At 44.4% G+C, this 445,715-nt stretch carries 411 protein-coding genes, 2 tRNA genes, 2 rRNA genes, 1 pseudogene and 6 riboswitches; of the genes and pseudogenes, 304 read left to right on the top strand and 112 right to left on the bottom strand.

Annotated features, from left to right (window positions below; genetic code table 11):
* Positions 1–11: 11 nt before the first annotated feature.
* The 6 genes from rrf to tsaD all read left to right on the top strand — a co-directional run bounded on the left by rrf (position 12) and on the right by tsaD (position 2,978).
* A 5S ribosomal RNA gene (gene rrf / locus AC4EHK_RS13755) occupies positions 12–127 on the top strand.
* Positions 128–143: 16 nt separating this feature from the next.
* Positions 144–216 (top strand) — tRNA-Asp (locus tag AC4EHK_RS13750).
* Between the two features lie 153 nt (positions 217–369).
* Complete coding sequence (tsaE, locus tag AC4EHK_RS13745; RefSeq protein ID WP_490979352.1) at positions 370–822, top strand: tRNA (adenosine(37)-N6)-threonylcarbamoyltransferase complex ATPase subunit type 1 TsaE; 453 nt, start codon at positions 370–372, stop codon at positions 820–822.
* Complete coding sequence (gene tsaB, locus AC4EHK_RS13740) at positions 819–1,514, top strand: tRNA (adenosine(37)-N6)-threonylcarbamoyltransferase complex dimerization subunit type 1 TsaB (protein ID WP_490979351.1); 696 nt, start codon at positions 819–821, stop codon at positions 1,512–1,514. Before tsaE ends, tsaB begins: the two co-directional genes overlap by 4 nt.
* Positions 1,511–1,966 (top strand): ribosomal protein S18-alanine N-acetyltransferase, encoded by a 456-nt coding sequence (gene rimI / locus AC4EHK_RS13735; protein ID WP_490979350.1) that lies wholly within the window; start codon positions 1,511–1,513, stop codon positions 1,964–1,966. The genes tsaB and rimI overlap by 4 nt, the downstream gene beginning before the upstream one ends.
* Positions 1,959–2,978 (top strand): tRNA (adenosine(37)-N6)-threonylcarbamoyltransferase complex transferase subunit TsaD, encoded by a 1,020-nt coding sequence (gene tsaD, locus AC4EHK_RS13730; RefSeq protein WP_490979349.1) that lies wholly within the window; start codon positions 1,959–1,961, stop codon positions 2,976–2,978. The genes rimI and tsaD overlap by 8 nt, the downstream gene beginning before the upstream one ends.
* Before the next feature lie 378 nt (positions 2,979–3,356).
* Here tsaD and AC4EHK_RS13725 read toward each other — a convergent pair whose 3' ends face one another.
* Positions 3,357–5,291: an ABC-F family ATP-binding cassette domain-containing protein gene (locus AC4EHK_RS13725; RefSeq protein WP_490979348.1), complete on the bottom strand. Its 1,935-nt coding sequence runs from the start codon at positions 5,289–5,291 to the stop codon at positions 3,357–3,359.
* 132 nt (positions 5,292–5,423) lie between these two features.
* Here AC4EHK_RS13725 and AC4EHK_RS13720 point away from each other — a divergent pair, with 132 nt between their 5' ends.
* From AC4EHK_RS13720 to tatC, 3 genes are all read left to right on the top strand, one after another.
* Positions 5,424–6,056, top strand: coding sequence for a redox-sensing transcriptional repressor Rex (locus AC4EHK_RS13720; protein ID WP_490979347.1), 633 nt, complete (start codon positions 5,424–5,426; stop codon positions 6,054–6,056).
* 89 nt (positions 6,057–6,145) lie between these two features.
* Positions 6,146–6,346 (top strand): twin-arginine translocase TatA/TatE family subunit, encoded by a 201-nt coding sequence (locus AC4EHK_RS13715; RefSeq protein WP_480330119.1) that lies wholly within the window; start codon positions 6,146–6,148, stop codon positions 6,344–6,346.
* A 12-nt stretch (positions 6,347–6,358) separates the two neighbouring features.
* On the top strand, positions 6,359–7,120 hold the full coding sequence (gene tatC / locus AC4EHK_RS13710; RefSeq protein WP_490979346.1) for a twin-arginine translocase subunit TatC: 762 nt from the start codon (positions 6,359–6,361) through the stop codon (positions 7,118–7,120).
* Between the two features lie 56 nt (positions 7,121–7,176).
* Here the strand turns inward: tatC and AC4EHK_RS13705 are convergent, their stop codons facing one another.
* Positions 7,177–8,073: a CPBP family intramembrane glutamic endopeptidase gene (locus AC4EHK_RS13705; RefSeq protein WP_490979345.1), complete on the bottom strand. Its 897-nt coding sequence runs from the start codon at positions 8,071–8,073 to the stop codon at positions 7,177–7,179.
* Between the two features lie 115 nt (positions 8,074–8,188).
* On the opposite strand from AC4EHK_RS13705, the gene groES reads away from it, so the two are divergent.
* Both groES and groL read left to right on the top strand, forming a co-directional pair.
* Positions 8,189–8,473 (top strand): co-chaperone GroES, encoded by a 285-nt coding sequence (gene groES, locus AC4EHK_RS13700; protein WP_006831533.1) that lies wholly within the window; start codon positions 8,189–8,191, stop codon positions 8,471–8,473.
* 31 nt (positions 8,474–8,504) lie between these two features.
* Complete coding sequence (gene groL, locus AC4EHK_RS13695; protein ID WP_490979344.1) at positions 8,505–10,136, top strand: chaperonin GroEL; 1,632 nt, start codon at positions 8,505–8,507, stop codon at positions 10,134–10,136.
* A 93-nt stretch (positions 10,137–10,229) separates the two neighbouring features.
* Here groL and AC4EHK_RS13690 read toward each other — a convergent pair whose 3' ends face one another.
* A complete protein-coding gene (locus AC4EHK_RS13690; protein ID WP_490979343.1) occupies positions 10,230–11,399 on the bottom strand; it encodes a site-specific integrase in 1,170 nt (389 codons plus the stop codon).
* A 16-nt stretch (positions 11,400–11,415) separates the two neighbouring features.
* Positions 11,416–12,123 (bottom strand): helix-turn-helix domain-containing protein, encoded by a 708-nt coding sequence (locus AC4EHK_RS13685; protein WP_490979342.1) that lies wholly within the window; start codon positions 12,121–12,123, stop codon positions 11,416–11,418.
* A 175-nt stretch (positions 12,124–12,298) separates the two neighbouring features.
* Here AC4EHK_RS13685 and AC4EHK_RS13680 point away from each other — a divergent pair, with 175 nt between their 5' ends.
* The 17 genes from AC4EHK_RS13680 (at position 12,299) to AC4EHK_RS13600 (ending at position 23,564) form a co-directional block, all read left to right on the top strand.
* Entirely contained in the window at positions 12,299–12,598 is a 300-nt protein-coding gene (locus tag AC4EHK_RS13680) for a MerR family transcriptional regulator (protein WP_490979341.1), read from the top strand.
* A gap of 12 nt (positions 12,599–12,610) precedes the next feature.
* Positions 12,611–12,739, top strand: coding sequence for a hypothetical protein (locus AC4EHK_RS13675; protein ID WP_490979340.1), 129 nt, complete (start codon positions 12,611–12,613; stop codon positions 12,737–12,739).
* 3 nt (positions 12,740–12,742) lie between these two features.
* Entirely contained in the window at positions 12,743–13,204 is a 462-nt protein-coding gene (locus AC4EHK_RS13670) for a hypothetical protein (protein WP_490979339.1), read from the top strand.
* Positions 13,205–13,206: 2 nt separating this feature from the next.
* Complete coding sequence (locus AC4EHK_RS13665) at positions 13,207–13,524, top strand: hypothetical protein (RefSeq protein ID WP_490979338.1); 318 nt, start codon at positions 13,207–13,209, stop codon at positions 13,522–13,524.
* Positions 13,525–13,529: 5 nt separating this feature from the next.
* Complete coding sequence (locus AC4EHK_RS13660; protein ID WP_490979337.1) at positions 13,530–13,745, top strand: hypothetical protein; 216 nt, start codon at positions 13,530–13,532, stop codon at positions 13,743–13,745.
* A gap of 159 nt (positions 13,746–13,904) precedes the next feature.
* Positions 13,905–16,250, top strand: a complete 2,346-nt coding sequence (locus AC4EHK_RS13655; RefSeq protein WP_490979336.1) for a DNA primase family protein — start codon at positions 13,905–13,907, stop codon at positions 16,248–16,250.
* Positions 16,251–16,558: 308 nt separating this feature from the next.
* On the top strand, positions 16,559–16,885 hold the full coding sequence (locus AC4EHK_RS13650) for a hypothetical protein (RefSeq protein ID WP_490979335.1): 327 nt from the start codon (positions 16,559–16,561) through the stop codon (positions 16,883–16,885).
* Between the two features lie 20 nt (positions 16,886–16,905).
* Positions 16,906–17,541 carry a hypothetical protein gene (locus AC4EHK_RS13645; protein ID WP_490979334.1) on the top strand — a complete coding sequence of 212 codons (636 nt, stop codon included), beginning with the start codon at positions 16,906–16,908 and terminating at the stop codon, positions 17,539–17,541.
* 44 nt (positions 17,542–17,585) lie between these two features.
* Complete coding sequence (locus AC4EHK_RS13640) at positions 17,586–17,777, top strand: hypothetical protein (protein WP_490979333.1); 192 nt, start codon at positions 17,586–17,588, stop codon at positions 17,775–17,777.
* Between the two features lie 17 nt (positions 17,778–17,794).
* Positions 17,795–18,340 (top strand): hypothetical protein, encoded by a 546-nt coding sequence (locus AC4EHK_RS13635; RefSeq protein ID WP_490979332.1) that lies wholly within the window; start codon positions 17,795–17,797, stop codon positions 18,338–18,340.
* Positions 18,341–18,343: 3 nt separating this feature from the next.
* Positions 18,344–18,865: a hypothetical protein gene (locus AC4EHK_RS13630; RefSeq protein ID WP_490979331.1), complete on the top strand. Its 522-nt coding sequence runs from the start codon at positions 18,344–18,346 to the stop codon at positions 18,863–18,865.
* Positions 18,866–18,964: 99 nt separating this feature from the next.
* The gene (locus tag AC4EHK_RS13625; RefSeq protein ID WP_490979330.1) at positions 18,965–19,321 is read left to right on the top strand and encodes a P27 family phage terminase small subunit; all 357 of its coding nucleotides are present in this window, start codon (positions 18,965–18,967) and stop codon (positions 19,319–19,321) included.
* A 33-nt stretch (positions 19,322–19,354) separates the two neighbouring features.
* A complete protein-coding gene (locus AC4EHK_RS13620; protein WP_490979329.1) occupies positions 19,355–19,546 on the top strand; it encodes a hypothetical protein in 192 nt (63 codons plus the stop codon).
* Positions 19,547–19,560: 14 nt separating this feature from the next.
* Positions 19,561–19,878, top strand: coding sequence for a hypothetical protein (locus AC4EHK_RS13615; protein ID WP_490979328.1), 318 nt, complete (start codon positions 19,561–19,563; stop codon positions 19,876–19,878).
* Positions 19,879–19,890: 12 nt separating this feature from the next.
* Positions 19,891–20,037, top strand: a complete 147-nt coding sequence (locus AC4EHK_RS13610; protein ID WP_490979327.1) for a Com family DNA-binding transcriptional regulator — start codon at positions 19,891–19,893, stop codon at positions 20,035–20,037.
* Between the two features lie 129 nt (positions 20,038–20,166).
* The gene (locus AC4EHK_RS13605; protein ID WP_490979326.1) at positions 20,167–22,941 is read left to right on the top strand and encodes a phage tail protein; all 2,775 of its coding nucleotides are present in this window, start codon (positions 20,167–20,169) and stop codon (positions 22,939–22,941) included.
* A gap of 281 nt (positions 22,942–23,222) precedes the next feature.
* Entirely contained in the window at positions 23,223–23,564 is a 342-nt protein-coding gene (locus AC4EHK_RS13600; protein WP_490979325.1) for a helix-turn-helix transcriptional regulator, read from the top strand.
* A 342-nt stretch (positions 23,565–23,906) separates the two neighbouring features.
* On the opposite strand, the gene AC4EHK_RS13595 is transcribed toward AC4EHK_RS13600, so the two are convergent.
* Entirely contained in the window at positions 23,907–24,851 is a 945-nt protein-coding gene (locus AC4EHK_RS13595) for an Abi family protein (protein WP_490979324.1), read from the bottom strand.
* 550 nt (positions 24,852–25,401) lie between these two features.
* On the opposite strand from AC4EHK_RS13595, the gene AC4EHK_RS13590 reads away from it, so the two are divergent.
* The 9 genes from AC4EHK_RS13590 (at position 25,402) to AC4EHK_RS13550 (ending at position 34,809) form a co-directional block, all read left to right on the top strand.
* Positions 25,402–26,247 carry a DegV family protein gene (locus AC4EHK_RS13590; protein ID WP_490979323.1) on the top strand — a complete coding sequence of 282 codons (846 nt, stop codon included), beginning with the start codon at positions 25,402–25,404 and terminating at the stop codon, positions 26,245–26,247.
* A 303-nt stretch (positions 26,248–26,550) separates the two neighbouring features.
* Positions 26,551–27,492 (top strand): GAF domain-containing protein, encoded by a 942-nt coding sequence (locus AC4EHK_RS13585; RefSeq protein WP_490979322.1) that lies wholly within the window; start codon positions 26,551–26,553, stop codon positions 27,490–27,492.
* 309 nt (positions 27,493–27,801) lie between these two features.
* Positions 27,802–28,743: a GAF domain-containing protein gene (locus AC4EHK_RS13580; RefSeq protein WP_490979321.1), complete on the top strand. Its 942-nt coding sequence runs from the start codon at positions 27,802–27,804 to the stop codon at positions 28,741–28,743.
* A 104-nt stretch (positions 28,744–28,847) separates the two neighbouring features.
* Positions 28,848–29,954: a threonine aldolase family protein gene (locus AC4EHK_RS13575; RefSeq protein ID WP_490979320.1), complete on the top strand. Its 1,107-nt coding sequence runs from the start codon at positions 28,848–28,850 to the stop codon at positions 29,952–29,954.
* A 313-nt stretch (positions 29,955–30,267) separates the two neighbouring features.
* Positions 30,268–31,266, top strand: a complete 999-nt coding sequence (locus AC4EHK_RS13570; RefSeq protein WP_490979319.1) for a tRNA dihydrouridine synthase — start codon at positions 30,268–30,270, stop codon at positions 31,264–31,266.
* Between the two features lie 400 nt (positions 31,267–31,666).
* A complete protein-coding gene (locus AC4EHK_RS13565) occupies positions 31,667–32,410 on the top strand; it encodes an aquaporin (protein WP_490979318.1) in 744 nt (247 codons plus the stop codon).
* 231 nt (positions 32,411–32,641) lie between these two features.
* Positions 32,642–33,091, top strand: a complete 450-nt coding sequence (locus AC4EHK_RS13560; protein WP_490979317.1) for a PTS sugar transporter subunit IIA — start codon at positions 32,642–32,644, stop codon at positions 33,089–33,091.
* A gap of 69 nt (positions 33,092–33,160) precedes the next feature.
* Positions 33,161–34,525: a PTS galactitol transporter subunit IIC gene (locus AC4EHK_RS13555; RefSeq protein WP_490979316.1), complete on the top strand. Its 1,365-nt coding sequence runs from the start codon at positions 33,161–33,163 to the stop codon at positions 34,523–34,525.
* Complete coding sequence (locus tag AC4EHK_RS13550) at positions 34,522–34,809, top strand: PTS sugar transporter subunit IIB (RefSeq protein ID WP_490979315.1); 288 nt, start codon at positions 34,522–34,524, stop codon at positions 34,807–34,809. The genes AC4EHK_RS13555 and AC4EHK_RS13550 overlap by 4 nt, the downstream gene beginning before the upstream one ends.
* A gap of 91 nt (positions 34,810–34,900) precedes the next feature.
* On the opposite strand, the gene AC4EHK_RS13545 is transcribed toward AC4EHK_RS13550, so the two are convergent.
* The gene (locus AC4EHK_RS13545; protein WP_490979314.1) at positions 34,901–37,192 is read right to left on the bottom strand and encodes a CotH kinase family protein; all 2,292 of its coding nucleotides are present in this window, start codon (positions 37,190–37,192) and stop codon (positions 34,901–34,903) included.
* A 143-nt stretch (positions 37,193–37,335) separates the two neighbouring features.
* On the opposite strand from AC4EHK_RS13545, the gene AC4EHK_RS13540 reads away from it, so the two are divergent.
* Together AC4EHK_RS13540 and AC4EHK_RS13535 are read left to right on the top strand one after the other, a co-directional pair.
* Positions 37,336–38,097, top strand: a complete 762-nt coding sequence (locus AC4EHK_RS13540; RefSeq protein WP_490979313.1) for a polyphosphate polymerase domain-containing protein — start codon at positions 37,336–37,338, stop codon at positions 38,095–38,097.
* Positions 38,094–38,810 (top strand): DUF4956 domain-containing protein, encoded by a 717-nt coding sequence (locus AC4EHK_RS13535; RefSeq protein ID WP_490979312.1) that lies wholly within the window; start codon positions 38,094–38,096, stop codon positions 38,808–38,810. The genes AC4EHK_RS13540 and AC4EHK_RS13535 overlap by 4 nt, the downstream gene beginning before the upstream one ends.
* A gap of 73 nt (positions 38,811–38,883) precedes the next feature.
* Here the strand turns inward: AC4EHK_RS13535 and AC4EHK_RS13530 are convergent, their stop codons facing one another.
* Positions 38,884–40,293: a GH1 family beta-glucosidase gene (locus AC4EHK_RS13530; protein ID WP_490979366.1), complete on the bottom strand. Its 1,410-nt coding sequence runs from the start codon at positions 40,291–40,293 to the stop codon at positions 38,884–38,886.
* 260 nt (positions 40,294–40,553) lie between these two features.
* Here AC4EHK_RS13530 and AC4EHK_RS13525 point away from each other — a divergent pair, with 260 nt between their 5' ends.
* The 9 genes from AC4EHK_RS13525 to xylF all read left to right on the top strand — a co-directional run bounded on the left by AC4EHK_RS13525 (position 40,554) and on the right by xylF (position 50,642).
* On the top strand, positions 40,554–40,766 hold the full coding sequence (locus tag AC4EHK_RS13525) for a hypothetical protein (protein ID WP_490979311.1): 213 nt from the start codon (positions 40,554–40,556) through the stop codon (positions 40,764–40,766).
* A gap of 117 nt (positions 40,767–40,883) precedes the next feature.
* The gene (locus tag AC4EHK_RS13520) at positions 40,884–41,402 is read left to right on the top strand and encodes a YehS family protein (protein ID WP_490979310.1); all 519 of its coding nucleotides are present in this window, start codon (positions 40,884–40,886) and stop codon (positions 41,400–41,402) included.
* Positions 41,403–41,572: 170 nt separating this feature from the next.
* Positions 41,573–42,697 carry a sugar ABC transporter substrate-binding protein gene (locus AC4EHK_RS13515; protein ID WP_490979309.1) on the top strand — a complete coding sequence of 375 codons (1,125 nt, stop codon included), beginning with the start codon at positions 41,573–41,575 and terminating at the stop codon, positions 42,695–42,697.
* Between the two features lie 85 nt (positions 42,698–42,782).
* Positions 42,783–44,303: an ATP-binding cassette domain-containing protein gene (locus AC4EHK_RS13510; RefSeq protein ID WP_490979308.1), complete on the top strand. Its 1,521-nt coding sequence runs from the start codon at positions 42,783–42,785 to the stop codon at positions 44,301–44,303.
* A gap of 12 nt (positions 44,304–44,315) precedes the next feature.
* Complete coding sequence (locus AC4EHK_RS13505) at positions 44,316–45,491, top strand: sugar ABC transporter permease (protein ID WP_490979307.1); 1,176 nt, start codon at positions 44,316–44,318, stop codon at positions 45,489–45,491.
* A 128-nt stretch (positions 45,492–45,619) separates the two neighbouring features.
* Positions 45,620–46,600 carry a sugar ABC transporter substrate-binding protein gene (locus AC4EHK_RS13500; RefSeq protein ID WP_490979306.1) on the top strand — a complete coding sequence of 327 codons (981 nt, stop codon included), beginning with the start codon at positions 45,620–45,622 and terminating at the stop codon, positions 46,598–46,600.
* On the top strand, positions 46,597–48,063 hold the full coding sequence (locus tag AC4EHK_RS13495; RefSeq protein WP_490979305.1) for a sensor histidine kinase: 1,467 nt from the start codon (positions 46,597–46,599) through the stop codon (positions 48,061–48,063). Before AC4EHK_RS13500 ends, AC4EHK_RS13495 begins: the two co-directional genes overlap by 4 nt.
* Positions 48,038–49,588 (top strand): response regulator, encoded by a 1,551-nt coding sequence (locus AC4EHK_RS13490; RefSeq protein WP_490979304.1) that lies wholly within the window; start codon positions 48,038–48,040, stop codon positions 49,586–49,588. The genes AC4EHK_RS13495 and AC4EHK_RS13490 overlap by 26 nt, the downstream gene beginning before the upstream one ends.
* 1 nt (position 49,589) lies before the next feature.
* Positions 49,590–50,642 carry a D-xylose ABC transporter substrate-binding protein gene (gene xylF, locus AC4EHK_RS13485; RefSeq protein ID WP_490979365.1) on the top strand — a complete coding sequence of 351 codons (1,053 nt, stop codon included), beginning with the start codon at positions 49,590–49,592 and terminating at the stop codon, positions 50,640–50,642.
* Between the two features lie 28 nt (positions 50,643–50,670).
* Here xylF and AC4EHK_RS13480 read toward each other — a convergent pair whose 3' ends face one another.
* A complete protein-coding gene (locus AC4EHK_RS13480) occupies positions 50,671–51,303 on the bottom strand; it encodes an NAD(P)-binding protein (RefSeq protein WP_490979303.1) in 633 nt (210 codons plus the stop codon).
* A gap of 277 nt (positions 51,304–51,580) precedes the next feature.
* Positions 51,581–51,687: riboswitch (SAM riboswitch) on the top strand.
* A gap of 111 nt (positions 51,688–51,798) precedes the next feature.
* Here AC4EHK_RS13480 and sat point away from each other — a divergent pair.
* The 12 genes from sat (at position 51,799) to AC4EHK_RS13420 (ending at position 66,072) form a co-directional block, all read left to right on the top strand.
* Complete coding sequence (gene sat, locus AC4EHK_RS13475; RefSeq protein ID WP_490979302.1) at positions 51,799–52,962, top strand: sulfate adenylyltransferase; 1,164 nt, start codon at positions 51,799–51,801, stop codon at positions 52,960–52,962.
* Between the two features lie 17 nt (positions 52,963–52,979).
* Positions 52,980–54,758 carry an SLC13 family permease gene (locus AC4EHK_RS13470; RefSeq protein ID WP_490979301.1) on the top strand — a complete coding sequence of 593 codons (1,779 nt, stop codon included), beginning with the start codon at positions 52,980–52,982 and terminating at the stop codon, positions 54,756–54,758.
* Positions 54,759–54,769: 11 nt separating this feature from the next.
* A complete protein-coding gene (gene cysC / locus AC4EHK_RS13465; RefSeq protein WP_490979300.1) occupies positions 54,770–55,375 on the top strand; it encodes an adenylyl-sulfate kinase in 606 nt (201 codons plus the stop codon).
* Between the two features lie 138 nt (positions 55,376–55,513).
* Positions 55,514–55,630: riboswitch (SAM riboswitch) on the top strand.
* 158 nt (positions 55,631–55,788) lie between these two features.
* On the top strand, positions 55,789–56,502 hold the full coding sequence (locus AC4EHK_RS13460; protein ID WP_490979299.1) for a phosphoadenylyl-sulfate reductase: 714 nt from the start codon (positions 55,789–55,791) through the stop codon (positions 56,500–56,502).
* Positions 56,503–56,586: 84 nt separating this feature from the next.
* Positions 56,587–57,363 carry a uroporphyrinogen-III C-methyltransferase gene (gene cobA / locus AC4EHK_RS13455; protein WP_490979298.1) on the top strand — a complete coding sequence of 259 codons (777 nt, stop codon included), beginning with the start codon at positions 56,587–56,589 and terminating at the stop codon, positions 57,361–57,363.
* Between the two features lie 12 nt (positions 57,364–57,375).
* Positions 57,376–58,128: a sirohydrochlorin chelatase gene (locus AC4EHK_RS13450; RefSeq protein WP_490979297.1), complete on the top strand. Its 753-nt coding sequence runs from the start codon at positions 57,376–57,378 to the stop codon at positions 58,126–58,128.
* Positions 58,129–58,150: 22 nt separating this feature from the next.
* The gene (locus AC4EHK_RS13445; RefSeq protein WP_490979296.1) at positions 58,151–58,960 is read left to right on the top strand and encodes a uroporphyrinogen-III synthase; all 810 of its coding nucleotides are present in this window, start codon (positions 58,151–58,153) and stop codon (positions 58,958–58,960) included.
* A 63-nt stretch (positions 58,961–59,023) separates the two neighbouring features.
* Positions 59,024–60,853, top strand: coding sequence for an assimilatory sulfite reductase (NADPH) flavoprotein subunit (locus AC4EHK_RS13440; protein ID WP_490979295.1), 1,830 nt, complete (start codon positions 59,024–59,026; stop codon positions 60,851–60,853).
* Positions 60,854–61,039: 186 nt separating this feature from the next.
* The gene (gene cysI, locus AC4EHK_RS13435) at positions 61,040–62,755 is read left to right on the top strand and encodes an assimilatory sulfite reductase (NADPH) hemoprotein subunit (RefSeq protein ID WP_490979294.1); all 1,716 of its coding nucleotides are present in this window, start codon (positions 61,040–61,042) and stop codon (positions 62,753–62,755) included.
* A gap of 82 nt (positions 62,756–62,837) precedes the next feature.
* On the top strand, positions 62,838–64,049 hold the full coding sequence (locus AC4EHK_RS13430) for a threonine synthase (RefSeq protein WP_490979293.1): 1,212 nt from the start codon (positions 62,838–62,840) through the stop codon (positions 64,047–64,049).
* A 147-nt stretch (positions 64,050–64,196) separates the two neighbouring features.
* Entirely contained in the window at positions 64,197–65,396 is a 1,200-nt protein-coding gene (locus AC4EHK_RS13425) for an MFS transporter (protein ID WP_490979292.1), read from the top strand.
* 91 nt (positions 65,397–65,487) lie between these two features.
* The gene (locus AC4EHK_RS13420) at positions 65,488–66,072 is read left to right on the top strand and encodes a hypothetical protein (RefSeq protein ID WP_490979291.1); all 585 of its coding nucleotides are present in this window, start codon (positions 65,488–65,490) and stop codon (positions 66,070–66,072) included.
* Between the two features lie 69 nt (positions 66,073–66,141).
* Here AC4EHK_RS13420 and AC4EHK_RS13415 read toward each other — a convergent pair whose 3' ends face one another.
* The gene (locus AC4EHK_RS13415) at positions 66,142–66,618 is read right to left on the bottom strand and encodes a DUF4188 domain-containing protein (RefSeq protein ID WP_490979290.1); all 477 of its coding nucleotides are present in this window, start codon (positions 66,616–66,618) and stop codon (positions 66,142–66,144) included.
* Positions 66,619–66,630: 12 nt separating this feature from the next.
* The gene (locus AC4EHK_RS13410) at positions 66,631–67,176 is read right to left on the bottom strand and encodes a PadR family transcriptional regulator (protein WP_490979289.1); all 546 of its coding nucleotides are present in this window, start codon (positions 67,174–67,176) and stop codon (positions 66,631–66,633) included.
* Positions 67,177–67,381: 205 nt separating this feature from the next.
* Here AC4EHK_RS13410 and AC4EHK_RS13405 point away from each other — a divergent pair.
* The 3 genes and pseudogenes from AC4EHK_RS13405 to metH all read left to right on the top strand — a co-directional run bounded on the left by AC4EHK_RS13405 (position 67,382) and on the right by metH (position 73,663).
* A pseudogene (locus AC4EHK_RS13405) lies at positions 67,382–68,083 on the top strand (DUF6920 family protein).
* 125 nt (positions 68,084–68,208) lie between these two features.
* Positions 68,209–68,313, top strand: a riboswitch (SAM riboswitch).
* 72 nt (positions 68,314–68,385) lie between these two features.
* A complete protein-coding gene (locus tag AC4EHK_RS13400; RefSeq protein ID WP_490979288.1) occupies positions 68,386–70,245 on the top strand; it encodes a bifunctional homocysteine S-methyltransferase/methylenetetrahydrofolate reductase in 1,860 nt (619 codons plus the stop codon).
* On the top strand, positions 70,226–73,663 hold the full coding sequence (gene metH, locus AC4EHK_RS13395; RefSeq protein WP_490979287.1) for a methionine synthase: 3,438 nt from the start codon (positions 70,226–70,228) through the stop codon (positions 73,661–73,663). Before AC4EHK_RS13400 ends, metH begins: the two co-directional genes overlap by 20 nt.
* A gap of 415 nt (positions 73,664–74,078) precedes the next feature.
* Here the strand turns inward: metH and msrB are convergent, their stop codons facing one another.
* Positions 74,079–75,218 carry a peptide-methionine (R)-S-oxide reductase MsrB gene (msrB, locus tag AC4EHK_RS13390; protein ID WP_490979286.1) on the bottom strand — a complete coding sequence of 380 codons (1,140 nt, stop codon included), beginning with the start codon at positions 75,216–75,218 and terminating at the stop codon, positions 74,079–74,081.
* A 277-nt stretch (positions 75,219–75,495) separates the two neighbouring features.
* Between msrB and AC4EHK_RS13385 the strand changes: the two genes are divergently transcribed.
* Both AC4EHK_RS13385 and AC4EHK_RS13380 read left to right on the top strand, forming a co-directional pair.
* Positions 75,496–76,503, top strand: coding sequence for an LLM class flavin-dependent oxidoreductase (locus tag AC4EHK_RS13385; RefSeq protein ID WP_490979285.1), 1,008 nt, complete (start codon positions 75,496–75,498; stop codon positions 76,501–76,503).
* A 58-nt stretch (positions 76,504–76,561) separates the two neighbouring features.
* Entirely contained in the window at positions 76,562–76,693 is a 132-nt protein-coding gene (locus AC4EHK_RS13380) for a hypothetical protein (RefSeq protein ID WP_490979284.1), read from the top strand.
* Between the two features lie 159 nt (positions 76,694–76,852).
* On the opposite strand, the gene AC4EHK_RS13375 is transcribed toward AC4EHK_RS13380, so the two are convergent.
* Complete coding sequence (locus AC4EHK_RS13375; RefSeq protein WP_490979283.1) at positions 76,853–77,881, bottom strand: NADP-dependent oxidoreductase; 1,029 nt, start codon at positions 77,879–77,881, stop codon at positions 76,853–76,855.
* A 184-nt stretch (positions 77,882–78,065) separates the two neighbouring features.
* On the opposite strand from AC4EHK_RS13375, the gene AC4EHK_RS13370 reads away from it, so the two are divergent.
* From AC4EHK_RS13370 to AC4EHK_RS13315, 12 genes are all read left to right on the top strand, one after another.
* Positions 78,066–79,190 (top strand): NADH-dependent flavin oxidoreductase, encoded by a 1,125-nt coding sequence (locus AC4EHK_RS13370; RefSeq protein WP_490979282.1) that lies wholly within the window; start codon positions 78,066–78,068, stop codon positions 79,188–79,190.
* A gap of 87 nt (positions 79,191–79,277) precedes the next feature.
* The gene (locus AC4EHK_RS13365) at positions 79,278–80,411 is read left to right on the top strand and encodes a M20 family metallopeptidase (RefSeq protein WP_490979281.1); all 1,134 of its coding nucleotides are present in this window, start codon (positions 79,278–79,280) and stop codon (positions 80,409–80,411) included.
* 235 nt (positions 80,412–80,646) lie between these two features.
* The gene (locus tag AC4EHK_RS13360) at positions 80,647–81,495 is read left to right on the top strand and encodes a MurR/RpiR family transcriptional regulator (RefSeq protein WP_142829166.1); all 849 of its coding nucleotides are present in this window, start codon (positions 80,647–80,649) and stop codon (positions 81,493–81,495) included.
* Between the two features lie 131 nt (positions 81,496–81,626).
* A complete protein-coding gene (murQ, locus tag AC4EHK_RS13355) occupies positions 81,627–82,511 on the top strand; it encodes an N-acetylmuramic acid 6-phosphate etherase (protein ID WP_490979280.1) in 885 nt (294 codons plus the stop codon).
* A 24-nt stretch (positions 82,512–82,535) separates the two neighbouring features.
* On the top strand, positions 82,536–83,915 hold the full coding sequence (locus AC4EHK_RS13350; protein ID WP_490979279.1) for a PTS transporter subunit EIIC: 1,380 nt from the start codon (positions 82,536–82,538) through the stop codon (positions 83,913–83,915).
* A gap of 74 nt (positions 83,916–83,989) precedes the next feature.
* A complete protein-coding gene (locus AC4EHK_RS13345; protein ID WP_490979278.1) occupies positions 83,990–85,042 on the top strand; it encodes a DUF871 domain-containing protein in 1,053 nt (350 codons plus the stop codon).
* A 199-nt stretch (positions 85,043–85,241) separates the two neighbouring features.
* The gene (gene nagE, locus AC4EHK_RS13340; RefSeq protein ID WP_490979277.1) at positions 85,242–87,158 is read left to right on the top strand and encodes an N-acetylglucosamine-specific PTS transporter subunit IIBC; all 1,917 of its coding nucleotides are present in this window, start codon (positions 85,242–85,244) and stop codon (positions 87,156–87,158) included.
* Between the two features lie 64 nt (positions 87,159–87,222).
* Positions 87,223–88,383 carry an N-acetylglucosamine-6-phosphate deacetylase gene (gene nagA, locus AC4EHK_RS13335; protein WP_490979276.1) on the top strand — a complete coding sequence of 387 codons (1,161 nt, stop codon included), beginning with the start codon at positions 87,223–87,225 and terminating at the stop codon, positions 88,381–88,383.
* 5 nt (positions 88,384–88,388) lie between these two features.
* Positions 88,389–89,129 (top strand): glucosamine-6-phosphate deaminase, encoded by a 741-nt coding sequence (nagB, locus tag AC4EHK_RS13330; protein ID WP_490979275.1) that lies wholly within the window; start codon positions 88,389–88,391, stop codon positions 89,127–89,129.
* Positions 89,130–89,134: 5 nt separating this feature from the next.
* Positions 89,135–89,857: a GntR family transcriptional regulator gene (locus tag AC4EHK_RS13325; protein ID WP_490979274.1), complete on the top strand. Its 723-nt coding sequence runs from the start codon at positions 89,135–89,137 to the stop codon at positions 89,855–89,857.
* A gap of 19 nt (positions 89,858–89,876) precedes the next feature.
* Positions 89,877–90,146 carry a phosphocarrier protein HPr gene (locus AC4EHK_RS13320; protein ID WP_490979273.1) on the top strand — a complete coding sequence of 90 codons (270 nt, stop codon included), beginning with the start codon at positions 89,877–89,879 and terminating at the stop codon, positions 90,144–90,146.
* A gap of 22 nt (positions 90,147–90,168) precedes the next feature.
* Positions 90,169–90,903: an SIS domain-containing protein gene (locus AC4EHK_RS13315; protein WP_490979272.1), complete on the top strand. Its 735-nt coding sequence runs from the start codon at positions 90,169–90,171 to the stop codon at positions 90,901–90,903.
* Positions 90,904–91,168: 265 nt separating this feature from the next.
* Here the strand turns inward: AC4EHK_RS13315 and AC4EHK_RS13310 are convergent, their stop codons facing one another.
* From AC4EHK_RS13310 to AC4EHK_RS13295, 4 genes are all read right to left on the bottom strand, one after another.
* Complete coding sequence (locus AC4EHK_RS13310) at positions 91,169–92,491, bottom strand: CitMHS family transporter (protein WP_490979271.1); 1,323 nt, start codon at positions 92,489–92,491, stop codon at positions 91,169–91,171.
* 176 nt (positions 92,492–92,667) lie between these two features.
* Positions 92,668–93,375, bottom strand: coding sequence for a response regulator (locus AC4EHK_RS13305; protein WP_490979270.1), 708 nt, complete (start codon positions 93,373–93,375; stop codon positions 92,668–92,670).
* Complete coding sequence (locus AC4EHK_RS13300; RefSeq protein WP_490979269.1) at positions 93,372–95,021, bottom strand: ATP-binding protein; 1,650 nt, start codon at positions 95,019–95,021, stop codon at positions 93,372–93,374. The genes AC4EHK_RS13305 and AC4EHK_RS13300 overlap by 4 nt, the downstream gene beginning before the upstream one ends.
* A 286-nt stretch (positions 95,022–95,307) precedes the next feature.
* Complete coding sequence (locus AC4EHK_RS13295; protein WP_490979268.1) at positions 95,308–95,913, bottom strand: YdhK family protein; 606 nt, start codon at positions 95,911–95,913, stop codon at positions 95,308–95,310.
* 132 nt (positions 95,914–96,045) lie between these two features.
* Here AC4EHK_RS13295 and AC4EHK_RS13290 point away from each other — a divergent pair, with 132 nt between their 5' ends.
* Genes AC4EHK_RS13290 through AC4EHK_RS13280 form a run of 3 tightly spaced genes read left to right on the top strand, consistent with a single transcriptional unit; the run spans position 96,046 to position 99,078 of the window.
* Positions 96,046–97,014: a F510_1955 family glycosylhydrolase gene (locus AC4EHK_RS13290; RefSeq protein WP_490979267.1), complete on the top strand. Its 969-nt coding sequence runs from the start codon at positions 96,046–96,048 to the stop codon at positions 97,012–97,014.
* Positions 97,015–97,028: 14 nt separating this feature from the next.
* Entirely contained in the window at positions 97,029–98,417 is a 1,389-nt protein-coding gene (locus AC4EHK_RS13285; protein WP_490979266.1) for a sensor histidine kinase, read from the top strand.
* Between the two features lie 4 nt (positions 98,418–98,421).
* Positions 98,422–99,078, top strand: a complete 657-nt coding sequence (locus AC4EHK_RS13280; protein ID WP_490979364.1) for a response regulator transcription factor — start codon at positions 98,422–98,424, stop codon at positions 99,076–99,078.
* 132 nt (positions 99,079–99,210) lie between these two features.
* Here the strand turns inward: AC4EHK_RS13280 and AC4EHK_RS13275 are convergent, their stop codons facing one another.
* From AC4EHK_RS13275 to AC4EHK_RS13260, 4 genes are all read right to left on the bottom strand, one after another.
* Entirely contained in the window at positions 99,211–100,689 is a 1,479-nt protein-coding gene (locus tag AC4EHK_RS13275; RefSeq protein WP_490979265.1) for a phytoene desaturase family protein, read from the bottom strand.
* 108 nt (positions 100,690–100,797) lie between these two features.
* Positions 100,798–101,124: a four-helix bundle copper-binding protein gene (locus AC4EHK_RS13270; protein ID WP_490979264.1), complete on the bottom strand. Its 327-nt coding sequence runs from the start codon at positions 101,122–101,124 to the stop codon at positions 100,798–100,800.
* A gap of 100 nt (positions 101,125–101,224) precedes the next feature.
* Positions 101,225–101,479, bottom strand: a complete 255-nt coding sequence (locus AC4EHK_RS13265) for an SHOCT domain-containing protein (protein WP_490979263.1) — start codon at positions 101,477–101,479, stop codon at positions 101,225–101,227.
* A gap of 22 nt (positions 101,480–101,501) precedes the next feature.
* Positions 101,502–101,747 carry an SHOCT domain-containing protein gene (locus AC4EHK_RS13260; RefSeq protein ID WP_490979262.1) on the bottom strand — a complete coding sequence of 82 codons (246 nt, stop codon included), beginning with the start codon at positions 101,745–101,747 and terminating at the stop codon, positions 101,502–101,504.
* Positions 101,748–101,914: 167 nt separating this feature from the next.
* Between AC4EHK_RS13260 and AC4EHK_RS13255 the strand changes: the two genes are divergently transcribed.
* From AC4EHK_RS13255 to AC4EHK_RS13235, 5 genes are all read left to right on the top strand, one after another.
* Positions 101,915–102,463 carry a GNAT family N-acetyltransferase gene (locus AC4EHK_RS13255; RefSeq protein WP_490979261.1) on the top strand — a complete coding sequence of 183 codons (549 nt, stop codon included), beginning with the start codon at positions 101,915–101,917 and terminating at the stop codon, positions 102,461–102,463.
* A gap of 479 nt (positions 102,464–102,942) precedes the next feature.
* On the top strand, positions 102,943–103,668 hold the full coding sequence (locus AC4EHK_RS13250) for an ABC transporter ATP-binding protein (RefSeq protein ID WP_490979260.1): 726 nt from the start codon (positions 102,943–102,945) through the stop codon (positions 103,666–103,668).
* The gene (locus tag AC4EHK_RS13245; protein WP_490979259.1) at positions 103,665–104,687 is read left to right on the top strand and encodes an ABC transporter permease; all 1,023 of its coding nucleotides are present in this window, start codon (positions 103,665–103,667) and stop codon (positions 104,685–104,687) included. The genes AC4EHK_RS13250 and AC4EHK_RS13245 overlap by 4 nt, the downstream gene beginning before the upstream one ends.
* A 106-nt stretch (positions 104,688–104,793) precedes the next feature.
* Positions 104,794–105,078 carry a DUF5316 domain-containing protein gene (locus AC4EHK_RS13240; protein WP_490979258.1) on the top strand — a complete coding sequence of 95 codons (285 nt, stop codon included), beginning with the start codon at positions 104,794–104,796 and terminating at the stop codon, positions 105,076–105,078.
* A gap of 18 nt (positions 105,079–105,096) precedes the next feature.
* Entirely contained in the window at positions 105,097–105,849 is a 753-nt protein-coding gene (locus AC4EHK_RS13235) for a class I SAM-dependent methyltransferase (protein WP_490979257.1), read from the top strand.
* 71 nt (positions 105,850–105,920) lie between these two features.
* On the opposite strand, the gene AC4EHK_RS13230 is transcribed toward AC4EHK_RS13235, so the two are convergent.
* A complete protein-coding gene (locus AC4EHK_RS13230) occupies positions 105,921–106,277 on the bottom strand; it encodes a DUF1801 domain-containing protein (RefSeq protein ID WP_490979256.1) in 357 nt (118 codons plus the stop codon).
* A gap of 249 nt (positions 106,278–106,526) precedes the next feature.
* On the opposite strand from AC4EHK_RS13230, the gene AC4EHK_RS13225 reads away from it, so the two are divergent.
* Both AC4EHK_RS13225 and AC4EHK_RS13220 read left to right on the top strand, forming a co-directional pair.
* Positions 106,527–107,510: an ornithine cyclodeaminase family protein gene (locus AC4EHK_RS13225; protein WP_490979255.1), complete on the top strand. Its 984-nt coding sequence runs from the start codon at positions 106,527–106,529 to the stop codon at positions 107,508–107,510.
* A gap of 188 nt (positions 107,511–107,698) precedes the next feature.
* Entirely contained in the window at positions 107,699–108,340 is a 642-nt protein-coding gene (locus AC4EHK_RS13220; RefSeq protein WP_490979254.1) for an alpha/beta hydrolase, read from the top strand.
* A 207-nt stretch (positions 108,341–108,547) separates the two neighbouring features.
* On the opposite strand, the gene AC4EHK_RS13215 is transcribed toward AC4EHK_RS13220, so the two are convergent.
* Complete coding sequence (locus tag AC4EHK_RS13215; RefSeq protein WP_490979253.1) at positions 108,548–109,108, bottom strand: maltose acetyltransferase domain-containing protein; 561 nt, start codon at positions 109,106–109,108, stop codon at positions 108,548–108,550.
* A gap of 114 nt (positions 109,109–109,222) precedes the next feature.
* Here AC4EHK_RS13215 and AC4EHK_RS13210 point away from each other — a divergent pair, with 114 nt between their 5' ends.
* Positions 109,223–109,864, top strand: a complete 642-nt coding sequence (locus AC4EHK_RS13210; RefSeq protein ID WP_490979252.1) for an alpha/beta family hydrolase — start codon at positions 109,223–109,225, stop codon at positions 109,862–109,864.
* 120 nt (positions 109,865–109,984) lie between these two features.
* Here AC4EHK_RS13210 and AC4EHK_RS13205 read toward each other — a convergent pair whose 3' ends face one another.
* Both AC4EHK_RS13205 and AC4EHK_RS13200 read right to left on the bottom strand, forming a co-directional pair.
* Positions 109,985–111,082 carry an ABC transporter ATP-binding protein gene (locus tag AC4EHK_RS13205; protein WP_490979251.1) on the bottom strand — a complete coding sequence of 366 codons (1,098 nt, stop codon included), beginning with the start codon at positions 111,080–111,082 and terminating at the stop codon, positions 109,985–109,987.
* A gap of 106 nt (positions 111,083–111,188) precedes the next feature.
* On the bottom strand, positions 111,189–112,079 hold the full coding sequence (locus tag AC4EHK_RS13200; protein WP_490979250.1) for a PucR family transcriptional regulator: 891 nt from the start codon (positions 112,077–112,079) through the stop codon (positions 111,189–111,191).
* A 194-nt stretch (positions 112,080–112,273) separates the two neighbouring features.
* Here AC4EHK_RS13200 and AC4EHK_RS13195 point away from each other — a divergent pair, with 194 nt between their 5' ends.
* The 16 genes from AC4EHK_RS13195 to AC4EHK_RS13120 all read left to right on the top strand — a co-directional run bounded on the left by AC4EHK_RS13195 (position 112,274) and on the right by AC4EHK_RS13120 (position 130,234).
* Complete coding sequence (locus AC4EHK_RS13195) at positions 112,274–112,840, top strand: MEDS domain-containing protein (RefSeq protein ID WP_490979249.1); 567 nt, start codon at positions 112,274–112,276, stop codon at positions 112,838–112,840.
* A gap of 202 nt (positions 112,841–113,042) precedes the next feature.
* Positions 113,043–114,635 carry a glycoside hydrolase family 13 protein gene (locus tag AC4EHK_RS13190; protein ID WP_490979248.1) on the top strand — a complete coding sequence of 531 codons (1,593 nt, stop codon included), beginning with the start codon at positions 113,043–113,045 and terminating at the stop codon, positions 114,633–114,635.
* Positions 114,636–114,662: 27 nt separating this feature from the next.
* The gene (locus tag AC4EHK_RS13185; RefSeq protein WP_490979247.1) at positions 114,663–115,535 is read left to right on the top strand and encodes an ROK family protein; all 873 of its coding nucleotides are present in this window, start codon (positions 114,663–114,665) and stop codon (positions 115,533–115,535) included.
* Between the two features lie 228 nt (positions 115,536–115,763).
* A complete protein-coding gene (locus tag AC4EHK_RS13180; protein ID WP_490979246.1) occupies positions 115,764–117,068 on the top strand; it encodes an ABC transporter substrate-binding protein in 1,305 nt (434 codons plus the stop codon).
* Between the two features lie 111 nt (positions 117,069–117,179).
* Entirely contained in the window at positions 117,180–118,040 is an 861-nt protein-coding gene (locus AC4EHK_RS13175; protein ID WP_490979245.1) for a carbohydrate ABC transporter permease, read from the top strand.
* Entirely contained in the window at positions 118,040–118,855 is an 816-nt protein-coding gene (locus tag AC4EHK_RS13170) for a carbohydrate ABC transporter permease (RefSeq protein ID WP_490979244.1), read from the top strand. The genes AC4EHK_RS13175 and AC4EHK_RS13170 overlap by 1 nt, the downstream gene beginning before the upstream one ends.
* 13 nt (positions 118,856–118,868) lie before the next feature.
* Entirely contained in the window at positions 118,869–119,888 is a 1,020-nt protein-coding gene (locus AC4EHK_RS13165; protein ID WP_490979243.1) for a LacI family DNA-binding transcriptional regulator, read from the top strand.
* 12 nt (positions 119,889–119,900) lie between these two features.
* Positions 119,901–121,538: a glycoside hydrolase family 13 protein gene (locus tag AC4EHK_RS13160; protein WP_490979242.1), complete on the top strand. Its 1,638-nt coding sequence runs from the start codon at positions 119,901–119,903 to the stop codon at positions 121,536–121,538.
* A gap of 144 nt (positions 121,539–121,682) precedes the next feature.
* Entirely contained in the window at positions 121,683–122,129 is a 447-nt protein-coding gene (locus tag AC4EHK_RS13155) for a DUF4385 domain-containing protein (RefSeq protein ID WP_490979241.1), read from the top strand.
* A 67-nt stretch (positions 122,130–122,196) separates the two neighbouring features.
* Entirely contained in the window at positions 122,197–123,084 is an 888-nt protein-coding gene (locus AC4EHK_RS13150) for a TIGR01777 family oxidoreductase (protein WP_490979240.1), read from the top strand.
* Between the two features lie 144 nt (positions 123,085–123,228).
* Positions 123,229–123,498: an RNA polymerase sigma factor gene (locus AC4EHK_RS13145; protein ID WP_490979239.1), complete on the top strand. Its 270-nt coding sequence runs from the start codon at positions 123,229–123,231 to the stop codon at positions 123,496–123,498.
* Between the two features lie 158 nt (positions 123,499–123,656).
* The gene (locus AC4EHK_RS13140; protein WP_490979238.1) at positions 123,657–124,130 is read left to right on the top strand and encodes a MarR family winged helix-turn-helix transcriptional regulator; all 474 of its coding nucleotides are present in this window, start codon (positions 123,657–123,659) and stop codon (positions 124,128–124,130) included.
* A complete protein-coding gene (locus AC4EHK_RS13135) occupies positions 124,127–125,851 on the top strand; it encodes an ABC transporter ATP-binding protein (protein WP_490979237.1) in 1,725 nt (574 codons plus the stop codon). The genes AC4EHK_RS13140 and AC4EHK_RS13135 overlap by 4 nt, the downstream gene beginning before the upstream one ends.
* Complete coding sequence (locus AC4EHK_RS13130; RefSeq protein WP_490979236.1) at positions 125,848–127,674, top strand: ABC transporter ATP-binding protein; 1,827 nt, start codon at positions 125,848–125,850, stop codon at positions 127,672–127,674. The genes AC4EHK_RS13135 and AC4EHK_RS13130 overlap by 4 nt, the downstream gene beginning before the upstream one ends.
* 217 nt (positions 127,675–127,891) lie before the next feature.
* Positions 127,892–128,074, top strand: coding sequence for a hypothetical protein (locus AC4EHK_RS13125; protein ID WP_490979235.1), 183 nt, complete (start codon positions 127,892–127,894; stop codon positions 128,072–128,074).
* Positions 128,075–128,233: 159 nt separating this feature from the next.
* A complete protein-coding gene (locus tag AC4EHK_RS13120) occupies positions 128,234–130,234 on the top strand; it encodes a penicillin-binding transpeptidase domain-containing protein (protein ID WP_490979234.1) in 2,001 nt (666 codons plus the stop codon).
* 155 nt (positions 130,235–130,389) lie between these two features.
* On the opposite strand, the gene AC4EHK_RS13115 is transcribed toward AC4EHK_RS13120, so the two are convergent.
* Positions 130,390–130,734, bottom strand: coding sequence for a hypothetical protein (locus AC4EHK_RS13115; protein ID WP_490979233.1), 345 nt, complete (start codon positions 130,732–130,734; stop codon positions 130,390–130,392).
* A gap of 359 nt (positions 130,735–131,093) precedes the next feature.
* On the opposite strand from AC4EHK_RS13115, the gene AC4EHK_RS13110 reads away from it, so the two are divergent.
* The 5 genes from AC4EHK_RS13110 to AC4EHK_RS13090 all read left to right on the top strand — a co-directional run bounded on the left by AC4EHK_RS13110 (position 131,094) and on the right by AC4EHK_RS13090 (position 135,071).
* Positions 131,094–131,480 carry a MerR family transcriptional regulator gene (locus AC4EHK_RS13110; RefSeq protein ID WP_490979232.1) on the top strand — a complete coding sequence of 129 codons (387 nt, stop codon included), beginning with the start codon at positions 131,094–131,096 and terminating at the stop codon, positions 131,478–131,480.
* 39 nt (positions 131,481–131,519) lie between these two features.
* Complete coding sequence (locus AC4EHK_RS13105; protein WP_490979231.1) at positions 131,520–132,827, top strand: hemolysin family protein; 1,308 nt, start codon at positions 131,520–131,522, stop codon at positions 132,825–132,827.
* A gap of 108 nt (positions 132,828–132,935) precedes the next feature.
* The gene (locus AC4EHK_RS13100) at positions 132,936–133,991 is read left to right on the top strand and encodes a hemolysin family protein (protein WP_490979230.1); all 1,056 of its coding nucleotides are present in this window, start codon (positions 132,936–132,938) and stop codon (positions 133,989–133,991) included.
* Between the two features lie 99 nt (positions 133,992–134,090).
* A complete protein-coding gene (locus AC4EHK_RS13095) occupies positions 134,091–134,570 on the top strand; it encodes a DUF4306 domain-containing protein (protein WP_490979229.1) in 480 nt (159 codons plus the stop codon).
* A 144-nt stretch (positions 134,571–134,714) separates the two neighbouring features.
* Positions 134,715–135,071 carry an iron chaperone gene (locus AC4EHK_RS13090; protein ID WP_490979228.1) on the top strand — a complete coding sequence of 119 codons (357 nt, stop codon included), beginning with the start codon at positions 134,715–134,717 and terminating at the stop codon, positions 135,069–135,071.
* A 281-nt stretch (positions 135,072–135,352) separates the two neighbouring features.
* On the opposite strand, the gene AC4EHK_RS13085 is transcribed toward AC4EHK_RS13090, so the two are convergent.
* From AC4EHK_RS13085 to AC4EHK_RS13075, 3 genes are read right to left on the bottom strand one after another with little or no spacing between them, the layout of a single operon-like run.
* Positions 135,353–135,523, bottom strand: a complete 171-nt coding sequence (locus tag AC4EHK_RS13085; protein ID WP_490979227.1) for a hypothetical protein — start codon at positions 135,521–135,523, stop codon at positions 135,353–135,355.
* A 21-nt stretch (positions 135,524–135,544) separates the two neighbouring features.
* Entirely contained in the window at positions 135,545–135,799 is a 255-nt protein-coding gene (locus tag AC4EHK_RS13080; RefSeq protein WP_490979226.1) for a hypothetical protein, read from the bottom strand.
* 21 nt (positions 135,800–135,820) lie between these two features.
* Positions 135,821–135,988 (bottom strand): hypothetical protein, encoded by a 168-nt coding sequence (locus AC4EHK_RS13075; RefSeq protein WP_490979225.1) that lies wholly within the window; start codon positions 135,986–135,988, stop codon positions 135,821–135,823.
* A gap of 112 nt (positions 135,989–136,100) precedes the next feature.
* Between AC4EHK_RS13075 and AC4EHK_RS13070 the strand changes: the two genes are divergently transcribed.
* The 11 genes from AC4EHK_RS13070 (at position 136,101) to AC4EHK_RS13020 (ending at position 152,316) form a co-directional block, all read left to right on the top strand.
* The gene (locus tag AC4EHK_RS13070; RefSeq protein ID WP_490979224.1) at positions 136,101–136,502 is read left to right on the top strand and encodes a hypothetical protein; all 402 of its coding nucleotides are present in this window, start codon (positions 136,101–136,103) and stop codon (positions 136,500–136,502) included.
* Positions 136,503–136,655: 153 nt separating this feature from the next.
* Positions 136,656–138,155 (top strand): flotillin family protein, encoded by a 1,500-nt coding sequence (locus tag AC4EHK_RS13065; protein ID WP_490979223.1) that lies wholly within the window; start codon positions 136,656–136,658, stop codon positions 138,153–138,155.
* A gap of 232 nt (positions 138,156–138,387) precedes the next feature.
* Positions 138,388–139,947: a response regulator gene (locus tag AC4EHK_RS13060; protein WP_490979222.1), complete on the top strand. Its 1,560-nt coding sequence runs from the start codon at positions 138,388–138,390 to the stop codon at positions 139,945–139,947.
* Positions 139,913–141,721 (top strand): sensor histidine kinase, encoded by a 1,809-nt coding sequence (locus AC4EHK_RS13055; RefSeq protein WP_490979221.1) that lies wholly within the window; start codon positions 139,913–139,915, stop codon positions 141,719–141,721. The genes AC4EHK_RS13060 and AC4EHK_RS13055 overlap by 35 nt, the downstream gene beginning before the upstream one ends.
* A gap of 142 nt (positions 141,722–141,863) precedes the next feature.
* A complete protein-coding gene (locus AC4EHK_RS13050; protein WP_490979220.1) occupies positions 141,864–143,162 on the top strand; it encodes an ABC transporter substrate-binding protein in 1,299 nt (432 codons plus the stop codon).
* Positions 143,163–143,275: 113 nt separating this feature from the next.
* Positions 143,276–144,223, top strand: coding sequence for a carbohydrate ABC transporter permease (locus tag AC4EHK_RS13045; protein WP_490979219.1), 948 nt, complete (start codon positions 143,276–143,278; stop codon positions 144,221–144,223).
* Entirely contained in the window at positions 144,220–145,047 is an 828-nt protein-coding gene (locus AC4EHK_RS13040; RefSeq protein WP_490979218.1) for a carbohydrate ABC transporter permease, read from the top strand. Before AC4EHK_RS13045 ends, AC4EHK_RS13040 begins: the two co-directional genes overlap by 4 nt.
* Before the next feature lie 354 nt (positions 145,048–145,401).
* Positions 145,402–147,612: an alpha-galactosidase gene (locus tag AC4EHK_RS13035; RefSeq protein ID WP_490979217.1), complete on the top strand. Its 2,211-nt coding sequence runs from the start codon at positions 145,402–145,404 to the stop codon at positions 147,610–147,612.
* Between the two features lie 190 nt (positions 147,613–147,802).
* Positions 147,803–149,527 (top strand): glycoside hydrolase family 35 protein, encoded by a 1,725-nt coding sequence (locus tag AC4EHK_RS13030; RefSeq protein ID WP_490979216.1) that lies wholly within the window; start codon positions 147,803–147,805, stop codon positions 149,525–149,527.
* A 30-nt stretch (positions 149,528–149,557) separates the two neighbouring features.
* Complete coding sequence (locus AC4EHK_RS13025) at positions 149,558–151,591, top strand: beta-galactosidase (RefSeq protein ID WP_490979215.1); 2,034 nt, start codon at positions 149,558–149,560, stop codon at positions 151,589–151,591.
* 194 nt (positions 151,592–151,785) lie between these two features.
* Positions 151,786–152,316, top strand: coding sequence for a YdeJ family lipoprotein (locus AC4EHK_RS13020; RefSeq protein ID WP_490979214.1), 531 nt, complete (start codon positions 151,786–151,788; stop codon positions 152,314–152,316).
* Positions 152,317–152,400: 84 nt separating this feature from the next.
* Here AC4EHK_RS13020 and AC4EHK_RS13015 read toward each other — a convergent pair whose 3' ends face one another.
* The 3 genes from AC4EHK_RS13015 to AC4EHK_RS13005 form a co-directional block, all read right to left on the bottom strand.
* Positions 152,401–153,039: a hypothetical protein gene (locus AC4EHK_RS13015; RefSeq protein WP_490979213.1), complete on the bottom strand. Its 639-nt coding sequence runs from the start codon at positions 153,037–153,039 to the stop codon at positions 152,401–152,403.
* A gap of 3 nt (positions 153,040–153,042) precedes the next feature.
* A complete protein-coding gene (locus AC4EHK_RS13010) occupies positions 153,043–153,504 on the bottom strand; it encodes a DUF4236 domain-containing protein (RefSeq protein ID WP_490979212.1) in 462 nt (153 codons plus the stop codon).
* 105 nt (positions 153,505–153,609) lie between these two features.
* The gene (locus tag AC4EHK_RS13005) at positions 153,610–153,975 is read right to left on the bottom strand and encodes a PH domain-containing protein (protein WP_490979211.1); all 366 of its coding nucleotides are present in this window, start codon (positions 153,973–153,975) and stop codon (positions 153,610–153,612) included.
* A 290-nt stretch (positions 153,976–154,265) separates the two neighbouring features.
* On the opposite strand from AC4EHK_RS13005, the gene AC4EHK_RS13000 reads away from it, so the two are divergent.
* From AC4EHK_RS13000 to AC4EHK_RS12975, 6 genes are all read left to right on the top strand, one after another.
* The gene (locus AC4EHK_RS13000) at positions 154,266–157,064 is read left to right on the top strand and encodes an EAL domain-containing protein (protein ID WP_490979210.1); all 2,799 of its coding nucleotides are present in this window, start codon (positions 154,266–154,268) and stop codon (positions 157,062–157,064) included.
* Positions 157,065–157,234: 170 nt separating this feature from the next.
* Complete coding sequence (locus AC4EHK_RS12995) at positions 157,235–157,447, top strand: hypothetical protein (RefSeq protein WP_490979209.1); 213 nt, start codon at positions 157,235–157,237, stop codon at positions 157,445–157,447.
* A 260-nt stretch (positions 157,448–157,707) separates the two neighbouring features.
* Entirely contained in the window at positions 157,708–157,935 is a 228-nt protein-coding gene (locus tag AC4EHK_RS12990; RefSeq protein WP_490979208.1) for a hypothetical protein, read from the top strand.
* Between the two features lie 184 nt (positions 157,936–158,119).
* Positions 158,120–159,439 (top strand): short-chain fatty acid transporter, encoded by a 1,320-nt coding sequence (locus AC4EHK_RS12985; RefSeq protein ID WP_490979207.1) that lies wholly within the window; start codon positions 158,120–158,122, stop codon positions 159,437–159,439.
* 282 nt (positions 159,440–159,721) lie between these two features.
* Complete coding sequence (locus AC4EHK_RS12980) at positions 159,722–160,540, top strand: Ltp family lipoprotein (protein WP_490979206.1); 819 nt, start codon at positions 159,722–159,724, stop codon at positions 160,538–160,540.
* 162 nt (positions 160,541–160,702) lie between these two features.
* Positions 160,703–161,419: a hypothetical protein gene (locus AC4EHK_RS12975; protein ID WP_490979205.1), complete on the top strand. Its 717-nt coding sequence runs from the start codon at positions 160,703–160,705 to the stop codon at positions 161,417–161,419.
* Between the two features lie 263 nt (positions 161,420–161,682).
* Here AC4EHK_RS12975 and nadS read toward each other — a convergent pair whose 3' ends face one another.
* Positions 161,683–162,006, bottom strand: coding sequence for a NadS family protein (nadS, locus tag AC4EHK_RS12970; protein WP_308786694.1), 324 nt, complete (start codon positions 162,004–162,006; stop codon positions 161,683–161,685).
* A gap of 267 nt (positions 162,007–162,273) precedes the next feature.
* Between nadS and AC4EHK_RS12965 the strand changes: the two genes are divergently transcribed.
* From AC4EHK_RS12965 to AC4EHK_RS12930, 8 genes are all read left to right on the top strand, one after another.
* Entirely contained in the window at positions 162,274–162,504 is a 231-nt protein-coding gene (locus tag AC4EHK_RS12965; protein WP_490979204.1) for a hypothetical protein, read from the top strand.
* 747 nt (positions 162,505–163,251) lie between these two features.
* Positions 163,252–164,304, top strand: coding sequence for a nucleoid-associated protein (locus AC4EHK_RS12960; RefSeq protein ID WP_308786696.1), 1,053 nt, complete (start codon positions 163,252–163,254; stop codon positions 164,302–164,304).
* A gap of 23 nt (positions 164,305–164,327) precedes the next feature.
* Positions 164,328–165,725, top strand: coding sequence for a hypothetical protein (locus tag AC4EHK_RS12955; RefSeq protein ID WP_308786697.1), 1,398 nt, complete (start codon positions 164,328–164,330; stop codon positions 165,723–165,725).
* A gap of 245 nt (positions 165,726–165,970) precedes the next feature.
* Positions 165,971–168,730 (top strand): type I restriction endonuclease subunit R, encoded by a 2,760-nt coding sequence (locus tag AC4EHK_RS12950; protein WP_490979203.1) that lies wholly within the window; start codon positions 165,971–165,973, stop codon positions 168,728–168,730.
* An 18-nt stretch (positions 168,731–168,748) separates the two neighbouring features.
* On the top strand, positions 168,749–170,332 hold the full coding sequence (locus AC4EHK_RS12945; protein WP_490979202.1) for a type I restriction-modification system subunit M: 1,584 nt from the start codon (positions 168,749–168,751) through the stop codon (positions 170,330–170,332).
* Positions 170,307–171,530 carry a restriction endonuclease subunit S gene (locus tag AC4EHK_RS12940; protein ID WP_490979201.1) on the top strand — a complete coding sequence of 408 codons (1,224 nt, stop codon included), beginning with the start codon at positions 170,307–170,309 and terminating at the stop codon, positions 171,528–171,530. The genes AC4EHK_RS12945 and AC4EHK_RS12940 overlap by 26 nt, the downstream gene beginning before the upstream one ends.
* Positions 171,531–171,543: 13 nt before the next feature.
* Positions 171,544–172,230 (top strand): hypothetical protein, encoded by a 687-nt coding sequence (locus tag AC4EHK_RS12935; protein WP_490979200.1) that lies wholly within the window; start codon positions 171,544–171,546, stop codon positions 172,228–172,230.
* Between the two features lie 282 nt (positions 172,231–172,512).
* Complete coding sequence (locus tag AC4EHK_RS12930) at positions 172,513–173,802, top strand: nucleotide-binding domain-containing protein (RefSeq protein WP_490979199.1); 1,290 nt, start codon at positions 172,513–172,515, stop codon at positions 173,800–173,802.
* 36 nt (positions 173,803–173,838) lie between these two features.
* On the opposite strand, the gene AC4EHK_RS12925 is transcribed toward AC4EHK_RS12930, so the two are convergent.
* Positions 173,839–174,333, bottom strand: a complete 495-nt coding sequence (locus tag AC4EHK_RS12925) for a Pycsar system effector family protein (protein WP_490979198.1) — start codon at positions 174,331–174,333, stop codon at positions 173,839–173,841.
* 544 nt (positions 174,334–174,877) lie between these two features.
* Between AC4EHK_RS12925 and AC4EHK_RS12920 the strand changes: the two genes are divergently transcribed.
* From AC4EHK_RS12920 to nikE, 14 genes are all read left to right on the top strand, one after another.
* Positions 174,878–175,597 (top strand): hypothetical protein, encoded by a 720-nt coding sequence (locus AC4EHK_RS12920; RefSeq protein ID WP_490979197.1) that lies wholly within the window; start codon positions 174,878–174,880, stop codon positions 175,595–175,597.
* Between the two features lie 343 nt (positions 175,598–175,940).
* Positions 175,941–177,170 carry a DUF1572 domain-containing protein gene (locus AC4EHK_RS12915; protein WP_490979196.1) on the top strand — a complete coding sequence of 410 codons (1,230 nt, stop codon included), beginning with the start codon at positions 175,941–175,943 and terminating at the stop codon, positions 177,168–177,170.
* A 155-nt stretch (positions 177,171–177,325) separates the two neighbouring features.
* A complete protein-coding gene (locus AC4EHK_RS12910; protein WP_490979195.1) occupies positions 177,326–177,556 on the top strand; it encodes a macro domain-containing protein in 231 nt (76 codons plus the stop codon).
* 424 nt (positions 177,557–177,980) lie between these two features.
* Entirely contained in the window at positions 177,981–178,772 is a 792-nt protein-coding gene (locus tag AC4EHK_RS12905) for a hypothetical protein (protein WP_490979194.1), read from the top strand.
* 137 nt (positions 178,773–178,909) lie between these two features.
* Positions 178,910–179,107 (top strand): ABC transporter permease subunit, encoded by a 198-nt coding sequence (locus AC4EHK_RS12900; protein WP_490979193.1) that lies wholly within the window; start codon positions 178,910–178,912, stop codon positions 179,105–179,107.
* Between the two features lie 436 nt (positions 179,108–179,543).
* A complete protein-coding gene (locus AC4EHK_RS12895) occupies positions 179,544–180,893 on the top strand; it encodes a PQQ-dependent sugar dehydrogenase (protein WP_490979192.1) in 1,350 nt (449 codons plus the stop codon).
* A 285-nt stretch (positions 180,894–181,178) separates the two neighbouring features.
* Complete coding sequence (locus AC4EHK_RS12890) at positions 181,179–181,505, top strand: hypothetical protein (protein ID WP_490979191.1); 327 nt, start codon at positions 181,179–181,181, stop codon at positions 181,503–181,505.
* A gap of 296 nt (positions 181,506–181,801) precedes the next feature.
* On the top strand, positions 181,802–182,749 hold the full coding sequence (locus tag AC4EHK_RS12885) for an alpha/beta hydrolase (RefSeq protein ID WP_490979190.1): 948 nt from the start codon (positions 181,802–181,804) through the stop codon (positions 182,747–182,749).
* Positions 182,750–182,816: 67 nt separating this feature from the next.
* Complete coding sequence (locus tag AC4EHK_RS12880) at positions 182,817–183,515, top strand: DUF4085 family protein (RefSeq protein ID WP_490979189.1); 699 nt, start codon at positions 182,817–182,819, stop codon at positions 183,513–183,515.
* Positions 183,516–183,869: 354 nt separating this feature from the next.
* Positions 183,870–185,489 (top strand): nickel ABC transporter substrate-binding protein, encoded by a 1,620-nt coding sequence (gene nikA / locus AC4EHK_RS12875; protein WP_490979188.1) that lies wholly within the window; start codon positions 183,870–183,872, stop codon positions 185,487–185,489.
* A gap of 18 nt (positions 185,490–185,507) precedes the next feature.
* Positions 185,508–186,452 (top strand): nickel ABC transporter permease subunit NikB, encoded by a 945-nt coding sequence (nikB, locus tag AC4EHK_RS12870; protein WP_490979187.1) that lies wholly within the window; start codon positions 185,508–185,510, stop codon positions 186,450–186,452.
* Entirely contained in the window at positions 186,449–187,282 is an 834-nt protein-coding gene (nikC, locus tag AC4EHK_RS12865; protein ID WP_490979186.1) for a nickel ABC transporter permease subunit NikC, read from the top strand. The genes nikB and nikC (AC4EHK_RS12865) overlap by 4 nt, the downstream gene beginning before the upstream one ends.
* Positions 187,283–187,295: 13 nt before the next feature.
* A complete protein-coding gene (locus AC4EHK_RS12860) occupies positions 187,296–188,123 on the top strand; it encodes an ABC transporter ATP-binding protein (protein ID WP_490979185.1) in 828 nt (275 codons plus the stop codon).
* Between the two features lie 26 nt (positions 188,124–188,149).
* A complete protein-coding gene (gene nikE, locus AC4EHK_RS12855; protein WP_490979184.1) occupies positions 188,150–188,968 on the top strand; it encodes a nickel import ATP-binding protein NikE in 819 nt (272 codons plus the stop codon).
* Between the two features lie 165 nt (positions 188,969–189,133).
* Here nikE and AC4EHK_RS12850 read toward each other — a convergent pair whose 3' ends face one another.
* The gene (locus tag AC4EHK_RS12850) at positions 189,134–190,663 is read right to left on the bottom strand and encodes an FAD-dependent monooxygenase (RefSeq protein ID WP_490979183.1); all 1,530 of its coding nucleotides are present in this window, start codon (positions 190,661–190,663) and stop codon (positions 189,134–189,136) included.
* Positions 190,664–191,003: 340 nt separating this feature from the next.
* On the opposite strand from AC4EHK_RS12850, the gene AC4EHK_RS12845 reads away from it, so the two are divergent.
* From AC4EHK_RS12845 to AC4EHK_RS12830, 4 genes are all read left to right on the top strand, one after another.
* On the top strand, positions 191,004–191,459 hold the full coding sequence (locus AC4EHK_RS12845; RefSeq protein ID WP_490979182.1) for a hypothetical protein: 456 nt from the start codon (positions 191,004–191,006) through the stop codon (positions 191,457–191,459).
* A 364-nt stretch (positions 191,460–191,823) separates the two neighbouring features.
* Positions 191,824–193,848, top strand: coding sequence for a glycosyltransferase family 4 protein (locus AC4EHK_RS12840; RefSeq protein WP_490979181.1), 2,025 nt, complete (start codon positions 191,824–191,826; stop codon positions 193,846–193,848).
* The gene (locus AC4EHK_RS12835) at positions 193,838–195,139 is read left to right on the top strand and encodes a glycosyltransferase (protein ID WP_490979180.1); all 1,302 of its coding nucleotides are present in this window, start codon (positions 193,838–193,840) and stop codon (positions 195,137–195,139) included. Before AC4EHK_RS12840 ends, AC4EHK_RS12835 begins: the two co-directional genes overlap by 11 nt.
* Before the next feature lie 30 nt (positions 195,140–195,169).
* Positions 195,170–196,507 carry a uracil-xanthine permease family protein gene (locus AC4EHK_RS12830; protein ID WP_490979179.1) on the top strand — a complete coding sequence of 446 codons (1,338 nt, stop codon included), beginning with the start codon at positions 195,170–195,172 and terminating at the stop codon, positions 196,505–196,507.
* Between the two features lie 115 nt (positions 196,508–196,622).
* Here AC4EHK_RS12830 and AC4EHK_RS12825 read toward each other — a convergent pair whose 3' ends face one another.
* The 5 genes from AC4EHK_RS12825 to AC4EHK_RS12805 form a co-directional block, all read right to left on the bottom strand.
* The gene (locus AC4EHK_RS12825) at positions 196,623–197,615 is read right to left on the bottom strand and encodes an MsnO8 family LLM class oxidoreductase (protein WP_490979178.1); all 993 of its coding nucleotides are present in this window, start codon (positions 197,613–197,615) and stop codon (positions 196,623–196,625) included.
* Positions 197,616–198,010: 395 nt separating this feature from the next.
* Positions 198,011–199,039, bottom strand: a complete 1,029-nt coding sequence (locus AC4EHK_RS12820) for an FUSC family protein (RefSeq protein ID WP_490979177.1) — start codon at positions 199,037–199,039, stop codon at positions 198,011–198,013.
* Positions 199,040–199,281: 242 nt separating this feature from the next.
* The gene (locus AC4EHK_RS12815) at positions 199,282–200,238 is read right to left on the bottom strand and encodes a calcium/sodium antiporter (protein WP_490979176.1); all 957 of its coding nucleotides are present in this window, start codon (positions 200,236–200,238) and stop codon (positions 199,282–199,284) included.
* 179 nt (positions 200,239–200,417) lie between these two features.
* Complete coding sequence (locus AC4EHK_RS12810) at positions 200,418–201,458, bottom strand: aromatic acid exporter family protein (RefSeq protein ID WP_490979363.1); 1,041 nt, start codon at positions 201,456–201,458, stop codon at positions 200,418–200,420.
* A gap of 217 nt (positions 201,459–201,675) precedes the next feature.
* Positions 201,676–203,151: an amidase family protein gene (locus AC4EHK_RS12805; RefSeq protein WP_490979175.1), complete on the bottom strand. Its 1,476-nt coding sequence runs from the start codon at positions 203,149–203,151 to the stop codon at positions 201,676–201,678.
* Positions 203,152–203,426: 275 nt separating this feature from the next.
* Between AC4EHK_RS12805 and AC4EHK_RS12800 the strand changes: the two genes are divergently transcribed.
* From AC4EHK_RS12800 to sstT, 15 genes are all read left to right on the top strand, one after another.
* The gene (locus AC4EHK_RS12800) at positions 203,427–203,936 is read left to right on the top strand and encodes a YfiT family bacillithiol transferase (RefSeq protein WP_490979174.1); all 510 of its coding nucleotides are present in this window, start codon (positions 203,427–203,429) and stop codon (positions 203,934–203,936) included.
* A gap of 166 nt (positions 203,937–204,102) precedes the next feature.
* Positions 204,103–204,945 (top strand): aldo/keto reductase, encoded by an 843-nt coding sequence (locus tag AC4EHK_RS12795; protein ID WP_490979173.1) that lies wholly within the window; start codon positions 204,103–204,105, stop codon positions 204,943–204,945.
* Between the two features lie 267 nt (positions 204,946–205,212).
* The gene (locus AC4EHK_RS12790) at positions 205,213–205,569 is read left to right on the top strand and encodes a hypothetical protein (RefSeq protein WP_490979172.1); all 357 of its coding nucleotides are present in this window, start codon (positions 205,213–205,215) and stop codon (positions 205,567–205,569) included.
* Positions 205,570–205,621: 52 nt separating this feature from the next.
* Positions 205,622–206,182, top strand: a complete 561-nt coding sequence (locus AC4EHK_RS12785; protein WP_490979171.1) for a restriction endonuclease — start codon at positions 205,622–205,624, stop codon at positions 206,180–206,182.
* A 151-nt stretch (positions 206,183–206,333) separates the two neighbouring features.
* Positions 206,334–206,657, top strand: a complete 324-nt coding sequence (locus tag AC4EHK_RS12780; protein WP_490979170.1) for an ArsR/SmtB family transcription factor — start codon at positions 206,334–206,336, stop codon at positions 206,655–206,657.
* Positions 206,658–206,660: 3 nt separating this feature from the next.
* Positions 206,661–207,071, top strand: coding sequence for an SRPBCC family protein (locus tag AC4EHK_RS12775; RefSeq protein ID WP_490979169.1), 411 nt, complete (start codon positions 206,661–206,663; stop codon positions 207,069–207,071).
* Between the two features lie 181 nt (positions 207,072–207,252).
* A complete protein-coding gene (locus AC4EHK_RS12770) occupies positions 207,253–207,906 on the top strand; it encodes an FAD-dependent oxidoreductase (RefSeq protein ID WP_490979168.1) in 654 nt (217 codons plus the stop codon).
* Positions 207,907–208,125: 219 nt separating this feature from the next.
* Positions 208,126–209,097, top strand: coding sequence for an NAD(P)-dependent alcohol dehydrogenase (locus AC4EHK_RS12765; RefSeq protein ID WP_490979167.1), 972 nt, complete (start codon positions 208,126–208,128; stop codon positions 209,095–209,097).
* A gap of 149 nt (positions 209,098–209,246) precedes the next feature.
* Entirely contained in the window at positions 209,247–209,978 is a 732-nt protein-coding gene (locus AC4EHK_RS12760; RefSeq protein ID WP_490979166.1) for a glucose 1-dehydrogenase, read from the top strand.
* Between the two features lie 259 nt (positions 209,979–210,237).
* Positions 210,238–212,508 carry an excinuclease ABC subunit UvrA gene (locus AC4EHK_RS12755; protein WP_490979165.1) on the top strand — a complete coding sequence of 757 codons (2,271 nt, stop codon included), beginning with the start codon at positions 210,238–210,240 and terminating at the stop codon, positions 212,506–212,508.
* Between the two features lie 308 nt (positions 212,509–212,816).
* Entirely contained in the window at positions 212,817–213,866 is a 1,050-nt protein-coding gene (locus tag AC4EHK_RS12750; protein ID WP_490979164.1) for a 2,3-butanediol dehydrogenase, read from the top strand.
* A gap of 171 nt (positions 213,867–214,037) precedes the next feature.
* Positions 214,038–214,535 carry a TspO/MBR family protein gene (locus tag AC4EHK_RS12745; RefSeq protein ID WP_490979163.1) on the top strand — a complete coding sequence of 166 codons (498 nt, stop codon included), beginning with the start codon at positions 214,038–214,040 and terminating at the stop codon, positions 214,533–214,535.
* A 213-nt stretch (positions 214,536–214,748) separates the two neighbouring features.
* Positions 214,749–215,426 (top strand): type 1 glutamine amidotransferase domain-containing protein, encoded by a 678-nt coding sequence (locus AC4EHK_RS12740; RefSeq protein WP_490979162.1) that lies wholly within the window; start codon positions 214,749–214,751, stop codon positions 215,424–215,426.
* Positions 215,427–215,714, top strand: coding sequence for a putative quinol monooxygenase (locus tag AC4EHK_RS12735; RefSeq protein ID WP_490979161.1), 288 nt, complete (start codon positions 215,427–215,429; stop codon positions 215,712–215,714).
* Positions 215,715–216,032: 318 nt separating this feature from the next.
* A complete protein-coding gene (gene sstT / locus AC4EHK_RS12730; protein ID WP_490979160.1) occupies positions 216,033–217,304 on the top strand; it encodes a serine/threonine transporter SstT in 1,272 nt (423 codons plus the stop codon).
* A gap of 245 nt (positions 217,305–217,549) precedes the next feature.
* Here the strand turns inward: sstT and AC4EHK_RS12725 are convergent, their stop codons facing one another.
* Complete coding sequence (locus AC4EHK_RS12725; RefSeq protein WP_490979159.1) at positions 217,550–218,818, bottom strand: glycosyltransferase; 1,269 nt, start codon at positions 218,816–218,818, stop codon at positions 217,550–217,552.
* Positions 218,819–219,194: 376 nt separating this feature from the next.
* Between AC4EHK_RS12725 and AC4EHK_RS12720 the strand changes: the two genes are divergently transcribed.
* Positions 219,195–219,275 carry an SHOCT domain-containing protein gene (locus tag AC4EHK_RS12720; RefSeq protein ID WP_490979362.1) on the top strand — a complete coding sequence of 27 codons (81 nt, stop codon included), beginning with the start codon at positions 219,195–219,197 and terminating at the stop codon, positions 219,273–219,275.
* A 198-nt stretch (positions 219,276–219,473) separates the two neighbouring features.
* Here the strand turns inward: AC4EHK_RS12720 and AC4EHK_RS12715 are convergent, their stop codons facing one another.
* The 4 genes from AC4EHK_RS12715 to AC4EHK_RS12700 form a co-directional block, all read right to left on the bottom strand.
* Positions 219,474–219,929 (bottom strand): biotin/lipoyl-containing protein, encoded by a 456-nt coding sequence (locus tag AC4EHK_RS12715; RefSeq protein ID WP_490979158.1) that lies wholly within the window; start codon positions 219,927–219,929, stop codon positions 219,474–219,476.
* 19 nt (positions 219,930–219,948) lie between these two features.
* Positions 219,949–220,950, bottom strand: a complete 1,002-nt coding sequence (locus AC4EHK_RS12710) for an alpha-ketoacid dehydrogenase subunit beta (protein ID WP_490979361.1) — start codon at positions 220,948–220,950, stop codon at positions 219,949–219,951.
* Positions 220,951–220,994: 44 nt separating this feature from the next.
* Positions 220,995–221,954 carry a thiamine pyrophosphate-dependent dehydrogenase E1 component subunit alpha gene (locus tag AC4EHK_RS12705; protein WP_490979360.1) on the bottom strand — a complete coding sequence of 320 codons (960 nt, stop codon included), beginning with the start codon at positions 221,952–221,954 and terminating at the stop codon, positions 220,995–220,997.
* 214 nt (positions 221,955–222,168) lie between these two features.
* The gene (locus AC4EHK_RS12700) at positions 222,169–222,984 is read right to left on the bottom strand and encodes a CPBP family intramembrane glutamic endopeptidase (protein ID WP_490979157.1); all 816 of its coding nucleotides are present in this window, start codon (positions 222,982–222,984) and stop codon (positions 222,169–222,171) included.
* Positions 222,985–223,298: 314 nt separating this feature from the next.
* Here AC4EHK_RS12700 and AC4EHK_RS12695 point away from each other — a divergent pair, with 314 nt between their 5' ends.
* Entirely contained in the window at positions 223,299–224,108 is an 810-nt protein-coding gene (locus AC4EHK_RS12695) for a TspO-related membrane protein (RefSeq protein ID WP_490979156.1), read from the top strand.
* Positions 224,109–224,238: 130 nt separating this feature from the next.
* Here the strand turns inward: AC4EHK_RS12695 and AC4EHK_RS12690 are convergent, their stop codons facing one another.
* Positions 224,239–225,114, bottom strand: coding sequence for a YitT family protein (locus AC4EHK_RS12690; protein ID WP_490979155.1), 876 nt, complete (start codon positions 225,112–225,114; stop codon positions 224,239–224,241).
* Positions 225,115–225,315: 201 nt separating this feature from the next.
* On the opposite strand from AC4EHK_RS12690, the gene nadX reads away from it, so the two are divergent.
* Positions 225,316–226,098, top strand: a complete 783-nt coding sequence (gene nadX, locus AC4EHK_RS12685) for an aspartate dehydrogenase (protein ID WP_490979154.1) — start codon at positions 225,316–225,318, stop codon at positions 226,096–226,098.
* A 108-nt stretch (positions 226,099–226,206) separates the two neighbouring features.
* Here nadX and AC4EHK_RS12680 read toward each other — a convergent pair whose 3' ends face one another.
* From AC4EHK_RS12680 to AC4EHK_RS12660, 5 genes are all read right to left on the bottom strand, one after another.
* Positions 226,207–227,334 carry a 5-methyltetrahydropteroyltriglutamate--homocysteine S-methyltransferase gene (locus AC4EHK_RS12680; protein ID WP_490979153.1) on the bottom strand — a complete coding sequence of 376 codons (1,128 nt, stop codon included), beginning with the start codon at positions 227,332–227,334 and terminating at the stop codon, positions 226,207–226,209.
* Between the two features lie 109 nt (positions 227,335–227,443).
* Positions 227,444–227,551, bottom strand: a riboswitch (SAM riboswitch).
* 101 nt (positions 227,552–227,652) lie between these two features.
* Entirely contained in the window at positions 227,653–228,069 is a 417-nt protein-coding gene (gene arr, locus AC4EHK_RS12675) for an NAD(+)--rifampin ADP-ribosyltransferase (RefSeq protein ID WP_490979152.1), read from the bottom strand.
* A 21-nt stretch (positions 228,070–228,090) separates the two neighbouring features.
* Entirely contained in the window at positions 228,091–228,330 is a 240-nt protein-coding gene (locus tag AC4EHK_RS12670) for a hypothetical protein (protein ID WP_490979151.1), read from the bottom strand.
* 15 nt (positions 228,331–228,345) lie between these two features.
* Positions 228,346–228,855, bottom strand: a complete 510-nt coding sequence (locus tag AC4EHK_RS12665; protein ID WP_490979150.1) for a glycine/sarcosine/betaine reductase selenoprotein B family protein — start codon at positions 228,853–228,855, stop codon at positions 228,346–228,348.
* Between the two features lie 105 nt (positions 228,856–228,960).
* A complete protein-coding gene (locus AC4EHK_RS12660; RefSeq protein ID WP_490979149.1) occupies positions 228,961–230,037 on the bottom strand; it encodes a CdaR family transcriptional regulator in 1,077 nt (358 codons plus the stop codon).
* A gap of 133 nt (positions 230,038–230,170) precedes the next feature.
* Here AC4EHK_RS12660 and AC4EHK_RS12655 point away from each other — a divergent pair, with 133 nt between their 5' ends.
* From AC4EHK_RS12655 to AC4EHK_RS12605, 11 genes are all read left to right on the top strand, one after another.
* Positions 230,171–231,313, top strand: coding sequence for a glycerate kinase (locus tag AC4EHK_RS12655; RefSeq protein ID WP_490979148.1), 1,143 nt, complete (start codon positions 230,171–230,173; stop codon positions 231,311–231,313).
* A 1-nt stretch (position 231,314) separates the two neighbouring features.
* The gene (locus AC4EHK_RS12650) at positions 231,315–232,664 is read left to right on the top strand and encodes a GntP family permease (protein ID WP_490979147.1); all 1,350 of its coding nucleotides are present in this window, start codon (positions 231,315–231,317) and stop codon (positions 232,662–232,664) included.
* A 282-nt stretch (positions 232,665–232,946) separates the two neighbouring features.
* Entirely contained in the window at positions 232,947–234,452 is a 1,506-nt protein-coding gene (locus AC4EHK_RS12645; RefSeq protein ID WP_490979146.1) for a phytoene desaturase family protein, read from the top strand.
* A 244-nt stretch (positions 234,453–234,696) separates the two neighbouring features.
* Positions 234,697–236,106 carry a D-xylose transporter XylE gene (gene xylE / locus AC4EHK_RS12640; RefSeq protein ID WP_490979145.1) on the top strand — a complete coding sequence of 470 codons (1,410 nt, stop codon included), beginning with the start codon at positions 234,697–234,699 and terminating at the stop codon, positions 236,104–236,106.
* A gap of 523 nt (positions 236,107–236,629) precedes the next feature.
* Complete coding sequence (locus AC4EHK_RS12635; RefSeq protein WP_490979144.1) at positions 236,630–237,184, top strand: restriction endonuclease; 555 nt, start codon at positions 236,630–236,632, stop codon at positions 237,182–237,184.
* Positions 237,185–237,256: 72 nt separating this feature from the next.
* On the top strand, positions 237,257–237,715 hold the full coding sequence (locus tag AC4EHK_RS12630; protein ID WP_490979143.1) for a hypothetical protein: 459 nt from the start codon (positions 237,257–237,259) through the stop codon (positions 237,713–237,715).
* Between the two features lie 196 nt (positions 237,716–237,911).
* Entirely contained in the window at positions 237,912–238,868 is a 957-nt protein-coding gene (locus AC4EHK_RS12625; protein ID WP_490979142.1) for a sugar kinase, read from the top strand.
* A 15-nt stretch (positions 238,869–238,883) separates the two neighbouring features.
* Complete coding sequence (locus AC4EHK_RS12620; RefSeq protein ID WP_490979141.1) at positions 238,884–239,504, top strand: bifunctional 2-keto-4-hydroxyglutarate aldolase/2-keto-3-deoxy-6-phosphogluconate aldolase; 621 nt, start codon at positions 238,884–238,886, stop codon at positions 239,502–239,504.
* A 13-nt stretch (positions 239,505–239,517) separates the two neighbouring features.
* Positions 239,518–240,600 (top strand): mannonate dehydratase, encoded by a 1,083-nt coding sequence (gene uxuA / locus AC4EHK_RS12615; protein ID WP_490979140.1) that lies wholly within the window; start codon positions 239,518–239,520, stop codon positions 240,598–240,600.
* A gap of 27 nt (positions 240,601–240,627) precedes the next feature.
* Positions 240,628–241,632: a LacI family DNA-binding transcriptional regulator gene (locus tag AC4EHK_RS12610; protein WP_490979139.1), complete on the top strand. Its 1,005-nt coding sequence runs from the start codon at positions 240,628–240,630 to the stop codon at positions 241,630–241,632.
* Positions 241,633–241,741: 109 nt separating this feature from the next.
* On the top strand, positions 241,742–242,500 hold the full coding sequence (locus AC4EHK_RS12605) for an SDR family NAD(P)-dependent oxidoreductase (RefSeq protein WP_490979138.1): 759 nt from the start codon (positions 241,742–241,744) through the stop codon (positions 242,498–242,500).
* Between the two features lie 63 nt (positions 242,501–242,563).
* Here AC4EHK_RS12605 and AC4EHK_RS12600 read toward each other — a convergent pair whose 3' ends face one another.
* The gene (locus AC4EHK_RS12600; RefSeq protein ID WP_490979137.1) at positions 242,564–243,559 is read right to left on the bottom strand and encodes a LacI family DNA-binding transcriptional regulator; all 996 of its coding nucleotides are present in this window, start codon (positions 243,557–243,559) and stop codon (positions 242,564–242,566) included.
* Between the two features lie 432 nt (positions 243,560–243,991).
* On the opposite strand from AC4EHK_RS12600, the gene AC4EHK_RS12595 reads away from it, so the two are divergent.
* The 22 genes from AC4EHK_RS12595 (at position 243,992) to AC4EHK_RS12490 (ending at position 269,343) form a co-directional block, all read left to right on the top strand.
* Positions 243,992–245,023, top strand: coding sequence for a TRAP transporter substrate-binding protein (locus AC4EHK_RS12595; protein ID WP_490979136.1), 1,032 nt, complete (start codon positions 243,992–243,994; stop codon positions 245,021–245,023).
* Positions 245,024–245,109: 86 nt separating this feature from the next.
* A complete protein-coding gene (locus tag AC4EHK_RS12590) occupies positions 245,110–245,619 on the top strand; it encodes a TRAP transporter small permease (protein WP_490979135.1) in 510 nt (169 codons plus the stop codon).
* 13 nt (positions 245,620–245,632) lie between these two features.
* Positions 245,633–246,928 (top strand): TRAP transporter large permease, encoded by a 1,296-nt coding sequence (locus AC4EHK_RS12585; RefSeq protein WP_490979134.1) that lies wholly within the window; start codon positions 245,633–245,635, stop codon positions 246,926–246,928.
* Positions 246,929–246,991: 63 nt separating this feature from the next.
* Positions 246,992–249,391: a glycoside hydrolase family 31 protein gene (locus AC4EHK_RS12580; protein WP_490979133.1), complete on the top strand. Its 2,400-nt coding sequence runs from the start codon at positions 246,992–246,994 to the stop codon at positions 249,389–249,391.
* Between the two features lie 51 nt (positions 249,392–249,442).
* Positions 249,443–250,849 (top strand): glucuronate isomerase, encoded by a 1,407-nt coding sequence (gene uxaC, locus AC4EHK_RS12575; protein ID WP_490979132.1) that lies wholly within the window; start codon positions 249,443–249,445, stop codon positions 250,847–250,849.
* Positions 250,850–250,890: 41 nt separating this feature from the next.
* On the top strand, positions 250,891–251,727 hold the full coding sequence (locus AC4EHK_RS12570) for an SDR family oxidoreductase (RefSeq protein ID WP_490979131.1): 837 nt from the start codon (positions 250,891–250,893) through the stop codon (positions 251,725–251,727).
* 215 nt (positions 251,728–251,942) lie between these two features.
* Positions 251,943–252,386, top strand: a complete 444-nt coding sequence (locus tag AC4EHK_RS12565; protein ID WP_490979130.1) for a hypothetical protein — start codon at positions 251,943–251,945, stop codon at positions 252,384–252,386.
* Positions 252,387–252,402: 16 nt separating this feature from the next.
* Complete coding sequence (locus AC4EHK_RS12560; protein ID WP_490979129.1) at positions 252,403–253,686, top strand: SMI1/KNR4 family protein; 1,284 nt, start codon at positions 252,403–252,405, stop codon at positions 253,684–253,686.
* Between the two features lie 208 nt (positions 253,687–253,894).
* Positions 253,895–254,707 carry an SDR family NAD(P)-dependent oxidoreductase gene (locus AC4EHK_RS12555; protein WP_490979128.1) on the top strand — a complete coding sequence of 271 codons (813 nt, stop codon included), beginning with the start codon at positions 253,895–253,897 and terminating at the stop codon, positions 254,705–254,707.
* 11 nt (positions 254,708–254,718) lie between these two features.
* Positions 254,719–255,771 carry a ketopantoate reductase family protein gene (locus AC4EHK_RS12550; protein WP_490979127.1) on the top strand — a complete coding sequence of 351 codons (1,053 nt, stop codon included), beginning with the start codon at positions 254,719–254,721 and terminating at the stop codon, positions 255,769–255,771.
* Between the two features lie 11 nt (positions 255,772–255,782).
* Positions 255,783–256,442 (top strand): GntR family transcriptional regulator, encoded by a 660-nt coding sequence (locus tag AC4EHK_RS12545; RefSeq protein ID WP_490979126.1) that lies wholly within the window; start codon positions 255,783–255,785, stop codon positions 256,440–256,442.
* Between the two features lie 14 nt (positions 256,443–256,456).
* Entirely contained in the window at positions 256,457–257,473 is a 1,017-nt protein-coding gene (locus tag AC4EHK_RS12540) for an ABC transporter ATP-binding protein (RefSeq protein WP_490979125.1), read from the top strand.
* The gene (locus AC4EHK_RS12535; protein ID WP_490979124.1) at positions 257,421–258,383 is read left to right on the top strand and encodes an ABC transporter ATP-binding protein; all 963 of its coding nucleotides are present in this window, start codon (positions 257,421–257,423) and stop codon (positions 258,381–258,383) included. The genes AC4EHK_RS12540 and AC4EHK_RS12535 overlap by 53 nt, the downstream gene beginning before the upstream one ends.
* A gap of 42 nt (positions 258,384–258,425) precedes the next feature.
* Entirely contained in the window at positions 258,426–259,439 is a 1,014-nt protein-coding gene (locus AC4EHK_RS12530; RefSeq protein WP_490979123.1) for an ABC transporter permease, read from the top strand.
* An 18-nt stretch (positions 259,440–259,457) separates the two neighbouring features.
* Positions 259,458–260,273, top strand: coding sequence for a nickel transporter permease (nikC, locus tag AC4EHK_RS12525; RefSeq protein WP_490979359.1), 816 nt, complete (start codon positions 259,458–259,460; stop codon positions 260,271–260,273).
* Between the two features lie 87 nt (positions 260,274–260,360).
* Positions 260,361–261,986 carry an ABC transporter substrate-binding protein gene (locus AC4EHK_RS12520; RefSeq protein ID WP_490979122.1) on the top strand — a complete coding sequence of 542 codons (1,626 nt, stop codon included), beginning with the start codon at positions 260,361–260,363 and terminating at the stop codon, positions 261,984–261,986.
* A 101-nt stretch (positions 261,987–262,087) separates the two neighbouring features.
* Positions 262,088–263,038 carry a M14 family metallopeptidase gene (locus tag AC4EHK_RS12515; protein WP_490979121.1) on the top strand — a complete coding sequence of 317 codons (951 nt, stop codon included), beginning with the start codon at positions 262,088–262,090 and terminating at the stop codon, positions 263,036–263,038.
* A gap of 2 nt (positions 263,039–263,040) precedes the next feature.
* On the top strand, positions 263,041–264,426 hold the full coding sequence (locus AC4EHK_RS12510) for an amidase (protein WP_490979120.1): 1,386 nt from the start codon (positions 263,041–263,043) through the stop codon (positions 264,424–264,426).
* A 3-nt stretch (positions 264,427–264,429) separates the two neighbouring features.
* On the top strand, positions 264,430–265,560 hold the full coding sequence (locus AC4EHK_RS12505; protein ID WP_490979119.1) for a M20 family metallopeptidase: 1,131 nt from the start codon (positions 264,430–264,432) through the stop codon (positions 265,558–265,560).
* Between the two features lie 18 nt (positions 265,561–265,578).
* Positions 265,579–266,307: a creatininase family protein gene (locus tag AC4EHK_RS12500; RefSeq protein ID WP_490979118.1), complete on the top strand. Its 729-nt coding sequence runs from the start codon at positions 265,579–265,581 to the stop codon at positions 266,305–266,307.
* Positions 266,308–266,311: 4 nt separating this feature from the next.
* Positions 266,312–267,580, top strand: coding sequence for a DUF885 domain-containing protein (locus tag AC4EHK_RS12495; protein WP_490979117.1), 1,269 nt, complete (start codon positions 266,312–266,314; stop codon positions 267,578–267,580).
* Between the two features lie 35 nt (positions 267,581–267,615).
* A complete protein-coding gene (locus AC4EHK_RS12490) occupies positions 267,616–269,343 on the top strand; it encodes a M28 family peptidase (protein ID WP_490979116.1) in 1,728 nt (575 codons plus the stop codon).
* 118 nt (positions 269,344–269,461) lie between these two features.
* On the opposite strand, the gene AC4EHK_RS12485 is transcribed toward AC4EHK_RS12490, so the two are convergent.
* Entirely contained in the window at positions 269,462–269,935 is a 474-nt protein-coding gene (locus AC4EHK_RS12485; RefSeq protein WP_490979115.1) for a GerW family sporulation protein, read from the bottom strand.
* A 182-nt stretch (positions 269,936–270,117) separates the two neighbouring features.
* Positions 270,118–270,552 carry an OsmC family protein gene (locus AC4EHK_RS12480; RefSeq protein ID WP_490979114.1) on the bottom strand — a complete coding sequence of 145 codons (435 nt, stop codon included), beginning with the start codon at positions 270,550–270,552 and terminating at the stop codon, positions 270,118–270,120.
* Positions 270,553–270,849: 297 nt separating this feature from the next.
* Here AC4EHK_RS12480 and AC4EHK_RS12475 point away from each other — a divergent pair, with 297 nt between their 5' ends.
* The 6 genes from AC4EHK_RS12475 (at position 270,850) to AC4EHK_RS12450 (ending at position 279,891) form a co-directional block, all read left to right on the top strand.
* On the top strand, positions 270,850–274,623 hold the full coding sequence (locus AC4EHK_RS12475; protein WP_490979113.1) for a DEAD/DEAH box helicase: 3,774 nt from the start codon (positions 270,850–270,852) through the stop codon (positions 274,621–274,623).
* A 4-nt stretch (positions 274,624–274,627) separates the two neighbouring features.
* Complete coding sequence (locus AC4EHK_RS12470; RefSeq protein ID WP_490979112.1) at positions 274,628–275,377, top strand: hypothetical protein; 750 nt, start codon at positions 274,628–274,630, stop codon at positions 275,375–275,377.
* A gap of 172 nt (positions 275,378–275,549) precedes the next feature.
* Positions 275,550–276,065, top strand: coding sequence for a hypothetical protein (locus AC4EHK_RS12465; protein ID WP_490979111.1), 516 nt, complete (start codon positions 275,550–275,552; stop codon positions 276,063–276,065).
* A 275-nt stretch (positions 276,066–276,340) separates the two neighbouring features.
* Positions 276,341–276,706, top strand: a complete 366-nt coding sequence (locus AC4EHK_RS12460; protein ID WP_490979110.1) for a hypothetical protein — start codon at positions 276,341–276,343, stop codon at positions 276,704–276,706.
* A 271-nt stretch (positions 276,707–276,977) separates the two neighbouring features.
* Positions 276,978–278,927, top strand: a complete 1,950-nt coding sequence (gene ltaS, locus AC4EHK_RS12455) for a lipoteichoic acid synthase (protein ID WP_490979109.1) — start codon at positions 276,978–276,980, stop codon at positions 278,925–278,927.
* A gap of 157 nt (positions 278,928–279,084) precedes the next feature.
* Entirely contained in the window at positions 279,085–279,891 is an 807-nt protein-coding gene (locus tag AC4EHK_RS12450) for an alpha/beta hydrolase (RefSeq protein ID WP_490979108.1), read from the top strand.
* A gap of 84 nt (positions 279,892–279,975) precedes the next feature.
* Here AC4EHK_RS12450 and AC4EHK_RS12445 read toward each other — a convergent pair whose 3' ends face one another.
* The 4 genes from AC4EHK_RS12445 to AC4EHK_RS12430 form a co-directional block, all read right to left on the bottom strand.
* Positions 279,976–280,539 (bottom strand): DUF4256 domain-containing protein, encoded by a 564-nt coding sequence (locus AC4EHK_RS12445; protein ID WP_490979107.1) that lies wholly within the window; start codon positions 280,537–280,539, stop codon positions 279,976–279,978.
* A gap of 132 nt (positions 280,540–280,671) precedes the next feature.
* Positions 280,672–282,150 carry a UDP-glucose--hexose-1-phosphate uridylyltransferase gene (gene galT / locus AC4EHK_RS12440; protein ID WP_490979106.1) on the bottom strand — a complete coding sequence of 493 codons (1,479 nt, stop codon included), beginning with the start codon at positions 282,148–282,150 and terminating at the stop codon, positions 280,672–280,674.
* A gap of 2 nt (positions 282,151–282,152) precedes the next feature.
* Entirely contained in the window at positions 282,153–283,148 is a 996-nt protein-coding gene (gene galE, locus AC4EHK_RS12435) for a UDP-glucose 4-epimerase GalE (RefSeq protein ID WP_490979105.1), read from the bottom strand.
* Positions 283,149–283,150: 2 nt separating this feature from the next.
* Positions 283,151–284,329 (bottom strand): galactokinase, encoded by a 1,179-nt coding sequence (locus tag AC4EHK_RS12430; protein ID WP_490979104.1) that lies wholly within the window; start codon positions 284,327–284,329, stop codon positions 283,151–283,153.
* 246 nt (positions 284,330–284,575) lie between these two features.
* On the opposite strand from AC4EHK_RS12430, the gene AC4EHK_RS12425 reads away from it, so the two are divergent.
* From AC4EHK_RS12425 to AC4EHK_RS12390, 8 genes are all read left to right on the top strand, one after another.
* A complete protein-coding gene (locus AC4EHK_RS12425; RefSeq protein ID WP_490979103.1) occupies positions 284,576–285,496 on the top strand; it encodes an ArsR/SmtB family transcription factor in 921 nt (306 codons plus the stop codon).
* 166 nt (positions 285,497–285,662) lie between these two features.
* Positions 285,663–286,715 (top strand): family 43 glycosylhydrolase, encoded by a 1,053-nt coding sequence (locus AC4EHK_RS12420; RefSeq protein WP_490979102.1) that lies wholly within the window; start codon positions 285,663–285,665, stop codon positions 286,713–286,715.
* A gap of 46 nt (positions 286,716–286,761) precedes the next feature.
* Positions 286,762–288,036: an ABC transporter substrate-binding protein gene (locus AC4EHK_RS12415; RefSeq protein ID WP_490979101.1), complete on the top strand. Its 1,275-nt coding sequence runs from the start codon at positions 286,762–286,764 to the stop codon at positions 288,034–288,036.
* Between the two features lie 89 nt (positions 288,037–288,125).
* On the top strand, positions 288,126–289,055 hold the full coding sequence (locus tag AC4EHK_RS12410; protein WP_490979100.1) for a carbohydrate ABC transporter permease: 930 nt from the start codon (positions 288,126–288,128) through the stop codon (positions 289,053–289,055).
* Entirely contained in the window at positions 289,055–289,888 is an 834-nt protein-coding gene (locus tag AC4EHK_RS12405) for a carbohydrate ABC transporter permease (protein ID WP_490979099.1), read from the top strand. Before AC4EHK_RS12410 ends, AC4EHK_RS12405 begins: the two co-directional genes overlap by 1 nt.
* A 22-nt stretch (positions 289,889–289,910) precedes the next feature.
* Entirely contained in the window at positions 289,911–291,677 is a 1,767-nt protein-coding gene (locus AC4EHK_RS12400; protein ID WP_490979098.1) for a glycoside hydrolase family 2 protein, read from the top strand.
* A 253-nt stretch (positions 291,678–291,930) separates the two neighbouring features.
* Positions 291,931–293,067 carry an ROK family protein gene (locus AC4EHK_RS12395; RefSeq protein WP_490979097.1) on the top strand — a complete coding sequence of 379 codons (1,137 nt, stop codon included), beginning with the start codon at positions 291,931–291,933 and terminating at the stop codon, positions 293,065–293,067.
* 51 nt (positions 293,068–293,118) lie between these two features.
* Entirely contained in the window at positions 293,119–294,180 is a 1,062-nt protein-coding gene (locus tag AC4EHK_RS12390; RefSeq protein ID WP_490979096.1) for an aldose epimerase family protein, read from the top strand.
* Positions 294,181–294,444: 264 nt separating this feature from the next.
* Here the strand turns inward: AC4EHK_RS12390 and AC4EHK_RS12385 are convergent, their stop codons facing one another.
* Positions 294,445–295,227 carry an SDR family oxidoreductase gene (locus AC4EHK_RS12385; protein WP_490979095.1) on the bottom strand — a complete coding sequence of 261 codons (783 nt, stop codon included), beginning with the start codon at positions 295,225–295,227 and terminating at the stop codon, positions 294,445–294,447.
* Between the two features lie 156 nt (positions 295,228–295,383).
* Between AC4EHK_RS12385 and AC4EHK_RS12380 the strand changes: the two genes are divergently transcribed.
* Complete coding sequence (locus tag AC4EHK_RS12380) at positions 295,384–295,980, top strand: TetR/AcrR family transcriptional regulator (protein WP_490979094.1); 597 nt, start codon at positions 295,384–295,386, stop codon at positions 295,978–295,980.
* A 67-nt stretch (positions 295,981–296,047) separates the two neighbouring features.
* On the opposite strand, the gene AC4EHK_RS12375 is transcribed toward AC4EHK_RS12380, so the two are convergent.
* The 4 genes from AC4EHK_RS12375 to AC4EHK_RS12360 form a co-directional block, all read right to left on the bottom strand.
* Entirely contained in the window at positions 296,048–296,437 is a 390-nt protein-coding gene (locus AC4EHK_RS12375) for a hypothetical protein (RefSeq protein WP_490979093.1), read from the bottom strand.
* A gap of 176 nt (positions 296,438–296,613) precedes the next feature.
* Positions 296,614–297,333 carry a hypothetical protein gene (locus tag AC4EHK_RS12370; RefSeq protein WP_490979092.1) on the bottom strand — a complete coding sequence of 240 codons (720 nt, stop codon included), beginning with the start codon at positions 297,331–297,333 and terminating at the stop codon, positions 296,614–296,616.
* 1 nt (position 297,334) lies between these two features.
* Positions 297,335–298,207: an ABC transporter ATP-binding protein gene (locus tag AC4EHK_RS12365; RefSeq protein ID WP_490979091.1), complete on the bottom strand. Its 873-nt coding sequence runs from the start codon at positions 298,205–298,207 to the stop codon at positions 297,335–297,337.
* Positions 298,207–298,581, bottom strand: coding sequence for a GntR family transcriptional regulator (locus tag AC4EHK_RS12360; protein ID WP_490979090.1), 375 nt, complete (start codon positions 298,579–298,581; stop codon positions 298,207–298,209). Before AC4EHK_RS12360 ends, AC4EHK_RS12365 begins: the two co-directional genes overlap by 1 nt.
* Positions 298,582–298,839: 258 nt before the next feature.
* On the opposite strand from AC4EHK_RS12360, the gene AC4EHK_RS12355 reads away from it, so the two are divergent.
* The 8 genes from AC4EHK_RS12355 to AC4EHK_RS12320 all read left to right on the top strand — a co-directional run bounded on the left by AC4EHK_RS12355 (position 298,840) and on the right by AC4EHK_RS12320 (position 306,328).
* Positions 298,840–299,706: an EAL domain-containing protein gene (locus AC4EHK_RS12355; RefSeq protein ID WP_490979089.1), complete on the top strand. Its 867-nt coding sequence runs from the start codon at positions 298,840–298,842 to the stop codon at positions 299,704–299,706.
* A 96-nt stretch (positions 299,707–299,802) separates the two neighbouring features.
* Positions 299,803–300,759: a diguanylate cyclase domain-containing protein gene (locus AC4EHK_RS12350; protein ID WP_490979088.1), complete on the top strand. Its 957-nt coding sequence runs from the start codon at positions 299,803–299,805 to the stop codon at positions 300,757–300,759.
* A 99-nt stretch (positions 300,760–300,858) separates the two neighbouring features.
* Positions 300,859–301,047, top strand: coding sequence for a hypothetical protein (locus AC4EHK_RS12345; protein ID WP_490979087.1), 189 nt, complete (start codon positions 300,859–300,861; stop codon positions 301,045–301,047).
* A 288-nt stretch (positions 301,048–301,335) separates the two neighbouring features.
* Complete coding sequence (locus AC4EHK_RS12340; protein WP_490979086.1) at positions 301,336–302,535, top strand: acyl-CoA dehydrogenase family protein; 1,200 nt, start codon at positions 301,336–301,338, stop codon at positions 302,533–302,535.
* Positions 302,536–302,727: 192 nt separating this feature from the next.
* The gene (locus AC4EHK_RS12335; RefSeq protein ID WP_490979358.1) at positions 302,728–303,444 is read left to right on the top strand and encodes a PspA/IM30 family protein; all 717 of its coding nucleotides are present in this window, start codon (positions 302,728–302,730) and stop codon (positions 303,442–303,444) included.
* A gap of 48 nt (positions 303,445–303,492) precedes the next feature.
* On the top strand, positions 303,493–304,521 hold the full coding sequence (locus tag AC4EHK_RS12330) for a TFIIB-type zinc ribbon-containing protein (protein ID WP_490979085.1): 1,029 nt from the start codon (positions 303,493–303,495) through the stop codon (positions 304,519–304,521).
* Positions 304,518–305,297: a TPM domain-containing protein gene (locus tag AC4EHK_RS12325; RefSeq protein ID WP_490979084.1), complete on the top strand. Its 780-nt coding sequence runs from the start codon at positions 304,518–304,520 to the stop codon at positions 305,295–305,297. Before AC4EHK_RS12330 ends, AC4EHK_RS12325 begins: the two co-directional genes overlap by 4 nt.
* Before the next feature lie 32 nt (positions 305,298–305,329).
* On the top strand, positions 305,330–306,328 hold the full coding sequence (locus tag AC4EHK_RS12320; RefSeq protein ID WP_490979083.1) for an SPFH domain-containing protein: 999 nt from the start codon (positions 305,330–305,332) through the stop codon (positions 306,326–306,328).
* A 290-nt stretch (positions 306,329–306,618) separates the two neighbouring features.
* Here the strand turns inward: AC4EHK_RS12320 and AC4EHK_RS12315 are convergent, their stop codons facing one another.
* The 6 genes from AC4EHK_RS12315 to AC4EHK_RS12290 all read right to left on the bottom strand — a co-directional run bounded on the left by AC4EHK_RS12315 (position 306,619) and on the right by AC4EHK_RS12290 (position 311,014).
* Complete coding sequence (locus AC4EHK_RS12315) at positions 306,619–307,800, bottom strand: DUF2812 domain-containing protein (RefSeq protein WP_490979082.1); 1,182 nt, start codon at positions 307,798–307,800, stop codon at positions 306,619–306,621.
* The gene (locus tag AC4EHK_RS12310) at positions 307,797–308,126 is read right to left on the bottom strand and encodes a PadR family transcriptional regulator (RefSeq protein WP_490979081.1); all 330 of its coding nucleotides are present in this window, start codon (positions 308,124–308,126) and stop codon (positions 307,797–307,799) included. Before AC4EHK_RS12310 ends, AC4EHK_RS12315 begins: the two co-directional genes overlap by 4 nt.
* Before the next feature lie 269 nt (positions 308,127–308,395).
* Entirely contained in the window at positions 308,396–308,881 is a 486-nt protein-coding gene (locus AC4EHK_RS12305; RefSeq protein ID WP_490979080.1) for a DUF2975 domain-containing protein, read from the bottom strand.
* 50 nt (positions 308,882–308,931) lie between these two features.
* Positions 308,932–309,156 (bottom strand): helix-turn-helix domain-containing protein, encoded by a 225-nt coding sequence (locus AC4EHK_RS12300; RefSeq protein ID WP_490979079.1) that lies wholly within the window; start codon positions 309,154–309,156, stop codon positions 308,932–308,934.
* A 10-nt stretch (positions 309,157–309,166) separates the two neighbouring features.
* Entirely contained in the window at positions 309,167–309,646 is a 480-nt protein-coding gene (locus AC4EHK_RS12295; RefSeq protein ID WP_490979078.1) for a DUF2975 domain-containing protein, read from the bottom strand.
* A 468-nt stretch (positions 309,647–310,114) separates the two neighbouring features.
* Positions 310,115–311,014 (bottom strand): excalibur calcium-binding domain-containing protein, encoded by a 900-nt coding sequence (locus tag AC4EHK_RS12290; RefSeq protein ID WP_490979077.1) that lies wholly within the window; start codon positions 311,012–311,014, stop codon positions 310,115–310,117.
* Between the two features lie 364 nt (positions 311,015–311,378).
* Between AC4EHK_RS12290 and AC4EHK_RS12285 the strand changes: the two genes are divergently transcribed.
* The gene (locus AC4EHK_RS12285; protein WP_490979076.1) at positions 311,379–311,708 is read left to right on the top strand and encodes a DNA-binding protein; all 330 of its coding nucleotides are present in this window, start codon (positions 311,379–311,381) and stop codon (positions 311,706–311,708) included.
* A gap of 150 nt (positions 311,709–311,858) precedes the next feature.
* Here the strand turns inward: AC4EHK_RS12285 and AC4EHK_RS12280 are convergent, their stop codons facing one another.
* Positions 311,859–313,223: a YjiH family protein gene (locus AC4EHK_RS12280; RefSeq protein WP_490979075.1), complete on the bottom strand. Its 1,365-nt coding sequence runs from the start codon at positions 313,221–313,223 to the stop codon at positions 311,859–311,861.
* Position 313,224: 1 nt separating this feature from the next.
* Positions 313,225–314,550 carry a sigma 54-interacting transcriptional regulator gene (locus AC4EHK_RS12275; protein ID WP_490979074.1) on the bottom strand — a complete coding sequence of 442 codons (1,326 nt, stop codon included), beginning with the start codon at positions 314,548–314,550 and terminating at the stop codon, positions 313,225–313,227.
* A gap of 321 nt (positions 314,551–314,871) precedes the next feature.
* Here AC4EHK_RS12275 and AC4EHK_RS12270 point away from each other — a divergent pair, with 321 nt between their 5' ends.
* The 3 genes from AC4EHK_RS12270 (at position 314,872) to AC4EHK_RS12260 (ending at position 317,079) form a co-directional block, all read left to right on the top strand.
* Positions 314,872–315,372 carry a pyridoxamine 5'-phosphate oxidase family protein gene (locus AC4EHK_RS12270; protein WP_490979073.1) on the top strand — a complete coding sequence of 167 codons (501 nt, stop codon included), beginning with the start codon at positions 314,872–314,874 and terminating at the stop codon, positions 315,370–315,372.
* A gap of 172 nt (positions 315,373–315,544) precedes the next feature.
* Positions 315,545–316,522: an Abi family protein gene (locus tag AC4EHK_RS12265; RefSeq protein WP_490979072.1), complete on the top strand. Its 978-nt coding sequence runs from the start codon at positions 315,545–315,547 to the stop codon at positions 316,520–316,522.
* Between the two features lie 17 nt (positions 316,523–316,539).
* Positions 316,540–317,079, top strand: a complete 540-nt coding sequence (locus tag AC4EHK_RS12260; RefSeq protein ID WP_490979071.1) for a DUF1697 domain-containing protein — start codon at positions 316,540–316,542, stop codon at positions 317,077–317,079.
* 41 nt (positions 317,080–317,120) lie between these two features.
* Here AC4EHK_RS12260 and mug read toward each other — a convergent pair whose 3' ends face one another.
* The gene (gene mug / locus AC4EHK_RS12255; protein WP_490979070.1) at positions 317,121–317,630 is read right to left on the bottom strand and encodes a G/U mismatch-specific DNA glycosylase; all 510 of its coding nucleotides are present in this window, start codon (positions 317,628–317,630) and stop codon (positions 317,121–317,123) included.
* 38 nt (positions 317,631–317,668) lie between these two features.
* Positions 317,669–317,881 (bottom strand): TM2 domain-containing protein, encoded by a 213-nt coding sequence (locus AC4EHK_RS12250; RefSeq protein ID WP_490979069.1) that lies wholly within the window; start codon positions 317,879–317,881, stop codon positions 317,669–317,671.
* A 502-nt stretch (positions 317,882–318,383) separates the two neighbouring features.
* On the opposite strand from AC4EHK_RS12250, the gene AC4EHK_RS12245 reads away from it, so the two are divergent.
* The 3 genes from AC4EHK_RS12245 (at position 318,384) to AC4EHK_RS12235 (ending at position 322,151) form a co-directional block, all read left to right on the top strand.
* On the top strand, positions 318,384–319,997 hold the full coding sequence (locus tag AC4EHK_RS12245) for a glycoside hydrolase family 13 protein (protein WP_490979068.1): 1,614 nt from the start codon (positions 318,384–318,386) through the stop codon (positions 319,995–319,997).
* Between the two features lie 587 nt (positions 319,998–320,584).
* A complete protein-coding gene (locus AC4EHK_RS12240; RefSeq protein WP_490979067.1) occupies positions 320,585–321,457 on the top strand; it encodes an AraC family transcriptional regulator in 873 nt (290 codons plus the stop codon).
* Positions 321,458–321,704: 247 nt separating this feature from the next.
* A complete protein-coding gene (locus tag AC4EHK_RS12235) occupies positions 321,705–322,151 on the top strand; it encodes an SRPBCC family protein (protein WP_490979066.1) in 447 nt (148 codons plus the stop codon).
* A 57-nt stretch (positions 322,152–322,208) separates the two neighbouring features.
* Here AC4EHK_RS12235 and AC4EHK_RS12230 read toward each other — a convergent pair whose 3' ends face one another.
* Positions 322,209–322,700: a BsuPI-related putative proteinase inhibitor gene (locus AC4EHK_RS12230; protein ID WP_490979065.1), complete on the bottom strand. Its 492-nt coding sequence runs from the start codon at positions 322,698–322,700 to the stop codon at positions 322,209–322,211.
* 192 nt (positions 322,701–322,892) lie between these two features.
* Here AC4EHK_RS12230 and AC4EHK_RS12225 point away from each other — a divergent pair, with 192 nt between their 5' ends.
* Both AC4EHK_RS12225 and AC4EHK_RS12220 read left to right on the top strand, forming a co-directional pair.
* A complete protein-coding gene (locus tag AC4EHK_RS12225) occupies positions 322,893–324,104 on the top strand; it encodes an aminotransferase-like domain-containing protein (protein ID WP_490979064.1) in 1,212 nt (403 codons plus the stop codon).
* Between the two features lie 339 nt (positions 324,105–324,443).
* Positions 324,444–326,000, top strand: a complete 1,557-nt coding sequence (locus tag AC4EHK_RS12220) for a class I adenylate-forming enzyme family protein (RefSeq protein WP_490979063.1) — start codon at positions 324,444–324,446, stop codon at positions 325,998–326,000.
* 58 nt (positions 326,001–326,058) lie between these two features.
* On the opposite strand, the gene AC4EHK_RS12215 is transcribed toward AC4EHK_RS12220, so the two are convergent.
* Both AC4EHK_RS12215 and AC4EHK_RS12210 read right to left on the bottom strand, forming a co-directional pair.
* Complete coding sequence (locus tag AC4EHK_RS12215) at positions 326,059–326,946, bottom strand: fructose bisphosphate aldolase (protein ID WP_490979062.1); 888 nt, start codon at positions 326,944–326,946, stop codon at positions 326,059–326,061.
* A gap of 243 nt (positions 326,947–327,189) precedes the next feature.
* A complete protein-coding gene (locus AC4EHK_RS12210) occupies positions 327,190–328,662 on the bottom strand; it encodes a protein adenylyltransferase SelO (RefSeq protein WP_490979061.1) in 1,473 nt (490 codons plus the stop codon).
* Positions 328,663–328,803: 141 nt separating this feature from the next.
* Between AC4EHK_RS12210 and AC4EHK_RS12205 the strand changes: the two genes are divergently transcribed.
* The 6 genes from AC4EHK_RS12205 (at position 328,804) to AC4EHK_RS12180 (ending at position 335,464) form a co-directional block, all read left to right on the top strand.
* A complete protein-coding gene (locus tag AC4EHK_RS12205) occupies positions 328,804–329,415 on the top strand; it encodes a type 1 glutamine amidotransferase family protein (protein ID WP_490979060.1) in 612 nt (203 codons plus the stop codon).
* A 171-nt stretch (positions 329,416–329,586) separates the two neighbouring features.
* Complete coding sequence (locus AC4EHK_RS12200) at positions 329,587–330,276, top strand: response regulator transcription factor (RefSeq protein ID WP_490979059.1); 690 nt, start codon at positions 329,587–329,589, stop codon at positions 330,274–330,276.
* Positions 330,269–331,285, top strand: coding sequence for a sensor histidine kinase (locus AC4EHK_RS12195; protein WP_490979058.1), 1,017 nt, complete (start codon positions 330,269–330,271; stop codon positions 331,283–331,285). The genes AC4EHK_RS12200 and AC4EHK_RS12195 overlap by 8 nt, the downstream gene beginning before the upstream one ends.
* A 121-nt stretch (positions 331,286–331,406) precedes the next feature.
* Entirely contained in the window at positions 331,407–332,174 is a 768-nt protein-coding gene (locus tag AC4EHK_RS12190) for an ABC transporter ATP-binding protein (RefSeq protein ID WP_490979057.1), read from the top strand.
* Positions 332,167–334,149: an FtsX-like permease family protein gene (locus AC4EHK_RS12185; RefSeq protein WP_490979056.1), complete on the top strand. Its 1,983-nt coding sequence runs from the start codon at positions 332,167–332,169 to the stop codon at positions 334,147–334,149. The genes AC4EHK_RS12190 and AC4EHK_RS12185 overlap by 8 nt, the downstream gene beginning before the upstream one ends.
* A 193-nt stretch (positions 334,150–334,342) precedes the next feature.
* Positions 334,343–335,464: an NADH-dependent flavin oxidoreductase gene (locus AC4EHK_RS12180; RefSeq protein WP_490979055.1), complete on the top strand. Its 1,122-nt coding sequence runs from the start codon at positions 334,343–334,345 to the stop codon at positions 335,462–335,464.
* A gap of 57 nt (positions 335,465–335,521) precedes the next feature.
* Here the strand turns inward: AC4EHK_RS12180 and AC4EHK_RS12175 are convergent, their stop codons facing one another.
* The 3 genes from AC4EHK_RS12175 to AC4EHK_RS12165 all read right to left on the bottom strand — a co-directional run bounded on the left by AC4EHK_RS12175 (position 335,522) and on the right by AC4EHK_RS12165 (position 338,721).
* Positions 335,522–336,433: a DMT family transporter gene (locus AC4EHK_RS12175; RefSeq protein WP_490979054.1), complete on the bottom strand. Its 912-nt coding sequence runs from the start codon at positions 336,431–336,433 to the stop codon at positions 335,522–335,524.
* 139 nt (positions 336,434–336,572) lie between these two features.
* On the bottom strand, positions 336,573–337,586 hold the full coding sequence (locus AC4EHK_RS12170) for an STAS domain-containing protein (protein WP_490979053.1): 1,014 nt from the start codon (positions 337,584–337,586) through the stop codon (positions 336,573–336,575).
* 241 nt (positions 337,587–337,827) lie between these two features.
* Positions 337,828–338,721 carry an oxidoreductase gene (locus AC4EHK_RS12165; RefSeq protein ID WP_490979052.1) on the bottom strand — a complete coding sequence of 298 codons (894 nt, stop codon included), beginning with the start codon at positions 338,719–338,721 and terminating at the stop codon, positions 337,828–337,830.
* Positions 338,722–338,910: 189 nt separating this feature from the next.
* Between AC4EHK_RS12165 and AC4EHK_RS12160 the strand changes: the two genes are divergently transcribed.
* Genes AC4EHK_RS12160 through AC4EHK_RS12150 form a run of 3 tightly spaced genes read left to right on the top strand, consistent with a single transcriptional unit; the run spans position 338,911 to position 340,877 of the window.
* Positions 338,911–339,639 (top strand): ABC transporter ATP-binding protein, encoded by a 729-nt coding sequence (locus AC4EHK_RS12160; RefSeq protein WP_490979051.1) that lies wholly within the window; start codon positions 338,911–338,913, stop codon positions 339,637–339,639.
* Entirely contained in the window at positions 339,636–340,361 is a 726-nt protein-coding gene (locus tag AC4EHK_RS12155) for an ABC transporter permease (RefSeq protein ID WP_490979050.1), read from the top strand. The genes AC4EHK_RS12160 and AC4EHK_RS12155 overlap by 4 nt, the downstream gene beginning before the upstream one ends.
* Before the next feature lie 42 nt (positions 340,362–340,403).
* Positions 340,404–340,877, top strand: a complete 474-nt coding sequence (locus tag AC4EHK_RS12150; protein WP_490979049.1) for an NUDIX hydrolase — start codon at positions 340,404–340,406, stop codon at positions 340,875–340,877.
* A gap of 54 nt (positions 340,878–340,931) precedes the next feature.
* Here the strand turns inward: AC4EHK_RS12150 and AC4EHK_RS12145 are convergent, their stop codons facing one another.
* Positions 340,932–341,837: an oxidoreductase gene (locus AC4EHK_RS12145; protein ID WP_490979048.1), complete on the bottom strand. Its 906-nt coding sequence runs from the start codon at positions 341,835–341,837 to the stop codon at positions 340,932–340,934.
* Between the two features lie 155 nt (positions 341,838–341,992).
* Between AC4EHK_RS12145 and AC4EHK_RS12140 the strand changes: the two genes are divergently transcribed.
* The 3 genes from AC4EHK_RS12140 to cax all read left to right on the top strand — a co-directional run bounded on the left by AC4EHK_RS12140 (position 341,993) and on the right by cax (position 344,899).
* The gene (locus tag AC4EHK_RS12140) at positions 341,993–342,742 is read left to right on the top strand and encodes a phosphatase PAP2 family protein (RefSeq protein ID WP_490979047.1); all 750 of its coding nucleotides are present in this window, start codon (positions 341,993–341,995) and stop codon (positions 342,740–342,742) included.
* A 100-nt stretch (positions 342,743–342,842) separates the two neighbouring features.
* Positions 342,843–343,742, top strand: a complete 900-nt coding sequence (locus AC4EHK_RS12135) for a 3-hydroxyacyl-CoA dehydrogenase (RefSeq protein WP_490979046.1) — start codon at positions 342,843–342,845, stop codon at positions 343,740–343,742.
* A 101-nt stretch (positions 343,743–343,843) separates the two neighbouring features.
* Positions 343,844–344,899 (top strand): calcium/proton exchanger, encoded by a 1,056-nt coding sequence (gene cax / locus AC4EHK_RS12130; RefSeq protein ID WP_490979045.1) that lies wholly within the window; start codon positions 343,844–343,846, stop codon positions 344,897–344,899.
* A 221-nt stretch (positions 344,900–345,120) separates the two neighbouring features.
* Here the strand turns inward: cax and AC4EHK_RS12125 are convergent, their stop codons facing one another.
* The 3 genes from AC4EHK_RS12125 to AC4EHK_RS12115 all read right to left on the bottom strand — a co-directional run bounded on the left by AC4EHK_RS12125 (position 345,121) and on the right by AC4EHK_RS12115 (position 348,287).
* The gene (locus AC4EHK_RS12125; protein WP_490979044.1) at positions 345,121–345,666 is read right to left on the bottom strand and encodes a hypothetical protein; all 546 of its coding nucleotides are present in this window, start codon (positions 345,664–345,666) and stop codon (positions 345,121–345,123) included.
* 124 nt (positions 345,667–345,790) lie between these two features.
* Positions 345,791–346,321 (bottom strand): TlpA family protein disulfide reductase, encoded by a 531-nt coding sequence (locus AC4EHK_RS12120; RefSeq protein WP_490979043.1) that lies wholly within the window; start codon positions 346,319–346,321, stop codon positions 345,791–345,793.
* A gap of 139 nt (positions 346,322–346,460) precedes the next feature.
* Positions 346,461–348,287, bottom strand: coding sequence for an LTA synthase family protein (locus tag AC4EHK_RS12115; protein ID WP_490979042.1), 1,827 nt, complete (start codon positions 348,285–348,287; stop codon positions 346,461–346,463).
* 347 nt (positions 348,288–348,634) lie between these two features.
* Between AC4EHK_RS12115 and AC4EHK_RS12110 the strand changes: the two genes are divergently transcribed.
* A complete protein-coding gene (locus AC4EHK_RS12110; protein WP_490979357.1) occupies positions 348,635–348,898 on the top strand; it encodes a hypothetical protein in 264 nt (87 codons plus the stop codon).
* 386 nt (positions 348,899–349,284) lie between these two features.
* Positions 349,285–350,742 carry a Na+/H+ antiporter NhaC gene (nhaC, locus tag AC4EHK_RS12105; protein WP_490979041.1) on the top strand — a complete coding sequence of 486 codons (1,458 nt, stop codon included), beginning with the start codon at positions 349,285–349,287 and terminating at the stop codon, positions 350,740–350,742.
* Positions 350,743–350,840: 98 nt separating this feature from the next.
* Here nhaC and AC4EHK_RS12100 read toward each other — a convergent pair whose 3' ends face one another.
* On the bottom strand, positions 350,841–351,698 hold the full coding sequence (locus AC4EHK_RS12100) for a GNAT family N-acetyltransferase (protein ID WP_490979040.1): 858 nt from the start codon (positions 351,696–351,698) through the stop codon (positions 350,841–350,843).
* 134 nt (positions 351,699–351,832) lie between these two features.
* Between AC4EHK_RS12100 and AC4EHK_RS12095 the strand changes: the two genes are divergently transcribed.
* From AC4EHK_RS12095 to AC4EHK_RS12055, 9 genes are all read left to right on the top strand, one after another.
* Positions 351,833–352,633: an SDR family NAD(P)-dependent oxidoreductase gene (locus AC4EHK_RS12095; protein WP_490979039.1), complete on the top strand. Its 801-nt coding sequence runs from the start codon at positions 351,833–351,835 to the stop codon at positions 352,631–352,633.
* A gap of 124 nt (positions 352,634–352,757) precedes the next feature.
* Entirely contained in the window at positions 352,758–353,324 is a 567-nt protein-coding gene (locus AC4EHK_RS12090) for an MEDS domain-containing protein (RefSeq protein WP_490979038.1), read from the top strand.
* Between the two features lie 376 nt (positions 353,325–353,700).
* Positions 353,701–354,267 (top strand): MEDS domain-containing protein, encoded by a 567-nt coding sequence (locus AC4EHK_RS12085; protein ID WP_490979037.1) that lies wholly within the window; start codon positions 353,701–353,703, stop codon positions 354,265–354,267.
* A gap of 247 nt (positions 354,268–354,514) precedes the next feature.
* Entirely contained in the window at positions 354,515–355,978 is a 1,464-nt protein-coding gene (locus AC4EHK_RS12080; RefSeq protein WP_490979036.1) for an aldehyde dehydrogenase family protein, read from the top strand.
* Between the two features lie 19 nt (positions 355,979–355,997).
* Positions 355,998–357,122 carry a zinc-dependent alcohol dehydrogenase family protein gene (locus tag AC4EHK_RS12075; protein ID WP_490979035.1) on the top strand — a complete coding sequence of 375 codons (1,125 nt, stop codon included), beginning with the start codon at positions 355,998–356,000 and terminating at the stop codon, positions 357,120–357,122.
* Positions 357,123–357,193: 71 nt separating this feature from the next.
* Entirely contained in the window at positions 357,194–357,694 is a 501-nt protein-coding gene (locus AC4EHK_RS12070) for an SRPBCC domain-containing protein (protein WP_490979034.1), read from the top strand.
* Positions 357,695–357,716: 22 nt separating this feature from the next.
* Entirely contained in the window at positions 357,717–358,157 is a 441-nt protein-coding gene (locus AC4EHK_RS12065) for a VOC family protein (RefSeq protein WP_490979033.1), read from the top strand.
* A 128-nt stretch (positions 358,158–358,285) separates the two neighbouring features.
* Positions 358,286–359,149 (top strand): PPK2 family polyphosphate kinase, encoded by an 864-nt coding sequence (locus AC4EHK_RS12060; protein ID WP_490979032.1) that lies wholly within the window; start codon positions 358,286–358,288, stop codon positions 359,147–359,149.
* Between the two features lie 288 nt (positions 359,150–359,437).
* Entirely contained in the window at positions 359,438–360,283 is an 846-nt protein-coding gene (locus AC4EHK_RS12055) for a YitT family protein (protein ID WP_490979031.1), read from the top strand.
* 51 nt (positions 360,284–360,334) lie between these two features.
* Here AC4EHK_RS12055 and AC4EHK_RS12050 read toward each other — a convergent pair whose 3' ends face one another.
* The 3 genes from AC4EHK_RS12050 to AC4EHK_RS12040 all read right to left on the bottom strand — a co-directional run bounded on the left by AC4EHK_RS12050 (position 360,335) and on the right by AC4EHK_RS12040 (position 362,348).
* Entirely contained in the window at positions 360,335–361,552 is a 1,218-nt protein-coding gene (locus tag AC4EHK_RS12050; RefSeq protein WP_490979030.1) for an EAL domain-containing protein, read from the bottom strand.
* A 45-nt stretch (positions 361,553–361,597) separates the two neighbouring features.
* Positions 361,598–361,975: a YidH family protein gene (locus AC4EHK_RS12045; RefSeq protein WP_490979029.1), complete on the bottom strand. Its 378-nt coding sequence runs from the start codon at positions 361,973–361,975 to the stop codon at positions 361,598–361,600.
* 160 nt (positions 361,976–362,135) lie between these two features.
* Positions 362,136–362,348: a helix-hairpin-helix domain-containing protein gene (locus AC4EHK_RS12040; RefSeq protein ID WP_490979028.1), complete on the bottom strand. Its 213-nt coding sequence runs from the start codon at positions 362,346–362,348 to the stop codon at positions 362,136–362,138.
* A 263-nt stretch (positions 362,349–362,611) separates the two neighbouring features.
* Here AC4EHK_RS12040 and AC4EHK_RS12035 point away from each other — a divergent pair, with 263 nt between their 5' ends.
* Positions 362,612–363,160 carry an alpha/beta fold hydrolase gene (locus AC4EHK_RS12035; protein ID WP_490979027.1) on the top strand — a complete coding sequence of 183 codons (549 nt, stop codon included), beginning with the start codon at positions 362,612–362,614 and terminating at the stop codon, positions 363,158–363,160.
* Between the two features lie 391 nt (positions 363,161–363,551).
* Here the strand turns inward: AC4EHK_RS12035 and AC4EHK_RS12030 are convergent, their stop codons facing one another.
* The 4 genes from AC4EHK_RS12030 to AC4EHK_RS12015 form a co-directional block, all read right to left on the bottom strand.
* Positions 363,552–364,007, bottom strand: a complete 456-nt coding sequence (locus AC4EHK_RS12030) for a GtrA family protein (protein WP_490979026.1) — start codon at positions 364,005–364,007, stop codon at positions 363,552–363,554.
* Between the two features lie 25 nt (positions 364,008–364,032).
* Positions 364,033–365,172, bottom strand: a complete 1,140-nt coding sequence (locus tag AC4EHK_RS12025; protein ID WP_490979025.1) for a glycosyltransferase family 4 protein — start codon at positions 365,170–365,172, stop codon at positions 364,033–364,035.
* A 43-nt stretch (positions 365,173–365,215) separates the two neighbouring features.
* Positions 365,216–366,364 (bottom strand): NAD-dependent epimerase/dehydratase family protein, encoded by a 1,149-nt coding sequence (locus tag AC4EHK_RS12020; RefSeq protein WP_490979024.1) that lies wholly within the window; start codon positions 366,362–366,364, stop codon positions 365,216–365,218.
* Positions 366,365–366,552: 188 nt separating this feature from the next.
* Positions 366,553–367,290 (bottom strand): hypothetical protein, encoded by a 738-nt coding sequence (locus AC4EHK_RS12015; RefSeq protein ID WP_490979023.1) that lies wholly within the window; start codon positions 367,288–367,290, stop codon positions 366,553–366,555.
* A gap of 157 nt (positions 367,291–367,447) precedes the next feature.
* Between AC4EHK_RS12015 and AC4EHK_RS12010 the strand changes: the two genes are divergently transcribed.
* Together AC4EHK_RS12010 and AC4EHK_RS12005 are read left to right on the top strand one after the other, a co-directional pair.
* The gene (locus AC4EHK_RS12010) at positions 367,448–369,481 is read left to right on the top strand and encodes a Na+/H+ antiporter (RefSeq protein ID WP_490979022.1); all 2,034 of its coding nucleotides are present in this window, start codon (positions 367,448–367,450) and stop codon (positions 369,479–369,481) included.
* A gap of 57 nt (positions 369,482–369,538) precedes the next feature.
* The gene (locus tag AC4EHK_RS12005) at positions 369,539–370,018 is read left to right on the top strand and encodes a DinB family protein (protein WP_490979021.1); all 480 of its coding nucleotides are present in this window, start codon (positions 369,539–369,541) and stop codon (positions 370,016–370,018) included.
* 48 nt (positions 370,019–370,066) lie between these two features.
* On the opposite strand, the gene AC4EHK_RS12000 is transcribed toward AC4EHK_RS12005, so the two are convergent.
* The 7 genes from AC4EHK_RS12000 to AC4EHK_RS11970 form a co-directional block, all read right to left on the bottom strand.
* Entirely contained in the window at positions 370,067–370,639 is a 573-nt protein-coding gene (locus AC4EHK_RS12000; protein WP_490979020.1) for a polysaccharide deacetylase family protein, read from the bottom strand.
* A gap of 94 nt (positions 370,640–370,733) precedes the next feature.
* Complete coding sequence (phnC, locus tag AC4EHK_RS11995; RefSeq protein WP_490979019.1) at positions 370,734–371,504, bottom strand: phosphonate ABC transporter ATP-binding protein; 771 nt, start codon at positions 371,502–371,504, stop codon at positions 370,734–370,736.
* Between the two features lie 12 nt (positions 371,505–371,516).
* Positions 371,517–372,272, bottom strand: coding sequence for a phosphonate ABC transporter, permease protein PhnE (gene phnE / locus AC4EHK_RS11990; protein ID WP_490979018.1), 756 nt, complete (start codon positions 372,270–372,272; stop codon positions 371,517–371,519).
* An 11-nt stretch (positions 372,273–372,283) separates the two neighbouring features.
* Positions 372,284–373,186, bottom strand: a complete 903-nt coding sequence (gene phnD / locus AC4EHK_RS11985; RefSeq protein ID WP_490979017.1) for a phosphate/phosphite/phosphonate ABC transporter substrate-binding protein — start codon at positions 373,184–373,186, stop codon at positions 372,284–372,286.
* A 121-nt stretch (positions 373,187–373,307) separates the two neighbouring features.
* Positions 373,308–374,357 carry a selenide, water dikinase SelD gene (gene selD / locus AC4EHK_RS11980; RefSeq protein WP_490979016.1) on the bottom strand — a complete coding sequence of 350 codons (1,050 nt, stop codon included), beginning with the start codon at positions 374,355–374,357 and terminating at the stop codon, positions 373,308–373,310.
* 52 nt (positions 374,358–374,409) lie between these two features.
* The gene (locus tag AC4EHK_RS11975) at positions 374,410–375,405 is read right to left on the bottom strand and encodes a glycosyltransferase (RefSeq protein WP_490979015.1); all 996 of its coding nucleotides are present in this window, start codon (positions 375,403–375,405) and stop codon (positions 374,410–374,412) included.
* A gap of 572 nt (positions 375,406–375,977) precedes the next feature.
* Positions 375,978–376,074 (bottom strand) — tRNA-Sec (locus AC4EHK_RS11970).
* A gap of 161 nt (positions 376,075–376,235) precedes the next feature.
* Here AC4EHK_RS11970 and selB point away from each other — a divergent pair.
* The 3 genes from selB (at position 376,236) to AC4EHK_RS11955 (ending at position 380,822) form a co-directional block, all read left to right on the top strand.
* The gene (gene selB / locus AC4EHK_RS11965) at positions 376,236–378,140 is read left to right on the top strand and encodes a selenocysteine-specific translation elongation factor (RefSeq protein ID WP_490979356.1); all 1,905 of its coding nucleotides are present in this window, start codon (positions 376,236–376,238) and stop codon (positions 378,138–378,140) included.
* The gene (selA, locus tag AC4EHK_RS11960) at positions 378,137–379,540 is read left to right on the top strand and encodes an L-seryl-tRNA(Sec) selenium transferase (protein WP_490979014.1); all 1,404 of its coding nucleotides are present in this window, start codon (positions 378,137–378,139) and stop codon (positions 379,538–379,540) included. Before selB ends, selA begins: the two co-directional genes overlap by 4 nt.
* Positions 379,541–379,679: 139 nt before the next feature.
* The gene (locus tag AC4EHK_RS11955) at positions 379,680–380,822 is read left to right on the top strand and encodes a glycerate kinase (RefSeq protein ID WP_490979013.1); all 1,143 of its coding nucleotides are present in this window, start codon (positions 379,680–379,682) and stop codon (positions 380,820–380,822) included.
* Positions 380,823–380,880: 58 nt separating this feature from the next.
* On the opposite strand, the gene AC4EHK_RS11950 is transcribed toward AC4EHK_RS11955, so the two are convergent.
* Entirely contained in the window at positions 380,881–381,384 is a 504-nt protein-coding gene (locus AC4EHK_RS11950) for a hypothetical protein (RefSeq protein ID WP_490979012.1), read from the bottom strand.
* Positions 381,385–381,585: 201 nt separating this feature from the next.
* Between AC4EHK_RS11950 and AC4EHK_RS11945 the strand changes: the two genes are divergently transcribed.
* Complete coding sequence (locus tag AC4EHK_RS11945) at positions 381,586–382,872, top strand: MFS transporter (protein ID WP_490979011.1); 1,287 nt, start codon at positions 381,586–381,588, stop codon at positions 382,870–382,872.
* Positions 382,873–382,934: 62 nt separating this feature from the next.
* On the opposite strand, the gene AC4EHK_RS11940 is transcribed toward AC4EHK_RS11945, so the two are convergent.
* Positions 382,935–383,651, bottom strand: coding sequence for a 3-ketoacyl-ACP reductase (locus AC4EHK_RS11940; protein ID WP_490979010.1), 717 nt, complete (start codon positions 383,649–383,651; stop codon positions 382,935–382,937).
* A 310-nt stretch (positions 383,652–383,961) separates the two neighbouring features.
* A complete protein-coding gene (gene cysK / locus AC4EHK_RS11935; protein WP_490979009.1) occupies positions 383,962–384,882 on the bottom strand; it encodes a cysteine synthase A in 921 nt (306 codons plus the stop codon).
* Positions 384,883–385,068: 186 nt separating this feature from the next.
* Here cysK and AC4EHK_RS11930 point away from each other — a divergent pair, with 186 nt between their 5' ends.
* Entirely contained in the window at positions 385,069–385,962 is an 894-nt protein-coding gene (locus AC4EHK_RS11930; RefSeq protein ID WP_490979008.1) for a sulfurtransferase, read from the top strand.
* Between the two features lie 46 nt (positions 385,963–386,008).
* Here the strand turns inward: AC4EHK_RS11930 and ade are convergent, their stop codons facing one another.
* Positions 386,009–387,736: an adenine deaminase gene (gene ade / locus AC4EHK_RS11925; RefSeq protein WP_490979007.1), complete on the bottom strand. Its 1,728-nt coding sequence runs from the start codon at positions 387,734–387,736 to the stop codon at positions 386,009–386,011.
* A 269-nt stretch (positions 387,737–388,005) separates the two neighbouring features.
* Here ade and AC4EHK_RS11920 point away from each other — a divergent pair, with 269 nt between their 5' ends.
* Entirely contained in the window at positions 388,006–389,049 is a 1,044-nt protein-coding gene (locus AC4EHK_RS11920; protein ID WP_490979006.1) for an AbrB family transcriptional regulator, read from the top strand.
* Between the two features lie 49 nt (positions 389,050–389,098).
* Here AC4EHK_RS11920 and AC4EHK_RS11915 read toward each other — a convergent pair whose 3' ends face one another.
* Both AC4EHK_RS11915 and AC4EHK_RS11910 read right to left on the bottom strand, forming a co-directional pair.
* Positions 389,099–390,712, bottom strand: coding sequence for a glycoside hydrolase family 43 protein (locus tag AC4EHK_RS11915; protein WP_490979005.1), 1,614 nt, complete (start codon positions 390,710–390,712; stop codon positions 389,099–389,101).
* Between the two features lie 183 nt (positions 390,713–390,895).
* Positions 390,896–392,098 carry an ROK family protein gene (locus tag AC4EHK_RS11910; RefSeq protein WP_490979355.1) on the bottom strand — a complete coding sequence of 401 codons (1,203 nt, stop codon included), beginning with the start codon at positions 392,096–392,098 and terminating at the stop codon, positions 390,896–390,898.
* A 363-nt stretch (positions 392,099–392,461) separates the two neighbouring features.
* Between AC4EHK_RS11910 and AC4EHK_RS11905 the strand changes: the two genes are divergently transcribed.
* The 3 genes from AC4EHK_RS11905 to AC4EHK_RS11895 all read left to right on the top strand — a co-directional run bounded on the left by AC4EHK_RS11905 (position 392,462) and on the right by AC4EHK_RS11895 (position 395,574).
* On the top strand, positions 392,462–393,763 hold the full coding sequence (locus tag AC4EHK_RS11905; protein WP_490979004.1) for an extracellular solute-binding protein: 1,302 nt from the start codon (positions 392,462–392,464) through the stop codon (positions 393,761–393,763).
* A gap of 97 nt (positions 393,764–393,860) precedes the next feature.
* Entirely contained in the window at positions 393,861–394,739 is an 879-nt protein-coding gene (locus AC4EHK_RS11900) for a carbohydrate ABC transporter permease (RefSeq protein ID WP_490979003.1), read from the top strand.
* Between the two features lie 13 nt (positions 394,740–394,752).
* Positions 394,753–395,574: a carbohydrate ABC transporter permease gene (locus AC4EHK_RS11895; RefSeq protein ID WP_490979002.1), complete on the top strand. Its 822-nt coding sequence runs from the start codon at positions 394,753–394,755 to the stop codon at positions 395,572–395,574.
* Positions 395,575–395,589: 15 nt separating this feature from the next.
* Here the strand turns inward: AC4EHK_RS11895 and AC4EHK_RS11890 are convergent, their stop codons facing one another.
* On the bottom strand, positions 395,590–396,225 hold the full coding sequence (locus tag AC4EHK_RS11890) for a YesL family protein (protein WP_490979001.1): 636 nt from the start codon (positions 396,223–396,225) through the stop codon (positions 395,590–395,592).
* A 209-nt stretch (positions 396,226–396,434) separates the two neighbouring features.
* On the opposite strand from AC4EHK_RS11890, the gene xylA reads away from it, so the two are divergent.
* The 4 genes from xylA to AC4EHK_RS11870 all read left to right on the top strand — a co-directional run bounded on the left by xylA (position 396,435) and on the right by AC4EHK_RS11870 (position 401,433).
* On the top strand, positions 396,435–397,757 hold the full coding sequence (xylA, locus tag AC4EHK_RS11885; protein ID WP_490979000.1) for a xylose isomerase: 1,323 nt from the start codon (positions 396,435–396,437) through the stop codon (positions 397,755–397,757).
* A 30-nt stretch (positions 397,758–397,787) separates the two neighbouring features.
* On the top strand, positions 397,788–399,287 hold the full coding sequence (xylB, locus tag AC4EHK_RS11880; RefSeq protein WP_490978999.1) for a xylulokinase: 1,500 nt from the start codon (positions 397,788–397,790) through the stop codon (positions 399,285–399,287).
* 80 nt (positions 399,288–399,367) lie between these two features.
* Positions 399,368–400,351 (top strand): aldo/keto reductase, encoded by a 984-nt coding sequence (locus AC4EHK_RS11875; RefSeq protein WP_490978998.1) that lies wholly within the window; start codon positions 399,368–399,370, stop codon positions 400,349–400,351.
* Positions 400,352–400,431: 80 nt separating this feature from the next.
* Positions 400,432–401,433, top strand: coding sequence for a Gfo/Idh/MocA family protein (locus tag AC4EHK_RS11870; RefSeq protein ID WP_490978997.1), 1,002 nt, complete (start codon positions 400,432–400,434; stop codon positions 401,431–401,433).
* Positions 401,434–401,533: 100 nt separating this feature from the next.
* On the opposite strand, the gene AC4EHK_RS11865 is transcribed toward AC4EHK_RS11870, so the two are convergent.
* Positions 401,534–402,454: a PhzF family phenazine biosynthesis protein gene (locus AC4EHK_RS11865; protein WP_490978996.1), complete on the bottom strand. Its 921-nt coding sequence runs from the start codon at positions 402,452–402,454 to the stop codon at positions 401,534–401,536.
* A 146-nt stretch (positions 402,455–402,600) separates the two neighbouring features.
* Here AC4EHK_RS11865 and AC4EHK_RS11860 point away from each other — a divergent pair, with 146 nt between their 5' ends.
* The 4 genes from AC4EHK_RS11860 to AC4EHK_RS11845 all read left to right on the top strand — a co-directional run bounded on the left by AC4EHK_RS11860 (position 402,601) and on the right by AC4EHK_RS11845 (position 405,694).
* A complete protein-coding gene (locus tag AC4EHK_RS11860; protein ID WP_490978995.1) occupies positions 402,601–403,257 on the top strand; it encodes a potassium channel family protein in 657 nt (218 codons plus the stop codon).
* Positions 403,258–403,389: 132 nt separating this feature from the next.
* Positions 403,390–404,049 (top strand): reverse transcriptase-like protein, encoded by a 660-nt coding sequence (locus AC4EHK_RS11855; protein ID WP_490978994.1) that lies wholly within the window; start codon positions 403,390–403,392, stop codon positions 404,047–404,049.
* Between the two features lie 234 nt (positions 404,050–404,283).
* Complete coding sequence (locus AC4EHK_RS11850; protein ID WP_490978993.1) at positions 404,284–405,081, top strand: DUF4397 domain-containing protein; 798 nt, start codon at positions 404,284–404,286, stop codon at positions 405,079–405,081.
* A complete protein-coding gene (locus AC4EHK_RS11845; protein ID WP_490978992.1) occupies positions 405,056–405,694 on the top strand; it encodes a class F sortase in 639 nt (212 codons plus the stop codon). Before AC4EHK_RS11850 ends, AC4EHK_RS11845 begins: the two co-directional genes overlap by 26 nt.
* A gap of 53 nt (positions 405,695–405,747) precedes the next feature.
* Here the strand turns inward: AC4EHK_RS11845 and AC4EHK_RS11840 are convergent, their stop codons facing one another.
* Positions 405,748–406,395: a TetR/AcrR family transcriptional regulator gene (locus AC4EHK_RS11840; RefSeq protein WP_490978991.1), complete on the bottom strand. Its 648-nt coding sequence runs from the start codon at positions 406,393–406,395 to the stop codon at positions 405,748–405,750.
* A 146-nt stretch (positions 406,396–406,541) separates the two neighbouring features.
* On the opposite strand from AC4EHK_RS11840, the gene AC4EHK_RS11835 reads away from it, so the two are divergent.
* The 4 genes from AC4EHK_RS11835 (at position 406,542) to AC4EHK_RS11820 (ending at position 410,625) form a co-directional block, all read left to right on the top strand.
* Positions 406,542–407,300 carry an SDR family oxidoreductase gene (locus AC4EHK_RS11835; RefSeq protein WP_490978990.1) on the top strand — a complete coding sequence of 253 codons (759 nt, stop codon included), beginning with the start codon at positions 406,542–406,544 and terminating at the stop codon, positions 407,298–407,300.
* A 230-nt stretch (positions 407,301–407,530) separates the two neighbouring features.
* Positions 407,531–408,958 carry an anion permease gene (locus tag AC4EHK_RS11830; protein WP_490978989.1) on the top strand — a complete coding sequence of 476 codons (1,428 nt, stop codon included), beginning with the start codon at positions 407,531–407,533 and terminating at the stop codon, positions 408,956–408,958.
* 42 nt (positions 408,959–409,000) lie between these two features.
* Positions 409,001–409,654 (top strand): SDR family oxidoreductase, encoded by a 654-nt coding sequence (locus AC4EHK_RS11825; protein ID WP_490978988.1) that lies wholly within the window; start codon positions 409,001–409,003, stop codon positions 409,652–409,654.
* A 143-nt stretch (positions 409,655–409,797) separates the two neighbouring features.
* Positions 409,798–410,625 (top strand): undecaprenyl-diphosphate phosphatase, encoded by an 828-nt coding sequence (locus AC4EHK_RS11820; RefSeq protein ID WP_490978987.1) that lies wholly within the window; start codon positions 409,798–409,800, stop codon positions 410,623–410,625.
* A 42-nt stretch (positions 410,626–410,667) separates the two neighbouring features.
* On the opposite strand, the gene AC4EHK_RS11815 is transcribed toward AC4EHK_RS11820, so the two are convergent.
* Positions 410,668–411,549 carry a LysR family transcriptional regulator gene (locus tag AC4EHK_RS11815; RefSeq protein ID WP_490978986.1) on the bottom strand — a complete coding sequence of 294 codons (882 nt, stop codon included), beginning with the start codon at positions 411,547–411,549 and terminating at the stop codon, positions 410,668–410,670.
* Between the two features lie 160 nt (positions 411,550–411,709).
* On the opposite strand from AC4EHK_RS11815, the gene AC4EHK_RS11810 reads away from it, so the two are divergent.
* Both AC4EHK_RS11810 and AC4EHK_RS11805 read left to right on the top strand, forming a co-directional pair.
* A complete protein-coding gene (locus AC4EHK_RS11810) occupies positions 411,710–413,029 on the top strand; it encodes a GntP family permease (RefSeq protein ID WP_490978985.1) in 1,320 nt (439 codons plus the stop codon).
* A gap of 25 nt (positions 413,030–413,054) precedes the next feature.
* Positions 413,055–413,831 (top strand): 3-hydroxybutyrate dehydrogenase, encoded by a 777-nt coding sequence (locus AC4EHK_RS11805; RefSeq protein WP_490978984.1) that lies wholly within the window; start codon positions 413,055–413,057, stop codon positions 413,829–413,831.
* A 99-nt stretch (positions 413,832–413,930) separates the two neighbouring features.
* Here AC4EHK_RS11805 and AC4EHK_RS11800 read toward each other — a convergent pair whose 3' ends face one another.
* Together AC4EHK_RS11800 and AC4EHK_RS11795 are read right to left on the bottom strand one after the other, a co-directional pair.
* Positions 413,931–414,704, bottom strand: coding sequence for an alpha/beta fold hydrolase (locus tag AC4EHK_RS11800; protein WP_490978983.1), 774 nt, complete (start codon positions 414,702–414,704; stop codon positions 413,931–413,933).
* 197 nt (positions 414,705–414,901) lie between these two features.
* Positions 414,902–415,453, bottom strand: a complete 552-nt coding sequence (locus AC4EHK_RS11795) for a TVP38/TMEM64 family protein (RefSeq protein ID WP_490978982.1) — start codon at positions 415,451–415,453, stop codon at positions 414,902–414,904.
* 208 nt (positions 415,454–415,661) lie between these two features.
* Here AC4EHK_RS11795 and AC4EHK_RS11790 point away from each other — a divergent pair, with 208 nt between their 5' ends.
* The 5 genes from AC4EHK_RS11790 (at position 415,662) to AC4EHK_RS11770 (ending at position 420,839) form a co-directional block, all read left to right on the top strand.
* Positions 415,662–416,720, top strand: coding sequence for a YkvI family membrane protein (locus tag AC4EHK_RS11790; RefSeq protein WP_490978981.1), 1,059 nt, complete (start codon positions 415,662–415,664; stop codon positions 416,718–416,720).
* Between the two features lie 98 nt (positions 416,721–416,818).
* A complete protein-coding gene (locus AC4EHK_RS11785; protein WP_490978980.1) occupies positions 416,819–417,757 on the top strand; it encodes a ketopantoate reductase family protein in 939 nt (312 codons plus the stop codon).
* Positions 417,758–417,826: 69 nt separating this feature from the next.
* Positions 417,827–418,789, top strand: coding sequence for a TRM11 family SAM-dependent methyltransferase (locus tag AC4EHK_RS11780; protein WP_490978979.1), 963 nt, complete (start codon positions 417,827–417,829; stop codon positions 418,787–418,789).
* Positions 418,790–419,024: 235 nt separating this feature from the next.
* Entirely contained in the window at positions 419,025–420,269 is a 1,245-nt protein-coding gene (locus AC4EHK_RS11775; protein WP_490978978.1) for a cysteine desulfurase-like protein, read from the top strand.
* A 123-nt stretch (positions 420,270–420,392) separates the two neighbouring features.
* Positions 420,393–420,839, top strand: a complete 447-nt coding sequence (locus tag AC4EHK_RS11770; protein WP_490978977.1) for a HEAT repeat domain-containing protein — start codon at positions 420,393–420,395, stop codon at positions 420,837–420,839.
* Positions 420,840–420,880: 41 nt separating this feature from the next.
* Here the strand turns inward: AC4EHK_RS11770 and AC4EHK_RS11765 are convergent, their stop codons facing one another.
* Entirely contained in the window at positions 420,881–421,462 is a 582-nt protein-coding gene (locus AC4EHK_RS11765) for a biotin transporter BioY (protein WP_490978976.1), read from the bottom strand.
* Between the two features lie 152 nt (positions 421,463–421,614).
* Complete coding sequence (locus AC4EHK_RS11760) at positions 421,615–422,892, bottom strand: glucose-6-phosphate isomerase (protein WP_490978975.1); 1,278 nt, start codon at positions 422,890–422,892, stop codon at positions 421,615–421,617.
* A gap of 202 nt (positions 422,893–423,094) precedes the next feature.
* On the opposite strand from AC4EHK_RS11760, the gene AC4EHK_RS11755 reads away from it, so the two are divergent.
* The 6 genes from AC4EHK_RS11755 to AC4EHK_RS11730 all read left to right on the top strand — a co-directional run bounded on the left by AC4EHK_RS11755 (position 423,095) and on the right by AC4EHK_RS11730 (position 431,662).
* A complete protein-coding gene (locus AC4EHK_RS11755) occupies positions 423,095–425,116 on the top strand; it encodes a penicillin-binding transpeptidase domain-containing protein (RefSeq protein ID WP_490978974.1) in 2,022 nt (673 codons plus the stop codon).
* Positions 425,117–425,279: 163 nt separating this feature from the next.
* Positions 425,280–426,239, top strand: a complete 960-nt coding sequence (locus AC4EHK_RS11750; protein ID WP_490978973.1) for an aldo/keto reductase — start codon at positions 425,280–425,282, stop codon at positions 426,237–426,239.
* A gap of 75 nt (positions 426,240–426,314) precedes the next feature.
* Positions 426,315–427,943 carry a glycoside hydrolase family 13 protein gene (locus tag AC4EHK_RS11745; RefSeq protein WP_490978972.1) on the top strand — a complete coding sequence of 543 codons (1,629 nt, stop codon included), beginning with the start codon at positions 426,315–426,317 and terminating at the stop codon, positions 427,941–427,943.
* Positions 427,944–428,220: 277 nt separating this feature from the next.
* Positions 428,221–429,480: a S8 family peptidase gene (locus tag AC4EHK_RS11740; protein WP_490979354.1), complete on the top strand. Its 1,260-nt coding sequence runs from the start codon at positions 428,221–428,223 to the stop codon at positions 429,478–429,480.
* Between the two features lie 97 nt (positions 429,481–429,577).
* Positions 429,578–430,816, top strand: coding sequence for a helix-turn-helix domain-containing protein (locus AC4EHK_RS11735; protein ID WP_490978971.1), 1,239 nt, complete (start codon positions 429,578–429,580; stop codon positions 430,814–430,816).
* A 174-nt stretch (positions 430,817–430,990) separates the two neighbouring features.
* Positions 430,991–431,662 carry a GNAT family N-acetyltransferase gene (locus AC4EHK_RS11730; protein WP_490978970.1) on the top strand — a complete coding sequence of 224 codons (672 nt, stop codon included), beginning with the start codon at positions 430,991–430,993 and terminating at the stop codon, positions 431,660–431,662.
* A gap of 84 nt (positions 431,663–431,746) precedes the next feature.
* Here AC4EHK_RS11730 and AC4EHK_RS11725 read toward each other — a convergent pair whose 3' ends face one another.
* Positions 431,747–432,247, bottom strand: coding sequence for a GNAT family N-acetyltransferase (locus AC4EHK_RS11725; RefSeq protein WP_490978969.1), 501 nt, complete (start codon positions 432,245–432,247; stop codon positions 431,747–431,749).
* Positions 432,248–432,514: 267 nt separating this feature from the next.
* On the opposite strand from AC4EHK_RS11725, the gene ilvD reads away from it, so the two are divergent.
* From ilvD to AC4EHK_RS11680, 9 genes are all read left to right on the top strand, one after another.
* The gene (ilvD, locus tag AC4EHK_RS11720) at positions 432,515–434,200 is read left to right on the top strand and encodes a dihydroxy-acid dehydratase (RefSeq protein ID WP_490978968.1); all 1,686 of its coding nucleotides are present in this window, start codon (positions 432,515–432,517) and stop codon (positions 434,198–434,200) included.
* Between the two features lie 591 nt (positions 434,201–434,791).
* On the top strand, positions 434,792–436,261 hold the full coding sequence (locus AC4EHK_RS11715; protein ID WP_490978967.1) for a nicotinate phosphoribosyltransferase: 1,470 nt from the start codon (positions 434,792–434,794) through the stop codon (positions 436,259–436,261).
* An 11-nt stretch (positions 436,262–436,272) separates the two neighbouring features.
* Complete coding sequence (gene nadE / locus AC4EHK_RS11710; protein WP_490978966.1) at positions 436,273–437,100, top strand: NAD(+) synthase; 828 nt, start codon at positions 436,273–436,275, stop codon at positions 437,098–437,100.
* Positions 437,101–437,263: 163 nt separating this feature from the next.
* Positions 437,264–438,214 carry an AAA family ATPase gene (locus AC4EHK_RS11705; protein ID WP_490978965.1) on the top strand — a complete coding sequence of 317 codons (951 nt, stop codon included), beginning with the start codon at positions 437,264–437,266 and terminating at the stop codon, positions 438,212–438,214.
* Positions 438,211–439,425 (top strand): DUF58 domain-containing protein, encoded by a 1,215-nt coding sequence (locus AC4EHK_RS11700; RefSeq protein WP_490978964.1) that lies wholly within the window; start codon positions 438,211–438,213, stop codon positions 439,423–439,425. The genes AC4EHK_RS11705 and AC4EHK_RS11700 overlap by 4 nt, the downstream gene beginning before the upstream one ends.
* The gene (locus tag AC4EHK_RS11695) at positions 439,422–441,605 is read left to right on the top strand and encodes a DUF4129 domain-containing transglutaminase family protein (RefSeq protein ID WP_490978963.1); all 2,184 of its coding nucleotides are present in this window, start codon (positions 439,422–439,424) and stop codon (positions 441,603–441,605) included. Before AC4EHK_RS11700 ends, AC4EHK_RS11695 begins: the two co-directional genes overlap by 4 nt.
* Before the next feature lie 32 nt (positions 441,606–441,637).
* Positions 441,638–441,739: riboswitch (purine riboswitch) on the top strand.
* Positions 441,740–441,864: 125 nt separating this feature from the next.
* Positions 441,865–443,403, top strand: a complete 1,539-nt coding sequence (gene guaA, locus AC4EHK_RS11690; protein ID WP_490979353.1) for a glutamine-hydrolyzing GMP synthase — start codon at positions 441,865–441,867, stop codon at positions 443,401–443,403.
* Positions 443,404–443,525: 122 nt separating this feature from the next.
* Positions 443,526–443,627, top strand: a riboswitch (purine riboswitch).
* A gap of 115 nt (positions 443,628–443,742) precedes the next feature.
* Complete coding sequence (locus tag AC4EHK_RS11685; RefSeq protein ID WP_490978962.1) at positions 443,743–445,080, top strand: NCS2 family permease; 1,338 nt, start codon at positions 443,743–443,745, stop codon at positions 445,078–445,080.
* Positions 445,081–445,634: 554 nt separating this feature from the next.
* Positions 445,635–445,715 (top strand): 16S ribosomal RNA (locus AC4EHK_RS11680); the annotation flags it as partial.

The raw sequence follows: 445,715 nt of genomic DNA, 5'->3' as shown, positions 1-445,715 counted from the left end.
CAACCAAATAGTCCAGTGATGATGGCAAAGAGGCCACACCCGTTCCCATCCCGAACACGGCAGTTAAGCTCTTTTGCGCTGATGGTAGTTGGGGGTCTCCCCCTGTGAGAGTAAGACGTCGCTGGTCTGTTTTTTTTTTTTTTGGTCCCGTGGTGTAGCGGTTAACATGCCTGCCTGTCACGCAGGAGATCGCCGGTTCGATCCCGGTCGGGACCGTAATTTTGATGATAAACACAGCCAACTCGCTGTGTTTATTTTTTTTGTTCTTCACCACAACCCAAACCAGCGACCGCACAAAAATGATATATTTTGATTTACCGCAGTAATTTCGCTAAACTATGTAAAGACTCAATCGAGGTGACGTGAAAAATGACTTATACACTTATGCTGAATTCGCCGGAAGAAACCGAATCATTCGCGTCTGCTCTGGCACAATTACTGGAACCGCAGGATCTGCTGACGCTGGCAGGTGATTTAGGTGCCGGCAAAACCACTTTCACCAAAGGCTTGGCAAAAGGACTGGGAATTCAACGGATGGTCAACAGTCCAACTTTCACCATCTTGAAGCAATATTCGGGTCGTCTGGAATTAAATCATTTCGATGTCTATCGCCTGGAGAACAGCGATGAAGACATTGGATTTGACGAATTTTTCAGCAGCGACGCCGTATCTGTGATTGAATGGGCAACATTTATAGAAGAGTACCTGCCAAAAGAACGTTTAGAAATCACATTAAACCGGCAGTCTGAACAAGTGCGTACAATCACGCTGCATCCGATTGGCAGACGCTATGAAAAACTTTGCAGGGAGCTAAACTTATGATCTATCTTGGAATCGATACCTCGAATTCCCCATTGACGATTGCGTTAATGGAGGATGGTGTGGTCTTAATAGAAGAAACATCTAATTTAAAAATCAATCACTCGTTGACCGCAATGCCAGCAATCGAAGAAATGATGAAAAAAGCCAAAGTGCTGCCTGCTGATTTGACGCATATCGCAGTAGCAGAAGGCCCTGGTTCTTATACGGGCGTCCGCATTGGCCTGACAATCGCGAAAACATTGGCATGGTCGCTAAAAATTCCGCTGCATCCTGTATCCAGCTTAAAGGTGCTGGCTGCAAATGGGCAGGGATTTGATGGGCTCATTTGTCCAATAATGGATGCTCGTCGTGGTACGGCTTTTATTGGCTTGTACGAAGGGGCTAGTTTGTCCCCGGTGATTGCTGACCAGCATAGCGATGTGAAGGAATTCCTGTTGAAAGCCAAAGAATTCGGGTTGCCTCTACTATTTACGGGAGTTGATGTGGCTTTGCACGAAGCCTTGATTGTTGAGGTGCTGGGTGAAGCTGCTCATTTCAGCGGGCCCCAAAATCGGTTGCCGCGTGCAACGAATCTGATTTTGCTGGCACAAGATTCTGAGGACAGCGACGTTCATCATGCTGTTCCTCAATACCGCCGCATTACGGAAGCAGAAGCCAATTACAACAAAGCGCAAGAAGGTCAGATCTTATGAACGACACAGTCAAATACAGAAAAATGACGATTGCAGACATTGAAGTGGTCTACGAAATCGAAAATTTGTCGTTCAGCTTGCCTTGGACCAAAGATGCTTTTTACTATGAAATGATTAGCAACGAACATGCCTATTACGTGATTGCTGAAACAGATGATGGCATCGTGGGATATTGTGGCATGTGGCTGGTAATAGACGAAGCGCATGTTACAAACATTGCGATCCATCCCGATCAGCGTGGCAAAAAATTAGGTGAAGGCTTGATGCAGGCAGCCATTGATGCGGCCAAAGCACACGGCGCTGTGCTGATGACATTGGAAGCGCGCGTCAGCAATATTGTTGCGCAAAATCTCTACCGGAAATTAGGTTTCAAAAATGGTGGCATCCGTAAGCGATATTATACGGACAATTACGAAGATGCCATAGTGATGTGGGTGAACTTTAATGAATAAAGACATGTATATATTGGGAATTGAAACCAGCTGTGACGAAACGGCCGCTTCCATTGTGAAAAACGGCACAGAAATCATCTCCAATGTGGTGGCTTCACAAATCGAAAGCCATAAACGCTTTGGTGGTGTGGTACCGGAAATTGCCTCAAGACATCATGTGGAACAAATCACATTGGTCATCGAGGAAGCGCTGCAACTAGCTGGAATGGAACCACATCAATTAGATGCGGTAGCGGTAACTGAAGGCCCGGGATTGGTTGGAGCTTTGTTGATAGGTGTCAATGCAGCAAAAGCTTTTGCCTTTGCACATCAGCTTCCTTTAGTTGGCGTTCATCACATTGCGGGGCATATTTACGCGAATCGCCTAGAACAGGAAATGGAGTTTCCGCTTCTGGCCTTGGTGATTTCTGGTGGCCATACGGAACTGATTTACATGAAAGAACATGGCGATTTCACCGTCATTGGTGAAACGCGTGATGATGCTGCCGGGGAAGCTTATGACAAAGTTGCCCGTACGCTGAATTTGCCTTATCCCGGCGGTCCCCATATTGACCGGTTGGCGCATGCCAGCGACGATGCCGTAATGTTTCCACGGATTTGGCTGGAAGAAGGATCTTATGATTTCAGCTTTAGTGGATTGAAATCCTCGGTACTAAACTACATGCACAATGCCGCACAGCGCGGGGAACAAGTCGCTCCTGAACATGTCGCAGCCGGATTCCAGAACAGTGTTGTGGAAGTGGTCACTGGAAAAACGATACGTGCAGCTGAAGAATACGGAGTTCGCCAAGTGATTGCTGCGGGCGGTGTCGCAGCAAATAAAGGATTGCGACGTTCATTGGAAACGGCATTTAAGAAAAAAGGCATTCCATTTTATATTCCTTCTTTGCCTTTGTGTACAGACAACGCAGCCATGATTGCTGCAGCCGGAACTGTCATGTACCAAAAAGGACTCTACGGCAATATGGCCATGAATGGGCGACCAGGGATGCCTTTAACATCATGGATTTAATAGAAGCAAGTAATTTCACCATTTCAGAAGTTCTGGAATGTGTAAAATTACTTGCTTTTTTTGGCATAAAATTCAGACTTTAATAGGATAAGGCATAATTGTTCTGTCAATAGAGAACATTTGTACTTATGCACAATTTGTGAATAAACTGTTTACAACTAGGTGCTAAACGGGGGGTATCCTATATATTGTGTGCTTGAAAGTGGAAAACTATGTGGACAACATTTAGTTTATCTGTGGATAATGTGTATAAGTCTGTTGGCAGTTGATTAGACAAGCGAAGGATTGTGGAAAAATCTGTGGAAATAAATATTTCATAAATTCCTATTGACCTATATATAGAAACAAAAAAACCGGCTGCAAATCAGCCGGTTCTAATTAAATATTTTCAATTTTTTCCTGAAGTTCAAGCCATTGGGTCATCGTTTCTTCATGATCGGATTTCAAACGTTCCAGTTGATTTTGAAGCGGCAATACACGCTCGTGGTCCTGGAAGATTTCCGGCTCGCATAATTGTTCTTCAATATCAGCAATCTGCAAGTCCAGTTCTTCCATCGCCTGTTCGACTTCTTCTGATTGGCGGACCAGCTGGCGTTCCAGCTTTTTGGCTTCTTTATCAATCTGAGAAGTGGAAACAGCAGCTGCTGCTTTTACTTCAGCAACCGAACTGGCTTCATCAAGAGCTTTTAGCTCAGCGACTTCCAACTTTTTCTCTACGTAATAATCATAGTCACCCAAATATTCGGTCGTACCGTCTTGGGTGAGTTCAATAACTTTCGTCGCGATGCGGTTCATGAAATAGCGATCGTGCGAGACAAAGAGCAAGGTACCTGGATAATCCAATAAAGCATTTTCCAGCACTTCTTTGCTGTCGAGATCCAAATGGTTGGTCGGCTCATCGAGCAGCAAGACATTGGCTTTTTGCATCATGAGCTTCGCCAAGGCAACACGCGCCTTTTCGCCGCCTGATAGTGTAGAAACCGGCTTTAGCACATCATCTCCCGTAAATAAGAAGCGTCCCAGAATGCCGCGGATGTCTTTTTCGTTAATAAGTGGGTAATCGTCCCATAGTTCGTTCAGCACCAGCTTATTGCCTTTTAAATTGGCTTGTTCCTGATCGTAATAGCCAAACTGGATGCCGGTGCCGTAGTGGATGTCACCGGCAAGGGGTTCCAGCTCTTTCATGATGGTTTTCAGCAAAGTTGATTTCCCGACACCGTTCGGGCCGACCAGTGCCAGACTTTCCTGACGGTACAGCTTAAGGGCGATATTTTCAGAGACCGGTTTGTCAGTGTAGCCGATTTTTAGCGACTGGACGTTCAACACATCATTGCCGCTTTGCTTGCCAATCGTAAAACCAAAGGCAGCTGATTTTTCATTGCCGTCTGGAGCTTCCATCCACTCGGTTTTCTGGAGGGTCTTCCTGCGGCTTTGCGCCATTTTAGTTGTGGAAGCCCGTGCCAGGTTGCGCTGGACATAATCTTCTAATTTGGCTTTCTCGCCTTGCTGTTTCTCGAAGTGCTTCTGGTCCAATTCGTATTGTTTGGCTTTCTCGTCCAAGTAGCGGCTGTAGTTGCCGGTGTACTTTTTGACGCGGTGGCGGGAAACTTCGTAGACCATTGTCACAACTTGGTCGAGGAAGTAGCGGTCATGGGAAACAATCAGCAATGCGCCTGGATAATTTTTCAAATAATTTTCCAGCCAACTTAAGGTCTCAATGTCCAAGTGGTTGGTCGGCTCATCGAGAATCAGCAGCTGAGGTTTGCTGAGCAAATGCTTCGCCAGCATCAAGCGCGTTTTCTGGCCGCCGGATAACGATACGACTTTCTTGTCGAAGTCTTCTGGATAAAATTTCATGCCATGCAGGATAGCTCGCGTATCTGCTTCAAACTGATAGCCCCCGGCGTCTTTGAAATCATGCTGCAACAGGTCGTATTCTTTCATGACCTTGTCATTTTCTGCAGGGTTATTGTATATGTCAGGTTCGGCCATCTGTGCTTCCAGGCGGCGAAGAGTCGCTTCCTGTTCACGGAAATGGTGGAAAATCGTCATCATTTCATCCCAGACGGTCGCATCCGATTCAAGATTGGTTTGCTGTTCCAAATAGCCGATGGTCAAATCTTTCGGCGTGCTGATATCGCCGCTGTCGTGGGACATTTCACCGGCGATGATTTTCAGTAATGTGGATTTTCCTGCGCCGTTGCGGCCTACCAACGCCACACGGTCGCGGTGCTGGACTTCCAGCTTAACTCCGGACAAAATTTCTTCCGCGCCAAATGATTTATGGACTTGGTTTACTTGCAATACTATCATGTAGGTCACCTCTATTCTCTTTAAGTGTAGCTGATGGGGCGGTTGTTCGCAATTGCGCAAGCCTTTACATATCAAGGCTCCTAATGTAAGATGAAAGCGATTTGACAACACCTCAGGAGGATGCGAAAGCGTATGTTACACGAGACATCTAAAATCCCGCAAGCCACGACCAAAAGGCTGCCGCTGTATTACCGTTTTCTGCAAAACTTCGCAAATGCCGGACAAAAACGGATTTCCTCACAGGAATTAAGCGAAGCGATGAAAATTGATTCTGCCACCATCCGCCGTGATTTTTCACATTTGGGCGCACTCGGCAAAAAGGGCTATGGCTATGACGTTCAGGAGCTGCTGCTGTTTTTCAGGAAGACTTTGGATCAAGAAGAAGAGACCAACGTAGCCTTGATCGGTGTTGGGGGACTCGGCAGCGCATTTTTAAAGTATAATTTCCACCGTAACCACAATACGAAGATTATTGTGGCGTTTGACTCGAACAGTCCGCTGGAAGGTGAAAAAATCAGCGATATCGATACGTACCACCCAGACAGAATTGAAGAAAAGATCAAAGAATACGGTGTGGAGCTGGTTATTTTGACCGTGCCGTCACGATCGGCCCAGGAAGTGACAGACCGTCTGGCACAGACCGATATTAAAGGGATTTTAAATTTTACACCGGTGCGCATATCGGTGCCTGACCATATCCGCGTCCAGACCATCGATCTGTCAGTTGAACTGCAGACATTGATTTATCAGATTAAGCAGCATTGACTTAAAACCTTCACATTTCCATGCCGTTTCGAAATAGCCAAACTGAGTTGAATGATGTAAAATAGAGCCATAATACAGGAGGTGCACGTATGCCAGGTCCAATGAGTATCATTATTATCGGTGTTGTTGCCTTACTCGTTTTCGGTCCCAAAAAGTTGCCGGAACTTGGGAAAGCATTCGGTTCGTCTTTGCGTGAGTTCAAGAACGCAACAAAAGGTCTTGTAGATGACGAAGACGATGATAAAAAAGTAGAGCTTAAAAAGAAAGACGAGCAAAAGGAAATACGTTAGGATGTTTGTCCGATGACAGAAAAAGACATGACTTTAGTTGAACATATAGTTGAGTTGAGAAAACGGCTGACCATTGTAGTCGTTTTCTTTATATTGGCGCTTATTGTCAGCTTTTTTCTTGCCCAGCCGTTAATCCAGTACTTGCAGTATACGGAAGAAGCGAGAGACCTTACCTTAAACGCATTTAAAATTACCGATCCCTTGAAAATCTTTATGCAGGTGACGATGATTCTGGCGTTGATTTTTACATCTCCACTCATCATGTATCAGTTCTGGGCATTTATCAGCCCGGGCCTTCTCGACAAAGAGCGGAGAGCCACACTCAGCTATATTCCATTTTCTCTTCTGCTGTTTTTAGGAGGCATTGCATTTGCCTATTTGATCTTGTTTCCATACGTCATTGGATTTATGCTCAGCATTTCCGATAACATGGACATTCAGGAAACCATCGGCATCAATGAATACTTTCAGTTTTTGTTCCAAATCACGTTGCCGTTTGGCCTGATTTTTCAGCTGCCGGTACTGATGCTGTTTTTGACAAGGCTTGGCATTATTACGCCGATGCTCATGACGAAGTACCGCAAGTATTCCTATCTTGGCTTGGTCATCATCGCGGCGTTTATTACACCGCCTGACATTGTCTCGCATATGATTGTGACGCTGCCGCTGATTATTCTGTACGAATTCAGTGTCATCATCGCGAAGATCGGCTACCGCAAGTTCCTGAAAGCCGAGCAGCAGCAAATCATTGAAGAGCAACAACCGCTAGAATAGTAAAAGCCTTTCACCGAATCCAATCGGTGAAAGGCTTTTTTTGTGATCTGCAAGGTTTACTGCAGGTTTTCCATCTGTTTTTGAAATTCGATAATCGTATCCATATTGAGCTGGATAAGCATGACGTAGCCGTTCAGACAAATATGGGCGATGATGGGGGTGATGATGCGTTTGGTTTTCTGGTACAAAAATGCCAAGATCAATCCGGTAGTAAAATACAACAGCAAATGCGTAAATTCGAAATGGATCAAAGCAAATACTAAAGAACTGATGGCTGTCGCAAAAAAGAAATTAGTCGTTTGGTTAAGTGATCCAAACAGCACACGCCGGAAAACCAATTCTTCCAGAATCGGACCGAACAAAACAATCGCAACGATCGCAAGCGGCACAGCTTCCGTAATGGTTACAAGAGACGCTGTGTTTTCGGAACCGGGATCAATGCCGAGAAACCTCATTTCAATTAAAGCGGCCAGCGACTGTCCAATCAATAGCAGCAAGAAGCCGAGAAAGCCCCAGACAATGGACATGGGTACAGAAGATTTTGCACCTTTCCAAATGTCAAAAAAGCGCTTGTCCCGAAATATAACGATCAGCGTAATGATAAAGCCAATGCCCATTGTCAGGAAAATCAGCCATCCTGAAGTGGCGTTGCCAGCTGCTTCACGGTCCATGCCCTGGCCTTGAAAGTAACTCATGAAGGGCGCGATAAACAAGATCGGGGAGAGCTGTACGGCAATAAAAATCAATAATACATACAGCGGCGTTTTTTTGCCTTTGGATTTTGGGTGATAGCCGCTGTCTTTTTTGGCTTTTGGTTTAGATGAGCTGTCATTTTCAAAAAAAGTGTCTATAAAGGATTTTCGTTTAGTCGGCATGATGTAATTCCTTTCGCTAATGAATACTCCTTCTATTGTAGAGCTTTCAAAGAACAACCGCAAAGAATTCAAAATCATGATGGTTCCTGCTTGCAAAAGACAGAAGATTTTATTAAACTTGTTATTGGGTTAGCACTCAGAGGTTGAGAGTGCTAAGCGAGAACATTTAGATAATTTGAGGAGGGTGTTTCAATTGTTAAGACCACTAGGAGATCGTGTAATTATTGAGCTCATCGAAGCGGAAGAAAAAACGTCAAGCGGCATCGTCTTGCCGGGATCAGCACAGGAAAAACCGCAGGAGGGCCATGTGATCGCTGTAGGAAATGGACTTATCCGTGAAAACGGGCAGCGCACAGAATTGGACGTGCAAGCTGGCGATCGCGTCATCTTCTCGAAATACGCAGGATCTGAATTAAAATACGAAGGCAAAGAATATTTGATTTTACGTGAAAACGATATATTAGCAGTTTTAGGCTAAAATAAACCAACGACACAGGAGGAAGCTAAACATGGCAAAAGATATTCGATTCAGTGAAGATGCACGCAGTTTAATGCTGAAAGGCGTAGATAAATTAGCAGATGCAGTAAAAGTAACACTTGGGCCAAAAGGGCGCAACGTCGTGCTTGAGAAAAAATTCGGTTCGCCGTTAATCACCAATGATGGTGTGACAATCGCGAAAGAAATCGAACTGGAAAATGCTTTTGAAAACATGGGAGCGAAACTTGTTGCGGAAGTGGCTTCTAAAACAAACGACATCGCTGGTGATGGTACAACAACCGCTACGGTTCTTGCGCAAGCAATGATTCGTGAAGGCTTGAAGAACGTTACAGCTGGCGCGAATCCAGTCGGCATCCGCCGCGGAATCGAATTGGCCGTTGAAAATGCGCTTGAAGAATTGAAAGCTATCTCTAAGCCGATTGAAGGCAAAGAATCGATTGCACAAGTTGCAGCGATTTCATCTGGCGACGAAGAAGTCGGCAAATTGATTGCTGAAGCAATGGAGCGCGTTGGCAACGACGGCGTCATCACTTTAGAAGAATCACGCGGCTTCACAACAGAACTTGACGTTGTAGAAGGTATGCAGTTTGACCGTGGATACCAGTCTCCGTACATGGTGACGGATTCAGATAAAATGGAAGCCGTTCTGGAGAACCCGTTCATCTTGGTTACTGATAAGAAAATCGGCAACATTCAGGAAATCCTGCCAATCCTTGAGCAAGTGGTTCAGCAAAGCAAGCCATTGTTGATCGTCGCTGAAGACGTTGAAGGCGAAGCGTTGGCAACATTGGTTGTCAACAAATTGCGTGGAACGTTCAATGCTGTTGCTGTTAAGGCTCCAGGATTCGGTGACCGCCGCAAAGCAATGCTTGAAGATATCGCTGCACTGACGGGCGCAGAAGTGATTACAGAAGACCTTGGTCTTGAATTGAAAACTACAAACATCGCTCAGCTTGGGCGCGCATCAAAAGTGGTTGTTTCGAAAGAAAACACAACTATCGTGGAAGGCGCTGGCAACCAGGAAAACATCGTTGCACGCGTGACACAGATTCGCACACAGCTTGAAGAAACAACTTCTGAGTTCGACAAAGAGAAATTGCAGGAGCGCTTAGCGAAATTGGCTGGCGGCGTTGCAGTTATCAAAGTAGGGGCAGCTACTGAAACTGAGTTGAAAGAACGCAAACTTCGCATTGAAGATGCATTAAACTCAACGCGTGCAGCTGTAGAAGAAGGAATTGTTGCCGGCGGTGGTACAGCGCTAGTCAACGTCTACAACAAAGTAGCTGAACTTCTTGAAACACAAGAAGGCGACGTAGCAACAGGCGTCAACATCGTGCTTCGTGCACTGGAAGAGCCAGTTCGCCAAATCGCAACAAACGCAGGCCTTGAAGGCTCGATCATCGTTCACCGCCTAAAATCCGAAGAAGTTGGCATTGGCTACAACGCTGCTAACGGCCAGTGGGTTAACATGGTGGAAGAAGGAATCGTTGATCCAACCAAAGTTACGCGTTCAGCATTACAAAACGCGGCATCTGTTGCAGCCATGTTCTTGACGACTGAAGCAGTTGTCGCAGACATCCCAGAACCAGCAGCACCAATGGGCGGAATGCCTGACATGGGCGGCATGGGCGGCATGATGTAAAAAGAACCCCGAAACCTTGTTAAATCAAGGTTTTCGGGGTTTTCTTTTTGGTTTGGGCAACAATCGGGCAACAATCGATTTCAAAAAAATATTCTATTGCAGTTTTGCGGTTAAAGCAGAGAGGTGATTGCTGAATAATTGTGATGCCGTGCTCTTTGTATTTTTGGTCATATGAGAGTAAATGTTCATTGTGGTTGTTATATCTGTATGGCCAACTCTGCGCTGGATTTCACCAATTGGTATATTTGCTTCAATCAATAGTGAAATATTGGTGTGCCTGAAGCTATGAGGTGTGATGTGCTTGGATGTGTCCATTAGTTTCATTAAACGCTGCAAGCGGATGGAAACCTTTTTGACAGTAGGTGGGTAACCTAACCCATCTGCAAAAATGAAGTTTTGGTCTTTGTAGATTTTTCGATTCTTCATTTTAGTTTCTTTTTGCTGCTTTACATGTTCTCTAATCAAACCCACAACGAATGGATCTAATTCGAACTTTCGAATGGATCCTTTTGTTTTTGGCGTAAGTAGTTTGAAATCCTTCATATTGTTTGTTGGATTGTAATAGGTCTTAGTAACATTAATCTCATTCGTCTTATAATCAATATCCGAGTCCTTCAAAGATACTAACTCTCCAATACGTAACCCCGAATATGCCAACGTAGTAAACAAAACTAGGTCACCTGGTAATCCATATTTTTTAGTCAGCAAAAGAAACTCCATCAATTCCTCACGTTCAAGAAAGTTATCCATTTGTTCCACTTCATCGTTAACCTCATCTTTAGCCATTCTTGGCTTTTCGTAATGCTCAGTAGGATTGAACTTAATTAACTTCAACTTTAAAGCATGTTTGAAAATCATTCTTCCAGTGGTGTGTATGCTGTCCAAGTAGTTCTCACTAACCTGCAGGCTAAGATCATCTAAACGCTTCTGATACATCTGCATGGTAATGCTGCTTAGTGGATGATGTTCCCACACTTCTAATAGCTTCTTTCCGGCGATCGATCGCGCTCTTACACTGCTTATTTTTGCGCGTTTCTCATAGTGGGCAACCCATTGAGTGAAGAAGTCACTGAACGTCATGCTGGATTCTTTTACATAAGTACCTTGTTTCAATTCCTCTTCAATTCTTCGAGCTTCATTCTTCGCAGCTGTTTTGGTTCTGAAACCAGATTTTCTTATTTTGGTGTACTTCTTAGTTACTGGATCTTTACCTGCACTGATGATGTATTCCCAGGAGCCGTTTTTTTCTCGGAAATGGGCCATTAGTAAATCACTCCTCTTATTGTGAAGGACTAAATACGATGTTAGCAATTTGAAGTAATTGTTTGCGTTGATGTATAGACAACTTTTTACCGTTGAAATAAATTGGGTGGTCCATTGTTAAGATATTTTCTATTTCTAAAAAACGGCTATATGCTTCTTCAACCGGAATTGAACGAGTGACTTCTGTTTCATTATTTTTCAATATTTCCATTGCAGGAACTTCAAAAGCAAGAGACCATTTTTTAGCTTTCGCCATTTTATCAAAAGGATCAATAAAATTCCCGTCTTCGTCCCAGAAGCCGGCCTTCTTCATCATTTCTGCATAATCAATTTCTAATACTTGAGATATATTTTTGAGTGTTTGGGATGAAGGAATCAACTCGCCATTTTCAACTTCAATCAGTTTACTTAAAGGAAAGTTTATTTCTTTCGCTAATTGTTCTTTCGTCATATTGTTTTTTTCTCTGCTATTTCTAATCAGTTGTCCTAAGTTTAAATCAGGATCCATGTAACCGGCAGCTCGTATCAAGGCGAAGTAATCATAATTCAAAGCGTTGGCAATCTTTTTTATTATTTCTGTAGAAGGTGCGGACCTAGTTCCATTTTCAACTTGCGATAGATAAGAATGAGAAACTCCGGCTTTTTCGCTTAATAAACGAATAGACATTTTGAGCTGTCTTCTAACTTCTCTCTGCAGCTTCCCATACTCTGTTATTTTTTTCATTTAAAACCCTCATTTCTTTTGTTTTTTCCATCTTAACATTTTTTAATCACAATTGTAATGAGTCATCACAAAATAATGCTTGCAAAGTTTCGTCCTATGATTTAGACTTATAATTAATCACAGAATAACACGTAGTGTATTTTATAGTGATTAATAAATTTTGAGGAGGACAGAGATGATTACTTTAGAAATTGACCAAAAAGAATTAAAGGACCTCTATCTACAAAAAGTTGAAGAACGTCTAAAAGAGCTAGAGGAAACGGTTTTCTTTATGAATTCAAAGCAGTTGACGGCCTATCTAAATATGAGCTGGGCTTCAGTGGAAAAACATATGTTGCATGATGAAGAGTTTGGTGCTATTCGACTAGGTAGTAAATGGCTCTTCCATAAGAAAACAGTTGATGAATACATGAATAAATTTTATAAAACTGTACGTGATAACGGTGGAAACATTCAAAAACTTGCTCGAGAGTAAGGAGGCGACTTCATGAAACAAGTTACAGAATATTTTTTCGGAACTGAATCAATCAGCTTCGAGGATGGTGCATATTTTTACGGTACTTTCATCGCTACTGGAGCCATTGCGCTCTTCACATTAATTTCATTAGGAGGTTAGTACATGGATTTCGGGATGATGGATAGAAATGAAAGAGCAATACATTTTCTTGATAATTGGTACGAGCTAACACGAAAAGAATTAAATCAGTTGCTACCCGAAATTTGGACTTTGGCAGAATGGCCGGGACATCTATCTTCTTATGAAGAATGGCTACAAATTTTCATAGAAGCCGGATTTTGTAGTGACGATGGCTCCATACCGCCTACAGAAATAATCACTGTTTATAGAGCCGCAACGCCAGATTATGTTTATGGAATCGGATGGACGAGCAGCTTAGAAACAGCTAAATGGTTTAATGATCGCAACCATCTTTTTGGCTGGACGGATAGCAGAATTTATAAAACCGTCGTTCATCCTGGCAATGTTTTAGCAGTTTTCAACAATCGTAAGGAACATGAAATCATGGTTGATTTTGAATCAATTGAAAATGTTGAAAAAATAAAAATGGATGGGGAGTTATAAAAATGAAAACTAACAAATTCGAGGTATCACCAGTGGTAGTAGAAGCAGTCCGAGAGGTTAACAGTGTGACTGGCAACATTAGTGTCCGCACAGATTTACTGGATGATATTTCAACGAAGCTTTATCACCTTATGGACGATATGGAAAAGGCTGTCTATAACGGTCATGAAAAGCTTTACTACAAAGAACATCAGCAAGAGGTTAGGATTTTGGCTTCATTCATGAATTATGTAATGAAAGATGTCAGAAAAGACACAGAAGATATTACTTCATTGGGAGAAAGCCTGCATGAAGAAATTATAAAAAAGGACGTGGAGTAATGGCTATGGAAAGATATTCTTTCACTTACAGTGTTGATTTAGAGGGACCAGAAACACAGGTAACTGGCAGTTTTACCGCAATGGATGAATTGGAGAAGAAAGTTGTTCAGTCTACACCGATAGAAGCTAAAGACCGTGAATCCCTTATTGAAAAGGCGCAAGTTTTAAAGACGATATTCTTAGCGTCAAAAATCGAAGAAGAAAGCAGAATGCGCTTATGACTCCGATTTATACCAATATTCGTTTGGAAACAAAAAAAGACCTCTCACCGGGCAGTGAGAAGTCAGCTAACTAATAAAACATCTTATCAAATATTATAACCCAAATCACGAAATTATAAAAGAAAAACATAATCTATAAAGACAGGAGGCGATCGCAATTTGCCGAATGAAGCCGCAATTATTGAAAAGCCAATTGAACTAAAGCATGACCTTCTAATTGATATATCTAACTTCGCTTCTGCGACTGACACTGAAGTTAAAGGGAACGAAAAAATCATGTACAGCGAATTTGTTAACAATCTTAGAACACCAAAAACCTCATACAAGAAAGGAAGTGCAGGAGGTTTTGTCGGTGGATTCGTTCAAGGTGAGCGTAAAAACGCCAATGTTCTTACCAGATCCATTATCTGCCTGGATATTGATGATATAGATGGCATAAACGTTTTTGAGAATGTACAAAATTACTCAAAAATAGCTGCATTCATGTATTCAACACACAACAGCACTCCAGAAGCGCCTAGGTATAGATTGATTGTTCCATTGTCGCGTCCTGTGTTGCCTGAAGAGTATGGGGGAGCATCTCAATTTGTAGCTGATATGTTGAAAGTGAAGGTAGACAACGTAAGTAAGACATTATCGCAAATCATGTATTACCCGACTTGTTCGAAGCCAGAATACTATGAAACACAGCTGCAGGATCTTCCTTTCTTTAATCCAGATAGCGTTCCTGAACATTACGGCAAGTCTATCGGAGAGATTGCTAAGTTTGCCAGTGATGACTTTAAGAAGCGTGATCCCAGAGAAAAGCAAAACTGGATAGGAGCCTTTTGTAATATCTACACAATTACAGACGTATTGGAAACCTTCTTATCAGGGGTTTACGAAGCTTTCAATGACAGAGACCGTTTTACCTATCTGGACGGGTCAACAAAAGGTGGAGCAATTGTCTACGATGAGAACACACACTTTCACTCGAATCATGGTACCGATCCAGTTAGTGGCCAAAACGTTAACGCGTTTGATCTTGTACGTATCCATAAATTTGGAAACCTTGATCAAGGACAGGAAGAAATGAGAGAAAAGCCGAGTTACAAAGCCATGATTGAATTTTGTCAGAGTGACGAAAAAGTAAAGGCCTTCTATGATGAAAACTTTAATTTTGAGTTATACATCGAGGGTGATAAGCGAGAAATTAAAAAGGGTCAATGGTGGAAATTGAATGAAAACGGCACACATTCTCTACTCCATGACAGATTCGCTAATTACGTTCTTCAAGAGAACAGTATAGTCCGATTCCCGGATAGACATGGTGACTTATATATTTACAACGCATCTAAGGGCATATATGAGATTGATAAAACGTGCAGACACTTGCGTTCAATCATACGTGGCTTGGAAGTTTTGAAAAACTCCAATATCAAGGAAATCCAGGACTATATCATCGACATGTCACCAGTGGAAAAAGAAGAGTCAACGGAATATGTCGCAGTGAATAATGGTTTATTGAATTTGAAAACTATGGACTTTCAAGATTTTACACCTGAAGTTTTTGTCACCAAGAAGATTCCAACCAATTACAATCCAGAAGCACATGACGACTTTGTAGAAAGTACATTGCTGAAAGTCACAAAAAGACATGCTGCTTCGATTAAAAACATTCATGAAATGTTCGGTGCCGTGCTTTATCCGACTTTATTAGTTCCTAAAATGTTCTACCTTTATGGGCGATCAGCAAGTAACGGTAAAAGTACGGTGCTGTACATGATCCAAAAAACGTTCAACTCAGGTAGTTCAATATCGGCCGTTAGTCCACACAGATTAGCAACAAATGACTTTGCTGGGAGTAGCATCTACGGAAAACTAGCTAATATTGTCGATGATCAGCCAGATAAACCAATTGAAGATTCTGGGAGCTTGAAGACGATTATCACAGGCGGGTACCTCGAAATCGAGGCAAAGAATAAGGATAGTCGGACTGTTCAAATGAACACTATTTGCATCACAGCCAGTAATCATTTTCCGGCTTTCAAGGAGTACGGCAATCAAATCAATAAGAGGCTCTATATTTTACCGTTTGATTTTGATTTCACAAAAGATCCAGAAGCAATTTCTGAGCCTGAAAGTATGAAGAAGCTGGAATCAGACAGCGCGAGAGAATATGTACTTCGACTAGCTGTAGAGGCTATTAAAGAAATGACTCAACGGTCAGGTTCAGTGCTAACACCGAATGAAAAAGTCGCGGAAGTTGCAAAAGAGTTCTCTGATTTAAATGATCCGTTAATTGATTTCTTTGATGAATTTGATAGGGAGTATTTCATTGACAATCTAGGGACGCGAACTTTTGAAGACTATCTTGAATGGTGCGACAAAAACAATATTCGCCATACTTTTGGCATGAAGCGGTTCAAAGAAGCAGTCGGAGCTAAGTACAATCTAATTTGGAAAGATAAAATGCTGAAAATCAACGGTAATTGGAAAACGGTTAAAGGTTTCAAAGAGAGATAACAGCAATAACGGCAATACTCGGCAATAAGACAGCAATAAGAGCGAGCCTATGCTACGCAAGATGTCTCACCACTTTTATTGCTATATTGCCGTATTGCTGAAGAATCTCTTCTTTCCATTAGATAGGTGTTCTACTGATGGAGTTCTTGTTACTACACACCTATATATTTTTTAGACTAAATTCCAGCAATAAGCAATAAAAGTCCTCTGAGTTCAAGCGAGGCAAGGGTTTAACGATATTGCTGTTTTATTGCTTTATTGCTGAAAAATAGCAATAAATGATCTGTTCAAAAAAAGGAGGAAACCAAATGCTATCAGCACTAGAAAAACCAAATACAATCGATCACCCATCTGAATACGACAAACTGTCTGCCCATCAGAAAAAGATATTGCAGGCGTGGATCCAAAGGAACATTGTTCCCTACAAAATAAAGTCGTTCGGTGGTCCGTCTTCTTATCGAATCAAGCACTACTTCGAATACAGCCACAGAGGTTTTTATATCAGTAACGGTTGTTTAAAGGGAGCTTTCGCGGAAGCCGGTTTTGTTCCAGAAAATCCTCACTGCAAAAACTGGAACTATCAACTGTCCAGGAAGTTGCAGCATGTGGATTTTGCAAAGTTACCTGGCTGGTGACTAAAGAAAGGGAGATGAGGATGGATGCCGAAACGTTCAATATCGACGCCTGGCAGGTTAAGCACTTAGCGCAAGCCTTAACGCGTGCCAAACGTTTGGAAGCGCTGAGAACTAGTTTTCACAAGGAACTGTATGAATGTATCTCGTACTCAACAACGAACTTTGATCCGCTAAATCCGAAGGGTATCAAGACTGCTACAGATTCCCAAGCTATCGCGATCATCGAGGCTAAGGAACGCTATGACCGTTTGATTATGAATGAGCATGAGCGCCATGTCCGTTGGCAGACGATGCTCGACTGGCTGACGGATCACGACAAGGCCATCATGGTTCGTTACTTCCAGAAAAAGAAGTATGTGCGACCTGAACTCGTTAGCTCGTTGCTCCATCGCATTCATAAGAAGATCGAGGCTGAAGAACGGCATCTTGAAAAGGTTCGGACGGAGCTGGCTAAGGAAGAGCATGAAGAGTTCGTGAAGGTTAAAGCTGAAAAGCGTTTGCCTAAACGTATGCTTTCTCTTTATGAAGATGGTAAGTGGCAGCTGGTAGATCCGGATGAACATGCGGAGAAACAGTGGCGAAAAAGGTTTGAAGAGAAAGGAGAAGCTTTACGGAAATACTTTCGAGAAACATTTCAACATCCTGATGCATTGTAGGGTGTCCATAATTTAACAGGCTAAAAGAAAGGGGGAATTGATTTTTGGGAAAACACCAGTACCCTATGCGTTTTAACAAAACCTTTCAAAGTAAAGATATGAAGGAATCTTTCAAAATAGGCTTCAGAAATGCAGTAGTAACCAAGAAAGATCTTCTCAACGATATGAAAGAAAGAGAAAAACAAAGAACCTTGAAACGTCAATCTGAGACGGAATCACAAAGACAAACTACTTAATACAAAGGAGATTATTTATGAAATCATTCAAAGAAATCATGCAAGGCGAAAAGATTACAGTTCCAAACTTCGATGAACCGAAGGGGGAAGAGTTTGAAAAAGCAATGTGGGAAATCAATTCGAAAGTTGCAAGACAGACGCAAAAAAAGAACGGATCTCTCAAACAGATCAACGCAATCAAAGACGCATTAAAAAAAGCGAATGCCGGAATGCTAATGGCAGAAGATGAGTTTGAAGAAATGGCATTTAAGAAAAGAAAACAGGAGCTTCAAAACGAACTGGATAACGTTGATGATTATTCGGATCTGGATATCCATGCATACACAAGAAAACTAATCAGCAACCCGACTATCCAAAAACTAGAAGCAGAAGCCAAAGCCGAATACGAAATGATTTATGCTGCTGCTACAGCGTATGAGAAAGAAATGGTCAAGGCAATAAAAGAAATTCATCGATTTACCGCCTTGGAAAATTCCTCGTCACTTTATAAAGGCGGTTCAAAAATCATGAATTCACATCGAATCCTTTCACAAAAAAATAAACCACACAAAGGGAGAGAATAACCAATGACATTCATACAAACTGAAAAAATCCAAGCACCTACACTTTACAAAACAAATACAACGGCGGTTACTGCGTTTAATTCCGCAATGGAGACAATCAAGGCGGAGCAAACACAATTGATGGCACAAGAAAAACAAGCGCTGCAGAGAAAAGCCGAAATCCCTAACGAGATCCATAAACTGAAGCAGACGTTGTCGGAAACATATGGAATGGAAGAACGCAATTCCATCCGGACCAGCATTGAAACACTTGAAACTGAACATGAACAAGTATTGGATTCGCTTAGCGTAGATGTTCGTGAAACCATCGGGGATAGAATGGCAGAGCTTGGAGTAGAGGAATTGAAAAACCAGGCAGCCGCAGAACATGCACAGGCAGAAAAAGAAATCACTGTGTATCTAAGTAAGTTAACGGAAGCTTTTCATGAGAGCCGGATGTTGGGCAGGAACTTACTGGACACTAACAGTTTCAAGAAAAACAAAACGAAATTTGAAAGTACGGAAAAATATTTAAGCGGAAAGTAATCCCCCCCCAGAAAAATATTTTTTAAAAAACTTCTCAGGGGATGGAAGGGGGGGACCTTTTCCGCCTCCACTGATCTCAGAGAAAAAGGGGTGTGAGAATTGGCTAGATCAAAGCAAGTCATTAAAAGAGAAGCAATAAAAAATATGAAGGAACTGGGGACGTATAAACCTCAATTCAATACGATGATTAATAATTTCGCCGGAATGCAGCACCAGTACGAGGTTTTTGAAGAAACGTTTATCGAGTCGGACTACCAAATTACAGAGGCCTATACGAATAAAGCGGGCGCAACCAACGATAGAAAGGTTCCAATCTATACGGCAATGGAAGGTTTACGGAAAGATATTGCGACATATTCCGACAGATTAGGACTAAATCCGAAGGCATTAGAGAGCATTAAGGTTGAAAAAGCCGGAGAATCTAATCTCGAATCGTTTCTAAAGAGTCTTTCTTGAGCATCTGTAATGAACCAAGAGGAGGTGAAGTATATGGCAAAAACAACCGCGAGAAAATCAGAAATGTTGCTAAGATCCGGGACCAATGAACACGTTGAATACCGTAAACGGCAAGCAGAAGAAATTAAAAGAACGCCCGAGTATCAGGCTTCTCTTAAAAAACGTAAGGCTAAACTATTAGAACGCAAGAAAAAAATGTTGGAAAGTCTGAATCCCAAAAGATAAAAGAGGGTGAAATCATGTTCGCTTCAAATCGAAATATTAATAAAGCTTTTAGTATAGAAATCGACGGAAAAAAAGTGAAACTGCGAATCAATAAGGCCGCGATAATGTTATATAAAAGCCGGTATAAGCTAGACCCTTTCAAAGTCATGGCAGATCATTTGAAGTTGGACAAAGTGAATTTGAAAAACAGCGACCAAATGGCGCAAATTGTCTGGGCGTTTGCTAAGACGGCTGATAATAAAATCCCGGAATATGAAGAATGGTTAGAAGGGTTCGAAGTCTTTCCGTTAACAGAAATCTTTACGGAGATCGCTCAAAAAATAAGAGAATAGAGGCGGTGCTGTTTGAAAGATACTTTGCTTAAAAAAGAACCATCTTATCTCAAACGGGTCCGCTGCATTAAATGCAGTAGGCTACTCGGGAAATTAATCGGTACTGCTGAAATCAAATGCCACAAATGTGGCCAACTGAATATTTTCAAAAATAAATAATAAAGGAATTCATTTTCCAGACACTATAGAGACTCCAGAAGTCCAGCCGCTTTACTGTGGCCGGGCTTCTTTTTCTTTTTTTTGGAAGCCAGTGAGTAAAGCGAGCAACCATAAAAGAGGTGGAGAACAATGGTAAAGATACAAGGTATCACAATTGAACTTGGAGCTGATGCTTCAGGCATTGAATCAGCATTAACGGATGTCAATAAGGCATCTGGAAAAACCAGTAAGGAACTCAAACAAATTAACAACGCATTGAAGTTCGATCCAAGTAACGTCAATCTTCTGCAGCAACGTTTAGATGTCTTGCAGGACGCAGTAAATAATACTACAAGCAAACTAGATGCTCTGCGCCAAGCACAGGCAGAAGTAAACCGACAATTCGAAGCCGGGGAAATCGATGATTCTACTTTCCGCGCATTCAATCGTGAGGTTGAGTCTGCAGAAATTTTGCTTCGAAACTTGCAGAATCAGGCACAACAAACAGACCTGCAAATACGGGGCGATGTCGATACTGGGGATATTGAAGATGCAGAACGAGACATTGAAAACCTAGGTGACACGGCACAGGAAACAGGCAGAAAGATTGGCGATGGCATTTCTAAGGGCGCAGCTGTGGGTGTTGCCGCTATAGGTGGTCTTGTCACCGGTATGCAAGAAACAAACATGCAGCTAGCAATGTTAGAAACACAGGCAGCCAATGCCGGTAGTGGACTTCGTACCTTCAGTACAAACACGAAACAAATGAGCGAAGAAGAACTGGCAATCTATGAAGAAAAACTTGATAAAGAAGAAGCTAAGTTGGATGAAAGTCTCAGCAATAAAGCAGATGCCTTGTCTGCAGCTTATGACGATCAGAAGGACGCGCTGAGCAAGACACTGGACGATGAATATGAAGCCGTTTCTAAGTCTTATGACCAACAGTCCCGTGCGCTTGAAAAGTCCCTGAGCGATGAAATGGAAGCCTTGCAGAAAGCATCGGATCAGAAGCTCGCGTTAATCGATAAAGAGTATCTCGAAAAAATGAAACTCATCGATGAAGAGCGCTATAACCAAATCAAAGCAATTGATGATGAAATTAACGGGCTGAGAGGGTTAACGGAAGCTGAGGAAAGAGCTGCTAAGAAACGTGAAGACGCAGAGCGACGCGGTGAATTAAACGGTGAGATTAGTAATGCTAAATCTGCTGAAGAGCGACAAAAGGCTATTGAAAATTTACAGGAGTTTGAAGCAAGACTTCGTGCTGAACAAATTAAAGAAGAACGCAACAATCAGATTGAAGCGTTAGGGCAACAAAAAGAAAACATTAATGAAGCGTTCGATCAAAGAAAAGAAGCCATTCAAGCTGAGTTTGATTTGCGTAAAGAACAGGTTAGTGAAGAGCTAAAAATTAACACAGAAAACTTACAAGAAAGACAAGCAATCGAATTGGAATCATTCAACGCCATCAATCAGTCCAAACTTGAAAGCTTAAAGGAACAGCAAGAAGGAAGTAAAAAGTTACTGGATGAACGATTGGCTGCAGAACTTGCGGCAACCGAAAAGGCTCATCAAGACGAGTTAGATTCCTTCGTGAAGATGAATGCAGAAAAAGTAGAAGTGGCAAAAACGGCTCCTATTGAGCAGTCTACAAGGTTGGTTGTGGATACCGACGTTCAAGGATTGTCTTTAGAAGACATCAATAAGGCTCGAGAGAATTTAGCAGCCGTTGGACAAGATAACGGGCAGATCACCGAGGCGATGGGTAACTTATTCCAGGCAGGTTATACCACGGAAGAAGAAATAAACAAAGTGACAGAGGGTATCGCTGGTGCGATTGCAAAGTATAGCGAGACATTTTCGTCAGAAGGCTTAGCTGAATCTTTTACAACTACTGTACAAACAGGGGAAGTAACCGGACAACTAACCGACCTGATGGAAAAGAGTGGCGTCAGTGTGGAAGAGTTTAACACGAAGCTACAAGGTCTCTCGTCCACACAGGAGCGTGCAAATGCCATTTCCCAACTGCTAGCCGACCAAGGGTTAAATGCCATGTATGAGCAGTATGTGAGGGAGAATGAAGCCGTTGTTGCAAATGCACTGGCGACGCAAGATTTGGAAGATGCGATGGCCAAATTAGCCATTGCCTTAACACCAGTAGTGATAGCAGTTACAGCAGCAATTACAGCATTCGCAAACTTTGCGGCTGAAAATGAAACCTTGACCGTTATTGCAGCATTTGTCACGACTGCCATTGCGGCGATCAGTGGGGCATTCCTTCTGTTGGCACCAGTGATTTCAGGCATTATTAGTTTGTGGCCAATCCTGGCAGGAGCCTTTGCAGCAATTTCTGCACCAATAGCCATAGCGATCGGTGCCGCGGCCGCCCTGATTGCGGCATTTGTTTTAGTCGTAAAGAATTGGGATTGGATAAAGGAAAAGGCATCAGCTTTCGGTGAATTTTTGGGTAATGTTTTTGTCTCAATGGGTGACGCCATAACGGGTGTATTTACTGGATTAGGAGACAATATAACGTCGATTTGGTCCGGCATTACAGATGGCATCCGAAATTCCATAAATCTAATTATAGAGTTGATCAATGGATTTATTAATGGCATGAACACGCTACAGATTCCAGACTGGGTTCCGGCCATCGGTGGGGCTGGCGTTAATATTCCAGACATTCCAATGTTGGCAAAAGGAACGGATTATTTCCAGGGTGGTATGGCCATTGTGGGAGAACAAGGTCCTGAACTTGTGGAAATGCCGAGGGGTTCGAAGGTCAGACCGAATGACGAAACGATGGGCATGCTGGGCGGAACGACGATTACCGGCAATAACTTTGTTATTCGTGAAGAAGCCGATGTTAAACGTGTTGCACGTCAACTGTATGATTTACAGCAGGTGGATAGAAGAGGACGTTAAACTCAATAAGACAAGCAGCCATTAATTTGGCTGTTTTTTTATTGCTGCTATTACTCGAAAAAGAGTAACAGCTTGAAGGTATCTATTTTACAAGCGTACCAAAAAGTACATGCTCAAAAGAAGAGGAAAATGACTTTCTTCCATTTTTGAAAAGCAAAACAGAGAATAAGCCTTTCGTCGCGCGACGAAAACCGAATCCCTCACAACTCAATTCTATTTTTGTTGAAAAAAGTGTTTTGGTAGAATTAAGCGAAATTGATATCAAAGTGGAGGTATAGGCCATGACCAATAAACTTTACATTCTACGGAGAGAAAACAGGTTAACGCAAAAGGATATGGCTAAAATTTTACGAATCAGTAAGTCTTCTTATCAAAACAAAGAAATCGGAAGAACAGCTTTCGCGCTACCAGAAGCAATTTTAATCGCTAATTACTTCGGTGTCAGCTTAGATGAATTGTTTGGAAATGTAGGGAATCATATAGAGAATGAAGACATTGCATCCCGAATAGTTGGTTCTTTAATTCGAGCAGAATTAAGCGCGAAAGAGGCAATTGAATTATTAGAAGAAGCGAAAAGTACATATCTGGAAGGAAGTTATCATATCAATTCGGAGAAAAGCTGAAGACATCATATTCCAGTCTGTGGATTTGATAGAAAAAATTTACGAAATAGCTGAATCCAATAAAGGTAAAAGAAACGATTTAACCTCGGGTCCTGAAATTCCTAAGGTTGGGAATTGGGTTCAAATGGTTCTACGTGCAACAACTTTCTTCTCAATTTCTCTACAAATAACACAAGCCTTTTACAACTGTATATTTTTTAACGTTTGTAAAAAATAAGGAATTCTAGACAAAATAAAAGAAGCGCCACCATTTGGTGACGCTTCTAATCTGCTAAACTAAGGGTGAAGGAAGGCCTTCACCTGTACAAACCGAGCGAATCGATTTTTTCCTTAAGAACCATGTTACACTTCTTTCGTTAAGTGGTCAACCATTTTGTTAAAGTAATTATAAACTGAAACCAATCCATTATGGTTTTTGTATTCATTTTTTAACCTTTTACATCTCTGTAATAATTCTTGAACACTCTCATATCGGATTTTCTTCATTTGAGGACTAAGAACAAAGGTATCATAAACATAGAATAATGCTGTTAAATCATGTACCTTTCTATTAGTGAGTTTTTTACGTCGTAAATCGGGTTTTATTGATTTAATGGGAATTACAAAAGACGAAACGGGCTTTGTTACTGGATCTGTTAATTGTCCTACTGCTACAATATCCATAATAATTGGATTATTATGAGCCGCTGAATTTCTGATGTTTTTAACATACTTAAGAACTTCATAGAGCTCTAAATATTTTTTTCTTTTTCTGGTTAAATAATAAAACTCGACGAATTTAACAAAAGCACCAAAAGGAATGATTTCAAAAAAAACCCAAACTGGAGGATTCTCATGATGTTTCTTATAGAGTCCGTTATTGTAGTGAGAGTCCTTTGACATTCCTTTCATATAATACTTCAACGTAGTGTTATCGTAAGTACAAAAATCCTTTACTATTTTGTAACCATCTTCTCGGGAATCATTTGTTATATCCGTAAGTAATTTGGTTTTTATTGAATGCTCAATATCTAAGCACATTTGTAATACCACATATCTTAGTCTCATATCAATTGCTGCTAAATCAGCCAAATATGCAAAATCAAGATTGGTATACTCGCCATTTTTTTTCTGAATGAAGTTCTTTCTATAAGCAGAAATTTTATAGTAATAGTTAGATTTAATTAAAATTTGTTTAGCGTCAGCTTTTGAAATTTTATTAAAACTTATATTCTTTTTTTCCAAGTGATCAATCATTTCATCGAAAGAGAACTTCTTTTTCGTTTTTTTAGACTGTGGATCCGTCATGCTCACCATCCTTTCTAAAATTTTCTATTTAATTCTTATTATAACATCATAAAATATTTTATTGTGCTCTAAAAATAGCAGTTTTTTTAACTTAAGTAATTTACTTGTTAGGCAACAATCCGGCAACAATGAAATGATTTCCTGTAGATTTCTATACAAAGGAAAAATGAAAACCTTCTATATAATAGAGTTTTCAGTACCCCATAGAAAGCTATATCTGTCACTCTTCAATGGGCGGCATGATGTAACAAATTCTCCAAGTCCTCGATTTTTCAAGGACTAAAGAATGCTTCACCAAATCATAATCAAGCCAAATCCCAAAACCTCTCACCAATTCATTGAATTGGTGAGAGGTTTTTTCTTAGAAAACCGCTTTCTCCTCCTCTTACAAATAAAAGGAAAAAAGCGATATATGTTCAAATCATGTCGACTGCATTGAAACTTTTTCCGTATGTGACGACTGTCACTAGCGCTCTATTCGGCTGTCCTGTAAGTTAGCTGTAGAACGCATACTTTGATAGTAAATTTGCATTTAGAGGAGAAGTTTTGAATGAAAAAAATCGCTTGGATCACAGATACAGCTGCGCAACTAGATGAGGCTTTCATCCAAAAACACAATGTCCACATCCTGCCCCTTAGTGTTGTTTTTTCTGATGGGTCATTTCGGGAATCAATCGATCTTACACAAGAAGAGTTTTACGATAAATTGCGCTTAGCCAAAGTTTCACCGAAAACCTCGCAGCCTGCAATTGGTGAGATGGTTTCGTTATACGAAGAGCTTCAATCAGCCGGATATGATTTTGCGATTGCGCTGCACTTGTCAAGCGGCCTTTCGGGAACGTTTGAAAGCGCACAGGCAGCTGCAAAAATGTCCGACTTCAAGGTCTACCCGATCGATTCCAAGATTGGTTCTTTCCCAATGGTGAAAATGATTGAAACGGGTGATGAGCTGTTGGCAAACGGCAAAGGCATCGATGAGGTAGTTGCAGCCATTACTGAAATGACCGCAACGTCGAGGTTGTCGTTTATTCCTTCAAGTTTAAAGCAATTGCATAAAAGTGGGCGAGTTTCGGGAACCCAGGCATTTGTCAGCAATCTATTGAATATTAAAGTGGTTATTAGTTTCGAGGATGGCAAACCGGTGATGAAAGAAAAAGTCCGGTTAAACAAACGTGCAAAAGAAAAGGTAGCGCTATCACTTCGCGCAGATATGGAATGGGGCACTGTACCGGAAGTGGCTGTCATTCACTGCAATAACGCTCCAGACGCAGAACTATGGAAGAACGAACTAGTGCAGGAATTTCCTGATTTAAAAGTACAAGTGGTTTCACTGAGTGTGTGCGTAGCTGTACACGCAGGGGAAGGGACGACTGGGCTTAGTTGGGTTACGTATTGAGGTATCTATAAAGTTAATTCGTGTATGCAGTGAGGAAGAATCCATAATGGGTTCTTCTTTTTTGAATGGCTCAACATATAGCAGGTGGGCTTTGGTATTCGGACAGTCTTACAGTCTTCCAAGGTCACCAATGAGCAGCAAAGTTGTTGAACGTATTTCCCTCTTATATGTTAAGCTTTAAGAAATACAGTAAAATATGGGACTTTTAAAAAAACTAAAAAGTAGATATGAATTTGTTGTGTTTTATCTGACATCGAATCGATGTACAAAAGAAAATATGACAATAAGCGGGGTGTTTGCTTTATGGGAACAACGTTTCAAGAATTGCAGATGTATAAAAATTTTGATGAGTTAAGTAGAGATGTACTGGATCTGGCAAAAGAAATAATGCCTGACCAATTGCTTTATTTAACATCCTTTAGCGACACGCAGCAGATGATTCTGAAGCTCTCGAATGATGATACAAATATTCTCATTACCGAAGGATTGGTTGTAAATCTGAACGAAACGATTTGCAATCGGATTGATTTTGAGAACAAACAACCATTGATTTATGAAGATACGAGGAAAGAGAGCAGTTTGGACAATTTAAGAGGGGCTCTTGAAGAGGCCAATATCAGATCTTATTTGGGTATTCCCATCTCTCTAATGAATGGGGAAAGGTTCGGGACTCTGTGTGCGGTAAATGATGAAGAGAGCCGTTTCGACAAGAAGAGTGTGGAATTGCTGCAAAGAATCGTCAGGATGTTTTCGTATTATTTGTATTTGGAACGTTTTGCCTACAGAGATTCACTGACGGAACTATACAACAGACACTACCTGACGAATTTTTTTAAAGATGATTCTAAACCAGCTGGAGTGCTATTTTTCCTTGATTTGGATGGATTTAAAAAGGTAAATGATATATATGGGCACGATACAGGGGATCTTGTGTTGCAAAAAGTTGCTTCAAGGCTTCAAAAGTTTGCGGCTGAACATCAGAATGCCTTTGTGGTTCGATTAGGAGGCGATGAATTCATCGTTCATCTTTCTGATGTTTCCAGCGAAGAAGAAATGAGCAAGCAAGCCAAGCACGTACTTCACAACTTAAGCATGTGGGATGGAGAATACGACCTCTCTGCCAGTATGGGGATTGTCACGTATCCGGTTAATTACACAGGTGATATAAAAATGCTTCTTAAACACGCCGATCAGGCGCTGTATCATGCAAAAACTTCAGGGAAGAACAGATATAATTTTTATTGATACCTTGTTGAAATTAAGCAAGTTTATAAATTCGGTAAAAACTCTTAGCGCTTACATTTGAGGTTAGGAGTTTTTATATGGATTTTTATTTCCGGTTCTTCGCAGTTCGTTTTTGTTTCAAATTAATAAGGATCTCTCCCACCAGCACTAGTCGCATTGTTAAACATCTCTCATAATTTATGCTAAACTTAAATAAATATAGTTAAATTTTGTATCGAATAAAAGGCAATAGGGCAGAATCATTTCTGTTATTTTTTACTTACCCTTTTGAATTGCTGAGAAAGTAAATAATAATAATTGAGGTGCTGTATGGAGATAACATTTCAGGAACTAGGGATGTATAATAATTTTGAAGAGCTGGCGAGTGACGTACTTGGCCTAGCCAAAGAAATTTTGCCGGATCATTTGTTTTATTTAAGTTCCATTAGTGGCAATCAGCAACTAATCTTAAAGCTTTCTGACCATGAGACAAGTATTCCGATGGCTGAGAACACGATATTTAATATTAGCGACTCATTGTGCCATCAGGTCGATTTCGAGAAAAAACAACCTGCGATTTTTAGAGACACGAGAGAAGAAAGCGATTTAGATCATTTAAGAGAAGGAATCGAGGGAGCCAATGTCCGTTCTTATTTAGGCATTCCGATTTCGCTCGTAAACGGAGAAAAGTTTGGGACATTGTGCGCGGTAAATGACAAAACCAGTCTTTTTGATGAAAGAAGCATCGATTTATTGCAGCGGATTGTTCGAATGTTTTCCTACTACTTAAATCTGGAGCGATTTGCATATCGCGACTCGTTGACGGATCTCTATAATAGACGGTACTTATCTAAATTTTATGAGCAATATGCCAAAGATGGAGGCACAATGTTTTTCATGGATTTGGATGGATTCAAAAAAGTGAACGATGTACATGGCCACGAGGCTGGAGATTTGGTGTTAAAAGAAGTGGCTTCGAGGCTTCAAAAATTTGTGAAGCAGCACTCTGATTCCTTTGTGGCCAGAATAGGCGGTGATGAGTTTGTCATTCACTTTTCTACTTTATCAAATAAAGCAGAAATGACTCGACAGGCAGAACAATTGCTCAAAAACTTAAGCACATGGGATGCCCAATACCAACTTTCTGCAAGTATTGGAATTGTCACGTATCCGATCAATGGTACGGACGATTTGCAGACACTTCTAAAAAATGCGGACCAGGCATTGTATCGTGCAAAAACGTCTGGAAAGAATACGTACAATTTCTATTAAGCAGCTCAGCTAATGAGAGTATGGATGGATTCGAAAATTTATCATCTAATGAAACGATCAAACGTGCCTGATTCGGGTGGTGGAATTTGAAGGGAGTTGACCAGATGGCGGAACTAAGTCAATTGCAAAGGATTTATAATCAATCCACATACAAGTTGACCGGCCACGGCGCACGAAATGTTCATGTGCTGAAAGAAGCTTTTCAGGCAGTTGATGGCGAGTTGCTCAGTGATTTGTATGGACAAGGCCAAGTAATTGAAGATTTCCAAAAGAAAATGGCTGCTTTGCTTGGAAAAGAGAGCGCTGTCTTTTTTCCAAGCGGTACCATGGCCCAACAAATTGCGTTGCGCATCTGGTGTGATGAAAAAGGCATAAGAAAAGTAGCCTACCATCCGCTTAGCCACTTGGAAATTCATGAAGAAGACGGGTTAAAAGAATTGCATAACATTGACTCGGTTTTTCTGACAGACCGCGATCAAGTGGTTGATCTGGCAGACGTACTGGAACTGAGAGAAGAGGTTGCCACTGTGTTGCTGGAGCTGCCGCAACGCGAAATCGGCGGGCAGTTGCCGAGCTTTGAAACGCTTGAACAAATTTCGCAGCATTGCCGCGACAAGGAAATCAGGCTGCATCTTGATGGGGCCCGGCTGCTTGAAGTTTTGCCGTATTACAAAAAAACTGCGGCCGAGGTTTGTGCGTTATTTGATAGTGTTTACTTATCTTTGTACAAAGGCATCGGCGGAATTGCAGGTGCGATATTAGCAGGAGACGGCGATTTTGTGGACCAATCAAAAGTTTGGAAAAGACGGCACGGCGGCGATTTAATCAGTTTGTACCCTTACATCATCGCAGCCGATTTTTATTTTGACATGCGGGTACACAAAATGGAGCAGTATTTTAAAGAGGCCCAGGAAGTTGCGGATGAGTTTAATTCTTGTTATGGTATTTCCACTCTTCCTGCTGTTCCTGTTTCAAATATGTTCCATGTCCACTTTCCATATGCTAAAGAGCGAGTGGAACTCGTTTTATTAGAATTGGAACAACAAATAGGCGTAGGAATAACCAATCATTTAAAGGCGAATGGGAAGCATTCTTGTTCGTTTGAAGTGACTATGGGAGATCAGTATTCACTGGTACCTAAAGAACGCGTTAAAGAGTTATTTGAGCAGCTTGATAAAAGCATGACAAATCATTTTTTGACTAGAAATTAATGCTGAGCAGCTGTTAATGATGTGAACCCTCTCTACAATTTTCCAAATTGTGGAGAGGTTTTTTTGTGTGCGTGGCACTTTTATTTTCGGGATGTTTCCAAGAAACAAAGAAATTCTGTTTATCCATCTAAACTTCGATCTAGAGCCCGCGACTTTCCACAAATGCATGATTCGTGTAAACTGTATAAGGTTAAGAAAAAATGAGATAGTGTTGCACACATAGACAATGATTGATTTTCACTATAAAACCAAGAAGAATTTTCGGATAGAGGCTTCGCCTAACATCCCGTAATGAAAGGATTGAAACTTGAACATGAAAGAGAATTTTTGGCTTGATTTGCCAAAGCCGTTTTTTGTATTAGCGCCAATGGAAGATGTTACAAATGTTGTGTTTCGCCATGTAGTGGCTGAAGCGGCAAGACCTGATGTATTTTTTACCGAGTTTACGAACACGGAGAGCTATTGTCACCCGGAAGCTGTTTTCAGCGTGCGGGGGCGTTTGACGTTTACCGAGGATGAGCAGCCGATGGTGGCGCACATATGGGGAAACAAACCCGAACATTTCCGGGAAATGAGCATCGGTATGGCGAAGCAGGGCTTTAAAGGAATCGACATTAATATGGGATGCCCTGTGCCTAATGTTGCCGCAAAAGGAAAAGGCAGCGGTCTGATCAATTACCCGGGCAACGCAGCTGAAATTATCCAAGCATCAAAAGCAGGCGGATTGCCTGTCAGTGTCAAAACACGTCTCGGCTATACCAACGTGGACGAGTGGAAAGGCTGGCTGACTCATGTGTTGGCGCAGGATATCGCCAATCTGTCGATCCATTTGCGTACCAAAAAAGAAATGAGCGCGGTGCCTGCACATTGGGAACTCATTCCGGAAATCAAGAAACTCCGGGATGAAATCGCGCCGAATACACTCTTGACGATCAATGGAGACATCCCGGATCGCCAGGCGGGCCAGGAACTTGCCGACAAATACGGCATTGATGGCGTCATGATTGGGCGCGGCATTTTCCACAATCCGTTTGCTTTTGAAACAGAACCAAAAGAGCACAGCAGCAAAGAATTATTTGACCTGCTGCGGATGCATCTGGATCTTCACGACAAATACTCAACAGACATCGAACCGATTTCATTCAAACCGCTTCGCCGTTTCTTTAAAATCTATGTTCGCGGCGTCCGTGGCGTTGGGGAATTGAGAAACCAATTGATGTACACAGAAACGACGGATGAAGTGCGGGTATTGCTTAACGATTTTGAAGCTGCAATGGAAGCTGAAAATTTACAAGCTGCAGAAAACAGCTGAGTTTGGAATAAGTTCATAAATAAAGTTTTTGCAAAAGGCCTCCCGCCAATTCACTGAATTGGCAGGAGGCCTTTTTTACAGCTTCGGAAATTTCTTGCGTTTTTTTGGGTATAAAATTACAATGAAAGCAAAAATATATTAGTAAGAGAAAAAGCGAAAAGAGCTGAACTTAGAAGGTGGGCAAGAACCAATAAAGAACAAACAGAAAGGAGCACAGTTTCCAAAAAATTGAGCATGTTGGATTCCAGTTACACTTTCAAACATCGTATTGTCTCAACTGATGCTGCAGTCCGGATGGAAATGATCGAACTACTTTCTGAATGCCAGACACTCATGCTTCGTTGCCGCTAGCAGAAGCAAGATTATTGGAAATGCATTCAGGCCAAAGGAGTCGGATAAGATGAAGAAATATTTGGCTGAGTTTATCGGTACGTTTATTTTGGTGTTTTTGGGGACAGGTGCAGCAGTTGTTTTGGGCGGGTACACAGGAGGCACGGACACAGGATTTTTGGGCGTTCTGGCGATTGCATTTGCTTTTGGGCTTTCTATTGTCGCCGGTGCGTATGCCATTGGCCACGTTTCAGGATGCCACGTCAACCCGGCCGTTTCTTTGGCTGTATTGATGTCTGGCAATCTGACGCTTAAAGAATTTGGGGGATATGTGGGTGCGCAGATTTTAGGGGCATTGGCAGGCAGTTCGGTTCTCGCTTTTGTCAACGCCAGTTCGGCAAATTTGGAAGGGTTCGGTGCAAACGGGTATGGAGAGTTGAGTGCAGTTGGATTAAATTTGACGGGTGCCCTTGTCGTCGAAGTGATTCTTACCTTTATCTTTGTCCTGGCCATTCTTGGTGTGACTTCAAGCAAGTCCACTTCGCACATGGGAGGAATTGTGATCGGGTTGACACTGACGCTGGTCCACATTATCGGCATCCCGCTGACTGGTACTTCTGTCAATCCGGCCAGAAGTTTAGCTCCGGCTATTTTTGCGGGCAGCGATGCGTTGGCTCAAGTTTGGGTATTCATTGCTGCTCCTCTGGTTGGAGCAGCTCTGGCAGCTCTTGTGTTTAAATCTTTCTTTGTTGTCAAAGAAGAAACCGGTATTGAGGTGGCGGGAGAGCCTGATATCGATAGAGCAGACAAGTAACAAAAAACTGCTTCCTGCTAAAAAAAGGAAGCGGTTTTTTGTTTGTCTACAGATGGCGCTTATATGAAAGGCTTTAGCATAAGACCTAAATAATATCTAAATTAACGAACTATTCTGTATTTTATATTGATTTCCAGTGTAAGCGCTTTTATAATAAGGATAATACCAAATGTGCTGAATTGGAACATATGTAAAACAGCTTTCATTGAAGCGGGGAAGGGAGCGTGGGTAATGAAAATTGAGGAAGAGCTGGCGATTATTGAACTGGAAGCAGATTCAAAAGAACAAGTGTTGCAGCAGTTAGGCAGCCGGTTAATCAGGCAAGGCTACGTCAAAGAAGGATTTATCGAAAGCATACTCCAAAGAGAAGTGGCTTATCCGACGGGATTGCCGACTGAACCATATGGTGTAGCGATTCCGCACACGGATGGAGACATGGTGAATCGCTCAACAGTAGCCTTTGCCAGCTTGAAAAAACCTGTTCCATTTTTGATGATGGGCACTGATGACAAACTGGTAGATGTGAAGCTGATTTTTATGCTCGCTTTAAAGAGTCCGGATGACCAATTGGAAATGCTGCAGAAACTAATGGGGCTGATCCAAGACACGGACATGGTTTCGAAACTGGTCCGGATCAAAAGTGTTGAAGCACTGAATGAACTCGTGGAAGGCAAAGTATAAAATCATTAAAGTTTCCTGAAATAGCCCTTTTCTTTCGATAAATAAAACACAAATCGAGGAGTGAAGTTGATGGGATTCCTGCAATGGTTCGTAGATCTTGGTGCTTCTGTTTTGCTTCCAATTTTAATCTTTATCTTTGCGCTGGTACTGGGCACTAAACCAGGAAAAGCAATACGTGCCGGCATCATTGTCGGGATTGGGTTTGTCGGGATCAACCTGGTTATCGGGTTGCTTGTTTCCAGCTTGGGGCCCGCCGCTCAATCAATGGTCGACAATTTCGGCTTTGAGTTAAACACTATTGATGTGGGCTGGCCTGCGGCTTCGGCAATTTCTTACGGCACGTCTTTAGGCAGTTTGGCGATACCGCTTGGTGTTGGCGTCAATTTGCTGTTGCTGACTTTTGGGTTAACCAAAACGCTGAACGTCGACATTTGGAATTTTTGGCATGTGGCGTTTACGGGCTCTTTGGTCTACGCGCTGACTTCGGATTTTTGGCTTGGGGTCTTGACCATCATTGTTCACTTAATGCTGCTTTATTTAATGGCAGACGTTCTCGCCAAGCATATTGGCAAATTTTATGGCTTCCAAAACATTACTTTTCCACATGGAACTTCGGCACCTTCTGCTTTTGTGGCGATGCCAATGAACTGGGTCTTTGACCGTATTCCAGGATTCAACAAATTGGAAGCCGACCCAGAGTCGATTCAAAAAAGACTCGGTATTCTCGGCGACTCGACCATTATCGGTGTATTGATTGGGATATTGATTGGGATATTGGCGGGTTACGACGTCCCAGGCATCCTGCAGCTGTCGATTCAAACGGGTGCGGTCATGGTGCTGCTTCCGCGCATGGTAGCCCTATTGATGGAAGGGTTGATTCCGGTTTCGGAAGCAGCCGGGGAGTTTGTCAAAAAACGCTTTCCCGGAAGAGACCTCTACATCGGGATGGACAGTGCTTTGGCAATTGGCCATCCAGCAGTCTTGTCCTCCGCGCTGCTGATTGTGCCGATCACGATCTTTATGGCTGTTCTGCTGCCGGGAAATTCCGTTCTGCCATTTGCGGATCTGGCCTCCATTCCTTTCCTGATTTGCTTGATGGTGCCGATATTTAGAGGGAATATCATCCGGACAGTCATTGGCGGATCGATTTATATCGGTGTTGGTTTTTATATCGCGACATGGATTGCGCCGCTGTTTACGGAAGCTGCCATCGCATCAAATTTCGAGATGGGCGAGAACACCAGCATTTCGTCCTTGATCGATGGAGCGGTTTGGACAACGTTCATCTTCGTATGGATTCCTAAAATCCTCAGCTGGTATGGCATGATTGGGTTGGGATTATTGATCTTGTTCGGGCTAGTTTATCAGAATAAAATTAAGCCAAAGCGCGAAAAACAGATAGAAGCACCAAGAGAGGAAGAGAAAATTCAATGAAAAAACTATTGATAATGTGTGGAACAGGAATCGCTACATCGACTGTGGTCAAAGGGAAAGTCGAGCAATGGCTGAAGGACAATAACTTGAGCCAGGAAGTGAAAATTTATCAATCCAAAGTCAGTGATGAAATCGGCCGGATTGACGAATACGATGTCGTATTGTCGACTACCTTGGTGCCCAATAACATTAAAGATAAGGTAATCGACGGAGTGCCGCTCTTAACTGGCATCGGGGTTGATAGCATGTATGAAAGAGTACTGGCAGAAATTAAACGCGAATAAAGAAAAACGGTCACACAAGAAATCAATTGATTTCTTGTGTGACCGTTTTGTTATAGAGTCCAAGGTTTTTCTGCTAATCGACTATCGTGGATTAAGGCAAAGAATTAATAACCTCATTAAGCTGTTCCTTCACGATATCCGGACGCTGTTCCGCAAATGCTCTGAGGCGGTTTACTTCTGATTCCCAGACTTCGGTGGAGGATAAAGATTTCCAACGCTCCAGATGAGTTGGCATTTCTGGTGCAATTTGAGCTTCCAAATCATTAATCTTTTCCAGAACATTCGGAGTGTTGAAAGGCCCTTCAATCATTTCATTCATTATGGTCTGGAATTTCGATTGAACTGTCTCATTTTGCATTAAAGATCTAAACAAGACTGTGGACTCGTCATCTCTTAATGCCCAGCGTAAGGTATTATGATTCTGCATATTTTGTTCTTCGTATCTTGCAAATCCAAAGTCGGTATCAAAAAGCATCCAACGCCATCGGCCATCGCTGCCATAAGGACCACCTTCGGTAAATTCTACATTTTTGCGCCATAGTGCAGTGTTGTTAGTGCCTGAGTCTGTGTTCCCAATAAAGATTTGGATTGCCATGTAATTCAAGTAATTTTCGAGATCCAGCTGCTGTTCCATGTGAGCGAGGTGTTGTGATTGCCTCAGGTCATTTGCATTGGCATAAGCTAGCATTTCATTGTAATGGACGTCATCACCAAGTGAACCTTCCTCAATTGAAAATCCTGAGTCCTCCTCACTATCTGACTCTAATAACACAATTTCGGCTGCATCTAAGTTGTATTTTATTTCAATGTACTCAGCGTTAAAGGATTCTCTTAAATTGTGAAGACCCCAATACTCGCCATTGATTAAAACTACTGCAGGTTTGTATGCCTGGGTATCAATTGGCCGATCTGCTACCAATTCCTGAATTAGGGCATCTCGAAACATCGTGCTATTCCAATCATTACCAGAATTCCGGAGGGTTAATTGGTTAAACTCTTCGACAGAATGGTTTTCGAAAAATGGATAGTAAAAACGACTTTGACCATATTCGCTTTTTGAGTACATTCTTAAGCTTTTTTGTGGATAATTACGCGTTACGCCTCCATGAATGCGCAAGCCGATATTTTGTGACAATGTCCGTTCATTATCAGGTTCGAAGTATTCAACATGGGCTAGCCTTTCCCATTCGCTTCCTCTTTTATTGTAATTGCTTTCTTCTGCCAATTGCATTCGATTAAAATACATGCCTGGGACATAAATGCCTTCTTCTTCACTAAATAATGAATCAGGATCAACAGAGAGGGCAATTACCGGCAAAGTTGGACTTACTTCGTTTAATAAATAGGTTTGAGTAATGGTTTCACTCATTTCTCCAGCTTCGTAAGTTGAAGCCCTAATAACAATTCCTTTTTTTACAGTGGCAGCATCAAACTGATAGGCTGCAGTATTTGGTGAGGTGTTAATATTTGCCAAGACAGCCCCTTGATTTTTCAGCTCTTCATTTAAAACAATGGAAGATTGATAACGAGTGGATTGAACGGTAGGCAAAGAACCATCAACCGTATAATAAATTTCTGCATTTGAATTACTCGATTCTAAAGTCAAACTAGAACCTGGAGCAATGATTCCTCCTTCTATTGAGAAAAGGGGAGGCGCAGCTTTTACATCAAAATCCTTATCTAAGATGTTCGGGGCCAAATCGGCAAGAGGAGTATAATCTACGATCCCATTCCCGGTCAAGTAAAGCCGTTCTGTAAGTTGAACCAGACTGCGAAGTGGTACTGTATCTTTAATTTGATTATTCCGCAAGTTAACATCTTTTAGTGTTTCAATGCCGCTCAGTACATCAATAGACATAATTCGATTGCCTCGCGCATTTAGGTTAACAAGGCTATCGCTATTGTTCAATGCGGTTAATTCTTCAATGTTATTGTCACGTATGTTTAGCGTATGCAGCTGAGTCAAGCCTTCTGCAAAATCAATTTCAGTCAAACGATTATTTTCGATATTAATGTCTTCAATCATTGGGCTAGACAACTTTAGTTCCGTTAATTCGTTGAAGCTTACATCCAAACTAACTAAATTAGTCAATTGTTCAATTCCATCTACGGACGTTAATAAATTGTCTGATAAAATTAAGGTTTCTAAAGAAGTAAAATGCTCGATGCCATCGATGTTCGTCAAGGCATATCCGGATAAATCCAATTCTGTAATTTCTTTTGCAGTTTGTTGGTTAAAATTTGTTGAAGGAATTTCTGCCTCTACTTCCAAAGCTTGTGCAAATGAAGTATCTAAGACGGTAGCTTCATTTGCTGTATAATACATGCCTGACCAAAATGCAATCAAAAAAATCATGATTGCAAAAGCTAATAAAAATTTCATAGGTCCTCCTTCTGCATTTGGGACTGTTCAAACGGTTTAAACACGGTTTGAAAAAATAAACAACTACTAGTATACTATCAAGAGTTCTAGAATTTAACAATGATATCTGCATAGTGACAGGATTTTACGAAAGTGGTGGCTTAATGGCTCAAGAAATTTTTAAACGATATGAAGTAAAATATCTTATTTCTTTCTCACAGTATGTAGACTTGAGAGAAAAAATACTTGAGCATATGAGGTACGATACATATGGAAATCAAGAAGGGAAATACAATATCGTTAGTTTATATTTCGATTCAGACGATGCTAGAATCTACCATGAGACGCGAAATAAAATGCCGTTTCGGCAAAAACTGAGATTGCGAATTTACGATCGTGCCAATCTAAACAGTACTGCTTTTATCGAAATCAAACAAAAATTCAAAAATGTTGTCAACAAAAGACGAACTGTTATACCTCTTGGCAAAGCATACGAAGCGCTCGAAACTACAGACAGTGGGGACGTTTCTCAATTTCTAGCTTCCAATAATCAAATTTTGAAAGAGGCATTGCATTTTAAAGAATTGTATCAGTTGAAGCCGGAGGTCATTGTTAGTTATGACCGTCAAGCGTTTGTGGGCATTGATCAACCAGATTTACGTGTCACGTTCGATTATAACTTGATGTGTCGGAAAGATGATCTGGCGATTGAAAATGGTCCACAAGGTGAATCTTTCATTGATTCGGATATGGTTGTACTTGAAGTCAAAGTATCTGACACTGTACCTTTTTGGCTTGCCCGATTGCTTAGCAACAGCAACTGCAGCAAAGAAAGCGTTTCAAAATTTTGTTCCAGTATAGATTTATTAGCAGACCTTGCAACAGAAGAAAAAATTGCTAAGAACGGAGAGCCCATGACGACATGATTACAGATTTTAATAGCATCACTCAAACTTTTTTAACCGATATCAAACAATTGGCAGATATTACATCACGCTTGACTGTTTTAGAAGCCATAGCCGCCATTTTCTTGAGTTTTATTTTAACTACTATTATTGCGTTTCTTTACAAAAAAACACATACGGGTGCACGTTATTCTCAGTCTTTTGTCCAAACGATTATCATAATGGGGGTCACAGTGGCAGTAGTTATGATAGTCATTGGCAATAATGTAGCTGTGGCTTTCGGTTTGGTCGGCGCTTTTTCCATTATTCGCTTCCGTAGCGCAATGAGCGATCCAAAAGATATTGCATTTATCTTCTTTGGCATGGCTACAGGTATTTCCTGCGGTCTAGGCTTTTACATTTTAGCCATCATCTTTACCGTTTCGTTGTCAGCTATTATTTTGATGTTGTATTTTATGGATTTCGGCAAAAGCGCAACTTCCAAAAAACGTTTGACGATAACGGTTCCCGAAAACTTACACGACGAAAATACCTTCGATAAAATATTATCAAAGCATTTAAAGTTTTTTGCACTCAGTTCAATCGAGACAACCAATTTAGGAACGATGATACAGTTGGTATACGTGGTCCAAAACAAAGAAGGTATAAAAGATAAACAATTAATGGATGAATTGCGGCAAGTAAATGGCAATTTAAAAGTATCAATAAATTATATTGGCACGGAAGTTTTTTAACCCAATGAAACAACTAAAAACAGGCATCTTCAAATCGATTATGGTCGATGAAGATACCTGTTTTTAGTTTGACCTATAAATTCTTTCCTCTGGTCTCAATCACATTTTTATACCAATGGAACGACAGTTTTTTCTTGCGGTTCAGCCCATCTTTGTGATCGACATAAATAAAACCGTATTGCTTTTTATAGCCGTTCAGCCAGCTCAATAAGTCAATAGCTGACCAAGCGTAATAACCTTTCAGGTTAATGCCTTGGCGTATGGCAAGTTTAATGACCTTCAAATGCTCTTCAATGTATTTAATGCGTGGAACATCAACGATTTCGCCATCAATGATCGGATCTTCGTCGCCGAGCCCATTTTCAGTGACGTACATTTTGACGTCGCCATAGCGCGCTTTTAGCATATGCAATCCATCCAAAAATCCTTGTGGCGAAATTTCCCATCCCCATTTGGTATAAGTTTTGTCACCCATTTTGACGGTTCGGTAAAAGCCATCAAATGAAGGGCTGCCAGGAACTAGCGTGGAGCTTTCTCTTGAATGTTCTATGGAAGAAACTGCTTCCAGATTTTTTTCCACACGGATCGGCTGGTAATAGTTGAGGCCGATAAAGTCATTGTTCTCAGCGTTTCTTCTCAAAGTGTCGAGCTCTTCTTCTGTCCAGTCGGGTGTCCACCCTTTTTCCTCTAGCTGCTGGACGACATAGGGCGGGTATTCGCCTTTTAAAATCGGGTCATAATACCAGAAGGTCTCGTATTCGTTGGCATGCTGAGCTGCTTGTAGGTTGTCTTTATTGTCATCTACGCTATAAGCAGGAAGGAAGACATGTGTAATGCCAATTTCGCCATATTGCTTCAGGTTCTTGTAAGCTTCTACTGCTTTGGCGTGTGCATAGAAAACATGGTGTGTCGCTTGGAAGTATTTCTTTTCGTCATTTTGGATACCTGGCGGATGCGCACCCTTCAAATAGCCGAGTCCACAGAACATGACCGTTTCGTTGAACGTGATCCAATGCTTAACGCGGTCGCCGAACGCTTGGAAACAAATTTCCGCATACTTGACGAACGCGTCAACTGTCCGCTTATTGGTCCACCCGCCATCTTCTTCCAGTGCCAGTGGCAAATCCCAATGATATAATGTCACAAATGGAACAATGCCGTATTTTAAGCATTCGTCGATCAGGTTGTTGTAAAATTCAAGACCTTTTTCATTCACTTCACCATCACCATCAGGCAAAATACGTGCCCATGAAACGGAAAAGCGATACGATTCAAGACCCATCTCAGCCATTAATCGGACATCTTCTTTGTAGCGGTGATAATGATCGATGGCGATGTCGCCATTTGTTCCTTCAAAAGTTTTTCCGGGAATTTTTGAAAAGACGTCCCAGTTGGTTGTTCCTTTACCATCTTCATTGGCTGCGCCTTCTACTTGATAGGAAGCAGAAGCTGCACCGAATAAAAAGTCATGTGGAAATTTCAATTCGCTCTCGCCTTTTTTCATTTTGTACGACCTCCATCTGCATTTGCTACTGTACAGTATAGCAGGCGGGTGCTGGAAGACCAATGGCTTAGAAGAAGCAAAACGTATTGGGGGAAATAAGATTCAGAAGAAAAGAGTTATTTAACCTGTAGCTCCTTCTTTAGACACAGAAAAGACAAAAGTAGTAGGTTAAAATAATCGCAAAAGGGAATACTATGTAAAATGAAGCTTTGGTCATTTAAAGTGGAGGTAATAGAAAAATGAAGAATGTAGAAGACGCAAAACGTCTGCTCATTGCCGAAAAGCTCAAGCATTACAATGAACGCTTGGCGGATATGGAGCGCGATTTGCAGTTTTTTTATGAAGAGTCAAAGGATGATAAAGAGTCTCTGGAAATTATTGTGGACCTGCAGCATAAAGTAAGACAATTAAAAAAAGTGAAAAATAGTGAAAATCATCAGACAGTCATCTAAAACTGTCTTTTTTTGTTGTCTATTGCCTGCCTGATGGACTCGGAAATATGTGCTATTATTAGAGATGGATTTAATGTGGATAGACATCAATACGGGAATTCAACAGGAGGCAATAAAATGGATAATAATGATTTGTTGATTAGGCTTCGCTATGCACTGGACATAAAAAATAAAGATGTGATTGAGATTTTCAAATTAGGCGGCGTGGAGCTAAGCAAGGAAGAAGTGCTGAAAGTGCTGACGAAAACTCCGGAAAGTGACGAAGAAGATGATGACAGCATCTGGGCTGAGCCCGAAAACGAGGATTACATCAAAGCAGATGATCATTTATTCGAATCATTTTTGAATGGCTTGATCATCTTCAAAAGAGGCCGTCAAGAGCCTAAACCTGGACAACCCGAGGTTCCAGCAATGACAAATGAACGTTCGAACAACCTGTTGCTGAAAAAAGTGAAAATCGCTTTGCAGCTGACCAGCGAAGATGTATTGGAAATTTGGGATTTGGCTGGAGTGACCGTAACAAGAGGTGAGTTGGGCGCATTGCTTCGAAAAGTAGGCCACAAAAACTACAAAGAATGCGGCGATCGCTACGCACGCAACTTTCTTAAAGGACTGGCAATTAAATACAGAAAATAAAAGAGCATTTCCACCTGTCGATCAAATTGGCAAGTGGAAGTGCTTTTTTTTGTGAAAGTTAAAAAATTACAGGTGATATTAAAAGAATACAGGTGATAGCGCTTTCATTCTTAATTTCTGAATTTATACTAAAGTTGTACTTAACTTAGTTAAAGGGAGAGGGATGAACAATGAGAAAGAATTTGAAAGGTGTTCTGTTTTTGATGATGCTGTTGGTATTTGCACTGGTAGCTGCTGGATGCAACAGTGATGAAGAGAGCGGAGGCGGATCTTCATCGGCTGTGGATGTGGGAATTGTACTGCCAACTAAAGATGAGCCAAGATGGGTTCAAGATGAGCAGCGCTTTCAAGACGCATTAGCAGATTCTGAATACTCAACTGAAATTTTGTTCAGCCAAGGTTCTTCAGCAAAAGAAAAAGAGAATGTTGAAGCTCTTTTGAACAAAGGCATCAAAGTATTGATCATTACTCCTCATGACGGGCCGGCAGCTGCAGCAGCAGTAGAAGCGGCAAAAGCAGAAGATGTAACAGTCATTGCTTATGACCGTTTGATTACAGATACGGATGCAGTGGATTATTACGTAACGTTTGACAGCTTAGCGGTAGGAGCAGCACAGGCTCAATACCTGGTTGACAATGCAGAAGGCACAGACATTCCGCTTTACCTTTATGCAGGAGCTTCTTCAGATAATAACGCCTTCTTGTTTTTCCAAGGCGCATGGGAAGTACTTCAGCCTAAAATCGCAGATGGTACATTCAAAGTAGCCAACTCAAGTGAAGCCGAAGCATTAAAAGATACGAAAGAATTGTCACGTGAGCAATTGAGCCAAATTATTGGCCAAGTGACAACCAACTGGGATCCGAACGAATCGAAAAACAAAGCACAAACGCATTTGACTTCTGTAAGCGATGACATGAAAGGCGATGTAGCAATTCTAGCGCCGAATGATGGAACAGCCCGTTCAATCGCAGATGTATTTGCTTCTGACAGTGCAGTAACCAATTATTTGATCACTGGACAGGATGCAGAAAAAGCTTCAATCCAGTACATCATCGACGAAAAGCAATCCATGACAGTCTTTAAAGATGTTCGTTCATTGGTAACAGACGCAATGGGCATGGCTGTTGAAGTATTGGATGGTAATACACCTGAAACGACTGGAACTTATGACAACGGCTCGGTAGAAGTAAAAGCAAAACAAACACCGGTCATCGTGGTAGACCAGGAAAACGTCCAAGCCGAATTGATCGATTCCGAGTATTACGAAGCAAGTGAGTTTACAGGGCTAGAGTAAAAATACAGAGAAGCGGAAAAATAGTGATAGAACCTCTATCGCTATTCTTCCGTTTCACTCGTATTTAGAGCAGGGAGGCGATTGCATGAGCGATTATATTTTAGAAATGAATAATATCACCAAGGAATTCCCAGGCGTGAAGGCCCTGTCTGATGTCAGTTTTAAAGTAGAAAAGGGAGAAATTCACTGTTTGATTGGCGAAAACGGAGCTGGGAAATCCACCTTGATGAAAGTGCTGAGCGGTGTTTATCCTTATGGAACTTACAAAGGCGATATCGTTTTTGAAGGAGAGGTCCAACAGTTTAACGAGATTAATGACAGTGTCCGGGCCGGAATCGGCATCATCTATCAAGAGCTTGCCCTGTTTCCGGATCTGACGGTCTATGAAAACATTTTTGCCGGCAACGAAATCAAAAAAGGGCCATTTGTCGATTGGAATGAAACCGTTGTTCAAGCGACTCGCATGCTGAAAAAAGTAAAGCTGAATGTCACACCGGAAACCTTGATCAAGGATCTCGGGGTTGGAAAACAGCAACTGGTTGAAATCGCCAAAGCACTCAGCAAAGACGTCAAGCTGCTCATCCTCGACGAGCCAACCGCTGCGTTAAATGAAAACGATAGTGAAAACTTATTGGATTTGTTGAAGGAACTGAAAAGCCAAGGCATCAGCTGCATCATGATTTCCCATAAATTAAAGGAAGTCATCTCAATTGCAGACAAAGCAACGGTGCTGCGGGACGGCAAGACGATTTGCACGCTGGATTCTCGCAAAGGGGAAATTACTGAAAGCATTATCATCAAAAACATGGTCGGGCGCGAAATCGAAGACATTTATCCAAAACGGCCGGACAAGAAAATCGGCGAAACCGTATTAAAGCTGACAGACTGGTCTGCCTACGATACGCAGCTCGGGCGCAAAGTGGCAAAAAACATTAACCTGGAAGTGAAAAAAGGGGAGATTATCGGAATTGCGGGTTTGATGGGATCAGGCCGCACCGAACTGGCCCTCAGCATCTTCGGCAACCCTAAAAACTACAAGCTTGATGGGGAGCTGGAAGTGCACGGAAAAAAAGAGAACTTTAAGCACACCAGCGACGCCATTAAAGCGGGTATCGCTTATGTGACGGAAGACCGCAAAGGCGACGGGCTGTTTCTGATACAGGACATCAAAATCAATGTCTCCGCTGCCCATATGAAGGGCATTTCAAAGAACGGCATCCTGAACTTGAACGAAGAAGTAAAAGTCGGGACCGAATATAAAAAATCGCTCAATATCAAAGCCAGCTCTCTCGAACAAGTGGTCGGCAAATTGAGCGGCGGCAATCAGCAGAAAGTTTCGCTTGGCAAATGGCTGTTCACAGGACCGAGAATTCTCATTCTCGACGAGCCCACCCGCGGAATTGATGTTGGGGCGAAATTCGAAATCTACACCATCATGAACGAACTGATTAAAGAAGGGCTCAGCATCATTATGATTTCCTCAGAACTGGGTGAGATCATGGGAATGAGCGACCGCATCTACGTAATGGCTGAAGGTGCGGTGAAAGGCGAATTAGCAATTGAAGAAACGACTCAAGAGACCATTATGGAGCTCGCGACGCAATAGGAGGCAGTCACAATGAATCTATTTACGGAAGCTAAATCCATCGTAAAACTAAATATCCGCGATTACGGCATGTACATCGCGTTGATCGTTATCATGCTGACTTTTACGATCATGACGGATGGCCTGTTCATCTCTTCTCGAAACATCAGCAATCTGCTGGACTCAGCAGGTTACATTGCTGTTCTTGCTGTGGGCATGACCTTGGTCATCGTTATCCGCCACATTGATTTATCCGTAGGTTTTGTTGCCGGCTTTTTAGGTGCAGTCGCGGCCATCTTTATGACACAGCTTGGTTTTTCCATCTGGATTACCATTCCCGCCATATTGTTGTTTGGGATTTTGATCGGTTGCTTTAATGGATTCTTGATTGCGCAGCTTGGCATTCCGGCTTTTGTGGCAACGCTGGCAGGAATGCTTATCTTCCGTGGAGCTTTACTGAACGTTACGGAAGATACAGGAACCATCATCATCAACAACGATCAATTTAATGCCATTGGCAATGGCTTTATTCCTTCGCTGATGCTGGTCAACGGTCTTCATTTGTTGTCCTTGCTGGTCGGAGTTGCAGCCATTCTTTTATACATTTACAGTGAAATTTCTACTCGAAAAAATAAAATGACTTACGGTTTTGACGTCATGTCAAGCGGTATTTTTCTCATAAAACTCCTGCTGGTTTCTTTGGTAATTGCCTACATTACATGGATTTTGGCCGGCTATAACGGATTTTCATGGACGATGGTCATCATGCTTCTGGTGGTAGTCATCTACCATTTCCTGACGACCAAAACGGTGCTGGGCCGCAATATTTACGCAGTCGGGAGCAATCCGGAAGCTGCGCATTTGAGCGGTATTAACGTTAAGAAAATCACCTATATTGTTTTTGGCTCCATGGGTATGCTGGCTGCCTTGTCCGGCTTGCTGTTCACTGCACGCCTCCAGTCAGCTACAACCACTGCAGGTACATTGTTCGAACTGGATGCCATTGCAGCGGCTTATGTAGGTGGTGTTTCGTCGGCTGGTGGTGTGGGGCGTGTTACGGGAGCCATCATCGGCGCCGTGGTTATGGCTTGTTTGTCCAGCGGGATGAACTTGCTTGGAACCGGTATTTCTTATCAGTACATGATTCGTGGAGGAGTGCTGGCGGCAGCTGTTATTTTTGATGTCATGACGCGCCGGCAGCGTGCTTAGGAAGTTTAAAAGATAAAAGCGGCATCTCCTTTTGGGGGATGCCTTTTGCTCATTAGGAACTGTATTGTGAATTTTCAGCCAAGTGGTAAAATGGGAACAGTTCACTACTGGAAAAGGAGCCGAATCCCATGAGGAAAAAAGTCATAATCATCCTTTGTTTTGTATGCGCCATTCTTGGTTTTTTTACTTTATGGTCGGCTGAGAGCGCTTTCCAGTCTGACTGGCAATTGCCTGCTGCTGTTCCTGCTGCTGAAGAAAGCTATCGCCTTGTACTGATCACGCAGGAGTTGGAAACGCCTTTCTGGGATAAAGTAGGGGAAGGTGCAACAGCACAAGCCAACCAGGAACAAGCAATGTTAGATGTATGGGGAAGCTACGGCAATAACCGAGAAGATTTTTTAAAGCAGATTGAAATTGCGCTGCATTCTAAAGTGGACGGCGTAATTGTACAAGGATTGGATACAGAAGAGTTCAAGGAATTGACGAAAGAGAAAGCAGCATTTTATGGCATTCCAATCATCACGGTTGCCAACGACGTACCGGTAGAAGAAAGCTTGCGCAAAACTTACGTAGGGTCCGATCATTATGCAGCCGGAAAAATGTTGGCAGAACAATTGGTCAAGGAGATGGGTGGTACTGGGCAAGTCGCCGTACTTGGGGATATAGAGCAGCAGTATAGCCAACGGCAGCGTCTGAAGGGCGTAACAGAAGGCTTGGCACAGCATGCTGGAATTTCCACAGTTTATGCAGAAAGCGGCAAGTCAGACGAAGAAATAGTGGCTGTTACGCAAAACACTTTGAACCATAACCCAAATCTTGAGGCATTTATTGCACTCAACGCTAACCACGTAGGGCCGATGATGAAAGAAATCAGCAGAAGAGCGCAACTAGAACCTTATTATTTTTATTCGTTTGATGATGGATCTGAAACGGCATCGTTGCTGGGCGAGGGCAAACTGGATGCGATGGTCCAGCAGTCTCCCGAACAGATGGGTGAACAAAGTGTTGAGTTGATGATGCAATGGTTGAGAGATGAGGTTGTTCCACTGGATGCCAGTGGATATACCACAGATATTCGTATCGTGAAAGGAGCGGAAGCTCAGCCATGAATACGATTCAGAAAAAGATCTGGATGCTCGCACTCGTGGTGTTGGTGATGATGATTGCCATATGGCTGACGCTAACCTTTTACAATCAAAAAGTACAGACCCAGTACAATGATATTTTGCAGCGTTATTTGCAGATGAACGAAATCACCACGGAAAGCCAGCAAATGGTGACTGATTTGAATAATTACTTGTTACTGCCCTCAGATGAAACTGAATCTTACTTGGAGGCCAGTAAAGAAAATCTTCTGGGCATTCAATCAACGATCTATGAACTGCGGAATGTAGAAAATGAATTTGCGTTAACCAATTACAGCCACTTGATCAGCAGTTTTATCGAAACAGTAGATCGATCTGTAAGTTTTCAAGAAGAGGGCGATACCGAAGCTTCCTTAGCTGAATTTACAGAAGCAACGCGAATTTCCATGTACATTTCTGAAATGACCTTAACCATCATTGATACCGAACTGAAAACCTATGAAGAATTTTACCGGGGAATCATTGAGCAATCGGCGGAACTAGAGCAACTCAGCATCTGGCTCTTGCTGTTGATTACAACCGCATTGCTGCTGTTTACGTATCTGTTTTCACTCAGTATCACAAAACCGATCCACCAATTGACAAAAGCGGCAAATGAGTTGGCCAAAGGGCGCTTTGACAGGGAAGTTCAAGTGGATTCCAATGACGAAATTGCGTTTCTTGCTAAAACTTTCAACCATATGCGAAGAAACATCAACGCCATGATCGTGGAGATCCAACAAAAAGCACAATTGGAAAGCGAGTTGCAAGACAGCAAACTGCTGCTTCAGCAAAGCCAACTGCGCAATTTGCAGAGCCAAATCAATCCTCACTTTCTATTCAATACTTTGAATACCTTATCGAAAAAAGCGTATTTGGATGGGGCTGAAGAAACCAGTGACTTGTTGGTCAGTGTCGCCAGTTTGCTGCGCTATAACTTGAAGCGCATGGACCGTGCTGTGACGCTGGCCGAAGAGGAATTTGTCCTGCGGCAATACATGGAAATCCAGAAAGCACGGTTCAGCGACCGATTGCATTTTTTTATAGAGCTGGACTCGACGTGTTTAAATTTGCAGATTCCTGGCCTCACGCTGCAGCCGCTTATTGAAAATGCGGTGATTCATGCGATTGAGCCGGAGGAAGACGGTGGCCATATTTGGTTCCGCATCAAAGACCAAGGAGAAGAAGTGTGGATCGAAATCGAAGATAATGGCCAGGGAATGAGTCTGGACAAACAGCAGCAATTGCTCGAAGGGTCGATCGTACCGGCGGAGGGGCATTCAACTGGCATCGGCTTTGTTAATGTCGTCAAAAGGCTGCAGTTGTTTTACGGAAAGGACGATTTGGTGGCAATCGAAAGCAAAATCGGCCAAGGCACAAAAATTATTTTGAAATTACCGAAAGTCAGGGGGGCGACGCACCATGATCAAACTGTTGATAGTGGATGATGAGCCAATTGAACGGGATGGGATGCAAGCTATTTTGCAGCGTGCCTATAACGAGTTTGACATTAAACAGGCCCGAAACGGCAAAATAGCGATTGATTTGGCAGAATCTTGGGAGCCTGACTGGATTTTTATGGATATTATGATGCCAGGTATGACAGGGTTGGAGGCCATCGAAAAGATCCAGCAGCGAGATCGGGATATTCAGTTCGTCATGATCACGGCTTTTGATACGTTCGATTATGCCCGACAGGCAATCAAGTTAGGGGTCAAAGACTATTTGCTCAAGCCAAGTAAAGCCAGTGAAATTGTAGCAACTGTCGGAAAATTGCTTGAGCAGCAAGCTCAAAAAGAACAGGCTTCGGCGGTCCAGCACCAGCAGCAGGAAGACTTCCAGAAAGCCTTGGCGATTGTGGAAACCGATGTTGTCACCCAATTGCTGTTTGATCATGTCCACGATGTCCATATCGAAATGCTGGTGGACTTGCTCGAAATCCCAGCGACTGCTGAGAAATTTGTTATGACGGTTATGGTACCGGAAGGCTTGGAAAAATTGTATCCGCAACTAAAAGAGAAAATCCGTCAAACTGAAAATGCGTGGATTGGCGCTTTGTATGGCCGCCAATTGCCTATTATTGTTTTTCGAAATCAAGAAAAATCGTTTCGGTCTCAGGCAATTTCATTGGTCAGAGCGATCTTGTCCATTTCGGACAGCCGACAGGAAGGATGGTTTGTCGGCGTGGGACCCGTTTGTGAATCACTGGAAGATATCCGGAATTCCTATCAAAAATCGCTGATCGCCACAATGGACTTGTCACTGCCATCCAGATACCGTTTTTCTTCTGACGTCCCTTCTCTTGAAAAAGTGGGCGATGCTATTTTTGTTAAGCAACAGGAGAAAAAGCTATTTGATTTTATTCGGTTGGGAGAATGGGAGTCAATTAAACGACTGGCGGCAGACCTGATCCGGCGCTTCGAACAAGAAGGAGCGACAATTCTTTGGACACAGCAGCGGACACTTGAGTTTTTATGGGTTACTGCGCGGGTCATGGGCGAAATGGGCATCGACGCTACAATTCCCTATTACACCATCCAAGCCAAGGATCATCGGCAGCTGCTTAATGAAACGCTGCAAGTGATTGAACGATTGAAACAGGTTTACTTGAAGCATTACGATCGCCTGGAAGTGGATAAAGTCCATCAGATCAAGCAGTATATTATGGATCATTCCCACGAAGATATTTCATTGGATGCACTGGCGCGGAAAGTAGAGTTAAGTCCCATTTATTTGAGCAAAATGTTCAAAGAAAAACTGGGCATCAACTATATCGATTTCTTAACCTCCTGCCGTATGGACAAAGCGAAAAAGTTGTTGGGAGATCCACAAAAAAGCTTAAAGGAAATTTCTTTCGAGATCGGTTACCATGAGCCAAATTATTTCAGCAAAGTGTTTAAGAAGATGAACAATGTGTCTCCGAAGGAATACCGACGGACATTAGTGGAAAGGAAAGATCAGTCTAATGAATAAAATGACTCAACTGGCCACGGTTTTATTCATTAGCCTGTTTTTGGGTGCATGTGCACCCGAGCAGTCAATCGGCAAAGCGGTACCCGAAAAAGCAACGGTCACGGACCGTGATGAGCCTATTAAAATTGGGTTTTCCATGGATACGCTGAAAGAAGAGCGCTGGTTGAAAGACCAGGCGCTGTTCAAGAAAGCGATAGAGGACTTGGGCGCGGAAGTGGAGATTGTGGCAGCCAATGGCGACGATGCATTGCAGCTTGCTCAGGCTGAAACGCTGATTCAACAAGGCATCGACTTATTGGTCATTGTGCCGCATAACGCGGAAGCGACCGCAGCCATTGTCCATACGGCTCATCGCGCTGGAATTCAAGTGATTGCTTATGACCGGCTGGTGAAAAATGCAGACATCGATTTATACGTATCGTTTGATAACGAGCAAGTAGGCGAAATGCAGGCAGAGGCAATTTTAGAGCTGGTGCCAAAAGGGAATTACGTCTATATCGGAGGGGCAACGACCGATAACAATGTTCACTTGATCAAGAAGGGCGTATTCAACGTATTGCAGCCTGCCATCAACCGGGGAGATATTAAAATTGTTTACGATCAATGGACCGAAGACTGGTCACCGGAAAAAGCATTTCTCAATATGACCGAAGCCCTTGAAGCAAATAACAATCAAATTGATGCAGTCATAGCCGCTAATGATGCAACGGCTGGCGGTGTTATTCAGGCATTGGAAGCGCAGGGCTTAGCGGGCAAAATTCCGGTAGCGGGCCAGGACGCAGAACTGGCTGCTGCGCAGCGAATCGTCGGCGGTACCCAAACAATGACGGTTTACAAACCCATTCAAACCTTAACTGAACAAGCTGCTGCTCTGGCAGTCAGAATGGCAGAAGGGGAAAGCGTCACTACCGTAAAATCTGTCAATAATGGCAAGATCGATGTGCCATCCATTTTACTGGCGCCCATTCCAGTGACTGCTGAAAACATGAGGGATACCGTTATTGCAGATGGTTTCCATACCGGGACAGATGTTTACGGAGCGGGAAATGAATAAATGCTAATTTGCCCCCCAGCTTCAACCTCTATTCGGTAGCATTGTCTTTGGCTGCGAGCAGCTGCAATTCATGGAGCGTGTGTTGTTGAACTTCATTTGATAAAAAAGATTTGTCCAAGAAATTGCGCAAGTAGTTTTCCTTGGTGTTTCTGGACAGCTTAGTTTGTTTGAGAAGCTGTCTGGCATGATAAAGAAAGTCTAAGTATTGTTCATAGCTCTCGTCAAATTGTTCTTGCAGTTCGTGTTTGATTTTTTTGGCGAGCATCGGGCTTGCGCCATTTGTAGAAACAATGATGCTCAATTTGCCTCTGTTGAAATGTGCAGGAAACTGAACATTGCCAGACTCTGCTTCGGTAGAAGCATTGACCAGGCAATTTGGCGGGGCGGCTTTTTGTGCGGCGGCGTTAACGACCGGGTCGTTTGTCGCAATCACCAGCATGAAAGCCTCTTCGGCATCTTTTGGCTCGAACTTTTTTTGTTTCCATCCAATTTGTCCTTCTTCCACCCACCGCTGGATTGTCGGCGTTACGGATGGGCTAATCACGGTCAAGCTGGCTTTGCTGTCGAGCAACCCGTCCAGTTTTCGTTCAGCAATTTTCCCTCCGCCGACAACGACCACGTTTTTGTTTCCCAAATCGATCATGATGGGGATTACTGTCATCTTCTCCGCCTCCTCCATTCCTTTAATAGTATCAAATAAGTGCTTCACTGCACTGAATAGAAATGGTTCAACTCCCACCTCTTGTGGAGGATCTGTCCAAGGCAAATGAAGTGGTATATAGCCGTTATCTTTTCAAAAAAAATTATTCCTTTGGCCCTATGGCAATACAGCTTTTTCAAAAAAAAGTTAAAACATAGTTTGACACTCTGAATAGTATATTATATACTTTGTGAAATCAAATTTTTCAATTAATTTTCCAATGCCAATTGAATATGCATTCTTATCAAGAGAGACGGAGGGATTGGCCCTTTGATGTCTCAGCAACCCTCCTTTATGGAAACGGTGCTAACTCCAATAGGCTTTCATCAGCCTAGAAGATAAGAAGAGAGTTTTGTTTTTACGGACCTTCTTCTTGCCGAAGAGGGTCCTTTTCTTTTTGTCTGAACAGTTTTTAAGAAAGCAACAGAACACAAAACTAACCTTGGAGGTAATAACATGACGAACAAAGCACATGGTGGAGACTTGGTAAACAGACAGCTGACAGGCACCGAAAGAGAAAAGGCATTAAAGAATGCGGAAACACTTTCCACTTTATTCATTTCAGATTGGGCCATCTCGGATTTGGAACTGATCGGCATCGGTGGGTTTAGCCCGTTGACTGGTTTTCTTGGACAAAAGGATTATGAAAGTGTGCTGCATACATCGCGCCTCAGCAATGGCAACGTGTGGAGTGTACCCATTACATTATCGGTCACGACAGAAGAAGCAGACAGCTACGAGCTGGGCGATGAAATTGCGCTGAAAGGCAAAGACGGTGTCATCTACGGAACACTCGAGCTGAAGGAAAAGTACACGTATGACAAAAGGTTGGAAGCAGAAAAAATTTACGGCACGACAGAAGTAGCACATGCTGGCGTGGAAAAACTATACGAACGCGGAGATGTTTACTTGGCAGGTCCTATCACCTTATTAAATCGTCCGGACCATAGCGAGTTCAAAGAATTTCATCTGGACCCGGTTGAAACGCGCCAGTTATTCCAAGATCTTGGCTGGAAAACGATTGTCGGCTTCCAGACGCGCAACCCGGTGCATCGCGCACATGAATACATTCAAAAAGCCGCATTGGAAGTGGTGGATGGCCTCTTGCTGAACCCGCTCGTGGGTGAAACAAAATCCGATGACATTTCAGCTGCAGTGCGGATGGAAAGCTACCAAGTCATCTTAAAGCATTACTATCCTGCAGACCGGGCGCGCCTCGCCATCTATCCAGCTGCAATGCGCTACGCCGGACCGAAAGAAGCGGTTCTTCACGCCATTGTCCGCAAAAACTACGGTTGTACACATTTCATCGTTGGACGGGATCATGCCGGTGTCGGCGATTACTACGGCACATACGAGGCACAGGAATTCATCAGCCAGTTTGAAGAAGAATTGGGCATTCAAATTTTCAAATTCGAGCATTCATTTTACTGCAATGCATGCGAAAACATGGCCACGGCTAAGACATGTCCGCACAGCGCAGAAAACCATGTTCATTTAAGTGGCACGAAAGTTCGTGAATTGCTTCGCAACGGAGAAAAACCACCGAAGCAGTTTTCCCGTCCGGAAGTAGCCGATGTGCTCATCAAAGGCTTGCGGGAGACCGTTATTAGTAACTAATTAGGGGATGGTTGCCCGTGTCAGTCCAAATGATTTTTGTGCTTATCGTCATCGTCGCCATGGTCAGCGCCTTGCTTTTTGAAATTGCCCGTCCGGATATGATTGTATTTTCAGCATTGGTGGTGTTGCTACTGTCCGGAATTTTAACAACAGAAGAAGCATTGCGCGGATTTTCGAATCCAGGAATGTTGACAATCGCTTTACTGTTCATCGTTGTCGGTACTGTACAAAAGCACGGCCTGATCGACCAGATGATGATTGGCTGGCTGAATAAAGGCAAAAGCTTGAAAGGATCTTTGTTTCGTATTTTTCTTCCGCTCCCGTTGTTTTCGGCTTTTTTGAACAACACACCCATTGTTGTCACGTTAACTCCACTTTTGAAAAAATGGTGTGAAGAACGCAATATCGCACCTTCCAAAGTGCTGATTCCTTTATCGTATGTAACGATTTTGGGGGGGACTATCACCCTAATGGGAACATCGACCAATCTTGTGGTGCACGGGATGCTGCTCGATTACGGCCTGCCTGGCTTTTCGTTGTTTCAATTAGCAATTGTCGGCATCCCCATCACCATTGTCGGTTTGATTTACTTGTTTACGGTAGGCAACATGCTGTTGCCTGAGAACAACAGTTTCAGCAAGCAGGTCGTTGAAGATTCCAGAAACTACATTGCTGAAATGGTGGTGGAAGAAAATTTTCCTTACGCCAATCAAACGGTGGAATTAGCAAAACTGCGCGACTTGAAAGGTTTGTACTTGATTGAAATTATCCGAGATCAGACCCGGATTTCATCGGTCAGTTCCAAAACCATCATTCAGTCAGGAGACCGCCTAATTTTTACCGGACTCATTTCAACGATCGCAGAGCTGCAAAAAAGAAAAGGGCTGACTTTAAAGACCGGGACCAATTTGCAGTTGGAGGATTTGAAAAACGGCAACACGCAGCTGGCGGAAGCGGTCGTTTCCCATGAATCTTCGTTGCTCTCGAAAACAATCAAGCAATCTCAATTTCGTTCTCGTTACGATGCAGGCGTCATGGCGGTTCACCGCAACAACGAACGCATTAAAAGCAAAGTCGGTGACATCATCCTGCGGCCGGGGGACACCTTGCTGTTGCTTGCGGGAACCGGATTTGTGGAAAAATATCAGCAGTCCAACGATTTTTACGTCGTGTCTTCCATGACACCGCCAAAAACCTTGCAAGAAAGCCGTTTTGTCGGCTGGTTCTCGCTGCTGGTTTTACTGGGAGCCATTGCACTTGTCATTGCTGGCTGGCTGAGCATGTTCAAAGCAATGGCTTTGGCAGTGCTGATTTTATTGGTAACCAAATCGGTTTCCATGGAAGATGCAAAAAACGATGTGCAATTCAATGTACTGCTGCTCATTGCCAGTGCATTTGGTGTGGGTGCCGCTATGACCAAAACCGGTCTGGCGCAATGGGCGGCGGACGGATTGTTGGCAGTCGGCCAGCCGTTTGGATTGCTGGCGATTCTCATTTTGATTTACTTGCTGACCAGCATTTTTACAGAACTCATCACCAACAGTGCTGCCGCTGTATTAATGATCCCCATCGGCATCGAAATGGCAAGCAACCTACAGCTCGATCCAATGGGTTTTGCCGTTATCATCACCATTGCGGCTTCTGCCAGTTTTATTACGCCCATTGGCTACCAAACCAACCTAATTGTCTATGGGCCGGGCGGCTATAAATTCATAGATTACGTCAAAGTAGGTACGCCACTCAGCATCCTGGTGATGTCAGTTACCATCGGAATTGTTTACTACTACTGGTTCTAGGAGGAGAAGGAATGACCAAATCAACCAATATCACCTGGCATGAGTCGGGCATCACGAAACAAGATAGACAGAAATTGAACGACCACAAAAGCGGTGTACTCTGGTTTACCGGCTTGTCGGGATCCGGAAAATCAACAGTTTCGGTTGCACTGGAAAAAGAAATACATGCACTTGGCATTCGGACGTATTTATTGGACGGCGACAATGTCCGCCACGGCTTGAATAAAAACTTGGGGTTCAGTCCAGAAGACCGGACGGAAAATATCCGCCGGATCGGTGAAGTCGGAAAGCTCATGAGCGACGCAGGTGTACTGACTTTGTCAGCATTTATCTCGCCGTATCAGGCAGACCGCGATCAAGTTCGGGCTTTGCTTGATGAAGGTGAATTTATTGAAGTTTATGTAAAATGCAGCGTGGATACTTGTGAGGCCCGTGATCCGAAAGGGCTTTATAAAAAAGCGAGAGCCGGTGAAATCAAAGGCTTTACGGGAATTGACGCACCATACGAAGAACCGGTAAATCCGGAAATTGTGATCGAAACGGACAAGCAAAATTTGGACGAATCGGTACAAGTGATTGTTGAGTATTTGAAGAAATCCGGTTACTTGAGCAAATGAATAATCGGCTGAATAAAAAATAGAGAATCCCTAAAATTTATCTCGCAAGAAAATGGTGTTTTCAGAATATTATTGACAGTTAACTTTGATTAGTATAGTATTTACAAAATATTAAAACCTAGTATTCATATAAGGTATTTCTTATCGTGAGAGGTGGAGGGACTGGCCCTTTGAAGCCTCGGCAACAGCTTTGGTCATTGACCGGGGATCATGTGCCAATTCCAGCAGGTCCCAATCGGATCTGGAAGATAAGAAGACAGGCAGCCGCAAACGCGCATTCGATCCCTCTCTTCTTGTTCTATTAGAAGAGGGGGTTTTTATTTAGACTTCACCTGAAGCGATTCTTTAAGGTTTTTATAATGTAGAAGAAAAGTTTCGGAACACATTAGATTTGTTTAAGGGAGGAAGATAGGATGAGCCAAATTGTTTCGTACGAGCAATTTACTGGAGATCCATTCAAGGACCTGGCACCGACCGATCTTTTGAAAGGTGCCGCGGATATTTTAGAGTGGGCTTACGATTCCTACGGAGAAGATGTAGTGTATGCCTGCAGTTTTGGAGCCGAGGGCATGGTATTGATTGACCTGATTTCCAAAGTGAAAAGCGATGCGGAAGTGGTGTTCCTGGATACGGACGTCCACTTCGACCAAACCTATGAACTGATTGAGCGGGTTAAAAAACGCTATCCAAAACTGAATATCCGGATGAAAAAACCGGAACTGACTTTGCAGGAACAAGCCAGCCAGTTTGGAGATGAATTATGGAACAGCCAGCCGGATAAATGCTGCGATATCCGCAAAGTCAAACCGCTGGAACAAACACTTTCCGGAGCACAGGCGTGGATTTCCGGTTTAAGAAGAGAGCAGTCGGCCAGCCGCAGCAAGACGGACTTTATTAACAAAGACAATCGGTTCAAATCGGTCAAGATTTGCCCGTTGATCCATTGGACGTGGGGCGATGTCTGGCAATACATCCAACTGAATAATCTTGAATACAATATTCTGCATGACGAAGGCTATCCAAGCATCGGCTGTAAGCATTGTTCGTTTGCAGTGACGACGGATGGCGACAGCCGCGACGGAAGATGGAAAGGCTTTGCCAAAACGGAATGTGGCCTGCATACATAACCGGGCCGGCAAAAGTGTAAATTAACGATCAGAAAATGACGCAACCTTCGTTTCTCTGGTTAAAAAAAGGAGTCTAGGAAGCTTATGAAAAAAGTTTATTTAGTTGGTGCAGGTCCAGGCGACCTTGATTTGATTACCGTGAAAGGGCTGAAGGCTATCCAGAAGGCCGATGTCATCCTTTATGATCGCTTAATAAACCAGGATTTGCTGGACGAAGCGAAAGAAAATGCTCAATTGATTTATTGCGGCAAAAGACCGGATAATCATTCCTTAAAACAAGAAGAAATCAATGAGCTGTTGTGCCGGTTCGCACTGCAGGGGAAAATCGTAACGCGCTTAAAAGGCGGCGACCCGTTTATTTTTGGAAGAGGTGGAGAAGAGGCAGAGGCATTGGTCGACCACAACATCCCATTTGAAATTGTACCGGGCATTACGGCGGGCATTGCAGCGCCTGCTTATGCGGGAATCCCTGTGACACATCGCGATTACAGTGCATCTGTTGCTTTTATTTCGGGCGTCAGCAAAGTTGGCGTTGATCAGGATGAATATTGGGAGCATGTGGTCAAGAGCATGGATACGCTATGCATTTATATGGGCGTCAGCAAACTGCCGGAAATTTGCGGACGATTGCTGCGCCACGGGCTGAAACCGACAACGCCGATTGCCTTGATTGAATGGGGCACAACGGAACGTCAGCGGACAGTGACTGGCACGCTCGAAACGATTCTTCGAAACTCCAAAGGTTTCGAGAATCCGTCGATGATTGTGGTAGGAGAAGTGGTACGCCTCAGAGACAAATTGCAATGGTACGAGCAGCTGCAGGACGAACAGCAGTTTCAGCTTGCCGCCCATGTAGGATAAGGAGATGGTAAAATGCAAGCCGTTTTATATGTAAGCCATGGCAGCCGGGTAAAAGAAACGCGCGAAGAAGCGATGGCATTTATGGAGCAAGTGCGCCAGAAAGTGGATGTTGCTCTTCAGGAAACGTGCTTTTTAGAGTTGGCCAGTCCGGATATTGGCGAGGGCATCGACAGCCTTGCCAAACAGGGCGCTACGGCAATCGCCATCGTACCGGTTTTGCTTCTGAGTGCCGGACATTATTACGAAGACATTCCGGATGAAGTTAAAAAGTCTGCACTGCGTTATCCGGAGATCCACTTTACTTATGGAAAACCACTCGGTGTCCAGGATCGCCTTGTAGAAATTTTAGCCGAGCGCCTGCGAGAAACAAGCGTGGAACGCTTGCCTGATTCAGAAATTCTGTTGGTTGGCCGGGGTGGGAAAAGTTCAGAAATTATCCGCTCGGTCGAAGAAATTGCCGCAAAACTAGCAGTCAAAACGGGTGTGACACATATTGATGTTTGTTATTTAGCAGCCAGCGCTCCGTCATTTGATGAAGGATTGCAAGCCTCGATCGATAGCGGCAGCAAGCAGATTTTCGTTGTTCCTTATTTATGGTTCACGGGACTTTTGGTGAAATCCATGCAGAAGAAAATCAATGGTTTGTCTTCGGACGACCAAGAAATTATATTATGCGGATATTTAGGCAATCATCCATCGATGGTGGATGCTCTTGCTGAACGTGTCCATGAAGCGCTGCAAAGTGAACAGCAGCCAGCATGGTGATTAGCAGAAGGAGAGATTGATTATGAAAGGATTGGCCGGCAAGAAAATAGGGGTGGCAGCTGTCCGTGCCGCAAAGGAAATCAGCGTGCTGATTGAAAAACAATCCGGTACTCCTGTCATTCTCCCGATTCAAGGAAGGCAGCGGCTGAATGAAGACATCAGCGCTCAGAACATCACAGATTTTTTAGCTGAAGATTTCGACTGGGCTATCTTTACGACCGGTATTGGCGCGAGAACCTTAACCGATTCTGCGGAAGGCATCGGACTTCAATCGCGTTACATCAATAAGCTGAAAGAAACACAGGTAGCTGTCCGCGGAAGCAAAACGATGAAATGGATCAAAGAGCATGGCCTGGAACCGGTTCATGTGTCAGAAGATGGTACAATGGCCAATTTGCTTGCAGCTTTATCGGAAGAATACAGAGGCAAAAGCCCGCAGCGAATCTTTTTGCAGGCATACGATTTGGACGATCATAAATTGAAAAGCATTTTGGAAGAACACGGCCACTCGGTTTATTTATCCCGACCGTATTCCTACGAAAAACCGGATGCTTTTGTAGTGGACCAATTGAAACAGGCCATTATCGAACAGTCTTTGGACGCGATTGTCTTTACCAGCAAAACACAGGTCAAGAATATTTTTGCGGACCCAAATCAAGGCAAACAATTGGCAGCAGCTTTTAATGACCAGGTGCTGGCAGTGGCCGTCGGCAAAGTCACCGCCAAAGAGCTGGAAAGCAATGGCATCGAACAAGTGCTGCAGCCAGAACATCAAAAGATGGGGGCCATGATCGTGGCCATCGATCATTATTACCGTCGGCAGCATGTATAGGTGCTGCTTAAATGAAGAAAATTTGATACCGCTAAAAATAAACTAATTTCGAGGTGAACCCATTTGCAATTGCAGACTATAAACAGCCCGTTTGATCAGGAACAGGTAGAGCTTATCAATCGCTTATTGCCTTTGCTGACAGACAACCAGAAAGTTTGGCTGAACGGTTATTTAGCTGGAGCGCAGTCAGCCGGTGCAGTTGCTGTGCAACAACGGCCAGAGCCGAATGAGGTGCAGCAAGACAGCGAACCTGTTGCTGCACGTGAAATCACTATTCTCGTCGGCTCGCATACGGGCAACTGTGATTCGGTTGCCAAAACGGTATTGAAAAAGTTACAAGACAAAGACTTTCAAGTAAAGCTGACGCCAATGGACCTGTTTAAGCCAAAAGACTTGAAAAAAATCGAAGATGTATTGGTCATCACCAGTACACATGGCGACGGTCATCCACCGGATAACGCCATTGCCCTTTATGATTTCCTGCACAGCAAACGAGCGCCGCAGCTTGACGGTGTCCGATTCTCGGTGTTGTCTCTAGGTGACAGCTCTTATGAATTTTTCTGCCAGACGGGCAAAGACTTCGATCGGCGTTTGGAAGAGCTGGGTGCTAAACGTATCCATCCGCGCGTAGACGCTGATTTGGATTTTGAAGAACCAGCAGAAGAATGGTTTGAGGGTGTCTTTCATGTATTGAATAAAGACAAGGAAGCAACTTATTCAGGCACTTTGGCTACGCCAGCTTCTCAAGAAAGTGCTGCAACCAGCCAAACGCCTTATTCCCGCAGCAATCCCTTTAACGCGGAAGTTTTGGAAAACATCAATTTGAATGGCCGCGGTTCGAATAAGGAAACGCGCCACCTGGAACTCGATTTGGAAGGTTCCGGCTTTCAGTATGAACCGGGCGACAGTCTGGGGATCGTCCCGGAAAACGAAGACAAGCTGGCTGATCAATTGATTGCTGCCGCAGGTTGGAATCCGGACGAACCCGTCTCTATTAACAAGCAAGGGGACACAAGTTCATTGCGGGATGCGTTGATTTCAACATTTGAAATCACTACACTGTCAAAACCGCTTCTCGAAAAAGCGGCAGCTTTTGCGAATGGTGACGCATTGTCTCGTTTACTTGCGACAAAAGATGAGCTGCAAGCTTACATATATGGAAGAGACTTGATCGACTTAACGGAAGATTTTGGTCCGTGGCAAGTGCCGGCAGCCGAGTTCGTTCACATCCTTCGCAAAATACCGGTTCGCCTGTATTCGATTGCCAGCAGTTCAAAAGCAAATCCGGATGAAGTCCATCTGACCGTGGGAGCTGTTCGGTATGAAGCAAACGGGCGCAAACGAACGGGCGTCTGCTCGACGCAATGCGCTGAGCGCTCGGATATTGGCGCAACGTTGCCGGTGTTCATCCAAAGCAACAATAACTTCCGATTGCCCGACAATCCTGAAACACCGATTATCATGATCGGTGCCGGAACAGGCGTTGCGCCTTACCGTGCGTTTATGGAAGAGCGGGAAGAAAGAGATATTCAGGGAGATTCGTGGCTGTTTTTCGGTGACCAGCATTTTGTCACCGATTTTCTTTACCAGACCGAGTGGCAGCGCTGGTTGAAAGATGGGGTTCTTACAAAAATGGACGTTGCTTTTTCCCGCGATACGGCAGAAAAGGTATATGTGCAGCATCGTTTGCTTGAAAAGAGCCAGGAATTGTATCAATGGCTGGAAGCAGGCGCAAATGTCTACGTCTGCGGCGACGAAAAATACATGGCCAAGGATGTCCATGCCACGCTTGCCCTCATTCTGGAGCAAGAAGGCAATATGAGTCCAGAACAAGCGGAAGAGTATTTAACATCCATGCGCAGTGACAAACGCTATTTGCGGGATGTGTATTAAGAAGACATGAGTGACTATATATAGGTTGAACTAAAGAAACTAACTTTTACCCATCGCTTTGGATGTGCCGGCGCTAAGAAATAGAGTAGATTCAAAGCAAGCCTAAGTTTTCCGCTGTATTCATAATCCTGTGGGCCCGAAAGCGTCTGCCTAGAGCGACTTCTTCAAAAATGAAAGGAGCTTACCATGAAAATCAAAGACTTAACTGATATCGATGGACCCCCAAGTGAAATGGAGGTCATCAAAGATCGAACCAATTATTTGCGGGGCAATCTGGTAGAAAGCTTCGCCGAACGTTTGACAGCTTCCATTCCGGACGATGACGGCAAGCTGCTGAAATTCCACGGCAGCTATATGCAAGATGACCGCGACATTCGCAACGAACGGGCTCAGCAAAAACTGGAACCTGCGTATCAATTCATGATTCGTGTCCGCCTGCCTGCAGGAGTTGCGACGCCGCACCAATGGCTGACGATGGACAACTTAGCCAATACCCACGGCAACGGCACTTTAAAGTTGACGACGCGTCAAACATTCCAAATGCATGGGATTTTGAAATGGAATATGAAAAGCACCATTCAGGAAATGAACCATGCTTTGATGGATACCATTGCAGCCTGCGGCGACGTGAACCGCAATGTGATGTCGACGTCCAATCCGTACCAATCGGACGTGCACGGAGAAGTATACGAAATCTCCCGTGCGTTGAGTGAACACTTGCTGCCAAAAACACGAGCTTATCATGAGATTTGGCTGGATGAAGAAAAAGTCGTCGACAGCAACGAAGACGAAGTCGTAGAGCCAATGTACGGGCACCTGTACTTGCCGCGGAAATTTAAAATCGGCTTTGCAATTCCACCTGCCAATGATGTCGATATCTATTCACAAGATCTCGGGTTTATTGCCATTTTAGAAGACGGCAAGCTGCAAGGCTTTAACGTGACTGTCGGCGGCGGCATGGGCATGACCCATGGCGATACGGCTACTTATCCGCAATTGGCGCGTGTCATCGGATTTTGCCCGCCAGACAAAGTCAACGAAGTTGGGGAGAAAATCCTTACGATTCAGCGCGATTACGGCAACCGTTCAGACCGGAAAAATGCTCGATTCAAATACACCGTCGACAGATTGGGGCTTGATTGGATCAGAACCGAGCTGAATACGCGCCTCGGCTGGGAAGTGGAGCAAGAACGCCCTTTCCAATTCGACCGCAACGGTGACCGCTATGGCTGGATCGAAAGCGATGGCAAATGGCACCTGACTTTATTTGTTGAAAATGGGCGTGTCAAAGATTTCGACGGTTATCCATTGATGACAGGCCTTCGCGAAATTGCCCATGTCCATACAGGGGAATTCCGCTTGACGGCCAACCAGAACCTCATCATCAGCAATGTGACGGAAACCAATAAAGCGAAGATTGATGCCTTGGTTGAGCAATACGGATTGACCGACGGCAAAGAAAACTCCGCTTTGCGCCAGAACTCGATGGCTTGTGTGGCACTGCCGACTTGCGGCTTGGCGATGGCTGAGGCCGAGCGTTATTTGCCGGTGCTTGTTGGCAAAATCGAGGAGACATTGGACGAAGCAGGACTGCGTGATGAAGAAATTATCATCCGCATGTCGGGCTGTCCAAACAGCTGTTCACGTCCTGCACTTGGGGAAATCGGTTTTATCGGCAAAGCACCCGGCAAATACAATATGTACTTGGGTGCGGGCTTTGCGGGCGATCGTTTGAATAAAATATACCGCGAGAACATTGGAGAAGAAGAAATTTTGGCGACGCTCAAGCCAATCTTTTTCCAATTCGCCAAAGAGCGTCAGGAAAACGAGCATTTCGGTGATTTCGTCATCCGTGCCGGTTATGTGGCGCCCGTCACATCTGGACTAAATTTCCATAGCTAAATCCAATAAGATCCATTCAGCAGCCCGGAAGCGATTCCGGGCTGCTGCTGGTAGGCACATCAATAAAAGAGGAGTGTTCAATTTGAAATACAGTTATGTTTCCCATCTTTATTGCCCAAAATGCGATGCAGTCTACGATACCAAACAGCAGCACCAATTGTGTACGTGTGGCTCTCCACTGCTGGTGGACTATGATTGGGAGCAATTAAAAGCGGACTGGAAGCCGGAAGATTTGGTGAAGAGAGAACCAAGCTTATGGAGATACCACGAACTGCTTCCAGTGGAAGACGAAGCGAACGTTGTTTCTCAAGGAGAAGGCATGACCCCACTCATAAAAATGCCAACATTGGGCCAGGATATGGATGTCGCCAATCTGTACATGAAAGACGAAGGGCTTGTTCCGACGGGTACCTTTAAAGCAAGAGGCGCAGCAGTTGGAATTTCAAAAGCCAAGGAAGTGGGCGTTAAGGAATTTGCCATGCCGACCAATGGCAATGCTGGTGCCGCTTGGGCGCTGTATGGTGCAAAAGCCGGCATCCGGTCGACTATCGTTATGCCGCAAGATGCACCTAAAATCACCCGCAATGAAGTGGCATTGTCCGGTGCCAATCTGTATTTGGTAAACGGGTTGATCAGTGATGCGGGGAAAATTGTTGGACAGGCCGTTAAGGATTTTGGTTTGTATGATGTATCGACCTTAAAAGAGCCATACCGCATCGAAGGCAAAAAAACGATGGGGCTGGAAATTGCTGAGCAAATGAATTGGGAAATGCCGGATGTGATTCTCTACCCGACAGGCGGCGGTGTTGGGTTGATCGGCATCTACAAAGCCTTGAATGAACTGAAAAAACTCGGCTGGGTAGAAGGCGATCTTCCGAGGCTCGTTGCGGTTCAAGCAACCGGTTGTGCGCCGATTGTGAAAGCCTGGGAAGAGAAAAAGAACGAATCCGAATTCTGGGCAAATTCCAGTACGCAAGCTTTTGGCATCAATGTCCCGAAAGCGCTGGGCGATTTTCTCGTGTTGGATGCAATCTACAAAACACAGGGCTGCGCCATCGCGATTGATGATCAAGCTATGCTGAACGAGCAGGAAAAAGTTGCACGCCTGGAAGGATCTTTTGTTTGTCCAGAAGGGGCAGCCGTCTTTGTGGCCATCCGCGAGTTGCGAAGACAGAATTGGATTAAAGATGGTGAAACTGTTGTTGCACTTAATACAGGAGCAGGCATTAAATACCCGGATACCGTGAATGTTGATGTGCCCGTACTGGAAATCGGCGATTTGATTAGCAAATAGTGAACAGCTATAAACAAAAAGTGCATTTTCAGCGTCTTTCATCAGGAGATTCACCTGACGAGAGGCGCTTTCTTATTTGCTTTTACTGTTCTATGATGGGAATAAGAGAAAAATCAGGACGGTTTGTTTTGTGGAAGGGGAATTGGGATGGCTGGGGGAAAATGGACAGCTTTGTTTTGGATCGCCATGGCAGAGCTGTTTGCGTTGAGTTTATGGTTTAGTGCGAGCGTCACAGGACCGGAATTGAGGGAGCTTTGGCACCTCACCGAGCGGACACAGGCCTGGCTGTCAGCGTCTGTACCAGTCGGATTTATCATCGGCACATTACTAAGTGTTTCTTTCGGTATTGCAGATCGCTTTAATGCACGGAAAGTTTTTGCCCTTTCCGCATTGGCGGGTGCACTCATCAATGGGTTGCTGACGGTCGCTGACAGTGCGGCCATCGGCATTTCTTTGCGTATATTAACGGGAGTCGCGCTTGCAGGCGTCTATCCGACAGCGGTCAAGTTGTTGTCGCAATGGTTTCCAGCAAAAAAGGGATTGGCGCTCGGGGTTTTGATTGCCGCATTGACTTTAGGCTCGTCTTTGCCTTACTTCATCAGCATCTTTTTTTCTTCAGTGGATTGGAAATTGGTTATCATTGTCAGCTCGCTGCTGGCATTGGTTGCGGCTGCAATGATGAATTGGGTCGTAAGGGACGCGCCAGTTGCTCAGCAACCAACGATTTTTTCTTTTAAACTGATCAAACAAGTGCTGCTCAATAAACCTGTCATGTTAGCGAATTACGGCTATTTCGGCCATATGTGGGAATTGTATGCCATGTGGACATGGCTCCCCACTTTCCTCGCTGCCAGTTTTGCCAGCTCTTCCTCTGCTATCGACCCGGCCATGATTGCAATAGCTTCTTTTGTATCAATTGGCGTTGCGGGAGCGATTGGCAGCGTTTTGGGCGGTTTAGTGGCAGATAAATTGGGCAGATCGCGGTTAACAATTCTATCATTGGTCATCAGTGCTGGCTGTTCGGTCATCATCGGTTTTACATTTGGCCAGGCTTTATGGTTGACGGTAACGGTAGCAATTGTTTGGGGGATGTTTGTTATATCCGATTCGGCGCAATTCTCAGCGGCGGTGACAGAATTTGCAGAACCCCCGTATCTAGGAACTGCTTTAACATTTCAAATGTGCGTCGGCTTTTTAGTCACGATCTTTTCCATCAATATGATTCCCGTCGTGCAAAGCATCGTTGGCTGGAAATGGGTATTTGCGTTATTAAGCATCGGTCCGGTATTCGGTGTAATTTCAATGGTGAAGTTTCGTGCTTATGAAATAAAAGAAGTAGAAAAATAGTCTTTTGAGCATGGATAAAAAGAACTATCATTTTGTTGTAAATATGATTATGATATAAATAAACGGATGATGTTGCAAAGGGGATAGCGGGATGAATTGGTTGCCAAAGAGAAAAGACAAGGTGGCGGCTTTCTGGGAATGGTTTGCAGAAAACAAAGCAGCGTACTTTGAATTGGATGAGTCTGGCCGAGATAAGCTTTTTAGCCAGTTGGAAAAGAAATTGCACAAGGTCAATCGGCATTTGGCTTTTGAGTTTGGCGAAAGCCTGGCTGCGGGAAAACGTGAATTCATCATTAGTGCAGACGGGGTGGTCGAAGCTTTTGATGACGTCATTGAGTTGGTCGACAACGCACCCACTCTTGGCAGCTTTGCCATCATTGGTTTTCGCCAACCGCATGAGGAAGAGTTTTCTATCGCATACGGAGATATCGAACTGGGGTGGGATGATATTTTCTGTACGTTTGAAAAAGACAGCGACGAAGTGAATTTAGTTCTCTACATCAAAGGCTTTACCGAAGATAACGAAGACGAGTTTATTTCAGCTTCTTTTATTTTGTTGGATACCGTCATCGGAGAATACAATGCGGGCATGCGCATTGGGGAAATCGAGTTCATCAGCTATGAAGGCCAGCCGGATGTTCGGCCGATAAAAGAATTACAAAGCCTTTTTACATAAAACCTTATTAACTAGTTTGAAACCCTGTCCGGATTTTTTTGGACAGGGTTTTATTATTGCGTGAAGGAGTTAATGTTGCTTTTGGAGTCGTTGACGAGCGGATGAAGTAGCTGGCGTAATCGCTGTTTTTCCGAGCGCTCGGGCTAAGCCAAACTCAGGCATATTAACGTAAATCGACTCTGATTGGCCAGGAGAAATGAGGTAGGTTTCGTGATAAATGCCGACAGCGTCATTGTTTTTTGCTTTGTTGTTGAACGTTTTCCAAGCAGACAGATGATTTTGCCCTTTCGAATAAGCATGCAATTGTTCTTCCGATTGCCAATACTGAACCATGAACGTAAGGGGCGGTTTGAAAAAACTTTCAGAAGACAGACAACCCAGTTCTTTGTGCACTGCGAGTTCTTTGATCATGGGCCCCATTGCCATCATGACCGGCAGCCATTTATGCACAGCTCTCCATTTGTTGATTCGCATGCCGATAACAAAAACGACGATTCCCTCGTGGCTTTCAGCAGTGTATCTTCCGGGAAAGACGTTTGCGCTCATTGTTTTTCCTCCTCATAGACTTAAGGTCTTGTTTGCTTCATCACACCATTCGATTGCAGCCAAAGTGGTCCGTATTCCGTAATCCAGCGTCAAAAGCCAAAAAGGGGCATCCGCTTGATCTCGCAATTGCGTATTGATCATTTCTTGAATTGCTCTATACGTGTTCAGGCGGCCGGTCAGTTTTTCACGAAAATCTGCTAAATGACTGAGTGTATCCTGAACATCCTGGTTTCCGCTGAAAAATAACTTGAGCAGGAGTTCATTTTTTTCACCGGGCAGCTGCTGAATCGGCTGCTGGATCCATTCTTTTAGAGCACGCTCGCCTTCGTTAGTAATCGTGTATTCTTTTTTGTCCGGCCTGCCTTCCTGAACTTGAGATTCCACGGTGGCATACCCTTGATCTACCAACAGTTTCAATGTCGGATAAATTTGTCCGTAACTGATTTTCCAAAAATGGTTCAAGCTTGTATCGATCATTTGCTTGATCGAATAGCCAGTGCGGCATTCTGTTGTCAGCAGCCCGAGTATGGCATATTGAGTATGGTTTTCTTTTGCCATGGATTCACATCCTTATATCTTTTTGATATATATCTATTTGCTATAAAAATACTCTCTTTTTGACTTTTTGTCCAGTGATTATTTAAAAATGATTTAATGCCTGTATAAACAGGTAAAGAAACAAAAAGGAGTGTTTGCGGTGGAGAAAAAAGATGAGCATGTAATCCATTCTGACCTTGCGGCTCCTGACAAACTAACGGAACAAATGGCAGAGTCTCTTCCATTGCCTGTGAAAAATTGGCTTTATGCAATTGGCGCTGTCGGTCACGAACAAATTGCGAGCGTCAGCTTCAAGCAACTTGGTTGGATGAAACAAAAGCCGGAGCAAAAAAAGTGGATGGCCTCGGAAGCCGAACAAACGAGCTTTACCGACCCGCCTGCATTCTACTGGTCTGCAAAGATGAAAATGGGAAAGGGATTATTCATTACGGGGAAAGACAGCTTTACTGCTGGCAAAGCCAGTATGCGGATCAAACTTGTGGGCATCTTTCCAATGTCACAAACTCCTGACAATGAGAAGACCAATGAGTCTGCGCTGCAGCGCTACTTAATGGAGTTGGCTTGGTATCCAGCAGCGGTGTTCAGTCCATTTATCAAATGGGAGCTCGTGGATGTGCACACTGCGAAAGCAACGATTACGTATGAGGGCTTGACCGGATCAGCAACCTATTTCTTCAATGAGCAAAGTAAGTTGTTGAGGGTCGAGGCTTTGCGCTATAAAGGCAGTGGCAAAGACGCATAACGACAGCTCTGCATCGGAACTATCAAAGAGCATCAGCAGGTAGAAAGATTGAAGATGCCCGTAAAAATGGAGGTCAGCTGGGTGATAGAGGGTAATACATTTACTTGGTATAAGTTTGATGTGTCAGAGATTCGATTTAATCCCAAAAATGCATCTACATTCTAAAAAATTCTGAAAGCAAAAAGTTTTTGCGGAATAACACAGAAATTTCATTGTTTTTCGACAGATTGCCTTGACCTGTTCCATAGATACAGGTACCATATTTAGAATACTTAAAACAGAATAGTGAATTCTTATCAAGAGAAGTCGAGGGACTGGCCCGATGAAGCTTCAGCAACCAGCCGAAAGGTCAGGTGCTAAATCCAGCAGGCAAGCAATTGCCTGGCAGATGAAAAGGAACGAGTTTGATATCGTAAAGCCTTCTTTTTCATGAAGGCTTTTTTTGTATATATGGGGGGTTGAGCAGGATGGGTTTATTAGACGAATTAAAGACCAGGATTTTGACGGCGGACGGGGCCATGGGTACATTGCTGTATTCGTACGGCATTGAGTATTGCAACGAGGAACTGAATTTGCAACGACCGGAAATTATTGAAAAAATCCACCAGGACTACATCAAAGCCGGAGCGGATATCATCCAAACCAACACATATGGAGCAAATGCAGCGAAACTGGCCCGTTACGGACTGGAAGAGCAAGTCGCGGACATCAACAGAGCCGCCATTGGAATCGCGAAACGTGCGGCAGCGCCAGGAGGACAATTTGTTTTCGGCACCATTGGGGGAATACGGGGAATCCGTAAAAGCGACGCTACGCTGCAGGAAATCATTGCGATGGTCGACCAGCAAGCCAATCATTTGCTGTCTGGAGATCCGGACGGCTTGTTGCTGGAAACGTATTACGATTTTGAAGAGTTGGCAGCAACGGTCAAGTATTTAAAAGGCATCACCGATACCCCGCTGATTGCCCAAGTGTCCATGCATGAGCCGGGCATCCTGCAAAACGGTATGTCGCTGAACGATGCCCTGCATCAGTTGGAGACGCTTGGAGCCGATATCGTCGGTGTCAACTGCCGTCTCGGCCCTCACCATACCATCCAGGCTTTTGAAGAAGTCACTTTGCCTGACAAAGCATTTCTTTCTGCTTATCCCAACGCCAGTTTGCTTGATGTAGAAGACGGACGAATCGTCTATGAATCGGAAGCGGATTATTTTGGCCGTGCCGCTTTGTTATTAAGAGAAGAAGGTGTGCGTTTGATCGGCGGCTGCTGCGGCACAACGCCGAAGCATATTGAAGCCGTGAAAAAACATCTCGGTAATTTGCCTCCGATTTTCCATAAAGAGGTAACAGCAAGAAAACCAATCATCATTCGTGAAGCAGAAGCATTAGAAGTGAAGCCGCTTCACGAAAAAGCCAAAACAGAACGAACCATTATTGTGGAATTGGATACGCCGCGCCATTTGGATACGGCTAAATTTTTAGAAGGATCCGTCGCTTTAAATAAAGCCGGTGTTGATGCCGTAACAATGGCGGACAATTCGCTGGCATCGCCGCGCATCAGCAATATGGCGATGGGCTCCATCCTCAAACACAAGGAAAACATTCGGGCACTCGCTCACATCACATGCCGCGACCGCAACTTAATCGGCCTGCAGTCGCATTTGATGGGGCTCGATGCGCTCGGGATCCATGATATACTCGCCGTAACAGGTGATCCAACCAAAGTCGGCGACTTCCCGGGAGCTACCAGTGTTTATGATGTGTCCAGCATGGAATTGATTCAATTGATTAAAAAGCTGAATGAAGGCATTTCATTTTCCGGCAAGCCGTTGCGGAAAAAAGCCAACTTCTCTGTTGCGGCAGCATTTAACCCGAACGTCCGTGTTTTGGACCGAGCAGTGGCAAGGCTTGATAAGAAAATCGAAAGCGGTGCGGATTATTTCATCTCGCAGCCGGTTTATACAAAAGAGAAAATCATCGAAATCCACGAAGCGACAAAACATTTGGAAACGCCGATCTTCATTGGTGTGATGCCGCTGACCAGCATCCGCAGTGCTGAATTCCTGCACAATGAAGTGCCAGGCATCAAACTGTCGGAAGATGCACTGGAACGCATGCGCGCATGCGGCGACGACAAAGACCGCGCCACTGCAGAAGGCATCCAAATCGCAAAAGAATTGATTGATACAGCAGCGGAGCTGTTCCATGGCATTTACCTCATAACTCCGTTTGTCCGTTACGATATGACCGTGGAATTGATTCATTACATTCGACAACTAGATCAACAGAAAGAGAGCGATCGCAGCCATGTCCAAACATCTTATTGAACAACAACTTGAAAAAAGAATCTTGATCATCGACGGAGCCATGGGCACGATGATTCAAAACGTCGATCTTTCTCCCGAAGATTTTGGAGGCGAAGAGTTTGACGGCTGCAACGAGTATTTGAATATTGTCCGTCCGGATGTTATCGAAGGGGTCCACACGGCTTACCTCGAAGCGGGAGCCGATATTCTCTGTACCAATAGCTTTGGCGGCACACCGATTGTTTTGGATGAGTATGGGATCGGCAGCCAGGCGGCGGAAATCAACCGGCGTGGAGTGGAAATTGCGAAAAAAGCAGCCGCTGCTTTTTCAACGCCGGAATGGCCGCGTTTTGTGGCGGGTGCTATCGGGCCGACCACAAAAACGCTGTCTGTTACAGGCGGTGCCACATTCGATGAAATGCTGGGAAATTTCTATGTACAGGCGAAAGCCTTAATCGAAGGCGGCGCAGATTTGATTCTCTTGGAAACAAGCCAGGACATGCTGAATGTCAAAGCGGCAACGATTGGAATCAAGCAAGCTTTTGAAGAAACCGGAATCGAGTTGCCGATCATGGTGTCAGGAACGATTGAACCGATGGGCACTACGCTTGCGGGCCAAAGCATCGAAGCCTTTTACATTTCAATCGAGCACGTGAAACCGTTATCGGTTGGCTTAAACTGTGCAACCGGCCCGGAATTCATGACAGACCACATCCGATCGCTGTCTGAGCTGTCGGACGGCTATGTCAGCTGTTACCCGAACGCCGGCTTGCCGGATGAAGAAGGGCATTATCACGAAACACCGGAATCGCTGGCGAAAAAATTGCGGGGCTTTGCCGATAAAGGCTGGCTGAACGTAGTGGGCGGCTGTTGCGGTACGACGCCAGCCCATATTCAAGCGGTGCGTGAAGCAATGGAAGGTCTGCCTCCGAGAAAACCGGATCCTGTCGATCACGGCCATGTGGTTTCCGGCATTGAACCGTTGCAGTACGATGAAACCATGCGTCCATTATTCATTGGTGAACGTACCAACGTCATTGGTTCCCGCAAGTTCAAGCGGTTGATTGTAGATGGCCAGTTTGAAGAAGCTTCTGAAATTGCCCGCGCGCAAGTGAAAAACGGCGCTCATGTTATTGACATCTGTCTGGCGAACCCGGATCGGGATGAAGTCGAGGACATGACCAATTTCATGAAAGAAGTCGTCAAAAAAGTGAAAGTGCCGCTGGTCATTGATTCCACGGATGAAGAAGTGATTGAAGTGGCGCTGAAATTCTCACAAGGAAAAGCCATCATTAACTCAATCAACCTGGAAGACGGGGAAGAGCGGTTTGATGCGGTCATGCCGCTGGTGAAGAAATACGGAGCGGCAGTCGTTGTCGGAACGATCGATGAGGAAGGCATGGCGGTTACGCGTGAGCGCAAGCTGGAAATTGCGTTACGGTCGTATGACTTGCTGGTCAACAAATGGGGACTGGCGCCGGAAGATATCATTTTTGACCCACTGGTCTTTCCAGTCGGTACCGGCGATCAGCAATACATCGGCTCTGCAGTGGAAACCATTGAAGGCATCCGCCTGATCAAAGAAAAACTGCCGCGCGCATTGACCATTCTGGGCGTCAGCAACGTGTCATTTGGTTTGCCGCCGGTTGGCCGTGAGGTATTGAATGCCGTTTATCTCTACCACTGCACGCAGGCAGGTTTGGACTACGCCATCGTCAACACGGAAAAGCTGGAGCGCTATGCATCGATTCCAAAACAGGAAATCGACATGGCCAATGAATTGCTGTTTACAACTACAGACGCCACTCTGGCTGATTTTACGGCTTTCTACCGTGATAAGAAGAAAGAAAAAACCGAGGACGACATCCCGAAAACGGTGCCCGACCGCTTGGCTTACTATATTATAGAAGGAACAAAAGAAGGCTTGATCCCGGATTTGGAAAAAGCATTGGAAATGTACGATGAACCGCTCGATGTCATCAACGGACCATTGATGACAGGGATGGCCGAAGTAGGCCGGCTGTTTAATGACAATCAACTGATTGTTGCCGAAGTGCTGCAAAGCGCAGGCGTCATGAAAGCGGCGGTTTCATTCCTAGAGCAGTTCATGGAGAAAAAAGAAGACGATTCCGGAAAAGGGAAAATCGTACTGGCCACAGTCAAAGGCGATGTCCATGACATCGGCAAAAACCTGGTCGAGATCATCTTGAGCAACAACGGCTTTAAAGTGATCGACGTCGGCATTAAAGTAACGCCGGCTACGTTGATCGAAGTGATCCGGAAAGAAAAACCGGACATGATCGGCTTATCCGGCTTGCTGGTCAAATCAGCCAAACAGATGGTCATCACCGCGCAGGATTTCAAGGAAGCAGGCATCGATGTGCCGATTCTGGTCGGCGGCGCCGCACTGTCGAGACGCTTTACGGAAACCAAGATTTCAGCGGAATATGACGGACCGGTTATTTACGCGAAAGATGCCATGCAAGGGCTGGACCTTGCGAACCGGCTGCAAAGCGGTGCAGGAAAAGCTGAGCTGTTATTGGAATTGGATGCCCAGCAGGAAAAACGCCAAGCTTCAGAAGCGGTGCGCGCAGCCAAACCGGCTGTTGCAGTTGCTGAGAAACCGGTCAAAATGGTTCGCGAAGATGTACCTGTCTACGTACCGAACGATTTGCGCCGCCATGTACTGAAAGATTATTCAGTGGCGCATTTGTATCCATATGTGAATATGCGCACTTTAATCGGCCATCATCTTGGGTTGAAAGGCTATAGTGAGAAAACCTTGTCGCAAGGCGATCCGCGTGCTGTAGAATTGCACGAACTGGCGACTAATTTCCTGGGCTCCGGCCTGTTGAAGCCATCTGGACTTTATCAGTTTTTCCCAGCTCAAAGTGATGGCGATGATGTGGTCGTTTATGACCCGAAAGACGCCAAAACGGAAATCGAGCGCTTCACCTTCCCACGCCAATCGGCTCCGCCATTCCTGTGCCTGTCCGATTACTTGAAATCTGTGGACAGCGGCGAAATGGATTACGTGGCCTTTATGCAAGTGACGGCAGGATTTGGTGTACGGGATGAAGCGACACGCTTGAAAGAACAGGGCAAGTTTTTGGAAAGCCATGCACTTCAAGCAACCGCGCTGGAACTGGCGGAAGGCTTTGCCGAGCGCATCCACCAGGAAATCCGCGACCAATGGGGCTTTTCAGATGCCACGGACTTCTCGATGCGCGAGCGCTTTGCTGCGAAATACCAGGGACAGCGCTTCTCCTTCGGCTACCCGGCTTGTCCGAGCCTGGAGGATCAAGCAAAGCTGTTCAATCTCATCAAACCCGAAGACATCGGTGTTCATCTGACAGAAGAATACATGATGGATCCGGAAGCTTCGGTATCCGCCATCGTTTTCGCTCATCCAGATGCCAGGTATTTCATTGTGGATTGAAGAGAAAAGCGAAAGCGCCCATGTAGATTCGACGGGCATAAGACAGACCAGCAGAGTGGCGTTCTTTGCCACGGCGCTGGGTTGGCTTATGACCCGAGAATCTGGGCGCTGGAGTCTGGACAAAAGAAAAGCGAAAGCGCCCATGTAGATTCGACGGGCATAAGACAGACCAGCAGAGTGGCGTTCTTTGCCACGGCGCTGGGTTGGCTTATGACCCGAGAATCTGGGCGCTGGAGTCTGGACAAGAGAAAAGCGAAAGCGCCCATGTAGATTCGACGGGCATAAGCCGCGGTAATCTGAACAACTAGAAAAAATTAGTAAAAGCAGGAACAGGAAATCGTGGATTTCCTGTTCCTGCTTTTAACATAAAGAAAAAAGGCGGCCAGCATTCAGCTGACCGCCTTTTTCGATAGCATCAATTCACTTTATCCAACAAGAAGCCATAGCCTTCTGCTTCCATTTCTGCTTCAGGAATAAACAGCAGGGCAGCGCTGTTCATGCAATAGCGCAGTCCGCCTTTATCTTCGGGGCCATCAGTGAACACATGGCCTAAATGGCTGTCGCCTGCTCGGCTTCGGATTTCAGTCCGTTTCATAAACAACAAACCGTCGTCGTGTTCGGTAACGACATTCGGGTCAATTGGCTTGGTAAAGCTCGGCCATCCCGTTTCGGAATCGTATTTATCCGCAGAAGAGAACAGCGGCTCGCCAGTGGTGATGTCGACATAGATGCCAGGCTCGTAAAAGCCATCGTATTCATTGGAAAAAGCGGGCTCTGTCGCGTCTTCCTGCGTTACTTCGTATTGAATGTCTGTCAATTGTTCTCTTAATTCTTCGTCACTTGGCTTCGGATAAAGCGCTGGATCGATCAATGATTGGGCATCTTCGCCTAACTCTTGTCCTTCCAGGCTATCAAACTCTACATGGCAATAGCCGTCTGGATTTTTTTCGAGATAATCCTGATGGTATTCTTCTGCCAAGTAATAATGCTCGAGCACTTCGACTTCAGTAACAATCGGGTCATCGTAACGTTCTTTCTCAGCTGCGACTACTTGATCGATAACAGCCCGGTCGGCTTCATTTTCATAATAAACACCCGTCCGGTATTGCTCGCCTCGGTCATTGCCTTGCTGATTCAAAAGTGTTGGATCGATAATCATAAAGTAATGGCCGAGCAGCTTCTCGAGATCCACACGTTCCGGATCGTAGCGGACATGGACGGTTTCAGCGTGCCCGGTATTTTCCCGGATCACTTCTTCGTAAGTTGGATTTTCGGTATTGCCATTGGCATAGCCGGAGGTGACGTCATAAACGCCGTAAACCCGTGCCATGTAGGCTTCGACTCCCCAGAAACAACCGCCGGCAAGCCAGATGTCCTCTAAGTTGTCGGTGTTAAAATCAAGGTCCACATTTGGGTTATCGGGATATTTGGAAGTACTTGTAGATGCTGTCTGTCCTGATGCGGTATTGCTGGAATTGCCTGCGCTTTCGGCTGAACAGCCCGCAAGGACGATAAGGAATACTAATAAAAATCCTATAAATAAACTCTTTTTCATATCAAATCTCCAGCCTTTCTTGTTGAGGTGTTCATGAGCCAACCATCGTCCATTTCCGAAAATGAGTCCAATGTGACGAAAAAAAGGAGATTGTAAGCGGTATCCTATCGTTTCTACCTTCAGTTTAATCGAATGCTTGTAAAAGAGGAACTGAAGCGGTTCGGAAAAAACTGATAATTTGTCCGGTTTGTCACAAATTCGATTTATGGGTTCACTGTAGTGGAGGAGCTTTTGATTCCCGTGCTAAGATGCAAGAACGAGTAAAGGGGGCAGACAGATGATTTCATTGAATATATTGGACTATTCGCCGATTGATGAAGGCGAGGCGGCAACGACATCTTTGAAGCAATCAACGCAGCTTGCTCAGCTGGCAGAACGGCTTGGGTTTAAGCGCTTTTGGGTAGCTGAGCATCATCAGGTGGCATCGGTAGCAGGAAGTACGCCAGAAATGCTGATGATGCATTTGGCAACGTCTACCGAGACGATCCGCATCGGTTCGGGAGGCGTCATGCTGCCGCATTACAGCGCCTACAAAGTTGCGGAAAACTTTCGAATGCTCGAAGCATTGCATCCCGGCCGCATTGATCTGGGCATCGGCCGTTCCCGCAGCTACCGGATGGTCAACGAAGCGTTGAATGAAAGCAAAACCAAGCGGCTGTCTTATGACCAGCAATTGGTGGATCTTCAAAAGTATTTTGCAGATGACACCGTCAGCGAACACCGTTTCCAATCACTTCAGGCCATGCCGATTGTCGATACGGCGCCAGAGTTGTGGCTGCTTGGAACCGGACAAGGCAGTGCCCGGCTTGCAGCTGAAAAAGGAATGGGCTATGCATTTGCTCATTTTGCGAAGCCATCCCGGCAAGGAGTGGAAGTGGTGGATGCGTACCGCGCGGAATTCCAGCCATCGCAGTTTTTAGCAGAACCGGAAGTAATCATCGCGGTTTTTGCAGTCGTCGCCGAAACAGAGGAAAAGGCCGAAGAGCTGGCCGCCGCGTTCGATTTGTGGCTGCTGTTTGTCGAATCCGATTCACCGCCTCCTTATTATCCATCTATCGAAACAGCAAAAAAGCGCGGCTTTAGTGCAAGCGAGAAGGAAAAAGTTAAGCGCAACCGGCAACGCATGCTGATCGGCACCGCCGAACAAGTAAAAGCACAGATCGAAGCGATTGCCGAGCAATACGCTACAGACGAAATCACCATCATTCCCAACATTTCTGGAGCCGATAACCGAATGACCGAACTGCGTTTATTAGCCGAAGCATTTAATCTTCCTGGAAAATGAAACCATTTGTGCCTTTGCTGCGTATAAAGTAAAAATGCAGAAGGGACGGAGATGGCGGATGGAAATCGAAACGAAAGCGAAGGAAAAGAAAGAGAAGAAAGATCGTTGGTGGATTGTCGATGTGATGGATTTCTTTGAGTTATTTTTCTTTCTTCCACGTTTGGTCTTGCGCTTTTTCAGGGATTGGTAAGGGGATTTTTGGGGTTTAGAAAGTATTGAGCAGCTTGTGGAAAGTATTTGGGGCCAAATAGAACGTATTTCAGCTGAAATGGAAAGTATTTGGCTGCCAATAGAATTTATATCCAATTAAATGGAAAAAAGCCGCCCGGGTAGGCGGCTTTTCATCATCTTATAGCTTCGCGAAATCAGGATCAGCGACTTTCACCAATTGCTTGCCAAGGTTGGTGCCTTTAAATAGACCAAGGAAAGCTTCCGGCGTGTTTTCAAAGCCTTCAACGATTGTTTCGTCGTATTTCAATTTGCCTTCCTGGAGCCATTGCGTTAATGCGGCAGCGCCAGTCGGGAAGTCTTTTGCATAATCGCCGAGCGTGAAGCCTTTCATCATTGAGCTGGTCTTGATGAATTTCCATTGCATGCGTGGACCGACGTCTTCGCCAGGTGAATTATAAGACGAAATCGAACCGCACAAGGAAATGCGGGCATTGTTGTTCAGTTCATTGATGACGGCGTCTGAAATGTCTCCGCCGACGTTATCGAAATAAACGTCAACACCATCAGGAAGCGCCTTGATCAAATCTTCTTTAAAGCTGTCTTTTTTATAGTTGACCGCGGCGTCAAAGCCGAGCTCGTTGATCAAGTAATCGACTTTGTCATCCGAACCGGCGATGCCGACAGCGCGTGCACCTTTAAGTTTGGCAATCTGGCCAACGATGGAACCTACTGCACCAGCTGCGCCTGAAACGACGACGGTTTCGCCTGGCTGCGGGTTGCAAATATCCAACAAGCCGAAATAAGCAGTGAGTCCTGTCAAACCAAGGACACTCAGGCGTGCCGTAATCGGTGCGGCAGATGGGTCAACTTTTTGCAATTTTTCAGGATCCGCGACTGTGTATTCAGCCCAGTTAAGGTTGCCGTTGACGATATCGCCTTGTTTGAATAAATCCGAATGGGATTCAACCACTTCGGCAAGAACGCCGCCCACCAGCACTTGATTTAATTCGAATGGCGGGATGTACGATTTTACATCTCTCATCCGTCCGCGCATGTAGGGATCTACGGAAAGGTAAAGAGTCTTCAGAAGCACTTCGTTTTTGCCGGGTACAGGAACTTCTTTTTCAACAAATTTAAAATCATCGTTGGTTGGCATGCCTTCAGGACGATTGGCCAAATGGATTTCTTTATGTGTTTGAGTTGTCATGGAAAATTCCTCCTAATGTATGCGAATTCGATGAAAAGCGTACCACTGGAATGGAGGACGGTCAAAAATAATGTACCGGAAAAAGGGAGCGAGCGTGTATTCTTGATTCCTTAAAATTCATATGCTATTTTGAAATACCGAAGCCTTTCGGAAGACTATTAGATTGCAGAAAAGAGGAAGTCCATTGAATCCACTATACAAAGAGTTATTTGAAGAAATCACGTTGCCAAATGGTATCGTATTGAATGACCGTATGGGCGTAGCGCCGATGACAACTTATTCAGGAAATGAAGACGGCACTGTTTCAGATGAAGAATTGACGTACTACAACCGACGCGCTGGCCTTGGCAGCTTGTTTATCTCGGCATGCATCGCGGTTTCAGAAAACGGCATTGCCTTTCCGAACCAATTTATCGGCTTTGATGACAGCGCGATTCCGCGCCTGACGCAAATGGCCAATAATATGAAATCAAAAGGCAGTAAAGCAATCCTCCAGATTCAGCACGGCGGACGCCAAGGGCAGCCAGCATTGATCAAAGCAAATGAAACCGTAGCGCCAAGTGCCGTACCCGGCGAAGCAGGCAAGCCAACTCCTCGCGAGTTAACACAAGCCGAAATTGAAGCCATCATCGAAGATTTTGGCGAAACGACGAGACGCGCAATCGAAGCCGGCTTTGACGGCGTAGAAATTCATGGTGCCAATACGTACTTGCTGCAGCAGTTTGTTTCCACAGCAACAAACCAGCGTCAGGACCAATGGGGAGGCAGCCTGGAAAATCGCTTGAAGTTTCCACTGGCTGTTCAGAAAAAAGTACAGGAAACCGTTGCGAAATATGCGGATGAGCAGTTTATTGTCGGCTACCGCTTGTCGCCGGAAGAAAACAACGAAACGACAGTTGGCTATACAATAGAAGATACCAAAGTCTTGGTAGAAGAATTGATTCAGCACGGCATTCATTATATCCATGTATCGCTAATGGAAATCATGAAAGCACCAAAAGGCGCGGAACAAGGCAACAGCATTGTCCGCCTCTTGGCAGACCACATTAACGGGCGTGCGGCTTTTGTTGCAGTCGGCAGCGTGAAAACACCGGAAGATGCATTAACGGCGTTATCAGAAGGCGCGGACATCGTAGTAATCGGCCGCCAAGCGCTGATCGATCCTGAATGGACAGACAAAGTGAAACAAGGGAAAGAACAGGAAATCCATCCGGTCATCACACCGAAAATGGTTGGAAAACTGGACATCCCTCAAAACATGTGGCATTTGATCACTTCATACGGCATGGTTACCGTTTCAGATCAGTAATATCTTAAGCCCTTGGCACCCCAATTTGTTTGAGGTGCCAAGGGCTTTTTTTGATAGAATAAAGAAAAGCCATGGGGGACAGCGAATATGAGAGAGTTTATTCAAGCAAATCAGCAGCCGATGTTGGAATTGATAGAGAACCTGGTCAATATCGACAGCGGTTCTTATTTCAAAAATGGCATCGACAGAGTAGGAAATGTTTTGGCTGAGGAATACAAGTTGATTGGATTTAAAACCGAAGTACACGAACAACAAGTATTTGGAAACAACCTGGTTATTCGACACCCAGAAGCAAAAATGCCGGAAATCGTTCTTCTAGCACATCTTGATACCGTATTTCCAGAAGGAACAGCAGAAGTACGGCCTTTCCATATTTCGGAGGATTTAGCCCATGGACCGGGTGTCATCGATATGAAAGCCAGCCACGCCACAGCTTTGTTCGCCATCAAGGCGTTGGTAGCAAGCGGCAGCGAGGCTTATAAAAACGTGGTCCTGATCTTGAATACAGACGAAGAAATCGGCTCCATCGCTTCGCGCAGCCTTATTGAAAAAGTTGCAGCCGATAAAAAATATGCGCTTGTACTGGAGCCAGCACAGAACGGGCAGCTCGTTAGTGAACGCAAAGGCGGGGGCAAGTATTTCCTGAAAGTTTATGGGAAGTCCGCGCATGCCGGCATCGAACCGGAAAATGGTGCAAGCGCCATTGAAGAACTGGCTCGGAAAATCCTTAAGCTGCATGCCTTGAGCGAACCTGACAAAGGGATCACCGTAAACGTTGGTTTGATCAAAGGCGGAACGTCCGTCAATACGATTGCGCCTTTTGCGGAAGCCGGGATTGATTTGCGGATTGAAACACCGGAAGATGGCGAACGTTTGGACCGTGCCATTAAGGAAATTTGCAGCTATACCGAAACGCCGGGGACGACCGTGGAATTGACTGGCCATATTACCCGGCCGGCGTGGGTATTGACAGAAGCTGCACAGAAATTAATCGACGTGATCGCCGAAGAAGGTATAAAACTTGGCATCACGCTGTCTCATGAACGGAGCGGGGGCGGATCAGATGCTAATTTAACATCACATATCGGCATTCCATCGATTGATGGATTGGGTCCAGTCGGCGGCAACGCCCATGAGGAAACCGAGTATTTGGTGGTTTCTTCGCTGGTCGAGCGCACCTTGCTGCTGGCGAATGTTATTGAGCGATTGAGTCTGAAATAGAAAATGTTAATGCTTGAATTCAACTGAAATCACTCATTTTATACTGGACTTTCGTGTATGCTAGAGAAGTTGCACTTATGTTCTTTAGCTCCGAACTAAGCTATGGCCAAAGTGGTGAATAAAAGGTTCAGCTTACACAAATAAGTTGAAAGAAACAGTAAGTATTACGCACCACTTTCAGCTTGGAGACATGTAATCAGTTAACATCAGAAACAGAATCACAGGGGGTTCAAAGATGACTTCTTTGATGCAAAAAATAAAAGAAGTGCTGCCGCAGTTATCAGAGGCAGAGAGGCGGATCGGCGAGTACGTTTTTGAAAATCCGGAAGCCATCCCACACATGACCACGAAAGAACTGTCGAAAAAATCAGGAGTCAGCGAAGCGACCATTATCCGCTTTTGCAAATCGATTGGCATCGGCAGCTTTAAATCTTTCAAACTTGCACTTATGAAAGACTTAACCTTAACGGATACCAACCTCACTGATTTTTCGGTATTGAACAAAAAAGACTCTCCATACGATCTTTTTCATAAAGTGATCCATGTCAACAAATCCGCGATTGAATCGTGTGCGGACTCGATGGACCGAAAAGAATTAGCGAAGGCGGTTGAAGCGATTCAGCATGCCGGAAAAATCGTTTTCTTCGGTGTTGGCGGTTCATCCACTGCGGCTGTCGATGCTCAGTATAAATTTACGAAACTCGGCTATCATTCGATCACTTCTCTCGATTTTCATTACATGCTGTCAGTGATTCCACATCTGACGGAAAACGATGTGTTTGTGGCAATCAGCACGTCCGGAAAAACAAAGGATGTCTTAGAACTTACGCGGTTTGCGCAGAAAAAAGGGGCGACTGCCATCGCCATTACGACGCTCAGCAAATCACCCTTGTACAAAGAAGCGGACATTCGCTTGTGTACACCGAATGTGGAACAGGATTTTCGTATTGGCAGCATTCCTTCGCGGATGACGCAACTGACCGTAATCGATACCTTATATATGAGCATTTTCCATCATGTTGGCGAAAAGGTTTTGCAGCAATACTATGATGCCCGCAGTGAAATGGAAAGCTTAAGAAGATAAAGAGCTGATGGTTCGGCTCTTTTTTTACTAGATTTAATGAAATTTAAATTCATTATTATATCAATTTATATTGACTTTAAATTTCTTAAGGATAAAATGAAATCAAGAAATAAATGTAAAGAGGTGATCCGATGCTAGAAAATTTATCCACAGAAAAGCGCAACACCAACACCATGAAGATGGATGAAATGTCAGTGCTGGAAATATTGGAAACCATGAACCGAGAAGATCGAATCGTTCCAAAAGCGATTGAAAACGAACTGGGAAACATCGAGCAAGCGGTGCAAAAAACCATTGCTTCCTTTGAGGCTGGCGGCAGATTGATTTATATCGGCGCCGGAACCAGCGGACGCTTAGGAATTCTCGATGCAGTTGAATGTGTTCCAACTTTCGGCGTCTTGCCTGAACAAGTAGTCGGGATTATTGCTGGGGGTGCAGAAGCGATCAAAACTGCGATTGAAGGCGTCGAAGACAAAGCGCAATTTGGCATGGATGATTTAAAAGCGGTTTCTTTAACGGCGAATGATACCGTCGTCGGCATTGCAGCTAGCGGCCGTACACCATACGTCATTGGGGCACTTCAATACGCCAAGCAGATCGGCGCAGCGACCGTTGCACTTTCGTGTAACAAAACAGCCGAAATCAGCAACTATGCCGATACAGCGATTGAGATTGAAACGGGAGCTGAAGTATTGACCGGTTCAACTCGTCTGAAGGCGGGAACCGCCCAAAAGCTTGTACTGAATATGATTTCGACAGCTGCGATGATCGGCGTTGGCAAAGTCTACGGCAATTTGATGGTAGATGTCCAGGCGACTAATGAAAAACTGGTAGAACGCTCCAAGCGAATCATTATGGATGCTGCTCAAGTTGATTACGAAACTGCTCAGCGTTATTACGAAGGAGCAGATGGCCACGTAAAAACGGCAATTGTCATGAGTTTGCTGGATTGCACGAAAGAACAAGCTATCGCCAAACTGGAAACAGCTGGCGGCTTTGTACGAAAAGCTTTATAACACTCGGGGGAGCGGAGGGGTAATATGAAAAAAGAACAGCAGATGGCGCATGACATTCTCGCAAAAATCGGGGGAAAAGAGAATGTTAATCAAGTAGCACATTGTATGACGCGATTGCGTTTGTCGATCAAAGATGACAGCAAAGTGGATTTAAATGAGCTGAAGCGTGTGGATGGCGTAATGGGTGTCATCGAGGACGATACACTCCAGATTGTCGTAGGTCCGGGTACAGTCAATAAAGTTGCTGCTGAAATGAGCAGTGAAACCGGATTGGCAATCGGTGAAATGGCAGACGTCGATGAAGACGATATGGATTTCACGGAAAAAGCCGCTTTGAAAAAAGCCAAACTGAAAGAAAAGAACAAAACACCATTCAAACTTTTCCTGCGCCGTGTTGGTAACATCTTCATTCCACTGATTCCAGGTCTGGTAGCTTCAGGGATCATCAATGGAGCAGCCAACTTTGCGAAAAATGCCGGAGTGGACGCGACTGAAACATGGATGCAAATTTTATTGCTGCTTGGAAGCACCGTATTTGCCTATTTGGCTATTCTGGTCGGATGGAACACAGCGAAGGAATTTGGCGGAACACCAGTACTTGGTGCGATTGCAGGAGGAATCCTGTTCAACCCGATGTTGGCGGACATCGTCATTTACGGAGAGCCGCTGGTTGTCGGCAGAGGCGGATTATTCGGGGTTATATTCGCAGCTTGGCTAATGACTTTTGTTGAAAAAAATGTTCGCAAAGTGATGCACAGCTCAGTCGATATTTTGTTTACACCCCTCATCACACTATTGGTTGTTGGATTCTTCTCACTTTATGCGGTAGTACCGGTCGCAGGCCTCTTATCTGATGCTATTATGACTGTTCTAACCTCTGTACTTGATGTTGGCGGCGTATTGGCAGGCGGCGTCCTGGCTGGTTTCTTCTTACCACTTGTAATGCTGGGCCTGCATCATGGATTGACGCCAATCCACTTGGAGCTAATGAACACTGTTGGCGCTACAGCCTTGCTGCCAATTTTGGCGATGGCTGGAGCGGGACAAGTTGGTGCTACAATTGCCGTATACGTTAAAACAAGAAATCAGCGTCTAAGAAATATTATCAAAGGAGCACTGCCAGTTGGTTTTCTTGGCATCGGTGAGCCGCTGCTTTACGGCGTGACTTTGCCGCTTGGCCGGCCATTCATTACGGCTTGCATGGGTGCTGCCTTTGGCGGCGCATTCCAGGCAGTGATGCATACGGCAGCACTTGGAATCGGGGTATCAGGAATTTCATTGATTCCATTGATTGCTGAAAGCCAATACCTCTGGTACTTTGTTGGCTTAATCGTAGCCTATATTTTTGGATTCATTTTCACTTATTTATTTGGATTCAAAGAAGAGATGGCAGAAGGAATTTGAGGAAGAGGGAGAGAAATCTCCCTTTTTTCTTTTAAATGAAAAGGACGAGATACACTGGAAAGGGAGCTGACAGAATGCGTGGAATTTCAGTTTATTTGGGAGACGATTCGTTTCAAGGGCTATCGCCTTATATAGAAAGGGTTAGTAAGCTCGGGTTTACTTCCATTTTCACTTCGCTGCATATTCCTGAAGACGATCCACTTCTCTATAAGGAACGGCTGCAGCAATTGGGGCGGTGGGCACTGCAATTTGATATGGAACTGATGGCGGACATCGCGCCGCAGTCGTTGGCTCATATAGGCTTTGGCTGGGACAATGCAGAAGGCTTGCTGGAATGGGGAGTGACGGGATTACGGATTGATTACGGAGTGGACGATAATGTAATTGCCGCACTGTCTCAAAAGATGAAAATCGCTTTGAATGCCAGTACATTGACGAAAGCTGGACTGGCTGCTTTGACTCGCGCAGGTTTGCAACGGGATGCTGTCGAAATGTGGCATAACTTCTATCCACGGCCGGAAACCGGTTTGGAATCCAGCGAGTTTGTGAAAACCAATCTGTGGTTGAAAAGCGAAGGACTAATGGTCATGGCTTTTATTCCAGGAGATGGTCTTCTTCGCGGACCTCTTCACTGCGGCCTGCCAACGCTCGAAGAACATCGGGATGTGAGTCCATTTAAAGCGTATCTGCACTTGAAGGCAGATGGAGCAGTAGATAAAATTCTGATTGGCGATATTACACTTAGCGATGAGAGCCTATACCAATTTTCCGAGTTTCACAAAGGAACAATTCCATTGCGGGCAGAACCACTGGTGGAGGTGGCGCCTTTGGACATCCAAACCAATCGATGGGACGCTGCCCGTGACTGCATCCGTTCCATCGAGTCGCGCCAATACGGCTTGATTGGTACCCATTTATTGGAGCCGAACAATACCATTTCCCGGTACACAGGCAGTATCACGATTGATAACAAGCGCTATGGCCGCTATCAGGGTGAGTTACAGATTACTAAAAAAGATCTGGCTGCAGACGAAAAAGTGAATGTCATTGGTAAAGTTATCAATGAAGACTTGGAATTGCTGCCATATATCAAAGGTGGAGTGAAATTCCAGATAAATTGGATTTGAGCAGAAAGAGCATTTTATGAAAACTGGGAGCCTAAAAGCTTTCAGTTTTTTGCTTTTCGAGCGACTTTATTCCTCGAAACTCTTAAGAAAAAAGAAGTAACCGCTTACTTTATTTTTATTATTTGCTAAATTGGTATAGACAACTATACCGATAGCAGATATAGTGAAAATTAAGAATACATAAAGGGGTGGAAGTTTTATGTTTGGTTTTCTGCAAAAAATAGGGAAATCGTTGATGTTCCCAATTGCTACGTTGCCAGCTGCGGCTTTGTTGCTGCGTTTTGGACAGGATGATTTGCTTGGCATTCCGTTCATGTCGGCAGCAGGTGCAGGTATCATCGACAACTTGGCAATTATCTTTGCCATCGGGATTGCGATGGGACTTGCTCATGATGGCAGCGGGGGAGCGGCGTTAGCTGGTGCCATTGCTTATCTCGTATTGACTTCGGCGATTGTTACAATCAATGAATCGATCAACATGGGCGTATTTGCCGGTATTGTATCCGGTATTGTCGCAGGTCTTTTATACAATAAATTTTATAATGTTAAATTTCCGCAATGGCTAGCCTTTTTCGGCGGCAGGCGATTTGTACCGATTATTACCGCGGCCGTCATGACGATTTTGGCTGGGGTGTTGGGTTATGCATGGCCGCCAATCCAAGAAGGCATTGACAGTGCCGGTGACTGGATTTTGAATGCGGGGATGTTTGGCGTTGGTGCCTACGGTTTCCTGAACCGTTTATTGTTGCCGACTGGTCTTCACCATGTTATTAATACTGTTGTATGGTTTGATTTTGGTACTTTCACTGATGCGAGTGGAGAGGTGGTACGTGGAGAAATTAACCGCTTCTTGAGAGGCGATCCAACGGCAGGACCCTTCCTGTCCGGTTTCTTCCCGATCATGATGTTCGGTTTGCCAGCAGCATGTCTTGCCATGTATGCCGCAGCTAAAAAAGAGCGCAAAGCCCTTGTTGGCGGAATGCTCTTCAGTATCGGATTCACCTCATTTTTGACAGGAATTACAGAACCGATTGAGTTTACATTCATGTTCTTGTCGCCTGTTTTGTATGTGGTACACGCATTATTGACCGGTGCTTCGATGATGGTCGCTTATGCTTTAGATGTGCATCATGGTTTCGGCTTTTCTGCTGGTGCCATTGACTACGTCCTGAACTATGGACTGGCTACCAACCCGCTGATCTTGTTGGTGATGGGACTGGTTGTTGGAGTTATCTACTTTGTAATCTTCTACTTCCTGATCGTTAGGCTGGACTTGAAAACACCTGGACGTGAAGACGAAGATGAAGAAGGTGCAGAAAATGTGGGCTCAGGCAGCAACGCTGTTGATTTTAGAGCATATAATACGATTGAAGCATTGGGCGGCCCAGGAAATATTGTGGCTGTCGAATATTGCACGACGCGTTTGCGCATGACAGTCAAAGATTCAGAGCTTGTAGATGAAAAAGCCCTCAAGCGCCACGGGGCAATGGGTGTTATGAAAATAAATAAAACCAATGTGCAAGTGGTTATCGGAACAGCTGTTGAGTTTCTGGGAGATGCCATGAAGCCGCGTGTAGCAAACGGCAATCCGGCACCTGCAACTGGAATGGAAACTGCCGCTGTTGAAGAAACTGCCAGCGAAGAACCGGCCATGAAAGAAATTATTGCTAAGGATTTTGAAATGCCGATTCAAGGGAAAATGATTCCGTTATCAGAAGTGCCGGATGAAGTATTTGCAAAAGGCATGATGGGACCTGGTTTTGCCATCATTCCATCTGGGAATATCCTTCATTCACCGGTTGATGGCCGTATTGTCAGCGTATTCCCAACCAAGCACGCTATCGGCATCGAGACAGATACAGGAATTGAAATTCTGATTCATGTCGGGTTGGATACCGTCAAACTGAAAGGTGAAGGTTTTGAGACATTAGTGGAGCAGGGACAATTGGTGCAACGTGGAGACGCCTTGCTGAAACTTGATTTGGATTTCCTAAACGCTAATGCTCCTTCTATTGCCACACCGGTTATTTTCACCAACTTAACCGAACAAAAAGTGACGATCATGAAAGACGGTTTCCAGGAACAAGGAAATGCATCTATCCTGAAAGTCGAATAATTAAAGCCGAAGAGCCAGGGACATCCATTGTGATCTTCCTGGTTTTTCGCAAGGAGTGGTTAAAATGACGAAAAGCATACTAATTTCCGGCGTCACAATAGCAGATGCGGTAGAAAAAGTTTTTATCGGGGACATCTTGATGGAGGATGGAAAAATAATTCAAACTGCTAAAAAGATTGAGATGCAGGCGGACATTCACATAGAAGCAGCCGGCAAAAAATGGACGGCGTTTCCTGGGTTTATTGATCTCCATATTCACGGTGCTGCCGGACACGATGCCATGGATGCAACACCGGAAGCACTGGCCGGCTTAGCCGGTGCTTTGCCGAAAGAAGGCACGACCAGCTTTTTGGCGACCACCATGACGCAATCCGACAACGCCATTTCAACAGCCCTGCAGAATATCCAAAAATTTCAGGCGCAAGATGGGCAGGCTGAAATGCTTGGTGTTCACCTGGAAGGTCCATTTCTTTCAGCTAAACGTGCAGGGGCGCAGCCAATTGAATACATTACAGAAGCCTCTTACCCATTATTCCGTAAATGGCAAAAGCTCAGCGGCAACCAGATCCGCTTAGTCACTCTTGCACCAGAAACAAAAAACGGAATGGTGTTTATTAAAAGGCTGACAGATGATGGTGTGATTGCATCGATTGGCCATTCAGATGCCACGCTAGAAGAAGTACAGACGGCCGTTCGTTCAGGCGCCAGCCATGTGACTCACCTTTATAATCAAATGAGTCCGTTCCATCATCGGGATCCTGGCGTGGTAGGTGCGGCTTTAATGGAAGAGGGGCTAATGGTAGAAATCATTGCTGATTTTATTCACAGCCATCCGGTTGCAGTCGAACTGGCTTTTCAGCAAAAAGGCGCAGAACGGCTGATGCTCATTACGGATGCGATGCGCGCAAAAGGACTGCCGCCCGGAGTTTATGATTTAGGCGGCCAGGATGTACAAGTTACCAAAAAAGACGCTCGCCTCGCCGACGGAACTTTAGCGGGCAGCGTTCTGACAATGGATGCAGCCCTTCGGAATATCCAATCGATCACGGACTGCAGTTTGAACGAGCTGGTAGCTATGACTTCTGCCAATGCGGCAACCGAGCTAGGTCTTGCCAATAAAGGCAAGCTACAGGCTGGTGCAGACGCCGATGTGGTAATTCTTGATGAAAATTATAATGTTCAACTGACCCTGTGCAGAGGAACAATTGCCTATACGAAGGAGTGACTGTAATGAAACTGATACGAGTCGAAAACTACGAAGAGATGAGCAGCAGCGCGGCGCAATTGGTGGAACAGCAGATCCTGAACAACAGCCATTCGGTTCTGGGGCTCGCAACCGGATCGACACCGCTTGGCCTTTACCAACAACTGATTCAAGGAGTCAGCGAACGAAAGATCTCCTACCAGCATGTCCAAACTCTCAACCTGGATGAATACCGCGGACTGTCGGGCGATCACCCGAACAGCTACCGCCATTTTATGAATGAAAAACTGTTTCTGCATATTGATATTCCTTTGGCGAACACCCATATTCCGAACGGCAAAGCCGTGCCAGTGGAAGTGGAATGCCAGCGTTACGAAGCATTGATTGATGAAATTGGGCCGCCGCATCTGCAGATTCTCGGCATGGGAACGAATGGCCATATTGGCTTTAACGAGCCTGGAACGCCAGAAACGAGTTTGACCCATTGCGTGCAGCTTGAAGCGTCGACGCGGAACAGCAATGCACGGTTTTTCAGTGACCGCGATGGCGTACCGACACACGCCGTCACGATGGGGATTCAATCGATTTTGAAAAGTGAAAGGATCCTTGTATTGGCTTCCGGCAAAAAGAAAGCACAAGCTGTAAAGCGATTTCTGGACGGACGCGTCAGCGAAGATTTTCCAGCTTCATTTTTATGGAAACACAATCATGTTACACTGATTGTAGATCAGGATGCCTATAGCCTGGCAGCGGCAGAAGAGGAGTGAATGCTGTGCTGGACAAACAATCGCCGATTCCCATTTACATTCAAATAGAAGAACAGCTGAAACAGCAGATTCAGCAAGGCGACTTTCCAATCGGTGCAGCGATTCCCTCAGAACGCGAATTGACCGAGCGCTTTGGCGTCAGCCGGATGACGGTGCGCCAGTCCATCACCAATTTGGTCAATGACGGCCTGTTATACCGGGAAAAAGGACGCGGCACATTTGTGGCTTCTCCCAAAGTCGAACAGCCGCTCAATGGCTTGACGAGCTTTACGGAAGACATGATGTCGCGCGGCATGGTGCCGAGCAGCCAGCTGATCGGTTTTGACATCATGGAGCCGGAATCCGACGTTGCAGAAGACTTGAAGCTGCTCCATGGCGACCAAGTTTATTTTGTCGAACGCATTCGGTTTGCGGATGAAAAGCCGATGGCGATTGAGCGGACCTATCTGCCGGTCAAACGATTTCCAAATCTGACCGAAGATTCGTTTCAAGGATCACTGTATGCGATAATAGAAAATAACCAGCAGCTGAAAATCAGCCGTGCCACCCAGCGGATGGAAGCAGGGCTGGTGAAAAAAGAGGATGCCGACTTGCTGCACATCAAACAACCGGCAGCGATCCTGATGATCGAACGCATCAGCTACCTGGAGGGTGAGCTGCCATTCGAAGTGGTTCGCAGCACGTACCGGGCCGACCGTTATAAATTCACGACCGATATTCAGAGATAACCCCAAAGGAGAAATGGACATGATTGAAAAAAACTACACCATCACCAGCGAAGAAGGGCTTCACGCACGTCCCGCATCAAAACTAGTCGCGGCAGTGTCACCGTTTTCTGCCGATGTTAAAATGCTGTACAAAGAAAGAGAAGTCAACTTGAAATCCATTATGGGCGTCATGTCACTTGGCGTTTCAAAAGGCAATACCATCAAGATCACAGCTGACGGCAGCGACGAAGAATCCCTTATGGCCAAAGTCGAAGAATTGATTGTGGCTGAAGGACTTGGAAAAGCGTAAGAAATTTGGAGTTGAGCCATCAATGTTAAGCAACTATTTTAAACAAGCACAGGAACGACTGCAGCTTGTCGAGAAACAAGAAAAGCAGGCGATGCTTGCGGCCGCTGAAAAAGTGGCGGATGCAATACAGGCGGGTGGCATCATCCAATTATTCGGATGCGGCCATTCGCATATTTTGACGGAAGAAGTGTTTTACCGTGCCGGCGGATTGGTGCCAATCAAGCCCATTTTTGTAGAGCCGTTAATGCTCCATGAAGGCGCCGTCCAGTCTTCTCAGCTGGAGCGAAAAAATGACTACGCGGCAAACTTTTTGCAGGAACAGGATTTCAGTGCTGACGACGTGGTCTTTGTCATTTCTACTTCCGGCCGCAACCCGGTGCCGGTGGACGTTGCACTGGCAGCCCGTGAACAAGGGGCATTTGTTATTGGCATCACGTCGCTTGAGTATTCGGGGAGCCAGTCTTCACGCCATAAAACAGGCAAGCACCTGTTTGATTCGGTAGACTTGGTCATCGACAACCATTCAGTGTCAGGCGATGCCATCTTGTCGTATGAAAGCGTCGAAGTTCCATTCGGTCCGACGTCCACTGTTGTCGGGGCAACAATTTTAAATGCCGTTTTCGCGGAAGCTATCAAGAGGATGGCCGACGCAGGCTTCGCGCCGCCCATTTTCTTGAGCGGCAATATCGATGGTGCGGATGCACATAATGCGAAGTTGATCGATAAATACAGTGAGCGAATTTCATTATTGTCTTAACGTTTTTAACGCACGGCAGCGATTTTCTGCCGTGCTTTTTTTGTGCATTTTGGGCTGAACGTGCATAAATTGGTTTGAGCGTGCGTAATTTTTAGTGAGCGTGCATAAACTTTTTTGAACGTGCATATTTTTCAACAAGCGTGCATAAATCAAGAAAAGCGTGCATATTGTATAAAATACTTCACCTAGGACGTTCGAAAATTCAATAAATCTTCGCAAAAAAGCCAGCCGCGGCGTAAACCGTGGCTGGCTCGATAGCTCTTTCCTACACAACGCCAATCAAAATTGAAATTGCCAGCAACACAATGCTGAATGCCCACATAATAGGAAGCGAATAGCGGATGTGGCGGCCCATTTCGAGACCAGCTAAGCCAAGCGCCAACCAAAGGGCGGGGGAAAACGGGCTGACAAACGTCCCGATAATATTGCCGATGATCATGGCGTATGCAACAGAGATGGAGGATACGCCAGCTTCCGCAACTACCTGTTCAACAATTGGCAGGAGCGCGAAATAGTAAGCATCTGTACTAAGCAGCAAATCAAACGGTACTCCGAAAAAGCCGATGATGATATGCAGATAAGGAAGAACAAACGCTGGCAGAATTTTGACCAAGTCGTTGGCAATCGAGTCGAGCATCAACGTGCCGTTCAAAATGCCAAGAAAAGACCCGGCGGCCAAAATAATGGCGGCCATCAATAAAGCACTTGGTGCATGGTCTTTGATGCGGTCCATCTGGTCTTTCATGTTCGGGTAATTCAACGGCAATGCAATGCTGACACCAATCATAAAGGCAAAGCCAGCCGGAATGACGCCCCATACGAGAACGCCGATAACTGCCAGTGCCAGAATCGTATTGGCCCAAAGCAATTTAGGGCGGCGCAATGATGCCGCTTTCAATGAAGCTTCGTCTTGAGCACCCTGAACAAGCGGCTGCGCATCTTCATAAATCTCTTCATTAAAATTACCGCGTTTGGCGATCAATCGTTTTTCGCGAATGGCCAATAAGATGGCCAGCCCAACCAGTAGGACGATGCCGATAACCTGGACTTTGATTAATGGGCGCCACAATTCGGTGACGTCCATTCCGAGAACTGCTGCGGTACGGCCAAGCGGGCCACCCCATGGCAGCATATTCATAATGCTGGCGGATGTTCCGACCAATAATAACAATAGGTAAGGATTCATTTTCAAGCGTTTATACAAAGGCAATAACGCCGGAATCGTAATGAGGAAAGTAGAAGCTCCTGAACCGTCAAGCTGCGCAACGGCTGCAATCAATACCGTTCCGACTGCTACGGCGATAACGTTTCCGCGCGACACCGCAATCATTTTACTGATTAATGGATCGAACAATCCAACGTCCTGCATAATGCCAAAAAACAAGATGGCGAAGATAAACATAATCACGACGCTCATCACGGAGTCAATTCCGCTGTTGAAAAAGTCGCCAATTTCGGCAAAGCTGAACCCTGCCGCGAAAGCTGCAACAATCGGCACCAAAACGAGCGCGACAATCGGGGTGATTTTATTGCTGATGAGCAATGCGACAATGATGACAATGGTTAATAGTCCAATAATGCTTAACATAAGAGTTCCTCCCCAGAGTAGAAAGTTGATTGAAGGAAGAATTGTAAACGCATACATAAAATGCATCCATCGAAAATCCCTCTGCTTCTAAGTTATAGCTCTAAACTTAGCACAGAGGGATTTGAAAAATAAGATTATTCAATTAAGTGAACTAAAGAGCTTTAAGGTAGTTTTGTTCATTTTGTCCACGGAATGTAGCGTCTTTCAGGGCGGCCGATTTCACCATAGTTTAATTGTGCTTTTGCTTCGCCAATCGACACCAGGTGCTCCAAATAGCGGCGTGCAGTAGAACGGCTGACGCCAACTGCTTTGCCGGCTTCCATGGCATTGATGCCTTCTCGGGCTGAGCCTTGCAGTGTTTCGATAATGCCAATCAAGGTCAGCTGGTCAATGCCTTTAGGCAATTCGCCGTCCGGTGTTTCGCCAGAGGAAAGGGGAGGCTCAATGCCAATCAACCCGTCAATATCCGATTGTTCCAACTCCTGCCGTACAGAAAAGAAGAACTTTTGCTCACGGAACCGCAGCAATGCCTGTTCAAAACGGGCAAAATCCACCGGTTTGACAAGATAATCAAAAACGCCGTGGCGCAGTGCTTCTTCAATGGTTGCTGCTTCTTTGGCTGCGGACAGCATGACAATATCGACATGTGGAAAACTGCTACGGATTTCGCGCAGCAATTCAAGCCCTTTGCGGTCAGGAATAAAAACATCCAGCAAAATCAAATCCGGCACTCGATGGCTATTGGTAAGCAAAGCCATCGCTTCATCGCCTGTTTTTGCGACACCCTCTACATGAAAACCGTCTATTTGTTCCACCAGCTGGCGGTTGATCTCGGCGACCCGAAAATCATCTTCAATAATCAATACATGAAGCTCTTGTTTCATAAGGTATTCTCCTTTTTGGGTAATGAAACGACAAAACAAGCGCCGCCCAGTTCACTTTCCTCTAGATGCAGTTCGCCGCCAACTTGGACGATAAGCTGTCTTGTTGTGCTTAAGCCATAGCCGCGGTCTGAACCTGTTTTGGACGTAAAGCCTCTTTCAAATAAATGCTGTTCATGTTCGGCTGGAATTCCCGGTCCTGAATCGTCAATTTCAAACAATACATCGTCGCCGACATCGGTAAAGTAAAGTGTGATTTGCCGCTGATGTGCCGGATAACTTTTGACAGCATCAAGCGCGTTGTCAATCAAGTTTCCGATGGCCGCCAGCAAAGCACGGCTTTGCAAGTCCGACAATGGCGTTTCCAATCGGCTGTCCGGATCGATCATCAGCTGGACCTGCTGTTCGCTCGCCTGGTTGAGTTTGCCAATCAAAATGCCGCTGATCAATGGATCGGTCACTTTATCAATAACCTGCTGAATCCATTCCTGTTGAATATCATGTTCCATGCGAATAAAATCAAGCACTTCCTGTTTTTTATTCAAGTAAACCAGCCCCGAAATGGTGTACAGCTTATTCGAGAATTCATGCGTCTGTGCACGCAGCGCGTTGGCATATTGCTTTACATGCGACAGCTCTTTTGTCAGCGTGTCGATTTCGGTTTTATTGCGGAACGTTGAAACGGCGCCAACCAATGTAGTTTCGTAAAAAATGGGTCCGGAGTTGACATAGACGGCATGGCTGCCGTAAAGCTCTTCCTGATCAAAGCGGCTCTGGCGGCTTTCCAGAATGTCCGGCAAATCGGAGCTTGGAAGCACTTGCCGAATCGGCTGGCCGATCAATTGGCCAGTATCCTGTTCAGCACCAAACAGCAATTGCTGGGCCATATGGTTGAGCAGGGTAATCTTTCCGGCGTCGTCGACCGCGATAATGCCTTCGTGGGTCGACTGCAAGATTGTTTCTTTTTGAAACAGCAAACGCGAGATTTCTTCGGGTTCAAGGCCATGCAATTTCCGTTTAATATACGTGGCAATGGCGATAGCAACCAGGATTGCGACAACCGTGATAATCACCAGCATCAGCCACAGCTCATGATTATAATCTCCGATAAGCGTCTGGATATCAGTAGCGAGAAACCCGACCGACACGACGCCAATAACATCAGTTCCTGAATAAATCGGTACTTTCGCACGCAGCGAATTGCCGAGCGAGCCAGTAGCTTCAGAGACGTAAGAATCGCCAAACAGAAGTGCACGTTCATTGTCCTCACCGACCATCTTTTTGCCGATTTGTTCGGGATTTGGATGCGAATAGCGGATTTCCTCGGCATTGCCGACAACGATAAACTCGGCACTTGTAGACTGTTGAATCGGAGAAACGAGAGGCTGAATAATCGCCGCTGGATCCGCTGTTTCAAAGGCCTGCGCAATGTCCGGATTGAGCGCCACACTTTCCGCCACGCTCAGTGCTTGTTCACCAAGCTGTGCCTCCAGCGTCTCGGTAATGAAATAATCAAGAAAAATACCGATCACCAAAACAATTGCCAGGATCAGCAGTCCAATCAACGCGATCATCTTCATCTTTAAATTCATGACGTTCTTCGTTGGAATCGATCGTTTTTGGATATCAGCTTTGCGGAATTGAATCATGGGAGAGCTCCTTACTATCAATCTGCTTTTTGTAATAATACCATAAGCTGGGTGGTGGTTTCTGGGCTCGATCCATTTGCTTTTTGGGTTTTGAACTTGATCGTTTGGAAAATATGTACATAGGAATAAAGTCATCGGGAGATTTTAGCGCGCGGCAACGGTCGTCTGTCGTGCTTGTTTTGTGCAATCAGGATGGAGCGTCCGTAAACACAAAAAAGCTGAAGTGGTTGCTCCTCTTCGCAAACAAAAAGCCTCCCCAGTGCAAGAAGCATAGGGGAGGCGATCTTTATTCGGCGGATAACTCGCTTTCGGTTACCCATTTATGGTTGGTGACTTCTTCATCCGTATCAGTTGTTGTAAAGTCGACCATGTAGACAGTCGTTTCTTCAGCGGAATCGATGGTTGCCGTGGCACCTTCCATGCCTTCCATATGATCGGTAGCGATCACGGCTTCGTCACCAGCTGAAAGCGGCATGTCGCCGGCATCTTCCAGCTCTTCGTGAATGACCCATTTGTGGTTTTCAACCGGTTCACCGCCCGTAGTTGGCGTAAAGCTCAATGCATAAACAGTCGTGTCGTAGGCGCCAACAATGGTCGCTTCCGCGCCGTCCATACCCGGCATGTGATCTGCGCTCATGATGGCTTGGCTGCCAACTTCAAATGCTGGATTTTCAGCTTCGGCCAATCCTTCCGGCACTTCGCCAGAGCTCGAGTGATCCATGCCGCCATGGTTCATATCCTCATCCATATTTTCGTCCATCTCTTCACTCATCTCAACCTGATTGTCAGGATCAGCCGGATTCATTCCATCTTCTTCTGTATCGCTGCAGGCTGCTAATGTGATGGCGCTCAGCGCAGACATTGCCAACAGCAGAATTTTGTTTTTCGTCATGAGAATCCCTCTTTCGTTGCTATAGTTTCTATACTGTACCCAAAGAGTGTGCAATTGCTGTGCAGAATCTGCACAAAAAATCAAAACTTTTCTTGTACAATAAAACCTAATGGAACGACAGGAGGAAAAAACATGAACAGCAAATGGATAGTGGCTCCGTTGATGGCGGGCTTATTGATGGCAGGGTGCGGAGAAACGGCAGAACCGGAACCGCAAAACACAGAACCCGCAGCTGGCACAGAAACGGACGAAACGAATGAAACCAATGAAGAATTTGAAATAGCGTTCGATGGGCGCATGGACCATGTCCACGGAATGGGCTTTATCGAAAGTGAGGAAGGGCTTTATTTTGCCTCACATCACGGCCTGAAGATTAACCGCGACGGAGAATGGCTGGAAACAAGCGATCATTTGCATGACTACATGGGATTTAATGCAGTCGATGACGGATTCTACACATCTGGCCACCCGGGACCCGGCTCGATGATGCAAAATCCAATCGGCATCCAGCGCAGCATGGACGGCGGACGTTCGCTCGACCATCTGGGCTTTGAAGGCGAAACTGATTTTCACGGCATGGCGGCCGGCTACCGAAGCCACCACCTGTTTGTGATGAACCCGCAGGAAAATTCGCAAATGGGCCTCGGCTATTTCCGCAGTGAAGATGAAGGGGAGCAGTGGCAGCAAGTGGATGGCAGTGGACTGGAAGGCGAAGTTTCTTCTTTTGCCATGCATCCAAGCGATTCGCAATTGATTGCAGCAGCGACAACCGCAGGAATTTTCTTGTCGGAAGATGGGGGTGACAGCTTTACGCTGCTGACAGAGAATGAGATTTACGGAACAGCTGTGTTCTTCAGTGAAGATGCGCTGTACTATGCAACTTACGGCACGGAGGCAGAGCTTATCGAGTATACTTGGGAAAACGGTGAACAGCAGGCGCATGAATTGCCTGATCTGCCGGAAGACGGCATTCTGTACATCGCACAAAATCCGTCCAACACAGAACAATTGGCTATGTATACAGCGGCGGGCCATGCTTTCTTTTCAGAAGATGGCGGGGGCACGTGGAATCGAATCTTGTATGCAGGCCAAGTAGAGTAAAAGCGGAGGTCCCTATGTTCAATAAATTATCCTTGAAAATCGGCTTGTTGTTTTTTGTTTTTATCTTAATTATTGAAGCGTTCCTGTTTTCAACGCTTTATTTCACCTTGGTTAATGAACGCGTCGATGAAGTGATGGAAAATTTATTGGCGCGGGGCGAAACGCACAGCGATGTGCTGGAAGACAGTTTCGAAGAGATGACCTTGGAACATGTCGGCATGATGGAATCAGCTTCTGATTTTATTGTCGTGATTACGGACGAGGCGGGTGAGATTCTGGTCAATTCCGATGCGTTGGAACCGGAAATGCTGGAAGTACTGGGCCACACTGATTTTGCAGCCGTGCCTATAGACGGAGAAATAATTGAAGAAAATTGGCAGGACCAGCGCTATATTGCGACCGACAGCCCGATTACGATTGACGGAGTGCATGAAGGCCACGTCTTTATGTTTGCGCCGACTGACAATATTGAAAGGATCGTTGACCACTTGAAAAATCAATTTCTTCTGGTCGGCATCATCACCGTTCTTTTGACCATTGTCACGATCCTGCTGCTGTCGCGGATTATCACCTTGCCGCTGATTCGCATGAAAGAAGCGACTGAACAATTGAGCCATGGCAACAACCAGGTCGATTTGACGAATGAACGAAATGACGAGCTGGGAGAATTGGCCAATGCCATCACCAAGCTGTCGACCGATCTTGACCGCCTGAAAAATGAGCGCAATGAGTTCCTGTCGAGCATTTCGCACGAATTGCGGACGCCGTTGACTTACATTAAAGGCTATGCCGATATTTTGGAGCGGCCGGAGACAACAGAGCGGGACCGTGAGGAATATATGGGCATTATTCGTGAAGAAGCGGCTCATTTAACGCTGTTGGTTGGGAATTTGTTTGACTTGGCGAAGCTGGACCGCAACCAATTCACGATCGAACGACGGGAAGTTTTCATCGCTGATTTGTTGGAGTCTGTCGCGGTTCTCGTTAGGCCGGCTTTTGAAGAAGAACAAATTGTACTGTCAATCAGCTGCAGCAAAGATGTGAAAATTTCCATCGATCCGGAGCGTATTCAGCAAGTGCTGCTGAACATTCTCGACAATGCCCGCAAGCATTCGTCAGCCGGCAATCGTGTAATGGTGGAATGCCAGGAGGAGTTGGAGGGCATTGCGATTCAAATTCGTGATGAAGGACAGGGGATTCCGGAAGAGGAACTGCCTTTCGTCTTTGACCGTTTATACCGCGTGGAGAAATCAAGGTCGCGCGAACGGGGCGGTTCTGGACTCGGATTGGCCATTGCCAAGGAAATCGTTGAGTCGCATGGTGGCAGGATCCACATTGACAGCCAATTTGGAAAAGGGACGACCGTCACCGTACGATTGAAAAGGGGTGGAAACCATTCATAAGGTTTTGTTGGTGGATGATGAAAAACGAATGCTGGACCTGGTGGCGCTGTATTTGCAGCCGCATGATTATGCCTGCACAAAAGCAGGCAGCGGCAGGCAAGCGTTGGATTTATTGAACAATGAAGAGTTTGATCTGGTACTGCTGGATATTATGATGCCCGATATGGACGGCTGGCAAGTATGCCGCGAAATCCGCAAATCTTCCAATGTGCCCATCATCATGCTGACGGCGCGTGATCAGCAAGAAGACATTGTCAAAGGTTTGCGCCTGGGTGCGGATGATTACATGACCAAGCCGTTCGGTGAAGAAGAATTGCTGGCCCGAATGGAAGCCTTGCTGCGCCGCAGCCTTCCAGCAAAACGCATCGAAGTGCAGGGGCTGGTATGGGAAGAAGACCGTTTTGAGTTGAGCTATCACCACCAACCCATCCGTTTGACGCCAAAAGAATTTTCGATGCTCGGCCTCTTGATGAAGAATCCGAATAAAGTATTCGAGCGCGACCGGCTGTTGGAATTAGTGTGGGGGTTTGACTCGGAGACAGAAGGCCGTACTGTCGACTCACATGTCCGCAATATTCGCGAGAAGATCCGCCAAGCCGGCTTTCCCATCGACAAACATTTCCAGACCGTATGGGGCATCGGCTATAAATGGGTCCATTAGAAAACCGCTGCAGAAAAATCTGCAGCGGTTTTTTCGCCGTGTTTCTTTGCGCATTCTATTCTGAGTGGTGGCGAAAAATTCGGAGCGACCGCAAATTTCCCTGAGCGACTGCATTGCTCGGAAGCCCAACCTCTAAATCAATCGTTCGCCCGACACGGACCGTGCCGCGTGGATGCCGCTCGTTGCGGCTCCAATTGTCCCACCGCCGGGGAAAACGTGATCGCCGCAGACGTAAAGGTTTGGCAAGCCGGAACGATGCGAAATGGAATTGAACAGGGCGGCGTCCAAAGTTTGAGGAAAGCCGCCAACCAGGCCATTGGTCCGCCCTGCATAATGATCCCAGGCTCTTGGCGCGCCGCTTTCCATGTGGACAATGGCGTCGCGGAACTCAGGGAAGACCTTTTGGATGGCCTGGAGCATGCGCTCTGTTAAAACCTCCCGTGTGTTTTCGTACTTTTCCTGGTTGTCCCATTCCTGGAGGCGTGAATGTGTGGAGATCGTTACGGTTTGGAAGCCATCCGGTGCGCGCAAGTCGTCGCCTGCAACAGAAGAGGACATGAAAAAATGGCCGCCTTCTGAAAGGCCATCACCTGTTGAGATTTGACGGAATGGCGGCAGCGGTTCATGGAGTTTGCTCGAATCTACTGCTAAATACAGCGTCAGCGTCGTCCAAGTTTCCCCAGCAATCCCATCACGCAAAGAAACTTTCAGCTTTGTCACCAGCTCCGGCGCCAAAATTTTCGGTAATTGCTGGATCGGAACGTTCAGGATGACATCTGTCGCTTCATAGGTATTGCCGCGATGATCGGTGGCAATCCATAATTCGCCTTGCCGCTCCAGCTTTTCGAGGGTACGCCGCTTTTTCAGTACCCCGCCATTATCTTTCAAGCTGTCGCCCATCAATTCAGCAAAACGGTATAAACCGCCCGGCACGTAGTAGGCTCCTTCGTGGTAAATATCAAGTGCCACCGCAGCCAATAAATACGCCACGTCTTCACTGCCCGTTTGCATGCTGTCAATCAGCAGGCCGTCCAGCATATGGCGAAACTCTTTTAACTCGTGCAAGTCGTGTTTCTTCAACCGCTGTCCCAAGGTTTGGTTAAAGAATGGCAGGAGTTTGACGTGCTTGGGGCGTATGGATTTTGTCAGAAACGCCCACTCGGTTGCCGTGGCAGGAGGCAGGGAAGGAAGCGGGTCCATCAAGGTCCGTACGATGGAAGCGGTGCGGTGGATTTCTTTGTAGAAAGCACGGATCTTGTCGCTGTGGTCGGGGAAATGCGAGGCGATGCCGTCAACGTGGCGTGCGCGGTCTTTATGGAACACAAACGTTGTTTCCGGATGGACCATTTCCATTACCTGTTCGAGCGGTTCGATGGTCATTGGTGCGCCAAGAAAGCGAAAAACGCGGTTGTGAATGCCTCCAGGTTCAAGGCCCATGCCGAGTGTTGCGCCAGCCGGAAATAAATACTTATTGCGCTTGAATTTGCCAGCGCAGCCGCCGAGTTCCGAGGAAGCTTCCAGCAGCGTTACTGGCCATCCTGCTTTTGCGAGCAGTGAGCCCGCTGTCAATCCGCCAATGCCTGCGCCTATTACCAATACTGTTCGTGCCATCCGAATCCACTCCTTTGTTTCCATTATGGCGATAATGCGGAAACCCTGCCAATACAAAAGCCCGGCTGCTTGGAAATTTCCAAGCAGCCGGGCTTTTAATAGACAAATTTAAGCAACGTTGCGGCAAGCTTCTGCACATTTTGCGCAGGCTTCTGCACATTTTTGGCAGTGTTCATGATCGTGTTTTGAACATTCTGCGGCGCACGCCTCACAAATAGTCGCGCATGCTTGCGCCAGCTCGGCGACAAATGGCGAGTTGCGGGTAATTGCATGCTCGAGATACGCACAGATATCTGCGCACTCACGGTCAAGTCGAATGCAAGGCACCATCATTTTCACATCATCTTCCTGTAAACACGCATCAAAACAGTGGTTGCACGCTGCTGCGCAATCGTGCAAAGTTTTAATCAGTTCTGCATGTTGTTCATGTGCCATCAATAAAACCTCCAGTTTCAGATTTTGTGGTTCTTCTACTCCGTTTCCCCTCAGATTGTGAAATAAACGGGAATAAAGAAACTCGACAAAAACTGCACAGTTAGTTTTCCGGCGGGGCTTTCAATTGGCGCAGCTGCGCATCATATTCTTCTTTGCTGATCTCACCGCTAACGTAGCGCTGGCGCAATGCTTCCGAAGCTTTGTTAGGTGCGCCCGGTTCGGTGCGTGCTGCGTTGTTGCGAGCTTTGATCAATGTGAACCACAGGATGGTTCCGATTCCGGCCAGCAGAACGATAAAACCAACAGCTATGGTAATGCCAAGTGCCGGGTTGCCGGGTGTAAAAAATTCGCCCATTGGTTTCGACTTCCTCTCTTTGCTAAAATTTTTGTCGTTTTTTCAAACTCTTCATGCGGTTACGAAACTCTTCTTCGCTGATTTCACCTTTGGCATACTGTTCTTTCAGCAATTGCAATTGTTTATTCTTCGGAGGCAACATGTAGCGGGGGAGCCTCTGCTGACTGGCGTAAATCACTAAACCAATAAACGCAATGACTAGAAATACCAAAAACAGCAGCATCCACACGTACAATGGAATTACGGGATTCATCACGGCAGCTTCCACACACGCCACACTCCTTTTTGGAAGGGGTCCACGCATTTGTTATAGTTCTATTTTACACGTTTTGGCCACTGAATATTCGTCCAATGTACAATTAAAGCAAAAATTTATGAATGGAAAATTCTGATAGTTATGCTACGATATGTCTACAAACCAAAGGAGGTATTTTCATGTTCATACATAAGATTGACGAAGATTTATCACTCAAAATTCAGGAAATGCGCGACGCTGAACGAATTTTTGAACTGACCGATTCATCCAGAGAGTATTTAAAAGAGTGGTTGCCATGGCTGGATTTTACTACCGAATTAAAAGACACTCAAGACTTTATTAAATCCGGCAGCAGCAATTTTGTTGAAGGCAAAAGCCTTGGTGCAGTTATTCTCTACAAAGGAGAAATTGTTGGGATTGGCGGTTTCAATAATATCAACCATGCCAACAAAACAGCTTATATCGGCTACTGGCTTGGCCAGGAGTATCAGGGCAACGGCATCATGACCCGCGTTGCAAAAGCCTTGACCGACTATGCCTTGACCGATCTTCAGCTCAATAAAGTCGAAATCCGTGCAGCGGTCGAAAACAAAAAAAGCCGCAGCATCCCGGAACGCCTCGGCTACATCGAAGAAGGCACCATCCGACAAGCCGAATGGCTGCACGACCATTACGTCGATCACGTCGTATATGGGATGTTGGCTTCTGAGTGGGAAAGAAAAGCGTAAGCGCCCGTTTAGGTCCGACGGGCATAAGACGATCTGGCGAAGCGGCATGTTTTCAGCCGCACAGCTAGAGTGGCTTATGACCCGAGGACCTGGGCGCAGGAGCCTGGACAAAGAAAAGCGTAAGCGCCCGTGTAGGTCCGACGGGCATAAGACGATCTGGCGAAGCGGCATGTTTTCAGCCGCACAGCCAGAGTGGCTTATGACCCAAGGACCTGGGCGCAGGAGCCTGGACAAAGAAAAGCGTAAGCGTCCGTTTAGCTCTGACAGGCATAAGACAGACCAGCAGAGCGGCGTACTTTGCCGCTCAGCTGGGTTGGCTTATGACCCGAAGAGCTGGACGCTGAAGCCTGGACACCAAAGAAAAGCAGAAGCGCCCATAAAAAACTAAGCAAAGCAGCCCACATGCTGCTTTGCTTTTTTTGAAATGAGCGTAGAATACAAAGTAACAGCAGGCTTTTATTCGACTGGAGGGAATGCAAATGGACAACAGCATCTCCATCAACAAGCTCAGCAAAGTCTACAGCAAAACGCCAGTGCTCCAGGAAGTGGATCTGCAAGTTGCGAAAGGTGAAATTTTTGGGCTGATTGGGCCATCGGGTTCGGGGAAAACAACTTTGGTAAAGATGATCGTCGGCATCGACTCGCCGAGCGGCGGCACAGTCGAGGTGCTTGGCAAACGGGTGCCAAATCTCTCGCTGCTCCAAGACATTGGATATATGGCGCAATCAGACGCGCTGTATCCGGAATTGACCGGCAAGGAAAACTTGAGCTTTTTTGCTTCACTCTACAAAATGAAAAAAACAGTATTGAAAGAACGAATCGCCTATGCAGCAGATTTGGTCCAACTGACCGATGAACTGGGCAAGAAAGTCTCGGCTTATTCCGGTGGGATGAAACGGCGCTTGTCGCTGGCGATCGCACTCGTCCATAATCCGCAAATCCTGATTCTTGATGAACCGACCGTCGGCATTGATCCAGAACTTCGTTTGTCCATTTGGAGCGAGTTGATGCTCTTAAAAAGAGAACAGGGCAAGACCATCATCGTCACGACCCATGTTATGGATGAAGCGGAAAAATGTGACCGCATCGCCATGGTGCGTGAAGGTGGAATCCTGGCAGCCGGAACTCCCGACCAACTAAAGCTGGCTTACGGTGCGGCTGATTTAGAAGGCGTCTTTTTGCAGGCGGGGAGGGATGCGCGATGAGAGTGTTGGCATTGATCAAACGCATTATGCTGCAGCTGCTTCGGGACAAACGGACAATGGCATTGCTGTTTTTCGCACCTCTCCTTGTTTTAACCTTGATGTATTTCTTTTTTAACGGTGACAATGACAACCCGCAGCTCGGCGTTGTCGGAGGCAATGAGCCGCTCATCCTTGCTTTGGAAAACGCATCGATTGATGTGGTTTCTTACGACGAGGCTGACAAGCAAACCGTCATCGATGAGGAGTTGGACGGTTTGTTGGAAATAAATGAAGACGGTATCCAGATGACCTTGGAAAACAATGATCCGAGTACATCCCGAGCGTTATTGATGCAAATTACGCAGGCAGCAGCCATGCAAGGGGGAGCCGGTGCGCCCGCCAGCATCGATGCAGAATACATTTATGGGAATGCGGAAACCGAGTTTTTTGATGTTCTTGGTCCCATCCTGGTCGGTTTTTTTGTCTTCTTTTTCGTCTTTTTGATTTCTGGAATCGGGTTATTGAAAGAGCGGGTATCGGGAACGCTGGAGCGGTTGTTGGCAACGCCAATCCGGCGCTGGGAAATCGTGTTGGCTTATTTGACCGGCTTTGGGATTTTTGCCATCATCCAGACAACCATTGTTGTGTTCTACTCGATTCACGTATTGGACATGGTGATGGTCGGGCAAGTTTGGCACGTCATTATCGTCAACTTGATGCTGGCTTTGGTGGCATTGTCGCTCGGGATTTTGCTGTCGACGTTCGCGTCTTCTGAATTCCAGATGGTGCAGTTTATTCCCATCATCGTCGTTCCGCAAATCTTTTTTGCCGGCATCATTCCGCTTGAAGGCATGGCTGACTGGCTGCAAAATGTCAGCCGCATCATGCCATTGTATTATGCGGCCGATGCCTTGAAAGCCATCATGTACAGGGGCGAGGGACTGGCGGATGTGTCGGGCAACCTGCTGGCGCTAGCTGCGTTTGCGGCGGTTTTCATCTTCTTGAATATCATTGCCTTGAAACGCAACCGAAAATTATAAAATCAAAAATCACTCTTACTACCTACCTCTAAGGCGCGACATTTGATAATATTAACGTGCAAGGAAATTTTAGCTATTCACAGCACCTAAAGGAGAGAATAATAGAATGAAATACTTTTTAATTGGAGTCCTCATCGCCTTAGCAGGTGTGTTGGTTGCTTATTTGACGAACGACTGGTCACTGGTTTTCGTGATTAGCGGCCTTGCTGCCGGCATCGCGTTGATTTGGGGCGTATTGGCACTGGGGACGGGCAAGAACAAGTCGACGAGAACGACAAGTTCAGAAAAACGCCGTGAAAAACAACAGCGCGTTGCAAAAATGAAAAATGCAGTATTGGTCGCGGTGCCAAACATTATCGCAGTAATTGTAAACTTGACGATGATTTCATAAAGCGGATGGGGTGAAGAATTGTTAGGGTATTACAGCAGTTTGTCATCAGAAGTGTACGATCTCGATAAACCGATCGGCAGTTCATTTGGGGACATTGAATACTACCTGGAGCGCTTGGCTTCGTGCAAAGGACGCATTTTGGAGCCAGCGACGGGAACGGGGCGTTTGCTCGTGCCGTTGCTGGAAAAAGGGTTTGAAGTCGACGGCTTTGACATGTCTGATGAAATGCTCAAAGTTTGTCGAGCCAACTGCAAAGAGCGGGGACTGGCACCCAAATTGTTTAACGCCAAAATGGAATCGTTCTCGATCGAGAAAAAATACGAAGCGATCGTTATCCCGACAGGAACTTTTCTTTTGCTCCATGAACGCGAAAAATCCCTTCAGGCTTTGCAAAATTTCCATCGTCACCTGGAGACGGGCGGCCGATTGATTGTTGATTTGCATGTGCCAGCTAACATTGAGCTCGAAAAAACGTCGACGCGGACGTGGCAAGCCATCAATGGCGACACATTGACCGTCGAAAGCAAAAAAGTTGAAGTGGACTGGATCCGGCAATATTTTGTTTCACAGGGCCGCTATGAGCGCTGGCGCGAAGGGCGGCTGCTTGAGACCGAACTCGAGCGCTACCCAATGCGCTGGTATGGCGTCGAGGAATTCAAGACTATCCTTGAAAAGATTGGTTTCAGCAAAATTAGCATTTCAACAGGCTATCAATTTGGCGAGTACCCCAAAAATGCAGACGCTGTCATTACTTTTGAAGCAGTGAAATAGAAAAACGAGGCCAATTGCGCCTCGTTTTTTTATGCTTAAGACAGCTCTCTTTTTAACTATGCAGTCTTTCCTTATTTTCTATTCAATTCCACGGCGTCCCAAATCAGCAGCTTCAGTTCGTCGGTCCGGATTTCATCGGTCCGGTTCAGCCGCACATGACGCATTTTTTTGCCGTCGCCTTCCAGCAAGTTGGACTCATCGCGAAGCTCTGTGCCGCGGTAAAAGCCGAAATTCACGTGGCCTTTGGCAGTTTGCATATAGCATACGAGCCCTTCCTTAGCATAGCTTGGATTGGCCCATTTAAAGCCCTCGTCCATTTCCGGGTATGCCTCAAACACCAGCGTACGCAGCTCTTTGACAATATCTTGTGTCGGATTTTCCAAACCTTCGATGAATTTATCTACTTGCGGATCTTTGACCGGATGCATAAATAGACTCCCCTTAATTTGTTTTTGTGATACTAATAAAACGTGCATCTTACTCGGTTAAGTTGAATTAATAATGTTTTTTTGACTAGGAAACTGGATAAAAGATTCCTCTGTTCTGCCCCATCATAACGCAGTTGAAGCGAAAAACAAAACGTTCTATGATATATTGACGGAATATTGCAAACTGGCTAAGCTGATTAGTAAGGAAAATTGAAAAACATTGCAGCAGCTTTTTTTAGGAGGAACGCTATGCTTATCATCAACGAACAGCAGATTCAGCAAACATACCATATAGACGACGCCATCCGTGACGTCACTGAAATGCTGCGGGCCAAGCAACAAGGACACATTAACAATCCACATCGCACCGTTCTAGATTTTCCGGAACGAAAGGCCTCGGCACTTTACATGCCAAGTGCCGACATGGCAAATGAAATCTCAGGCGTCAAAGTTGTCACCATCTTTCCGGAAAATCTGGCAAAGGGCAAGCCGACTACGCAAGGCGTCATCTTATTATCCGATGGCGACAATGGAGAGCATGTCGCGATGATGGCGGCTTCCTATTTAACCCGCTTGCGCACCGGTGCGCTCAGCGCCATCGCTACCGATCTGCTGGCGCGCAAGAAAAGCCGCGTACTGACTGTCATCGGCACCGGCGCAATGGCATTTGAGCAAGTGCTAGGGGTACTGGCAGTGCGGCCGATTGAACGGATTATCCTGGTCAACCGGACACCGGAAAAAGCAGAGCGCTTTGGCAAAAGCCTCATGGCATTCGGCATCGAAACTCCCTATACTGTTGAAACTATCGTCTCATCAGCGGTACAGCAGGCTGATATCATTTGCTGTGCGACGCGATCGAATGAGCCAGTCTTTAATGGAGAAGATTTAAATCCAGGGACGCATATTAACGGTGTCGGCTCCTATTTGCCAAGCATGTGTGAAATGGATGAAACGACCATACTGCGCGCCGACAAAATTGTAGCAGATGACATTGTGGGCGTTAAAGGCGAAGCGGGCGAACTGATTCATAGCGCAGAAAGCGGAGACTGGTCGTTCGATCAGCTGCATGCCGAACTTGGACAACTTGTTGCCGGAGACAAAGCCGGCCGTGAAGCAGAATCCGAAATTACGTTCTTTAAATGCGTGGGCGCTGCCTATTTTGACTTAGCCGTTGCCAAAGGTGTCTATAGGAAAGTAGCGGCTAGCGGGGAAGGGATGCAAGTGGAATTGTAAATATAGCTGAAAGCCTCCACTTGTGGGAGGCTGTTGATTTGGCTGAGCGATGAGGTTTTACCAATCCGTTATTCAAGGGTATTTGTAAAATGAATTTACAAATACCCTTGAATAAATATACAAACTTAATATAAAAAATCACGTTGTACTTGGGTGTTTTTGTATAATAATAGAGGGGAGTGAAAGAAATGAAGCTAATTAGAGGGAATGTCAAAGGCTACAAGGAGTTAACCATTCCATACACCTTTATTCAAAATGATGAAAAACCAAAAATACTAGCAATATTTCTTCCTGGCGCTGGCTACAATGCAACAGCTCCATTGTTTCATTTCGCAGAAGAAGTTTATTTAACTAGAGGATACGATGTATTGCGGGTGGACTATCGCTATATAGACGAAGAATATGATGAATTTACAGGTGCAGAATTGAACAAAGCGGTAAAAGTAGATGTAACGGCTGTTTTGGATCAGTTTTTTTCAAATCACGCGTATGATGAATACTACATAGTTGGGAAATCACTTGGAACCATTGCAATGAGCTTGGAAGTAGAGAAACCAAGATTTAAAAACGCTAAAGTAATTTGGCTGACACCATTGATTGATCAACTAAAAGTTTTGGAAACCATGGTGAGCACCCCTCATCCAGCTTTATGTTTTGTCGGCGATCGGGATCGTTACTACTCCGAAGAGAACTACAGTAAACTAGCAGCTAATCCGAATCTGACAGCAAACTTGTATCCCGGATTGAATCACAGTTTGGAGTATGGAGACAATCCTGTGGAATCGATTGGAAAGTTGCAAAACATTATTGCAGACATTGCAAAGTTTTAACTTTGTAAGTTAAAAAAGTAGCTTAAAAATTCGTTGTGCTGCGTGAGTATTAGCATGGCAGTTTGCTTATTGGTACAGAGATCCTTTAAACATAAAAATTGGACAGCTCATATTGAGAGTTTTAGTGCCGCCATATCCTAAGCGATAGAAGAGTATTTGTATTGTAATCCATACATAAAAAAACAACACGCCAAAGCGCATTGCTGATTATTCTTTGATATGCCCAATCGCTTTTGCGGGATTGCCGCCGACGATGGTGTTGGCGGGTACGTCTTTGGTGACAACGGCGCCGGAAGCAACGATGGCATTGTCGCCAATTGTGACGCCGGGGTTGATAACCGCACGGCCGCCAATCCAGACGTTGTGGCCGATTGTGACCGGCTTGCCAAACTCTTTGCCGGAATTCCGCGCAGCTGGTTCAAGTGGATGAGTAGCGGTATAAATATGGACGCCTGGTGCAATCATGCAATTGTCGCCGATGCGGATTTCGCATACATCCAGAAATACGCAGTCGAAATTGGCGTAGAAGTTTTCGCCAACGTGCATATTGAACCCATAATCGCAGCGAATCGTCGGTTCGGCATGGAGGATTTCACCAGTCGAACCGAATAATTTCTTCAACAGATCGGTGCGATCCTGGCCATCCATTTCCGTCGTTTCATTAAAAAGGCGGCTAAGGCGGCGTGCATTCATACGGTTTTGGCGAAGCTCAGAATCCTGCGGATCGTACATTTCACCAGCGATCATCTTCTCTTTTTCGGTTTTCATTTGTCAGCCTCCCTGCAAAATACTAGTAAATTGATTGTATCACAGCCGATTTGAAAAATACTTAGTAAGTTTATGGAATATTCTTTATAATAGAGAGAGACGGGAGTGAATGTGATGAAAACAATAAACAGCAAAGTCACCGGCTACAAAGGAATCGAAGTTCCTTACACAGTTGTGCTGACAGAAGATTACACAAAAAAACTGGCTATCTTTCTGCCAGGGGCAGGGTACACAACCAAAAGTCCACTTTTTCATTTCGCTGAAGAAATTTTCTTGAACCAAAACTATGAGGTGCTAAGGATTAATTATCAATACACGGACAAAGCCTATGATGGATTCACCATGGGGGAACTGGATGAAGCGATTCTCCATGACGTGCGTTTAGTTATCAGCGACGTGCTGAAAGGAAGCAGCTATCAGGAGTTTTACCTGGTCGGCAAATCACTGGGGACGATTGCGATGGGCGCCGAAATGAAGCGTCCGGAGTTCAGCGAAGCAAAAGCCGTATGGGTAACGCCCCTATTAAACCGGGAAGAAGTCCTCAACACCATGGTCAACAGTAAGAATCGAGCATTATGTTATATGGGCGATAAAGACCGCTACTACTCGTCAGGAGCATTTGAATTGCTGAAAACAAATCCGAATTTGGAGGCAATCTTATTGCCGGATATTAATCACCGTCTGGATTGCGAAACCGATGCACTCAAATCCATCGATGCCTTAAAGCAAATCATCGCAGGAATCAAAAACTTTTAAACAAAAACTGCCAGCGCAAAATTGCGAGGCAGTTTTTTGTTGAATTCAGCTGCTTAAATTAAAAAGCTGCCGGAAGGGGACCGGCAGCTTGAAAACCCATATGAAAAGAATACAGCTGACTTAGCGAATGCGCAGCTCAGACTCGCTGTCGAAGAAATGTGCTTTGTTCATATCGAACGCCATGTCGATGGTTGTGCCTGCTTCAACATTAAAACGTGAATCGACGCGCGCAACGAAATCCTGTTCGTTGACTTGAGAGTAAAGGACGATTTCAGAACCCATCAATTCCGCAACTTCGATGTATGCTTTAATTTTGGTATGTGGCGAATGCTCAAGGAATAGCGGCTCATCGTGAATATCCTCAGGACGGATGCCAAGGACAAGATCTCTTGTTTCATAACCTTGTTCTTTAAGCATCTTCAACTTGCCTTCAGGAATGCGAATATTGTTGTCGCCCATAACAAAATGTTCCCCTACTAATTTTCCACGTAGGAAGTTCATGGATGGCGATCCAATAAATCCGCCTACAAACATGTTTTCCGGTAAATCATATACTTCTTTTGGTGTACCCACTTGTTGGATGAACCCATCCTTCATAACAACTAAGCGTGTTGCCATGGTCATCGCTTCTGTCTGGTCATGTGTAACGTAGACCGTCGTTGTCTGCAAGCGGCGGTGCAATTTCTGGATTTCTGCACGCATTTGCACACGCAATTTAGCATCCAAGTTTGATAAAGGCTCATCCATTAAGAAAACTTTTGCATCGCGGACGATGGCACGGCCTAGAGCAACACGCTGCCGCTGACCACCTGATAGCGCTTTCGGTTTCCGGTTTAAATAATCGTCCAAGCCAAGGATTTTTGACGCATTATCCACGCGGGCTTTAATTTCGTCTTTTTTCATTTTGCGCAGTTTTAAACTGAACGCCATGTTTTCATAAACCGTCATGTGCGGGTACAGTGCATAGTTTTGGAACACCATTGCGATGTCGCGGTCTTTTGGTGAAACGTCGTTGACTCTTCTGTCCCCTATATATAAATCGCCATCTGTAATATCTTCCAGTCCAGCGATCATGCGAAGCGTAGTTGATTTCCCGCAGCCTGAAGGGCCAACGAGCACTAAAAATTCTTTGTCGCGAATTTCAAGGTTGAAGTCTTGTACAGACACCACACCTTTTTCATATTCTTTTTTAATATTTACTAATGATAAGCCAGTCATTTGCTTTCCCCCAATAATATAATGTCATTGGAACCATCATAACTGACTGATGAACTTAAGAGAATGTCAAAACTGCCTAAAAATGAAAGCGCTTTTTTGTGCACATTTACTTTTCGATTAAAATCGCCAAGTAAACAGCCATCGCATGATCAAACTTCCTGACATCGATGCCGGTATTTTCATGAAACCGGTCAAGGCGGTATTGCAGGCTGTTGCGGTGCATATGCAAAGCCTTCGACGTTTCAGAAATATTTAAATTATTGCGGACAAAAACCTGGAGCATCTTAACCGTTTCGTCGTCGTCCTGATAAGCCTGCAGGATAGACTGTTTGATGTCACTTAGCAAAGGCTTTTCAACCTGATCGATTAGCAAATAAGGAACAGCGTCTGTATAGCTGGCCACTGTTTTATTAGAATAAAAGACCATTGTTTTTGCAGCCTCAATCACAGACAGGTAATGTGCAGCGGCATCAGTCAGGCTGCTTCGGAAAGGGCCGACAAAAAATCGGATTTTGACATACAAGTCGCTCATCAAAATATCAATGATTTCCTCGTAAGAGATAGCTCCATCTTCTTTTGCCAAATGCTCAATCAAGATGCCTTCGTGGTCATTTTCCCATAGGATGGAAACTTGTTGGGCCGAAAAATCATTTACGGCATGTTTAAAAGCAACTGGGCTAATTTGTTTTTCCTGGATTGAAAAATGGACAAAGCGGTATAAAGCGTCCAATGGAAATTCGAGCGACTCTTCTGGTGCTGTTGAATTTATGATCGCCATCCATTTTTTTTCTTCAACGGTGTGAACCGGAAACTTAGGGTTGTAGGGTGTGAGAAAAGCCGCCAATAGCGACAGGTCTTTTTGGGCCAGTTCTGTTTCATGAATGCCGATAATGACGCCATCAGCTGTAGAAAACCATTTATAATCCGGATCGGCGGCAGAGGCACCTTGCGTATACACTTGGAGCGAAGGATAAATTTTACTCAATTGGCTAATCATCGAATACCTCTTTTCAACTAAATTTTCATAAGAACAGCCTGCTATAAAGTAGGAAGTGCAGGTCTAATTGTTGGTGTAGTTTATTTATTATACAGCAAAGTATTGTACAGACAGGGACAAATGTTCCCATTCCGTGTATACTTAATCTAGAAAAACCGTGAACGGAATTACTAATTTGTTAAAGGGATGATGAATTGAACAAAAAAATGCTTAAACTTTTTGATGAACAGCGCGATGCCCATGTGCTGTATTCGTACGAAGAAACCCAAAAATACATCAATAATGTTGTTGCTTATGCCAAACATGGTGTGGAATCAGGAGATTACGTGATTCTCATTGAAAATCCACGTCTGTCTCCAAAAATCAAAGCAGAGCTGGAGGTTCAGCTGACAGAAATGCAAATGGAATTTATCCATTTTGTGAAAAGCTTTGATTTTTACTATTCAAGCGGCAGTTACCATCCTCCTGCAATTCAAGCCTATTTTGAAAAAACGGTTGAGCCATATTTAGAAAAACAAGCGACTTTCCGATCTTGGGCGCATGTGGAATGGGCAACAACGACAGATCCAACTCATCTGATAGAAGATTTTGAAAAGATTATTGATGTGGCAGTGAAGGAACTGCAATTTCCATTGATCTGTGCCTATGCCAATAGAGCATTGCCGGCTCCTATTAAAAAGATGTTGTTGGAAACCCATCCTTATGTTTTGGTTGAAGACGATGTTGTTGTCTCAACCCAATATATTGCCGTAAAATCTTAAGTTAATAGCTATTTACGCATCGAGAAATCGCTGCGTGTTCAATTACTGCCGGGAAATCACGGTGGTTTTTTTTATGAAATTTTTTAAACAACCACCGAAATTGAAATTATTAAAAAATATATTTGGGGTAATTAGTTGGCAACTCAGTAAATTCATGTATGATGTTAGAATAATATTCACTAAAAGGAAAAGAGGGGGATTTATGGACGAATGGTGGAAAAAGTCGACCGTATACCAAATTTATCCACGAAGTTTTATGGATTCAGACGGTGATGGCATCGGTGACATTCGCGGCATTATTCAAAAGCTTAATTACGTGCACAATCTAGGTGTGGACATCCTCTGGCTGTCACCGGTCTACGATTCGCCAAATGATGATAACGGCTACGACATCCGTGATTACTATCAAATCATGAAAGAATTTGGCACAATGGCTGATTTTGACGAGCTGTTGTCAGAAGTCCATGCTCGCGGCATGAAACTCGTTATGGACCTTGTAGTCAACCATACATCTGATGAGCATGAGTGGTTCCGGAACCATCCGGAATTTTACATATGGCGCGATGAACCGACGAACTGGCGTTCATTTTTCAGCGGATCTGTTTGGGAATACCAAAAAGAACGCGGCCAATATTACTTGCATTTGTTTTCTAAAAAACAACCAGATTTAAATTGGGACAATCCAGACTTGCGAAAGACAGTTTATGAAATGATGCGCTGGTGGCTTGATAAAGGGGTAGATGGTTTCCGGATGGATGTCATCAATATGATTTCAAAAGTCCAGAATATGCACGATGCACCTGGCGGCGATGGCAGCCATCAGTTTCTAAACGGACCTAATGTTCATGCATACTTGAAAGAAATGAATCAACAAGTGCTGTCGAAATACAATATTGTTACAGTCGGAGAGGCGCCGGGCACAACGCCTAAAGAAGCGCGTGACTATACCGCTGCAAAAAATCAGGAATTGAATATGATTTTCACGTTTGAGCATATGGGGCTTGATCAGGCATCAGGTGAAAAATGGGATTTGAAAGCGTTATCTCTGATTGACCTGAAAGAAAATATGGAAAAATGGCAGCACGGCCTCCACGCCGAAGGCTGGAACAGCTTGTATTGGAATAACCACGACCAGCCGCGCATCGTATCTCGTTTTGGCGAAGACACTAAATGGCGTGTTGAATCAGCGAAGATGCTTGCTACGTGTTTGCATTTTATGCAAGGAACGCCTTACATCTACCAGGGTGAAGAACTTGGAATGACCAATGTGCAGTTTGAATCGATCGACGATTACAAAGACATCGAAACCTTGAATATGTATAAAGAAAAACGCGAAGCCGGTGTTTCACACCAGAACATCATGCAGAAAATTCATGTGAAAAGCCGGGACAATGCACGAACGCCGATGCATTGGTCTGCAGAATCCAATGGTGGCTTTACAACTGGAACACCATGGCTGAAAGTCAATCCGAATTACACAGAAATCAATGCTTTGCAGCATACGGATCCGGATTCGGTTTACCAGTATTACAAAAAACTTATCGGTTTGCGCAAAGAAATGGACATCATTACACACGGAAATTTTAAACTGCTGTACCGTGAAGACATTGACATCTTCGCCTACACTCGTACATGGAATGATGAAAAACTGACCATTTACTGCAACTTTTCGTCAAATGTAAGATCGGCTGCTCGGCCCGCAGGTGAAGTTTTGATTGGCAATTACGCGGAAGAGAACATAGACAGTGAAGTTTTGCTGCGGCCATACGAAGCAATTGTTTTTTACCAGCAATAAAAAATACGAATACCACTAGGAGGAGCTATGGCAAAAGTATTAGGAGTCGACATTGGGGGCACCAAGGTCCGAATGGGCGTGATTAACGAACATGGCCAAATTTTATACGAAGAACAAATTCCAACCCAAATTCCGCTGTATCCTTATCTGGAAGAGAATATCCTGCGCGTTCTGGCTGCGCAGCCGGAAGTCAGCGCAATTGGCGTTGGCACGCACGGTTTTGTTGATCCAAAGCAAGGAAAAGTTATTTATGCGGCGGAAACTTTGCCAGGCTGGACCAATACACCTGTGAAGGAATGGTTAGAGAAAGCGACCGGGAAACGCGTTGAAGTAGAAAACGACGCAAACGCTGTGGCGCTGGCAGAAGCAAAGTTCGGCGCTGCAAAAGGGCTTGATCGCGTCGTTGTATTAACGCTCGGTACCGGCCTTGGTGGGGGAGTGCTGTGGGACGGCAAATTGTTAAGTGGCGGCCCTCATGGAGGAGCTGCAGAACTGGGGCATATGATCCTTTACCCAAACGGCGTCAAATGCGCATGTGGAAGGTTGGGCTGCAGTGAAATGTATGTGTCCGGAACAGCGCTGCGCCGGCGTATTCGTGAAGCAGGTCTTGCCATCACACCGCCTGAACTTTTTGAAAATGCCCGGACAGATCCAAAAGCGAAGCAAGTGGTGGAAGAGTTTACGGAAGATCTGGCTCTTGTCATCAGCAGTCTTCAAGCAGCATTCGATATGGATATGGTCATCATCGGCGGCGGGGTTTCAGAAGCAGCCGACCGGTGGATGGGGTCGCTCCAACAGCATCTTGAACCGATGTTGTTAAATCCCTTAGCAGTGGAAGTGGCACGTTTTGAAAATGATGCCGGTATTTTAGGTGCAGCTTTGCTGGTGCTGGAACATTAAAATTCAAGGCAGGAGCGGCAAGGCAGCTGCTCCTGTTTTTCTAGTTTGATAGAAATTTTAAGGAAGATAAAAAAACTAAATTAATTTTTAAATTCCATCTTGTGCAAACGTTTTCACGGTGGTATGATACTAATAATTAATTGTTGGAAGCGTTATCAATTTCGTTTCCGCTTTTTATTTCTAGGTTTGTGCAAACGATTTCACAAAAATCTAAAGGGGGATTTTGGGATGAAGGAATTGAAGGTTAGCAAAGGGCTTGTGGCGTCATTGATGTTGTCAGCGGCAGTTTTAGCAGGATGCAATAGCGATGGAGAAGAAAATGCTTCAGGATCTGACGGGGAACAGACAACGGTTGATATTTTCCAATTTAAAGTGGAGTTTAAAGACCAGTTTGAAGATGTTGTTGCACTTTATGAAGAAGAAAATCCAGACGTCAACATTGAAATCACGACTGTTGGCGGCGGGGAAGATTATGGCGCTGCCCTTCGTTCACGCTTTGCTTCCGGCAATGAGCCGGCAATTTTTAACATCGGTGGACCGCAGGATGTTGCAGACTGGAAAGATAACTTATCAGACCTTGCAGATACAGAAGCGGCTGGTTCTGCACTTGAAGGGACACTTGATGGCGTGACCGTCGAATCCGAAGTGCTTGGTCTTCCATATAACCAAGAAGGGTACGGATTTATCTATAATACCCGTTTGTTCGAAGAAGCTGGAATTGATCCTGCATCCATCACTGACTTTGCAGCACTTGAAGAAGCTGTGAAGACGCTGGATTCACAAAAAGAAGAGCTTGGCCTTGAATCGGTCTTTGCTTTCCCAGGAAAAGAAACATGGGTGACCGGCCTTCATTTGTCAAACACATTCTTAGCACCTGAATTTGATAACAATGTATTAACAGCATTTGATGCGAAGGCAGTTGATTTCAAATACGCTGACGGCTTTAAGAAAATTGTTGACTTGCAAAACGAATATTCGAAACAGCCGACAGTAAGCCTAGACTACTCTCAACAAGTAGAAGAGTTATTCTCCCTGGAACGCGTTGCAATTATCCAGCAAGGAAACTGGGCTTACGGTTCTATTGCCGGCATTGACCCAGAACTGGCAGACAGTGGCGTCGGCATGATGCCAATCCCGGTTGAAGGATTGGATAACGCTGGTCTACCGGTTGGCGTACCAATGTATTGGGGCGTGAACAAAAAAGCTGACGAAAAAGTCATTGAAGAATCAAAAGCATTCTTGGACTGGCTCTACACTTCTGATGCAGGAAAAACAGCTGTAGTAGAAGACTTTAAATTTATCCCGGCATATGAGGGCTATGACACTTCTAAAATTACAGATCCAATGTCGAAAGCAATCTATGACGCATCCGAGTCAGGCAACACAATTGGCTGGGTCTTCATGGGCTATCCGACTGGCTGGGGAGAAGACGAACTTGGGGCCAATATTCAGAAATACTTAAGCGACGAAGCCAGCTGGGACGAAGTTATCGATTCAGCTAAAAAAGCTTGGGAATCAGAGCGAGCTGAATAAAAAAATCCAATCAATCTTCATCATTTGAGTGTTAAACAAAGTAGCCTCTGTGCTACTTTGTTTTATTACCAGGGCGAACGCGCTGTGGTTTAAGGAAGGAAAGGTGCCTCTATGCGTACAAAAGATTTATCCTACTGGTTGTTTCTGGCCCCGGTTTTGCTGGCGCTTACGCTGGTTGTCATTGTTCCAATGCTTCTTGGAGTTTATTATTCATTTACGACTTGGAACGGAATTAATACGGGCGAATTTGTCGGTTTCCAAAATTACATTAACTTGTTCCAGGACGAACGGTTCTTGGATTCGCTTTGGTTCACTACGAAATTCTCGATTGTGTCGGTGATCCTCATCAACATCATCGGATTGTCGCTGGCGTTGCTTGTTACAGGGCGCGTACGTTCAAGCAAATTGCTGCGCACGACGTTCTTTATGCCAAACTTGATTGGCGGATTGATCCTCGGGTTTATCTGGCAGTTTATTTTTATCAAAGTTTTTGCGAGCATTGGCGAAATTATCGGAATGGAAAGTTTGCAAGGGTGGCTGTCCACGACAGACACGGGATTTTGGGGATTGGTCATTTTGATGAGTTGGCAGATGGCAGGCTACATAATGGTCATCTATATCGCTTATTTGGAAGGAATGCCAAAAGAGCTGTTGGAGGCTTCCGAAATCGATGGCGCATCCACATTCCAGCGCTTTCGCTACATTGTATTTCCGCTTGTGGCTCCGGCATTTACAGTCAGCATGTTCCTGACCTTGTCGAACTCGTTTAAGTTGTATGACCAAAACTTGTCGCTGACAGGCGGAGGGCCATTCAATTCAACTGAAATGGTGGCAATGGAAATTTTTAAGACAGCATTCACGCAAAATGACTTTGCCTATGCGCAAGCGAAGGCCGTTATTTTCTTTGTCATTGTTGCCATCATTGCCCTTGTGCAAGTGTATTTTAACAAACGCAAGGAGGTTGAAATGTAATGAAAAAAAAGTGGGATATTAAATTGGAAGTTCTCGGAGTGCTGCTGGCGTTATTGTGGCTGGTTCCGTTTTACTTGATGTTCGTTAATTCCTTCAAGTCCAAAAAAGAAATTTTTATGGACACGATTAGCCTTCCAGAAGCATGGAGTTTTGATAACTACATCACCGCTTTTGAGGAACTTGATTTCATGCGCACGCTTTTCAACTCGCTTTTGATTACCATTGTCAGTGTGGTTTTGATCATTTTCTTTTCGGCCATGGCAGCGTATGCGTTATCACGAGCTAAAAGCAAGCTCAGTACGGTGCTGTTTTTCACGTTTGTCGCAGCGATGCTGATTCCGTTCCAGTCGGTTATGATTCCGCTGGTAACCGTATTCGGTCAGTTTGAAATGCTGAATCGAGGCGGATTAATTTTTATGTATCTCGGATTTGGCGCAAGCCTGTCGATTTTCCTGTATCATGGTGCTTTGAATAACATCCCGCGTTCGCTTGATGAAGCAGCGACAATTGATGGGGCAAACCGCTGGCAAGTATTTTGGCATATCATCTTTCCAGTGTTGAAGCCGATTACGGTGACAGTGGCAATCCTAAACATCATCTGGATATGGAATGATTACTTATTGCCATCTCTCGTCATCAATACACCAGGCAGCGAAACCATTCCGTTGAAGATGTTCTTCTTCTTTGGCGAATACACAAAACAATGGCATTTGGCGCTTGCAGGATTGACGCTTGCCATTGTTCCAGTCATCGTTTTCTATTTCTTCGCACAGCGTGAAATTATTAAAGGGGTATCAGATGGAGCAGTAAAATAAGGAGGCGGTAAAGATGGCAGTCACGATCAAAGACGTTGCGAAACAGGCTGGCGTGTCTCCAGCTACTGTGTCCAGGGTCATAGCCGACAATCCGCGGATCAGCAGCAAGACAAAAGTGAAAGTGCGGGAAGTAATGGAAGGGCTGGGCTATTTTCCGAACTTCCAAGCCCGCAACCTGGTCGCGAAAAAGAGCCAGACACTCGGTGTCATTATGGAAAATTCAGCGACTTTGGCATTTCAAAATCCCTTTTTCCCGGAAGTGCTGAGAGGGATTTCCACTCGGGCGCATGGCAGCCAGTATGGCTTGTATTTGTCCACAGGTGCTACGCAAGAAGAAATTTATCGGGAAGTTGTTGAAATGGTGCAAGGCAGGCGGGTGGATGGCATTGTTCTATTGTATTCAAAAATAGGCGACCCAGTCATGAAATATTTGGCTGAAAGCGGCTTGCCCTATTCAGTAGTTGGCCGTCCCTTCACAGATCCATGTTCGGTATCGTATGTCGACAACGACAATATCAATAACGCCAAAGGGACGGTGGAATACTTGGTCGGGCTCGGCCACAGGAACATCGCATTTGTCGGCGGAGCAGCAGATTTCGTCGTTTCGCTTGACCGGCTGGAAGGCTATAAGCAAGCCCTTGTTCAACACGGCATTCCATTTGACGAGGCCTACACAGTAAACCAGGAATTGATGGGCGGCGGCGAACGCGAGGCAATTCGCCAGCTGATGGCACTGGAAACACCGCCTACAGCCATTGTTACACACGATGACATGGTGGCGTATGAAGTGATCGGTTATCTCGAGGATCTGGAAATAAGTGTCCCGGAGGACGTCTCCATCGTTGGTTTTAATAACCATGCAATTTCACGGCATTTAAAGCCGCCGCTAAGCACTGTGGATATTTCGATTTATGATCTGGGTCTGCACGCAGCAGAATTGGTACTAGAGAAAATAACAGACGAGTCGACGCCTCCGAAACAAGTCGTAGTCGCTTCACGATTGATTGAACGAGGATCTTGCCGCCGTCTTTGAGAGGGATTAGTTATGGATAAAAAATGGTGGAAAGAAGCAGTAGTCTATCAGGTTTATCCGCGCAGTTTCATGGATTCTGACGGAAATGGCCTTGGCGACATCAACGGGATTACAAGCAAATTGGATTATCTGAAAGATTTAGGCATCGATGTGATTTGGGTTTGCCCCATGTACAAATCGCCAAACGACGACAATGGCTACGATATTAGCGACTATCAGGCCATATTAGAAGATTTTGGCACAATGGAGGATTTCGAACGTTTGATGGCAGAAGTACATGCACGCGGGATGAAGATGATCATTGACTTGGTGATTAACCATACGAGCGATGAGCATCCCTGGTTCTTGGAATCACGTTCATCACGCGATAATCCGAAGCGTGACTGGTACGTCTGGCGCGATGAACCATTGAATTGGGAAAGCATCTTCGGTGGACCGGCCTGGGACTATGATGAAAAGACCGGGCAGTATTACCTGCACATTTTCTCGAAAAAACAGCCAGATTTAAACTGGGAAAACTCGGAAGTCCGCAGTGAACTCTATAAAATGGTTAATTGGTGGGTAGCCAAAGGCATCGATGGATTCCGCGTCGACGCCATCAGCCATATTAAAAAAGATTACTCGAACGCAGAAAATACTGAAGGCCATTTGTTTGTGCCTTCCTGGGAAAAAATGATGAATGTTGAAGGCATTCAGCCGCTTCTTCAGGAGTTGTATGATGAAACCTTTGGCAAGCACGACATTATGACAGTCGGGGAAGCTAACGGTGTTTCAGCAGACGAAATCCACGATTGGGTCAGCACCGAGAACGGCAAGTTCAATATGATCTTCCAGTTTGAAGACATTGACTTGTGGAACGTCGAAGTGCAAAACGGCGTGAATGCACCGGAACTGAAAAAAGTGCTCAGCAAGTGGCAGGAAAAAGTGAATGGCGTCGGCTGGAATGCCCTGTTCATTGAAAATCATGACAAGCCGCGTGTCGTTTCAACTTGGGGAGATGACCAGGAATACTGGCGTGAAAGTGCCACAGCTCTCGCTTGCATGTATTTCTTTATGCAAGGCACGCCGTTCATTTACCAAGGACAGGAAATTGGCATGTCAAACGCACCGTTTGAAGAACTCGACCATTTTGATGATGTCCACACACACAACTTATACTTCCATAAAAAAGAAACGGGCATGGAACACGACGCCATTATGACCTTGCTTCGTGCAACAAGCCGCGACCATTCACGGACGCCAATGCAATGGAACAACAGCCTTCACGCCGGCTTCTCAACAGCTCTGCCGTGGATTAACGTCAATCCGAATTACCAGTGGCTAAATGTCGAAGCACAGGAAAACGATCCGCATTCGGTGTTGTCTTTCTATAAACAGATGATTTGGCTCCGGAAGAATATGGACGTCTTCGTTTACGGGGAATATAAGTTGCTGGAGCTTGGGCACGATGCAGTGTTCGCCTATACGCGCGAATACGGCGATGACAAAGTTCTTATTGTCACGAATCTTGGCCAGCACGCTTGTCTTTGCGGCATCGACCCCGAAGACTCCACATTGCTTTTGGCAAACTACACAAATATTGATCCTGCGCAATTGCTTCCATACGAAGCGCGGGTCTACAAAATTCCTAAAGCATCGTTTGCTGAATAATAACAATCGCCTGCAAAAAGACCAGAGAAACGTTCGACTTTCTCTGGTCTTTTTGTCGTCAAACAATCATTGCTATGTGGATTTACAACTCCCAATGGAGGGTATAAATAAAACAGAGCATAAAGCAAAAAGGAGTCGATTGGCATGGCATTTGATTACGAGCTGGATTATGAAAACTTAGATTTGCGCAAGCAGCCTGAACTTTACCGAGTTGGAAAAGGAGAGCAAGGTGTCTTGATGGTAGAACCGTATAAAGGTGAGATTTTGCCGCATTGGCGTTTTAAGACGCCGGAAATTGCGCAGGAATCATGTGACAAAATTTCGGAGATGTTCGAAGAATACCGCAAGCAAGATGATTTTGTTGGAATGGACATGGCACGCAAATTTATTCAGATGGGTTATACACGGGCACGCCGCTACACCAATTACAAAGGCGGACGCAAATACAACGAAGACCGCACCATCAAAGAGCGGGAAATCGATCCGGTGAAAGCTGAGTCGGCAGCAATCTTCAAAAAACGCTGGGATGAAATCCGGGAAGACGAAGATTACTTGAAGCGCAAAAAAGAGCACCAGAAAAAATATGGATGAGCTGCATCTTTTTATCGGAGAAAGCGTCAAATAGCAGAAGAACAACTTACAGAAAATAGGTGATGGGATGAAGAAGATCGTATTAGCTGGAGGCACGGGCTTTGTCGGACAGTATTTGGAACGTAAATTTACAGACCAAGGGTACCGGGTGATTATCATTTCACGGCAGCCGGATCATTTAAATTGGACCAATCATACCGGAATCGTCAAAGCATTGGAAGGTGCCGAAATGCTGGTCAACCTGGCAGGGAAATCGGTTAATTGCCGGTATACTGAAGCCAACAAGCGGGAGATTTTTGATTCGCGGGTCGAAACGACCGAAGCACTCGGCACAGCCATCCTTGCTTGTGACAACCCGCCGCCACTGTGGATCAATTCCAGCACATCGACCATTTACCGTCATGCTGAAGACCGGCCGATGACCGAAGCAAACGGAGAATTCGGCAATGGATTTTCGGTAGAAGTCGGTAAAGCATGGGAGCAAGCTTTCTTCACATTTAAGTTGCCGCAAACACGCCAAGCGGCATTGCGTTTGTCAATCGTCCTCGGCAAAGACGGCGGCGTCATGAACCCTTATGAAAACATGGTGCGCTTCGGACTCGGCGGCAAGCAAGGCAACGGCAAGCAAATGTTCAGCTGGATTCATTTGGAAGATGTTTACCGCATTATCCAGTTTATCCGAGACCATGACAATATGAGCGGCGTCATCAATACGACAGCCCCTGAACCTGTCACCAACCGGGAACTGATGAAGCAACTGCGGATTGCCATGGACCGGAAAATCGGTTTGCCGGCAACCAAGTGGATGCTAAGCATGGGAGCGGTGGTTATCGGAACGGAAACGGAACTGATTCTGAAAAGCCGGTGGATTTTACCGGAGCGCCTTCAACAAGCAGGATTCCAATTTACTTACCCAACACTCGATAAGGCGCTTGAAAACATCCTTCAGCACTAAAACCAAAACAATAGCACTAGGAAACTTTACTGGAGTAAAGTTTTTCTAGTGTTTTTTTATTTTTTTTAAATAATTGCCTTTATTTCGAGATAATTGGGTTTAGGATGATCGTCTAAAGGCTATTGTAGAGGAGGGGGTGACAAATTGACCATAGACGAAAAATTAATGATTGGAATTCTGAACCGGGAAGAGCAGGCGCTGTCGGATTTGTACGACCGCTACCACCGGATCATATGGAATGTTGCACGCCAAGCCGATTCAGATCCAACCGTCTGTGAGCAACTTGTTGCCCAGGTGTTCCGCACTGTCTGGAAAGAACCGAAGAACTTTATGCACAACCGCAAACTCCTGATGCAGTTAATCGATTGCTGCAAATCGCATTGCGAGGAAACTCTAATCCAAAAAATTTCATAAATGATCTGCACCCTTGCCTCTGTTTTGGCAAAGGGTGTTTTTTGTCTTTGAGAATCAGTACACCAAAGTTGACGAATCGCAATAAGGGGAGTAACTTGAAGGCATCAAACAAAATGGTTCCATTTGGAACAGTTCGAAAATGAAAGATGGTGAAGCAAATGAAGGATAAGAAAGAGTTGGAAGCGTACATGCAATTGATGTTGTCATTTGCTAATGTGCAGAAAAATATGGTGCGTTTTATTCAAAAAGCAGCAGTCGAAAAAGGATTGTCAATTCCGCAATACTCCATTTTGATGACCATCATCAGCAGGAGTGAAATGACGCAGAAAAAAATGGCGGAAAAGACGTTTTTGCCAAAAAGCACGTTAAGCCAAGCAGTGGATGGACTAGTTAAAGAAGGCTATCTCGACCGTCGGCAAGTAGAGGACAACCGTCGTGAAACCTTGCTGGCACTGAGCGAAAAAGGAAAAGCTTTGGTAGCAGAGCTGCATCTGCAAGAAGATGGGCTGCATCAAGTGTTTAAAGCGGCCAGTGAGCAGTTTACGCCTGAGCAGGTTGCTGATCTGCTCGATGCGCATCAAAAAATTTCAACGTACTTACAAGAAGTGGAACTCGAGGTGGCTTCAAAATGATCAAAATTTTGAAAAACTTGAATCCCTATAAATGGGTTGTTCTGGCTGTTGTTGCCTTGGTTTTCGGCCAATCGATGGCTGAGCTATTTTTGCCGACACTGATGGCCGACATTATCGACAATGGCGTCGTCAAAGGCAACATCCCATATATTTGGCGAATCGGCGGCTGGATGCTGCTGGTATCGGCAATTGGCGCCATTGCGGCTGTCTTTGCCAGTTATTATTCAGCCAAGGCGGCGATGGGGCTGGGGCGTGACTTGCGTCAAAAAGTCTTTAAGCACGTTGGCCAATTTTCATTGCAGGAATTTGATGAAGTCGGAACGGCGTCGTTAATTACGCGTACCACAAACGACATTACCCAAGTACAGCAAGTAGTCATCATGATGCTGCGCATGGTCATCAGCGCACCGATCATGCTGGTCGGTGGGATTATTATGGCGGTCTCCAAAGACGCCCAATTGTCCCTGGTCATTATTGGTGCCATGCCGGTATTGGCCGTATCGATTCTCTTGATTTTAAAATACGGCATGCCCTTGTTCCAGGAAGTCCAGGAACGGCTGGATGGACTGAACTTGGTCGTGCGGGAAAACTTGACAGGCATACGGGTTATTCGTGCCTTTAACCGCGAATCACAGGAAAAAGCACGTATGCAAAAAGCCAATCGTGACCTGGCGGATGTGTCGATCAAAGTCAATAAAGTCATGGCTTTCTTGATGCCTGTTATGATGCTGGTCATGAACATGACCGTTGTCGCGGTCATTTGGTTCGGGGGCATTCGCATCAGCAATGGCGCGATGCAAATCGGGGATTTGATGGCCTTTATCCAATACGTCATGATGATCATGTTTGCCTTGGTTATGGCATCCTTCATGTTTGTCATGGTTCCGCGTGCAGCGGTATCGGCCAGACGCATCAATGAAGTGCTGGAAATGAAACCGGCATTCACAGACAACGGCACCGCAAAAGCGGATCGCGCACGCGGCACGCTGGAGTTCGATGACGTTTCCTTCTATTATCCAGGAGCGGAAGAACCGGCACTGTCGAACATTAGCTTTACCGCCAAACCGGGTGAAATTACCGCGTTGATCGGCGGAACAGGTTCCGGCAAGTCAACGCTCGTTAACTTGGTGCCGCGCTTCTATGATGTGAAGAGCGGAACCATCCGCGTTAACGGCGTCGATATCCGCGAGGCCTCCCAGCAAGAAGTTCGGTCGAAAATCGGCTTTGTGCCCCAGAAATCGATCTTGTTCACTGGGACCATTGCAGACAATATCCGCTTTGGCAAACAAGACGCCAATCAGCAGGAAATGGACCATGCGGCAAACATTGCGCAGGCCACAGAATTTATCGATCAAATCGAAGGCGGCTACGCGGCTGAAATTGAGCAGGGCGGCTCGAATCTTTCAGGCGGGCAAAAGCAGCGCCTGTCGATTGCCCGTGCATTGATTCGCAAGCCGGATTTGTATATTTTCGACGACAGCTTTTCGGCGCTCGATTTTAAAACCGACGCCAAGCTGCGCAGAGCATTGAAAGACGAAACAAAAAATGCCACAGTGCTGCTGGTGGCACAGCGAGTCAGCACGGTGGTCGACGCAGACCGCATTATCGTGTTGGAAAAAGGCAAAGTGGTTGGAATGGGCACGCACAAAGAGCTGCTCGAATCCAATGAAGTATACCGCGAAATTGCCCTATCTCAGCTGTCAGAGGAGGAAATCGCATGAGCAGAATGGGACCTCCACACGGCGGAGCAAATATGCCGGCGGAAAAAGCCAAGGACTTCAAAGGGACATTTCGCCGCCTTGTTTCTTATTTAAAACCACGGCGCAAAAAACTGGCAGCCGTTTTCCTGGTCGCAATTCTCAGTACGGTGTTTACGATTGTGGGACCCAAAATCATGGGGATGGCGATCACGGAATTGTTCGAAGGCGCATATGGCCAGTTGCAAGGCGTCCCAGGCGGCGGCATCGACTTTGGTGTCATCGGCCAAATCCTCGCAATTCTTGCCGGACTGTACCTGTTCAGCAGTTTGTTCAGCTATATCCAGCAGTACATGATGTCGACAGTGGCACAGGATACGGTTTATGACCTGCGCCAAGACGTCAACAAAAAATTGGAGAAATTGCCGCTGGAGTATTTTGATGGCCGGCCAAACGGTGAAACCTTAAGCCGCATGACCAACGACATCGATACGATCGGCAGTACGCTGCAGCAAAGTTTAACGCAATTTATCACCTCGATAGTGACCATCGTTGGCATTCTGGTGATGATGTTGACAATCAGCCCGTTGTTGACTTTAATCGCGGTGGTCTCTTTGCCACTATCTTTATTCGTCATCGGACCGATTTTAAAAAGATCTCAGAAATACTTCAGCAGCCAGCAAAAAAATCTGGGCCGCTTGAACGGGCACGTGGAGGAAATGTACACGGGCCACCAGGTCGTCAAAGCGTTCGGACACGAAGCAAAATCCAACGAACAATTTGATGAAGTCAATGAAGAACTTTACAATGCCGGGCGCAAAGCGCAGTTTATCTCCGGGATTATCATGCCAATGATGACCTTGATCGGCAACTTAAGCTATGTGGTGATCAGCGTTGTCGGCGGAATCCTGGTAACGCAGCGCGCCATCTCTATTGGTGACATTCAGGCATTCATCACGTACTCCAAACAGTTTACGCAGCCGATTACTCAGACGGCGAACATCGCCAATATCATTCAATCAACAGTTGCAGCTGCTGAACGGGTGTTTGAACTGCTGGACGAGAAGGAAGAAGTAGAGGAAGTAACGACTTCTGTTCTGGCTCGTGCAAAAGGCGCCGTGGCATTTGAAGACGTCGACTTTGGCTACGGCACCAACTTATTAATCGAAAAAATGAACATCGACGTCCGACCTGGACAGACAGTCGCAATCGTTGGGCCAACCGGTGCCGGCAAAACAACGCTGATTAATCTATTAATGCGTTTTTACGAATTGAACGGCGGGCGCATCACAGTCGACGGCCTCGATTCACGGGAAATGTCGAGACATGAACTGCGCCAAAACTTCGGCATGGTGCTGCAGGATACGTGGCTGTTCAACGGCACAATTCGTGACAACATTGCTTACGGAAAAACCGGAGCGACAGAAGAAGAAATTCTGGCTGCAGCAGAAGCGGCGCACGCCGACCACTTTATCCGGACCTTGCCGGACGGCTACGATACCATTCTGAACCAGGAAGTATCGAATATTTCACAAGGGCAAAAGCAGTTATTGACCATTGCCCGTGCCATTCTCGCCGATCCGCCGATTATGATCCTGGATGAAGCCACTTCGAGTGTCGACACGAGAACCGAAATCTTTATCCAGCGGGCGATGAATCAACTCATGGAAGGCCGCACAAGCTTTGTGATTGCACACCGCTTGTCGACCATTAAAGACGCGGATTTGATCCTCGTCATGGACCAAGGAAAAGTCATCGAACAAGGCACACACCAAGAGCTTCTTGACAAAAATGGCTTTTACGCCGATCTGTACCATAGTCAGTTTTCAGTGGAAGTGGCTGTGTAAAACGAAAAGGCCCACCGCGCAGTTTTTGCACGGTGGACCTTTTTTGTTATTTGTAAGTGGATTTTGTGCGGGTATCCAGACCGCGCGCCAGCCAGAGTAAGCGCTATTTCACCTAAACCCGAAAAGTCATCCGTTTGATCTATCTTTAGACATGCAAGCGGAAACACGTTATGCTTAAAGCAGTTACCCTGACCGTTATGGCGGGGAGAACGAAAGGATGATTCAGATGGCATTTCTAGACAAACTGAACCAATTGAAAGACAAGTCGATCGAAAAAGGCAAGGCGCATTGGGAAGAAAACAAAGACGACTACAAAGAAAAAGCAAACACTTACAAAGACAAAGCGATGGTCATGAAAGACGACGTTGCCAATAAAATCAAAGAAAAACAAAAAAAATAATTGATCAGTTAGCCGGGTGAAAGTTGCCTGGCTTTTTTTTATGGAAATTTTCAAGGCAAGACTTTAGAATAGTTTTATATTGAGTACAGAAAATTCAGTCTTTATATTCCTGTTCGTTCCGGCGATAATAAAAGTAATGAAAAGAGTGGAGGTCATTTGATGAAGAAGCTAGTAGTGCCAATTCTCTTCTTTCTATTGATTTTCGTTGTAACGGCGTGCCAAGACGAAGAAACAGAACCAACTCCAGAACAGCCGCCGGAAGAAACAGCTGAAGCAGTCGCATCGCCGGAAACGCGGGTTGCGGAATTTATTGAGCTGTGGAAAAGTGGGGATTTTTCAACGATGCACCTCCAATACTTAAATCAAGGGACGCAATCGGTTTACGGAGAGGCAAGTTTTGTCACTTGGCAGCAAGAGCTTCACGAACGCTTGGGAATCGACAACTTGGAAGTCTCCTATACACCGGCAGAGGAAAATGAGTGGACTCCAGAACAGCCAGCGGATTTTCCGATTCAAATCAAGTTCGACACCATCGTTGGACCGGTGGAATTTGAAAAGACATTGACGCTGCTTTATGAAGTGCACGGAGAAGTGGAAGACTGGTTTGTTGAATGGGATCCGTCTTTTATTTTGCCCAATCTGGAAGCCGGGGACCAAGTAGTCACTGAAATAACCCAAGGGCCGCGCGGAGAGATTGTGGACCGCAACGGCAACGCGATCGCTTCCAATAACACGGGCTACGAGGTCAGCGTCATCCCGGAAAACTTTGATAGATCCAAAAAGCAGCAGCTGGCAGAACTGTTAGGCATGAGCGAACAAGCCATTGATGACAAGCTCAACCAGTCATGGGTGCAGCCGCATTATCTCGTGCCAATTGCACAGATCAAAGCAGACCAATCGACATTGGACGAGCTGTTTACGATTACCGGCACAACGCGTACAGAAGTGGACATCCGCAATTATCCGTACGGCCGAGCATTGTCGCACATCACCGGCTATATGGGGCCAATTACCGCCGAGCAGCTGGAAGCGTGGAGCGGTCAGGGCTACACGGCCGAAACGATGGTCGGGCGGCAAGGCTTGGAAGAAATTCTGCAGGAGCGGCTGCGCGGGGAGGCAGGCGGCCGCATTATTTTGCAAAAGCAGCAGGAAAATGCCGTCATCACATCCGTGGAAAATGAACCTGTTTCCGGTGAAACAGTCGCTTTGACCATCGATGCCGAACTGCAGCAATCGCTATACGGCGTGATGGGAGAAGAAGGGGGAACCAGTGCCGCCATTGATCCCAATACCGGTGAAACACTAGCGCTTGTCAGTTCGCCAGGATTTGATCCGAATGAATTTGTACCGAATATTACCAACAGCCGATTCCAAGAACTTACTAACGATCCGCTGCAGCCATTCTTCAATCGCTTTGCGGCCGTCTATACTCCAGGTCCTGTCATCCAGCCAATTACTGCGGCAATCGGATTGGAAAGCGGCACGCTCGATCCGGCTGAAAGCTTGGATATTACCGGTGATTCGTGGCAACGCTTTGCCTCTTGGGGCGACTACCGGGTGACGCGTTCACGGGATGACGTGCCAAATCCCGTCGATCTCAACAAAGCGCTCGTCTATTCCGACGAAATTTATTTTGCGCAGCAGGCGCTCAATATGCAAAACGATGACTTCCAGCTCGGCTTGGAAAACTTCGGCTTTGGCGATGCGATTGATTTTCCAATTAGCTTGACGGCGTCACGCATTTCCCAGGACGATGCATTCGGCTCGGAAGGCCAGCTCGCCGGAACAGCTTCCGGACAAGGACAAATGCAGGTGAATATTGTCCACCTGGCTAGCTTGTACAGCCCCCTTTTGACAAACGGCACGCTCTATAAGCCAACTTTGCTTCTGGACGACGAAGATCAGCAAATATGGAATGAAAACGTGCTTAGCGCTGAAAACGCAGAGCTTCTTCGGATTAGCTTAAGTGACGCTGGCCAAGAACTTGGCACAGAACTTGCCGGCAAAAGCGGAACTGTGGATGAAAGAGGCGAGCCCAATGCCTGGTTTGTCGGGTACAGCTTAGTAAATCCGGATTTGATTGTGGCGATGATGGTTGAAGGGGGCGAAAGGCTGGAGGAGAAGGTTGAGCAGGTTGTTGAAGCGCGGGAGAGTGAGTGAGTGGTGGTTGTGTTTATGGTTTAACCCGGGTGTTCGGTGTTTCAACCCGGGTGTTTTCTCGGTATACCCGGGTGTTCGCCCAGCCAACCCGGGTGTTCACGATCCATACCGGGTTTCAACCATCCAACACAAAAAAGCAAGCTCTGAAAGAGAACTCACTCTTCAAACTGTTCATTTTCAGGCGGCCCCAGTTTATCGGTCAATACCTCCAAAATGTCATCAAAATACTTGCCGTCGTACCACATTTCCTTGTAGGAAGCGGAGCGGATGATCGCATGCTGGTCGACTTTTGTTACATCGATTTGCGCAGTGTGGCTGGAACCTGTTTCGTCGATCTCTTTCTTTTTTTCGAGGATAAAGCGTTCCATGTCGTCCGCTTCATAGTGCTGGAACGTTTCGACGACGTCATCAAACAAGGGCATCGTGTCCTCTGGGCTTTCAAACAGCCAAGCGTACCCTTCTTTTTCATTGGCCAGGCGTAAGGTTAGTTGATATTCCAAAATATCATCTCCTTTTCAAATTTGAACCATCCAGCAAAAACTACTGTACTAAGCATATACCCGATTGCCCGGCAGTCAGTCTCAATAACTGCAAAACTCGTATGGCAAAGACTTATTTTATGAAGAAATCCTATTTTTTATACAGAATTGACGAAATAATGTCGCTTTTTTAACCAAGAAAATATTTCCATCAAAAGCAGCACGTTGAACTGTATACTTTTCGCTGGAATGTGCTATTATTTCTTATTACAAAGAGAAATTGCTTATCGGCAATGGATCGAATCGGATTTCAGCCGCCACAATCGTTTGGGCAGTTGAAAAGAATCAAAAAAGGAGGCGTCTGCATTGGGAAGGACTTAATGAAGATTGGTGAAATTGCAAAAATGAGCGGAGTATCAACGAGAACCATCGATTATTACACGCTCTCCGGATTGCTGCACAGTGAACGTTCTGATTCCAATTACCGGTTGTATCCGGCTTCTGCTTTGCAGACGCTCGAGCGCATCCAGCTATTAAAAAAACAGCGCTTGTCGATTATGGAAATTAAAGAAATTCTCGACACACCTGAAAATCCAAAAACGGAGCAGCTGGTAGAGGAAGTTCACGAAGAATTCGAATGCCTGCAACGAAAAATCACGTGTTTGGAAGAGCAATTAAAAGATGCACCAAGTACGGTGAAGACGCACGTCAGTAAAGCACTTGAGCATCAATTGGCAGCAATTACCGCCTTGATCGCTTTGCTGTAATCAACTTTGGAGGTGAATCCCTTTTATTAGGGAAGACACGTGGATATAGTTACCTTATTAAATTTAGTGTTATTAGTAGTATTGATTGCCTTGACGGCATTTTTCGTTGGCTCGGAGTTTGCGGTCGTTAAGATCCGTATGTCGCGGCTCGACCAATTAATTGCAGAAGGCAATAAAAAAGCAGTCGTTGCAAAGAAAGTAGCAGTCGATCTGGATTATTACTTGTCTGCCTGCCAGCTTGGTATTACAGTAACCGCACTCGGACTTGGTGCACTCGGAAAACCGACAGTCGAGCGCTTGATGTACCCGATTTTTGATTATTTTTCAGTTTCAGATGCTATTGCATCAACTGCCTCATACGCCATCGCGTTCTTGCTTGTGACTTACCTTCACGTAGTCATCGGTGAAATGGCGCCAAAGACTTTGGCAATCCAATTTGCTGAAAAAATGTCGTTGCTGTTGGCACCGCCACTTTATTGGTTCGGTAAAATCATGAAGCCATTTATTTGGTCATTGAACGGAGCGGCCCGCCTTTTGCTGAAACTTTTCGGAGTTCAGCCGGCAGGACACGAGCAGGCGTATTCAGAAGAAGAACTAAAACTCGTTATGGCCCAGAGCTTTGAAGGCGGCGCCATCAATGAAACCGAACTTTCCTATATGGAAAATGTTTTTTCATTCGATGAGCGCGTAGCTAAAGACATCATGGTGCCGCGTACGGAGCTCGTAACACTCGACAAAGATATGCCACTGGCAGAAATCATCGAGATTTTGGACGAAAATAACTACACGCGTTATCCCGTAACAGAAGACGGCGACAAAGACCGCGTTCTCGGCTTTGTCAGCGCCAAAAAAATGCTTCCCCATATTGTTGCCGGACGTGATTGGCAGCTTGAAGGTTTTGTAATTGAGATGCCGACGGTTTTTGAACAAACTGGTTTGCAGGATGCTTTATTGCGCATGCAAAATGCCCGTGTCCACATTGCTCTTGTAGCGGATGAATACGGCGGTACTGCCGGTATGATTACTATGGAGGATATTTTAGAAGAAATCGTTGGCGAAATCCGCGACGAATTTGATGCAGATGAAGTAGCGGATATCACCTGGGTCAACGACGATCAATACTTGGTAAACGGGCGCGTCTTGCTGAAAGATCTTGAAGAGCGCTTTGGCTTTTCGTTTGATGAAAGTGAAGACATCGATACTATTGGAGGCTGGATTCATTTCAAGAGCCCTGGAGAAGTCGAAACCAATGCCACTTTCACAGAGTCCAATATTTCATGGACAGTGGTCGAAATGGACAACCAACAAATTAAACAAGTGATGTTCCAAAAACTTTCGAAAAACTAAAAAGAGTCAACAGAATAAGCTGAACTGATGACAAGAACGGAGACGTTTTGCTGCAGTTCTTCTTATTAAATTTAATGGAGGTGAATCCCTCGTTTTGAGGGAGACCAATTGGATGGACAAATAATAATTAACTTAATACTCGTGGCGTTGCTGATTATCGGTACCGCATTTTTCGTAGGCGGCGAATTCGCCATCTTGAAAGTAAGGATGTCGCGGATCGACCAACTGATTTCAGAAGGCAACAAAAAAGCGGTACGTGCCAAAGAAGTAGCCAATGATTTGGATTATTACCTGTCCGCCTGTCAGCTGGGAATTACCGTAACCGCCCTGGCGCTAGGTGCACTGGGAGAACCGACAGTTGAACGTATGCTGCACCCGTTGTTTGATACGTTTGAGGTTTCGCCTGCACTGTCGACGTTCTTGTCGTATGCAATCGCCCTTAGTATTGTGACATTCCTGCACGTAGTCATCGGAGAATTGGCGCCTAAAACATTGGCAATCCAATATGCCGAAAAAATGACCTTGCTGCTTGCACCGCCGCTTTACTGGTTCGGTAAAATTATGAGCCCGTTCATTTGGGTATTAAACGGTTCAGCCCGTCAACTTTTGCGTTTATTCAAAGTAGAGCCAGCCGGCCACGAACAAGCCCATTCGGAAGAAGAATTAAAACTGATCATGGCAGAAAGCTTCCAGAGTGGTGAAATCAACCAGACAGAGTTAACTTATTTGAAAAACATCTTCGCTTTTGATGACCGGATTGTGCGGAATATTATGATTCCCCAAGCCGAAATCGTCTCAGTCGACAGCCGCCTGACACGTTCAGAGCTGTTTGAAGTGTTGGACAAGCACGAATACACCCGTTTCCCGGTAGCCCAACATGGCGACAAATCCCGGTTGATCGGATTTATTAACACCAAAGAACTGCTGACCAGTATGGCAGCAGGAAGAAGCCAGGATCCGGAGTCTTTCATTCACGAGATGCCGCGCTTCCCGGAAACAACTCCTATCCAGACTGTATTGACCAAAATGCAGCAAAGCCGTACGCACATGGCGATCATCACCACCAAAGACGGCGTCACATCAGGACTTGTGACGATGGAAGACATTTTAGAAGAAATTGTCGGCGAAATCAGCGACGACTCGTTCGAAGCAGAGCCGATTTAATTGGAATAAAAATGGAGAGAAACCTTTAGAGGTTTCTCTTTTTTTATGGAAAAATTTTGATATAGTAGAAGCAACAGAATCTTTGGAAGGAGCAATTCCATGCAAAATGAAACGATAAGAAAACCGATCCTTTTGTTGGGGGCTTTTGTTTTTTTCGCTGTTGCCGCATTTTTCAGCTTGTATGAAGGCAGCCAGCTCGACGACGTATCTTGGGAATGGCCACATTCCGCAATTTTCACCAACTGGTTGAACGGATCTGTCTCCTCAGCTGATGAAATCCTGACAATTGACTATTTGGTCTACGCCGCAAAATTTGAGCCACTGTTTCCAGTCATTATGTTCCTTTCTGGCATGATTGTATTCCTGCAGCTCGCGTTTTGGCTGTTTCGAGGAAAGAAAATGGCGTTCAGCATTTTCCTGCTGTTTCCCGCAACAATGCTATTCGTCTGTAGTGGCGCCTTGATGGCTTCGCCGACCGAAGGACTCCAGCTGTTTTCCAATATTTTTCTCGGAAGCGGCATCTTGATACTGATAGGGTGCCTCATTTCAGTGATAAAAGCGGCAAGGCATCCAGGTTGAGTGAGTTGTTTGCAGAATAAGCGGGTTTGTTTGCGCTATCCCGGTCTTTATTTGTGGAATAAGCAGGTTTGTTTGCAGAAAAGCAGCGGACAGGAAAATCTGAGTAAGCAAAATCCAAAATATAGCGTGAAGGAGGGAGAACGGATGGGGTTTGAGACGATTGACGATTATATCAGGGAAGCTCCAGAAGAAGTTCGGAAAATTTTGCAGAACTTGCGGCTTATTGTTCAGGAAGAGGCACCGGAAGCTGAAGAGGCCATCCGCTACCAAATGCCGACCTTTATTTTGCATGGCAATTTGGTGCATTTTGCCGCATTCAAAAACCATATCGGCTTTTATCCCGTGCCAAGCGGAATCAGCGCTTTTCAACAAGAACTCGTTCCTTACAAACAAGGAAAAGGGTCGGTCCAGTTTCCGCTGGATAAGCCGATGCCATATGAGTTGATTCGCCAGATTGTAAGGTTTCGGGTGGTAGAGAACAAGAAGAAAGCAAAGAAATAAGGATTAAATGAAAACAAGCAGGCGGGCCAATGGGGCCTGCCTGTTTTTGCGTTTTTTTGAGGAAAAAGTATAAGATTAGTCACGAAATTTGCTTTTCACTTGCCAGAACACGTCTTTATTTGCAGTTAGAGGCCGTTTGTTTGCAGTATGCGTAGCGTTGTTTGCACAATCTCATCTTTTATTTGCAGAATACCCTTTGTTGTTTGCGCTATCGTGAACTTTCTTTGCGCAATGAAAAAAACGCTTCAGGCACAAAGGGGCCGGAAGCGTTTTTGAAAAATCTATGTATTGCTGTTGTGAAGTTCCAATTGCTTTTTCTCCAACGCCAGTTTGTCGCGCTCTAATTGAATCTCAGCCAGTTTGATCTGCGATTTCCGGTAGATGTCGAAGCCGGCGAGCAAAAGAAAGCCGCTGCCAAGAATGGCCAGCAGCAAGTAAAAGCCAATTTCCATAGCGAGTCCTCCTTTTCAAAATCAGCTGCGAAGCGCCTGTTGCGCACGATGCTGATCTTCTGTTGCCACATAAAAGTCATACTGCGCGGCGTTGCGCATTTGAGGAGTACCGGTATAAGCTTCCGTGCCGTGTACATTGGCGGTCACTTTCAATACGGCATCATAAGCGATGCCGTGTGCGCTGAATCTGCCACCCGCTTTGTAGTACATATCATCACCAAACGCGGTATACACCAAATGCTTTCGTTTGAAAAAAAGCCAACGGATCAATCCCATACGGCACACTCCTCCCGCTATTTACGGCCTCCGCTGTAATTCCTCAGCAATCGTCTTTAAATAAGCATTGCGTTCTTTCGTCAATTTCAAAGCAATTATCACAATGTAAACGATGACGCCGAATATTACTACATTAAACAAGATCGCTAAAATCGGAAAGATAAAGAAAAAATCACCCATCATGTTCATGTACTCACCTCCTGTTACTGTATACGGAAAAATCATACAATTGTTTCAAAAAGTTTAGAAGAAGAAATAAACTTAAGTTATGATTGAAAAGAACAACTAAAGGAGGACGCCAATGGATATCTATTCGTGGCTGCTCATCATTGTCGGAATCATACTCCTCATCGTTATGGCAACTTCTTATTTTACCTGGTGGGCTAAAAGCCTTTCCGTTATCTATTATGGAGTCTTAACATTCCTGTTCATCATCAACACCAATCAGATCAAAGAAAAATATAGCGGAATCATCCCGGTTCCCGAAGCGTATTGGGATGAAAACTCCGAGTGGGCATCCACGGCATCGCATTTATTTCTATTGCCATTCACAGGAATTTTGTTTTACCTTTACTATCGATGGTTTACCAATGCACAGTCTCTAACCGCGATAATCCTCCTCACAATAAGCCTGCTGCCAGTCGCAGCATTGGTCTTTTTCTTCTATTTCATCATCGATTTTGGCTACGGCTACCGGCCATAAAGTGCGACAGATTTTGTTTTTCTGTAAAAACATTCCCTTTTTTTGAAACATTTAGATAAGACTTCCGTATACTTACTATAAGCCTCTACCGCATACATAGGAATGAACTGGGTGGCAGGAGGCAATTACCAAAACAGAAGGAGTGGAAGCAGTATGGAATCATTAGGCATCATTACAGTGGTTATCGCGTTGCTGATCGTCGCCGCAATCGCGGGTATTGGTTATTTTTTCTGGATGAAAATCCGCTACCGCACCGCCAAATCCAATGAAGCATTAATTATCACGGGACCGAAACTGGGGGATCCGGAAAAAGACACCAACATCTTTACCGACGACGAAGGCCGTTCGATGAAAATCATCCGAGGCGGCGGGTACTTGCTGAGACGTTTCCAAACGTCAACGCCTGTCAGCTTGACCTCGTTCCAGCTGAAATTGGCAACACCGCGTGTTTATACAAACGCTGGGGTGCCGATTGTCGCAGACGCCGTGGCAATGGTCAAAGTGGCGGATACGCTGAACGGCATCGCTAATTACGCCGAGCAGTTTCTAGGCAAAGAACAAGAAGAAATTGAAACAGAAATCATCGAAGTGCTGGGCAGTAATTTGCGTGCCATCCTGTCGAAAATGACGGTGGAAGACATCAACAGCGATCGCGAAAAATTCAACACGGATGTGCAGGAAGTGGCGCAGAAGCAGCTTGATTTGATGGGCTTTAAAATCACGTCACTCGGCTTGACCGATTTGCGCGATGCCGATGAAAACAATGGCTACCTGGAAAACTTGGGTCGTCCTCGTATTGCGGAAGTTCGCAAACTGGCTGAAATCGCGGAAGCGAACACGGAACGCGAAACACGTATTCACCGTGCGCAGACCGATCAGGAAGCGAAAGAAGAAGAATACTTGCGCCAAATCTCGACAGCAGAATCGAAAAAGGATAAAGACATCAAAGACGCCGCCTTCAAAGAAGAAACCGAGCGTGCGCGCGCCAAGTCCGAGCAGTCATACGAACTGGAAAAAGCCAAGCTGGCGATGCAAATCCAGGAAGAAGAATTAAGCATGCAATTTGCAGCGCGGGAACGCGCCGTTAAACTCGAAGAAGAAGAAAGCAAAGTGCGGAAGACAAAAGCCGATGCGACCTATTACGAAACGACGCGTTCTGCAGAAGCCGATGCTCGCCGTGCCGTCATCGACGGGGAAGCAAAAGCGAAGATCAAACGCGACGAAGGTTCTGCAGAAGCAGAAGTTATCCGCGAACGAGGGAAGGCAGAAGCCGAATCCCGTAAACTGTTGGCAGAAGCCATGGAAGAACACGGCGATGTTATCATCACCGAAAAACTGATCGACATGCTGCCGGTCTTCGCCGAGAAAGTCGCGTTGCCATTGAGCAATATCGACTCGGTGAAAATTATTGATTCCGGCAACGGCCAGGGCATTCCGTCCTTCGGCAAAAGCGTTACCAAAACGATGGTCGACATGCAGGAGCCACTCAAAGAAATGACCGGCATTGATGTGGGCGAACTGCTGAAATCCTACGTCAACCGCAACAAACCTTCTGCGCCGCAGCAGGGACCGGCTGCCACTTTGCCGGTCGTCCAAACAGAACAATCACCTGTTGAAGAAGACAACAACGACAACATGCAAGAAGACCGCTAAAGCGGAATAAAATCCGCCCTTCTTTTGCTTTCATCAGCAGAAGAATGGCGGTTTTTTCTGTTGCTGGCATATCCGTCAAATCCGAATAATCGACATAATTCGTTGAAAAGATGCTATTATAATCTGTAGATTGGCACAAAAGAGACGTAGACAATGGCCGAATAAAGACAAACAGCCACGCCAAAGGGGAGCAAGATTTTCTTATGAATTGCAATTGAAGGGGGAAAATTTCATGGGGGAAGCATGCAAAGTGCTGATTGTGGATGACGAGATGTTGATCCGGCAAGGGATTATTAATTACATTAATTGGGAGCAAGAAGGGTTTCAAATCGTTGGGGAAGCTTCAAATGGCAAAGAAGCCATGCAGCTGATTGAGGAATTTTCACCGCATATTGTGGTTACCGACATTGTCATGCCCATTATGGATGGCATCGACCTGGTCAGAGAAGGAAAAAAGGCATTTCCAACGATTGAATTTATTGTTTTGAGCAGCTTTGAAAACTTTGATTACGTGCGGTCGACTTTCCAAAACGGGGTGGCCGATTATATATTAAAGCCCAAGTTAAACGGTCCGGAACTGCTGAAAATTTTAAACCGGGTCGTCAGCCGGATTCCTGATTTGCACCACGCGGCATCGGCAGTGAAGCCGGAACGCTCGCCGGAAGAGTTGCTGGAAAGCATAATTTTGGGCCAGGACTTTTCGAAGGATTTGTCGGCCTTAACAGACGTGTTGCCCAATAGCCATTTTGCATTGGCCAGCATCCACGGAAACAACCTGGAGCCGGAGCAATTGAAAGCGGTTTTAAAACGCTCTGTTCTCGAAGAACTGCCTGTTTTCTCTATAGGCGCGAGTGCAGGAGAAGCCATGTTTTTGCTGAACTTCAACCCGCATCAACTGGAAGCAATCAAACGGACGATCGAACATCAGGCAGCTAGTATGCTGGACGTGAAATGGCTAATGTACGAGCCGTTTGATGCGCTCGATGAGTTGAAAAAGGTCCACGATGAAGGCCAGTTGAAGATGAAAAAATACTTGTTTTACTTGCCAGACATGAGCTTGTTTATTTACGATAAGCTGCCGGAAGAAAATGAAAAACAAGCCAATTTTGATTTGAACCAGTTTATCGAAATGTTCAAAGACCGCCTGTTTAATGCGGCTCTGACGTATTTGGAAAACCACGTCGATTATTTGGCAGGGCGCTATAACAACGACAGTTTTGAGTTCAAGTCGTTTTTAGGCAACATCGTTTTTAACGTGATCGTGCTGCTGGATGCCATGAAATACGATACCCAAATTCTCGAAGAAAAAAAGTATGGATATTTCTCGGCAATCAACGAAGCCCCTCATGCGAAAGAAGCATTTTGCCAGTTTAACGGATTTTTGGAAGAGGTGCGGACGGTTATGCTGGTGGGCGACAAAGCGAGCGAGTCGAATAACTTGGATAAAATTTTGGCGTATATCGAGCAGCATTACACAGAACCGCTGCGGCTGTCTGAAATCGCCAACCATTTCCACTTTAACGCGTCCTACTTGTCATCGTATTTCAGCACGCACCACAAAGAAGGATTCAGTGAATACTTGAACCGTGTACGAATCAAGAAATCGATGGAACTGCTGGAAAACAGCACAGTGTCCATTTCGAACATCAGTGGAATGGTGGGCTATTCGGAGCATAGCTATTTCTGCAAAGTCTTTAAACGCATAACCGGGACATCTCCAGGAAGTTACCGAAAGGAGCTCCAGGTGCGCCATGAAAATGAAGAAAAGGATTTTTCTGATCTTAAGAAATAACAGCCTGTTTATTAAAATGTTCCTGATTATGTTCGTCAGCATCGTAGCTGTGTCTTTGTTGATTACGTTCAGTTCCATTCGAATGTCTTCCAATTTGTTTATGGAGACATTCAGCCTTTCCAATACAAAAGCGCTGGAACAGATTGAAACGCAATTTGAAGACTACAGCTTTGCGATTGTCAGTGCAGCAAACCAGGTCCAAAACAACGGCACCATCAAAAGGGTGTTGACCCAAACCGATGCCACCACGATTGAAACGTTCAGGTCCTATCACGACATCAGCCTTCAAATTGAACGCATTTACCCGACAGTCGAGCCGTACGAAGCCAACATGATTGTGCTTGGGAACAACGAGCGGCTGTACAATGTCAATTATGCAAATTGGCCGGTTTCTTGGGAAGTGCTGCGAAACCATCCGATTACCCAAGACACCATCAATCGGCCAGATGCCTTGCTTTATCAATATTTACCATCCACTTCGTTTACGGACGAACCCATGATTGTCGCAACAAAAGCGCTCATGGAAAGGTCCACCGGTGAAATCTACGGCGTGTTGTACTTTCCAATCCGCGAAGCACAGCTGAAACAATTTTACGAAGGCTACACAAGCATGGAAAACGAAGTGCTATTGGTGGATTCAACCGGAAAAATTGTTTCGAGCAATAAAGAAGACATGATTGGCAATGAAGCAATTGACGTCATGGCACTGGCAAAACAAGTAGACGACGAAGAGTTGGAATTCAAAGACGTCCATGTGTTTGGCAAGGACTATATGCTGATGTCCCAATACCTTCCGACTTATAATATGTATTTGGTGAATTTGGTGGACAAAAATGCGGTGCTGGATAGTTTGGTCAACACGAAAGAAATTCTCTTGATCAGCCTTGGCATTGTGCTGCTGGCCGTCATTGTTGTGTTTCTCATTTCCCGCCGGATGACCAATTCCATCAGCCGATTGGTCAAGCAAATTTCAGTCATGGCCAAACACGATTTCAACAAGCCGGTAGCTGAAACGGGAGGCTATGAAGCAAAAAAAATCGCCAATGCGTTCAACTCGATGCTCAGCGAACTGCAGGCGTACGTCGACTTGGTCGTTCAAGCCCAGCAAAAGCAGCGCAGTGCCGAACTGATGGCGCTGCAGCATCAAATCAACCCGCATTTTATTTACAATACACTGGCGTCCATCAAGTTTATGATCCAGCAGGGCAAAAAAGAAAAGGCAACCGACATGATCCATGCCTTGATTTCGCTTCTGCAAAATGCGCTCAGCAATGTCGATCAAACCGTTACCGTAGAACAGGAAATCGCTGATTTGAAAAACTACGTTCTCATCAACCAATCGCGCTATGGCGATGGCATCAAAGTGAATTTCTTTGTTTCGCCGGACTGCCTCGACTGCCAGCTGCCCAAGCTGATTCTTCAGCCGTTTATCGAAAATGCTTTCTTCCATGCATTTAACGAGAAAAAAGAAGGCTTTGTCCAAATCTTGGTGTCTCAAAAAGGGGATAATTTGTTATGCGAAATCGCTGATAATGGCGATGGCATGGAAATGAAAGGCGACCACACAAAAGAAGATTTTAAAGAGAAACGCCATCTGTTTAGCGGAATTGGCATCCGCAATGTCCATGAACGCATTCAGCTGCTTTATGGAGAAGAATACGGCGTAGAAATCACAAGCCAAAGAGGCGAAGGCACAAAAATAAAAGTGGATTTGCCTATTCAAAAAGTAGATCCATTGAACAAACCTAATAAAATTACAAGTATCCAAGAATAATGCAACTAAATAGTCGGAAATTTTAAACATCTAAAAATTTTCGAATAAAACACCTAAAGATTGTGCTAACAATCTTTTTTTTTGTGTAGCTATACTGTATGTAAGGCGTAAAGTTAAGCGCTTACAAAAAGGGGGATTTTTGATGAAGAAGTTTTATCTTATGCTATTGCTGGTAGTCGGCATGGTTGTTTTAGCAGCTTGTTCTTCGGGGGATGAAGAAGCAAGTGAAGGCGGCGGTTCAGAAGGTTCATCAAGTGTAGATACCATTACAGCTTGGGCTTGGGATCCAGCATTCAACATTGCAGCTCTTGAAAATGCAAAAGAAGCTTATAACGGAGACGGTGAGTATGAAGTCGAAGTTATTGAAAACGCACAAGACGATATCATTCAAAAATTAAACACAGGGCTAAGCTCTGGTACAACAAACGGAATGCCAAACATTGTCCTGATTGAAGATTACCGTGCACAAAGCTTCTTGCAAGCTTACCCGGATGCATTCCATCCGTTGACGGATGTCATCAACTCAGACGACTTTGCGGATTATAAAATTGCGACAACAAGCTTTGAAGGCGAGCAATACGGATTGCCTTTCGATTCTGGCGTAGCGGCATTGTACGTGCGCACAGATTACTTGGAAGAAGCAGGATACACAGTGGAAGACGTAACAAATATCACGTGGGATGAATACATTGAAATTGGTAAAGACGTAAAAGAAGCAACTGGCAAGAACATGCTGACATTGGATCCAAACGATTTGGCTCAAGTGCGCATGATGATTCAGACAAACGGTTCATGGTATGTGGATGAAGATGGTTCAACACCAAACCTTGCTGGCAACGAATCACTTGAAAAAGCATTTGAAACATACAAAGAAATGATGGATGCGGACATCGCGAAAATCGTTTCTGACTGGAGCCAATTCGTTGGTGCGTTCAACAGCGGCGATGTCGCCAGTGTTCCAACAGGAAACTGGATTACGCCAAGCGTCAAGCAAGCAGCTGATCAATCCGGCAACTGGGCAGTCGTGCCAATGCCGCGTTTGGATATGGAAGGCGCAGTCAACTCGTCTAACTTGGGCGGCAGCTCGTGGTACGTCTTGAACGTAGATGGCAAAGAACAAGCGGCAGATTTCATGCTGAACACATTTGGTTCAAATCCTGAATTGTACCAAACACTTGTAGAAGAAATCGGTGCTCTTGGAACGTATTCACCGGCAGCTGAAGGAGATGCGTATGCAGTTGAAGATGAATTCTTTGGCGGGCAGCAGCTTCTGACGGATCTGTCTACATGGACAGACGAAATTCCAGCTGTGAACTATGGCCTTCACACGTATGCAATTGAAGACATTTTGGTTACGGGAATGCAAGATTATTTGAACGGTGCAGATCTTACAACAGTACTTGAAGGTGTTCAAGGACAAGCTGAAGCACAACTCAATTAATGGATGGTAAATAAATGAAGCCTTGAGTTGCCGCCGAATAACTGGTAGAAGTGCTTTATCACTTACCAGTCCGGCACAACTCAAGGTTTTTTTTAATAGGAGGAATGACAAGCATGAGTCAGCAATCAACGAAAAAAGGCGAAATGGATCTTCCTGTGCGCTTGCGCCACAAAGAAACCAAACGCGAAAAAACTGGTGTGTATTTCAAGAAAAAAGTTGGTTGGCTGTTTATCATTATCTCAGTCATCGCCATTACAATCTTTAACTTTTATCCGATGGTTCAAGCTTTCCTGTTGTCGTTCCAAACCGGAATGGGCGGAAATCTGGAATTTACGGGCTTATCCAACTGGCAGCGATTGTTCGGCGATCCGACGTTTATCGCAGCGCTAACCAATACATCAATTTACTTGCTCATTCAAGTGCCATTGATGATTGTATTGGCGTTATTCTTTTCCGTCCTGTTGAATGATCCAAAGTTGAAATTCAGAGGTTTTTTCAGAATCGCAATTTTCTTGCCGTGTGTAACGTCACTCGTTGCCTACTCGGTTATCTTTAAATACTTGTTCGGCATCGATGGCATCATCAACCTGTTTTTGCTCAACTTTGGTTTTATTCCTGAATCGATCAACTTTTTGGCCGATCCGGTGTGGGCGAAAGTGGTTATCATCCTTGCGATTACATGGAGATGGACAGGCTACAACATGATTTTCTATCTAGCGGCTTTGCAAAACGTCGACAAGTCGATTTACGAAGCAGCACGAATTGACGGAGCCAACTCGATCCAGCAATTTTTCCAAATTACCGTACCGATGCTGAAGCCGATTATTTTGTTCACATCGATTACGTCGACAATCGGGACCTTGCAGATCTTTGATGAGATCGTCAACATCACCAACGGCGGACCCGGAAATGCGACGATTTCGATTTCGCAATACATTTACAATCTTTCATTCGAATACACGCCTGACTTCGGTTACGCGTCAACTGTATCTTATGTCATCGTAATTTTAGTGGTAATTCTATCAATTATTCAATTCAGAGTGGCGGGTGAGAAAAAATGAAAAACGTAAAAAGAATCTTCATTTATGTATTCTTAAGTCTCGCGGCCATCGTCTCCATTTTTCCGTTCCTGTGGATGCTCGTCAGCATCACCAATAAATCAGTGGATGTGACCCAGGGCCGCTTATTGCCAGGGACTCACTTGATCGAAAACATGAGAACTTTGTTCGCAACGATCGATATCGTCCCAGCTTTGATCAACTCGACCATTATAGCGGTCATCACCACTGTATTGACACTCCTGCTGGCCTCGCTCGCAGGTTACGGCTTTGAAATTCACCGCAGTAAAGGGAAAGACATCATCTTTAACATCTTGCTGTTGTCGATGATGATTCCGTTTGCGGCAATCATGGTTCCGTTGTACCGCATGTTCGGCAGCATCAGCGACACAGCTCCGTTAATCGGAATTGACTCGCTTGGGGCGGTTATTTTGCCAACAGCGACAACGGCGTTCTTTATCTTTTTCTTCCGCCAGAACACGAAGATGTTTCCGAAAGATTTGGTGGAAGCGGGCAGAATTGACGGCTTGAGTGAACTTGGCGTCTTTTTCCGCATCTATATGCCAACGATGAAAACGACGTATGCCGCAGCAGCGATTATTTCGTTTATGAACAGCTGGAACAACTACTTGTGGCCGTTGGTCATTTTGCAGTCACCGGAAAAACGGACGATCCCGTTGTTGATTTCAAATCTGGGATCAAGCTACTCGCCAGACTATGGCGTGATCATGTCAGCCATCGTTATCGCCACCTTGCCAACGGCTCTTGTCTTCTTCCTGATGCAGAAACACTTTGTTGCTGGAATGATGGGATCGGTTAAGGGGTAAATGGCAGTCAGCTTTTAGGTAAGTGTTAGTTGATAGCGGGTGTTGTTCTTATAAGCCACTTGCTCTGGGCATGGCTCCCGCAAGAAGCTAGGAAAACCGCCTGTCTTCTTGCTTCGCCTAGCCCGTGGACGCGCCGGCGCTATGTAACTGGTTAACTGAAAGCAACTATATTTTTTAGTCTTCTAAATTTGGATATGAAGCAAAACAGCGGAGACTCCCACGGCTAAGCGAAGTGTCGAAATCCACTTGGGCCCAGCCCAAGTTAGTTCGGCGAGAGCCCTCAGGAAAGCGCAGCTGTTTTGCGGAATATCGGCAATGCAAGATTATGAGTCCAACTTATATAGGAGGTAAATTGTGCCGATTTTATATAACGAATCCACACGTGAGTTTCATCTGCAAACCGAAAAAGTAAGTTATATTCTCAACATTTTGGAAAATGGGCAGTTGGGCCATCTTTATTACGGCAAGAAGCTGCGCCACCGGGAGTCGTTTGAGCGCTTGTTCCATGTGGAAGAGGCGCCAAACACAGCGTGTGTCAATGAAGGGGATCTTGTGTTTTCACTGGATTTGATCAAGCAGGAGTACCCGGCGTATGGCGCAACGGATTTCCGTGAACCGGCTTATCAAGTGCTGCAGGAAAATGGCAGCCGCATTACACATTTTGTCTACCAAAGCCATGAGATTTTTCAAGGCAAAAAGAAGCTGGAAGGTTTGCCTGCGACGTATGTGGAAAATGATGACGAGGCAACAACATTGGAGATTTCTTTATACGACCAGGAAATCGACGTGGAAGTCCAACTTTCGTATACGGTGTTTGAAGACTTAAATGCAATTGCCCGGTCAGCTCAGTTTATGAACCGGGGACAGGCCGATGTCAATTTGACGAGAGTGATGAGTGCAAGCATCGATTTGCCGGATTCGGATTTTGAGATGGTTCAGCTGTCGGGTTCGTGGGCAAGAGAGCGGCATATGAAAAATCGCAAACTGGTGCCAGGCACTCAAAGTATTGCCAGCACAAGAGGAACGAGCAGTGCGCAGCACAATCCATTTCTGGCACTGAAACGTCCTGCTACAACGGAAGACCAAGGCGAAGTGTACGGCGTAAGCTTGGTCTACAGCGGCAATTTCCTGGCGCAAGTGGAAGTGGATCATTACGATGTAACGCGCTTGATGATCGGCATCAACCCATTTGATTTTAATTGGCTCCTACAAAGCGGCGAGAGTTTCCAGACGCCGGAAGTGGTGATGGTGTATTCGGCGGAAGGCTTGAATGGGATGAGCCAGACTTTCCACAAGCTTTACCGGACGCGGCTAGCGCGCGGACAATGGCGCGACCGTGAACGGCCGGTATTGATCAACAATTGGGAAGCGACGTATTTTGATTTTGATGAAACGAAAATTTTTGACCTTGCGAAGTCCTCCAAAGAATTGGGTGTCGAGCTTTTTGTTTTGGACGATGGCTGGTTTGGCAAGCGGGATGCAGATACGTCTTCGTTAGGCGATTGGTTTGAAGACAAGCGCAAATTGCCAAACGGCCTGGCTCAATTGGCCAAAAACATTACCGGCCTGGGCATGGAATTTGGCTTGTGGTTTGAGCCGGAAATGGTATCAAAAGCAAGCGACTTGTATAAAACCCATCCGGATTGGGTGATTCACGTGCCAAACCGCAACATGTCGCATGGCCGAAACCAGTATGTTCTGGATTTCTCCCGGCAGGAAGTGGTGGATTTTATTCACGGCTTAGTGGCGAAAGTGTTGCAGGACGCACCAATTTCGTATGTGAAATGGGACATGAATCGCTATATGACGGAGATTGGCTCTTTGGAGCTGCCGGCTAACCGCCAGCGCGAAGTGGTCCACCGGTACATATTGGGTGTATATTCCTTGTACGAACGGTTGACGAGCGAGTTTCCACATATCTTGTTTGAATCCTGTGCTGGAGGCGGCAGCCGCTTTGATCCCGGCATGCTGCATTATGCGCCGCAAGGGTGGACGAGCGACGATACCGATGCGGTTGAACGCTTGAAAATCCAGTACGGCACCTCGCTGGTTTACCCAATCAGCTCGATGGGCGCACACGTATCTGCCGTGCCGAATCACCAAGTCGGACGCATCACGAGCCTCGACACACGGGCAAATGTTGCTTACTTTGGCGCATTTGGCTACGAGCTGGATGTAACGAAGATGGCAGATGAAGAAAAAGAAACAGTGAAACAACAAATCGCTTTTTACAAAGAAAACCGTTCGCTGATCCAGCAAGGGCAGTTTTACCGAATCAAGAGCCCATTTGCGGAAGACGGCAACGTTACCAGCTGGACTGTGGTTTCCAACGATCAAACCGAAGCAATCCTTGGCTATTACCAAGTATTGGCCCAGCCCAATCCGGGACTCACGCGTGTGTTCTTCCAAGGGCTGAACCCGGAATTTGAATACGCCATCGATGGAATTGGCGACACGTTTTACGGAGACGAACTGATGGGCGCAGGCTTGCAGCTAAACCGTTACCGCAGGAATGAACATCCAGCTGATTTTTCTTCGGTTGTCTTTAAATTAACGAAAGTGTAAATGATGTTGAGCTCTACGATCGCACCGGACACTTTGGGCACAGCTCCCGCAAGAAGCCAGGAAAAGCACCTGCCTTCTTGCTTCGCTTAGCCCGTAGACGCGCCGGTGCTGGATAACGGCTATAAAAAAGTGACTTTACTTATATCGACAAATCAAAACCATCACTCCAACATACATAGGAGGCGTCGACGTGCTGACTGCTAAAAACGAATCGTTTTATTTTGAAGGCGAGCCTTTCCAGATCTTGTCGGGTGGGATGCATTACTTCCGCACAGTGCCGGAACAATGGGAAGACCGCTTGCTGAAGTTGAAGGCTTTGGGGCTCAATACGGTCGAAACCTATATTCCGTGGAACTTCCACGAACCGAAAAAAGGCGAGTTTAATTTTTCGGGAATGGCGGACATCGAACGCTTTATCGAGCTCGCCCACACTGTGGGATTGTACGTGATTTTGCGTCCGGCGCCGTATATTTGCGCAGAATGGGAAATGGGTGGCTTGCCGTCTTGGCTGTTGAAACACAAAAGCTTGGTCATGCGAAGTAGCCATCCGTGTTTCCTGAAAAATGTGGAAGCTTATTTTGCGGAATTGCTGCCAAAGTTTAAAAAACACTTGTATCAAAACGGCGGACCGGTCATTGCGATGCAAATCGAAAATGAATACGGTGCGTACGGCAATGATTTGGCGTACCTCGATTTTTATAAAGAGCAATACAAAAAACACGACCTCGATACCTTCCTGTTCACCTCAGATGGACCGGACTTTATTACGCAAGGCTCTCTGCCAGACGTTACGACGACTTTGAACTTTGGTTCACGGGTCAACGAGTCGTTTGAAGCGCTCGATGCATTCAAACCGGGCTCGCCGAAAATGGTGGCCGAGTTCTGGATCGGCTGGTTTGATTATTGGACTGGGGAACATACCGTTCGGAGCGGAGACGATGTCGCTGCGGTCTTTAAGGAAATTATGGAGAAAAACATTTCCGTCAATTTCTACATGTTCCACGGCGGCACGAACTTCGGCTTTATGAACGGGGCCAATCATTACGATATCTACTACCCGACGATCACCAGCTATGATTACGACAGCTTGCTGACAGAGGGCGGAACGATTACAGAGAAATACAAGGCCGTCAAAAAAGTTTTAAGTGAGTACAGAAGCGTACCGGCGGATTTCACAGAAGTTCCATCGGCGAAAACATATGGAAGTGTTACCCTCAGCGAATCGGTCAGTTTGTTCGATGTCCTCGAAGACATCAGCGGCAAAGTCGAGCACATTGTGCCGCTGGCGATGGAAGACATCGATCAGGCTTACGGCTACACGCTGTACCGCACGACGGTCAATCGCCAAGGCGAACTGAAGTTCAATTCTAGCAATATTCGTGACCGCGGGTTGATTTACGTCAACGGCCAGTTTATCACCACTGTCTATATCAACGATCTGGAAAAAATGGTGACATTGAATTTTCCAGATGCCGTCAACACACTGGAAATTCTGGTTGAAAACATGGGGCGCGCCAATTACGGCGAGCATTTGACCGATCCGAAAGGCTTGATCAAAAACCTGTGGCTCGGCGAACAGTATTTCTTCCATTGGGACATGTTCAAAGTCGAACTGGACCGTTTACCGGAAGCGTACGAATTGAGCCAGGAACAGCGCTTTCCAAAATTCTTCCGCGGCTCGTTCGATGCAGAAGAAGGCTTGGATACGTATGTAGACACGCACGGGTTCACGAAAGGCAATGTCTTCGTTAACGGCTTTAACTTGGGACGCTACTGGAACTCTGCAGGCCCGCAGCAGCGGCTGTATTTGCCAGGCCCGCTATTGAAAAAAGAAAACAATAAAATCGTTGTGTTGGAGTTGGAGCACACCACTACCGATCAAATCCAATTGCTGGATCAGCCAAAGCTGAGCTGACCAAAGTTTAAAAGAGAGAGGATGGAAAAAATGATTAACGATAAATTACCGAAGATTTGGCACGGCGGGGACTATAACCCGGAACAATGGGATTCGAAAGAAATTTGGGACGAAGATGTCCGCATGTTCAAACTGGCTGGCATTGATGTGGCCACATTAAATGTCTTTTCGTGGGCACTCAACCAGCCGAACGAAGACATGTACAATTTTGACTGGCTTGATGAAAAAATTAACCGCTTGTACGAAAACGGCATTTACACATGCCTGGCAACAAGTACAGCGGCACATCCAGCATGGATGGCGAAAAAATACCCGGACGTATTGCGCGTTGATTTTTACGGCCGCAAACGCAAATTCGGCAGCCGTCACAACTCATGCCCGAACAGCCCAACTTACCGCAAGTATTCCGAGAAAATTGCTGAGAAACTAGCAGAGCGCTACAAAGACCATCCGGCTGTTTTGATTTGGCACGTATCCAACGAATATGGTGGCTATTGCTATTGCGACAACTGCCAGGATGCTTTCCGCGGCTGGTTGAGCGACAAATACGGAACGCTTGAAAAACTTAACAAAGCATGGAACACCGGGTTCTGGGGACACACATTCTACGAATGGGACGAAATCGTGGCACCGAATATGCTGAGCGAAGAACGCGAAGACAATGTCTCAGACTTCCAAGGGATTTCACTCGATTACCGCCGTTTCCAGTCGGATAGTTTGCTGGATTGCTACAAGTTGGAATACAACGCCATCCGCAAGCACGTGCCAAGCAATATCCCAATCACCACTAACTTGATGGGTACATACCCGATGCTGGACTACTTCAAATGGGCAAAAGAAATGGACGTGGTATCTTGGGACAACTACCCGGCGATTGATACGCCATTCAGCTACACCGCGATGACGCACGATTTAATGCGCGGATTAAAAGGCGGGCAGCCGTTCATGCTGATGGAGCAAACGCCGAGCCAGCAAAACTGGCAGCCGTATAACTCCTTGAAGCGTCCCGGCGTTATGCGCTTATGGAGCTACCAGGCAATCGGCCGCGGGGCAGATACGATTTTGTATTTCCAGATGCGCCGTTCAGTCGGGGCTTGCGAGAAATACCACGGAGCGGTCATTGAACACGTCGGACATGAACACACGCGCGTCTTTAACGAAGTTGCCCAATTAGGAAAAGAACTGAATGGATTATCGGATACTTTGCTCGATGCACGGGTCAACGCCAAAGTGGCCATCGTCTTTGACTGGGAAAACCGCTGGGCGACGGAACTGTCAAGCGGACCTTCCGTGTCGCTCGACTATGTCAGCGAAGTCCATAAATACTACGACGCGCTGTACAAATTGAATGTCCAAGTCGACATGATCGGCGTCGAAGAAGACTTGAGCAAATACGACGTCGTCATTGCACCGGTCTTGTACATGGTCAAAGAAGGCTACGCAGCGAAAGTCGAGAAGTTCGTCGAAAACGGCGGTACCTTCCTGACTACATTCTTCAGTGGCATCGTCAATGAAACCGACATCGTCACACTCGGCGGCTATCCGGGTGAACTGCGCAATGTCCTTGGCATTTGGGCAGAAGAAATTGATGCGCTGCATCCGGACGAAACCAACCAAATCGTCATCAAAGGATCCCGCGGAAGTTTGAGCGGCAAGTATTCATGCAATTTGTTGTTTGACTTGATCCATACAGAAGGTGCAGAAGCCGTTGCAGAATACGGTTCTGACTTTTACAAAGGCATGCCGGTCCTGACCGTCAACAAATTCGGAAAGGGAAAAGCGTGGTACGTGGCTTCAAGCCCGGACGCGGACTTCCTTGTCGACTTCCTGGAAACCGTCTGTGAAGAAGCAGGGGTCGAGCCATTGCTTGACGTACCGGCAGGCGTCGAAACAACCGAGCGCGTAAAAGACGGCCAAACCTTCTTGTTCGTGTTGAACCACAACAACGATGAAGTCACGATCGAGCTGCAGGACAGCCAGTATAAAGAAGTGCTGACAGACGCACACGTGAGCGGAAATCTGGTATTGAAAGAAAAAGGCGTGTTGATTTTGGCAAAAGTGTAAAATCAATTCAATAAATATTGGCCCATGTGGACTGCACAGAAGTTGTCAGCGATTGATCTGACAATGGAGATGCCGTTCAGGTGGGCTTTTTCTGTTGTTTAGTTGGAATGATTGAGGGCAGGAAAACGAGCTATCTCTGTAGAATGTACACGTAACTTAGTTATTCGGATTAAAGGAGAGGAGAGTTGAAACAGATGAGGAACTTCGGAAAGGCCTTTTATATGAGTGGGGCTTTGTTGTTGGCTGGCTGCGGTGAAGAGGATGCGCCAATTATGGACGCTTCAAAAGCCAGAGGAGAACCGGAAGAAATCGCACCAGCAGAAAGAACCGATTCGGCAGATGCCTTGTCTCAGTATTCTAGCGAGCAAATCGAGTACGCCAGAGTATGGCTGCAGCTTGGGCCGAATCAAGAAATAGACAGCTTATATGTCCAATCTATCCCTGCAGGCACACCGCTCAATCCGGACGATGACACAAGCGCCGCGTATCTTGAACCGGTCATTCAATTGGCAGGATCACGCTTAGTGGACGGGTCTGTAACCTACAGCAGCAATGGAGATGGTAACATCAATATTTACAATGTACCATTGCGTTGGGATGGCCAATATCCAGCTGGCCAGGAGTTTTATAATGACATCATAGAAAATACAGAGCTTGTAGAGATCGATCCAGGAGAAGAAGAAAAAGTCATCGATTTGATTGAAGTTTTGGAAATTCAAGAATAGGTCGAGGGGATTTAGTAGAAGCAAAAAAAAGATTGGACACAGCTACCTGTCCAATCTTTTTTTATTAATGAAGCGAGTCTCTTTTTAGGTTTGAGGCAGCTGAACTTTCTCGACGGGAGAAAACCCCTGTGTCTTCCTGAATTTCATATTGTGTGGAAAATTGACCATAGAGTCTGAACAATCGATAGTTTCGAAGTGCAGAGAGTTCAATGTGGCTTTATCAAAACGAACAGAATGAATTGGCAGTACTTCGGTTCTACCGGTTGACGTGTCCAAAATTTCGTCCATCGCGTGGACAACGACCGTATCAAAAGGCAGGATGGCGAACATATCCCGGGCAATGCGGATTGCGCAACTGCAGACGTAGTCCTGGGTGATGTCGTAGTACTTCGTTTTCGGCATTTCTTTTACTGTGAGCTTGCCGGTTTTCGTGAGAGATTTTTGTTCTGAAGGGACCACGTTTTTGGAATGGACATTAAACTCAACTTCAAGAGTTTTAGGATCTTCAATAATAAAATCAAATCCGCTTCCGAATTCCAGCAAATCATCCAGCGGCGAAAGGTCTTCAATCACCTGCAGATAAGCATCCGTGTCCTGCTGCAGAATGCGGTTGGCCAAGCGTGTTGTCCGAATGAGTTCTTTCGCTTCTTCCGCGTCTTTTTCTCTCGCCACTGAGACTTCCTGACGCAATTTCTCTTCTTCTTTATCTGCTGTTTTCAGCATTTTCTACACCATAGATGGCTTGAAAGAAGTTAATTTTTCTTGGGCTTCCAACTCATGATACCCAATGTCTTTTGTATGATGAGAATGCTTGGAACGGCTGATGTCAAACCAGTCAAAATAATCGTCACATTCTTTATGGATCGAATGAATCAACTCAATTTTGTTTTCATAAACCTGTACATCGTATTTGGCTCTTTCAATTTCTTCTTGCTTGGCAATTTCTTTCTGCTGCCTGGCAAGAGCCTGTCTGTTTTGTTGAGCGGCACTTTTGTAGGTTCTGCTTGAACTAGATCTTGTTGTCGATATCCCTGTGCCAGGAATGCTCGCAGTTGTTCGGCGTTGCCCACGCGAATTTACCGAATACCGGAGCCCCTTCACACCAACGCTTGCACCAATCCCTCTGCTGGAAACGTTAATGCGCATACCCGGAGCCACTTTGAAACTTTTTCTAAACTTAATCGCCATGCAATTCACCCCTTTACTTAAATTGTAAATGCTATAACCAAATAAAGGAAGAGGAGATAAAGTAAAAAAGTCCTTCGATAGTGATCGAAGGACTGGTAATCGAGCTTATAGAATTGCCTCCGCAATAACCTTATCAAGTTTGCGGATATCCACTTTTTTAGCCAAATTTAATTTAAACTTGCCGGCTGTTGTCCAAAGCTCCAGCTCTGTGTTCAAATCGAAGGTTCCGGCATTTTCCGAAGAGTACATGGTGATCGATTTGAATGGAATTGTGTAAACCTCTACTTTCTTTCCGGTCAATCCTTGTTTGTCAGAAATAATGATGCGCTTGTTCGTCACAACAGCTGTGTCTCGTACCGTTTTGTAAGCTATTTGTGCCACTTCCCCAGCAATCAACAAATCGTTGACCGATGCAGGTACATCGATTTCCTGGGTGAACGTCCATGCCATCATTGCGTTTAAATCTGCCATAAAAAAATTCCTCCTTATTGTTTCTTCCAATAGTTTCTCATATGTTGGAATTAATAGTAAGCATTAGCTGCTGCATGTCATTTTGACAGGCTGTCTCATCGGCGTTCTTAATATTTATATATTTTCTGTTAGACACAAACGACTATTTAATTATACAATTTATGAGGTACAATAGAATTATTAAAAGTAATTATTTTACAATCTAAAATACCTAATTGACCTGAAGTAGTTTAATGTCTTTTGGTGATAATCTGCTGTATCGACAGGAAATAGAATGGAGGGCTCTGTTTATGGAGAATCAACAAACCAAGTATTCCCGGTTGGCACATATAACTAAACTGATCAATACCAAGTTTGAATTGCGTCCTTTGCTGGAACATGTAATAACGGCCATATCCGAAGAAGTGGTACGATGCGATTCTGTCGGCATTTACTTGCCGCAGGAAGACGGAACGTTCCGCGGATATGTAGGAAAACCGGAAGTGATCAATGGCATGACCCTCGACATGCATGTGGTGGATACAGAGTTTGATTTATTGGCGAAGGAAGTTATTGAGACTCAACAAACCATTTATATACCGGATACGTCAAACGACGATCGTCCAGATCCAAGAGCCGTTGCAGGGTTCGGGATCAAATCTTTATTGGCAATGCCCATTTCATATGAAGGGGAACTGTTTGGGCTTGTTTTTTTGTTTGACTACGGAATTCCGATGGATCTGACAGACGATGAAATACAAGCTGTCGAAGCTTACGTCAGCATGGCGGCAGTAGCAATTCGCAACGCCAACAATTTTAAGGACCAAGAAAGCATACTTGCCGAAAAACAATTGCTTTTGGATTTAACGTGGGATTTGTCAATGAGCTCTTCGGTAGCGACTGTTATGGACAAATGTTTCCACTATATTGGGAAAGTCCTGAAAAATGATAATATCGGCGTCCATTTATTGGACCCTGTAGCGGGCGCAAAAATCAAACCGACCAGTTTAAGTGCGAAGAGTGAGTGGGAAAAAGAAGCATGGTTGGAAAAGCATACTGAATTGCAGTTTGATCTTTCCAATGATCCCGTATTTGCTGCAGTGGTCCGTACGAAAAAACCCGTGCACATTGCAGACGTCACAAAAGACTCACGGGTCAATCAGGAAGTTTGCCAATCATTTGGGATTGAATCGATGCTGATGCTTCCTTTTGTAACGATGCGTGAAGTCTTGGGTGCCTTGGTTCTGGTAAGTTTCAATAAAAATAAAGACGTCTTTTACGAATCAGACATCGAACTGGCTCAATCCATAGCAGACGCTACTGCTTCAACTCTCTCCAATCTGTTGTATATGGAGAAACAGGAAGCCTTGATCGAAGAACGAACCTCCGAAATTCTCTTAAAGAACAATGAACTAAAAAATGCAGTTACAGAGCTCGAGAATATGGGACGAGAAAAGGTGCTGATTTTGAACTCGGTGGAAGAAGGTATTTTCGGTCTGGATTTAGCTGGAAAGATCACGTTTTGCAACCGGGCTGCACATTGCACCTTAGGCTACAGCAAAACTGAACTGATCGGGCAGTCCTATGGGATCCTTTTGAACAAATCCGAAGATTTTCCAAGTACTTCTTTTCCTTTGGAAGAAGAACTAAAGTTTTATAAGAAAGATGGCCAGCCATTTTCTGTTGAACATGTAGTTTCTTCTATTAAAGAAAACGGCCAGGTTATTGGCCACGTAGTTACATTCAGAGACATCACGATGAGAAAGCAGCTGGAAAACAGAATCAGTCACTTAGCCTATTATGACAACCTCACTGATTTGCCAAACCGGGTCTTGCTGAATGATTTTTTGAAAAAAGAAATCGGGAATGCGACCGTTTTAGGACAAAAAGTGGCGGTGTTATATCTGGATTTAGATCGCTTCAAACTGATCAATGACAGTTTGGGCCATAGCTATGGAGACATTCTATTGAAAGATGTCGCTGATCGGCTGCGCGCCAATGTACCGGACAATGCATTTGTGTCACGGCAAGGAGGCGATGAATTCACCATCATCTTGCCAGGATTCATGGAGAACAACGAAGTCTTGAGCCTGGTAAATAAACTGGTGGAATCATTCACGCACCCGTTTTCGCTAAAAGGAAATGAAGTTCACATTAAAACCAGCATCGGCATCAGTGTGTTTCCAAAAGATGGAGACACAGCTGAAGAGTTGATCAAAAATGCAGATGCCGCCATGTACAAATCAAAAGAAAAGTCCGGCACACATTATCACTTCTTCCAAAGTGAAATGAGCGAACGGAATCTGGAGAACATTTTCTTGGAAAATCAATTGTACAAAGCTCTAGAAAACGAAGAACTGTTGATTCACTACCAGCCGCAAATCGATAGTAGAACCAACGCAATTACTGGAGCAGAAGCCTTGCTTCGGTGGAATCACCCAACGAGAGGCATGGTCTCTCCAATTGACTTTATTCCGGCGGCGGAAGAAACCGGGTTGATTGTACCGATTGGAAGATGGGTGCTGTTGAATGCCTGTAAACAACTTCAACTCTGGCATGCTAAGGGAAATTCCCACATGACGGTGTCCGTGAACTTCTCCGGCAGGCAATTTGAAGAAGAGGACTTGGTCTCGATGATTGACAGCATCCTCACCGAAACGGGGGTTGCTCCGGAGTTTTTGCACATCGAACTGACAGAAAATCAAATTTTCAAAAATACACAAGTAACGTTAAGAAAAATGAAAGAAATCAAAACGCTCGGCGTTAAAATCGCATTGGACGACTTCGGTACAGGCTATTCATCGCTGGGCTATTTGAAAAACTTCCCGATAGATACCTTGAAAATCGATCGCTCTTTTGTGTTTGATATTTTAACAGACCCCCACAACGCAGCCATTACGAACACGATCATCACCCTGGCACAAAATTTGGGCTTGAAGATCATTGCGGAAGGCGTCGAGACAAAAGAGCAGCTGGATTATTTGATGGCCAAAGGCTGCTTTAACATCCAAGGGTATTACTACAGCAAGCCACTAGAAGCCAAAGCTTTGGAAGAGTACATCAACCAAATTGCGGTAAAGACAACAGTTGATCCTAAGATACCTCAATAAATGATGAAAGGTCGGACGGATTTTCTGTCTGATCTTTTTTTTATTGATTAGAGCATGCTTTCAATCAGGCAAACTACAAAGAATCAATTTTTAACAATTAGTTTCCAGTTGAAGGAGAAGGGTATGAGTGGAAAGAGAGGTTTTAAACAGATAATCGAAAGTGGGATTGGATGAGCACACGCGTGAAAAACACAATTTTAGGAACCTTGCTCTTTGGGGTTATCGGGTTTGTGGTGACGTCTATACTGGATGGCGCACCGGTATGGAACCTGGTGTTTGGCCAAGCCATTGCCGGATTTTTGCTGTATGCATTTATTTTTCCGGCCCTGGACAAAAGAAAAAAGCTGAAGAAAGGGACACTCTATGGAAAACAAAAAGAATAGACTGGCGACTTGGTTGAAAGGACCGATACTAACGAAGAAAGCAGATCCGTTTTTGAGTGTTTTCCTCGCTTTTTGGCGGCACTGTTGGGAAACGCATTTTACCAAAACAGCAATATGGGGTATGGAGAATACATTCTCTGGCTCGTTTTAATCGCCACTCTCACCGTTCTAGCGATTAAGTTGATTGTAACTGGATGGAGAAGCAGCAGGCAGCAAGATAAACATACATAACAACGACTAAAAAAAGGAGGAGAGATAGGATGAAACAACCCATGAAACTGGCAGTAACCGGACTTTTGCTGGTCGTTCTACCTTTGGTGTTTATTGCATTCGGCGGTGTTCCGGGCTTTACGGTGCTGATTGGGCAAGAAGAAGGATTTGCCTACTTTTTAGCCTTTCTTATGATCTTGCTGGTCTTTGTCGGAGCTCTTTTGCTGGTCATCGCCTTGGTGTTGAGCCTTCTAAGAAAAAACAAAAATACTACGTGAATGGACCAAAGTCTTCGAATCATTTTTCGAAGGCTTTTTCTGTTCCGTATCCTTGGATGCGTTGCAGCAACAAACAATAAAAATCCCAGAAACAATCAAAAATTTTCAATTAACACGCATCCAAGCTGCAAAATAAGGTAGCATTAGAAAGGTAATGAAAACGCTAACAAAGGGGTGTAAGAGGATGAAAGGAATTATTCGTTTTTCCAATAATTTGATGGAACGCTATTTGCCGGATCCGTTTTTATTCGTCATTATTTTGACGTTGGTAGTGTTCGGTATGGGCTTGGGATTAACCGGTTCGACGCCTGTCGAAATGGTCGCCTTCTGGGGTGAGGGCTTCTGGGCGTTACTGGCGTTCTCCATGCAGATGGTGCTTGTGCTGGTAACTGGATTTGTATTGGCGAGCAGCCCGATTTTCAAAAAGGGACTCGGCAAACTGGCAAGCTTTGCGAAGACGCCGGGCAGCGCGATCATTTGGGTAACCTTGGTGTCACTCGCTGCAAGCTGGATCAACTGGGGATTTGGGTTGGTCATCGGTGCGTTATTTGCGAAAGAGTTGGCAAAACGCGTGGACCATGTCGATTACCGGCTGTTAATTGCAAGCGCTTACTCTGGATTTATTATTTGGCATGCCGGGTTCTCGGGTTCGATTCCGCTGTCGATTGCGACAGATGGCCATCCATTCATGGACCAAATCGGCATTATTCCAACCGGAGAAACGATTTTTGCCAGCTATAACTTGATCATCATTGCAGCATTAGTTATCATTCTTCCTTTATTAAACCGGTTGATGATGCCGAAAAAAGAAGAAACCGTGGTCGTCGATCCTAAAGTGTTGGTGGAACCTGTAGCCGAAGAGCAACCGGCGAAATCCGACATGACACCGGCAGAGCGGCTGGAAAACAGCTGGATCTTGTCGGCCATCATCGGTATTCTGGGTGTTGCATTTGTCGCTTATTATTTCATTCAAAATGGCTTTGCGTTAACGCTCGACTTGGTAAACTTTATGTTCCTGTTCCTTGGGATCCTGTTCCACGGAACGCCAAGGAGATACTTGGTGGCGGTTCAAGAAGCCGTCAAAGGAGCGGGCGGCATCATCATCCAGTTCCCATTTTATGCAGGCATCATGGGGATGATGACAGCTTCCGGTTTGGCAGCGGTCATTTCGGATGCATTCGTCAGCGTTTCCACCGCTGATACCTTCCCGCTGTTTGCCTTTTTAAGCGCAGGACTCGTCAACTTCTTCGTCCCTTCAGGCGGCGGGCAGTGGGCAGTTCAAGGGCCAATCATGCTGGAAGCGGCCGAAATGCTCGGCAGCGACACCGCAAAAGTCGCGATGGCTGTCGCATGGGGAGACGCCTGGACGAACATGATCCAGCCATTCTGGGCATTGCCGGCACTGGCAATCGCGGGACTGAAAGCTAAGGACATTATGGGCTTTTGTTTGATTGTGTTATTTGTTAGTGGTGTGGTGATTGGGCTTGGGTTGTTGTTTTTGTAGATGAAAATGTTGATTACGGTCTTGCCTGTTTTAGGGCAGGGCCGTTTTTGTGTTTAAGAGTAAATAAACGTTAGAAGAATACAGATTTTCAAAACTAGTAAAAAATAGCGAATGAAATTTAGTTACACTAATGCTATATAAACCTCTTAAATGCTGTGGTATATTAACATTATATAGTACAAATGAAATGGAAATGTAGGAGATAAAGTCCTATTAATATCTGTAAATAGTTTATTGAAAGATCAATATCAAATCTTCACCATTTGAAAGGGGAGTGTACTTATGAGCAAAAGTAAAAAGATGCTATCGGCTGCCGGATTAATTGTTCTTTTAAGCGGCTGTGGGCAAGAGGCTATCGAGACAGACGAACCTGTGATTGAAGTGGCAGAAGAAGTCGAAGCTGCAGAGACAGAAAAAGCCGAAACAGAAGAAAAAGCAGAGGCTGAGGCAGCAGAAAAAGAAGCAGCTGAGGCTGAAGAAAAAGCAAAGGCCGAAGAAGAGGCGAAAGCAATAGCAGAGGCTGAAGCAGAAGAACAAGCGAAAGCCGAAGCAGAAGCCGCAGAACAAGCTGAAGCAGAAGCGAAGGCACTAGCAGAAGTCGAGGCAAAAGCCGAAGAACAAGCAAAAGCCGAGGCTGAAGAAGCCGAACGCCAAGCAGCAGAAAATGCTGGCTCAGCTTCACAGCAACAAGCGGTAGGAATGGCCGAAGAATACATCGAGTATACTGCGTTTTCGCAAAGCGGCCTTGTCGAGCAGTTGGAGTTCGAAGGTTTTGATAACGCGGATGCAACATACGCCGTAGAACAAATCGATGTAAATTGGAGCGAACAAGCAGTGAAATCGGCTGAAGACTATATCTCCTATACGCCATTTTCACAGAGTGGCTTAGTCGAGCAATTGGAATTTGAAGGCTTTAGCAACGCCGACGCAACTAACGCAGTTGGAGTACTAACGGTGGATTGGAGTGAACAAGCCGTTTTGGCAGCCCAAGACTATATCGAGTACACTTCTTTTTCAAGATTTGGATTGATCGAACAATTGGAGTATGAAGGATACAGTAATGCAGATGCTACTTATGCCGTGGATGCGATAGGGCTTTAGTAAAATGATCAATAATTAAGTAGTTTAGATCAGACGCCTAAAATCAAATAAAAAATTTAAAACCGCTAAATAACATTGTTATTAGCGGTTTTAAAATGTCATTACTAATTTTTTATTAGCTGCAAAATACGCGCCAGTAGAGCGATTATTCAGGAGGAATCAATGAATTCAAACACGTCTTTTTTAGTGTCAATGTGGGCAATTATATTTAAATGGATTGAAAAAATTTCTATTTTTCATTTTATTCGTTGGATTTTTCCAAGCTTGAGAAGGAGTTATTGGTTTGTAGACGCTTGGGTATTATTTAATTTAGTGTTTAGCGTAGTATCGGTCTTTATACTAGCTTATGGTGATATAAGTAAAATCTATAGCTATGTGCTTGTTTTTTATGGGTTGTTTCGTGTCCTGGAAATATTCGTTTATCAAGTAAACGTACTATTATTTCATCCGCTTCAAAATCAAGCCAGCTATTCGATACATAGTCATAGGCGAATGATAATTGCATTGGTACATAATTTCTTTGAAATTATATTTTGGTTTGCCGTGTCCTATTTAGCATTCAACATTAATTTTGGAAATGAATTTGTCAATCTAAATCCATTTTCAGTTATTTATTTCAGTATGTTGACGATGGTCAGTTATACCAGCACAATCGCGGCTGAAGGCTGGTCGCTAACCGCTATTTTGATTTTGCATTTTCAGGCGATTGTCGGAGTATTTATGACTTTAATATCTCTCTCCAGGTTTATTTCATTGTTTCCGAAGCCAAAAGAAATGGATGCTTTTCAGGAAGAAGAAATTTTGTTGAAAAAAGTAGAGCTATTGGAGAAGCAAGTAAACAAGTTGATTCGTTTAACGCAAAGTCAAAGAAGAAGATAGAGTTGCATCATAAGAAACCTTAAAGTGAAGAGACATGAATTTACAGTGCTAGAATAGGTTTTTTACAATGGTGAATGATAGCTAACTGCATTAACAAAGGAAAAACCAAAGAACACCGATTTCCAGCACTCTACTGGATAATCGGTGTTCTTTGTCAATTCGGATTAAACATAATAATGATCAGTATCATAGACATATTAATAGAAAGACAGCAATAATCGAGATGACAAAATACCTCATACACCCATATAAGGCAGCAATGCTCATAGAGAAATAATTTTCTGCTCTTCCGCCAAATGCGGTTCGTTTTTCAGAATTTCCAACAGGCGGCGTGCAGAACCACTTGGCTGGTTTGTTCCACGCTCCCAGGATTCGATGGCTTTGATTGATACACCCATAAGCGCAGCAAAAGATTTTTGAGTCAAGTTCATTTGAAGACGAAGGGACTTGATTTCTTCAGCAGTAAAGAGAGCCAGTTCTTTTATTTCGACTTTTTTGGTTCTGGCTTTTGAAGGTTTACCTTTAGCATGGTCAATAGCCTGATCCAGACTTGTTTGCAGATCATTAAAGAATTGATCTTCAGTCATTTTTTATTCATCCTTTCTTGTGTCAGAAGGAAGCAGTAGGATTGGGAACAGACGTATAAATAGAAGGCAACTAAAGATCCGCATATCTATGGTTTATTAATTATACCCTATTCAATAGGGTATATGAAATTGAGCAGCACACAGTGACGCAACACGATTGTTTTATATTTGTATTGATGCAATAAATACTGGTATATATGTAGTGATCAAGCTCATGTTCTTTACGAGGACTGGGCTATTTTAAGGTTTTTAAGAGGAGTGATTCCAATGGGCGAAACATTTTTTATTGCTCGCCATATGGGTGGAAGAGAAACAGCTATTCTAAAAACAAGTCATCGAGAAGCGGTACGAGCTATTCGCGAAAACAAGGGAACAGCTTTTCAATTGGCGGTACTCGGTGGAAAAAACATAAACACAGTAAAAAGAGTATATGGCGAATATGCACCTTATCGCACGGTTGATTCTCTCGATGGCTTACTTTCTTATGTGAAAAGGTAATTCATCAAGTGGAATATAAGACTACAAAAACAAGCTGGAAATTTTAAATAACTGTACCTTAGTATTCTGGTATTCCTAACAAAAATAGAATAGAAAATTGAGAAACCTCCAAGCAGTATTCATGCTTGGAGGTTTCTTTGTTTTGAAGATGAAAACCCACGATTCGCCATCAGCAAATCGTCCTCTAGCCCATTTCAATCTCACCGCTCTGTCCGTCCACATAATCAATGCCCCATTCGCAATTCCCTGACGATGAAAAGAAGTATGATTAATGTGCCAATACATATTCTCTTAATGCAAATCACCTCTAGTTAGGTGGATGGATATGAGGGGATGAAAGTTATGTGTAAGCTCGGAACCAGCAAAACAAAATAGAGAAGATAATACTGATAAAATTGTATAAATATTTGAGGAATTTAAATAAAAATAGTGAAATAATGTTAATGTAATTATAGTGAAGCAAAGAAAAGCAATAGACTATCTAAAAAGAGATAGGGCACAACAAGAAATACCTATAACAAAAATGTCTTCGGAATTTATAAACATTGTACTTGAGCAGCAAAACGCTAGTCTTCTTTTTCAGCATGTATAAGAAAAAGAAAAGTTGTTTTTAGACGATTTCCTTATCTCAGATGACAAAAACCTATTTTTAATAAAATGTAGTCTATTTTAACTTACGAATTCACTTAATATGAATATAGTCTATATAACTAGAATTTAAATGATTAAAAAATGGAGGAATACATTTTGCCAATTATTGAAAAGATGATTGTTCATAATTTAAATTTAAAAGGAAATCGTCCTATTTATAGCGAAGGTTTAATCAACTTAGAAAGTTTGGATCATAGAGATGACGCACTGGAATTTTTCAAAGAGCATATTAGAAATAATAGGCTTCAGGGGCATACTAAAATATGCAAATTTAGTGATAGTCAAGCAAACCATGTGAAAACCTCAATTAATGAGATGAGCAATCTTTACTCCAATCCTCGTGAAGATTATTCTTTTGACGAGTTATTTAAAAGAAAATCTATTGTTATTACAGACCATTTAGCCAATTCAATGCGAGGGAAATCTAGTAGCGATGGCTCTATTTTCATATTTCTCTATACTTACGAAGAATCAAGATTTTTAGGCCTATTAAAAATGGATCCCAACTTAGGGATACAGGTGAATGATGATTTAACTTTAACTGTTCGCCCTTCAATGTTACCAAGTACAAAAGAAAAACTTCACAAATCAGCTTTTATCAAATTTCAAAGCCAATTTATTACTGACGAAGCACATCTATTTGTTCTAGATAGACAACAAACTCAAGATGAGCCTGCAAAATATTTTCTACGTGATTTTTTGCAAGCAATAGAAAAAGCGAATAGCAGTAACCTAACAACTGCTATTGAAAGAGAGATTAAGGTTGAAATTTGCGGTAGGATTGAAGACCCTCGTATTGTTAGTGAGTTTAGTTCGAGATTAAAAACAACATTAATTCATGCTGATAGATTTAATCTTGATGAAGACCTTCCTTTATTAATAAGAGGTCTGTTACCAGATGGATTTGCTATAGAAGAAAGTATAAGGGTTATTAAAAATAAAGTAGTGGCGAAATTTCCAGATGCCATTTTCGAATTTGTTCCTGATCCATTAAAAGTTAAAGATTTGATTTACAAAAGTGAAGACCAGAATGTTACAATAAAAATTCATAGTGCTATCGACGAGAGGTTATTCACTTATACTAAAGACGAAGAAGGTAACACTATTTTTAAGTTTTCTCCAGCTTTAAATGTTATTCCAAAAAGCTAATGTGATAAGGGGCTGTAATGTCTATGGCAATTGTCGAAAAATTCACCCAATACTTACAGCTTTTTAAAGAAAATATAGTTCACGATAATGCTGAGGAGTTTATATTAGAGTATGGAGATTTAGAAGAAATAGACAAAAAGCTACCAAATTTATTAATAGATAAAGAGTTTTTTAAATATACAATAACTTATTATTCTACTCCCTTTCAATCTTTATTTGAGTTTGAAAGTGAAATAGAAAATGTTTATAAGGGAAATTTGGATACTAATGAGGGAAAGGTTAGAATAGTAATAACTAAAGAAAAATTAGTTAGCTATTTTAATGGAAATATCTCTAATGCTTTTATATTTTTTAGTTGTGAAAATTATATAGCAAATGGTTTACTCACTAGTATTAGAAATAATGAGTATAAAAATGTACTCTTCTTAATTGGAAATATCGATGCGAATTTATATGAAAATCCTTATTTAATCGTCACTGGATTAAATAATATAGTGAATCAAGAATCGAAATTAATAGAAACAACTGACAAAGAGCTCTTTAAAATATTAAATATTGTGTATGACACTAAAGATATTAATAATTACTATCAAATACCGCATTATTGGCATTTTACAGAAGTAAATTCATTTTTAATTCCATTCTATAAAAAATGTGTTGAATCATTTTTCAATTTAATTTCGAATAAAATTAAATTTCCTGAGAATATATACTTGATTAAAGGACACCATAATCTGGAAATTAGATTAATCTTTGAAGATATAAAATTAAATACGACTACATTTATTAATATTATCAATTTCACATTAGATGAGAAAAGACATTATGATAAGTTACTTATCATTAGAAATGTATTAACTACATATTTAAATAATTTCTCTACCATTTCACAACTTAATCAACAAATTGATGAAGTATTTTCAACTGCACAGCATCACTTTGAATTATATGTACAAAATGAGATTAAAATTTTTATTGAACAAAAGAATCAAGTTTTAAATGAGACACTCTCTGTTACAAAACAAGTCTCTCAATTAACTGCTGATATCGGAAATAATTTAAGAAATTTATTATTAACGTTGTTCGCAGCGATTGTTATAAGTGTTATTCCCCAGATAGTAGATAATAATAGCAACAGAATCGTGATTATTTTCTTGATCTCATCTTATTTATCTTATTTAGGTTTTAGCTTCTATATTTCTTATAAAATTAAAAATCAATTGGACAATTATTTAGAGATCTTCAAAAATTATACTATTTATGTTTCTAGCCAATCTTTGCGTGGTTTGGATTATCAAAGTCTCAAAAACAAGTTCATTTTGAAAGAAGAAAAAAACTTTCTAAATTTGTTGACGGTTTATAGAGTAACAATCTTCGTTTTAATCGTTTTTTCATTAACTATGCTTTTATTTCTTATATAAAATCGTTTTTTTCATAAAGATATGGATATGTCTATTATCATACAATCTATTCTTTCAACGGATTATTTTTCTAGGTAAAGAAGAACTCAATTCACAATTAGACGATAAAAATATGACAGAAGCGGATCCAAATGGGTCTGCTTTTTTTGTTATAAAACCCATTAAATTAATGTTAAATAATCAAATTACATCAATTTGTGGTAAAATTATGTAAATTACTGCGGAAATTTGAAAGGGGCAGGCACATGGTTTATCAATCCCAAACACAGTCCGAAGCACAGCTGGAAAAAGAGATAATTGAGCAGCTTGCTCAAATGGGATATGAGAAAGTTTCGATTCCTTCCATCAAAAAACTACAAGAAAACTTCCGTTTACAAATGAACCGGTTGAATAAAGAAAACCTTAAAGGCACCAATTTGTCTGATAAGGAATTCGAGCGCGTGCTCCTAACAATCGAAGGAAAGAGCGTCTATGAATCCGCTAAGCTGTTACGTGATAAACAGACGATTGCACGTGATGATGACAGCACACTTTACCTTCAATTGATGGACACCCAAAACTACAGCAACAACCATCTCCAAGTGACGCACCAGACGACAGTCGTCGGGCGCTACACCAACCGCTACGATGTGACTTTGCTTGTCAACGGCTTGCCGCTTGTGCAGGTCGAATTGAAAAAACGTGGCCTCCATTTCGAAGAGAGCTTTAACCAAATCATGCGCTACCGTAAAGATTCCTACGGTGGTCTATTTAACTTTCTGCAGGTTTTCGTGGTATCCAACGGTGTTGATTCCAAGTACTTTGCCAACTCCGATCGGGAACCAATGAAGAGCCTAATGTTCTTTTGGTCGGATGACGCCAATAAGCGCATCACCAAACTGGATGCTTTTACGGCATCATTCTTGGAACGGAAGATGATCCAAAACGTCATCACCAAATACATGGTCATCAACGATACTGACAAACACCTGATGGTCATGCGCCCTTACCAGATTTTCGCCGTGGAGCGGATCTTAGAGCAAGTGATCCACAGCAACCACAACGGCTACGTCTGGCACACGACCGGGAGCGGCAAGACGCTGACTTCCTTCAAGGCCAGTGAACTGCTGACGCAGGAACAAGACATCAAGAAAGTCATTTTCCTCGTCGACCGGGTGGACCTAGATGACCAGACGATGAAAGAGTTCAATAAATTCCAGGAAGGCTCAGTCGACCGAACGACCAAAACCAGTGTCTTAGTCGAGCAGTTGAAAAATACCCAACAAAAGTTGATCATCACCACCATCCAAAAGATGGCTTACGCCGTGAAGAACGAGCGCTACAAAGATATCATGGCGCTTTATGAAAATGAAAAAGTCGTCTTCGTCATCGATGAATGCCATCGTTCCCAATTCGGCGATATGAACCTCCTTATCAAAAAGCATTTTAAGAAAGCTCAATACATCGGCTTTACCGGAACACCGTTATTCGTCGCGAACAAGAGCCAGGATGGACGCACGACTTCCGACTTGTTCCAGGACTGCCTGCATTCCTATTTGATCAAGGACGCCATCCATGACGGTAACGTCCTTGGCTTCTCCGTTGAATACATCAGCACCATCAAAGAAAAAGAACTGGGCGATGACGTCACGAAAGTACCGGGCATCGACAGGCAGGAACTTTGGATGGCGGATGAACGAATTGATTTGATTGCTGGACATATCTCAAGCATCCATCACAATAAAACCCATAATAAGAAATACACCGGCATGCTGGCTGTAGAAAGCATCCCGGCAGCCATCAAGTATTATGACGCTTTCAAGAAGCTCGATACCGATCTGAAGATCACCACCATCTACAGCTATGGCACGAATGAAGACAGCGACGATAACCAGGAACATTCCCGCCATGCACTCGAACGCGTCATGGACGATTTCAATAAAAAATTTGGTACCAACCACAAAACCGATAACACGTCTTCTTATTTTGCGGATGTGTCGAAAAAAGTGAAGGCTGCACAAATCGATCTGCTCATCATCGTCAATATGTTCCTGACCGGTTTTGACGCCAAAACCTTGAGTACGCTATACGTCGATCGCCCCTTGCAATATCACGGCTTGATCCAGGCCTATTCCCGGACCAATCGTGTCGAAGGGCCGAAAAAGATGTACGGCAATATCGTCTGTTACCGCAATTTGAAAGACAAAACAGATGAAGCAGTCCGGCTGTTTTCTCAGACGGGAGACACTGGCACCGTGCTGATGAAAGAGTATAATGAGTACTTGGCAGACTTTAAAGATCAGCTTGATGAAATGCTCGATATTGCCACTACACCAGACGCTGTTGATGAACTTGTCGGAGAAACAGCAGAAAAAGAGTTTACTCTCGCTTTCCGTGAATTAACACGAATTTTGATGAAACTTAAAACCTTTGTTGAGTTTGATTTCAATCCGGCAGATATGGGCATCAGTGAGCAGACTTATAAAGACTTCCGCAGCAAGTATTTACGTCTTTATGAAAACAGCAAAAGCGAAAAATTACAGGTTTCTGTTCTTAACGACGTCGACTTTGAAATCGAATTGATCCAGACCGATCGGATCAACGTCGATTATATATTGGAACTGCTGCGCAACATCAATTACGAAAACAAGCAAGAACGCGACACAGCTGTACGCCGTGCCATCAAGGAAGTCAATGAAGCTTCAAGCGATGACATGCGCCTGAAACGGGAGCTGTTGCTTGAGTTCCTGAAAGGCGTCGCACCGATATTGACTAATAACGACTCGGTTGACCAGAAATACCACGACTTTGAAAACGAGAGGCGCAAAAAGGAAATCCAGGCGATGTCAGTTAAAGTGCAAGTGGCAGAAGAAAAGCTGGAGTACTTCATGAAGGAATACGAATTCAGCGGCGTGTCACCCGATCAGGAAATTAACGATGCTATCAAAGCACCTTTCAAGGAAAAGCGCAAACGTGTCCAGGCATTGAAGGGTTTCATCTATGACAATGTAAGAAAATATTCATAACAAGAGGAGCAAGATAAAATGACAACTTCAGAAAAACAACGTCAGCAACAGGCTGAATTGCATAAGAAACTATGGACGATGGCCAATGACCTGCGTGGCCAGATGGAAGCCTATGATTTCAAGAACTACATCCTGGGCTTGATCTTTTACCGTTACCTGTCAGAGAAGACAGAAGCACGTATTGCGAAGCTATTGGAAGAAGACAATATTTCATATGAAAATGCGTGGAAAGACGAAGAGTACCGTGAAGGCCTGATTGAAGCGTTGCTTGAAGAAATTGGATTTGTCATCGAACCGGAATACTTGTTTTCGTCGATGGTGACTGAAATTCCAAAAGGTGATAAAGGGACATTTGATGTAGAGCTTCTGCATAAATCAATCAAAGCGATTGAAGAATCGACACTGGGCACGAACAGCCAGCAGGACTTCGAACATCTTTTTGATGATATGGACCTGACGTCAACGAAACTTGGGCGTGATGTGAAATCTCGTTCAAAACTGATCGCGAAAATCATCCTCAGCATTAACGATATTCCGTTCCTGCACGATGATGTGGATATCGATGTCTTGGGCGATGCCTATGAATACTTGATTTCACAATTTGCGGCAAATGCCGGCAAAAAAGCGGGCGAGTTCTATACGCCACAGCAAGTATCAAAAATTTTGGCAAAAATCGTTACGCATGATAAACCGAACTTGAAGAACGTCTATGACCCGACTTGTGGGTCAGGGTCATTGATGCTGCGCGTTGCCAAAGAGTCGAATGTCCGTTTGTTCTATGGACAGGAACTGACAACGACGACTTTCAACTTGGCGCGCATGAACATGCTGCTGCATGACTTGCGCTATACCGATTTTGACATCAAGAATGACAATACATTGGAAAACCCGAAACATGTCGATATGCGTTTTGAAGCGGTCGTAGCCAATCCTCCATACTCTGCCAACTGGAGCGCAGACGCCAAATATCTGGACGACGAACGCTTCAGCGATTATGGCCGACTCGCGCCGAAATCAAAAGCCGATTTCGCCTTTGTCCAGCATATGATCCATCAATTGGACGACAACGGCACGATGGCAGTTGTCTTGCCACATGGTGTCCTGTTCCGTGGAGGGGCAGAGGGTATCATCCGCCAGTTTCTAATTGAAGAAAAGAACTATTTGGACGCAGTCATCGGCTTGCCGGCTAATGTCTTTTTCGGTACATCTATTCCGACTTGTGTCCTGGTCTTCAAAAAGACCCGCAAAGCAGATGATGACGTCATCTTCATCGATGCTTCAAACGAGTTCGAAAAAGGCAAGAATCAGAATAACCTGACTGATGAAAACGTCGATAAGATTGTCGATACGTATAAATCACGTGAAACGATTGAACGGTATTCCTATGCAGCTAAGTTGGAAGAGATTAAAGAGAATGATTATAACCTGAATATCCCACGCTATGTTGATACTTTCATTGAGGAAGAAGCGGTAGATCTTGAGGCTGTGCAGGTTAGACTGAACGAGATTGATGAAGAGATTGAAGAGATTGATCGGGAGCTGGAGCAGTATTTTAAGGAATTGGGGGTTGGTTTAAGTGAACGTACCTCAGTTGAGATTTAGTGGGTTTGAAGATACTTGGAGTAAGAAGAAAATAAAAGAAATTGCATTGGTCACATCTGGACTTACACCACTAAGATCTAGAAATGAATTTTTTAGAAATGGCAGTATTCCATGGGTTAAAACTATGGATTTAAACAATTCAATAATTAAAGATACACAAGAATATGTAACTGAAGTTGCAATGAAAGAAACGTCACTAAGACTGTTGCCTGCTAATACACTATTAATAGCAATGTATGGCGGCTTTAATCAGATAGGCAGAACAGGAATAATTAGTTTTACTGGGACTACTAATCAAGCCATTTCTGCATTAACTCCAAAAGAGAATTCATTTAGTCCGTTTTTTCTTCAGAGCTATTTGAATTTTAATGTAGAGAAGTGGAAGAGACTGGCTGCTAGTAGCAGAAAAGATCCTAATATAACTAAATCTGATATTGAGAATTTTTTTGTCAGGTTACCCTCAATTGCAGAACAGGAAAAACTGGCTTCTTTCTTTAAATTAATTGAACAGAGAATAGAAAAGCAACAAGAGAAAATTGAGAAACTTGTGCAGTTTAAAAAGGGTATGATGCAGAAGATTTTTTCGCAGGAAGTGCGGTTTAAGGGTGAGGATGGTGGGGAGTATCCGGAGTGGGAAACAAAGCAGTTAAAAGAATTTGCAACGAAAACAGTAAAAAAGAATAAAGATATGAAAGTTACGAATGTAATCTCTAACTCAGCTAAGCAGGGTTTGATTTCCCAGAGAAGTTACTTTAAAAAAGATATTGCTAATGAGCTTAACATCGATGGTTATTATGTCATTTCTAAAGGTGACTTTGTTTATAATCCACGGATATCTAGTGAATCTCCATATGGCCCGGTTCATGTTTATGAATTAGAAGATGATGGAATTGTTTCACCACTGTACCTTTGTTTTAAAACTAAAGATATTGATTCTAAATTTCTAAAGTATTTCTTTATAAGCTCTCGGTGGTATAAGCATATATATACTCATGGTGATAGTGGAGCAAGACATGATCGTGTCAGCATTAAAGACTCTTCTTTTTTTGAAATGAATATTGCTATGCCTAGTTTAGCTGAACAAGAAAAAATAAGTGATTACTTAACCTCGCTTAATCTTAAGGTTGAAAAAGAAAAAGAGAAGTTACTGGTTTTGGAGGAGCAGAAGAAAGGGTTTATGCGGGGGATGTTTGTATGAAGGGGTTGTAATAATGGAATTTTCTTTATTAGAGAATGGACTAGATTCACTAAAAAAATCGAAAAACGCATTAGAAAATTTCGATAAATTACATGAAGAAACTGCATATCATTACTTAAAAGATTCAATAATTTTCTTTCATCATTCTATGGAAATATTGTTTAAATACGTTTTATCTTCAAAGAGTGAAGTTTTAATATTTAAAGACATAAAATCATATTTAGAAGCCAAAAAACAGCTATACAATGAGAGAAAGAAGTTTGTTGGGTTGAAACCTGGTGAAGGATTTGGAAAAAACAGAAATACTTTATATAGTGTATTTGATGTGGAAAAAGGCGATAAATTAAATACTATCAATCTTTTGGAAGCACTCGAAAGGTTAGAATTCTTATGTGATATACCTTTAGAGGAAGATCTTAAGGGTACGATAGAATATGTTAACGGTTATCGAAATAAACTAATGCACCACTCTTTGCTCTTGGAACGAGACGATATAAACATACTACTCCAGAGAATGAAATTTGCTTTTCAAAAAGCACTATTATTTTTTGAAGAATTCATACCTGGCATAATGCATCAAATTGACCAAGAATTTTTCGAATTAACTAGAGAAGAGTATGAAGAACATCAACGAGACATGGAAGCTTATTATCATGAGAGAGCAATGAGTGATATTACATTGAATGATCTTGAAGGATGAATGTGCATATAGTTTCCTTAGGAAAGAACCAATAAGTAAGTGTTCACAAGAAACTTTTTATAGGTTTTCAGCTAACCTATATCAAAAAAATTATAGAACAGCTAGGAATGAATTGCTATTTACAGCCTGGCTAAGTTGAATATAGCAATTGATGTAAAATATCTATCCACCTAGACTGTTTTCCTTACGATTATTAGTTTGGGGATAATTTATGGAATGAAAGTAATTAAGAAGACATTGTTTGAATTTTTTCAGTAAACAAATTTAAAGTAGGGGGAAATTATGGAGAATTTGAATGATATTTTCGATAATCTTTTCTATAGTCATTTAAGTGAGGGATTACAAAAGGAAGCAAGATCAACATATTTTAGTAAAAGCTTAATATCAGAAAGTTACCTCCCTTCCCATATGTCTAGCAGCAACTTAGCGGAATTATTCGGTAAAAATAAATTGCCATTCTCTAATAAAATTGGTACTCATCCTGATTTTATAGATTTAAAAGAAGATGAAACTAGAAATCAATATATGGTTTCTATGTTCTTAGATATTTCAGGTTCAACAAAGTTAGGATTAAAATTTCCACTAGAAAAGGTATTACTGTATAAAAAAGCAATATTAGAATCAGCAATAGAAATATTTCAAGTATTTGACGCACATATTCATCGTTTGCAAGGCGATGCAATTTTTTCGTACTTTGGTCACAAAGAAATGAAGAAATCTGATGCAATAATAAATGCTTTAAATGCTGCTTCAATGATGCAAGCTTATAACAAGTCAACACTCACCAAATTTTTTGAAAAGAATAATCTAGAGCCCTTGAAACTAAGGGTTGGGATTGATATTGGCGACGAACATCAGGTTCTGTGGTCAACATATGGAATTAAAGAAATATCGGAAGTTACGTCGACAAGTATTCATACTGATTTAGCGGCAAAACTACAATCTAAAGCTTCTCGCAATTCTATTATGATTGGGGAAAATGTACTGACATATTTAGATTTACCTGATGAATTTATTGAATTTAAAATAAGACAAAGTAATGGCATTCGTTCAGAAGAGAAGTACGTTATTCAAGACAGTACTTTAAACAAACGTTATCAAATGCGAGTCTTCTCTTGGGAAAAGTATCTAAATAGTTTTACCTTCTTGCCGAAAACGGAAGAGAAAAGTTTTAAATACGCTTCACAAAAAGATTTTGAAATTAAGTGCTTTGTGAAGACAGGTGATCTTTTAGAAGAATATAGAGCTAATTCAAGTGCTTTAAATAAGAAATGTGATATAGAATTTCACCTAATAAATAAAAACATAAAAGAAGATTATAAGATTAAATGGTTTGTAAAAAACAGTGGAGAAGAAGCTGCTTTAGCAGAACAGATAGAAAAATTTGAAATGGAGAGTTATAACAATAATAATAAATGCTTACAAAGCACTAAATATAACGGACATCACTATATGATTTGTCAAATTTTAAATGCAAATGGCGAAATAATTGCTCGGGATAAGTTTGGCGTTTACATTAATGATGATTCTAATAAAATGGTGGATTTATATGAAGAAGTAAAATCTTCCTAAAAGAGCCACTGCATATTGACATGCAGTGGCTCTTATTTATCCTAATATCCAACAAGTACCGCAAATTATTATTCCAATAATGGTGAAGATGAATCCTGTTTTTAAATTTTTATATTTTTTTATACAAACTTGAGCAAGACTATGATTTTGATTTGCCATTTCATTTATAAATTCTTCGTAGTTAAGAGAATTAATTTTTCTCACATATGAACTACCATGTTGAAAATTACCAATCCCTCCCCAGGACATATAATATTGAGAGGAAGTAGGATATCTTGGCCAAATAATATTAAATCCTAATATATAGACTGCCACTAATAAGGAAAAAAACCCAATAAATAAAATATACTGAGTGAAATCCAACCCTTTAAAACCATTCTGTTTTATTACGTTTGCAAAAAATCCAATTAATAATAAATTTAGGCTCAACACAACTCCTGCTTTAGTATCCGCAAATTTTATATAATCCCCAATGTATACCAAATTATGCTTATGGTAGTCGTAAAGTCTTTTTTGATCAGAAATATTCAATTTCACACCACCTAGATAAAAGTAATTTATTATTTTTTAAAAAAATTTATATATTAATTCATGCCATAAACTATGACTTAACTTTCTTACTTGTTGATCTTTTAAGTCATCTTATAAAGAAAAATATTCTAATTCTAAGTTATCCCAACAAGCTTTAGTAATCTTACTAGAAATCTTGAAGCATTTATAATCAATTCCGATAAAACATTTTTGAGTATTAACATCTTTTTCTAACTTAGATGCAACATTAAGCTGTGTACTTTTGTAATTTATACAAGGTACGTCTCATTTCTTATAAAGCTCATTACAGTATTTTCTCATATTAATTCCAAAAAAGCTCGACCACGTAAAAATAGGAAATGTAGAACCGCTCTCTTTTATTTAAATCCAATCAAAATTATGAAGAGCATAAATAAAGACTTTGCGAAAACCGCTTAAATATATCCAAAATTCTTAATAAAAATTAATGAAGCCAATGATGACATATTTTATTATTTTCAGTAATATTCTTTTTATAGCGAAATTCATTCTTAGGAGGAAATCTATGAATCAAAGATTAAGCAATAATTCAAGAGAAGATGAATCAATTCTAAAATATATGGTAGAAAGTGATCTTAAATTAAGTAGAGAATTTTTACCAAAAGATGCTATAGATGAAATGCCAGGGGTTATTTGTGTATTTGATTTAGCTGGTTCAACTTTAAGTTTGAGAAAAAGAGATTCTATAAAATATGTAAAAAAATTGAAAAATATTTTTAATGATTTAACCAATATTATATACGAAAAGGGAGGGGTTGTGGAAAAATTTCCAGGAGACGGAATAAGCTTTCACTTCTTTACTAGTATGTTTGAAGGCGAATCAGATTATAAAGAGAATGCTTGTTCCTCAGCTATTAGGGCAGCTTTTAATGCAATTTTAAGTATGGATCAAATTTTAAGAAATAAATACGATTTAAAAAGAACGGAGTACAGATTTACTGCAGTTTACGGAAAAAATACAGTAATTACTTACATAGGTAACGAAAAGCATTATGAATTAATATCGATTGGTCATGGAGTAAATGTTGCTCACAAGTTAGAAAAAGAATTAGAGCCTAAAGAATGCTTTATAGGAGTGGATTATACTTTTTACCAAGTTTTAAATACAATTGTAAATGTAGGAGATAAGGTGAAATTCGAAGAATATGAATTGCCAAATGCATTAAGGTTTTATCAGAAAGCCAAAATACAGTATCATTCATGGTACGGTATAAAGTCTATTTAAAATGAAATATTTAACAAGCCTGAAGAAATCGCCTCCCCGTGTCAAACCCAATTCAATTTATTAAAACCGCCTCCCTGTGTTGAACACAATTCAAGACATACAATAATCCTGCATAAGAAAACGGGTAAATCAGGAGTAGAAAGAATTCCCATTGGATTTATATTACAAAGGGAAGTATTCATAATTGAGCGGCGCACAGGGACCAAATGGGAACTGCTGGAATTAAATAGATAAAAAATAGAGCTTTTCAGGAAACTGGAAAGCTCTTTTAAACTCTTTGTGAATAACATCAATGATAAAATAAATCGTATTCAAAAAGCTCAAAAGAGATGAGGGATAAAGTGTGGAAAATTTCTTTCCGATAGCAGCAATTTTGGTGATTTTGTTAATTGTTCTTTTTATCTATCTTAGTAGAAAAAAAGTGACCACATCAGATGCTAAAAAAACACCAAGTCAAGAAAGTAGAGCAGAAATCATTAACGATGAATTAGCTATAGAAGAAGATGCTTATGAAAAATTCATGCCACAAGTTACAGAAGTTCAAAACGAAGAAACGGTAAAAAGCAAATACAAAAAAATTGAAATACCTGCAATTTTGAAGACAGACATCCAGCAGACCCTTGCAGCTGGGTTAATGATTATCGAAGATTATAAAACGTATAAGGTGGAATTTAGCCCTGAGATTGTAAAAGGTTTGAAAGATAAGAGCATGACTCTGATTGAAAGAGTAGACGGCAAAGGATACCTCCCTGCCGTAAAAAAAGAAGGCGTAAAAGGTATTTATAAGCAAGGAATATTATTGAAAAAAGTTAATCCAGGAATGATTGCACACGCGAGTTTTGGCCTCTTAACAGCCGTTGTCGGACAACAACAATTGGCTGAAATCCAAAGTTCATTAAAAAGTATTGAAAGAAAATTAGATGTCATCATTCAAAATAGAAATAATGACTTTGCTGGGAAAATCGAATCGAGATTTAGTTATTTTAAAGAAGTAATAGAACGTTTCCGGAGAAATGGCATCACGCTTGGGGGAGTGGAGGACCATAAAATAGAAGATTTTTATGCAGACACTCTTCAAGATTTGAAAGTTCTAATGAAAGATCTTAAAGCAATTGGAGCAAGTATTGAAGAGTTGAAGGAATATGAAAATATTCGTAAATGGGGTGAAGCTCCAGTGAAAAGGGAGTATGAAAAACTCATTGAGCAGTTCAACAATAAACAAGAACTTGTCCTTTTAAACGTGAAATTTATTGAAGAATGTTACGAGCCTTATTTAAGCACGATAAGAAATCATCAGGAAGTAAATGTTAAATCTCAAGCCTTAGAGGATTTGATTGTTGAAAACAATTCAATTATCAACAATATTGAAAAAAAAGTCAGAAGCATTGAAGAAAATTATAAAGTGAAGGTCAACTTCGGCATAAAAGCCATGAAATACCGGAACTTGGAGAGCTTAAAAGAACTTGCTCCATTAAAGATCAGCCAGCAACATGCTGCAGTTCAAGAAATTCCGTCTGAGATACTAGTAGAGATGTCTGATGAAGGCAAGGTATATGCGTATGTGCCGGAGTAAAGGTTTACGGTTCAAAATAAGTTAGTTTGTGAAAGTTCTAAAACATCTGAAAGGAGGCATACATGCCACTGGAAATCATGCAAAATGACATCACGAAAATGAAAACGATGCAATTATCAACGCTACGAACTCTGGCCTGAAAATGGGCCAAGTATATGCGGTCCATATTCAGTGCAACGGAACCTCAAGCATTACAAGAGGAATGCGACCGTATTGGCCATTGTGCTGTGGGAGAAGCGATATATACGGACTCTTTTCCGCTGACTGCTGACATTATCATCCATACGGTGGGACCAGTTTGGGAAGGTGGTGCTAATAATGAAGAAGCTATGTTATGGAATTGTTACCGCAACTCCCTAGAAACTTGCCCATCAACTCTGTTATGAATCGATCTCATCTCCCTTCATCTCGACCAGAATCTTAGGTTATCCGAAAGCACTGGCTTTACGGATTGCCATTTTAGAAATAGAAGCATTTCTGATAGACCACGAAATGCATACATATCTTATTGTATTCGACAAGTAGTCTTTTTGAATCGTTTAAGACCTCTACCAGTCGATTACCGCTTTTATTAATGAAAGTGAAGTGACGGCACTGGAGAAGAGGGATAACCGATATCGGAGGTAGGTGAGCCAGAAAATGGCTGGTATATTCATGTTAAGGAAACAACAGAGTGGGATCTCAACTGGAACTCAGTTTGGATGATGTCGTTAAGGGCATCGAAGAATTGTTGTATTTTTATAGCAACTTATAAGTGGTTATAGTTAATCAGTAAAAATAGAAGAAATGTGATGATATATAAAAGGAAGAGTGATTGAAATTTCTCTACATTTTAAACGAATTTCAAATGGATTTATAAAAGGCAACAGGTTGTCGTGGATTAGAAAATTTGGCAGTGCGGAAATGAGTTTTATACTTTTAACTACCCTATATCCATTAGTTTTTATATTTGGATTAGAAATATTCTATATTATTAACACTGCTATATTAATTTCTATTATTTTGTCTGTGCGTGATAATAAAACTCTTTATCATAATGATTGGAGTTTGCTGTGCAAGTGTGTACTTATCTGTTCTATTATAATTCAAGTTAGTGGATTATTTTTTATATTTATTTTCGTTAATATAGGTGATAGCAATGTACTTTTGTCAGTTATAACGTTAATCGGGTTGTTGGCTTATATAAGTCTAGTTATTGCATTTATTTTAGGCTTAGTAAACTTCCTTTTTTATGTTTCTCTTAAAATTATGTTTCCACATGAAAGCGAGACGACTATAGAAAATCAGAGCTTCACTTTCATAGAGATATCCCCATTTATGAATTTACAGCACCAAGTAGCATATTTTATTTTATCTATGGTTCACTTTTCAATATATTTAATTTTTGTTGCATTTGTTCTTGGTTCCATTACTAAGATTATTAATAAAGAAAGCGATAATGAAATTATCAAGAAACTAGAGATTTGGATTGTTAATTCTGATTTGATTTCGATAGGCAATGCTCTGGGCTTAATTTCTGTAATTATAACTTTACTAACTATTACAGTTCCTTTTCAAATGAAAATTATGAACAAAGCATATGAGAAATACAATGATGAATAAGCCGTATCCAGAAACCTCAATGGTTAACGGATACGGCTTTCGTATTTTTATCTCAAAAGGTAAATATTCATGATTTTTTACACAGGGGCAATTTGGGGACTGCTGGAAATAATGATATTTGGAAGTTCAGTGTAATTGTGGCTTTATTCCTGTGGTTGGGTACGGCAAGGCTGATCCGTTCGTTGGCACTGCAGGAGAAAGAGTTTGATTATATCAATGTTTCAAGAACCTTTGGGAGTAATCCGGTCAAAATCATATTTTCACAGAGGATTCCGAACTTGGTGGATATCATCATTGTAAACGGAACATTATCACTCGCTGAAAATATGACATAGAGTCAGGGCTGTCTTTCCTCAGCTTCGGTTTCCCTGAAGACTACCTGTCACTTGAAACATTGCTTTCTTATGCGCCCCAGACTCAGGCACTGCAATACAGATGGTAGGTATGGCTACCGGCAGCATTGAGGATCTATGTGACATCGTCGAAGCATTACGCCCTTTAGAGAATGCGAGACAAAGACAGGCTAAATACATAACAAAAACCAGCTACTCCGGTTGGTGTCTTTTATCAAGTAATTGTTACAAGAATTTAGTAAATGTCACAGAAAAGTAATATTTTTGTTTTATTTGGAGTAAATCCGGGTATATTACTTCAAAGGCGTTTCATAATTTCAGTTTATTTATGAAAGTCTTACCTAATTTTGTAACTGGGCTTTAGGGTACTGAATTTTAACATCTCCAGTTTAATAGTTTAGAAAAGGGAGGAAAAATAATGACGAAAGTTTCGTGGTCAAGATTTATGTTATTTACAATGCTGATCTTTGTATTGGCTTTGGCAGCATGCGGCAATGATGATGCTTCAAACGAAGAATCACCTGCTGATTCGGATGCTACAACAGAAGAAGAAAGTGCTGAAACAGAAGAAGGTGTTGACGAGGGCACTGAAGACGCTGAAGAGGGCACTGAAGAAGCCTCTGATGGAAGTGCAGAATCTCAACCAAAAGTTACTGAGTTTGAACCGGCATTTCCAGAACAAACAAGAGCACCTGCAGTAGTGACTGAAACAGAACTTAATGAAGAAGTTATTGCTGAGGGTCTTGGCGTGTCTTGGGGGATGGCAGAGTTTGAACCAAACCGCTTGTTTGTAACGCAAAGAGATGAAGCAGAACTTCTAATTGTCAACCTTGAAGATGGCGCTGTTTCAGATCCAATCGAAGGTACACCAGAAGTAAATAACGAAGGTCAAGGCGGGTTGCTGGATGTAGCCGTTGCCCCTGATTTTGACGAATCAAGAATGGTATTTATGACGTATTCTGAAGATGCTGAAGATGGTACTGTAACGGCTGTCGGTAAAGGTGTTTTATCAGAAGATGAAGCGTCACTGGAAAATTTTGAAACGATCTTCCAAGCGACACCAGCATATGATGGCGACTTGCACTATGGTGGACGTATTATCTTTGATGAGGATGGCAACCTATTCTTAACAACGGGTGAGCGTTCAGATGATCCAATTCGCGAACGTGCACAAGACTTGGATGCATACTTGGGTAAAGTCATTCACATTACACAAGATGGAGAAGCAGTAGAGTCGAATCCATTTATTGAAGATGAAGACGCACTGGATGGCATTTACAGCTATGGTCACCGTAATATTCAAGGTGTGGATTTCCACCCTGAAACAGGAGACTTATGGATTGTTGAATTCGGTCCACAAGCTGGGGATGAACTGAATATTGTTGAACCAGGCAATAATTATGGATGGCCAATTGTTTCTTATGGTATCGAGTATACTGGCGAATTAATCAATGGTGGTGTTTCAGAACACGAAGCGCAAGGCTTTGTTGAACCAAGATATTATTGGGATCCGACAAGTGCGCCAAGTGGTAGTTCATTCTATGATAACGACGCAATTCCTGAATGGGAGAACAACTTGTTCATCGGCGGTTTAGTATCGAGCTATATTGCACGTGTCGTTATTGAAGATGACACCATCGTTGGAGAAGAACGTCTATTAACTGATGAAGGCGAACGTTTCCGTGATATTCTTGTCACTGAGGATGGCGCGCTTATTGCAGCCACTGATGGCGGTAAGATTTATCAGATTTCTGCAGCAGGTGAATAAAAACGCACCCCTTTGTCAAAAGGAATTTAGTTTATTAAATACGATTGCATGAAGAAGAAGCTGTATCCAGAAACCTCAATGGTTGATGGATACGGCTTTTGTGTTTTTATCTAAGAAGTCATTGACTGTGATGAAGAACTTAATGCTAGTATGTGAGCTATCCAAAATCACCACCTTAGTTGCTGAATGAACTAAATATTCTAACTTTTTTAATCTTTTCACTAGGAATCGAACGTAAGTTCTGTTATATTAAATGCATACCACTATGGAATGAGGTGTATTTCGATGGTGCTTGCAATCAAAGAAGTGAACGGATTTGAAAAAGGAAAGAAATATACTAAGGAACTTGAGTTTGTTTCTTGCTTTGAAACCGAAGAATATCGAGTAATTGCTTTAATAGATAGAGATGACCATGTTTTTTATTGGACAACTACAGAAGATTCGCTTGAATATCGAAACTTCCGCAAAAAAGCTACTTACGCATTTAAAGTTAGCTATATTTCTACCATAGTCGGTCCTTCCAGACCTAAGGTCATTATTGCAGAATTGGATGATGTAACAGCTGAAAACGGCATGTATGGCAAGGCAGAGCAATATAAATTAAATGCTTAATATATATTTGTAAAAAGAACCTTGGCATGCTCAAGGTTCTTTTTGTTTAGATATATAAATGGTAGTCTTTCCATCAGGGATTTGAGATTACTTTTTTCTGTAGTGTCGAGTCTTATACATGTAGGTTTTCTTGGAACATTTGACAAAATAAACTAAGATTCATACCCTATATCTCCCTGCACTCTTTGCATTAACATTTAGAGTGTGGTATTTTTGTATGTTTACCCGCATAAATTGGAAAATGCGGTGCTTCCAGGGAAGCGAAATGAGTGATTTTAAAAGAGGGAGATTAATAGATGAGTAAGTTTTCGATTGTGGCAATTAGTTTATTGGCATTTATCATCATCGTTCTTGCCTTTGCCGGGGATTTTTTTTATGGCGAAGCGGTGCAGCGAGGGACTGAAGTTGAACTTTATGAAGAAGAAGAGGTCCCAGTGACAATTGCCCTTGAAGATGAACAGATTATCGAGGAGGCGGCTGAATGGTACGAAGAGCAGGAATTTGAAACGGTCTCTATCCTTTCATATGACGATCTTAGGTTGGAAGGTGACTTTTTGGAGAACGAAGATTCCAGTGGGAAAGCCGTGATCCTTTCACATGGCTTCCGCGGAAACAGGGAAGATATGAAAAATTTTGTTCAGTTTTATTATGACCAGGGATTTGATGTTTTACTTCCCGATGCTCGTGGCCATGGGGAAAGCGAAGGGGATTATATTGGTTTCGGCTGGCACGACAGGCTGGATACAAAGCACTGGACCCAGCTGCTCATTGATGAGGAAAACAGCAGCGATATTTTTCTTCATGGCGTTTCAATGGGAGCAGCATCCGTATTGATGACGAGTGGCGAAGATCTTCCTCCAGCAGTAAAAGGGATTATTGCTGATAGTGCTTATACGTCAGCGGCGGATATTTTATCTTATCAGCTCGAGTCGATTTACAATCTGCCGGCGTTTCCGCTCATTCCAATCACTAGCGGTATTACAGAACTCAGAGCGGGTTTCACTTTTAATGAAGCTTCCGCGCTCGAGCAAGCCGCAAAAAACACGCTTCCTTTGTTTATCATTCATGGAGATGCGGACGAACTCGTTCCGACGTCGATGGCAGAAGAACTGTACGAAGCAGCAGGCGGCAACAACCTGTTTTGGTCAGTTCCGGACGCCGGACATGTTAAAGCCTATACGATAGCCACTCAGGAATACCAGGAGCGGCTGAAGAAATTTATTGAGGATAATATGGAGGAGTAATTTGTATGAAATGGGAGTCTGCTTGGGAACGGAAAGGCGCATATTCATATGTCAGGAGGCTCAATAGATGAAGTATTTCACGAAAGATTGGTATGACGAAATGCAGGTTTCGGGTTTTCTCGTATTGCCCGAGTCAGAAGAGGATTGGGAAGAGGAATTGGAATATTACCAAAGGCAAGGAGAGGATTTGCGGGAACTGAACTTACGCAATCTGGACGATATGCGGGAAAGTTTGCTGCGCTACTTGCCGGAAACTTTTCATCCGTATATCCACGACGGCACGCTGGTGACCGAATACCCGACGCCGGAGCTACGCATGCTCGTCAATCGATGGGAACGGGATTACGAGCGGCGGATGGAAGAGCTTAGTGACCGGTATATGCAGCATTTCGAATCGATCAAAGCGGAGCTCCCGCTAACTGCAGTCGAACTGATGGAGAATGGCTTGCACGATGCGGTCGTCCTTTCTGTTGAAAGACCATCTGAAGATCAGCTGGTCCTGACGCTCGACTGCAGCGGAGGTTTTCATTACTTCACGGATGTCCGTTTCACTTTTGAAGGGGTCACCTATTCAAACGTTCCGGCTGATTTCAAAGGTGCATGGTGGTTGTATGATGAAATTTACAAAGTGGACGGTGGCTTTGAGCTTCATACCTTGTTCGATTCCCCAATGAGCGAGACTGTAATTTGCGCGCGCGATGTGAAAATCGAGCCGTTGAAACTGCCGCTATTGCGCCGGTTACAGAAATGGTATAGAAGAAGGTAAGAAACGAGTCTTTATGTAAAACGTGTTTTAATTTATAAACTGCCATACCATGTGAATAAGCCGTATCCAGTAACCTCAATGGTTAATGGATACGGCTTTTGTATGTTTAGGTGGAAAAGAAAGTATTCAGCATTAAGGGTCGCATGCCGATTTCTGGTATTCGGTTTTTTTCGACTCAAGCCTTTTACTTGGAGGGAACTTTCCATTATGGGAGGTGGAAGCTGTTAAGGGATGCGGAACAAATCATTTCCACTGGAAATTCGTGTTGACAAATCGGCAATAGTTCCTTATATTTAGTTAAGTGAAAATGAGAATCATTATCAACGATTGAAATAAGAGAGGGATCTGCTAACCATGAGAATACATAATAGCAAAAAGAAATTATTTTTAGCTCTGGCGGCTTCTGCAGCGATAATGCTAACCGCTTGCTCAAACGAAAATGCAACGGGTTCGGGCGAAGCAGAAAACGATAACGCGAATTCCATTACGATGTCTTGGCCGCGTGATATCGGTTCGATGAATCCGCATGTCTATAATCCATCGCAATTGATTACCCAATCGATGATTTACGAGCCGCTTGTCAGCTACGAAGAAGGCGGAGAAATCGAGCCGCATCTTGCTGAGTCGTGGACAGTGTCAGAAGACGGTCTGGAATATACGTTCAAGCTGCGCGAAGGCGTCCAATTTACGGATGGATCTTCATTGACTTCAGAAGTTGTCAAAAAGAATTTTGATGCCGTACTTGCCAATAAAAGTTCTCACAGCTGGCTTGGCGTCATCAATGTGCTCGACAAGATTGAAGTGGTGGATGAGCTGACATTCAAAATGGTGCTGACGCAAGCTTATTACCCGGCTTTGCAGGATTTGGCAGTTGTTCGTCCGGTGCGAATGCTCGGTGAATCAGGATTTCCGGAAGACGGCGATACATCCAAAGGAATTAAAGAACCGGTGGGAACTGGCCCTTGGGTATTGGACGAATATAAAACAGATGAATATGCAGTTTTCACACGCAATCCTGATTACTGGGGAGAGAGTCCGGAACTGGAGGAAGTGACCATCAAAATCATTCCGGATGCGGAAACGCGCGTCCTCGCTTTTGAAAAAGGCGAGCTTGACCTGATTTACGGTGAAGGGGTGGTCAGCATGGATTCATTCAATTATTTGAAAGAAAGCGGTGAATACACGACCGATTTATCAGACCCTGTGGCGACGAGAACAATGCTGGTGAATTCGACGAGTGAAAAGCTGTCCGATTTAAATGTCCGCTTGGCGCTGCATCATGGTTTCAATAAACAAGCGATGGTGGAAGGCATCACACTGGGGCTTGAAGAAAAAGCGGATTCGATTCTCTCATCCAATTTCCCTTATGCAGTTGAAGAGATCAAAGCGATTGAATACGATGTGGAAAAAGCGGCTTCTTATTTGGATGAGGCCGGCTGGAAACTTGAATCCGGCAGTTCTGTACGTGAAAAAGATGGACAGCCACTTGAACTGGAATTAATATACGATAAGACCGATCCGATCCAAAAAGCAATGGCTGAAACGCTTCAAGCCGAATGGACTGCGCTCGGCGTTAAGCTGAACATTGCCGGACTGGAATTGACCGAGCAAATCGAGCGCCGCAAAGCAGGCAACTTCGACTTGGATTTCTGGTCTAACTACGGGGCGCCTTATGATCCGCATTCCATGATCAATGTCGTCGCTGAAAATGGCTGGGGTGTTTCAGAAGCGCATTCCAATCTGCCGATGAAAACGGAATTGGACGAGCAGGTACATGAAGCACTGGCCACGACAGATGAAACGGAACGCCAGGAATTATATGGTTCCATTTTAAACACCTTGCAGGAGCAGTCGGTATTCATTCCGATTTCTTATATGAAAAAGACGGTGATCTACCAAAATGATATCGAGTCATTTGAGTTCCCGGCGAATCGCGATGAGCACCCGTTTAACGATATTTCACTAAACAATTGATAACAGGAGGGCAATCCAATGGGCACATATTTGATAAAACGGCTTTTTGCGATTGTTCCAATTATACTCTTTGCGATTTTTTTGATGTTTGTGTTGGTGCGCCTGTCTCCGGTAGATCCGGCAGAAGCCTATCTTGCGGCTTCCCACATCCATCCGACAGAAGAATTGCTGGCTGAAAAACGCCAGGAATTTGGCTTGGACCGGCCGCTTATTGTTCAATATGTCCAGACGGTGGCCGACATTGTCCGGTTTGATTTCGGCAATTCTTATGTAACGAATACGCCCGTGTGGCAGGAAATCACGACCCGTCTGCCGGCAACGCTTCAGCTGGCATTAAGCAGCATTTTGGTGGCTATTGTTGTTAGTGTGCCGCTCGGATTTTTATCAGCGGTTTATAAGAACAGCTGGCTGGATCATTTCAGCCGGCTGCTTTCCTATTTAGGCGCATCGATTCCGCAGTTTTGGCTTGGCTATGTATTGATTTTCTTCTTTGCCGTCAAACTGGACTTATTTCCGGTTGAGGGCAGGGGGACTTGGCAGCATTTCGTATTGCCGAGCATCACGCTGTCGCTTGCGTTAATCGCAATTTACACAAGGCTGTTGCGGGCGAGTGTGCTGGAGGAATTGGAAGAGGCATACGTTTTGTATGGAAGAACGCGCGGCTTAAAAGAAAAAGCCATTATGGGCAAGCATGTATTGAGAATTTCCATCTCTCCGATGCTGACAGGCCTTGGGATGAACTTGGGGAAATTGCTCACGGGGACGATTATTGTCGAGCAGGTCTTTTCATGGCCAGGCTTCGGACGGTTCTTCATCGAAGCAATTTTTAACCGGGACATTCCCGTGATCCAAAGCTACGTCGTTCTCGCTGCGTGCTTGTTTATCGTCTGCAATTTGATCGTGGATGTTATCCAGCTGTATTTGGATCCACGCATTTCACGGGAAAGAAGGGCGCAAATTTGATGGCACGTATACGAACTGCATTAAAAGGCAAATGGCCATTGATGATTTGTTCAGGGATTTTGGCAGTGTTCTTCCTTGTTAGCATTTTGGCTCCATGGATCGCCCCGAATGACCCGATTCAAGTAAACCTGGCACTTAAACTGATGCCGCCGTCTCTCGAATATCCGCTCGGGACGGATCAGCTGGGACGCTGCAATCTGTCGCGCTTACTTTACGGAGCGCGTGTTTCGCTCGGTTTCGCGACTTTGATTTTTGTGGCATCGCTCGGCATCGGACTTGTCATCGGAACATTGTCAGGCTATCGCGGCGGCTGGATTGACACGGTATTGATGCGTTTTTGCGACGGCGTCATGGCTTTTCCGAACCTCGTACTGGTCCTTGGGATTGTTGGTCTTCTCGGGCCGGGGCTATGGCAAGTTGTGGTCGCATTGATGATGGTCCAGTGGGTGTATTACGCCCGCATGATTCGCGGAATGGTTGTCTCGATGAAAGAACAGAACTTTATCACAGCAGCGCGTATCAGCGGGTCGTCTAATTGGAAAATCATCAGGCGCCATCTCGTACCGAATGTGCTGCCGCCAATCATGGTCATGGGCACCCTTGAAATGGGATGGGCTATTATGGACATTTCGGCCTTGTCGTTTCTCGGGCTCGGCATCCAGCCGCCTAATCCAGAATGGGGTGCAATGATTCACGAAGGCACCAGCTTTATGAGAAGCAATCCGGAATTGATGCTTTACCCGGGATTGATGATTTTGTTCGTGGTGATTTCGTTTAACATTATTGGTGAATCGTTATCAGAGCAGTTTGGCGTCAAGCGGCGCTACTGAAAGGAGCAGGCACATGCATACACAAGCTAATGTACTGAAAGTCGACAACTTGAATATCGCTGCCAAATCCGGCCGAGGGGTTCTTCCTTTGGTGCAAAACGTGAATTTGGAATTAAAACCGGGCAAAGTACTGGGGCTTATCGGGGAAAGCGGAAGCGGCAAAACAGTCACTTCCATGGCCTTGATGCAATTATTGGACCAGCGTGCTATGCACGTCCAGGGAAGCATCCAGCTTCATGGCCAGGAGTTGAATGGCTTGGCGCCAAAAGCCATGCGTCCGATTCGCGGCAAGGAAATCGGCTTTATTATGCAAAACCCTATGAACGCCTTTACGCCTGTCTACACAATCGGCAATCAATTTGTCGAAACGATCCGGACTCATACAGGCATGGGAAAAAAGCAAGCGGTCGAATTAGCCATAGCTTCACTTGAAAGCATGAATTTAGAAGAACCTATTAAATTGATGAAAAAATATCCATTTCAGTTAAGCGGGGGCATGCTTCAACGGGTCATGATCGCGATTTCCATGTCGCTGCGGCCATCTGTTGTCATTGCCGATGAACCGACAACAGCGCTGGATGTTACCAATCAATTGCAAGTATTGAAAGAGCTGGACCGCTTGCGGACAGAATGCGGGACAGCGATTCTGCTGATTTCACATGATTTAGGCGTGATTTCACAACTTGCCGATGAAGTGGCGGTCATGCGCCATGGGAAAATCGTCGAAAAAGCGGAAGTATGCGATTTGTTTGATCGTCCGCAGCATGAATACACAAAGAAATTGCTGCAGGCAAGACTGATGGTGCCATACAACGACACTTTAAACCGGCTCGTTATGTAAAACAAGCGGGCAAGGAGGAGCAAGCCATGAGTTTATTGGAAGTGAAAGATGTTACCCATTCATATGGTGCCTCCCGTTCGTTCTGGCGCAAAAAAGATGTGAAGCCGGTTCTTTCCGGGGTTTCATTGTCGATAGAAGAAGGAACGTGCCTGGGATTGCTTGGATCAAGCGGGGCCGGCAAAAGTACGCTTGGAAAAGTCATCCTTGGACTCGAAAAGCCCCAAAAAGGGCAGGTGATTTTTCAAGGGCAGGACGTATACGCCATGGACGCCAAAAGCCGTCAGCAAATGCGCAGGAATTTGCAGGTGGTGTTCCAGGACAGCTATTCTTCCGTAAATCCGCGTCTAACGGCTGAAAAGATCATTGCAGAACCGTTGGAGAATTACGAAAAGCTATCCTCCGCTGAGCAGAAACGGACGATTGCAAGTTTATTAGAGCAAGTAGGACTGAGCAAGGACGACATGAAAAAATACCCGCGCGAGTTCAGTGGCGGGCAGTTGCAGCGCATCAATATTGCCAGAGTTTTGGCTTTAAAACCGAAGATGATCGTGTTGGACGAATCCGTCAGCAGTTTGGACATGGTGACTCAGACGACCATTTTGAATTTGTTGCAGGACTTGAAAACGATGCATGGCCTTTCTTATCTATTCATCACACATGATATCCGCGCGGCCTACTCCATTTCAGATGCTGTGGCCATTATGCACAAGGGACAAATAGCAGAAGTGTTTCATGACAAGGATGAAGTGTTTACTTCACAGCAGCCTGCAGTAAAGAGCCTAGTCGATTCGATGCTTCCTGAGCATCCGCGCTACCGTTCTATACAGTCCATACCTACTGTATAAACGTTTTAGGTGGAGTATTTTCTTTTTATTCATCTTTATAAATTATGTGGGGATCATATTTTTCCCTGGAAAGCCTAAGTAATTTTTTTGCTTTTAAGTATAAGGAGGCTAGAAGAATGATCCCATCACGGATCTATTCCTCTAGCCTCCTTTTCTATTTCTATCTCACTCCGCTCCAAATGCCACAATCCCATAAGTCTCCAAATACAATTTCAACACACGCAGCCATTGCTTGTCAGTTGCAAGCGCCACGTGGCCATCCGGCCGGATCAAGTACAGCGCATCTTGCTTGAATCCTGCGTCTTTCATTTTTGCTTCCCATGGAAACTCATGGATCTCGAGCAACTGCTCGTGGGAAAAGTCGATGAGCTCGGGCTGCGCTTTGCCGTATATATGAATTTGCCAATCGACGGAGCGCAGCGGCGCAAAATTATCGCCGTTTGCGGTTTCAATCCACGGCAAGCGCATGCCGCCGTAGACTTTGCCGGCTTTGCCTTTGCTCAAGATGCTGCTGCGGTAATTGATGTGGATTTGAGACAAGATTTTAAACGCATTTTTTGAGGCGAAGGAAAATTTGAATACCGACGGCAAGGCGTAAGGTACGGCATATTCCCGCAGCAAGGTGCCGGGCAGTTTTTGGTTGACGATCGTTTGGAACGCTTTGTCGGTCGTCGCGATCAATCGGCGCGCAAAGGCAATGCGCTCTTGTTCGTAGGTGCTCAATATTTTAGGAGCGGCTTTTCCTTGAACCACCGCTGCGAGCTTCCAACCCAGATTGATGGCGTCCCCAATGCCGGTGTTCATGCCTTGTCCGCCGGTCGGACTGTGCAAGTGGCCGGCGTCGCCCAAGATGAAGATGCGTCCTTTGGCAAATCGCTCGCTGACGCGGTTATGGACGCGGTAAGTTGAAAACCAATTGACTTTGGCCGCGCTGACGCGGATTTTGTTTTCAATGTAATTGGTGATGTCTTGGTACTCAACATCGGTGCGATCGTTGAATTCCTCGGGCACAATGCCGAGGATTCGTTTGGTGTTGGCGTTCCGGACGTTCATATAGAGCATAAAGCCATCATTGTCCATGTACATATCCATCTTTTCCATGTCGTCTACCGGCTGCTCGGTTTCAATGTCAGCGACAAAGAACAATTGCTTGTAGGTGCCGCCGGGAAAATCGAGTTCGAGTTCTTTTCGAACCATGCTGCCGGCGCCGTCGCATCCGCATAAATAGGCGAATTCCGCTGCTTCTTCTGGCTGTCCTTGTTGCTGCATCACGGCGTTTACGCCAGCTCCTGTGTCTCTAAACGACAGCAGCGAGGTGTTCCATTCGACTTCGACGCCGATTTTACTTAATTCGTCAACGAGAATTTCTTCATGCTCGTCTTGGGGCAAACTCAAGATAAACGGAAACGGGCTCAGCCCTTTGCCCAACTCATGGAATTTCACTGTGGCTCTCACTCGTTTGCCGTCGCTGACATCCAGCGACAAAATCGGATGCCCGCGCTTGACGTTGCGTTCGGCGAGGCCCAGTTGCTCATACTGCTCCAATATGCGCGCATGCACAGCGAGCGCACGAGACGCGGTGCCGGTTCCTGCGTTTTTATCAATGATCCGAAACGGCACGCCCTGACGCGCCAGGCTGTAAGCTAGAGCCAAGCCAGTGGGGCCGGCTCCGACGATTAAGATTTGTGGGTTCATCCTAGAGACCTCCTAATGAGTAGCACGCCTGCTGATCTGTTAAGTTTCAAGTATCATGTAAAGTTATAAAATCGAGTATAGGAAAAGTGCTGATAAGAAAAAGCGGATGATACCGAACGGAAAAGATCTTGTACACCTACTATATCCTTAATCGACCCGTTTCAAGCAAGCAACGCTCAAAATAATTGTCGCGTCCTTGGATAAGAAACAAGCCTGAACGTTTTGACCAAACAATGCAAGATTAAATCCGGAGCAAAGGGCGGAACGTGATAGAATAACAGGTAGCAGAACGTGCAGCATTCACAATTGATAGATGAGTTGAAAGGAATGAGTTAGCAAAATGAACAAAATGGTCGAACAAAAAATGAACGAGATGACAGAAGTATTTAACAGTTTGCCGAATTGCCGGATTGAAACCGATGAGGCCGGCCGGACGTTGATCGTGAGCGACACCCCGGTTCCGTGGAGTGAGACGCTTGAGGAGAAGGACGCACACACGACGTATAAAATTGGGTCCATTACGCCTCATAAAGCGGCGCTCGGACTGTATATTGATTTCCCGCATAAGTATATCGAGATTGATCGGCTGGATGACATCATCGATCCCGAATTCACATTGACGTATTACGAGCCAGGCACCAAGACATCGACAGCGAAAAGCTGGTGGCGGTTCCGGTCGGACGAGAAATTCGACAGTCTTCATATGGTTCTGAGAAAAACAGAGCTGGAATTGTATGACTTTAAGAGAGAAGAATGGGTTCAGTTGATGGAAGAGATCACTGCTGTTCATAAGTGATGGATAGCTTAGCTGAATGGCGGAACTTCAATCACGCTCTTATGCCGCACAAATTTTAGGTGATTAACTATATTTCCACACTTGCCAAATCAAACTAGCAAGTGTGTTTTTTATTGTCCACACTCAGTAAGTGGCCTGAATATATTGTATCCTTCATACCTAATTGGTTAGCAACTATGCAGGACATAGAAATGATGTATAAGGAAAGGAGTATATTTGCACCTAATTGCTTCAATATTTTTGGCATTAATTGGCATCTTTCGTTTTATTAAAAAGAATGAAGAAGCATCTGCGTATATAGTAGCACCACCTGTGGTATAAAATAGGAAGATACTATTCTACTGAAAGCATCGGGGGATGAAAAATGAACGAGTTTGTTGAGTTTAGAAATCGTGTTTATGATCACGAAAGTAATGATAGTTATCCGCTCCAATTTTTAGATGAGTACATAAATACCAGCCAGGCTGTAAATTCCGATGAAAAAAGAGTAATCGAGCAAATTCGGACGATCAAGCAATTAGAGCGGAAAAAGAAGCTGAGCGAAAAAGAAATAGATGAATTGATCTCGTTTTTGGGTGAGCATTCGTCTACAGACCGATTCATAGTGGATACGGTTTTAAAATTTTCCAATGAAGAAATCAAGCAACTAGTAGAGAGAAAAACAAAAGATTTACTATTGAAGCAGCAGTATGGTAGTCAAAAGCTGTATCATGTGTTGGATATTTGCATTGAATGTGGTCTGGATAGTTTAAGTGATAGCGATATCTTATTATTGCTTGAGAAATACAAAATGGATTTAGAGATCATGTCTATCTTACTGGATTATCTGGATCGTTTTAAACGGCAAGGATTTAAAGAGCATCTATACAAATTAGTAACCTTGGATTACCCCGATAGCATAAAACTCCAGGGAATCAATTTATTGCGGAATTTGTACTCAGTAGAAACTATCGATCAATCATTTGTCGAGAAGAATGTAAGAAATGACAAAAACGGAGTGTTTTTTGACAGCTATATGGACTTTCTCCAGACGGATTTTAAATTTGAAAAGCCAGGCATATCAATTTTGCAGTCCATGTTTTATGGCGATTTTGAAGATAGCGGAAAAGGAAATAATGGAGGCTTAGCCGTATTATTAAAAGGTTTGGGTGAGGAAATCTCGAAAGACAGCCGCATATCTTACGTATTTACGATTACGATCACGCAAGAATTAAATAAGCCCTTTATAAGCTTTCATGGGGACAAACACATATTTATTCGATTGCCAATCTATTTAGATCAGTCTGTATCCGACAAGTTTATAAAAAGAGAGTTATTTATCAAAAGGTATATAGCCAATTTTTTAAAACAGTCCAAAATAAATCTTGATGTCTTTCATATCAGATTTCTGGACAACGCGTCTAAATCGGTTGCTCATCTAAGCAAAGAATGGAATCGAAAACTTGTCTTTACCCTAACGCCAGACCCGCACCGAAACATGTTTGATGGACAGAGCCATATAAAAGAACTTGGTTTTAGCGAGCTTATTGAAAAACTGAACAAGATAAAAATAGGGGACGAATTAATCCACACAAGCGACGGAATCGTTGGCATAGGGAATGCAGACGTGAAAACCGAACTTGAGGTCTATTTTCCGCAATTTAAAGATGAAGATATAAATCGAAAAATAAAAATGATCGGTGAAGGCATACAAATAGGTCAATCCATTGATGCAGAGGACATCACTTCAAATCGCTTGATCGAAACCAATAAAGATTTTTTTGAAAAACCTGTAATCTTAAACGTGGGGAGATTATCTGTCTTAAAAGGGCAGATGGAACTTTTACAAGCATGGTCAAACTCCAAGCTTTCGGAAACGCATAATCTTCTGCTAATCGGAGGAGACCTGGAGAGACCTAATAAAGAAGAAGAAATGGTCATTGATTATTTTAAGGATTACTTGCAAAGGCATCCACAATTCAAAGGCAGGTTTATCCATAAAGGCGCCATGTCAAATTTGGATATCCGATTGCTGGAAAGGGCGATCATTAAGAGAGACTTTGCCTATCCTCATATCTATCTGTGCTCAAGTGTAAAAGAAGAGTTTGGCATCGCGATTTTAGAAGCGATGTCGATCGGATTTCTAACCATGGGCCCGATAAAAGGCGGGGTTAAAAGTTATATGAAAAATGGGGAAAATGGCTTTTTAATCGACACAAGTAATTGGGAAACGATTGCAAAAGAAGCGGAAAACCATCTTTATGATTCCAACGTCGGCAAAGATGAAATGAAAAAAATTCAAGCTGCCGGACAAAAAACGGTAGATGAGAATTTTTCAATTGAAAAGATTTCAAATGAGTTTGTATCATTTTATTTGTCTATAGAAGGAGAAGAAGTTAATGAAATATAAAAAGATCTTTTTTATCAGCCCCCCTTTTTATTCGCATTTTAACCCGTTGTTGGTGTTAGCCAAAAGTTTTCAGGAACATGGTGCAGAAGTGACCTTTGGCTGCAGTATCGAGTTTAAAGAAAAAATCTTGAAAGAAAAGTTGAATTTTTATGAAATAGATATAAGTGCAAATAAAAATACGGGCAAAGCTGAAAACACGATACAACCAGACACAGAGAGAATAAGATTGGAAGAATTTTTTGAGTCGACAAAAAAGGGTGCAGTAGAAACACTGATCACCCAGTCCCGCCACAGAAAGGCGGATATGCTTTACAATCCACAAGAGCTTATCGATAAGGTAAAGCTCATTGATGATTCACTGGATGTGGATCTGTATGTGGTAGATATATTGTCGTACTCTGTTACGCTGAGCTTGTACTTTTTAGGGCTGCCTTTTGTCACATTTTGCCCCCCTCATCCCAATACGATTCCAAAAGAAGGAAAGTATTTTAATGTACCGAAAAGCTGGCCTGAGGCGATCACGATCAAGGAAGAAGATTTGAGGATGCTCAAGCAGGTTTCAACCCAAACGCAAAGTGAATTCACGGAAGTTTTTAATGAAATTATCACTGAAAACAAGTCGATTGAAAAAATTGATAATGCGTTTAGTTTGGTCTCTGAAATAGCTGTCATCTACAACTATTTCGATTTTAACAACATTGAAAAAAATGAAGAAAACCCAAAGGAACTATTTATCGGGAATTCATTTGACGTGGTTGCGTTGGACGCGGAGTGGATGGAAAAAATAGATACCAAAGAAAAGATCATCATGATCAGTTTAGGCACCTTTTTATCAAATCGAAAAGATGTACTTGAAAAACTGATCCTATCATCCAGAGAAAGTTACCCGGATGCGCTATTGATCGTTTCTGCAGGCAGCAATGCGGAAGAATTAAAAAAATACAGCTCGCCCAATACAATCATAGAAGATTTCATCCCCCAAATTGCACTGATGCATTATGTGGATACGGTTGTCTTTCATGGGGGATGCAACACCTTAACAGAAGCGATGTACCATGGAAAAGAGATGGTCATCTTACCATTTTCCAGCGATCAGTTTAATATCGCATATGATGTTGAAAAGAATAATTTAGGAAGAGTACTGGATCCAAATAATTTCAGCCAAGAAGAATTAGCAAAGGCATTTATTGAAATAGAAGAGATTTCCAAAGATAATTTACTGCATTGGCAAAACATCTCAAGAGAAAGAGGAGCCGATTATGCAGCCAAAAAAATATTGGAGATCGAATAAAATATATATAAAATTAGAAAGAGGTGTTTTATGAAAGAGGCAGTTGGATATGAAGAGAAAGTTAAAAATACAAGTAAATATGATATAGATGGTGTACCCCCATTAAGAGAAGCAATACCTTTAGGGTTGCAGCATATTTTTGCAATGTTTTTGGGGAATGTCGCTGTCCCGATCATCATCGCAGGTGTGGTTGGCATCACCGGAACGGATTTAACGATACTGGTTCAAAGCGCCATGATCATGGCAGGAATTGCAACGATTATTCAATGTTACCCAATATGGATGATTGGCGCACGGCTCCCAGTAGTTATGGGTACCAGTTTTGGATTTCTACCTACCAATATCGTGATTGCAAGCTCCTATGGCATCTCAGGATTACTGGGGGCAAGTCTGATAGGAGGTTTGTTTGGCGGAACTTTAGGATTTTTCATAAAGAAATTAAGACGGTTTTTTCCAAAGATTGTAACAGGCACCGTCGTTCTGACGATCGGTTTGTCGCTTTTGCCTACAGGTATTGTATCGATGGCTGGAGGAAGTGGATCTGCAGATTTTGGATCAGCCCAAAACTGGCTGGTGGCTTTACTGGTATTGGCCATTGTGCTTTTTCTCAATCGATATGCAACGGGAATGGCGAAAACCTCCTCCATTTTAATAGGGATTGTCATAGGATACATGGTGGCTTTGCCGCTGGGGATGGTAGATTTTACAGCAATAAGAGAAGCTACCTGGTTCTCAGTTCCACAACCGTTTTATTTTCCTATGGAATTTTACTGGGGAGCTATACTCCCGATGCTAATTATGTTTATCGTGACATCTGTTGAGACAGTTGGAGATGTTACAGCCATGACTACGGGGGGAGCAGGCAGAGAACCCACGAAAAATGAACTTTCCGGCTCAGTCATAGCCAATGGGTTTACCTCTTCTTTGGGCGCAATTTTTAATTCGTTGCCTAATACATCTTTTAGTCAAAATGTGGGAATGATCGCATTTACGAAAGTAATGAGCAGATATGTCGTAGCTGTTGGCGCTGTGTTTTTAATACTGGCTGGTCTTATTCCTAAGATTGGAGCCCTTGTATCTACTATGCCACCAGCAGTTATTGGCGGCGCCACAGTCATTATTTTTTCTCAGATTACGTTAACGGGCATAGACATATTGACGTCAGAGCCTTTGAATGAAAGAGCAAAAATTATCATTGGGTTGTCTTTAGTGTTCGGTCTCGGATTAAGTCAAGTACCCGATGCGATGAATGCCTTTCCCGAAGTTATTAAGTTGTTGTTTGGCGGATCTGGCATCACCATCGCGTGTTTTGTTGCGATTGCATTGAACCTCATCATTCCAGAGGATTCAAAGAAAAGAGCCGCATAGGCGAAATCACGCCCTTGTGTGTCAAACTCAATTCAGTTTATTGATAACACTAGCATGAAAAAAGCCGTATTCACTAACCTCGAGGGTTAATGGATACGGCTTTGGTTTTGTTCAGTCAAAGTAACTGCTGTGCCAGTAAACGGTAAACATCCAAACGCTTTTCCTGGGAATGCGGAATGCTGCAGATCATGGCTTCTTCAAAACCATATTCAAGTTGCTCCCGCTGCAATTGGTCTGCTACATCTTTGGCGGAACCGACGAGATGGAGTTTGCGGCTTGCCTGGATTTGCATGCGGTCCATTTCTGTTAAGGCCGAATTTTGTGCTTCTTTGGGTGTCATGAGGGGCATAAGATGGCCTTTCATCAACATCAGGCGTGAAATGTCCTGTGGCAAGGCTTCGTATTCTGCTTCTTCGGCGGTTTCAGCCTTTGTGACCAAATACGAGACCGAAATTTTGGGCTTTTCCATAAAAGCGGAAGGGACAAAATTGGACCGATAGGAATCCAAAATATTTTTCGTCATGCCGCCGTTGAAAAACTGGGCAAACGAATAGCCGACACCCATTCGGCCAGCTTCCAGTGCGCTGTTGCCGCTTGAGCCAAGCAGCCAGGCTTCAGGCAATTGGATATGTGTTGGGGCAGCAATGGTTTTATTGTACATATTGTCTTCCGGCGTTTCGTCGTTAATCAGTTTCAGTGCGGTGTCGAATTTCCCATACATATCGTCTGTCATCGGGCGGCGTCCTTGGGACAAGGCGTAAATGGAACTGTGGTCGCCGCCGGGTGCGCGACCCGCGCCGAAATCGATGCGCCCTGGCGCAAGTGCGCTCAATGTTTTAAAGACTTCTGCAAGTTTCAACGGTGAATAATGCATCATCATCACGCCGCCAGTGCCGATTCGGATCTTCTCCGTTTTGGCGCTCAAGTAGGCGGCCGTGACTTCGGGGGCGGAGCTGGAAAATGCGCCGGAGCCATGATGTTCCGCCATCCACATCCGGCTGTACCCTAACTTGTCGGCGAGAACCGCGAGCTCTACTGCTTTTTTCATCGCATCTTCTGCGGTGTTGCCTGTCGTGACGGGCGCTTGGTCCAATACGCTTAATTTCATCTATATGACTTCCTTTCGTTAACTGCAGGTTTGCACATAGAGGAGTATAGCAGTCCGGCAAACTGAAATCATGCTATCTGCCTTTAAGAGTGCTTCCCCCCAAAAAAACTTCCAATTCAACCTCTAAGCCGCGCAAGTTATAACCGATCTAAAGGGACTTCTCATGAACTTAAACAAAAGGAAGCAACAGCGGGACTTATTAAAGAACTGAATTTATGTATCCGAAAAGAAAAGCGCTGCTGGACGAGTTGGGGAATATAAATTAGAGATAATCAGAGATGTTTTAAGCAAAAAAGCAACCACCTACAATCCTCGTAAGGAGAAGGTGGTTGCTTTTTGTTGTTGGGCATTATTGTATTCCTTTTACTCCATCACACCTATATAATATATTGCTGTTATTTTTGTGCTTGGTTCAGCAATTGATCTAGACGGTGCAGGTAAAAGGTATAATCCAAAAGAGCAGATGCTACGATCATTAATCGGATGTTTTTCTCCGGATCTTCTTTAGAGAGAGAAAGCACGGATCTATAAAATTCGTCTCTTCGGTTTAGCATATCTGCATCTGAATGCTGAAACTCTTTAATCTTGCCCTGATATTTCAAAAACAGGTACTCGTGATATTTGATTAATTCTTCCAGGTACTCATCAAACAGCAGATTGACACTTTCTTCAGACGTGCTCTGAAAGTAATGGTCCTCAATTTTTCTGAGAAGCTGATCTCCCTCCTCTAATGTTTTCAACATCTGCCTGAAGACAATCATTTCTCTGTCATTCAATTGTTTGGTTCGTGATTTTCCGAGCTTGATTCTTTCCTCATCAAACAACTTGAATTGCTCCACTAATTTTTCAAGTTCTTTCTTAAAGTTGCGGGAAAGTACTTGATAAGAACTCTCTGTCAGTTCATTTGAAATGGCAGTTCTTAATAACAATGACATTTCCTGAAAAGCTGAGTAGATGTTATCCGAAAAACTCTTTTTATATTTCGGCGGGAAAACGACCAGGTTAACGACTATAGCAGAAATTGTTCCGACTAAAATAACCAAAAATCTTTCCAGGGCAAAGTACATATCCTCACCTGCACCGGAAGTCATGATTGCAGCTACCGTTACAAGAGTTAGTGGGATTGTGCTATCCATTTTTAATTTTAAGCTGAATGAAATCATAATCATAATCACCAAACCGATGGTGATCGGATTTTCGCCTAAAAAATAGATGAAAAACAACGAGATGGATGCGCCTAAGGTATTTGTAATCAATTGATCAGGCAATTGCTTCCAAGTCCGGTACAGCGATGGCTGTACAGCTAAAATAGCTGCAACCGCCGCAAACGCAATGTTGTCCAATTCGAAAAATCCACATACATATATGGCAATGATTACGGCTACGCCAGTTTTAAAAATACGAGGACCAAAAGTAATATCCATTTCTCCTTTCAGATAATAACGAACCGGAGGAATGCTTTTCACTCCCCAGTATCTCGTCAGGCAACTATTATCTTATATAATGTTGTCATTAAACTTTAAATTGCGATCGACAGTATGTCAAAAGTGAATCGTGCACTTCAGTATTTTATCATTGAATGTAAAAAGGAACTGTTCCCAAAAAGTCATTTTCACGCCCTTTTGGGACAGCCCCATTTTATACTATATTCGTTCGGCTCTACATGTTAATTCCTTAGAATAATGTAAACCACGTAAATGATGTAGATAACGGCTAACGCCGAACCTTCAATCCGTGAAATCTTATACTGGGTTCTTGCAAGAATCATTAAAAGAATGGACACAGCGATCATGACCCATACATCTAGAAAGATCTTTGAATCCACCGTTAAAGGATGGATCGTTGCGGAAGTTCCCAGTATGAAGAAAATGTTGAAGATATTGCTTCCGATAATATTACCCAACGCAATCTCTACCTGTTTCTTTAACGCTGCGGTTATAGAGGTGACCAATTCAGGAAGTGAAGTCCCTACAGCCACAATCGTCAAACCGACTAAGGTTTCACTCATTCCAAGCGACAGCGCGATTTGAATGCTGTTTTCTACCACGAGGTTCCCACCGAACACGATGGCCGCAAGTCCGCCAATTGTTAAAATCGTGTTTTTCACTTTGGACACGTTCGCGGTATCAACAGGATTTTCTTCGATGTTCAGTCGATCTTTTCTTGCCACTTCAAAAATATAGTAAAGAAAAATCACAAAGAAGAGGAGCAGCATAATGCCTTCAGTTCTTGTAATGAGGTTGCTGTCTGAAGATCCGATTTGAATGTCGCTAATTAAAAGCAGCAAGGCAACGGAACCCAACAAAGCAAAAGGAATTTCTTTCCGTATCGTCTCGCTCTGAACCATCAAAGGGAAAACCAGAGCTGTAACTCCGAGAATGAACGTGATATTAAAGATATTGCTGCCGACTACATTCCCGATCGCGACGTCACTGTTTCCTTCGAAGGCAGCAATAAAACTGACCGACGCTTCCGGTGCGCTTGTACCAAAAGCCACAATCGTTAAGCCGATCAATAGGGGGGAAACCCTCAAGCTTTGCGCTATTTTTGAAGCTCCTTCTACAAAATAATCAGCTCCTTTGATCAAAAGAGCGAATCCTACTAATAATAATAGATAAGTCATGTGTTGATTACTTCCTCCCTTTTTTTCTGTTTTTTAAAGAAAAATAAAGTTCCTCTTTCTATGCTCATACCCTTACAACTTATGTAAAAACCATAAGAAGTTGTCGCTCTGCATAAGAAATATGATGAATACAAAACGGTCGTGCCAGAAACGGCTCTGTTTCTGACACGTCTGTTTGTTCACTTTTCCGCTTCCCGCGCAGCCTTTACACTGCCTGGATCAAAAAAGTTATCCACCAAATCATAAATGGTGATGAGTTCGTAAAGAATCTTGAACTCCGGCGGGAATAGGGTAGGGTGCAAGGCATCACTTGTCGTGACGCCTTTGCTGTCTTCCCAAAAGAAATCAGTGATGATTTTTAATTGCTGCTGATGCGTTTTGTGGTCGTATTCATTGGAATTCTGCAAGTCGTCGGCAAGCTCTGCCACAGCCTGCATGATGATATTCCGCTCGGCTGGCGACCACTTGATGCTATGGAACGGGATGCGGAGCAGGGCATCCAAGTGAAACTCCAGGTTATGTAAAAAATGCAATTGCCGTTCCGCCATGCGAAGTTCGGCTTCCCGGTTGCGGACCCATGGGTACAGACTTGCTTCATCCCGTTGGTAATGAATTAATTTCTCCGTCTTTTTGATTTTCGTCGTCAGTTGCTTCACAAGCTGCTGCTCTTTCTGACGGTTTGCATCTCCGTCAAACAGAATGGTGTGGAAAGTCTGTTCCAGCATCGTTCCAGCGCGTTCGCTGATGCTTTGGATGTTTTTTAAAATATCCCACCGGTAGTTTGGCGGAAACACCAGCATGTTGACCGCAGTGGATACGAGCAGGCCAATCGTCGTGGTACCCAATCGAATGAAGAACGACACTAAGAAATGATCATGGATCACTTCCACCATCGCGACAGATGTCAACGTGGCAACGAGCAGACCGGCATGCAAATTGAGTCGGTAACAAACTAAAATAGTGGCAACGGCAGCGAGTGTATAGGTAATCGGGGAATTCCCGAATAGGGTAATAAAGAACACCGCGAATGCTGAGCCGATCGCAGATGCCGGGAACCGGACCAGTCCCTTTTTAATCGAATCGCTGACGGTGGGTTCAACTGTCACAATTGCAGTGATGACCGCAAAGACAGGCGGCCAGCCAAACCACAAACAAATTGTTGCTGTTATAAATATCGCTATCCCTGTTTTTAAAATTCGGCTGCCCTGGAAGGATCGCATCATTTGTTAAGCACCATCTCTTTTGCGTAGTATTTTTCAACGTAGTTTAGTATATCACCAAATTCTCTCTGGATTCCAAGACAATTTTTGTCAGGTTCGAGTATATGATAAGCAAGAGATGGACCGTTTTTTAGTTGTTCGGTAGACAGGAATTAAACATGAAAACCCCTTCCCAGAAATTGAAATCTGGAAAGGGGTTCTTGTGAAGAAACTTCTATTAGAATGTGTTGGTTATTGTATGCTTACTGAAATCCGGTGCTTGTCGCTTTTGGGTCGCCTGTTCGTAAGCGTAAGCCAGTTCGATCAAGCGTGCTTCGCTGAATGCCTGGGCGCTGAACGTGACACCGACTGGAACTCCGCTGCTTGTGTAGCCGGCAGGGACGGTGATGGACGGATAGCCCGCTTTTGCCGGAAGAGCAGCGCCGCGGTTGTTTTGGAATAACAGCGCATCCAGTTGGTGTTCGCGCATAACGAGGTCCAGTCCTTCCAGAGTGGAATGGCGCAAATCGGTTTGGCGGTGCTCCACATACGTCGGGTCAGCCGGATCGTCGCTCAAGGATTGGGATTTTTCCAGTTCCGCTTGGCCAAATTTCATGCAGCGGTCCGGGTCTTGTTTATTGAACTCGATGACATCCGCCAGTGATTTAACCGGCACCTCGTCAGGGACAGTGCTGAGGTACTCATTGACGCCTCGCTTGAATTCATACCATAAGACGTCTGATTCAAATGACTGCTGGGGAATTGTCATTTCTATCACAGTCGCACCGAGCAGTTTCAACTGTTCGATTGCCTCATCCATAATGGCACGTTCTTCTGGTTCTTCATTGTTTAAGAAGGTAAGATCGACACCGATGCGGGCGTCTTTTAAACCGTCCGTTTTCAAGTGCGGCGTGTAATCAGTTAATGCTTTACCGGCACTTGCGTGTGTTGCCGGGTCCTGTTCATCGACGCCGGTCATAGCGCCGAGCAAGATCGCGGCGTCTGCAACGGTGCGTGCCATCGGTCCTGCGGTATCCTGGCTTTCGGAAATCGGGATGATGCGCGAGCGGCTGATCAGTCCGACTGTCGGCTTGATGCCAACGATCGAGTTGGCGCTGGCGGGGCTCAAAATAGATCCCGAAGTTTCGGTACCGACACCGACAACGGCGAAATTCGATGCGATCGCAGCGCCTGTTCCTGAACTTGAGCCGCCGACATCTCCAGCTTTAAAGGTTTCGACTCCGTAAGGGTTCAGCACTTGCCCACCGAGTGAGCTGTAGCCGCTGACGCCTTCTTTTGACATGAAATACGCCCATTCGCTCAAGTTCACTTTGCCGAGAATGATGGCACCGGCATTTCTCAGCTGCGACGTGACAAACGAATCCTGCTGGGCAAAGTTGTTTTCGAGTGCGATAGTGCCGGCTGTTGTCGGCATCGGGTCCGTCGTTTCGATATTGTCTTTGAGCAGCACGGGAATGCCGTATAGCGGACCTTGCCCATCTTGCCCGCGCATGTCATCCAGCTCGGCAGCGATTTTCAGCGCGTCTGGATTGATGGTCAATACTGAGTTGATCTTCGGGCCATTGCGGTCATATGTCTCGATTTGATCGAGGTAGGCTTGCACCAATTCAACAGAAGTGAGTCGGTTTTCCTGAAAAGCCTGTTGAATATCTTCGATTGTTGCTTCATTTAATGTGAATGAGGTTTTCTCCATGGGTAAGCTCCTGACTATAAGTAATTTACATATCTTTAATTGTACACCAATTCTTAATTTTACATAAAGTATTGCTTTCAACTGGTGAGCGAGACTTGTAAAGAAGTGAGGACAATTCTGTTTATTTGCCGAAAAGCTTACTGGTTCTAGTTGGATTTCTTCCTCTGAGAGAGCGAAATCCAACTTAGCCAGTTAGTTTACAAAACCTAAACACATTGGTATATTGAGCGTGAATATGGCATTTCACAACTAAGCATGGAAAAAAGGTTAGTCAAATGGATGTGAAATTTCCCATTGGACAGTTGCACGTTCCAGATAGAGTGACGGCAGAAGATGTTCGGCAGTGGCTCAAGGAAATCGAGAGTTACACGACGCGGCTGCGGGAAGCCGTTGATTCGTTGAGTGATGAGAAGTTAGGCAAGACTTACAGGGAAGGCAGCTGGACTGTCCGTCAGCTGGTGCACCATATTGCGGACTCGCAAGTGGCCATGTACCAGCGCTTGAAACTAGCTGTAACGGAAGACAATCCGACCGTGCCCGGGTTCGATGAGGAAAAATGGGCTCAGCTTCCGGACAACCGACTGCCGGTAGAAAGTTCTATCCGTATGCTAGAAGGGCTGAATGAACGGATCGTTGCACTCGGAAAACAGATGACGGCCGAACAATTGGACCGGGTCTTCACCCACGAAACGGACGGTGAAATCCGCAGCGCCCAAAATCTCGCAAAGCTGTCTTGGCACGAAGAGCATCATTTGGCGCATATTAAGATTGCCGTGGGGAACTAAGCCTTCAACCGTAATTTTAGTAGTGAGCACACAAAAGGAATCCTTCCCATTTAGCAATGGAGAGGATTTTATTTAGTTTTATCGGGAAAGCTTGAAGGATCGAATCGGTTGAGTTTGCGAGGATGTAAGAGTAATCTGAAAATATAATTGAAAGGAGTGAAAGCAGATGAAAAACGCAATACCAGAAGTGACGTTGAACGATGGAACAAAATTACCGGTTACTGGACTGGGTACATATGGACTGTGGGGCAATGCCGGGGCGAACGCAGTCAGCAGTGGGATCAATGCCGGATATCGGCTGATTGACACGGCCTATAATTACGAAAACGAAGGAGCGGTGGGGGAAGGCATCAAGCGCAGCGGCATTTCCCGCGAGGAACTGTGGATCACTTCCAAGCTGCCAGGACGATATCACAGTTACGAAAAAGCATTGGTGGCAATTCAGGAATCGCTGTACCGTTCGAATTTGGATTATTTCGACCTCTATGTGATTCACTGGCCGCTTCCGAATCAAGATCTTTACGTGGAAGCGTGGCAGGCCTTGATTGATGCCCAGAAATGGGGGCTCGTCCGTTCGATTGGCGTCAGCAACTTCCTGCCTGAGCACCTAGAGCATATTATTCAGGAGACCGGCGTAACGCCAAGTCTCAACCAAGTGGAATTGCATCCGTTCTTTAACCAGGAAGAACAGCGGAAAGTGCACGCAGAACACAATATCCAAACCGAGTCGTGGAGCCCAATCGCCAGAGCGGCAGATATTGTGTCGAATAGAACCATTATAAAAATTGCCGAAGCCCACAACAAGACCGTTCCGCAAGTGGTGCTCCGCTGGCAGTACCAAATCGGCTCGGTATCGATTCCGCGTTCCACATCTCCACAGCGGCAACGGGAAAACCTGGCTATTTTTGACTTTGAACTAAGCGAATCCGAAATGGCTGCGATTGCGGGCATGTCGCATCCGGATGGCAGACTGTTTGGGATGGATCCAGCTACGCATGAGGAGTTTTAAAGTAGACACCAGCCAAATAACTGGAAGAGCTTTTTCAAGTTAAATGTAACGAGTGTATTTGCAAACCCACCGATGGAATCGATTCCATCGGTGGGTTTTGTTGTGGAAATTTTTTTATAGAAATCAATTGAAATGGAAAATTTATGTATTTCAAATTGGGTTTTTATGATACGATTTACTCATGTCTAAAGTAACGGTTATTTTTAATGATAGTAAGTAAATGTTTAGCTGAAGAATTTGCAAGTTTACGAAAAGGGGAAAGATAAAATGAAAATTACAATGAAAATGAGTGTAGAAGCCTATCCAATAGCAAAGCGGGTTTATTCCGGACAATTAACGAGAACTGACGGGAAAAGTGAAATTAATCGCGTTTCTGGTATGAACGAAGGATCGGCCAGTGCATACATCACGATTTTTTTAGCGATGATGAACGGGGAAGAGTACAAGCGAGCATTTAATAACGAAACCAATCGATTTTTATTTGAAAGCATCCGAAGAGATTTCGGAGAGCAATACTACAAAAAAGCATTAACTGCCGCACAAAAGCACATCAATTACTATGGAACCTTAGGAAGAGGAAATCTAAACGGACTTCAACGGATTGTAGATGAGCTAAAGCGTTAATTCTTTCAGAAGCGGAAAATCCAACTTACCTATAGAAAGTGAGATAAGTAATATGAAATTTACCGAAGGTTTTGGAATGGGACTAGAGATGCTGTGGACGATTGTGTTAGCCAATCCGTTACTAATTGGAATTCTGGCATTCTTCTTTATTAGTTCATTGGTGCTGGGACTTGTTCAAAAGACATTAAGATACAACAAACTGAAAAAATCAGGCATCTTTCACGTAGATGAAATGACGGGAAGAGAATTTGAAGAATATCTTCGGGTTCTCTTCCGCGAAAGAGGATACCATGTTCTATTAACGCCGGCCACTGGTGATTTTGGAGCTGATCTCATCTTATCCGATAAAAATAAAAAAATTGTCGTGCAGGCAAAGCGCTATAAAAAGAATGTTGGATTAAAGGCCGTACAGGAAGTTTCGACTGCCAAAAATCACTTCAATGCAGATGAATGTTGGGTAGTCACTAACAGCTATTATACGGAGCCAGCCAAGAAATTGGCTGCATCTAACAAAGTACGTCTGGTGGATCGTGAGTTGTTAATAAAATGGATGCTGGAGATGAAAAAGAGTCAAGAAACTAAAGGTACCGCTGCTGTAGGGAAAGTGGAATAATAATAGTCTTGCTTCTTGGAATTTGGAAATCTAAGCAGCCGGATTTCTAGTAAAAAAGTTCAGTATATAGGTGTTTGTCCCTTGACAGGACACCTTTTAGTGTCGTATTATTAAGACACTAAAAGGTGTCCTATTTGTGAGGAGGGAGGATTTGGATAAAAAAATAGAAGGACATGATGTGTATGCAGCGATTGCTGATCCGACAAGGCGTGAATTGCTTCGTTTGTTGGCAGAAGCAGGGGAACTGCCACTGCACGAATTGACGGTCCATTTCCAAATTGGGCGTACGGCAGTTTCCAAACATTTGGCTGTCTTAAAGGAAGCAGGTTTGGTTACCGTCCAAAAGGTTGGAAGGGAAACAAGGTATCGAATAAATGCGGCTCCTTTGGAAGAAATCCAGGACTGGGTATCTTTTTACGAGAGTTTCTGGACACAGAAAGTGACGCATTTAAAAAAACTATTATCGGAGGAATAGACTATGGCAGACGTTACATTGGATTTTCAATTAAAGAGTTCCATTGAAAAAGTTTGGAAGGCTTTAACGGATTCAGATGTGCTGGCACAGTGGATATGGGACAACGATTTTAAACCGGCTGTCGGAGAAAAATTCCAATTCCGTTCGGAACCGAACGAATGGTGGGACGGAATCGTTAATGGGGAAGTTCTGGAAGTGGATGAGCCACGCAGCTTGTCATATATTTGGGCAAGTGCTGGAGAAACTACGACAATTACATGGTCATTGAAAAAGGGGGCAGATGGTTTGACACATGTGCACTTTGAACAAACCGGCTTTAGTGAAGAAACCAAATCAACCAAGGGAGCTCTAGAAGGCGCCAAATCCAGTTGGGAAAACTTTGGAGAGCAACTCGAGGGAGTATTGGAAAAATGATTGCATTGCGATTCGACTGAAATTGGGCTTTAAAGCAACGGGATAGCAGCAACGCTAAACAGGTTACTAAATATGGTGGGAACTGCCAATTAGTGTCCTGTTTCCCCCAATTAAAGGAGGATAAGGTTATGAACTTCGTACAAGATACCTTAGCTATACTCCAAAAGAGAGAATTGATGTTTTGGAAAGCCAGAAGGAGTCAGAAGGAATTTACTCCTTTTTGTTCGAAAAAGACGAGGATTTGAATTGGAAAGCAGGACAGCATGGCTTGTTTACGATTACCCATAAGAAGATAAAAAAGCCGACACGGCCATTTACAATTGCATCTGCACCTAAGGAGAATGTCATTAGGATCACGACACGCATCGGTGATCAACCAAGTGAATTCAAAAGTGCCATGCTGGAATTGACACAGGGCATGAAAATCAAACTGAATGGTCCAGTGGGAAAGTTTTACCTCAACGGAAACAGCCCGACTCTTCTGGTTGCAGGCGGAATGGGCATCACTCCATTCCGGTCGATCGTTAAACAACTGGAGGCGGAAGGCAATGGGCATGATCACGAAATCCAGCTGCTGTACTTGGACAGCAAGGGAGTCTATCCATTCAAAGATGAATTTGACGCGATTGCTGCTCACTCTTTGATAGACATCACTTATGTTGTGACACGGGATGAGTTGCGTAGAGAGCTGGACAATTTTTTAAGCTTGCATAAGAACGGGGGCACCTACTATATAGCAGGGCCAAAGCAAATGGTGAAAGAACTTGCCGCTTATTTAAAAGAAAAGGATATTGCAAAACGCAAAATCATTAAGGATGTTTTTTTAGGGTATTAAAAGCATCAAGCACCAGTTGCTTGGATAAGCAATGTCTTTCCGGTTTTTCCCGGGAAGGCATTTTTTATTGGCTGTTCCTTTTGACTGAAAAAAGGTTGAAAGAAGGCGATGCACGCCATATAATATACCGCATCAGTATAGGAGCGGTTCTCTTATTCCATGCAATGCACTAGATTTGATTGCTGACTTTTCATTCGAAAGAAAAGGGGATGACGGAAAATGAAAGCCATGGTTTGTACACGGTATGGACCGCCGGAAGTGTTGGAACTTCAGGAGCTGGACAAGCCGGTGCCGAAAGCCAATGAAATCGGGATAAAAGTTCGGGCATCTACCGCAACAGCAGGAGACTGCGAAATGCGAAACTTTGCCTTTCCGTTGTTTTTGTGGGTTCCGTTGCGGCTATTTTTTGGTTTGCGGAAACCGAGATTGAACGTATTGGGACAGGAGTTTGCCGGAGAAATTGAATCGGTGGGAAGCGAGCAGACGCTATTTCAACTAGGCGACCGTGTATTTGGTTCGACGGAATTGAAGCTTGGCGCTAATGCCGACTTCATCTGTCTTCCCAGCAGTTATGCCATCATCCGTATGCCGGAAGGGGTTAGTTTTGAAGAAGCGGCCACCATCCCGACAGGTGGAATGAATGCCTTGTTTTTTCTTCGAAAAGCCAAAATTCAAGCTGGCCAAAAAGTGTTGATTATCGGAGCAGGTGGGAGCATCGGCACGATGGCTGTTCAACTTGCCAAAAACTCAGGTGCTGAAGTGACGGCTGTCGACAGCAAAGAAAAGTTGGACATACTTTTATCCATCGGCGCGGACAAAGTAATTGATTATCAGCAGGAAGATTTTACGGTAACTGGTGAAACTTATGATGTGGTCTTCGATATTGTGGGAAAGGCCTCTTTTTCTAAAACCATCAAATTATTGAAACCTAAAGGGGTCTACTTGATCGGCAACCCGGGCCTCAGCAAAATATTTCGGAGATTTTTACCAATGATGAAAAACGATCGGAAAATCGTTGTGGCCGCGGCCGACTACAAAACCGAAGATTTACGCTACTTGGGCGAGCTGTTGGCGGATGGCAAAATCAAAGGGGTCATTGACCAAACATTCCCTTTGAAAGAGCTGCGACAAGCGCATCATTATGTGGAAAGTGGAGCGAAAAAAGGGAATGTCGTGATCACCCATCAATAACAAAAAGATTGTGAAAAACAGAAGGTCAAAAGTTCTTCTGTTCCTACACCCAATGCTTCTGCGTGTTGGGTGTTTTAAAAATTTGTAAGGCAGTTCAAAAGGCTTTCCAACTTTTCCACGGATAGGTAAAGAAGAGGAGGTAATGGAGAATGGGCAGATTAGACGGCAAAGTAGCCATCATCACAGGAGGCGCAAGAGGAATGGGGGCCGCACATGCAAAGCGGTTTCTGGAAGAAGGGGCAAAAGTGATGATTACGGATATTTTGGAAACAGAAGGCAGAGCGATAGCAAGCAATCTTGGCGGCAACATCAAGTTCATGAAGCATGATGTCACAAAGACTCTGGAATGGGAACAAGTGATTGCTGAGACAGAATCCACATTTGGACCTGTCAGCGTCTTGGTGAATAATGCGGGAATTGCGTTGCTCAAATCCATCGACAACCTGACAGAGGCGCAGTTCCGGCGAGTTATTGATGTCAACCAAGTGTCGGTATTTCTGGGGATGAAGTATGTGCTTTCGTCTATGAAAAGGGCGGAAAGCGGGTCCATTATTAATATTTCATCGATTAGTGGATTACAAGGAAACGAAGACTCCATCGCTTATAGTGCTTCGAAATTTGCGGTAAGGGGCATGACAAAAAGTGCCGCTATCGAGCTCGGAAAAGAAGGCATCCGTGTGAATTCCGTTCATCCAGGGATTACCGAAACCCCAATGGTCCGAAAAAGCCGCGTCAGCAAGCTGGCTAGGGCCATTCCGCTGCAGCGTACAGCCCAGCCAGAGGAAGTCAGCGACCTCATTGTCTACTTGGCTTCCAATGAATCGAGCTATGTCACCGGTGCTGAATTTGTGATTGACGGTGGTTTGACCGCAAAATTATAAAGAGAAGCTTCACGCAAACGCAATCTTTTACAAAAGCAGCCAAGTTTGGCGTCACTACTTCTATTGCACTGGAAATCGAGGTGCTTCTTTTTCAATCTTTTTGTGTAAGGCGGGCAGCAACAGGGAATCCTTTTACTATACTAAGTTGCGTTAATAAACTATAGTAACCGGTACTGCATAAAATAGTTTTGCGGATGCTTTAGTTAAATGTATACAATCGGACAATTCCTTGAATGGATTGGAAAAGGAGAATGTCAACGTGGCAGATAAACGAGATGAAATTATACTAAGAGGGCTTCAAGAAAACAACTTGAAGAACATTGATTTAAATATCCCAAAAGAAAAAATAAATGTCTTTACCGGCCTGTCGGGTTCAGGGAAAAGCTCCGTCGTCTTTGATACCTTGGCGACCGAAAGCAGAAGGCAAATGACATTGAACTATCCATTGTATGTAAGGCATCAGATGCCGCGTTATGAAAGGCCGCATGCGGACTTGATGCAGCATTTAAGCCCGGTCGTTGTCGTGGAACAGAAACCGGTAAAAGGCAACGCGCGCTCGACGGTTGGTACCTATACGGACATCGATCCGTTGATTCGACTGTTGTTTTCGCGAATCGGCAGCCCTTCGATCGGTTCAGCAACTGAATTTTCGAGTGAGGGTTCTTTCGGAAACTGTCCGGAATGCAGCGGATATGGAGAAATCGTTGCGCCGGATATTACCAAACTCATCGATCACACGAAGTCACTCAGAGAATCCGCAGTGCAATTCAAGCCGCTGGCGCCGCCTGGCTGGCAGGGCAGGTGGATGGTGGACGGCGGATTGTTTGACCCTGATCTCCCCATCAAAGATTTCACGGAAGAAAAATACAATATGCTTGTCTACGGCCCCCCGGAAGGCGAGCGGGCATTCAGCACCTATTATTACAAAGTAGGCAATCGGGAAATCGAATGGGACGGCATCCTTCCCCGGTTTATTCGCCTGTACATTAACCGGGACCTCACGAAACTGAAAATAACGTCCCAGGATGACGTCTTGGCGATGACGACACACACTGCGTGCCCAACTTGCGAAGGATCGGGATTAAATCCGAAAGTGCTGGAATGCAAAATCAACGGGTTGAATATCGTGCATTACGACCGATTGGAACTGACAGAATTGCTGGGTGAACTAGCGAAAATAAAAGATCCTGTCGGAAAATCCATCGCACAGCAAGCGTATCCGAATGTAAAACAGCTGGTTGACTTGGGGCTGGGTTATTTGAGTCTGTCGCGAAAAATGGGAACTTTGTCCGGCGGAGAAGCGCAGCGCGTGAAGATTGCTCGTCATTTGGGCAGCAGCCTGAACAACATCACCTACATCTTTGACGAACCCAGTGCAGGACTGCATCCGGAAGAAATTGAGATGTTGACGCATATGTTGGAAAGTCTGCGGGACAATTACAATACAGTCGTGGTAATTGAACACAATTTAGCGGTTATCAAAACAGCAGACGAAATCATTGAGATGGGGACAGGAGCCGGCGTAAGCGGCGGCGAAGTGGTCTATCAAGGCGAACTGGAAGGGTTGAAAAAAGTATCAGCCATCACTAATTTGGACCATAAACCGACCATCAATAAGAATCCGCGAAAAGCTGAAGAAAGATTCTCCATAAGCAACGCTTCTGCCAACAACTTAAAAAATGTCAGCGTGGACATTCCTAAAAATGTTCTAGTCTCGGTATGCGGCGTTTCCGGTTCTGGCAAAAGTTCGTTAATGTTTGGCGCATTTACCGAAAACTACCCTGAAACCATTTCAGTCGGCCAAGGCAGCATCGGAACGTCCAGCCGTTCGACACTTGCGACTTACATGGGAATCATGGATGACATCCGGTCGATCCTGTCAAAAGAAACCGGACAACCCGTGGGATTGTTCAGCTTTAATTCATCAGGTGCTTGTCCTGTCTGCGAGGGCAAAGGCGTCACCACGCCAGACGTCGCTTTTGCGGATCCCGTGAGCGTCACATGTGAAGCGTGCCGGGGGACGAGGTATTCAGAAGAAGCCTTGTCTTACCGCTACAAAGGAAGAAATATCGTAGAAATTTTAGAACTCACAATCGATGAAACCAATCAGTATTTAAGCATGCCAAAAATCGTCAAAAAAGTAGATACTTTAACAGATGTCGGATTGGGGTACCTGACACTCGGCCAGACGACCAGTTCGTTAAGCGGAGGAGAAGTGCAGCGCCTCAAACTCGCCAGCCACTTGAAAAAAGAAGGGCAAATTTATTTATTGGATGAACCTTCACTCGGGCTGCACACAAAAGATAATGATCATCTACTGGATGTTTTCCAAGGCCTTGTAAACAAAGGCAATTCGGTCATCCTTGTTGAACACAATTTAAACTTTATTGCAGCGAGCGACTGGGTTATTGAAATGGGTCCAAGCGGAGGCAAAAAAGGCGGCGAAGTGTTGTTTGAAGGGACACCGGAAGAAATGCTCGATGCTGACACTTTAACGGCGAAGTGGCTGAGAAAAGGTGTAGAGGTGTAATCGCAAACTGATTGGTACTACAGAGTGAAATAGCAAATGTGCGGGCGACTCCAGTCGCCCGCACATTTTTTGGTTCCTTGATTTCTGACTTGTTCCGTTTCGGACAAAAAACAGATTTTTTGCATGTTTATGCATTTGAAAAAGTGGGGTGAATAGCGTTGTATGATATCTAGATATTTAAGTATCAAGAGATGGATGCATCATTATTGACGTTAGAAAACAAGAGGACTAAGATGATGTTGCATATATATTTAATTCGCAGCATATGTAAACAAGGTATGAACTCAAAAATCAGGAGGAATGACGTTATGAAAGCAGCAGTATGGTATGGAGAAAAAGACATTCGCATCGAAGAACGGGAGTTAAAAACATTAAAAGACAATGAAGTAACGGTCCGTGTCGCATGGGCAGGAATTTGCGGCAGTGATTTGCATGAGTACCAAGAAGGCCCGGTTTTTGTCCCTACGGAAAAAGAAGACCAATTAACGGGGCAAGTCGCACCCCTGATCATGGGTCACGAATTTGCTGGTGTCATCGAAAAAGTGGGATCACAAGTAACCAAGTTTAACGTGGGAGATCGTGTCGCGATTAATCCTACGTTAACTTTTGGCAATAAACCGGAAGACATTGACCAATACGATGGCTTTAGCTTTATCGGTCTTCATGGAGATGGTGGCTTCACGAAGTTTGCCAACGCACCCGAATCGAATGTCTACCTTCTTCCGGAAACCTTAAGCCTGCAAGAAGGCGCGCTTGTTGAACCCACTGCTGTGGCGGTTCAAGCCATCAAAGAAGGCGGCCTTCAATTTGGCGATACGACCGCCATATTTGGAGCCGGCCCTATTGGCTTGGTAACGGTAATTGCGGCAAAAGCGGCAGGAGCCAGCAAAATCATTGTCTTGGATTTATCCGAAACGCGTCTGGAAAAAGCAAAAGAATTAGGGGCTACGCATATCGTCAACTCCGGAACTGAAAATGCTGTCGAAGCCATTCGGGCAATTGTTCCCGAAGGAGTCGATGTATCATTCGAAGTGGCCGGTGTTGCGCCAACCTTTACACAGGCCATTGCGGCAACAAAAGCGCGTGGAACGATGGTAATTGTCTCTATTTTCGCGAGACCCATTGAATGGAATCCGCTTCAATTGACCAATACCGGTGTGAAAATCACATCTTCGATTGCCTACACACCGACGTCATTCCAACAAACGGTAGACTTGATGGGGACGGGCCAATTAAATCCAAAAAGCATTGTCACCTCTCAAATTCAATTGGATGACATTGTGGAAAAAGGCTTCGAGGCGTTAACGAAAGATAAAACACAAGTGAAAATCCTTGTGGAGTTAAGCGGTGAAAAGTAAGCATTAAGTGTTCAAATTTCAGTTCAATAAGAACTCCTGCTCAAAGTATGACTAGAGCCACCAGAAATCCGCCTATTCAACGATAGAGCGGATTTCTTTTACATCCTTGCTGAAACTGGGTCTGATTGAGTGACTTTATAGAAAACAACTAAATTCAGAGGAGGAAAGTTTATGGAGTTCCTGAAAGTGGATGGCAAAATCAAACCCGGAAAACTGGCGTTGAGCATAATGGTGCCGGTTGTCGGTGGTTCACTGGTCGGCGCGTTCGCAAACAACAACACCCAAGAAGAATACGCCGAATTGAAAAGGCCTTCTTTATCCCCGCCGCCTTGGGTATTTCCCTTGGCATGGACCGCTTTATACACTTCCATGGGACTGGCAAAATACCGCGCGGCCGAAAAAGCCGCGTTGAAAGGAGAAGCAGGAAAAGTGTTGCTTCCTTATAATTTGCAATTGGGCCTAAACTTCCTGTGGTCATTCCTTTTCTTCAAATGGAAACTGCGCGGCGCTGCGCTTGTAGAAATGGCTTTGCTACTCGCAACAATCACATGGACGACGTATGAATTTTACCAATACGATCAAACCGCAGGCAACCTCATGATCCCTTATATTGCTTGGGTAATGTTCGCAATGGGCTTAAACAGCTCGATTTGGATGCTCAATAAATGAACGATGAGAGAGCAGACCAGGGCGCATACTAAGCACCTATTCATTTCATATCGGTGATGCCTTTCCATCTTAAGTGAATCAAAGTGAGATAAGGACAATTCATGTGAAAAACCAACGATTGAAATTGTCTTTTTTGTTCGTTTGTTTGAACTCGAAAGAATTCGGGAAATACTAGTATTAGGATAGTTTATCATTCAGAGGAGGAAATCGAACATGGCAAAAGTATTAGCAGTATTATCAAGCGGACACAAGGATACAGAAAATAATTACGAAACCGGCTGGTGGGCGGAAGAATTGTTTGCACCAATGGAAGTCTTGGAAAAAGCGGGACATCAAGTAGACCTGGCTTCACCACTGGGCGGAAAACCTGAACTGGACAAAGTCAGCATCAGTGAAGATTATGATCCTGAAGGCAAGTACAAAAAAATGTACGAATCGGGATTAGCCGATAACACAACAGCTCTTTCGGAAGTTACTCCAGAAGACTATGACGCAGTCTTCATCGTGGGCGGCCACGGAGCGATGTACGACCTGGCTGAGAATGAAACACTGCACAGCATCATTAACGCTGTTTACGACAACGGAAACATCGTGTCAGCGGTATGTCATGGACCAGCTCCATTGCTTTGGACAAAACGTCCGGATGGCAAGAGCATCATTTCCGGACTGGACGTAACCGGATATCCGGAAGCGGTTGAACCTGAAGGCCTGCCTGCGATTCTGCCATTCAGCCTGGAAGGGAAAATGAGCGAAGTGGCTAATTATTCTGCCGAGCAAAAAGTAGTATGGGGCAATGACCAATTGGTAACCGGACGCGATCCGTTTTCTTCTGAAGAATTGGCCGAGGAATTGGTAAAGGCCTTTGAGAAGAGAAACAAGCAGGGCAACTAAATGATGGAACCCATCGTCATTACCGCAATCCTGAAGCCAAAGGAACACATGGAAGAACGATTATTGGCGGAATTAAACAAAGTTCAGGAAGCTTCGCAAGCAGAAGATGGCTGCCTGAACTATGTTCTCCACCAATCAATTGAAGACCATACGTTTGTCCTTCATGAAACATGGAAAGACCAGGATGCTTTACAGAGCCATATCGAATCTCTCCATTACCAGGAATACCGCGCGAATATTGCGGATCTGGTGTCGGAGAGAGAAGTTTACAAGCTGAAGGCAATCTGATTCGTTAGCAATTCCATAGAATACCGAAAACAGAACTTTGCAGAGAACCATTGCAAAGTTCTGTTTTTCTTTTGGCATTGCGATTACAGAGCCGCTCATCTGGAATAATATAGGCAACGACCAGTCAATAAGGCGGGTCTTTTTAGTCGTGGCAGCGGTTCGAATGAATTAAGTATTTGATTTTATAAAAAATTTATTCTATTCGTACATCTATTTAGTTAGAATAGGAATAGATTGAAAATGGCGGCTGCATCTGCAACGGATGGGAGAGCGGCGGCTGACATACAGCACAGAATAAACTAGTGTGGGGGAATGGGTATGAACGTATTGAAAATGTGGAACCGGATCAGTCTTGTGAAACAAATCCTGATCGGCTTGGTCTTAGGGGTAGTCTTGGCGGTTGCGATTCCGGAAACTGCGGCATCATTGACGATTTTTGGCACCTTGTTTGTCGGAGCACTGAAAGCGATAGCGCCTGTCCTCGTGTTGTTCCTGGTCATGGCATCGATTGCCCAGCATAAAAAAGGACAGCAGACGAATATGAAATCGATCGTTTTTCTTTATTTATTAGGGACATTTTTAGCAGGGCTTGTCGCAGTCGTTGCGAGCTTCATCTTCCCGGTCAGCATTGCACTTACGCAAGGAGCTGAAGGCTTGACGCCTCCGGGCAATGCAATTGAAGTTCTCAAAACTTTGGTGTTAAACGTGGTCGACAACCCAGTCAACGCGCTTGTGAATGCAAACTATATCGGTATTTTGGCGTGGGCAATCGTCCTTGGCCTGGCATTGCGAAATGCCGCGGATACGACCAAAACGGTTATTACAAATGTGTCGGATGCTGTGGCGAAGATGGTCGGCTGGATCATTAAATTCGCGCCGTTTGGCATCATGGGTCTTGTCATCGAGTCGATTACGACAAACGGACTGTCATCGCTCTTGGGCTACGGCAAACTATTGGCGCTGTTGATCGGCTGTATGCTTTTCTTTGCGCTAGTGGTCAACCCGCTTATCGTATTCGTCAATATCCGCCGCAATCCGTATCCGCTAGTCTTCAAATGTTTGCGCGAAAGCGGCATTACGGCATTCTTTACCCGCAGCTCGGCTGCAAACATTCCGGTCAATATGACGCTTTGCGAAAAGCTGGGCTTGGACAAAGGCACTTACTCTGTCTCTATTCCGCTTGGTGCAACAGTCAACATGGCTGGAGCCGCAATTACGATTTCCGTTTTGACGCTTGCAGCGGTCAATACGCTTGGCATCCAAGTGGATATCCCGACAGCAATCATGCTTAGCATTCTGGCAGCAGTATGTGCATGCGGAGCTTCTGGTGTGGCGGGCGGCTCGCTGTTGTTGATCCCGCTGGCGTGCAGTTTGTTCGGCATCCCGGCTGACGTAGCAATGCAAGTGGTCGGCGTCGGCTTCATCATCGGCGTGCTGCAGGATTCTTTTGAAACGGCTTTAAACTCTTCAACAGACGTGCTGTTCACAGCAACGGCTGAATACAAGAAGCGTTTGAAAGAAGGCCACGAAGTAGTGGTCGGGAAAAGTTTTGAGATCAATAAACCTTCTGAAGACTTGGTGAAAAGTTAAGATGTTTGGCTGATGTTACTTGGACCTTCAAATAAGGCTGCATCGCCAACGAAACAGGTTTTGTTAAAAGGCAAAGCACCGCTCCGGCAAAAATCGGAGCGGTGCTTTTTGGTGTTGGTATTGGGTGTCAGGGCAGGAGTACACTTTTTTGAACGCTTGTTTCATTGCTCAATAGCCACGTCATTTAGTGGAAGGAAAACAGGTGGCATCGCGAGATTTGATTTTCTTTAGTTAAACTCTCGAATTCACTCCTTTTTCCTGTCAGTTGCTATATTTTCTATATAATTCACTGCTTTTTGCAAACCATTTTCCGATTGGATTTCGTTTTTTATACGCTGTGCATTCTTTAGATAATCTTCATTATCCATTTGTTCTAAGGCATGTACTAGGTCAGACACTTCTAGATTTTTTTCGCGCAATGGCTTTATTGAATAGCCGTTTTTATATAATCGATTTGCCCAAAACGGCTGGTCGACTGTAAACGGCATGATTAACTGTGGGACCCCACTCAATAAAGCTTCAGACATTGTTCCAACACCGCCATGATGGATAATGCCTTTCGAACGCTTGAAAAGAAGTCGGTGAGGTGCCTTTTCAACAGCCATTATATCCAGCTCCTGAGTAAATGTCATACCACTTGTTCCGGTCAGCACAATGGCTCGATTATTTGTTTCCTTTAAGGCCTGAACCAATTTTTGTTTGAAACTTGCTGGGTCTTTTAAAGGCATAGAACTGAACGATACCACAATGGGGTTCGTTCCTTTGTCCAAGAATTCTTCGATTTCATTGGACAGTGTTTCTTCGCCTAAATTTAAGAAGAAAAAACCGGATAAAAAAACGCGGCTATTCCAACTTTCTACTTCTTTAAAAAGAAAAGGGCTAATGGGATAAAGTATGGGGATAGGCGAACCATTCATTTCATATGTGTATAGGCCGGCTTTTCTTTTTGGCAAGTTTAATGTTTTTTTTCTAAAGTCGTTGATTTGTTTTATAAAAGGCCGCTCACCTAATGCCACAACCTTATAGGATAATCTATTTAATATGGGGCCAAAGTTTTTATTGGGCGATACAGAGAAATTCGGGAATTCTGTTATCGGATACATGATGGGGACAGGGGGTAAACAAATACAAGGAATATTATAATGTACAGCTATATCAACAGCACCAAGAGCCTTAGGATGATAAATAATCAGCTCTGCTTTTTGTGAAGCCTGAAAAAAGTCATCCATACTCCTTCTGTAAGTCGGTGTAATCACCGTTTTTGAAAACTTCACCATTTTAATTAGATTAAAGTTCCCGCCGTTAAAAACCCTGCTGCCTTCCTCGCTCTCTATGATGGCCATTAAATCAGCCGATGCTGCTTGAAAAGCAATTCCATTCTCTTCTATAAAACCCTTGAAAGTAGCACCTGTGCAAATGGTAACTTCATGATCATGTTTTATAAGTTCCTTACCAAGCGCAACATACGGTTGTACATCGCCTCTGCTGCCTAGTGTCAGGATTGTAATCCTCATGTTTTCACCACCCCGCATTTATCAAAGAATTCCGCCGACAGTGTCGTCGGAATAACTTGATTTTCTATTGTGGTAAGTTCTTTGTCAATAATATCTAGAGATTATGGCTAGAATTGAATACCAGTTATTGGCTGCATTCAGAGGACTTTGAAATTTTATTTCCCAAAAAGCTGAAGTACTAGAGGCAGTATCCACTGTTGCCGAAACTCCGCTATTTCTGCACATCTAGCGTATACATTTGAAGTACAGACATATGCCAGAACTAAAAAAGGAGGTAGAAAGCAATGATGGGACCCGAATGGGGAATGGGACTGGGAGGAGGATTTTTGGTGTTAATCATCGTAATCGTTCCCAGAATGACTCCAGTGCAGATGCATTGGACATCGCCAAGAAACGGCTAGCTAAAGGTGAGATAACTACTGAAGAATTTGAAGAAATCAAGAAAAGGCTTTTATAAAACAAAGACTATTATTGCATTTTCAGGATGTTTCATAAGTGGTTATAATGGAGTTGTCCATTTGGGCTTTTATGAACTGTTGGCAGTATAGTGAGTTATAGATTCCTAGAAAAAAATGCCTTCCCATTTTGTCGGGAAGGCATTTTTAAATTCTTGGATAAAGCGTACTTTTGTTACGTTCTTCTGCATTTTCAACTCTCAAAGCCCCGCTTCGTCCCGGACATCTTCTTCCGTGATGCTGCCTAGGGGTCCGGATCCTTTTACAGCTTCCAGATTAACTCCAAGATCTTTGGCAAGTCTGCGAAGCCTCGGTGACACCCGTACGAAACTTTTGGATGCTTGGCTATTAGAGTTCGCTTCGGTTTCTGATTCCGGAGCGGCGGGTTGATCTTGGACGGGAGCTTCTTGGCCCCGAGCCCCGTCAGGATCAATCGTTGCCAGCACGTCACCAACTTTTGCAGAGGTCCCGCGTTTAACCGCAATTTCTTGTACGGTGCCGCTGCTTTCGGCAGTGATTTCAGAAACGGCTTTTTCCGTCTGGACTTCCACCAGCGGCTGTCCTTTCTCCACAAAATCGCCTACTGACACAAACCACAGAACCATCAAGCTTTCTTCCACATCTTCCGCTAACTGCGGCAATCGGACTTCGATCATTCCAACACCTCCAGAGTCACTATGCTTCATCCATCATCTTTTTCACTTGTTCGTAGATTTTATTCGGCCCGGGAATGACGAAGTCTTCCAGCACGCCACTATAGGGAATCGGCACATCCGGTATAGCCAGTCGGCTGATCGGCGCTTCCATTTCAAAAAACGCTTCTTCTGCGACGATTGCCGAAACTTCCGCTGTCATGCCATAGGATAGGTAATCTTCATCGACCACTAGGAGTCGATGGGTTTTCTTGACGGACTCGATGATGGTGTCTTTATCAATCGGTGCCAGCGACCGCAAATCGATGACTTCCGCTTCGATGCCATCTTTGGCAAGGCGCTCTGCGGCTTCGACTGCGTAATGGGTCATCATTTGGATGCCGACGATGGTCACATCTGTTCCTTCCCGCACGACTTTTGCTTTGTTCAGCGGAACGGTATAGGATTCTTCAGGCACGTGGTCTACGGCGACATCCAACTGTTTCATCCATCCGAGTCCTTGCAGTGATTTATGGAACATGAAAACAACCGGATCGTCATCGCGGATTGCGGACACCATCATCCCTTTTAAATCATACGGATTGGACGGTGCGACCACTTTCATTCCAGGCATATGAGCAAACGTTGCATAGAGTGTTTGGGAGTGCTGGCCAGCGTCGCGGTAACCGCCGCCGACAGAAGTCATCAGCACCATCGGCAGTTTGACATTGCCGCCCGACATATAAGGGATTTTCGCCATATGGTTATAAATTTGGTCCATGCAGACGCCAAAAAAGTCGACGAACATCAATTCCGCAATGGGGCGCATGCCTTCCGCTGCAGCCCCAATAGCAGCTCCGATAAACGCGGTTTCAGAAATCGGAGTATCGAGTACGCGTTCAGGTCCGAACTTTTCGATCAATCCTTGCGTCGAACCAAAGATGCCTCCGTATTTCCCGATATCCTCTCCGAGTACAAAGACATTCGGATCCTTTTCCATTTCCTGCGAAATCGCTTCAGCCATTGCTTTATTGCCGGTCAACATTCGTTTTTTCGCTGTTTCCACAATAGATCGGCTCCTCTCCTGTTTTATGAGCTAAAGACATCTTTCAGCGCAGATTCTGGATTCGGATAGCTGCTGTCTCTCGCAAACTGGTACGCTTCATCCACTTCCTGTTTGGCACGTGTTTCCATGTTTTCAAGATCTTTTTCACTGACGCTTTCGGATTCAGCCAACATCTTTCTCAGCTTATTGATCGGATCGAGTTGGCGAAGTCCCGGCACTTCCGTCTGGTCCCGGTAGAGTTCTGGATCTCCCTGGAAATGGCCCAAATAACGGTAAGTTTCGATTTCGATGATGGTCGGGCCTTGGCCGTTGCGTGCTCTGGCAACGGCTTCTTCCGCTGCTTTATACATGGCAATCGGATCGTTGTCTTTTACATAAGCACCGGCAATGCCGTAAGCTGAAGCCCGCAAATCATTGGATGCAACAGAAGTTGACGCTTTTTTCGACACAGAAATGCCGTATGAATTGTCTTCCACTACAACAATAAGCGGCAGATTCCATACAGCTGCGAGATTAAGCGATTCATGAAAAGCACCGGCATTTGCGGCACCCTCTCCGATAAAGGCAACGGCCACCCAGTCTTTTCCTTTCATTTTGCTGGTCATGGCGGCGCCAACTGCATGGGGAATACCGGCACCGACAATACCTCCGCACGAAAACTTCACTTCCGGATCAAACAAGTGCATATGTCCGCCTTTTCCTTTGCCGAGCCCCGTTTCTTTGCCAAAAATTTCAGCAGTCATTTTCTTTAAATCGACCCCTTTGGCAATGGCGTGGTGATGGGGGCGGTGGGGAGCTGTCACCGTATCGTCTTTTGTCAAATGAACACAGATGCCGACCGCAGCCGGTTCTTGTCCGGTTGCCAAATGCATTTCACCAGGCACAGCCCCAGCCCCGATATTGAATACCGGCGTTTTGCCTTCCATGTAAGCTTCAGCCATCTGGTCTTCGTAGTAACGGATCTTCACCATCTGTTCATACATCCATTCCAGCTTTTCCACAGATACCGAGGATTGCTTTTCTTCAAAAATAGTCACTGCGTTTCCTCCTTTCAACTGAGAAACGGTATGCCTTCCGTGGCGGGCAGCACAATTATAAGTATATAAACATCTTTATAGTAACATCTTTTTTCTTATTTGTGTAAAAATTCAGTTTATTTAAAAGGGGTCATAATGACGGAGATATGGAAACTTGTGTCTAAAAGAAACGAGTTTCTTCTTCTTTGTTTTCCACTCCCCGAGCCAGCCAAGAAATAACAAACAGCAGCAACGTCAAACTGCCGGCCAGTACTAAGAGGTTCGGAATGCTTTTTGCATACAGGTCATTGATGCTTGTCACCATCAACCACTCGGGAAAAGACGGATTGACGAAACTTTGGTAAACGGCGACCAGGTTGTTGGCCATGTGCAGCAAAATCGGAACCAGCAAATTGCCGGTTTTTAAATACAACAGCGACGCCAGAACGGCAAACAAGAAGGCACCGAAAAAGTTGATGTGGAAAACACCAAAAATCATGCTGGATAAGCCGACTCCTTTCCAAAAGCCGAATGCCGTGACCAGCCAATTGAGGATCAGCCCGCGGAAGACGAACTCTTCTGCAATCGGTGCAATCACTGCCAAAATGAAGCCAGTTGTGAGAAGGTACCAAAAAGCGTCGGGAATTGGCTGCGGCATAAGGGCTGACTCAACTGCCATTGGAGCAATAGACATAAGTCCACGCAATTGCAGCCAATAGATGCTGATGGAAAATGACATCACCAGCAAGGTAAGCCCGAGGACCGGGATCAGCCAGCGCGCTGTGCCCCGAAAAAAGAAAACTTCACCCAATTTCACGCCGCGCTTCTTGAAATGGTAGCGGACAAACGGCACCGGCAAGACGACATAGAAAACCAACAGCATGGCAACACCGATAAGGAGCACATTTTGAGTGACTTGCAGCAGGATGAAGATTGATACGATTGATGCCCCCAACATCCAGCCGAACATGCTCGGTTGCTTTCGTTCTTCAGACATCCCCAGCGCCGCCTTTCGTTTTAGGCTGATTGCGCTCCTGAAAGTGGAGCGAACTATTTTCTGAAATAAAACCATATGTTACTAAATGATGTTAAATCGTCGTATTAGTAATATTTTGATTTTATAATAGCATGACTTTGGATTTTTAAAAATATATACAGATTTTTTATGACTGAAGAAATCTGTTTTTATAGAAAAATAGTTTTGCAGCAAAGCCAATTAGGGAAAACATATTCAAAGAGAGTTAACTAGACATTTTTATTGGTTACTTGCGAATGAAACCAACTAATAGCTACTGAGAGGATGAGTTCACAATGGATGAAAGCACATTGAAAAAAACAAAAAATTTCACGATACTCAATCTGGTTTTCTACTTTTTAACACTTGGCGTCAATTACTTCGGATCTTCCGGATTTTTTGCTGGGAACAGTCAGAAAGACGTCTCAGACAAATACATGACGCTTATCTCGCCGGCACCTTTTACGTTTTCGATTTGGGGAGTTATCTACAGTTTACTGCTGATTACGTTGATTTATTTATTTGTGAAGAGGAAAGACAAACGTATCAGTAAGCTGGTGTTATTAATTTCTCCTTTGTTTATCGCGAGTTCCCTGTTCAATATGGGGTGGATTGTTGCTTTTTCTTATGAACAGTTAGGCGTATCAACGCTGTTGATTTTGGGCATGTTGTTTTCATTGCTTCTTATTGTGGAAAGAATTTATAAAAATCGCTTTGCTTTTCCGTCTACGTTTGCAGGTCTTAGTTTTACTTTCTACAGTTCCTGGGTGTTCATTGCAACGATTGTTAACATCTCTGCGTTTTTAGTGCAGCTGGAGTGGAACGGGTTCGGACTTTCCGATTCAATCTGGACCATGATCGTATTGGGGATTGCCATCGCCTTTGTCCTCTTTTACTTGGCCCGTTTCAAAAACGCTGCCTTTCCGATTCCCATCGCTTGGGCTTTCTTTGGAATCTATAGTGCTTATACCAGTGGACAGCTCGATCCAGCTATGTCCGCGATTATTCAAGGCATCTTGTTAACTGGCATTGCCATCTTTTTGATTGCTGTTGTGTGGAGATTTGTTAAAAATGGAAATGCTCTTTTCCCGAGACATACGGTTTAAGAGAACTCTCCAAATGAAAGTAGACAATGCCATAAGCTCGTTAAGAAATACTTGATTTTTCTAGTGGATGCAAAAAGCGCCGCTCTCTTTTTAATAAAGAGAAGCTGGCGCTTTTTTTGTTTCGGACCAATCAGTGAATATCCCGCTTTTTGAAACTGCCGCCTCTGACTTCGGCGACGTCGTAAACGGCGACAAAGGCGTTGCTGTCAATTTCGAAGATGATTTCTTTCATTTTGCTGTCTTCAAGCCGGTTGATGATGCAGGTGATTTCTTTGTATTGCTCGTTCGTGTAGGCGCCGTTGACGATATTGTACGTGGCGTTTCGTCCAAGGCGGTCGTAAATGGTTTGGACGAGAAGTTCCGGTTCCCGCGAAATAATTTTATACGTCTTCGAGCCACTGAATCCTTCTTCGACCAGATGAATCACTTTGGATGCGATAAAATAAGCAATTCCGGAAAGGAACGCGCCTTGCAAGCCGAAGACGAAGGAAACGATGATAAAGACGAATATGTTCAGGAACAAGATCATGTCACTTGTCCCGAATGGCAATTTGCGTGACAGCAGCACGGCTAGCATGTCGATGCCGTCAAGCGCACCGCCGTTTCGCAGCGCAACCCCCATGCCAAAACCGATGATGATTCCGCCAATAACGGTAATCAATAAAGTGTCGCCCTCAATAATAGGCGGGATATGGTGCATGAGAGTCGTCGCATAGGCGAGGGAAGCAATGCCAATAGTGGAGTAAATGGCGAAGCTTTTCCCGATTTGCTTATATCCCAAATAGACAAAGGGAATATTCAAGACTGCAATCAGCACGCCCAGTGGCATGCCGAATAATTGGGAGCCAACAATGCTGATGCCCGTGATGCCGCCATCTGATACATTATTCGGAATCAAGACAGCTTCAAGGCCATATGCAGTAACAAACGCACCAATGATAATGGCCAGTGCCCGTAAAACTAATTTTCCTTTATTTGCTTTTCGTTTTGTAGATGGCATACTCATTCTCTTCCTCTTTTCTGTAGTTGCCCAGCTGATCTTTTTCACTCTAATTATTAAATATAATCCTTTTATTGCTATTTTAGTAGAGCAAATTTAGAAGAAGTCGTCTGCCAAAATGAATCTTCATCAAGTATCGCTTTTTAGGGTATAGGTAAGTATCCAACATTCGGTAGACTATACCTATTTAAATGAGGAGGCTAAACGATGAACATCGGAATCATCGGCACAGGAAATATCGCCACGTATTTATTGGAACAGGTGAATACCAACAAGGTAGCCAAAGAAAGAAGAATAACGGCAGTTTTTGGCCGCAACCAGCAAGCGGGCCGCCGTTTGCATGAACAGTTTGGGGTCGATTTCCATACAGATATTCACAAATTCTTAGAGACGCCGATTGATCTCGTCGTGGAGGCAGCGACTGTGGAAGCTGCTCATCTTTACGTGAAAGAGATCGTTGCCCATCAAAAAGACCTCGTCGTCAGCAGTATCGGCGTCTTTAAAGATGCCGCTCTTCTGACTGATGTTAAAGCTATGGCTGAGTCTAGCGGAACACAGGTTTTCCTGCCTTCCGGTGCAATTGGTGGACTGGACATCCTGCAATCGGCGAAAGCAGCTGGTGGCTTGGAGCGGGTTCAGCTTACGACACGGAAATCACCCGCATCGCTTGGGATTCAAGCAGAGCAAGAGAAAGTACTATTTGAAGGTTCTGCAGATGAAGCCGTTGAAAAATTCCCGAAAAACGTCAACGTCGCGATGACACTCGCACTTGCGGGAATCGGTATCGAGAAAACGACAGTGCGCATCATTGTCGACCCGGCTATGGAACGGAATACGCACACAATTGAAGCAGAAGGGGACTTCGGGAAACTGCAGCTGCAAGTGGAAAACAATCCGATGCCGAGCAACCCGAAGACGAGCCTTCTCGCTGCGTTGAGTATTTTAGCTGTATTACAGAATAAAGATGGGGCATTGAGAATCGGCAACTGAGTTGGACAGTGAGCTGAAGCCGAACACCTATTTTATACTTTTAAGAACGTAAATGAAGTAAATCAACCGAAAAAAGCCCAACGCAAAGACTGCGTTGGGCTTTCCAAGTCACTCCCCAAAAATTTCTTCAGAAACTTCCACGATATACCGCAGTTTGTCCCATTGTTGCTGTTCGGTGAGGATATTGCCGTGGTGGGTGGAGGCAAATCCGCATTGCGGGCTGATGCAGAGCTGTTCGAGCGGGACATATTGAGCTGCTTCTGCGACGCGAGCTTTGATGGTTTCTTTGTCTTCAAGTTCGCCGTTTTTCGAAGTGAAGACACCAAGCACCACGCGTGGGCCGCCGGCTGGGATATGTTCCAGCGGCTGGAAGCTGCCGGAACGTCCGTCGTCGTATTCCAGGAAAAAGCCATCGACTTGTTCTTTGGCGAAAAGTGTTGGCGCAATGAGCGCGTAGCTGCCTTCAAATGCCCAATCGGATTGATAGTTGCCGCGGCATAGGTGGGTCGTGATCGCCAAATCTTCTGGCTGATCTTTCAAAACGGCGTTGGTAACGCGCAATGCCAGGTCGATCAAGTAATCCCGGTTGTATTGTCCGTCATTGAACGGAATGTCGGGTGATGACAATCCTGCAATATAGACATCGTCAATTTGAATATAGCGGGCACCTGCAGCGTAGAATGCTTGGAAGGCATCGCGGTAAACTTGGATGATGTCTGTTGCATAATCTTCAAGATCCGGATAAATGCGCTCATTGCGAATGCCTTGGTTGAAAAATTGGTTTGGGCTTGGAATGGTCAGCTTCGGAATAGCACGGCCCCCAACGATTTCTTTAAATTCAATGAAGTCTTGGATGAATGGGTGATTTTCATTGAAGGTGGCTTTGCCGGTATTGCGGACATCGTAAGCTTCCGTTTCTACATTTTTGAATTGATAGCCTTTTTCCGGCGTGTATCCTTCAAATCCGTGAATCTCTGCCATGAAATCAGTGTGCCAGAAGGTGCGGCGAAATTCGCCGTCTGTCACAGCTTTCAGGCCGACTTCAATTTGTTTGTCGACGATGTGCTTGATTTCAGTTGTTTCGATGGCTCTTAATTGTTCTGCCGTAATGCGGCCATCTTTAAACTCTTTTCTTGCCTGATGGATGCTGTCCGGGCGGAGCAAGCTTCCTACGTGATCTGCTTTGAAGGGCGCTTTATTGACTCGTTTCGTTGGATCGGTGATTGGATTGGCCATGTTGCATTCCCACTTTCGGTTTTTAGTTTTTAGTTAACGTGCGATCTTCCCAAATAAAAAATGGGACTTTCTTCAAAAAGAAGAAAGCCCCATGTATGGAAATGCATTCTTCTTATCTTCTAGGCTCTAACACCTATTGGAAGTAGCACCTTATCCTGTAACAGAATGGTTGCTGAGACATCACAGGGCCAAATCCCTCCGTCTCTCTTGATAAGAAATAGATTATTAAGTTAATGGTTTGTCGATGTGTTACACAATAAAGCAATTTCCAGATAAATGCAAGAAAATGTACATCCTGTTTTTTCTATTGTAAAAAATTCAATCAATGATGATGGCCTTTCCTTGTTCACGCAACGCCTTTAACGATGCCCGCATGGTGCTAAGTTGTTCATCGGTATGCCGTTCCCAGACACCGAGCTCTGCGATTACTTTAAGAGGCGATTGGGAACGGTAAGAGCGTGTTGGATTGCCTGGAAATCGCTTGTTGGTTAAATTCGGATCATTCTCAAAATCACCTACTGGTTCTACAAGGTAAATTCTCTCTTTGGCAGTAGAAGCCGCTAGTTCGGCACCCCATTTGGCGGCTTCCAATGTTGCCGTGAAATAGATGTAATTGGATTTTTTGTTCTGGTAATTGGACGGATGCTGCGCCTGCAATAAATCCCCAATCTTCAATTCCGCTTTTGTCCCATGAAAGAAAGGACCTGGATCTAAAACCTCTTTTGTTTCATTCATATTGATCTGCCTCCGTTGTTTCTATCGCTTTTCCTGATAAGTTGCCCGAGTCCCGGAAGACAGTGCCAACAGCTCCAGCAATTGGTCCACCACTCTTTTTCGCGTATCAAAGTCGAACGGTTCGCCGCATGGCCGTCCCATTTTAAAGTGGACGTGGAGGGTGCGGGGAGCGCCGACTTTGTCGGTAATTTCCGGGAACAAAGTGACCATGGCGGTTGGGATATGTGAAGCTTCTAAAGCCCGGGCATACAGCCCAAGCACGTTATGGCAAGATCCTCAGCCAGGCACCAAGAGCGCGGCGTCAATTCCTTCGTTATGGAACAATTCGACCACTTTGGGAATGAAATCTTTCTCGGCTGTCGTCGTGTCCAAGATGCCGCCGTTCAATCCAATGTGGATGTCCGAAACACCCCCAATTTTTCCATCGACTGCAGCGTCCTTTAACTGGTGGAGCGGGAAGACGATGGACGGATCGGCTTTGGCGAACTTTGTGTCGAAGTAAAGGTGCGTCACTGTCAACTCCTGCTCTGCGGCGTCTGCCGGGACGATCCGAAATGAAGGATCTCCCGCTGGATTGTCCACATCAAACGGCTCGTCTGATTTTAGGTGGACACCGGCAGTTGACACCAGTGCTACTTTGCATTGGTCCAATGGTTTTGGCAAAACGGCTTCAGGCAAGTTGTTGTTTTCTGTCATATGGCTCATGGTGAATTTCTGGTAGGCAGTCGTGAAATTGCTGGAAAACGTCCGGGACAATTTCGATTTGAGTCGGGTTTTCATTTTCATGTCAGCCATTCCTCCAGTTCAAAGAGTCTATTGGATAATATTCGGTGGCAGCGCAGAAATTCCTGTACAAATGCTGTGCATTCTAGAGCACGGCAAAACAAAATTTTAGATCCGAATAGCTAATGCTAAATGCAAAACAACCGCGTCCTGGAATTCAGATGGGTCCAACCCAGTAATGTCCAGAATCTTTTTCAGGCGATAGCTTAGGGTGTGGCGATGAATCTTTAACCGGGCAGCAGTTTCTGCATGGCTTTGATTAGCGGCAAAGTATGCTGTCAGTGTTTCACATAAAGGTTCACTCAAACCCGCTAAGATTCTGCCAGTGAATTTGGCGAGTTCATCTTGAGAATTCCGCTTTAGAAGCGCCATCAATTCCACGTCTTCAAAATAAATCAGCTGCTGGCCGGGGGTGCCAAAGTCCAAGGCATTGCGCGCGGCCAAATAAGATGTTCGGATATCAAAAATGCTGTCGACGGCTACGCCGACTCCGATTCTTCCAGGGGCACTTTTCTGCAGAAAATGAAGTAAATTGTACAGTTCTTCTTCCATTAGGGATGGCTCTTCATTCGCCACCAACAGGAAAATCTCATTCAGCTGTGAGTGTCCAGCGACGACAGTTTGGTTTTGAAAATGCCCTTCCAGCTGTTCGATGATCCGGTGGGAAGGAGAAGGCGGCTTTTTCAATTCAATCAGCAGTGTGACAAAAGACATTTTGTTTTCGAACCCCATTTGGAAAATCCGTTCACGAACAGCCGCAGACAAAGGTTTGCCGCTTGTCAGTTCTTCGAAAATCAACTCATTGCGCTTGCGGTTCCATTCGATGTGGGAGGTGATGAGCGACTGGTGGACCATCATTTCTGTGGTCAGTTGAACAAGTGTAGAAATTTCTTTTAATTCTTCCGGATTGCCGGTGATTCCGATGACGCCGACCAGCTTTCCTTGAAAATGGATCGGCATATTGATGCCAGGTTTTACACCGTGCCATTCCGCCAAATTGGCTTCTGTGATGGAGAGGGTTTCGCCGCTTTTGGCAACGTGCACTGCACCTTCATGAATTTTTTCGATCCGTTCCGCTTCACCTGACGCCAAAATCATGCCATTGGGATCCATGACGTTCAAATTGCGGTTCAGGCGGATCATGGTTTGTTCGACAATTTCTTCTGCTAGTTGTCTTGTAATCATAAATGCGCCCCTTGGTATATATATTCTAAATATTTCGATAAAAAATATGTACACTCAGTATAATGTATCTCCAACTTCTTTTCATTATAATTTTATGTAAGCGCTTTAATAAAGCGGCAAGGAGGTTTTGGCAATGAAAATCATGATAGCCCCCGATTCTTTTAAAGGCAGCTTGTCTGCCATGGAAGCAGCGCAGGCAATGGAAAGGGCCATACAAGAACTAGACATCGGAGCGGAAATCGTTTTGATGCCGGCAGCGGATGGCGGGGAAGGTACGATGAGTACGATGGTGGAAGCGACTGGCGGAAAATTGGTCGCTCACCAGGTTCAGGATCCAATCGGGCGGACCGTTTCCGCCTGTTATGGAATTCTTGGGGACGGCAGAACCTGCGTAATTGAGATTGCGGAAGCATCCGGGTTGACCTTGCTGGAAAAACACGAACGAGATCCACTAGCAGCCTCTTCTTTTGGTACTGGAGAATTGATCCGCCATGCCTTGGATGCCGGTTTTCGGAGCTTTATCATTGGGCTTGGCGGCAGTGCTACCAATGACGGTGGTGCGGGGATGCTCGAAGCACTTGGCATGAAGTTTTTAGACCGAAGTGGAAAGATTTTGGCGCGTGGCGGCGGTGCACTTGCTGAGCTTGCAGAACTGGACGTTTCTAGTTTTGATTGCCGCATTTCCGAGAGCACCTTCCTGATTGCTTGTGATGTGGAAAATGTCTTAATCGGTGAACATGGGGCTTCGGCGGTATTCGGACCTCAAAAAGGGGCATCTTCTCCTACGGTACAAAAGCTCGACGCCAATCTGCAGAACTTTGCGGACATTACCGAACGGCTGACAGGCATGTCGCTCCATGATAAAAAAGGGGCCGGTGCTGCGGGAGGTGCCGGCGGGGCGATGCAGGCATTTTTTGCTGGGGAAATGAAACGCGGCGTTGATGTTGTTTTGGAGGCCATTTCGTTTCATGCTCATATGGACACGGTCGATTTGGTTGTGACCGGTGAAGGCAAAACAGACAGCCAGACCTTATCTGGAAAAACACCTTTAGGCATTGCTGAAGCTGGAATGAAAGCAGGCAAACCGGTTCTCCTAATTTCCGGAATGATTGACAGTCAGAGTTCGGTGCTGGTGGAGCCCTACTTTACTGAAATCCATGCGGTCGTGGATGGGACGGTAACAGCGCAACAGTCGATCGCCAATCCGTACTACCGGCTGAAAATGAAAACGCAAACGGTTGTTGGAGTTTATTTGAAAAAACAAAAGGGGTGCTGACATGTTATTTTTCATTATTGCTTTAAGTGTTGTATTGGTTGTGTTGTTGACTGCGGTCTTTAAAGTTCATCCATTCTTATCGTTATTGATCGGGGCCTTCTTCATGGGAATCGCATCCGGCATGCCGTTGGCAGACGTCGTGCTCAGTGTCAATGAAGGTTTTGGCGGGTTAATGACCAGTATCGGGATCGTTATTGTTGCAGGTACCATTATTGGCGTTATTTTAGAAAAATCCGGTGCTGCATACCGGATGGCAGAAGTAGTTTTGCGATTGATCGGTGAAAAACGGCCGCAGCTGGCCATGTCGATTATTGGCTTTATCGTATCGATTCCTGTTTTTTGTGATTCTGGATTTATTATTTTATCAAGCTTGAAAAAAGCATTGGCAAAACGTGCAAAAGTTTCGATTGCTTCAATGTCTGTCGCGCTTGCGACAGGTTTGTACGCGACGCATACATTGGTACCGCCAACCCCAGGGCCAATCGCAGCTGCCGGCAATATCGGTGCTGAAAATTACTTGGGGACAATCATTTTAATCGGCTTGATCACTGCGATTCCTGCGGCGATTGTCGGCTATATTTGGGCAGTCAAAGTTGCTTCAAAAATCGTAGTGCCGGAAGATACAGTCCAAAGCGGCGATTTGAACTATGAAGAAGTCATCAAGTCGTTTGGTCAAATGCCTTCTACATTCAAAGCGTTTTTGCCGCTGGCACTTCCTGTGCTGTTGATCGCCGCGGGGTCAATCGCCAGTGTTCTTGGCGGTGACGACGCACTGACAAATACGATTAGATTTTTAGGTTCGCCGACTGTCGCACTACTGTTTGGTGTGTTTGCGGCTTTCTTATTGCTTCCAAAATGGAACGAAGAAACTTTGTCTGGTTGGATTGGCGAAGGGCTGGTAAGTGCGGCTCCGATCTTGTTGATTACGGGTGCCGGTGGTGCGTTCGGCCGCGTTATCACCAATTCAGGCGTGGCGGATGTGATTGCAGGCATGGACTTGTCTGCACTTGCCGGCGGTTCATTGTTCCTGTTGATTCCTTTCTTTATCGCAGCAGCATTGAAAACAGCTCAAGGATCTTCAACTGCCGCACTGGTTATCACTTCAACTTTAGTAGCGCCTTTATTGCCGACTCTTGGGGTTGAAGGTGCAGTGCCACTCGCGCTAGTTGTTATGGCAATTGGTGCAGGGGCAATGACTGTGAGCCATGTCAACGACAGTTTCTTCTGGGTTATTACACAATTCAGCGGAATGAAAGTAACAGATGCCTACAAAGCTCAGACTATGGCGACTTTATTGCAAGGGGTTACGACAATTGTCTTCACGATGATTTTGTGGACGATTCTTGTGTAACGATTAACACGCATGTGCAAGGAAAAGGGAAACCGCCTTTCTTAGGAAAGGCGGTTTTGGGTTTGGAAAAGTAAGGATGGGTTTCTCTAATAAAGTCCTTCAGTATGGACATTCAAACAATTCTGCTTCTATAATAAAATATGTATAATAATTATACAAAAACTATATAATGAAAGTTTTTAAGACTCGTAGACAGGGAATTAAAAGGACTATGCAAATACTTTTGCTCGGCAAACAAATTTTAGGAATAAACATACTTGAGAGATGAAAGGCGGTACATATATGGGGAATGAGACTAAATCAGTAATCGTCATCGGGGGCGGCCTTGGCGGCTTGTCCGCAGCCATTTCGCTGGCGCAAAAAGGGTACGCGGTTTCTTTATACGAAAAAAATGACCACATCGGCGGAAAAGTAAATCGCCTGGAGCAGGACGGTTTCGGTTTTGACTTGGGTCCGTCGATTTTAACGATGCCGCATATTTTCGACAAATTGTTCCAAGGCAGCGGCAAGCGGATGGCGGACTATGTGCCGATCAAACGGCTGGAACGCGAATGGCGTTCGTTTTTCCCGGATGGTACGGTGCTGGATTTGTACCACGACCTGCGCTTGATGGAACGGGCAAACCCGGCGCTTTCCAAAAAGGACATGAAAGAGTATTATGCGCTATTGAAATATGCGCAGCGGATTTACAAGACGACCGAACACAGCTATTTGAAAGAAGGCTTTGAGTCGCCGAGGGAAGCCGTTGCACAAAATGGCATCTTAGCAACCTTGATCGGCTTCGACTTGACTTCTACGATGTACGGCGCGATTTCCAAACGCATCAGCAATCCGCATTTGCGTGACATGCTTTCTTATTATGTGAAATACGTTGGTTCTTCGCCATACAGCGCGCCGGCGGTTCTCAACATGATGATTTATATGCAGCATGCACAAGGCTGCTGGTACGTAGAAGGCGGAACGCATAAACTGGCGGAAGGTTTGGAGCGTCTGGCAAGAGAAGAAGGCGTTCAACTCCATACGGGGATGGGTGTAGTTCAGGCGCATACGAATGAAAACAAAAAAATTGCGGGCATTAGACTCGAAGACGGTTCATTCAAAACGGCCGACTATTACGTGTCGAATATGGAAGTGATTCCATTCTATAAAAAAATGGTTGATGCCGACGAGAAGTTTGTCACCAAGCTGGTGAACAAATACGAGCCATCAAGCTCTGGCCTCGTGCTGCATCTCGGTGTCAAGAAGACTTATCCGTTCTTGAATCACCATAACTTTTTCTTTTCCGAAAACTTGCACGAACAGATGGAAAAAGTGTTCGAGAAGCACGAGCTTCCGGACGACCCGACCATTTACTTGGTCAACGTCAACAAAACCGATCCGACTCAAGCACCACCCGGGCACGAAAACATCAAAATCTTGCCACATATTCCCTATATTCAAGACAAGCCGTTTACGCCTGAGGAATACCGGCAGTTTGAAGAGCGCGTACTCGACAAGCTGGAACGCATGGGCTTGCACGGTTTGCGGGACAATATCGTGACGCGCGATGTTTGGACGCCGCACGATATTGAACGCACATACGGCTCAGACCGCGGAGCGATTTACGGCACCGTTTCCGATAAAAACAGAAACGGCGGCTTTAAGCACAAAAAGCAAAGCGAACTTTACGACAATCTCTACTTTGTCGGGGGCACTGTCAATCCAGGTGGCGGTATGCCGATGGTGACACTCAGCGGCCAGCAAGTGAGCGATAAGATTGTCAAACGTGATCAGGCAGCAAAGCGGTAACGGGCGATTTTGTGAAGGTACTCAAATAAGTGGAACTCTCAAAAGTGGCACAATCGCTTTTGAGAGTTTTTTTATTGCAGGAAGCAGTAAGAATCAATCAAAACTTTATTTCATCATAACAAAAAAACGAAGAAAACTTAGTTTACTCGTTGCACTAAGTGGTGGAATATGGTTACAATACTGATAACGCTTACAAGATGAGAGGAGGAGAGAGCAGTCAAATAAAGCTGCTTTCGATTGCCAAATGAAGAATACCAAGCTGTTGTACATCGTTGGAATTACACTAGTAGCCACATTAGGCGGTCTTTTATTTGGTTATGATACCGCTGTTATCTCAGGTGCAGAAGGTTCGCTGCAAACATATTTTACGGATAGCTTGGGACTCAGTTCCTTTATCCATGGGTTAACGGTTTCCAGTGCATTGATTGGTTGTATTATCGGAGGAATTTTATCAGGATACTTTTCTGCACGGATTGGCCGCAAATACACGTTAATTGTGGCAGCATTATTATTCCTGCTTTCTGCGATGGGCTCTGCATATCCTGAGTTTTTATTCTTCACTCCAGGTGAGCCATCTATCGCGCTGCTCGCCACATTCAACTTTTACCGGATTATCGGCGGCATCGGGGTGGGCCTTGCGTCTGCAGTGGCACCGATGTACATTGGCGAAATCGCGCCGCCAAACTTACGCGGGCGGCTTGTTGCTTTAAACCAATTCGCCATTATTTTCGGGATGCTTGTGGTGTATTTCGTCAACTGGGGCATTGCGAGAGGTGAGACGATCGAATGGATCAACGAACTGGGCTGGAGATACATGTTCGCTTCGGAAACCATTCCGGCATTCTTGTTCCTGTTGCTGTTGTTCTTTGTTCCGGAAACACCGAGATACCTCGTATCTCAACACCAAGACGACAAAGCGATGGGTGTGTTATTGAAAACCTACGACACAACGATGGCAAAAGCAACATTGTTTGAAATTAAACATTCCTTCGACGACAAAAAAGAAAAACTTTTTGCTTACGGCAGAGGCATTATTGTCATCGGAATCCTGCTGTCGGTATTCCAGCAATTTGTCGGCATTAACGTCGCGCTTTATTACGCACCGAGAATTTTTGAAAGCATGGGTGCGGGACGCGATGCATCGCTTTTCCAAACCATCATCATGGGCCTGGTCAACGTCATCTTTACGGTCATTGCGATTGTGACGGTCGACAAAGTCGGCCGCAAGCCGCTGTTGATCATCGGCTCGATCGGTATGACCATCGGGATGTTCGGGGTTGCGGGTCTTGCATACTTTGAGCAAATAGGAACCGCTACTTTAGTGTTTATCATCATCTACACCGCTTCGTTCATGATGTCTTGGGGTCCTGTCGTGTGGGTCTTGCTGTCTGAGATCTTTCCGAACAAAATCCGGGGACAAGCGCTGGCTATTGCCGTGGCCTTCCAATGGGCTGCGAATTATTTCGTGTCTTCTACGTATCCGCCAATGATGGAAGTAAGCGGTGCGATGACGTACGGAATCTACGGCTTGATGAGTATCCTTTCAGCATTGTTTGTTTGGAAGTTCATTCCTGAAACAAAAGGCAAGTCGCTGGAAGAACTCGAAGTATTATTAAAGAAATCGCAAAGCATGAAACGGGCAGTCAACGAATAGCCGGGCACCGATCTACTTTCTCCAGAAAAACTCCGGAGAAAATAGATCGGTTTTTTGTATGTACGGTTTTCATTTGAGAACATCGGGGTGGGAAATATAGCCATTATTTTTTAAAAATATGTTACACTAAGGTTATGGAATAATCAGATAAATGGTACGACCAATCAGTAAAGCAAAAGCTGATTTCTATACTCAATCCATTTCCTAGGAGGGCTTACATGAAAAAAACCTTTGAAATTACTTATGACGGACGCCATATTTTAGTGGAGAATCGCTAGTTTGAAGGTGAAAAGCTGTTTGTGGACGGAGAGTTGCAGGACGAAAATCTCGGGCTTAGCTTCAGAGGAAATCTAACTGGCAAGCTGAAGCAAATGGAGAATATGAAAAATATTAAAGTAACTCTTGGCGGTTTTTTTGCCATTCAGTGCAAAATATTCATTGATAATGAATTGGTGTATTCTAGCTGACGGTAATGCGAATATATTTTCAGGGGCGGAGGAATTTTAAAGCGAGGTGGTTTAATGTGGCACGAAAGAAAAAGAATAATAACTTAGGTGAGTTGCTTACTGGAATTTTGGTATTAAGCAGTGTCAGTACGTTTATTTTCACGCAGTCGGTTTCAGCAACCGTTGTCGTATTTGGTGTTGGTTTCATTGGTCTGTTGGCACTTGCGAAAATCCTTCAATTCAGAAGGCTGAAGAAGTTAAACCAGTCGGGGATTCTGCAGGTGGATGAAATGTCGGGAGCAGAGTTTGAAGAATTTTTGCGTCTGCGCTACAGGGCTGAAGGATATGCGGTTCGCAAAACGCCTTATAAAAGCGATTATGGAGCAGATCTTATTTTGGAAAAAAATCAGCAAAAAATAGCAGTTCAGGCAAAGCGCCACAAAAGGAATGTGGACATCAAAGCCGTGCAGGAAATTACTGATGCACAACGGCATTACAAAGCAAACGAAGCCTGGGTTGTCACTAACAGCTTTTTCACAAAAGCGGCCGCAGAACTGGCAAAGAGCAATAACATAAAATTGGTGAACCGTGATGAATTGGTGGAGATCTTATTGGCTAAAAAAGCAGGGTGACCAGCTTTTTTGTTTAATTTGTTTCAACCATGATGGAGCTGGACTGCCCGTTATGCAAAGGGAGGAGAATTCATGAAATCACCTACGCGCAACGAAATGATGGCCCAGTTGGACGTTTTTGTCGGCACCTGGACAGTAGAAGTGACGCATCCGCATCTTCGTCCCATTCCCATTATGGGCCGCAGCACGTTTGAATGGATAGATGACAGTTACCTGATTCAGCGTCTGCATATTGATAAACCGGAATTTCCAAGCAGCATGATCGTCTACGACTGGAATCCGGAAACCGGGCGCTATTTGCAGCATTATTTTGATTCACGCGGCGTCACGCGCTTGTATCAAATGAGCTTGCAAGACCATGTTTGGAAGTTGTGGCGGGACAGCGCAGATTTTTCTTCGTTGGATTTTAGTCAACGCTTTATGGGAACCATCGATAAAACTGGAACTGCAATTGACAGTTCATGGGCACAATCCACTGATGGTGTGAATTGGACCCATGATTTTAACGTATTGTATAGAAGAGGTGAATAAATGAACGTCATTCACTGCCACCGCCCACACGGCTAAGGGAAATTTCCCTTGCCGTGTGGTTTTCTTCATAGAAGGAATAACATGGTGCTTTGTTCAGAATAATGCGTCAGTCGAGTTGATTTTGAAAAAGGCTTCGTCTATACTCGTACTAAACCGGTTTATCAAATTGATGGACGATTTAGGAGAGATCATACTTATGGCAGAGAATTACAAGATTTTTACATTGGGAGACGCATTAATTACGTTCAATCCATCGGAAACAGGGCCGTTGCGTTATGTGCCAGCGTTTACACGAAAAGTGGGTGGCGCGGAGCTGAACTTTGCGATTGGCAGTGCGCGTCTTGGCATGGACACAAAATGGGTAAGCAGGCTGGGCGGAGACGAATTCGGCCGTGTGATTTACAATTTTGCACGGGGTGAAGGCGTTGACATGTCGGATGTCAGCTTTGTGGAAAACTACCCGACATCGCTCAACTTCAAAGAAATTCGGGAAGATGGTTCTGGTAAAACGTTTTACTATCGATACCAATCTCCGATTCTGACAATGGCAGCGGAAGATATTACGAAAGAAATGTTTGAAGGGATTGACCTTGTCCATTTGACGGGTGTCTTCCTGGCCATCGATCCGAAAAATTTGGCTATTGTTAAACAAGTGCTGAAAATTGCCGGTGAACAAGGCATCCGCGTTTCATTCGATCCCAATATCCGATTGAAATTGTGGACCTTGGATCAGGCAAAAGCGGCGTACAAAGAAATTTTGCCGTCAGTGGATATTTTGTTGACGGGCTTGGATGAGATCGAAATGCTCAATGGCACAGCATCAGATCAAGCTTTGGAAGACTTTGCTGCGCATTATGGCATCAGCCAGCTTGTCATCAAAGACGGTGGAAATGGTTCGAGAGTGTTTCAAGATGGACAATGGCATTCAAAGGCTGCCTTCAAAGTGACCGTAGTGGATACAGTGGGTGCCGGAGATGGCTTTGATGCAGGGTATGTTTATGCTGTTCTTCATGGTTATGCACCTGAAGATGCACTGGAATTTGCCAACGGTGTTGGAGCTTTGGTGACGACTGTTTCTGGAGACAATGAAGGATTGCCATATCTTGACGAGGTTTTGGCATTGGTCCGAAAAGAAAAGCAGATCGAACGTTAAAGGAGGAAGCAAGTTATGTTGAAGCATGAAATTTTATCAAGCATCACAGAAACTAAAGTAGTGGCGGTTATTCGCGGAAGCAGCGCAGAAGAGGCCGTTGAATTATCAAAAGCAGCGGTTGAGGGTGGCATTCGCGCGATCGAATTGACGTATACAACTCCAAACGTGCAAAAAGCATTTGAAGAGTTGCAAGGAGAAGAGGTGCTGCTTGGAGCCGGATCAGTATTGGATGCGGAAACTGCACGCCATGCTATTTTGGCAGGAGCCCAGTTTATCGTCAGCCCTCATTTCGATGAAACCATTGCCCCGATCTGCAATCGCTACGGCATTCCGTATTTGCCGGGCTGCATGACAATTCGGGAAATGGTCAAAGCTTTGGAGGCAGGATGTGACGTCATCAAATTATTCCCTGCGAATAATTTCGTTCCTTCATTCATTAAATCGGTCAATGGTCCGCTTCCGCACGTGCGAATTATGCCGACAGGCGGCATCAATTTGGACAATATTCAGGAATGGTTGGCAAATGGAGCAGTTGCAGCCGGCATCGGAAGTGATTTGAACAAAGCTTACGCTGCAGGTGGATACAGTGCCGCAGTGGAACTAAGCAAAAAATACGTGCAGAAAAGCATACAGTAAAGGAGCCTCATTCATGAATATGACATTTCGCTGGTATGGCCAGGGCAACGACACGGTCACACTCGAACACATCAAACAAATTCCAGGTGTTAAAGGAATTGTCTGGGCACTTCACGACAAGCCTGCTGGAGAAGTCTGGGCAAAAGAAGAAATCGCACAGGAAGTGGCTTATATCGAATCGCACGGATTTCATGCAGATGTCGTGGAAAGCGTCAACGTCCACGAATCCATTAAATTGGGCAATGCGGACAGTGCGCATTATATAGAAAACTACAAAGAGTCTATCCGCAATTTAGCGGAAGCAGGCGTTAAAGTTATTTGCTATAACTTCATGCCGATTTTCGACTGGACACGAACAGAAATGTTTCATCCATTGGAAGATGGATCAACGGCGTTATTTTTTGAAAATGCCAAAGTGCAAAATGCCGATCCAAAAGAATTGATTCGCACCGTCAGTGAAGCATCGGATTTGACCTTGCCAGGCTGGGAACCGGAAAAGATGGAACGCATTACCGAATTGTTTGAGGCCTACAAAGAAATCGATGAAGCAAAATTATGGGCCAACTTGGAAGTCTTCTTAAAAGAAATCTTGCCAGTAGCTGAAAAAGCCGGCATTAAAATGGCCATCCACCCGGACGATCCACCATTCTCAATTTTTGGATTGCCGCGTATTATTACAGGCGAACACAGCTATGAAAAACTTATTGAAATTTCGGATTCACCGTCAAATGCATTTACGATGTGTACAGGGTCGATGGGTGCCAGCAAATCGAACGATATGGTGGCAGTTGCCAAAAAGTATGCCAGCCGCTCTCCTTTTGCACATATCCGCAACGTAAAAATTTACGACAACGGCGATTTCACCGAAACTTCTCATTACACACAGGATGGCTCGATTGATATTAAAGGGGTTGTCAAAGAATTTCACGAACAGAACTTCACAGGATACGTACGCCCCGATCACGGACGCCATATTTGGGGTGAAGTGTGCCGTCCAGGCTACGGTTTATATGACCGGGCACTGGGAATTATGTATTTGCTTGGGTTATGGGATGCATACGAAACACAAAAGAACGCCAGTACTCAAAAACGCTAATCTGTTTATTCGGGAGTTTGATCGACAATGAAAAATGTAACGATGGCAGAAGTAGCTAAACATGCGAACATTTCCAAAAGTACGGTTTCACAGTATTTGAATAAGCGCTATGAATACATGAGTGAGAGCACGAAAAAGAGAATTGAAGAGGCGATTGAAGAGCTAAACTATCACCCGAATACTGTGGCCAGAAGTCTGAAGCAAAAGACGACCTATACAATCGGGATCATCGTGGCCAATATTCTTCACTCGTTTTCTACGCATATCATCCGTACCTTGGAAACGGAATTTAACAAGCAAGGCTTCCACACGATTATTTGCAATGCAGACGATGATCCGGAGAAAGAACGGAATTACATTGAAATGCTGCTGGCGAAACAAATTGACGGCCTTATTGTTTTTCCAACCGGCGAAAATCTCGATTTGTATGAACAAATGAAAAAAAGAAACTTTCCAATTGTCTTTATGGACCGGAAGTTAGATGGTTATGACATTGATACGGTCATGCTCGACAATCACCGGGCCGCTGAATTGGCGGTGGACAAATTTGTGTCGCTGGATTACACAAACATTTCGATCGTCACGACTTCAGTGATTCGCAATATCAGTCCGCGGGTAGAGCGCATTGATGGATACAAGCAAGCGCTTGAAAAACATGGGCTGCCGGTTCAGAAACAGTACATTAAAACTGCGGATGCAGCATTTCTGCAAGAAACGCTGCAAGCGCTGTTCCAGCTGGAGTCTCCGCCTCAAGCCATTGTGGCAGGGAACGATATTGTGCTAATCGAAGTTTTGAAGTATATCAAAGAACACGGAATGTCCATTCCGCGTGACATTGCGGTGATCAGCATAGACGAAGTCACCTTTGCAAGTTTCTACACACCGCCAATTACCGTAGTGGAACAGCCAAAAATCGAGATGGCCAACCGGGCTGCTGAGTTGCTGCTCAAGCAAATTAAAGGCGAAAAAGAAATCGGGAAACCTGCAGTCGAGCGGATGGCACCAATATTGATAGACCGAAATTCCTGTTAAGGATTAAAAAAGCAAGTCCAATAACACTGGTGTTCGCAAGGTGTTTTTGGATTTGCTTATTTTGATGTACCTTTTTTGTAACGATTCTACTTTTATAGGAGGAAACGATATGTTTAATTTGGAAGGCAAAGTTGTGTGGATTACGGGAAGCAGTACAGGCATCGGCAGTGCGATGGCAATCAAGTTCGCAGAGAGCGGCGCGTCAGTTGTGGTTCATGGAAATGCCAACAAAGCACAGGCTGAAAAAACCTGGAAAGCCGTTCAAGACAATGGAGGGGACAGCCTTCTTGTACTTGGGGATGTAACGGATCGAAGCCAAGTAAACAAAATGGTCGAAGAAATCACCGACAAATTTGGGCGAATAGACATCTTGATCAACAATGCAGGAACGATGGTCAAACGTGCAAAAGTGGAAGACATTGAAATTGAAACGCTGGAAAAAATACTCGCTGTCAATTTCACATCCATCGTCCAAGTCACACAAGCTGTTCTTCCTTTGATGAAACAGCAAGCAGGCGGGGCCATTATTAATATGTCGTCCATTGCTGCCCGAAACGGCGGCGGAGGTGGTGCGGTGATTTATGCTGCAGCTAAAGGTGCTGTCAGCACATTAACGAGAGGGCTTGCCAAGGAACTTGCGGAGGATGGAATCCGTGTCAACGGCATTGCACCTGGAGTGATTGAAACACCTTTTCACGAGCGCTATTCAACACCTGAATTAGTGGATAAGATGGTGGCAGCAGCACCGCTGGGCCGTGCAGGAACCGCTGAGGAAATTGCAGGCGCAGCCTTGTATTTGGCATCGGATTTGGCGAGCTATGTTACGGGAGAAATTATCGAAGTAAATGGCGGCATGTTAATGGATTAACAGAGCGAATAAAAAAACTGCTGCACTTCCGAAAAACGGATAGTTGCAGCAGTTTTCTACTTTTTATTCTTGTATCGCTTTATCCACAACTTGAGCGCAGGAACTTCTTTCTGTAATCACGGGAGTCAAGGTTTGGACAATGGAAACCGATTGCGGGTCTTTGATATAGCTGGTCAAAGTTTGTACCATGCTTTGTGCAATTTCTTCCACGGGAACCCCGACGCTGGTCAAAGGAACTTCCATCGTTGCCATTTGTGGAATGTTATCGTAGCTGAGCACGGAAATGTCGTTTGGAATGCTGTAGTTTTCCTGCATCAAGGCGCGGATAAGGCCAGCGCTTATATCGTAGCTGGCACTGATGATGGCAGTTGGGCGATAAGATGAGTTGATCAATTGAATGGTGGCCATATAGCCGTCGTACCAGCCTAAGCCTTCGGTATCGAACAAGCTGCCCTCTTCGTAAATGCCGAATTTATCCATTGCTTTGCGAAAGCCGATTGATTTTTCAATTTGCCGCTCGTCAACAGTGGTGAGGCTGCCGACAAAGGCAATTTTTCGGTGTCCCAGACTGTGCAAATAAGCCACTGCATCATTCATTGCCGCTTGATAATTCACATCGATAACCGGGAAGGGATTGTCTTTGCTGACGCCATACGTGAGGCAGGGCAACGAAAAGGTTTCGGGCATGTCTTCCAAGTACTCGTTAAAGATGATTACCCCGTCTACTTGGAAACGCTTAAACATTTCAAGTGAAGTTTGAAGGGGGTTTACCGAGAGAATCATGGAATATGAACTTTTGGAAATTTCCTCATTGATTTTTGTCACCAATATGGAAGGGGCCACACGTTCCAATGTTGGCCAGATGAGGCCAATGACTTTTGACTCTTTTGATACCAAGCGCTGAGCTGCGTAGTTTGGTTCATAGCCCATTTCTTTCGCAAGTTTGATGATTTTATCTTTTGTATCCGGTTTCACGAGGGAACTGTCGTTCAGCGCTTTTGAGACAGTAGAGTAACTGACTCCCGCAATGAGGGCAAGATCTTTAATTGTAATTGTCATAGGAATCCTCCATCAGTTTAAAATACTAATTTTGTCTGTATGTATCACCATAGCATTCGATTAATAAAACAAGCAATGTGAAAACCCACAAATGGGAGTTTCCACCAGCTAAAGTTGTTTAAAAAAAGAAATTTCAAAAAACATACTTGATTATTTTATTATATTACTTTAAGATAAAAATTGTAATAACAACGTTGTTATTTTGTTCATAACGTAATTTTAAGTTAAATTTTTATATTTTTCAACAAAATGAAAGCGTTTGCCTTTGGTAGTGAAAAAGATCAACTGGGGAAGGAGAACTTTTTGTTTGTCGCTGATATGAGCATACACATATTGTATTGGACTAAGGAAATGGTTTCTTGCTTTATTGGATTGGATCTATAGACGAGTAAATGGTTCGAAAAGGGTTTATCAAAAAAGGAGGAGTTTTACATGGTATTCAAAAAAAGATTTTCAGCAGCAACAGCGGGTGTCCTATCTTTATTGTTATTAGCAGCTTGCGGAAGTGATGAAAGCGCTTCAGGAGGCGATGCTGAAGGAGGAGCGGAGTCGGTATCTCTTCGACTGGCGCACAATCAGCCGGAAGATCATCCAATCCATACTTCATTGATTGAATTGACAGAGTTAGCTGCGGAGAACTCAGGAGACAATGTCGAAATTGAACTATTCCCGAATGGCCAGCTGGGCGATGAAAGAGGCGTTATCGAACTTGTAAAATCAGGAACACTTGATATGGCAAAGGTTAGTGCAAGCGCTCTAGAATCTTTTGACAGCAACTACGCCATCTTCTCACTTCCTTACGTATTCCAGAGCGAAGAGCATTATTTCCAAGTAATGGACAACAGCGAAGCGGTACAGGAAATTTTCCAGAATACACGTGATGAAGGATTCTTTGCAGCTGGATGGTACACAGGCGGACAACGCAGTATTTACACAGTAGACAAAGAAGTTGCTTCTCCTGCAGATATGGATGGCATGAAAATTCGTGTGCAGGAAAGCCCAACATCTATTTCTATGATTGAAGCTATGGGCGGCGCACCGACACCGATGTCATTCGGTGAAGTGTATACGTCACTTCAACAAGGCGTTATTGACGGCGCAGAAAACAATGAAACAGGTTTGACAAGCAATAAACACGGTGAAGTTGCCAAAGCATACTCGTACACAGAGCACCAATATGTACCGGATGTTTTGATTGTCAGCACAAGCATGTGGGACGGGCTATCGGAAGAACAGCAGCAAGCGATTACAGATGCAGCAGTTGACTCTTCAGAAAGCCATAAAGCAGTATGGGCCGATGCAATCACACAGGCCATCACAGATGCAGAAGACATGGGCGTAACTTTCTATGACATCGACAAACAACCGTTTATCGATGCAGCTACTCCACTTCACGAAACATATCAGTCAGAAAATGAAGACAGCAAACGTTACTTTGAAGATTTTCAAAGCTATAACGAATAAATAATGATCAACTGGGTCTCAACTTTCAGCAAGAAACCCTTGCACCGTTGAGGCCCTTACTTTATTCAGGAATGGAGAGAATCCCAATGAGAGATATTGTGGATCGAGTAACCGCATTTTTAACCTGCTCCCTAATGGTGGCCATGGTTTTAGTTGCTTGTTGGCAAGTTTTTACACGGTTCGTATTAAATTCACCTAGCACATTATCCGAGGAATTTTTGCGCTACTCCTTAATCTGGCTCACGATGCTTGGTTCAGCCTATGCATACGGCAAGAAAAAACATTTAGCTGTCGTATTTGTGGCACGCAAAATACCAAAGAAATTTAAGTTTTATGTTGATATGCTCGTTGAAATCATCGTACTGGCATTTATCCTGGTTGTTTTAATCTACGGCGGCACACAAGCTTACCAGAACTCAGTAGGGCAAGTGTCTTCAGCTTTAAATATGCCAACGCAATATTTGTATCTGAGCATAATTGTATCGGGCGTACTATTTTTGTTCTACGCCGTAATCCATATTGTTGAACATTTCCACAACAGAAATAAATGGAAAAATGTTGATACGAAATTTGAGTCTGATGAAATTTTAGAATGAGGAAGTGGACTTTATGGCCTTGGAGGCAGGAATTGTTTTAGCGATTGTATTTACGCTGATGCTCGTCATTAGTGTACCTATTTCAGTGAGTATTATTATCGCTTCGTTAGCTGCAATATTGATAGCTTTACCTTTGGATATGGCTATATTTACGGCCAGCCAAAAACTTGTTACGGGACTGGATAGTTTTACGTTGCTGGCAGTTCCATTCTTCATCCTGGCAGGAATTTTAATGAATAATGGCGGCGTTGCAGAACGGCTCATTAATTTTGCAAAAGTTCTTGTCGGACGGACACCTGGAGCACTGGCACATACAAATATTTTGGGCAACACGTTGTTTGGCTCTTTATCCGGTTCATCTGTTGCGGCAGCAGCTGCAATTGGCGGCGTTATGGGTCCCCTGCAGAAAAAAGAAGGATATGACCCAAGATTTTCAGCCGCAGTCAATGTAGCATCTGCACCCATTGGGTTAATCATTCCCCCAAGCGGAACCCTGATCATCTATTCACTTGTTAGTGGAGGAACATCTGTTGCGGCGTTGTTCGTGGCCGGATATTTGCCTGGTTTGTTATGGGCTTTTGCTTGTATGGTTGTCGCATTTATTATCGCGAAAAGAAGAAATTACCCTACATCAGAAAGAGTCAGCTTGAAAGTAGCGTTTAAAACTTTCCTAGATGCGATTCCCAGCTTGATGTTAATCGTGATCGTAATCGGAGGAATTCTGTCTGGTATCTTTACAGCGACAGAAGCTGCGGCAGTGGCTGTTGCCTATACGTTCATTCTGTCTTTGGCTTATGGCGCGGTTAAGTTTAAGCACATGCCAAGAATCATTATGGAATCGGTGGAAATCACAGCTGTCATTATGTTATTGGTATCTGCTTCAGCGGTCATGTCATGGGTTATGGCATTTACCGGAATTCCTTCAGCGATCAGTGAGCTCATCATGGGGATTTCAGATAACCCGATTATCTTGCTGCTGATTTTAAATGTGTTCCTATTGTTGATCGGGACGTTCATGGATATCACACCTGCCGTTCTTATCTTTACACCTATATTCTTGCCGATTGTCGTCGGTTTCGATATGGATCCCATCCACTTTGGAATCATGATGGTCATGAACTTGAGCATCGGGAACATCACACCTCCTGTAGGCAGTGCGTTATTTGTAGGATCCAGCATTGCGAATTTGGACATGGAAGATGTTATAAAACCGCTCATTCCATTTTACATCGCGATTATAGTGGTGCTCCTTTTAGTCACTTATATCCCAGGAATCAGTATGGTGCTTCCGAACTTGCTTGGTTATTAACACGACTGCGCACAACCAGCTTGTAAGGTTGGTGCCTATGCATAGCGAAAGGATGAACGATGTATGTCTTTAAAAGAAAATTACTTGTTTGAACTTCAAAAAGAAGAAAACAATATCATCACCTTCCAACTCGACAACCCTTTAGTGGTTGCCCGAGTGATGGTGTTGGAAAATGACTTGATTCGAGTGCTGATGTCAAATGGTGAAGAACTGGAGATTGACAACACGTGGCTTGTAGCTCCTGGAATGGATGACGTGCCCTTTGAAGGACGCAGCCGCTTTGATTTGTCCCCTTTTTCACTTCCTGAGTATCGGTTGCATCAAGAAGGCCGGACGGTGACCATTGAAACGGAAATGGTCAAACTTTGCATCAACTTGGATGGCTTTAAAGCGACATGGTTTTATAAAGAGACCAATGGCGAAGTGATTCAAATTGCGTCAGACCGAAAAACCCAAGCATACAATTTGGACGGGTCGCTCGGCAAAGGGATTTATCATTATTTAGAGAGAAATCACGATGAACAGTATTTTGGCCTCGGCGAAAAAAGCGGGGACATGGATCGCCACGGCAAACGCTACCGGATGTTAAGTGTGGACCCAATGGGCTACGATGCGCAAAACACAGATCCCTTATACAAGCATATTCCGTTTTACATCACACGGAATAAACAATCAGACATCTCTTTTGGGATTTTCTATGACAATATGGCACAAAGTGTCTTTGACATGGGCAATGAAATGGATAATTACCACGGCTGGTACCGGTATTACCATTCATTTGCCGGAGATTTGGATTACTACATAATCGTAGGTCCAGAATTAAAAAATGTGGTTAAAAAGTACTCCCGGTTAACAGGGAAAACAATCTTTTCACCAAAATGGAGTTTGGGCTATTCAGGGTCAACTATGACTTACACCGATGCTCCAGACGCACAGGAACAGTTAAAGCGGTTTATTGAACTCTGTGAGAAAAACGATATTATTTGCGATTCGTTCCAATTGTCCTCGGGGTATACCTCGATAGGCGACAAACGTTACGTATTTAATTGGAACAGAGATAAGTTTCCTGATCCAAAAGGCTTTATCGATGACTATCACCAAAAGGGAGTTCAGTTGTGTGCAAACATCAAACCTGCGCTTCTAAAAAGCCATCCTCAATTTGAGGAACTGGAAAAACAGGGCATCTTCATTCGGAATCGTACTGGCGAAGTAGAAATGGTCCAGTTTTGGGATGAAGTCGGGGCTTACATTGATTTTACCAATGAAAAATCCATTCAATGGTGGAAAGAAAATGTTACCTCACAATTGCTGGAATATGGGATAGACTCGACGTGGAATGACAATAATGAATTCGAAATTTGGTCAACCGATGCTGTATCCAATGGCTTTGGCAAAGAACTGCCGTTTGAAACAGTGCGTGCGATCCAACCGCTCCTGATGATGAAAGCGTCTTATGAAGCACAGAAAGAATACGCTCCGCAGTTGCGTCCTTATTTGATTTCCCGGTCTGGCAGCCCAGGCATGCAACGCTATGTCCAAACGTGGTCTGGAGACAATTACACGAGCTGGAAATCACTTAAATACAATATCAAAATGGGCTTGGGCTTAAGCATGTCCGGCATTTACAACGTAGGTCACGATATTGGCGGATTTTCTGGACCTGCTCCAGAGCCCGAATTATTGGTGCGTTGGGTACAAAATGGGATCTTCCATCCACGGTTCACGATCCATTCATGGAACGATGATCAAACAGTCAATGTTCCTTGGATGTATGAAGAAACCACCGACACCATTCGTGAGCTGATGAAGTTCAGGCACCGGATTACTCCTTACTTATACACAGCACTTTACGAGGCACATGCAAATTATGAGCCGATTATTCGTCCGACGTTTTATGATTTCGGACACGATGTACAAACCTTCGAAGAAAACGATGACTTTATGTTGGGCGACTCCATGCTTGTGGCTTCTGTCGTGGAAAAAGGCAAAACAGAAAGAGCTGTCTACTTGCCAGCGAATGATGGCGGTTGGTACAACTTCCATACTTCGGAATGGCATGAAGGCGGGAAGCTTGTTACAGTGCCGGCTCCTTTGGATTACAACCCGCTTCTTGTACAAGCAGGAGGCATTATTCCAATTAATGATACGGATCCAAGCTTTTCGACCAAAGCCCAAGATGAACGAAGCTTTCTGTTGTTCCCGCACCGCGAACAGGGAAGCTCAGATTATCAATTGTACGAAGATGATGGTGTATCTGCGGACTACCAGGAGAATCATGCCACAGTCCACGTTTCCATGGAATCAACCACTCACAAAATTCAGGTGGAGCTCAACATTCAGGGAGAATACACCTTGCCCTACAGCAACATCCGTTTTTATGTGAACGGGGATGACCAACGTGAATTTTATGTCAATGGACAACAGCTGGTAAAGAAAAATGGAAGCTACGAAGTCCAGGTTTAAAAAATAAGGTGAGTACCGTTTGAAAATAATGCCTTCATGGGAGTTGTACGGATGAAATTTATGGATGAAGACTTTCTACTAAACACCAATAGCGCAAAGATTCTGTATCATGAGTATGCAAAGGACCTTCCTTTATATGACTTTCATTGTCATTTGAGCCCACAGCAAATTGCAGAAGACCACCGCTTTGAAAACATTACAGATGTCTGGCTAAAGGGTGACCACTACAAATGGCGTGCGATGCGTGCATTTGGAATTGATGAAAACCTGATTACAGGAAATGCAGGCGACAAAGAAAAGTTTCATGCCTGGATTCAAACAGTTCCCTATACAATGGGCAATCCCCTGTATCACTGGTCCCATCTCGAACTGAAAAAATATTTCAATTATGAAGAAGCAATCAAGGAAAAAAACTGGGAAGCCATGTGGGAACAACTGAACCAGGTTGTCCAATCAGACTCTTTTTCAGTGAAAACCTTGATTAAAAACAGTAAGGTCAAAGTTATCTGTACCACAGATGACCCAGCAGACAATCTGGAATACCACATTCAAATTGCTGAAGATAAAAACATTGAAGCAAAAGTGCTGCCAACTTTCCGGCCGGATAAAGGTTTGGGCATTACCGCAGCTGGATTTTCAGCATACATCCAAACTCTTGGCGCATCAGCACGGTTGGATATTCGGAACTATGGCAATTTCCTAAAAGCCTTATCAGAGCGAGTCGACTATTTCCATGAACACGGCTGCCGCATATCGGATCACGGATTTGAGTATTTACCTTATGAAGAAACTTCTTTTGAAGAAGCAGCGGACATTTTCCATAAAGCACTGTCCGGAGAAAAAATTTCTAAAATTGAAGAAGACAAACACAAGACATTTACGATGCAATTTCTGGGTGAGTTGTATGCCAAACACAATTGGGCGATGCAATTGCATATTGGCCCATTGCGCAATAACAATACCCGCATGTTCGAACAAGCAGGACCCGATAGCGGATTTGACTCGATCAATGATTTTGAACTGGCGCGTCCGCTCAATCAATTCTTAAACAGCTTGGACCGCAATCAAGTTTTGCCAAGAACGATTATTTATCCGCTCAATCCGGTCCATTTTGAGATGGTGGCAAGCACGATTGGCAATTTCCAGTCGAGTGAAATGAAAGGGAAAATTCAGTTTGGTTCGGGTTGGTGGTATAACGACCAAAAAGACGGCATGCTCCGCCAAATGAAAGAGCTGGCCAATGCTGGGTTGTTAAGCTTGTTTGTCGGTATGCTGACAGATTCCCGCAGTTTCCTTTCGTTTACACGCCATGATTACTTTAGACGAATCCTATGCCAATTGGTTGGAAACTGGATTGAGGAAGGCGAAGTTCCGGCAGATTATGAGTTTATCGGCAAGATGATCCAAGACATCTCATACAATAACGCCACAAACTATTTTGATATTAAAGTGGATTAATGAATCTACGCAAAAAAGAATTTTAGAAATGAGGGTGTTGTATGATTCCAATGCATGAAAATTTACATGGGCGAGTGGCTGTCATAACCGGGGGAAGCGGTGTCCTGTGCTCGGAAATGGCGCGTGAATTATCGCGTCAAAGTATGAAGGTCGCCATTTTAAATCGTACGGCAGCCAAAGGCGAGCTTGTTGCAAAGGCGATTAACGAGGCAGGCGGAGAAGCGATAGCACTTTCGGCTGATGTCTTGGACCGTGCATCACTGGAACAGGCGAAGCAAAAAATTCTGGAAAAGTTCGGCCGCATTGACTTGCTTATAAACGGAGCAGGCGGAAACCATCCAGATGCCATTACCGGTCCGGAAACATTCAATGAAGAATCAGCTGGCCAGTCATTTTTTGAACTGGATGAAAGCGGATTTTCTTCAGTCTTTTCATTAAATTTCACAGGGACTTTCCTAGCCTGCCAAGTGTTTGGCAAAGAATTATTGAAAAGTGACTCACCAGCGATCATCAATCTGTCTTCCATGAGTGCATACGCACCATTGACTAAAATTCCGGCATACAGTGCTGCGAAGGCCTCAATCAACAACTTTACGCAATGGCTGGCCGTGCATTTTGCTGAAACAGGTTTGCGTGTCAACGCCATTGCTCCAGGATTCTTCCTGACCGACCAAAATCGTGATTTGTTAATGGATAAAGAAGGAAACCCAACAGCACGAACGAAAAAAATTCTGGAAGCTACTCCAATGAACAAGTTCGGCGAACCGGAAAATCTCCTTGGCGCATTGTTGTTCCTTGCCGATGAATCCTATTCTTCATTTGTAACGGGAACGACAATGGCTGTGGATGGCGGATTTATGGCTTATTCAGGGGTATAAAAAGCGAAGATTAACTAAATACTATGCGAAAAAACGGATTCTTAACTGAGAATCCGTTTTTTGAATTGTTTTTTAGTGGGACGGACTCATTGTCTGGTGAGGTGGACAATGCTTGCTTGCAATAAATAAGTTAAGAAGTGAAATCATGCTTTCGGTATGCATAAATTAACGATTAACTGGTATATAATAGAAGGCATAAGAGGGGGGTCTGGAATATGTTTGAAAAACAAATTATCGACAAGCAAGACCACCGCAATTTTTTTGTGCAGATGTCAAATCGTGACACGAAAGGCACCTTTCCATTAATATCGGATGATCCAGCGACCATTATGGATAGAGCTTTTACCGAAATCAGCATGGGGTATACGTCATTGCTCATCTATAAAAGAATGGCGATTCTTCGACAGGGTAGTATCGCTGATTTGTCAAAAAAGGATGAAGGAAAGGCTACGCATTATCAAAATTTTCTTTTCGTTCAACAGCATGAAAAAAGCGAACACGTTGCGTTTTCAGCATTTGAACCTTATGTTCGGTACGAGACATTGGAAGAAGCAATTGCAGCCGGCCAGGAACAGTTGAAAAACAAGCAGCGGATTTTTCCAGGCCAAGTGTTTACGGTTGTTTGCAGTGCACTTTTAGAAAGTCATGCTTGGCATTGAGAGAGGGAGATGACGGATGCAATTAGTAATGAAACGAATTTTTAAAAAACTGAGTTCTCATTTCGGATCCTTTTTAAGCCAACCTGCGACCAACGAAGAGATTGAAAATTTGGAGCGTACACTTGGAACCAGCCTGCCAGCTGATTTGAAAAGACTATACCAAGTGCATAATGGGGAGTTGGGCGGAGCGCCTGGTTTGTTTTTCGGCATGTCTTTTTTACCTCTGTCTGGTGTTTTGAGTGAATGGCAATCCTGTTCAGCAGTAGCGGATGATGAAGCCATGAACGATGTCCCATTCTATGCAGTTCCACCGGAAACGATCCAAGACCACTACGTCAATCGCAAATGGATTCCATTTGCGGCTGATTTCGGCGGCAATTTCCTGGCTGTGGATTTGGATCCTGGCCCAAACGGTCTATCTGGACAGGTCATCAACTTTGGAATTAAAGAAAATACGCGGCATGTCGTCGCACAGAGCGTGGAAGATTTAATCGAATTTATTTCAAAAACGCTTCAGGATGGCTCTTACACAATTGATGGGGGAGGAACGTGGAGCTATAGTGAAAAAAAGGAGCTGCATTTTTTTCATGCCCTGGAAGAAATGCCGCTGCCGGTTTTGCATCCTGAAACGGCTGAAGCCACAGCAGAAGCATTGGAAATGGAGCGGAAAGAACAAGCTAAAAAGCGTGCACAAAGCTTTGCCGGTGATCCGTGGGAAGAAACCATCTATGCAGATGGCCGGATTACCACTACTAGCTCGCAGAAAGCAAATACGAATCCGACTAAGCTCCACGAAAATGGCAGTGAAGAGCTGGACAAAGTAAAAAGTTTGGACGTGTCGATCTTCAGCATCGATCAATTTGAAGAGATTGCAAAGAAGGCAACTCAATTGGAGCATTTGCACATTCGACAGTTAGTAGGGGTGGCCCACCCGGATTTAAGACTACTCAGGGATATAAAAAACTTGCAGTCGCTGACGATTGAACATTGTGCATTTTACACTATGCATCTTTGGGAGAACTTTAGAAATCTAAAAAAGCTTACCTTGATCGATTGCCAAATCTTCGACGCAACGGAAATCAAAGAGACGCAAATTGAAACCTTGGAGTGCATCCGGACGCCTATCGAAAATATTGAAGTAATTGCCGAGTCGCCAGCGCTGCGAAAGTTTTCAGGAAGCTTCCAGCAGTTTGAGGTGTTGCAGCCGCTAGTGGCTGGTTCGATGGATTTTTCTAAAATTACTGGCAGCATGACAAAGGGCGAGCAAGATAGTTGGATAAGCAGCTTCAAAAATAAATAACTGAACTAAAAATGGCTGACAAGAGATAAAAAGCTGCCAACTGAATAAAAGTGGATGACATTTCTATGTCGTCCACTTTTTTATTTTGTCTACGAAAAAGAATAATGTAAAGAAAGTTTGCGTTAAAATACTAAATATTCTAAATATTATTGCAATTAATGAAAATTAGTCATATACTAAAAAAAATCGCGGCAGAGGAGTGGGTTTAGTGCAAAGTGTTAACAGTTTACAGTTAACTTTTGAAAATCGAGTTGCAGTAGTGACTGGCGCTGCCCACGGTATTGGCCGAGCCATTTGTAAAGAATTGGCTGCCCGAGGTGCACATGTTGTGGCAGTCGACATCCTCAAAGAAGCGCTTGAAGAAACCAAAAATGAAGTAGAACAAGCAATCGATGAAACCAATTCCACAGGGGAAATCCATCTTTATGTTTGTGACGCTGCTGATTCGAATGCAGTAAAAAGCTTCGGAGAAAAAGTAATCCAGGATTTTGGGAAAACGGATATCCTCGTAAATGTAGCAGGGGGCGTAGCAGGTCAAGTGCATCGAGCGATTGAAAACATTTCGGATGAGGAGTGGGAGGCTGTAATTGCTGTTAACTTAACGACCACATTCTACATGATCCGAGAATTTGCGCCCCACATGAAAAGAGCGGCATATGGGCGAATCGTCAATATTTCAAGCGGGGCAGGAAGAAGCAGCAGCCTCACCGGCATCCAAGCGTACACTAGTGCAAAAGCCGGACAGATTGGACTGACCCGCCAAATGGCACGGGAGCTCGGACCCTTTGGCATCACGGTAAACAATGTCGCACCGGGTTTCGTTCTATCGAATCCATCGACCGAACGGCAATGGAAGGCAATGTCTGAGAGCCAACAGGATCAGCTGATTGAGTCTATTTCAGTCAAGCGTCTTGGCACTCCGGAAGATATCGCCCATCCCGTACTCTTTTTTGCTTCAGATTTCTCCCGTTATGTGAGCGGTCAGATTGTTTCAGCCGATGGCGGGCTACAACTTTTCTAGGAGGACACGGGATGGCTATTACGATAATCGGTGCAGGTGCAATAGGAGGAGTTCTTGGCGCATATCTCATTCGTGCAGGGGAACAAGTAGTTTTTTGTGATACCGCTCAAGACCACGTCAACCAGATGAATTCAGATGGACTCACAATTGAAGGACCTGATGAAACATTCACGGTAGAAAGCACTGCCTTTACTCCTGCTCAACTAATTGAACAGGATCAACCTTTGGAAACTGTTTTTCTTTGCGTCAAAGCCCAGCATACAGAAAAAGCGCTAGCTCCTTTTTTATCGCTGTTAACTCAAACCTCACAAGTGGTGTCATTTCAAAATGGCTTATGCGAAAGAGAGATTTTAAAACTGATAGGGGCAGAACGGACAATAGGCTGCTTCGTCAACTTTTCTGCAGATTATCTTGGACCTGGAAAAATTCTTTATGGCGGGGTCGCTTCACTTTATCTCGGTGAACTTGACGGCACAGTATCTGAACGGGTCACCGCACTAAAAGATAAATTACAAGTTTGGGGACCGGCACAGGTCACCGACAACATATGGGGATTCCTTTGGAGCAAGATGTCTTATGCTGGTTTGCTTTATGCGACGGCTTTAGTAGATGAGACGATGGCAGCAGTTGTTGAAAATCGTGAGCTCCGCGACATGCTGATGGAATTGTGCTCAGAAATTCTCGAAACAGCAGACAAAGAAGAAATCAAACCCATTGGATTTGATGATTGGGAACCAGACTTGATCTACCCGCGAGAAAGCAGGAATCCTAAAAAGTTGGATGCACAATTGGAGCAATTAGCCGAGCGGATGGCCGCAAACAAGAAAACAAAAAGTGGGATTTGGCGGGATTTAGCGGTCAGAAAACGCAAAACTGAAGTGGATGCACAGCTTGTGCCAATTCTTGAAATCGGCAAAAGCCACCAAGTAGAAATGCCGCTTTTAGCGGCGCTCGTAAAATCCATCAAAGAAATTGAAGATGGGAGCCGGCACATGAGTTGGCAAAACCTTTATGAACTGCAGGAAATATATGAAGCTTTGCCTCCCAGGGTAAGGCAAATCTAGGAGTGAAAGAGATGATTATCCCAGACCAAAGAACATTATCGGACGATGTAGCAAAAATTATCAGGAAAATGATTCTGAATGGAGAGTTGAAGGCGGGTGGCTGGATTAATCAGGCTCATTTGGCTGAAAAATTTAACATATCAAGAGGCCCCATCCGAGAAGCATTGAAACTTTTGCAAAACGAAGGGCTTATCAAGCATGAGACCAATAAAGGCACATTTGTTGCCACACTTTCTGATCAGGACGCATTTGAAATCTATACATTGCGGGCACTGATTGAAGGGGAAGCAGCCCAGCTGGCCTTGCCTCATTTATCGAGCCAGGACTTGTTGGAACTCGAGGGGTATATCGAAGAGTTTACTGAAGCTATGCACAACCATGACATCGAACACCAAGTGCAGTGCGATATCCTGTTCCATGGGAAAATTGTCGCAGCGTCCAAGCACAACCGATTGATCAATATTCACAAAAATCTCGATACACAAGTAGGGGTTATGTATTTAACTATCGCCAATCAAGTACCCATGCGCGTGGAGCAAGTCGTCTATAACCATCGGCTCCTATTGGATGCCCTTCGAACAGGCGACAAGAAAAAAATCAAAAAAGCATTTTCAAATCATTATACAGAGGCGCTGAAAGACTTGTCGAGAAACGTTGCAAAAAAAGACTGAGGGGCGGTGGAAAGATGTTATTGGATGTTAAACATATGTCGTTGTCCTTGAAACGAGCGGGGAAATATTCAAAAATCCTGGATGATATCTCGTTCAACTTGCAACAAGGAGAAACATTAGGAATCGTTGGGGAATCGGGCTGCGGAAAAAGCATGACAGCATTATCGCTAATGCAGCTCCTGCCTGAAAAAGCTCGGCTTGAAGGAGCAGTTGATTTACAGGGGAAAATTATTTCGGGATCCTCGAAGCGTAAACTTGAAAAAATTAGAGGCAACCAAATGTCGATGATTTTTCAGGATCCTCTAACATCCCTTAATCCGCTTCAGACAGTTGGAGTCCAGATTGAAGAATCACTCATTTTGCATACAAAAAAGAGCAAAAAAGAGCGCAGAGAGCGAGTTCTGCAACTGCTAAATGCGGTTGGGCTTCCGCGAGCCGAAGAACTCATGGACGAGTATCCACATCAACTTTCGGGGGGGATGCGGCAGCGGATTATGATTGCCATCGCGATGGCTTGTGAGCCGCAACTGTTGATTTGTGACGAACCGACAACTGCACTGGATGTTACCGTTCAAGCTCAAATTTTGGAATTAATGAATGAAATAAAGCGGGAAACCGACATGGGAATCATTATGATTACCCACGATATGGGCGTTGTCGCAGAAGTTTGCGATCGAGTACTTGTGATGTATGCAGGGAAAATTGTTGAAGAAGCACCAGTTGTTGAGTTGTTTGGAAATCCCAAACATCCTTATACGCGAGGGTTGTTGGCATCCATACCAAAACTTGGACGGCGCAAAGAAAAACTTGGATCGATTCCTGGAACTGTTCCAACACCTGGAAGCATGCCGGTGGGCTGTAGATTTGCTGACCGCTGTCCGCATGCGATGGATATTTGCCGGAACGCTACACCTGAGATGATTCGCATCAGAGAAAGCCACCAAACCGCTTGCTGGCTATACGATGAAAAGGAGGGGAATGCCAATGCCGCTGCTGGAAGTCACGAACTTGAAACAGCACTTTACAACTAAAAAGGGTTTCGTCGGCAATAAGACAATTGTTAAAGCAGTTGATGGCGTTTCGATCACGATTGAAGAAGGCAAAACACTCGGTGTCGTAGGGGAATCCGGTTGTGGAAAATCGAGCCTTGGCCGCTCCATCCTCAGGTTGGTGGAACCGACGGAAGGAAGCATCAAATTCGAAGGTAAAGAAATTGTCGGTATTTCCGCAAAAGAAATGAAGGAACTGCGCAAGGATATGCAGATTGTCTTTCAAGATCCTTATGCATCCTTAAATCCAAGGAGAACGGTACGCCAAATTTTAGAAGCCCCACTTATTATCCACAATATCGGCAACAAGACCGACCGCAAAGAGTTAATTGAAAATCTTGCCGGAAAGATTGGGCTGCGAAAAGAACAATTGAGCAATTACCCGCATGAGTTTTCGGGAGGGCAGCGCCAACGGATCGGCATCGCGCGGGCAATGGCTTTAGATCCGAAGCTGATTATCGCTGACGAACCGGTTTCCGCGCTCGATGTCTCGGTGCAATCGCAAGTGCTGAACTTGATGCTGGATCTCCAGCAGGAGCGAAATTTGAGCTATATGTTCATTTCGCATGATTTGTCAGTAGTCCAGCATATTTCAGATAAAGTAGCCGTCATGTACCTCGGCAAAGTGGTCGAAATTGCAGATGTTGCCAAAGTTTACGATACGCCTATCCATCCGTATACGCAGGCGCTGTTATCCGCATTGCCAGTTCCAGATCCAACCTATGTCAAAAACCGAATCATTTTGCAGGGAGATTTGCCGAGCCCATCCAATCCGCCGACAGGCTGCACGTTCCATACACGCTGTCCGATGGCGACAAAAGAATGTGCAGAAATCATACCGCCGCTAGAAGAAAAAGAACCTGGTCATTTTGCTGCCTGCATTCATGTTTAAAGTACGCAGATAATCTGAAGCTAGTAAAGGGGGGACAGCCTAATGGATGCTCTACGATTTATCGGAAAACGAATGTTGCTGATGATTCCGATTTTAATCGGCATCAGTATCTTGACTTTCGCGATTTCCAACACGATTCCTGGAGATCCAGCCCGTCTTATTCTTGGGCCGAAAGCAACTCCGGATGGACTTGAAGCGCTGCGTGAAGACATGGGGTTGAACGATCCGCTTTATGTCCAGTACGGACGCTATATGAGTGGAATCGTCCAGGGTGATCTCGGGGAAAGTACCTACTCTCAACGTCCGGTTATGGACGATTTGCTGAGGTACTCACCGGCTACATTTGAACTGACGATGTTCGCGATGTTCATCACATTGATAATTGGCATTCCGTTTGGTGTTATCAGTGCGAGCAGGAAAGACAGGATTGCTGACCAGTTCACCCGGATTTTCGCACTGATAGGCGTGGCCATGCCAGCGTTCTGGCTTGGATTGCTATTGCTCTTGTTCTTCTACTTGAAGCTTGGGGTACTTCCGGGTTCCGGGCGATTGGATGGGGGCATGTCCCCACCGGAATATATTACCGGCATGTATACAATTGATGCGCTGCTAACAGGAAATTGGCCGGTGTTTTATGCCGCCGTTATGCATTTGATTTTACCGGGAATTACGCTTGCTGCCGTGACGGTGGGGATGATTACCAGAATGACCAGATCGAGTATGCTGACGGTGTTGCAAAGTGATTACATCCGAACAGCTTTCGCCAAAGGAGCACCTGAAAACCGGGTTCTTTACGGACATGCGCTTCGCAACGGCATTATGCCCGTCATCACGCTTCTCGGGATGGCATTTGGCCATGCTCTTGGCGGCAGTGTCTTGGTAGAAGCGGTGTTTTCGTGGCCGGGTTTGGGTCAGTATGCGGTTAATGCCATCAACTATCTGGACTTCCCGGCTGTTATGGGCGTGACGTTGCTGATTGCAGTCATGTTCATTCTTGTGAACTTAATTGTGGATACATTATATTTCTTTATTGATCCAAGGCTGAAACATAACTAGGGGGGAGTGGTCGAGTTGGTGCGAAGAATTTTTAGTAGCCCGTTGACGGTGCTCGGGCTCTTCATCGTAGTACTTATATTGATAGTGGCATTATTTGCTCCGGCAATTGCTACTCACAGCCCAACGGAAGTGGACCTGGTGAGTAAACTCGATGCGCCAAGCGCCGAACATTATTTTGGCACCGACGAAGTAGGCCGGGATATTTTCAGCCGAATTGTATACGGCACAAGGATTTCGTTGCGCATCGGACTGTTGGTTGTATTAATCGCGTTCCCAATTGGCACCATACTCGGCGCCATTGCTGGTTATGTTGGCGGACGGGTCGATCAGGTTATCATGCGCATTACAGATGTGTTCCTGTCTTTTCCGGGCATCATCCTGGCCATGTCGATTGCAGCAGCACTGGGACCTTCTATTGAAAATGTCATGCTCGCGCTTGCCGCGACCTGGTGGCCCTGGTATACCCGAATTGTCCGTTCGTCGGTGCTGTCCATCAAGCATTCGGAATTCATTGAAGCCTCTCGGGCACTTGGAGCAAATCCATTTCGGATTTTATTCAAAGAAGTTATTCCGAATTCGATTGCGCCAGCCACTATTCAGGCTTCTTTGGATCTTGGGTTTGTTATTTTATCTGCTGCCGGACTTAGTTTTATCGGCCTTGGCGCACAACCGCCTTCGCCGGAATGGGGTGCGATGCTGTCAAACAGCCGTGAAATCTTGCGTGAAGCTTGGTGGGCAGCAACGTTCCCTGGGATTGCTATTTTGTTGACCGTACTTGGTTTTAACTTGCTCGGTGATGGATTGAATGATGTGCTCGATCCGAAACAGCGCTGAGTTTTTGCTGAAACATTGAAAGGGGGATAGGGGTTGTCTGCCAATGCTTTTTCCATCATTACCAACGAAACCAAAGGGGGAAATACAGTGAAGTTTAAAAGTCAGTGGTCAAAACTATTTCTATTCCTCGTCATCGCTGTGTTAGTGCTTGCAGGCTGCCAAAATTATAGTGAAGAAACTGAAGAAACGGATTCGCCGGACGGAACAGCGGCCGAATCAAATGAGAACTTTGATGCCGAAGTCTTTAACTTCGCCACCAACCAGGATATTCCGGGACTCGATCCTCACGGTTCGGCAGCGAATACGACCTTCCGGGTCATTTACCTGATGTACGATCGTCTTGTAACTTATGAAGGGGCATCGACTGAACCGACGCCAATGCTTGCGGAAAGCTGGGACATTTCTGAAGATGGGCTTGAATACACATTCCATCTGGTCGAAGATGCAACTTTCCACGATGGATCGCCAGTGACAGCTGAAGCCGTGGAGTATTCATTTACCCGAGCTATTGATGTAGGGAAATCTGCCGCAGGGATTTTCAGCAAAGTTATTGACGAAAACAGTTTTGAAATCATTGACGACCACACCATTAAAATTACGTTGAAAGAACCGTTTGCGCCATTTATCAGCACATTGGGAACAGCTTTTGGGAACATCATCAACCCGGCGCTGGAAGAAAACCATGGCGATGATCTGGGAGAAAGCTTCCTGGCAGAAACTGAGATGGGTTCTGGCCCTTATGTCTTGGAAAGCTGGGATCGCGGGGAAACGATGGTCATGAAGGCGAATCCAGATTATTGGGGAGAAGCGCCAACAATGGAAACAGTCAACATCCGCTTTATCACAGAAGCTTCTACTGCACGCCTGATGCTGGAAAAAGGGGAAATCGACTTGATCGACAATACGGTCATTTCACCTGAAGTTCTTGGACAGATGCGCGATACCGAAGGCGTGGAAGTCGTAGAAGCGGAAGGTTACCAAATCGACTACATGCCGATGAATACGGAAAAAGGTGCGCTTGCTGATGTTAAAGTACGCCAGGCAATTGCCCACAGCATTAATTACGATGCGCTTCTTGAAAGTGTCTACTTGGATCAGGCTGATCGTATTGGTGGAGCAGTTCCGCAGGGAATGTTCGGATTCAGTGAAGACGCTAAACTTTACGAGTATGACTTGGATAAAGCAAAAGAGCTGCTGAAAGAGGCGGGGCATGAAACTGGGCTGACTCTTGAAATTGCAATTTCAGAAGATAGCGAAGTGCGAAGCAACACGGCATTATTGCTGCAATCTGACTTGGAGAAAGTTGGCGTAACGCTGGACATTAAAACATATGCATGGCCGACATTCCTTGATTTGGTGACAACCGGCCAGCATGATTTCGGTCTCGTTTCCTGGACGCCAGATTATCCAGATCCCGACTATAACCTCTGGTATTTTGCTCATTCATCAAGCAAAGGCCCTGGGTTCAACTTGGCCTTCTATGAAAACAGTGAAATTGATGGCTTGCTGGAAGAAGCGAGATCTTCAACGGACGAAGCACTTCGAGAAAACAATTACATGGAAATCCAGAACATCATGGCCGAAGAAGTTCCTTATATCTTCGTTGCCCAACCAAAATTGGAAGCGCCTATGCGCACATGGGTGAAAGGCTATGAACTGAACCCGATGAATTCCTGGTACGTGCCGTTCCACAAAATTACAAAAGAAGAATAAGGAAGATGGGAGAAGTTGTGGAAACACAGCTGCCTCCCTCTTTTTTAGAAGCAGCAGTTCAAGGGCTTGTACAGTAAATCTATTGAATGGAGGAGAACCTGATGGACAATGAATGGAAGATAGGCAACTTATTCGCTGCTGCGGGAGAAAAGATAAAAGGGCATCTGGAAATGCCAACACTTAGCGAAAGACTGCCTGTATTTTTGATAAACGGTTCACAAGAAGGCCCCTCTGTTTTAGTCATGGCAGGTATTCATGGGTGTGAGTACACCTCTATCGATGCTGCGTTGAAAATAGGTGCCTCACTAAATCCCAAGAATATGAACGGCCGAGTGGTAGTCGTCCCAATTGCTAACCCGTCTTCATTTTATGCCCGCAGCATTTATGTACATCCTGCCGACCACAAAAACCTGAACCGCATATTTCCGGGACAACAACATGGCACGGAAGCAGAGCGCTTGGCGTATTGGCTCAATGAAATGGTTTTCAAACAAGTGGACTATGTCATCGACCTTCATGGAGGTGACATGATTGAAGCATTGGTGCCATTCACCATTTACCACAAGACAGAAGATGAACAAGTTCTACAAGTTTCCAAGAAGATGGCCTCCCTTTTTGATATTGAATATGTTATTGGAAGTGGCGAACAAGTGCCGGGCTCTACATACAGCTGCGCTGCAGAACAAGGGATTCCCTCCATTATTGCTGAAGCTGGACAGCAGGGAATCCTGAGCACAGAACAATCGCAGATGTTGCAAGAAGGGGTACGAAATATCCTTGCATCCTTCGATATAGTGGAAGGCGATCCAGCCAGTGAAGATTCGACTTATCTATCGGTTTTCGATTGGTACCGCTCGGAACTGCAATGCCTCTGGTATCCTGAGATCGGTATCGGAGAACGTGTAGAGGCAGGTCAGCTGCTTGGCCGACTGACAGATGAATTTGGAGAAACGATTCGGGAAGTGCACTCAAATTCAGCGGGCATTGTTCTTTTTCTTGTCAGTTCACTTGCCATCAATGAAAATGATCCTTTGCTTGCAGTGGGGGCGTAGCCATGGATCATTTACTGGATCTCTCGATTACTGAACTAGCCAAGCTTTACCGGAAAACTGAAGTATCACCGGTCGAAATCACGAAAGCTACTTTTGTGCGGCAGCGAAAACTTGAGCCCGCATTGAATGCGTTCCTTTTACTTACCGAGAAACAAGCGCTTGAGCAGGCAGAAGCAGCAGAAAAGCGTTTTTTGACGCACAGGCCTGTTCACCTGCTTACCGGTGTTCCGTTCTCTGCAAAAGATTTATTTTATACGAAAGACATTCACACAACGTGTGCTTCAAACATTCTCAAAAATTTTGTGCCAGACTTTACTGCCACTGCTATCAGTAAATTATCGGCAAATGGCGCCGTGATGCTTGGCAAGAACAACATGCTGGAATTTGCTTACGGTATCGTCCATCCGGATTTTGGCAAGACAAATAATCCGTGGGATCTTTCAAAAACTTCAGGTGGCTCTTCAAGCGGATCAGCGGCAGCAGTCGCAAGCGGCATTGGGTTTTTCTCGCTCGGCACCGATACCGGAGGGTCAATTCGAATTCCTGCTTCCTATTGCGGTGTGGTTGGATTAAAGCCGACACGTGGTTTAGTCAGTACACACGGTGTCTTTCCGTTGTCTTGGTCACTGGACCATGCAGGACCAATAGCCCGGAATGCACTTGACGCTGCAATTGTTCTTGAAGCAATTTCAGGATTCGATCCGGAAGATCCGCACTCGCTTGCAGGGAAATTAGGAGAGGTGGATGCCGACAACTTCGAGGCACTTGGTGCGAAGCGTGTTGGCGTCTTGCCCGAGCATCAGCTGGTGAGGATTACGCCGGAAGTTCGCCGCGTTTATAACGATACATTGCTGCATATGGCTTCGCTCGGGTGGCATATAGAAGAAATCACAGTTCCTGCCTGGCAACAGACAGAAGAAATTATTATGGACGTGCTGCTTCCTGAAGCGGCACAGATTCATCAGCAATGGCTTGACCGAAAATCCGAATACGCCGCGATGACATATCAGCAGATTGAAATGGGGATGGAAAAGAAAGCGATCGATTATTTGAATGGCCTGCGGGATTTAAGAACCTACAGCAATGACGTATCTGAGTTGTTTAGGACAAGAGACCTCTTGATGATGCCGACAGTGGCATTTGCTGCACCCGCGGAAGATCCAGTTATAGGCAGCGAGGAAGAAAACGAAATGGTGTTTACGGGTCCATTCAATATTTCAGGGCATCCAGCAGTCACGATCAATATGGGATTCACGGAAAACGGGCTGCCGATTGGCATGCAGCTTATCGCTCCGCATTTTCAGGATATTGAACTTTTGCGTGCCGCTCACCAGCTCGAACAGTTGAGGACCGCACCATTGCCGCCATTGATTCGAAAAGGAGTTTAAACGATGCAAACCATTTTAGAATACTTGGAACAGCATAAAAAAGAGATGGAAGGAACGTTAATTCGGCTTGCCGAGGCAGAATCACCTTCTCGCAACAAAACTTTGGCGGATCGCTGCGGCCGAGTGCTCGCTGATCTGTTTGAAGAACTGGTTGGGGGACAGACGGAAATGATTGAAAAAGAAGCGGTCGGAAATCAGTACCGTTTCACAATTGGTTCCGGCACGCAGCAGATTTTAATTATTGGCCATTACGATACAGTTTGGGATCAAGGCGCTATTCCGCTGCGCGAAGAAAATGGTTTGCTTTATGGACCGGGAGTATTCGACATGAAAGGTGGACTGACGGTCACATTGTGGGCGCTTAGAGCATTAAAGCAGACAAACATCAGCTTAACGAAAAAAATTTTGTTTTTGGTTACTTCAGATGAAGAAATCGGCAGTTTTCACTCTCGTTCGCTGATTGAAGAAGAGGCCAGAAAAAGCGAGTTGGTATTGGTACCCGAGTCGAGCATTTCCAACTCTGGAGCCGTCAAAACTTTCCGCAAAGGCATCGGAATCTTCAAGGTGAAAGTTGGTGGAAAAGCAGTACATGCCGGCATCAATCCATGGGAGGGCGTCAGCGCCATTGATGAACTTGTCCTTCAACTGCAGAACATTAAAAAGTTGGACGACCGCGATGCCGGAATTTCAGTCAACGTAGGAACGATTTCCGGAGGTGTCCGCACGAACGTAGTGGCTGATTCTGCGGAAGCCATGGTTGACTTGCGCTTTCGAACAAAAACACAAGGTGAGGCGCTTGCTGCGGCTTTTCACCATATTTTGCCCATCACTCAGGGTGCTGTCGTCGCCATAAAGGGAGATATTAACCGTTTTCCAATGGAAGAAACACAGGAAGTGCTGGCTTTGTTTAGCGAACTCAAAGAAATTGCTGCTGGGCACGATTATGTGCTTGAAAACGGTGGTTCCGGCGGCGCCAGCGATGGCAACTTTACTGCGTCACTTGGCATTCCGACGATTGATGGACTTGGGCCAGTGGGTGACGGGGCTCATGCTGTACATGAACATATCGTCCTTGAAAATTTGCCGTATCGTGCGGCGCTGATTGCGGAATTCCTTGAACGCAAGTTGACTTGAAGGAGGTGCCTACTGGTAATGGATATGATGACAATGAACTTGAGAGATTTTGAAGAAATGCAAAAGACAGTCAATACGGTGCTGGTGCCCATTGGAATGATTGAGGCTCATGGACCGCATTGCGCGCTCGGCACAGATGTATTGATTCCCCGGGAATTTGTCCGCCGGTTGGAAAAAGCGAGAGGAAGCCGGATTTTGATGGCCCCGGAAGTAGCATATGGCCATTCCTGGGGGCTCGCGTCATTTTCAGGAACCATTGATATTTCGGCAAAAACCTTCGGCAATTACGTATTTGAGATTTGCAAAGGGTTTTATCAAACTGGCTTTAAAAATATTATTTTGTTCAACGGCCATGGCGGCAATATCTCAAGCCTTGATATCGTGACGGAAAAGCTGGCAGACATGGGTGTGCGGACACTGACCATTAACTGGTATCTGGACTACCGGGAAGATATCAAAAAGATTACACCGGACCCAGGCCATGCAGGTGAAGACGAAACTTCGCTCGTGTTGGCGATCGATGAGAGCTATGCTTTCACCAAAGGAGTAGGCCACCACAAAATTCCCTTGGCGAAACGCTTTCGCTTTAAAAACGCAGGAGCTGTCTTGTATCCGGAAGCTTTCTCAGGAAATGCAGAAGCGGCAACAGCAGAAAAAGGCGAAGAATTGTACAGCATGATGCTGGACTTGGTGCTGCAGGATCTCGATACACTTTGGGGAATTGAATGGAAACAGGAAAGGGGATAGGAAAATGACTTTACGTTGGACTGCACAGCCGGTGGGCGAATCTATTGTGGATATTGTCCTGAGTCTGAATGAACAAGCAAAATCAATGCATGGAACAGAAGTGGCGACAGCAAGCTACAGCAGCATAACACCTTCTATTGGCAGTTTAGACGCCATCGGACAGAAGATAGAAAGAGTGGAAAAAGATATACAAGGGCTTGGGGGGCATCCCGGAAGATACCTGCGATCGATGCTCAATGCCTATGGATATTTCGTGCGCAGCCTGCAAGGGGATGATTTGCCTTATGCCGAATACATCGCAAACATTCAGGAACTGCCTTCCACGCTGATTTCAGAAGAAATGATGAAAGGGCACAGGGAACTTGTCGAGCAGGGATTGACCGATCTTGGTTACGGGGGAAGTTTGAAAGAAAAAGCTGAACGTTGGCTCCAAGACACAATGATCCCACCGGAAAAAGTGATCGAAGTAGCGGAATCCATGAGGGAGAAAAGTAAAATAGGCACCCTCAAACGCATCATTGAATTGCCGGAACAGGACGGCATTGATTACATCAAGTCCATTCGCGGTGTTTTTTGGAGCGGCTACTCAAAATATACCGGTGATTTCCGGGGCAATCTGACATTCAACATTGACCGCCCTTGGACGGAACCAGTACTTGGACAAATCATGACACATGAAGCTTACCCAGGACACCAAGCATTTTATTGCCGGTGGGATTACCTTTTCCAGCAAGGAAAACTGCCGCTTGAAGCCTCCTATTACCTGATTAATTCACCAACCAATGCCCTTTTTGAAGGCGGACCGGAAAGTGCTCTTCATTTCTTAGGGTGGGACCGTGACGAAGAAGAGACAGAAGGGATCGATCTTGAGCATAAAAGCCAATACAAGCTGGCACGTGATTGGATTGATATGCAGCGTATGGCCATGACAAACGCTTGCTACTTGTTTAATACAGGAGAAATGAGCAAGGAAGAAGCGGTCGCTTATATGATGGAAAAAGGCTTGCTTGGGGAAATCGAGGCGAACAATTGCTATCGTTTTTTCTCAGACCCTATTCAGAAAACATATTACCCTTCCTATTATTACGGGCGTTGGATGGTCGGCAAAGCGTACGATCTGATTCCGAAAGAGCAGCGGTCAGAGTTTTTCAAAATCCTATACGATACGCCGCATACTACGAATACATTCATCGATGCAATCAGTGGATTGAGCGGCAAAAAATTTCAGCCGTTTGAACAGGTGAAGACTCCGAAAGAAGATTTCGTCATTTAACTGAAGGCACCTAGCCCGAAGAAAGGGATGTTGGCATGATCACGGATTTGAATAAGGTGCAAAAAAGCCTGGTAGATGCTGTTTCTGCTGATAGTCTGATGACGTATACGGCAGAGATAGCAAAAGAAGTAAGACTGTCTGGGTCAGAAGAAGAACTAAGGGCGTTCGAATATACCAAAAGTGTACTCGACAGTTTAGGAGCAGAAACAGCTTTGACCTTCCATGATGGCTTGATTAGTTTGCCAGTGGCCGCAGAACTAAAAGTAGGTGGTGTTGACCTACCATGCATTACCCATTCGATGTCTACTTCTACCGGAGCGCAGGGTCTGCAAGCGGAATTGGTCTACATAAAATCGGTTTCCCCCGACTTGAAAGCGGCCGGAAAAATAGTCCTGACACCAGGGATTGCTACACCCGGAGGGGTCGAGATGTTGGAAAAAGTCGGTGCCTGTGCGGGCATCTTCATCAACGGTTCGATTACTCATGAAATGACGGTATCCCGAGTATGGGGCAATCCGACCCCGGAAACAAAAGAGGAGTTTCCAAAAATTCCAGTGCTGTCCATCACCGAAACCGAAGGGAATAAACTCCTGGAACAGTTCGCGCATACAACTGAACCCGTTAGAGTTTGGTTGAAAACAATCGTCGATACGGGGTGGCGAAAAATCCCAACGCTGACCGCCGACTTTAAAGGCGAAACAGAACCAGAGAAGTTTATTTTGTTTAGCGGACATATTGATTCTTGGCATTATGGAGCTATGGACAATGGCAGTGCCAATGCGGCAATGCTTGAGACAGCGAGAGTACTGGCCGAAAACAGGGTGGCGTTGCGCCGAACGTTGCGCCTCGCTTTCTGGTCGGGGCATTCACATGGCCGCTACTCTGGATCGGCTTATTATAACGATATGAACTGGGAAGATCTTCACGAAAACTGCTTGTTGCATGTTTATGCTGACTCACTTGGGGGCAAAGGGGCTGTCATTCTTGGCGAGAGCAATTGCATGGCGGAAACCAGGGACTATGGAGGTTCTTTCGTCAAGGCGTTGACCGGAGAGGACTTTATCGGCAAGCGCTTTGGCAGGGGCGGTGACCAATCATTCTGGGGAACGGGCATACCGGCTCTTTTTATGGGCATGTCCGAACAGCCGCTAAGCGACGATATGGCTTCGCAGACGCTTGTCAGCCTGTTCGGCGGCATCAACTCTGGCGGTTTTGGTTGGTGGTGGCACACGACCGAAGATACACTCGATAAATTGGATCCCGCCAATTTGTGCCGCGATTGCCAAGTGTATGTTTCCGTAATTCATGACGCCTGTACGAGAAAAGTTTTGCCTTTAAATCACGCAGCCGGTGCGCGCGAAATCCGGGATGCTTTAGAAAACTATCAAAAAATTGCCGGTGATCGACTGGATTTAACCCGGGCCCTTGAACGAACTGCATTGCTTGAAAGTTTAGGCATTCAGCTCAATGCTGCGATACGCGACAGAAATTGGAGTGACGATTCCGCAAAACTGTTCAATGATTCGATGCTTGCGATTTCCCATGAACTGATTCCACTTAATTACGTGAGCGGGGACAAGTTCGATCAAGATTTGGCCATGAACCAGCCTGTCCTGCCGCTCTTGAAGGATATCAGCTTGCTCGCATTGACGGAACGGGGCAGTGCAGAAGATTTGGAATGGCAAACTTTTTTAAAAAGGCGGTTGAACCAAGTAGAGTATAGTCTGCTCAAAGCCTGCCGTATTGCACAACGAATGATTTGAGGTAAAGTTCCAAAAATGAACAGAATAAAGGATAGTAGCCACCAATCCAGCAACCATGGAATTCTAAGGAACTGTCATTTTTCCAAAACAAAAGCCATCATTTGATGGCTTTTGTTTGTTATTTGGTTTTATGGAGATGCATTTTCTTCGTCTTTTTGCCTTTTTGTCCTTTTTTTCCACAACTGTTTTTTTGTTCACTCTGATTGGATGCCGCCATAAAAGCGAGCCCGGTAACTACAATTGGCAACAGAAGAAGGAGGTCCACAGGAATGATGGGCTTATATACCGTCTTTTCCGGGGTGATGCTGTATACACCGAGCGGTTTGATCAGAAAAGAACCGCCGCTGCCTTCACCGCTGCCGCCTTCAGCTTCTTCTAAGCCAGGATGCTCAGTATCCTTATCTTTGAGCTCATAGCCTGTACCAGCTCCGGCTCCGACGCGGTATTTTACTTTTGCAACAGGAAGAATGATTGTGCCTCCCATGTCAATTGGATCCCCGAAAACAAGTGAAACATCCCGTACCTTGGAAAACTTATCGAAAATTGAGCGCACCGGCGACAACATAAATGGGACTTTTGCAGTCTGTGCCATGTTTTTCACTCCTTCTAAGTTTTAGTGGCATATATCTTTTGCTATTAAGTCTATCAAGTGGTCTACGGAAGATCTAAAACATTCAAAATCACAGAATAGAAAGCGACAGCAAGACTTAATGGTGTGAATAGTTCAGCGCAGTTTAGGTTTGAAATGTTACATTCAATTTTTAAAATCAGTGGCTAATCGGTACTGGCTCTTTCACCGTTCAGTATGAGTCGGTAATGAACATCCGCTTTCAACGAATGAGCGACGGGACAATATTTTTCTCCGCTTACTTCAATGGCATGCAGCATTTGTTCCGCTGCAATATCGGCTTCAACGACGAACGTTACCACAATCGATAGAAACTCTTTCGGTGGATTACGCCGCTTTACGCCTTCAGTGATAATCTCTAGAGAGCGTATTTTTTCCGTTTTCGTCCGCAAAATCATAACGACATCCATTCCGACACAACCCGCAAGCGCACCAAGCAAAGCCTGCATTGGCAACAAGCCTTGCTCTTCTCCTATGCCTTGATGAGCATCCATTGTCAAGATATGGCCACCTTGTCCAACTGCCGAAAAAACAAAATCCCCTTGCCATTTTGTACTAAGAATTAATTGATCCGTCTCCATCACATGCCCCCTCATATTTTTCTTTATAGTTTAACACCTATTGTCTGAATATACTTTGTTTTATGAAAACTTATATGTTATTAATAAAACTACTAAATAGAAAGAGAGTAAAGCTTCTGCTGAACCAGTTTTTAAAACTGTTATCTCTTTAAATCTATTTATGATAAAATACTAGAACATATATTCTTATAAATTTTCAGCTCTTAGTCTCTAATAGATGATATGATTAGTTGAAAACAGATCAGGCAAAATCTGTCGGTTTGAAATTTTTAAAGCTTTAAAAGAACAGGTGATCAAATGGTTAAGGTACATGCAGCGACATACAAAACTTCAATACGGTTGACCAAGACAGCTATGGAAAAAATGGGAGGGTTCGGCATCAGCGAACGCTCGTTTTTTGTTGCGGACAAACCATTCAAGCTATTTATTGAAAGATACCCATCCAATGCGGACGGCGAACTTTCCGTAGCGCTGATTTTAGATCGTGCGGAAAATGTCCGGCTAACTGGAAAAAGCATCGAAGGATTGATTGTCCTTCACGCAGTCTTCACCAATCACAACCTGCTGGTCACCAACTTGACCATGCGGAAATCTTACCAGGCGCTCGGTACCAATTGGCAACGTGAGGAATACTTGATGTTCGACCGATCCCGTGATCCGGCACCAGTCTCCTTGATCAATTTGATCAACCGGATGACACCGGCGAAGGATAGTTCGGATTATGTTAAGAAACGAATCGGTAGCTGGGAAGGCTATTTGAAAATCCAGGAACGCGGCATGGACATTCCGGATATCAAAACCAGTTATTCCAACCTGTCGTTCAGCCACGATTTCAGCCGTATCACATTAAAAGGATGCCAACTGAAAGATACGGAATGGAAGCAGCTAAAAAGTTTAACTGTGCGCCTTACCGGAATCGCAGGGGATGTCGGAACGGTCATGAAGGCAGCAAACCGGACGGTAGAAGTCGAGCTTCAAAGCTACATCGTCAAACAGCTCCGAGAAAAAGGGTTATCACTCGATAAAAAGGAAGTGGTCTTCAGCAACTTTGCAGCTTTGAGCCAAATCAGGCGGCTGCGGCAAGGTTTTGCGAATCTGGAGAAAGGCCTTGCGGTTAACCCGAATCTCGACCGGATTCTTTTCGAGGAAAAACCACCGGTCAAACCGCTCCGGTCGCTGGAGAAGCTGTCTTTCCACAATCGTCTCAACGAATTCCAGCAAAAAGCGGTATCGGGTGCGATGGCGGCAGAAGATCTGTACGTCATCCAAGGTCCGCCGGGCACAGGTAAAACCACTGTTATTTCAGAAATCTGCCTGCAAAATGCCCGGAAAGGATTGCGGACGCTGGTTGCTTCACAATCCAATTTGGCGGTTGATAATGCACTGGGCCGCTTGCTTGCCAACAAAGATATCCGAATTTTGCGCGTCGGACGGACCGAAAGCATTGAAGAAGAAGGCAAGAAGTTTATTGAGGAAAACGTGGGCCAGTATTGGAAAGACCACACGCTGGAAGAAATCACCGAACAATACAGTATGCGTGAACAACGCGAACCTGAGTTAAAAGCCGAATTGTTGGCGAACGAACAAGCTGCTTTGAAATTACAGCCGGTTTACGAAAGCTTAGGAAGAGCGGTTGAACAGAAAAAACAAGCACAGATTCAGCGGCAATCTGTTCAAAAACTGCTTGAAAAAGAGCAGTTGAAACTCGCAGCATATGAACGCGAAAAAGGAAAAGCTGTAAACGACAGCCGAGAACTGGCGCATCGCCTGCATGAGCTTGCGGATTTGATTGACCAGGATTCGGCCCTTATTGACGGCAAAGAAAACAGCGCGTGGTTCCAGGAACAACACCTGCGGATCCATAAACAGATCAAGCTGTATGAGCGTGTCATCGGACTGCCGCGGCTGGAACAGGACCTGGCTGCTAAACGGCAGGACCTCGCCGTGGTTACCGATAGACGTGACCAAATTGCCGGTATCATTGAACAAAAAAGAATGGCCGTCAGTGACATGGACAGCATCAAAAAAATTGATGACCTGCTTCACGTGCTCAAAGAACAGCGGGTTGAAGAAACGCCAACCATTACGTACCTTATCAACCGGCTCGAAGCGAATCGTGAAAACATGGCAGAATGGGGCAAACTCAATCAATACAACGAACAAGTCACGGCGGCGATTGCCTACATCGAAAAATTGGTGGCACCTGCCGGCATTTCTGTTGCGCAGTTGAAACAGCAGGCTTTGGCCAAGATAGAAGCGTATACGTCAGCGGAAATCGACGAATACTTGGAGAAACTCCGCAAGCTGTTGAAAAGTGCCAAGCACCATGACCTGGCTCTTCTGCAAAAAGCGCTGACCGGTTTGTACAGACGGCAAAATGATTTATGGAGAAGAGGCGCCAAGCTCAAGGCCTTTGATGTTTATGCAGCCGAGTCGAAACGGGCCTTCCAGGACTTGAAAAAGCAGTTATGCGAAGAGCTGGTCAACCAACAAAAACAATACCGATCATGGGACGAAAAGTTGCTGGAGCAGCAAGAGAAAAAGCAGGAGGATATGGCACCTCTTGAACAGCGCTACCGGCAAATGCCAAGCCGGGCGGATCTGCCAGCCGATCTTGAAGGGGCAGTTCGCGATGCGACAGCAGAACTGGCCAAATTGCAAAAAGACAAAGCTCTTTATGAACAGACCAAGCAGCGCATCGCAAACCACCAAGCGGAACGCACGCAAAAAACAGAGGTTCTTGAAACAAACGATGCCGGTATTGAGGCACTAAATATTGAGATTCAGCAAGTCGCATTGGCAATAAAGACGCACGAAGAAGAGCTTTTTGCTCTGCGCGAGGTTTTGTCTTCGGATGTAGAGCAGCAGCTGGAACAAGCGGCTAAAGACCTCGCCAGTTTGTCTTTCAAGAAGGAATCGCTCAAGCAGGAAATGAAACATTTGCCCTTGCTTCAATCCATTCAGAAAAAATGGCTGGAGTTATTGGCAGGAGCGAACGAGCACGATCTGGACGAGATTCGGAAATTGTACATCAAACACGCCAATGTGATCGGAACAACGTGTGTTGCATCAGCACGCAAGGACTTTATCGACAATTATCCGGAATTTGATGTTGTCATTATCGACGAAGTCTCTAAAGCCACACCGCCAGAACTGTTGTTGCCGATGCTAAAAGGCAAGAAGATCATTTTAGTCGGCGACCATCATCAATTGCCGCCGCTTCTTGGCAATGACACTCTGGAGGAAACGCTTCAGGAAATGATTGATGAGGACAACGGCTTTGAAGAAAAGAAAGAGCTTGAAAAGCTCCTGGAAGAGTCATTATTCGAACGCCTCTATAAAAACTTGCCAGCTGCCAACAAGACGATGCTTGCCATTCAATACCGGATGCACGAAGACATCATGGAAACCATTTCACCGTTCTACAAACGGGAAAGGGATCAGCTGCAATGCGGCATTGCCGATTCTGACCGGGAGCGCGACCACCTGTTGGAATCCCCAAAGGTGAAGCGGAACAACCACCTTATGTGGCTGGATTTGCCGAACGAGCCGGCGTATTTTGAAGAACGCATGAACGGTGGCAAAAGTTTGTTCAATGCATCCGAGCTTCAAGAAATTCGTACTTTACTAGTGGAATTGAACGATGCAGCGGGAGAAGCAAAAAGAGCGGGCCGCATCTATGCTGAGCAGCAAAAGAGCATCGGGGTCATCAGTTTTTACGGCGAACAGGTCAAGCGGATTCAGCGCATGATCGACCAGGAATTGCGCCTGCCGCATTTGACGGTCCGCACAGGGACCGTTGACCGATTCCAGGGAAGCGAACGGGACATTATCGTGTTGAGCATGGTACGAAACAATCAAAACAAACAAGGCGATATCGGCTTTGCCAAAGATTACCGGCGGCTGAACGTGGCGCTTTCACGTGCCAAGGAATTGCTGGTACTGGTCGGCAGTTCGCAAATGTTCACCGAGCGGGCCAAACAGCCGGAAACACGAACCATGTACAAGCATGTATTGGACGTTGTAACAAAGAAAAACGGCTTGAAGCTGTTGGAGAAGAGCAGGGGGTAGGCATGTGGATGGGCTGATAGGAGAACTGCGGACGCGGGTAACAGAAAATCCCGATGTGTCAATCATCAACGACAAGGTGTGGAAGCTGCCTGTCGTTTTATACGATGTGGGCTTTAGCCGGGTCAAACGTTTGAAGATGGATATTTTGATGAAAATGCTGCTGGTGGCTTTTCAAGAGGCGGATGTCCGCCGTGCTGCTACTTTGTCTGACATGTTGTTTGTGGAAGAGCTGTTTATTAGCGACCTGATCGGCAAGATGCAGCGCACTGGTTTGATTGAGCTCGAGAAGTCCGGTTATAAGCTGACGGCGAAAGGCTATGATTATTTGGCCAAAGGCATTTTTGATGAAGAAATGGACGGCGATAAAACCGTGATCGCTTATAGTGCCGTCCATGACCAGTACCGGTTGGCGGAAGACGGCGCCTATTCGGAGGCAGAAGACGAGCTTCCGTTGTATCGCTATCCGGTAAAAGGCAGTTTGAATAAGGACCGTATGCAGCAGCTTCTTTCAAAGGAACTGTCGGGTGGAGAAGAAAGCTTTCAAACAATCGTCAACGGGATTACGAGCTGCGTTGAGCACGAGACGGTTTACATCTCATGCATCGAATTTCAGTTATACGACCAAAAGCAGGATATCTTTTATGCCCGCGTCTGGAATGGGGAAACCAACAACTGGGACAAAGCACTGGAAAAGCAGATCGAGGCACGTGAACTCGTGAAATGGCGCAATGCGATGATGGAACAGTTGAATTAAGAAGAAGCAATGTAAATAGAAACGGCAGGTGCAAAGCTGAATAGGTACCTGTCTTTATTCATTTTTAAAAACTGAATAGTCTAAAATTTATTCATTCGATTATTGTAAAAAAATAGGCGGTCTGATATGCTATTCATTATACGAACGATTATGAATTGAAGGAGACCGGATCATGTCGAATCTTTCGCTGGCAGAAGCAGTCAAATTGAAATCCGTATTAGCAAAACGCATTCGTGAGTTAGAAGAAGAGATGGACCGGGTGGCTTTTGTGGAGATGGAAAAAGGCAGTAAAAAGCCAAAGCAAGCCCGTTCACTTTTGCAAGTTGAAGAAGAAATCGATGACATTCGAAAAGATTTCCGGTTGCTGGATAAATTGATGTACCGCGCCAATTTCGAAAACGAAGTGAGTTTTAATGGAGAAGAGTTAGCGATTGTCGAGGCAATTGAATTGGCGACGCAACTTCGTGCCAAGGCACGCAAGTTCAAGGAGTTTGGGTCTGCAGTGAAAGAAGATCTTCAATTTGGCTACGGGGAAGGCACGCCAATCGTCAGGCGGGCAATGTTCGACCCCGAAGAATACCGTGTCAAAGCGGTTGAATTGGAGCGGTTGGCTAACCGGCTGTCAAATGCCATCAACACCAAAAATTATTCAATCGTTTTGGATTTCGACAGCGACAAGTATTTCTAATCCTTGGAGCGGTGAGACTCCGCTTCAAGGCATGGAAGGAAACCTCTATTGTACTTCGGTGCAACCAAATTTAATGGCTACTGGCAAACCAATGACCAATACCCCATTACACTGTTACCTGTTACCGATTCCCAACCAAAAGCAAATGACGGTCGATGACCACAGTCTTGTTTTAAAACTCCTTCCATGAAACCCTCTTGCTTTTGGGCAAGAGGATTTTTTAGTTATAGAAAAACAGTTCCACTTAATTGATCACGAGAGGCGGGTTCTCTAATATGAAAACTGTTTCAGCAGAAGTGAAGGCACACTCAATCAATTCCTTCCAATCAACTATCCGGAAATCGGAAAAGGCACTGGCGCAAATGAATGAAAAAGGTGCAAGCATAAGCTTGATAGAAAAACGGCTCCAAGCTCTACACATCGGTTTAGCTGTGCTGAATAAGGCTTGGCATGAGGAGCCCCATTCATTTAATCAGGAAGAACTAACTGCAGCACGCAACGTGCTTTTGAATTTATTGCCATCGCTTAAAAAGATGTATGCCAATTCGAAGACCGGCAGCTCTCAACAAACCTTGCTGGAAAGAAGGATCGCTTCACTGGAACTTGCGATTGCAGCAATTGACGATCAATCGGGAACTTAATGTGCCCTTGGTAACGTCCTTATACAATAGACTCACATGCATTGCTGCAACCATATTTTGGGTGTGGCTTTTTTATTGGTAGAGAAACTGCTCTCTCCCCTAAGCTCAAACACTTAAAATAATCTGAAAAAACCTTAAACTGTCATTTTTTGGAGTAATGGAGTAAAATAGACTCTGTCATAATTTTTACCTACCGTTTACTTGAGCTTAACAATTATAAAATTCAATGTCCCACAATCCTTGTGAAATACGCAATATGAGAAGGTGTACTATGAAACAGACAAAAAAGATGGATAAAAAAACGCTGAACAAGTTTATACCGCTCTTTGTGCTTGCAGTGTTCATGTTATGGATGAAAACTTATGTTTCCCAAAAAACGCAATTTGCATTAGATGTGGAAGGTTCGCTTCAGGAATTCCTGCTGCTGCTTAATCCGCTAGGCTCTGCACTCTTATTACTAAGCTTGTCGCTGTTCTTTAAAGGAACGCGAAAATACATGTCACTTTTAATCATTTACGTCGGCATGTCTTTCATGTTGTATGCAAACGTGGTCTATTACCGATTTTTCAGTGATTTTATCACGTTGCCGACGCTGTTCCAAACACAGAACTTTGGCGATTTGGGCGGCAGTGTCGCTACATTGATTCAGCCAACCGATTTTCTATTCTTTGTGGATGTTGCGGTTCTGGTTGGGTTGATTGTCATGACAAAAACGAAAAAAGAGTCAGGGAGTTTCAAAACAAAAGCTGTCCTGCCAGTGATTACGATTGCGTTAGCGATCTCATTCTTTAACTTGGCGTTGGCAGAAGCTGATCGCCCAGAATTATTGACCCGCGGATTTGACCGGAACTATATCGTTAAGTATTTAGGCATGTACAATTATGCTCTCTATGACACGGTGGAAACGGCGAAATCTTCTTCCCAGCGGGTTCTAGCTGACAGCGATGACGGTACGGAAGTATTGAACTACACGAAAGCCAATTACGCTAGCGCCAATGAAGACTACTTTGGTGCAGCAGAAGGCATGAATGTCATTTACCTGCACTTGGAGTCATTCCAGACCTTCTTGATGGATTATGAATTAAACGGAGAAGAAGTAACACCGTTCTTAAATTCATTGATTGGGGAAGAGGAAACCTTGTATTTCGATAACTTCTTCCACCAAACAGCTCAAGGCAAAACAGCGGATGCGGAATTTATGCTGGATAACTCCTTGTACGGTTTGCCAAAAGGCTCAGCATTTATTACCAAAGGCCAAAATACGTACCAAGCTGCGCCTGCTATGTTGAAAGACAAAGGCTATACGTCAGCGGTATTCCACGGCAACAACGGAACGTTTTGGAACCGGTCTGAAATCTATAAATCTTTCGGTTACGATCATTTCTTCGATATTGAATCTTACACGGATCTGACAGAAGAAGATATGGCAGAGTACGGCGTGATGGATAAACCATTCTTCGAGCAGTCTGCGCCTCTTTTAGAGTCGTTGCCCGAACCGTTTTACACGAAAATGATTACCGTTTCGCATCATTTCCCTTATACGATGGATCAAAATTTAGCGACTATTGATAAAGGAACAACAGGCGATGCCAGTGTTGATAATTACTTCCAAACGGCTCGTTATGCAGATGAAGCGCTCGAACAGTTTTTTGCACAGCTGGAAGAATCCGGTTTAGCCGATAACACGATGATTGTCATGTACGGCGACCATTACGGCATTTCCGACAACCACAACCAGGCGATGGAACAAGTGCTTTCGAAAGAAATCACACCGGTTGAAAATGCCAAGCTTCAACGTGTGCCTCTGTTCATCCATGTACCGGGCATGGAAGGCGGCATCAACTCAACGTACGGCGGCCAGATCGACTTGCTGCCGACAGTGATGCATTTGCTTGGCGTTGAAACACAAAACTACATGCAATTCGGTACAGATCTGTTGTCTGAAGAACATGAAGAACTGGTCACATTCCGAAACGGTGACTATGTGAGTCCGGAAATTTACTCAATCAGTGAAACTTTCTACAATCCGGAAACCGGGTTGCCGATAGAAGAGGATCAGTTGGAGCAAGCGGAGAAATTCCAGGAGCACGGAAGTTTTGAACTTGAACTTTCCGATAAACTGGTCAATGGAGATTTGTTGAGGTTTTACACACCGAACGGATTTACACCCATCGATCCAGCAGATTACAGCTATCAAGGAATTTCAGATGAAGAAGAGTAATTGTTAGAGCACAAAGCTATTTCTTAAGGCGGGTTTACCGTCTCAAGAAATAGCTTTTTTATGTATTGAAATAAATGTTTTCCATAGGAAGGTAGATTTTCGATAGATGAAGAATACTACTCAATAGGAAATAGATTAACGGAATGGAGGATGTTGGATGGGCGAAGAAAAAATGATCAGATCTTTTGATGGAACAGCCCTGTTTACCCGCAAAGACCAGGCTGAAAAGCAAAAAGCAGCCGTGGTCATTACTCACGGGTTAGCGGAGCATTTAGGAAGGTACGATGCGCTGGCAGACACTTTGCTGCAGCGCGGCTTCACGGTGTATCGCTACGACCAGCGGGGCCACGCGCGTTCAGAAGGCAAACGCACGTTTTTCCAGGATTTCAATGAAATGCCGGATGATTTGAAAACCGTTATGGATTGGGCAAAAGAAGAAAATTCCGGACAGCCGGTCTTTTTAATTGGCCATAGCATGGGTGGCTTCACAGCAGCTGCGTACGCAACAAAATATCCAGGAGAAACAACGGGCGTTATCTTATCGGGGGCATTAACTCGCTACAACAAAGAAATTTTCGGCTCGCTGCCAATGGACATGCCGGCTGACACCTATTTAGATAATGAACTTGGAGAAGGAGTATGCAGCGATTCGGAAGTTGTCAAAGCCTACGGGGAAGATCCACTGGTGGAAAAGAAGATCTCGGTAGGTCTGATCAATGAATTTGCCCCGGGTATTGCTTGGTTGAAAGAACATGCAGCAAGTTTCATTGAGCCGGTATTGGTGCTGCATGGCAATGAAGATGGACTGGTTGCTGAAAAAGATTCGCGGGACTTTTATGGCGAAATTGGTTCACAGGACAAAACCTTGAAAGTTTACCCTTTCCTGATGCACGAAATTCTTAATGAACCAGTTAAATACAAAATTTATGGTGAAATGATTGAATGGATGGAAGAGCGGTTGTAGGATTGGCATACACGTACAGAATAGAAAGGGCATTGCGGGTTCCTATGAAGGATTCCAGCAATGCCTTTTTTTATTTGTTCAAAATTAAATCCTCACCAAACCGCGGAATCCTCTGGCCGCATAATACGAATCCGCCCCGTTGTGGTAGACGAACACATGCCCGTAACGGGAATCGCAGAAAAGGGCGCCGCCCCGTTCCCGGATGTCTGCAGGCGTTTGCACCCAGCTGGACGTTTTAATATCAAATGTGCCATGCTGTTGCATCGTTCGGTATTGTTCTTCTGTTAACAGCTCGATGCCCATATCTTGGGCTAAGGCCATTGCACTGTTTTCAGGTTTGTTTTTCTTCCGTGACTCCAGCGCCTGCTGATCAAAGCAAAGGCTTCTGCGGCCACTTGGACTTTCTGCGGAGCAATCGTAAAAGATGTATTCGTTTGTAGCTTCATCGAACTCCAAAACATCCGGTTCTCCGCCAGTCCGTTCCATTTCATGGAGTGGCCATAGCTTATCAGGTTTCGACTCCAGCTTTGCTTGAATTTTGTCCCACTTCATCCACTCGTGGCGGTCGATGTGCTTCTCAAACCGTTCTTTCAGAGTCATAAGCAGTTGTTCGCGTTGTTCGGACGTTAACTCTTTTGTTCCACTCATTTTGCTTCCTCCTTATATTTATGAATAATGATCGTGGTAGTTCCAGTATAGTCAAAAAAGAGAGCGAATACGATCGATGATGAACAAAAAACAGGATGACCCTCAACTAAAGGGTCTATCCTGTCTTTGCTGTTACGTATTCAGTTTGCTGATAAATCGGCGGAAGGCCTCTGTTTCTTTTAAAACACCGGCATCTTCAAGAACGCGTACAAATTTTTTCCCCAGCTCTTCCTGCAGGATTGCTTCCGCATCTTCCGGAAGAGAAAAAGTGCCGTATTGGGCTTTTAGCTGTTCAGCCCATTCTAGGTGGAAAGGTGCTACGTTGCTGGCATTGCCAAGCAAAAACTCCTGGATTTCCGCAAGTTCCTCTTTTAAGCGCGGCGGCAAAACAGCAAGGCCCATCACTTCAATCAAGCCGATATTTTCTTTTTTGATATGGTGTACGTCCTCGTGCGGGTGGAATATTCCTGATGGGTATTCCTCCGTTGTCCGGTTGTTTCGCAATACCAGATCGATTTCGAACAGCCCGTTGCGCTGTCTTGCAATTGGTGTAACGGTGTTATGCGGTGTCTCGCCAGTAAAAGCCAGAACATCGGCCGATTCATCCGAATAGTTTTTCCACGTCTGCAACACTTCATCTGCTGCATTTACCAGGCTGCCGATTTTTTTGCTTTTCAAGCGAATCACCGACATTGGCCATTTCACGACGGATGCGGTGATGTCCGGATAGGAATCCAACTTAAACTCGAAGACATCTTCCGCTTTGGTCATCGCAAATTCATAGCGTCCGGCCTGGTAATGGTCATGGCTTAAAATCGATCCGCCGACAATTGGCAAGTCGGCATTCGATCCGACAAAGTAATGGGGGAATAGCTCGGTAAAAGCAAGCAACCGTTCAAAGCCGCCTCGATTGATTTTCATGTCCCGGTGTTCGCCTGAAAGCAAAATGCTGTGCTCGTTATAGTACACATATGGTGAGTACTGCAGATACCAGTTTTCTCCGGTAAGCGGCACTCGCACGACCCGGTGATTGGCGCGCGCCGGATAGCCGATTCGCCCAGTGTAGCCCTCATTTTCTTTGCACAACAAGCATTTCGGGTAGCTGAGCGTTTGTTTCATTTCACGTTCTCTTCGGATTTGTTCTGGGTCTTTTTCCGGTTTGGACAAATTGATCGTAATGTCCATCTGGCCATAAAGTGTATTTGTTTTATACGAAATGTTTTTTTCGATGCGGTTCATTTGGATGTAATTGCTGTTTTTGCTTAATTCGTAAAAATAGTCCGTTGCGGCGATGGGTGAGTCTTTGTATTTTTCATTGAAAGCCGCGTTGATGACAGAAGGACGGGCCACAAAGCAATTCATGATATTGGCTGACAGTATTTCCTTGTCGTCAAAAATATTCAGGATCACGCCTTGCTTGATGGCATAAGCAATCAAGTTTTCCAGTAAGTTTGGTATTGTGTCATCTGTTGGATCAATCTTTTCATCAGGAAACGATTCCAAGCCCAGCAGGTTCATCACCTGGTTGCGAACATAATCAGTGTCTGCTGCTTCGATCAAGTCCGATTCGAGCGCTTTGTCAAGAAGTCCTTCCAGATTTTCATAGACCATATTTACACGTCCTTTTCATAGCCGTTGGGGTTCGAAGAATGCCAATTCCATGCATCTTCAATGATCTTGGTGATAGACGTATGGACGGGGTCCCAGCCCAATACTTGTTTTGCCTTATCCGAGCTGGCAATTAACACGCTTGGGTCGCCTGCTCTGCGCGGCCCCATTTTGACGGGAATGTCTTTTCCGGTGACAGAACGTGCAGCGGAAATCATTTCATTCACGGAAAATCCTTGGCTGCTTCCAAGGTTAAAGACGTCACTTTCGCCATCGTTTCTCAAGTACTCTAAAGCTAACAAGTGGGCACGGATCAAATCTTCGACATGAACATAATCGCGGATGCATGTGCCATCAGGGGTATCGTAATCATCACCAAACACCGTGATTTCCTTTCGCTGTCCGAGTGCTGTTTGCAAGATGAGTGGAACGAGATGGGATTCAGGGCGGTGGTCTTCGCCAATTTCTGCCGTTTCTCTGGCGCCTGCTACATTAAAATAGCGCAACGAAACAAATTTCAAACCGTGCGCCAATCCAGTCCACTTCATCATCTTTTCCATGGTCAGCTTGGTTTCGCCGTACGTATTGCCCGGATTCGTCGGCATGGTTTCCGTAATCGGCACGGATTCTGGTTGGCCATATGTTGCAGCGGTAGAAGAAAAGACGATCTTCTTCACGTTGTGTTTGATCATGGCTTTCAATAAAACCTGTGTGCCGTAAACATTGTTATCGAAATACTTTAAAGGGTTTTCCATCGATTCGCCAACAAGCGAATTGGCGGCAAAATGAAGCACCTCGTCAATGGATTCCTTTTCAAATACCGAGCTCAAAAAGTCTGCATTGCGAATGTCGCCTTTGTAAAAAACAGCATTTGGATGCACGGCTTTCTCATGTCCTGTTTCCAAATTATCTACAACGACAACGCTTAGCCCTTGATCGATTAACTGATGGACTGCATGTGAACCAATATATCCAGCTCCGCCTAATACTAAAACACTCATGGTCAAAACTCCTCTACAAGTTCTTTGGCGCCGTCCGAAATTTTTGCCTCGTAAAAGGAAGGGGCAAAACCAAAATTTTCGCTATAGCTGGCGGCCAAGTTTTCTTTAAAGCTTTGGATCTGCGAGTGGTGGACAATTGCAATGGCGCATCCGCCAAATCCGGCACCGGTCATTCGTGCACCAATGACACCCGGGTGCTTCCAGGCTGTTTCTGCAATGGCGTCAAGTTCGTCACCCGTCACCTCGTAGTCATCACGAAGAGAGATGTGGGATTGATTCATCAATTCTCCAAACGCTTCAATATTGCCTTGTTGGAGCTCTTGGAGTGCCAGCAAGGTCCGCTCGTTTTCATAAACGGCATGCTTGGCGCGTTTGCGGTTGGTGTCGTCTTGGATCAAGTGCTTGTGCTGGTCAAACTGTTCGCCTGTCAATTCGCCGAGGCTGCTGACTTCGAGTTCAGTTCGGAGATCCGCCAGCGCACTTTCACATTGGGCGCGGCGCTCATTGTACTTTGAACCGGCCAAGGTGCGTTGTTTATTGGAGTTGATGATGACAATTTCATGATCGTTCAGTTTAACTGGCGCGTAGCGGTATTCCAGTGTTTGGCAATTCAGCAACATGGCCGAGTCTTTTTTTCCTTTTCCAATCGCAAACTGGTCCATGATGCCGCTGTTAACGCCGATGTATTGGTTCTCTACATTTTGTCCAAGTTGAATCATGCGCAAGCGGTCAATTTCTAACTTGAACAAACCTTCAAGGACAACGCCCGTGGCCATTTCAATGGAAGCGGAAGAGGATAGCCCTGCACCATTTGGAATATTTCCATAGAATAAAATATCTAATCCGTAGGGGATTGAAAATCCATCTTTAATAAAATGATGGATCATGCCTTTCGGGAAGTTTGCCCAATCATGATCATTGTTAAAGGACAGGTTGCTAAGATCGCATTCGATAATGCCTGTTTCCGGGAAGTTAATGGAATAAAACCGCAGTTTTTGATCCTTGCGCTGCTGGGCAACAGCATAGGTGCCAAAAGAGATGGCTGCCGGAAACACATGCCCGCCATTGTAATCGGTGTGTTCACCAATCAAGTTAATGCGGCCTGGTGCAAAAAAGAAGCGTGGATTTTGATCAGTCTTGAAAATATCATGAAACGTCTGGGACAAGTCGTGCTGGTTCATCCAATTCCTCCAATACTTTATAAATTAATTTAATTAACTTCAGTATAGTGGATGTTGTGAAACTATTCAATCCTGAAATTACACATAGTGATATAGTGAATGGAAGCAACATGCACACACAAAACAACTTTTCGACTGAAATATTAACGAATTGTCAGATTTTATTCATTTCTCTCTGCTTGACTTCATCCATAGAGTGTTATAATTTTATTACAATAAAACTTAGAGTAAAAGTAGGATATGCCCATGAGAACTTTAGAGCTAAATTTTGAAGAATCCATTGAAGTATGCAAAGCTTTAGCCAACAAACACAGGATGGCGATTCTGCGCCTTTTAAGTGAGCGTCCGCATAACGTCAACGAACTGTCGGAACGTCTTGGCCTGCCTTTTTCTACCACTGCAGTAAATGTTAAAAAGCTCGAAGAGGTAGATCTTATTACCACAGAGTTGTTGCCAGGCAGAGGTACGCAAAAAATCAACACCAAGAAATACGATCAAATCATTATTGATATTGCACCGCAAGAAAGCAAAGAAATCGAAGAAACGATTATTTATGATATGCCAATCGGCCACTTTACGGACTGCAGCATTGAACCGAGCTGTGGTTTAGTAGGGGAATCCGATTATATTAATGGCCACGACGACCCGCGTGCTTTTTATGAAATTGGAAGAGACGAAGCGCAACTTATTTTCTTTAAAACGGGTTATTTGGAATACCGGTTTCCAAATCGCCTTCCTCGTGGTGAAAAAGCGGACCAAATCAAGTTCAGTGCAGAAGTTTGTTCGGAAGCGCCGCTATTCAAGCTCGACTGGCCATCTGATATAACGGTTTGGATTAACGGACATGAAATTGCCACTTGGACATCGCCAAGTGATTTTGGAGGCGAGCGGGGATTTCTGACACCTAAATGGTGGATGACCAACCATACGCAATACGGCTTGCTGAAAAACTGGCGGGTGACCAAAGAAGGCTGTTTCGTGGATGACAAACTCGTAAACAGCGACTGTACAATAGACACCTTAAAAATAGCAGAAAATCCTTACATATCTTTTAAAATTGGCGTCAAAGAGGATGCGCTTAACGTAGGTGGAATCAATTTGTTTGGCCACAAATTTGGGAACTACCGGCAGGGGATTGTTATGCGTTTGCTGACAGAACATAAATAATTAAATTTAATTTTAAAAAGCCCGATCTACAGAAAACACTGTGGATTGGGCTTTTTTGGCTGCATATACAAGTGAGAAAGTGAAAAAAATACTTTTTTGTTACATAAATACTTGTAATGAAACAATATTGTGTAATACAATGGCATTATGTAAGTGCTTACATCAATTGGAGAAAGGAGCTGATTCCACAATTTACAAGTTTCCAATTTACCCAGTCTTTATACTTTCAGTTATTTTGGCAGGCTGTTCTTCGGCAGAAGAGGAGACGGCCGAACCAGAAGTTTTTAGCAATCCTGTATATGAACCAGTTTTGGCGGATCCCTCAATTCTGAAAGCAGAGGATGGCAGTTATTACGCTTACGGAACAGAAGATGCGTGGGGAGATGATTCTGAAACAAAGCTGGTGCCAATTTCTCGATCTACAAATTTAATTGATTGGGAGTATGTGGGTGAAGCATTCGAAGAAAAGCCGGATTGGAAAGCAGCAGGAGATCTTTGGGCGCCAGATATCCAATTCTACAATGATCAATATTTGCTTTTCTACTCTTTGTCTTTATGGGGAGATACAAATCCCGGCATCGGCGTAGCAGTTGCTGACAGCCCAGCGGGTCCTTTTGAAGACCAAGGGAAGATGTTCACAAGCGAAGAAATTGGAGTGGAAAATTCGATTGATCCATTTTTCTACGTTGAAGATGAAGTGCCTTATCTTGCTTGGGGAAGTTTCCACGGCATTTATGGAATTGAACTGTCACAAGATGGAATGACGACAGTGGGTGAAAAGTTCCAGCTTGCTGGAGAAGATTATGAAGCACCCTATATTATCGAACGGGATGAATATTATTACTTTTTTGGCTCCAAAGGCTCTTGTTGTGATGGGCAAAACAGCACGTATCATCTAGCTGTTGGGCGATCGGAAAGTTTTAAAGGTCCGTATGTTGACCGTGAAGGAAAGACGCTTCTCGACAACGGCGGGACAACGATTCTTTCTTCCGGTGAAGAAAGCAAATTTGCCGGTCCAGGACATAACTCGATTGTTACAGACGAGGCAGGAGAAGATTGGCTTGTCTATCATGCCATTGAAAAAGCCGATCCGGTGTTGTGGACGGGAGCTTCCAGAAGGCCATTGATGATCGATCCTATTATCTGGGAAGATGGCTGGCCAGCAGTCGAAGGCGGACAGCCAAGTGAGGACGAAATATCGGTTCCAGTGACCGATTAAAAGTAAATGAATCACTGTGCTTTAACTAAGAAAAGGGAGTGGGGAAATGAAGAAGACGAATAAACGATGGAGTGCTTTAGCAGTAACTTGTTCAGCAGTTTTATTGACAGCGTGCAGCGGAAACAGCGGTGTAGTTGAAGAAGGCGGAGATTCCGGAGGTTCTGGAGACAGCTCAGAAATCACATTATGGGCACCCTTTTCAGGTCCAGATGGTCCTTATATGAAAGAAATTGTTGATAGCTATAACGAATCACAAGAAGATTACACAGTGAATTTCCAAATTGTTCCGCAAAGTGAATATTACAGAACGGTTGACTTAGCTGTTAACGGAGAATCGAATATGCCGGATGTAATGGTTATGCATGGAGACCAAATATTTACCTATGCTGAAAAAGACATTATAAGAGACCTTGGCGATTTAATGGGCGATGAGATTTCAGAGGATGAGTATCACCCAAATGGAATTGAAGGCGCTTCCGTAGATGGCACACTTTACGGCGTACCTTTAGACATACACCCACTACTTTTCTATTGGAACAAAGATATGTTTGAAGCAGCTGGATTAGATCCAGAACAGCCGCCAACGAATCGTGAAGAATTTATCGAATATGCACAGGCATTGACAAATGAAGACGAAAATCAATACGGCTATGTTGTCCCAACTTTATGGCCGCAAGAATTTATCTTCCCAACGATTGTTTTCCAAAATGGCGGGGAGTTATATGCGGATGGAGAAGTTCAATTTACTTCGGATGCAGTTGTAGAAGCCTTAGAATTTGAACGTTCTTTAATTGATGAATATGCAGTTTCTCCTAGCGACGTACAACAAGATGGAGAAGTGACGATGTTCTTGCAAGGAAGAAGCGGCATGCACATGAATGGCCCATGGATGATGAAGCAATGGGAAGATTCAGGCCTTAATTACGGTGTAGCACCCGTACCGCAATTGGGAACAGAACAAGAAGGCGTTTATGCAAACTCGCACAATTTTGTAGTTCCTGAAAGTGTGGACGAAGAGAAGCTGGACGGAATTACGAACTTCTTAGGTTATGTAGGAGACAATGCGTTGGCTTGGGCAGAGTCCGGCCAGGCACCGGCTTCAAAAGCAGTGTATGAAGGCGACGAGTTCCAGGAAGTAAACGCACAATCTCCAGAAGTAGCAAAACAGTTTGACTATGTTAAGTTTGGTCCGGATGTGGAAAACTGGGGACAAGCAACAGGTCCATTAATGGAAGCAGTCAATGAAGTGCTTTTAGGACAAAAAGATGCAACAGAGGCACTGGAAGAAGCACAGCAAAAAGCTGCCAATGCACTAGAATAACAATTTAAAAAGTAAGCAGGTGGAGTCTGCACTGCTTACTTTTTCTTTTTTGAGCTGTACGAAGTTATCCAGAATGAGGTGAGAAAGCGATGAAAGAAGCAAAGTTGCCTGCGAAAAAAGCAAAAAAAGACAAACTCTCCAAATTCACATCCTTCCTGTTTGTATTGCCTTATTTACTGTTGTTTTTAGCTTTTCTTTTTATCCCGCTAGTATATGGTATCTACATCAGTTTGCACGATTATAATTTACTGTCGAGTGTGCAGCCATTTATCGGTTTAGAGAACTACGCAACTATTTTCAATCCAGATTCCGCAATGAATTCGTTATTCTTCGAAGGCCTGGGAAATACCCTCAAGTTTGTTATCTTTTCAGTGCCCTTGCTGGTAGCGATTGGTTTAGGGCTGGCGTTGTTGTTAAACAGCCTACCCGGAAAAATCAGAACCCTCTTCCGTACGATTTATTTTATTCCTTATGCTATATCGGTTTCAGTAGTGTCCATTATTTTCCTGTGGATACTTGATACGAATTCCGGTTTGCTGAATATGTATTTAATGAATTTGGGCTTTGATGCAATTCCATGGCTGACAAAGCAGCCGTTTGCGTGGATTTCCCTTATCGGGGCTACGATTTGGTGGACGCTAGGCTTTAATATGATTATTTTCATTAACGCGTTAAATGAAGTGCCGGAAGAACTGTATGAAGCTGGTGCCATTGACGGCGCAAGTGCTTGGCAGAAGTTTATCCACATTACTTTGCCGACGATCCGGCCGATTATGCTATTCGTTATTATTACGTCAACCATTGCATCGTTCAATGTCTTTGGACAGCCTTACTTAATGACACGAGGCGGGCCCGGAGACTCGACTGAAGTGCTGCTAATGGGAATTGTCAACCTCGCTTTTGAGGAACGTGAACTCGGTGTAGCATCAGCGATGGCTTTGCTTATGTCCTTGATCATGATTGTCATTTCCGTTATTCAATTTAAAATCGCCAACCGCAAACAAGGAGGGGAAAGCTGATGAAAAAGAATGGAAAGCAAATTGGGCTGATCGTACTTGCCTCGGTAATAGGATTTTTGTTTCTCATTCCTCTTGTTTGGATGATTTCCACTTCTTTTAAAAATGATTTTGAAGCAATCGCTGGAGGATTAAACTGGATCCCAGAAAATTTCACTTTTGAAAACTACCTGTATACGCTGACGGGTGAAGGCGTAGATGTTCCGATATTCAGATGGATGTTTAACTCCTTGTTTGCTGGAATAGCAGGAACAGCAATCATCGTTGCGATTGATGCGCTAGCTGCGTATGGCTTGGCACGTTTGGATGTTCCTTTCAAAAAATTCCTGTTCCCATTGTTTATTAGTACATTGATGATTCCGTTTGTCATCACGTTTCTTCCGATGTATATGCAATTCAGCAACTTTGGGTTATTGAACACCTATGCTGTATTGATTTTTCCTTATACGGCTAATGCATTCGGTGTCTTTTTGCTTTATCAATTCTTTAAATCATTTCCAAAAGAATTGGAAGAAGCAGCAAAATTGGATGGAGCAAACAAATGGCAGATTTTCATTAAAATCGTTATTCCTTCTGCAAAACCAATCATTTGGACATTAGCGATTTTCTCTTTCATGGGGATTTACAATGATTTCTTATGGCCATTAGTGGCTACAAACTCGCCGGACATGAGAACGATCACAACCGGTATTGCCATCATGCAACAAGGAAGTTTTACTTCTTCTTATGGGAAACTGATGGCATTAACAACGATTGCCACCATCCCAATTTTAATTGTCTTTTTAATTGGACAGAAACAACTGATCAAAGGCATTACACAGTCAGGCATTAAATAAGTGATGGAGGTAGCGCAAACCTATGGCAAACTTACAAACAGAATACCCGAGACCGCAATTTCAACGAGAGGACTGGTTGAATCTGAACGGAGAGTGGAATTTTTCTTTTGACGACGCAGAGATCGGATTAAAGGAAAAATGGTACCAGAACTTCCCGGCAGGACAGACCATAAAAGTACCATTTGCCTACCAGACTGAAAACAGCGGCATTGGAGACCCTTCTTTTCATGAAGTGGTTTGGTACAACCGGACATTTTCAGTGCCGGAAGAGTGGCAAGACAAAAGAATTCAAGTGAACTTTGGTGCGGTTGACTACCGGGCATGGGTATATGTCAACGGAGAAAAAGCGACTTATCACCAAGGTGGAAATGTTCCTTTTTCTGCTGATGTTACCGACTTGCTGGTAGCAGGTAAGAACAATCTGACCGTCAGAGTGGAAGATCCTTCCGAAGATACGACCATTCCCCGCGGCAAACAGTATTGGCACGAAGAATCGGCTTCAATCTTTTATACGCGGACGACCGGAATCTGGCAAACGGTTTGGCTGGAACCCGTAGCTGAAACGTCGATTAAAAGTTTGCGCTGGACACCGGAAATAGATCGCGGCGATATTGAGTTTGAAACAGAACTTGCTGGAATTTCAGTCGGAAATACGAAACTGCGAATAACTGTTTCGTTCCAGGGAGAACCGGTTTTTAGCGAAGATATGACCGTTTTTCAGCCGCATATTAAACGCAGCGTGAACATCCGCGGACGCTTCCCGGATAGAAGCAATATTCACGGACCGGGCTGGTATTGGAGCCCGGAGCATCCAAACCTATTCGATGCTCAAGTGGAATTGATTGCGGATGGGAAAGCTGTCGACACCATAACCAGTTACTTTGGAATGCGGAAAGTATCCATTGAAAATGGCACGTTTATGCTGAACAACAAACCTTATTACCAAAAGCTCGTTCTGGATCAAGGTTATTTTCCAGGCGGTCTGTTGACGGCAGAATCGGACGATGCGTTAAAGCAGGACATTGTGCTTGCCAAGGAAATGGGCTTCAACGGCGCGCGCAAGCATCAGAAAGTGGAAGACCCACGATTTTTATACTGGGCAGATCAGCTTGGCTACCTTGTATGGGGCGAAATGGCAAACTGCGCAGAATACAGCGAAGATGCTGTAGAACGGATTTCAGCAGAGTGGATAGAAGCCGTGAAACGTGATTACAGCCACCCAAGCTTGGTGGTTTGGGTACCATTAAACGAAAGCTGGGGGATTTCCCGCGTAGCTAGAGAGAAACAGCAGCAGCATCATTCACTTGCTATGTACTATTTAACAAAATCTCTTGATTCAACCCGTCCCGTTTGTTCAAACGAAGGCTGGGAACACACGGTTTCGGATTTATGCGGCATCCATAATTACCAGTCTCCTGACAAGATGGCGGAAGCTTACCAAACTGTCGAAAGCGCGGTTTCGGCTACACCCGCAGACCGTCCGATTTATGCAGAAGGCTTTGGATACAGAGGAGAACCTATTCTAATCACGGAATACGGTGGAATCGCCTACGACACGAAAGAAATCGATCAGGAAAATGGATGGGGTTATTCAGCCGTTCAGGGCGGCGAAGAACTAATTGAAGCTTATCGAGCAAACACGAAAGCTTTGCTTGATTCTTCAGTAGTCCAAGGTTTTTGCTACACGCAGTTGACCGATGTGGAACAAGAAATTAACGGGCTGTTGACGTATCACCGCAAGCCAAAATGTGATTTAACCGAGATTAAGAAAATCAATGATGGCAAGTGAAACATTAAAAAAGGATTTAGCTTAATGAAGGAAGAGAAACACCTTTCGTTGAAGAGTGAGCCTACGAACACTCACTTCTCGGCAACAAGGTGTTTTTCTATGGCTGAAAAAATACAGCACTAGGCGGATCCATTCTCCTCAAACTTATAAGTTAATTTAATTAACAAAGATCTAATGAATTTTGTTAAACTATTAACTACTGGAGCTCAAAGCAGTTACAAACTGTACGAGCCCGATAAACGGAGGGATTCGGATGCGCCAAGGCACCTTTAAATGGATGAAGTCGATGAACAAATCGATTATCCTCAATAAAATAAGAAAAGATGGACCCATATCGAGAGCACAAATTGCCCGCGAAACAAACTTGACACCGCCAACCGTCAGCAGCAACGTAAAAGAATTACTGGATGAAAAAATCGTTGAAGAAAGCGATATTGGCCAGTCGCAAGGTGGACGGAAACCGACAATGCTCATGATCAACCATCAGGCATTTACCATCATCGGCGTGGATGCAGGTCCGGAAAGCATTGAATGCATTGTGGCCGATCTTGCAGGAAATGTGCTTAAAAGATCAAAAACCACGTTAGAGCTGCCAATCACCAACCAAGAGTTTATCGTCGCATTAAAAAGTTCCATTAAAGAAGTGCTGGAAACTGATAAACAAGTCGTAGGTATTGGTGTTGCCATGCACGGTGTGGTGGAAGTTGAAACAGGCACTTCGTTGTACGCACCAAATCTTGGTTTGAGCAATATCCCCATCAAAAAAGAGCTGGAACAAGCTTTTGGCCTGGAAGTGAAAGTAGAAAACGATGCACGGGCCATGGCATTGGGCGAATATTGGTTTGGGAATCACGGGGAACTGGAGAGCATGCTGGCAGTGAATATAGGCAGTGGTGTGGGCGCAGGACTTATCATCGACGGCAAGCTTTACCACGGCGCTTCGGACATCGCTGGGGAAATTGGCCACATGACTATTGATTTGTACGGGGAAACGTGTGAATGCGGAAACCGGGGATGTCTGCAGACCTTTGTTACCGGTCCAGCCATCGCGAGAAAAGCAAACGGCAAGCTGCTTACAGCAGAACATGTATATGAACAGGCCATCAGCGGAAATGAAGAATGTGCGGCTATTTTGAAAGAATCCGGCAGAGCGATGGGCGTCGGTCTGACCAATTTGATTCACATCGTCAATCCGGAAAAAATTGTGTTGGGCGGCGGAGTTTCAAAAGCCGAAAAGTTCATTTTGCCTGCCATACGGGAAACGATTAGAACTTCTGCACTGACACCCGCAGCCAGCCAAACGAACGTGGAAGTGTCCAAGCTTGGGGATGATGCTACGTTAATCGGAGCGATCACCTTGCTGCTGGTGGATATCTTTGAAGTAAAGTAATAGCGTTCCACAATATATTAGGAAACTGAAAGATGGAAAGGATGAATAAAAATGAAAGTCAGCGAAAAAGTATTTGATTACAAAAACGATCGGCCAATTAACTTATACACATTGGAAAATGATCAAGGGTTTCGGATATCCTGCATCGATTATGGCTGTGTGATTACTGAAATTATCAGCCCAGACCGCGATGGGAATCTGGAAAATGTCGTACTTGGTTTTGATACGCTTGAAGAGTACGAAAATACCCCTTATTTCTTCGGAGCATTGGTGGGGCGCTTTGCCGGCCGGATCAAAGATGGGGAGTTTTCAATTGAAGGGAAAAATTATCAAGTACCTAAAAATTCCAACGGCCAACATTTGCATGGAGGTGCCAATGGCTTTCATTCTACTCTTTGGGATTCAAAAGTGGTCCAAACTGAAAATGAAGCAGCAGTCGAATTTACGTATGTCAGTCCGGATGGCGAAGAAGGCTTCCCTGGCAACTTGTCCATGACAGTCCGCTATACAATTAAAAATGACCGCAATCAGCTGGTCATATCCTATTCAGGGAAATCCGACAAGACAACGGTATTGAATGTCACCAACCACTCGTACTTTAATTTGAGCGGCAATTTCAAGCGGACCATTTTGGACCACGAATTAACGCTGAACAGTGATCATTATTTGGAATTGGACAATGAATTGCTGCCAACGGGCAAGCTCGTTCCGGTTGCAGAAGATACGCTGTTTGATTTCCGCAGCGGCAGAAGCATCAAGGAAGCAACATCCGCTGAACATCCGCAAGCCCAACTGGCTGGAAACGGGTATGACCATCCATTCCTGTTGAATCCTGCAGAACAATCCGGCATCCGACTGACGGATTCAGTAAGCGGCCGAAAGCTGATTGTGGAAACTACAGAACCTGCTGTGGTGCTGTATACAGGGAACGATATCGGCGGAGCTTATTCGATTCGAGGGACGCAAGCCGAGGATTATTTGGCACTTTGCCTTGAAACACAAAGCCCTCCGGATTCATTGCGCCATCCCCATTTCCCATCGGCTATCCTCAATGCAGATGAGGAGTTCACGTCGGAAACGACTTACACGTTTGCCAGCATCAGCAACGATTAACAATTTTATTATGCGGTCTTTTTTGAGAAGTTTGTTGAAAAAGAGCAAGTAATATTCATAAAATAATTAGCTTATACCTATAAATTATTATTCCTGATATTGCCTCGCTTAGCCATAGGATGCGCCGGCGCTTCAGAATTTGTTAGTAGATGGAGCTGTTTAAAAGGGGTTTTCCGCTTTTAAACAGCTTTTTACTGTGAATAAAAAGTAAAAAACTGCAGCTCCTATGTTCAATCGGAGCTGCAGTTTGAAGTTTTTTTGCAATTAGTATTTGTATGATTGTCCGCCATCGATTGGGATCACGGAAGCATTGATAAATTTGGCTGCATCAGACAGCAGGAATGCAACAAGGTTGCCCACTTCTTCCGGCTTGCCGAAGCGCTTCATTGGGTTGACGCTGACAAATTCCTTGCCTGCAGACTCCCAGTCGTCGCCTGCCATTTGCTTCAAGGAACCTTCGACCATTGGTGTCATGATGGCACCTGGTGCAATGGCATTGATGCTGACGCCAAATTGTCCGTATTCAATGCCCGAGTTGCGTGTCAATCCGACAACGCCATGTTTGCTGGCTGCGTAGCCTGACTGATTGCCGACGCCGCGGATGCCGCCGACTGATGCCGTGTTGACAATCGAGCCGTGGCCTTGCTGCTTCATCACTTTTAAGACGTATTTCATGCCGTAAAAGACGCCATTCAAGTTGACGCTCACCACTTTTTCAAATTCGTCCGACCCATATTCTTCAGTCAGGTTTTGTTTGCCTTCGATGCCGGCATTGTTGAAGAATCCATCAATTCGCCCGAAGGTGTCCATGGTGATTTGTACGTAGTTTTTCACTTCTTCTTCACTGGTTACATTGGCTTCCACAAGCTCGACTTCCGCTTCTGGAGCAGCTGCAAGAACTTGTTTTTTGCTGTCCTCGAGCGATTCTTTGTTCATATCGACGAGCACGAGCTTGCCGCCCAGCTGAGCGATGGAAAGTGCGGCTGCACGCCCAAGTCCGGAGCCTCCGCCTGTGATGATAACGACTTTGTCTGTGTAGTTGATCATGAATAATCTCTCCTTTTCGAATGATATGCTAAACTGAATTCAAGGTTCGAATTCAGTGTAAACCTTTTCAAAATAGGGTTCAATCAGTAGAAAATCCGAAACTGTCGAAAAAATCGACAGTTCTGTAAAAAATGTCGATTCTGGAGGCAGCAAATTATGGGAGAGAAAAAAGAAAGTCTTTCACCGCAAGCTGAACGGACAAAGCACCAGTTTAAACAGGCGTTCACCGAGCTGATCAATGAAAAAGGGTTCAGCCATGTATCAGTGACGGACATTGTGCAACGGGCACAATACAACCGAGCAACTTTTTATCTCTACTACGTGGACAAACAGCAAATTACGGAAGAGCTGAAGACGGAGATGTTTCGCCAAACCAAGCGCACGAGCAGAGAACGTTATGCCCGCGGAAAGCTGGTGGCAACAAAGTCGATGGATGCGGATTCCTTTGAATTGGTAACATTCATTTACGATAACCGTTCTTTTTTTAATCTTTACTTGAAGGAAGATACGATACCGGGATTGCACCAGGACTTGCCGCGTGCCATCTTTGAACTGCTGGACGAGCAATTTACGTTTACGCCGGCAGGTGACCATGATATCAATTCATCCCAGTTCAAGCTGTATATGGCTCACGGAACTGCCGGGCTGTTGTTGGACTGGGCTGCTAATGGCTACCAAAAATCTCCTAGAAGAGTGACGGAAGAATTGATTGGCATCTTGCAGGCAATTGCGGAAGGGTTTCAGGTTGAATAGCTCCTTAAAATCATAGTCGATACAGAAATCCCCTGAAAAAGAATGTTGCTCTTTTTCAGGGGATTTTCTAATCTTTCTCTGTCAGGAATGTGATGACTGCAAAGAGCAGGAATGCTATCAGCAGGATGCTGCCACCGACGATAAACAGGATCATGACCAAGGTTTCGTTCCAATTGAATGGATTGAGGTTATACAGCCACATGCCGCCAGTCAATGCAAAAGCACCGACCATCGCAATGACGCTATGAATGGCGACAAGTCTTTTGTATTTGATCGTGTAGACACGGTAGAAGATTCCCCAAGCAAACACCGACAGCCAGCCGACGAGCAGGATATGGGCATGAATCGGGCGCAAGGCATAATCCATTTCTCCGGCCATTTGGGAACCGAGAAAGGTGCCGAACAAGCCGAATAGGGCTGAAAAACGTATTAAACGAAGACTCCAAGTTTTTTCCATGATGGTACCTCCAACTGCTGACTATTTCCGATTGGGGAAAAGTGAGAATGAATTCACTCTCTTATCCTAATATATTAACAGGTTAAATGATACTTCCTCCAGTTTTTACAGATGGAATTCCATAAAAAAGACCTGCCAAAACCCAAATCGGGTAAGGGCAAGGCCTTAGTTCTCTCTTACATTTTTATCGAAATGCGTTTGATCAAGATTCTTGTGGATACCAACAGGACGGCAATCAACAATAACGAACCGGCGAGCGCAAAGACTGGGCTGGCGTTAGCTGGGAATTCCGGAATCCATGGAATAATGGAACTTAAGTCGCCGTCTCCCCAGAAATAGCCATTAATGCTAAGTGCTGCTATGGCAATGCCGACAAAACCGAAACCGATCAGCCAGCCAAAGCGATAATAGCCTAGGCCAATCAGCCAACCAACTAAATAATAGGTAAAAGCATTCAGGAAGAAAACACCTCCGGCTGAAAACCAGCCAGATGCTGGATCGTATAAAGGAGCAGCATCAGCATCAATCGGCAGTTCGACAAAGTTGGATATCACATATTCAATCCCGGTAACTGCGAGCGGCACCAGAGTGACCGCCAGTGCCAACACAAGTGTAGAGATGACGGTTCCGATATACAGGTCTTTGCGGGTAATGCCTTGTTGGACATAGTATCCCATGAAAGCATAGGCAGCGATGATGCCGCAAACCAGCATGAAAATGGCTACGGAATCGCTGGAAAAAATGAAAAACTCTTGGATGGTGTCGTTGTTTCTTGACACAATAATGATCCCGACGATATGGCCGACAATTAAAAATGAGAAAAACCAGATAGCCCACTTGAATTGTTCGTAAAAAAGATCGAAAGCAACTTTTGGATAAAGGTTGGCTTGCTTCATTTTAACGCGCCTCCTCTGTTAAGTGGATGAACAAATCCTGCAATGATACAGGTCCAATTTCAAGACCTTGTTTTTGGGCTGTGAACTGATCGTTTTCATTCAATGCGCCATAGACCATCACAGATTTTGTACCTCCAAGTTTTTGTTCGTTCAAGAGTTGCATGCCGGAGACAAAAGCATCGACTCGATCGGCCGCTCCCGTAATAGAAGCTCCTTGGGCAGAGATGGTTTCGTAATCTTCATTCAGCAGCAGGCGACCCTGATTGATAATAATGACATTATCGAAAAGGTAATCCATCTCGGAAACAAGATGTGTGGACAGGATGAAGGTCCGCGGATGTTTTTCCTGATCTGCTAAAATTTCCTGATAAAAAATTTCACGGGCCGGGGCATCCATTCCAAGGTATGCTTCATCAAAAATCGTGATGGGAGTTCGGCTAGCGAGCCCAATGACGACATTCAATGCGGATTGCATGCCTTTGGATAGTTTATTGACAGGTTTATCCAACGGTAGTTTAAAGCGATGGAGTAGATGGTCAGCGTATGCTTTGTCGTAATTGGGGCGATATCGTTCAGCAAATCCAAGCATATCCGGAACCTTTTCATACTCGTCTGCATAGTTTTTTTCATAGATAAACCCAATTTGCTGCATCTTGTCTCGGTTTTCAAAAACAGCTTCGCCGTCAACTTCGACTTGCCCTTCTGATGGTTCACGGAAAGCAGCGAGCAAAGACAGCAGGGTAGTCTTGCCGGCACCGTTGCGCCCAATCAATCCGTGAATTTTACCGGCTTCAAGTGTCAATGAAATATCTTTCAAAGCTTCAAACTTTCCAAATGTTACTGTGACATTGTTTAGTTCGATCTTGGCAGCCATTAGATTTCACTTCCTTTCATGTTTTTGATCAGTTCAATAACTTCAGCTTGTGTAATGCCAAGCTTGTTGGCTTCTTGCACAAGGCTTTTAACATAATTGTCCACAAATGCTTCTTTCCGCTGTCCCATCAATGTCTGTTTCGCGCCTTCAGCTACAAACATCCCAATCCCTCTTTTCTTAAATAAGATTCCTTCTTCCACCAGCTGATTGATTCCTTTTGAAACGGTCGCATGGTTGATTTTGTAAAAACTGACCAATTGATTGGTGGACGGTGCCTGATCGCCGTCCTTTAACTGATCGTTGACTATCTGGTCTTCAATCAACTCGCGGACCTGCATAAAAATCGGCTTGCTCGAATCAAACGCTTTGCTCACTGCAAACACCTCCTTATTTCGCTCTGGTAATATGGTTGTATACTTATGTGTATAACCATATATCCTTTTAGGTTTGTTGTCAAATAATTTTTATTTTTTTAATTGTTGAGATGGCGAAAGCAAGAAATCCAAAGGTGTTGCTAAATTATTCTGATTGCTGGGGAGCTTGCCCGTCTCTAATATGCAATGGAGTCCAATTCTTTACTATAATTTAACAATCTAAAAGAAACCCTTAACGTATACTGGAAAATGGCACGAATGTTAACGCAAGTGTATGGGAGGCTGAACATCATTAGATTAACCGGCATCATTGAATTTATAAGCTACCTAAAGAGAAACCAACATGCGATATATGAAGAAAGCAAAAAGGATGGGGAAGTAAAAGAACTTATGCTGCAAGAGAATTTTCAAACGGCTTTTCAACCCATTCTGGCATTGGCTGAGGGGGAAACAATCGGGTTCGAAGTACTTAATCGCCCGAACAGCACACCCATTTTTCCAACGACGGAAGAATTTTATAGTTTCATCGGAAAAAGCAATAATGTTTTTCGAATAGAAAGCTTTCTGCGCAATTTATCGCTTAAAAAGTATGCAGAACAATTGAAGAAGACAACCAGTCATGAAAACGATTTGATTTTTTTGAACATCCAGCCGCAAGTGCTGACAGATCGTTCTTATCGAAGCGGCACAACGCTGGATTTGCTGAAGAAATATAATTTGTCTCCCGACCAGGTAGTTTTGGAATTAACCGAAAAAGAATCGGTCACAGATTACAAAGAATTCGAAAGGATCATAGATAATTACCGGCAACAAGGATTTCGGATAGCAGTGGATGACGCAGGAACAGGGTACAATAGCCTCAAGACCATTGTTTCGTTAAAGCCTGAATTCATTAAACTCGATAAATCCCTGATACGAGATATTCATATTCAGCCGTCTCAACAGCAACTGGTGGGGCTTTTATTGGATTTTGCTGCACAATCGAATACCAAAATTATTGCTGAAGGAATTGAAAATTGTTTGGAACTCAGTTTTTTGAAGGAGTTAGGGATCCATTTCGGGCAGGGCTACGCACTGGGAAAACCCAAATCGGAATTGGTCAGCGGACAAGTGCCTTTCTGTTAATGTCTGAAGGGTACGGAGTCGAGCAGCATTGGCTGAATGGCTGCTGCGAAAGATTAGTAGGTTACTTACCTGATCAGCAAAAGGAGAGTCTAGCCAATGGCATATATAGGAGAGATTGCAAAAGACGTAGTGTGTGTTCCATTTGATACACCTTGTGACCAAATCGATCGCATGTTCCATGAGGATCAGGGGCTGCAAGGACTTGTTGTGAGTAAAAAAGATCATTCTGTTGGTTTGATTACCCGGACCCATTTTTATCAAAAAATGGGGACACGCTATGGCTACAATCTTTATCTGAAAAGACCTATCGAGTTACTGGCAAAAGAGTCTCCACTGGTGGTTGATTATTTCGTTTCTGTTATTGAGGCCAGTAAACTGGCGATGGACCGTCCGAATGAAGAAGTCTATGATGATGTTATTGTTAAAAAAGAGCATGCTGTTTACGGGGTAGTCAGCATTAAGGAACTGCTTCTCAAGGTAGCAGATATACAGGCTCAAACTGCCAGCTATTTAAATCCGCTTACCTTTTTGCCTGGCAACTATACGATTGACGAAAAACTGGATCAACTATTCAGGCACCAGGAGAAGTTCACGGTCATGTACATTGACTTGGACCGATTTAAGCCTTATAACGACTACTACGGCTTTAAAAAAGGGGACGAAGTTCTTCAATCCACTGCCACTATTTTAAAAGAGTGCTTTAATCCGGGAGATAGTTTTATCGGCCATATCGGCGGCGATGATTTTATTGTTCTATTGAATCATTTGGATTACGAAAGCCAGTGCGAGGAAGTCATTACTCGCTTTGATAAGGAGATTCTCGATTTTTACTCAGAAGAGCATCTGGAACAACAAGCGGTTTACGGCGAAAACCGATCGGGTGAAATGGAAGCGATTCCTTTGGTGGCCATCTCAATTGCGGTTGTACGAAATGACAGCAAACCGTTTCAGAGCGTAGAAGAGCTGGTCGCAGAAGCTACACGCATGAAAAAGATTTGCAAAATGACCAGCGGCAGTTGCTGCTATGCAGAACCTTCCGTGATCAGTTCATAAGGATGTAATAAAATGTGGCTGCCGCTGTTTATCTTGGATTAGTATTGGGCGCAAGGGGTAAACAAGCAATAAGTAAATCTTTTAAATGGAGGAATAGCAATGACCAGAAAAGGTACAGCAGGCAGATCACCTGATCAACAATCGGCTCCTCCAGAGTCGGGAATCGATAAAGTCGTCAAGAAAACGAAAGAAGCGTTAGACGGTGATAACAAAGCGACCGATTACAAAGATACGACGGATGAAATGGAAGAAGCAAAAGAAAACTCGAAGGGCAAAACAGATAGATAAGGGCGAAAAGATTAACAAGACAGGATTAACGGGCGTTGCCAGGAAACCATTCAGGTTGATGGCAACGCCTTTGCTTCACTTTCTTTTGCTTTAAACATTGAGATCTGACTTGATTTTTCTCTATTAAAATGACAAAAATAAAAGCACAGAAAACAGAAACACATACTGCCAAGTCTGCAAAGATTTTAGATGTAGATGGAAGCCAGTTCATCCAGACAAGCAGTCTTGCTGTTGTCTTTTTGGGCTGGCTTTTTTTGCAGCAAGCAAAATGGAAAGGGGCGATACAAAATGGACTTTTCATTCACACAAGAACAAGAGATGCTGCGCAGCATCACACGGAGCTTTGTTGATAAAGAAATCATGCCGTTTATTGAAGAATGGGACCGTGCTGGCAAAATGGACCCGGCGATCTATGGCAGGCTTGCTGATCTTGGGCTGATGGGCGTTTGCATTCCGGAAAAATACGGCGGCAGCGGTATGGATTACAATTCTTTGGCGATTGTTTGTGAAGAGTTGGAGCGGGGAGATACAGCTTTCCGGACGGCTGTTTCTGTTCATACTGGTTTAAACAGTTTGACCATTCTCCAATGGGGAACAGAAGAGCAAAAGAAACGCTACCTCGTTCCTCAGGCGAAAGGTGAGAGGATCGGCGCTTTCGGATTAACAGAGCCAGGTGCAGGATCAGATGTAGCGGCGATGAAGACGACAGCTGTAAACAAAGGCGACCATTATGTGCTGAACGGCCAGAAAACGTGGATTTCCTTGAGTGACGTAGCAGATCATTTTCTGGTCTTTGCCTATACGGGCGAGCAGTCGCAAAAGCACGGGGCAATTTCTGCTTTTATTGTCGAGCGTACATGGCCAGGTTTTTCTTCTAAGGCGATCAAAGGCAAACACGGCATCCGAGCAGGCAATACCGGCGAACTGTTTTTTGAAGACCTCAAAGTTCCGGCGGAGAATTTGTTGGGACAAGAAGGAGAAGGGTTCAAAATCGCAATGTCGGCGCTCGATAACGGCCGATTCACGGTTGCTGCCGGAGCGGTTGGACAGATTATGGCGTGCCTGGAAGCGAGTGTCAGCTATTGCCGTGAACGCCAGACATTCGGCAAAGAAATCGGCCGGCACCAGCTGGTCCAGCAAATGATCGCCAACATGGAAGCGGGTTTTCAGATGAGCCGTTTGCTCGTTTACCGCGCCGGCGAACTGAAAAACCAAGGCAAACGCAACACGCGTGAAACGTCATTAGCAAAATGGCAGGCGTGTGATTTTGCTAATCAGGCAGCAGACGACGCCTTCCAAATCCATGGTGCCTACGGCTATTCGGATGAATACCCGGTCAGCCGTTACTTGCGCAATTCCAAAGCGCCGGTCATTTACGAAGGAACGCGTGAAATTCATACTATCATGCAAGCGGAATATGTTCTCGGATACAAGGAAGACAAAGCCTTGTCGAAAACATTGCCAGCATGGGAGCAGCAAACCGAATAGTTTTTATGAAATATTACTTAAAGCGTGCAATAAGATATACTGAAGTGGAGAATTTTTTTCATCTCCTGTTCGCAGCAGCTGGTATTTTGGTTGGTTTGTATGCTTAATCTCTACAGGTAAAGGGTAATTCTTTCATTAAGAAAGAGTGGCTGCTCGCAGTCCCAAAAAACCACACAAAAGAGGAGAATGATGATGGAAATTTTAAAACGATTTAAAGACATCATGACAAGCAATATTAACGCGCTTTTAGACAAGGCAGAAGATCCAGAAAAAATGATTGATCAGTACTTGCGTGATTTGAACAGCGACTTGGGGAAAGTGAAAGCAGAAACAGCAGCCATTATGGCTGCTGAAAAGCGGGAGCGCCGGGAACTTGCAGAGTTTGAAAGCGAGATTGGCGATATGCAGCGCTATGCGGTTAAAGCATTGGAAGCCGGCAACGAAGAAGATGCACGGAAATTTCTGCAGCGCAAAGCAGAGCTTTCCGAAAAACTGACGGACAAGCAAACGGCAGTAGAACTCGCTGCTGCCAATACGCAGCAAATGCGCCAAATGCATGACAAGCTGGAATCGGATATTGGCGAACTGGAATCCCGCCGGTCTGAGCTAAAAGGTAAAGCATCCGTAGCAAAGACTCAAAAACGCATGAACGATTTTGCTTCTTCTGTGGATGGAGCCGGCGAGCGGATTTCCGCTTTCGACAAAATGGAGCAAAAAATCAACCAGGAGCTGGATGAAGCGATTGCCATGTCGGAACTGAACAAAAGTTCGGGAACAGATATTAAAGATCTTGCCTCAAAATACGACAGCGACTCTTCTGTTGAGGACGAGTTGGAATCGCTGAAATCGGGCATTAACGTAGATGATGAATTAGAAGCGTTAAAAAGCCAGTTGGGCAAAAATGAATGACAGCTCTGGTACGGACAGTTTCCTTTAAGCTGAAAGGGGGCAGATGGAATGGTCATTCAGTATAAATGTCCAAACTGCGGTGCGGATATGTCGTTCGACAGCGAATCGGGCCACCTGTCCTGTCCGAGCTGCGGCAGGCAGGATGACATCGAGACATTCCCGGAAAACAACATCCTGCGGAAGTTTGATCTAGATGAAGCAAAGGAATACCATTGCGAAAATTGCGGAGCGATCATTTTAACAGAAGCGGAAACCACTGCGACCCATTGCAGTTTTTGCGGAGCAGCAGTGCTGTTGGCAGACCGGCTGAGCGGGGACTTGGCTCCCGCCAAAGTAATTCCTTTCACCATCAGTAAAGAAGAAGCAGTCGCTGCTTTCCGGAAATGGACGAAAAACGGACGGCTGACGCCAAGAGGCTTTGCGAGCGGCGACCGGATCAAGAAAATGACGGGCATGTATGTGCCATTTTGGCTGTACGATATTGATGGAACAGCGGATGTGGCAGCACTTGCGACGAGGGTGCGCAGCTATACGAGAGGCGATACCATCTATACGGAGACCGATTTTTATGATGTGCGCCGACAAATGGATCTGAGCTACTTGAAAGTGCCTGCAGATGCCTCTGAAAAAATGGACGACGAACTGATGGATAAGCTCGAGCCTTATAATTATGCGGAACTGAAAGATTTCAGAATGCCTTACTTGGCAGGTTATTTGGCTGAAAAATACGATTACGATGACGAGGCGCTGTTTTCACGGATCGAATCCAAGATTGTGCCATACATTGATTCGTACATAAGCAGCACCGTTTCCGGCTACTCGACTGTCAGCTACACAAACAAACAAATCCAAACGAATAAAAAAAATGTCTATTACACCTTATTTCCGGTATGGATGGTTTATTACGATTTTGAAAACAAGGAACACACTTTTGCCATGAACGGGCAGACAGGGAAAGTGGTTGGCAAACCGCCGATCAGCCCTTTTAAAGTGGCTGCCTGGTTTACCGGCATTGCCGCTTCAGCTTTTGCGGTCATGAAAGCAATAGCGTTTGCTGTAGGAGGTGTTCTTTGGTGAGAACATTCCAGGTGAAATGGCTGCTGGCTTTTTGTTTTCTGCTGGTTTTTATTGGCATCGGTGGGACAGCGGCGACTGCTGCTGTGGATCAGCACATTTACGACAATGCCAATTTGCTGAGCGAATCAGAAATAGTGGAATTGGAGGCTGTCGCAGCAAATTACAGCGAGGAGCAGGAAACGGAATTTCTTTTTTTAACGATTTCGGATGAAGAAGTATTTTACATCCAGGATTACATGGGTGATTTTTATGATGAATGGGCAGAAGCGAACAATCAGGAAAACGCCGTTCTGCTGTCGATGAACATCGCAACGCGTGACGTATATTTGGCGGGTTTTGGAACGGCGGAAACAACGCTGGATAATCAGCGTGTGAATCTGGTGTTGGACCGAATTGTTCCCGATCTGCAGGACGGTGACTATGCGGGCGCTTTCGATGAAACGGTGACTACTTCGAGCCGCTATATGGACTATCGCCCTGGCGTTAACCCGGAAAGCATTTTTCTGAAAACCTGGTTTCAGCTGGCAATTGCATTGCTGCTGGGAGGAGGCATTGTCGGTTTTATGCTTTATAACTCGGGTGGCCGTGTAACAACAAACTCCACCACTTATTTTGACGACAATGAGACAAAAGTGACCAGCAAGCTCGATCAGTTCCGCAACAAAACCATTTCACGCCGCAAAGTTCCGAAGAAAAGCAACGGAGGCGGCGGTTTCGGAGGCGGTGGAAGTACTGGAGGCGGACGTTCATTTAGTGGCGGTGGGCGCAAGTTCTAAAACGGATTGAACCGAAAGAGGGGATGAACAGGATGGGCTTTTTCAGCAATCAATTTGCAGATGTAGTGGAATGGGAAGAATTCAGGGAAGATATGATTTTTTGGAAATGGACCAATAAGGAAGTGAAAAAAGGCAGCCGGCTTATTATTCGTCCCGGACAGGATGCTATTTTTATCAACAATGGCAAAGTCGAAGGGATCTTTGAAGACGAAGGCGAATACGACATCGAATCGGAAATTGTACCGTTCTTGTCAACACTGAAAGGCTTCCGATTCGGTTTCAACAGCGGCATGCGCGTGGAAGTGCTGTTTGTGAACACCAAAGAATTCACGGTTAAATGGGGTACACAAAATCCGATTAACATTCCGGCGCCCCAGCTGCCGGGTGGCATGCCAATCCGTGCAAACGGCACCTTCCAGTTTAAAGTGAGCGACTATGTAGGATTGATTGATAAGATTGCGGGTGTTCGGAACAGCTATGTTGTAGATGATGTGAAGATACGTATCACAGCAATACTAGATCAACTCTTGATGAGATGGATCACCAAAGAAGGAAAAGACATGTTCAATCTGCAGGCCAATGCGCACGAAATCGGCCAAGGCATCCAGGACGACTTGAACATGCAGCTGATGGACGACGGCATGAAAGTTACTGGCTTCCAGGTCATGAGCTTTAATTATCCAAAAGAAATCCAGGATATGATTAATAAAAGCGCATCGCACGGCATGGTTGGCGATGTGGCGAAGTACCAGCAAATGTCAGTGGCCGATGCCATGGGCAAATCATCTGGATCCAACACGGCTTCCGACATGGCGGGCATGATGATGGGGATGAACATTGCCAAAGAAATGATGGATGGCCAGAAAGAATCAAATGCAGGCAATCAGCAAAATACAGCCGGCTCAGGTTCGAACGATTCAGCCGGCCAATCTGATGGCGGCGAAAAGACGGTACCGAAGTTTTGTCCAAACTGCGGCCAGAAAAATGAAGGTGCCAAATTTTGCCCGAATTGTGGGCAGAAGCTTGGTTGAATAGATATAAAAAGCCGCTGTCGGGATTTTGTCCCGGCAGCGGTTTTGAGCGATAAAGTAAAGTGTAGGAGGCTGCCGAAAAGCTTCAGCAGTTTTAAGAAAAGGAATGAGCTAGCCATGTCGGGTTCTGTTCAAATCATGGTGCCCATTAATAAGTTAGTGCCACGTGACCACTTCCTTAGGATAGTGGGTGCTATCTATTCCATGATGGGTTTTCAGCAAATGCTGTGAATGGGTCTTTGTTTTTCTTAAAAAAGTGCCTCCGGATAAGACGTGATGAAAATAGCATCTTATTCAACTGTCGCCTGTTTTTTCAACCGCATATAATACGTCCATAATTTGACCATGAAGGATCCGTAAATGCCGATGCATAGTATAAATACAAGCGTTCCCCATGAAGGCTTTAAGAATAACTCAGTTTGTTGGTTAAAGCTGTTAATTAGGAAGTAAATATACAACAGTGTAAAGGGCAAAAAGAGAGCCGTGTAAGTAATAATCATCTTTTTAGCCTGTTTGATCCGAGTTGGGTAATCACTATAAAGCAGTGGCCGTTCTTGGTCTTCTCTATATTCCTGGCTCCAAATGGTCCAGTTTTCCAAATTGGATGAAGAAACAAAGCGGTCATGCCATCCAGCTTCTTTATGAATAAAAAAATAACTCTCAGGTGGTTGGCGTTGGTAATCAATTCGATACGCAATGTGGCGTGGCTCGCCTTTTGTAAAGTGAAAAATAGTGCCGAGCGGATTGACGCGGTACAAATTGAATCCACGCTGCTCCATTGACTCAAGCCGGTGTTCCAGCTTGTCAGGGGAGTACATCCAAGCTAATCGGATTTTTGTCACCCAACGTCCCGAGTGCTTCAGCTCTTGTTCTTTTTGCTTATTGATTTTATTGCTTCTTTGAGAGGATTCGATGGCTAGTGGATCTCGAAGACTTTTATTCGTATTTGTTATTGCAATGATTGAATAAATACCCAGCACAATCAGTGAAATAACCAGTGTGAAGAACAAATACGTAACAACCCAATAAGGGCTGTCTTCTAAAAAAATAGATTCATCTGTGAAAAGATAAGCGTAAGCTAAAGAAATGGGTGCAATTAGCACGCTTGCTAAATAAAATAAGAGTCCGAAAAACAAATATGTAATCGTTTGGTTATGTTTAATAATCCCATCTCTAATTGGCGAGTTTTTAATCGTCTGTTCAGGCTGGCTATTTGTTGTGACGTGCCATTTGCCAGTAGTAAAAGCAGTTTCCCATCCTTCGTTTTGCAGCGTTTTGGGAATAGTGGATGATTTCAATTTATCGTAAGCAATTCGGTAAGTTCGAACATTTGCCTTTTCTTCATTAAAATAAAAACAGCGTGTCCATCGATTTAGTTTTTTTACGAGAAAACCATTTCGAGCCATTTGTGAAAGCCATATCTCTGTTTTAGCAACATCGTAACTCCAAAATGGCCGGTATATTTTCTTCATTGAAAGTCCTCCTCAAAAGTTGATGCATTTTGATGTAATTCTCTCAGTCTTTTTATTTCTTCCGTTAATAACTTTTTTCCAGTATCAGTAATTTCGTAAACAGTCTTTCGTTGTTCATCTGCGAAAACTACAATGACACCGTCTTTTTGCATTTTTGTCAAAGTGCCATAAACAGTTCCTGATCCTAGACTGAGCCGGCCCGCTGTGATTTCCTCAACATGTTTGATAATGCCGTAACCGTGGCGTGGGATTTTTAAAGACAATAAGATATAAAAAGCAGTTTCCGTCATAGGTACATACTTTTTTAACATTTTTTGAATATCCATAAGAGTCCTCTTTTCTTTATGTCACAACATGACTATATCACAACATGACATATTTTTATACATTTTTTGTAGTGCTAAGATGAAATAGATTTTATCATGTTCAAGACTGGGTATGGCTAATAACGGTACCAACGAATCCTGCATCCGAGATAAACAGGGTTAGCAAAACCGAAGACAAAAGACCTTGCGGCTAACCATTAAGGTTAGTCTGCAAGGCCTTTTGTTTTCCGTTATAAAGATCCTGAAAGCGGCTTTTATGTTTTAAAGTTTTAAATGATCATTTCATTTTCTGCTTTGAGCTGAGTTGCTTGGGCTGTCAGCTTTTCCAGCACTCCTGCAAAAGAGCCGACAGCTGCTGACGCAATAATGCAGATCAGGTTCATCATGAATATGCCTGCGATGTCTCCACCGATGACAAAAATCAGGACTATCAATCCTGCTGTGAAGAAGGCGGTAAGCGTGAGTGCGCAGTATTTGATTTTCTTCAAAGCTTGGAGTGCCTCTTTTGAAAATGCCAGGCTTTTGCTAATGTAGCCCAGCAGTTTAAAGGTTTGGTAAAGGACGGTAAAAAATAAGCTAAACAATAAGTAGGCAGACAGCACGAAAGGATATTGCAGATAGGCTGTCTCCGGATGGGCGGCTGCATCTCTTGTGGCCATGCCAGGTATGGCAAAAATACAGAAGGCAAGTGCTAGAAGGGCCAGTAGAACAACAATAGATTTCAGAAAAAACAGTGGACCTTTTGCTAGTTTCATTAAGAACACCTCACTAATGATTCATTGATGGAAATAGTGAAAAGTGCTTGCTAAGAGGACGGCTCCTCTTCTTCAGGGCGATATTCCAAAACATCTCCAGGCTGGCAATCCAACGCTTTGCAGATTGCTTCCAAGGTGGATAGCCGAACCGCTTTTGCTTTGCCATTTTTCAAAATGGATAGGTTAGCCATTGTGATGCCCACCCTCTCTGAAAGTTCGGTCACACTCATTTTTCGTTTGGCCAGCATCACGTCGATATTGATTATAATTGGCATCTCATTCACCTCAGACCGTTAGATCATTTTCTGATTTTATTTCAATTGCATTTTCCAATAATTTTTGAAGAACTGCCGCAAAGACTGCGATTACGATAGCGCCGAATGTAATAACCATTCCAAGCCCACCAAGGCCAGGCGCGTCATCAACTTGTGCCGTATACAGAATAATTGGCAAGCATAGCATGTACAGGACGGTAATAATAAGGGCGCAATATTTGATATTCTTTAATGCTTTCACAGATTTCTCCGAGAACGCGATGTTCTGGTCAATATAACTTAACAACTTCATCGCTTGATACAGTGCCGCAAAATAGGCAATCGCTGTACCGTATAGGGCAACTAAAAAGACGTATTGCAAGAAAGACCATTGCGGTATGATTTCCCCGACAAATCGCGACATGGGAGGAACGACAAAAATACACACAGCGACTACTGGCAGAGCCATCAGGAAAAGAACAATTTTTAAAAATAAAGTTTCTCGTTTCATGCTTATACACCTCGTTTGAGTAAGATTAATTTTAGTATAAACGATTATTTATCGTTTTACAATAAATAATTGTTGTTATAAATATATAAAATGTCGCTATAAATAAACTGAATTAACAGTTTATTTTAATTTATTTTTAAAAAAAGATGGAGTATGATAAGGGTAAAAGGAGGGGGAGTTTAAATGGAAGCTACCTTTGGCTTTGTGCCTATGCTCGTCCTTTCTATCATTGTCATTGTGCTCATTGTGTCCTATTTCTTCTTCCACAACTGGGCAAAGTGAGTAGCCAACACAAAAGCCGCATGGCAGCATGCGGCTTTTGTATTGGACTTAGAAATTTTCGCTTCCACAAAGAAAGCAGCAGGTTTATGCAAAAAAAAATCCTAAATGGCAGCACTTTTCAGTGTTGTCCATTTAGGGAGGAGTTAGATAGCGATGAGTATTGGTTTACTGTCAAAAGCCATAAAATTAAGGGAGGCTCTCGCAGGCAAGACCATCTTTGTCATTTCCGTCTAATTCATGTGGGTCACCAGGTCCGGATGCTTCCATAAATGCTTGGGCAGCAGCCTGTGTCGAGAAATCTGGACAGTTTTTATCGGGACCGGCTGGATCGTGCTCCAGTGAACTAGAGGAGGTGGCTTGTGTTGCTTCCGCTGCAGCAGTTTCTTCCGCAATGCGTGCTTGTTCGGCTGCCGCTGCTTCCGCCTTGGCAATTTCAGCCGCTTCCGCCTCAGCAGTTTCTTGCGCAATCCTTGCTTCTTCAGCTTTGGCAAGCTCTGCAGCTTCGGCTTCAGCGGCTTCTTGAGCAATGCGTGCTTCTTCGGCTTCAGCAGCTTTTGCTTCTTCCTCAGCTTTCGCCTGTGCTAAAGCCGCTTGTTCTTCCTCTGCTTGAGATTTCTCTTTAGCAATACGTACTTGTTCGGCTGTTTCCGCCTCAGCCGCTTTTTCTGCTTCATCAGCTTCTTGTGCTTTTAATCGCTCTTCTTCAGCAGCGGCAGTATCCGTCTCTGTTGCTTCAACTTCGACTGCCGGATCCGCAGCACGATCTGGACTTGGCCAGAAGAAGCTTACCGCAAGAGCAGCGACAAGAAGGAGAACAGCCACTTTCCGGTTTGGAATTTTAAAGCGAGGCAAACTGCCTTTAAATAATGCAACGACAGCAATAATAACGGCAATGAACACGACTAAATTGACGATGCTGCTGATGCCGCCACCCAAAAGTCCTGTGAGTAAAATCAGTGCAATGAGCAAGTAAACTGGAATAACCAGAACTTTCTTCCATAACGTATTGGTTCGAAATCCTGGAAGGTTGCGAATGAAACTTCTAAAGGTAAATCTCTGTCTTCCAAAACGGTTGCGGCTGTTCATTCGGCTTCCTCCTTATTTTTAAAATCTGCAAACTTATAAAACTGGAAATGTATGTTTTTTACTTAAATTTATATATTCTACCATTATGACAGAATTCGAATAATTTTGGTATATTTTTTTGAGGATAAGAATTGTCTTCACTAAGTAGCAGGTATAAATACAGGCAAAAACTATAGTATTGCTTACTCTCTAAATCGATCCCGAACTTTTAAAGCATACTTTGCAGTTCCCTCTTCACAATTCAGGTTTTCAAATGAAACAAACTTGGCTTCCAGATTTGGGATTCTGGAAGTGATTGAGCCGTTCAGATTAACCGACATTTCTGTTTTGCCTGCTGCGATATGATATGCTGTGCACAGAGTTAATGAAGTATTCAGAAATATTATGTTGGGTGAGAGGAGGAAATGCCTTGTTATGGATAGCCTTAGGGATTGCGGTTGCAGGATATTTTATAGGAGAGGGACTGAAAAACTTCAAAAATCCAAATGCAGACAGCTTTTTGGATTCTTTTGATGAGGAGGATGAGCACGAACTAATTAAAGAAAATGAAGTTCATTACTTTATTGGAATCTCGAAAGAAGATGCACAATCTTTAATTAAAGAGTATCCCGGTGTTCCACATATTATGATCAATAACAAAGTGTACTACCCGAAGAAAAAATTGCGTGATTGGCTATTGAAAATTGGAGAATGATCAGCTCTTGACTAAAAGATTAGCAAGATCTTTAAATCATATTTGGAACAACAAAGTTTTTCAAGTGAGGCTGACAATATGTCATAACCAAGCAAAAAGAAAATCCACTTCCAAGAACGTAAAGTTCATAGAAGTGGATTTTTAATTTTCTTATACGAATAAATGGCCGAACAACACAAGAATCGGCAGCGTGATGATGGTACGCAAAATGAAGATTACAGCCAATTCCCAGAATTTCACGGGGATGTTCGAACGCAGAATCAAAATACCGATTTCAGACATGTAGATGATTTGCGTCAGCGATACACCAGCCAAAACAAAGCGGGTCAATTCGCTTTCGATTCCGCTTCCGAGAACAGCTGGCAGGAACATATCCGCGAATCCGACAAGGAAAGTAGGTGCAGCAGCAGATGCTTCGGGCAATCCCATAAGGGTCAGTACCGGAATCAGCGGATAAGAAATGATTTGGAAAAGCGGCGTGTATTCTGCGACGATCAAAGCGATCGTACCAAGAGCCATGACCAGCGGAATCAATGCCAGCCAAATATCTAGTACGGTTTCAATGCCAATCAACGCAAGTTTTTTCGGGCTTGCGGCACGATTGGCTTTGCGGCGGGCTTCGTCAAATCCCCATTTAAAAAGGGAAGCACCTTCTGGAATGGTATCGTCAATTTGTTTGCCAACCGGTGCGTAATATGTATCTTTTTTGCGGGACAGCGGTGGAATGCGCGGCATGATAACGGCAGCGACCAAACAGGCAACCGAGACAGCCAAGTAAAATGGCAAAAACAGATGCCCAATGCCAACAACGTTTGCGACAATCAAGCTGAAGGCAACAGAAGCAATTGAGAAAGTTGTCGCAATGACAGAAGCTTCACGCTCTGTATAATTGCCTTCGTCGTACTGTTTCATGGTTACCAGAACACCAACCGGGGCAGCACCCATCCATGATGCCATGGCGTCGATTGAAGACCGGCCCGGCAAAGTGAAGACCGGGCGCATAAATTTATTGAGCAAGGTGCCGACAAATTCCATCAATCCGAATTCCACCAACAAGGGCAGCAAGATTCCGGCGAACAGGAACCAAGTCAGCAGCACAGGCGCCAAATCATAAAGAACCACGCCCCCTGTATTGCGTGAAGCGATGGCTTCTGGCCCGATTTCATAATAGGCCATAATACCAAATGCGAAAGCAAGGACACGAACGATCAATCCGAACGGTCCGTTAATAAACGTGGTGCGCAAAAAAGGTGAATTCTGCACAAAAGCAGGTTTGAAGGCTGTCGCTGCTAAGCTGGCGATTGCAGAAAAACCAAGCAGGATCACGATAAATGGCGGAATGACGTCACCGAACGTTGTCAGAAGAAACGAGGCGAGAATGCCGACGCCAATAGTGACTTCGCCGTTGTAAGAGATTGGACATAGAAATAGCAGTGCGCCAATAATGGAAGGAATCAAAAACTTCCAAGTATCCGCTGGCCGAATGTTCTTTTTTTCATTTTGAAGCATCGTCATGTCATTTTCCTCCAGATGATGTAGTCGTATATTTTTTCAGTTTGCGGACGACGGATGGTTGGCTGATGCCGAGGTTGTTTGCCATCTCAGTGGTGGTCCGGTAACGCTTTTGTGCGTTTAGCAACACATTCTTTTCGACAGATTCCAAAATATTCGGAAGCGTTTGGCCATCAAGTTCCATCCCGATGCGTTCATCTGAATCCGGCCGATAGGCAATCGGAAGATCGTCGAAAGTAATCCGTGCCGACTCGCTTTGGATAAAACTGCGCTCCAGCACATTGTGCAGTTCCCGGAAATTGCCTTTCCAGGGCAGCTGCAGCAAGTGGAAATACACGCTATCTGTCAAAGTTTTTTGCTGATGGCAGTTGCTGTTGAGCTCTTCCAGAATTCGGCTAGTGGCATGGTCCAGGTCTTCCGGACGCTCTCTTAAAGGCTTTAGTTCGATGGGTGCTACATGCAGCAAATAAAACAGATCCTCCCGAAAATGGCCATCCAGTACTGCCTTTTCTATGGAAGATGTGGCGATGGCAATGATGCGCGCAGTGTGCGGCAGCTGCAGAATATTGAACAGCGCTGCCTGTGATGCGGGAGACAAACGGTCAATTTCATTTAGTACCAGAGTTCCTCCTGATGCCAGGCTCATATAGCCTTTTTCATCTAGTCCTGTAAAACTGATGCTGAACACGGATTCCGGAATGGCGCTGCAATTGACTTCAATAAAACCGCCGTCCCGCTGTTCACTTTGCCCGTGTATAAATTTAGCGAGAGATGTTTTGCCGGTCCCGGGTTCTCCCTCAATGACCACTGGTACTTCCAACTGCGCCATTTTCGTAGCTATTTGAAGTGCCCGTCTGGAAGAAGGGCTTTCCATGATGCAGCCTTCAATGCGGAGCTGCTGATTGCGCAAGTGAGCGAGCTCCCCCTTAACTTTGGACATTTCCAGCTCCAGATTTTCTAAGTATTCTTTCATTACCATGAGCTGAGAGGTGTCATAAGAGTAGCTCACCACAAACTCCACATCACCTTTTTCATTAAACAATGGAATTCCAGTAATCAAGACTTTTCTTCCTGAAGGTGTATCCTGACGCAGAACCACCTTTTTTTTCTGTTTCAGCACGAGCGGCGTAATCGCAGGCGAAAAAATTCCTGCAGCTTCCAAATCGTATACAGACTTTCCGAGTAAATCTTCAGGAGCCACTCCATACGGTTCACCACTGTGGGGAGAGACTTTGATGATTCGTCCATCCCGCGTAGTCACAATAATATCCTCGTCATAAGTATCGATGATTTCTTCATCGGTATTAGGAAGCAGAAATAAAGTATTCATCATTGGCCTCCGTTATTCATTCTTGTATAGACTATACATGATTGAATAATTACTTTACAAGGGGATAGTTACTTTTTCTTTATTTTTTCTTTTGTTATTAGGGGTCTGGAGTGTCCGTCTGTAAATATGCGTGTAGCTATAACAAAGTGTTGGTGTAATTCTTATAAGTTATAAAGTATTTTTATAAATACGTGAGATGCCAGTTGCAAACGTGAAATAGCCTGGTATCGGCAATATAACGTTTAAAGAGACAGGAAAAGGGAATTCTAGTTACTGTAGACAACTTACTTAATCGAACATATATAGGAGGAAAAAATAATTATGGTAAACAATACAACAAATAATCTAGAGTCAATGCAAAAAGTGAATGAACTAATTAAAGACATCAAAGTGGCCATGTTCACAACCATCTCAACCGACAATAAAATCTTGTCACGCCCGATGCAAACGCAGGAAGTGGAATTTAATGGAGAGCTCTGGTTTATAACAATGAAAGACACGGAAAAGTACGAGGAAATCATCAGCAACCCAAATATTAACTTGGCATATGCCGGCAGCTCGTATGTATCGATCAGCGGAACAGCTGAATTTATTGAAGATGCAGCGAAGAAAAAACAATACTGGAATCCGGTTTTTGATAAAATGCTGGACACCTCATACGACGACCCAAATGTTGTATTGATCAAAGTGGATGCAGATTCCGCTGAATATTGGGATTCGGGCAACACCTTGAAATCAGTCAAAACTTTCGTTAAAAAGCTGACCAACAAGGACACGGAGCAAGACCGTAAAGAAATGAACGACACAGTAGATTTTAAATAAGAATTTGTGAAAAGCTCGCAGACATACTGATGTCTGTGAGCTTTTTTGAATTTCTGGAAAGTACTTTTGAAAGAAATTTTCACTAGAAAGACATGATAGCTTGTTGGCACAAATAAACAGTTTCTTAATAAAGGAAATTCGCTTACAGTTAATAGAGAAGAATGCGCAAAGGATGAGATATGTGAAAGAGTTTGCCACTCACGATGAACAGTTGGAAATACTCGAAGGGCGCGGTTTAAAAATTCCAGATAAATCGGCTGCGAAACGAGTTTTGTCGCGCGAGAATTATTATGCGCTGATCGATGGCTATAAGGAACCGTTTCTGGAAAATGATATCGCCCTCAATCCCTACGGCCTTGAACAGTACCAAGCCGGTACCGAGTTTGGCCACCTGTATGCACTGCACCAGTTTGACCGAAAGCTGCGCCTGCTTTTGCTGAGTGAATTGCTGAAGTTCGAGAAAAACATCAAGTCGAAGGTAGCTTATCGTTTCTCTGAAAAGTTCAGGGAAGCGGGAAGTTTTCTGGAACCTGACAACTACAGCTCAGACAGCCGTCACCATCACGAGCGCGACCGCATCATTTCGACGCTCGCGAATTTGATCAAAAGCCACAAAAAGCGGGATAAAGTGAGATATCCCGCTATCCGGGAATTTTATGATAAGCACAAAGATGTTCCGCTTTGGGTGCTGGTCAATTTTTTGTCGCTTGGACAGATTACGCATTTTTATGCTGTTATCGGGGAAGACCTGCGAGACCGTATTGGCAAGGATTTTGCAGAAGAATACAGTGAAGAACATCCGCCGATTGGTTTAAAGGCAAGCGATTTGGATGCCATCCTACACATCGTGTTTCCATACCGTAACAAGTCCGCGCACGAGGAAGTGCTATACCGTTTTCATCTTTCACACCCAGTGGAACTAAGTGCTGTTGAATCCATGCTGAATATGAATAAAGGAAGCCTCAGCGGAGCGACCGTATTTTCTGTGCTGCGCCTGCTGAAACTGGTGCTGGCAAAAAAAGAGTATGACAGCTTTTTCAACAACGTTGAGCTGTTGATTCACGAGCTGGAAGCGTCCGTTCTGGAAACTGCCTTTGTAAAAATCATGAGAGATGCCGGTTTTGATAGCAGGAGAACTAAGTCTAGTTAGCGGAAGAGGGGATTCTGATGAAATATGTGGCGCTGCTGCGTGGAATCAATGTTGGCGGCAAAAACAAAGTGGACATGAAGGAGCTCAAAAAAGTGTTTGATAGTACCGGGATGACTCTAGTCGTCACGTATATAAATTCAGGCAATCTTATTTTTGCTCATGACAGCCATTCGAAAGAACAACTGGCGCTGACGTTGGAAAGAGCCATTTACAGCTATTTTGGACTTCAGATCAATGTATTGATTTACAACTCAGCGGAGTTTCAAAAAATCGTCGAAGCCATTCCGGACAACTGGTCAAATGACGCGCAAATGAAAAGCGATGTCTTGTTTTTATGGCAGGATGTGGACGAGGCAAACGTGTTGGAAAGACTGGTGATCAAACCGGAACTAGACCGCGTCAGCTATGTTCCTGGAGCTATACTTTGGTCTGTTGATAAAGAGCATGTCACACGGAGCGGTATGATGAAAGTTGCCGGCACGGCTTTTTACCAACGCATCACGGTCCGAAACGTCAATACGGTACGGAAAATTGCGGCGCTGCTGCAGAGCATGTAAATCCAAAAATGCCGCCCTCTTATCGAAGAGGACGGCATTTTTTATTTGTAGCTGTTTAAACCGCTGTATATCTCAACAATATCATCCATCTTTATGCGGACCAAACCGCTTGAGGACGGAACAACATACTCGACGACTCCGGGGATGACGGGCTCTTGCTGAAGGCCCCAGGAAACTGTCTTTCTTTTGCTGAACTGCTGGTAAACGCCTTTTCCAACAAAACAGACAGCTTTCGGCCGAAACTTCCTGATTTTCTGCTCCAGTAGTTTGGCGCCTTCAGTGTACTCCGCTTTGGAAATCTCCGCAGCTTCTTTAGTTGGCCGAGCGACGATATTGGTCAAACCATACCCAAGGCCCAGCAGTTCCTCATTTTCATTTGGTCGATATTTCCGCGGTGTCAAACCCGCTTCATAAAGAATTTTCCAAAACCGGTTTGTCGGATTGGCATAATGAAAACCCGTTTCTGAAGAGCGGATGCTCGGATTAAAGCCAACAAATAAAATAGTTAAGTCTTCCTTCAGGTGATCACGAATCGGCTCAAGATGAAACATAGATTCTCTCCTCTACCCTGTAGAAGCAAAACGCTATTTTAGCGTCTGCCGTGTTTTTCCTGAAACGTTTCTTCAGATTGAAGCAAGTACATAATTCCTTCGATAATCCCGATGACTGCGGGTATCCCTGTCCAAAAGAACAATAAATAAAGAATTCCCATACCAGGACGTCCCAGGTAAAATTTGTGTGCGCCAAAGTCGCCTAAAAAAATCGCGAGCAAAGCAGATGCTAATTTACTTTTTCTTTTCATGTTCCATCATCCTTTCCAGATATAGTACTATTCCCGATTTACGGAAAGTTAACGGATGAGAAAGAAAAAAATTTGGTTTTGTGAAAACGAGTAAAAATATTATCTAAATATCATAGAAAAGAAATAATTTCATTAATAACTGAGTAGAAATAAACGAAAATTGAAAATACATTGCGATGAAAACGGTACCATCAAAATAAAGTTAGAAAATTTTGAAAATATGCGTTTTTTTATTGTCATAGCGGTTATATTAGATAGATAATAATTAGAAAGAGGGTGGCCGCGCCAGCTAAAATCCACTACTGAATTCAGTCTGATGCCTTGGTAATTTTTTGCGAACTCTGCTACACTATCAACTTGAAATTAATTTTCTAAGAAAATGTTGCTGGACGATGGAATAGATAGAGAAGAAATAGACGCTCGGACATCTTCAGGCTAAATCAAAGGTTAAAGCCAATGGATGGATGCGGAGAATGGCCAAGGTCTTTGTGAGGGATCAGTTATGAATAAAAAATGGTGGAAAGAAGCAGTTGCATATCAAGTGTATCCGAGGAGTTTTATGGATTCGAATGGTGACGGCGTCGGCGATATTAACGGTGTGACCAGCAAGCTGGATTATTTGAAAGATCTGGGCATTGATGTGATTTGGATTTGTCCCATGTACAAATCCCCAAACGATGACAACGGCTATGACATTAGCGACTATCAGGCAATTATGGAAGAGTTCGGCACAATGGCAGATTTTGATCGCTTGCTTGCGGAAGTGCATGCGCGGGATATGAAGCTGATCATCGATTTGGTGATCAACCATACGAGCGACGAGCATCCATGGTTTATGGAATCCCGTGCGTCGCGGGATAATGACAAGCGCGATTGGTATATTTGGAGCGATGAGCCGACCAACTGGGAAAGTATTTTTGGCGGCACTGCCTGGGAATACGATCAGCAAACGAAACAATATTATTTGCACTTGTTCTCCAAAAAACAGCCGGATTTAAATTGGGAAAACCCGGAAGTGCGGCAGGCGCTGTATGACATGGTCAACTGGTGGCTGGACAAAGGAATCGACGGCTTTCGTGTGGATGCTATCAGCCATATCAAAAAAGATTTGAGTGATATCAAAGATCCAGAACAAAATCTGCATGTGCCGGCCTGGGAAAAAATGATGAATGTCAAAGGCATTCAGCCGATGCTTGCAGAACTGCGTGATGAGACGTTTGCAAAACACGACATCATGACAGTCGGCGAAGCAAACGGTGTGCAGGCAGACAATATCGATGAATGGATTTCCGAAGATGACGGGAAATTCAATATGGTGTTTCAGTTTGAAAGCATGGGCTTGTGGGATACCGATGCGGCAACCGGGATCGATGTGCCGAAGCTGAAACAAGTGCTGACCAAATGGCAAAAAGCTGTGGAAGGCCATGGCTGGAACGCGCTGTTTGTCGAAAATCATGACAAGCCGCGCATCGTATCCTCTTGGGGAAATGATGAAGAGTACTGGCGTGAAAGTGCAACGGCAATCGCGACAATGTATTTCTTTATGCAGGGTACGCCGTTCATTTACCAGGGGCAGGAAATCGGAATGACCAATGCACCGTTTGAAGAGCTTGATCATTACAATGATATCCAAACGCACAGCCTTTACCATCACAACCGTTCGGCCGGTATGGAACATGATGACGTAATGACAATCATCAAAGCGCAGAGCCGGGACCATTCGCGTACGCCGATGCAATGGGATGCAAGTCCAAACGCTGGATTTTCACACGGTGAGCCGTGGCTTCGCGTCAATCCGAACTATGAAAAAATTAATGTAGCGGAACAGCTGCGCGATCCGAATTCAGTTCTTTGGTTTTACCGGAAAATGATTTGGCTGCGCAAGCAGCAGGAAGTCCTTATCTACGGAACCTACGAACTGCAGGACGTCGGCCACGAATCGATCTATGCCTATACACGCACAGATGAGAAAAAAACGGTATTGGTCATCACCAATTTGACCGAGCATTCCTGCTACTGGGACGAACCTGAAGGCGCGCGTTGCCTGCTCAACAACTACGGACAACAGGATCCAAAGCAATTGCTTCCGTTTGAAGCACGCATTTACGAATTGTAAAACAGAAGCCTCTGTCCCCGAGCAATATGCTTGAGGACAGAGGCTGTTTTTATGTAGAGCTAGGTTGTTTTGCAAACAAACTTTAAGATAGGGCAAATAAACCACGTATAGCGCAAACAAAGTCGAGAATGGCGCAAACAACTCCCAGTATTCCGCAAACAAACGCAAAGATCGCGCAAACAAACTTTCTTCACGATGCCTTGCATACAAAATAAGCCGATTTTATTCAAGTTAATCCGAATAAAATCGGCAGAAGCCTACACATTAATTATTTTTACCAAGTGGTCTCAACTTTTTTTAACAGAAACAGAAAAAACCACCTTGCCCGAGGGCAAGATGGTTTCGATAGTTTGCGGCGTTCCAAGCCACGCTCCACAACGTGTTCCTAAAAGGAGTGCTTGTCCGTCTTATGCAAACGAGCTCATCGCGTAGTTAACAATAGAGCATCTGTTCAGATCTGTCAACTTCATGGCTGCAGGTTGCTATTTAAAGTGTCTAGAATACGGACAGCCGATGGTTTCCGTACACAGAAAATCGGATACACTAAATTTATTCCCTTTACAATAGGATGAGAAAGGAGGGGGTGCATGGATATGCTAAAGGATATGAACGAAGCGCTGCGCTATATTGAAGAACATTTGGCTGAAGAAATCAATTTCGGCAAAGTTTCAGCGATTGCAGGAGTTTCAGAATTTCATTTTCGTAAACTGTTTTCGTATTTGTCGGGAATGGGATTGAGCAGCTATATTCGCAACCGGCGCCTGTCGTTGGCTGCGATGGACCTGCAGCAGGAACAACAGCGGGTTCTTGATGTGGCCATCAAATACGGCTACGATTCGGCTGACGGTTTCAGCCGTGCATTCCGCGAATGGTCAGGCATCAATCCGTCGGAAGTAAAGCATGGCGATCACTTTAAATCATTTCCGCGCCTGACTTTCCAATTGACGATTCAAGGAGGAATAGAAATGGACTACCGCATTGCCAAAAAAGAAGTGTTTAACCTGGTGGGCATCAAAAAGCGGGTGCCTATCGTTTTTGAAGGGCCGAATCATGAAATCACCAAGATGGTGCAGTCGATCACAGCAGAGCAACGTGAGCAACTTCAAAGGTGGCGCAATACAGACGTCGATACTGTTGTTAATGCATCGTTTAACTTTGATGAAGGACGCTATGAAGAGGAAGGGCAGCTTGATCACCTGATTGGGTCGATTACGACGCTGGAAGGTAATTTTGAAGGTTTCGATTGTGTAAATGTGCCAGCACAAAGCTGGGCAATTTTTAGTATAGAAGGGCCTTTTCCGCAAACAATGCAGGATACATGGGGAAAAATTTTCTCTGACTGGCTGCCATCGTCAAGTTATGAACTGATTGAAGGACCTGAAATTTCCTTTAACGGCGATTTGTCGGATCTGCAAAACGTTTACAGCGAAATTTGGATTCCCGTGAAGAAGCAGCAATAAAATACTCTCCGCACATCGCCCCGCTTGCAGAAGCTGGAAGATGTGCCGGAGAGTTTTTTTTTTGAACAAACCTGGGCTGTAACTGGCAATCAGTAAAATGGATTTGGCTGAGACAACTTCTTTTACAATGACGCCAAAGGAGAATACTCTAAACTTACATAATGAAAAATGGATTTGTATGCACTCTTTACATAGCGCGGACACTGGCCCGACAGCCAATGTCCGTAAAACCAAGGAGGAGAAAAGCATGTGGACCATTCGAAAAACGATGACGATCGATCGGCCGGTGGGTGAGGTTTTTGACTATGCGGAAAATCCTGTTAATTGGTACCAATTTTATGTGGGGCTTTCAGAACCGGAGAATTTGGTCGGAACTGGCGAAGTGGGGACAACCATGGATATGAAATACAGCATGTTGGGGGTGCACCTTCCAATTTCGCTGGAAGTCACGAAGAATTTACGCGAAGGCAGCAGCTGCTACTGGAGCGGCCGTATTAAAGGTGCTGTCAGTTCAACCCAGTCCTGGACCTACAATACGGAAGGATCTGGAACAGAAGTAAATCTTGATATGGAGTACGAATTGCCCGGCAGTGTTCTCGGCAAAGTCGCCAATAAACTGGTCGTCCAAAAGCTGATGGCGAATTCGATGGAACAGACCATGAAAAATCTCAAAGACATATGCGAAGCTGATTAATGATGCAGCAATGCCATCAAAAAAACCATCGATTGATGGTTTTTTTGTCTGTCTATTTTATTCCACAACATGTTCAGTGCTGACTTCATAGGTCTCGCCTTGTCTTGGTGTCAGCCAAGCGGTTAGTTCATAAGTGCCGGGCTCAAGGTCGAGTGCCGGAATTTCAAATTCATAACTCAGTTGATCCCCTTGCTCGAGGCTTTCTTCACCGAGTGCCTGCATGTACGTACTAACAGATGAAAAAAGAAAAACCTCTTCACCGCTTTCATTTGCCAAAGAAAAGTCGTAGCGCTGGCTGCTGGTAAAATCAAATGTATGCGGTTCACCTGTCTCGTTGATGAGGCTATAGCGATAGGTATTCTCGTTTACCTGTTGGAGTGCTGGATTCATGTCGCCTTCTGCTGCGCTTCCTGTTGTCTCATCCACTGTTTGAGAGTCTTCTGATGGTGGTGGCTCTTCAGGCGCATCTCCTTGTTCAGTTCCGCATGCTGTGAGAATAAGAGCAGCCAAGAGAGACAAAAAAATGCCCAGCCAAAATTTGTTCTTCATGGATATATGCCTCCTTGTATCGTAAGGGATAAGCAGTTCGCTTTAACATAAGAACGTTAAAGGAAGGGAAAAGTTACATTTCCAACCAGATGATTTTGATGCTGCCCTACACATCGAGGTCCGCACCCTGTAGAATAAGGGCTAAGAGATTTACCATTATGCCATCAGCTAGAAGAAAGGAGAACGACTTACGTGAAAACTACTTTCCGCTTTTCAAAAGACATTGAACAAGCATTTAAAAATGATCCTCCGGGCCAGTGGCTTTCCACTCTGCCTCCTGGCTGCTTGCGCCTGAGTTCGGGCTACCCAGCGCCTGCTCTAGTTCCTTCTAACGAAATCAAGTTAGCGGTAGACCGCTTGCTGGATGAGGAGCGGGACTTGCCGCTTCATTATCTTGGCAGCCCGCGGGTTCCACAGCTAAAAAGGTTTCTCCAAAACCGGATGGCGCAGCGAGGTGTAGAAGCATCCGACAGTGAACTGATTGTGACTTCTGGCGCCTGCCAAGCAATTGATTTGATTGCACGTGTCTTATTGGATGACGAAGCTGTGGTCGCTGTTGAATCACCTACTTACATGGAAGCGTTAGAGATTTTTCAAAATTATACCGAGCATTATATGACTGTTCCAATTGATGAAAATGGACTGCAGACAGACCTGTTGGCGGACATGCTGGCAGAGCGCAAAAAGCAGGGGCAGCCGCTTCCTCGCTTGTTGTATACCATTCCAACCTATCAAAATCCGACGGGGACGACGTTGTCACCTGAACGCCGCGAGCATTTGCTGAATCTTGCTGAACAATACGATTTTCTCATTTTGGAAGACGATGCTTACGGGGAGTTGGGCTTTCACGATAGTCCGCAGCTGTTGAAGGCATTGGACACCAATAATCGCGTGCTTTATGTGGGCTCGTTATCAAAAGTTGTTGCGCCTGGCATGCGAATTGGCTGGGTTGTGGCAGACAGCCAAATCATTGACCCATTAAACTGGTTCAAGAAAGACTTGAGCCACCCATTTGACCAAGCTGCGATGGCGTCATTTCTGGAAGCGACTGATTTTGACGAACACTTGAAATCGCTGGCAACTGCGTATGAATCCAAATGTGTCTCTATGCTGTCGGCGTTGGAAGAATTTTTGCCGCCTGCCGTTTCATGGTTCGTACCAAAAGGCGGATATTTTGTTTGGATCCAAATTCCAGGGTTAGATACATCAAAATTGCTGCCACAAGCATTGGATGCAGGAGTTTCGTTTGTGCCGGGCAAATATTTTTTCTTGGATCAGCAGGAAGGTCTTGAATATCTCCGCTTGTCGTTCAGCTATGCGAATGAAGAAGAGATTATCAAAGGTGTGGAATTGCTCGGACAGGTGGCAAGCATTAAGGTTCCGGCACCTGAGGATGCAGAATAGAGATTCGCAGTACTTTCTTCAGCAAGCAACAAAGAAAAAGTTGAAAATCACAAAAGGTGTTATCTTTGTACATAGCAGAGAAAACTTGAATGTAAAATTTATGTTTTAAAATAGAAACCGCGCCCATTGAAATCAAGATGGAGCGCGGTTTTATGGTTATTAGAGCTGGGCAAAATGGCGCACAATCCAAATTGACTATATTTTCAGAATACTGTAAAGTTAACTATACGATTTAAGATATTATGGAAATTTTTAACGGCTATTCGGCTGTTGAACGTTTCTGGACTTGGAGGTGCTTTGCCTGCCTGAACAGACCATTCACACAAAGGAGGAGATTAAATGAACATCACGGCATCACTTAGACAGAACGCCAAACGCTTTCCGGATAAGATGGCCATCACTTGCGACGGCCGTTCCTATTCGTATCAGGAATTGAATGAAGAAGTTAATCAGCTGGCAAATGGGCTGATTGCAACGGGGCTTCTAAAAGGCGATAAGGTCTCGATTTTTATGAAAAATTCTAACCAAAATGTCCTCGCTTTTTTGGCAGTGCTGAAGGCGGGTGGCGTTGTGGTGCCGGTCAACTGCCTGCTGAGTCCGGATGAAAGCGGCTATATTTTCAGCCAATCTGAAAGCAAGTTTATCTTCTGCGATACAGAGTTTGAACATGTGATTGCCAAGGCAATCAAGCAGACCGTTTCACTCCAACAGGTCATTGTCCATCCATCGGCTGATAACACCGAGTATCTGGGTTGGGAAAGCATGGTGAGTGAAAATGCGTTAGAACCTTCAGTTGAAGTGCTAAACACTGATGATGCGGAGATTCTGTATACTTCCGGCACAACGGGAAAACCCAAGGGTGCAGTATTTGATCATCAGCGTCTCGCCAATGTCAGTGCATCATTTGTTTTTGGAGCCGAAATTGGGGCCAATGACCGCCTTTTGCACGCCGTTCCGCTTTTTCACTCTGCACAGTTAAATTTGTTTTTGGTGACAGGCATTTTGCTTGGAACATCGAACGTCATCTTGCGCGACTTTCATCCAGAAAAAGCAATTCAGGCGATGGATGAGTTTCAAGTTACGGTTTTCTTTGGTTTGCCGGATATGTACAGCGCGCTGCTGCAAGTACCGAATGCAGAAGAAGTCGAATTGTCTTCTGTTTCAAAATGCATGTACGGTTCAGATCCAATTGATCCGGATCTCGTTCGGAAGGCCATGGACTTTTTCAAGCATCAACAATTCTATAACCTTTGTTTGTTGACGGAAGGCGGCCCTGGCGGCGTCTTTCTCTTGCCGAATCAGCATGAATACAAATTGGGTTCTGGCGGAAAGCCGATGTATTTCACAGAAGTTCGGGTAGTGGACGATGAATTTCTGGACGTTCAGCCAGGAACGATTGGGGAGTTTGTGATTAAAGGTGATTTGGTCATGAAGGAGTATTACAACAAACCAGAGGAAACCGAAGAAGCATTTCAAAATGGCTGGCTGCTGACAGGGGATTTAGCGACAATCGATGAAGATGGATTTATTTCGCTTGTCGACCGTAAAGCAGATCGCATCATTTCGGCTGGAGAAAATATTTATTCCCTCGAAGTGGAACGCGTCATCAATGGCCATCCGCAAGTGGCCGAAGCTGCAACAGTCGGATTGCCGGAAGAGGAATGGGGAGAAATCGTTGGTGTCATCATTGTGCCGAAAGAAGGCGAAACAATCGATGAAGAACAATTGATGGATTATTTCTTGGAACACTTACCTGGGTATAAGATTCCGCGTAAATACCTCCTTGCCGAATCCCTGCCGCGAAACTCTTCTGGAAAAATAATGAAATATCAATTGCGCGAACTGCACATCAGTGAATTCCAATGGTTCCGGAAAATTCCGGAAAGCCGTTATTAGTTTACACTCAAAAGATGCCCCGCTGCCTGGAATGGCAGCGGGGCATCTTTTATAGTTTTCAAGTGATGGAAGCTTCGTAGATGCCTTTGATGGAATTATCCAGCATCGTGTTGAATTCTTCTTCCGTTTGGCTCGCGTTGACGCCTTCTGACAAAGCGCGGGAGAAGCTCGCGACGAGCCCTTCATTGGCTGCCAATTTCTTGTTGGCATCGTCGCGCTTATAGCCGCCTGATAGTGCAACTACACGAAGAACGCGCGGATGGTCGATCAATTCTTTGTAGTAATTATTGGTTGTCGGAATGGTGATTTTAATCATGACGTTCTGATCATCACTCAGCTGATCGAGATGCTTCAGCATTTCCTCTTTAAGAATTTTTTCAGATTGTTCTTTGTCCTTACTATTGATGTCTACTTCAGGCTCCAGAATCGGAACCAGACCGGCTGCAAGAATCTGCTTGCCGACTTCAAATTGCTGCTCGACTACTTTTTGAATGCCTTCGGGATTGGCTTCCTTGATCACGGAACGCATTTTCGTCCCAAAAATATTTCGTTCGTTGGCACGTTTTAATACATCGTCCAAGTCGGAAATCAGCTTCATGACCTGCACGCCGTTTTCTTCATCTGCCAGACCTTTGTCGACTTTCAAGAAAGGTACGACACCTTTTTTCTGCCATAAGTAGTCCGGTGTATAATGGCCTTCCACTTTACGGTCCATCGTTTGTTCAAAAAGGATTGCGCCGATAATCGAATCGGAATTGAAGGAAGGGGCCGTCATGACGCGCGTCCGCATTTCGTGGATCAAGTCATACATCTCTTCTTCCGTTGAGTATTGGTCTTCCGATACGCCGTAAAGCGCCAATGCTTTTGGTGTGCTGCCGCCGCTTTGGTCAAGTGCAGCAATAAAACCTTGTCCGTTTTTTACAAATTCCAGTTGTTCCTGATTCATCGTCCCAGCTCCTTAGATAAATTTTTTGACAGGTCTATCCTTCATCTTAAAAATTTACTGCGAAGAAACTCTTTCACTGAATATTGTAACAACTTATAAGAGAAACTACAAAAAGAATTTTTTAATGAATTGAGATGGTTTTTATGTGTTCCCGACAAGCGCAGCTGCTTGCGATGTTTAAAGCAAGAGATTTGCTGTGGACGGACGTTTTGCTCCAAGCACTAAATAGCAGTGAACATGCTATCATGTGCCGCAGAAAGTCTGGTATCCGCTTTCCGGGTCTTGCGCTTGTGAATAGGCCTCTTGTTCGGGCGAATGGGCGTATGGATCAGCCAATGCGGCAAGCAGCTGGTGCAGTACGCTGTAATCTCCTCGAAACTCAGCCGCCTCCAATGCTTCTTCCACACGATGGTTGCGCGGAATGATTGCCGGATTGTTGCCGCGCATCAAGTGCCGGCTCTCTTCCGGTGATTGTTCCTGGCGATCCAAACGCGCCTGCCAAGAGCTATGCCACTCCTTAAATTCGGGTGCACCGAATAAATCGCTGCCTTGCAAGTCGTTGAAGGTTAGCGCTCGGAAGGTGTTGGTGTAATCAGCCGCATGCAGATGCATCAAGTCCAATAGTCCTTCGGCTAGGGCCATATCTTCGGCTTCCTCGTTGAAAAGTCCGAGCTTTTTGCGCATGCCCACAAGCCAATGGCTTTGGAATTGCTCGATGTAGTTGGTAAGTTCGCCCTGAGCCATGCTGACGGCCTCTTCTGGAGTATCGTGCAGCAAAGGCAACAGGCTTTCTGCAAAGCGTGCCAAGTTCCATCCAGCGATCATAGGCTGATTGCCATAGGCGTAGCGCCCTTGCACATCGATCGAGCTGAAGACCGTCTTCGGGTCAAAGCTGTCCATAAATGCGCATGGTCCATAGTCAATGGTTTCGCCGCTGATGGCCATGTTGTCGGTATTCATAACACCGTGAATAAAACCGGCGAGCTGCCATTTCGCAATCAAAGCTGCCTGCCGCTTGATGACTTCCTGGAAAAGTGCCAAGTAAGGATTGGCAGCATCTTGGGCATGTGGGAAGTGACGTTCCAGCGCATAGTCAGCCAGTGCCTTAACATCTTCTTTCGTGCCGAATCGCGCTGCGTACTGAAAAGTGCCGACGCGCAGGTGACTGTCGGCAATGCGTGTCATGACAGCACCCGGAAGCGCTGTTTCACGGCGAACCATTTCGCCGGTTTCGACAACTGCCAGGCTGCGGGTCGTTGGGATGCCGAGACCATGCATCGCTTCGCTGATCACGTATTCACGCAGCATTGGCCGAAGCGCTGCACGGCCATCGCCGCCGCGGGAATAAGGTGTTCTGCCAGAGCCTTTTAATTGAATATCCAAACGTTTGCCAGAAGGTGTAAGCTGCTCGCCAATCAATAAAGCACGGCCGTCGCCAAGCATCGTGAAATTGCCGAATTGATGTCCGGCATAGGCTTGGGCAAGTGGTACGCTGCCTTCAGGAACCTGGTTTCCGGCAAGGATGGCCAAGTTCTCTTCGTTTTTTAGATCTTCTGGATTCAGTCCGAGTGTTTTTGCCAAGGCTTCATTTAAAACCACGAGTTTTGGTGAAGCAACGGGATTAACGGTGAACTTGCTGTAAAAAACTTCAGGTAGGCGTGAATAGCTGTCATCCAACTGCCATCCGGTATGGGTGAGTTCTTTTTTATTCATCATAAACTTCTCCTTTTTTATCGAGGATCTATTCTTATTATACCCTTTTGGGCGGAGGATCATGTCCCAGCTGTTTGAGCAAACCGCATGTGTTATAATCCAGTTAATAAGAAAGTGAATATTCGAACGAAAGGAGAAAAGAAGATGGATAACCAGAAAGTTCTTTTTGTTTTGCTGGATGAATATGCAGATTGGGAAGCAGCTTCACTCGCAGCTGCGCTGAATGAAGAACCGGAAGGACAAGGGCAGCAATTTGATGTAAAGACCATATCCTTGACGAAAGAGCCGATCCGGTCGATTGGCGGATTTACGGTGCTGCCGGATTATGGGTTGGAGGATGCCCCAGAAGATTATGCAGGATTGATTCTGATTGGCGGCAATTCCTGGCGCAAGGAAGAAAGCAAGCAGGTTATGGATCTTGTCGACCAAGCCATCAAAAAAGAAGTTGTACTCGGTGCAATTTGCGATGCAACGGTATTTTTGGGAAGAAATGGACTGTTCAATAATATTCCGCATACCAGCAATTACTTGCAAGATTTAAAACAAACAGCAGGCGAAAGCTACAGCAATGAAGCGGGCTACTTGCACCAGCAAGCCGTTCGGAGCGGGAACATCATCACTGCCAACGGCTCGGCATTTTTGGAATTTGGAAAAAATGTGCTGGAGGCATTAAATGCAGCACCGCAGGAAGAAATTGATGAATGGTACGGTTTTTTCAAGAAAGGCCATCACGAATACATGAAAACTAAACAATAAGCAACTACTGAACCACCTTCCATTGCCAGACTGTGGAGGGTGGTTTGTTTTTATGGTCGGCTGGGCGATATTTCGCTACACTGAGTAGAGATAAAGAAGTCAGATCAATATAGCGGCAGAAGCCTTCCTCTTTAGTTAATGCATTGCAGATAAAAAGATTGGAATGATAAAATGTTCAAAATTATGATCGTGGAAGACGATTTAACGATTGCTGGCATATTGAAAGAAGAACTGGAGAAGTGGAATTACGAAGCGTTTCTGGCCGAAGATTTCAGCCGGGTATTGGAAGAATTCAAGTCCCAATCACCCCAGCTGGTATTGCTCGATATTCAGCTGCCTTCCTTTAATGGCTATTACTGGTGTCAGGAAATTCGAAAGCTTTCGCAAGTGCCGATCATTTTTATTTCTTCACGCAATGAAAACATGGATATTGTCATGGCGATTCAAATGGGTGCAGATGATTTTATTCCCAAACCATTTGATTTGACGGTTGCGGTCGCAAAAACGCAAGCGCTTCTTAGAAGAACTTACGATTTCAAAGAATCGGATAATTTTCTGAGCTTTAATCAGACTATCCTGAAGCCTGGCGAATCGAGGCTGTTTGTAAATGATCAGGAAGTGGATTTGACCCGCACCGAGTTGAAAATCATGGAACTGCTATTTCTTCAAAAAGGCGACTACGTGACGAGAGAGGAAATGATGGTCAAGCTATGGGAGGACGAGTCGTTTATCGATGACAATACTTTAGCCGTCAACATCACCCGGCTGCGGAAAAAACTTGCCAAGGCCGGACTTGCCGATTTTATTTTAACGAAAAAGAATGTGGGTTATGCGTTGAACAAGGAAACGGCCCATGTTTAAGAAATCTGAAACGCTCTTGTTAAAAAGTTTTTTCGTATCGGTACGGCATCAGTTGGTCCTGTTTGCTGGAATGGCCGTCATTTTTGGAGTGGTGTACATTTTAGGCAGATTGCCGCTGTCCTTGTTTTTATACAGCCTGCAGTTGACGGGGTTTTTGCTGGTGATTTATTTGTTTAGCCAGTACCTTCAGTATGCCAAACGCTCAGAGCTGATCAGCAGCCTGGAGCTGCAGAATCTCTCAAATCTGGAGGAGCTGCAGCAAGGCGCCGATCCTGTTGATCAACTTTACATAGAAAAGATGCACAGACTGCTGGAACAGCTAAGGGAATCAGAAAACCTGCATGTCGAACGTCAAACCGATCAACTGGATTATTTCACGTTGTGGCTGCACCAAATCAAAACCCCCATTTCTGCCATCAGCCTGCTGACGCAAAGTTCAAAGGCAAAAGAAGCAAAACAGGTGTCGCAAGAGCTGGTGCGGCTTGAGGATTATACGCATATGGCACTCAATTACATTAAGCTGGAAGAGTCAGGAACAGATCTGGAGTTATCGCTGGTTGATTTGGATGACATCATTAAAAAGGCAATCAAAAAATATTCGATCCTGTTTATCTACAAAGGCATCCGCCTCGATTACCATCCGACCGGGATGCAAGTGCTGTCTGATGGCAAATGGCTGCAGAACTTGTTGGAACAGATTTTATCAAACAGCCTGAAATACACGCCCGAAGGCATTATTTCGATTTATAGGGATCCAGTACATGCCGAAACGCTGATCATTGAAGACACCGGCATCGGGATCCGCTCGGAGGATTTGCCGAAAATTTTCAACAAAGGCTATTCTGGACTGAACGGACGCCTCCATGAAAAATCCACCGGCCTTGGCTTGTTTCTCAGCAAAAAAATCTGTCAGCGACTTGGCCACCGCTTAGTGATTGACTCAAAGCCAGGCGAGGGAACCCGCGTTGCCCTCGATATGGCGCATGAAGATTTACAGGTTTTTGATTGAATAAGGATTGAATTTCTCAAGCAATCTTACGAAACCGTAAGATTGCCTTTCTCTTTGTAAGGATAGGTACAGGCAGTCCGCTCGTTCCTGCCGTATGATTAAAAGCAAGGAGGGGTTGGCAATGACCTTGTTAGAAATCAAGAACTTAAAAAAAATATACACAGCACGCTTTTCAAACCAACAAACAGAAGCACTGACAACCGTCAATTTTTCAATAGAGGAAGGCGAATTTGTTTCGATTATGGGGGAGTCAGGTTCAGGAAAGACCACGCTTTTAAACATTATCTCCACGCTGGACGATGCGACTTCCGGGGAAGTTTATTTGGATGGCAGCCCGTTATCCAAAATCAAAGACAAAGAAATTTCCGCTTTCCGCAGAAACACCCTTGGTTTTGTTTTTCAGGATTTCAATCTTTTAGACAATTTTTCTATTCGCGACAACATCCTGCTGCCATTGGTGCTGTCAAAAACACCGGTCGATGAAATGGAAGCTCGGCTTATGCCCATTGTGCGCAATCTTGGAATCGAAGCCCATATCGATAAATTCCCTTATGAAGTATCGGGTGGGCAGAAACAGCGGGTTGCGGTTGCGCGCGCATTGATCACCCAGCCAAAAATCATTTTGGCGGATGAACCGACGGGCGCTCTTGATTCAAAAGCTTCGCAGAATTTAATGGAAATTTTGAAAGGCATCAACGAAACCGGCCAGACGATTCTAATGGTGACGCACAGTGCACGGGCTGCGAGCTTTTCAAACCGCATCTTGTTTATTCGGGATGGAGCGGTTTACCATGAAATTTATCGGGGAGATGCACCGGCGGACCAGTTCATGGACCGCATTTCAAAATCGTTGAAAGTCTTGTCCAGCCGGGGTGAGCAGGATGAATAGCCGTTTCTTCTCGTCGCTTGCGCTGCGTAACATCAAGTCAAATAAGCAGTTATACATTCCGTATTTATTGTCCTCGACCACTATCATCATGATGTTTTACTTGATGGCTTCCTTATTGACCAACAAATTCGTTCAGGAGCGTTCGAGTACGTTGGTATCGTTGTTTGTAGTTGGCACTATAGTGATCGGAATTTTTTCCGTTATTTTCATTCTTTATACCAACAGTTTTCTCATCAAGAGAAGAAAAAGGGAAATTGGCTTGTACGGAATTTTAGGGCTGGAGAAAAAGCATGTGGCCATCATTTTGTTTTTTGAAACGGTTTTTACCAGCTTTTTGAGCATCGCTGCCGGACTGCTTGCGGGTCTGTTTTTCGGACGTTTGTTTTTTATGTTGCTGAATTACTTGTTGAGGATGCCATCGGATATTGCTTATTCAACTTCCGGACTGACAATGTTGGCAACGGCTGCGCTATTCATCGGAATTTTTGGTGTGACCTTCCTTTATAACATTAGCCAATTTACTTTTGCCAATCCAATCAAATTGCTGAAAGGAAAGCAGGAAGGGGAAAAAGAACCGAAAGGCTCCATCCTCCTCTTTATCCTATCGCTGGTGTTTCTCGCATGGGGCTATGGAATTTCCGTGACAATCTCCGATCCGCTCAGTGCTATGTCAAAGTTTTTTCTGGCGGTTTTGCTGGTCATCATCGGCACTTATTTGTTGTTTGTTTCCGGCTCAATCTTTATCTTAAAAGCGTTGAAGAAAAACAAGCGGATTTATTATCGTCCAGGCGCTTTCATTTCCATCTCAGGCATGCTTTACCGCATGAAGCAGAACGCTGTAGGCCTTGCGAATATCTGCATTCTGGCCTCGATGGTCATTATTGCGGTCTCGACGACTTTGACGATTTTTATTGGATCAGAGGAAACCTTGGAAAACCGCTATCCCTTTGAAAACAATATGACTCTTTTCGGCGAGGTCGAAGATACCGATGAAATAAACACCCGTTTTTTCGAGCTTCAAAGTCAGGTTCAAAACACAGTGAATGCTGAAGGTCTTGAAGTGACAGAAAGAGAAAGTTACCGCTACGCGAACTTCTTTGGCGGGGTGCAGGGCAATGAATTTGTTTTTGATGAAAGTTATGCAGACCAAGAAAATCCGACCGTGCTGATGGTTCTTCCGCTTGAAGATTTTAATCAGATGACAGGTAAATCCTATACATTGGAAGACGGTGCCGCATTTTATTATCATTCAACAGGTGCCTATAAAGAAAGTGAACTGACACTCGGCAACAAGACATACCGGGTAGCCGAAGTGGACAATGAATTCGGGGAGGATATGGATTTAGTCGAATCCATGGCGGTCGTGGTGCCTGACGTTTCACACCTTTTGGAGATGCAGGACGATTTTAAAGCACAATACCCAGAAACCAACTATTTGACCATTGATGCGGAAGTTGGCTGGAATACCTCTGGTACTGAAGAACAAAAAGAAGCTTTGGCGAAAAAGCTCAACAGCGAATACGGCTTGGCCGCTGGAGGCAACAATCTTTACGATTCCCGTTTGCTTCAGCGAGAAGAATGGTACAGCTTAAACGGCGGGTTCTTGTTCCTTGGAGTATTCCTGGGACTGCTGTTCACCATTGGCACAGTATTGATTACTTACTTTAAACAAGTGTCTGAAGGCTTTGATGACCGTGACAAGTTCCAAATCATGCAAAAGGTTGGACTGGATAAAGAAATGATTCGGGAATCTACACGTTCACAAATTGTCTGGATGTTCCTGTTGCCAATTGTCGTTGCAACGATTCACGTCATTTTCGCTTATCCGATTGTTCGCAAGCTGCTGCTAATTTTTGGTGTGACCAACGAAACCAATTGGCTTTTGTCATTTGTGGGCGTCGTCATCGCATTTGCAGCCATCTATTGGGTGATTTACCGCCTGACTTCACGTACTTATTACAGCATTGTTAAATAAATCGAAAACGAGAACCATCCAGCAGACTTGCAGCTGCTGGATGGTTTTTTTCCATTCAGCCTAAAGACTGAATTTGGGGCGAGGCCAGGCATATCCACCACCCTTTGCCCGAGCTGTCGGTTACGATAGAATGAAGGCGCCTGGCTTGCCGGCACCTCTTTATGGGTAAACGAATAGTCAAGGAGGAGTTCACATGACCATTACAACACAAAATATATTTGAACCGTTTGCATTTGTATCGGGTTTGACCCTTAAAAACCGCATCCTGATGGCACCAATGACGACTTCATCTTCAGACACGAACGGCGATGTTACTGAAGAGGAACTGGTTTACTACAAGCGCCGAGCTGCTAGCGGGTTGGGGGCAGTCATCACGGCCTGTGCACATGTCGAGCCGCTTGGCGTAGGGTTTTCAAACCCTTTTGGTGCAGATAGCGATGAGCGCATTCACAGCTTGACGCGACTGGCCGCATCTATCCAAGAAGGCGGAGCAAAAGCGATCCTGCAGATCTACCACGCTGGGCGCATGTCAAATAGTGAGCTCCTGAAGGGGGAACAACCGGTATCGGCAAGTGCTGTTCCGGCGCCTCGACCAAATGCTGAAACGCCACGTGAAATGACGCTTGAAGAAATTGACACGACAATTGCGGCATTCGGTGAAGCCACAAGACGTGCGATCGAAGCTGGCTTTGACGGCGTAGAGATTCATGGCGCCAATACGTATTTGATCCAGCAATTCTTTTCTCCACATTCCAATACCCGAACCGATAAATGGGGAGGCGACGTCACTGCGCGCATGGCATTTCCTTTAGCGGTTATCCAAGCGATTCAAGAAGCAGTGGCTAAGCACGCCACGAAACCATTTGTGGTTGGCTACCGCATTAGTCCAGAAGAGCGCGAAGAGCCAGGCATTACAATGGATAACACGCTAGATTTTCTGACTGCCATTGCAGATCAGGGCATTGATTATATCCATGCATCGGTAGGCAGATTTTTTGGAGGTTCGATCCGCGAAGAAGACAGCCGTTCACGCGTGGAAATGATTCAGCAGCACATTGGCAAACGAGTACCGGTAATTGGAGTAGGTGGCTTGCAGACGCTTGATCAAGTAAAGCAGGCTTTGGAATTCACACCGCTCGTCTCGCTTGGCCATGCGTTGATCATGGATCCCGACTGGCTGGCGAAAGTCAAAGGAAGCCGGGATGAGGAAGTTTTTCAGGCAATCCATTTGAGCAAAAAAGAACAGCTCGATATTCCGGAAGACCTATGGAATATGGTCACGAATGCTCCGGGTTGGTTCCGGGTCGAAGAGTAATTCATCAATAAATAAAACAGCGCCACCTGGAAAAAATCCAAGTGACGCTGTTTTGTTTTAGAGCGAAGACTCCGCTGTTTTTCTGGATAGTACGCGACGTTTTCGGCCCATCAAATTGACGATCATGACACCGCCAATTGCAATAATGCCGCCAATAAGCGATAAAGGAGTCGGCAGTTCGTGCAGCCACATCCAAGCAACCGCGATGGCAACAGCCGGCTCCAGGTAAATCAGGCTTGAAACAGAACTGGCATTTGCCAGTGACAAAGCAGTTGCCCATGTTACATACGCGATAGCGGCTGGGAACAGGCCGACATACAAGGTGGCAAGATGTGCCTCCAGTGTGGCTCCTTGCATCGCCGTAAAGAGTCCTGGCGAGAAAATAAGGAACGGCAGAGTGCCTGCCCATGTAAAGTACGCAGTGAGTTCAATTGCCGAGTAGCGTGTTAGCAGGGGCTTTTGAAAAACAAAGAAAACAGCAGATGCAAACGCAGCGATTAGCACAAGTAAAGCTCCATTTGTCAATGTCAGAGAAGCGCCGGCTGAACCGAATGCAATAAACAAGATGCCGATAAAGCCAATGCCCAAGCCAATCCAGCCAATGCCAGTCAAACGTTCCTTCAAGACAAATGCGGCAATCAACGCTGTAAAGATTGGGCCGGAACCGACCAGCATACCAGCTGTTCCCGCAGAAATCGTCTCCATGCCGAAGGTAACAAAAATGTGATAAACACTGATGCCGATCCAGCCGAGCACCAAAATGCGGATGATGTCGCTTTTTTGAGGAAGCCGGAATTTTGTTCCGGGCCATAAAGCGAAAATCAGAAATAAGGCCGAAGCAATCAGGAACCGAACCAGTACATTTTGTCCGGCGTCATAACCGCCCTGCAGACCAACCCGTATCGCTGCAAATGAAGAGCCCCATATTAATACAGAAAATAAGGCCAGTGAAAAAGCTTTTGCGTTCAAATGATCTCCTCCATTAACCATTGGTTCTTCCAGTGGCTATAATGTCTGTGTGTATCAACAGACAGAAACTAGTATATTCTTTTCCGCAAAGAATGTCTTCAGGAAGAAGCGGCAGGGGATGGGATTGTGATGGAGTGCATCAGACAATTTTCCGGCCGCTGCGGCCCAGCGCGTAATAAATTCCGTGCTGCAAGCTTTGCAGCGATTCAAATGTATTCAAGCTGCTCTGGGCCTGTGCGATGATGATGGCCAATTCGGGAGATATGCCGACAAGAATAACTTCTGTTCCCAACAGCCTTGCCGAAGCGCCGAGTTTCTCGATAAGAGAAGCTGTATGCTCCGTAATATGCTTGTTCAAGCCGGTCAAATCAACCAATAGGAAATTGGCTTTATGTTTCGGAAGTTCGGTCAAAGTTTTGACAATCAAGTCTTCTGTTCGTTGCTCATCATAGCTGCCAATCATCGGTACGACAATGATGCCTTCCAGAACGGGAATAATCGGAGAAGAAAGCTCTTTTACTAAGTTCTGAAGAGATTTTGTTTGCTCGTCAACCAATTTTTCAAGCATCTGGATTTGATTGGCTTCCTGCTTCCGGGACAGCTCGTGAATGTTTTGCTGCACAGTCACTTCGGATGGAAAATATTCTACAATGCTGTAAGGCTTGTCTTGGTTTTGGTATTGGATGGTCTTGTACCAGAAGTTGATGCCGAACAATCCTGTCAATACACCCGCGTAATGTGAAGGCACAAATATACCTTCTGTATGGTTATTTTTCAGCAAGTTCATTTTGTATTCCCAATCATTTTGAATATGCATGGTAAAGGTGTTTTTTTCGCTATCCATTTCAACAATTTCCACTTTTCCCCATCCGGCAGGAGCATATGTATTGGAAATCCACTCGACAATGTTCGAGGCATCGATATGCTGCATGTCTTTAAACCCTTCACCAACAATAACGCCTTGGCGAAATCCGGTTGTTTCCAATACGAGCTGTGTTGCTTCAATTCCTGAAATGTCTTTGATGGTATCAAAAAAGGTTTCCATCGCAGTTGTCCAAAAGAGAACCACATCTCTGCCTTCGAACAGGGCTTGTCCCGTTTCCAAATCCCACGCTAACTCTACGCCGCCGACAGCAATATTTTTTTTGCTCATGTTATAAATTCCTCCACCTAATGAATAATTGTTTTGTTAAGAATAAAATACAAAGTTTTCCTATAGATATTTTACCGGAAGCAGAAATTAAAACCATACAGGTTGAACTTAAGAATCGCTATTTTTTAGCACGTGCCGTTCTTTTATGGAGTTTCCGCTATAAAAGGTTTGTCAATTAGCACAGATAGAGTCAAAATTCTTACGGGACACTTATGGAATTTGTCCTAAAGTTATTTACTCTTTATCCTCCGTCTTTGAAGCCGTAAGTGACACCCGTCAGTTTTTCCGATGCCTCCCAAAGTCTGAGAGAAATTTCAGGATCAGTCGCATTGGCGTGCGGTTTCCCCAGTGCCGGATACCCTCTGCGCTGGAATTGAGCAATGGGCCCAATATACTCGCCGCCTTTCAAGCCGGGTTCTAAGGCTGCAAAAAGTGTTGCCAAAGCTCCCATGTCCGGCGGCTGAAGAACCAGATTGGCGATGCGTTTGAAAACGGCTGGAATTTCCTGTTGGCCCAACTTTAGAATATTGGTCGCAGAAACTCCCGGATGGCAGGCCACGCTAATGGTTTGGAGGCCATGCTCTTTCAAGCGCTTATCGAATTCCAACGCAAAGTACAAATTGGCCAGTTTGCTTTGGTTATAAAATTTCTTCGCATGGTAGCCTGTTGCCCCATCAAGGTTGGCAAAGTCGATTGAACCGCGGCTGTGTGCCCGGCTGCTGATGGTTACGACACGCGAGTCGGGTGTGTTTACCAATAGAGGCAAGAGCAAGCCGGTCAACGCAAAATGGCCAAGGTGATTGCTGCCAAACTGCAGTTCAAAACCATCTCTCGTTTTTGTGTAAGGAGGTGCCATAATGCCAGCGTTATTGATCAATATGTCAAGTTTAGTAAAAGATGTTTGAAAACTCTCAGCAAAAGCCCGAACCGTCTCAAGATCGGCTAAGTCGAGTTTCATGACAGCAATCTGGGCAGAAGGATAAAGCCGGAGCAAAGCAGCCCGGGCCGTGTTTCCTTTTTTGGTGTTGCGGACAGCCAGAATAACTTGTGTGCCAATCTCCAGCAGACCTTTAGCTGTTTCAAAGCCGATGCCGCTGTTGCCGCCTGTGATGATGGCAGTTTTTTCTGTAGGCAAAACACCACTTCCTTTCATCGATTCAGTCGTTTGCAAATACTAGCTAATACTTTATCGGTTCTTTGGAACATTTGGAAGCCATATAAGTTAAAAAGGAAATTCGAGCAATATTTGAAAAGTCCGCACCGCTTTATTATTCATTGGCAGCAGCAAACGGTAGAATAGAAAAAAGGAGGCGATAGCGGATCCATGGACATTTCGATTAAAGAGTTGACTAAAACATTTAAAGACCGGGTTGCCGTAGATCATCTTTCGCTGACAATCGGTCAAGGAGAGTTTTTTGCGCTTTTGGGTGAAAATGGAGCAGGAAAAACTACGACCATCAAATTGTTGAGCTGCCTGATGGAACCGTCGAGCGGCGACGCTTTTATGCTGGGTGACAGCATTGTTGAAAATCCACAGGCGGTGAAGAAAAAGCTGAACATTTCACCGCAGGAAAACGCGGTTGCACGCAATCTTTCCGTAAAAGAAAATCTGGAGTTTATTGCCAAAATTTACGGCAGCGATAAAAAGCAAGCAGAACAAAAAGCACGTCAACTGATGGACAAATTTGGACTGGCAGATCGGTCCAATAACAAAGGGAGAACCTTATCTGGCGGATTGGAGCGCCGCTTGAGCATTGCGATGGCGCTGATTTCAGAGCCGGAAATCATTTTTTTAGACGAGCCGACAGTCGGGCTGGATGTTCGAGCGCGATTGGATTTATGGCAGATTTTGCTGGATTTAAAAGGTGAGATTACGATTATTTTGACAACACATTATTTGGAGGAAGTGGAAGCATTGGCGGACCGCATTGGCATTATGCATAAAGGAAGATTGTACGCACTTGGCACGCTCGAAGAGTTAAAGGAACAGACCGGGCAAGCCAAGCTACAGGATATCTTTCTTCAATTGACCGCAGAGGCAGAAAACCAATGAGGGCTTGGACATTTGCTGAACGCAACCGAAAAGAAATTTTACGCGACCCAATGACGCTGCTTTTTGGAATGGTGCTGCCGCTGCTGATGCTGTGGCTCTTTTCACTAATGGCTGAAAATATGCCGTTTGATTTGTTCACGCTTGAGAAGCTGGCACCTGCCATCATCGTCTTCAGTTTTTCTTTTATCACTTTGTTCACAGGAATGCTCATTGGCCGCGATAAAAGCAGTTCGTTCTTGATGAGAATATTTGCGTCGCCAATGGCTGCGACCGATTACTTGATCGGGTATGCCTTACCGCTTTTGCCAGTAGCTTTTATCCAGATGACCGCCTGTTATGTTACGGCTCTGCTATTGGGAATGCCAGCGACGGTTCATGCCATTCCTGCTTTCGGGGTGCTTGCCATCATATCGCTTCTTTATATCGGTTTTGGCTTGTTTTTTGGCACCTTTTTTACGGATCGGCAAGTGGGGGCGATGTTTGCGCTATTCGTTAATATCACAACATGGTTAAGCGGCACCTGGTTTGAACTCGGTATGATTGGCGGCACATTTCAAAACGTCGCTTACCTGCTGCCGTTCGCACATGCCGTCGATGCATCGCGCGCGATTTTTGCAGGTGATTATGCGGCAGTGTTTACACCGATGCTATGGGTGGCTGCTTATACTGTGGCGATTTTTGGAATTGCCGTTTGGGGATTTAAGAAACGCATGCGCGGTTGAGAATGGTTCAACACAAGACGAAAGATGAGGGGGTTGGAGCAGATGGGCTATATAGAGGAACTGCGGGCAGTTGTTGGTCACCGGCCACTGATACTTGTGGGGGCCGTGGTTGTAATGATAGATGAAAATGGACGTTTGCTGTTGGAAGAGCGAAAGTTTCCCAAAAACCTGTGGGGCTTGCCAGGCGGACTGATGGAGCTCGGGGAATCCACAGAAGCTACAGCGAAACGGGAAGTCTTGGAAGAGACCGGGCTAACAGTAAAAACCTTGCATCTAATCAATGTCTATTCCGGACCCGAACATTTTGTGGTAGCGGAAAATGGCGATGAATTTTATGTTGTAACGACCGCTTATTATTCGAATGATTACCACGGCGATTTGATTGTTGATGAAAAAGAATCTTTGAGCTTTAAGTTTTTCTCCCCGGAGCAGCTGCCTCAACAAATGATTGGGAGCCACCGTACAGTAATTGAGGAATTTCTTGAAAAGCATCGCTTAACAGCTTTGCAGCGATGAGTTGCTGAATAAAGAAAGCCGCTATTCATGATTGAACATAAATAGCGGCTTTTCTTATTGGATTGCGGGTTCGGTAAAGTCAAATTTCACTCCGGTCAACTGTTCGGAAACTTCCCAAAGTTTGCGTGATACGGCTTCATCTCCAGCTGCTGCATGAGGTGTGTCCAATGTTGGATAGCCTTTGCGCTGGCCCTTCCCGTCAGGTCCAATGTATTCGCCGCCTGTAAGCTGCAAATCAGTGGCAGCATAGACGGTCGGCAAAGCACCCATTTCAGGCGGCTGCAGAAAGTTGTGCATGAGTGTTTTCATAAACTTTGGAGCATCCTGATTGCCAAATTTAAAGAGATTGGTGGCGGAAATTCCAGGATGGCAGGCAAGGCTTAAACTGTTCAGGCCATTTTGCTTAAAGCGCTTGTCTAATTCTTGTGCAAACAATAAATTGGCAAGCTTGCTTTGTCCATAAAATTTCATGCGTTTATATCCTTTAGCGCCGTCCAGGTTGTCGAAATCAATCGACGCGCCTTTATGCGCCAAGCTGCTGAGGGAGACAACCCGTGATTCAGGCGTATTCTTCAGCAACGGCAGCAGCAGGCCTGTCAATGCGAAATGGCCCAGGTGATTGCTGCCGAATTGCAGCTCGAAGCCATCTTTCGTTTTTGAATAGGGTGGGGTCATGACACCTGCATTATTAATTAACAAATCGAGTGAGTCGTGGTTGCTTTTAAAGCTTTCGGCAAACACGCGGACGCTGGCAAGGTCTGCCAAATCCAATTTCATCACAGTCACGTGTGCATCGTTATTCGTTTCCAATATCAGATTTCGCGCGCTTTCCCCTTTTTCTTTATTGCGCACAGCCATAATGACCTGTGCGCCGCGGTCAGCAAACACTTTTGCAGCTTCCAATCCGATGCCGCTGTTGGCTCCGGTTATGATGGCTGTCTTTCCGGTTAGTTGTTTCAAACGATCAGCTCCTGATTAATAGACTTAGTCTTATGATAAAAATACCATGCAGCAACCCTTGCCACAAATAGTAGGATTGGAATGGTCATTTTTTTACATATTTTTTGGCACAATAGGGTAGAAGTAAAGTAGTCTATAGAGTCGGGAGCGAGAAGATGAAGAAGAATGAAAAAATGGCCGGCCTGGCTTTTTTGCTGCTGCTTGGCGGCCTGGGCATTGCCGCAATGTTTATTGTGTTGTTTGCGGAACTGGCAGAAGAAGTGATGGAGAAAGAGTTTGGGTTGTTTGATCGCGCAATCATTGCTTTGATGGAAGCGACATCAAGCGAAGCGATGGATACGGTCATGTTCATCTTCACTGAAATGGGATCGGCCTGGTTTTTGACGCTGGCATCCCTCGTCATTCTGGCGATTTTGGGACTTAGGCTGAAGGACAAATGGGGCATGCTGTTTTTTGTTATTGCGGTAGGCGGCGGTTCACTGTTAACACTGCTATTAAAGAACCTTTACGTCAGGGAACGCCCAGGCATCAATGCTGAAATTGATGCAATCGGCTACAGTTTTCCGAGCGGCCATTCGATGGGGTCCTTAATATTTTATGGTTTTGTGATGTATTTGGTAATTCGAACGCGGCAGCGGCCCTGGATTCAGTGGACAACAGTTACTGTTTTGAGTGGACTGATCCTAGTGATTGGCGCAAGTCGAATTTACCTGGGTGCTCATTTTCCGAGCGATGTCATGGCAGGTTATATTGCAGGGACGATTTGGTTGTTGTTAAGCTTAATTGCTTTAGAGTGGATTCAGTGGCATAGTAAGAGCCCTGTGCCTCCGGTCCATGCGTTGCGCAAGCTGCTCGGGCCATTGTACAAAACGGTACGGACAAAACTGCCCTTTTTCTCAGATTAATGAAGAAAGATATTCCGTGTCTCCACGCATAGATTTCGTTAGTACGTAAACCAGCTTTGGATGGAATGAAGACAAAAATCTTACATAGAGGAGAATGGCAATGGACTACAAGCAGATTACAGTTGCAGGAAGCGGCGTGTTGGGAAGCCAAATTGCTTACCAGACCGCATTTAAAGGATTCAATGTAGCAATTTATGATATTCATGATGGTGCGATTGAAAGTTCAAAAAAGCGATTGGGAAAGTTGATGAAAAACTATCGGAACGATATGGGCGCCAGTGAAACAGAAACGGATGCTGCATATGAACGGTTGTCTTTCCATACAAATTTGGCTGAAGCAGTGAGTGATGCAGATTTGGTGATTGAAGCAATCCCTGAAGTTGCAGCGATCAAAACAGCGTTTTACACGGAATTGGGCAAAGCAGCTCCTGAGAAAACTGTGTTTGCAACTAACTCCTCGACACTTCTGCCAAGCCAATTTTCAGAAGCAACAGGACGGCCCGAAAAGTTTTTGGCGCTGCATTTCGCCAATACGATCCGCATAAATAACACTGCTGAAATCATGAAGCACCCGGGAACGGCTGATAAAGTGTTTAATGATGTGATAGAGTTTGCGAAAGCTATTGGAATGGTGCCATTGCCGTTGCATAAAGAACAGCCGGGCTATATTTTAAATTCTTTATTGGTACCATTTCTGGAAGCCGCCGAACTGCTTCTGGTTAAAGAAGTGGCAGATGTCGAAACGGTCGATAAGACTTGGATGATTGCAACGGGTGCGCCGCTCGGTCCATTCGCGATGTTGGACGTAATCGGCATCAACACCGCCCACAACATTGTTCAAGGAAAAGCCGCAGCGACGGGCAATCCGAAGTTTGTCGAATTGGCGAATATGCTTAAGATTGAGTACCTGGACAAAGGAAAACTGGGGCGGGAAACAGGTGAGGGATTCTATAGCTATCCAAACCCGGCTTTTATGGATGAGGATTTTCTGAAAAACTAAAGACCACTACGCTTGGCTATGAATGGTCGGGCGTGTTTTTTGTGTTAGGAAATTTGTGAAACTGGGTATCCAATATTATCAAAATGCAAAGAAGGGATTGTATGAATCGGATATTCGGGATTTTAGTAGCAATAGGGGTGCCCTTGACTGTAGTTGGCTCTTTCCTGGATTGGCCGAGCGTTGCTATGTTCTTTATTTGTTCGATTAGTGTAGTGGCCTTATCCAGTTTTATGGGGAGAGCTACAGAAAGTTTGGCAATTGTCAGTGGTCCTCGTATTGGCGGCTTGCTGAATGCGACATTCGGAAATGCGGTGGAATTAATTATTTCCATTTTTGCATTGCAAGCAGGATTAATTGGAGTAGTTTTGGCTTCTTTGACCGGTTCAGTCTTAGGGAATTTGCTGCTGGTTGGAGGATTATCATTTTTCCTGGGAGGCATCAAGTTCAAGCGGCAGATGTTTAATGTCCACGATGCAACCCATAATTCTGGCTTGTTGATTTTTGCAGTTGTTGTGGCGTTTGTCATTCCTGAAATTTTTTCGATGACGATGAATGAAAATGAAACCATTCAATTGAGTGTCGGCATTTCGATTATCATGATTCTTTTGTATTTAGCGGGTCTCTTTTTCAAGCTGGTCACCCATCGCGGTGTTTACAGCCATGCGGATGCGGCACAGCATTCCGAGCACGAAGAACCGGAATGGTCGAAAAAGAAAGCGATGATCATCTTGTTTGCAGCAACCCTGGTCGTGGCTTACGTATCCGAAAATCTAGTCCGTACCTTTGAAGAAGTGGGTGAACAGTTTGGTTGGTCTGAGTTGTTCATCGGTGTCATCATCGTTGCAATTGTCGGAAATGCGGCTGAACATGCTTCCGCGCTTATTATGGCGATGAAAAACAAAATGGATGTGGCGGTAGAAATCGCCATTGGTTCTACGCTGCAGATTGCGATGTTTGTTGCACCGATACTGGTGCTCCTTTCGCTTTTTATGCCACAGCAAATGCCATTGGTTTTCACAGTGCCAGAATTGGTCGCCATGATTACTGCAGTGTTTCTCTCAAGCAGTGTCATGAATGATGGGGAGTCAAACTGGTTCGAAGGCTTAATTTTGCTTTCGGCTTATCTCATTATGGGCATTGGGTTTTATTTGTTGTGATAGTTTTAGCCAGTGTCCTTGTCTAGATAACCTGTCTTTTCCGCAGAAAGGTATATAAGCAGGAAAGACAATTCACTACGTCCAAAAAAGCGATGGCAAGAAACACAAACAATGAGACGCCTCCTGAAACTGGAATTTCAGTTTAGAACGAAAAACCTTCATAGTACGTTCCAAAAATAATAAGCCGCCACCCAAAATATATTTTGGGTGGCGGCTTGTTTTCATTTCCAGATCGCTTTGTACTTTTTCTTGTACTTTGGATCATCAATTCCTTCGATCAAGTCGATGGCGGATAGTTTGATTTGTTCATCATGCGTTTCATCATATACCTGCCGCATTGCCTGCAAAATATCTGAACGTATGAGCGTAAAGTTTTTTTCATCTTCACAGAAAAGGAATCGGTCAGTTAAGTGGCCGAGAACCATTTCCTTTTGGGCAAGTCCTGCGAGCGCCACTTTCCATATTGCTTGCAGGCTATGGCGTGCGGTGACAAACTTTTCATCTTTTGTTACTTGCCAGAGTCGGGGGAAGTCGGTCAGCATCCGATTTTCTGGGTCGCTCTTGGCCAAGTTGGCTAAATACTGTGCGGCCCTGGAGCGCTGGTGGTTATTTGGATGATCCAAGTCCTCAAGCAACTGATCCCACACCAAGTATGCCCAATCTACTTTTTCTTCGCTCAAAAGTAGAATTTGCTGATAGGCGAGATAGTTCACCTCCTTGTCCGCTGATTTCGAATCCGAGAATAATTGTTCAATCGTTTCATCCATATCGTTCACCTCCTCTTTTAGTTAGACAGAATAGATGCAGGCAGTAAAGCTTTTTACAGCAAAACACCCGCATACTGTGCAAGCCGAAAGGCAAGCTGTATGCGGGTGTTGGAGTTGTAAACTATTATTGGATCGTTTCAAATGTGGCTTTGATTTCTTCGTTGCTGAAATGTCCGGTCATGCTTTTAACAAGTGTCCCATCAGATCCGATATAGACAGAAGTGGGATAGCCGATTATGCCATATTCATCGAAAAAGGTGCCGCCTTCATCCAACAGCACAGTGATATTTTCGGCATTTGGAAACCCATCAAACCACTTAGCGAAAGACTCGGTACTTTTTTCGGCGTTTGATCCGGGGGAAACAATGGTTAGCACCTCAAAATCGTTTTCTTCACCAGCTAAGGTATTTAGTTCTTCCATTCCTGAAAGACAAATAGAGCACCAGGAAGCCCAAAATTTCACATAAACTTTTTGGCCGGCATAGTCAGCGAGATTTTGTTGGTTTCCTTCTAAATCAACCAATTCAAAAGAGGGTGCCGGATTGCCTTCATTCAATTGTCCAGCATTCGCTTCATTGCTTTGTGAATTGCTGTTGCATGCAGCTAATGCGGCAACAAGGACAAGAAGGAGTAAAGTTTTTGTCAGCGCTCTCATAGTCATCATCCTTTTCTGTAAAATCACGGTTTGACTCGTTGTTCTTCTATCATATAGCGGAAAAAGGAGAAAAGACATTGAAGCAACTTGGATTGATCCAAAAAACCATCTTCGTTTTTAAAACGAAGATGGTTTTTTGTCACTTTTTGCTTTGGCCAATTTCCTGCAACACATTTTTCTGAATCATTAAATCGGATATGCGAAGCTGGTCGGTAGATGCTTCAATCTGTTCACTGCATGAATCGATTTCAACTTCTTCTCCTGTAGTGGTATCGTAGCAGGTCCCACTTCCAGCAGCCACCGTCAAATCTGGTTCGAAATAAAACTCTTCGTGGCGGAACGCACCATGGCGGAAAATCGTCAAGTTGCTGTCTTCGTCCAATAGAGATTGACCGAGCATATAAGGTGGCTCAATATTCACAATATCGAGGATGGTAGGGGCAATATCAATTTGTCCTCCCGTGTCCTCAATGGTGGCTCCCTTATCCATATTGGGTTGTTTAATGAAAAGCGGCACCTGGTGATCGAGCTCGAACAATTCGACCTCAGTTTCTGCTCCTAGTTCCTGAGCCATTTCACTGCCAGGCTGAGTCAACCCGCTGTCATGATCTCCGTAGAAAACGACAAGGGAATCATCCCACATATCTTTCTGTTTTAGTTCTTCAATCATTACCCCCACAGCCCCATCGACATAATGAATGGTTTCGTAATAGCCTTTCAGCAACGGATCTTCATAGCCAGTCAAATCCAACTGCTCCAGTTCCGCAGGTATTTCATATGGTGTGTGGCTCGACAGCGCAACCATAAAGGCGAAATAGGGCTCTTTCAGCTGCTCAGCCATTTCGATGGAGGTGCTCAAGAAATCTTCATCATTCAACGCCATGCCGATTTCCTGATTATCCGGGAAATCTTTCTGGCTGAAAAAGTGGTTAAAACCAATGTTTTGATAGAAATCATCGCGGTTCCAAAAATCTTTTTCAAATGCATGCATAGCTGCAGTATCGTAGCCGGCATCTCTTAACAGTTCCGGCAACGCATCAAACTCATTATCGGCATATTGCGTGTAAACAGAACCTGACTTTAATGGGTGCAAGGAAGTCAGCGTGATAAATTCTGCATCCGATGTACGGCCTTCATGCGTTTGGTGATAGAATGACGGGAAAAACAGCGTTTCTTCTTTTAACGCATTTAAGTGTGGCGTCAATTCCTGCCCATTCACTTGCTGGCCAATCACTGAAGTTTGAAACGATTCCAATTGGACGACAATGATGTTCGGCTTTGCTGAGTCGGATACAGCGGAAGGCGCTTCAGTATTCAGTTCGCGAATCTGAGTTTCTTCTTCTGCAGTGACGCTGTCATTTGTGAACAGCGAGCCGACCCCCTGAGCAAAATCCAATCCGTGATAGCCCCAAAATCCTAGCTGGTAATACTCGCGCATATTGGAAACTGGTTCATCCACCAGCCATTTTTCTTCGTTGGCGTAGCTAAAGGCTAAAGGAACTACGAACAATACAAGGCCAAGAGCAGCACCTGCACCGGCAAACATTCTTTTTTGATGACGGCTTACACTGTTTTGTCGATTGCGGATGAAGAAAAGAACTGCCGAAAAGATCAACAAGTCGGCAAAGAAAAGAATATCTTTCATTTCAATCAAGGTCAGAAACCCGCCTCCAACATCGCTCATCTGCGTGATGTCAGAAAGCAGGGCAATGGACAGCAAATCGCTGAAGTAACGGTAATACCAAAGATCTGAAACAAGCAGCGTGCTGTGCAGGAATAAAAATGCCAGCAACACCCACCGTCGTTTGCTGCTGCTTAACAGGAGCGTCCAACTGGATAGGACGATAATGGAAGCTAGATTCAGGACGAAAAAGCTGAAAGGAAATTCAGTGCCTGAATACAGGCTGAATAGAAAAAGTTTAGAAATGGACAAGAGCAGGTAAATCCAATACTCCAAGAATTTCATGGTGCACCTCCGGACAAGTTATAGCGCTTTGCTGATCAATGTAAATGAAGCACTTGCCAGTGAACCATTCAGTACGTGCTGCAAAACAAAGCCATTATTTTTTAATACCACTCTTTAGACAGGCGAAAACATCCGGACATGTCTGTATTGTGGCAAAGGGTGGAATTAACGAGAGTTTGATGTCATTTGGAGAACGGGTATTGGAAAGGGAAGAAATGGTTTTGATGCTAAATGGCCAGTTTTAGCTTTTGTTTGTTAGGCTCAGCAGCGTTAGAGATGCAAAATTCAAATCGTAGACTATAGGATTGAATTTCAGGCAGCAAGAGAAAGGAGTGTTGATTTTGGATATGCAAAAAAAGATTTCCAGCGAAGGCAGTGTTAACGTCCAATGCAAGTATCCAATACTGCCTATTGGACAAAAATTCCTAGTGAATTTTGGTAGCCAGCCCTCTCTTTACGGGACTTGGCAAGTTGCAGAAAATGATGAAGCTCCGTTTTACTTATGCAAACGTGTTTTCAAAAACGGCACAGTATCCCGAAAAAGATCCGCAGATCATCGCCGAAAGTTTTTTGAACATGAAATTTATCTGGCATTGAATAAAAAAACGTGATTGCAATAGTTGTCTATCAAAAAGAATAGCCGTGTACACCCCCAATCGGTCCGGCCACTCCTCTTTCCTGGGTTCAGGAGTCTTCGTGGCCAGCCCGGTTGGAGCTTGCGGCTCTAAACAAAGGAAGAAGCTCGTTCATTCATTTCCCAATGAAACTGGGATCAACAGAACTGGCCATTATTTGACTCGAAATCTGGAGCGCCGGATTCCATCTGAGCGCAATAAACGAGATTTTGTTACTGGAATCTTATCAATATTCTTTTGTCTGCAAACTCAGCTGTCCATATCGATGGAGGGCTTTTTTTATATTCTATTCAGATAAATCTAGATTATTTGGAATTTTGCTGTAATATTGATTCATAAACCAAAGTGAGGAGATAGAAGCGATGAAAACAACGCAGCAAGAAATTGAAACGCCCTTTATACTAGCTCTTATTCCATTGATCACCATGATTGCTGCTATGGCCGTGACTATCATTGTATTTGAGGGCAGCCCGCATATCCCTTTAGCTCTGGGCGCGATTGTTGCCGGAATTATTGCCTGGCGTCTCGGTTATAAATGGGAGACGATTGAAGAAGGGGCCTATAAGGGAATACGGCTTGCGCTGCCGGCTATATTGATTATCATCGTAGTCGGCATGATCATTGCATCCTGGATTGGGGGAGGGGTTATTGCGACGATGGTTTATTATGGCTTGCAAATCATTACGCCCTCACTATTTTTGCTGACGATCTGCATCATTTGTGCAATTGTTTCACTCGCAATCGGAAGTTCTTGGTCAACCATGGGAACAATTGGCGTTGCAGGCATGGGAATTGGCCTAAGCATGGGAATTCCGGCTGCAATGGTTGCTGGAGCGGTCATCTCGGGTTCCTACTTTGGGGATAAAATGTCGCCGTTATCTGACACGACAAACATGGCAGCGGGTATTACCAATACGAATTTATTTGAACATATTCGGCACATGACGTATACGACTGTTCCAGGCTTAGTCATTGCTTTAATCGTCTACTTTTTCCTCGGGCGCCAATTTGGCGGATCGGCTATTGATCAAGCTAACATTCAAGGGATTTTGTCAGCATTAGAAAGCAATTTTCTGATCTCACCTTGGCTGCTGCTGGTTCCGGCAGCCATTGTTGTATTGGTAGCCTTGAAAGTTCCAGCTCTGCCTGCACTGTTGATCGGTGTGTTTCTCGGTTTTATTTGCCAAATTTTGGTGCAGGGAGGCAGCGTAGGAGAAGCAGTCAATGCCCTTCATGATGGATTTGTGATTGCTTCCGGAAATGAGATGGTCGATGAGTTGTTCAATCGCGGCGGCATCGCATCCATGATGTTTACGGTATCGCTGACTATTTTTGCCATGATTTTTGGCGGCATTTTGGAGCATACGGGAATGCTGAAAGCCATTGTCACGCAAATATTGAAAGTCGCAAAATCTGCTGGAAGCTTGATTGCAGCGACGATTGTTTCGGCTTTTTTCACCAATGCAACAGCATCGGAGCAATACATATCAATTCTTCTTCCGGGAAGAATGTATGCCACAGCCTATCAAGACAAAGGGCTGCATTCAAAAAATCTTTCGCGCGCACTCGAAGACGGCGGTACCTTAACTTCTCCTTTTATTCCTTGGAATACATGCGGAGTTTTTATCCTGGCAACGCTGGCGGTCCATCCATTCGCCTATGCTCCATACGCGGTACTGAATTACGCAGTTCCGGTTCTTGGGATCGTTATGGCGTTTATCGGCTACAAAGTTCAGTTTTTAACAGAAGATGAACTGGCACAACTGAAAGTAAAGCAACAAAGAATTGACCGCGAAAACGAATTGACAGAAGGCGTTTAAGTTCGGTTCCTTTCAAAAATATCACTAATAAAGTGAGCTGCCGGCTTTGGAATCCCAAAACCGGCAGCTCTTTTCTCTACTATATAATCAGTTCGCTTTTAAATGCGCTTAGTGCCGTACAGCAGCCAAGGCGACGGCAAATCGAAGGTATGGTGTGGTGGAAGTTTACTGGCCTGTAAAGGAGTTAGATCCATCCATAACAGAGTGTTCGTTTTAACTTGTTCACTTAATTCGCGTTGAGCCATTGAAACAGTCTCCCATAATCCTGGCTGCTCCATCAGATCTTGCCATGGATAAACAGTATGCAGATAGTATTCGCGTTTGTAATCCTTTTTGGTGATCAGCACGCGGTCTTTCGCGCAATTTTCAAAAAACGACCATTGTGCCAACTTTGCATCTTTAAATAATTCTGCAGAAGCTGGAAAAGTGTAATAACATTCGTATGGAAAAACGGCTCCGGTTTTGATGTATAGCTGCTCTATCCACATCTTTTTCTGTGCAAGGTCTGTTACCGGCTCCCAAACTGCGCCGCCTGTTTCCAGAGAAGAAGCAGTTGGGGAGATGGCGCTGTAGAGCGTGGATACTTCGTCAAGATGCAGCTTATCCATAACACGGCGAGCAGATGCATTCTCAAACTGTGTATTTGCACCAATCCACTGGATGGCAGGCAACTTAAAGGCTTGTTCCATAATGTATGTCATTAATTGAGTGGATAAATTTTTCCCGCGGAAGCGTAAATCACTGCGCATCCGGCCAAGCATGATGTATTGTTTTGCAAAGATGGTATAGCCACCGATGCTTGCCAGCTGGCCTTTGTGAAACAATCCATACATTCTGCTGGAGCCACTGGATATCCGGTTGTATACTCTGAGAATGTAATCGTCCTCTATGCCTGTTTCCATTGCCTCAAGTAGAGGCAAATCATCTGCGTTTAATTGGCGAATTGAATTTTCCATACTTGCCCCCTTTGTTCATGTTGAGTTTATTCATAATTATTATATACAGGTACAACTTGATTTTGCATGTGCGAAAGGTTTAATTGGCGTGAGCAGGCGGGAAAAGGGGAGCATATTCAAAAGGAGGCTGTCGAATGGCGATATTTTCAAGTGAAGCATTGGCGCATAAGCATGTACTGATTACAGGGGCAACCGGAGGCATCGGAATTGAGACAGCCCAGACACTGGCATCAATGGGCGCGCGCATCACCATCACAGGCCGCAACAAAGAAAAATTGGAAAAGCTGAAGAGAGAACTGCTCGAACAGATGAATGCTGATAGACTTTGTGTACAGGAAGCAGATCTTACAAATCCGGAAGATCGGCTGCGGCTCATTGAACGTGCTGAAAAGGAACTGGGATTTATAAATGGACTAGTGAACTCAGCAGGCATTTCAGGAGGCAAGCTGGTTGAAGAAATGGACGAAGCATTTCTTTCGGAGATGATGCAGCTAAACTTTGTTTCGACTTTTCTGCTTACGCAGGAAGTGTACCGGAAGATGCTTGAGCATAAAGAAGGGAATATCGTCAACTTGGCTTCTTTGTCAGGCTTGCGGGGAACTTACGGCAACACAGCTTATTCAGCAAGCAAGTTTGCGGTGGTCGGCTGGACCCAATCGATGGCGGTAGAAGCGATTGAACATGGGATCCGGGTCAACGCGGTATGCCCAGGCTACGTAGATACGGAGATGGCACGAGGCAGCTTGCGCAAGAAAGCAGAGAGAAACGGGACGAGTTTTGAAGAAGAGCTGGAAAATGCGAAAGGGGACATTCCTTCAGGGCGTTTGTCAACGGCTGTGGAAGTAGCGAATACGATCGCTTTCCTGTTGACGGATGCAGCAGAGAATATTGTCGGGGAGTCGCTTAAAATTTCTGGAGGAAGCGTTATGAGATGAATAGGTCTTTTAGCTTCATTTGAATTCGAACGAGTATCTTTTAGTCCCATAATCGTGTATGATGGATGGAGTGAAAAATAGGTTTCATAGTTATTAAATTATGGGTTAAAAGGAGTTTGGCCACTTGAAAAAAGAAATTACAAATATTCAGGATGTTTTAGAGACATCTAAAGGTGCCCATATATTTTACTGTATCGACAAAACAGAACGTTACGTTGATAACGCGGTTTCGTTTATTATTGCTGGCATTGAGCAAGGAGACCAAATTCTACTTGTCGAAAGTGAAAGGCTTTATCCGAAAATACTCAAGCGCGTGGAGGAGTTAGTTTCTAAAGAGCAACTAACCAACATTCACTATGTCAACAACTTTACGTTTTATTGGAGAAATGGAAATTTCCATCCACCGACCATCCTGGCCTATTTTGCTGACTTAATAACTCCGTTTCTCGAAAGGAAGTTAAGTTTTCGAACATGGGGGCATATCGAATGGCGGGACGAATTAGAGATTATCAAAGATATCGAAGAATACGAACGCGGGATTGAACAGCTTATGCCGCAAACCAAAGCCGTTTCGGTATGTGCCTATGATTCAGCACGTATTTCCACCGAACTTAAAGCAGTTTTGATGGATTGTCACGGATTTTTGATGACGGACGAAAATATTTCCCCGATCAACAAGGAAGTTGAATAAGTCCGAACCCTACTACAAGAACCTTTTTACGGATATCCCGTGGAAAGGTTCTTGTGCTTTAAGAGGGAAAGTGTGCAAAACGGTTTAAAGGATTTAGTATCGGAAGAATGTGGATAATTTTTTAGAAAAGCAGACTATACTGAATAACGGATCCTTATGAAGATTCATATTCTATTGGGTGGCCAAGGCTTTTCAAATAACAAAGAGAAGAGTCCGAAATGATTGAATCTGAAAGAATCACTTCAGTTCGATTTGTCTAGTGAATAGTGATACCCTCTGGCATTATCTTTTATCGCCATACTTGTGTATAGTGAACTGGACGAAAAAAGATAGTCTGAACAGCTAGTAATTTGCTGGCTAAAAGGAGATCAAAAATTTGAGAAAAGAAATCAAAGACATTCAAGATGCCTTAAAGACGTCTGAAGGCGCTCATGTTTTTTATTATGTCGATGAACTGGAGTGCTACATCCACAATGCTGTTTCCTATATTGTTGCAGGCATTGATCGTGGAGATCAAATTTTGTTTATTGAAAGCGAGCGGATTTATCCGATGATTTTAAAACGGGTGGAAGAGCTTGTATCCGAAGAACAATTGAAAAACATTCATCACGTTAATAATTTTAAATTTTATTGGCGGAATGGGAATTTTCACCCGCCGACTATTCTCGATTCCTTTTCCCACTTGATAAGCCCTTTTGTAAAAGAAGAACTCACTTTTAGAACTTGGGTACATGTTGAATGGCGGGAAGAAGATGAAATTACAAAGGATATTGAAGAATATGAAACCGCAGTGGATAAGTTGATCCCACAGATTAAAGCGATTTCGATATGTGCCTATGATGCTCCGCGAGTTTCCGGCGTACTTAAAGAAGTGCTGATGAACTGTCATGGCTTTTTGATGACCGACGAGGATATTGCTCCTATCTTGCGGCAAGCGGAATAACCTATTATTTTTTACAAAAAATTCTTTCTGCAGCTAGCTTGCAGAAAGTTTTTTTATGGATTTTTTAAAGTTGTGTAGCGTCTGGAATGATGATTGAAGAAATGATTTGACCTAAAATAAAAGAATTTTATATTGACAGAATATTGACAATTCTTTAGAAAAGCATACTATATTATGTAACGAGGTCCAAAAAAATATTCTATAAAGTGGCTAAGGCTTTTCAAATTGAAAAGGAGGAGAAAGTGAAGTGATTGAAATTGGGAAATCCCATTTCGGTTCCATTATTGATGGCAAGGAATTGCCTAAAGAAGGGCGCGATGAAATTAGCGTACTTAATCCTTACAACAATGAAGTGATCGGAAAAATTTTGTGTGCGACACCGGAAGATGCTGCAGAAGCAGTTGTTAGCGCCCACCGTGTTTATGTGAAGACCATGAAAAAGATGACTGCATATAAACGTTCTGACATTCTTTGGAAAACGGCTGATCTGCTGGAAACAGCAAATGCCGATTTTGCTTATCTGTTGTCTTTAGAAGCCGGAAAACCGATTAAGGAAAGCCGGATAGACGTTGCGCGTGCAATTCAAGTATTGCGTTTTGCTTCAGAAAGCGCCAAATCAATTTATGGAGAAATGATTCCACTAGATAGTACGGTTAGGGGAGAAAATCAAATTGGCATGTCAAAACGGGTTTCTCTCGGCGTAGTTGTAGCCATTACCTCGTTTAACTTCCCATTGAGTTCAGTGATTCATCAGATTGCTCCGGCGATTGCAGCCGGCAATACTGTGGTACTAAAGCCAGCAGAAGAAACGCCACTTACTGCCGTTTTGTTGTGCCGGCTATTTGAAAAAGCCGGACTGCCAAAAGGGGTTATCAACATTGTCATGGGCACAGAACAGGAACTTACGGAAACCTTGGTTACCCATTCGAAAGCAAAGCGGGTAATTTTTATCGGCAGCAATGCTGTGGGATGGAAAATACACGACATGGCAAAAGGGAAAAAAGTCACCTTGGAACTGCGTTCAAATGCACTGAACATTGTTTCTGCAGATGCGGATTTGGACCTTGCAGTTACAACCATTCTGATTAACGGCTTTACGCATGTTGGGCAAGCCTTTGTGTCGGCCGAACAAATTTATGTGCAGGAAGCTGTCTATTCGGCTTTCCTTGAAAAACTGACAGAAAAGGTAAAAGCGCTCCAAGCAGGAGATCCGCTTGATGAAACTACCGATATAGGACCAATGATAACTCAAGAAGCAGCTGAACAGGCAGAATCGTGGGTCAAAGAAGCGCTTAGGCAGGGAGCGACATTATCGGCCGGTGGAAACAGGAAGGGCAATGTGATGGAGCCGACCATCGTCAGTGACATAAGACCTGAGATGAAAGGGGTATTCGAAGAAGTATTTGCACCGATTGTCAGCGTTATGCCTTTTAGTAAAGAAGAAGATGCAGTATGCTATGCCAACCATTCAAATTTCGGTTCACAGGCAGGTATTTTTACGACAGATATCAACCGGGCTATGCGGATGGCGGATTTACTTGATACAGGAGGGGTTTGGATTAATGAAGTTTCGGACGGACGTTATGATCATATTCCTTATGGCGGGCTCAAAAATAGCGGTACTGGAAAAGAAAGAATTGAACATGCAATTGAAGAAATGACCGATGTAAAATTTATTGGCATTAACTTATATGGAGATTTTAAAATTTGATTGTGAAGAGGGTGGAAGTATGCAGGTAAGGTCAGCTGTATTACGGGAAATTGGAGCTCAAACTCCTTACGAAGAAAGCGAGCCAATTCACATTGAGACGCTGGAACTGGATTCGCCGGAAAAAGGCGAAGTATTGATTCAAATAAAAGCCGCAAGTTTATGCCATTCCGATTTATCGGTGATGAACGGCAGCCGTCCGCGTCCGCTTCCTATGGCTCTTGGACACGAGGCAGCGGGTGTAATTGTTGAAGTAGGAGAAGGTGTGACCGATTTGGAGCCGGGCGATCATATCGCCTGTGTATTTGTGCCAAGCTGCGGTCAATGCGGACCATGTCGTGAAGGGCGTCCTGCTTTATGTGAACCAGGTGCTGCTTCTAATACGGCAGGCACGTTATTGGGCGGGGGCAACCGGTTAGCCAAGGAAACAGAAACCATTAACCACCACTTAGGGGTATCAGCTTTTTCGGAATATGCCGTTGTCTCAAGAAATTCAGTCGTTAAAGTAAATAAAGACATTCCATTTGAAAAAGCGGCATTGTTCGGCTGCGCAGTCATCACAGGTGTTGGAGCAGTAGTCAATACAGCTGGCATTAAGCTCGGCAATACAGTTGCGGTGGTCGGTCTTGGTGGAGTTGGTCTCAGTGCACTGCTTGGAGCAATTGCAGCAGGTGCGAGTCGTGTAGTTGCTGTAGACATTAACGAAAACAAATTAAGACAAGCAAAAGAGCTAGGGGCCACGGATGTTTTTAATTCTAAAGATTCCGACGTGGTCGACCAAATTCGGAAAGCAACAAATGGCGGTTTAGACTACGTATTTGAAACAGCTGGTGTTGTGCAGGCTATGGAAGTTGCCTACGCTGTCACTAAGCGCGGAGGAACTACAGTCACCACGGGCTTACCGCATCCGGAGCATCAATTTTCTTTTCCGTATGTGTCACTGACTGCTGAGGAGCGTACCATTAAAGGCTCGTATTTGGGAAGCTGCGTGCCGAGTCGAGACATTCCGCGCTACATGAACTTGTTCCAGGAAGATCGCTTGCCTGTTGATAAACTGATTACTGATTTTATTACATTGGATGAGGTTAACAAAGGCTTCGATATTTTGGCAAAAGGAGATTCTTCGCGGATCATTATAAAGTTTTAACAAGTTTGAAAGAAAATCTTTGTTCCTAGTAATTTAGAACCGATGACAATATTTGGAAAAGGAGGATTTAAATGGCTGCAAATAAGATTTCTTCAAAGGTCGAAGGATTAGAATTGATCATGGAAAGGTCTTTTAATGCGCCAAAGGATTTGGTGTTTTCAATGTTTATAGAGCCGGATCATATCAAACATTGGTGGGGACCAAACGGTTGGGAAACAACAGTTTACAAAATGGAAGTGGAACCAGGCGGGATCTGGCATTATTGCATGCGTTCGCCTGAAGGCCAGGAAGCATGGGGGAAATCGACTTACAGGGAAATTGATCCTCCAAACCGTTTAGTTTATGTGGATGCCTTTTCCGATGAACAGGGCAACGAAGTCACGGATATGCCGATTATGTTGATTGCTACGGATTTTGTAGAAGAAGGGCCAATGTGCAAAGTAATTTCTGCGACAAAGTTCGATTCACAGGAAGAACTGCAAAAAGTAATTGAGATGCAGGCCGTTGATGGCATGGCTGAAACCTATGATCGCCTGGAGAAGTATTTACTTGAACTTGAACAATCCCAATAACTAATTAGAAAGAAGGGACATGATGATTACCAAAATGTTTCCCTATTTAAATTTTCCCGGCCATGGCAAGGAAGCCGCCCACTTCTACGCAGATGTATTGGGAGGAGAGTTAGTTGGCATCGTGACTTATGGTGAAGCGCAGGGCGAGGATATGGAAGGTATGCCTGAGGAAGCAAAGAATATGGTGATGAATGCGCAAATCGATTTTAAAAGCGGGGACACATTAATGATTTCAGATGTGCCTCCGGGAATGGGGATGCCAGCATTCCAAAGAGGAAATAATATGTCAGTGACTATGCTTTTCGATGAAATTGAAGAAGCGCGTACCGTTTTCAGCAAATTATTGGAAGGCGGGACGGTTAGTATGGAATTACAGAAGACCTTTTGGAGTCCGCTATACGGCAGTCTGACTGACAAGTACGGAATCGACTGGCAGGTTTCAGTCGAGGAGGAAACAAAATAGACGAAGGAAAACCGCGTCCAGATGAGGATTGCGGTTTTTCCTTATGTTGTTAGATTTTAACCATTTTAGGGTATAGAAAGTAGTATGATTAATAACTCGGCGTGTTGAATTGCAAGAAGGAGGAAATTATGGATATCAATAAATACTTGATTAAAAAAGATGAAAAAATAGAGCTTTCCCGCTACTCAACTACAGGTGGAGATAAATTTAGTGAACGAGAGCTGAAAGAAAAAATGATTCCGGAAAGCGTTAAAAAGCTGGAAGAACTTCATATGAAACTGCACGCTCAGGAAGAAAAAGGAATCGTGGTTGTGCTTCAAGCAATGGATGCGGCAGGGAAAGATGAAGCCATTACATATATCTTTTCAAACTTGACGGCCCAGGGACTGAAGGTGACCTCGTTCAAAAAACCATCTGAAAACGAGCTTGCCCACGACTATTTGTGGCGATTTAAAGAAGGAATGCCGGCGAGAGGACAGATTGGCATCTTGAACCGATCTTATTATGAAGAAGTGATCGCACCGAGAGTCCATGATTTGCTTGGTGAGACTCCACTTCCGGATGAATTAATCGACGATAATATCTGGGATGTCCGCTATCGCCAAATCAATGATTTTGAGCGGTATATGGTGGAGAATGGCTTCCCGGTTGTTAAGTTCTTTTTTAACATGTCTTATGAAGAACAAAGAAAACGCTTGCTCGAACGCATGAAAAATCCGGATAAAAATTGGGAGTTTTCATTTAACGATGTAAAAGAGCGGGAACATTGGGATGGATATCAGGAAATTTTCGAAGACATGTTGAGCAAAACGTCAACAGAGCATGCTCCTTGGTATGCCCTTCCGGCTGATGATGAATGGTTCACACGCTACATTGTTTCGGAAGTGATGGTCAATGCGCTGGAAAAGATAAATCCTCAATATCCAGAAATTACAGGGGAAGAAAAAGAAGAGTTGGAAAAAGCAATTCGTAAATTGGAAAAAGAAGAATAGAGAAAAAGGGATTCGGAATAGCATTATTCCGAATCCCTTTTTGGATGAGTGAAAAGACGGAGAATAAAAGAAGAAAGGCTTGCTTTTTGGTCCTCGAAGCCACTATACTATGAACTATTGGTCCACTATAAAAAGAACAATTTATTCGATTTTCCGTAGTTTTTATTGAGAAATAAAAGATTACCTATTAATAAATGCTCTTAAGGTAACGTGCTGCTGCGCGGCCTTTTTTTTGTGTGTTGAACAAAATAAATTATGTAAGGGATGCCTTACGATTGGAGTTTGGTTATGAATAAATGGACGAGATTGTTGCTGGTTTTTGTTTCTTCGATTGTTCTTGGATTTGCGTTCAACATGTTTTTGTTGCCCCATGAAGTATTGGCTGGAGGCGTGACGGGCATTGCAATGATGTTGGGGTTGGTGACGCCGTTGAATGCCGGGCTATGGATGATTCTCTTGAATATTCCGATTCTCATTCTAGGTTGGATGAAGCTGGGCAAGACTTTTATAGCGAATAGCCTGTTTTCTGTCGTTGTCACGTCAGTTGCGATGCTCTATATTCCAGTCGTTAAGTTGACGGAGGATGCCTTGTTGTCTTCTGTGTTTGGCGGAGTTATTTCAGGCGCAGCCATTGGCGTTATCATCCGCTTCTACAGCTCAACTGGCGGCTTTGATGTCATCGGACTGCTGTTGTCGATGAAGCGGGATATTCCATTAGGAGCATTGGTATTCGTGCTCAACAGTGCTGTTGTTTTCGTATCAGGATTTATCTTTTCGTGGGAACTCGCCATGTATACGATGGCTTCCATCTACATTAGTGGACTGGTGATAGACCGAGTTCACACGCGGCATATTAAACTGAGTTTGATGGTTGTAACCAATCAAGGCGATGCCGTTAAAAAAGAATTGCTTGATAATCTTTACCGCGGCATTACCGTAGTGGATGGCGAAGGCGCTTACTCAGAAGCAAAAGTTAAAGTCTTATATAGCGTCATCAGCCGCCACGAGCTGGCATTTGTGCGGCCATTGATTAAAAATATCGACCCAAAAGCATTTGTGAGCATCAGTGAGACAATGGAAGTCATGGGGAATTTCAGAAAAGACGATAACTTCATGAAAAATCCAATCTTGTGAAAAAACCTCTCCAGAAATGGAGAGGTTTTTTGTATGGTGCTCATCTACCGATTATTGAAACAGCAGATAATCTTTGCCAGAAATAAAGTCATTGCCGATGTCGATAAACAAATAACAGTCTTCTGATAACGGGTAGCTGAAGGTGCGAATCATTTCGCCGGTTTCAATATCCGAGTAGATGTCTGATAGGATCCCTTTATGCCTGGTTTTCATCTGCATCGTATTTTCCAAAAAATATGGACGGAAAGCCCAATGTGAACCAAGTTGATCCGGTTCTAAAACCCACTGGCTGCCATGTTTCCTGAAGTTGGAAGACACTTGTCGACCATCACTGTTGCAAATGTACAAGCGGAAACTTTCTTCTTGAAATGCTTCGGCCACGGCTTTGATAAAATGATCGGCTTCTGCGGGACCTTTCCATTTGGGCAATAGCTTTTTTATTTTTTCTTCTTGGATGTGGGTAAACGCATAACGACCTTCCACCATTGATTTTTCCCGTTGAACAAACGCGTCAATTTTTTCTCCGACATCAACCGGAATGGACCCATTCACTGGAAGTTCGAAAGCCGGTTTTGCCAAATAAAAACCTTGGTAATAATGGCCGCCATGTTTCCAGGCAAAATACAATTGATAATTGTCTTCAATATTTTCATAGGACAGCTTCGCACCAATGCGCCGTGCCAGTACCGAAAGGGTTTGAATAACGTCTTGAAAAATATCCGGATTGGAATTACGGACAAAGGTGGTATCCACTTTTAAAATATGGGGGCGCAGTTGGCGAATTCGATCTATATTGGAGCTTTTTGCCCCCACGTGATCGACGGCAATTTGTATTCCATAGGTCTTGTAGTAAATTAGCAGATGTTCCAGCACATCAAAATCTTCATCAAAATCGTGTTCGGTAATTTCCAGAACAATCCGGTTCATAGAAAAGCCCTTTTCCGCGTACTCCTTAAGAGAATCCAAAAAATCTTCCCCGCTATTAATCAGTAATTGCTTCGCGTTGCGGTTAATGAACAACAGGCCGCTATTTTCAGTATCGAGCATTTGCGCAATTGCCTGTCTCAATAAATGCTGATCGACTTCCACTTTGTATTCATCGGGTACATCGCTGTTGTGAAAAAAGTCGCCCAAGCTGACCCATGTGTCTTCGAATTGAAACCGGCCTAAAACTTCATAACCGACCACATCGTGCTTAACTGCACTGATGATTGGTTGGAATGCGGGTTTGACCTTGTTCAGGTTTTCAAGAATATCTAATGGATCCATAGCATGTGCTCCTTCGCAACGAAACGTTAATGTGGCATATGCCATTTACATAATCATAAAAAAGTAAATAATGACCATAATAATCATGATAGAAAGCATGGAGGAAATTAAGGTAATGTGCATATTCGAAGGAGTAAAGGTTTCATTGATGATTTGCTGCCGCTTTGTTTTGTAGTTTTGGGTGGCTGAAAAAATAACAGTGAGCCCGAAAACACAGGCGAAAATGCCAAGCGCCACAGTAAACACATCAACAAAAGCGTTGCGTGTAACCCCCATCGTGAAATGCAGGCTTGTCGCGAGAAAGCCGACTCCTACGATGGAGATGACCGTTCGAATCCAAGCCAGGTACGTGCGCTCATTGGCAAGGTGCTGTTGTGTATAAATCAATTGATTTTTTTCTTTTCGATAAGACTGCCGCGACATATTTATTTTCTCCTCCCAGCAATAAATGGATGTGGAATTTTCAAAATCTGGAATTGAGAAAAATCTTAATGTATTTCCAGTATAAAGGAAGGGGGAATAAAAAGAAATTTCGAATTTTTTTCGGGAAACTTATCAACAAATTTCTTTATCAGAACAATTTTTATGACTTAAAATGCAGGCCCTGCTCAGCAAGTGTTTCCCGAAGAATGCCCAAAGCTTTTGGACCGAAGCCATGCAGTTCGAGCAAATCCTGTTCGGTAGCTGATGTCAAATCTTGAAGTTGTTGATAGCCCGCAGCCAAAAGCGCACGCTGTGCTGGTTTGCCGATGCTTTTTGGAAACGCATCTTTTTCTTCGGAAGTTCTCTTTTCCATCTCTATCACTCCTTTTGTTTTCGAGTATAGTCCGTAAGTCTGTGCCATATCTCTCATAAGCTAGGTGACAACTGGGTTAGAAAATTTGCCTCTAAAACAGCGAAGTGACTTGTATAGTTAGCTGTATTTTATCAAGGTTCCAAGAAAAAAGGTATGTTTGAAAATCAAAATAATGGAGAAACATAAAATGAAAATATCTTTAGTTCGGGGTCTGATTGATGGTCAATGGAAGGAGTGCGAAGAGATAACAGGAGGCGGTTCTAATGAAGCAGGTTTTGTTTATCCACAGCGCGGGTCCTCAGGAAGAGGGGGAAGGAAGTTTTGGCTTGCTGCGATATCTAGTAGATGAATTGGGATCGGAATTTCAAGTGGTTGCACCGGAAATGCCGGATCCTGATGATCCACAATACGCAACATGGAAGAAAAAATTAAAAGAAGAAATTGCTTCTCTGGACGATGGAGCGGTGTTGGTGGGACATTCACTTGGCGGCTCGGTGTTGTTTAAGTTTTTATCGGAAGAAGAGTTGGGAAAGTCATTTGCTAAGCTAATTGCGATTGCTGCACCTTTCTGGGGAAGCAATTCAAATTGGAAAGTAGAGAATTTTACGTTGCCAGAGGATTTTGTTTCCCGCAGCTCACTTTTGCCAGCTGTCGTTTTGTTGCATAGTATTGGTGACGACATCGTACCGTTCGATCATTTAGAAAAATACATGAATCATATTCCAAGCGCCACAGCTAGGCAACTATCGGGAAATGATCATGTTTTTCAGAACGGCCTTAAAGAGTTGGCAGAAGAAATCCGAAAAGCATAAGAAAATGCCTCATCATTGGAATGATGGGGCATTTTATCTAGAAGAACAACAGATTCAACAGAATCGTCACAATGATTGAAAGGACAATAGAAATGAGCAGGCTGCCCATACAGGAAATTCGCATAATCATGCCACCTTTTGGAGATACTATCAAGTACCCGAATCAGGGGAGGAGTCAAACCCTTTGCTCAATGACTTGGAGCTCTCGCTTTCAAGAAAAGGACTGTCTTTTTAACGAAGGGTTAAATCAAATCCAGCTGTCACTTCCACTTTCGAGTAATGCATTCATAAATTACGATAACACTGATGTGAAAAGTAAAGCAGAACAGATCGTCTGGCTGTTCGGTGCAATCCCCCTCTGATCCTATAAACGAATGAGAGGGGGATAGCTTTATTTATGCTGATTTCGAGTCTCTCCGTCTTTAAAAACTAAGTACTTGATCATAAAAAAACTTGTTAAGAAAGAAGCAAACATTGCCAAAAATTTTGACAGATTATGCCGAATCCATGCGGGCATACCGATAGATTGAAACAGTATATTGAAAGCCAGAAAAATACCGTTATTGATCAGCAAACTAACCAGTCCCTGCAGAAAAAAGCCGAGACGTTGCTTGTTGTTGCCATTGGATGTATGTCGAAAGGTAATACGGGAATTCCAAAAATAGCTATTGCCCACTGCCAGGCAATAGGCAAGTGTATTGAAAAGCGTTAAAGTGCCGCTTTGGTCAGTAGGGTGGAGCAGCAGTAGCAGATTGAGTGATCCGATATCCACAGCCGCGTTCGAAATGCCAATTACAGTAAATTGCAGGGTTTGGATGGGAGCCTGGGATTTTCGACTGTTCACCATAACTTTCCCCCGTTCTGCAATCGTCTTATTCCGCAGTCTGGATAGGCTCTGTTGTTTTCATTTCAGCTAACTGGCTGTACAGATCTCGAATCTGTTCTGCAGCAGCAGCCCAGCCCAATTCGGCTACGTCTGCGGCTGCTTGTTGCCCCAATTGACGGCGAAAGTTGACATCTTCTAGTTGCAGAATGCAGGTTTTTAAGCTTTCAGGATCTTTTGAGTTGTAGAACAGTCCATTTCTTCGGTTCGTAATCTGTTCTTTTGTCGGCCCGCTTTCTGCTGCAATTACGGGCAATCCTGAAGCCATGGCTTCCATAATAACCAAGCCTAAGGTTTCGGTCGTTGAAGGAAAGATAAAGGCATCTGCCGAAGCAAAAGCCGAAGCCAGCTCATCTCCATGCAAAAAGCCTGTAAATACTGTCTGGGTTCCATCAAAATATTTTTCGAGTTGTGAACGGTGGGGGCCGTCTCCAACAAGAGCCAGACAAAATCGATCTGATTCTGCTAGGACGCTGCGAATTTTTTCAATTTCTTTTTCAGCCGCCAGACGACCGACATAAAGTAGAACAATTTTATCTCTTTGTCCGCCGGATAGCCGGTAACGGACGTCTTCTGAGGCATGTCTTGGATGAAATTGTTCCGTATCGACTCCGCGTTTCCATACCTGCATCCGCTTAAATCCCTTTTCGGTCAACTCATCTAAAACTGTGTGAGACGTGCATAAATTTAAGTCCGCCTGATTATGCAGCTTTTTTATATACCACCATACAAGTGAGTCAAACTTGCCAAATCTATAATAAGCCATATATTGAGGAATGTTGGTATGATAGGACGCAATTAACGGAATCTCGAGCTTTTTAGCGTAAGTAACGCCTGAATAGCCAGCAACGACCGGGTTGACGGCATGAACAACATCGGGATTAAAGTCGTTCATGTATTTTTTTATCATACGGCTTGGAAGAGCAAACTTTCTGGATCGATAAAATGGCAAGGTATAGGCAGGGACACCATTAACGACAGCTCCGTCAAATTCCTTAATCCCCAGATCAGGTGCGATAATGCGGACTTCATGGCCATCCCTGTGAAGCCAGCGGATGCAGGCCATCAGCCTGGTAACCACCCCATCGGTAGAAGGCAAAAAAGTCTCGGTAATGATCATGATCTTCATCGAAACATCTCCCTTCCAAAACATTCGGATCGGCAACCAATGCTTATTTCCACGTAACGGTAGGCAGGACGTTTTCTATAATGACCCGATCTTTATAAGTGATGGCAGTTTTTAAAATTTTGCGTATGACATCATCTGTCAGAAAATGTGGTTTCAATCCTAGATCCAACAAATTTGTATTGATGGCTTCAAAGAAATGCTCTTCTTTTTCAACTCGAGGATTTTCCAAGTGGACAATTTCTGCATTTAATCCTTCTTCGGCGGCTACTTTTTGAACCATTTCAGCCAGTTTCATTACTGAGAATTCTTCGGTAAATTGATTGAACACACGAAATTCACCCACGTCAGCCGGAGTTTCAGCTGCAATTTCAATGCAACGAACCGTATCCTCAATGCTTAGAAATCCACGAGTTTGTCCGCCTATTCCATAAACCGTTAAATCATGGCCGATGGCAGACTGAATAATGAACCGGTTTAATGCTGTTCCAAACACAGAATCATAATCCATCCGATTTGCCAGGATTGGATCCAGTTCGGTTTCTTCGGTGGAAAGTCCATACACTACACCTTGGTTCAAATCAGTTGCACGGATCCCCCAAACTCGACAGGCAAACATAATGTTATGGCTATCATGTACTTTGGACAGGTGATAGTACGAACCAGGTTGCTTGGGGAAAGGGAGGCGATCTTTACGGCCTTTATGTTCAATTTCCAAATAACCTTCTTCAATCGGGATATTTGGTGTTCCATATTCTCCCATCGTTCCAAGTTTAATCAAATGACAATTTGGAACGATGTCTTTAATGCCGTATAGGACATTTAGTGTCCCAACAACATTATTGACTTGCGTATAGACAGCATGCTCCCGGTCAATCATGGAGTACGGAGCAGAACGCTGCTCGGCAAAATGGACAAATGCCTCCGGCTGTTCTTTTTCAAGAACACTTTTTAAAAAATCGTAATCTTGGAGGTCTCCTTTGTATGTACGTATTTCTTTACCAGTCAATTCCAACCATTTGGCTACTCGTTCTTCGAGACTGGCGATGGGTGTAAGTGAATTTGATCCCAACTCTTCGTCAATATGCCTTCTGACCATGCTGTCAATAATGGAAACCTCATGTCCTTTTTTAGATAAATACAAAGCAGTCGGCCATCCGCAGAATCCATCTCCACCAGCTATAATAATGTTCATCAAAAATTCCCCCATTCAGGCATTTTGTCTGACATTTACTATTTTTGTTAAAAACCTCACGTGAATAAAATTTTAACCGGTATTATATAAATCTTTTGTACCACTTTACCGCAAAAATTAAACCTGACAATGAAACGGAGAATTTTTTACGAAATCTTATAGTCGCTGAAATAAAGGGTGTATCCACTTTACAAAATGAGCTGAAGCAGTACGGTGATAAGAACAATTCCCGCGACAAAAGAAGGGAAACTGCTGTTTTTTTCAACTGGCAACTCATCATTTAAGATATTAAGAATGATGCCGCCTGTCAGAAAAGCGGAGAAGAAAGCAATCGTCAATTCAGAGGTTTCAGTTAGATTGTAGGCAAGCCATCCGACAAATACCGCGGCTGCCAGTATCCATCGACCGATATTGGTATAAAGCTCTTCATGGGTCAAATGCAGCATTCTGTTGTTGGCGATAAAGTGGAAAGAAAAGACGATAAAGTAGATAAGGTAGTCTGCAAAATTATCACCACTCAAATCAATCAGCAAATACCCAATCAAGATGTTATATAAAGAAAAAGACGCAATTTCAAGAGCAAATACGGGTTTTGTTGGTCGAGTGATCTCATTCTCCTGCTCATTTTTTTCTTGGGATTTTTCGTTTAATTGGCTGATGCCATAGAAAAAAGCGATGCCTGCAAGTGTCACCAAATAAGTAACAAAGTCAAGGCTCTCTAACCAGGCGGGCAGTTGTGCTTCTTCTGCAACTTCTTGGTAATGAGTCAATTCAGGAACCAGATGAAGGAAAACGTAAGCAATTGATCCCCCTGAAACAAACGACATCAGTCGGTCTTTTGGCTTCCGATCTAAAAATTTTATATTTTTTGTGAAGATATGGATAATCATAAATCCTATGATAAAAGCCAAGCTAATATACAACATTGTGTTACCTCCCAAACCTTAAGTTAGAAGAAGTATACCCGAATTTATAATGTTTAATGAAATAAGTAATAAAAAGTGTCTCCTGAAGTTGAATGCGGGTATACATAACTGACTCGCATCTAGAGGACTCATGCTTCACGCAGAATGGAGAACAACTATGGACTTGTTGCTGACTATTTTTCTTTTATTACTTTGTTTGCTGATTTCGAATGTTGTAAGCCATTATATCCCTTTTATTCCAACAGCCTTGATCCAAGTCGCTCTCGGGATAATTTTGGTTTTGGTTTACCAAGACATTTCTTTTGATATTGAAACTGAATGGTTTTTGTTGCTGTTTATCGCTCCGTTGCTTTTTAACGACGGAAGCCATTTTCCACGGGAAGAATTGTGGCGAATGAAAGGCCCCATTTTGGGCAATGCCATTGTCTTAGTGCTTTTAACGACGGTTGTGGGTGGATATTTTATTCATTGGCTAATAGATGAAATTCCGCTGGCAGCTGCATTTGCTTTAGCCGCCATCCTGTCGCCTACAGATCCAGTTGCAGTTAACGGCATTGCACAGCGTATCCGGATTCCACAGAAAGTGTTAAGCCTGGTAAGAGGCGAGTCGTTAATTAATGATGCATCAGGCCTGGTGGCATTTAATTATGCAGTGGCTGCTGTGGTGACTGGTTATTTCTCGCTGTCAGAAGCCGTATTCGATTTTTCCTATAAGTTTGTGGCTGGCGGATTGTTGGGGCTGACGCTGGGATTAATGATCATTGGCATTCGCCTGGTGCTGAGAAAGCAGGGAATCAACGATGTAACTTTTCATACCTTATTGCAGATTATGACGCCATTTTTGATTTTCATCGTGACAGAAGACATTCTTCACGCGTCTGGCGTTATTGCCGTAGTAGTGGCAGGGATTGTGCATTCGTTAGTGCGTGAACAGACAGAAACTTTTATCGCAGAAGAGCAAGTCGTCACCGAAAACATCTGGACAATCATTCTTTTCATCTTGAATGGAATCGTGTTCCTGTTGCTTGGTTTGAATATTCCTACCTCGATGAGCGGTGTGCTGGAAAATCCGAATAGCAGCCTGTGGCTGATTATTTCTTATGTTGTGGCAATAGGTTTGATGATTCTTGGCATCCGTTTTGTTTGGGCGTATTTGTTCTCCATATACGAATACCGCTTCGGCAAAATGGAGGAGTCCGCTAAGCCAAGTTTGAAGCTAACGCTTTATGTGAGCTTAACAGGGGTACGTGGAACAGTAACAATGGTCGGGGTCTTGTCGCTGCCATTTCTTCTGGAGAACGGAGAGGATTTTCCGAACCGTTCACTTATTCTATTTTTAGCGGCAGGAACCATTCTCTTCACCTTGATTGTCGCGACAATTTTCCTTCCCATGCTTAGCAGAGGGCAGCTGGCAGACGGCGAAGACGAAGTGAAGATGGATTTAGAAGAGGCACGAAGACGAATTTTGCTGTCCTCAATCAAAAGAATCAAATCTGAAATTACCGAAGAAAACGAAGCAGCAGCTTATGAATTAATGGAAGAATACAAATTGCGCTTCCAGCAAATTCAACCTGAGGAAGATGCAGCAGCACAGGCAAATAAAAAATATCAGCGGAAAATGCGTGAAGTTCGTTTGAAAGCGCTCCGGTTTGAACGGAAATACATTCAGAAACTTCGCCGAAACAAAGAAATGAACCGTGAAGTTTATGAAGCCTTTGAAAAATCTTTGGACCGGAGGGAAGAAGTCATTGCTCACAATGCACGTTCGACCATGCTTTATTTACAAGGAAAGCTGATTCGGGCTTGGAGGCGTTTTAGGGGAGAAAACCTCAAAGAAGAAGAAACACGCCTTGTCGAGTTTCAAGAAGGACGTCAAATTCAACTGCAAGCTTTGCAGGCCGCTTTAGAAGGGCTGGAAGGGTATGCAGAGAAATACGAACCCAAAGAAATCATAGAAGCAGTTATTTCGGATTACAAACAGATGGTCAGCCGTCTGAAAAAACCGGAATTCCTTTACGATGAGAAATACGAACTGCAAAAAGAAGAGCTGCGTGTCATTGTTATGGACATGGGACGATCTGAAATTTATAAAATGTATGTGGCTGGAGATATTGTAAGAGAGCAGGCAAGGGAGTTGAGGCGCTATATTCATTATATTGAAAGCGTCACCTTGCATGAGACCATGGAGTAAAGGGTTTTAGCGATTTTTGTTGAATAAACAAAAAAACAAGTGGAGGAGGAATCTGTAATGATTCAACGTTTTTTACAGAACGGACTTCAAGGAAAGTATGCGCATTACCAGACAGACATGCTGTTTAATGGCTTGAGCTGGGAAATGGCTGGAGAAAGGCCAGAAGGCAGCCATCATTCGGTATGGGAGTTGTTGTATCATATGAATTATTGGCAAGAGTTCGTGTTGGCTGAATTGCGTGAAGAAAATCCGGTTAGCCCGAAAGATTTGTCAGAGTCTTGGCCAGGCTCTTCGTTTCCTTCAACTGAAGAAGAATACACGGAGATGGTCACGCAATTTTTAAAAGGTTTGGGTCGAGCCACGCAGCAAGCATCAAAAGACTCTTTGGAAGAAGGGCTTGGCGGACGAAAACGAACGGCGGCAGATCTCTTGATGGTGCTCATCAACCACAACAGTTATCACGCAGGGCAAGTTGTGTATGCGCGCCGGTTGATCGGTGCATGGCCGCCGCCAGACGGTGACGAAAGCGATGAATAAATTAAATAACACATAAAAAATCAGCACCGATTTACCGGTGCTGATTTTTTATGTGCGTCGATTAGGCAATAAAGAGAAGCTGTACCCTTGTTCCTTGATGGCGGTGATCAGCTGAGGCAAGATGGCCACAGTTTGCTCCAATTCATGGAGCAGAATGATGGCACCATCCTCAAGGTTTTCTGTCACATACCGAACAATTTGACTGGGATCCCTTTTCAGTTCCCAGTCCATTGAGGCAATGCGCCACATGACGGTTGTTAGCCCGAGCGCATCGGCGACTTGTAAGGTATCGCTGTTGAAACGTCCATAAGGTGGACGAAAAAAAACTAAGGGGTTGCCTATTATTTTTTCGATATGAGCCAGGCTGTTTTGTATATCCTGGTATTGTTCTTCATAGGAAAGCTGGACCAAATTGCGGTGCTTTCTTGAATGGGTGCCGATAACATGCCCCTCATCCAGCACTCGCTGCCATGGCCGCGCTGGGTACAGCAAGCGGGATTGCCAAAAGAACATGGCCTGAACATGTTGTTGTTTCAAAATGTCCAAAATCTCCGGAAGTACTTTGCTTGGGCCGTCGTCAAAACTGAGGACGACGGTTTTTTCACTTTGTGTTTGATTCACAGTAACAATTTGTGGGTGAGTAGAGTCGTACACGACCCTGGATTGTTCTACTGCTCACGGACTTTTAATCATGCAGATCCATCTCCTTTCGCTGTTAAATGCCAGCGTCAAAAAATGCAGTTTGCGGATCGGATGTATACGTTTCGCGGTATTCGGCATCCGTAAACTTTTCCGGTGGACCGTCAAAAATAAGTTTTCCATCTTTCAAGGCCAGAATACGGGTAGCGTAGCGTTTGGCCAACTCAATATCGTGTACATTGATAATGGTCAGCAAGTCCAAGCGTTCGTGCATTTCTGTCAGCAAGGTGAAAATATGGTTGGAAGTACCGGGATCGAGACTCGCAACAGGCTCATCTCCAAGCAACACTTTTGGCTGCTGTGCAAGTGCACGGGCAATGCCGACACGCTGCTTCTGTCCGCCGCTTAGCTGCTCCACTTTCCGGTAGGTCATTTCTGACAAACCGACATCATTAATGACACGTTTAGCCAAAGCCAATTCATCGGCAGTAAACCAGCCGATCAGGTTTTTAAAAGAAGAACGGTAACCAAACATGCCTGTCAGCACATTTTGCATGACGCTCAAACGGGGCACCAAGCTGAAATGCTGAAAAATCATGCCGGCTTCTCGACGCACTTTGCGCAGCTTTTCTTCGCTGTGTGCAGAAATGTCTTGGCCGTCAAAAAAAATGTGGCCACTGGTGGGTAGCTGCAATCCATTCAGACAGCGGATAAACGTCGATTTTCCTGCCCCACTTTTCCCTAGCACACAGATAAAATCGCCTTTTTCAAGAGACAGGCTGATATCAGTCAATGCTTTTACTTTTGTATCCGGATAATGTACAGATAAATTTTTCACTTGAATCATATAGCCACTCCTTTAAATGACGCGATTTCGAATGGTGCTGGCCAAAAAGTCGATGGCGATAACCATGATCATAATAATCAAGACATCCAGCGAAACGGCTGAGTATTGAAACGTTTTAAAATCGTTAAACAGGCGCTGGCCGATACCGCCGCCGCCAATAAAGCCCAAAATAAGCGACGTGCGGATAGCCACTTCAAAGCGGTAGAAAAATTGTGATAGGACGTTCGGCCAGATTTGCGGCAGAATGCTGAACAAGTTAGCCAGCCATTTCTTTGCACCGACTGCACGCATAGCTTCCTGAGGACCAGGATCAGCAGCTTCGATCAATTCGGATACCAATTTTCCGAAAACACCAACGTTATGGATCATGATGGCAATAACGGCTGGAAAAGGTCCAAGGCCCAATGTCGTCAATAGGATCAAGCCGATGACAATCTCAGGAATCGAGCGGACAAAACTGAGTGCTACCCGCATAAAATGGAAGAGCGATTTGGATGGTGCTGTATTGCGCGCTGCAATAAAGCTGATTGGCAAAGCAATCAACAAGCCAAATACACTGCCGAGAAAAGCCATTGCCAAGGTTTCGAACGTATCCTCTACCATGCCAGGAAGTTGGGAAAAGTCCATCGGCCACCATTGAGACAGGAAGTCGATCATGTTGCGGAAGTCCCTGAACTTGGACAAGTCGAATTCCGTAATGCGCATGCTGAAATAAATCAGCACCAAGATAACTGTGAGGGTAATGAGATTGCTTTTTTTAAACCACAAGCTGATCAACTCTATTCTTCAATGATTCCTTGCTTTATAGCGGCTTGTTTGATGCTCTCGTAATCTGCATTTTCTGCTTCAGTAAAGCCAGTTGCGCCAAATGCATCAAGGATTTCAGGATCTTCTATTGCTAAAAATGTTTCCTGCAGTTTTGCGACGGTTTCATCATCTGTACTTTCAAGCACAGCCCATGGATATTGGAACAAAGGCTCAGATTCCCAAACGACTTTTAACTGTTCGCCATCAATTTTGCCTGATTCCAACAACTGATTATAAATGGCGCTGTCAATCGCACCAGCATCCACTTGTTTGTTTTGAACAGCGAGTGCCGTTGCATCGTGCGATCCAGTAAAGCGGACCGTTTCAAACTGATTTTCCTGTTCAGACTCATAGACTCCACGATCCTGCAACTCAATAGAAGGAATTAGTGCACCGGAAGTAGAGTTTGGATCACCAAAAGCAAATTGAACTTCACCCGGATTTTCCAATAGTTCGTCTAAAGAAGTAACCGGATTGTCCGTATGGGTGATGACATAAGCATTGTAAAATGGCTCGCCATCAACCAGCTGAGTGATGATTGCTTGTGCATTGCTATTAGCTTCTGCGATTACATACGTCAACGGCCCAAGGTAAGCCATGTCAATCTGGTCGTAATTCATGGATTCGACAACACCGTTGTAATCAGGATACACTTCGATTTCAACTTCGCGATCCAATTCATCGCTTAGAAGGGTTTGCAGTTTATCCATTGCCGTTTGCATTTCGCCTTCTGTTTGGGCAGGAATAACGCCTATTGTGAAAGCTTCTTCATTTTCGGCGGCTGTTGAATTTTCATTTTCAGTTGAGTCGTCTCCACAAGCTGACAGGAACAATGCCAGCGAAAGTACAGAAACGGTTAAAGTCCATTTTTTCAATACGAGCACCTCTTTGTTTTTTTATGCGGCTGACAGTAATAAAACAAGGACCCCCACAGAGTCCTTGTCCAAAGCTTAGCTATTGCCAGATGTAAGCTTTTCATTTTTGGTCTTCTAAATCTTATACTACTTGAATCCGTCCGGCATTTTCATTTGTCACATTTCCGATAATCGCGGACTGGACATTGTTTTCGAGCAATTCACGCTGCAATGCATCAGCCTCCGCTTCCGGAACTGAAATGAGCAGTCCGCCGGAAGTGACTGCATCACACAGGATCAATTGATCGATATCACTGATGCTATCAGCATAATCAATATCGTCTGCAAGCCATTGGTGGTTTTTGCGTGTACCGCCTGGGATGACGTTTTGTTCTGCGAGCTCTTTTGCACGAGACAGGACAGGAACATCTTGGTTAATCACTGTGACACCAACATTACCGCCTTTGGCGATTTCCATCGTATGGCCAAGCAGTCCGAAACCGGTAACATCTGTGCAAGCATTAACCGTGTAGTTTTCCATCACTTCTGCTGCCGTTTTGTTCAATGTAGCCATAACGTTCATGACTTCATCTAAATCCTCTTTTCCAAGAATTCCTTGCTTGATAGCCGTTGTTAAAATGCCAACACCAATTGGCTTGGTCAAAAGGAGGCGATCTCCCGGTTTTGCGCCTGCATTGGATCGAATGCGGTCAGGATGGATTGTGCCTGTAACTGAAAGTCCGAATTTAGGTTCCTGGTCGTCAATCGAATGACCTCCGACTAATGCGGCACCAGATTCTTTGACCTTATCAGAAGCACCGGCCAAAATATCGGCCAATATGCTTTTATCCAATGTATTGATCGGAAAAGCAACAATATTCATGACAGTCAATGGCTTGCCGCCCATGGCATAAACATCGCTTAGAGCATTGGCTGCACCGATCTGTCCGAACATATAAGCATCATCGACAATCGGAGTAAAGAAATCCAATGTCTGAACCAATGCGGTTTCGTCGTTAATTTTATAAACGCCTGCATCGTCAGCTGTTTCCAGCCCGACAAGCAAGTTTGGATCATCTACATTTTTCGGTAAGTGACGCAGAACCTGCGCCAGGTCCTCAGGACCAATTTTGCAGCCTCAACCGCCTTTTGTAGATAAAGAAGTTAATCGTACGTTTTCTTTTTCGACCATGCTAATCTCTCCTTTTTTGTGTTCCACTCTAATTATGCGTTTAAAAGCCGGCTTATTTTAAAATCTGTTGATAAACCTTCAACAAAGTGTCAGCTTCGCGCTCGCTGGAATGATGCTGTGTTACATAAGCTTCAGCGGACTGGCCGATGCTTTGCCTTATTTTGTTATTATTCACGAGCTTTTCGGCATAATCAAGGAATTCGTTTCGGGTCTTGTATAGTAACCCGGTTTCCCCGTCGGATATGATGCTGCTGTTGCCGGGGATATCCGAAGCGAGAACCGGCACTGCATAGCCCATTGCCTCTAAAATTGTCGCTGGCTGGCCTTCAGACAAGGACGTGTTTAAGACGACGTCGGTCTGGCGATAAACAGAACCCATGTCTGCATGCGGCACTTGCCCCAAGTAGCGAATCCAATCTTTGTGGCGATTGACAAGTTCCATCACTATGGCGCCTTCTTGTTCCTCAAGCACAGGACCCACAAGCCACAGCCGAATTTCAGGATGCTGCAGTCGAAGTTCCTGAAGCATCCCGATTGCCGCTGGAATATTCTTTACTTTCCGGATGCCTGCCGGCAAGAAGAACAAAAAACTGTCTGCTTCTTTTGTGAAACGTGGTACTCCAGGCGATAAAGGCTGGTTGCCCTGTGCCATAACAAAAATCTTGTCAGCCAAGTCTGGGATTTCTTTTATCAACAGGGCTTTGGCTTTTTCATCGAATACGTGAACAGCATCCGCTCCATGCAAAGAAGCCAAAACGTCCATGCGTTTCTTTGGATTAAAAAGATCCTGATTCAAATCGGTTCCCGTAATGGTGACAATGTAATGCGCAGGTTTTTTGTCCAGTTTTTGCAGGAACTTGTAAAAGTTATAAGCATGAAATCCATGAACAATATCAGCAGTTGGGAATGAACGGATAGCATTATCGTCAGTTGCTGATACGATCTTTGTCTCTATCCCTAAACCTTGGAGATTGTCGGCAATGCGTTGAACCGTTATGGTATTTCCGCGAAGCTGCGGGTAATTTGGTGAAGCTAAAACAATTTTCATCTTCTTCATCCTTTAATACAACATTTTGAACGTTTAAGCACTCCCGCTACACTGAATTATCCTAAAGCTAAGTAAGTTTGTCACTTAACTTGCCTTTATTTGGATTGAAAAAAAGATTGCCGTCGAGGGCAATCTTTTTGTTTGGCTGCAGCACCTAGCTTCTCGGGGTCTTAAGTCAAACCGGCAGTGTGGCAAAAAACGCCACACAACCGATTCGTCTTAGCCTGTCAGAGCTACACAGGCGCTTCCGCTTTTCTTATTGTCCAGCTTCGGCACCCAGATTCTAGGGTCATAAGCCACCCTGGCTGTACGGCTGAAAATACGCCGCTTCGCCAGTGCGTCTTATGCCCGTCGAGGGCCCGCAGGATGCGGGTCAGCTAACCGTTGCGACAGGAAGTCGCGTATTTAGGTTAGCATCCTCTTTGGGTGCCTCAGCATTTCTATTGTCCAGCTTCAGCGCCTAGCTCCTCGAGGTCTTAAGTCAAACCGGCAGTGTGGCAGAGAACGCCACACAACCGATTCGTCTTAAGCCTGTCGGAGCTAAATAGGCGCTTCCGCTTTTCTGTATGTATTGGCGGGATTGTGTGGGAATCGAACCCACCGAGCCTGGCACGCAGGCCCCTCAGGGTTTTGAAGACCCAGGAGGACACCAGTCACCCATCCAACCCCATGATGTTGCTGGCCGACCTGTACAAGTTTATACCGAAAAAAAGATCTGTGCAAGAATGGGGATTGCCTAAAGGGGATGAAGAGCAGAGCTCATGCTTGAAAGAGCATTCCTTGAAGACTAAAGTAAGAAGATAAGCAATTAGAGAAGGCGTGTGAAGAAAATGGAAGAACGGTATTTTACCATCGGCATGGCCGGGCATATTGATCATGGCAAAACCAGTTTGACAAAAGCATTGACCAATGTGGAGACAGACCGATTAAAAGAAGAAAAGGAGCGGGGCATATCCATTGAATTGGGCTATGCACCTTTGAGCTTGGAACCCGGAGTTTTTGTTTCGGTTGTGGATGTGCCGGGGCATGAGCGGTTTATTCGCCAGATGATTGCAGGCGTTGCGGGAATCGATTTGGTCGTTCTAGTCGTTGCAGCGGACGAAGGCATCATGCCGCAGACGGAGGAACATTTGGAAATTTTGCAGTTTTTAGGTGTGAAGCGGTGCATTGTTGCTGTTTCAAAAATAGACCGGGTTGATGAAGTCATGCTGGAATTGGTGATGGATGATATCAAAGAGCGATTGGCCGATAGTATTTTTCACGAGGCTCCTTATGTCGCATTAGACAGTCTTTCAGGAGCAGGAGTTGACGAACTGAAGAAGCTTATCGGAATGGAATTGCAGGCCATAGACTTTCGGGATGCCTATGGTTCGTTCCGCTTGCCGATTGATCAGGTCTTTACCGTTCAGGGACAAGGTACAGTTGTTAGAGGAACCATCTATGAGGGCCAGGTTCGAAAATCGGCGCAATTGACGATTTTGCCGGAAGGCATTCCGGTGAAAGCAAAACAAATTCAAGTGCATCACGAAGAACATGAGCAGGCTCGCGCCGGACAGCGGACAGCCATCAATCTTGGCGGCATCGAACGAACCGCTGTAAAACGGGGGGATGTACTGGTAGATTCAGACCATTTTTTGGTGACCGATACCATTGATGTGGTGCTGCAAGTAATTGGGCGCAAGTTCGCTCCGCTCAAGCAGCGGACAGCGGTCATGCTCCATGTCGGTACTTCTGAAGTAATGGGGAAGATGGTCTTTTTCGACAGGAAAGAACTGGAGCAAACCGGTGATGAAGTCCTTTGCCAAATTCGTCTGGATCAAAAGATTGTTGTACGCCGGGGAGACCGTTTTATTTTGCGGCGTCCGAGTCCGGTGGAGACCATTGGCGGCGGTTGGGTCATTCAACCAAATGGGGGCAAGTACAAGTTTGGCAATGAAACCATTGAGTTGCTTCGCCATCATCAGTTGGGGTCACCTCAGGATTTGGTCATAGATGCACTCGGCAAATACGCCTTGCTTGACCAGCAAGGATTGATGCAGCAAACTTCGCTGGATGAACTTACATTGAAAGAAACATTGGCCAAAGGTTTGGCATCCAAGGTTTGGCTGGAAATTCCGCGGTACGGCTACAGCTTGTCCAAAACCTTCATCAAAATAAAAGACGTATTGCTGGCAAGGCTGCAGCAGTTCCACAACGAATTTCCAATGAGGACGGGTATGGGCAAGGCAGAGCTGATTCAATCAGTAAGTGCCAACTATCCCAAAGCTCTCTTGGAATACAGCTTAACCTTATTAATGGAGCAGAACGAAATTCAGCGGTCTGGTCAGTTCGTCTCACTGTCTGTTTTTAGCGCTCACATGCCGAACGAGTGGCGTGCAAGAATGGAACAGATTGTTGCTAAGCTGGAAAAGGAGGGCTTTCAAGCAGCGAAGTGGGAGGATTACTTTATAGGCAGTCCGTTGCCAAAACAGGAAATCGCTGAACTCACTGCCTATTTGATTGAAAGCGGGCAGGTGTATCGGTTAAGGGAAGATACAATGATTCACCGCACAGCTTTTGATCAAGCTTTAACCCGGTTGCAGCAGCAGACAGGATCATCTTTTGATTTAAAGCAGGCGAAGGAAATCCTCAATTTGTCGCGGAAATACATGATTCCGTTCCTGGATTTGTTGGATGAATTGAACTACACAAAACGGACAGAAGACCAGCGCTTTTGGATGGAGGACAAAACATGAAACAGTATTTGCGGCAATTGCCGGCAGTTCATGAGCTGCAGAAAGACCCGCGTTTTGAAAGCTTGAAAGCAGCGTCCAACTTGAATGGTGAACAGCTGACCGAATTTTTGCAGCGTGAACTTGGAGATCTGCGCCAGCGTTTACTGGCAGAGGAGTTGCTGATTGAAGAGGCTGCACCTGATTTTGCAGGATTGCTGTTCCAATCGGCTGAAGCACAAATCAAGCGGTGGCAGGAAGATCGATTGGCGCGGGTAATTAACGGAACTGGAACGGTGCTGCATACGAATTTAGGACGTTCCCGTTTGAGTGATGCGGCTATCGCGCATGCTGTAAGAACGGCAGCGAATTACTCCAATTTGGAATATCGGCTGCTGGAAGGAAAACGCGGATCACGCCACGACATTATTGAAGCATTGCTGGTAGAGGCAACAGGAGCAGAAGCGGCGATGGTGGTAAACAATAATGCGGCAGCGGTGTTTCTTGTTTTAAGTGCACTGGCCAAACGGCGGGAAGTGATCGTTTCCCGCGGCCAATTGGTTGAGATCGGCGGTTCTTTTCGTGTTTCTTCTATTATGGAAGAAAGCGGGGCACATCTCGTCGAAGTGGGAACCACCAACAAAACGCATCTCTTTGATTACGAACAGGCTGTGAATGAAGAAACGACAATGATCATGAAAGTGCATACCAGCAATTTCAAAATAATCGGCTTTACAGAAACGGTTGAAACCGAAGATTTGGCAAGGCTGACGGAAAAATATAGCGAAGTCATCTTTTATGAAGATTTAGGAAGCGGTGCGCTTTATGATTTTAAAAAGCATGGCATCGGTGATGAGCCGCTCGTCCGCGAAGTGGTCAAAAGCGGCGTTGATCTCGTTTCCTTCAGCGGCGATAAACTATTGGGCGGACCACAAGCCGGTTTGATTGCTGGGAAAAAAGATCTGATTGACCGTTTGAAGAAGCATCAGTTGGCACGTGTTTTGAGGGTCGATAAAATGACATTGGCTGCGCTTGAAGAAACTTTGAAAACTTATTTATCCGGCCCCGAAAAAATTGCGGAGCTCCCTACTGTACGCGATATAATCAGACCGGCAGCAGCTATTAAAACCCAGGCAGAGTCGTTTATCGGTCTTTTGCAGGCGAATTCCGCAAAGTACCAGAGCGAAATTCAGGCAAGCACCTCTCAAATTGGCGGCGGGACCATGCCTGGAGTGGAAATTCCGACTTTTATTGCTGCGATTTCACATGAACGTTTAAGTGCAGACCAGTTGTCAAAACGGCTCAGGCAGATGAAGCCGGCAATTGTCTCCCGCATCCAGGAAGAGCGGGTATGCATTGATTTTCGGACCGTTGATTCTTGTGAGATGGATGACTTGTTAGCTGGATTTTTGGCGATTGAATAACGAGATAATACTTGCAAAAAATAAACAGCTTCCGCTTTTAATGCGGAAGCTGTTTATTAGTGTAAAGTGTATTTTTATGGAAAAAGGGAATAGTCCCTATAATCTAGCAAGAACAGTGTTCGAATGGGAGGGGAAACGAGTGAAGATCCTGATAGCGCCTGACTCATTTAAAGGAAGCATCACGGCAGTAAAAGCAGCCGAAGCAATGGCTGAAGGAGTTCAAGGTGCATCTCCCCAAATTACAGCGATTAAGATGCCCATTGCCGACGGTGGGGAAGGGACGATGGCTGCACTGGTTTCAGCAACGGGCGGAAAAATGATAGAAGCGATTGTTGAAGATCCTCTGGGCAGGAAAATTACAGCCCACTACGGTGTGCTTGGCGACCAGGAAACGTGCATTGTCGAATTGGCAGAAGCTTCGGGACTGACTCTTTTGACAGAGTCAGAACGCAATCCTTTGCTGGCTTCCACTTTTGGAACTGGTGAATTGATCATGGCCGCACTGGATGCAGGCTACCGAAAGTTTATTATTGGTCTTGGCGGAAGTGCCACAAACGATGCCGGCATTGGAATGCTTCAGGCATTGGGTATGAAATTTCTGGATAGTAACGGAGTAGAATTAGGACCGGGTACGGCAGCATTGAGTGGATTATCGAAGGTTGACCCCTTTGGGTTTGATAAACGCATTATGGAAAGCCGATTTCTAATTGCCTGTGATGTTGAAAATCCATTGATTGGACCTGAAGGCGCCTCCGCCGTTTTTGGAAAGCAAAAAGGGGCGACTCCTGAAATGGTGGAAACGCTCGATGCCATGCTAACGAATTTTGCTGATATTGTTGAGCGCTTTACTGGAACAGCTTTGCACCATAAAAAAGGGGCAGGCGCTGCCGGTGGAGCAGGTGGAGCGTTCCAGGCATTCTTTTTAAGCGAAATGAAGCGCGGAATTGATCTTGTACTGGAAACCATGAAGTTTGAAGAACAGCTTTTTTATGCTGATTTGGTGCTGACGGGTGAAGGCAAAACCGACATCCAGACCTTGTCAGGAAAGGCCCCATTCGGCATTGCAGAAGTCGCTTATCGGCACAGCAAACCGGTCATCTTAATTTCGGGAACCGTCGAGAGTTCAGATAAACAGGAGCTGGAGCCATATTTTACTGAGATTCATGGGCTAACAGACGATGGGATATCAAAAGAAGATTCGATAGCGCAAGCCTATGATTATGTGAAGGCAAAAACCGAAAAGGTAGTTCGGGCTTATTTGAAAAATCATAGCTTGGGTTGAGATAAAGGCCAAAAGGAGGATTCGGAAAAACCGATCCTCCTTTTTCAAATGGGCAAAATCAGTTGTTCAATAAAGAATGTTCCTGGTAGTCAAAAGCGATATCTGGAAGGATGGAAGGATCAACATTGGCCCAAATCAATTGGTCGCGTGTTTCTTTATCTAATCTGAAGGACATTACAGAAATATTTTCGGCAGAAAAAATCCAGGATAGGGAGATATTGTTCAACTGATTGATTTCGGATAAAGGCTCTAAGATGATTAAGGCATCTTGCCATAATTTTATTTTTGATGAATTTGTCTGAATTTCTTCATCAATATTCAAGACAATCGCCACATTCCAACCCTGGAGTCCGCGAGAAACTGAAATATCGGCAATGTGTTCATTATGGGTATTGTTTTCCCCGCCAAGCTGTTCAATGACAACGGTTTGAATTTGGGTTTCAAGCCTTTTTGCTTCCGGCAATTCGGTTTTTAGCAGCCATCCGCCAGCAATTAAAAAAATAACTGTCGCTACCAGCCAGAGTGCAAATAGCGGTTTTCTTTTTTTCTGCATTCCAGCCATTTTTATTGTCACTCCATTTCACGCATCGTTGCTTACAGTATAAAGGAAATTTGGTTGTTTAGAAAAACTGTTTAGATAACTATTATTTATTATGAAATCCCTTTTTCCAAAAGTGCATGGCCTGCATGCTGAAACGCGTTATACTGAAAAAAGGTTCTTAATGTATTAAGTGTGAAGCTGGCTGGGAAAGAAGGAGAACGCATGGAACAAAACAAAAAGCAGCAAATGCTGCAGCGCTTTATTGACTCACCGGAAAAGGTCAAGGCTTTGTACCGGCGCACGTTGTGGATTGTCGTGCTGTCGCAGATATTTGGCGGAGCCGGATTGGCAGCAGGAGTGACCGTAGGGGCTCTTCTTGCACAAGATATGCTTGGCACGGATCGCTTTGCAGGTGCACCTGTTGCCTTGTTCACGCTTGGATCAGCAGCAGCGGCACTGATTATTGGCCGTTTGTCGCAGCGCTTCAGCCGGCGAACCGGATTGGCTTCAGGATTTCTGGCAGGTGGACTTGGTGCAAGCGGCGTTGTCATAGCGGCTTTATCAAATAATACAGTTTTGTTGTTTGGCTCCTTGTTGGTTTACGGGGCAGGAACGGCAACAAATTTGCAGGCCCGCTATGCAGGAACGGATTTGGCCAACGCCAATCAGCGCGGAACCGCCATCAGCATTGCTTTGGTATCGACAACATTTGGAGCCTTTGCAGGTCCCAATCTGGTCGGAGTGATGGGGAGGTTTGCTGAATCTGTAGGCATTCCTGCTTTAGCTGGACCATTTTTGTTAGCGGCGGCTGCGTATCTGTTGGCAGGTGTTGTGCTGCTGATTTTCCTTCGTCCAGATCCGTTGCTGGTTTCCAAAGCAATAACGAAGCATCAACAAGAGTTTGAAGAAAGCTCATCAAATAAAGCTTCTATAGATGGACAGAGCAATAAAAAAGGCGTTGTGCTGGGCGCCACGGTCATGGTGCTGACACAATTGATTATGTTTGCCATTATGACGATGACGCCGATTCACATGGGGCATTATGGGCATGACTTGGAAGCTGTCGGGTTGGTTATTGGGATTCATATAGCCGCCATGTACTTACCGTCCATTGTCACGGGGGTCCTGGTCGATAAATTAGGGCGAATCGTGATGACGGCAGCTGCTGGTGTAACATTTATGGCTGCAGGTGTTGTTGCTGCTTTGGCGCCAAACGATTCCCTACCCGTCCTGATTGTGGCATTGGCTTTACTGGGGCTTGGCTGGAACTTTGGGTTAATTAGCGGAACCACGCTCATTGTGGATTCGACGCCTCCTTCCACACGCGCAAAAACACAGGGGACCGTTGATGTGCTCGTTGCGTTGGCTGGTGCAACAGGGGGCGGAATTTCAGGGATGATCATGGCGCAGACAAGCTATGCTGCGATGTCTTTAGTTGGTGGGTTTCTGGCGCTGGCTTTGATTCCGGTTGTATTTTGGTATACAAGAAAGGAAAAAACAGGTGGATAAACAACTTGCACAAAAAAAGCGCCGTTCACATTTGTGGACGGCGCTTTTGTAAAAATAAACCTTTATGGATTTGTTGACCAAAGTCCTGCTGATTTCAATAAAACACGCGGATGCAACTTGAGTTGGGCAACCATCATTTCAGCAAGGTCTTCCGGCTGCATAACTTTGTCGGGGTTGCCGTCAGTCAAGTTTGCTTCCACAGCCAGGTCAGTGGCAACCGTGCTTGGTGTTAAGGCACTGACGCGGATATTGTGTTTTCTGACTTCCAGCATCAACGATTCCGTCAATCCCATAACGCCAAATTTCGATGCACTGTAAGCACTTGTTACAGGTGCTCCTTTTTGGCCGGCAGTAGAGGAAATGTTGATGATGTCTCCTGATTGGCGTTCGATCATTTGCGGCAAGACAGCACGCGTCACGTAATACACACCCATTAGATTGGTATCAATAATTCCTTTGAACTCTTCAGGCGACAGTTCAAGAAACTTGCCGAACTTGCCGATTCCCGCATTGTTGATCAAAATATCAATCGATCCCAATTCAGCCAATACATGTTCAACTGCTGCATCGACCGCTTCCGGATCTGCAACATCAGCTACTGCGTATACTGTTTTTACTCCGTATTGTGCCAACTCTTTTGCGACGTTCTCAAGGTTTTCAGCTGTACGGCCAACAAGCCCCACATTTATTCCTTCTGCTGCAAAGGCGATCGCGGTAGCCCGGCCAATTCCTTTGCCAGCCCCTGTAATCAACGCATTTTTCCCTGTTACTTTCTGCATATGGACAGCTCCTTTTATCGTAAATCAGTTTCCTACATTAGTGTAGCAAAGTCCGGCAAGAAAAACTAAATGAAGCGCTCAGGAACAACATGTTGGTTTGTTTTGCATCTTGTTTTATAAAAAGGAACAAAAAAGGCAACAGAAAATTTCTGCTGCCAGTCAATCCACTATTTTAGAAATTGGGTATCAGTCAATAAAGCAAAATTCGATTGTTCTTTCAGGAATTTCTTCCAAGCTCCCAAGAAGAATGCTGGCATTGTTGAACCAAATGAAATTCTATCCGGCCTGTTTTATGAATGAAGTAAAATTTTTATTCGTCGAACAAATTCATGCTCAAATAGCGTTCACCAGTATCCGGTGCGATGCACAGCACTTTTTTCCCAGCGCCTAAACGTTTGGCAAGTTCGATTGCTGCATAGATAGTAGCGCCGGCAGATGGACCGACAAAGATGCCTTCTTCACGTGCCACTCGTTTAAAGACATCGATCGCATCCTCGTCGTTGATCGCCATAATTTCATCGTATACTTCTGTGTTTAAGATTGCAGGAATAAAACCGGGGCTCGTGCCCACCAGTTTATGCTTGCCTGGCTTTCCGCCAGACAGCACGGGAGACCCCTTTGGTTCCACAACGACAACATAAAGTTCCGGAAGATGTGCTTTTAAGGTTTCACCAGTTCCGGTGATGGTGCCGCCTGTTCCGGCTGATGCCACAAACGCATCCAGTGCGCCGTCCATCTGTTCGAGAATTTCCATTGCTGTGGTGGTGCGGTGGATATCCGGGTTTGCTTTGTTTTCAAATTGCTGTGGAATAAAACTGTTCGGAATTTCTTTTTGCAGTTCCAATGCTTTGCCGATTGCGCCAGGCATTTTGGCATCGCTTGGCGTCAATACGACTTCAGAACCGAAAGCCTTCAACAGGTTGATGCGTTCTTTCGTGGCGTTGTCCGGCAATACGAGAATAGAGCGATAGCCTTTGGCAGCAGCAACCATAGCCAGGCCGATACCGGTATTGCCGCTGGTCGGCTCGATGATCGTAGCGCCTTTTTTTAGTAAGCCGTCTTTTTCTGCAGTTTCGATCATATTAAAGGCAGCGCGGTCTTTAACACTTTTGGTGGGATTGAACATTTCCAGTTTGACGTAAACATCTGCCGCTCCTTGTGGAACGATTCGATTTAGTTTAACGACTGGCGTATCGCCAATCAATTCGATGATATTGTTATAGGGTTTCATGAAAAACAACCTTTCTTATATAGTAAAATTTTCAGTTGGCCAGTTTTTGTTATCGCTGAATTTCTTTGCGCATGCATACCGGAGTCTTCTAATTGACGAAGCAAAACATAGACCTTATTGTACTAGTATAACGCAGTTTTGTTAATCATATTGGATTGCTTAGCTGATAAGTGAGGAGAGTGCACCATGGAACACATACCGTTAATTGTCAGTACTGATTGGCTTGAGCAGCGTTTGGAAGACTCCCAATTGCGCATTGTGGATGCGACAACGTTTATGGATATCCCCACAAATGGTGGGCCGCCTTCTGTCCTTTCTGGAAAAACATCTTATGAGAAAGGGCATATTCAAGGCGCGGTTTATGCTGATTTGCTGCATGACTTGTCCGACCCAGAGTCACCATTTCCATTTATGACGCCATCCCGGAAGCAGTTTATCGAAAAAATGACGCAGCTCGGTGTAGGAGATGAGACGTATACCGTCATTTATGATCAAGGAGCGCTTGTTGAAAATCCTGTGGTTGCGGCTTATTGGGCTTCGCGGCTGGCCTGGCAGATGCAGTATGAAGGGTTTGAGAACATCGCAATATTGGATGGCGGGTTGCCAAAATGGAAAGCGGAAGGCCGTGCGCTATCGACTATTCCAAGTAATTACTCCCCAGCAGCATTTACTGGTGAACGCCGCCCAGAGCTTCTTGCCACAAAAGAGGATGTACAGAATGCGATTGATGACGATACAATCGTTTTGATTAACAGCCTGTCGCCCGAGGATTACAGAGGCGAAACGGATACTTATCCGAGAAAAGGCCATATTCCAAGCAGCGTCAATATCTTTTTTGGAAATCATGCCGACATACAAACGAAAAAAGTGTATACAGATGCTGAACTGCGGAAACCATTTGAAGCAATTGGCGCATTGGATCCGGACAAGAAAGTCATTACTTATTGCGGTGGGGGAATCGCAGCCACTTGGACTTCGCTCATTCTCAACAAACTGGGCCAAAAAAATGTGGCCGTCTATGACGGTTCACTAAACGAATGGGCCAGTGATCCATCCTGTATCCTTGTGAAAGAGAGCTGAATTAAAAACCGCATCGCCTGTGTAAAGGCGATGCGGTTTTTAATGTTTAGTCAGCAGCGACTGCGACTTCGATATGCTGAAAGCTTGCGACATCGAACAAACCGCAATCGGTCAGTTTTAAATGAGGGATGACCGGCAATGATAGGAATGACAAAGTTAAAAAGGCATTGAAATGAGTCGGTGCGCCAATCTGCAACAGGCTCTCATCAAGCGCTTTAAGCTGCTGATAAACGGCATCAAAAGGTTCTTCTGTCATTAATCCTGCAACGGCAAGGGGGAGGCTCGCCAGCACGTGGCCATCTTGCACCACGACTAGCCCGCCTTTTAAGTTCTGTACAGCTTCGACCGCGGCTTTAATGTCACTGTCGCTTGTGCCGACGGCAATGATATTGTGCGAATCATGCGCTACCGTTGTGGCGATGGCGCCATTTTTCAGGCCAAGCCCTTGGACAATGCCGAGGCCAATATTGCCAGTGGCGCGATGGCGCTCGATCACAGCCATTTTCAATAGGTCTTTTGCTGGATTTGAAACAAAGTAACCATTCGTAGTCGGTGTTTCGATAATCAAATGTTCTGTGATGAGGTTGTTTGGATTGATGCCGATGACATGCGCTTTCGTGCTGTTGCCCATCGGAATTTGAAAGCCGGTACCAGAAAATTCCGCAACACGTACAGTATCTTGAACCGTAGTGGCATCTGTTTGTTTCTGAACCGGACCTGCATAGCGGCCGCTTTTTGCCGCTAATTGGCCACCTTTATAAACTTCTCCAATCGTGAACTCTTCCAAGCTGTCGAGCAACAGAAAATCCGCATCATAGCCCGGAGCGATAGCGCCTTTTTGACGAAGTCCGAAGCATTGCGCCGCATTGAGGCTGCCCATTGAGATAGCAGTAATAGGATGGATGCCCTGTTTGATAGCAGTCCGAACATTGTAATCGACACTGCCTTCTTCAATTAAATCATCCAAGTGCTTATCATCTGTACAAAACAAGCAGCGGTGAGCGTTTTGTTCGGTTACACCTTCAAGCAAAGCATGAAGGTTTTTAGCAACGGATCCTTCACGGAGCATGACATACATGCCACGTTCTAAGCGCGTAATCATCTCTTCTTTTGAGACACATTCATGGTCTGTCAAAATACCGGCAGATCCATAAACGTTAATATCATTCTCTGATAGTCCGGCAGCATGCCCATCAATTTGATGGCTTAGCAGGAGTTTATCAAGCATGGCATCATCGCCGCGCAGAACGGCAGGGAAGTCCATCACTTCTGCCAATCCAAGAACTCCTTCTCGCTGGAAAAACGGTGCAAGGTCTTCGGCCGACAGCCGGGCGCCTGCATTTTCAAAACCTGTAGAAGGCACACAGGAAGGAAGCATAAATTTTATATCCAACAGAGTCGATTCGGCATCCTTCATCATGTAATCCAGACCGGCAGTACCGCTGACGTTGGCAATTTCATGAGGATCCGTAATGATTGTTGTAACGCCATGGGGCAAGACGACCTGTGAAAATTGCTGTGGTGTTACCATGGAAGATTCAATATGAACATGTGCATCAATCAAACCGGGAGCAATAAACTTTCCAGTAGCATCGATTTCTTCAATGCCTTCATACTCTCCAATGCCGACAATGACGCCGTCGCTGATCGCCACATCGCCCGTGGTCAGGCTTTTGGTAAAGACATTGACAATGGCCGCATGGCGAATGACCAAGTCGGCTTTTCTTTTTTTGTTGGCAGCGTCTATCCGGGTTTTCAATTGAATTTTATTCACGATTGTTCATGCTCCTTTTTAGTGGTTTGAGTTGTGCGAATCGAGGCATGCAGCAGTATTGTTCACGTCCAGTTAACTGAATTGAGAAATAAGCTTGGACTCATTCTACAGCAGATAGAGAATTTGCTCTAGCAAAAAATGAAGAAAGCTGGATGATTCTGCTGCTTTAGAATGTGAGAAAATTTTATTTCGGGAACAGAAAGAGATATAATGGTCAAATCAGTTGCAACTGAATCAGAAAGAAGATGACCCATATGAAGATTTCTCCAATGGCTAAAACCTTTGTCATCGGTTTGGCTGGGGCAGGGCTTTTTGTGGCAGTGGGAGCACCTATGCCTTGGCTGCTCGGCCCTTTATTTGCAGTCTTGCTCATGCAATTATTCACCCCGGTATCACTGAAATGGCATTCGCGCTTTCGTAATGGCGGCTTGGTTGTGGCAGGGTATGTAATCGGCTATGCTTTTACATTTGAAGCCCTGCAAGGAATGAAACAGTATTTCCTGGCGATGGTGCTAATCAACATCGCATTTTTTGTCCTTTTCCTGTTTATCAGTTCATTGATGGCTTCGCGGACAAAAGTAGACCAAGCAACCGCGATGACTTGCTGTGTGCCGGGCGGCTTGTCGCAAATTATTACATTTGCCGAAGAGCAGAAAACCATTGATTTGACGGCGGTGACATTCTACCACGTTCTTCGTGTCCTGCTCATTGTCGCAATCGTTCCGTTTATTGTCGCTAACGGAGGATCTTCGCATGTGCAAGAGCTGGGACAGGGAGATTATTCGCTGCAGTTGGCGGGTTTGCTGGCAATGGGCTACGGTGCGGGTATGTTGGCACAGAAAGTGAAAGTACCGACAGCTTTTTTGCTCGGGCCGGTCTTTCTGATCATGGCATTTAATATGGCTGGTGTAGCAGTGCCGGTCATGCCAGGTTCTTTCCTGCACATCGCACAATTATTCATTGGCATATACATCGGACTACTATTGAAGAAAGAGGATTTGAAATTGACGAAGCGCATGATTTTCTATTCGTTTTTTTCGAGTGCTGTACTCATCGCCTTTGCTTACAGCCTGAGCTTTATTCTGCAAAATCTCTACGGCCTGAGCTTTTCCACCAGCTTTCTAAGTGTTGTACCAGGAGGACTTGACCAGATGGGCATTATTGCTGCATCGGTTCATGCAGACGTAACCGTTGTAACGGCGTTTCAGCTGTTCCGGATTTTGTTTTTATCTGTGTTGATTGTTCCCTTTGTTAAATGGACCGCTGTCCGCAGTGAACAGCGGAAAAAAATTTCTGCGGAAAACGCAGGATAGACAAAAGGCAGCTACGGACATGAGGTCCGTAGCTGCCTTTTCAATATGCTTATTCTTTTGATTCTTTATAAATAAAATAATCGAAGTCAGCTGGCTGTTGTTGGCCGGATAAATCCTGGCATTGCAGTCCGACAAATGCACCGGTGAAAAACCCGCCGCCTTGAATATAGTCGTCTGACAGTGTAGCAGAATTGAACGTAATCGGAAGCGTAATCCAGTTTTCACCATCAAAGGAATACGAATACGTATAGGTCTTTGTTTGGACTTCTACACGCAGATGAACATACTCAAGGTCTTCCGGAATGCTGATTTCTTCTCCTTGAAGCGGTTGGGAGAAGGAGAAATTGTCACATACAGTCAGTTCAAGAATGCGGCCTTTTTCCTCGTGCCAGGAAATTTGAAGAGCTGTCCAGTTTTCTGTGTTGTAATAGTTTACAAGACCGGCACCTTGCTGGAACGTGGTCGGCTGGAAAGCGACCTTTGTTTCAGCAGTAAAGTTGAAATGCTGCCAGCGCCTTGCCACAAATGCTTGAGTGAATTTAGAAGTCAGTGATTCACGGCCGTAGAGGCGGAGGTGCCCCGGATTGTCATTTAACGAAACAATTTCTTCGCCAAGTGGAATGCGCAGCGTTTGAAAATGACCGTTCAACTCGGATGAATCAAAGTCATCCTTTTCGGGGAAATCTGCTGGCCAGACAACTTCCTCAACAGCAGGCCCTTCAATTTGTGAAGCCGGCTGATTGCCGCCGACAACATATGGCCATTCATCTCGCCATTCCAAGCGCTGGATAGCGGTTTCACGGCCCAGTGGACAAAAGCCCCGCGGATCCAATAAAGCCTGATCTTCCTGTGGCAGCGGCCGTCCCGTCAAATGCACCAGGAACCATTCGTCTGTGTGGGTTTGAACAATCGAAGCATGTCCAGCTTTTTGAAGCGGTATTCTCGGATATGGCCATGAAGTAATCAATGGATTTTCAGGGTGGACTTCGTAAGGTCCGTCTATTTGGCGAGAGCGAGCGATCGTTGCCTGATGATCGTATTTTGTTCCGCCTTCTGCTGTCAGCAAATAATAATACTCGCCGATTTTGTAAAGGTGCGGCGCTTCTGTCAATTTGATATCGGTGCCTTTGAAGATGATTTTAGATTCGCCAACGAGCTTGCGCGTGGCCGGATCGAATTCCTGCAGGACGATGCCGTAAAAAGGATGATTCCCAACACGGTGGTCCCAGTACATATTGACAAAGTATTTTTTGCCGGATTCATCATGGAAGAGGGAAGGGTCAAATCCCGAACTGTTCAAGTAAGAAGGTTCCGACCATTCACCGTCGATGGTTTCACACGTCACTAAATAGTTATGGCAGTCCTTCCATTGGCCTTCTGTTACTTTTACATCCGTAAAGATCAACCAAAATTGGCCGTCGCTGTAGGAAAGGGCAGGTGCCCAAACACCGCCAGAGTTCGGATTTCCAGACATGTTCAGTTGGCTTAAGCGATTTAAGGGCCTAGAAATTAAGCGCCAGTTTTTCAAGTCTTTGGAATGATAAATACCTACACCAGGAAACCACTCAAATGTGGAAACTGCAATATAATAATCTTCCCCAACACGGCAAATCGATGGATCAGGGTTAAAACCAGTTAAAATCGGATTTTGGATTATGGTCATTTTTCTTCTTCCTCCATTCAAAATGTGTAAGTGCTTACAAAAAAATGTCGGTAACTTATAACCGATCATACAACACTTAGTCTATTGAGTAAACTAAGTTTTTTAATTAGTTAAGATTTATCTCAATAAAAAAACTGATTTCCGTTGATGGAAATCAGCAAGCCACTCTTTGCCAGTTTTTTCTTACACATCTGTGCTCATTTTTTGTTGCATGCAGACACTAAGGAAATGTTCAATTGAAAAGGCGGATGCACCTAGAGCACTTGAAAATGTGCTCAATTCGGAGAAGCAGATAGTCAAGTCATTTTGCTGAAACCATAGTGCCTGGTTTGAGACACGATCCGTCAATGTTTTGTTCAGCCATTTATAGGAGGAAGCCATTCGGTTGCCAATAATGACTTGCTGTGGGTTAAAGCTGTTAATAATGTTATTGATGCCCACACCAAGATAGTCGCCAGCCTGTTCGAACAGCGATATTACTTTTGGATTTCCTTGTTCGGCAAGCTCTAAAAGATCACTCAATTCCAGCTCTTTTCCAGTTAACGAAGAAAGATTCATTTTCTCGGCTGCTGTCAGCAAAGCTTGTTCTGACGCAAATAATTCCCAACAGCCTTTATTGCCACAGCGGCATGTCGGACCGTTTACTTGGATGGTCATATGCCCGAGCTCTCCTGAAAAGCCATTCGAGCCTTTGTACAACGAACCATTTAAAATTAAGCCGACGCCTATCCCAATTCCTGCGCTGACATAGATAATGTGCTCAGAATCTTTTCCAGCACCGAATTTCTTTTCTCCATAAGCTCCTGCATTTGCCTCGTTTTCAATGATGACTGGCAAATTGTATTTAGTTTCAAGCACTAGCTTTAAGTTCAAATTTTTCCATTTGAGGTTGGGGGCAAGCAATATCTCCCCATTGTTATCCACGATCCCCGGAACGCCAACCCCAATTCCCACGATACCATGTGGACTCTCGGGTGCGGACGCTATTAAATAGTCGATGGTATGGAAAAGCTGCATTTCAATTTCTTCATAAGATAAGTTTTTAAAGGTGACTTCTTTTTCATTGCAAATATTGCCGTTTAAATCAGTCAGCACGCCCAACAAATAATTGACACCAATATCTATCCCTACGGAATACCCGGCCTTCTCATTGAAAAGCAGCATGACAGGGCGTCTCCCGCCGCTGGATTTGCCAGGTCCAAATTCATAAATCAAATGATCGTCAAGCAAGTCATTTACTAGGGAGGACACGGTACCTTTGTTTAACCCAACTTGTTGAGCAACAGCTGCCCTGGATATAGGGGAGTGGTTAATGATTTTGTTCAAGACCAGCGATTTGTTTCCTTCTTTTACTACATGATGATTCCACGTCTTATTTTCTCTAATGTGCACAACAACCCACTCCTTCGATCTTCTAAACTTAAATTAACTTCACAATAAGAATCTGTCAAAAAGATTCGACATGGCCAAGCATCAATATTTTTACTTACAGACTCCGTTCGACTGAAAGACAGTGGGGTAAAAATCCCTTTGGCCAACCAATAAAGTTATAAAATTTCAGATAAGATATCTTTATATTGTACCGCCATTTTGTCACTTTGAGCAATAAAGCTTGATTTAATAGCAGTTTATCACGAAAATAAAACTTTGTTTAGCCACTAGACTAACAAAAATAAATTTGCTACAATGAAACCGCATACAACAATCTGAAAATTGTTGTAATACTAAATTGAACGAGGGGGAGAAAAAATGGGGACTAAGAAAACGCTTACACTTTTATCATCCGCTTTTGCTTTGTCTATGGTATTAACAGGTTGTTCGGATTCTGGTGAAACAAGTGACGCATCAGGGGCAGCTGACAAAGAAATAAAATTCATGCATTTATGGCCGGAAGGCAGTTCGAAAAAACATTATGATGTAGTAAATGAAATTATTGCTGAATACGAAGCAGAAAATGAAGGGGTGTCAGTCGACCTCGAAGTATTGAGCAACGAGCAATACAAAGATAAGTTGAGAGTTCTTTCTACTTCTGGCGATCTTCCGGATGTCGGCTTGACTTGGGCAGCAGGATTTTTAGAACCTTATGTGGGCGGCAACATGTTTGCACCGCTTGATGATGTCCTTGAAGAAGAGTTGAGCGACGCATTTGTTCCTGGAACAACAGAAGCTTATGCATTGGATGGAGCTACTTACGGTCTTCCACTCGAATTGAATATTGTTTCTTTATACTATAACAAAGCAATGTTCGAAGAGCAGGGCATTAAACCTCCTGAAACATACGAAGAACTTGAAACAGCTGTAGCAGAATTCAATGAAGCTGGAATTCAACCAATTGCACTGGGCAACCGGGATTCATGGACAGGCTCTATGTGGTACATGTACTTGGCTGACCGAATTGGTGGAGCAGAAGTTTTGAACACAGCAATCGATCGTTCCGGTTCTTTTGAAGATCCAGCATTAATCGAAGCAGCTGCAAAAACACAAGAACTTGTAGATTCAGGTGCTTTTGTCAATGGATTTAACGGACTTGCTGACGAAGAAGCCAAATCCATGTTCATGAGCGGACAATCTCCAATGTACTTGATCGCAACTTGGGACCTTCCTAACTTTACAACGAACGAAAGTGTACCACAGGAATTCAGAGATTCTATCGGCTACCTTAACTTCCCAACTGTCGATGGGCAAGGAGATCCGAGCAGCTTTGTTGGTGGTCCTGGAGTAGGACTATTCGTTGCTGAAGAATCAGAAGTAAAAGAAGAAGCAAAAGATTTTGCTGCTTATTTTGTTAAAGCTTGGGGAGAAGAAGCAGTAACCAAAGCGGGTGTAATTCCTGCTACTAAAGTGGATGCTGAAACTTTGGATCTACCAGATATGTATGTTGACATCTTAAATGAATTAAATGGTGCAACAAATATCACATTATTTGCAGATGTTCAGATGAGCCCGGATGTGGCTCAAGTGCATTTGGATTCCATCCAGGCCCTTTTTGGAAATGAAATAACTCCAGAAGAGTTTGCTGAAAATCATGAAGAAGCTCTTTCAGCAGAATAAGTTAAACAGCAAAAGTAAAATCTAATTAAAAAGAGGGGGCATATCCTAAGCAACGGATTGTCCCCTTGTATTTTCTAAGATATGGGGTTGAATTGGTATGAACAAGGTAATGTCGAATAAGTTCTATATCGCGTTTTATATTGCACCTGCTCTTCTCCTGCTCTTAATCCTCGTTTTCATTCCCCTATTCCTGTCAGGGTATTATGGCTTGATGGATTGGGATGGCATAGGAGAAAAAACCTTTATCGGTTTAGAAAACTACATCACTGGAATACAGGATGAGCTGTTCTGGAACAGTGCGTTCCATTCGTTCCTATTAGCAATCTTTTCTACCTTGAGTTTGATCATTTATTTGACTGTCTCGTTTATACTGGCTTCTAAAATTAAAGGGGCAGATTTGCTGCGTAAAATCTATTTGATTCCAATGTTGCTGTCTTCGGTGGCAATTGCACAATTATGGGTAAAAATTTACAACCCATCAAACGGCATCTTGAATGTCTTCTTGATGAGTATCGGTGTAGAAAATCCACCGCTGTGGTTGGCAAATCCCTCTATTGTCCTGTTTGCGATATTTGTTCCGATTTTATGGCAATATGCCGGTTTCTACATATTGATCTACTATGCAGCTTTAAAAAATATTCCGGAATCGCTGATAGAGGCGGCCAGAATTGACGGCGCTACACCTTTTCAGATTGCAACGCGGATTAAATTGCCGCTGATCAAAGAAGTAGTGAGCGTTACAATTGTTCTGGCGATTGTCGGTTCTCTCAAGTATTTCGATTTGATTTATGTAATGACGGCCGGCGGACCAAACGGTGCCAGTGAAGTTATGGCATCTTATATGTACAAACTGGCATTTTCCAACTACAACTTTGGATACGGCAGTGCAATCGGCTTCTTGCTGCTGATCATCACGTTGATTGTTACGTTTATCGTACGCAAATTGACGGAATCGAAAGATAAACTCGAATATTAAAGGAGGCGCGAAAATGGGCCGCATTGGTTACTTTTTTCTTTACCTGGCGTTGATAATTGTTGGGTTGTTCCAAATCCTGCCGCTGATTTGGCTTTTCCTATTTTCTTTGAAAGACAATAATGAAATCTTTTCGGGATCTCCGTTTGCTCTGCCATCCGAACTCCGATGGGAGAACTACCAAAAAGTCTGGGACGGTGGGATTGGAACCTATTTCTTCAATAGTGTCTGGATCACGGTACTGGCCATTATTTTGACGGTTCTGTTTGCGAGTATGGCGGCTTTTGCCATCACAAGACTAAAATGGAAACTAAGTGGTTTAGTGCTGGGCTTGTTTATGGTCGGCTTGATGATTCCGATTCACTCGGCATTGATTCCACTGTACAGCATGTTCTTGAGCGTCAATTTGATCGACAATCCGATATCGATCGTCATCACATATACCGCCTATAACCTGCCTATTACGCTAATGATCTTGCTTGGCTTTTACTACACGCTGCCGCATGAAATTGAAGAGGCTGCAGTCATTGACGGCTGTTCTATCCATCGCATGTTTTTCCAAATCATCTTGCCGATGACTACGCCTATTTTGGCAACTACTATTGTTATTAACATGATCTACAACTGGAATGAATTTGTTTTTGTCAATACTTTCATCAGCTCAGAACAATATAAAACACTGACAGTTGGGATACAAAACTTTATCGGTCAGTACATGACGGATTGGGGAGCAATTGGTGCTACTTTGGTCATTAGCGTCCTGCCGATTATTATTGCCTTTATTTTCTTTAGCAATAAGGTAGTTGAAGGAATTTCATCAAGTGCTGTAAAAGGATAAAAAAAGCTTCACACCTTAGGAGAGAGACTCCTCTTGGTGTGAAGCTTTTTTTTGTGTTTTGCTGAACGCACTCATTGCCATCCACATGGTCAGAAAAGCATATAAACTGCTGCCAAATAAAAAGGCTAGCGCTGGCAGCAAGGTCATAATATAAAACAGCGGAACCAGACAAAGAATGATGACAGCAGTAGCTGCTGGATTGACCAGCATCAGCAAAAATGCATTTTTGATAACGTGCGGTACTTTGATATCGTAATGCACAAAAACCGGAAATACATAAAATGAAAATAGGGTAGATATCAGCATAAACGCAAACAAGGGAATATGCGTCCAATTCAGTTGCTCATCCGGGCTTGACTGGATATACAGGATATCCAAAACAATAAGCAGCAGGAGCACCGAAATGAAGACGCCCAAAATATTGCTTTTTACAAAATCCTTTTTGTAGAAGTTCCAAAATGTTTTAAACAGAGGAAGATCCGTATTGCCTTTTAGCCATTCGCGGCACATGGCAAACATGGAGGTGGTGGCAGGGTAAAAACCAAACAGGATTCCTCCCAGAAGTGTAAAGAGCACCCACAGTAAATTCAAATAGGCCAACCGTGTAATCCATTCCAATGCCAGGTAAATATAGCTGCTTGCTGTGTGCATTAATAAATCGCCTCTATCCCATATTTCATAATCTGTAAAATCATACCTCACGGATCAAAAAAAATCACGAAACTACTTACAATTACTTTGTTTAACCAATGGACAAACTAATTATAACTTGCTATAATCCTTAATGAAAGCCTTTTCATCAATTAGTCTAAATATTGGTACATATGATTAGATTTAAAACTACATTGGAGGTATGGAACATGACACATTTCACTGGCATTGAAAAGATAAAATTTGAAGGAGCAGCTTCAAAAAATCCATTTGCATTTAAATTCTACAACCCTGAAGAGAAAATAGGCGGCAAAACGATGGAGGAAACATTGCGTTACGCTGTTTCTTATTGGCATACATTTACAATGGATGGTTCAGATCCGTTTGGTGCAGGGACGATGGACCGTACATGGGATCATTTAAAAGGAATGGATTTAGCAAAAGCGCGGGTTGAAGCATCTTTTGAGTTTTATGAAAAATTGGATGTGCCATTTTTCTGTTTCCACGATGTTGACATTGCACCAGAAGGCAGCAACCTGCGCGAGTCCAACAAGAACTTGGATGAAATTGTTGGAATGATCAAAGAATACATGAAAGACAGCAAAGCAAAATTGCTGTGGAATACAGCCAATAACTTTACGCATCCACGTTTTGTCCATGGCGCAGCTACTTCGAGCCATGCAGATGTATTCGCTTACTCTGCCGCAAAAGTGAAAAAAGGGCTCGAAATCGGCAAAGAACTCGGCGCAGAAAACTATGTGTTCTGGGGCGGCCGCGAAGGCTACGAAACGTTATTGAACACAGACATGAAGCTGGAACTGGATAATTTAGGCCGCTTTTATCACATGGCTGCTGACTATGCAAAGGAAATCGGTTTTGACGGCCAATTCTTGATTGAACCAAAACCAAAAGAGCCTTCCACTCATCAATACGATTACGACGTAGCAACTGCACATGCATTTTTGCAAAGCTACAAGCTGGATGATAAATTCAAATTTAATATCGAAGCAAACCATGCCACATTGGCTGGCCATACATTTGAACACGAGCTGCATTATGCACGCATCAACAACATGCTCGGCTCTGTCGATGCTAATCAGGGAGATCCGCTATTGGGATGGGATACAGATGAATTTCCGACTGATTTGTGGTCAACTACGTTGGCGATGTACGAAATTCTTCAAAACGGCGGGCTTGGCCGCGGCGGCTTGAACTTTGACGCTAAAGTTAGAAGAGGGTCATTTGAACAGGCTGATTTGTTCCACGCACATATTGCAGGGATGGACGCTTTCGCTGTCGGATTGAAAGTGGCTCAGCAACTGATTGACGATAAAGTTCTTGAAAATGTTGTGAGCAACCGCTACGAAACGTACACAAACGGAATTGGACTGGATATCGTTAATGGCAATACAGATTTCCATAAGCTTGAAGACTACGCATTCGGTATTACCGATATCAAGCAAACTTCAGGACGCCTTGAGCAAATAAAAGCGACAATCAACCAATATTTGCTGCAAGCTTTCGCAAAATAAGAAATTTTTCAGGCTGGGAGAGCTGACCATATGAACTATGTAATTGGTGTCGATTTAGGAACAAGTGCGGTTAAAATTTTATTAGTAGACCAGCTCGGCAATGTTGCGAAAACAATTTCAAAATCTTATCCATTGATTCACGAAAAAAATGGGTACAGCGAGCAAGATCCACAGCATTGGGTAGACCAAACAGCTGCAGGATTAAAAGAATTGTTAAGCACTTTTGATGGAAATGCAGAAGATATTGAAGGCATCAGCTTTTCCGGACAAATGCACGGACTGGTTTTGTTGGATGGGGAGAATAACGTATTGCGTCCGGCTATTCTATGGAACGACACGCGGACAACGGTGCAATGCCAACAGATTTACGACGTGGTCGGGGAACGACGCTTGCTGGAAATTACAAAAAACCCTGCATTAGAAGGATTTACATTGCCGAAAATTCTATGGGTCCAAAAAAACGAGCCAGAGCTTTTCAAAAAAGTAAAATCCTTTGTGCTGCCGAAAGATTATTTGCGCTATAAAATAACAGGCAAGCTTGAAATGGAATATTCAGATGCGGCAGGAACCTTGTTGTTGGATGTCAATCATAAACAGTGGAGTCGGGAAATCTGCGATTTGTTAGAGCTTGATGTTACTATATGTTCACCATTAGTGAATTCGCACGATGAAGTAGGAACTGTAATAAATGAATTCGCTGAAGCATCTGGGCTGGCTCAATCGACTCGTGTGTTTGCGGGCGGTGCAGACAACGCCTGTGGAGCTATCGGTGCTGGAATTTTGGAAGAAGGCAAAACATTGTGCAGCATTGGAACATCAGGTGTTGTATTGTCTTACGAAGCTAGAGGAGATAAGGATTTTGACGGCAAGGTCCACTATTTCAACCACGCAGCGCCCGGTGCTTTTTACACAATGGGTGTCACATTAGCTGCTGGCTATAGCTTGTCCTGGTTTAAAGATGCATTTGCTCCAGAAGCATCATTTGATGAACTGTTGGGCGATATTCACAATGTGCCTGCTGGATCGAACGGATTGGTGTTTACGCCTTACGTAGTTGGGGAAAGAACACCACATGCAGATGCTGCGATTCGTGGCAGTTTTATCGGCATGGATGCCTCGCATCGCCGGAAAGATTTTGCACGTGCAGTTTTGGAAGGAATCACGTTTTCTTTAAACGAATCGATTTCGATTTTTAGAGAAAGCGGCAAAACGATTGATACGATTGTGTCCATCGGAGGCGGAGCCCAAAATGAAGACTGGCTTCAAATGCAGGCAGATATTTTCGATGCCAAAATTGTTCGCCTTACCAGTGAACAGGGTCCTGGAATGGGTGCGGCTATGCTGGCGGCTTTCGGTTGTTCGTGGTTTCAAACTCTCCAAGAATGCGCAGACGCATTTCTGCAGGAACAAGAAACTTATTTGCCAATAGAAGAAAATGTACAGACTTACAGCAAGCTGTTTCCAATTTATCAAGAGGTCTACGGGCAAACCAAAGATTTGAATAAGAAACTTTTGGAATTCCGCAAGTAGTCGACAAAATAAAACCTCAACTCCATAGTTGAGGTTTTTTCTGTAAAGAAAAACCAATCTTAAAGAAGAGGTGAAGACAAATGAACTATCGTCAACTTGGCAATACCGGCATGAAAATAAGTGAATTGAGCTTTGGAACATGGGCAATCGGCGGTTCATGGGGCAACACCAATGACGAACAATCATTGAAAGCATTGGAGTACGCCATGGAAAAAGGTGTGAACTTTTTTGATACGGCAGATGTCTATGGCGATGGCCACAGTGAAGAACTATTAGGCAAGGCTACAAAAGGAAAGCAGGACGAAATCCATATTGCCACTAAATTTTGCCGTGCAGGAGATATTCATGACCCGCAAACCTACTCAATGGAACAGGTTTCCAACTATGCCGAGGCGAGTTTGAAACGTTTAGGACGGGAGCAAATTGACTTGTTTCAAATTCATTGTCCACCAATGGAAATTTTGCAAGACGGCAGTGTTTTCGAGGTGTTGGACAAGCTGAAGGAACAAGGGAAAATTCGCTCTTATGGTGTCAGTGTGGAAACAGTGGAAGAAGGGCTGTTATGCCTGGATAATCCAAATGTCAGCAGTTTGCAGGTGATCTTTAACCTATTTCGCCAAAAGCCGCTGGAAGAACTATTCCCGAAAGCTTTAGAGAAGAATGTTGGAATATTGGCCCGTGTCCCGTTGGCAAGTGGCTTATTGACTGGTAAATTCAAAGTGGATTCACAATTCGAATCAGACGATCACCGGAACTTTAACCGTGACGGGGAAGCTTTTAATGTTGGAGAAACATTTGCGGGGCTGGAGTTTGCGAAAGGCGTAGAATTAAGTGATCAGCTTGCTTGGATTGCAGAGGAAAGAGGCAATCGCACGCAAGCCGCATTAAAATGGATCTTGCAGCAGGAAGCCATCACATCGGTTATTCCTGGATTCAGAAATGTTTCGCAAGCAGAAGACAACTTAAAGGCGTTGGATGCGAAGAACTTTTCTCCTGAAGAGCTGAACCAATTGGCGCAGTTTTATAAAGAATATGTACATCCTGAAATAAGAGGAGCTTATTAAAAAAGCTTTACCGCTGGGAAGCAGCAATGCTTTTTAGCGGTTTGTTTAACAATCGAAGAGTTTTAAAAGGAGAGAACAGGATGCAGAAAATTCGTTGGGGAGTTTTGAGTACAGCACACATTGGCAGAACACAAGTGATTCCTGCCATAGGGCGCGCAGATAATGCTGAAATTGTTGCAATAGCAAGCCGAACCAGTAAAGTTCATGCAGTGGCTCAGGAATTACACATACCGAAAGCCTATGAAAGTTATGAAGAACTGCTGGAAGATCCAGACATTGATGCTGTCTACATCCCGCTGCCAAACCATTTGCATAAAGAATGGGTCATTCGCTCGGCACAAAAAGGCAAGCATGTTCTTTGCGAGAAACCTTTTGCATTAAGTGAAGCCGAAACAGAAGAAATGATCGCGGCTTGTTTGGAACACGGTGTTAAGTTCATGGAAGCATTTATGTATCAATTACATCCTCAGCATGCACGAGTAAAGGAAATCGTTGCTTCAGGTGAAATTGGTGACATCAAGCTAGTGAAATCCAGCCATTCATTTTACCTGCAGAATCGGTCAACGGACATACGAATGGAGGCGGCCATGGGCGGAGGAAGCATCTATGATGTCGGGTGCTATTCGATTCAAGTAATCCGTCATTTAGTAGATGCTGAGCCTGTAGAGGTCATGGCCCAAGGAGAAATCGATCCAGTCCAAGGGATTGATTTGACTGGAATTGTCCACATGAAGATGAGCAACGGAGTCCAAGCTTTATTCGATTGCAGCTTTAATATGGTCAGCAGAAATGAATACGAACTGATTGGCACTGAAGGAACCATTAAAGTGCCATTTGCTTTTCGTCCGGACATTAATGGCAATACAGGAATCATCCTTGTTCAAAAAGATGGAACTGTACGCGAAGAAAAGGTGCAAGGAGATATTTACCGGCTGGAAATTGAGAACTTCTCTAATGCGGTTTTAACAGATTCAGCACCAATCATTACACCTGACTCTACAATAAAGAATATGCGAGTCATTGACGCGTGCTACGAGTCATTAAGAACCGGACAGAAAGTCGGTGTGAAAGCTGGAAACTAGCCGTTAGAAAACTTATGAAAACAACCGCAGGCTGTGAGGAGCCTGCGGTTGTTTTCATGATTTAATAGTTGTTTGGCAGACCAATTGCCATTCCCGTGATTTATGGGATATAGAGTTCGCCTTGGCCAATAACAATTGCTGTGCCGCCAATTTTAACTTCCTCATATTTTTGTTTTTTCTTAGTGATGGTGATGTCGATAAAACTGGACCTTCCCATTTCAATTCCTTGTTCGCTTCGAATAGAGTATCTCTCTTCCTGGTTGCTTTCGACTACGCCATGTTCAACAAGAAATGCACCAAGTGGGCCGCCAGCTGCACCAGTTGCTGGATCTTCCGCAATGCCCATAGCAGGAGCAAACATACGGCAATGGACAGTAGATCCATCGTGTTCTGTTTCTGTCGTAAAGGCAAAAATATGCTGACGGTCGGTATCGCCGCTGAAATGGCGCTCCCAGACATCGGTTCGGAAATTGATTTCTCTCATAGCTGCAAGAGAACGTAGAGGGACAAACAGAAACGGCAGACCGGAAGAAATGGTTTGGATGGGAAAGCGGGTATCCAGTTCACTTTTGGGCAACGACAATAAATCCGCAACAAGAGCTTGTCTTGTCAGTGATTCTCCAAAAACAGGCAAGGGTTGGATCATTTCTATCTTCATGATTTTTTCGCCCTCCTTATGGACCGTTACAGCGATATCTCCCAACCCTTCTTCAATGGTCCATTCGTTGAGCCCGTCTTGTGAAGGAAGCATTTTGAGGTAAGCCATAACAAAAGCCGTCCCGATTGTAGGATGGCCGGCAATTGGCAATTCTACCTGAGGCGTAAAGATTCTAAGGCTAACTTGATTTTGTTGCTTTTTGGGAGGACAAATAAATGCAGTTTCCGATAAGTTCAGTTCATTGGCAATCTGTTGCATAGTTTTGGAATCCAATCCCGTTCCGTCGTGAAAAACAGCCAGCGGATTGCCGCCAAAAGCTTGAGTGGTAAATACGTCAACTAAGGTATATTTTAAAGTTTTCATAGATATCCTCCTTTTGTTCGAATAGTAAGACTTTATTGTTTCTTTGTATCAGTTAACGGCTGAAAAGTCCACCAGCTTTGATTGCAATTGAGCTCTTTTGAGAATAAAGTAAAAGAAGTGGAATTATACAGAGAAGAGGGACGCATGTGAAAAAACAAATTGTGGTCATTGGCTTGGGCCGTTTTGGCAGCAGTGTCTGTAAAGAACTGTATAGCTTGGGGCATGAGATCATGGCCATCGACACAGATCCGGAAAAAGTCGATGCTTTAAGAAAGTACGCGGCCTACACCGTTATCGCAGATGCAACTGATGAAAATCAGCTGAAATCCTTAGGTGTACGGAATTTTGAACATGCGATTGTAGCAATTGGAGACAACCTTCAAGCCAGTGTGCTGTGCACACTTATGCTGAAAGAGCTTGGCTTGCCAAAAGTATGGGTCAAGGCACGTGACCTGCAACATGAAAAGATATTGGACAAAGTCGGTGCGGACCGGGTGATTCAGCCGGAAAAAGAAATGGGCATCCGTGTTGCCCATCATGTCGACTCAGATAAAATCGTCGACTATATCGACCTTTCCAAAGACTACAGTATTATCGAACTGGTCGCATCTGGAAAAATGGCGAATAGAACATTGGTCGACTTGAACATCCGCGTGGAATTTAACTGCATCGTTCTGGCCATAAAAAGACTAGAAGATGTCAATATTGCACCGGCGGTAGATGATGTTGTCGAGCAAAATGATGTATTGATTGTGATGGGCCATAAAGAAGACTTGAAACGTTTGGAAGAAAAAGCATTGTAACTATAAAAGGCCGACTCATTTATGAGCCGGCCTTTTATTTGGAAATATCGTTTAATGAGTTTTTCATCGGGAATAGTGCTTATAAAAAGAGCGGACAAATTGGGTATTGCACATAGAACGGAGGGACTGGGCTTGAACGTCAGAATAGAATGGAACTATAAAACGCCGAAAGGCCTGGAAACTACTTTCTTTTCAGAAGAAATGCCGGCAGCTGCAGCGATTGCGTTTGCTGAAGACTTGGAGCGGACCGGCCGTTCCAAGCATATTGGCTTTGTAGACAAATTTGACAGCAGCTGGACCGTGAAGGAAATGAAAGCCTACTTAAAAGGAATTGAAACCGAACCACATAATGTGACGGTCTATTTTGATGGAGGCTACGACCGGCAGACGAGAAAAGCTGGAGTTGGCTGCGTTGTATATTATGAACAAAGCGGAAAATCCTATCGGCTGAGAGCGAATGCCATTTATAATAATTTAGCTTCCAATAACGAATCGGAATATGCTGCGCTGTATTTTTCCCTGCAGGAACTTGAATACCTGGAAGTTCATCATCTTCCAATCCGATTTTTGGGAGATTCCCGAATGGTTATTGAAGGATTGGACAATGAATGGCCGGCAGCAGAAGAGCTGCTGGAACCCTGGATCAGCCGGATAGAGCAGAAACTAGCACAGTTGGGCATTCAGGCTGACTACAATTTAATCCCGCGGAAAGCCAACGCAGAAGCTGATAAACTCGCTACACAGGCCTTAAACGACATTGTCATAACGGCTAAAGCGGAAATCATTGCTTAAGGAGTTAAGGGATAGATATTTACGTGGCCGAAGAGAAAGGAGGCTGATCCGGCTAAGTTGTGGCATGCAAAGCTGCTATTTAAGCAGTCTGCTCCTGTCGCATATAAGCAATTTAGTTCTTTGTGTTCAAAAATCAGAATACTCTTTTTATTGCTTGCAGAATTGGAAGTTCTAGGTTATAAATAAGTTGTACAATACTTGTGCAAAAACTACACACATGAAGGAGAGGGAAAAATGAAGAAAATTTTAGTTTCATTCTCTGTTGCAATGGCTCTTGTGTTCTCGTTGCTCGCTTCTGGAGTTATGGCTGATAGCCACACCGCGAAACTTAGAGTGGTCCATGCTTCGCCGGATGCACCTGCTGTAGATGTTTATGTCAATGGAGATTTAACACTTGAAAATGTACCTTTTAAAGCAGATTCCGGTTATTTGGAAGTACCAGCTGGAACACATGATGTAGAAGTTTTTGCAAACGGAACAGAATACGCTGCGGGTGAAGGCGTACTGCAGGCAGACTTAACAGTCGAAGCTGGCAAAGCCTATACAGTTGCTGCAGCAAACTTGCTGGAATCGATTGAATTTGTCGTTGCAGAAGATTCAATGGAAGTAACAGAAGGACAAACGAAAGTTCGAGTTGGACATTTGTCTCCGGATGCACCAGCCGTTGATGTTGGCGTAATTGGCGGAGATGCCTTGTTCAGTGGAGCAGAGTTCCCTGGAATTACGGATTATGCAGAATTAGCTCCGGATACGTACGACTTGGAAATTCGTTTGCCGGATGGAACACAAGTGTTGCCATTAGAAGGTACGGAGTTAGCTGCTGATACGGTTTATAGTATCTTCGCAGTAAACACAGTGGACTCACTGGAAGTGATTGCGCTTGTCGATTACGAAGCAGCAGGATCTCCAGATGGCATGCCGACTACAGGTCTTGGAACTCCTGACCAATCACAGGCTATGTGGTTACTATTAGGTGGCGCCCTGGTCTTAATTGGAGCGAGTACCCTTGTATGGAAAAAACGTTTTCAATAACAAACTCTTGCTAATTCTGGTAGTTGCCATGCTTGTGGGTTGCCAGCAGCCGGTAGATGAGGTCAGTGTCCGTTCGGAAAATGTGGGATTTACACTGGATGAACCGGCTACTGTCAATATTCAGCAACCAACTCCAGCCGAAAATCCAATTAACGGATTAAAACGAACCGGCATACAGCCAACATCTCTAAACATTCCTTCAATCGATCTGGAAGCACAAGTCCAGCATCTGGGAACTACAGAGAATGGTGAGATGGCGGTACCGGATAATATTGAAGACGTCAGCTGGTTTTCTCCGGGATACGAGCCAGGCGAAAATGGCCGTGCCGTTATTGCCGGACACGTTGATGGTGTGGAAGGTCCAGCAATTTTCTGGGATCTCTCCAAACTCCAATTGGGTGATGAAGTAATCGTACAGGCTGAAGAGAGAACTTTAACATTTAAAGTCCATACGATGGAATCAGTTCTACTTGATTTAGCAGATGTTTCAAAGGTTTTTGGATATACCTCGTCACCTGAGCTGGTTTTGATTACCTGTTCAGGAACTTATGATTTTGATCGGGGTACAAGAGAAGAGCGATTGATAGTTTATGCGAGTCTTGTAGAAGAATAAATGAAAAGGCACTTCGATGTTCCCTTAGAAGGAACATCGAAGTGCCTTTTTGATTATCCCGCAGAATGGGGCCGATTCACTGTTTCCATTGTGTTTTTAGGATTTTGGTAAGAAATGATGCGGATCAGTTGATCTGCCATTTGATGCGGCGTAAAGGCAAAGCCATCATTGACCCACTCAATAACCAAGCCAAACAGTGCATAAGCGTTATAGCTGCTGAGCAGACTGTGATCAATGGAAGGGTTCGGCATCAATTCCGCCAAATCGCTTTGAATCAAGTCTTTTAATACTTGGCAGATGCGATTTTGAAAACCCGGAAGCACATTGGAACTAGTAATAATGGTATAAAAACGTGAATAGCGTTCAACATGATCAAATATTTTTATAGAAGAAGCCGATATTTTGCCTACATCAAAATTGGGAATTGTCATATACGGATCTCGGTAAGAACGGACAAGGTCTGACAAAACATCTTCGATTAACTCATGAAGCAGTTCTTCCTGGGTCGGGTAATGCTTGTAGAACGTTCCGCGATTTAAGTTCGCCAATTGAACAATTTCTGTGATGGTAATGCTTTTAAATTCTTTCTCCTCCATTAAAAGGATCAAGGCATCTTTTAATGCGTTTTTCGATTTATTGATTCGCCGGTCTTTTTTCACCAGCAGGACCTCGCTTTCTTCATTTGTTTTGTGGAGCTGCACAAAATCAAATCTCTCTGTTCGTTTTTCAACATTTCACACTAGATTTGTTGATTGATAACTAAAGTATAGGCCAATATACTGAGAGTGTATAGATGGAAGCGTTCTCTTGTAATCCAAAATAACCGATAGAAAAGGAGACTTAAAGTATGAAACTTGAAGGAAAAGTAGCGATTGTAACAGGTGCAGCATCAGGCATGGGGAAAGCGATTGCAGAACTTTACGCAAAAGAAGGCGCAAAAGTAATCGTTTCGGATATTAATGAAGAAGGTGCGGCACATGTAGCAGCGGGTATTACAAGCAACGGCGGCGTCGCACAAGCAGTCAAAACAAATGTTGGCAACGTTGAAGAAATTGAAGCGATGATCAACTTGGCTGTAAGTGAATATGGCACATTGGACATTCTGGTCAACAATGCAGGGATTATGGACAATTTTGAACCAGCCGGAGAAATCGAAGACGCCAATTGGGAGCGCATTTTTTCAATCAACACAATGAGCGTGATGCGTTCAACCCGTAAAGCATTGCCGATTTTCCTGGAGAAAAATAAAGGCATCATCATCAACATCGCTTCAGCAGGCGGATTGTACGGAGCACGCGCAGGAGCTACGTACACCGCTTCAAAACATGCAGTTGTCGGCTTCACCAAAAATACCGGTTTCATGTATGCAAAAGAAGGTATCCGCTGTAACGCCATCGCACCAGGTGGCGTAGAAACCAATATCAGTTCGTCCATGACATCCATCAGCGAAATGGGAATGGGGCGTACGCAGGCGGGATTGGCCTTGAATCCTCGCAATGGTAAATCAGAAGAAATCGCTAAAGTGGCATTATTCCTAGCATCTGACGATTCGAGTTTTGTCAACGGCACAGTTATAACGGCTGATGCTGGATGGACTGCTTACTAATTTTTTTGTGCTTACGCCAGTCAATTTCAAGAAATTTATGAAGGGAAATGGCAAAGAATTGAACAAAGAAAAAATCTGCAGAAAATCAAGAATGAAAAATTGCAGTTTTTTCTGCGGTCGTGGTATTGTCTACTATGCCACTTATTCTTTTTTTAGATTGAGTGGATCATTTACAAACATACACAAACAGAAAATTTTGGCGAGTTTTCTAAAAATAGAGGAGTGGTAATATGTCAGCTGCAAGTAAACAAGGTGAAGTGAAATGGCGTGAACTGTTTATCGTTCTGGCCATCGGTCTCATTTTGTGGTTTATACCTACGCCTTCAGGATTAGAAGCCAAGGCTTGGCAATTGTTCAGTATTTTTGTAGCAACGATCGTCAGTTTGGTCATCAAACCAGTTCCAATGGGAAGTACGGCTATTTTTGCATTAACGGTCATTGTATTGACCAATACCTTGACGCTTGAAGAATCCTTGAGCGGTTTTCAGAACACGACCATTTGGTTAATCGTTATTGCATTCTTTATTTCGCGTGGATTTATCAAAACAGGTTTGGGGACGCGGATTGCCTATGTTTTTGTACGGATGTTCGGAAAGAAAACATTGGGGCTATCTTATTCGATGTTATTCAGCGACCTTGTGCTGGCTCCAGCGATGCCATCGAACACTGCGCGAGCAGGCGGAATCATTTTTCCCATCATCCGGTCTTTGTCAGAAACCTATGATTCCAGAGTGGAAGATGGAACCGAGCGGAGAGTCGGCGCGTTTTTGACAAAAGTATCTTTCCAAGGGGACATGATTACGTCTGCCATGTTTGTAACTGCGATGGCGGCCAATCCTTTAGCTGTCCAAATCGCACAGGATATTACAGGAGTAACCATCACTTGGGGCGGATGGGCATTGGCGGCAATTGTTCCTGGTTTGATCAGCCTTATTCTGATTCCTCTGGTGATTTACAAGCTTTATCCGCCAGAGTTGAAAGAAACGCCAGAAGCTACAGTGATTGCAACAGAAAAACTTAAAGAAATGGGCCCTCTGAAGAGAGAAGAAAAGTACATGATCGGTGTATTTGTCCTGTTGCTTGTTCTTTGGATTTTCGGTGATAACTTTGGCATTAGTGCGACTGCCAGTGCCTTTGTAGGATTAAGTGTTTTATTGCTGACGCAAGTGTTAACTTGGTCGGATATTAAGAAAGAAGAAGGGGCATGGGATACGCTGGTATGGTTTGCTGTGCTCGTGATGATGGCAACCTACTTGAATGTCCTCGGCATGATTCCATGGTTTAGTGGATTGATGCAAGACTCGGTAAATCAATTGTCATGGATGCCGACCTTGATCATTTTAGCAATTGTTTATTTTTATTCGCATTATTTTTTCGCCAGCAATACAGCGCATGTCAGCGCCATGTATGCCGCTTTCTTATCGGTTATCGTAGCAGCGGGAGCACCGCCGTTATTGTCGGCACTCATTTTGGCTTTTTTCAGCAATTTGTTCGGCTGTTTGACGCATTACGGTGCAGGTCCAGCTCCCGTCTTTTTTGGAAGCGGTTATGTCAGCCAGCAGAAATGGTGGCAATTGGGCTTTATCATTTCACTAATCCACATCGTGGTTTGGATGGGTGCAGGCGGATTGTGGTGGAAACTACTAGGTCTTTGGTAGAATGACTGCAAAAAATAAAGAACATTAAGGAGCGTGCAGCATATGAAAGTGGCAATCATTGGGGCAAACGGAAAAGTAGGCAGCAAGTTAGGGCGCATCTTAGCCGATAGCGGAGATGAGCCTTTGGGCTTTATCCGCAAAGCCGAACAAGCTGAGCAGCTGGAAGCACAAGGCATTCAAACCGTCTTGGCTGATTTGATTGAGACATCTGTCGAGGAATTTTCACAGCTCTTGAAATCTTGCGACGCTGTCGTATTTTCAGCAGGTGCCGGCGGGGCAGGAGAGGAATTGACCACCGCCATTGATGGCGAAGGATTGAAAAAAATTACAAAAGCTGCCGAACTCGCGCAAGTTCGCCGCTTATTGCTGGTGTCGGCTTTTCCAGATGCAGGCCGTGATCAAGAACCCGTAGCAAGCTTTGAGCATTACATGAAAATTAAGCGCCAGTCTGAAGTGGATTTGGTAAAGACTGCATTGGATTGGACAATTTTGCGCCCTGGAACTTTGACGGACGATGCTGGAACCGACAAAGTAACTTTGGGCTATACCTTAATGTATGACACCATTTCACGCGAAGATGTGGCGGCTGTACTAGCTGAATTGCTCAAACATCCTCAAACGGCTGGTCAAATATTGGAAGTGGTTCAAGGACAAGAAGCAATTGAATTAGCCGTAAAGAAAAAAGCAGGAAAATAACGGTGGAAATTACTTTCCTTAGTTAAAATCGCTGCAACCTTTCCAAGTTTTACAGCGTTCTATTTTAGTCGAACAAAAGAAATTTTCTTTCATCAAGAGAGGCGCAGGCACTTATTTTACTAAGGAAAGCGGGATTAGCAGACATGGATTGGTTTGATTTATTGAAGGCATTAATTTTAGGGTTTGTCGAAGGCATGACTGAATTTGCGCCGGTTTCTTCTACTGGACATTTGATCATCGTCGATGATATGTGGCTGAAATCTCAAGAGTTTCTAGGGAAATATCCAGCGAATACATTTAAAATTGTCATTCAGCTGGGATCGATCTTAGCGGTTGTTGTGGTATTTTGGAAACGGTTGTTTAGCTTGGTGGGCTTGTACAAAATTGAAGGACAGCAGGCAAATTCAAGCTTCAACCTTTTGCACGTTATCATCGGCATGTTGCCGGCAGTAGTATTTGGATTTGCGTTCAAAGATTTGATCGATGACCATTTGTTTGGCGTCGAAACGGTCATTTACGCATTGGTTGCCGGATCGATTTTAATGATTGCTGCAGACAAGTTCGGACCCAAAAATCCGACGGTCAATTCATTGGATGAGATTACCTATATCCAGGCGCTGAAAGTCGGGCTTGTGCAATGTTTGTCGTTATGGCCAGGGTTTTCTCGTTCAGGCGCCACCATATCAGGCGGGGTTCTGTTTGGTTTAAATCACCGGGTTGCCGCAGACTTTACGTTTATTATGGCGGTTCCGATCATGTTCGGTGCAAGCCTGGTATCGGTCTTGAAAAACTGGGATACGCTGTCGTTGGATTACCTGTCTTTCTATATTGTTGGCTTTGTCTCGGCCTTTGTTTTCGCGTTAATTTCCATCCGTTTCTTTTTGAAATTGATTTCCCGCATCAAACTGATGCCTTTTGCCATTTACCGATTGGTGTTGGCAGCTGTGCTGGCCATTATCGTTTTTCTTTAGTAAGCAAAAAGGAGCTTCCATTTGGAGGCTCCTTTTGTTATGTCAAACTTTCGGCAGCTTTTCTACCAGCGAAATAAATTCCCGTGAAACATAGGGAACATACCGGTTTTTCGCCATGATGATGCCGAGTCTCCACGGGAAGGTATTCGTCAGTGAAATCATTTTAAAGGGACCGTCCTTAACGCGGTCGCAAATTAGTTTCGGCATCAGTGTGATACCCAAATTCTTCTCCACCATACCGACAATAAAATCCCATTGCGAACTTTCGTAGGCAATTTTTGGCGTAAACCCTTCACTGATGCAGAATTCAACTGTTCGGCTATTCAAAGTAAATTCCTTGCTGAGCATCAGGAAAGGATCATCTTTAAAGCAGATCAAATCAGTCAAATCATGGTGGGCAAGCGGATGGGATTCGTGGACCAGCAACTTGATTTCTTGGTCGACAAATGGCACGACATCGTATTTCTCACTGTCAACGGGAAGCATGACAAACCCCAAATCCACTTCGCCTTCGTAGACTTTTTTTTCAACGGTTTTGGCTCCATCCTCTGCCAACATGATGGTGACATCTGGATAGGCGCGTTGAAATTCAGCAATGATGGTTGGAAAAAACAGGGTACTGATGACCGGTGGCAGACCAATTTTAATTTTTCCTTTTTTCAAGTTCATGACGTCATACAGGGATGCCGATAAATCATCGAGGCTATGGATGATTTTTTGGGCTTGCGTGTAAACCACTTCTCCCGCATCGGTCAAACCGATTTGGCGGGCAGAACGATCAAACAGTACTACATCCATTTCATCCTCCAGGTTTTTGACCATTTTGCTTAAAGTGGGTTGTGTTACATGAAGAGCAAGAGCGGCTTTTGTAAAACTTTGGTGTTTGGCGACTTCCACAAAGTAGGTTAACTGGCGAATGTCCATATGAACCTCCTAACTTATAACTAATTGTTATAGAACTTATAATTATTATTCATTTTACCTATTCTTTGCCTAGTTGTACACTAATGAAAGTAGTTGAGGATCTAAATATTTAGATAACTTAATCGTTTTAAGTAAGCGTTTACAAAAAGGGGGATTTTATATGTTGAGTATGTTTGGAATGGTTGGGGGACTTGTTCTGCTCATTGTGTTGACGATGAGAGGCATGAACTTGTTGATTGCGGGTCCGTTGTCAGCATTATTTGTGGCAATCTTTAGCGGACTGCCATTGTTTCCACAATTAGTCGGAGAAGGGGAAGCGAATTTATTAACCAATTATATGACCAGTTTTTCTGGATTTATCACCTCATGGTTTCCGATGTTCCTGCTTGGGGCAATATTTGGTAAAGTAATGGAAGACAGTGGAGCTGCTGACAGCGTATCGAGATGGCTGGTTGGCAAGTTCGGCTTATCTAAAGCCGTGCTGGCAATTGTCATTGCCTGTGCGGTATTGACATATGGCGGCGTCAGCTTGTTCGTTGTCGCATTCTCCGTTTTTCCAATGGCACTCAGTTTGTTCAAACAAGCAGATCTGCCACGCCGGTTTATTCCGGCTGCTTTAGCATTAGGCTCGGTAACGTTCACGATGACATCAGCCGGTTCACCGGAAATTCAAAACTGGATTCCGATTGAATACTTGAACACGACTCCTTATGCAGGATGGGAAGTCAGTATTTTAGTAGCCGTTTTTATGGCCGTGTTCGGCTATTGGTGGCTAAAGCGGATGATTCAAAAAGCTGTCAACAAAGGAGAGCGCTTTGAAGCACGTTCGACAGATCCGGTTATTGAAGATCGTGATCTGCCTAACCCATTAATGGGCTTGATCCCGTTGCTGGTGGTACTGGTAATTTCATTCATCTTCCATGATTCATTGATGACCTCTGCGTTAATTATCGCCTTGTTGGGCGGTGTCATCACAACGTATTTATTAAATCGCAAGTATTTCTTGAACCTTGGCAAGGCTTTGTCTGAAGGAACGATTGGTGCATTGATTGCGATCGGCAACACGGCTGCAGTCGTCGGATTTGGCGGCGTGGCAAAAGCAGTGCCGGCATTCCAAACAGCCGTAGATGCGATGACCAGCATTCCGGGAAGCCCGTTGATTGGCGGCGCCATCGCTGTTAGTGTCATTGCGGGACTAACCGGTTCGGCTTCCGGCGGACAGGTTATCGCGTTGCCATTGATTGCACCGCATTATATTGATATGGGCGTCAATACTGAAGCGCTCCACCGGACAATCGCGATCTCTTCCGGAGCCCTTGATTCATTGCCGCACAATGGCTACGTGGTAACGACCATTCAGGGTATCTGTGGAGAAACGCATAAAGCGGCTTATGGCGCAGTTGGGGCTGTTACGGTTATTGTTCCGTTGATCGGACTGGCAATTGCCATTGTTTTGTTTACATTGGGACTTGGCATTTAACAAAAAGCAGTGGAGGTAATTGACTATGGTAAACAATAAAGTGGTGTTGATTACAGGTGCGGCCAGTGGAATTGGCTATGAAATCAGTGCCGATTTTGCAGAAGCCGGCGCGAAAATTGTCTTAACAGACGTTGATGAAGAAGCAGTAAAAGCTGCTGCACAAGCATTAAAGTCAAAGGGTTTGGATTGCATCGGCATTAGATGTGATGTCACGAGTGAGGAAGAAATCAAAAACGCCATCGAGCAGACTGTTGCGCATTATGGATCGCTCGATGTGCTGATTAATAATGCCGGTTTGCAATATATCGCGCCGCTTGAGGAATTTCCAACCGAAAAATATGAGCTGCTGATTCGGATTATGCTGATTGCACCGTTTATTGCGACCAAGCATGCATTTCCGATCATGAAGAAACAAGGAGCAGGGCGCATTATCAATATGGCGTCCATTAATGGACTTGTCGGATTTGCTGGAAAAGCCGCTTACAATAGCGCAAAACACGGCGTTATCGGATTGACTAAAGTTGCGGCACTGGAAGGTGCAGAGCACGGCATCACCGTCAATGCCATGTGCCCAGGCTACGTGGATACGCCCCTGGTTCAAAACCAGATGAGCGATTTGGCTAAGACGCGCAATGTGCCGATCGAGAAAGTGTTTGAAGAAGTGCTCTATCCATTGATTCCTCAAAAGCGGCTGCTGGCTGTAAAAGAGATTTCGGATTACACAATGTTTTTAGCGAGTGACAAAGCTTCAGGCGTTACAGGACAAGCCATTGTATTGGATGGCGGTTATACAGCACAATAAGGTGCAACTACGATAAAGCCCCGCCCAGTTTTTACGCTGAGCGGGGCTTTGTCGTAGTCGATTCAGTTATTCAAATAGGTGCAGTTTATTCGAAAAAGTCTATTCCAGAAAATTTTCAGTGATTCCGAGAAAGAGGAAGGGCTGTTCCACGTTGGGTGCATGACCAGAAAGTTTAAATTCCATAAAGGTAGCGTCTGGAATAAAAACAGCCGTTTCCCGCCCTTTTTCTGGAGGATTTAAGCCATCAAATGTACCGCTGATTACCAATGTTTCTGCGGTAATCTTAGCAAGCTGCTGGCGAAAATCGAATTTTTCCAAAGCCTCTGCCGCGACGCCTTGTTCTTTCATGTTCAATTGCTGACTGTTTTGAGCTGTCTTGCTGAGCCATTCGTCAATCCGTTTTTGGTTATGGTAAATATAGCTGGAGGAGGCACTGAATTTGTCGATTAGGCTCAAGCCATCAAACTTATCAGCATACCGCTCAAACAGCTCTACCATGGAGGATTGTTCTCCGTATGATTTTGTAGCAACCAGTATCAGTTTTTTGACTTTGTCAGCCTTTTGAATGGCAACACCTTGTGCGATATAGCTGCCCATGGATACGCCAAGCACATCAACAATATCCAATTCCAAGTGGGAAAGAAGGGCGATGGCGTCGTCTATATGATCCTGCAATGTGTACTGATCGAGGCGGCTGGAATTGCCGTGGCCGCGTGAATCAAGTGCAATCACACGGCGCTCTTTTTTGAAAAATTCAATTTCACGATAAAACATAGCCGAATTGCTGGTCAATCCATGGAGCAGAAGAAGTGGACGTCCTTCCCCAATATCTTCGTAAAATAATTCAATGTCTTTGGTTTTGAAAACGGGCATAGATATTCTCCTTTTCAATCGTTTACTTGATGATCTCCTTTTTGTAATACCCTAAATGAAAGAGAATATAGGTTTTGGGGATAAATAAAAAGCCCAATAGAGGTGGTGCACCCCAAAAGTTAGAGTTCAAATCTAACTTTTGGGGTGCACCACCAGAACGTTGGGCTTTTTATTTTACTGCGGTTGACTGATAAAACTTAACTGGATTGTGGTCTGCCATTCTGCCATTTTCCGATGAAGCTGAAGATAACGGCAAGCAATATAAACATGCTGACAGTGATGTACCAAGGGAATTCTGTGATGGCACGGCCAAACGCAGTGTAAAGAATTGCTGGAGCGATTAATCCCAGTGCAGAAATAACCATGTACTCTTTTAACGTTTTGGTCATTTCCATCAAGTACAAGGATAGTAAATGGAAGTGGACAAAAGGCATGATACGCAAAATCATCACCTGTGAAACCGACAAAGTGCGGTCGGGAAAAATCTTATCTTTCAACCGTGCCATTTTCGCCTGGAACTTAGGGAATTTGTTGACCAGCAGATAAGATACCCAACTCATTAAAGTAAGACCGATAAACGACAAAAGAGCGCCTTCAAAAAAACCGAAAAGAAAACCACCGGCAACACAAACGGCAATAACCGGCAGAAACAAAAGCGGCCGCACTAAATGCAATAAAATAAACAGAAATGGTGCCAACCAACCGACGCTATCCATAAATGCTTCGAGGGATTGATCGAATTGCTCCATACGATCCCGACCTCTCTAAAAGTGTTTGCTAATAAGGTAGGATAATCCAAAAAGCGAGTAAAAGCAAGAAAGATGAAAGTTTTTCAGCCATTTAAGTTTATGCGCATCAACAACGGGTAATAGAAGAGGTGGTTCAAAATAGGGGAATGGAAAATTCCCTTTTCAGCAGCCGATGAAAAAGCTGCAAAAAAAACGGAAGGAAGAGATGATGAAAAAAAGTTTAAAAATTGCAAGTGCATTTATTGGAATTGTAGTGGGAGCCGGTTTTGCTTCTGGACAAGAAATACTGCAGTATTTTACAAGCTTTGGCTACTGGGGATTTGGAGCAGTTCTTGTTGCAACCGCGTTGTTCGGTTATTTAGGGATGGTATTGACGCGTCTGGGCAGCCGGATGCAAACAACTTCGCATGAAGATGCCGTGTATGCGATAAGCGGAAGGGTGCTAGGCAAAATAATCGATTATACCCTCATCTTAACTTTGTTCGGCATTTTGGTCGTTATGGTCGCCGGAGCAGGATCGATTTTCTCTCAGCAATTCGACTTGGCGCCAGCATTTGGGCGAAGCATCATGATCATCCTCGTTATTTTCACCATTATGTTGAATGTTAAAAAAGTTATTACCATCATCAGCAGCATAACTCCGTTTTTGGTTTTATTGGTCGTTGGAATTACTGTATACAGCCTGTTGACAATGGATTCAAGTTTTGCAGAACTGGAGCCGGTTGCTAGAGAACAATTGTCTTCGACACCGAATTGGCTATTATCTGCTGTTAATTATGTCTCACTCGCTATCGCACTTGGCGCTTCGATGTCACTTGTGATGGGTGGCGCAGAGAAAGATGAGAAAATCGCAGCCCGCGGCGGCCTGATTGGCGGACTCGGTTTCGGTGTTTTGATTTTATTAAGTTATTTGGCGATATTCTCTAAAGTGGATGTTATCGGGTCTTCTGATTTGCCGATGCTTGCTCTTGCAGACAACATTTCTCCAGTGCTGGGCATCATCATGGCGATTGTTATTTTTGCGATGATTTACAACACCGCAGTTAGCTTGCTGCTGTCGTTTTCGGCTCGGTTCATGCAAATAGGAACAGGCCGTTTCCGGATTTTTGTCATCATTTCTGGTGCTGCAGCATTTCTTTTGAGCTTTCTCGGATTTACGGCGCTCGTCAATTGGTTCTATCCAGTTGTCGGCTACCTGGGCCTCTTATTAGTAGGTGCTCTGGTAGTCGCAGATATTCGCAAAACGGGAAAACCTGCAAAAAAATAAGCTTTGAAAAACCAGCTGTCCTGTAGAGGGAGCTGGTTTTTTTGTGGTATATTCAGGCTAATCATCAGTTGAGATAGCTACTTGAAAAGAGGGATTGGATGAATATATTGATTATAGGCGCAGGCGCAATGGGGAGTTTGTTCGGCGGCCGTTTAAAAGCTCAGCAAGCTGAAGTTATTCTATATAATCGAAAAAATCTGCATGTCGACAAGATCAATCAGAGCGGATTGACGATCATTGAAAGCGATGATCAAGAAACAACGATACCGTTAAAAGTAGTGCAGGAAGTTTCAAAAAAAGATGCCTATGATCTTGTATTGGTACTGGTGAAAGCACATGCCACCAGATTGGTATTGGAAGCTATGAAAGATTCGTTTTCACCGAAAACCTTGATTGTCACCATGCAGAATGGTCTGGGAAATCTGGAAGCAATTGCTGAGCTCTTTCCCAACAATCCGGTTGTCGCGGGAACGATGGGAAGCGGTGCCAGTGTGGAAAGCAGCGGCCAGATTCTTCACCGCGGGTGGGGCAGGAATTACATTGGCCGATCTGAAGACTTGGAGGCACAAGAAAAGCTCCAGGAATTTATCGCCTTGTTGAATCGCTCGGGTCTGGAAACCGAATTGGCAGAAAATGTCCAAACCGTCATTTGGAATAAATTATTCGTTAACGTTGCCTATAATTCGCTGACTGCACTGACCAGATTGAAAAATGGCGATATTTTAAATACGGAGGAAGGAAAATCTTTATTGCGGAGTGTTGTTCTGGAGGCTGTACAAGTAGCCAAAGCAGAAGGCGTATCTGTTGATGCGGAGGAAATCATCCAAAAATGTCTGCAGATGGGCATGGAGGAAATTGGGGCCAATAAGTCATCAATGCTGATGGACGTCCTGCACAACCGAAAAACCGAAATTGATGCCATTAATGGAGCTGTGGCGAAACTCGGCAGGCAACATGGCATCGAGACGCCGTACAATACATTGATTACAGAGCTTATTAAAGTTATTGAAGCAAATTATGATCTTCAAGTCGACTAACTTTTAATGCATTCTGCTATACTTGAGGGATATTGTCCTGAACAACAGGGCTGGTAAGGACGGGATGAATTGAATCGATTAACTGCAACAGGCGATTATATTTATACATACGCCTATACGAATGATGAAGAAGCATTATGCCAAATGGAAATGCGGTCTTTTTTTGGAGCGGACACGAGCGGGAAAATTGTCAAGAGCAACGTAAAAATTGATCCGAGCCGGAGCCCGTTTATCAAGGAACGAATCGAATTGTATTTTGAAGGCGAGACGTTGCAGGACATCCTGGAGCAGTCCGCCGGAGTCGATATGGGTGATGCAACGTTCAAAGTGATTTTTTTAAAAATTAATGGCTTATCTGACGAAAATCAGGTCGACTATTTAGGGAAAAGAGACGTCGAGCGGCAAATTGGATCAGCCATTACCGGCGAAGCGGATGTCCATCATCCAGATGTGACGTTTGGGTTGATTCCTTTGGAGGGCCGCTGGTATTTTGGGCGTTATACGCAAAGCGAACCGGTCTGGTTCAAGCACATGAAAAAGCCGCGGGAGTATTCAACGGCGCTCAGCACACGTGTTGCACGTGCTGTAGCGAACATCGCGGTGCCACAACCGGAAGGCGTCAAAGCTATTGATCCATGCTGCGGCATCGGTACAGTGTTGGTGGAGGCACTGTCGATGGGCATTGACATTGTCGGGCGCGACATCAACCCGCTGGTTGTCGACGGGTCCCGTGAAAATATTGCCCATTTTGGGTTGTCAGGTGAAGTCGTGCTGGGTCCGATAGCGGAAGTCGAAGCAACGTACGATGTGGCCATTATCGACATGCCGTACAATTTATATACACATGCAACACCTGCAGACCAATTGGCGATTTTGAAAGATGCCCACCCCTTTACGGAAAAACTGCTGGTCGTCACTATCGAGAAAATGGACCATATGGTTGAAGAAGCTGGATTTGTCGTTACTGATCGCTGCATCGCAAAAAAAGGGTTATTCCTGCGCGAGATTCTGGTTTGCCAAAAAGCCGTTTAACCGAATAAAGAAGAGCGCCGCGATTTGCGGCGTTTTTTTGTGGTGAAATGTTGTTAGGATCATGTTTCGGGTGGAATGGCTCGTATTTTAACTGGTGTGGATCGTATGTCAGGCCTAATGGATCGTATTGTCGCCGCAATGAATCGTATTCCAAAAATCGCTGAAAAAATAAAGGAGATTCCAAGGGAAAATTGAATACGATAACAGTACCTCATTCGAAAAGGAGCTGCAAACGATGAAATCCACCCAAACAACATTTCCTATCACCCAAGTACGGGAGCAATTTCCGGCCTTGGCCAGAACGTATAAAGACAAGCCGGTTGCTTATTTTGATGGCCCCGGCGGTTCACAAGTTGTCCGTTCGGCAATCGAAGCCATATCAACCTATATGGCAAGAGGCGGCGCTAATCTGCACGGGTCTTTCCCGTCAAGTTGGGAAACTGAAGAAATCATTTCAGAAGCCAGGTTGGCAGTGGCAGACTTTTTAAATGTCCAATCAAAAGAAGTGGCATTTGGTGCCAACATGACAACCTTGACGATTGCCATCGCCAATGCACTCGGCAAAAACTTTAAAACAGGTGACGAAATTGTGGTCACAGAAATGGACCACCGCGCCAATGTCGATCCATGGATCATGATGGCAGAGGACCGGGGCTTAACGGTGCGTTGGGTCAAAGTCGACGCGGAAACAAAAACTCTGGATCTGACAGACCTGGACAATCTGATCAACGATAAAACAAAGATTGTCGCTGTCGGAATGGCTTCCAACGCAATCGGTACAATAGTTGACCTCAAGCCTTTTGCGGAGCGTGCGAAAAAAGTCGGTGCGCTGCTGGTAGCAGATGCTGTCCATGCCGCTCCACATTTACCGATTGACCGGGACAAGTTGCAAATTGATATTCTACTATGCTCAGCGTACAAGTTTTTTGGCCCGCATATCGGGATTGCGGCTATTAAAGAAAAAGTCTTCAAGGATCTGGAGCCTTACAAGCTGACTACGTCGCCGTCCTATTATCCTGACAAACTGGAAACCGGTACACAAAACCACGAAGGCATTGCAGGCATTCGTCCTGCCATTGAGTTTTTTGCTGGATTTGGCGAAGGTGAAACTCGCAGAGAACGTATTTTGTCCGGCATGGAGCAGATTGAGGTCCATGAAAACAGTTTGGCCAATCGATTGCGTGAAGGCTTGTCAGCTATTGAAGGGGTCACGGTTACGCAGGCTGCGGCAGACGTACCAAAAACGCCGACAGTCGCATTTCAAGTTCAGGACATTGAACCGGCAGAAATCTGCAAAGTACTGGCAGAAGACTACAGCATCTTTGCTGCTGCAGGACATTTCTATGCGTCTACGCTTGGTGATGTGCTTGGCGTCAACGACAGTGGCGGCTGGGTGCGGGCAGGGCTTGCACCTTACAGCACAGAAGAGGAAGTAGAGCGTTTGATCGGTGCGATTAAAGCGCAGGTCCTTGCGCTTTAGTATGAATAATCGACTTTTTTCCTTTTGCAGCAGTTGATGGTATACTGGTAGCAACTTGTTCCGTCAACGGAGAGCATTACACCATTTCCCGCAAAGGGAGATGAATAAAGGAGAATGAATTTTTTGAAACAACCGAACAAAGACATCAGCAATTTACCACCGAATTACGACGAATTGAAAAAAGCGGCGAACCGGACAGCAAACTGGAAAGAGCGTTTGGCTGCGGTTGAAGAGCTTGGCAAGTGGAAGAGCGAACCAACAATCGATATTTTGACGCACCGTATGAATCACGATCCTGTTTATCAAGTACAGGAGGCGGCTTATGCAAAGTTAAAAGGCTTCGGTGAAAACGTCCATATGCCGGAACGGAAGAAATTTGATTTGATCAAAGATACGTCCAAAGTACTTGTCCGCATCAAAAAGAGTTTGCCTGCAGACCACAGCTATGAAGAGTTCAAAGAAAAGCTGCAAAAAATGCGTGTGGATATTTATGATACGTACAAAGGCGATAAAGGCGAAGATTTCGAAAACTGGTTGGAAGACCAGTGGAAAGCAGCTCCGTCTAAATAATACCTATAAAAAACCGGATGCCTCAGTGGCATCCGGTTTTTTTATAGGTATTTTTGAATGATCGGGCGTAAACGATAGCCGAACAAACCGGCAAGTACTGCCAAGATCAAATCTTTTGGAAGAGGGACAGCCATCCAGGCCCAAGCCATTTGGTAAGTAAAGCCTTCAGGTGCCGCAAACCATAGCTTATAAGCTGCATACATCCAGTTGGTGCCAATAAAATAGTTGACAGCGGTGCCAACCAGCGCTGCTATGACAAAGCCTTTTTTGCTTGGCCATTTTTCTACGATCAATCCGGCAGTATAGGCGATAAAGATAAAAGAAAGAATAAATCCGAAAGTCGGGCTGATCACGGTATCCATGCCGCCAGAAAATCCAGCGAAAACCGGTACACCGGCAAGACCGATAAATGCATACACAATCATGGAAACAGAACCCATCCGTCTGCCCAGCAGAATGCCTGCCAAAATAGCGAAGAAAGTTTGCAGGGTAATTGGCACACCGCCGATAATCAAAAATGAAGAGATGTTTGCGCCAATGGCCATCAAGGCAGAGAACATGGCGATATGTACCAATTGCAGGGTACGAGAGTGATTGGTCGATCTGGCAGTAGTTGTTGTCATACGGGATCCTCCTGATTTTCAATATAATTTGAGTATACGTAGAGGTCTTATTTAAGTCAACTTATTTTTAATTTAAGTTAACACAAGTGGGGTGAGTAGAAAATTTCCACATAGAAAAAGCCAGCCTATGGAAGGCTAGCTTTTTCTATGTCTTAGAATCCTGGTTTATTTAACAGTTTAAAGATATTGTTTTTGTAATCTTCAACACCTGGCTGATCGAATGGATTGATGTCGAGCAGGTAAGCACTGTAGGCGCATGCGAGCATGTAGAAATACAGCAAGTGGCCCATATTGTATTCGTCGATTTTTGGAATTGTCAAGCTGAGCTGAGGTACGCCGCCATCTAAATGAGCGCTCGATGTACCTTTATAGGCAACATGGTTAAATTCCTGCAACGACAAGCCAGCCATGTAATTCAATTCGTCGCCATCGTTTTCGGCTTCGAAAATTGATAAATCTTCTTTCGCTTCTTGGACCAATAGGAAGGTTTCAAACAAGTTCCGTTTGCCGTCTTGAATATACTGCCCCATGGAATGAAGGTCGGTTGTGAAGGAAACAGAAGCTGGGAAGATGCCTTTGCCTTCTTTTCCTTCGCTTTCGCCAAACAATTGCTTCCACCATTCCTGAACAAATGAAAGTTTTGGTTCAAACGTCGCCATCACTTCAGTTGTATAGCCTTCTACATAAAGCTGGTGGCGGACTGCAGCGTATTGCAATGCTGGATTTTCATCCGCGTCGGTGTTGTTGTATAGTTCTTCTGCATTCAAGGCTCCTGCAAGTAAGTCGCGAATGGAGTAGCCCGCCGCTGCAATTGGCACGAGGCCAACAGCAGTAAAAACGGAATAGCGGCCGCCTACATCTTCAGGAACGACAAAGCGCTGGTAGCCATTGGCTTCGGCAAGCGTCAGCAAGGCACCTTTTTCAGCGTCTGTCGTGACAATGATTCGCTCGGCTGCTTCCTGGCCATAGCGTTTCTCCATATAATCTTTCAAGAAACGGAAAGCAATGGCTGGCTCAGTCGTTTTTCCTGATTTGGAAATGACATTGACCACGACACGCTTGCCGTCAAGATGGGCAAGCAGCTGCTTCAAATATTCGCCGCTGACTTGATGGCCTGCAAAAACAACTTCAAGGCCTGATTCTTTGCTGAAGTATGGGTCTAATGCTGATAGTACGGCCTTAGAACCCAGATATGATCCACCGATGCCGATAACGACCAAAACATCCGCCGTATTACGGATTTGTGCCGCCGTTTTTTCAACTTTTTTCATAAACTCTTCATCAAGTGTACTTGGCCAATCCAACCATCCAAGAAACTCAGAGCCTCTTCCTTTTTTGCTGTAAAGATTTTCGTGAATTTCTTTTAATTGTGTTCTTTTTTCAAGTGTTAGTACTGCACCAATAGATTCTGAAAATGTAATTTTAACCATATTCACCCTCCTGTCGTTTGTTTATCAGTTTACCATATTAAAACTGGAAATTGCGGATGTTTTGAATGGGGCATTGTCTAACCTAGTGACTTTTATAAAAAGGAATATGGTCTTTTTCACTGCTATTCCAGAAAGAAACTGTTATCCTTTCAACTTCACGGTATTTATTGGTAAAATAAAGAAAACAATTGGGGGTTATGGGATGGCGAAAAAAATAACAATCGTCTTGGCATTAGTTTTTCTGGTGTTGTTGGCGGGATGCCAGCAACAGGCTTCACCTGAAGAGCGGCTGCAAGCGTACATAGAACAATGGAACACTGGAGAGTTTTCAGAGATGTACAGTGTTTATTTAAATCAAGGTACAAAAGAAGCGTATGCTCCGGAAGACTTTGTTGAACGGCAGCAAAAGCTGTATGAGGACTTGGCGATTGAAAATGTCGAAGTGACTTATACAGAGCCTGCGGAAGATACTGAATGGGATACCGAAAACCCGGCAGATTTTCCAGTCCAGATAAAGATGGATACGATGGCCGGACCGGTCGAGTTTGAAAAGACGATGACTTTGCTGTTTGAAACGCAGGAAGACACGGAAGATTGGTTTGTGGAATGGGACCCTTCTTTTATTTTCGAACAGCTGGAAACGGGTGACGAAGTCCGTGTCACCACAACTGATGCAGAGCGCGGTGAAATTTTGGACCGCAACGAACAGCCAATTGCCATTAACGGGACAGGCTATAATATCGGTGTGGTACCGGAAAACTTCACTGAAGCATCCGCTAAAGAGGAACTGGCAGAAGTTCTCGGACTTTCAGTGGCTGCTATCGATGAAAAACTGGGGCAAAGCTGGGTTCAGGAGGATCAGTTTGTACCCATTTCCAAGGCTGCCAAAAATGATGCGGAGTTATTGGAAAAAGTAGAGGCGATCCCAGGCGCCACTTATCAGGAAACTGCCATGCGCGAATATCCATACGGAGAAGCATTGGGCCATTTGAGCGGCTATATCGGGCCAATCACAGCTGAAAAACTGGAAGAACTCCAGGATCAGGGCTATACTTCGACCGATTCAATCGGCAGAAGAGGTCTTGAGCAAACACTCGAAGATCGCCTTCACGGCAAGAAAGGCATGAAAATTCTTATTCAAAAACAAGGCGACAACGCAGAAGAGGTAATGGTTGCTGAAACCGCTGCTGAAAATGGAGAAACAATTGTTCTGACCATTGACGCAGAGTTGCAGAAATCAACTTTCGATTCGATGGAAGGCGAAGCGGGAACGAGTGCTGCAGTGGATCCGGAAACTGGTGAAACGTTGGCATTGGTTAGTTCCCCAGCTTATGATCCGAATGAATACATGTTGGGCATCAGCGAGAGCCGTTTTGAGGAATTGAGCGAAGATCCTTTAAATCCATTATTCAACCGCTTTGGAGCGGCATATGCACCAGGGTCTACCATCAAGCCAGTGACTGCCGCAATCGGTATGGAAGCGGAAACGCTTGAGCCTGCGGAAGGCCTGCAGATTGATGGCGCAACATGGCAAAAAGACGGTTCCTGGGGAGATTACCGGGTCACCCGCCTGCATCCGGAAGCTCCAAATCCAATTGATCTAAACAAGGCATTAGTATACTCGGACAATATCTATTTTGCCCGCCAAGCACTCCAAATGGGCAATGAAACTTTAGTCTCCGGTTTGCAGAGCTACGGCTTCGGTGAAGAGATTCCATTCGCATTGGAGCTTCAGTCTTCGCAAATTTCAAATGAAGGTACTTTGGGATCTGAAGGCCAGCTTGCTGATACTTCATTCGGGCAAGGTCAGATGTTGACCAACATCCTTCACTTGGCTTCCATGTACGAACCGTTTCTGACAGATGGCATCATGTACAAGCCGTTGCTGTTTATGGATGAGGAAAAAAGCCAAGTGTGGAAAGATGGATTGCTGAGCGCAGAAAATGCCGAAATTCTTCGTACAGGCATGCGTAATGTTGTAGTGGATGGCTATGCGCAGTCAGCCAATAGCCCATCCGTGAAAATTGCCGGAAAAACCGGTACCGCTGAACTAAAGGGTGCGATTGGCGAAGAGGGGCAGGAAAATGGCTTTTTTGTTGCCTACGACTCGGAAAGCCCGGATTTTATTCTGGCCATGATGATTGAATCCATTGAAGACAATGGTGGCAGTGATTATGTCGCAGGATTCGCCGCCAAAGTATTTGAAGAATATGGAGCCGAATAAAGAAAGCCAACAGCCACTAGCAAGCACTCATTGCTAGTGGCTGTTTTTAATCGAATTATCGATTAAACGCTGCTTTAGATAGCAGGAGTTTCCATGGAAATATTGAATAGAATGAAGAGTGAATTGTTGCGGGATTAGGGACTAGCAAATAGGGGGGGATTGGATGGAATTCAAAAACTTAGGGGACACGGGCCTGAAGATATCAAATATCAGTTTGGGGACCATGGCTTTTGGCCGCTGGATTGATGAACAGGCGTCTCATGAGATTATGGATGTTGCCTTGGAACAAGGAATTAACTTGATTGATACCGCTAATTTTTATGGCAAGGGCCAGGATGAAGCTTTCAAATACGGTACTGGGGAATGCGAAGAAATAGTTGGCAGGTATTTGAAAGGCAAACGACATGCAGCGGTATTGGCAACCAAAGTGGGTTTGCCAATGGGAAAAGAGCCGAACGACAAAGGCTTATCAAGGCATCACATCATGCAGCAGGCAGAAGATTCATTAAGACGGCTGCAGACCGATTGGATTGACCTGTACCAAGTGCACCGTTTTGATGATAGTACGCCATTGGAAGAAACTTTGTCAGCTTTAACCGATTTAGTGAAGCAAGGAAAGGTCCGCTACATCGGCTGCTCGAATTATGCAGCATGGCAAATGGCAAAAGCGAGAGGAATCAGCGATTTAAAGGGATTTGAACATTTTGTGTCGAGCCAGTCGCAATATAATTTATTGTCGCGTGAAGTGGAGAACGAAGTCATTCCTTATTGCGCATCCGAAGAAATGGGACTGCTTGTTTACAGCCCGATGGCCAGAGGCGTGCTGTCTGGGAAATATAAATCAAAAGGCGACATGCCAAAAGACAGCCGCGCAGCGAAAGGCGAAGAGCTGATTCAGCATTACTTTACGGATGCCAATTTTGAAAAAGTATCGGCTTACAAGAACTTATTGGGCGACCAAGGCTATGAGTTATCGCAGTTTGCCCTGGCCTGGACGCTCAATCAGCCGGCAGTCACATCTGCAATAGTAGGAGCCAGCAAAACACAACATGTCTTGGACGCTGCAGAAATCAGCGGCTGGAAATGGACAGAAGGTTTGAAGGCACAGGTGGCAACGATTTAAATTAAGACAATAAACACTGATCAGAAAACCAGTTCGACATTCGTTATTTCCAGCTTAAGGAAGAGGGAGAGGACTTTGAAGAAAACATGGTGGAAAGAGGCAGTAGTTTATCAAATTTATCCAAGAAGTTTTAATGATTCCAACAACGACGGTATTGGTGATTTGAACGGTGTGACAGAAAAACTGGATTATTTAGACGAACTGGGCATCAACATTATCTGGATTTGTCCGATGTATAAATCTCCCAATGTCGACAATGGATACGATGTCAGTGATTACCAGGCCATCATGGAAGAGATGGGCACAATGGAAGATTTTGACCGTCTGTTGGAAGAAGTGCACAAGCGGGAAATGAAGCTCATCATCGATCTTGTCTTGAACCATACAAGCGACCAGCATCCATGGTTTTTGGAATCCCGTTCCTCTAAAGAAAATCCAAAGCGGGACTGGTATGTCTGGAGAGACCGGCAGACCAATTGGGAATGTATTTTTGGCGGGCCAGCTTGGACATTTGATCCGAAAACCAATCAATACTATTTGCATATTTTCACCAAAAACCAAGTCGATTTAAACTGGGAAAACAAAGATATGCGTCAGGCAGCATACGAAATGATCCGCTGGTGGCTGGCAAAAGGGGTTGATGGCTTCCGTGTTGATGCGATCAATCACTTGAAGAAAGACTACAGCGACATGCCAAATCCCCAAAACCTGCCATACGTTCCCGCCTGGGAGAAGTTCACAGATGTAGAAGGCTTGCAGGAAATCTTAGGCGAACTGAAGCATGAAGCTTTTTCAGCTTATGACATTGTAACAGTCGGAGAGGCAAACAGTGCCAAATCTGGAGATATGGAGCAATGGATTAGCGAGCAAAATGGGAAATTTAATATGATTTTTCACTTGGAAGCGCACAATGCGGCAGGCAGCCATATGGATCCAGGAATGGAAGTAGGAGATTTAAAGGAAGTCCTGAACCGTTGGCAGGAAGCCGCGCACGGCGTCGCCTGGAATTCACTTTACATTGAAAACCACGATCGGCCAAGAACGGTTTCCATCTGGGGAAATGACCAGGATTATTGGTTTGAAAGTGCAACTGCGTTGGGGTGTATGTATTTTTTTATGCAAGGTACCCCTTTTATCTACCAAGGTCAGGAAATCGGCATGACCAACGCCCCGTTTGACGATATCAACATGTATAACGACATCGAAACGAAAAATATGTATCGGTACAACCGCAAGGAAGGGGTATCCCACGAAAATTTAATGAAAACCATTAAAAAAATCAGTCGTGACCATGCCCGCACACCGATGCAATGGAATGGCGAAGAGTATGCTGGGTTTTCCAAAACAGAGCCTTGGCTTGGTGTAAACCCAAACTATAAGTGGCTGAATGTTGAGGCGCAAAAGGATGACCCCAAGTCGATCTGGTCATATTACAAAAAAATGATTCACTTGCGCCAAAACTGGAAGGTGCTTGTTTACGGAACAACCCGTTTGACTGATTCCGGATGTCCGGATGTATACGCGTACGTTCGGGAAGACCGCTATACGAAAATGCTGATTGCGTCAAACTTAAGTGAGCGGCCATGTACGTGGAACACCCCGTATGATGCAGAACTTCTTTTAACGAACTACGAAGAACGCGTAAAAGGCGTGTTGCAGCCATATGAAGCATGTGTCTACTTTTTGAAAAAAGAGATTTACTAATACTTGTGATATGCAGCAAACCGTAAAGCCGTTAGTAATAAATGGCTTTACGGTTTTTTATGGAGAGAAATTATTATAGGTACATATAATTGAGTAAAAAGAACTAATTGTCTTTTACAACAGAAAAATGCAAAGAAATTTCCCAATTACGGAAAAATGAAAGTTCTGATAACTTTAGATGAGTGGCAGAGCTATCAAATGAAAATGTGTGAAGGTGCGGGACGCCGCAGTTGGATCCAGGCTGCCATAAACCATAAGTGGAAAAGGGGATTGGATGATGAAGAAATCGGCCAGATTCATTACAACAGCAATGTTGGCAGCTACTTTGCTAATACCGGCAATGGGCGTCAGCGCAAATGGGGATTCCGTTGAAAAAGCGAATGGCACTGAGAAATTCCGTGTATTGGTTGATACAAATGATGACAAAGCGCTAAAGAATGCCAAAAGCCAATATGGCGTGCAATGGGATTTTAAAGGCGAAGGATTCACTACCGATATGAATGCAAAGCAATTTGAGGCACTCCAAAAAAACAAAAATATAAAAGTTCAAAAAGTTCCTGAATTCAGCATTGAAGAAACTTCTTCTGAACCGCTCGCAAAATACTCAACAATGGCCGCAGCCCAGTCGACACCGTGGGGCATCAAAGCTATCTACAACAATGCTAACCTTGCTCAATCTTCAGGAGGAGCGGGCATTAATATCGCAGTGCTCGATACAGGCGTTAATATAAATCACGCTGATTTAGCGAATAATGTTGAACAGTGCAAAGATTTTACGCTTAGTGCCAGCATCACGAATGGTACTTGTACAGATCGTCAAGGACATGGAACGCATGTTGCCGGATCAGCGCTTGCAAACGGCAATGGCGGTTTATATGGAGTAGCTCCACAAGCTGACCTTTGGGCGTATAAAGTATTGGGAGATGACGGATCGGGATCTTCAGATGATATTGCAGCTGCGATCCGTCACGTTGCAGACCAAGCAACAGCATTAAGAACAAAAGTGGTCATCAACATGTCGCTTGGATCATCTGCTGAAAGCAGCTTGATTACAAATGCTGTCAACTATGCTTATAGCAAAGGCGTATTGGTCATCGCAGCAGCAGGTAACTCGGGCCCGGCTCAAGGATCTATCGGCTTCCCAGGTGCGTTGCAGAATGCTGTGGCAGTAGCAGCACTTGAAAATGTTGTCCAAAACGGCACATACCGTGTAGCTGACTTTTCGTCACGTGGATACAGCTCTACAGATGGGGATTATGTAATTGGCAAATACGATGTTGAAATTTCCGCTCCAGGAGCAGCTATTTACTCAGCTTGGTATACGGGCGGCTATGCAACAATCAGTGGAACTTCGATGGCTTCACCTCACGCAGCGGGACTTGCAGCAAAAGTTTGGGCCACTAACCCAAGCGCTACAAACGTTCAGGTGCGTGCTAATCTTCAAAACCGTGCGAGAGCATATGATATCCTTTCAGGATCAGGTGCTGGATATGGCGATGATTATGCATCAGGTTTTGGTTTCTCACGTGTTCAATAACTAGGACATAAATTACTAGGAGCAGCAACCCTGTCTGTAAAGTCAGGGTTGTTTTTTTATGGTATATTTTATTTATTCTGTATAAAAGGGTGAAATTATGAATGTTGGCTCTGTTATAAAATATTATCGGACAAAAAACAGCTTAACCCAGTCCCAATTGGCAGATGGCATTTGTTCGATTTCCCATTTAAGCAAGATCGAATCGAATGCTTACAGTCCCCATGAATCGACCATTAAAGCATTGCTGCTGAAGATGGGGGTGCAACTAAACAGAGAGATGGAAAAACATAAGCAGTTAGAACGAATGATTGGGAAATTTATTGACTGCTCCCTTCATTATGATCTTGAAACAATGCGGAAAATATACAAGTTGCTGGAGTTGGAAAATGATTACATTCAATCCACAGATTTGGTCAATCAATATGAACTTTATAAATTTCGCTTTTACATATACGATGACGACCGTATCAAAGCCGGGCGCCAGAAAAAAATGCTTGAACGCATGAAAGCCTCATTTTTAGCGCCAGAGCACTGGGTGCATCAGTTTTTTCAGTCGCTGTATTGCTCGATGATGGGCGACAATACGAAATCTCTTGAGGTTCTCAATCATCTGGATTTGGGCATCCAAAGCATTCCCCAAAAATTTGAAGGAGAATTTTATTATCAAAAAGCACGAATGCTGGTCCTTGCTGACCGCTATGAGCTGTCGGCGCATTTTGCTGAACTGGCAGTCCGCTCTTTTCAGCTTCACCATAATTACATCCGACTGCTGCATGCTCAAATGTTGTTAGCGATCAATTATACGCGAAGAAATCTGTTGGTTCAGGCAGAAAGCCTATACGAAGTGTTGATTCGAAACACCCATTTGACCAAGCAAACAACATTGCACAATCAAACACTCTACAATTACACAGAGCTGCTGCGGATGAAGAACGCACATGGAGAAGCATTGGAAATTCTTCAAGTATTAAAAGAAAGCATGGAAGACGATACTTACTTCTACAAAGCAGTATTGACTAGTTTGCTAGAGTCAATGGTTGAGACAGGACAGAATGCTTCCGTAATGATTGGCGAGTTAAAGGCAATCAGCAGCAAACCAGAAGATAAGTATTTTCATATTTATGCCAATTACTTTGAAAAAAGAAATTTTTCCCAACCAGATCTTATGGCCTATTATGAGGAAATTATGTTTCCATTTTTCAGAAAACATGGTTACATAAAGGAGACAAAAAAAACTGCTGCGGAACTTGCCATCTATTACAGCAATCAACTGCAGTGGGAACAAGCTTATTATTTTCAAACTTTTTGCGGTGAGAATGGTGGTGAAACAAATTGATGAAAACGAAATTAGTTTTTATGACTCTGGTGTATGCGGGACTGCTGGCTATTGTGGCGTTGAGCGGACCAAACGTGTTGCCTCCAATTTAATGGATTAAAAAGCTGCTCATCCTTGAGCAGCTTTTTTCATTGCCGGGAGTCGCGTATGATAGAGATAAAAAGGAGCTTTTTTATGTATAAAAAGACACAGTATGTTTTTGATGGGGACCGCCCAACTTTCGCAGAAATACGCCAGTACGGCAGAGCAGATTTTTCGGCATTGATCGAAGTTCAAAAAGAAAGTTTTCCGCCCCCGTTTCCAACCGAGCTTTGGTGGAGTGAGGAACAGTTGAAAAATCATGTGGAATTGTATCCGCAAGGCGCGCTCTGCATCGAAGTCGAGGGAGAATTGGCTGGATCGATTACAGCGCTGCTGACTGATTTTGATCCTGCTTACCCCGAACATACGTGGGAGGAAGCGACAGACAATGGTTTCATACGCAACCACAATCCAGTTGGCAAAACCCTTTATGTTGTGGATATTTGCATCAGGCCGAAATACCGTTCCTTGAAGCTTGGACAATTATTAATGCAGGCTTTGTACGAACGAGTGGTCCAGGACGATTTGGAGCGTTTGCTTGGAGGTGGCCGAATGCCGGGGTTTCACAATTATTCAAACCAGCTCAACGCTGAGCAGTATGCAGCCCAAGTAGTAGCAGGGAACATTAAAGATCCGGTCATTTCCTTTTTACTGCGTTGTGGGCGGACGCCAGTAAGTGTGGTACCTAATTACTTGGAAGACGAAGAATCGGAAGGATATGCCTTGTTAATGGAGTGGGAAAATCCTTTTCGCAACAATGAATAAAGCATGTAAACGAAATTTTGAACAGTGACATCAGGTTTTTTATGTAAAAAAACAAGCCATAAATTTTGTGGCTTGTTTTGTATTTTATAGATCAAGACGAAAAGCTTTCACAACGATGCCGTCATCCAGCGGCGTAAAATCGAGTGAGACAACTCGTTCAAAGCCCATTTTTTCGTAAAGGGCGATAGCATTGCGCATAAAGCTTCCGGTATGAAGCCCTACAAATTCTTGTTTGCGAATTTTAGAGAGATCAATGCAATGTTCCACGAGCGCCTTTCCGACTCCTCGTGAACGGAAATCTGGACTGACCGCAAGCAGCCGGATTTCCGGGTATGCAACTTTTTCTTCTTTCCATTCATACGCTTTGGATTCTGCAGGATATAACACCACACTCCCGGCAATTTCTCCGTCGATTTCAGCGACAAATACTTCAACTCCTGGCTGTTGCTCAGGATCAGATGTCAAGTTAGCCTTTAGCAACCCCCAATGCTTTTCTGAAAGTTCTTCCCGATAAGGCAGGTAAGATGCAAGGCGCTGTTCTTTTAATAAATAAAATTCATTGCTTTTAGCTTCTCGGATTAACAAAAGGCCATCTCCTTTTTCTTGAACTTATCAATACTGTCAGAGACAGGCAGAACATATGCGATTTTCTACACGTAAAGTTATTGTAGACAAGCTAATTATATAGAAATATATTGTATACGACAAGAAAGACGAATGCTGTCATTGAATGAAGGCGTATGAACGCAAAAGCGACTTGGTAAATAAAAAATAATGGAATATTATTTTTAAATTCATTGTATTCTGATAAATCTGCTCTATAATATATAGAAAAGAAAGGATAGGATGAATATGAAAAAAGATTTGCGCATAAATAGCAAGGTTTTCAGTGAAGGGGCAATGAGAGCTCCTAACCGTGCCATGCTGCGTTCAGTAGGTGTTACAGATGAGGACTTTAAAAAACCAATGATTGGTGTTGCCAGTACGTGGAGTGAAGTGACGCCATGCAATATACATATTGATGACTTAGCAATCAGCGCAAAAAAAGGCGCTAGAGAAGCTGGAGGCGTACCGTTTATCTTTAATACCATCACCGTGTCCGATGGAATCTCGATGGGAACAGAAGGCATGAAGTATTCCCTTTCAAGCCGGGATGTGATTGCCGATTCGATCGAAACCGTTGTAGGTGCAGAAAGCTTGGACGGGTTGGTGGCAATTGGGGGCTGTGATAAGAACATACCAGGTTGTTTAATTGCCATTGCAAACTCTGAAGTGCCGGCTGTGTTTGTATACGGCGGAACGATTGCTCCGGGGCGTCATAATGGACAGGATATTGACATTGTTTCTGTTTTTGAAGGCGTTGGCCAGCACAATAATGGCGATATCAATAACGATACCCTTCGCAGCATCGAATGCGGTGCTTGCCCAGGAGCCGGATCATGCGGTGGCATGTATACGGCCAATACAATGGCATCTGCGGCCGAAGCAATGGGAATGAGTTTGCCGGGGAGTTCTTCCAACCCTGCAGTGTCTGCTGAAAAATTAGCGGATTGTGAAAAGGCTGGGGCAGCAGTACATAATCTATTGGAACTGGATATTTACCCGAAAGACATCATGACCAAAGAAGCTTTTGAAAATGCCATTACCGTAGTTATGGCATTAGGTGGATCAACCAATGCCATTTTGCATCTGTTGGCGATTGCGCATGCAGCAGAGGTAGATTTGACCATTGATGACTTTAACCGCCTGCAGAAAACCGTGCCGCATTTGGCTGATCTGAAGCCGAGCGGAAAATATGTCATGCAGGATCTGCACCGGGTTGGCGGCGTTCAAGCTGTGATGAAAATGTTGCTTGAGGGAGGCTATTTGCATGGGGATTGCATGACGGTCACCGGCAAAACAGTTGCTGAAAATCTGGAGGAAGCTCCAGCATTGCAAGAAGGACAAAAAGTCATTATGCCTTTTGACAATCCAAAACGAAAAGATGGTCCATTAATTGTTTTGAAGGGCAATCTTTCTCCGAGCGGCGCAGTAGCAAAAGTTTCTGGTGTGAAAGTGAAGCGCCATACGGGCCCTGCCCGTGTCTACAACAATGAAAAAGAAGCAACGGAAGCCGTTATGGCCAATGAAATCAATGAAGGCGATGTATTAGTCATCCGCTATGTAGGGCCAAAAGGCGGTCCAGGAATGCCGGAAATGCTGTCGGTATCGGCCATTCTTGTAGGCAAAGGCATGGATGCATCTGTTGCGCTTTTGACAGACGGGCGTTTTTCTGGTGGTACACATGGCCTTGTCGTAGGCCACATTGCCCCCGAAGCACAGGTCGGTGGGCCGATTGGTTTGCTGAAAGAAGGCGATATTGTCACCATCGATTCGGAGCTCCAGGAAATTTCCATGGATGTGTCTGAATCCGAACTGGCAGAACGCCGCAAACATTGGATAGCTCCACCTCTTCATAGAAAAGGTGTGCTTGGAAAATATGCGCACAATGTTTCTTGTTCTTCAAGAGGGGCAGTTACCGATTACTTGAATCGATAAGCAATGCTTGAACATCAGGATTGTATGAAACTTTAAGTTTTTTGAATTGGAAAAGGGATGTCCTCAATGTGAGGACATCCCTTTGTTTGTTTAAGGTAACTATAATTTGTTTTGACTCAATTTTTCAACCCTTTTGACAGGGGAATCATTTCCATTGAAAGTATTACTTCCAGTACCGCGGTCATTGTTCCACTGGGTGCTTTCTAACTTAAGCAACGTAAACCCTACCTTCTTTTACGTCCTTGCGATCCTTAAATCGCGCCAGTGTGAATAAGTATTCTCAAAAACATTATCGTAGAATGCCAGATTATCAAAATTTACCAGTTACCTTTGTGTTAACTAAACAAGTATCTCATACGCTTTAATCAATGTCAATAGGCAAGTACCAGGTAGAGACCGCAATTAGCAGTTTACAAATCGTTCCGAATGTTCAAGGTTTGTTCTGCAAACTGTCCTTAAAAGGCAGCCCCGAATATTCGTTACTGTTGACTGCTGAACCTATTAAAAAAGCTTGATAAGACTTTTATTTTTTGTCTTTCCTTTATTGGTGTATAATTGTATAAATTACTGATGTGGAAGAAGGAGACTCTTATGGATAAGTACTATGCAGATGACAGTTTGGCATTACATACAGATTTGTATCAAATCAATATGTCGGAGGCCTATTGGGCAGACGGTATGCACGAGCGAAAAGCCGTATTTGAATTGTTTTTCCGCAAACTGCCTTTTGGCAATGGCTATGCTCTTTTTGCTGGATTGGAACGGGTGCTGGATTACTTAAAAAACTTCAAATTTACAGACAGTGATTTGGCATATCTAGGGGAAGAGCTCGGCTATAAGCAAGATTTTCTGGATTATTTGCGGACGGTTCGATTTACGGGAACTGTTTATTCGGTAATGGAAGGTGAATTGGTTTTCCAAAATGAGGCGTTGATTCGTGTAGAAGCACCGTTGGTCGAAGCGCAATTGATCGAAACGGCTTTATTAAACATCGTCAACTATCAAACTTTGATCGCAACTAAAGCAAGCCGCATCAAGCAGATTGTGAAAGGCGAACGGGTTATGGAATTTGGAACGAGACGCGCGCAGGAAATGGACGCAGCCATTTGGGGGACGCGTGCAGCTTACATTGGCGGACTTGAAGCAACCAGCAATGCGCGTGCAGGCAAGAAATTCGGCATTCCGGTAGCCGGAACACACGCACATTCGATGGTGCAAGCATATAAAGATGAATATGAAGCTTTTCATGCCTATGCAAAACGCCATAAGGATTGCGTCTTTTTAGTGGATACATACGATACATTAAAGTCCGGGCTGCCTATTGCCATTAAAGTGGCGCAGGAGCTTGGTGATCAGATCAATTTCCACGGCATTCGTTTGGACAGTGGAGATATTGCTTTTTTGTCCAAAGAAGCACGGAAAATGCTGGATGCTGCTGGTTTTCCAAATGCAGAAGTAGTAGTTTCCAATGATTTGGATGAGTATACTATTTTGAACTTAAAAGCCCAAGGAGCACGTGTGGATGCCTGGGGTATTGGAACGAAACTGATCACCGCCTATGACCAGCCGGCATTGGGGGCAGTTTATAAATTAGTGGCCATCGAAAATGAAAATGGCCAGATGGAAGATACCATTAAAATTTCAGGAAATGCAGAAAAAGTCACTACGCCAGGACTGAAAAACGTTTATCGGATTATCGATAGGGAAAATGGAAAATCAGAAGGCGATTATATTGCCATGCATGATGAAGATCCTGCTTCTGAAGAGCGCTTGAAGATGTTCCATCCTGTTCATACCTTTGTATCGAAATTCGTGACGAATTTTGAAGCAGTCAATATTCATCACAAAGTTATTGAGGATGGAGAGATTATTTACGAAAATCCAAGCCTTAAGGAAATGCAGGCTTACGCAAGAAAAAATATGGACTTATTATGGGATGAGTACAAGCGCTCACTAAATCCCGAAGAATACCCGGTCGATCTGAGCCAGAAATGCTGGGACAATAAAATGAAGAACATCCAGGAAGTACGCCATGCAGTCCATGAATATATTCGAGACTAAGGGGGATTCAGATGTCTACTTTACAACAGCAAATTATTGAAGAACTAAAAGTGCAGCCTTCTATTGATGCAAAGCAAGAAATTGAACGCACGGTGTCATTTTTAAAAGAGTATCTAAAGCACCACTCATTCCTAAAGGGATTTGTGCTGGGGATATCAGGAGGCCAGGATTCTACTTTGCTTGGCAAAATGACTCAGATGGCAATTGATCAGTTGAATAAAGAAACTGGTAGTCAAGACTACGAATTTTATGCTATGCGTTTGCCGTATGGTGACCAGTTTGATGAACACGACGCCAAAGACGCACTTGAATTTATCCAACCGACGAAACTGTATACCATTAACATTAAAGAAGCTGTTGATGCCAGCGACCGCGCATTGGAAAAAGCGGGTATTGAGTTGTCCGATTTTGCGAAAGGCAACGAAAAAGCCCGGGAACGGATGAAAGCGCAATACTCCGTTGCAGCCATGCACAAAGCGGTCGTACTCGGTACCGATCATTCGGCGGAGGCGGTAACCGGTTTTTATACAAAATTTGGTGATGGAGCAGCTGATTTGACACCTCTTTTTCGTTTGAACAAGCGCCAGGGACGGTCTATGCTAAAAGAGCTAGGTGCCCCCGAACATTTATACATGAAAATTCCAACCGCTGATTTGGAAGAAGACAGACCAGCAATTCCGGATGAAATTGCTCTTGGCATCACCTACGAAATGATTGACGATTATTTAGAAGGCAAAAAAATTCCGGTAGATGCTCAGGAAAAGCTGGAAGGCTATTATGTAAAGACTCAACATAAACGGCAACTGCCTATTACAGTGTTTGATGATTTCTGGAAATGACCCATAAAAAAGCAGGATTCCTTTGGGAGTCCTGCTTTTTTTATGCCGAAAGAGGAGCCGAGAAAAATCCGCGCAGTTGAGTTATGCCTCAATATTCGTTATGATTACGGTAAGATTGTGATAATTCAAAACATTTTTTCGAATTGTATTGGAGGAACTATATATGAATGCACAAGAACGGTTGGAACAAGTAATTGATAATATTGAAAAAGTCATTATCGGCAAGCGCAATATTGCCGAGTTGAGTATGGTGGCAATGTTGTCTCATGGCCACGTTTTGCTTGAAGATGTTCCAGGCGTCGGAAAAACCATGCTAGTCCGCGCTCTGGCGAAATCCGTGGGGGCTGATTTCAAGCGGATTCAGTTTACGCCGGATTTGCTGCCGTCGGATGTCGTAGGCGTTTCCATTTACAATCCGAAAGACATGGAATTCCACTTTCGCCCCGGTCCGATCATGGGCAATATTATTTTGGCCGATGAAATCAACCGGACGTCCCCAAAAACACAATCTTCTCTTTTGGAAGCGATGGAAGAAGCTTCTGTTACCATTGATGGCGTCACAATGCAGATTCCAAAACCATTCTTTGTTATGGCCACGCAAAACCCGATTGAATATGAAGGCACTTATCCGCTTCCTGAAGCACAACTCGACCGCTTTTTACTGAAAATTAAAATGGGATATCCGACTCCAAAGGAAGAGATGGAAGTATTAAACCGTGCACGTTCCGCGGCTCCTATTGAAGAATTAACGTCTGTGATTTCTCTTGATGAACTGCTCGAACTTCAGGAACAGGTAAAAACCATCAAAGTGGATGAAACGATTCGTAGTTATATTGTCGACTTGACGAGGCAGACCAGACAGGATTCCTATGTGTATTTGGGTGTTAGTCCGCGTGGATCAATTGCGTTAATGAAAGCCTCGCAAGCCTATGCCTTATTAAAAGGACGAGATTATGTAACGCCTGATGATGTGCAGTATTTGGCGAAATTTGTCTTTGGCCATCGCATCATGCTTCGTTCAGAAGCCCGGTATGACGGCATCACCGCAGAAGAAATTACAGAGCGGATCTTAGCGAAAACTCGGGTGCCAGTTCAAAGGTTAGTTGGCCAATGAGCCAGTTGAAAAAAATTATAAGCCTATGGGGACGGTTACTCCTCGTTTTATTCATTCTTATTTTCACATTTTCTTTTGCAATGTTCCAGGGTGGATTTGTCAGCTGGTTTATTTTTTACATGTCGTTGCCGTTCATCCTGTATTCGGTTCTGCTGACAGTTTATCCTTTGCAAAATGTTAAAGCTTCTCGGGAAATTCATACGGCACAAGTCCGGAAAGGCGGAAGTTTTTCGGCCACGGCCACCATTTACCGAAAAACACCATTTCCATTGCTGTACACGGTCTTAAGAGAACAAACCACTTCGCCTTCCCTGAATAAACAAATGGAAGGCCAGCACCAGAAAATGATTGTTCCAGGATTTCGCAAAAGCTATTCTTGGACGTATACAGTCGACCAAATGCCAAGGGGTGAACACGTGCTGGAAGGGATTCACATGGAAATAGCTGATTTTTTTGGATGGGTGAAAAAAACCCGTCTGTTACCGGCTCAACAAATTGTGTTGGTTTATCCAAATACCGTTGACATTACCTACCGCCCAATGGAATCCCGTTATGACCAAGGCTCAATGGCGGCACCTTTTACGCTCGTGAAAGATACGACAATGGCTAGTGGAATCCGAGATTATCAGCCTGGAGATCGTGTTTCGTGGATTCACTGGAAATCTTATGCACGCACCCAAACCCTTCGCACGAAAGAATTTGAAGATCGCCAGTCACAGGAACTTTTTTTGCTGGATGATCGAAAAGAATCCGGAAATTTTGAGCTGCAAGTAGAGTTTGTGGCGTCCATTCTGCAGTCGATTGTACGCACCAACTCGAGTGTGGCCTATTTGTCTGTTGGCCAAACCCCCAATTATTTTCCGTTGATTCAAACAGAAGAACATCTGCAGCGTGTCATGTACCACTTGGCGAAAGTGCAAAGTGATTTGGATAAGCCTGTCGATCAAGCAGTTGGCCATGAACTTCAAAAAATGAATACCTCAAGTCTCCTTTACGTAACCAGTCAGCTGACAATGGACATGGTACATGCCATCAGAAGAAATGCTAAAAGTTTGAGCACTTGCATGTGTTTGGTTGTTGCCAATAAAGGTGAACCTTTGCTTAAAGAAGATGAAGAAGTGCATCAATTTGCACGTTCAAAAGGGTTTATAGTCAAGCGTGTGAATCCAGAGAATTTTGCAACCGTGTTTACGGAGGTGAGTCGGCAATGACTTCCATTAGAAAAAATAAACTATTCATGGCTGTGTTGTACGTGCTGGTTTTCTTTCTGCTGGCTGAATGGTTGACTCCTGTTATTGTATTGACCGCGACAGGCCATAAAGCGCTCTTTCTAATATTTATTGCTGTCGGCTTATTGATGGCATTCCTTAAAGTGCCGTGGTGGTTTTCCGGACCAATTAAATTTCTTTATATTTTATGGTTCATCATCTATGTATATACCGGCAATGTATTTTTCACTGCCGAAGCACTGTCATTTCTCAGAACTGACTTTGGTTTGAACTTTTCTGCTTTGGTATCTCAAAATTGGGCGGAAACAACGGATGTTTTCCGTACTATGCTGTTTTTCGCTTTATTGTGGATGGCAATTTACTTGATCCATTATTGGGTCAGTTTCAGGCTCAGCATCTTCCTGTTTTATTTGTTGACCGTTATTTTCATTGCGGTTTTAGATACGTTTAGTCCGTATTCGGGAGAAACCGCGATCGTTCGAATTATGGTGATTGGCCTGTTGCTTGCGGGATTGTTGTATTTGGCGCGCTGGATGGAAGGGCATAACATTTTAGAACAAACCAATAAAATGGCGATGTTTGCAGTGCCGCTTGTTTTATTGGTTGCAGTCTCGACTGCTCTGGCTTTATATTTGCCAAAAGCGGGTCCTATTTGGCCGGACCCGATTCCATTTATTACCTCATTTTCTGGACAAGGGGGTGCCGGTAGTGGCGGCAGCGTTGGCAGAATCGGTTACGGAGTGGACGACTCACAGCTGGGCGGTTCTTTTATTGGAGATGATACAGTCGTTTTTCAAGCTGAAGTGCCAGGTGGACAGTATTGGAAGGTTGAATCGAAAGATACCTATACGACTAAGGGATGGGAACTTGCAGAGAATGTAGGTGAGTCATACGTTTATGGAAATAGCGAAACCGTTGAAACTGATTTTGTGTTGAATGAAGAAGAAGAATTGGAAACTGCGCAATTAACGATGGAACAGGGCTTTCCGTTTGTCCTTTATCCTTATGGGACCGAGTCTTTTACGATGGAAGAGACTCTGGATTACCAATACAGCACAACCGATCAGCGCTTTGAAACATACCAAAATGGAGAAGAGTTCGAACCCGAAGCTTATGAAATAAGTTTTACAGAGCCCAGCTATAGTTTGACTGCTTTAAGGGAAACAAACCCAGAGGAGTTAGCAGAGTTGCCTGCCGAGTTTGGCCGATTTTTGCAATTGCCTGATGAGCTACCTGAACGTGTACGCACTTTAGCTGCAGAAATTACTGAGAGCAGCGACACCGTCTATGATAAAACACGGGCAATCGAGCGCTATTTCAGCACAGCCGGATTTGAGTACAGTCAATCTGATATTCCGGTGCCGGAAGCGGATGAAGATTATGTGGACCAGTTTTTATTCGAAACCCAGAGAGGGTATTGTGATAATTTCTCAACTTCTATGGTGGTCATGCTTCGTTCTCTGGATATCCCGGCACGTTGGGTTAAAGGATTTAATGAAGGAGAACTGATTGAGTCAGAAGGCGGCACTGATTTTTATCAAGTGACAAACAACAATGCCCATTCATGGGTGGAGGCTTTTATGCCGGGAGTCGGTTGGATGCTATTTGAACCGACTATCGGTTTTACCGGTTCTTCTTCCATTGACTTTGATTTGGAGCTGGATCCGAGTGACCCGGAGCAACCTGAAGAACCCGAACGTCCGATAGCGGAAGACCCAATAGCAGAAGAGGAAGAGGCAGCAGCAGCTTCCGGTCCTTCTTTTTGGGATCGATTTACCGACACTGTTTCAGCGAATCGGTGGAATATCATTTGGAGTCTGGTGGGAATCGCGCTTACAGCAGCGGTACTTTTCAAAATTCGTCACAAATGGATGCCCAAACTGCTCATTTCTTATTACCGCAGAGGCAGCAGCGGGGCAGCCCGGTTTGAAAAGGCCTACCTAAGGTTGCTGAAGCAACTTGAGCTGTATGGCATTAATAGACGTCCAGGACAAACATTAAAATCTTACGCGGCGTATATTGATTCATTTTTCGGTACGCGGGAGATGTCGGAGTTGACCGATGCATATGAACGGAGCGTTTACGGAGCGGATGCTGAATCCGTTGACTGGCCTGAGTTAAGGGAAAGTTGGGAAAATTTAATCAATCGGACAAGCGGTTGATTTTACAGCTTTTAGCTTGTACAATTGAGAAAATTATAGATTACAGGTGCCCTCATATATGTCCGGTGATATGGATCGGATGTCTCTACCAAGTCCCCGGAAATGACTTGACTATGAAGGTGGATGACGCATGCTTTTTGACATGTGCATTCGCCTTTTTGATGTAGAGCAGAAGAACGCGAGGTCTAATTTTCGCGTTCTTTTGCTATTTTGAGGCCTGAATTGAATAGAAGAGGTGAAGGTTTTGCCAGTTAGTCCAATGTTGAAAGAGCAGAAAAAAATCGTCGTTTTGGATTTCGGAAGTCAATACAATCAGTTGATCACTCGCCGCATCCGTGAAATCGGTGTTTACAGCGAGCTTCATCCACATACCGTTACTGCTGAAGAAATCAAAGATATGAATGCAACAGGAATCATTTTTTCGGGCGGCCCAAATTCGGTATACGATAAAGACGCTTTTTCCATCGATGATGCAATTTTTGAAATGGGCTTGCCGATTTTAGGGATTTGCTACGGCATGCAACTGATGGCGCTGCACTTGAAAGGGAATGTAGAGAAGTCCCAAAACCGCGAGTACGGGAAAGCCGAACTGAAGTTGACGAAAGAAAGCAAGATTTTCAAAGATCTTCCGGAAGAGCAGATTGTCTGGATGAGCCATGGCGACTTGGTTACGGCAGCGCCTCCTGGATTTGACGTTATTGGAACAAGTGCGGGATGTCCTATTGCGTCAATGGCAGACGAAAGCCGCGGATTTTACGGCGTTCAATTCCACCCGGAAGTTCGCCATTCAATTTATGGCAACGATTTGTTGCGCAAATTTGTTTATGACGTTTGTGGCATGACGGATGATTGGTCAATGGAAAACTATATTGACTTGGAAATCGAAAAAATTCGTGAAGAAGTTGGCGACAAAAAAGTTTTATGTGCGCTTAGCGGCGGTGTGGATTCTTCTGTAGTTGCTGTTTTGATTCACCGGGCAATTGGTGATCAATTGACGTGCATGTTCGTCGACCATGGCCTTCTTCGCAAAGGCGAAGCGGAAAGCGTCATGAAGACTTTTGCTGACGGATTCAATATGAATGTCATCAAAATTGATGCACGCGACCGCTTCATGAGTAAACTTGAAGGTGTAACCGATCCAGAGAAAAAACGCAAAATCATTGGCAATGAGTTTATCTATGTATTTGATGATGAAGCTTCAAAGCTGGAAGGTATGGATTTCCTTGCACAAGGAACGCTTTATACCGACATCATCGAAAGTGGGACAACAACTGCCCAAACCATCAAATCGCATCACAATGTTGGCGGTTTGCCGGATGATATGCAGTTTAAATTGATTGAGCCCTTGAACACGCTGTTCAAAGATGAAGTGCGCGTTTTAGGAAAAGAGCTTGGTATGCCCGATGAGATTGTATGGCGCCAGCCTTTCCCAGGTCCGGGTCTAGGCATCCGCATCATGGGAGCAGTCACGGAAGAAAAACTGGAAATCGTTCGCGAGTCTGACTGGATTCTGCGCGACGAAATCAGCAAGGCCGGTCTTGACCGAGACATTTGGCAATACTTCACCGTCCTGCCGGATCTCCGCAGTGTCGGCGTGATGGGCGATGCCCGTACGTACGATTATGCAATCGGTATTCGTGCAGTGACCTCGATTGACGGCATGACATCTGACTGGGCCCGCATCCCGTGGGAAGTGCTGGAGAAAATCAGTGTCCGGTTAGTCAATGAAGTCGACCACATCAACCGTGTACTGTATGACATTACGAGCAAGCCGCCTGCTACGATTGAGTGGGAGTAATGGTAAAGGTGCCAGCTTAAAGCAGCTGGCATCTTTTGGTTTTTATACGAACTTTTTTCGCTAATTTGCAATAAATGTTCGTGTTTAGTATTGTTCTTTCAGTTTGTACATGTTATATTACAAAAGAAATTAAATAAGCTTGTCGTATAATGTCGGGGATATGGCCCGAAAGTTTCTACCGAGTTACCGTAAATGACTCGACTACGATTTTAATCCGCTCACTTTTTGAGTAGGATGCCTTTCGTTATTTAATGAAGGGGTAAATCGAACGCATACGGCAATCTGCTGTATGCGTTTTTCTGTTGTAGAGATTATACACAGGCATTCGGAGGAATCAGGATGAAAAAGTATTTTCAGTTTGAAGAACTGGGAACGAATTACCGCCGGGAGTTTATTGGCGGCCTAACCACATTTTTAGCGATGGCTTATATTTTGGTCGTCAACCCGCTGACATTAACGCTGGAATCAGTTCCGGATCTTCCCGATGCAATGCGGATGGATTACGGTGCTGTCTTTATGGCAACAGCGCTGGCTGCTGCAATCGGGTGTTTGGTAATGGGAATTTTGGCAAAGTATCCAATTGCACTTGCTCCGGGTATGGGGCTAAACGCATTCTTTGCGTATACGGTTATTCTGACTTACGGAATTCCTTGGCAAACGGCATTAACAGGTGTTTTATTTTCCGGTCTTATTTTTATTCTCATAACGTTAACGGGACTTCGGGAATTGATTATCAACTCGATTCCTGCTGAATTAAAATACGCAGTAGGCGCTGGTATCGGGCTTTATATTACGTTTATCGGGCTGCAGAATGCGGGCATTATCGTCGGCAATCCCGATACCTTAGTTGGGCTGGGTGATTTGTCGGACAGCTCAGCGTTGCTGGCAATTTTCGGTTTGCTGGTTACGGTTATCTTTATGGTCCGCGGCATACAAGGCGGAATCTTTTTTGGTATTATGATTGCAGCGGTTGTCGGAATGATTTTTGGTGTCGTCAACTTGCCGAGTGCAATCATTGACTTTAATGTGCCAAGCATGGCGCCGACATTTGGCGTAGCACTGGAGCCCATTTTTAATGACTTCGGCTCATTGTTGAACATCCAATTTCTAGTTGTTGTGTTGACTTTTCTCTTTGTCGATTTCTTCGACACAGCAGGAACATTGGTAGCGGTCGCTAATCAGGCAGGGTTGATGAAAGACAACAAACTTCCAAGAGCAGGCAAAGCACTGATGGCAGATTCGATTGCCACAGTAAGCGGAGCAATCTTCGGGACGTCAACAACCACTTCTTATATTGAATCAACCGCAGGAGTTGCAGCAGGAGCACGCTCTGGATTTGCTGCTGTTGTTACAGGGATATTGTTTCTTGTGTCGATATTCTTCTATCCATTGCTTGAAGTCATCACGAGCGCGGTAACAGCTCCTGCTTTGGTCATCGTTGGTGTTCTGATGGTTTCAGCTTTAGGAAAAATAGACTGGACGAAATTTGAAATTGCAGTACCGGCATTTTTGACGATGATTGCGATGCCGCTTGGCTATAGCATTGCAACAGGAATTGCGATTGGTTTTATTTTCTATCCAATTACCATGATCGTAGCAGGAAAGGGCAAGCAGGTTCATCCCATCATGTATGGTTTGTTTGTAATTTTTGTTTTGTATTTCATTTTCATAGCGTAAGTATTGAACCCGCCAGAAAGTATTGGCGGGTTTTTTCTATGGGAAGAAATTTAAAGTGTTTATTAAATTACTACTATAGAAGAAACTTTGGTCATCGGTGCGTTTTAGATATGGAAATGAGGGAGCTGGAGTTAAAGATTATGGGACACAGAATCGCGATTAGGACTTTTTTACATCGTAACTTCAATAGATGTCCAAGAATGGAAAGCCTTTAAAGTTAAGGGGGAGCCTTCAATGTAAAGAGACGATTTCCTTTCAAATCTGTAACACTTTTGTAATCTTTTTATTAAGAATATTCTGTTATAATAAGGTAGTACAAAAATCCTTTCAAAAGTATTGACTCTTCAATATGACCGTGTTATATTAATCAAGTCGCTAATGAGTGCGGCGCATTGAACCTTGAAAACTGAACAGCAAAACGTCAACAAAACGCAACGGCCGCGCAAAACGGCCCGCGCAAACTTTACTGATCAGCGTATGCAGATCAACGAGCGAATCGTGCGTCTTTTAGACCGCGAAACGCCAGCAAGTATTTGAGCAATCAATACTACTCTATAATGGAGAGTTTGATCCTGGCTCAGGACGAACGCTGGCGGCGTGCCTAATACATGCAAGTCGAGCGGAACCATTGGAGC

It is taken from the genome of Planococcus sp. TJ-307 (assembly GCF_058268435.1).
Note: the sequence above shows the minus strand (reverse complement) of the source record. Positions and strands in the feature narration are given on the sequence as shown.

Coding starts and splice junctions, on each gene's coding strand:
- AC4EHK_RS13190 (WP_490979248.1), top strand. CDS start 113,043: ATGGACGAATGGTGGAAAAAGTCGACCGTATACCAAATTTATCCACGA.
- AC4EHK_RS12695 (WP_490979156.1), top strand. CDS start 223,299: ATGGATGAAAGCACATTGAAAAAAACAAAAAATTTCACGATACTCAAT.
- sstT (WP_490979160.1), top strand. CDS start 216,033: ATGAACGTATTGAAAATGTGGAACCGGATCAGTCTTGTGAAACAAATC.
- AC4EHK_RS13125 (WP_490979235.1), top strand. CDS start 127,892: ATGATTCAGATGGCATTTCTAGACAAACTGAACCAATTGAAAGACAAG.
- AC4EHK_RS13075 (WP_490979225.1), bottom strand. CDS start 135,988: ATGAACATGATGGGTGATTTTTTCTTTATCTTTCCGATTTTAGCGATC.
- mug (WP_490979070.1), bottom strand. CDS start 317,630: ATGTTTCATCTTGAGCCGATTCGTGATCACCTGAAGGAAGACTTAACT.
- AC4EHK_RS12565 (WP_490979130.1), top strand. CDS start 251,943: ATGTTTGAAAAACAAATTATCGACAAGCAAGACCACCGCAATTTTTTT.
- cysC (WP_490979300.1), top strand. CDS start 54,770: ATGACCAAATCAACCAATATCACCTGGCATGAGTCGGGCATCACGAAA.
- AC4EHK_RS13015 (WP_490979213.1), bottom strand. CDS start 153,039: ATGCTGAAAACAGCAGATAAAGAAGAAGAGAAATTGCGTCAGGAAGTC.
- AC4EHK_RS12650 (WP_490979147.1), top strand. CDS start 231,315: ATGTTATTTTTCATTATTGCTTTAAGTGTTGTATTGGTTGTGTTGTTG.
- AC4EHK_RS13520 (WP_490979310.1), top strand. CDS start 40,884: ATGGATAATAATGATTTGTTGATTAGGCTTCGCTATGCACTGGACATA.
- AC4EHK_RS12355 (WP_490979089.1), top strand. CDS start 298,840: ATGTTAACGCAAGTGTATGGGAGGCTGAACATCATTAGATTAACCGGC.
- AC4EHK_RS11755 (WP_490978974.1), top strand. CDS start 423,095: ATGGCGAAAAAAATAACAATCGTCTTGGCATTAGTTTTTCTGGTGTTG.
- rimI (WP_490979350.1), top strand. CDS start 1,511: ATGAACGACACAGTCAAATACAGAAAAATGACGATTGCAGACATTGAA.
- AC4EHK_RS12135 (WP_490979046.1), top strand. CDS start 342,843: ATGGACTACAAGCAGATTACAGTTGCAGGAAGCGGCGTGTTGGGAAGC.
- AC4EHK_RS13350 (WP_490979279.1), top strand. CDS start 82,536: ATGAAAAAAGAACAGCAGATGGCGCATGACATTCTCGCAAAAATCGGG.
- AC4EHK_RS13415 (WP_490979290.1), bottom strand. CDS start 66,618: ATGAGCGCAAACGTCTTTCCCGGAAGATACACTGCTGAAAGCCACGAG.
- AC4EHK_RS12490 (WP_490979116.1), top strand. CDS start 267,616: ATGATCACGGATTTGAATAAGGTGCAAAAAAGCCTGGTAGATGCTGTT.
- AC4EHK_RS12835 (WP_490979180.1), top strand. CDS start 193,838: ATGAAATATAAAAAGATCTTTTTTATCAGCCCCCCTTTTTATTCGCAT.
- murQ (WP_490979280.1), top strand. CDS start 81,627: ATGCTAGAAAATTTATCCACAGAAAAGCGCAACACCAACACCATGAAG.
- AC4EHK_RS11715 (WP_490978967.1), top strand. CDS start 434,792: ATGGATAAGTACTATGCAGATGACAGTTTGGCATTACATACAGATTTG.
- AC4EHK_RS13595 (WP_490979324.1), bottom strand. CDS start 24,851: ATGACGGATCCACAGTCTAAAAAAACGAAAAAGAAGTTCTCTTTCGAT.
- AC4EHK_RS13205 (WP_490979251.1), bottom strand. CDS start 111,082: ATGACTGGCTTATCATTAGTAAATATTAAAAAAGAATATGAAAAAGGT.
- selA (WP_490979014.1), top strand. CDS start 378,137: ATGAAACAGTATTTGCGGCAATTGCCGGCAGTTCATGAGCTGCAGAAA.
- uxaC (WP_490979132.1), top strand. CDS start 249,443: ATGAAATTTATGGATGAAGACTTTCTACTAAACACCAATAGCGCAAAG.
- AC4EHK_RS11685 (WP_490978962.1), top strand. CDS start 443,743: ATGAAAAAGTATTTTCAGTTTGAAGAACTGGGAACGAATTACCGCCGG.
- AC4EHK_RS11835 (WP_490978990.1), top strand. CDS start 406,542: ATGAAACTTGAAGGAAAAGTAGCGATTGTAACAGGTGCAGCATCAGGC.
- AC4EHK_RS12620 (WP_490979141.1), top strand. CDS start 238,884: ATGTTGAAGCATGAAATTTTATCAAGCATCACAGAAACTAAAGTAGTG.
- AC4EHK_RS12965 (WP_490979204.1), top strand. CDS start 162,274: ATGGGCGAAACATTTTTTATTGCTCGCCATATGGGTGGAAGAGAAACA.
- AC4EHK_RS13295 (WP_490979268.1), bottom strand. CDS start 95,913: ATGACGAAAAACAAAATTCTGCTGTTGGCAATGTCTGCGCTGAGCGCC.
- AC4EHK_RS12150 (WP_490979049.1), top strand. CDS start 340,404: ATGGGCTATATAGAGGAACTGCGGGCAGTTGTTGGTCACCGGCCACTG.
- AC4EHK_RS12030 (WP_490979026.1), bottom strand. CDS start 364,007: ATGGTGAACAGTCGAAAATCCCAGGCTCCCATCCAAACCCTGCAATTT.
- AC4EHK_RS12800 (WP_490979174.1), top strand. CDS start 203,427: ATGGATGTGAAATTTCCCATTGGACAGTTGCACGTTCCAGATAGAGTG.
- AC4EHK_RS13670 (WP_490979339.1), top strand. CDS start 12,743: ATGGATTTCGGGATGATGGATAGAAATGAAAGAGCAATACATTTTCTT.
- AC4EHK_RS13210 (WP_490979252.1), top strand. CDS start 109,223: ATGAAAACAATAAACAGCAAAGTCACCGGCTACAAAGGAATCGAAGTT.
- AC4EHK_RS12375 (WP_490979093.1), bottom strand. CDS start 296,437: ATGGAAAAAACTTGGAGTCTTCGTTTAATACGTTTTTCAGCCCTATTC.
- xylB (WP_490978999.1), top strand. CDS start 397,788: ATGAACTATGTAATTGGTGTCGATTTAGGAACAAGTGCGGTTAAAATT.
- AC4EHK_RS13650 (WP_490979335.1), top strand. CDS start 16,559: ATGCTATCAGCACTAGAAAAACCAAATACAATCGATCACCCATCTGAA.
- AC4EHK_RS11735 (WP_490978971.1), top strand. CDS start 429,578: ATGAATGTTGGCTCTGTTATAAAATATTATCGGACAAAAAACAGCTTA.
- AC4EHK_RS11805 (WP_490978984.1), top strand. CDS start 413,055: ATGGTAAACAATAAAGTGGTGTTGATTACAGGTGCGGCCAGTGGAATT.
- AC4EHK_RS13175 (WP_490979245.1), top strand. CDS start 117,180: ATGCGTACAAAAGATTTATCCTACTGGTTGTTTCTGGCCCCGGTTTTG.
- cysK (WP_490979009.1), bottom strand. CDS start 384,882: ATGAAACCCTATAACAATATCATCGAATTGATTGGCGATACGCCAGTC.
- AC4EHK_RS13320 (WP_490979273.1), top strand. CDS start 89,877: ATGATTGAAAAAAACTACACCATCACCAGCGAAGAAGGGCTTCACGCA.
- arr (WP_490979152.1), bottom strand. CDS start 228,069: ATGAATGAAACAAAAGAGGTTTTAGATCCAGGTCCTTTCTTTCATGGG.
- AC4EHK_RS12320 (WP_490979083.1), top strand. CDS start 305,330: ATGGGCTTTTTCAGCAATCAATTTGCAGATGTAGTGGAATGGGAAGAA.
- AC4EHK_RS12475 (WP_490979113.1), top strand. CDS start 270,850: ATGGTTAAGGTACATGCAGCGACATACAAAACTTCAATACGGTTGACC.
- AC4EHK_RS12580 (WP_490979133.1), top strand. CDS start 246,992: ATGTCTTTAAAAGAAAATTACTTGTTTGAACTTCAAAAAGAAGAAAAC.
- AC4EHK_RS13725 (WP_490979348.1), bottom strand. CDS start 5,291: ATGATAGTATTGCAAGTAAACCAAGTCCATAAATCATTTGGCGCGGAA.
- AC4EHK_RS13665 (WP_490979338.1), top strand. CDS start 13,207: ATGAAAACTAACAAATTCGAGGTATCACCAGTGGTAGTAGAAGCAGTC.
- AC4EHK_RS12155 (WP_490979050.1), top strand. CDS start 339,636: ATGAGGGCTTGGACATTTGCTGAACGCAACCGAAAAGAAATTTTACGC.
- AC4EHK_RS13040 (WP_490979218.1), top strand. CDS start 144,220: ATGAAAAACGTAAAAAGAATCTTCATTTATGTATTCTTAAGTCTCGCG.
- AC4EHK_RS12805 (WP_490979175.1), bottom strand. CDS start 203,151: ATGGAGAAAACCTCATTCACATTAAATGAAGCAACAATCGAAGATATT.
- AC4EHK_RS12010 (WP_490979022.1), top strand. CDS start 367,448: ATGGACTTGTTGCTGACTATTTTTCTTTTATTACTTTGTTTGCTGATT.
- AC4EHK_RS12955 (WP_308786697.1), top strand. CDS start 164,328: ATGGCAATTGTCGAAAAATTCACCCAATACTTACAGCTTTTTAAAGAA.
- AC4EHK_RS11705 (WP_490978965.1), top strand. CDS start 437,264: ATGAATGCACAAGAACGGTTGGAACAAGTAATTGATAATATTGAAAAA.
- AC4EHK_RS13265 (WP_490979263.1), bottom strand. CDS start 101,479: ATGGGCGAATTTTTTACACCCGGCAACCCGGCACTTGGCATTACCATA.
- AC4EHK_RS12295 (WP_490979078.1), bottom strand. CDS start 309,646: ATGAAACGAGAAACTTTATTTTTAAAAATTGTTCTTTTCCTGATGGCT.
- AC4EHK_RS12345 (WP_490979087.1), top strand. CDS start 300,859: ATGACCAGAAAAGGTACAGCAGGCAGATCACCTGATCAACAATCGGCT.
- selB (WP_490979356.1), top strand. CDS start 376,236: ATGGAAGAACGGTATTTTACCATCGGCATGGCCGGGCATATTGATCAT.
- AC4EHK_RS12100 (WP_490979040.1), bottom strand. CDS start 351,698: ATGGAAAATTCAATTCGCCAATTAAACGCAGATGATTTGCCTCTACTT.
- AC4EHK_RS12815 (WP_490979176.1), bottom strand. CDS start 200,238: ATGACTTATCTATTATTATTAGTAGGATTCGCTCTTTTGATCAAAGGA.
- AC4EHK_RS12070 (WP_490979034.1), top strand. CDS start 357,194: ATGGCTGCAAATAAGATTTCTTCAAAGGTCGAAGGATTAGAATTGATC.
- AC4EHK_RS12280 (WP_490979075.1), bottom strand. CDS start 313,223: ATGACGATGCTTCAAAATGAAAAAAAGAACATTCGGCCAGCGGATACT.
- AC4EHK_RS13450 (WP_490979297.1), top strand. CDS start 57,376: ATGCAAGCCGTTTTATATGTAAGCCATGGCAGCCGGGTAAAAGAAACG.
- nadS (WP_308786694.1), bottom strand. CDS start 162,006: ATGACTGAAGATCAATTCTTTAATGATCTGCAAACAAGTCTGGATCAG.
- AC4EHK_RS12810 (WP_490979363.1), bottom strand. CDS start 201,458: ATGCGATCCTTCCAGGGCAGCCGAATTTTAAAAACAGGGATAGCGATA.
- AC4EHK_RS12530 (WP_490979123.1), top strand. CDS start 258,426: ATGGATGCTCTACGATTTATCGGAAAACGAATGTTGCTGATGATTCCG.
- AC4EHK_RS12110 (WP_490979357.1), top strand. CDS start 348,635: ATGCAAAAAAAGATTTCCAGCGAAGGCAGTGTTAACGTCCAATGCAAG.
- AC4EHK_RS13575 (WP_490979320.1), top strand. CDS start 28,848: ATGGCGGAACTAAGTCAATTGCAAAGGATTTATAATCAATCCACATAC.
- AC4EHK_RS12215 (WP_490979062.1), bottom strand. CDS start 326,946: ATGAATCAGGAACAACTGGAATTTGTAAAAAACGGACAAGGTTTTATT.
- AC4EHK_RS12450 (WP_490979108.1), top strand. CDS start 279,085: ATGGGCGAAGAAAAAATGATCAGATCTTTTGATGGAACAGCCCTGTTT.
- AC4EHK_RS13515 (WP_490979309.1), top strand. CDS start 41,573: ATGAGAAAGAATTTGAAAGGTGTTCTGTTTTTGATGATGCTGTTGGTA.
- AC4EHK_RS13080 (WP_490979226.1), bottom strand. CDS start 135,799: ATGGGATTGATCCGTTGGCTTTTTTTCAAACGAAAGCATTTGGTGTAT.
- AC4EHK_RS13095 (WP_490979229.1), top strand. CDS start 134,091: ATGCAAAATGAAACGATAAGAAAACCGATCCTTTTGTTGGGGGCTTTT.
- AC4EHK_RS13135 (WP_490979237.1), top strand. CDS start 124,127: ATGATCAAAATTTTGAAAAACTTGAATCCCTATAAATGGGTTGTTCTG.
- AC4EHK_RS12415 (WP_490979101.1), top strand. CDS start 286,762: ATGAAGAAGACGAATAAACGATGGAGTGCTTTAGCAGTAACTTGTTCA.
- AC4EHK_RS12300 (WP_490979079.1), bottom strand. CDS start 309,156: ATGCCAATTATAATCAATATCGACGTGATGCTGGCCAAACGAAAAATG.
- xylF (WP_490979365.1), top strand. CDS start 49,590: ATGACTCAACTGGCCACGGTTTTATTCATTAGCCTGTTTTTGGGTGCA.
- AC4EHK_RS12185 (WP_490979056.1), top strand. CDS start 332,167: ATGAATAGCCGTTTCTTCTCGTCGCTTGCGCTGCGTAACATCAAGTCA.
- groL (WP_490979344.1), top strand. CDS start 8,505: ATGGCAAAAGATATTCGATTCAGTGAAGATGCACGCAGTTTAATGCTG.
- AC4EHK_RS13570 (WP_490979319.1), top strand. CDS start 30,268: ATGAAAGAGAATTTTTGGCTTGATTTGCCAAAGCCGTTTTTTGTATTA.
- AC4EHK_RS11915 (WP_490979005.1), bottom strand. CDS start 390,712: ATGACCATAATCCAAAATCCGATTTTAACTGGTTTTAACCCTGATCCA.
- AC4EHK_RS13050 (WP_490979220.1), top strand. CDS start 141,864: ATGAAGAAGTTTTATCTTATGCTATTGCTGGTAGTCGGCATGGTTGTT.
- AC4EHK_RS13365 (WP_490979281.1), top strand. CDS start 79,278: ATGAGAGAGTTTATTCAAGCAAATCAGCAGCCGATGTTGGAATTGATA.
- AC4EHK_RS13525 (WP_490979311.1), top strand. CDS start 40,554: ATGAAGAATGTAGAAGACGCAAAACGTCTGCTCATTGCCGAAAAGCTC.
- AC4EHK_RS12950 (WP_490979203.1), top strand. CDS start 165,971: ATGGTTTATCAATCCCAAACACAGTCCGAAGCACAGCTGGAAAAAGAG.
- AC4EHK_RS13055 (WP_490979221.1), top strand. CDS start 139,913: ATGAAGAAAAGGATTTTTCTGATCTTAAGAAATAACAGCCTGTTTATT.
- AC4EHK_RS12740 (WP_490979162.1), top strand. CDS start 214,749: ATGGCAAAAGTATTAGCAGTATTATCAAGCGGACACAAGGATACAGAA.
- AC4EHK_RS12895 (WP_490979192.1), top strand. CDS start 179,544: ATGACGAAAGTTTCGTGGTCAAGATTTATGTTATTTACAATGCTGATC.
- AC4EHK_RS12505 (WP_490979119.1), top strand. CDS start 264,430: ATGCAAACCATTTTAGAATACTTGGAACAGCATAAAAAAGAGATGGAA.
- xylE (WP_490979145.1), top strand. CDS start 234,697: ATGAAGAATACCAAGCTGTTGTACATCGTTGGAATTACACTAGTAGCC.
- AC4EHK_RS13375 (WP_490979283.1), bottom strand. CDS start 77,881: ATGACAACTCAAACACATAAAGAAATCCATTTGGCCAATCGTCCTGAA.
- AC4EHK_RS12935 (WP_490979200.1), top strand. CDS start 171,544: ATGGAATTTTCTTTATTAGAGAATGGACTAGATTCACTAAAAAAATCG.
- nikB (WP_490979187.1), top strand. CDS start 185,508: ATGGGCACATATTTGATAAAACGGCTTTTTGCGATTGTTCCAATTATA.
- AC4EHK_RS13410 (WP_490979289.1), bottom strand. CDS start 67,176: ATGGCAAAAGAAAACCATACTCAATATGCCATACTCGGGCTGCTGACA.
- AC4EHK_RS12605 (WP_490979138.1), top strand. CDS start 241,742: ATGTTTAATTTGGAAGGCAAAGTTGTGTGGATTACGGGAAGCAGTACA.
- AC4EHK_RS11700 (WP_490978964.1), top strand. CDS start 438,211: ATGAGCCAGTTGAAAAAAATTATAAGCCTATGGGGACGGTTACTCCTC.
- cysI (WP_490979294.1), top strand. CDS start 61,040: ATGAAAATCAAAGACTTAACTGATATCGATGGACCCCCAAGTGAAATG.
- AC4EHK_RS13420 (WP_490979291.1), top strand. CDS start 65,488: ATGAATTGGTTGCCAAAGAGAAAAGACAAGGTGGCGGCTTTCTGGGAA.
- AC4EHK_RS12250 (WP_490979069.1), bottom strand. CDS start 317,881: ATGAAAAGAAAAAGTAAATTAGCATCTGCTTTGCTCGCGATTTTTTTA.
- AC4EHK_RS12600 (WP_490979137.1), bottom strand. CDS start 243,559: ATGACAATTACAATTAAAGATCTTGCCCTCATTGCGGGAGTCAGTTAC.
- AC4EHK_RS11890 (WP_490979001.1), bottom strand. CDS start 396,225: ATGCACACAGCAAGCAGCTATATTTACCTGGCATTGGAATGGATTACA.
- AC4EHK_RS12385 (WP_490979095.1), bottom strand. CDS start 295,227: ATGATCAACTACACAGACAAAGTCGTTATCATCACAGGCGGAGGCTCC.
- AC4EHK_RS13500 (WP_490979306.1), top strand. CDS start 45,620: ATGAGGAAAAAAGTCATAATCATCCTTTGTTTTGTATGCGCCATTCTT.
- AC4EHK_RS13380 (WP_490979284.1), top strand. CDS start 76,562: ATGGAAATCGAAACGAAAGCGAAGGAAAAGAAAGAGAAGAAAGATCGT.
- AC4EHK_RS13630 (WP_490979331.1), top strand. CDS start 18,344: ATGACATTCATACAAACTGAAAAAATCCAAGCACCTACACTTTACAAA.
- nhaC (WP_490979041.1), top strand. CDS start 349,285: ATGAAAACAACGCAGCAAGAAATTGAAACGCCCTTTATACTAGCTCTT.
- AC4EHK_RS12115 (WP_490979042.1), bottom strand. CDS start 348,287: ATGAAATTCTTGGAGTATTGGATTTACCTGCTCTTGTCCATTTCTAAA.
- AC4EHK_RS11945 (WP_490979011.1), top strand. CDS start 381,586: ATGGAACAAAACAAAAAGCAGCAAATGCTGCAGCGCTTTATTGACTCA.
- AC4EHK_RS12125 (WP_490979044.1), bottom strand. CDS start 345,666: ATGGATGAAACGATTGAACAATTATTCTCGGATTCGAAATCAGCGGAC.
- AC4EHK_RS13675 (WP_490979340.1), top strand. CDS start 12,611: ATGAAACAAGTTACAGAATATTTTTTCGGAACTGAATCAATCAGCTTC.
- AC4EHK_RS12765 (WP_490979167.1), top strand. CDS start 208,126: ATGAAAGCCATGGTTTGTACACGGTATGGACCGCCGGAAGTGTTGGAA.
- AC4EHK_RS13155 (WP_490979241.1), top strand. CDS start 121,683: ATGGCATTTGATTACGAGCTGGATTATGAAAACTTAGATTTGCGCAAG.
- AC4EHK_RS11865 (WP_490978996.1), bottom strand. CDS start 402,454: ATGAAAACTTTAAAATATACCTTAGTTGACGTATTTACCACTCAAGCT.
- AC4EHK_RS13385 (WP_490979285.1), top strand. CDS start 75,496: ATGATTTCATTGAATATATTGGACTATTCGCCGATTGATGAAGGCGAG.
- AC4EHK_RS13495 (WP_490979305.1), top strand. CDS start 46,597: ATGAATACGATTCAGAAAAAGATCTGGATGCTCGCACTCGTGGTGTTG.
- AC4EHK_RS12825 (WP_490979178.1), bottom strand. CDS start 197,615: ATGAAATTAAGCGTATTGGACCAAGCGCCCGTCACGACAGGCAACACC.
- AC4EHK_RS12585 (WP_490979134.1), top strand. CDS start 245,633: ATGGCCTTGGAGGCAGGAATTGTTTTAGCGATTGTATTTACGCTGATG.
- AC4EHK_RS12260 (WP_490979071.1), top strand. CDS start 316,540: ATGAAATATGTGGCGCTGCTGCGTGGAATCAATGTTGGCGGCAAAAAC.
- AC4EHK_RS12645 (WP_490979146.1), top strand. CDS start 232,947: ATGGGGAATGAGACTAAATCAGTAATCGTCATCGGGGGCGGCCTTGGC.
- guaA (WP_490979353.1), top strand. CDS start 441,865: ATGTTGAAAGAGCAGAAAAAAATCGTCGTTTTGGATTTCGGAAGTCAA.
- AC4EHK_RS12945 (WP_490979202.1), top strand. CDS start 168,749: ATGACAACTTCAGAAAAACAACGTCAGCAACAGGCTGAATTGCATAAG.
- AC4EHK_RS13310 (WP_490979271.1), bottom strand. CDS start 92,491: ATGTTAAGCATTATTGGACTATTAACCATTGTCATCATTGTCGCATTG.
- AC4EHK_RS12330 (WP_490979085.1), top strand. CDS start 303,493: ATGGTCATTCAGTATAAATGTCCAAACTGCGGTGCGGATATGTCGTTC.
- AC4EHK_RS12790 (WP_490979172.1), top strand. CDS start 205,213: ATGAAAATTACAATGAAAATGAGTGTAGAAGCCTATCCAATAGCAAAG.
- AC4EHK_RS12665 (WP_490979150.1), bottom strand. CDS start 228,855: ATGAAAATGAAAACCCGACTCAAATCGAAATTGTCCCGGACGTTTTCC.
- AC4EHK_RS13005 (WP_490979211.1), bottom strand. CDS start 153,975: ATGGCAGATTTAAACGCAATGATGGCATGGACGTTCACCCAGGAAATC.
- AC4EHK_RS13220 (WP_490979254.1), top strand. CDS start 107,699: ATGAAGCTAATTAGAGGGAATGTCAAAGGCTACAAGGAGTTAACCATT.
- AC4EHK_RS13345 (WP_490979278.1), top strand. CDS start 83,990: ATGCGTGGAATTTCAGTTTATTTGGGAGACGATTCGTTTCAAGGGCTA.
- AC4EHK_RS12725 (WP_490979159.1), bottom strand. CDS start 218,818: ATGAGGATTACAATCCTGACACTAGGCAGCAGAGGCGATGTACAACCG.
- AC4EHK_RS12500 (WP_490979118.1), top strand. CDS start 265,579: ATGGATATGATGACAATGAACTTGAGAGATTTTGAAGAAATGCAAAAG.
- AC4EHK_RS11775 (WP_490978978.1), top strand. CDS start 419,025: ATGAAATCCACCCAAACAACATTTCCTATCACCCAAGTACGGGAGCAA.
- AC4EHK_RS12050 (WP_490979030.1), bottom strand. CDS start 361,552: ATGGATCCATTAGATATTCTTGAAAACCTGAACAAGGTCAAACCCGCA.
- AC4EHK_RS12775 (WP_490979169.1), top strand. CDS start 206,661: ATGGCAGACGTTACATTGGATTTTCAATTAAAGAGTTCCATTGAAAAA.
- AC4EHK_RS12120 (WP_490979043.1), bottom strand. CDS start 346,321: ATGAGAGCGCTGACAAAAACTTTACTCCTTCTTGTCCTTGTTGCCGCA.
- AC4EHK_RS12630 (WP_490979143.1), top strand. CDS start 237,257: ATGAAATCACCTACGCGCAACGAAATGATGGCCCAGTTGGACGTTTTT.
- AC4EHK_RS12035 (WP_490979027.1), top strand. CDS start 362,612: ATGAAGCAGGTTTTGTTTATCCACAGCGCGGGTCCTCAGGAAGAGGGG.
- AC4EHK_RS12760 (WP_490979166.1), top strand. CDS start 209,247: ATGGGCAGATTAGACGGCAAAGTAGCCATCATCACAGGAGGCGCAAGA.
- AC4EHK_RS12990 (WP_490979208.1), top strand. CDS start 157,708: ATGAAACAACCCATGAAACTGGCAGTAACCGGACTTTTGCTGGTCGTT.
- AC4EHK_RS12495 (WP_490979117.1), top strand. CDS start 266,312: ATGACTTTACGTTGGACTGCACAGCCGGTGGGCGAATCTATTGTGGAT.
- AC4EHK_RS12715 (WP_490979158.1), bottom strand. CDS start 219,929: ATGATCGAAGTCCGATTGCCGCAGTTAGCGGAAGATGTGGAAGAAAGC.
- AC4EHK_RS13245 (WP_490979259.1), top strand. CDS start 103,665: ATGAGAGTGTTGGCATTGATCAAACGCATTATGCTGCAGCTGCTTCGG.
- AC4EHK_RS13025 (WP_490979215.1), top strand. CDS start 149,558: ATGATTAACGATAAATTACCGAAGATTTGGCACGGCGGGGACTATAAC.
- AC4EHK_RS11815 (WP_490978986.1), bottom strand. CDS start 411,549: ATGGACATTCGCCAGTTAACCTACTTTGTGGAAGTCGCCAAACACCAA.
- AC4EHK_RS11975 (WP_490979015.1), bottom strand. CDS start 375,405: ATGAAAATTGTTTTAGCTTCACCAAATTACCCGCAGCTTCGCGGAAAT.
- AC4EHK_RS12795 (WP_490979173.1), top strand. CDS start 204,103: ATGAAAAACGCAATACCAGAAGTGACGTTGAACGATGGAACAAAATTA.
- AC4EHK_RS12315 (WP_490979082.1), bottom strand. CDS start 307,800: ATGAAGAAAATATACCGGCCATTTTGGAGTTACGATGTTGCTAAAACA.
- AC4EHK_RS13505 (WP_490979307.1), top strand. CDS start 44,316: ATGAATCTATTTACGGAAGCTAAATCCATCGTAAAACTAAATATCCGC.
- AC4EHK_RS12750 (WP_490979164.1), top strand. CDS start 212,817: ATGAAAGCAGCAGTATGGTATGGAGAAAAAGACATTCGCATCGAAGAA.
- AC4EHK_RS12735 (WP_490979161.1), top strand. CDS start 215,427: ATGATGGAACCCATCGTCATTACCGCAATCCTGAAGCCAAAGGAACAC.
- AC4EHK_RS12785 (WP_490979171.1), top strand. CDS start 205,622: ATGAAATTTACCGAAGGTTTTGGAATGGGACTAGAGATGCTGTGGACG.
- AC4EHK_RS11750 (WP_490978973.1), top strand. CDS start 425,280: ATGGAATTCAAAAACTTAGGGGACACGGGCCTGAAGATATCAAATATC.
- AC4EHK_RS13545 (WP_490979314.1), bottom strand. CDS start 37,192: ATGAAATTTTTATTAGCTTTTGCAATCATGATTTTTTTGATTGCATTT.
- AC4EHK_RS12425 (WP_490979103.1), top strand. CDS start 284,576: ATGAGAACTTTAGAGCTAAATTTTGAAGAATCCATTGAAGTATGCAAA.
- AC4EHK_RS12390 (WP_490979096.1), top strand. CDS start 293,119: ATGAAAGTCAGCGAAAAAGTATTTGATTACAAAAACGATCGGCCAATT.
- AC4EHK_RS12310 (WP_490979081.1), bottom strand. CDS start 308,126: ATGGATATTCAAAAAATGTTAAAAAAGTATGTACCTATGACGGAAACT.
- AC4EHK_RS13635 (WP_490979332.1), top strand. CDS start 17,795: ATGAAATCATTCAAAGAAATCATGCAAGGCGAAAAGATTACAGTTCCA.
- AC4EHK_RS13170 (WP_490979244.1), top strand. CDS start 118,040: ATGAAAAAAAAGTGGGATATTAAATTGGAAGTTCTCGGAGTGCTGCTG.
- AC4EHK_RS12535 (WP_490979124.1), top strand. CDS start 257,421: ATGCCAATGCCGCTGCTGGAAGTCACGAACTTGAAACAGCACTTTACA.
- AC4EHK_RS12200 (WP_490979059.1), top strand. CDS start 329,587: ATGTTCAAAATTATGATCGTGGAAGACGATTTAACGATTGCTGGCATA.
- AC4EHK_RS12550 (WP_490979127.1), top strand. CDS start 254,719: ATGGCTATTACGATAATCGGTGCAGGTGCAATAGGAGGAGTTCTTGGC.
- AC4EHK_RS12540 (WP_490979125.1), top strand. CDS start 256,457: ATGTTATTGGATGTTAAACATATGTCGTTGTCCTTGAAACGAGCGGGG.
- AC4EHK_RS13010 (WP_490979212.1), bottom strand. CDS start 153,504: ATGGCGATTAAGTTTAGAAAAAGTTTCAAAGTGGCTCCGGGTATGCGC.
- AC4EHK_RS12710 (WP_490979361.1), bottom strand. CDS start 220,950: ATGTTGACCGGCAATAAAGCAATGGCTGAAGCGATTTCGCAGGAAATG.
- AC4EHK_RS12975 (WP_490979205.1), top strand. CDS start 160,703: ATGAATTCAAACACGTCTTTTTTAGTGTCAATGTGGGCAATTATATTT.
- nadE (WP_490978966.1), top strand. CDS start 436,273: ATGTCTACTTTACAACAGCAAATTATTGAAGAACTAAAAGTGCAGCCT.
- AC4EHK_RS12270 (WP_490979073.1), top strand. CDS start 314,872: ATGGTAAACAATACAACAAATAATCTAGAGTCAATGCAAAAAGTGAAT.
- AC4EHK_RS11895 (WP_490979002.1), top strand. CDS start 394,753: ATGGGCCGCATTGGTTACTTTTTTCTTTACCTGGCGTTGATAATTGTT.
- AC4EHK_RS13555 (WP_490979316.1), top strand. CDS start 33,161: ATGGGATTCCTGCAATGGTTCGTAGATCTTGGTGCTTCTGTTTTGCTT.
- AC4EHK_RS13400 (WP_490979288.1), top strand. CDS start 68,386: ATGGGTTTATTAGACGAATTAAAGACCAGGATTTTGACGGCGGACGGG.
- AC4EHK_RS13120 (WP_490979234.1), top strand. CDS start 128,234: ATGAAGAAGCTAGTAGTGCCAATTCTCTTCTTTCTATTGATTTTCGTT.
- AC4EHK_RS11740 (WP_490979354.1), top strand. CDS start 428,221: ATGAAGAAATCGGCCAGATTCATTACAACAGCAATGTTGGCAGCTACT.
- AC4EHK_RS12465 (WP_490979111.1), top strand. CDS start 275,550: ATGTCGAATCTTTCGCTGGCAGAAGCAGTCAAATTGAAATCCGTATTA.
- phnC (WP_490979019.1), bottom strand. CDS start 371,504: ATGATTCAAGTGAAAAATTTATCTGTACATTATCCGGATACAAAAGTA.
- tsaB (WP_490979351.1), top strand. CDS start 819: ATGATCTATCTTGGAATCGATACCTCGAATTCCCCATTGACGATTGCG.
- AC4EHK_RS12880 (WP_490979189.1), top strand. CDS start 182,817: ATGAAGTATTTCACGAAAGATTGGTATGACGAAATGCAGGTTTCGGGT.
- AC4EHK_RS13585 (WP_490979322.1), top strand. CDS start 26,551: ATGGGAACAACGTTTCAAGAATTGCAGATGTATAAAAATTTTGATGAG.
- AC4EHK_RS12910 (WP_490979195.1), top strand. CDS start 177,326: ATGCGGTCCATATTCAGTGCAACGGAACCTCAAGCATTACAAGAGGAA.
- AC4EHK_RS13275 (WP_490979265.1), bottom strand. CDS start 100,689: ATGGCACGAACAGTATTGGTAATAGGCGCAGGCATTGGCGGATTGACA.
- AC4EHK_RS13215 (WP_490979253.1), bottom strand. CDS start 109,108: ATGAAAACCGAAAAAGAGAAGATGATCGCTGGTGAAATGTACGATCCG.
- AC4EHK_RS12400 (WP_490979098.1), top strand. CDS start 289,911: ATGGCAAACTTACAAACAGAATACCCGAGACCGCAATTTCAACGAGAG.
- AC4EHK_RS12405 (WP_490979099.1), top strand. CDS start 289,055: ATGAAAAAGAATGGAAAGCAAATTGGGCTGATCGTACTTGCCTCGGTA.
- AC4EHK_RS12040 (WP_490979028.1), bottom strand. CDS start 362,348: ATGGAAAAGAGAACTTCCGAAGAAAAAGATGCGTTTCCAAAAAGCATC.
- ltaS (WP_490979109.1), top strand. CDS start 276,978: ATGAAACAGACAAAAAAGATGGATAAAAAAACGCTGAACAAGTTTATA.
- AC4EHK_RS12210 (WP_490979061.1), bottom strand. CDS start 328,662: ATGATGAATAAAAAAGAACTCACCCATACCGGATGGCAGTTGGATGAC.
- AC4EHK_RS11825 (WP_490978988.1), top strand. CDS start 409,001: ATGAAAGTGGCAATCATTGGGGCAAACGGAAAAGTAGGCAGCAAGTTA.
- AC4EHK_RS12560 (WP_490979129.1), top strand. CDS start 252,403: ATGCAATTAGTAATGAAACGAATTTTTAAAAAACTGAGTTCTCATTTC.
- AC4EHK_RS12350 (WP_490979088.1), top strand. CDS start 299,803: ATGGCATATATAGGAGAGATTGCAAAAGACGTAGTGTGTGTTCCATTT.
- nadX (WP_490979154.1), top strand. CDS start 225,316: ATGAACATCGGAATCATCGGCACAGGAAATATCGCCACGTATTTATTG.
- AC4EHK_RS12860 (WP_490979185.1), top strand. CDS start 187,296: ATGCATACACAAGCTAATGTACTGAAAGTCGACAACTTGAATATCGCT.
- AC4EHK_RS12680 (WP_490979153.1), bottom strand. CDS start 227,334: ATGGCCAATCCAATCACCGATCCAACGAAACGAGTCAATAAAGCGCCC.
- AC4EHK_RS13660 (WP_490979337.1), top strand. CDS start 13,530: ATGGAAAGATATTCTTTCACTTACAGTGTTGATTTAGAGGGACCAGAA.
- AC4EHK_RS13620 (WP_490979329.1), top strand. CDS start 19,355: ATGGCAAAAACAACCGCGAGAAAATCAGAAATGTTGCTAAGATCCGGG.
- tsaE (WP_490979352.1), top strand. CDS start 370: ATGACTTATACACTTATGCTGAATTCGCCGGAAGAAACCGAATCATTC.
- AC4EHK_RS11930 (WP_490979008.1), top strand. CDS start 385,069: ATGGAACACATACCGTTAATTGTCAGTACTGATTGGCTTGAGCAGCGT.
- AC4EHK_RS12545 (WP_490979126.1), top strand. CDS start 255,783: ATGATTATCCCAGACCAAAGAACATTATCGGACGATGTAGCAAAAATT.
- AC4EHK_RS12460 (WP_490979110.1), top strand. CDS start 276,341: ATGAAAACTGTTTCAGCAGAAGTGAAGGCACACTCAATCAATTCCTTC.
- AC4EHK_RS13705 (WP_490979345.1), bottom strand. CDS start 8,073: ATGATTTTGAATTCTTTGCGGTTGTTCTTTGAAAGCTCTACAATAGAA.
- AC4EHK_RS11875 (WP_490978998.1), top strand. CDS start 399,368: ATGAACTATCGTCAACTTGGCAATACCGGCATGAAAATAAGTGAATTG.
- AC4EHK_RS12610 (WP_490979139.1), top strand. CDS start 240,628: ATGAAAAATGTAACGATGGCAGAAGTAGCTAAACATGCGAACATTTCC.
- nagA (WP_490979276.1), top strand. CDS start 87,223: ATGACGAAAAGCATACTAATTTCCGGCGTCACAATAGCAGATGCGGTA.
- AC4EHK_RS12025 (WP_490979025.1), bottom strand. CDS start 365,172: ATGAAGATCATGATCATTACCGAGACTTTTTTGCCTTCTACCGATGGG.
- AC4EHK_RS12850 (WP_490979183.1), bottom strand. CDS start 190,663: ATGAACCCACAAATCTTAATCGTCGGAGCCGGCCCCACTGGCTTGGCT.
- AC4EHK_RS11800 (WP_490978983.1), bottom strand. CDS start 414,704: ATGCCCGTTTTCAAAACCAAAGACATTGAATTATTTTACGAAGATATT.
- AC4EHK_RS12885 (WP_490979190.1), top strand. CDS start 181,802: ATGAGTAAGTTTTCGATTGTGGCAATTAGTTTATTGGCATTTATCATC.
- AC4EHK_RS12340 (WP_490979086.1), top strand. CDS start 301,336: ATGGACTTTTCATTCACACAAGAACAAGAGATGCTGCGCAGCATCACA.
- AC4EHK_RS13535 (WP_490979312.1), top strand. CDS start 38,094: ATGATTACAGATTTTAATAGCATCACTCAAACTTTTTTAACCGATATC.
- AC4EHK_RS12830 (WP_490979179.1), top strand. CDS start 195,170: ATGAAAGAGGCAGTTGGATATGAAGAGAAAGTTAAAAATACAAGTAAA.
- AC4EHK_RS12230 (WP_490979065.1), bottom strand. CDS start 322,700: ATGAAGAACAAATTTTGGCTGGGCATTTTTTTGTCTCTCTTGGCTGCT.
- AC4EHK_RS12370 (WP_490979092.1), bottom strand. CDS start 297,333: ATGAAGCAAGCCAACCTTTATCCAAAAGTTGCTTTCGATCTTTTTTAC.
- AC4EHK_RS12065 (WP_490979033.1), top strand. CDS start 357,717: ATGATTACCAAAATGTTTCCCTATTTAAATTTTCCCGGCCATGGCAAG.
- ilvD (WP_490978968.1), top strand. CDS start 432,515: ATGAAAAAAGATTTGCGCATAAATAGCAAGGTTTTCAGTGAAGGGGCA.
- AC4EHK_RS12170 (WP_490979053.1), bottom strand. CDS start 337,586: ATGAGCAAAAAAAATATTGCTGTCGGCGGCGTAGAGTTAGCGTGGGAT.
- AC4EHK_RS12515 (WP_490979121.1), top strand. CDS start 262,088: ATGGACAATGAATGGAAGATAGGCAACTTATTCGCTGCTGCGGGAGAA.
- AC4EHK_RS13140 (WP_490979238.1), top strand. CDS start 123,657: ATGAAGGATAAGAAAGAGTTGGAAGCGTACATGCAATTGATGTTGTCA.
- AC4EHK_RS13460 (WP_490979299.1), top strand. CDS start 55,789: ATGAGCCAAATTGTTTCGTACGAGCAATTTACTGGAGATCCATTCAAG.
- AC4EHK_RS12625 (WP_490979142.1), top strand. CDS start 237,912: ATGGCAGAGAATTACAAGATTTTTACATTGGGAGACGCATTAATTACG.
- AC4EHK_RS13600 (WP_490979325.1), top strand. CDS start 23,223: ATGACCAATAAACTTTACATTCTACGGAGAGAAAACAGGTTAACGCAA.
- AC4EHK_RS13590 (WP_490979323.1), top strand. CDS start 25,402: ATGAAAAAAATCGCTTGGATCACAGATACAGCTGCGCAACTAGATGAG.
- AC4EHK_RS12380 (WP_490979094.1), top strand. CDS start 295,384: ATGGGAGAGAAAAAAGAAAGTCTTTCACCGCAAGCTGAACGGACAAAG.
- sat (WP_490979302.1), top strand. CDS start 51,799: ATGACGAACAAAGCACATGGTGGAGACTTGGTAAACAGACAGCTGACA.
- AC4EHK_RS12220 (WP_490979063.1), top strand. CDS start 324,444: ATGAACATCACGGCATCACTTAGACAGAACGCCAAACGCTTTCCGGAT.
- AC4EHK_RS12305 (WP_490979080.1), bottom strand. CDS start 308,881: ATGAAACTAGCAAAAGGTCCACTGTTTTTTCTGAAATCTATTGTTGTT.
- uxuA (WP_490979140.1), top strand. CDS start 239,518: ATGAATATGACATTTCGCTGGTATGGCCAGGGCAACGACACGGTCACA.
- AC4EHK_RS11730 (WP_490978970.1), top strand. CDS start 430,991: ATGTATAAAAAGACACAGTATGTTTTTGATGGGGACCGCCCAACTTTC.
- AC4EHK_RS13225 (WP_490979255.1), top strand. CDS start 106,527: ATGCTTATCATCAACGAACAGCAGATTCAGCAAACATACCATATAGAC.
- AC4EHK_RS13085 (WP_490979227.1), bottom strand. CDS start 135,523: ATGGAAATTGGCTTTTACTTGCTGCTGGCCATTCTTGGCAGCGGCTTT.
- AC4EHK_RS12890 (WP_490979191.1), top strand. CDS start 181,179: ATGGTGCTTGCAATCAAAGAAGTGAACGGATTTGAAAAAGGAAAGAAA.
- AC4EHK_RS12485 (WP_490979115.1), bottom strand. CDS start 269,935: ATGGCACAGACTGCAAAAGTCCCATTTATGTTGTCGCCGGTGCGCTCA.
- AC4EHK_RS13065 (WP_490979223.1), top strand. CDS start 136,656: ATGGAATCATTAGGCATCATTACAGTGGTTATCGCGTTGCTGATCGTC.
- AC4EHK_RS12595 (WP_490979136.1), top strand. CDS start 243,992: ATGGTATTCAAAAAAAGATTTTCAGCAGCAACAGCGGGTGTCCTATCT.
- AC4EHK_RS13090 (WP_490979228.1), top strand. CDS start 134,715: ATGGGGTTTGAGACGATTGACGATTATATCAGGGAAGCTCCAGAAGAA.
- AC4EHK_RS12410 (WP_490979100.1), top strand. CDS start 288,126: ATGAAAGAAGCAAAGTTGCCTGCGAAAAAAGCAAAAAAAGACAAACTC.
- AC4EHK_RS13565 (WP_490979318.1), top strand. CDS start 31,667: ATGAAGAAATATTTGGCTGAGTTTATCGGTACGTTTATTTTGGTGTTT.
- AC4EHK_RS13185 (WP_490979247.1), top strand. CDS start 114,663: ATGGCAAAAGTATTAGGAGTCGACATTGGGGGCACCAAGGTCCGAATG.
- AC4EHK_RS11820 (WP_490978987.1), top strand. CDS start 409,798: ATGGATTGGTTTGATTTATTGAAGGCATTAATTTTAGGGTTTGTCGAA.
- AC4EHK_RS12265 (WP_490979072.1), top strand. CDS start 315,545: ATGAGATATGTGAAAGAGTTTGCCACTCACGATGAACAGTTGGAAATA.
- AC4EHK_RS11900 (WP_490979003.1), top strand. CDS start 393,861: ATGAACAAGGTAATGTCGAATAAGTTCTATATCGCGTTTTATATTGCA.
- AC4EHK_RS12985 (WP_490979207.1), top strand. CDS start 158,120: ATGAAAGGAATTATTCGTTTTTCCAATAATTTGATGGAACGCTATTTG.
- AC4EHK_RS13150 (WP_490979240.1), top strand. CDS start 122,197: ATGAAGAAGATCGTATTAGCTGGAGGCACGGGCTTTGTCGGACAGTAT.
- AC4EHK_RS12285 (WP_490979076.1), top strand. CDS start 311,379: ATGAAGTATTCAGAAATATTATGTTGGGTGAGAGGAGGAAATGCCTTG.
- AC4EHK_RS13305 (WP_490979270.1), bottom strand. CDS start 93,375: ATGAAACAAGAGCTTCATGTATTGATTATTGAAGATGATTTTCGGGTC.
- AC4EHK_RS12190 (WP_490979057.1), top strand. CDS start 331,407: ATGACCTTGTTAGAAATCAAGAACTTAAAAAAAATATACACAGCACGC.
- AC4EHK_RS12140 (WP_490979047.1), top strand. CDS start 341,993: ATGAAGAAGAATGAAAAAATGGCCGGCCTGGCTTTTTTGCTGCTGCTT.
- AC4EHK_RS12075 (WP_490979035.1), top strand. CDS start 355,998: ATGCAGGTAAGGTCAGCTGTATTACGGGAAATTGGAGCTCAAACTCCT.
- AC4EHK_RS13550 (WP_490979315.1), top strand. CDS start 34,522: ATGAAAAAACTATTGATAATGTGTGGAACAGGAATCGCTACATCGACT.
- AC4EHK_RS12045 (WP_490979029.1), bottom strand. CDS start 361,975: ATGTCGCGGCAGTCTTATCGAAAAGAAAAAAATCAATTGATTTATACA.
- AC4EHK_RS12180 (WP_490979055.1), top strand. CDS start 334,343: ATGACCATTACAACACAAAATATATTTGAACCGTTTGCATTTGTATCG.
- AC4EHK_RS13360 (WP_142829166.1), top strand. CDS start 80,647: ATGACTTCTTTGATGCAAAAAATAAAAGAAGTGCTGCCGCAGTTATCA.
- nagE (WP_490979277.1), top strand. CDS start 85,242: ATGTTTGGTTTTCTGCAAAAAATAGGGAAATCGTTGATGTTCCCAATT.
- AC4EHK_RS13645 (WP_490979334.1), top strand. CDS start 16,906: ATGGATGCCGAAACGTTCAATATCGACGCCTGGCAGGTTAAGCACTTA.
- AC4EHK_RS13300 (WP_490979269.1), bottom strand. CDS start 95,021: ATGATTCAATTCCGCAAAGCTGATATCCAAAAACGATCGATTCCAACG.
- AC4EHK_RS11795 (WP_490978982.1), bottom strand. CDS start 415,453: ATGGAGCAATTCGATCAATCCCTCGAAGCATTTATGGATAGCGTCGGT.
- AC4EHK_RS12020 (WP_490979024.1), bottom strand. CDS start 366,364: ATGAACATTATTATAGCTGGTGGAGATGGATTCTGCGGATGGCCGACT.
- AC4EHK_RS13240 (WP_490979258.1), top strand. CDS start 104,794: ATGAAATACTTTTTAATTGGAGTCCTCATCGCCTTAGCAGGTGTGTTG.
- metH (WP_490979287.1), top strand. CDS start 70,226: ATGTCCAAACATCTTATTGAACAACAACTTGAAAAAAGAATCTTGATC.
- AC4EHK_RS13480 (WP_490979303.1), bottom strand. CDS start 51,303: ATGACAGTAATCCCCATCATGATCGATTTGGGAAACAAAAACGTGGTC.
- AC4EHK_RS12700 (WP_490979157.1), bottom strand. CDS start 222,984: ATGTCTGAAGAACGAAAGCAACCGAGCATGTTCGGCTGGATGTTGGGG.
- AC4EHK_RS12095 (WP_490979039.1), top strand. CDS start 351,833: ATGGCGATATTTTCAAGTGAAGCATTGGCGCATAAGCATGTACTGATT.
- AC4EHK_RS12015 (WP_490979023.1), bottom strand. CDS start 367,290: ATGTTGTATATTAGCTTGGCTTTTATCATAGGATTTATGATTATCCAT.
- galT (WP_490979106.1), bottom strand. CDS start 282,150: ATGGTCTATGAAAATCTGGAAGGACTTCTTGACAAAGCGCTCGAATCG.
- AC4EHK_RS13180 (WP_490979246.1), top strand. CDS start 115,764: ATGAAGGAATTGAAGGTTAGCAAAGGGCTTGTGGCGTCATTGATGTTG.
- AC4EHK_RS11785 (WP_490978980.1), top strand. CDS start 416,819: ATGAATATATTGATTATAGGCGCAGGCGCAATGGGGAGTTTGTTCGGC.
- AC4EHK_RS13060 (WP_490979222.1), top strand. CDS start 138,388: ATGGGGGAAGCATGCAAAGTGCTGATTGTGGATGACGAGATGTTGATC.
- msrB (WP_490979286.1), bottom strand. CDS start 75,218: ATGAAAAAGAGTTTATTTATAGGATTTTTATTAGTATTCCTTATCGTC.
- AC4EHK_RS11950 (WP_490979012.1), bottom strand. CDS start 381,384: ATGGCTGGAATGCAGAAAAAAAGAAAACCGCTATTTGCACTCTGGCTG.
- AC4EHK_RS13445 (WP_490979296.1), top strand. CDS start 58,151: ATGAAAGGATTGGCCGGCAAGAAAATAGGGGTGGCAGCTGTCCGTGCC.
- AC4EHK_RS11905 (WP_490979004.1), top strand. CDS start 392,462: ATGGGGACTAAGAAAACGCTTACACTTTTATCATCCGCTTTTGCTTTG.
- AC4EHK_RS13130 (WP_490979236.1), top strand. CDS start 125,848: ATGAGCAGAATGGGACCTCCACACGGCGGAGCAAATATGCCGGCGGAA.
- AC4EHK_RS12365 (WP_490979091.1), bottom strand. CDS start 298,207: ATGGCTGCCAAGATCGAACTAAACAATGTCACAGTAACATTTGGAAAG.
- tsaD (WP_490979349.1), top strand. CDS start 1,959: ATGAATAAAGACATGTATATATTGGGAATTGAAACCAGCTGTGACGAA.
- AC4EHK_RS12195 (WP_490979058.1), top strand. CDS start 330,269: ATGTTTAAGAAATCTGAAACGCTCTTGTTAAAAAGTTTTTTCGTATCG.
- xylA (WP_490979000.1), top strand. CDS start 396,435: ATGACACATTTCACTGGCATTGAAAAGATAAAATTTGAAGGAGCAGCT.
- AC4EHK_RS13070 (WP_490979224.1), top strand. CDS start 136,101: ATGGATATCTATTCGTGGCTGCTCATCATTGTCGGAATCATACTCCTC.
- AC4EHK_RS13165 (WP_490979243.1), top strand. CDS start 118,869: ATGGCAGTCACGATCAAAGACGTTGCGAAACAGGCTGGCGTGTCTCCA.
- AC4EHK_RS13680 (WP_490979341.1), top strand. CDS start 12,299: ATGATTACTTTAGAAATTGACCAAAAAGAATTAAAGGACCTCTATCTA.
- AC4EHK_RS13605 (WP_490979326.1), top strand. CDS start 20,167: ATGGTAAAGATACAAGGTATCACAATTGAACTTGGAGCTGATGCTTCA.
- AC4EHK_RS13720 (WP_490979347.1), top strand. CDS start 5,424: ATGTTACACGAGACATCTAAAATCCCGCAAGCCACGACCAAAAGGCTG.
- AC4EHK_RS13285 (WP_490979266.1), top strand. CDS start 97,029: ATGTTCAATAAATTATCCTTGAAAATCGGCTTGTTGTTTTTTGTTTTT.
- AC4EHK_RS13580 (WP_490979321.1), top strand. CDS start 27,802: ATGGAGATAACATTTCAGGAACTAGGGATGTATAATAATTTTGAAGAG.
- AC4EHK_RS13110 (WP_490979232.1), top strand. CDS start 131,094: ATGAAGATTGGTGAAATTGCAAAAATGAGCGGAGTATCAACGAGAACC.
- AC4EHK_RS11760 (WP_490978975.1), bottom strand. CDS start 422,892: ATGGTTAAAATTACATTTTCAGAATCTATTGGTGCAGTACTAACACTT.
- nikE (WP_490979184.1), top strand. CDS start 188,150: ATGAGTTTATTGGAAGTGAAAGATGTTACCCATTCATATGGTGCCTCC.
- AC4EHK_RS13200 (WP_490979250.1), bottom strand. CDS start 112,079: ATGATTAGCCAATTGAGTAAAATTTATCCTTCGCTCCAAGTGTATACG.
- AC4EHK_RS13690 (WP_490979343.1), bottom strand. CDS start 11,399: ATGGCCCATTTCCGAGAAAAAAACGGCTCCTGGGAATACATCATCAGT.
- AC4EHK_RS13540 (WP_490979313.1), top strand. CDS start 37,336: ATGGCTCAAGAAATTTTTAAACGATATGAAGTAAAATATCTTATTTCT.
- AC4EHK_RS13000 (WP_490979210.1), top strand. CDS start 154,266: ATGGAGAATCAACAAACCAAGTATTCCCGGTTGGCACATATAACTAAA.
- AC4EHK_RS12335 (WP_490979358.1), top strand. CDS start 302,728: ATGGAAATTTTAAAACGATTTAAAGACATCATGACAAGCAATATTAAC.
- AC4EHK_RS12820 (WP_490979177.1), bottom strand. CDS start 199,039: ATGGATATTACTTTTGGTCCTCGTATTTTTAAAACTGGCGTAGCCGTA.
- AC4EHK_RS11920 (WP_490979006.1), top strand. CDS start 388,006: ATGGCTAAAACCTTTGTCATCGGTTTGGCTGGGGCAGGGCTTTTTGTG.
- AC4EHK_RS12570 (WP_490979131.1), top strand. CDS start 250,891: ATGATTCCAATGCATGAAAATTTACATGGGCGAGTGGCTGTCATAACC.
- AC4EHK_RS13230 (WP_490979256.1), bottom strand. CDS start 106,277: ATGCATCCGGTCAAAGATCCGCAAGTAGATAAATTCATCGAAGGTTTG.
- AC4EHK_RS13510 (WP_490979308.1), top strand. CDS start 42,783: ATGAGCGATTATATTTTAGAAATGAATAATATCACCAAGGAATTCCCA.
- AC4EHK_RS11940 (WP_490979010.1), bottom strand. CDS start 383,651: ATGCAGAAAGTAACAGGGAAAAATGCGTTGATTACAGGGGCTGGCAAA.
- AC4EHK_RS12275 (WP_490979074.1), bottom strand. CDS start 314,550: ATGAATACTTTATTTCTGCTTCCTAATACCGATGAAGAAATCATCGAT.
- AC4EHK_RS12745 (WP_490979163.1), top strand. CDS start 214,038: ATGGAGTTCCTGAAAGTGGATGGCAAAATCAAACCCGGAAAACTGGCG.
- nikA (WP_490979188.1), top strand. CDS start 183,870: ATGAGAATACATAATAGCAAAAAGAAATTATTTTTAGCTCTGGCGGCT.
- AC4EHK_RS13020 (WP_490979214.1), top strand. CDS start 151,786: ATGAGGAACTTCGGAAAGGCCTTTTATATGAGTGGGGCTTTGTTGTTG.
- AC4EHK_RS11850 (WP_490978993.1), top strand. CDS start 404,284: ATGAAGAAAATTTTAGTTTCATTCTCTGTTGCAATGGCTCTTGTGTTC.
- AC4EHK_RS12840 (WP_490979181.1), top strand. CDS start 191,824: ATGAACGAGTTTGTTGAGTTTAGAAATCGTGTTTATGATCACGAAAGT.
- AC4EHK_RS11810 (WP_490978985.1), top strand. CDS start 411,710: ATGTTGAGTATGTTTGGAATGGTTGGGGGACTTGTTCTGCTCATTGTG.
- AC4EHK_RS12055 (WP_490979031.1), top strand. CDS start 359,438: ATGAATAAATGGACGAGATTGTTGCTGGTTTTTGTTTCTTCGATTGTT.
- nagB (WP_490979275.1), top strand. CDS start 88,389: ATGAAACTGATACGAGTCGAAAACTACGAAGAGATGAGCAGCAGCGCG.
- AC4EHK_RS12655 (WP_490979148.1), top strand. CDS start 230,171: ATGAAAATCATGATAGCCCCCGATTCTTTTAAAGGCAGCTTGTCTGCC.
- AC4EHK_RS11790 (WP_490978981.1), top strand. CDS start 415,662: ATGAAAAAAAGTTTAAAAATTGCAAGTGCATTTATTGGAATTGTAGTG.
- AC4EHK_RS13715 (WP_480330119.1), top strand. CDS start 6,146: ATGCCAGGTCCAATGAGTATCATTATTATCGGTGTTGTTGCCTTACTC.
- AC4EHK_RS13270 (WP_490979264.1), bottom strand. CDS start 101,124: ATGGCACATGAACAACATGCAGAACTGATTAAAACTTTGCACGATTGC.
- AC4EHK_RS12205 (WP_490979060.1), top strand. CDS start 328,804: ATGGATAACCAGAAAGTTCTTTTTGTTTTGCTGGATGAATATGCAGAT.
- AC4EHK_RS12980 (WP_490979206.1), top strand. CDS start 159,722: ATGAGCAAAAGTAAAAAGATGCTATCGGCTGCCGGATTAATTGTTCTT.
- tatC (WP_490979346.1), top strand. CDS start 6,359: ATGACAGAAAAAGACATGACTTTAGTTGAACATATAGTTGAGTTGAGA.
- AC4EHK_RS12445 (WP_490979107.1), bottom strand. CDS start 280,539: ATGAGTGGAACAAAAGAGTTAACGTCCGAACAACGCGAACAACTGCTT.
- AC4EHK_RS12590 (WP_490979135.1), top strand. CDS start 245,110: ATGAGAGATATTGTGGATCGAGTAACCGCATTTTTAACCTGCTCCCTA.
- AC4EHK_RS12920 (WP_490979197.1), top strand. CDS start 174,878: ATGAATCAAAGATTAAGCAATAATTCAAGAGAAGATGAATCAATTCTA.
- AC4EHK_RS12430 (WP_490979104.1), bottom strand. CDS start 284,329: ATGAACCAGCACGACTTGTCCCAGACGTTTCATGATATTTTCAAGACT.
- AC4EHK_RS11870 (WP_490978997.1), top strand. CDS start 400,432: ATGCAGAAAATTCGTTGGGGAGTTTTGAGTACAGCACACATTGGCAGA.
- AC4EHK_RS13160 (WP_490979242.1), top strand. CDS start 119,901: ATGGATAAAAAATGGTGGAAAGAAGCAGTAGTCTATCAGGTTTATCCG.
- AC4EHK_RS12235 (WP_490979066.1), top strand. CDS start 321,705: ATGTGGACCATTCGAAAAACGATGACGATCGATCGGCCGGTGGGTGAG.
- AC4EHK_RS12395 (WP_490979097.1), top strand. CDS start 291,931: ATGCGCCAAGGCACCTTTAAATGGATGAAGTCGATGAACAAATCGATT.
- AC4EHK_RS13255 (WP_490979261.1), top strand. CDS start 101,915: ATGTTCATACATAAGATTGACGAAGATTTATCACTCAAAATTCAGGAA.
- AC4EHK_RS12995 (WP_490979209.1), top strand. CDS start 157,235: ATGAGCACACGCGTGAAAAACACAATTTTAGGAACCTTGCTCTTTGGG.
- AC4EHK_RS11765 (WP_490978976.1), bottom strand. CDS start 421,462: ATGACAACAACTACTGCCAGATCGACCAATCACTCTCGTACCCTGCAA.
- AC4EHK_RS11830 (WP_490978989.1), top strand. CDS start 407,531: ATGTCAGCTGCAAGTAAACAAGGTGAAGTGAAATGGCGTGAACTGTTT.
- AC4EHK_RS12005 (WP_490979021.1), top strand. CDS start 369,539: ATGATTCAACGTTTTTTACAGAACGGACTTCAAGGAAAGTATGCGCAT.
- AC4EHK_RS12660 (WP_490979149.1), bottom strand. CDS start 230,037: ATGATTACAAGACAACTAGCAGAAGAAATTGTCGAACAAACCATGATC.
- AC4EHK_RS12290 (WP_490979077.1), bottom strand. CDS start 311,014: ATGAACAGCCGCAACCGTTTTGGAAGACAGAGATTTACCTTTAGAAGT.
- AC4EHK_RS12480 (WP_490979114.1), bottom strand. CDS start 270,552: ATGGAGACGGATCAATTAATTCTTAGTACAAAATGGCAAGGGGATTTT.
- AC4EHK_RS13315 (WP_490979272.1), top strand. CDS start 90,169: ATGTTAAGCAACTATTTTAAACAAGCACAGGAACGACTGCAGCTTGTC.
- galE (WP_490979105.1), bottom strand. CDS start 283,148: ATGAGTGTTTTAGTATTAGGCGGAGCTGGATATATTGGTTCACATGCA.
- AC4EHK_RS13615 (WP_490979328.1), top strand. CDS start 19,561: ATGTTCGCTTCAAATCGAAATATTAATAAAGCTTTTAGTATAGAAATC.
- AC4EHK_RS13560 (WP_490979317.1), top strand. CDS start 32,642: ATGAAAATTGAGGAAGAGCTGGCGATTATTGAACTGGAAGCAGATTCA.
- AC4EHK_RS12510 (WP_490979120.1), top strand. CDS start 263,041: ATGGATCATTTACTGGATCTCTCGATTACTGAACTAGCCAAGCTTTAC.
- AC4EHK_RS13425 (WP_490979292.1), top strand. CDS start 64,197: ATGGCTGGGGGAAAATGGACAGCTTTGTTTTGGATCGCCATGGCAGAG.
- cobA (WP_490979298.1), top strand. CDS start 56,587: ATGAAAAAAGTTTATTTAGTTGGTGCAGGTCCAGGCGACCTTGATTTG.
- AC4EHK_RS12690 (WP_490979155.1), bottom strand. CDS start 225,114: ATGAGTATGCCATCTACAAAACGAAAAGCAAATAAAGGAAAATTAGTT.
- AC4EHK_RS12060 (WP_490979032.1), top strand. CDS start 358,286: ATGGATATCAATAAATACTTGATTAAAAAAGATGAAAAAATAGAGCTT.
- AC4EHK_RS12930 (WP_490979199.1), top strand. CDS start 172,513: ATGGAGAATTTGAATGATATTTTCGATAATCTTTTCTATAGTCATTTA.
- cax (WP_490979045.1), top strand. CDS start 343,844: ATGAATCGGATATTCGGGATTTTAGTAGCAATAGGGGTGCCCTTGACT.
- AC4EHK_RS12845 (WP_490979182.1), top strand. CDS start 191,004: ATGAACAAAATGGTCGAACAAAAAATGAACGAGATGACAGAAGTATTT.
- AC4EHK_RS13290 (WP_490979267.1), top strand. CDS start 96,046: ATGAACAGCAAATGGATAGTGGCTCCGTTGATGGCGGGCTTATTGATG.
- AC4EHK_RS12245 (WP_490979068.1), top strand. CDS start 318,384: ATGAATAAAAAATGGTGGAAAGAAGCAGTTGCATATCAAGTGTATCCG.
- AC4EHK_RS13045 (WP_490979219.1), top strand. CDS start 143,276: ATGAGTCAGCAATCAACGAAAAAAGGCGAAATGGATCTTCCTGTGCGC.
- AC4EHK_RS12160 (WP_490979051.1), top strand. CDS start 338,911: ATGGACATTTCGATTAAAGAGTTGACTAAAACATTTAAAGACCGGGTT.
- AC4EHK_RS13490 (WP_490979304.1), top strand. CDS start 48,038: ATGATCAAACTGTTGATAGTGGATGATGAGCCAATTGAACGGGATGGG.
- AC4EHK_RS13685 (WP_490979342.1), bottom strand. CDS start 12,123: ATGAAAAAAATAACAGAGTATGGGAAGCTGCAGAGAGAAGTTAGAAGA.
- AC4EHK_RS11695 (WP_490978963.1), top strand. CDS start 439,422: ATGACTTCCATTAGAAAAAATAAACTATTCATGGCTGTGTTGTACGTG.
- AC4EHK_RS13250 (WP_490979260.1), top strand. CDS start 102,943: ATGGACAACAGCATCTCCATCAACAAGCTCAGCAAAGTCTACAGCAAA.
- AC4EHK_RS12705 (WP_490979360.1), bottom strand. CDS start 221,954: ATGTATGAACAGATGGTGAAGATCCGTTACTACGAAGACCAGATGGCT.
- AC4EHK_RS12240 (WP_490979067.1), top strand. CDS start 320,585: ATGGATATGCTAAAGGATATGAACGAAGCGCTGCGCTATATTGAAGAA.